A 418,734-nucleotide genomic window follows, 5' to 3' on the forward strand; every position below is an offset into this window, starting at 1 on the left:
CGATCTTGACCTTGAGCAAGGGCCGCGTGGCGTTGGCGCGCGCCTGCGCGGCCATGGCCTCCGGTGTGTCGAGCGACAGGGTGTAGGCGGTTTCCAGTGGCTCGGCAGGAAGGGCCCCGATCGCCGCCGCCACGGACGTGCCGGTCAGCTTGGCTTCCAGATCCCATAGGGCGCAGTCGATGGCGTTCCGCGCCGCGCCCGCGGGCATGGCCGCAAGCAGGGCGGTCCGGTCGATGCCAGCGACGATCGGATCGTGCATCGCCTCGATGGCCGCGCGCACTCCCTCCATGGTTTCGCCGTAGCGCTTGTAGGGCACGCATTCGCCACGGCCGGAACGTCCCCCGTCAGCGATCGTTACGGTGATGACTTCGGCCTCGGTTTTGGATCCGCGCGAGATGGTGAAGGTGCCGGCGATCGGAAATCGCTCCATTTCGACCGAAATGACACGCGCCATAATTTTCTTCTCCGGCTATGCGACACCAGTCTGCAGGCAAATCGACACGCCAGTCCGGTCACGCTAAACAGGACGCCATGTTGACCATTCGCAAACGCGACGCAAGCGGCGAGGCCAAGGACGCCGAGCATCGGCCACGCGTTGCCGTGGGCGAGGAAGGAGGCGTGCTGGGCTGCGCCTTTTCCGGTGTGTGGACGACGCGCACCGTGGCTCTGGTCGATGCCGACATGCGCAAGATCGAGGGGAAAAGCGGCGCAAAGCAGCTGATGCTCGACCTTTCCCACATCGAAAAGATGGACACAGCCGGCGCCTGGCTTATCGACCGACTGGCCAGCGCCTTCGAGAAGAAAGGCGTCGAAGTCCATTTGCAGGGGCAGAGCGAGATCGCCTCGATCCTGCTCGGCGCGGTCGGCGATGCGGTTCGCCGGGAGCCCGAATCGGGCCCGTCCGGGCCGCCCAACATCATCCTGCGCGCGCTGGAGCTGGTTGGCCGGCGAGTCTATGAGATGCGCGACGATTTCCTCGCTTCGATGAACATCCTCGGCGCCACGATCCGCGGCGCGCAGATGAAGCTTGGCCGCGGCCACGCGGTCAACCTGGCCGCGATCTTCAACCAAATCGATCGCATGGGCGTCGGCGCGATACCGGTGGTGGTGCTGATGTCGGCCATTGTCGGCGCCATCGTCGCCCAGCAGGGCGCCTACCAGCTCAGCTATTTCGGCGCCAACATCTTCGTCGTCGACCTGGTCGGGGTGCTGATCCTGCGCGAGCTCGGCGTGCTGATGACGGCGATCATGCTCGCGGGACGTTCAGGCAGCGCCATCACCGCCGAGATCGGCTCCATGAAGATGCGCGAGGAAGTCGACGCGCTGAAGGTGATCGGCCTCAATCCGATCGGCGTGCTGGTCTTTCCGCGGCTCGTCGCGTTGGTGATCGGGCTGCCGTGCCTCACCATCATCGCCAATTTCGCCGCGCTTGCCGGCGGCATCGTCGCCGCCTGGCTCTATTCCGATATTCCACCCGCCGCGTTCATCGACAGGCTGCGCGTCGCCATCGATCTCAGCACCATCTTTGCCGGCCTGATCAAGGCGCCGTTCATGGCCCTGATCATCGGTATCATTGCCTCGGTCGAGGGCATGAAGGTCGGTGGCAGCGCCGAATCGCTCGGCCTGCACGTGACCGCATCGGTGGTGAAGTCGATCTTCGTCGTCATCATCCTCGATGGGCTTTTCGCCATGTTCTACGCAGCGATCGGGTTCTGAGATGGCGAACGGCAACGGCGCAGCGACAGCGCAGGATACCAACGACGACGAAATCGTGCTTTCGGTGCGCAACGTCACCGTGGCCATCGACGGCAAGCTGATCCTCGACAAGCTCTCGCTCGACATCAAGCGCGGGGAGATTCTTGGCTTTGTCGGCGCTTCGGGCGCCGGCAAATCGGTGCTGTTGCGCACCATATTGGGGCTGATGCCGAAGCAATCGGGGACGATCAGCCTGTTCGGCGTCGATGTCGACAAGGCGAGCGACGCCGACCGCCTGCGCATCGACATGCGGCTCGGCGTCCTTTTCCAGCATGGCGCGCTGTTTTCGGCGCTGACGGTGCTGGAAAACGTGCAGGTGCCGATGCGTGAATATCTCGACCTGCCCAGGGCGCTTATGGATGAGCTCGCCTTGCTCAAGATCGAGCTGGTCGGGTTGCCGGCCGACGCCGCACAGAAGTTTCCGTCCGAGTTGTCCGGCGGCATGATCAAGCGCGCGGCGCTCGCCCGCGCGTTGGCGCTCGACCCTGACATCGTCTTTCTCGACGAGCCGACCTCCGGCCTCGATCCGATCAGCGCGGCCGAATTCGACGAGTTGGTCGTCAAGCTTCGCGACACCATGGATCTGACGGTCTACATGGTCACGCACGATCTCGACACGCTGTTCACCGCTTGCGACCACGTGGCGGTGCTCGGCAAGAAGCGGGTGCTGGTCGAAGGCACTATCGACGATATGCTGAAGAGCGAGGAGCCGTGGGTGAAGTCCTATTTCCGCGGAAAACGCGCCCGGCAACTTGATCTTGCGGCGCGCGCATAGCCATAAGTGAGGCGATGGAAACAAGAGCCAACTACATTATTGTCGGCATCTTCACGCTGGGTGCGATCCTGGCGGCCTTTGCCTTCGTCTATTGGACCGCGGCGATCGGCGACAGAGGCGAAACGACAATGCTGCGCGTGCGCATTCCAGGTTCGGCCTCGGGCCTCGGCCGCGGCAGCTTCGTGCTGTTCAACGGCGTCAAGGTCGGTGACGTCAAACGTGTGTATATCGACGTCGACAATCCGACGGTAGCCATTGCCGACACCGAGATCGACCGCATGACGCCGATCACCAAGTCGACACAGGCCGATATTGGCCTTGCCGGCTTGACCGGCCAGGCCAATATCGAACTCCGGGGCGCCGACCCCAAGGAAGCGAAGCTGCTCGACGAGGCGGAAAAAGAGGGCAGGATCCCCGAGATAACCGCCAATCCGTCGGCGGTCACCAACCTTCTGCAGACGGCGCAGAACATCTTCACCCGCGCCGACAAGGTGCTGAGCGAGCTCGAAGGCTTCACCAAGGACGTTCGCGGCCCGCTGACGCAGACGGTCAAGAATGTCGAGACCTTCTCGGACGCGCTGGCCAAGAACTCCGACGGGATCGACAAGTTCCTGTCGGCGGTGAGCTCGCTTTCGGATCAACTGAAGAATGTCTCGGGCCGACTCGACAGCACGCTGAAGGCCGCCGAAGGCCTGCTCAATTCCGTCGACAAGGACCAGATCAAGAGCATCGTGGCCAATGTCGATACGGTGACGGCGAATCTGAAGGAGACCTCGAAGCAGTTCGATACAGTCATCGGCAACGTCAACACGGCGGTCGGCTCGATCAACGATTTCGCCAAGCAGACGCAAGGGACATTGGCCAAGGTCAACGGCGTGCTCGACGGCATCGATCCGGCCGACGTCAAGGCCGCCTTGGCCAACATCCAGAAGGCCAGCGCCAGCGCCGACAAGGCGGCCTCGGACATCGCCAAGGTGACCGACAAGATCGCCAACCGCTCCGACGATATCGACCAGACCATCAAGGACGCCCGCCAGCTCGCGCAGCGGCTCAACGATGCCTCGGTGCGCGTCGACGGCATCCTGGCCAAGGTCGACAAGATCCTCGGCTCCGGCGAGGCCGACGGCGTGATGGCCGATGCCAGGGCGACGCTGAAATCCTTCAAGCAGGTGGCCGACACGCTGAATGCGCGGCTCGGCACCATCACCGACAATCTGGCGCGTTTCTCCGGCCAGGGCCTGCAGAACGTCGAGGCGCTCGTGCAGGACAGCCGGCGCTCGATCAACCGCATCGAGGAAGCGGTGACCGACCTCAGCCGCAATCCGCAGCGCATTCTGTCCGGTGGCGACGGCGAGGTCCGGCAGTTCGATGGAAGGACACGGCGTTGACTTCGGCTGCCGCGACCGCCAAGAAAATGAACCGCGAATGCGGGTTGATCGTAAGATCCGGGGACAACGGGGATCACGCGTGAAGTCGGTCAGGGTGGTAGCGGGTCGTCTGAGATTGTCCGCGGCAGCGTTGCTGGTGCTTTCGGTTGCCGGTTGCGCGGCCCTGGGCGGCAAGCCGGCGCCGCTCGACACGTTCGAATTGTCGGCGCCGTCGGTCGACATGCATGCCCACAGCCGCCGCCAGATCCTGATAGCCCAGCCGTCGGCGCTCAAGGCGCTAGACAGCCAGAACATCGTCATCAGGCCTTCCGACCGGTCGATCCAGTTCCTGAAGGGCGCGCAATGGGCGGACCGGCTGCCACTGATCGTGCAGGCGAGACTGGCCGAAACCTTCCAGCGCTCCGGCAGCTTTGCCGGCGTCGGCAAGCCGGGCGAGGGGCTGGCGATCGACTACCAGATCATCGTCGAGGTACGCTCCTTCGAGGTGCGCGTCGATGGCGGCGAGCATGCCGATGTCGACCTGTTCGTACGCATCCTCAATGACCGCGATGGCGAGGTGCGCGCCTCAAAGAACTTCACTGCGAGCGCGCCGGTCTCCGGCAGCGGCAACGCTGCCTATGTCGGCGCGCTGGACAACGCCTTCGGCCAGGCGGCGACCGACATCGTCCGCTGGACGGATTCGGCGATCTGAGCGCCGGACAGGCAATCAAACTCCAACATAAAAAAGGCGGGCCTCGGCCCGCCTCAGACTGCTGACGAACCCCGTCGATTTTCGGCGGGGTTTTGTTTTATGTAATTGAAGAGTTTTGAGAAGTTCGTGTCAGGAGATTTTGACAGGAGGCGCCGAGCCTCATGCGGGGCTTGGTTTGAGGGTTGGCCAGAGGCTGATTGCGATTTTTTTCATGTTCTGGGCGGCGGCTGCCATCAGGCACTGGCAGGCGACGCGGGTTCGCCCTCGGAAGCGGGCGTAGCGGTGGCCGAAGAGCTGCTTGGCATCGGCGAACGACCGCTCGACCGTCTCCTTGCGGCGCCGGTAGATGGCCTTGCCCCATGCGGTCGAGCGATTGGCGTCGACCCGCTCGCGGGCGTCCTGCCAGACATGGCGGGTGATGGTGCGCTCGGCCTTGGCGTTTGAAGTGCAGGCGGCCAACAGCGGACAGTCGCGGCAGATCGCCGGATCGCTCCTGTAATGCCGGTAGCCGCTGCGGTCGGTGGTGGCGTAGGTGAGCAATTGGCCTTGCGGGCAACGGTAGCCCTTCAGGTCCGGCTCATAGACGAAGTCGCTCTTCCTCATCTTGCCGGGTTTCGGCGGGGTCGGGTTGCGATAGCCGACAACGCCCCTGATCTTCCTGTCCTCCAGCCCCTTGGCGATGCCCGGCGTGGCGTAGCCGGCATCCAGCCCCGCAGCCGCCACATTGAAGCCGAAGCGTTCCACCTGGCGGTCGAGCCGGCCGAGATAGACAATCGAGTCATGCACGTTGGCCGGCGTGGCGAACGTGTCGGTGATGATGCCGCAACGGCCATCCACCGTGCGGTGATCGAGATAGAAGAAGCCCTTCGGCTTGCCCTCGCGCACCATGTAGCCGGCCTCCGGATCGGCACGCGAGACTTTGGTCTCTTTCACCGGCGGCTTGCGCTGCTTCTGCTTCAGCGGCTTCTGGCCATGCAGCGCCCGTTCGGCATCGATGGCCCGGTCGAGATCGCCCCAGTAGTCGGCCCGCGACTTGGCGACCATGGCAAGGTCGTATTTGCCCTTGTTGGCGTTGGCCTTCAAATGCGTGCTGTCGCTATAGAGCACCGTGCCGTCCACCAGCCCGGCCAGGATCGCCTGCTCGACGATCCTGTCGAAGATGCCTTGCGCGATCGTCTCGTCCTGGTAGCGACGCCGACGGTTCTGAGACAGCGTCGAGGCGTCGAACACCTTGTCCGTCAGCTTCAGCCGCAGGAACCAGCGGTAAGCGACATTGACCTCGATCTCGCGAACCAACTGCCGCTCCGAGCGCACGCCGAACAGGTAGCCGAGGAACAGCGCCTTGAACATCAAGGTCGGATCGAGCGGCGGTCGGCCATTGTCGGCGCAGTAGAGCGGCGCTGTTAGATCGTGGATGAAGGAAAAGTCGATCGCGCGATCAATCTTGCGCAACAGGTGGTCAGCCGGAACCAGCTGATCCAACGTCACCATCTCGAGCGCAGTCTGTTCAGGGGCGGGTCGCTTCAACATGACCCAGTGAATCAAAAACCCCCGGCAAATGCCAGAGGTTTGTCAGCAGTCTGAGGCGGGCCTCGGCCCGCCTTTTTGTTTCAGTCCGCCGATCGGCTTCAGTGCAGGCGGCCGCTGGCATGGGCCAGCATGGTGTAGACCTTGCCGGTGTCGGACGTCAGATAGGTCTGCGCCATGATGTTGTCGCGGTCGTTGCGCGAGACATCCTTGAGCAGCTTCTCGAAATCCTCGCAGTAGCGATCGACCGCGGCGCGGAATTCCGCCTCTGCCTGGTACTTGCGACGGATCTCGTCAAAAGTCTGCTGGCCCTTCAGCGTGTAGAGGCGGCGCGTGAAGACGTCGCGCTCGCCGCGCCGGTAGCGGTTCCAGAGCTCGATCGAAGCGTCATGGTCGATGGCGCGGGCGATGTCGACGGAGAGCGAATTGAGCGACTCCATGACATGCAGCGGCGAGCGCTGGGCAGGGGTCGCGCGCGGCGCTTCCGCCGGCGCTGCCGGCCGCAGCTCCTCCTCGCGCGAAGCGTTGGTCAGGAGGTCGCGCACCCAGCCGCCCTGCGGCGGCTTGCTGTTCGGGTCGCGGCGCGGCGCCTCGGCAGGACGTTCGAGGTCGAGCGTGCCGCGCAGCGTGGTCTCGGCGAGCGGCGCCTGAGGGGCGCGAGCCGTGGGCTGCGGCTGGGGCTGAGGGGCCGGCGGACGGCGCAGCGGCGGCTCGGCGGCGCGGGCCGGCGCCTGCGGAGCAGGCCGCAGACCGCGCGGTTCGCCCTGTTCGCTGCTGCCGCTGCGGCCGGATTTCGCAACGATATCCGACAGTTCCTTGAGCGCATTGATCTGCTCGGCGACGGCGCGACGGATGGCCGAGGTCGATTCCTTGGCCTCTTCCGGCATCTCGATGACGCCCTTCTTCAGCTCGGCGCGGGTCAGGTCGAGCTCGCTCTTGATCGAGCCCGCGGTGCGGCGCATCTCCTCGGTCGCGTCGGCAAAGCGACGCGTCGCCGAATCGACGACCTCGGCGATGGCGGTGCGGATCTTTTCCGCCGATTCCATCGTGCGGCCCTCCGCGGTCTGCATCGTCTGGCCGACAAGGCTTTCGAAGGAACGCATCACCTTCTCGAGGTCTTCCGACTTCTTGACCAGGCCGACGGCGAGGTCTTCCAGCGAGGACTGACGCTCCAGCGTGTGCTCGAGATTGCTCTGCGCGGAGCTGAGCAGGTTAGAGGCGCTGGAGAGCAGGCGGCTGTGCTCGTCGAACTTGGTCGCGATCGAGGCCACCTCACGCAGCGTTGCCGAGGACAGATCGGTGAGCCGCGTCGTGTTGGAATCGACGAGACGCGCGGAGCTGGCGAAGGTCTGGGCGGCCTTCTCCGTGGTCGTGGCGAAGCTCTGCGTGCTGCCGGAGAGCCGCTCCTCGACCTGGCCGAGGTTGACGGCAGCCTGCTCGATCAGCTGGCCGAGCTGCGCGCTGGAGGTCGTCATGCGGCCGATGAGATCGGCCACGCTGTCGGCAAGCGAGGAACGCGCGCCTTCGACGGCCGACAGGGTCTCGGCCGTGCGGTTGGCCAGCGCGTTGACGAGGTTCGTGTTCTCGCTGCGCAGCTTCTCGGCCGCCCGTTCGGTGACCTCTTCCATGCTGCGCTGCAGTTCGGAGCCGCCCTGGGCGAAGCGCTCGACCAGCGGCTTGGCCGTCTCGTCGAGGATTTTCGCCATCTCGGCCGAACGCGCCGCCAGCATTGTGTTGAGCTCGCGGGTGTTGGCGCCGATCGTGCGCGCGGCCTCGTTGGTGCTCTGGCCGATATGCTGGCCGACCGCCGTGAAGGTCTCGGCGATGACATTGGCGCGCGAGATGAGCTGGGCCTCGGCGCTGGAGACCTGCTCGTTGAGCTTCTGGCCCATGGTCTCGGCGGTGTAGGCGAGCCGGTTTTCCACGCTCGCGACCTGGTCCTCGACACGGGCGGCCGCGGCAGAGGCGCTTGCGGCCAGCCGCTCGTCGGCGCCGGCCAGCGCCTGCTCGATCTCGCGGGCATGCACGGCAAGCTCCTGGCCGGTCTGGCGGGCGCGGTCTGCGACACGCTGCTCGGTGGCGGCGAAGGCGCTGACGATCGTGTCGGCATGCTCGCCGATGGTCGAGCTACTCGAGGCAATGCGCGACACCAGGCGGTTGTCGGCGTCGTCGAAGATGCGGCCGATCTCGCCGGCACGAGCGGAAAGCGCTTCCGAACCCTCGGCGATGCGCGACATGAGCTGCTGGTCGGCGCTGTCGAAGATGCGGCCGAGATCGGAGGCGCGGGCGGCCAGCGCTTCGGCCGATTCGCTGATGCGCATCGAGAGCCGTTCGTCGGCGCCCTCGAAGTTGCGCAGGATGTCGCCGGCGCGGGCGGCCAGCGACTGCGCCGTCTCGACGGCGCGGGCAACCAGCTTCTGGTCGGCCGTGTCGAAGGTGTTGGCGATCTCGCCGGCGCGCGTCGCCAGCTTGTCCGCGGTTTCCTCGGCGCGGGCCATCATCGCGTTCGACGCATCGTCGGCGCGCGCCATCAGCATGTTGGACGTATCCTGGGCACGCTCGTGCAGGCGGCGGTCCGCCGCCTCGAAGGCCTGGGCGATGTCCTCGGCCCTGGAAAGCAGCGCGGAGGAGGTCTGCTCGGCGCGTTCGGCGATCTTGCGGTCCGCGTCGCTGAAGGCAGCACCTGCCTGCTCATGCAGGGCACTGGTGACTTCCATGACCTTGTCGCGCAGCGCGCCCGCCACGAACACGGCAGTCTTTTCCAGCACGCCGCGGACATTGTCGACTCCGGTCGACAGCGCGCGCTCCATGGTGCCGGCGCGTTCTTCGATCACACCGGTCTGCCGGCTGAAGGCCTGCTCGATCTTCTCGACGTCGGCCGCAATCGCTGCCGAGATGTCGCTGCTCCTGGCGGCGATCTGGTCGATATGCCCGGAAACCGAACGATCGACGTCCTTGCGCGCGTCGGCGAGCTTGACGAGATCGTCCTCCAGGGCCCTGGCAAGCATGTCGCGGCCCTCGGACAGCTTGCCGACATGGCCGACGATGACGTCGTCGATCTCCGAGCGGCTCTCGGTCAGCTTCTGGAGATCGGCTTCGAGGGCGCGCCTGAGGATATCGCGGCCTTCGGCGAGCTTCTCGACCTGGCCGGCGACAAGCCCATCGATGCCGGAGCGGCTCTCGGCGAGCTTGGCGAGGTCGGCTTCAAGCGCGCGCGTGAGGATGTCGCGGCCTTCCGAAAGCTTCTCGACCTGGCCAGCGACGAGGCCGTCGATCGAGGCGCGGCTTTCGGCCAGCTTGGCAAGGTCGGCCTCCAGCGCACGCTTGAGGATGTCACGGCCCTCGGCGAGCTTCTCGACCTGGCCGGACACCAGGCCGTCGATGCCGGCGCGGCTCTCGGCGAGCTTGGCAAGATCGTCCTCAAGCGCCTTGGACAACGACGTGCGGTTCTGCGACAGCTGGTCGGCATGGGTCTGCATGAGGCCGCTGGCATTGGCCATATCGGCTTCGAGCGCACGCGAAAGCTCGGCGCGATGGTCGGTGATCTTCTGCGAATGATCGACGATCGCGCCCTGGATGGTGTTGAGGTCGGCTTCCAGCGCGCGCTTGAGGATATCGCGGCCCTCGGCGAGCTTCTCGACCTGTCCGGCGACCAGCCCATCGATGCTGGAGCGGCTTTCGGCCAGCTTGGCGAGATCGTCCTCCAGCGACTTCGACAGCACCGAACGGTCCTGGACGAGCCTGTTCTGGTGGTCGGCAATGGCGCCGCTCACATTCTGGAGGTCGTCCTGCAGAGCCCTCGACAAGGTCGAGCGATCCTGCGCGAGCCTGTCCTGGTGATCGGCGATGGCGCCGCTGACGGCTTGCAGGTCGGCTTCGAGCGCTTTCGACAGCTGCGAGCGATCTTCCAGCACCTTGTCCGAATGTCCCGCAATGGCACCCTTGATGGTGTTGAGGTCGGCCTCCAGGGCGCGCTTTAGGATATCGCGGCCTTCGGCGAGCTTCTCGACCTGGCCGGCGACAAGACCGTCGATCGAGGCGCGGCTTTCGGCCAGCTTGGCGAGGTCGGCTTCCAGCGTCTGCGAAAGCAGGCCGCGGTCGTCGGCGAGCTTGCCGGCGTGGCTGTCGATGAGGCCACGGATGCCGCTCAGATCGTTTTCAAGCGCGCGGCTGAGTTCGCCGCGGTCCTCGGCGAGCTTGCTCGAGTGCGTCTCGATCAGGTTCCTGATGCCGATGATGTCGGTTTCGAGCGCTTTGGCGAGCACGGCGCGACCTTCGGCGATCTTCTCGACCTGACCGGCGACAATGCCGTCGATCGAGGCGCGGCTGTCCTGCAGCTTGCCGAGATCGGCCTCCAGGGCGCGCGCCAGGATGTTGCGGCCCTCGGCCAGCTTCCCGACATGGCCGGCGACCATTTCGTCAATCATTGTACGGGCTTGGACGAGCCTGCCGGAGTCTTCGTTCAAGGCCTGGGACAGGCGATTGCGGCCTTCCTCGAGCTGCTCCAGATGGCCGCCCAGCGACGCATCGATAGCTGCGCGCGACTCGTTGACCTTGCGCAGATCTTCTTCGAGCGCGCGCGAGATCAGGCCGCGGCCTTCCGCCAGCTTCTGCACCTGGTTGGTGACGGCGGAATCGATCGCCGCGCGGCTTTCGGCGAATTTCGCCAGGTCCGCCTGCATGGCGGTGGCCATGCGTTCGCGGCTCTCCGAGAGCGCGCGGCTGTGGTTCTCGACCGCTTCCTCGATGCCGACACGGGCATTGGCCAGCCGCTGGATGTCGGAATCGAAGGAGCGCGACACCACATGCCGGGCCGCTTCCATGCGCCCGGCGAAGTCGGTGGCGCGGGCTTCGAGCATGGAGGAGGTCGACGAGATGATGTCGGCCATATCGGCGCCGATCTGGGTCTTGCCCTGATCGATCATCGCCGACAGCGTGTCCTTGCTCTCCGCGAAGGCGTGGGCGATTTCCTTCGCGCGCTCCACCATCGTCTCGTTGATCTGGCGGGCGCGCGCCTCGAGGGCGGCGTTGAGCTTCTGCGTGCCGGTGTCGAGCGCCTCGGCGCGGGTCTGGAATTCGCTGATCAGCGCCTGGCCCCGTTCGGCAAGCGTCCGTTCGATACCGCTGAGGCTGGTCTCGAATTCCGAGCTCAAGGTGCGCGCCGCGCCGCCGAGCAGCGAGACCATGCCATTGGTGCGGTCATCGAGCAGGTCGGTCAGCGAGCGGGTGAGGCCGTCCGTGGTGTCGGTCAGCTTGGCGATACGGGTGTCGAGGAGGCTCGCGAAAGCCTCGCCGGAGGTCGAAAGCCGGTCGGTGATGTTGTCCAGGCGCGATTCCACGGAATCGAAGATCGACGTCGAGCTTTCATTGATGCGATCGATCAGCGTGTCGCCGGAATTGTTGATCGTCATCGACAGCTTGGTCGATGCGTTAAGGATGGAGTCGCGGATGATATCGCTGGCCGAGCCGATCTCGTCGCGCAGCGTCTCGTGAGCGCTGGCAATGGAGGCGCGCACGCGCTCGGCATGGGTGACGACCGCCTCGCGTTCGCTGCCGAGACCATCGACCAGCGAACGGATGCGGGCCTCGTTCTCGGAATAGGAGCGCTCGATCTGGCTGACTTCGCCGTGGACAAGCGTTTCGAGCTCGACCGCGCGGGCCAGGGTACGCTCGATGCCTTCGCCCATGGCCGCCACCTCGCGGCGAACGGCCTGGCCGATCATCATGACACGGTCCTGGGCGAGGTTTTCGGGCTCCGCCAGGCGGAAGGCGACCTCGGTCATGGATTGCGCGGCGATGCGCATTTCCTGCGCGCGCCGGATCATGGCGGCGAACGCCCAGAACAGGATGACCGGAACGATCGCGGCAACCGCCAGGCCAATCAGCTCGGGACGGGCGAAGAACTGGTCGAAGGTGCGGATCTTCCAGATGCCGGGGCCGAACAACAGGTTGGCCAGGCCGCCGGCGCCGGCGATCCAGGCCAGCGAGATAAAGGCGATCACCCAGTAGACGGTGCTCGACGCACGGCGGTTGAGGCTGTGCAGCAGCGTCTTGTAGTCTTTCTGGCGGTCGTCATTGGCGGGCGTGAAGCCGGCGGGAGGCGTAAGGCCGGACGGCTGCCCATTACGCGGCTCGACCGGGCGCAACTCGGCCGGCTTGGCCGCGGGCGCCCTGGGAGACTGGGGGTTGGCGGGCTGGGGATTGTTTGCCGGCTCCGTCCTCTGGCTGCGGCCTTCGCGCGCCAGTTCATCGGCCGCCGCCGAAATCTGCGCTTCGAGATCCTCCATCGACGCCGCCATATCGAGGCCGCCGTCGTCGCCGTTAAGGTCAAGGTCAAGCGCCTTTTCCAGTTCCGCGGCTACGTCATTCTCGAGAGACTTGGTCGTCGTTGGTTTCTTAGCCATGCCTTCGCTACCCTGTACTAGCTGCCGCGGGACTTATGATTTTGGCCTGATTCTGGCCCGATTCTGGCTTGTCTATCCCGAGCAGGAGGCTGAAAAATGGACCTTCGTATCGTAATGACACACAGGGGTAAAGAAAACATGCATTCCGGGCGATACGTAAAACTTTAAATATAAGGTTAACGGAGACGTGATCCGGCTGCCTCCGTGACAACATTTTTCCCCTGCAATCGTTAACCCGTTGGCGACCGGAAGCGCCTATTTTCGTGGGCCCGTCTGCCCGCTTGATGGAGTTGCAGTGCGTATGCGTGGCGAAAGTGGTATTGCGTTTTCGATGCCGGGGGGAGATGCCTCCGGAACGGCCGGAGCCCGACCGGTCGACCTCGGCCATCTGGCGCGCCAGACGATGGGCGATCGTGACCTCGAACGGGAAGTGCTGGCGCTGTTCGTGCACCAGTCGCTGTCCGTCCGCGACCAGATCGCGGATGCCGACGCCAGGCAAAGGGTGCTTCTGGCGCATGGCCTGAAAGGCTCGGCGCGCGGCATCGGCGCCTTTGCGGTGGCCGATTGCGCGGCGATCATCGAAAGGCAGCCGGAAGACGTCCGGGCGCTCAAGCGGCTAGGCACGCTGATCGAGGAAGTGCGCGACTTCATCGCCGGCATCAGCCGCTAGAGCCGGATGACTTCTGAATCCGTCCCTAGATCAAAGAGATAGAGCATGGTGTCGCCCGAAAACCGCTTCACACTTTTCGGCATCATGCTCTAGCGCTATCTTTCTGAAAAACGTCATTTCGTGGCGCTTTCGCGCCGCAGTTGACTTATCCGGTAGAGTGATTATCTCGGCTGCGACTCCTCAGGTGACTTAATGACCAAGCTGACTTACATAGCCCATGACGGGACCCGATTTGACGTGGAAGCCGAAAACGGCTCGACGGTCATGGAAAACGCGATCCGCAACGCGGTTCCGGGCATCGAAGCCGAATGCGGCGGCGCCTGTGCCTGCGCGACCTGCCATGTCTATGTCGACGAAGCATGGACGGCAGAGGTCGGCGAGCCGGAGGCGATGGAGGAGGACATGCTGGACTTCGCCTATGAGGTCCAGCCAAACTCGCGCCTCTCCTGCCAGATCAAGGTGCGCGACGCGCTGGACGGGCTGATCGTTCGGGTCCCCGAACGCCAGGGTTAAGCCGATTTTCCAATTTTCTTTCGCGCTGGCTGCTTGGCAGCAGCCGATAGCTCATGCAGTCTCGCGGCATTCCCAATTGGGGCGCAGCGCATGAGCGAGACCATCAAGACGGACGTTCTCATTGTCGGGGCAGGGCCGGTCGGCCTGTTTGCCGTGTTCGAGCTCGGCCTGCTCGACATGAAATGCCACCTCATCGACATTCTCGACCGTCCCGGCGGGCAATGCGCAGAGCTCTATCCGGAAAAGCCGATCTACGACATTCCCGGCTGGCCGACGATCTCCGCGCAAGGCCTGGTCGACAAGCTCATGGAGCAGATCCATCCGTTCAAGCCGGACTTCACCTTCAACCGCATGGTGTCGAGCCTGGAAAAGCTCGAGGACGGAACCTTTCGCGTCGCGACCGACGAAGGCGAGATGTTCGAAGCCAAGGTGGTGGTGGTCGCCGCCGGCGGCGGCTCGTTCCAGCCCAAGCGTCCGCCCATTCCAGGCATCGAGGCCTATGAAGGCAGGAGCGTCTTCTATTCCGTCCGGCGCATGGAGGAATTCCGCGGCCATGACCTCGTCATCGTCGGCGGCGGCGATTCGGCGCTCGACTGGACGCTCAACCTGCAGCCGATCGCCAAAAGCGTGACGCTGGTGCATCGCCGTCCGGAATTCCGGGCCGCGCCCGACAGCGTCAACAAGATGTATGCCATGCAGGAGATGAAGCAGCTCGAATTCCTGGTCGGCCAGGTCAGCGGCCTAGCCGGCGCCGACGGCCAGCTCGCATCGGCAACCATCAAGGGCGGCCCGGACGGCGACGTCGAGGTGCCGTGCACCCGCATGCTGCCATTCTTCGGCCTCACCATGAAGCTCGGGCCGATCGCCGAATGGGGCCTTAACCTGCACGAGAACCTGATCCCGGTGGACACCGAGAAGTTTCAGACGTCGATCCCGGGCATCTTCGCCGTCGGCGACATCAACTGGTACCCCGGCAAGCTCAAGCTGATCCTGTCAGGCTTCCATGAGGTGGCGCTGATGGCGCAGGCCGCCAAGCGCATCGTCAGCCCGGGCGAGCGGATCGTTTTCCAGTATACAACCTCGTCGACCAGTTTGCAGAAGAAGCTCGGCGTTCACGACTAAGCGCATATTGATATTCTGGTGACGCCGGCCTGCGAATGGCAGCACCTGAATCTCAACACCTATTCCGCAAGCACGGGCGCGGCGTGCTCGTCGCGGCCGCGCAGTTCCTTTTCCGGCATCAGGAAGAGCACGACAAGCGCCAGAACGAGCATGAAGCCGGCGGCGACGAAAATCATCACGAACGGCAACGCCGATGCCAGCTGGATATGCGTCTGCGAGCCTTCGGCGGAGAGCGGCAGGCCGTAGCCGAGCGCAACGGCGCCAAGCAAGGCGACACCGAGCGCGCCGCCCAGCGTGCGCAGGAAGGTCAGCACGCCTGTCGCGACCCCCAGATGCGCGCGATCGACGGCATTCTGGACCGAGACGGTGGCGACCGGGAATGTCGTGCCGCTGCCCAGCCCGATCAGAGTGGTCAGGATTTCCACCTCGAGCAGCGAGGCGTGTTCCGCAATGGCACTGAGCACGCCAATGCAGACGATGGCCAGGCTGACGCCGATCATGGCGATGCGCTTGTAGTGGACGAAGCGCGGGATGGTGCGGCCGCTGAAGGTCGCGCCGGCGACCGTGCCCAGCAAGAGGCCGAGCATCGCGGTGCCGGATTCGCTGACCGAAAGCCCGACGACCGATTGCAGATAGACCGGCAGGTATACCGATGCGCCGATGTTGGCGGCCTGCAGCAGGAACATCGATATTGTGCCGGCGAGCACGATCGGGTTGCTCAGGACTTCGAGCGAGATCAAAGGCTCGGCCGCCTTGAGCACCCTCAACGCGAAGAAGGCCCAGAATACGACCGAGCAGGCGACCAGCCCAAGGATTTCGCGGGAGAACCAGGGATAGGCGCTGCCGCCCCAATTGAGCGCCAGGAGCAGCAGCGACGTGGCGATAACCAGCAGCACCGCGCCCAGGCCGTCGATGCGGTGGTTCTTGGCCGCGATCGGCAGCTTCCTTAGCGGGTTGTTGATGATGGCCATGGCCAGGAAGCCGATCGGCAGATTGATCCAGAAGATCAGCGACCAGTGCAAATGTTCGGCGAATACGCCGCCGAGCAGCGGGCCGGCGACGCTGGCGACCGCCCAGGTTCCGGAGATCCAGGCCGCATAACGCGCTCGCTCGCGCGGCGGCACGAGATCGCCGATGACCGTCTGGGCGAGCGCGAAGAGACCGCCGCCGCCGGCGCCCTGGATGGCGCGGCCGATGACCAGCACCAGCATGTTGGGAGCAAGCGCGCTGACCAGCGACCCGAGCAGGAAGACGAGGATGGCGGCGTAGATGACGGGGCGGCGTCCGTAGACGTCGGAAATCTTGCCGTAGAGCGGCGCCATCGCGGTCGCGGTCAAGAGATAGCCGGTGACGATCCACGGCAGATACTCGGCATGGCCGAGCGCGCGCGCGATCGTCGGCAGGGCAGGGGCTACGATGGTCTGATCAAGGGCCGCCAGCAACATCGACAACAGCACGCCGCCGATGATGGCATTTTTCTCGCTCTCGCTCATCATCGGCGCGGCTTTCGGCGCCATCGCCTGGTTCTCGACGGTCTGGTCCATGCGTCATTCTTTCAAAGGCTGATGCTCAGTGCGCCAAAACGGCTGCGGCCGACCCGTCGTGCCTGGCGTCTGTCATTTCTCTTCACTGTTCGAGGCCCTGGGGGCTGCTTCGAACCCGCTATATGTCGTTCGATATAGGCCGATTTCGACCGCCGCTCGAAAGTTTTTCCAGTCTGGCACCATGCTTGGACGAAATTGGCCCGGGATGGGGCCGGCTCTCAAGTCAAGGCGGTGGCAGTTGGCCGGCTTCGACGCGTTCCATGCGGTAGCGCATCAGCCGAAGGATACGGCTTTCGAAATTGACGCTCTCGACGCGGTCGAAGCGCAACTGGTCCTGATCGTGCCTAGCGAGCTCGGCCGCCTGGACCGCAGCGGCGTTGAGCTTCGCCTGCTCGCAGGTCTTTTGCGGCGGAAGTGCCTTCAGCGCATCCTCGAGCAGGCGCGCATGGTTCTTGGCGATCTCGACATGGCGCTCCTCATGCCGCTTGATGTCGGCCGACAGCGTGTCCCAGAACAGCCTGACGTCGGGATCGGCTTTGCGCGGGCGCCGCCATTCGGGAAGGATCACCTTGACCTTCACGGTGACGGCGGCATCGGTGATGCGGCAAGAGTCCGCGCCCTGCGCGTAGCTGATGCGGGTGGTGAAGGCCATCTGCGTGGCGCCTGGATGCCGCGAGCCGGTGCTCTTCACCTTGGGGCCGTTTCTCGACAGCTGGTTCTGGATATCGTCGAGCGTGCGGCCGCCGACGCTGAAATAGCTGTAGGTCTTGACCAGATTGGCCGCGCCCGCCGGCATGGCGGTCAAAGCGAGCATCAGGGCGCAAAGAAGGGATCGGTTCATCATATTGCCTCTTCACGCACCTTGCTTTAGGGCCGTCGCCAGCGCAACGGAATTGATTTCGCGCGGATCACGCATGGTTGATGGATGATGACGACAAGGCGATGGCAGCTGGCGCATGGGCGCTATCTCGACCTCGGTCCGAAGGCGGTCGTCGTCGGCATCCTGAACGTCACGCCCGACAGTTTTTCGGACGGCGGCCTGTTCATCGTGCCTGAAAAGGCGCTGGAGCAGGCGCGCCGTATGGTGAAGGAGGGGGCCGCCGTCATAGATGTCGGCGGAGAGTCGACGCGGCCGGGTTTCGCCCCGATCACGGCCGAGGAAGAGCAGGCGCGCGTGCTGCCCATCATCTCGGCGCTCGCCGCTTCCGGCGAGGCGCTGATTTCGGTCGACACCTATCGCGAGGAAACCGCGCGGCTTGGCGTCGCCGCCGGCGCCCATATCGTCAACGACGTCTGGGGGCTGCAGCGCGAGCCGGGCATCGCGCGCGTCGCCGCCGAGACCGGGGCCGGGCTCGTCATCATGCATACCGGGCGCGAACGGCACAAATTGCCCGACGTGATCGAGGATCAGTTGCTTTTCCTGCGCAGATCGCTGGAGATCGCGCGCGCCGGCAATGTCGCCGACAGCCAGATCGTGCTCGATGCCGGCTTCGGCTTCGCTAAGGAAACGGCGGAGGAAAACCTCGACCTGATGGCGCGATTTTCCGAGCTCCGGGCGCTCGGCTACCCGTTGATGGCCGGAACCTCGCGCAAGCGCTTCATCGGCGCCGCGACCGGGCGCGAGCCCGCCGAACGGGCAGCGGGCACGGCTGCCACCAGCGTCATCCTGCGCTTGAAGGGAGCCGACCTGTTTCGCGTCCACGATGTCGCAATCAACGTGGATGCGCTGGCGGTGACCGATGCTATGCTTCAACGCGAAATCGACCTTCCTCCCGGACACTGATCATGTACGTCATCCGTATGAAGAACTGCGCCTTCTTCGCCCGCCACGGCGTGCTGGACGAGGAGGAGACGCTTGGCCAGCGTTTCTATGTCGATGCCGAGCTGACGGTCGAGCCCAGCCGTCCGCTGACGGAGGATTCCATCGAGGATACCGTCAATTACGGCGTCGCCTTCGCGGTCATCGAGAAGATCGTGACCGGACATCGCCGCTTCCTGATCGAGGCGCTGGCGCTGGAGGTCGCGAAGGCGCTGACGGCCAGGTTTTCGCAGATCAGGAAGGCCGAGATCACCGTGCGCAAACCAAACGCGCCGGTGCCCGGCGTGCTCGATTATGTCGAGGTGACCGTTGTCTGGCCAGAATAGCGCTGTCTACCTCAGTCTCGGCGGCAACCTCGGCGAGCCGGCGAAGTCTATGGGCGCGGCATTGCGCATACTGGATGGCGACGACGCGACGCACGTCACCGCCGTCTCCTCGCTTTACCGCACGCCGCCCTGGGGCAAGCTCGACCAGCCGGATTTCCTCAATGCCGCCGCCGCGATCGAGACGGCTCTCTCGCCGCGCGCGCTGCTCGACCTTTGCCTCGACGTCGAGAGGCGGTTGAAGCGCGTGCGCGAGGAGCGCTGGGGCCCCCGCCTGATCGATATCGACATATTGGTTTTCGGCGACCGGGTGATCCACGAGACCGGGCTCGAAGTACCGCATCCGCGCATGCTGGAGCGCGCCTTCGTGCTGGCGCCGCTGGCCGAGATCGCGCCAGGGCTTTCGGTCGGCGGCAGGAGCGTGTCGGAACGGCTCAAAGCCGTCGATATTTCCGGTATCGAGCGGCTGCCGTCCGGCCGCGAATGGTGGCTTGGGTAAAACCGGCTGGTTAGCCGGAAAAACCGCCGCCGTCCAAAAATGCCTTTTCCTCGGCGGTCGTCGCGCGGCCAAGCATCCGGTTGCGGTGCGGAAAACGGCCGAAGCGCCGGATGATCTGCAGATGCTCCTCGGCGTATTTGAGGTATTCGGGCGCTTTGGCGGTTGTGAGTTGCACTGACCGTTCCTGGTCGGCCAGCAATTCGGAATGCTCGAAGGGCAAATAGAGGAAGACGCGAACCAGTTCTTCCAGTTCCAGGTCCTGACCGGCGGCGATTGCCTTGTCGGCGAAGTATCTCGCCAGCGGATCGGTCGCGAACATGTGGCCGGTGCCGCGGAAGCAGTTGCGCGGGAACTGGTCGAGCAGGATCATCAGCGCCAGCGACCCCTCGGCATGCGCGTTCCAATGGTCGCATTCGCGCCGCGCGGCGGCGTAATGCAGCTCCAAAAAGCGATTGCGGAAATCCGTGTCGAAGGCGTCGTTCTTCTCAAACCAGGCGTCCTCGCCGCCATCGCGCCAGAATTTGGTGACCGAAAGCGCCCGCGGATCGAGTTCTGCCATGCGTCGCCCCTCAGTTCTTGGTCTCTGCCTGGTTCAGCACGACGGCCGTTTCCTGGTTCAACGCTCGGCCGGCGCGGCGCGGCTGGGTGAGCGGCGTCGGGATCGGCGTGCCGATATTGCCCTTGAGGAAACGTTGGCCGGCGCGCACGCCCTCGGCCAGTTGCGTCTCGAAGCGCGCTTCGTCGCGGCGCCGCACATCCTCGATGACCTCGGCGACTTCTTCCGGATCGACGCCCAGCGCCTCCAGCGCGGAACCGCCGAAGACCAGCGCCGATTCGAAGGTTTCGCGCAACTGATAGTCGACGCCGGCCCGCACGAGTTGCAGCGCCGTGCCTCGATCGAAGGCGCGCGCCAGAATCGCGACCAGAGGGAATTCGGCCTTGATCAACTGGGCTATGCGCACGGCGGCGTCCGGCTTGTCGACGCAGATCAGCACCGCGCGGGCGCGCCCGGCGCCGGCCGCATGCAGGATGTCCAGCCTTGTGCCGTCGCCGTAATAGACCTTGAAGCCGAAATCGGCCGCGGCCTGGATCATCTCCACCTCGTTGTCGATGATCGAGACGTCCATCCCGCGCAGCAGAAGCGGCTGGCTGGCGATCTGGCCGAAGCGGCCGAAGCCGATGATCAGCACGCTGCCGGTGAGGCCGTCGGCGATGTCGACGCCGTCGAGGGACTGCTCGTCGCGCGGGGTCAGGTAGCGCAGCGCTATGATCGCCAAGGGCGTCAGCACCATGGAGATGATGACGATGGCGGTCAGCGTGGCGTTGGCCTGGCCATCGATGATGCCGACCGCGGCGGCGGACGAATAGAGCACGAAGGCGAACTCACCGCCCTGCGCCATGAAGACGGCGCGTTCGAGCGCCTCGCGGTGGCTGCTCTTCAGAATGCGCGCGACGGCGTAGATGCCGACCGCCTTCATGACCATGTAGGCGACGACATAGACGGCGACGAGCCGCCAGTTCTGGGCGACGACGCCGAGGTCGAGCGACATGCCGACGGCGAGGAAGAACAGGCCGAGCAGGATGCCGCGGAACGGCTCGATATCGGCTTCGAGCTGGTGGCGGAAGGTCGATTCCGACAGAAGCACGCCGGCAAGGAAGGCGCCCATCGCCATCGACAGGCCGGAGAGTTGCATGGCCAGGGCCGATCCCAGCACTACCAGAAGCGCGGCGGCGGTCATGACTTCGCGGGCGCGGGCGTCGGCCAGGATGCGGAAGAGCGGGTTGAGCAAGTAACGGCCGGCCACGACCAGTCCAACGATCGCGGCGATGCCGATGCCGACCTCGGTCAGTCGCTCCGAAAGGCTGGTTTCGGCGCCGCCGGGCGCGAGGAACGCGACCAGCGCCAGGAGCGGCACGATCATCAGGTCTTCGAGCAGCAGGATCGAGACGATGCGCTGGCCTTTCGGCGTGGCGATCTCACCGCGCTCCTCGAGCAGTTGCATGACGATCGCCGTCGAGGTCAGCACGAACCCGGCGCCGGCGACGAAGGACTGTGCGATGGGAAAGCCTCCGGCCAATCCGACCAGGGTCAGAAGCACGGCGCAGACGCCGACCTGGAGCGCGCCCAGTCCAAAGATCTCGCGGCGCAGGCCCCAAAGGCGCGACGGCTGCATCTCCAGGCCGATGATGAACAGGAACATGACGACGCCGAGCTCGGCGACATGGAGGATCGCTTCCGATTCGGAAAAGATGCGCAGGCCGAAGGGGCCGATGACCACGCCGGCGGCGAGGTAGCCGAGGATCGAGCCCAGCCCCATGCGCTTGAAAATCGGCACGGCGACGACGCCCGCGGCGAGCAGCGCCACCACCTGCACCAGATCGCTGCTCGACGCTTCAGCTGCCATGCCTGTCATCCCGTTCTCTAAGGCGCGTCCCTCTGAAATGGATTCAGGCGACGCGCTTTAGGTTTTTGATTTGATGCATGTCGTTGTCCCAGAACCGCTGCACACTTCTGGGCGACATGCATCAGAAGCACTCCTTGCATGCCCCGGGAGCGAGAGGCAAGGGCGCGGAGACTGGCTGGAAGAGCAGGGGCATGCAGCAGGATACGAAGCAGCAGGTTCCGCGGCGAACGCCTGTTGCAACCGCGTTACACAAGTTGACGGCCCGGTCGTTGCGCAACGCCACAATCAGAGGTTATGGCACGTTCGGCTTCGGCCATCGGAGGCAGCGGCGATGGGCGGCTGCCTTTTTTGAGGAGATGATTGACATGAAGAAGTTTTTGCTCGTTGCCGTCGGTGTTGCGGCGTTGGCCGGTTCGGCTTGCTCCAAGGGGCCGGAATGTACGCAGGAAATAGCTGCCAAGAAGGCGCAGGACATGGCCGCCGCGCTCCAGGAAGCCATCACCAAGGATCCGAGCAAGGCGGCCGATCTGACCGCCAAGGTGCAGGCCGTGACGACCAAATATCAGGGCGCGACGACGCTCGACGAAGCCTGCAAGGCCTATGACGAACTGACCGCCACCATCAAGGGTTGAGCTCAACCATCGACAATGCGAAGGCGGTGGTCACGCGGCCGCCGCCCTTTTCTGGCAGATGTTGGCGCGCCGGATCAGTTCTTGGCGATGGCGCCGACTTCGACCGGATCGATCCGCTTCAGGCTCATGCCGATCACCGGCACCAGCTGATTGTTGACGCGCACGGCCACCGTTACGGTCATCGAATTGCCGTCGGGGACACGCGCCTGCATGACGCCGTTCAACTGCCTGCGGTTGATGGTGAAGACGACTTTCTGGGCGTCGACGACATTGCCGCCGACAATGTCCATGCCGCTTTCGGTCGAGCCGCCCATGAAGGTGCCCCTGTAACCATCGCGCCCCTTGCGTTCGACGCTGGCCGACATTTTTTGCGTGAACACGCCGACCCTGCAGCCGCCGTCAAGCGTCATGCCGAGCTTGCTGGCGGGCGTCGAGCCATTGAAATCGCAGGTGAATTTGGTGCCTTTGTACTTACCGGCGATGATCTCGCCAGGGCCGACCCATCTGCCTTCGACGGAGCGGAAAAACTGCTTGTCCGGCTCTGCGCCAAAGGCCTTTTCGACCAGTCCGAGCGGCGCGGCAATCGCAATGGTGGCAGGCAGGACGCAGGACAGGATTACGCTTCTCATCGACGACACCCGGCACGAAAGAGTCTATTCTTGGGACCGGACTGACCATGCAGAAGATTGGTTAATGCTTCGTCACCCGCAGCGGGTCACGCGTTTACCTTATCGGTCGTCTTGGCTGTTCTTTCGCGCCGCGAACGAGGTCAGCGCCGAGAGGAAATCGCCTAGGCCGGGGCGCTTGACGGCGATGAACGGCAAGGGGCGGGCGGTTTCCATCGCGGCGATGCCGATGCGCGCCGTCATCATGCCGTTGACCACGCCTTCGCCGAGTTTTGCCGAGAGTTTTGCGGCCAGGCCATGGCCGACGATCTGCTGCACGAAACTGTCGCCCACCGCGATCGAGCCGGTCACCGCCAGATGCGCGAGCACGCCGCGCGCCAGCCGGAAGAAGCCGAGCGTGCCTGGGCGGCCGCCGTAGAGTTCGGAGAGCCGCCGGATCAGCCGTCCAGCCTCGAACACGACATAGGCGATGTCGACCAGAGCGCGCGGGCTGACGGCCGTGATCAGGGATACGCGCTTCGCGGCCTCGAGGATCATGATTTTCGCGCGGGCATCGAGAGGCGACAGGATCTCGGTCTCGGCAAGCCGCACCAGATTGGCGCCGTCGATGATCTCGCCGCGCAATTCGGCGAGCGAGCGGCGCCCAGCGGCGGTCTCGGGCTTTGCCGCGACGAAGGCCGAGAGTTCGTCGACCAAGGCACGCGCCGCCTTGGGATCGTCGCGCGCCACGGCATCCAGGGCCCGCTTCTGCATCTTTTCGACTTCGGCCAGGCGGGCGATGGCGAGGAATTCGCGGACCAGGATGACGAGCAGCGAGAGCAGCGCAATCGCCGCCATGCCGGCCGCCAGCCAGCCAAGCCATTCGGCGCGCGCGAACAGGTCGCGGATCAGCTGGTCGGCCCAAAGACCGACCGCCAGCGAGACGAGCACGCTCAGAGCACCGAGGAACAGCCGGGCAAGCAGCGAGCGCTTTCTCGGCGCCGTCGCCGGTGGCGGAACCGCAGCCTCGATGTCCGGCTCGTCGAAGACATCGACCTCCGAGGGGATCACGACCGCCACATCAGCCCGCGCGGCACGTGGCCTGCGCGCCGGCTGCTCCTCGGCGACGCGGTTTCGCTGTGGTTGCGGCGGCGCCTCGGTCTCGGGCTCGATGCGGAAGGCCGCCGGTTTGCGGGGCGCGGTCATGCCAGATGATCTCCGATCAGGAACTGCAGCGCGCGGTCGAGCCGGATATGCGGCAAGGACAGCGTGACGCCTTCGGCGGTGCGTTCGAGTTTCGGCGGGCGGAAACGCACGAAGCGGATCGCCGGTTCGGTGCTGTCGGGCGGCGATCCGGAATTGTCGAACACCGCATCGACCTTTTCCGGCAAATCGCCCGGGAATATGGCGGTTTCGGTCTTTCCGTCGAATGTCTCGCCATTGATCTTCTCGCCCTTCAGCGGGGCGCCGATGATGACGGGCAGCGTCTCGCGGCCCTGCTTCACCGTGCCTTCGCGGGTCGAGCGAACCGCGGCCATGGCGACGACGTCGACGGCGGCGCCGCTGAAATTCGCGCGCGCCACGGCGCGATCGGTCAGCCGGCGCACGATCGCCTGCAGCCGGTCATGGCTTTCGTGGTGCAGATGGTCCGCCTTGGTCGCGGCGACCAGGATACGGTCGATACGGCGCGAGAAGAAGTCGGTGAGGAAATTACCCCGCCCGGGCCGGAAGCAGGACAGGATCTCGGTGACGGCGCGCTCCAGATCGGCCATGGCGGCCGGCCCGGCATTCAGCGCCTGCATGGCGTCGATCAGCACGATCTGCCGGTCGAGGCGGGCGATGTGCTCGCGAAAGAACGGTTTGACGACATGCGTCTTATAGGCCTCGTAGCGGCGTTCCATCATGGCCTGCAGCGATCCGGAGCGCGGCCGGCCTTGCGACAGCGTCATCAGCGGCGCGAAGGTCAACGCCGGCGAGCCTTCGAGATCGCCCGGCATCAGGAAACGGCCGGGCGGCAGCGTCGACAGCGCGCGTTCGTCGAGCTTGCAGGCCTTGAGATAGGCGGCGAAGCTTTCGGCCAATCGCCGCGCCGTCATCTCGTCGGCGTCGGCATCGGGATCGATGGCGGAGGCCAGTTCGCGCCATGCCTGCGACAGGTCCGAGCGGACGGGCAGGGCGGCCAGTTCGACCGCCTCGCGCGAAAAGTCGGCAAAGGATTTGCCAAGCAGCGGCAGGTCGAGCAGCCATTCGCCGGGATAGTCGACGATATCGATGGATAGTTTTCCGGCTGAAAACAACCGGTTCCAGCCCGAAGCCGACTCATATTCGATGGTGAGCCGCAGTTCCGAGATGGCGCGCGTGGAGTCCGGCCAGACGCGGTCGTTCACCAAAGCCGCGACATGATCCTCATACTGGAAACGCGGAACGGCATCGTCCGGCTGCTCCTCGAGGAAGGCACGGGCGATGCGGCCGGATTTCTGCGCTTCGAAGAGCGGCAGGCGTCCGCCATGGATGAGATTGTGGACGAGGGCCGAAATGAACACCGTCTTGCCGGAGCGGGAAAGGCCGGTGACGCCAAGACGCAATGACGGAGAGAAGAGCCCGGCGGCGCGGCCCGACAACGTGTCGAGCGCAATCCTTGCCTCGTCGGTGAAATTGGTCAGCGATGATGCCAAATCGGGCCTCTGGTTGCGCGTCAGCGCCCGATATAGGCCCTGGACCGCGCGTTTGAAATGGCCTCAGAGATCGGCGGGCGTGAGAAAGGCTTCGAGATAGCCGTTGCCCTGCGCCGCTTCGGCAAGGTTGCCGGGAAAGCGCACCACGGCAAGGCCGGAGGTCGGAAAACCGTGATTCATCATCCCGCGCGCCGCCTGCTCGCCATCTCCGGACACCGCCATGGCCAGATCTTCGGTCATGGGGTTGTGACCGATCACCAGCAGCGAGTTGGCCCCGCCATTCTTGCGGATGATATCGAGGTAGCCGGCCGCATCCTCGCTGTAGAGCGTGTCGAAGAACAGGACCCGGCCGGTGTCGGTGCGCCCCGCCAGGCCTTCCAGCGTCTGCCTCGCCCGCTTGGCGTTGGAGCAAAGGGTGACGTCCGGCACGTAGGTGCGGGCCCGCATGGCCTCTCCGATCGCTTCGGCATCGGCCATGCCCGATTCGTCGAGCGGGCGGTCGAAATCGCGCACGCCGGGCAGCGCCCAGCCGGCTTTGGCATGCCGCAACAGATAAAGTCTGCTCAACCGGACCCCCGTGACGCCGCCTTCTTGGCAAAGCGCGATTAGTCACCAGAACCAAGTCATGCACAATGGCCGGCGCCAGCAACTGCAACGAATCATGTGCGAATTCGTTTTGTGCCGTTGAAACAAAGTCATCGCGCGGGCCGCCGATGCGTGACTAACAATTGCGTGAAACTGTCGCCGATAGCGCTTGTGCAGGCTCTTGTCCCCGAATATATAGGCGCCAAATTTGGGGTTGTTGGGTGAGTCGAATGAACGATATCGTTACCGCCAATTACGTACCCTCCGAAGACGAGCCGTTCATGAACGAACGGCAAAAATCGTACTTCCGTCAAAAGCTTATCACCTGGAAGAACGACATTCTCCGCGAAGCTCGCGAAACCCTCGAAATCCTGCAGCAGGAAAACGCCAACCACCCCGACCTAGCCGATCGCGCCTCCTCCGAAACCGACCGCGCCATCGAATTGCGCGCCCGCGATCGCCAACGCAAGCTCATCTCGAAAATCGACTCCGCGCTCCAGCGCATCGACGAAGGCACCTACGGCTATTGCGAGGAGACCGGGGAACCGATCGCGCTGAAGCGGCTCGACGCACGTCCGATCGCGACACTGTCGATCGAGGCGCAGGAGCGCCACGAGCGTCGCGAGAAGGTCTATCGCGACGACTGACGCGATCTAGCTGGGCAAGAACATCGAAAATGGCCGGGATTTCCGGCCATTTTGTTTTTCAGCGCCCCATTTGTCTTTGCCGACAGGGGCGTGAAGAGGCTCGCTTGCGCCGGTGGCCGGTCAGCGCTTGTGGCTGCCCAACTCGCCAAGGAGCTTGGTCATTTCGTCATCGAGCGAAGGTTTGGCCGCGGGCTTGGCGATTGCCGGCTGGGAATGCTGGTCGTCGAGAGAGGTCTCGAGTTCGTGCATCAGCGTGTCGTCGATGGAGTCGTTTGAGGGCGGTGGCGCATATCTGGTGCTGCCGTTCGTCGTCCCGTAGCCCGGCAGCGGCATGACCTTGGCCGTCGGCTGGCTCGGCGCCGCCGGCTTGATGGGCGCGGGCGCCGGCGCGCGCGGATGTGTGGCGGCAACTGGCTGGGCGGCAGGCGGAGTGGGCGGCCTGGCGGGGGCGGGCGCCGGTTGCGGCGCGCGCGGGCGTTGCGCAGCTCCTGTCTGCTGCTGACCGCCGTCGCCCGTCAATGCCGGGCGGCGCGGCGCCGCCAGCCTGATGTCGCGCTCGACCACGACATCCGTCGGCCCGCCGATCAGGATCAGGTGCTCGATGTCGTCGCGGCGCACCAGGACAAGCCGGCGATGGCTGTCGACAGCGGTGGCATCCATCACGGCAAGCCGCGTCTTGCGGTTCCTGCCGCCGGCGACGAAGGTGCCGAAGGTCAGGTTGCGGACCACCTTGATGGCGAGCAGGACGACAACCAGCAGGATGAGGGCCGCTACCGTCCACAGGATTGCAGCGACGTAACCCGGGCCCGCTACATTATCCAGCCACTGCATCAGTGCACCCCAATCGCCATCTTTGAAGTGAGGGGACACTAGACCGTTGGGACCAGCGACCGCAAGTTCACATCACCTATCGTGAACAGTTTGAAACATGAATCGTTGATTTTATCGGACATTTGCCGCCGGGGCCTTTTCCGTTACAGGAGAATGTGATTCAACCGGCCGTCCGCGCCCATCGGACACCGGAATCACGAGCAGGGGGAACATGGCCAAGGAAGCGCGCGGCGATTTCTATCCGGTACCGATCGTCGACCAGAACACGCGTCCGGGCGCCGTCACCAGGCTTATCGTCTTCATCGTCGTCTTGACCGGCGCCGCGATCGTCTTCGGACTGTTCCGCGAGCGTCTCGGCGATCCTTTCCTGCTCGGCATGCTCGGCGTGCTCGCCATGATCGGCGTCGGCTTCCTGTTCGCGACCGCGATCGGCTTCGTGCAGATCGCGCCGCGCTCGACCGGCGACGAATTGTCGAAAGCCTTCGTCGACTCGATGTCGCAGGGCCTTGTGGTCACCGACACCAAGGGCCGCGTCGTCTACGCCAACCGCGCCTATGCCGATATGACGGGTGCCGCCTCGGCCGCCGATCTCAAGACCGTCGAAGGGCTGCTTTCGGATGTTCCCGAGGCCTCGATGACGATCTACCGGCTGGCGTCGGGCCTGCGCGACGGCCAGGCCGGCGACGGCGAGTTCCGGCTGGCGCAGTCGATCAAGCCGGGTGCCGAGCCCGGCGCGCGCTGGTACCGCGCCCGCGCCCGCGCCTTCAGCATGCCCGGGCAAAGGCTGCCGATGCTGGCCTGGCAGCTCGCCGACATCTCGCAGGAACGGGCGGAGCAGGAGCGTTTCTTCCTCGACCTGCAGAAAGCCATCGACCATCTCGACCATGCGCCGGCCGGGTTCTTCTCGGCCGACCAGGAGGGCCGCGTCACCTATATCAACGCCACGCTCGCCGAGTGGCTGGGCATCGACCTTGCCTCCTTCACGCCGGGCGCCATCACGCTGCCGGAAATCATCGCCGGCGACGGCATGGCGCTGGTCCGCTCGGTCAAAGCCGACCCCGGTACCACCCGCAACGCCGTCATCGACCTCGACCTCACCACCATGAGCGGCCAGGCGCTGCCGGTACGCTTCATGCACCGCGTTTCGGCGAGCCGCGAAGGCGTGAACGGCCCGACCCGCACGATCGTGCTCAACCGCACCCAGGGTGAGGACGCTTCCGCGGAACTCAGAGCCTCCGAGGTTCGCTTCACCCGTTTCTTCAACTCGACGCCGATGGCCATTGCCGGTGTCGATGCGAACGGACGCATCCTGCGCACCAACGCGCCCTTCCTGCAGCTGTTTTCGTCCGTGGTCGACCGCGACGCGGTCGACCGGCGGGTGCGGTTCGAGACCATCGTTCACGAGCGCGACCGGCCGGCTTTCGCCACAGCCTTCGAGAAGGCCCGGCAGCGGCAGGCCAATATCGAGCCGATCGACTCCGTGCTGCCCGGCAACGAGGAGCGCCACATCCGCTTCTACGTCAACGCCGTCGCCGACAGCGCGGGCAGCGAAGGCGCCGAGGAATCGGCGATCGTCTACGCGGTCGAGACCACCGAGCAGAAGGCGCTCGAGGGGCAGATGGCGCAGAGCCAGAAGATGCAGGCGGTCGGTCAGCTCGCCGGCGGCATCGCGCACGACTTCAACAACGTGCTGACCGCCATCATCATGGCGTCCGATCTTCTCTTGACCAACCACCGGCCGTCGGACCCGTCCTTCCCCGACATCATGAACATCAAGCAGAACGCCAACCGGGCGGCCTCGCTCGTGCGGCAATTGCTGGCCTTCTCGCGCAAGCAGACGCTGCGGCCGGAAGTGCTCAACCTGACCGATGTTCTGGCCGATCTCAGGATGCTGCTCGCCCGGCTGGTCGGCAACGACATCAAGCTGAAGATCGACCACGGCCGCGACCTGTGGCCGGTCAAGGTCGATATCGGCCAGTTCGAGCAGGTGGTGGTCAATCTCGCCGTCAACGCGCGCGACGCCATGCCGAGCGGCGGCGATCTCACCGTGCGCACCCGCAACGTCACCGCCGACGAGTGCAAGTCCTTCGCCTATCGCGAACTGGCGCCGGCCGACTATGTGCTCGTCGACGTCGAGGACACCGGCAGCGGCATCGCGCCCGACGTGCTGAAGAAGATCTTCGAGCCGTTCTTCACGACCAAGGAAGTGGGCAAAGGCACGGGCCTTGGCCTGTCGATGGTCTACGGCATCATCAAGCAGACCGGCGGCTTTATCTTCTGCGATTCCGAGGTCGGCAAGGGCACGGTGTTCCGTATCTTCCTGCCGCGCCACATCGCCGAGGTGAAGAAGCAGGCAGAGCCCGGCGAGGCGCCGGCGGCGGCAGCGGCCCCGACCAAGCCGGCCGATACGGCCAAGGATCTTTCCGGCTCGGCCACCGTGCTTCTGGTCGAGGACGAGGACGCCGTGCGCATGGGCGGCGTCAGGGCGCTGATCTCGCGCGGCTACACCGTGCATGAGGCGTCTTCCGGTGTCGAGGCGCTGGAAGTGTTCGAGGCGCTCGGCGGCAAGGTCGACATCGTCGTCTCCGACGTGGTGATGCCGGAGATGGACGGGCCGACATTGCTCGGCGAACTGCGCAAACGCCAACCGGACATCAAGTTCGTGTTTGTTTCGGGCTATGCCGAGGACGCGTTTGCGAAGAACCTGCCGGCCGACGCGCATTTCGGCTTCCTGCCGAAACCGTTCTCGCTCAAGCAACTGGCGACGATCGTCAAGGACGTGCTGGAGTCCTAAAGAAGCTAGCGCTTGCACATTGCGGCAGCCCTGCCCATGATGGTTGTCGGATGGGTCTATCATGGGGATGGTAGCGCGTGACGCCGCATATCGAGGCGGGCCGGGGGGACTATGCCGAAACGGTGCTGTTGCCGGGCGATCCCGAGCGCGCCCAATGGATGGCGGAAACTTTTCTGGACGCGCCGCGCTGCGTGAACCGTAGAAGAGGCGCGCTAGGCTTCACCGGCCGGTTCCGCGGCAAGCCGGTCAGCATCCAGGCAACCGGCATCGGGGTGTCGTCTTTCCTGATCTATGCCTTCGAGCTGCTGGATTGTTACGGTGCCAAGACACTGATACGCACCGGCACCTGCGGCGGTTTGTCGGAAGATGTGCCCCTGCGCGGCGTCGTCATCTCCAGCGAGGTGCGGGCCGAGGGAGCAATCAGTGGGCAAGTCTTCGGGCTTTATCAGCCGGCCGGGCCGGATCCGGCGCTGCATGCGCTGGCGCTTCGACGCGCGGCCGATCTCGGCATCGCCTGCAGCTCGGGACTGACCGTTTGCAGCGACGTGTTCCACCATCCCGATGGCCGCGCCCGGTTCGACGAGCCGATCGCGCTGGGGGCGTTGGCCGTCGACATGGAGACCAGCGCCCTCTACAGGATTGCGGCGCAGTTCGGCGCGCGAGCGCTGTCGCTGCTCACCGTTGTCGATCATATCGCCACCGGCGAGCTGACCGATTATTCGGAGCGCCAGGCTCTCTTCACCGACATGACCCGGCTGGCGCTCGAAGTCGCGGCCGGGAGCTAGGCGGCTTCCTGCTTCAACGCAGCCTGCTCCTCGGCGTTGGGGCGATGGCCCCGCAGATAGAGCGCGCAGGTGGTGCGCAGCATGGAAGCGAAGTTCGGAATCTGGCCGTTGATCTCGATCGCCTCGTCATAGAGCTTCGAGATGAATTTCGGCGTCGTCAGTCCCTGGCTGTCGGCGATCTCGTCAAGAAGACCCCAGAATGTCGCCTCGAGCTGGATGCTGGTCGAATGGCCGTCGATGCGGATCGACCTGTTGATCTGCCGGTAGCCTTCCGGATCCTGTCCGGCAAAGACTCTGCACATCGGTACCTCCCGTTCTTGTTTGTCTTGGGCGCCGATTGAGTTGCTGGCGCCTTTTTGAACACTGCCTGCGTTTGTCATTTTCGATCCGATGGCCGGCAACGGCAATCGGACTTTCGTCCTTGAAGCGCGCCGCTTGAAACCGTTTCGGCGCGCCCCGCTTCAAGCCTTTGTTTGATGCATGCCGGTCCCCAAAACCGCGGCAGCCTTTGGACAGCATGCAGCTAAAACTGGAGCGACACTAGCCGTTTTCCAGTTCCGTGCGTGGTAATCGGCTGCCACCACCTTTTTTCGCCGGCGCGCATAATCGTTTGCGTAAGCACCAGAAGCTGCGGAGACCGATTTGGCGAAGGCGATCCATTCCATGATCCGGGTTCTCGACGAGGCGCGGTCCGTCGATTTCTACAACAAGGCCTTCGGCCTCGAGATCGCGCAGCGGCTCGATTTCGAGACCTTCACGCTCATCTATCTCAGCAATGGCAGTTCGCTGTTCGAGGTGGAGCTGACGGTGAACAAGGGGCGCACCGAACCCTATGCGCTCGGCGACGGCTACGGCCATCTCGCTGTCTCGGTCGCCGATCTCGACAGCGAGCACGACCGGATCGGCGCGCTCGGCCTCAATCCGAAGAAGATCGTCGAGTTCAACCGCGACGGAGCGCTGATCGCCCGCTTCTTCTTCATCGAGGATCCCGACGGTTACAAGATCGAGGTCCTGCAGCGGGGAGGGCGCTTCCAATAGGGGATATTCGCCGCGGAGGGGCGCGGCGCCAGCAACGGCACTCCCTCAGGGGGTGCGAACAGCAAGCAGGGAGGAAATCATGGTTACAGTCTACGAGAAGAAGCCGGGCTACGAGAAGAAAGCCGGGCTTTCGCGGCGCGAGCTTCTCAAGCGCGGCGGCGCTGGTGCGCTGCTCATCATCGCCGGCAGCGCCGTCATCAGCCCCGAACACGCCTGGGGTCTCGAAACCTCGGCGCTGAAGCCCGAGACGATGGCGACGCTGATCCAGGTGGCGCGCGACATCTATCCGCACGACCAGGTGCCGGACAAATACTACGCCATTGCCGTCAAGGGCCACGACGAGACTGCAGCCAAGGACCCGGCCCACAAGGAGCTGATCGAGAAGGGCATCGCCGAGCTCGACAAGAAGGCCGGCAAAGGCGGCTATCGCGGGCTTGGCTGGGAAGAGGAGCGGGTTGCGCTGCTGACCGGCATCGAGAAGACGCCCTTCTTCCAGGCGGTGCGCGGCGGCCTCGTCGTCAGCCTCTACAACCAGAAGGAGGTGTGGCCGATCTTCGGTTACGAGGGCGAGTCCTACTCCAAGGGCGGCTACATCGCGCGCGGCTTCAACGACATCGAGTGGCTCTGAGCCGCTCTGTCCCGAACCGCATTTCGACAGATTTCATGGGAGGAAACCATGGCAGCATCATTTGATCTCAAGAACGACGGCGTGGTCGTCATCATCGGCTCCGGCGCCGGCGGCGGCACGCTCGGCAACGAACTCGCGCAGAAAGGCATCGACGTCGTCATCCTCGAGGCGGGCGCCCGCCACGAATATGAGGACTTCATCAATGACGAGTGGGATTCCTTTGCCCAGCTTGCCTGGAAGGACAAGCGCACCACCTCGGGCGACTGGCGGGTGGCCAAGGATTTCCCGAACCTGCCGGCCTGGATCGTCAAGTCGGTCGGCGGCTCGACGACGCACTGGGCGGGCGCCTCGCTGCGCTTCCAGGAACATGAGTTCAAGACGGCCTCGACCTACGGCAAGGTCAAGGGCGCGAACCTGCTGGACTGGCCGGTGACGCTGGCCGAGATGGAGCCCTATTACGCCAAGGCCGAAGCCAAGATGGGCGTGACAGGCACCAACAACTGGCCGCGGCTGCCCGGCAACAACAACTTCAAGGTCCTCAAGGCCGGCGCCGACAAACTCGGCTACAAGGAGTGCCACACCGGCAACATGGCCATCAATTCGGTGGAGCGCGACGACCGCAACTCCTGCCAGCAGACCGGCTTCTGCTTCCAGGGCTGCAAATGGGGCGCCAAATGGTCGACGCTCTACACCGAGATCCCGAAGGGCGAGACGACCGGGCATCTGGAAGTCCGGCCGAACTCGATGGCGATCAAGATCAACCATGACGCTTCCGGCAAGGTGACCGGCGTCGTCTATGCCGACAAGGACGGCAAGCTGCAGGAGCAGAAGGCCCGCATCGTCGCGGTCGCCGGCAATTCGATCGAGAGCCCGCGCCTGCTGCTCAATTCGGAATCATCCAAATTCCCGCATGGGCTTGCCAACTCATCCGGGCAGGTGGGCAAGAACTACATGCGCCACACCACCGGCTCGGTCTATGCGATCTTCGACAAGCCGGTGCACATGTATCGCGGTACAACCATGGCCGGCATCATCCGCGACGAGGCGCGCCACGATCCCTCGCGCGGCTTCGTCGGCGGCTATGAGATGGAAACCTTGTCGCTTGGGCTGCCATTCATGGCGGCCTTCCTCAACCCCGGTGGCTGGGGCCGATCCTTCACCACCGCGCTCGACCATTACGACCACATGGCGGGCCTGTGGATCGTCGGCGAGGACATGCCGCGCGAGGAGAACCGCATCACGCTGCACAAGGACGAGAAGGACGAGCACGGCATGCCGATCGCCGACGTCCATTTCGACGACCATCCGAACGACGAAGCAATGCGTGATCATGCCTACAAGCAAGGCCAGGCGCTCTACGCCGCGGTCGGCGCAACGCGGACCTTCCCGACACCGCCTTATCCGTCGACCCACAATCTCGGCACCAACCGGATGAGCGAGAAGCCGGAGGATGGCGTCGTCAACAAGCACGGCCAATCGCACGACATCAAGAACCTGTTCGTTTCCGACGGCAGCCAGTTCACCAGCGGTGCCGCGGAGAACCCGACGCTGACCATCGTGACGCTGGCGATCCGCCAGGCCGACTACATCGCAGCCCAGATGTCGGCAAAGACTATCTGACCTCCCGACTGCCTGCTGGCGCGGGACCCGTGAGGGTTCCGCGCCTTTTTTATGCGGACTATCTTCTGGTGCAGGTCGAGGCCGTGAAGGCACCGTCCTGCTGCTTCATGATGATGTCGAAGGAGGGACCGCTTGGATCGTCCAGCGTCGCCTGGGTCATGGAGATCGAATTGCCGCCGCTGGTGTAGCCGCCGAGCGGACCAAGCCAGGTGATCTCGCCATTGGGATTCATCTGGTAGTTATAGGTTCCCGAAGCGCCAAAGGTCACTGGGCCACTATAGACATTGCCCTTGATGGTGATGTCGCCGAGATTGAGGAACAGGCCGAGCAGGTAGACCTCGCAGTGATAGGCGCCGTCCGGCAACTTGCCATCGGTGAAATCGGCGCGAGCGCCGCCGGCGGCGGAGACAAGAAGCAGGAAACTCAGGATCGTTCGGGCCATGACGTCGCTCGTTTGCTCGGCGACCTTGCCCCATTTTGCCATAGGCCCGCAACGGGGCTGATCAGCCCGGCTCTGCCTTCATGATGAAAGTTTAGGCATTTTTACCATTTGGGCAAAATCTAGGCAGCATTGCGTAAACTTTTCTCAACCCGCTGCATTGCAGCGGATGCGAAAAGTTTCCCGGCTACCGGATAACCGCCTGTAATCTCTCCGTTATCTGAAATTCCGTCGAGCGCATTCCCGTCTGGCACGTCGCTTGCACAGTGTATGTTGCGATGCAAACAATCACGCTTGGGAGTGTGTCATATGAGGGGTAACTTCGCGAAAATTACAAAAATCCTGTCGGCGGGCGTCGTCGCTGCCGGCCTGCTGGCCTCGGCTTCCGCCAAGGCGGCTGAAGACACGATCAAGGTCGGCATCCTCCATTCGCTGTCGGGGACCATGGCGATCTCCGAGACGACGCTGAAGGACGTCATGCTGATGCTCATCGACGAGCAAAACGCCAAGGGCGGCCTGCTCGGCAAGAAACTGGAAGCGGTGGTCGTCGATCCGGCGTCCAACTGGCCGCTCTTCGCCGAAAAGGCGCGCGAGCTGATTTCCAAGGACAAGGTCGCGGCCGTGTTCGGCTGCTGGACCTCGGTGTCGCGCAAATCGGTGCTGCCGGTGTTCTCGGAGCTCGACAACATCCTGTTCTACCCGGTCCAGTATGAGGGCGAGGAGAGCGAGCGCAACGTCTTCTACACCGGTGCGGCGCCGAACCAGCAGGCCATCCCGGCTGTCGATTACCTGATGAGCGCCGATGGCGGTTCGGTGAAGCGCTGGGTGCTCGAAGGCACCGACTACGTCTATCCGCGCACCACCAACAAGATCCTCGAAGCCTATCTGAAAGCGAAGGGCGTGCCGGCCGAGGACATCATGGTCAACTACACGCCGTTCGGCTTCTCCGACTGGCAGACCGAGGTTTCGGCGATCAAGAAATTCGGTTCGGCCGGCAAGAAGACGGCCGTGGTCTCGACCGTCAACGGCGATGCCAACGTGCCGTTCTACAAGGAGCTCGGCAACCAGGGCATCAAGGCCGAGGACATTCCGGTCATGGCCTTCTCCGTCGGCGAGGAAGAACTGGCAGGTCTCGACACCGCGCCGCTCGTCGGCCATCTCGCCGCCTGGAACTATTTCGAAAGCGTCGACACGCCCGAGAACAAGAAGTTCATCGACGACTGGCACAAGTTCATCAAGAACGACAAGCGCACCACCAACGACCCGATGGAAGCCCACTACATCGGCTTCAACATGTGGGTGAAGGCGGTCGAGAAGGCCGGCACCACCGATCCGGACAAGGTCATCGACGCCATGGTCGGCGTGTCGGTGCCGAACCTGACCGGCGGCTATTCGACGATGATGCCCAACCACCACATCACCAAGCCGGTGCTGATCGGCGAAATCCAGGCCGACGGCCAGTTCGAGACCGTCTCGCAAACGCCTGGCCTGGTGATGGGCGACGAGTGGTCCGACTACCTGCCGGACTCCAAGGACCTGATCTCCGATTGGCGCGCCCCGCTCAGCTGCGGCAACTTCAACGTCAAGACCGGCAAGTGCGGCGGCAAGGGTACCAACTGATCCTCCCAGGTCTTTCGGGTCGAGGAGTGGCCCCACGATCCGAGACCGCTGCCCGGGCAGGTTCCTCAACCCGCCCGGGCAAGATCACCGAAACCAGGAAAGCTGCTTGAAGACGACAATGCTGCTGCTGCGCGCAATTGGTCTGATGTTGCTGTTGACGATGGCTGGACTGACGCCGTCGAAGGCGGCCGAGGCCGACCTTCGCGCGTCGATCGCCAAATTCGCGACGGCAACCGGCTTCTCGGCTACCGAGGCCATTGTGCGCGAGCTTGCCGCGAGCGGCGATCCGGCCGTCGAACGACCTCTTTCGGCGCTGGCCGACGGCAATCTCTACATTCGCAAGGGCGACTCACAGGTCTTTGTCGGCAAGGAAGCGGGAGACAGCATCGAATTGCTCGATCCGCTAAGCGGCGAAAAGACGGCCGACGCCGCCAAGGCCGATTTGACCAAGATCAAGGTCAACAACGGATTGCGCCGCACGATCCGCGATGCCCTGGGCACGCTGACGCTGCGCGCCAGGGACGCGAGCGTGCGCCTTGCCGCGGCGATAACGATGTTCAAGACGCCAGACGCGGCGAACATCGAACCGCTCGATGCCGCGATCGCCGCGGAGACCGATCCCGCCGTCAAGTCGATGTTCGATGAGGCGCACGCCGCGTCCATCCTGGTCTCGGATAAGCCGGAGGCGGACAAGCTCGCGGCGATCTCGGTGATCGCGACCCGCGGCGACCGCGACGCGCTCTCGCTGCTCACCTCCGTCGAGGCCAATGCGCAAGGTGCGGTCAAGGACGCGGCAACGGCCGCCATCGGCAAGATCAATTCGACGCTGGCGCTGTGGGATGCCGGGCAGAACATCTGGTACGGCATTTCGCTCGGATCGGTGCTGCTCTTGGCCGCGATCGGACTTGCCATCACCTTCGGCGTCATGGGCGTCATCAACATGGCGCATGGCGAGATGGTGATGCTCGGCGCCTACACCACCTTCGTCGTCCAGCAGGTGATCCGCACCTCGTTCCCCGGCCTGTTCGACTGGTCGCTGGTGATCGCGCTGCCGCTCGCCTTTCTCGTCGCCGCGCTGGTCGGCCTCGCCATCGAGCGCGGCATCATCCGCTTCCTCTACGGCCGGCCGCTGGAAACGCTTTTGGCCACCTGGGGCGTCTCGCTGATCCTGCAGCAGGCGGTGCGCACCATCTTCGGCCCGACCAACCAGGAGGTCGGCAATCCGTCCTGGATGTCGGGTTCGTTCGATGTCGGCCAATTGGCGATCACCTGGAACCGGCTGTGGATCCTGGTGTTCGCGCTCGCCGTGTTCGGCGTGCTGCTCTATGTCATGAAGCGCACGTCCTGGGGGCTGCAGATGCGAGCCGTCACCGCCAACCGGCGCATGGCCGCCTCGATGGGCATCAAGACGCCATGGGTCGACGCGCTGACCTTCGCGCTGGGGTCAGGCATCGCGGGCATTGCCGGCGTGGCGCTCAGCCAGATCGACAATGTCTCGCCCAATCTCGGCCGCGGCTACATCATCGACAGTTTCATGGTCGTGGTCTTCGGCGGCGTCGGCAATCTGTGGGGCACGCTGGTCGGCGCCTTCTCGCTCGGCATCGTCAACAAGTTCCTCGAGCCCTATGCCGGCGCGGTGCTCGGCAAGATCGTCGTCCTGGTGCTGATCATCCTGTTCATCCAAAAACGCCCGCGCGGCCTGTTCGCGCTGAAGGGCAGGGCGGTGGAAGCATGATCGTGAAGCGCTTCTTTTCGGCCGACCGCCGCATCGCCGTCACGATCCTCGCGCTGCTCGCCGCAGCCATCGTCGTGCCGCTGCTCAACCTGGCAGTCTCGCCACAAAACGCCTTCTACATCCCGCCCTACATCGTGGCGCTGGTCGGCAAGTATCTCTGCTACGCGCTGCTGGCGCTCGCGCTCGACCTGGTGTGGGGCTATTGCGGCATTCTTTCGCTCGGCCACGGCGCCTTCTTCGCACTCGGCGGCTATGCGATGGGCATGTATCTGATGCGCCAGATCGGTTCGCGCGGCGTCTATGGCAACCCCATCCTGCCGGATTTCATGGTGTTCCTGAACTACAAGCAACTGCCGTGGTTTTGGCACGGCTTCGACCATTTCTGGTTTGCGGCGCTCATGGTGCTGGCGGTGCCCGGCCTGCTCGCCTTCGTCTTCGGCTGGTTCGCCTTCCGCAGCCGCGTCACCGGCGTCTACCTGTCGATCATCACCCAGGCGATGACCTATGCGCTGCTGCTCGCGTTCTTCCGCAACGACATGGGATTCGGCGGCAACAACGGACTGACCGATTTCAAGGACATACTCGGCTTCAGCGTGCAGGCCGACGCGACGCGCTCGGCGCTGTTTGCGGCGAGCGCCGTCACGCTTGCGCTCGCCGTCTTCGTGACGGCGACGATCGTTCGCTCCAAATACGGCAAGCTGCTGATGGCCGTGCGTGACGCCGAGAGCCGCACCCGCTTCCTCGGCTGGCGGGCCGAGAATGTCAAGCTCTTCGCCTTCACCGTCTCGGCCATCATGGCCGGCATCGCCGGCGCGCTCTACGTGCCGCAGGTCGGCATCATCAATCCCGGCGAGTTCGAGCCGTCCAACTCGATCGAGGTGGTGATCTGGACCGCCGTCGGCGGGCGTGGCACCATCGTCGGCCCGATCATCGGCGCGCTGTTGGTCAACGCCGGCAAATCCTGGTTCACCGGCGTGATGCCGGAATTCTGGCTGTTCGCCCTGGGCGGGCTGTTCGTCGCCGTCACGCTGCTTTTGCCCAAGGGCATCGTCGGCATGTGGGACGGCTGGCGCGGCAGGGCGAAGGCGCTGCGTGCGGCTTCGCTTGCGGCGGAAGCCGGCGCCGATCCGCAGGTGCCCGAACCGAAGGTCGTGCGCTCGGCGGCGACGACACCAGGCGCCTGGTCGGCCACCGGCCCCGAGCCGCAGCCGGCGGAGTGAGCGATCCATGAGCAAGTCCAACACCATCCTTTATCTCGACGGCGTGTCGGTCTCCTTCGACGGTTTTCGCGCCATCAACAATCTATCGCTGGTGCTCGACAAGGGCGAAATGCGAGCGATCATCGGGCCCAATGGCGCCGGCAAGACGACGATGATGGACATCGTCACCGGCAAGACACGGCCCGACGAAGGCGAAGTGTTCTTCGACGGCCAGGTCGATCTCACCCGGCATGACGAGGCCGAGATCGCCATGATGGGCATCGGCCGCAAATTCCAGAAGCCGACCGTCTTCGAAAGCCACAGCGTCGAGGACAATCTCATGCTGGCGCTGAAGGGGCCGCGCTCGATCTTCCCGGCGCTGTTCCATCGCCGCTCGGCCGCCGAGACACGGCGCGTCGACGACATACTCGGCATCATCCGTCTCGGCGACAAGCGCGACGAGTTCGCCGCCAATCTGAGCCACGGCCAGAAGCAATGGCTGGAGATCGGCATGCTCTTGGCGCAGGACCCGAAGCTTCTCCTCGTCGATGAACCGGTCGCCGGCATGACCGATGCCGAGACCGAGGAGACCGCTCGCCTGCTCAAGGATATCGCCCGCGACCATTCGGTGGTGGTCGTCGAGCACGACATGCATTTCGTGCGAGAGCTCGGCGTCAAGGTCACCTGCCTGCACGAGGGCTCGGTGCTGTCGGAAGGCACGCTCGATTTCGTCTCGGCGGACGAGCGCGTCGTCGAAGTCTATCTGGGGCGGTGAAGGATGATCTGGCGGGTTCCGTTCCATCGTTTCGATTTCGCTTTTTTGAAGCGCTGGAGAAGGGGCTGAACCATGCTCGAAGTCTCCAATGCCACGCTGCATTACGGCGCCGCCCAGGCGCTGCGTGGCGTTTCGCTGAAGGCCGGTGCCGGCAAGATCACCTGCGTGCTCGGCCGCAACGGCGTCGGCAAGACAAGTTTGATGAGATCGATCGTCGGCCATCACCGGCTGACGAGCGGAAGCGTTGCCTTCGAGGGGAAGGCGCTCGACCGGAGCGCGGCGTATGATCGCGCCCGGTCGGGCATCGCATTCGTGCCGCAGGGCAGGGAGGTCTTTCCGCTGCTGACGGTGCGCGAGAACCTGGAATCCGGTTTCGCGCCGCTCAGGCGTGCAGACCGTAGTGTTCCGGCACATGTCTTCGAGCTGTTCCCGGTCTTGAAGCAGATGCTGTCGCGCCGCGGCGGCGACCTTTCCGGCGGGCAGCAGCAGCAACTCGCCATAGGCCGGGCGCTGGTGATGCGGCCCAAGCTCCTGGTGCTCGATGAGCCCACCGAAGGCATCCAGCCTTCGATCATAAAGGATATCGGCCGCGCCATCCGCTATCTGCGCGACCAGGCGGGGATCGCGGTGCTTCTGGTCGAGCAATATCTCGACTTCTGCCGGGAGCTTGCCGACGAGGTCAACATCATGGATCGCGGCCAGATCGTGCATACCGGTCCGGCCGAGGACCTCGACAGGGCGGATGTGCGGAAGTTCCTGACAGTGTAGCGCCGGTCGTCATCCTTTAGCGAAGCAAGGAGCGCAGCGACGCCGCGCACCGATGCCGGATGATGCGGCGGTGCAGAATAATAGCCGTTCAACCTCGCTCCTGCCGCCCTACGTTTTGCGCCGTTAGTGACGCTTCGAAGTAACGGAATGGATCCTCAGGTCTTCGCTCCGCTTCGCGTCACTGCGCCCAAGGATGACGAAGTGTTCGACGGCTCTGGTGCGTCGAATACCGCATGCTAATCTTTTCTTGGCCTTGGTGAGTCGGCCGCTTTCCGTATCAGTCGCGAATGAGGGGGAAGGCGCGCGGACACCACCCGCAAGTTCCACGCAAGCAAGCCTGCTTAGCTTTCCCCGCAGTGATTGTCGGTCAACGCGTCCAAAAAGAATCTTGCCAGGGGACGGCGATGGAACGTTTTGTCGAGGACTACCAAAAGCGGCGTCTCACCGAGCGCGTCGATATCATGACCGCGATCAACATCCTGATGTCGCAAGGCTATGACGAGGATCATGTCCTGGATGAGATCACCAAGGTTTTCTATGTCGATCTCGACGCCTTCAACGAAGTGATCTCACACCATTGACGGCTTGCGTTCAATCTCGACTGCAGATGAAACGAGTGCCAACCTCAACTCTCAGGTCGCGCCAACGGAAATAACCACCTGCCGTCGATGATTTCTGCCCGCGGTCGAAAGAGGCGCACCGTGTAGTTCCAACCGGGTGTGATCGGCAGACAATTCAGGACCTGGCCGTCGCACCCGCCGAACTGGATGCTGACGGCACCGTCAGCCCCTTTTTTCGCGGTGAGGCTGTTCACCGAATAGGCGTTATCCTTGTTGGGCTGGAGATAGCCTTCCTTGTTGTAGACGGTGAGTGACCAGAAGCCGTCGACAGGCACTTCCCCAACCGTCAATTTGTGGATCGTGGCGCCGTCGTTCCGCGCAGGCGTCGTCGGAAGATAGAGAGAGTCCTTCTCGGGAGCCCCGCCCCAAAGCATGGCGCTTCCGATCAGATGCTTGACGGGGTCGACCTGATCTTCACTGGCGCCAAACATGCGGCGCGTGTCGGAAACTGTCGTTCCCAACTGCAAGAGCGCCGCCTGCACTTTCTTGAGGCTTGCCTCGTCCCAGTTGGGGACGTCGAACGTGCCTGTCCCTTCCTGAGAGAATTGCACCCTATCCTGCAGCGCGTGAACCTGTTCGATATCTGCCTTATTCGTGTAGTTGACAAGGAAACGCACGACGGCAATCGCATAGCGAGTGCCGATCGTATCCCGGGTTAGCGTGTAACTGCCGGCATCGTAGAAAGTGGCCCGGGTGTATTGATCTTCATTGACGACCTGTAGCCCCATGAAGCGCCTGCCCGCGTCCGGCAGCGTAATGGTCGCCGGCCCGGCGTCGAGATCGACAATCACAAACGAGTACAGCGTGTCGCGGTTGGGGCGAACAATGCCTTGCTGCACGGGAGGGGCGAGCTCGCGGCCATGCCGCAACTTCCCGAAGCCGCCGCTCTTGACCACCCCGGCGAAATAAACATCGGTCTGCGCGCGGTTATAGTTTTCGAATGTGACGGCTTGGGCTGTCGAAGGACTCGCCTGTGCCGACGTGACGGAACTCGCTAGCAACAATGACATGCCTATCAAAATCCTGATGCCGGCCTTCTTCATAGTGCCCTCCGGGTCGGAGATCTTACGATCCCGGGTTTGCTACGCCGGCCAGATGTGGAAGTGAACAGTCAGCCTTGACAGCCATCCTATCAAATATGGTAGGCATGCCGCATGGATTTGAACGCTACGCGGATGTTTGTTGCGGTCGTCCAGGCGGGCAGCCTGTCGGCGGCAGCGACTCGTCTCGGAATACCCCTTCCAACACTGAGCCGCCGTGTCCGGGAACTGGAGCGGCAGCTCAACGTGCAGTTGTTGGCCCGCTCGGCACGCGGCACCAGACTGACTGACGCTGGCATGAGGCTGTACGAGCACGCCGCTCGCGGTGTCGAGGCATTGCTGGAGGCAGAGCAGGCTGTGGTGAGCGACCAGGCCCAGTTGAGAGGACGTTTGCGGCTGTCTTTTCCGCCGACGGTCCAGCCATGGTGGGATTTGCTCGCCGCCTTCCAGCATCGCTATCCGGACATACAGATCTATGTCTACTCAACCGAACGTCGGCTGGACCTGATCGAGGACGGTATCGATATTTCCCTAAGGGTCGGCGCGATCGTTCACGAGGGCATGGTGGCGCGACAGATGATGTCAGTCCGCAATATTCTCGTCGCCAGCCCAAAGTTGGTCGAGCGTTTCGGTATGCCGGTCGATCCCGATGCGCTTCATCGCTTGCCGTGCGCGGTGTGGGCCTCGCGCGTCGATACTCCTGTCCGCTGGCAATTGGGCGACCATGTCATTGAACCGAACGCGATTCTGTCCACCAATGACTATCACCACCTGTTTAGTCGTGCGCTCGGCGGCGATGTTGTGACAGAGTTGCCGCCGTTCCTGGCGGCCACGCCCATTCGCGAGAAGCGCCTGGTGAGGCTGCTACAGCAGTATCCCTTGCCCGAATGGTCAATCAATCTGCTGTATCCGCCACAGCGCCACCGATCGACTATCGTCAGGGCATATCTCGACTTCTGCCAGAGTTACCTCCCGAAGATCGTGCAAGCCTGCGAGATCGATGCCGACGAATAGGTAACGGTTGCGAGCGACAGCTAGCCCGCGCGGCGCAGTGCTGCTGCGAGCACGCGGTTGCGGCCGTCTCGCTTGGCGGCATAGAGCGCCTTGTCGGCGGCCCTGAGCACTTTGTCGAAGCTCATGCCGTCCGTGCTGCCGAAGGCGAAGCCGGCGCTGACCGTGCAGCGCAATGGCCCGGTCTCTGTCTCCACCGTGCGCGCGGCGAAGGCGGCCCTGACACGTTCGGCCGTCGCCTCGGCTGTCTCGGGCAAGGTGCGCCTCAACACCATGGCGAATTCCTCGCCGCCCATGCGGGCAACCGAGTCGCTCGGGCGCAGATCGGCGGAGAGCACTTCGGCAAAGACCTTCAGCACCTCGTCTCCCGCAGCGTGACCGAACTGGTCATTGACCGCCTTGAAGCCGTCGAGGTCAAACACCACCACGGCCGTGAAAGCGCCGACGGGTGTCTTGCCGTGAAGGTCGAACAACGCGCGGCGGTTGAGCAACCCGGTCAAGGCATCGGTCTGCGCCTCGCGCTGATGATGGCGGGCTAGCCGCCCCTGGTTGAGCGCCAGCGACAATGCGCCGATGCCGGTCATGGAGGCGATGACGATGACAAGGCTCAGATCCTCCGCCCAATTGCTCGGCGCATGCCCGAGGACGAGTTTGCCGTCCCATGCCAGCACGGCCGCGCACAGCACGAAGGATGCGGCTGTCAGTGAATAGAGCAGCGCCACGCCGATGAGGTGGACGGGGGCCTCCGCGCGACTCCGCCAATATTGATACGCGGTGCCGAACAGCAGCAGCGCGGCCAGGGCGTTTTCCAGTATGAAGCCCAGCCCGTCATAGCCGATCGCCATGGGCGGCAAGGCGAGAGCATAGGAAATGCCGACGCCAAGCGCGATAAACGGCAAGGGCGAGCGTCTTGTCCTGAATTGATGGGCAGCGCCAAGCATCACGGAAAAGCAGAGCAGCAGCAGCGCCAGCGTCAGCACGCCAAGGGCCGTTCCGGGTCTCTCAATATAAGCCTCGTAGGCAAAGACCTCGGCCACGACGACCAGCACGCTGATCGCCCAAGTCAGCAGGAATTTGTCGGAACGGGCGGTCAGCCATGTTCCGAACAGTGTGAGGCTGAGGCAGGCTGCGGAGAAGCCGACGGCCAGCAGCAATGAATTGTAGTCGAGAAGCATGCACTCGCCCTTGCCGCCGCCGGGTCTCTGCAACCTGTCGTGCGTGCATTAGTGCGGCAAGGAAGTATCGATTACGTTACGATAGCGGTGAAGATGCCATTAATTCAGAAAACCGCCACCAACAATAGCAGGATGATGCCGATCCCCATCATCAGCAGACCCGGCCAGTTCTGTGAGAGGCCGAGGAAACCGAGGCCGCGCCGGCGTGGCTCAAGCGTCGGGCCAGGCGTTGTGAGGTTTGGCATCGGGCGATCGGATGCTGCAGGTGCCGGATCGCTAAGTTCCCCGCGCCTCAGGACCGCACCCGCCATGTACACAATGCCGGCGACAATGAGCAATGCCCCGATGAGGATGACAGCCATATCACCTCGCTTTCTTCGGGCTCTCCCGATGCCGGAGCCCGGGCCATTGTTCCGCGACGCTCAACCGCTATGGAAACCTGCTCCCGGCGAGAAAGGCAAAACGGTCAAGACGCCCCGTAAGTTCCGACGAAGCTGCCGGAGGCAAGGCGCAGCCGACGCCAGGCAGGCAGGATCCGATGCTCAAACAAAAGGATATGGCCGCAGTGAAGGCTCGCCTCAATCGGTTACCCGCTTCATCAGCGCCATGGCGCCGAACGGCGCGCGCACCTTGCCCTCGGTGATGAAGTAGGCGAACACGTCGCGCGGCTTGACCGGAGCATCGGTCTTGGGATCGGCGCGCGGCAAGTCGGCGGGTTGCTTGCCTTGTGCCCATGTCTTCACCCGTCCCGCCCATTCGTCCAGGCCTTTCGGCGTGTAGCAGTCGGGGTTGTCGTCGCTGCCGGTCTGCAGCCGCGCATAGACGAAGTCGCTGGTGACGTCGGCGATCGCCGGATATTTGGCGTGGTCGGCATAGACGATCGCGGCCTTGTATTTTCGGGCGAGCGCCGGGAACTCGGGCACGATGAAGCTGTCGTTGCGCACTTCGAGCGCATGGCGAAGCACCACGCCGTCCTGCTTTTCCGGCAGAAGCTTGAGAAAGGCCTCGAAGTCATCGGCGTCGAATTTCTTGGTCGGCGCGAACTGCCACAGGATTGGGCCGAGCTTGTCGCCGAGCGCGGCGACGCCAGAGCCGAGGAAGCGCATCATCGACTCTCCCGCCTCGCCAAGCACGCGGCGGTTGGTGACGAAGCGGTTGCCCTTGAGCGAGAAGACGAAGCCGTCCGGCGCGTCGTTGGCCCACTTGACGAAAGTCGGTTCCTTGAAGCTGGAATAGTAGGTGCCATTGACCTCGATGCTCGGCACTTGGCGGCTGGCATAGTGCAGCTGTTTGGCCTTGGCGAGCTTCTCCGGATAGAAGGAGGTATCCCAGGGCTCAAAAGTCCAGCCGCCCATGCCGGAGCGGATCTTTCCTTGGCTCATCGTCTTCCTCCTCCGTTGAAATGCGATCAGGCCGCTCGGTCGACCGGCTTAGCCATATCGACCAGGATCCATCCTGATCGGTACGGGTTGGGCCGGCGACCCGTTTCGCGATAGCCGTAGGCCGCATAGAGCGCGATGTTCCGCTCCATGCGCGAATTGGTATAGAGCCGCACCTCCGGCACGCCCCATGACCGCGCTTGCTCGTCGGCGAAGGCCAATAGTGCAATGCCGAGCTTCCGGCCCTGGAAAGCCGGCGCGACGGCGACGCTGAAGATCATGGCGTGGTCGGGATGACGCTCGATGACGATCAATCCGGCGAGCTGTGAGCCTTCTTCCAGCAGCCAGACCTCGCCGCGCTCGATGCGCGGCGCATAATCCTCGGTGACCGGGACCGGCGGTCCGCCGAAGATGGACGTGTAAGGCGCATAGGCTTCGGCGGTTAGCGCGACGACGGCGGCGAGATCGTCGGGGCGGGCCAGTCTCATGATTGGTCCACTCCGGCAGCGGCCGCGACAACCTTTTTCATGCTTGCCGCAATCGTCGCAACGGCGTCGCGGCTGGCGTTGCCAAGGCCATGGCGCTCCGCCAGCCACTGCGCGTCGTTGTAGGACAGCCAGACCTTGCCCTGCTCGTCCTCCCAGGCCAGCGCCTTGATCGGCAGGTCGATGCCGGCTGTTTGCTTGTCCTGCATCAACGGCGTGCCGCCTTTCGGATGGCCGAAGATAAGCAATTCGGTCGGGCGCAGCGGCGCACCGATCTCACGCGCGCCGGCGGCATGGTCGATCCGTGCGAAGACGCGCAATCCGGCGCGCGTGGTGGCGTCAACGAGCCTATCGATCGTCTCTGTGACGCCGAAGCGGCTTTCGACGGAGATCAGGCCGTTCCCTGCCATCACTCTGCCGCTTCGCGTTTGCCTCCGGGGCGCCGCTCCAGAAGCTCCTTCAGGAACTGGCCGGTGTAGCTGCGCTTTTCGCGCACGATCGCTTCCGGGGTGCCCGACGCCACCAGCTCGCCGCCGCCGTCGCCGCCCTCGGGGCCGAGGTCGAGCACCCAGTCGGCGGTCTTGATCACCTCGAGATTGTGCTCGATCACCACCACCGTGTTGCCCTGGTCGACCAGCTCGTGCAGCACTTCAAGCAGCTTGGCGACGTCGTGGAAGTGCAGTCCGGTGGTCGGCTCGTCGAGGATGTAGAGCGTCTTGCCGGTCGCCTTGCGCGACAATTCCTTGGCGAGCTTGATGCGTTGCGCCTCGCCGCCCGACAGCGTCGTCGCCTGCTGGCCGATATGGATGTAGCCGAGGCCGACCTGCTTCAGCGTCTCCAGCTTGTCGCGCACGCCCGGCACCGCCGAGAAGAAGTCGACGCCTTCCTCGACCGTCATGTCGAGCACGTCGGCGATCGACTTGCCCTTGAATAGGACGTCCAGCGTCTCGCGGTTGTAGCGCTTGCCGTGGCAGACGTCGCAAGTGACGTAGACGTCGGGCAGGAAGTGCATCTCGATCTTGATGACGCCGTCGCCCTGGCAGGCCTCGCAGCGGCCGCCCTTGACGTTGAAGGAGAAGCGGCCCGGCTGGTAGCCGCGCGCCTTGGCTTCCGGAAGGCCTGCGAACCAGTCGCGGATTGGCGTGAAGGCGCCGGTATAGGTGGCGGGATTGCTGCGCGGCGTACGGCCAATCGGCGACTGGTCGATGTCGATGACCTTGTCGAGGAATTCCAGCCCCTCGATGCGGTCATGCTCGGCCGGATGCTCGCGCGAGCCCATGATGCGGCGCGAGGCCGCCTTGAACAGGGTCTCGATCAGGAAGGTCGACTTGCCGCCGCCCGACACGCCGGTGACCGCGGTGAAGGTGCCGAGCGGGATTTCCGCCGTCACATTCTTCAGATTGTTGCCGCGCGCGCCGACAACCTTGATGCGCCGGTTTTTCTTCGCTTCGCGCCGCACGCCAGGCGTCGCCACTTCGAGCGCACCCGACAGATATTTGCCGGTGATCGAATTGGGATTGGCCATCACCTGCTGCGGCGTTCCCTGAGCGATGATCTCGCCGCCATGCATGCCGGCGGCGGGGCCCATGTCCACGACGTAGTCGGCATGCAGGATGGCGTCCTCGTCATGCTCGACCACGATCACCGTATTGCCGATATCGCGCAGATGCTTCAGCGTTTCGAGCAAGCGTGAATTGTCGCGCTGGTGCAGGCCGATCGACGGCTCGTCCAGCACATAGAGCACGCCTGTCAGGCCGGAGCCGATCTGCGAGGCCAGCCGGATGCGCTGGCTCTCGCCGCCCGACAGCGTGCCGGAATTGCGCGACAGCGTCAGATAGTCGAGGCCGACATCATTGAGGAAACGCAGCCGCTCGCGGATTTCCTTGAGCACGCGGACCGCGATCTCGTTCTGCTTGTCGTTGAGCTGCGCCGGCAGATCGGTGAACCATTGATCGGCCTTGCGGATCGACTGCTCCGTGACCTCGCCGATATGTTTGCCGCCGATCTTCACCGCCAGCGCTTCAGGCTTCAGCCGGTAGCCGTTGCAGGCCGGGCAGGGGGTGGCCGACATGAAGCGCTCGATCTCCTCGCGCATCCAGGCCGATTCCGTTTCCTTCCAGCGCCGGTCGAGATTGGGGATGACGCCCTCGAAAGTCTTGGTCGTCTTATAGGAGCGCAACCCGTCGTCATACTGGAAGGTGATCTCGCGCTCGCCCGTGCCGCGCAGCACGGCTTCCTGCGCCTCCGTGCTCAGGTCCTTGAACTTGTCGCCGAGCTTGAAGCCATAAGCCTTGCCCAGCGCTTCCAGCGTCTGCGCGTAATAGGGCGAGGTCGACTTCGCCCACGGGCTGATGGCGCCGTCGCGCAGCGAAATGTTCTCGTCCGGCACCACGAGGTTGGGATCGATGGCGCGCTGGCTGCCGAGGCCATCGCAGGTCGGGCAGGCGCCGAACGGGTTGTTGAAGGAGAACAGCCTCGGCTCGATCTCCGGAATGGTGAAGCCGGATACCGGACAGGCAAACTTCTCCGAGAATAGAATGCGCTCATGCGTCTCGTTCTTCGACTTGTTGACCGAGTCCTCGCCGGTCAGGCTGGCGTTGAGCGGCCGGTCGGCGAACTCGGCCACGGCAAGGCCCTCGGCAAGCTTCAGCGCGGTCTCCATCGAATCCGCAAGCCGGGTTGCCAGATCGCCGCGCACGACGATGCGGTCAACGACGACGTCGATGTCGTGCTTGTACTTCTTGTCCAGCGCCGGCACGTCGGCGATCTCGTAGAAGACGCCGTCGACCTTGACGCGCTGGAAGCCCTTCTTCTGCAGCTCAAGCAGTTCCTTGCGGTACTCGCCCTTGCGACCGCGCACGATCGGCGCCAGCAGGAACAGGCGCGTGCCTTCGTCGAGCGCGAGCACGCGGTCGACCATCTGGCTGACCGTCTGGCTCTCGATCGGCAGGCCGGTGGCCGGCGAATAGGGAATGCCGACACGCGCGAACAGCAGGCGCATGTAGTCGTAGATTTCGGTGACCGTTCCGACCGTCGAGCGCGGGTTCTTCGAGGTGGTCTTCTGCTCGATCGAGATGGCGGGCGACAGGCCGTCGATCTGGTCGACGTCCGGCTTCTGCATCATCTCCAGGAACTGGCGGGCATAGGCCGACAGGCTCTCGACATAGCGGCGCTGGCCCTCGGCATAGATGGTGTCGAAGGCGAGCGACGACTTACCGGAGCCCGACAGTCCGGTCATCACGATCAGGCTGTCGCGCGGCAGGTCGAGATCGATGTTCTTGAGATTGTGTTCGCGCGCCCCGCGAATGGAAAGGTATTTATGGTCGGCCATCGCCGGTCGCCGCCTCAAGTCTGGAATGTGGTGGATTGGCGGGTTTTCCCCGGCCATCCCTTATGTAGGTGGTTTCGCCGCCAAGTCGAGTGACGCCACACATCTCGACAACAAGCGTTTAACCGCCTTTCGCGCGAGCGGGCAAGCTGAAAGAACAAAGGCCGAACACGCTCCTGACAAAACTGTGGAAACAGAGAGCGCCTGCGCCGCGTCCGAACCGGTTCACGAAGGCGCTCGACTTACCTGGACGTAACCTCCGCGATCACATTTTTCGGTAACCGGCTATTCAACGGTTGACGTGTCGGACTGGGGGGAGCAGTCTCGAAAGCGTCAACGAAGCTGGCCGTCTTTCGATGGCCTCGCCGCCCAACTGGCGGCCTGCGAGACGCCGCAGGCGATAGCGATTAGCGCTTCGAACGACATTGTCGCAACGGACCCAGGAGCGGAGCATGACGCCACCGGACAGTCCCTTGAGGCTCCACACGGAGATGGAGCCGCGGCGGGCATAAGTGCCAGGGCAGACTTGAAACGCCAGCCCGACAAACCGTGACTTGCCGATTCCCTACAATTAGAGACGATAGTCGGATCGTCGGTTGAACGCCGCGTTGCATCCGAAACAGAACGCCGGCAGTCCACTCCCGGCTAAAGTTGGATTTCAGATCCATGAAGCCCCATCCATCTGCGCAGCAGGGATGGGGCTTACATTTTTGCGCTCTTGCGTTCTTTGGCCTGCGCCACAGGCGCCGACTGTGCTGAGGGCACCACCCAATCCGACAAATTTCCGGGGCAGGACGCTCAGTGGTTCGGCAGCTTCATGCCGCCCGTGGTCATGTCGATCGTTATGCCGCCGCCGATCCTGACATCGGTGTTGCCGATCCTGAAGGAGCCGTCGTTGCCGGCCGGCAGGGCGTCGTCCGGTTCCGGTTGCGGCGCCGGCTTGGCGATACGGTAGTCGCCGCTGACGCCGGGCAGCTTCTGCGACGAGCTGTCGTCGGCAAGCGCGGTGCCGGCCGTCAGCGCGCCGGCAAGCGCGGCGGCGGCAACGCACAAATGTCTGGTTTGCAGCAGCTTGGGCATGCCCGAACTATAGAGGCGCGGCTGGAGCGGAGCCAGACGCAGGGCGATCAATTTGCCGCGCGTCCGGCCCGCGATATCAGGCAGCTTTCTTGCGCGTGTCGTAGACGTGGTCGACGAGACCCCAGTCCTTCGCTTCCGCGGCGCTCATGAAATAGTCGCGGTCGAGGGTGCGCTCGACCTCCTCATAGGTCCGGCCGCAATGCTTGGCGTAGAGCTCGGTCATATGCTGCTTGGTGCGCACGATGTCCTCGGCATGGCGCTGGATGTCGGAAGCCTGGCCCTGGAAGCCGCCAAGCGGCTGGTGCAGCACGATGCGGGTGTTGGGCAGCGCGATGCGCCGTCCCGGGTTGCCGGCCATCAAAAGGAAGGAGCCCATCGAGGCGGCAAAACCCATGCACACCGTCGACACCGGGCAGGAGATGTATTGCATGGTGTCGTAGATGGCGAAGCCGCTGGTCACCATGCCGCCGGGCGAGTTGATGTAGATGGAGATCTCCTTGTCGGGATGATCGGATTCCAGCGACAGGAGCTGCGCGCAGACCAGCGCCGAGACGCTGTCGTTGATTTCCCCGTTGATGAAGACGATGCGCTCGCGCAGCAGCCGCGAAAATATGTCGAAGGCGCGTTCGCCGCGGCTCGACTGCTCGATCACCATCGGCACCAGATTGGCAATGCTCATCGCTTTTCTCCTCGATCTGATCAGGCCGCGCGCAGCATCATGCGGGGCGCATTGGCGGCGATTGGATTTTTGCGCGCATCGAGCGAAAGACCGCAGCCGGCGCCCGAGATGGCGACGAGAGGCTGCGCTGCCTGCGCGAAGCCGTCATGGACGATGCTGAGATGCGTGCCGCCGGAAGCGGTGCGCGCCAGCGTGAAGGTGACGATGCTGTCGAAGGCCGGGAGTTCGCCATCGTCCGCGCCAGGCCGCTCGCGCCAGGAATAGCGCAGCAGCCTGCCGGGCTCGGCCTCGAGCACCTCGCATTCGATCGGCGCATCCGGGCCGGCAAAGGCGAAGCGGCTGCCGGCTTCCGCCTTCATGTCGTTCGGCATCATCCAGGCGGCGAGCAGCTCCGGCTCGGTCAGTGCCCGCCAGACTTTTTCCGGCGGCTCGGGGAGGTCGCATTCGAAGCTGAGCGGCGCCTCGGCCGCTGTCGGGTTCCCTGCTTTGGTCATTGGTCCATTCCCTTCAGAACGGTCTTCAACTTCTCGATGCGTTCCGGCCAGAAGGCGCGGTAGCGTTCGATCCAGCCGAGCAGCGGGTCGAGCCCTTGCGGATCGGCGCGGTAATAGGCGTTGCGGCCGGCGCGCCGCTCGACCACCAGGCCGGCGCCGCGCAACACGGCAAGGTGCTGGGAGACCGCCGGCTGCGACACGCTCATGCCGGCGCGCAGTTCGCTCACGCTCATCTCGCCGGCGGTCAGCCGCTCGTAGACGGCGCGTCGCGTCGGGTCGGCCAGGGCGCGGAAAATCTCTGCTTCGATCATGATAAAAGCATAAGCCGATACTTATTGATTTGGCAAGTGTTGTTTTAAGATGTCCAGCGTCTCACCGGCGCCGCGGCTCCGTCGAAGCTTGCCTCGAACACCGGCGATGCGAGCACGGCTTGGATGTGAAGCGTGCCGGAACCGACGTTTCGAAAGCCATGTTTGCAGTGCGCGGGAATGATCAGCGACTGCCCGGCCGTGAGCCCGGCGCGTCGGTCGTCGATCCACATTTCGGCTTCGCCGGCAATCACCGTCAGCACTTCCTCGACCGTGTGCGCGTGCGTCGGCGCGCCGGTACCTGATCCGACCCACTGCTCGAATATACAAAGGCCGGTCGCGCCATTGACGGCGGCAACATGCATGCGGGTTTCGACTCCGGCTCGCCACGTTTCGCGCGGCTGATCCTCATGCGAAACAATGTTCATTCCGATGTCCCCCTTGTTTCCTGCGCAGGAATACTACCTGTTGCTGACATTCCTTGACAGAGGCTGCGGCCAGGACTAGAACGAAAAGAGAACAAAAACCTTGTGGGAAAAGCCAGCCTTTGCGGGCGGCGGCGACCCGCAGGCTGTAAGGTGAGCGACCTAAAATTTGTTTCGGATGAGCGCGGAGAAGTAAGATGGCGGGTAGCGTCAACAAGGTCATTCTGGTCGGCAATCTCGGAGCGGATCCTGAAATCCGCCGCCTGAATTCCGGTGATCCGGTCGTCAACATTCGCATCGCCACGTCGGAAAGCTGGCGCGACAAGAACTCGGGCGAGCGTAAGGAAAAGACCGAGTGGCATAACGTCGTCATTTTCAACGACCAGCTCGCCAAGGTGGCCGAGCAGTATCTGAAGAAGGGCATGAAGGTCTATGTCGAGGGCCAGCTGCAAACCCGCAAATGGCAAGACCAGACCGGTGCCGACAAATACACGACCGAGGTCGTGCTGCAGAAATTCCGGGGCGAGTTGCAGATGCTCGACGCGCGCGGCGAGGGCGGCGGCGGCCAGGTCGGCAACTATTCCGGCGGCGGCAGCAGCCGTGGCTCGGATTTCGGCCAGTCCGGTCCGAATGAAGGCCGTGGCGGCGGCGGTTCCAGGGGCGGCGGTGGCGGCGGCTCGTCGCGCGAGCTGGACGACGAGATCCCGTTCTAAGCGTCTCGAAACGGTCGTCTGAGGGGAAGGCGCGATGTCGCTCGGACCGCTTCTGTCGGCGCCTCCTCCCATTCCATGGCATGCATTCGCGGCCTTCGCCGCGCTCGCCGTGGGCGGCGCCCAGCTGGCGCTGCCCAAGGGCAATACGCGGCACCGGGTGATGGGTTATGCCTGGGTGACGCTGATGCTGGTCATCGCCATATCCAGTTTCTGGATCCAGCAAATCCGGCTCATCGGCCCGTTCAGTCCGATCCATCTGTTGTCGATCCTGGTGCTGGTCACCGTGCCGCTGGCGGCTTGGTATGCGCACACGCATAAGGTGGCCGCGCATCGCGGCGCCATGATCAAGCTCTATCTGTTCGCGCTGGTCGGCGCCGGCATCTTCACGCTGCTGCCCGGCCGGATCATGCATGCCGTCGTGTTCGGACAGTAGGGCGGCAGGAACCTCGTAAGGAAGATCAACGTGAAAGCACGCATCAAATGGGTCGAGGAACGGACCTTCGTCGGCGAATCCGGCAGCGGCCACAAGGTCGTGCTGGGCACGGCGAATGGGCCGGAAGGCCGGACACCCGGACCGAGCCCGATGGAACTGGTGCTGATCGGTACCGGCGGCTGCTCGGCCTATGATGTCGTCCACATCCTCGAGAAGGGCCGGGAGGCGGTCGAGGATTGCGTGGTCGAGCTCGACGCCGACCGGGCCGAGGCCGATCCAAAAGTGTTCACGCGCATCCACATGCATTTCATCGTCAAGGGCCGCGCCCTGTCGCACGACAAGGTGAAACGCGCGATCGACCTGTCGATCGAGAAATACTGCTCGGCCAGCGCCATGATGGCGAAGACGGCGACCATCACGCATGATTTTGAAGTGGTCGAAACGGCGGCAGTAGGGCAGTAGGGCAGTAGGGCAGTAGGCAGTAGGCAGTAGGCAGTAGGCAGTAGGCAGTAGGGTACTGCTCAAGCGGCCATCAGCGCCCTGACGCCGTCGGCCACGAACTGCACCGCCAAGGCCGCCAGGATGACACCCAGAAGCCTGGTCAGGATCGAGCGGCCGGTCTGGCCGAGGATGCGGTCGATGCGTTCCGACAGCACGAACACCAGATAGGTGATGACGAGACAGAGGAAGATGATGCTGACCAGCGCTGCCTGGGCGGCAAAGCCCTCGAAATGTCCCGACAAGAGCACGGTTGCCGAAATGGCGCCGGGGCCGGCGATCAGCGGGATCGCCAGCGGGAAGGCGGCGATGTTGTGGATCATGTCCTTGGTGATGGCGACGTCGCCGATCTTTTCCTTGCGGTCCTGGCGGCGCTCGAAAACCATCTCGAAGGCGATGAAGAACAAGAGAAAACCGCCGGCGACGCGGAAGGCCGGCAGCGTGATGCCGAACACCGACAGGATCGAGGCGCCGGCGATCGCAAACAGCGCCATGACCAGGAAGCCGATCACCGAAGCGCGCACCGAGACCTGCTGACGCTCCTCGCGGTTCATGCCGCGCGTCACGGCGAGGAAGAGCGGCGCCAGCCCCGGCGGGTCGATGGTCACCAGGATGGTGACGAAGGCGTTGAACAGGCTGTCGAAACTCGGCATCGCTGGTCCCCTCCCGCCGGGCGAAGCCCAGACTCTGCAATTGGTAGAGCAAAGCCCGGGCGCTGGAAACAGCGCTGAAGGGGAAAACAGCCGGCTATTCGGGCCTGCCGCAAAAGGCTTCCAGGCGGTAGCCGTCCGGCTCGATGACGAAGGCGGCGTAGTAGTTGTCCCCATAGGCCGCCCGGAGCCCGGGCGCGCCGTTGTCCTTGCCGCCTTCATGCAATGCCGCGGCGTGAAAGGCGTCGACGCTGGCGCGCGTCGGCGCTGAGAAACAGAAATGCAGGCCAGACTCCGCTTCGGCCGGAACCGGCCGCCCGGCGTCGTTCACCCAAAGCTGGACCGCTTGGGCGCCGTAACCGAGGGAACCGGGCGACTGGCTGAGACAGGAATAACCGAGCGGCTCGAGCGCGGCATCGTAGAAGCGTTTCGAAGCGCCGGCGTTGCGGACACCGATCGAGACATGATCAAGCATTGTTTCCTCCATGATTGCAATTGGTTGATCGCTCAGGCTGGAGTCGTGCGGCGGGCCAGGAATTCCACCTCCATGCGCCAGGTCGCGCCGCGGTCATGCGAGCGTTCGCCGAGCCAGCGAAACGAGTTCCCGGTGATACGCGAAAAGCTCCAGCGCACCGACGCGCCGGTGCCGTCGGCGCCGACCTGGACGATGGTGTCGTCCTCGGCGCGGCCGAGCTGCCGGCTGTAATACTGGTTGCGCGGATCGCTCCAGAAGATGTGCCAGGCGTCGGCACCGGGATCGTAGACGCGCAACGTCGTGCCGTAGAAGGTCCATGGCCCGAGCGACGGGGAGGGGCCGGCGTCGCGCGCGGGCAGGATCCAGACGTCCTGCACGGCCCTGCCTTCGAGAACCCAGCCGAAATGCACCTCGCCGCGCCCGGTGAGCCTGGTGCCATCTTCGAGGATGCGTGTAGCGTCGAAGGTCCAGGCGCCGATGAAGCGGCCATAGAGCTTCAGCTTTTCGGCGAGATCCGGGGTGGGGCCGTCGCTGTGCAGGGCCTCGGCAAAGGGATCGGTCATTGTTGCTGCCTTGTTTGTCAGGAGAGGGCGAGCAATAGCGGCACGGCTGGGTTCTTCGCTTGGGAAAAATTGCTATTCTTCAGCCATGACCACCGCGCAGAAAACTCTGGCTTGCGGACATGGCTGGCAGGTGTCCGACGTGATCTGCACGGCAGTCGCCGGCGACACGCCGTTCGAGGAAGAGCATCGGAGCTTCTGCGTCGCCGCGGTGACCAGGGGCACGTTCCGCTATCGCACGAGCCAGGGCACGGCAATGCTGGCGCCGGGCGCCATCCTGCTCGGCAATCCCGGCGCCTGCTACGAATGCGGGCATGAGCACGGCGCCGGCGACCGCTGCCTCTCCTTCCATTTCTCGCCGGCCTATCTGGAGCGCGTCGTGGCCGAACTGCCGGGCGCGAAGCGACTGGGCTTCGCCGATCCGCGCCTGCCGCCCTTGCCGGCGCTGGCGCCGCTACTGGCCGAGGCGGAGGCGGCGCGAGAAACCGGTGACGACGGAGCGTTCGAGGAACTCGGCCTGCGCATGGCCGGCGCGGTTGCCGCGGCTGCGACAGGCTCCTCCGGACCTACCCGGATACCCAGCCGTCGCGACCAGAAACGCGTTGCCGAGGCGGTGCGGCTGATCGAGCTCAATGCCGAACGGCCGCTGTCGCTGACCGAGCTTGCCGACGGCACGGCGACCAGCCCGTTTCATTTCTTGCGCATTTTCCGGTACGTTGCCGGCATGACGCCCTACCAGTTCCTGCTGAGGACAAGGTTGCACCGCGCCGCGGTGCAACTGCGCACGTCAAATGCCGCGATCTCGACGATCGCTTTCGGCGCCGGTTTCAACGATCTGTCGACCTTCAACCGCCGGTTCCGGCGCGAGATGGGGGAAGCTCCCGGCGCCTATCGCGCCCGCCGCGCGGGCCGATGAGGTCTGTCGCTGTCAGCCGGATTTATTGTCAGTCCGATGTCGGGCCGCGCCAGCCCGGCAGGTAATCCGCGTCCTTACCTTTGGCCAGAACGAGCGCTTGCTTCATCGCCTTGTCGAAGTTCTTGGCAACCGCGTTGCGGTCGATGCGCCGACGCAGGAAATCCGCCCCGATGAATTCGCTGAAAGGCGTCGTGTCCTTGGCAAAGCCGCCGAGGCGTGCCGTCACCATCTGCTCGGGAATGGCGATCGCGGCCAGCGTGATGCCGGCCGCCAGATCGCCGTTGAGGTCCCTGACACTCCAGCCGCTCAGCGCCCCGCAAAGGCAACCAGGAGGCCAGGTTCATTGCGCTTGCGGTTTTTGCGATCCATCGCCGACCTTGCCGCACGACGGCGAAAACGACTGTGGCCATATCGTCGCAATCAGCGGTATCCATTTGAAATTACCATCAAAATTGTCTCTGGAAAAGTCCGGCCGACATTGGAGTTTCGGCGAGGCTTCCTATATAAGCATGCAGTGATTCCCGACTGGATTGTGACCTGATTTGACCGACCAGAAGACACCGCGCGGGCCGGACGGCGGCCCCACCGGCATCGAGCCGATTTCGATCATCGAGGAGATGCAGCGCTCCTATCTCGATTACGCCATGAGCGTGATCGTCAGCCGCGCGCTGCCCGACGTGCGCGACGGCCTCAAGCCCGTGCATCGCCGCATCCTCTACGCCTCGCATGAGAGCGGCTACCACTGGAACCGCAAATATGTGAAGTCGGCCCGCCCGGTCGCCGACGTGATGGGCAAATACCATCCGCATGGCGACGCTTCCATCTATGACGCCCTGGTGCGCATGGCGCAGGACTGGTCGCTGCGCGTGCCGCTGATCGACGGTCAGGGCAATTTCGGCTCGATCGACGGCGATCCGCCGGCGGCGATGCGCTACACCGAGTCCAGGCTGACCAAGGTCGCGCATGAGCTCTTGGAGGACATCGACAAGGAAACTGTCGATTTCCAGGATACTTACGATGCGTCCGGCAGCGAGCCCAAGGTGCTGCCGGCCCGTTTCCCGAACCTTCTGGTCAACGGTTCCGGCGGTATCGCCGTCGGCATGGCCACCAACATTCCACCGCACAATCTCGTCGAGGTCTGCAACGGCGCCATCGCTCTCATCGACAATCCGGCGATCGACCTGACGGCGCTGATGGAGATCGTGCCCGGTCCGGATTTCCCGACCGGCGGCATCGTGCTTGGCCGTTCGGGCATCTACAACGCCTATTCGACGGGCCGCGGCTCGATCGTCATGCGCGGTCGCGTCGAGATCGAGCAGCGCGGCAATGACCGCGAATCTATCGTGGTCACCGAGATTCCTTATCAGGTGAACAAGGCCTCGATGATCGAGAAGATGGCCGAGTTGGTGCGCGACAAGCGCATCGAGGGCATTTCCGACATCCGCGACGAGAGTGACCGCCAGGGCTACCGCGTCGTCATAGAGTTGAAGCGCGACGCCGTGGCCGACGTTGTCCTCAACCAGCTCTACCGTTTCACGCCGCTGCAGACCTCGTTCGGCGCCAATGTGGTGGCGCTCAACGGCGGCAAGCCGGAAGTGCTGACGCTGATCGATATGCTGAAGGCCTTTGTCGGCTTCCGCGAGGAAGTCGTCAGCCGCCGCACCAAATATCTGCTGCGGAAAGCGCGCGAGCGGGCGCATGTGTTGGTCGGTCTGGCGATTGCCGTGGCCAATATCGACGAGGTGATCAAGCTGATCCGCACCGCGCCGGATCCGCAGACGGCGCGCGAGCAGTTGATGGAGCGGCGCTGGCCGTCACACGACGTCGCTCCGCTGATCCAGCTGATCGACGATCCGCGCCACCGCATCAACGAGGATGGAACCTATAATCTGTCCGAGGAACAGGCGCGCGCCATCCTTGACCTGCGCCTGCAGCGCCTGACCGCGCTCGGCCGCGACGAGATCGCCGACGAATTGAACCAGATCGGCGCTGAAATCGTTGATTTCCTTGATATTTTGTCGTCGCGCGCGCGCATACAGCAGATCGTCAAGGATGAGTTGGTCGCGGTCCGTGACGAGTTCGGCACACCGCGCCGGACCGAGCTGACCGACGGCGGTTCGGATATGGAAGACGAAGACCTGATCCAGCGCGAGGACATGGTCGTCACCGTCAGCCATTCCGGCTACATCAAGCGTGTGCCGCTCTCGCTCTACCGGGCGCAGCGCCGCGGCGGCAAGGGCCGCTCCGGCATGTCGACCAAGGAAGAGGATTTCGTCACCCGCCTGTTCGTCGCCAACACGCACACGCCGGTGCTGTTCTTCTCCTCGCGCGGCATCGTCTACAAGGAAAAGGTCTGGCGGCTGCCGATCGGCAACCCGCAATCGCGCGGCAAGGCGCTGATCAACATGCTGCCGCTCGAGCAGGGCGAGCGCATCACGACGATCATGCCGCTGCCGGAGGACGAAACCAGCTGGGGCGAGCTCGACGTGATGTTCGCGACCACACGCGGCACCGTGCGCCGCAACAAGCTGTCCGACTTCGTCCAGGTCAACCGCAACGGCAAGATCGCCATGAAGCTGGAGGAAGAGGGCGACGAGATCCTCGGCGTCGAGACCTGCACCGACAATGACGATGTGCTTCTGACGGCGAATTCCGGCCAGTGCATTCGTTTCCCCGTCTCCGATGTGCGTGTCTTCCAGAGCCGCAATTCCGTCGGCGTGCGCGGCATAACCATGGCCGAGACCGACCGCATCATCTCGATGTCCATCATCGAGAATGTCGATGCGTCGCCCGCCGAGCGCGCCGCCTATCTGAAGCGCGCCGCGGCCGAGCGCCGGCTTGCCGCCGGCGGCGCGGCCGAGGAGGAAGAAATTGCGCTCACCAATGAGGAAATCGGCGAGGAAGCCGAGCTTTCCGAGGAGCGCTACGAGTTCCTTAAGGCGCATGAAAAACTTGTGCTGACGGTGACCGAGTATGGCTACGGCAAGCGCTCGTCTTCCTACGATTTCCGGCTGACGGGCCGCGGCGGCAAAGGCATCCGAGCCACCGATGTGTCGAAGGTAGCTGAGATCGGCCGGCTGGTTGCGACCTTCCCGGTCGGCACTGACGATCAGATCATGCTGGTTTCGGATGGCGGCACGGTCATCCGCGTGCCGGTCTACGGCATACGCTTTGCCAGCCGGGCCACCAAGGGCGTGACGATCTTCAACACGGCCGAAGGCGAGAAGGTCGTGTCGGTGGAGCGGATTTCGGAGCCGCAGGCCGACGATGAGGTCGAGGAGGTGTCTTCGAGCGAGACTGGCGCGGACGACGATATGGGCGGGAGCGAATAGGCTTTCACCCGGCTTAACAGGCCCTTTGGGCCGGCTCGGTCATGGTAGAGATCAGTGGCGACGATAAACGTTGCGATGGGCGAAACCATCGAGCCGCTTGGTGTTGGCCTTGACGCGCACCCGCGCTGCTTCCTGATGCAACCCAAATGCGGTCGCGATCAGCATCACGATGGTCATTGCAGTGGCAAGCATGTAGATCAGCATTTGCGTGTTCTCCTGGACTTACAACGATGACATGGGGATTTGGTTTCACCCCTTGAAGCGGCAACTTAGTGAACGCTGGGTGAAATGTTCGTGATCGTCGCATTCATCTGTCGTTCATCGGCGCGAAAAGGTTCACGGCCGGGCAACCGATGGGATTTGCCTTTGTTCGAGAGGCTCGCTAGAAGCCTGCCATGACCGAACGCACCGCCCTTTATGCCGGCTCCTTCGACCCGCTGACCAACGGCCATCTCGACGTGCTCAAGGCCTCGCTGGCGGTGGCCGACACCGTCTATGCGGCGATCGGCACCCATCCGGGCAAGAAGCCGTTGTTTTCCTTCGAGGAACGCGTGGAGCTGATCGAGGCGGCAACCAAGGCCGAGTTCGGCCGCGACGGCGGTCGCATCAAGGTCGTTTCCTTTGACGGCCTTGTCATCGACGCGGCCCGCAAGCACGGCGCCTCGATCATGATCCGGGGGCTGCGCGACGGCACCGACCTCGATTACGAAATGCAGATGGCGGGCATGAACGAGACGATGGCGCCGGAGTTGCAGACGGTTTTTCTGCCCGCCAGCCCGTCCGTGCGCACCATTACCGCCACACTTGTGCGCCAGATTGCGTCGATGGGCGGCGACATCCGTCCTTTCGTGCCAGCGGCCGTCGCCGGCGCGCTCACCGCCAAGTTCACCAAATAGGCTTCCCGGAGATTCCTATGCAGCTGAAGAAGCTCGCTTCGTTCCTCGTCGTGCTTGCCGGCCTTTTCACGGCATCCATGCCGGCCGTCGCCGCCGACAAGGAAAACACCATGATCATCACGCTGAAGGACGGCGACGTGACCATCGCGTTGCGTCCCGACCTGGCGCCCAAGCACGTCGCGCAGATCAAGAAGCTGGTGCGCGACGGCGCCTATGACAACGTCGCCTTCCATCGCGTCATCGACGGCTTCATGGCGCAGACCGGCGATGTCAAATTCGGCAATATGAAGAAGGGCTTCAACCCCGAAGCCGTCGGCACCGGCGGTTCCGATCTTCCCGACCTGCCGGCCGAGTTCTCGCAGAGCGAGCAGTTCACGCGCGGCGTGATCGGCATGGCCCGCTCGCAGGATCCGAATTCGGCGAACTCGCAATTCTTCATCATGTTCGCGCCGGCGCCGAACCTCGACGGCCAGTACACCATCGTCGGCAAGGTCGTCGGCGGCATGGACCTCGTCGACAAGATAAAGAAGGGCGACGAGGCCGACAACGGAACGGTCACCGACCCCGACCGCATGATCAAGGTCCGCATCGCCGCCGACGGCAAATAACCTCCTCATTTTCAAAAGGATTTTGTGACATGGCTGAGATCAAGGACCGCGACAACGCGCTCATCATGGAAACGACCAAGGGACAGGTCGTCATCGAAATGTATCCCGAGCTGGCGCCCGGCCATGTTGCCCGCATCAAGGAGCTGGCGCGCGAAGGCGCCTATGACGGCGTGGTGTTTCACCGCGTCATCGACGGCTTCATGGCGCAGACCGGCGACGTCAAGTTCGGCAATTCGAGCAAGCCCACCTATGCGCCGTCGCGCGCGGGCATGGGCGGCTCCGACAAGCCGGATCTCAAGGCCGAATTCTCCAACGCCAATCACGGACGCGGCGCCTGCTCGATGGCCAGAGCCCAGAACCCGAATTCGGCGAATTCGCAGTTCTTCATCTGCTTCGACGATGCCGCCTTCCTCAACCGCCAGTACACGGTGTGGGGCCAGGTCATCGAAGGCATGGAGAATGTTGACAAGATCAAGCGCGGCGAGCCTGTGCAGGATCCCGACAAGATCGTCTCGCTGAAAGTCGCGGCAGACGTCAAGTAAGGGCGGAACGATGATGGGCGCTGTCTGGTCCCTGCTTGGCATCCTGTCCGGCGCCTTCATCGCCATCCAGGCGCCGATCAATTCGCAATTGGCGCGCGGCCTCGGCCTTCCGGTGGCCGCCGCGGCGTTCTCCTTCCTGTCCGGCGCCATCGTGCTTGGCATCATCTCCATCTCGGTGGTGAGGCTGCAGGGCATCGAGCTCGACTGGAAGGCGCCGGCGCCATGGCTGTTCGTCGCCGGCGGTATGCTCGGCGGCTTCTATGTGACGTTGTCGACGATCCTCACGCCACGTATCGGCGCCGCGGCGCTGATGGCCTTCCTGGTCGCCGGCCAGCTGATCGCCGGCATGCTGATAGACCGCGCCGGCTTCCTTGGCGTGGCGGTGCGCGAAATCTCGCTTGGGCGTGTCGCCGGCGCTGTGCTCTTGCTTGCCGGGGCGCTGCTCATCCGGCTCTACTGATGCGCGTCGACCTGTTCGACTTCGACCTGCCGGAAGAGCGCATCGCGCTTCGCCCGGCTGAGCCGCGCGACAGCGCCAGGCTCCTGGTCATCAAACCGGGCGAGACGCCGCAAGACCGCCTTGTCGGCGAATTGCCGTCGCTGCTTCGCGAAGGCGACGTGCTGGTGTTCAACGACACCAAGGTCATCCCGGCACAGCTGAAGGGCATGCGCAGGCGCGGCGAGGCGGTGGCGCAGGTCGAGGCGACGCTGCACATGCGGGTGGCGCCGGACCGCTGGCAAGCCTTCATGCGGCCGGGCAAGCGCATCGCCGCCGGCGACCGCATCCATTTCGGCCATGACGGCAATTCCTGCTTCCTCGGCCAGCTCGACGCCACGGTGCTCGAAAAGGGCGAGGCGGGCGAGGCGCTGCTCGGTTTCGACCTTTCCGGGCCGTTCCTCGACGAGGCGCTGCACGCCGTCGGCCATATTCCGCTGCCGCCTTATATCGCCTCGAAGCGCGACGACGACGAGCGCGACCGCGCTGACTACCAGACCATCTATGCCCGGGAAGAGGGCGCGGTCGCTGCCCCCACCGCCGGCCTGCATTTCACGCCGGAGCTGTTTGCGGCGCTGGACGCCAAGGGCATCGAGCGCCGCTTCGTCACGCTTCATGTCGGCGCCGGCACTTTTTTACCGGTGAAGGCCGACGACACGGCCGACCACAAGATGCATGCCGAGACCGGCTCGGTGAGCCCGGAAACGGCGGCGGCGCTCAACGCGGCCAAGACGCGGGGAGGGCGGATCGTCTGCGTCGGCACGACGTCGCTGCGCTTGCTTGAGAGCGCAGCGCGCGATGACGGCAGGATCGAGCCCTGGTCCGGTCCGACCGACATCTTCATCACGCCCGGCTATCGCTTCCGCACGGCCGACATGCTGATGACCAATTTCCATCTGCCGCGCTCGACGCTGTTCATGCTGGTCTCGGCCTTCAGCGGGCTGGAGACGATGCGCTCGGCCTATGCGCATGCCATCGAGAACCGTTACAGGTTCTATTCCTATGGCGACGCCAGCCTGCTTTACCGGGGGGACAACGGTGGCTGAGATAAGGTTCGTTGATAAAACTTTGTTTGGCGAATGGGATGCTTTCCCGCGATCGCCTGGTGAATATTACATTGGGAAAGAATTGCTTCTGACCTGGGACGAAATGCGCTCTCGCGCGGAATGGTGTATGGAAGATCTTCCATACACTGACAATCTTCTTTTGGAGGACGAAGATCATCGCCTGCTCAGAGATTGTATGTCGTCATACATTTTTGAGCTGTATGCAGCCGCGGTCATTTCGGCAGACGCATTTTTAGAGCGCATCATCACGGATGTCGTCGAAACACATGGTAAGAGACCCGCGAAGGTAGGTTTCGGTGGAACTCTAGCCACATTCGGCAAGCTTGGATTAGTGGACAAAGCTATATTCGAGCGCCTGCAGCATCTGCATTCGGTACGTAATAATCTTGCGCACGAGAAGGGTCCAGATCATGAAATGAGGATTTTTCGGAGAGCGTTGGCACGAAGAACTCGTGCTGAGCATCTTTTGGATACCGATGCGAAAGAAGCGATCTGCTTGGCCTACGGACTCGCTGGAAAACTGATCCGAAACTTCCCAAGGCTGGCATTGCCAGGCGTTGGCACACCAAGAATATATCGTTCACATTACAAGCAATGACAGACACTTTTGCCTTCCATCTCATCGCCACCGACGGCAAGGCGCGGCGCGGCCTGGTCTCGATGCCGCGCGGCGAGATCCGCACGCCGGCCTTCATGCCGGTCGGCACCGGCGGCACCGTCAAGACCATGTATATGGACCAGGTGCGCGGGGTCGGCGCCGACATCATCCTCGGCAATACCTACCATCTGATGCTGCGGCCGGGCGCCGAGCGCGTGGCCCGGCTTGGCGGGCTGCACGAGTTCGCGCGCTGGCCGCATCCGATCCTGACCGACAGCGGCGGCTTCCAGGTCATGTCGCTGTCGAAGCTCAGGAAACTGACCGAACAGGGCGTCACCTTCCGCTCGCATATCGACGGCGCGCCCTACGAGATGTCGCCGGAGCGATCGATCGAGATCCAGGGACTGCTGGATTCCGACATCCAGATGCAGCTCGACGAATGCACGGCGCTGCCGGCCAAGCCCGAGGAGATCGAGCGCGCCATGGAATTGTCGCTGCGCTGGGCAGAGCGCTGCAAGGCGGCGTTCGGCGACCAGCCGGGCAAGGCGATGTTCGGCATCGTCCAGGGCGGCGACAGCGCGGCCTTGCGTGTGCGCTCCGCTCAAGCCCTGAAGGAGATGGACCTCAAAGGCTACGCCGTCGGCGGGCTGGCGGTCGGCGAGCCGCAGTCAGTGATGCTGGAGATGCTCGACATCACCTGCCCGGAACTGCCGGCCGACAAGCCACGCTACCTGATGGGCGTCGGCACGCCGGACGATATCCTGAAATCGGTGGCGCGCGGCATCGACATGTTCGACTGCGTGATGCCGACCCGCGCCGGCCGCCATGGCCTTGCCTACACGCGGCGCGGCAAGGTCAATCTCAGGAACGCCCGCCATGCCGACGATCCGCGGCCGCTCGACGAAGAAAGCGACTGCCCGGCCGCGCGCGACTATTCGCGCGCCTACCTGCATCACCTGGTGCGCTCGCAGGAAGCGCTCGGCGCCATGCTGCTGACCTGGAACAACCTGTCCTATTATCAGAGGCTGATGCAGGACATCCGGGCGGCCATCGAGGCGCAGGCTTTTGAGACGCGGGCGGCGGAGATCACCGAGGGCTGGGCGAGGGGCGATATCCCGGTCCTTTGATCAGAGAAGCCGTCGGAAAACTTTTCATAAATCAGATGAAGAGTAAGTATCCCTTGCCATATCGAGGCAAAGGGCGGCACGACTTTGGTAAAAATAGACGCGTCGATCGTTGACGATAATGTAGCAATCGCTAATGTTGACCGGTCTGGATCGGCGGCGACCCGGCGATGGAGCTACAGTCTATTACTTGTAATTTCAGGGGTCGTGCTTGCCGGCCTGACCTTGCGTCTGCTCGGCGCGCGCGGCGATCTCTGGCATGACGAGATCTGGAGCATCACGCTGCTGAGGCCTCTGACGTCGGTCGACCAGATATTCTGGCGCATAAACCACGACAACAATCATTTCCTCAACTCGATATATCAGTATGTCGTCGGCCCCGATGTCGCGCCACTCGTCCAGCGCGGCCTGTCGATAACGTTGGGTGTATGCACAGTCATCGTGGCCACGGCGATATCGCGGGGACGCTGGGCCATGGTCGCGTCGGGGCTGCTGTTCGCAGTGAGCTACCCGATGGTTCACTACGGCTCGGAGGCGCGTGGCTATGCCGGCCTGGTGCTGTTCACACTCGTTGCCGTGGCTCTTCTGGAGCGTTGGTTCGACAAGCGTGGTCTCTACGGCGCCGCCTTTGCCGTCGCAATTCTGCTTGGCTTCCTTTCCCATCTGACGATGACCGAAACGGTAGCGGTGCTCGCGGCCTGGACGATGTGGCTAAGCTGGCGACGCAGCCGCAGCCTGATTGTCGTCAACCGAGAGGTTATCCAGGCCTTCCTGCCTGCTTTCCTTGCCGTGCTTCCGCTCGCCACGGCAATACTCGTGGGCGCGCGATTGTTCAGCTTCAACGTCGGCGGGTTTTCGTCTTTCTCGCTTGAGAGGTTCGCCGCCGGCTATGGTGGAATGATCCGCTATCTTTTCGGTCTGCCGGACTGGATCGGCGACTGGACATGCGTCGCGATCGTTTGCGTCCTGGTTCTGGCATATGCAGGCGTCTCGCGCGATCGCCGGGTCAGTCTCTATGCCATCGGCATCGTCGGGCTGCCCGCCTTGATGGCGGTGGCGCATCTGCCGAATGTCGAATTCCCACGCTATTTCCTCGTCAGCGGAACCTTGTTGCTGCTTTGGGCCGGAGAGGTGATCGGACGCGGCCTCGAAGCTGGCGGTACGAGGAGGCTTTGCGCCGCTGGGATGCTCATGCTCGTTGCGGGCGGCAACGCGGCGCTGCTTGCCCGTTTCTACGAGCATGGGCGTGGTTCCTATTCCGACATGGTGGACGAGATGACAAAGGGCGGCGTCGCCACATATGCCACCAACGCTGATTTCCGCACCGGCATGATGGTCGATTATTTCGCCGCGCGCATGGGCCGCCAGGCATCGCTCGTCACGCAGGACAAGATTTGTGCCGGGCGCGCGGAGTGGCTCATTCTCGAAGGCGATCTCCAAAAACAGCCTGAGCGCGTGGACTTCGATTGCGCGCTTGCCTACGAACGAGCCGCAGCCTCGACCTTCTGGGGCCTCTCCGGTCTGGGCTGGACACTGTATAGCCGCCGGGATTGAGCGGTCACGCCAGGCGGGCTCAGGTGCTGACCGAAGTCGAGGCGCGCAGGCTGCAGCCGGTGATCTTGAAACTGCCGTCCGCCTGCTGCTGCAGCGTGTAGACCGCCTCATAGTCCTTGCCGTCGGGTCCGACGATCAGCACCTGCTGGACGATCGAGCCCGGCCCGGTCTGCTCGACCTTGCCGAAGGAATAGGACTGGGGCTTGCGCACCGGCGCGTAGCCCTTCGTCACCATGTTCATGAAGGTATCCACGGTCGGAAAGATCTGCTTCACGTTCGGCGCGGCGAAGCTGTAGGCGGTGGCGCCGTCATCGGCGATGAAGGCTTTCAACTGGCTGTCGATGACTGCCTGCGCGGTCTTGATCTCGGCATCGCCGGCAAAGGCAAGCGAGGCTATCCACATCGGAACAAGAGCTAGTGCGAACAATACGCGGCGCATGGCCTGCCTCCCGGAACTCGCTTGGCGAATGCAATCTAACATACGCGCTTCGATGCCCGGCGGTTTCATCCCTTCGCAAGATTTCGCCGTTTCGACGCCGGAGCGCCCTGCTTAGGCGGTCGTCAAGAACGGCGCGCGCCGGCTGATGCTTGAAAGCCGGGCGGCAGTCTGCCACAAGGGCCGCTTGATCTTGAAGCAGGCAGGCAGGACCGGGCAATGAAGGCATTTTTCGTGCAGATCAAGTGCGACCTGGGCAAGTCCTATGAGGTCGCCAGCGCGCTTGCCGATGCCGAGATTGCCTCCGAGATCTACTCGACCGCCGGCAATTACGACCTGCTCGCCAAATTCTATATCGACGACGAGGAAGACGTTGGTCACTTCGTCAACGAGCGGGTGCAGATTCTGCCTGGAATCAAGGACACCTTCACGATCGTGACCTTCCGGGCGTTTTGACGGACCTGGCGATGCCCCGCCGGGAAGCAGCAACTGACCCGGCCTGGCCGCTCATGCCTTAAATTTAGGCAATTCGCATAGAGCGGCCACCATCGCGTCCTAAATCACCGATTGCGCTTGATTTTCTCCGGCGAGGCCAGTGAAATGGTCCAGAGGGGAGTACGCGATTGGCAGCGTTCGACGAAATGCTTCCGGAAGTCTCCGGATTGAGAAGACCTTATGAGGCTTACGATCGCTGGCTGAAGGAGCAGGACCCGGCCAGGCTTACCCAGAAAATGCAGGACGCCGAGCGCGTCTTCCGCAAGACCGGCATCACCTTTGCCGTCTATGGCGAGCAGGAGGCGTCCGAGAGGCTGATCCCCTTCGACATCGTCCCGCGCATCCTCTCCGGCCAGGAATGGCGCCGGGTGACGCAAGGCATCGAACAGCGCGTGCAGGCGCTGAACGCCTTTCTCGACGACATCTACCACCGCCAGGAGATTCTGCGCGCCGGGCGCGTGCCGAGGGAGCTTGTTGCGAAGAACGAGGCCTTCCTGCCCGAGATGATCGGGGTGAGGCCGCCGGCCGGCGTCTACACCCACATCATCGGCGTCGATATCGTCCGCATCTCGGAGAACGAGTTCTATGTGCTGGAGGACAACGCCCGCACGCCGTCCGGCGTCTCCTACATGCTGGAGAACCGCGAGACGATGATGCAGCTCTTTCCAGAGCTGTTCCAGAAGATCAAGGTTCGGCCGGTCGAGAACTACCCGCAGCTTATGCGGCAGTCGCTCGCCGCGGTGCGGCCGCAAAGCAGCAAGGGCGCGCCGACCATCGCGGTGCTGACGCCGGGTTCCTACAACTCGGCCTATTTCGAGCACGCCTTCCTCGCCGACCAGATGGGCGTGCAACTCGTCGAAGGGCAGGATCTGCGCGTCGTCGACGGCCATGTGGCGATGCGCACGACCGAGGGCTACAAGCAGATCGACGTGCTCTACCGGCGCGTCGACGACAACTTCCTCGATCCGCTGACCTTCCGGCCGGATTCCGCGCTCGGCGTGCCCGGCATCATGGATGTCTACCGCGCCGGCAACATCACCATCGCCAACGCGCCGGGAACCGGCATCGCCGACGACAAGGCGATCTATTCCTACATGCCGGAGATCGTCGAGTTCTACACCGGCCGCAAGGCGATTCTCGGCAACATCCCGACCTGGCGCTGTTCGGAGCCGGACAGCCTCAAATATGTGCTCGAGCACATCGGCGAGCTCGTCATCAAGGAAGTGCATGGCTCCGGCGGCTACGGCATGCTGGTCGGCCCGGCGGCGACCAAGAAGGAATGCCAGGAGTTTGCCAAGAAGCTGCAGGCGAAGCCCTCGAACTACATCGCCCAGCCGACCCTGGCGCTGTCGACCTGCCCGATCCTGACCGAGAAGGGCCTGTCGCCGCGCCATGTCGACCTCAGGCCTTATGTGCTGGTTTCGGATCGTATCCAGATCGTGCCGGGCGGCTTGACGCGTGTCGCGCTGAAGCAAGGCTCGTTGGTGGTGAACTCTTCGCAAGGCGGCGGCACGAAAGACACTTGGGTGCTGGATGATTGAGATGAGTGAGTAGGGAATAGTCAGTAGTCAGTAGGGGAAAGAGCAATGCCACATTCGGTCGAAGTTCGAAAATTCACTACTCACTACTCCCTATTCCCTATTCGCTAACCCGAAGGGCCTGACATGCTTCTCGGCCGCACCGCAAACGGTCTCTACTGGATGAACCGCTATATCGAGCGGGCCGAAAACATGGCGCGCCTGGTCGACGCGGGATTGCGCATGGCGCTGACGCGCACGCAGAGCGCTTCGGAGGAATGGAACTCGGTGCTGCTCAGCGCCGGCTCGGACATCGCCTTCAGCCGGAAATACCAGGACTACACCGCCGCCAACGTCTCCGACTTCCTGCTGCGCGACACTTCGAACCCGTCGAGCACGATGTCGTCGATCGAGACGGCGCGCAACAATGCCCGCATGGTGCGCACGGCGCTGACGCGCGAGACCTGGGAAAGCATCAACGAAGCCTGGATGTCGCTGAAGCGCATGCTGGCGAGGCCGATCGACGAACGCGACCTGCCGACGGTGCTCGATGCCATCAAGCGCGAGACGGCGCTGATCCGCGGTTCGTTCTACGGTACGATGCTGCGCAACGAGATTTTCGACTTCTCGCAGCTCGGCACCTATGTCGAGCGCGCCGACAACACGGCTCGCATCCTCGACGTGAAATATTACGTGCTCTTGCCTTCGCTGTCCTGGGTCGGCTCGACGCTGGACAACTACCAATGGGAGTCGATCCTGCGCTCGGTGTCGGCGCACCGCTCCTATCGCTGGGTTTACGAAGCCGACTACAAGCCGACGAACATCGCCGACTATCTGATCCTCAACGTGCGCATGCCGCGCTCGTTGACCTTCTGCTACCGCTTTCTTGGGGAGCATCTGAAATTCCTCGCCGACGATTATGGCGAGCGCCATGCCTGCCATGCCACGGCCGAGAAGATCCAGGCATTGCTCAAGAGAGGGTCGATCAAGGACATATTCGACCACGGCTTGCACGAGTTCCTGGCCGAGTTCATTCGCGACAACACCAGGCTGGGCGACGAGATCGCCCAGGACTACCGGTTCTATTGAGCACAGCCGAGGGCGAGCGCTATGCGGCTCAAGATCACCCATCGCACCGAGTACCGCTACGATCAGCCGGTGCAGTATCTGCTGCAGCGGCTGCGCCTGCTGCCTTCCAGCGGGCGTACGCAGACCGTCGACTCCTGGGCGATCAAGGTCGAGGGCGCGCGCGAGGAGGTGCGCTTCACCGACCATTTCGGCAACGACACGCGGCTGATGAGCGCCGAGAGCGGCCAGAACTCGATCACCGTCGAGGCCGCCGGAGACGTGACCACGCATGATACGGCGGGTGTGACGGGCCCGCATCAGGGCTTTGCGCCGCTCTGGCTGTTCGCACAGCAGACGCAGCTCACCACTGCCGGCGAGCGCATCCGCGAATTGGCCGGCGCGGTCGGACAGGGCACCGAGATCGATCGACTGCACCGGCTGATGGGCGCTATCGGCGAACGCGTCGCCTACAGGCCGGGCACCACCAGCGTCGTGACGCCGGCGGAGGAGGCGCTCGCGTTGAAATCCGGCGTCTGCCAGGACCATAGCCATATCTTCATCGCCGCGGCGGGCGCGCTTGGTTTTCCCGCCCGCTATATCAGCGGCTACCTGATGATGGATGCTGCCGTCGAGCAGGCGGCAAGCCATGCCTGGGCCGAGGCTTATGTCGTCGGGCTCGGATGGGTTGCCTTCGACCCGGCGAACGGTATCTCTCCCGACGAACGCTATGTGCGGGTGGCGACGGGGCGCGACTATCGCGATGCCTCGCCGGTGTCGGGGATATTGCTGGGGCAGGCGCAAGAGAAGCTTGCCGTGACCGTCACGGTAGAGCAGTAATCTGAGCCGCAATCGCCAGACCGGTTCAGCGTTTGATAGAATCACCGAACCGCTCTATCTCTTTGTTTTCACGCAATTCCAGACGGAAAACCGCTACACGTTTTTCCTGGAACTGCTTTCGCAGAAGAGCGACCATGACCTATTGCGTCGGCCTCAAGATCGATCGCGGGCTCGTGTTCATGTCGGACACGCGCACCAATGCCGGCATGGATTCGATATCGACCTTCAAGAAGATGCATGTGTGGGAACAGCCCGGCGAGCGCGTCATCGTGCTGATGTCGGCGGGCAACCTTGCCACGACGCAGGCCGTCGTCAGCCTGCTCGACGAGCGCAACAAGGCGGTCGGCGACCGCCATGGGAAGCTGCTCGAGACCCCGTCCATGTACCAGACGGTGCGGCTGGTCGGCGATACGGTCAAGGAAGCGATCGCGCATGCGTCGCCCGACGGCGAGAAGGCGGACGCCTATTTCAATGCTTCCTTCATCCTCGGCGGCCAGATCAAGGGCAGCCCGCCCAGGCTGTTCATGATCTATCCGGAAGGCAATTTCATCGAATCGACCGACGACACGCCCTTCTTCCAGATCGGCGAGACGAAATACGGCAAGCCGATCATCATCCGTGCCTATGACCGGACAATGAGCCTGGCGGAGACGGTGAAGCTGCTGCTGGTATCCTTCGACTCGACGCTGAAATCCAACCTTTCGGTCGGGCTGCCGCTCGATCTTCTGTTCATGGAACAGGATGCGTTCAAGGTGGGGCTGAACCGGCGGATCGGCCATGACGATCCTTACTACCGCACCATTTCGGATGGCTGGTCCAGCGCGCTGAAATTGGCTTTTTCAAACCTGCCGGATTTTCCGGGGTAGGGCCTTTTCGATCCAGCCCGTTGCCTTAATATATTTAACATGTTAAGCAAAAGAGGGCAGTTCGGTTAACCGACATGGGCGGTTGCTGGGAGGAAATTATGGACAATGAGGAATTCCGCGACTGGTCGAGGCGGGCAGCCGATTGGGGCGCCGATTACCGCGCCGGCCTGCGCGAGCGTCCAGTGCGGCCGGCAATAGCGCCGGGTGAGATTTTCAGGAGCATCGAGGCCTCGCCACCCGAAATGCCCGAGCCGATGGACAAGATCTTCGCCGACTTCGAAGAAAAGATCGTGCCGGGCATGACGCATTGGCAGCACCCGCGTTTCTTCGCCTATTTCCCGGCCAATGCGGCGCCGGTGTCGGTCGTGGCGGAATATCTGGTCTCGGCGATGGCCGCGCAATGCATGCTCTGGCAGACCTCGCCGGCGGCGACCGAGCTCGAGACGCGCGTCGTCGACTGGACGCGCCAGGCGCTCGGCCTGCCCGAGGGCTTTTCCGGCGTGATCCAGGATTCGGCCTCGTCGGCGACGCTTGCCGCGGTGCTCACCATGCGCGAGCGGGCGCTTAACTGGCAGGGAAACAAAAAAGGGTTGGCCGGGCAGGCAAAGCTGCGCGTCTACTCCTCCGACCAGGTCCATACCTCGATCGACCGCGCCATCTGGGTTTCCGGCATCGGCGAGGAAAACCTCATCCGCATCCCGGTCGGCGGACGTTTTCGCGCCATGGATACGGAGGCGCTCGAGGCTGCGATCGTTGCCGATCGCGACGCCGGGCTACTGCCGGCCGGCATCATCGCCTGCGTCGGCGGCACCAGCACCGGAGGCACAGACGACATCGCGGCGGTAGCCGCCGTCGCGAAGCGGCACGGGCTCTACCTGCACGTCGACGCCGCCTGGGCCGGATCGGCGATGATCTGCCCGGAATACCGGCAATTCTGGACCGGCGTCGAAGGCGCCGATTCCATCGTCTTCAATCCGCATAAGTGGCTGGGCGCGCAATTCGACTGCTCGATCCAGTTCGTGCGTCAGCCTGAAGACCTGGTGCGCACGCTGGCGATCCAGCCGGACTATCTGAAAACCCGAGGCCATGACGGCATCATCAACTATTCGGAATGGTCGGTGCCGCTCGGGCGCCGCTTCCGGGCGCTGAAGCTCTGGTTCCTGCTGCGTGCCTATGGCCTCGAAGGCCTGCGCAACATGATAAGAAACCATGTCGCCTGGAGCGAAGGGCTTGCCGCGCGGCTGGCCAGGGAGGCGGATTTCGTGCTCAGCAGCGAGCCGATGCTGTCGCTTTTCTCGTTCCGGCATCGCGCGGCACCCGGCATCGATGCTGACGAGCACAATCTGCGTCTGGTCGACGCCATCAACACCGATGGCCGCATCTATCTCACGCAGACGCGGGTCGACGGGCGCGTGGCGATCCGCTTTCAGGCGGGGCAGTTCGAGGCGACGGCAGCCGATGTCGACGCGGCGTTCGACGTCATAACCGAGATTGCGCGGCGTCTATCCTGAAGCAGCAGGCGTGTTCCGCACTGGTTTGCCTTTTGCAATCAGGTGATTTTCGTTAGCCGGCTTATGCCTTTTCTTCGCTTTCGTTTTCCGATATAGACGGAAAAAACGAAAATGGAGGACGCGCGATGTTTCTTTCGCCACGCCATGCCGAGATCATTCAGATGGCGAAAGACCATGGTCGGGTGCTGGTCGACGACCTGGCGACGCATTTCAATGTGACGCCGCAGACCATCCGCAAGGACCTCAACGATCTGTGCGATCAGCGGCTGCTGACCCGCATCCATGGCGGTGCGCTGTTCCCGTCCGGCATCGAGAACATGGAGTACGAGGCAAGGCGCAAGATTGCCGCCGACGAGAAGGAGGCGATCGGCAGCGCGGCGGCGCGGCTGATCCCTGACAATGCCTCGCTGTTCATCAATATCGGCACCACCACCGAGGCCGTCAGCAAGGCGCTGCTCGACCATAACGGGCTTATGGTCATCACCAATAATATCAACGTTGCCAATAGGATGCGCATCTACCCGACGATCGAGGTGGTGATCGCCGGCGGCGTCGTGCGCGGTTCCGACGGCGGCATTGTCGGCGAGGCGGCCGTCGATTTCATCCGTCAGTTCAAGGTCGATTACGCCGTCATCGGCGCCTCGGCGATCGATCATGACGGCGCGCTGCTCGACTTCGATTTCCGCGAGGTGAAGGTGGCGCAGGCCATCATCGCGAATGCCCGCCACGTTATCCTGGTCTCCGACCGGACGAAGTTCGAGCGCACGGCGCCGGTTCGGATCGGCCATCTTTCGCAGGTGAATACCTTCATCACCGATCGTTGCGAGATCCCGTCGATCCGCAAGATTTGCGAGGAAACCGAGGTCCGGCTGCTTGAGACAGCGCTCGAATAGGCGCGCATCGCGGCTTGCTCACGCAGCTGTGATATTTCGTTTGACATTCGGTTTGAGTTCGAAATAATTCCGCCACGGTTTCGTAAAACACAAAAATGGTGCAATGCGAAATCGTTGGAGGATTCTTTGGACGCATCTCCGATCCATGACATTTTCGTCATCGGCGGCGGCATCAATGGCTGCGGCATAGCCCGCGACGCCGTTGGTCGTGGGTTTTCGGTATACCTCGCCGAGATGAACGATCTCGCCAGCGGAACCTCGTCGGGCTCGACCAAGCTCATCCATGGCGGCCTTCGCTACCTCGAATTCTACGAGTTCCGGCTGGTTCGTGAGGCGCTGATGGAGCGCGAGGTTCTGTGGAAGAACGCGCCGCATATCATCTGGCCGATGCGCTTCGTTCTGCCTTATGCCAAAGGCCTCAGGCCCGCCTGGCTGATCCGGCTGGGATTGTTCCTTTACGATCATATCGGCGGGCGCAAGCTGCTGCCGGCGACGAAGACGCTGGATATGGCCCGCGATCCGGCGGGCAAGCCGCTCAAGCCATTGTTCCGCAAGGCTTTCGAATATTCGGACGGTTGGGTCAACGACGCGCGCCTGGTGGCGCTGAACGCTCGTGACGCGGCAGACCGGGGCGCCGTTATCCGCACCCGCACCAAGGTTGTCGGCGCGCGGCGCGACGGTGCGCTTTGGACCGTAAAAGTGCAGAATGTGCTTACGGGTGAAATCGAGGAGGTTCGCGCGCGGCTTCTCGTCAACGCCGCCGGCCCATGGGTCGACCACGTGCTCTCGACCGCCGTCGGCCAGAACGACGTCCACAATGTCCGCCTCGTGCAAGGGAGCCACATCGTCATCCATAGGAAGTTCGACGATCCGCGCGCCTATTTCTTCCAGAACAAGGATGGCCGCATCATCTTCGCCATTCCTTACGAGGAAGAATTCACGCTGATCGGCACCACCGACCGCGATTATCCGGGCGATCCGCACGACGTGAAGATCTCCGACACCGAGATCGACTATCTGTGCGCCGCGGCAAGCGAATATTTCGCGCAGCCGGTGAAGCGCTCCGACATCGTCTGGACCTATTCGGCGGTGCGCCCGCTCTATGACGACGGCGCCTCCAAGGCGCAGGAGGCGACGCGCGACTATGTGCTGAAGGCCGATGGCGGGGAGGGTGCTGCCCCCTTGCTCAACGCCTTCGGCGGCAAGATCACGACTTTCCGCCGACTGGCGGAATCGATGTTGGAGAAGATCGAAGGTTTTCTCGGCAAGCGCGGCAGGCCGTGGACGCATGACGCGCCGCTGCCCGGCGGCGATTTCGCCGCGACCGGCTTCGATGCCCAGGTCGCCAGGCTGAAGAACGCCTATCCGTTCCTCGACCAGCGGCTGGCGCGCCGCTTCACCCGGCTTTACGGCACGCGGGCGGAGAAATTGCTCGGGCTCGCCAAGTCGAATGCCGATCTCGGCCGCAATTTCGGCGCCGACCTTTTCGAGGCGGAAGTTCGCTATCTGGCCGAAAACGAATGGGCGGTCACCGCCGAGGACGTGCTGTGGCGCCGCACCAAGCGCGGCCTGCATTTCAGCCGCGAGCAGACGGCCGCATTGGAAGAATTCATGCGCGGACTGAGCAGCCGCCATGTCGCTGCGGCGGAATGAGGATCGACCGCTGATGCGCAAGGCCTGGGAGGAGGCGTGATGCTGGAACTGAGGAACGTGACGAAGACCGTCGGCGCGCAGGAGCATATCCGCGACGTGTCGCTGACGCTTCAGCACGGCTCGCTGAACGTGCTCCTCGGGCCGACGCTTTCCGGCAAGACCAGCCTGATGCGACTGATGGCAGGCCTCGACGCGCCGACTTCCGGCTCGGTCTGGTTCGATGGCAAGGACGTCACCGGACAGAAGGTGCAGAAGCGCAATGTCGCCATGGTCTACCAGCAGTTCATCAATTACCCGGCGATGACCGTCTACGAGAACATCGCCTCGCCGCTGCGGGTGGCCGGCCTCGATCAGGCGAAGATCGACAAGGAGGTGCGCAACGCGGCGGCGCTTTTGAAGCTCACGCCCTATCTCGACCGCACGCCGCTCAACCTGTCCGGCGGCCAGCAGCAGCGCACCGCGCTTGCCCGCGCCATCGTCAAGAATGCCAGCCTGGTGCTGCTCGACGAGCCTTTGGCCAATCTCGACTACAAGCTTCGCGAGGAATTGCGCGCCGAGCTGCCGAAAATTTTTGCCGCCGCCGGCACCATCTTCGTCTATGCGACGACAGAGCCGCACGAGGCGCTTTTGCTCGGCGGCAACACGGCCACGCTTTCGGAAGGCCGCGTCACGCAATTCGGCCCGACGGTCGAAGTGTTCCGCAAGCCCGTCGATCTGGTGACGGCGCGGACCTTCGCCGATCCGCCGCTCAACACCATCGTGCTCTCCAAGAAGGGGTCGGATTTCCTGCTCGAAGGCGGCGTCAAGTTGCCGGTGCCGACGGAACTCACCGGCGTTCCTGACGCCAGCTACACGATCGGCTTCCAGCCGCATCATTTGTCGCTGGAGCGGCCGAACGCTTCCGCTGTGCCGGTGCGGGCGAAGGTCACCATCACGGAGATCACCGGCTCGGAAAGCTTCGTCCATCTCGATTTCGCCGATGCGCGCTGGGTCATGCTTGCGCATGGCATTCTCGATTTCGAGACGGACGACGAGGTCGAGGTGTTCATCGATCCGCGCCACATCATGGTGTTCGACCAGAACGGCCGCGCCGTGACGGCGTCGAAGCTGGCGGCGTGAGGAGCAAACGATGGCGCGCATCGAGGTCAACCATATTCGTCATTCCTACCTGCCCAACCCGCAGAAGGATTCCGATTTCGCGCTGAAGGAAGTGCACCACACCTTCGAGGATGGCGGCGCCTACGCGCTGCTCGGGCCGTCGGGCTGCGGCAAGACCACTCTGCTCAACATCATTTCCGGCCTGCTGCATCCTTCGCACGGCAAGCTTTTGTTCAACGGCCGTGACGTCACCAATCTGTCGACGCAGGAACGCAACATCGCGCAGGTGTTCCAGTTCCCGGTCATCTACGACACCATGACCGTCTACGACAATCTGGCTTTCCCGCTGCGCAACCGCCGCGTGCCGGAGACGGACGTCGACCGCAAGGTGCGCGAGACGCTCGACATGATCGATCTCGCTTCGCTGGCAAAGAAGAAGGCGCGCGGGCTCACCGCCGACCAGAAGCAGAAGATCTCGCTTGGGCGCGGCTTGGTGCGCTCGGACGTCAACGCCATCCTGTTCGACGAGCCGCTGACGGTGATCGACCCGCATATGAAGTGGGTGCTGCGCTCGCAGTTGAAGCAGCTGCATCGGCGCTTCGGCTACACAATGGTCTATGTCACGCACGATCAGACCGAAGCGCTGACTTTCGCCGACCGCGTCGTGGTGATGTATGACGGCGAGATCGTGCAGATCGGCTCGCCGGCCGAGCTCTTCGAGCGCCCGCGACACACTTTCGTCGGCTATTTCATCGGCTCGCCGGGCATGAACGTGCTGCCGGTTGCGCTGGAAGGCAGAACGGCGATGCTCGGCGCGCAGCGCATCGAATTGCCCGGCGTGCCCAAGGCCGAAGCCGGCGCCGTCGAGCTCGGCATCCGTCCCGAATATGTGCGGCTCGGCCGCGAGGGCATGGCGGTGCAGGTTTCCAAGGTCGAGGACGTCGGCCGCCACAAGGTCGTGCGCGCCAACCTGGAAGGCAGGGAGATTGCCGCGGTGATCGGCGAGGACGACGAAGTCCCGGCCGAGCCGAAAGTCCGCTTCGATCCGGCCGGCATCAACATCTATGCCGATTCCTGGCGCGTCGAGATGGGGGCGTAGATGGACAAGACCTGGAACAACAAGGCCTGGTTCCTTGTGCTGCCGGTGCTGGTGCTGGTGGCGTTCTCGGCGGTCATCCCGCTGATGACCGTCGTCAACTATTCGGTGCAGGACACGTTCGGCAACAACGTCTTCTTCTGGGCCGGCACCGAGTGGTTCGAGGAACTGCTGCACTCCGACCGCTTCTGGGAAGCGATGGTGCGCAACCTGATCTTCTCCTTCATCATCCTGGCGATCGAGGTGCCGCTCGGCATCTTCATCGCGCTCAACATGCCGAAGAAGGGCTGGGGGGTGCCGGTCTGCCTGGTGCTGATGGCGCTGCCGCTGCTCGTACCGTGGAACGTCGTCGGCACGATCTGGCAGGTCTTCGGCCGCAACGACATCGGCCTACTCGGCTATTACGTCAATGCGCTTGGCATCGACTACAACTACGTCCAGGATCCGATCGACGCCTGGGTCACCGTCATCATCATGGATGTCTGGCACTGGACCAGCCTGGTCGTGCTGCTTTGCTATGCCGGCCTGGTCTCGATTCCCGATGCCTTCTACCAGGCGGCCAAGATCGACGGCGCATCGCGCTGGGCGGTGTTCCGCTACATCCAGCTGCCCAAGATGCAGCGTGTGCTGCTGATCGCCGTGCTGTTGCGCTTCATGGATAGCTTCATGATCTATACCGAGCCCTTCGTCGTCACCGGCGGCGGCCCCGGCAATTCGACCACCTTCCTGTCGATCGACCTCGTCAAGACTGCCCTCGGCCAGTTCGACCTTGGTCCGGCGGCGGCAATGTCGCTGGTCTACTTCCTGATCATCCTGTTGTTGTCGTGGGTGTTCTACACCGTGATGACCAATTACGACGCGGAGCGCTGAGATGGCGGGCGCCAACGAGACGACGCGCGTGAGCGAGACGGCGGTCACCGAGGTGGGCAGCGCGCTGTCGCAGGACGAGGTGGCGAGGCTGATGCGCCGCCGCGGCGAGGAATCGCGCTGGTGGTGGATCGTGCCGACGGTCTACATCATCGTTATCCTGCTGCCGATCTACTGGCTCATCAATATGAGCTTCAAGACCAACGCGGAGATCGTGTCGTCGCTGACGCTGTTCCCGCATAATCCGACACTGGCGAACTATCGCACCATCTTCACTGACCCGTCCTGGTATTCGGGCTACATCAACTCGATCACCTATGTGGTGATGAACATGGTGATATCGGTGGCGGTGGCGCTGCCGGCGGCCTACGCCTTCTCGCGCTACCGCTTCCTTGGCGACAAGCATTTGTTCTTCTGGCTTTTGACCAACCGCATGGCGCCGCCGGCGGTGTTCGCGCTGCCGTTCTTCCAGCTCTATTCGGCGTTCGGCCTGATCGACACCCATATCGCCGTGGCGCTGGCGCACTGCCTGTTCAACGTGCCGCTGGCGGTGTGGATACTCGAGGGCTTCATGTCCGGCGTGCCGAAGGAGATCGACGAAACCGCCTATATCGACGGCTACTCCTTCCCGCGCTTCTTCGTGAAGATCTTCATGCCGCTGATCGCGAGCGGCATCGGCGTCGCCTGCTTCTTCTGCTTCATGTTCTCGTGGGTGGAGCTCCTGATCGCGCGCACGCTGACCACCACCGACGCCAAGCCGATCGCCGCCACCATGACCCGCACGGTCTCGGCCGCCGGCATGGATTGGGGCCTGCTCGCCGCCGCCGGCGTGCTGACGCTGATCCCCGGCGCTTTGGTCATCTGGTTCGTGCGAAACTATATCGCCAAGGGCTTTGCCCTGGGGAGGGTCTAAGCCATGAACCTCGACTTCTCCTGGATGGCGTGGACGTGGCCGACGGCCGCTTTCTTCATCGTCATCGCGCTGATGCTCTGCGGCATGGGCGTTTGGGAATATGTCTCGCCCGGCGGCAATCCGCGCGTCGGCGTGCTGCGCTTCGAGACGACGCGCGGCGATCGTTTGTTCCTGTCGCTGCTTGGCAGCGCCTTCATCCATCTCGCTTGGCTGGGTCTGGTAGGACCCAACCTGTGGTGGGCTCTCGCTCTCTCCGTGGTCTACGCCGTTGGCGTGTTCCGATACGTATAGAGGGGGAATAGCCGGAGCGGCCGCGTGCTGGCGGCCGCCCCGGAATGCACTTGAAACCTAAGACTGGAGGAGACACATGCGACGGCAATTTCTAACATCGACGACCGCCCTAGCCCTATTGCTCGGCGTGGGCAACGCCTATGCCGGTATGGACGAGGCAAAAGCCTTTCTCGACAAGGAGATAGGCGACCTTTCGACGCTTTCGCGCGCCGACCAGGAAAAGGAAATGCAGTGGTTCATCGACGCAGCCAAGCCGTTCGCCGGCATGGACATCAAGGTCGTCTCGGAAACCATCGCCACCCACCAATACGAGTCACAGGTGCTGGCGCCGGCCTTCTCCGCCATCACCGGCATCAAGGTCACGCATGACGTCATCCAGGAAGGCGACGTCGTCGAAAAGATCCAGACCCAGATGCAGACGGGACAGAACCTCTATGACGGCTGGGTCAACGATTCCGACCTGATCGGCACGCACTGGCGCTACCAGCAGGTGCGCAACCTGACCGACTGGATGGCGAATGAAGGCAAGGACGTCACCAATCCGAACCTCGACCTGAAGGACTTCATCGGCACCTCGTTCACGACGGCGCCCGACAAGAAGCTCTATCAACTCCCCGACCAGCAGTTCGCGAACCTCTACTGGTTCCGCTACGACTGGTTCAACGACGAGAAGAACAAGGCCGACTTCAAGGCCAAATACGGCTACGACCTAGGCGTTCCCGTCAACTGGTCGGCTTATGAGGACATCGCCGAATTCTTCACCGGCCGCGAGATCGACGGCAAGAAGGTCTACGGCCATATGGACTACGGCAAGAAGGACCCGTCGCTCGGCTGGCGGTTCACCGACGCCTGGCTGTCCATGGCCGGCAATGGCGACAAGGGCATTCCGAACGGCCTGCCCGTCGACGAATGGGGCATCAAGGTCGACGAGAATTCGCGCCCTGTCGGCTCCTGCACGGCGCGTGGCGGCGACACCAACGGCCCAGCGGCGGTCTACTCGATCCAGAAATATCTCGACTGGCTGAAGGCCTACGCTCCGGCGGAAGCCCAGGGCATGACCTTCTCCGAATCTGGCCCGGTGCCGGCGCAGGGCGCGGTCGCGCAGCAGATCTTCTGGTACACCGCCTTCACCGCTTCGATGGTCGACGGCGGCGCCAAGGCGGTGCTGAACGACGACGGCACGCCGAAGTGGCGCATGGCGCCGTCGCCGCATGGCGTCTACTGGAAGGACGGCATGAAGCTCGGCTATCAGGACGTGGGTTCCTGGACGCTGATGAAATCGACGCCGGACGATCGCGCCAAGGCCGCCTGGCTCTATGCGCAGTTCGTCACCTCGAAGACCGTCGACGTGAAGAAGAGCCATGTCGGCCTGACCTTCATCCGCGAGAGCACGATCCACGACAAGAGCTTCACCGAGCGCGCTCCGAAGCTCGGCGGCCTGATCGAGTTCTATCGTTCGCCGGCCCGCGTCCAGTGGTCGCCGACGGGTACCAACGTGCCTGACTATCCGAAGCTGGCGCAGCTCTGGTGGCAGGCGATCGGCGATGCCTCGTCCGGCGCCAAGTCGGCTCAGGAAGCGATGGACTCGCTCTGCGCCGAGCAGGAAAAGGTCATGAGCCGCATCGAGAAGTCGGGCGTCCAGGGCGATATCGGCCCGAAAATGGCCGAAGAGCATGACCTCGCCTACTGGAACGCCGACGCGGTCAAGAAAGGCAATCTCGCTCCTCAGTTGAAGATCGAGAACGAGAAGGAAAAGCCGATCACCATCAACTACGACGAACTGGTGAAGAGCTGGCAGCAGCAGTAACTGCATGACGCGGGCGTGCTTGCCCTTGTAGGAAGTGCGGGGGAGGCGGCTTTGCCGTCTCCCCTGTTGCATGAGAAGTGGGAGGATGCGGAATGAGCGGTTTTGTGCTGGCCATCGATCAGGGGACGACGTCGACCCGGGCGATCCTGTTCGACGACAAGATGAAGGTTGCCGGCACCGGCCAGCAGGAATTCACGCAGCATTATCCGGCTTCCGGCTGGGTCGAACATGACCCGGAAGACATCTGGGCGAGTGTTCTCGCCACGGTGAAATCGGCGTTGAAGGCCGCCGGCCGCACGGCATCGGATGTCGCCGCGATCGGCATCACCAACCAGCGTGAGACCGTCGTCATCTGGGACAAGGCGACTGGCAAGCCGATCCATAACGCGATCGTCTGGCAGGACAGGCGCACCGCGCCGCTCTGTCAGAAGCTGAAGAAGCAGGGATTGGAGAAGACATTCACGAAGAAGACCGGCCTGCTGCTCGATCCCTATTTCTCCGGCACCAAGATCGCCTGGATGCTGGACAAGGTGAAGGGCGCTAGGAAGCGCGCCGAGAAGGGCGAACTGCTCGCCGGCACCATCGACAGTTTCCTGATCTGGCGGCTGACCGGCGGCCAGGTGCACGCCACCGATGCCACCAACGCCTCGCGCACTTTGGTCTACAACATCGAGAAGAATGTCTGGGATGACGAGCTGCTTTCGATCCTGAAGATTCCGGCCGCGATCCTGCCGCGGGTGAAGGATTGCGCCGACGATTTCGGCGTCACCGAGAAGAGCCTCTTTGGCGCCGAGATGCGAATTCTCGGCGTGGCCGGCGACCAGCATGCGGCGACGATCGGCCAGGCCTGCTTCGAACCCGGCATGATGAAATCCACCTACGGCACCGGCTGCTTCGCGCTGCTCAACACGGGCGCCGACCTGGTGCGCTCGAGGAACCGGCTTTTGACCACTATCGCCTATCGGCTCAACGGCAAGACAACCTACGCGCTGGAAGGCTCGATCTTCATCGCGGGCGCCGCCGTGCAGTGGCTGCGCGACGGCATCAAGGTGATCGGCAAGGCCGAGCAAAGCGGCGCCTTGGCGGCGGCCGCGGATCCGGCGCAACAAGTCTATCTGGTGCCGGCCTTCGTCGGCCTCGGCGCGCCGCATTGGGACGCGGACGCGCGCGGCGCTATCTTCGGCCTGACGCGCAACTCCGGCCCGGCCGAGTTCGCGCGCGCCGCACTTGAATCGGTCGCCTTCCAGACCCGCGACCTGCTCGACGCCATGCGCAAGGACTGGAAAGGCGCCTCGGCCAAGACGGTGCTTCGCGTCGACGGGGGCATGGTGGCGTCCGACTGGACCATGCAGCGGCTCGCCGACATTCTCGACGCGCCGGTCGACCGTCCGACGATCCTGGAGACGACGGCGCTTGGCGCCGCCTGGCTCGCCGGTTCGAAGGCCGGTGTATGGCCGAAGGCAAGGGAATTTGCTAAGAGCTGGGCGCTTGAACGGCGCTTCATGCCGCAGATGGATGCGGCCGCGCGCGAGGCGAAGTTGGCCGGATGGCGCGATGCGGTGCGCAGGACGTTGAGTGGGCAATAAGGAGCTGTCAGTCAGCGTGCAGGGTGAGGGGAATGGACCCAGACTGGTATGCTGCCTGGCGTGAGGAGGCTTTCGAACAACTTCGGGCGAAAAATAGGCGCTTGCAGGATGACTTCCGCCTTGGCAGTTGGTCTCGCTATAATTACGACCTGAAGGCTGGAAAGCTCCTTTTCTCAGAACAAGGCGTCGTCACGGTCGTCTCGGAGATCCAAATTGCTGGGTCAACGAGCGTTGAAGCTGGCAATTGGCTCTGGGCTTGGGCCAATTCGAATTGGCCCTCGGAATTCATAACTGACGCCCGGTCAGCCCGATCTTTCGGTAAGGAGCACGGCATCGGCGATTTAACTCGAGACTATGTGACGGACGAAGATCTTGATGCACTCGGCTGGAAACTGACCTCAGCAGTGACTCGGATTTGCAACGCTTGCGGAGCCTATCGCTCTCCTCCAGATGACGGCGTAGGTCTTTATCTGATTCTCAAAAGCATTAGCTGGGCAAGCTGACCTGTGGGCGCGCTCAACTGTTGAAATCCGGCTGAACAACAACGAGAGAGCCCGTGCCTCTCGAGGCACGGGCTCAGTCAACGACCCGGGTACTGACTGGAGGCCGTCAGTAGGGCGAAACGCACTGCTGACGCGGGCCGCTGTAGGGTTGGAAGGTGTTGTCCGAAGCGCGATACGAACGATAACGGTCGTAGCACCACTGCACATGCGAGTTGCCGCGATAGACGCGGTTGTTCTCACTGTTGACGATGGCGCCGGTGATCAGCGCGCCGGTGGCGAAAGCGGCAAGCGGGAACCAGTAGTCGCCATGACGGCGATAGCCGCGGCGATATTCACGATAGCCGCGATGGCCGTTCCAGTACATGCCGTCATTGCGCGAGAAACGCTGGCCGCCGCGCCAATGGCCGCCATGCCTCCATCGGAAATCGCGTTCTGCGACCGTCTGGACGTCGGACGAAGCCGGCGAAGCCTGCGGGACGAACACCTGGGCGGCGTTGGCAGGTACTGCCGCCGCGGCGGCGAACGAAACCGACAAGGTGGCGGCAAGCAAGCCCGATACGATCTTTTTCATGGGTCTTCTCCTGGAAAGGGTGGTTGACGTCCCTGTGCCGGAGGAACGGAAAATGACCTCAATGGTTCCCCTTTGAATCTCAAACCATTGTTATTTCAGGAGCTTCTGAGATAGCGAGGGAGATCGAAGCGGGCATCGGACTCGGCACCACGGATGCTTGATCGCCAGTCGCCAAAATTTGCCAGACCCGTTGATAACTCCAGCTGGCGGCCGTCTTTTTCCGGTTGACCGGCCGCGGCACTCTCCCTATGTTCCGCGCAATTTCGAGGGCGGCGTTTCGAGCCCGCGGGAGCGCGTAGCTCAGCCGGTAGAGCAACTGACTTTTAATCAGTAGGTCATGGGTTCGAATCCCATCGCGCTCACCAAATTTTCAACAACCGAGTAGATGCCGGAGCAAACCTACCGACGCTTCCGTATCCGGGGCGATCGACGCAGGGCATGTCGTCTGCGCCCCGGCAATCGGAACAAAAACTTATGCGCGGCTGTTTCCCTGTTGAAGGGACTGCAATTCGGGATGCAGAGAGTGGACGTATTAAATCTGGAACTGGATAGAGCCAGGCTGCGTGTCAAGCGCGCAGAGACATCGCTCAATCATGCAAAAGAAATGCTGGATGAAGAATGTGGCGTCGGGATCAATCTCGCGCTGTGCGACCGCATAAGGTCGGAGAAGAAGCGAGTGGCGGAGGCCAGAAAGCGGCTGATGAAGATCGCTTCGACCGCCTCAGCCTGATGGGGTTGACTTCCCCAAGACAAGGGCGATCCTGCCGCGTTGCCTTGTCCCTGGATAAGGTCGTGGTTAAACTCGGCGCCTCCGAGGGAGGTTCCAGGATGACACTCGACCTTTCGGTAGACGCTGAGGCCCCCAAGGCGACGACGCCGCCTGGCAAATATCTTTTCGGTCCGGTCGCCGACTTCCTCATGCTGGGCGGCAGCGCGTTTCTGATCCTGCCGGTGCTGTTCTTCGTGCCTCGCGCGTATGAAGGTCCGCTGGCCGCGACGATGGTCGTCGTGGCCTATCTGGTGAATTACCCGCACTTCGCCCACTCCTACCAGATTTTCTACCGCAATTTCGGCCGCAAGGCGCGCGGCGAGGGCTACGACAGAAGCCTGCAGCTTCGCTACATTTTTGCCGGCGTCATCGTGCCAGTGGTCATGGCCCTGTTCTTTGCCTATGGCGCGGCGACGTCGAACACGCGGCTGCTCGGCTTCGCGGCCAACGCGATGTTCTTCTTCGTCGGCTGGCACTACGTCAAGCAAGGCTACGGCATGCTGATGGTCGACGCCGTCCTGAAACGCAAATTCTTCGATGACCGGGACAAGAAGGTGCTGCTTGTCAACAGCTACGCGGTGTGGATCCTGGCCTGGCTGCAGACGAATACGGCTGTGACGCAGGGACAGTATTACGGCCTTCAATATTACACCTTCGCGGCGCCGTCCTGGATCACCGACATTGCCGTGCTGGCGGCCGTCGGATCGACGGCGGCCACGCTTTTGATGCTGGTCAACCGCTGGCGAAGGAATGGCGGCGGACTGCCTTACAACGGCATCGTGGCCTATGTCGCCTCGCTCTACCTCTGGATCCTGATCGCCAGGGTTAACCCGCTCTGGCTGCTCGTGGTGCCGGCGCTTCACTCGCTCCAATATCTGGCCGTGGTGTGGCGCTATCAGACCAATGTCGAGCGTGACGTCTCGGACGCCACGCGGGATCCGGAGCCGAAGATACTATCCTTGCTTGGGCCCCGCTACAGGTTGCGGGTGCTGGGGTTCATCATCGGCGGTGGTGCTCTCGGCTATCTTGGCTTCTGGCTGATCCCCTTCGTAATGACCGCCCTGATCCCGTACGACAGCCAGGTCCTCGGTTCCTCGCTGTTCTTCTTCATCGTGCTGATCTTCATCAATGTGCACCACTACTTCCTCGACAATGTGATGTGGCGCCGCGGCAATCCGGAAGTGTCCAAATACCTGTTCCGGTAGCGTGATCGCGCGGGTATCCCGATAGGCGAAGCCGAATGCTTGGAAGCCATATTGGATGCGGGCCTGCAGCGGTCTATCGGCGCTTTCCTGGTGGAGACCCATGACAGAATAGCGACCGACATTGCGGGCCGGCTCGATCGCATCAGGCAGCGCATCGCCGAAGACGACATCCGCGACATCAATCTGGAGTGGATTTGACATTCGCCTGCGTCGCGGCAATCCGGAAGTGTCGAAGTAACTGTTCCGGTAGAAGCGCGGTCAGGTTAGATCTCAGCGGTTCCCTGTGGCGCCAAGCGCTGGTCGCGGTGCATGACTATCGATCCGGCTGTGACATCAGGAGGCGAACGATCGGCTGGACATTGTCCTTGTACGTGATGCAGCGATCATAGATCCCCTTTGACACCCGATCTTGTCCGATCCGCTCCCATTCGGGCGTCTGGGCCGTCCAGTCGGGCTGCTGTGCTATGAGGCGCTCACGATGGAGACAGTCGGGGTCGCGAGCAAGAATCAGGCGCGCTTCATCGGCCAATGGAATGTAGTCCTCGATCGCGGCTTTCTTTCTTGCCTGAGCTGTTCGGTCCAGCTTGATTTCCAGCTGAACCGTGCCGGGCACGTTGGGTACGGCGGCCGAGCAAAGCTGCGGATGCCCCTTGCGTGTCTTTTGCAGCAGCATGTTCACGGCGCTGCCGAACACGAAGGCCAAGTCGTGCACCGGGTTATAGCCGTCAATGGCGTCTGATACGACCTGGACTTCCTCAGCGCTGTCAATGTCCGCGCTGATCCTGGCAAATATATCGAGAAAGAATGTTTGGTCGCCGGCCAAAAGAGCGCTGTACCAAGCTGTATCGGGTATTTCGCCGAAGACCGAGCCCGGCGTCCCCCCGGACGCCTCGACGACCTGGCGGGAATATTCGGTCCTGGCGCTCTGGCGGCCGCCGGACCCGTCGGTCAGAAGATAAACCCTTGGCTTGGCGATTTCGAGCCAGTGATGAATCCTGAGCTCGTGTCCCGGATGCGCGAGGATCAGCACATTTTGGAGGCTGCTATCCATGGAGTTGCTCCAATTTTTTGGTTGCCACGTGCAATCGATATCGGCGTTCTGCACCAGTGACACGCCACCGGGGAACTTGTTGGGCCGAATTGTTCTCACTAAGACATTGGCCGCATCTGCTGTCATCGACGATGGCGATCAGCCGGCAAGGAGCCTATCTTGCGTGTTCTCATCACCAACCTGTCAGTGGCACAAAATAGCGGAACGGAATCTGTCGTTGAATTGCTTGCCGACGGGTTACGCGCCGCCGGCCACCAAACGATGCTGCTCACTACAAATCTCGGCGATATGGCTGACAGAATGCGGCGGCGGGGCCATCACGTCGTCGATCGGGTTGCCGAGATCGTCGACAAGCCCGACATCATCCACGGTCAGCATCTGACGCCTTGCCTGACGGCCCTGGCAAGATTTCCCGACGTGCCCGCGATCTTTTCCTGCCACAGCTCGTTCTTCGAAATCGAGGCGCCGATGCCTCATCCCCAGATTTGCCATTGGATCGCAGTAGACGAGGCCTGCAGGGCGAAGTGCCTGTCTAGAGGAATTCCAGAAGACAAACTTGACCTCATCTACAACGCTGTTGATCTTGAGCGGTTCAGGCCTCGCCCGCCGCTTCCGGCTTTTCCCAAGCGCGGTCTGCTGTTGACAAAAAACTTTGATCATCAGCAAGCGGTGCGGGTGGCCTGCACCAGAACAGGTGTCCAGCTCGACGAACTAGGCCCCGCCACAAACCGGTATTCCAATCAGATCGAAAAGGACCTTCTCGCCTATGACGTCGTGTTCGCCACCGCGCGCATGGCCATGGAGGCCGCGGCGGTGGGCTGCTCGGTCGTGGTTTGCGATGCACGAGGTTTTGCCGGGATGCTCGATACCGGCAACATGGAAAGGTGGCGGCGGGCCAACCTTGGGGTGAGTCTACTTGACAGGCCAACCTCGGCAGAAAATTTGATGGCTGCGATCTCCAGCTACAATGCAGATGATGCTGCGACCGTCTCGGCCTACTTCCGCGACATGGCGGGCTCGTCCCACTTCATTGACGAGCATCTGCGCGTCTATGATCAAGTTTTGCATGCGGGACTTCGCGCGACGTCCGAAGAGGTGGCTCTGGGAACTGCGTCCTGGATCGAAGAAATTGCCGTGTCCATCCCGCATCGCAAATGGTTGCGAATTGTCAAGGAGATGCATGGCTGGCCGGACGCAATCGACCAACTGACGATGATGGAGCTGTTGCGTGCAAACACGAAGACGTTGGAAGGCAATTCCGCCTTGTTAACGGCACTGAGCCAATCGACTGCAGACCTGATCCAGGGCGGACCGGGCCATCATGCAATCCTGCGCCAAATAGACGATCGAGTTTCCCGGCTCTCGCGCTTCGTTGACGAAGTGAGCGGTCTCTACAACGGCATGGTGCCACTGTTCATTCGCAAGATGCTCCTCAGGATTCGTATGCGGGACTGATCACCAAGCGTTCTGTGACAATTATCGCAGCCAGTTCAGTTCCCTCCCGGAACCAGCGAAACATTCCCGCCAGCATGGCGTTCCAACCTTCCGGCGAGGTCGAGCTCCAGAAGCACCATGGCGATCTGCGCGGCGCTCAGTCCGGTATGGCGGATGATGTCGTCCACTGCGGTCGGCGTGGGCCCAAGCGCTTCCAGCACATCGGCGCGGTCGTTTTCGCCGGGCGGCGGCATGGCGGATATGTCGGGCGCTTCGGCAATCGGCGCGGTTCTTGGAGCCCGGGTGCCGGCAAGCGGCGCCAGCGCGCCGAGCACATCGGCGGCCTCGGTGACGAGCGTGACGCCGTCCTTGAGCAGAGCGTTGCAGCCGGCGGCGCGCGGATCGAGCGGCGAGCCCGGCACGGCGAAGACCAGCCGGCCCATTTCATTGGCGAGGCGGGCGCTGATCAGCGAGCCGGAGCGCTGTGCGGCCTCGACCACCACGAGTCCAAGCGCCATGCCTGCGACCAGGCGGTTGCGGCGCGGGAAATCCTGGGCGCGCGGCTGCCAGGCGAAGGGCATTTCCGAAACGATGGCGCCGCCACGATCGGCGATCTCATCGCACAGGCCGGCATTCTCGGACGGGTAGGGGACATCTAGCCCGCCGGCCAGCACGCCGATGGTGCCGGTCGAAACGCTGCCCTTGTGCGCGGCCGTGTCGATGCCGCGTGCTAGACCGGAAACGATGGCGTAGCCTTCGCGGCCGAGATCGGCTGCCAGCATGCGCGCCATGTTGATGCCGGCCAGCGAGGCATTTCGGGCGCCGACGATCGCCACCGCCGGCAGGCGGAAGACCGCGCCTTCGCCTTTCACCGCCAGCAGCGGCGGCGGATTGTCGAGGGTCTTCAGCAAGGGCGGATAATCGGCCTCGCCAATGCCGACGAAGCGGGCGCCGGCGCGCCGGGCGGCGTCCAGTTCGGCTTCGGCCTCGGCGACGGAAGGGATGCGAACGATACGATTGGCGCCGCCGGAGATCATCAGCTCGGGCAGCATTTCAAGCGCGGCTTCGGCCGAGCCGAAGCGGTTGATCAACTCGCGAAACGAGGCCGGGCCGACATTGGGCGTGCGGATCAGGCGAAGCCAGGCAAGCCGCTGCCGGTCGCTGAGGCGCGGGCCGGCGGTCGACGCGCTCATCCCTTCGCCCCGATCTTGCCTTCGGTGCCGGCCAGCAGCCTCGAGATGTTGGCATGATGCTTGATGATGACGATCAGGCTCATCACGGCGAACAGGCCGGCGATCTGCGGCGTGCTTATGAAATAGAGCGCGATCGGCACAATGACCGCCGCCGCCAGCGCCGCCAGCGAGGAATAGCGAAACAGGAAGGCCATTGCGAGCCAGACGACGGCGAAGACCAGCATGCCTTGCCAGGCAAGGCCGAGCAGCACGCCCAGATAGGTGGCGACGCCCTTGCCGCCCTTGAAGCCGAGCCAGACCGGGAAGAGATGTCCGAGGAAAGCGCCGAAGCCGGCCAACAGGCCGAAGTCCGGCGAAAAATGCCCGGCGACCAGCACCGCGGCCGTGCCTTTCAGCGCATCGAGCAGCAGCGTGGCGGCAGCGAGCCCTTTATTGCCCGTCCTCAGCACATTGGTCGCGCCGATATTGCCGGAGCCGATCTTGCGAACGTCGCCGAGCCCGGCCGCGCGGGTGATCAGGAGCCCGAACGGGATCGAGCCGAGCAGATAGCCGAAGACGAGCGCGACCGCGTAACCCATTGTTTCCCCCTTATTTCCTGTGCTCCGGCTGCTCGCTCCAGGATTGAGATACTGTGCGTTATGCAACCATGGTTTGCAAGAGCTAGCTCTGCTCAGGCATCAGTTGGTCATAATGGTAGAGTCGGGAGGGTTCGCCAAGCAACTCTGTGCAGGGGCAGGCTAGGCAGGGCTCAAAGCGGTGGGTGGTCTATGCGGAAAACACCGTGCGTCCCGCAACCATCGTCTGCAAGACCTTGCCCTGCAGGCGCGCGCCTTCGAAACAGGTGTTCTTCGAGCGCGATCGCAGACCGCTTTCGCTGACGATCCACGGCTCGTCGACGTCGACAAGTACGAGATCGGCCGGCGCGCCCGGCTTCAGCGTGCCGCCCGGCAGGCCGAACAGTCTTGCCGGCGCCGTGGACAGCGTCTCGATCAGCCTCAGCAACGGCACGTCGGCATTGTGGTAGAGCCGAAGTGCTACGCCAAGCAGCGTCTCCAGCCCGATGGCGCCGGCGGCGGCATCGGCAAAGGGCAGGCGCTTGGTGTCGACGTCCTGAGGGTCGTGCGAGGAGACGATGATGTCGATCGTGCCGTCCTTGATCGCCTCGATCATCGCCAGCCGGTCGTCCTCGGCGCGCAAGGGCGGGGTCAGCCGGAAGAAGGTGCGGTATTCGCCGACGTCGTTCTCGTTGAGCGACAGGTTGTGGATGGCGACGCCGGCCGTGACATTGGCGCCGTCGGTCTTGGCTCTGTTCACCGCGCCGGCCGCCATCGCCGACGAGATCTTGGCGGCGTGGTAGGCGCCACCGGTCAGCCGGGCCAGTGCCAGGTCGCGTTCAAGAGGAATGAGCTCGGCTTCGCGCGGGACGCCAGAGAGGCCAAGCCAGCTTGCGTAGAGTCCCTCGTTCATCACACCGGACGAGGCGAGGTCGGCATCCTGGGTTTCATGCGCGATCACACCGCCGAAATCGCGGGCGTAGGTGAGTGCGCGGCGCATCACCAGCGCATTGGCGATCGTGTGGCGGCCGTCGGTGTAGGCAACGGCGCCGGCTGCGCGCAGCAGGCCGAATTCGGTCATTTCGCGGCCTTCGAGGCCCTTGGTGATCGCGGCCGCCGGAAAGATGTTGACGCTTGCGGTGTCGCGTGCCGTGCGCAGCACGAATTCGACCAGCGCCACATTGTCGATCACCGGATCGGTGTCCGGCATCATGACGACGGAGGTGACGCCGCCCGCCGCCGCCGCCACGCTTGCCGAGGCGATGGTTTCGCGATGTTCGCCGCCTGGTTCGCCGATGAAGACGCGCGCGTCGACAAGGCCCGGAATGATCGTCTTGCCGGCGCAGTCGACGACGGCGGCGCCTTCCGGCACGCCCTGGTTCAATGCCGCCTTTCCGGCCGCGACGATTCTGCGGCCGTCGACGATGACGCTGCCAATCTCGTCGACGCCGCGCGACGGGTCGACAATATGCGCCTTGCTGAAGACGGTCACGCTCATGCGCCGCGCCCCTCATGGTTGCGGCGCGGGTCGAGCAGAGCTTCCATGACCGCCATGCGTACGGCGACCCCCATCTCCACCTGTTCCTGGATAACGCTTTGCGGCCCGTCGGCGATTTCGGAGGCGATTTCCACGCCACGGTTCATCGGACCGGGATGCATGACCAGCGCATCGTCCTTGGCGGCTTTCAGCTTTTCGGCATCCAGGCCGAAATAGTGGAAATATTCGCGGATCGACGGCACGAACGCGCCTTCCATGCGCTCGCGCTGCAGGCGCAGCATCATGACGACGTCGGCATCCTTCAGGCCCTCGGCCATCGAGCGCGCGACGATCACGCCCATCCTGTCGATGCCGGACGGCAGCAATGTCGAGGGCGCGACGACGCGCACCTGCGCGCCAAGCGCGTTCAAAAGCATGATGTTGGAGCGGGCGACGCGTGAATGCAGGATGTCGCCGCAGATCGCCACGATCAGCTTCGACAGCGGCCCTTTGGCGCGGCGGATGGTCAGCGCATCGAGCAGCGCCTGCGTCGGGTGCTCGTGCGCGCCGTCGCCGGCGTTGACCACCGAGCAGCCGACCTTCTGCGCCAGGAGCGCCGCCGCGCCGGCCGACTGGTGGCGGATGATGAGGATGTCCGGGCGCATGGCGTTGAGCGTCATCGCCGTATCGATCAGCGTTTCGCCCTTCTTCACCGAAGAGCTTGCCACCGACATGTTCATGACGTCGGCGCCAAGCCTTTTCCCGGCCAGTTCGAAGGACGATTGCGTGCGGGTCGACGCCTCATAAAACAGGTTGATCTGGGTTCGGCCGCGCAGCGTCGAAGTCTTCTTTTCCGATTGCCGCGAGATCGCCACGGCCTGGTCCGCCCGATCGAGCAGCAGCTCGATATCAGCGGGGGAAAGATCGCGGATGCCCAGAAGATGGCGGTGGGGAAAGAGCGGCAGGGACGAAGCGTCGGTCATCTCAAGGCGCTGCTATAGGGTGCGGTCCGGCCTGCCGCAAGCGCCAGCTTTGGATTGCGAGCGTTCTCCCCGGTATTTTCGTCGCGCGCCTTGCATGGCATGGGCTATAAGGCCCAGTGGCTTCGGATTCGCGACCGCGGCCTTGAAAATGATAGGACCTCCCTACCAGACGAAGGATTGGGCTTGACCGACGAGGTGATCAACCAGCCGCCGCCGTTGACGGGCGGTAACGCATGGCGGGGCGATCCGTTGCTCATCCAGCTTGCCGAGCGTTTTTCCGACCCCGTGCGCAAGGATCTCGACGGGCTTGGCCGGTTCGTGATGACGCAGGAGGCGCAGGAGCTCGCCCGCCTCGCCAACACCGACACGCCGAAATTGCGGACGCATGACCGCCAGGGCCGCCGCCTCGACCTGGTCGAATACCATCCGGCCTATCACGCCTTGATGCGCCGCTCGGTCGCCGGCGGGCTGCATTCTTCCGTGTGGGAAAACGGCGATGCCGAGATCGGCCGTCGCCATCAGGTGAGGGCGGCGCGCTTTTATCTGACCGCCGAGCTCGAGACCGGGCATCTTTGTCCCATCACCATGACCAGCGCCTCGCTGGCGGCCTTGATGGCAAGTCCGAAGCTTTTCCGCGAATGGGCGCCGCGCGTGACGACGCGCAAATATGACCAGACACAGAAGCCTCCGGTGCAAAAGACCGGACTGACGCTCGGCATGGGCATGACCGAGAAGCAGGGCGGCACCGACGTGCGCGCCAACACCACCAGGGCGGAGCGCACGGGAAGCGGGTTCTACCGGTTGACCGGCCACAAATGGTTCATGTCGGCGCCGATGTCGGATGCCTTCCTGGTGCTCGGTCAGGCGCCGGAGGGACTGTCCTGCTTCCTCGTCCCGCGCATCCTGGGCGACGGCTCCGGCAACGGCTTCCGCTTCCAGCGTCTGAAGGACAAGCTCGGCAACCGCTCGAACGCCTCGTCTGAGGTGGAGTTCGTCAACGCGATCGGCGAGATGGTCGGCGACCCAGGCGCCGGCGTGAAGACGATCATGGACATGGTGACGCTGACCAGGCTCGACTGCGCTGTCGCTTCGTCGGCGCTGATGCGGGCGGGCCTCGCCGAGGCCGTCCATCACACGCGTCATCGCCAGGTGTTCGGCTCCAACCTGATCGACCAGCCGCTGATGCAGCGGGTTCTGGCCGACATGGCGCTCGATGTCGCCGCGGCCACGGCGCTGTCGTTCCGGCTGGCGCGCTCTTTCGACGAGGCGGCAAGCGATCGCGGCGAGGCGGCCTTTGCCCGCGCCATGACGCCTGTCGTCAAATACTGGGTCTGCAAGATCGCGCCGCAGCTGCTTTACGAGGCGATGGAATGCCTTGGCGGCAACGGCTATGTCGAGGAAGCGCCGCTTGCCCGCTATTACCGGGAGGCGCCGGTCAACGCGATCTGGGAGGGCTCGGGCAATGTCATGGCGCTCGACGTGCTGCGCGTGCTTGGCCGCGCGCCCGGCCTGTTCGAGGAGGTGCTAACCGGCATCGACCGCGATCTCGGCACCGGCGGGCGCGGCACCATCGGCGTGCTGAAAGCCGCCATGCAGGTCGCCGCGACCGACCAAGGCTCGGCGCGGCTGCTCACCGAACAGCTGGCGCTTTCGGCCGCCGCGGCGGAGCTTCGCAGGCTGGGGGCAGGGCGGATCGCCGACGCCTTCGTCGAAACCCGACTCGGCGGCCAGTGGCGCACCACCTACGGCATGCTCGATTCGCGCCACGACGCGCGCATGATCATCGACACGCTCTATCCGCCGGTGACCTGATCCGGCTTTTCGGCATCATGCCCCAAAGGCGGATTGCCGATCTGTGGATAGCTGTTAACCTTAACAAATGGTTTCCGTTGCGGCGAACCGTTGCAAAGCCCAATCTCCGCTTGCTGGAGTAGGGAACGGTTAACCATGACCCCCGAGCTCCGCCAGCGGGAAGCGTATGCGGCACGTGTTGAGCTCAGTTCTGGCCTTGCATTGGGCGGTGGTTTTCGCCCTGCTTGCCTATATCTGCATAGACGGCAGCCGCGGCATAGCGGCGGCGCTTGGCGTGCTCGGCCTCTCAGTCCAGGGGAACCGCTTTCCGCAGTTTGAAAATGCCGTCGTGGTCGCGCCGCTTTCGGTCGCGCTGTTGACCGTCGCGGTGCTGTTCTGCTGGACCTTCGTCGAAACGCTGCTCAACGCGGCGGCAAGGCCGGACGCGGGCGAGAGCGTGGCGCGGATCGCCTTCATCTCGGCATCTTTCCTGCTTTCGCTGATCCTCATCGGCGGCGTGGCGCAAGGCGTCGACGGCCTGTTCATGATCGTCGCCATCCAGATGACGGCGCTGCTTGCTTCCTACGTCGCCGTGCTGGCCGAACGCCGCTCCACCTTCGCCGCAATGAATTTGCCGGAGGGCGATGTTCGTGCCGCCTCGCGCATGGCGATGGGCGCCGCGCACAGCTCGCTCCTTTCCCGCATATCCGGCCGTCCGGAACGCAAGCCAGGAGGCAGCCGCTGATGCGCACGCTGTTCGCACTCTGGGCCGCTCCGATGGCCATCTTCTGGGGATGGTTCTTCCTGTCGCTCAACGACATGAATTTCGGCTATGTGATGCTGAGCCGCCAGTTGCATGATTTCGTCTTCGAGCTCTATGGCCAGATGCTGGGCATCGATCCGGCCATTATCCCCGGCATGGTGGCGCGGACCTGCATTTTCGACTTTTTCCTGCTGATGGGGCTTTGGGCCTTCCGCCGCCGGCGCAACATCGCCGAATGGATCAGGCAGCGCCAGCAGCGCGATATCAGCTCCGATCGGCTCGGCCGAGCGACTGAAGCCGGTCCAACGCTCCCTGCAGAATAAAGGCGGCGGCCGCCGAATCGATCTTGCCGGCGCGCTTCTTGCGCGAGAAATCCATCTCGATCAGTGTGCGTTCAGCAGCGACCGTCGACAGCCGCTCGTCCCACAGCACGAAGGGCAGGTCCGACAGCGGCGCCATGTTGCGGACGAAGGCGCGCGATTTCTGGGCCCGCGGTCCTTCCGAGCCGTCCATGTTGACCGGCAGGCCGAGCACGACGGCGCCGACGTTGTCCTTCTCGAACTGAGCGAGCAACTGGGCGGCATCGAGCGAAAACTTCTTGCGCAGGATGACCGGGCGCGGATGGGCGAAGGACAGCCCGCGATCGGAAACCGCCACGCCGATCGTCTTGTCGCCGAGATCGAGCCCGGCGAGCGTCCTGCCGCCGGCAAGCCGTTCCGGCAGTTCCTCGATTGAAATAATGCCCAACGGCTTTTTCCTGACATCCGGGCGTCACACATTCTTTTGACGGTGAGAAGCGCCGCGCTACTTTCAATTTGCCGGGAGCGTTCTATCTTCCGGCAACGGAAAAATCGAGGAAGCATTCATGAAACTGACCTGGTACGGACATTCGGCATTCCGCGTCGAGACCAAGGACGCCACCATTCTCATCGACCCCTATCTGGTCGGCAACCCGTCCTGGACGGGCGGCTGGGAAGGGCCGGCTGAGGGCGTGACCCATGTGCTCCTGACCCACGGCCACAACGACCATGTCAGCGGCGCGGTCGAGGTGTTGAAGAAAAGCGGCGCCATGCTGGTCGCCAATTTCGAGATCTGCATGTATCTCGTCGGCCAGGGCGTCGGCGGCGACAAGATCAATCCGGGCAATCTCGGCGGCACGGTCGATTGCGGGCCGTTCACCACCACTTTCGTGCAGGCGTTGCATTCGTCCTCCTTCGGCGGCGAAGGCGGCACGAACACCTATCTCGGCAATCCGGGCGGGCTTGTCCTGCATTTTCCCGAGGACAAGACGCTCTACCACATGGGCGACACCGACATCTTCTCCGACATGGGGCTGATCAACGAGCTGCACGAGCCGAAGATCGGCATCGTGCCGATCGGCGACCGCTTCACCATGGGCGGCGCGGTGGCGGCGCTTGCCTGCCGCCGATTCTTCGGCTTCGACACAGTCGTTCCCTGCCATTTCGGCACTTTCTCGATGATCGACCAGACCGCCGACAAGTTCGTCACCGGCATGGAAGGGTCGGGCGTCAAGGTAGCGTTGCCGGAAATAGGCAAGGCGATCACGATCTAGGTTTCTCCGTCAGGAATCTGGAATAAAATCATGGTCTTGAGACAGACTCTTTGCGTTTCGATGCTGGTCGCGGCAACGCCGGCGCCGGCGGCCGACGATTCATCGAGGGCTGCAATCCGAGGATCTCTGCGACAAGGCCAAGAACGAGACGCTGCAGACCGTGATCGACGCCGGCAACATCGTGCTGACGGCTGAGGGATTGCAAGGGGTCGAGTACTATTGCGAGTTCCTCCAGGTCAGCAAGGCACGCAGCGCGCCGAGCTGGGCCGTGACCGCGATCTGCCGGGAACCCGACCATGTGTTTCCGGACGTGCTTTCGGTCACCCCGGTAAACGCAAAACAGATCGACCTTGTCTCGGTCCGGCCGGTCGACGATGAGGGTGCGCGGTCCGGCAACGGCGGCAGCTACTATCATTGCGAAGGCGTGGCGCTGCCTCAGTAGCCGAGCGGGTGGCCGCGTGCCGACCGCTCCGGCATCATCCATGTTGCGCGCTGAGCGCGGCGCCGCTATAGCCCGCACTGGCTTTCCCGAGGCGAAAAGAACATGTCCGTTGATCTCCAGACCGTGAAGCGCGTCGCGCACCTTGCCCGTATCGCGGTGAGCGAGCAGGACGCCGAGCGCATGACCGGCGAATTGAACGCCATCCTCGGCTTCGTCGAGCAATTGAACGAGGTCGATGTCTCGGGCGTCGAGCCGATGACCTCGGTCACGCCGATGGAGATGAAGAAGCGCCAGGATGCCGTGACCGACGGCAACAAGGCCGCCGACATCGTCGCCAACGCGCCGGCGACGGAAGAGAACTTCTTCCTCGTTCCGAAGGTGGTGGAGTAGGCTGTGGCTGTCGAGATCGCCATCGAGACGCCTTTGCAGGACGACGTGCGTGCGCTGATCGCCGAACTCAACGCCGCGCTGCTCGAGCTGACGCCGCCCGAGCACTGCTATCATCTCACCGTCGAGCAGATGGCGGGCATGGATACGACGGTATTCATCGCCCGCGACCACGGCCTTGCCGTCGGCTGCGGCGCGCTCAAGCGCCATGACGATGCCACCGGCGAGGTCAAGCGCATGTATACGCGGCCTTCGCACCGTGGCCGCAAGATCGGCGCCGAGATCGTCGGACGTGTCGAGGCGCTTGCCCGGAAGGAAGGACTGAAGCGCCTGGTTCTCGAAACCGGCGATCGGCACCCCGCTGCGTGGACCGTTTATGAGCGCGCCGGATTCTCGCGTTGCGGACCGGTGCTGGATTATCCCGACTCCGAATGGTCGGTGTTTTACGAAAAGAGCCTTGCCTGATGAGCGATCTCACACATCTCACCATTTCCGAGGCCCGCTCCAAGCTGCGCGGCAAGGAGATCACCGCGGCCGAGATCACCGAGGCCTATCTCGCGGCGATCGATCGCGCCAATCCCGTGCTCAACGCCTATGTGGCTGTCACCGCCGACAAGGCGCGCGACATGGCCAAGGCTTCCGATGCCAGGCTCGCCACGGGCGAGGGCGGCGCGCTGGAAGGCATTCCGCTCGGCATCAAGGACCTGTTCGCTACCCAAGGCATCCACACCCAGGCCTGCAGCCATGTGCTGGACGGCTTCAAGCCGCGCTACGAATCGACCGTGACCAGCAACCTGTGGGCCGATGGCGCGGTGATGCTCGGCAAGCTCAACATGGACGAGTTCGCCATGGGCTCGTCGAACGAGACCTCCTATTACGGCCCGGTGATCAATCCGTGGCGGCGTTCGCGCCTCGACACGGTCGTCATGCCGACGACGCATCAGGGCGACGGTGGCTTTGTTTCCGCCGGCGGCACGAAGACGGCGCGGACCTTGGACAATGCCCAGTTGGTGCCGGGCGGCTCGTCTGGCGGCTCGGCATCGTCCGTGGCCGCCTTCCTCTGCGCGGGCGCCACCGCCACCGACACCGGCGGCTCGATCCGCCAGCCAGCCGCCTTCACGGGCACGGTCGGCATCAAGCCGACTTACGGGCGCTGCTCGCGCTGGGGCGTCGTCGCCTTCGCTTCCTCGCTAGACCAGGCGGGGCCGATCGCGCGCGACGTGCGCGACGCCGCCATCCTGTTGAAGTCGATGGCTTCCGTCGATCCGAAGGATACGACCTCGGTCGACCGCCCGGTGCCGGACTATGAAGCGGCGGTCGGCAAGCCGGTCAGGGGCATGAAGGTCGGCATTCCGAAGGAGTACCGCGTCGACGGCATGCCGGACGACATCGAGGCGCTCTGGCAAAAGGGCATCGCCTGGCTGAAGGACGCCGGCGCCGAGATCGTCGATATCTCCCTGCCGCACACCAAATATGCCTTGCCGGCCTACTATATCGTGGCACCCGCCGAGGCGTCGTCGAACCTCGCCCGCTATGACGGCGTGCGCTACGGCCTGCGCGTGCCCGGCAAGGACATCATCGACATGTATGAGAAGACGCGTGCCGCCGGCTTCGGTCGCGAGGTCAAGCGTCGCATCATGATCGGCACCTATGTGCTGTCGGCCGGCTATTACGACGCCTACTATCTGCAGGCGCAGAAGGTGCGCACGCTGATCAAGCGCGACTTCGAGAACGTCTTTGCCGCCGGCGTCGACGTCATCCTGACGCCTGCGACACCGTCGGCCGCCTTCGGCGTCGCCGACGAGGACATGGCTTCCGATCCGGTCAAGATGTACCTCAACGACATCTTCACCGTGACCGTCAACATGGCGGGTCTTCCCGGCATTTCGGTGCCGGCCGGCTTCGACGGCAAGGGCCTGCCGCTCGGCCTGCAGCTGATCGGTCGCCCGTTCGACGAGGAAACGCTGTTCCAGACAGCGCATGTGATCGAAAAGGCCGCGGGCAGATTCCAGCCGGAGAAATGGTGGTAGGATGTCGGTCCCGTCTCGCATATCCATTGTCGAGACGGCAGGCGAATTGATCATCGGCAACCCGCCGCGGCGTTCGGCCATAAGGACAGGCTTTGTCCTGCTCTCTGTCGGGATTGTCGCCGTCACCGCGTATTGGGGGTTCTTCGACAGGTCGCCGGCGACGATCGCGATGGGCCTCGTTGGTCTTGTTTCATTCCTGGCTGTCGTCGGGTTGTTCGCGTATTTCCTCGGCAAGGAATTGCTGTGGCTGGCTTGCGCCGGGGAAGAGCTGCGCGTCACCAAAACCACCGTGCTCCGCGAAACCAGGGGCAGCCCGCTTCCCGATCGCGCCTCCCTGACCTTCAGTGGGCCGCTCTCGGTCGAAATCCTGAACCATCCCTATCCGACCGACGAGGCCGGCCTGAAGGAAGTTGTCCGTTTGACCGGCGCAACAGGTTCAATCTCCTTTGGCCGGGAACTGAGTCGGCCCGAAGCTGAAGCGGTGGCGGAAGCCGTTAGGCGATTTACCGCCACCCACCATTCCTATGCGCGGTAGGTGCCAAGCGTGTTCTACTATCTCTCCAAGATTCTCTGGTTCTTCATCCAGCCGATCAATCTGGCCATCTTCCTGCTGCTCGCCGGCCTGCTTGCGGCGCTGTTCGGGCGCCGGCGGCTGGCTGCAACCGGCAGCGTGCTGGCTTTTCTGATCCTGATGCTTTCGGCCTGGACATCGGTTGGCGCGATGATGTTGACCCCGCTCGAAGAACGCTTCCCCAAGCCGCCACTACCGGAAAAGGTCGATGGCATCGTCGTGCTTGGCGGCGGCTTCGAGGGCGCCATCAACCTGGCGCGCGGCGGCTATGAGTTGAACAGCAGCGGCGACCGTATGGTCGAGACCGCGATCCTGGCGAGGCACTTTCCCCAAGCGAAGATCGTGGTGTCCGGCGGCAACGGTTCGCTTTTCCTCGACGGCGAGGGCGACGCCGACACGGCACCGCGGCTGCTCGGGGCGCTCGGCGTTTCGGCCGATCGCATGATCCTCGAGGACAAATCCCGCAACACTTACGAGAATGCCGTCTTCTCGCGGAATCTCGTCGAGCCGAAACCGGGCGAGACCTGGCTGCTGGTCACCTCGGCTTTCCACATGCCGCGCGCCAAGGCGCTGTTCGACAAGGCGGGTTTTGCGACCATTCCCTGGCCGGTCGATTATCGCACCTCGGGCAGGGAAGGCGTCGGCTTCTACCGCGACAATCCGGTCGACTCGGTGCAGGCGACCACCATTGCGGTGCGCGAGTGGATCGGGCTTTTCGCCTACAGGCTGTCCGGCAGGATCGATCAGTTCTTCCCCGGGCCGGGCGGCTGACCGAGCACCGCCTGCCGCGCCGCGGAGAAGAATTGACGGCGCACCAGCACGGCAAACAGCACCAGCGTCGACACTACGAACACCACCAGATCGACGAACCAGCCGAGATAGCCGATCGGGAAGAAGACGGCGCGCAGGCCCGAGTTGAAGTGATGTCGCTGACGGAGCAAACAAGGTCGGCAGCCGCCGCGCCGCAGCATGCAAAACAGCGGAAACATCCCGGGAATTCCTATATGTAGGTTTCAAGCGACCCTCAGGAGACAACGCCCCCGTGTTCCTTTCGGTTTTCGACCTGTTCAAGATCGGCATCGGCCCGTCGAGCTCGCACACGATGGGCCCGATGACGGCCGCACGGCGATTCCTCGACGAGATCCTGGCCGGCGACTGGCCGCGTCCGGCAGGCGTCAAGGTCGACCGCATCGGCGCGAGCCTGCATGGCTCGCTCGCCTATACCGGCATCGGCCACGGCTCGGATCGGGCCGTTGTTCTCGGCCTGGCAGGCCAGACGCCGCAGACGGTCGATCCTGACGAGGCCGACGGCATCGTCGCCCGCATCGGCGCGGAGAAGCGCATTTCGCCGCCCGGGCATCCGGCATACCGCTTCGATCCCGCCAAGGACCTCGTGCTCGACCGCAAGACGCCGCTGACCGGTCATGCCAACGGCATGGCCTTCTATGCCTATGACGCATCCGACCGGCTGCTGCTCAAGCGCATCTATTATTCGATCGGCGGCGGTTTCGTCGTTTCGGAGGAAGAGCTGCAGCGCATGAAGGCAAAGGGCTCGGTGACGACCGAGGGCAAGAACGTGCCGTACCCCTTCAAGAACGCCGTCGAAATGCTGGCGATGGCGGCCAAGAGCGGGCTTTCGATCGCCGAGATGAAGCGCGCCAACGAGGAAAAGCATATGTCGCGCGAGGAGCTCGATGAAGGCCTCGACGCGATCTGGGGCGCAATGAAGGGCTGTATCGATCGCGGCTTGTCGCAGGACGGCATCATGCCGGGCGGGCTGAAGGTGCGCCGCCGAGCGCGGCAGCTGCACGACAAGCTGCAGGAACAGTGGCAGCAGAACCGGCCCAATCCCTTGCTCGCCAATGACTGGCTGTCGATCTATGCGATGGCGGTCAACGAGGAGAACGCCGCCGGCGGGCGCGTGGTGACCGCGCCGACCAATGGCGCCGCCGGCACGTTGCCGGCAGTGCTGCGCTACTGGCTGCATTTCCATCCCGAAGCCGACCAGCCGAGCATCCGCGACTTCCTGCTGACGGCGGCCGCCGTCGGCGGCATCATCAAGTCCAACGCCTCGATCTCGGGCGCCGAGGTCGGCTGCCAGGGCGAGGTGGGTTCGGCTTCGGCGATGGCCGCCGCCGGCCTGTGCGCCGTCATGGGCGGCACGCCGGAGCAGGTGGAGAACGCCGCCGAGATCGCGCTCGAGCATCATCTCGGCATGACGTGCGATCCCGTCGGCGGCCTGGTGCAGGTGCCCTGCATCGAACGCAACGCGCTGGGCGCGGTGAAGGCGGTGACGGCCGCTTCCTTGGCCATCAAGGGCGACGGCACGCATTTTGTGCCGCTCGATGCCGCGATCGAAACCATGCGCCAGACCGGCCTCGACATGAACGAGAAGTACAAGGAAACCAGCCTCGGCGGCTTGGCGGTCAATGTCGTCGAGTGCTGAGGTCCTACCAAGACTCCAGGCTGGTCCTGTGGAGAAGTCGCTCAAGGCGTTGACGCGTCAACCCTTGCGGCTAAATCTTGGGACATGTCACTTAATCTCCTAAAACTGTGCGTCGGCTGCGACAGCGTCGAGGATCTCGAAGAGTGGATTGCGTTCCGCCTTGACGAGCGGCGCCGTGCCGGCGAGCCGGCCGAGCACTGGCACACCACCCGCATGGTGCCGACGCGCGGCGACGAGATCACCGATGGCGGCTCGCTCTATTGGGTGATCAAGGGCAATGTGCAGTGCCGGCAACTGATCACCGAGATCCGGCCTTTCACCGACGGCGAGGGCATCGGCCGCTGCCATCTTATGCTCGATCCGAATGTGGTGCGCACCGACTGGCAGCCGCGCCGCGCCTTCCAGGGCTGGCGCTATCTGAAGCCCGCCGATGCGCCGGCCGATCTTGGCAAGGGCAGGGCGGCGTTCGCCGGAATGCCGCCCAAGCTGAGGCTCGAACTCGCCGAACTCGGTCTGCTCTAGCGCGATTTTGCGTACCGCCTCCGGCGCTGGCCCTTCGGCTCGTCCGATGTGGGACTTGCAAGCGCCGGACCTTGGTCCCATCCTGTTTCTTATGCTCGGTCATCCGTATGGCGGTGCTAATCGATGGGCGTGATCCTTGCTTTGGCAGCGGTGCTCGTGGTGCTTTTCGGCACCGCGATGCTCTTTGTGCGCGCGGATGCGGCAAGGATGGCCGACGGTCTGAGATCGCTTGGGCCGGCCTTCCTGGGGCTGGTTGGCGCGCCCATGCTGATCTTCGGCCGCAGCCTTATCGGCGGACTGCTTTTGCTCGCGGCGCTGGCCTGGGTCGGATGGATACGCACAAGGCGGCCTCCGGCGCGGGCGGCCGCCTCCAAGCATTCGACAGTGCGCACCGCCGCGCTCGAAATGGACCTCGACCATGACAGCGGCAGGCTCGAGGGGCTTGTCCTGGCCGGGCGTTATGAAGGCAAGATGCTGGGGGCTATGGGACTGACGGACCTGCGCCAACTTCATGGCGAGCTCAGTCCCGATCCGGAGAGCCGCCAGCTCCTAGAGACGTATCTTGACGGCCGTTTTCCCGTCTGGCGCAAGGACGCGCAGCCTCACGGTGGCGAAGGGCTGGGTGTTGCGCCAGGTGCGGGCGCCATGACTAAGGAGGAGGCCTACAAGGTCCTTGGTCTTGAAGCGGGGGCTGCCGCGGCGGATATCCGCAAGGCGCACCGCCGCCTGATGCAGCGCCTGAACGCCGATGTCGGCGGCACGTCCGTCCTGGCGGCGCGGATCAATGAAGCCAAGGACGTCTTGCTCTCCAATCACGATTAGTCTCCTTCGACGCCGGTACCTTCCGGGAGATTCAACAGCCGCCTATTGCTCGACGGCGTAGCACGAGATTTTCTTGCGCTTCAGGGCATCGCAGGCCTTCCAGGCGGCGCCCTTCGAGCCGAAGCCGCCGAAGCGGGCGCGGTAGTAGGTTGTGCCGTCCTTGTCGAATGCGACGGTGAAGCCCGATGCGTCGGCCAGAATCCTCGGCGCCTGCTTGGAGGTCTGATCGAGCAGCGCCTGGGCTCCCGTTTTCGTCGGCGATGAGGCAACCTGAACCACCCACCCGGACGGCACCGACGACGTCTTGACCGGATCAATCGTGGGCGCGGCCGGCGCGGGTTCGGCATAGGCGGTGACGACCTGGGGCGAGGTCTCCTGGGATTTAGGGGCAGGCGCCATGGCGGCGACGGCAACCGTCTTCACCTTCTTGACCTTGATGACGGGCTTTGTCTCCTCGGCGACCTGCTGGGCGTCGTCGTCCTGGACGTCTTCGTCGGCTGAGGCAACGACAGTGTCATCCGTTGCCGGCTTGGCGTCCGGAGTGGGCGCATCATGCTTGGGCAAAAAGACCTTGGCCAAGGTCTTGATCGGATTGTCGCCGCCCTTGGCGATGAGGTCGCCACCGCCGCGCGTCGAAGCGCGCGGCAGATAGGTGTTGATCAGCGCGGCCATCTGGTTGTCGCGGCTGCGGCCGGAAGCGCCGCCCATCACCACCGCGACGAGGCGGCGATCGCCGTCGGCCACGGAGGAGACGAGGTTGTAACCCGAGGCGCGGGTGTAGCCGGTCTTGATGCCGTCGACGCCCTTGATGCGGCCAAGCAGGCGGTTGTGGCCGTTGATGCGCTGGCGGCCATACAGGAACGAGCGCTGCGAGAAATAGCCGTAATATTGCGGGTAGTGCTCACGCAGCGCGATGCCAAGCATGGCCATGTCGTGCGCCGTGGTGAACTGGCCGGGATCGGGCAAGCCGTTGGCATTGCGGAAAACGGTGCCATTCATGCCGAGCTGGCGCGCCTTGGCCGTCATCATGCGGGCGAAATTGTCTTCGCTGCCGCCGAGCATTTCGCCGAGCGCGGTTGCCGAGTCATTCGCCGATTTCGTTACGATCGACAGAATAGCGGTCTCGACCGGAACCGAGCCGCCGGGCCGAACGCCGAGCTTGGTCGGTGCCTCCGCGGAGGCATGCGCGGAAAACGGAACCGGCGTGTTCTTGCTGATCCTGCCTTTCGCCAACGCCTCGAAGGTCAAATAGAGCGTCATCATCTTGGTGAGCGAAGCCGGATAGCGCCGGCCATTGGCATCGGCCGAATAAAGCACCTTGCCGGTCTTGGCGTCGACGACGATGGCCGCGGACCTTGCCGCAAGAGCCGAAGCGACATCGGCGGCGACAATCGTCACCGCGAGCGCGGCAACCATGATTGCCTTGAAGGAGAGAGAAGATTTGGAGACGAAGCCCGACAACGCCTGACGCACCGTTACTTACCCTGAATTTTCGTTGCCCCGGAGGCGGCAAAGGGAGGCCTGCCTCGCTTCCGGCCAAGCTATCGCGCCCAGCGTTACCAATCCGTTTATGGTAACCGCAGCGTTCACCATTTTTCGGCAAATCGAGCTTCTCTTTAATCGAATTTTACCGGCCGAAGGCGCTGGGCCCCTGCTTACCCAAGGGATTCTTGACTTTTGTGCATCGCACAATATATTGAGGTGCATTGCACAAGGGCGCCCGGGGCCAAAAAGGGCGTTTCAACCAAAGGGAAGCATGAAATGACCCAGACCTATGAGGACTTCACGAAATACGGCAAGGAATTTGCCGACACCGGGCTGAAGAGCTTTGCCTCGCTCAGCAAGGGCGCGCAGGCGATCGCCACCGAAGCCGGCGAATACACCAAGAAGAGCTTCGAAGCCGGCAGCGCCGCCTTCGAGAAGCTGTTCGCGGCCAAGTCGATTGAGAAGGCCGTCGAGATCCAGACCGATTACGCCAAGCAGAGCTATGAGAGCTTCGTGGCCGAGGCCAGCAAGATCGGCAATCTCTATGCCGAACTCGCCAAGGAAGCTTACAAGCCCTTCGAATCGGTGGTCGCCAAGGCGAAGTAATTTCGCCCGATCACACCCGACAAGGCCAGCCGGCCAGTCGGAAAGGCCCGGTCGCGGAAACGCGGCCGGGTTTTTTCATGCGCGATCGCAACTCGATGCACATTAACCGCATTCACGATTGAGAAATTCGCAGAGGTTTGCCCACCTAGCCATATTGTCAGCTAAACAGAAGGGCTTAAAATCGTTCATCGAGAACCTACATGTTGAACTCGCATGAGGATTCGAAAAGGCTGGACTACGTGACGATCGGTTTGACTGCCACGGCAGGCGTGGTGCGAATGCAAAGTGACGGAGACCGCAACGATCCCGGTCGCGGCACTGCTGTCATCACGCGCACCAAAACCAAGACCAAGAAGCCCAGTCTCTACCGGGTCCTCATTCTGAACGACGACTACACGCCGATGGAGTTCGTCGTTCACGTCCTGGAGCGGTTTTTCCAAAAGGACCGCGAGGCCGCCACACGCATCATGCTTCATGTTCACAATCATGGAGTGGGCGAGTGCGGTGTCTACACATTCGAGGTGGCCGAGACCAAAGTGTCCCAGGTCATGGATTTCGCCCGACAGAATCAGCATCCGCTGCAATGCGTGATGGAGAAGAAGTGAGGTAACATGCCGGCTTTCTCCCAAGGCCTGGAAAAGGCGCTACATCAGGCGCTGACATTCGCCAACGAGCGGCATCATGAATATGCGACGCTCGAACATTTGCTGCTCGCCCTGATCGACGACACCGAGGCGGCCGCCGTCATGCGTGCCTGCAACGTCGATCTCGACGAGCTCAAGCATACGGTTCTCACCTATATCGACACCGAGCTCGACAACCTCGTCACCGGTTACGACGAGGATTCGAAGCCGACGGCAGGTTTCCAGCGCGTCATCCAGCGCGCCGTGATCCATGTGCAGTCGTCCGGCCGCGAGGAAGTGTCCGGCGCCAACGTGCTCGTCGCCATCTTCGCCGAGCGCGAGAGCCACGCCGCCTATTTCCTGCAGGAACAGCAGATGACCCGCTACGACGCGGTCAACTACATCTCGCATGGCATCGCCAAGCGCCCGGGCGCTTCGGAGTCGCGCACGCCGCGCGGCGCCGAGGACGAGCAGGGCGGCCAGAATGGCGCCGAGCCGCAGGAAGAGGGCGGCAAGAAGAAGCAGCAGGACGCGCTGACGGCCTACTGCGTCAATCTCAACAACAAGGCGCGGGCCGGCAAGATCGACCCGCTGATCGGCCGTGACAGCGAGATCAACCGCACCATCCAGGTGCTGTGCCGCCGTTCCAAGAACAACCCGCTCTATGTCGGCGACCCCGGCGTCGGCAAGACGGCGATCGCCGAAGGTCTCGCCAAGCGCATCGTCGAAGGCGACGTGCCTGAAGTGCTCCAGGACGCCACCATTTTCGCGCTCGACATGGGCACGCTCTTGGCCGGCACCCGCTATCGCGGCGACTTCGAGGAGCGGCTGAAGCAGGTCGTCAAGGAGCTCGAGGATTATCCGGGCGCTGTGCTGTTCATCGACGAGATCCACACGGTGATCGGGGCGGGCGCCACTTCGGGCGGCGCCATGGATGCATCGAACCTTCTGAAGCCGGCGCTGTCGTCCGGCGCCATCCGCTGCATCGGCTCGACCACCTACAAGGAGTTCCGCCAGTTCTTCGAGAAGGACCGCGCGCTGGTGCGGCGCTTCCAGAAGATCGACGTCAACGAGCCGACCATCGAGGACGCCATCGAGATCATGAAGGGCCTGAAGCCCTATTTCGAGGAGTTCCACAAGGTCCGCTACACGAGCGAAGCCATCAAGGCCTCGGTAGAGCTGTCGGCGCGCTACATCAACGACCGCAAGCTGCCGGACAAGGCGATCGACGTGATCGACGAGACCGGCGCCTCGCAGATGCTGGTGCCGGAAGCCAAGCGCAAGAAGACGATCGGCATCAGGGAGATCGAGGCGACGATCGCCACCATGGCGCGCATCCCGCCGAAGACCGTCTCGGCCGATGACGAGAAGGTGCTGCAGGGCCTCGATATCGAGCTGAAGCGCGTCGTCTACGGCCAGGACACCGCGATCACCGCGCTGACCTCGGCGATCAAGCTGGCGCGCGCCGGCCTGCGCGAACCGGAGAAGCCAATCGGCTCCTATCTGTTCTCAGGGCCAACCGGCGTCGGCAAGACGGAAGTGGCCAAGCAGCTTGCCGCCTCGCTTGGCGTCGAGCTGATCCGCTTCGACATGTCGGAATATATGGAACGCCACACCGTCTCGCGGCTGATCGGCGCGCCTCCCGGCTATGTCGGCTTCGACCAGGGCGGCTTGTTGACCGACGGCGTCGACCAGCATCCGCACTGCGTGCTTTTGCTTGACGAGGTCGAGAAGGCGCATCCGGACCTGTTCAACATCCTGCTGCAGGTGATGGACCACGGCAAGCTGACCGACCACAACGGCAAGCAGATCGACTTCCGCAATGTGATCCTGATCATGACCACCAATGCGGGCGCGTCGGATGCGCAGCGCGCGGCGATCGGCTTCGGCTCGACCAAGCGCGAAGGCGACGACGTCGAGGCGATCAACCGGCTGTTCACGCCGGAGTTCCGCAACCGTCTGGACGCTATCATCCCGTTCGGCTCGTTGCCGGTGCCGGTCATCCATCAGGTGGTGCAGAAGTTCGTCATGCAGCTCGAGGCGCAGCTGTCCGAGCGTGGCGTTACCTTCGACCTGTCGCCGGACGCGATCGCCTGGCTGGCCGACAAGGGTTACGACGAGCGTATGGGCGCGCGTCCGCTCGGCCGCGTCATCCAGGAGCATATCAAGAAGCCCCTGGCCGACGAGGTGCTGTTCGGCAAGCTCAAGAAGGGCGGCACGGTGCGCGTCACCGTCGAGAAGAAGGAAACCGGCGAGTCCGGCCTGAAGCTCGAATCGCTCGCCGACGAGTCGCCCGTGCAGCCGAAGAAGGAAGAGCCGGAAGACGCGCCGAAGCCGAAAAAGGCGGTCGCCAAGAAGCCTGCGCCCAAGAAGGCGGTGGCGCAGAAGCCGGAGCCGAAGGGCAAGGACGGCAACAAGCGCAGCCTTGTGCCGCAACTGCCGCGCAAGGGCTGACAAGCCCTCGCTTGAAATACAGAAGGCCCCGGAAACGGGGCCTTTTTCGTTGAAAGGAGCACCGCTTGGAAGCCGGACAGATCATCATCCTCAACGGCGCGCCGCGCTCGGGAAAATCGAGCATCGCCGCGGCGATCCAGGAGACATTCGAGGGTGTGTGGATCAATCTCGGCGTCGACGCCTGCGCCCAAGCCACGCCGCCGGGGCTGCGCCCGGGTATCGGCCTGCGTCCCGGTGGCGAACGCCCCGACATCGAGGCTTTCGTGCCGCTGCTTTACGCTGCGCTTTACGATTCGATCGCCGCTCACAGCCGGCTGGGACTCAATGTCGTCGTCGATATCGGTCATCACGACGCCTATTCCAGATCGCTGAACATCCTTCCCCATTGTGCGCGACGCCTGGCCGGCCTGCCGGTGCTGCTCGTCGGCGTCCGCTGCCCGATCGACGAGGTGTTGCGAAGGCGCGCAGCAGGTGGGGAAGGTACTCCATATGTCATTGGAAGGGACGACGATCCTATGCCGTTGCCCGTCCGCCGCTGGCAGGAAGAGGTGCACAAGCCCGGCCTCTACGACCTGGAAGTCGATACGTCGCTGCTCAGCCCACGGGCATGCGCAGGGTCGATCCGCGAGAGGCTCATCGCGGGACCGGCGCCAATGGCTTTCCACACATTGGCGAATTTGCCGACCGCCTGAGCGCCGGTCCGTTCAGCTTCTCAGCGCTGCCCGGATCTTGCCGGCGTTCTCGGCCAACACCTCCGGCTTCTCCATCTGGCCCGAATGCGGCTTCAACGGTATGCCCTCGAAGCGCGGGACGACATGGACATGGAGATGATAGACGGTCTGCCCGGAAGCCGGCTCGTTGAACTGCATCAGGGTGACGCCGTCGGCGTTGAAGGCCTTTTTCACCGCGACCGCAACTTTCTGCGCCACGCCGAACAATGGGCCGAGCGTTGCCGGATCGGCGTCGAGCATGTTGCGCGACGGCGCCTTGGGCACCACCAGCGTGTGGCCCATGCCTTGCGGCATCACATCCATGAAGGCGACGACCGCGTCGTCCTCGTAGACGCGGTGCGAGGGAATCTCGCCGCGCAGGATTTTCGCGAAGATGTTGCCGGGATCATAGGCTTCGGCCATGGGGTGACACTCCCAATTGCATTCGCCGTCCGGTGTAGCGAAGCTGCCGATGGGCGGCAAGGCGCTCAGGCGAGATCGACCATGCCCGCTTCGACAAGAGCCCGGTGGAAGCGTTTCTTGCGCACGGACTCGCTTGCGAAATAGCGAGCGGCGCAGTCCGCCAGAAGGGCCGTCCTGGTCGCGAATACCGGATCGAGCGGCAGACGCGCGGCGGACATGGTCAATGTCGACAGGAATGCAGCGTCGAGCATGGCGGGAGCGGCCAGGTCGGCGGGCAAAGCGCTGTTGATCGCCTCGATCGCGTAGAAGGTTTTGTGCAAAGCTCTGTCGGAAGGCGGTAGGCCGGTGAGGGCGGCCGTGAATGACGGCTGGTGATCGCCATAGCGTACCACGATGGCGGGCCGGCCATTCAGCGCGGTTTCGAGCTGCCTGCGAAACGCGGCATAGGCCTCGACGCTTTCTGCCAGCCGCACGGCATATTCGCCGTAATTCTCATTGCCGGTCAGCGCGACGGCTTCACGGCGGATATCGGCCTGAAGCTCGGGCGGGAAGATGCGGCGACGGTGATCGCCGTGGTTCATCAGCGTCATTATCGAGAGGAAACAGGGCCTCTCGCTTCCCAAGCGGTCCGCAATCCGGTTCAGAGCATGGCTGTAAAGCTGTTCGTCATGGCGCTCGCGACGCCAGCGCTCCAGATCGAAGGGCGGCGGCAAGGTCGCGGCATAGGCGACCTCCTCGAACCCGATCGATTTATAGAAGCGATCGCAATTGACGAAGTTGGGACGATCGCAGCTCACATGCGACACATGGTACCCCATGCCTGAAAGCACCGAGGGCAATGAGTGGCGCACCCGCCCAGCCAGCAGATGAAAGACGAAGCGGCTGTCGTTGCCGAAGGAAAGCGAGGACAGGCCGGTCAGCACCGAGAATTCGGTCTGCAGCGTGCTGCCGCCGAAAACATCGACATGCAAAGCCCCAGATAGACCGTTTGCGGGCGAGAAGAATTGCTCGAAAGCACGGTTGATCGGCACGCCATGGTGCCGCGGATCAAATGTCGATTCCTGCAGGACCATGAAGATGTGCGGCCGAGCCTCGCCGTTCTCCCGCTTAGCCGGCACAGGCGGCAGAAACGGCAGCGAATCGTGAGCGATGTCAACGAAGCCCGGCCGTTGCGAAGGTCCCGCGCCGAGCCACGACGCCACGAAGGCGGAGAGATGCGCACGATCCCTGGTGAGCAGGTCGAAGCGGAAACGAGGCGCTCCGCCGCTCAACCGATAGACTGCCACGTAGATCAGCACGGCTACGGCGAAAATCGCGAGGCGCAGCGAGAGCGACGTCGCCTGTTCCACCAGAGTTATGTCGACAAGCATGGCGACCGCAACGATCACCGCTCCGGCGAAGAGGGCCGGGATCGCCATTCGGGCATTGTCGACAAAGACGCTGCGCCAACTGCTCGCGGCCAGATGATAGAGATCTCCGGCCAGAAGATTGAAGCCGAGATAGCGGTATTTCAGCTTCGAGGCGATGCCGATGATGGCCGTCAGCATGAGCGTCATCCAGAGCGCGACGATCGCGCCTGGAAAAAACAGGTGCAGGAAAGCAAAGAGAAGGAAGAAGGTGGAAAAGCCGAGAGGCCAGGTTCCCGGCTTGCCTTCGAGCCGGACGGTCAACAGCAGCGCGGCCGCAAGCCCCGCCACACCGAGCCATTGCCCGACGCCCCAAGATGCCCAAAACAGCATGCCAACCCCAAGGTGCTCGCGCACCAATGCCCCTGGCGATGACTTAGCGGATTCCACCAATCCGGTAAACAGCAGGCGTTGAGCCGGCTTCGTTGCTTGGCCAATATTATAGGCAGCTCTCGACGGCAGGCTCTGCTATTGCTTGAGAGCCGACATTTGTCGTCTGCTGCGGCAATCTAGGACGGAGCAATCATGAAGTGGGTCGTCGCCGGTTGGCTGCTGTTCATCGTATCGGCAATGTTTTTCATCGCTGCGGCATGGCGCGCCGGCGATTTGCTGGCGCTTGCCGGCGCGGTGCTGTTCCTGGTCGCCTGCTTTTCGTTCCTGGTTCCGATCGCCGCGCGAAAGCCGCACTGACCGCGAGACCTTATTCTCCAAGGTCCTTGCGGAAGGGCGTGTGCTCTTCGAGATATTCCCCCATGCGCTCGACCTCGCGCCGCTCCCGCCTAAGATAGTCAGCGACGGCATTGCGCAGACCGGGATGCGAAATGTAGTGCGCCGAATGCATGGTCACGGGCCGGTAGCCGCGCGCCAGCTTGTGTTCGCCCTGCGCGCCGGCCTCCACCACCTTGAGCTTGCGCTCGATGGCGAAGTCGATTGCCTGATGATAGCAGACCTCGAAGTGCAGGAAGGGGTGGTCCTCGATGCAGCCCCAGTTGCGCCCATAAAGCGCGTCGGAACCGATGAAGTTGATGGCGCCGGCAACGTAGCGGCCGTTGCGCTTGGCCATCACCAGAAGAATGTCATCGGCCATGCGCTCGCCGATCAGCGAGAAAAACTGCCGGTTGAGATAGGGCCGGCCCCATTTCCTGCCGCCGGTATCCGTGTAGAAGGCGAAGAAATCGTCCCAGGCGCTTTCGGTGATGTCCTTGCCGGTCAACCAGTCGATCGAGATGCCGTCGGCAAGCGCCTCGCGACGCTCCTTCTTCATCGCCTTGCGCTTGCGCGAAGCAAGCGTGGCGAGGAAGTCATCATAGTTCGAAAAGCCTTCGTTGAAGAAATGGAACTGCTGGTCGGTGCGATGCAGGAAGCCTGCCGCTTCCAGCGTCGCGACATCAGGCTCGTTGGCGAAGGTGACATGCGCGGAAGAGACGCCGAGCTTGTCGGTCACGAGTTTCAGGCCTCCCGCCAGTCCGGCTCTCACGGCACTTACATTCTCGCCTTTGCCGACCAGAAGGCGAGGGCCGGTGACCGGCGTGAACGGCACCGAGCATTGCAGTTTGGGATAGTAGCGGCCTCCGGCGCGCTCGAAGGCGTCCGACCAGCCATGGTCGAAGACATATTCGCCCTGGCTGTGCGATTTGAGATAACAGGGGACGGCGCCGAGAAGCCTGCCTTGCGCCGATTCCAACCGCAGGTGATGGCCCTGCCAGCCGGTGCGCCGGACGGCGCATCCAGAATCTTCCAATGCGCTTAGAAAAGCGAATGAAACCAGCGGGTTGTAGCCGTTTTCTTTGTCGCCGCGCGTGGTTCCGGCAAAGCCGTCCCACTCCACGCAGGTGAAGGCGCCGATACCCGCCGCGACGCGGATCGCGTAATCCTCGTTCGCTGCCCGTCCATCGTCGTCGTCGCCCTGATCCATGGGGCTTATTTAAGCGTCCTCAGGGCTGCTACAAGTCACGTTTCGGGCATTCCCGAGAGCATGATGCCGAAAAGTGTCAAGCGGTTTTCGGACGACATCATGCTCTCTCTTTAGATTGATTAGAGGCGGATCAGATTTCAGGTCGTTTGACCTGAAATCATCCGGCTCTAGGCGACCTTGACCAGATCGGGTTCGAAACCCTCGAAGGTCATTTGATCGGCATATTTGAAGGTCAGGTCGACCGCCGGCTGGTCGTGCACGGTCCAGGTGATGACCGGCATTTTCAGCTTTTCGCGCACGAAGCTGACGAAGGGGTTGGGCAGGTCGCCAGCGGCGTAAGAGGTGAAGGCGAGGCCGTGCGCGAGCATGGCGAAATGCGCCTCGATCAACTGGTTGTCCCTGCCATAGGCGGTCAGCCCGCCGGGGATACCCGGCGCGTCCTTGGCGAAGTCGCGGATCAGCCAGTGATCGAACGACATGATCGCCACCTTGCCCTTGTAGCGCTTGAGCAGCTGACCGACGCTCGCCACCAGCCCGGCATCATGGCCAGGAACGCCTTTCAGCTCGACCACCAGCGACACGCGGCCGTCGATCAGGTCGAGCGCTTCCTTGAGCGTCGGCACGTGGTCCTTGGTGCCGCCGATCTTGAGCGTCGCCAGTTCGGCCGCGGTGCGCTGCCAGACGAAGCCGTCCTGGCCGGTCAGGCGTTTCAGATCGCCGTCATGGATGATGACCGGGATGCCGTCCGATGAGATATGCACGTCGCATTCGATGGCATAGCCGCGCTCGGCCGCCGTGGCGAAGGCCGACAGCGTGTTTTCCCAGCGCGTCTTGTTCATGTCGTGGAAGCCGCGATGCGCGACAGGCTGCGCGATCAGCCAGGAAAGATCGGTCATCTTGAACCTCACTCGACTTCGAAGATCGCTTCGATCTCGACCGCGGCGTTGAGCGGCAGCGAAGCGGTGCCGACGGCGGAACGGGCGTGCTTGCCGCGCTCGCCGAGTACCGCGACCAGGAAGTCGGAGGCGCCGTTGGCGACAAGATGCTGTTCGACGAAATCCGGCGCGGAGGCGACGAAGACGGTGATCTTGACCAGGCGGCTAATTTTTTCGAGGTCGCCGAGTGCTGCCTTGGCCTGCGCCAGGATGTTGATGGCGCAGAATTTCGCGCCTTCCTTGCCGGCCGCCGTGTCGATGTCGCGGCCGAGCAACCCGCTTGCCTGCAACTTGCCGTCCTTCAGCGGCAGCTGGCCGGCAGTGAACAGCGTGTTGCCGGTGCGGCAATAGGGCACGTAGTTGGCGGCGGGCGCGGCGGCGGCTGGAAGGGTGACGCCAAGATCGCTTAGCCGCTTTTCGATTGTTTCGCTCATTGGTTTTCCCTATTGCTGGAAGACGCCGCGTTGGCGGGGCCGAAATTGCTATTTTTGCCTCGCTTCCGCCACGACTTTTTTTAAGCTGGACCATCTTTCCCTGCGGCCTGCCCCCCGGCCGCGACGATCGGAGTAACGCATGCGCGCAACGCGCCTTTTACTCGCCGCCGCCTGTTTTTCGGCGGCGCTTCCGATGGCGCCGGCCTTTGCGGTGCCCGCGCTGCAGGCGCATCGCGCCGTCTACGATCTCACGCTCAGCAAGGCCTCCGACCGATCAGGCATTACCGGCATCACCGGCCGCATGGTCTACGAGTTCAACGGCTCGGCCTGCGAAGGTTATACGGTCAAGTTCCGCTTCGTCACGCAGATCGTCACCAACGACAACACCAGGCTGACCGACCAGCAGACGACGACTTTCGAGGACGCCGAAGGCAAGACCTTTTCCTTCGTGACGAAATCCTTTGTCGACCAGAACCTCGACAAGGAAGTCAAGGGCACGGCGACCAGGGAAGCGAAGGGCCTGAAGGTCGATATCGACAAGCCGGAGAAGAGCAGCCTCGATCTCGCGGCGACGCAGTTTCCGACCCAGCATCTGGTCGAGCTGATCGGCAAGGCCGAGAAGGGCGAGAATTTCTACCAGACCAATCTGTTCGACGGCTCAGAGGATGCCAACAAGGTGATGACCACCACCGTCATCGTCGGCAAGAAGACGGACGCTGAAAAGACGGATCCGGAAGCGCCGGCGCTGGCCAAGCTCGCCTCCGACAAGTACTGGCCGGTCGACATTGCCTATTTTGACGATACCGACAAAAGCGGCGAGGAGGTGCCGGAGTACCGGATCAGCTTCAAGCTGCACGAGAACGGCATCACTCGCGACCTCGTCATGGACTATGGCGACTTCTCGATGACTGGCAAGCTGGTGAACCTGTCGTTGTTCGACCAGACCAAGCCTTGCCCGGCGTCGAAATAGCAGCGCTTCGACGGTAGCCGTCCAGCTTGCAGGCCTGGCTTGTGAACGCCATGTGTGAGGCTCACCAAATGCGGCGAGCCTGATGGCGGTCTATGTCGATGCGGCGATCTGGAAATGGGCCGGCCACCGCTGGTGCCATCTCCTTGCCGACGACACGGACGAGCTGCACCGCTTCGCCACCGAACTCGGCCTCAAGCTTTCCTCCTATCAAGGGCCGCCTAAGACGTCGGCGCCGCACTACGACATCACCGGCTTCGAGCGCGATCGCGCGGTTCGGCTTGGCGCCATCGAATGCAGCCGCGAGGAAATCGTCGCGATCTTTCGCCGCGTCAGGGTGCCGAACGGCAAGGTAAAACGCTGAGATTTGGGCGGATCGCCGCAGGTAAGGGCGTTTTCCCGGCTTGCGTTTATGAGACTTCCCCTCTATATGCGCGCTCATTCCACACACGGACTTTGGTGTCTGCCCGGGAGAAATCCGGCTGAAACCTCCGGTGGCATCAGGACATACGTCCGAAATGCCTGTGTCCGTGGAGGCCAACCGGAAAGGAACTAAAGAATGGCTCTGCCAGATTTCAGCATGCGCCAGCTTTTGGAAGCTGGTGTTCACTTCGGCCACCAGACCCACCGCTGGAACCCGAAGATGGCGCCTTACATCTATGGCGCCCGCAACAACATTCACATCATCGACCTGTCGCAGACGGTGCCGCTGCTGCACCAGGCTCTGAAGCAGGTGTCCGACACTGTCGCCAAGGGCGGCCGCGTGCTGTTCGTCGGCACCAAGCGCCAGGCGTCCGACATCGTTGCCGACGCCGCGCAGCGTTCGGCCCAGTACTATGTCAACTCGCGTTGGCTGGGCGGCATGCTCACCAACTGGAAGACGATCTCGAATTCGATCCAGCGCCTGCGCAAGCTCGACGAGACGCTCGCCGGCGAGGCCCAGGGCCTCACCAAGAAGGAGCGCCTGAACCTCGATCGCGAGCGCGAGAAGCTCAACAAGGCTCTCGGCGGCATCAAGGACATGGGCTCGACGCCGGACCTGATGTTCGTCATCGACACCAACAAGGAAGCGATCGCGATCCTCGAGGCCAAGCGCCTGGGCATCCCGGTCGTGGCCATCATCGATTCGAACTGCGACCCGGACAAGATCGACTTCCCGATCCCCGGCAATGATGACGCGGCCCGCGCCATCCAGTTCTATTGCGACCTGATCGCCAAGGCCGCCATCGACGGCATCGCCCGCCAGCAGGGCGCGCTCGGCGTCGACATCGGCGCTTCGGCCGAGGCTCCGGTCGAGCCCGCGCTCGACACTCCGGCTGCCGAAGCTCCGGAAGCTTGATAAGGAAGGCCGGGTCCCGGCCTTCATCTTTCCAATAAATTGGCGCGCTAAAGCGCTTTTGCCGAGCGCATCATCGAGTCCCGATGGTGCGTCGGCGCATTTGAAACAAAGAGGCGACAATGACGATTTCGGCTGCACAGGTCAAAGAACTCCGCGACTTGACCGGCGCGGGCATGATGGACTGCAAGGCGGCGTTGAACGAAACCAACGGCGACATGGAAGCGGCCGTCGACTGGCTGCGCAAGAAGGGTATCTCGAAGGCCGACAAGAAGGCCGGGCGCACCGCCGCCGAGGGCCTGATCGGCGTCGATGCCGGCGTGCGTGAGGCCGCGGTTGTCGAAGTCAATTCCGAGACCGATTTCGTCGCCCGCAACGAGCAGTTCCAGGAACTGGTCCGCAATGTCGCGAAGGTCGCGCTCGCCTATGGTGCGACCGAGGCGGTTGCCGCGGCCAAGTATCCGGGCTCCGACAAGACTGTCACCGAGACCGTCAAGGACGCGGTCGGCACCATCGGCGAGAACATCAATTTCCGCCGCTCGGCGAAGCTCACCGTGCCGCATGGCGCGGTGGCGACCTATGTGCACAACGCGGTTGCCGATGGGCTGGGCAAGCTCGGCGTGCTGGTCGCGATCGAGACCACCGGCAACGAGCATGCGGCCAACGCCTTTGCCCGCCAGGTGGCGATGCATGTCGCCGCCAGCAACCCGGTCGCGCTGAGCGCCGAGGAAGTCGACCCGGCGCTGGTCGAGCGCGAGAAGGCGATCTTCTCCGATCAGGCGCGCCAGTCGGGCAAGCCGGAAGCGATCATCGAGAAGATGGTCGAGGGCCGCTTGCGCAAGTTCTATGAAGAGGTCGTGCTTTTGAAGCAGGCCTTCGTGCTCAATCCCGACATCACCGTCGAGAAGGCGTTGAAGGATGCCGAGAAGGAGATCGGCGCTCCGGCGAAGATCACCGCCTATCTGCGTTACGCGTTGGGCGAAGGCATCGAGAAGGAAACGACCGACTTCGCGGCGGAAGTCGCGGCGGCGGTCAAGAAATAGCTCCGATCCGAGGGGAACGCTCGGCGTTTCCCTTAAGGTGAAGAGCTCACGAGCTCAGGCAACTCGGCCGGGTGTCCGCATGGATGCTCGGCCGATTTCTTGTGCGGTGTCGATAAAGGCCCTGAGCTTCGGCGCCATCGATGCGCGACGCGGAAAGTAAAGGAAAAGACCGGGCTCCTCGATCGCCGTCCGCGGCAGGATCTGGACGAGACGGCCGGCCGCCAAGTCGGCGCGCACCAGCGGCTCGAAGACGTAGGCGAGCCCGAGGCCGGCCAGCGCCAGATCGATGGCGCCAAGCGAATCCGTGACGATGGCCGTGCCGCGCGTTTCGACGACGACATCCTTGCCGCTGTCGTTCAAATCCCAGCGGTAAAGCGCGCCCGATCGGACCAGCCGGTAGCCGACGCAGTTGTGATTGGCGAGATCGGCCACGTCGCGTGGACGGCCGTGCTTGCCGACATAGGCGGGAGAGGCGACGATCACGGCCTTGAACGGCGGCGTCATCCTGACGGTGACCATGTCCTGCGCGATCATCTCGCCCAACCGGATGCCGGCGTCGAAACCTTCGCCGACGATATCGATAAGTCCCTGGTCGGCAACGATCTCGACCGTCACGTCGGGATAGCGTTCGGCCATGGCCGCGACCACCGGCGTCACCGCCAGGGGGATCGCTATGTTGGAGGCGTTGATCCTGAGCAGGCCGGCCGGCCTTCCCTTCACGCCGCGGATCCGGTCCATCCGCTCGGCGATGTCCTGCAGGGCGGGGGCCGCCGTCTCCACCAGCGCCTTGCCTGCCTCGGTCAGCGAAACGCTGCGTGTCGTGCGCGCAAACAGCGGTTGGCCGATGCGCTCTTCCACCAGCCGCACCGCGTGGCTCACCGCCGAAGCGCTCATGCCGAGCTCGGCCGCGGCAAGCGCAAAGCCGCCGCGTCGCGCGACAGCGACGATGACCGGAAGATGGCTAAGCAGGTCGCGATCCATTCATGAACGATATCGCATGGTCCATGCGAACAATGCAATCTTATCGTTGCTGGCGCGCCGGTCCACATTGTCGCCAGATGTCGGCGGCGGGCTGATGCACAAGGGAGAAAAAAAGATGAATGCGTTGAGGCACATCACTTTCGCGGCAGGCATGGCGCTGGCCCCGATCGACGCCGGCGGGGCAGAACCGTCCGACTGGCGGGCGCTCGCCGATGAGCGCGCCGTCATCCGCATTGCCGATGCCATCGACCGTGCCGTCGACGCGCAGGACTGGACGCTTGCCCGCAGCTACTTTGCGGATCGGGTGACCGCAGACTTCAGCACTCTGTCTGGACAGCCTGCGGCCAACATCGCCTCGGACGACCTGATCGGCGTCTGGCGGGCAACCTCAAAGGCAGCAAGACCAGCCTGCATCTGCGCACCAACCATCAGGTGTCCTTCGACGCCGGTGCGGCGACGGTCCGCTCCAACGGCTATGCCTGGAACCGGATGGAAGGCAATGGCGACCCGCTCTGGGAAGTCTGGGGCACCTACGAGCACCACCTGACGCGTTCCGGCACCGGCTGGAAGGTTGACGGCTTCACGTTCCGGATGACGCATGAGCGCGGCAATCCCTGGGTCAAGGCGACTCCCGGCCAATAAGCGACACGATCGGAGAACATCATGAGCATGACCTATTACACGCTTGGCAACAGCGGGTTGCGCGTCAGCCGGCTGGCTCTCGGCACCATGACCTTCGGCACCGAATGGGGCTGGGGTGCTGACAGGGACACTGCCCGCGCGATGTTCGACGCCTATGTCGAAGCGGGCGGCAACTTCTTCGACACGGCTGACCTCTACACCGGCGGCACCGCCGAGACCTGGCTCGGCGAGTTCGTCGCCGAGCGCGGCCTGCGCGACAGGGCAGTGATTGCCACCAAATTCACCTTCAACTCGGAACCGGGCAATCCGAATGCCGGCGGCAATGGCCGCAAGAACATCATGCGGGCCGTCGAAGCCTCGCTGAAACGGCTCGGCACCGACTATATCGACCTTTACCTTCTGCATGTCTGGGACAGGATCACCCCGGCCGAGGAGGTGCTGCGCACGCTTGACGACCTCGTTCGCGCCGGTAAGGTGCGCCATATCGGCCTCTCCGACGTGCCGGCCTGGTATGCCGGCCGCGCCCAGGCGATCGCCGAACTGCGCGGCTACGAACCGGTCTCGGCACTGCAGCTCGAATATTCGCTGGCAGAACGCACGATCGAACATGAATATGGGCCCTTTGCCACCCGTCGCGGCGCCGGCATCATGGTGTGGAGCCCTCTGGCCAGCGGCCTGCTGAGCGGAAAATACAAACCGACACAGGACGGCAATGCCGGCCGGCTCGACGGTTTCCGCAACACCACGCATCCCGGCTTCCAGAAATTCAGCGACCGCAACTGGGCGATCGTGGCGGAGCTCGAGAAAGTGGCCGCCGAGCTCGGCCGCAGCATGGCTCAAGTCGCGCTCAACTGGGCGGCGACGCAGCCGGGCATCGCTTCCGTCATCCTCGGAGCGACGAAGCTTGCGCAGCTCGAGGATAATCTCGGCGCGCTCGACTTTTCGATTCCTGCAGAACTTCGCGCGCGGCTGGAAAAGGTCAGCGCTACGCCCTCGCCGTTCCCGCATTCCTATTTCGGCTCGGAAATCCAGGTCCGAGTGACCGGGGGGGCCGTGACTGGCGACAAGCCGGCCGGTTATTCGCCCGCGGTCATGATCGAAGGCGAGGCGGTCAGCATCTCAAGCAACTGAAGAGGCGGCAACTGATCAAAAGGCAGCAACTGACCGAAAAAGCCTGGGATTTTGCACGAGGGCGCGGCGTGACATCGCCGCGCCCTTCGTGTATCGGGTCAACCCGTCATGACAGCATCGCCGGATGAAGCGGGGGCGGTTTTGCCTCCAAAATTGCCGCGCCGAGATATTCGAGGATCCAGATGACGGTGAAGCCCCTCTATCGACGTGTCGTGCTGAAAGCTTCCGGCGAAGCGTTGATGGGCGAGCAGCATTTCGGCATCGACGTCTCCGTGGTCGACCGCATCGCCGCCGACATCGCCGAGGCGCGCGCGCTGGGCGTCGAAGTGGGCGTCGTCATCGGCGGCGGCAACATCTTCCGCGGCGTCGCCGTGGCCTCGAAGGGCGGCGACCGCGTCACCGGCGATCACATGGGCATGCTCGCCACCGTCATCAATTCGCTGGCGCTGCGCACCTCGCTCAACAAGATCGGCGTCGACGCCGTCGTGCTTTCGGCGATTGCCATGCCGGAACTTTGCGAGAGCTTTTCGCAGCGCCAGGCAACCGCCTATATGAACCAGGGCAAGGTCGTCATCTTCGCCGGCGGCACCGGCAATCCGTTCTTCACCACCGATTCGGCGGCGGCTCTTCGCGCCGCCGAGATCGGCGCCGATGCGCTGTTCAAGGGCACGCAGGTCGACGGGGTCTATTCGGCCGATCCCAAGAAGGACCCGAACGCGGTCCGTTTCGACCGCATCAGCCACGCGGAGGTCATCAAACGCGGGCTTGCGATCATGGATACCGCCGCGATTGCACTTGCGCGTGAAAACAACATTCCGATAATCGTCTATTCGATCCACGAAAAAGGTGGTTTCGGCGATATTCTGAGGGGCGGCGGCCATTGCACGGTCGTCGCGGACAAATAACCGAGGCCGGGATCCGTCAGACGGAACCGCGGACGAGACGACGGCACAAGCAGTGAACCCGGCGAACGGGTCGAGGAGATGATCATGAGTGGCGAGTTCGAAGACCTGAAGCGACGCATGGACGGGGCGATCGTCGCCTTCAAGCACGATCTGGCTTCGCTGCGCACCGGCCGAGCCTCCAGCAACCTGCTCGATGCCGTCCAGGTCCAGGCCTACGGCACGACGATGCCGATCAACCAGGTGGCCAATGTGACGGTGCCGGAGCCGCGCATGATTTCGGTCTCGGTCTGGGACAAATCGATGGTCAGCGCCGTCGACCGCGCCATCCGCGAAGCCAATCTCGGCTTCAACCCGATCGTCGACGGCACCAATCTCAGGATTCCGCTGCCGGAGCTCAACGAGCAGCGCCGCAAGGAACTGGTCAAGATTTCGCACGGCTACGCCGAGAACGCCCGCGTCGCGGCGCGCCATGTGCGGCGCGATGGCATGGATTTCCTCAAGAAGGCGGAAAAGGACGGCACCATCAGCGAGGACGATCAGCGCAAGCGCTCCGACCAGGTGCAGAAGCTGACCGACGAGACGATCAGCACCATCGATCACCTGCTTTCCGATAAGGAAGCTGAAATCATGCAGGTTTAGGGTCGGGTTTTCCGGCCCGAAAGCGAGACCATGGCAACGCCCGCGCATGTCGCCATCATCATGGACGGAAACGGACGCTGGGCCAAGGCGCGCGGCCTGCCGCGCCTTGCCGGGCACCGTGCCGGTGTCGAGGCCCTGCGCAAGACGGTCCGCGCCGCGCCCGGGCTCGGCATATCCTACCTGACCGTCTACGCCTTTTCCTCGGAGAACTGGTCGCGGCCGAAATCCGAGGTCAGCGACCTCATGGGGCTTTTGAAGCTGTTCATCCGCCGCGATCTCGCGGAACTGCATCAGAACGGCGTGCGGGTGAGGGTGATCGGCGACAAAGAGGGGCTGCAGCCCGATATCAGGGGGCTGTTGCAGGAGGCCGAATCGCTGACCGCCGGCAACGAATCGCTGACGCTGGTGATCGCCTTCAACTATGGCGGCCGCGACGAGATCGTGCGCACGGCGCGCAGGCTGGCGGATGCCGTCGCGCGTGGCGACATGGCGAGCGACGCGATCACGGCGGAAAGTTTTGCCGCGTCGCTCGACACAAAGGGCATTCCCGATCCCGAGTTGGTGATCCGAACCAGCGGCGAGCTCAGGCTGTCGAACTTCCTTCTCTGGCAGGCTGCCTATAGCGAGCTCATCTTCCTGCCTTGCTATTGGCCGGACTTCAGCCGCGAGCACCTGGCCGACGCCTTGCGCGACTTTGCCGGCCGAGAACGACGCTTCGGCGGGCTTGCCGCCCGCGACGTCGCGCTTTAGGCGCCGCCACGCATGAGCAATCTCAAGCAGCGCGTCATCTCGGCAATCGTGATGGCGGCGCTGACGCTTGCCCTCACCTGGCTCGGCGGATTGCCGTTTCGGCTGTTCTGCGCGGGAATAGCGGCGCTGATCTTCTATGAATGGACGCGCATGGCGCGCCCCGCGAGCGGGGCGGCTCTTGGCTTCCTGCCGGAAGCGCTGATTCTGGTTTTCATCGGCGCGCTGATCGCCGGCGTGCCGGCTTTGTGGCTGCTCTTGCTTGTCGCGATCCTTGTGGCGGTCGCGGCCATTGCCGCCCGCGTGGGAGGGCCTGCGCCGTGGGAAGCCCCTGGACTGGCCTATGCGGCTCTTTCCGGCTTTTCGCTCGCCTATGTCCGTGACGACAATCATTCCGGACTGATTGCGATTCTCTTCCTGTTCGCCGTGGTCTGGGCGACCGACATTGCGGCCTATTTCGTCGGCCGCGCGGTCGGCGGCCCGAAGCTCGCGCCGTCGATCTCGCCCGGCAAGACGCAGAGCGGCGCGCTGGGCGGCGCGGCCGGCGGCGTTGTCGCCGGCTTGCTGCTGGCAGTTGCGGCCGGGGCCGGCAATCTCGTCCAGCTTGGCCTCGTCGCCCTGGCGCTTTCGATCGTTTCGCAGATCGGCGATCTGTTCGAATCATGGGTCAAGCGCCGGCACGGCGCCAAGGATTCCAGCAATCTCATTCCCGGCCATGGCGGCGTCATGGACAGGGTGGACGGGCTTGTCGCGGCCGCGTTCGCGCTGTACGTCTTGGGCTGGATCGCGGCGGGCGCCGAGCATCCGGCACTGGGGCTGTTTCCAAACTGAACGACGCAGCAGTAAGGCGAAAAATGGCGCGCGCCACGGATTCGCCCGGATTGATGCCACAGTCGCGGTGGAGTGTCGCGTGCGGGCGAATTTGAGGGCATGACTTGAACGACATCTTTCACGCGGTCTTCAGCACACAAGGCTTCGTCCTTGGCACGCTGGTGCCGTTCCTGTTCGTGCTGACCGTGGTCGTGTTCGTCCATGAGATGGGCCACTATCTGATCGGCCGCTGGTGCGGCATCGGCGTGAAGGCTTTTTCCATCGGCTTCGGCCCTGAGATCTTCGGTTTCTACGACCGCCGCGGCACGCGCTGGAAGCTCTGCGCCATTCCGCTTGGCGGCTATGTCAAATTTGTCGGCGACATGAACGCGACATCGAGCCAGCCGAGCACGGAAGAACTCGAATCGCTGACGGAAGCCGAGCGCGAGGTCGCCTTCCACACGCAACCCATCTGGAAGCGCGCCGCTACCGTCGTTGCGGGGCCGCTGTTCAATTTCCTGCTGACGATCGTCGTGTTCGCGGTGCTGTTTTCGCTTTATGGCCGTCCGGTCCTGGAGCCGACAGTCGCCGAAGTCACCAAGGGCAGCCCAGCGGAAAAGGCTGGAATCCAGCCAGGCGACCGATTCGTCAAAGTCGACGGCAGCAAGGTGGAGACCTTCGCCGACGTGCAGCGGCTGGTTTCGGGCCGGGCGGGCGACGCCATCGCCTTCACCATGCTGCGCGACGGCAAGGAAATCGACGTTACGGCCACGCCGGAGCCGATGGAGCAGCAGGATGCGCTGGGCAACAAGATCAAGGTCGCGGTGATCGGCGTCGTCAACAACGCCGAGCTTGGCCAGCCGCGCCTGATCTCCTATACGCCGGCCGGCGCCGTTGTGGCGGCGGTGGAGGAAACCGGGCATGTGATCGAGCGCACCGGCCAGTTCCTGCAACGGTTTGCGCTTGGACGCGAGGACAAATGCCAACTGGGCGGTCCGATCAAGATCGCGAAGATGTCGGGTCAGGCAGCCAAGCTCGGTTTCGAGTGGCTGGTGCAGCTTGTTGCATTTCTGTCAGTCGGGATAGGATTTCTCAATCTCCTGCCGATTCCCCCTCTCGACGGCGGCCACCTCTTGTTCTACGGCGTGGAGGCCATCATACGGCGGCCCGTTTCGGAACGAATGATGGAGATGGCCTACCGGGCCGGGTTGTTCCTGGTGCTCGGCTTCATGGGCTTCGTGTTTTGGAACGATCTGTTTGGGTGCTGAAATCATGAAGAAATTTGGCTTCAGACCCGGTCATATTGAGATGCCGTTTACCATGCGTGGGGATATGCGTGACGCGAAAGCCACGCGGTACGGTTAAGTAAATACAAATTAACCGGGAGCCTTGCGTGTAGGGAAAATCCGGTTAATACGGTAAGGGAAAATACCGCACGTCCGGTTTTCTCGCCGTGGGGACTACGAGAAAAAGGTACAAAAGCCCGATGAAGGCAGCATCCAAGTTTCTGAGCGCCGCTTCCGCGGCGGCTTTGTCCGCCGCTCTGGTCGTACCAGGCGCGCTCGCAGTGCAGTTGGTCGCCACGTCGGTGGCGGAGGCCGCCGTCGTTTCGCGTGTCGAGGTCAGCGGCAACCAGCGGGTCGATGCGGAAACCATCCGCAATTACATCACGATCAAGCCGGGCAAGCCCTTCTCCAGCTCCGATATCGACGACGCCGTCAAGGCGCTGTTCGGCACCGGCCTGTTCTCGGACGTTCAGATCAACCAGGTCGGTTCGAGCCTGGTCGTCAAGGTCTCCGAGTACAAGGTCGTCAACCAGGTTCTGTTCCAGGGCAACAAGAAGATCAAGGACAACGCGCTTCAGATGGGTATCCAGCTGAAGCCGCGCGCGACCTTCTCGCAGCAAACACTGGACGCCGACGTCGAGGCCATCAAGATGGCCTACAAGCGCATTGGCCGCGACGATGCCGCCGTGACCACGCAGATCATGGATCTCGGCGACAACCGCGTGAACGTGGTCTTCAACATCAACGAAGGCGGTCGTACCCAGATCGCGGCGATCAATTTCGTCGGCAACCACGCTTATTCCAGCCGTCGCCTGTCGGACGTCATCAACACCAAGCGCTCGTCGTGGCTGTCCTTCGTGCTGCGCGACGACGTCTATGACGAGGACAAGCTGCGCGCCGACCAGGAACTGCTGCGCCGCTTCTACTACAATCACGGCTATGCCGACTTCCAGGTCGTCTCGGCCGTCGGTGAACTTGACGACGCCACCAACAAATATACGGTCACCATCACCGTGCAGGAAGGCGATCGCTATACGTTCGGCGACGTCAGCGTTGAAAGCACCATTCCCGAGGTCGACTCGAAGTCGCTGGAATCCGCGGTCGAGACCCACAAGGGCGACGTCTACAACGCCAAGGACGTCGAGGATTCGATCGTCGCCTTGACCGAGAAGGTCGCGGGCTCGGGCTATGCCTTCGCCCAGGTGACGCCGCGCGGCGACCGTAATTTCGAGAACCACACCATTTCGGTCGTCTACACCATCGACCAGGGCACCAAGGCCTATGTCGAGCGCATCGAAATCCGCGGCAACGACCGCACGCGCGACTATGTCATCCGTCGCGAATTCGACGTCAGCGAGGGCGATGCCTTCAACCAGGTCCTCATCCAGCGCGCGAAGAAACGGCTCGAGAGACTTGATTATTTCCAGTCCGTCGACATCTCGACGGTTCCTGGGTCGGCGCCTGACCAGGTCGTACTGGTGGTTAATGTGGTCGAGAAGTCGACCGGCGAATTCTCGGTCGGCGCGGGCTATTCGACCGGCGGCGACACGCCCGGCCCATCCGTCGAAGGCTCGATCACCGAACGCAACTTCCTCGGCCGTGGCCAATATATCAAGCTGTCGGCAGGCGGCGGCAAGAATTCGCGTGACTTCGCGGTTTCCTTTACTGAGCCCTACTTCCTCGGCCGGCGCATCGCGGCAGGCTTCGACATCTACAAGTCGACGCGCAACTATGATCACTACGATACGGACACCACCGGCGCGACCGTTCGGTTCGGCCTGCCGATCACCGACAGCATTTCGACGCAGCTGGCGTACAATATCTCGCAAGAGAAGTACTCGCTTGCAGACGACTGCACGACCGATGGGGTCTATGACCAAAACAAGTGCACCATCTCCCAGGCGATTCGGGATGGTGTTGCGGAAAGCCCTTGGCTCAAGTCGTCGGTCAGCCTCGGTCTGGTCTACAACACAATCGACGATATGAAGAACCCGCATGAGGGGCTTTATATTACCGGTACAACCGAGTTTGCCGGTTTGGGCGGCGACGCCAAATGGGTCAAGTTTACGGGTCGCGCAAGCGTCTACCAGACTCTGTCCGAACAGCTTGATATCGTCGGCTTGGTTTCGGGCGGCGCAGGCTACCTTGCGGGCTACGGCAATGGCGACCTCCGGATTTTCGATAACTTCCAGAGCAATGATCGCATGATCCGCGGCTTTGAGTATGGCGGCATCGGTCCGGTTGCTGGCGATGGCAGCGGTGATCACCTTGGCGGCACGACGTATTTCAATGCCTCCGCAGAAGCCCAGTTCCCGTTGCCGGTCATTCCGGAAAGCTTCGGACTGCGTGGCGCCGTCTTTGCGGATGCGGCGACGCTTTATGGCAACAAGCTTGAGGGCGTTAATCCGGATTCAGTCGACATGAAGCTCCGCGCTTCGGTCGGTGTCGGCCTGATGTGGGCCTCTCCATTCGGCCCGATCCGCATCGACTATGCGATCCCGGTCAAGAAAGAGTCGACCGACGATGTGCAGGAATTCAACTTCGGTATCGCGACCCGCTTCTAATTTCGTGGTTGCGATGGTTCCGGGCCGGCTGACGGCCCGGAGTGGACCGATCCGACTCAGCTGGATATAGCTTCTGGAATGACCGATCCGGTGTTCTTCGCGCCTTCACGCCGGTATACGGCTGGCGAGGTCGCGAATCTGACCGGCGCCAGCCTACTCGATTCCGATCAGGCCGAAATTGCCATCGAGGCGCTGGCTCCCGCCAACGAGGGTGGCAATGGCGCGCTCGTCTATGTCGACGGCAAGCGCAATTTCGCCCTGATGCAGTCGCTCAGGGCCGCCGCGGTGCTGTGCCCTGCCGATTTTGCCAGCAAGGCGCCGCCGGGCATCGCGGTGCTCATGCATCCGCGTCCGCAGCAGGCTTTCGCGATGGTCGGGCGCCTGTTGTTTCCGCAGGCCGCGACTCCGGGGCCAATGACCGGAGAAACCGGCATCTCGGCGCATGCGTTTATCGATCCATCCGCGCATGTCGAGGACGGGGCGATCGTGGAGGCGGGTGCCGTGATCGGTCCCGGCGTATCCATCGGCAGCGGCACGGTCGTCGCGCCCCACGCCGTTGTCGGCCGTTCCTGCCAGATCGGCCGCGACGGCTTCATCGGCCCCGGTGCCAGCATTCAATATGCGCTTGTCGGCAACCGCGTCATCATCCATGGCGGCGCCAGGATCGGCCAGGACGGTTTCGGCTTCGTCGGCGGCGCCAAAGGACCTGAACGCGTGCCGCAGATCGGCCGCGTCATCATCCAGGACGATGTCGAGATCGGCTCCAATTCGACCGTCGACCGCGGCGCCATGTCCGACACCATCATCGGCCAAGGCACCAAGATCGACAATCTGGTGCAGATCGCCCACAATGTTCGCATCGGCCGCAATTGCATTATAGCCGGGCTTTCGGGTATTTCCGGTTCCGTCGTCGTCGGCGACAACGTCACCATGGGCGGCGGTGTCGGCCTTGCCGACCATCTGACCATCGGACCAGGGGCCAAGCTTGCTGCGAGAAGTGGATTCATGAACAACGTGCCGGCAGGCGAGGTCTGGGGAGGTTACCCGGCGCAGCCCATGGCGGAAGCCATGCGCGAGATAGCGATGCTGCGCAGGATGGCCAGGACGCGCAAGCAAGGCGACGGAAATGGCTGATATGGTGGCAACGACACTCGACGCGGTCGACATCATGGGGCTTATGAAGCTCCTGCCGCATCGCTATCCATTCCTGCTGATCGATCGCATCGTCGACATAGACGGCGACGAGTCCGCTGTCGGCATCAAGAACGTGACCATCAACGAGCCGCATTTCCAGGGCCATTTTCCCCAGCAGCCGGTCATGCCCGGTGTGCTCATCATCGAGGCCATGGCCCAGACCGCAGGCGCGATCTGCATTCGCAGCCTCAACACCGAGAAGCCGTCGCTGGTTTATTTCATGACCATCGACAACGCGAAATTCCGTAAGCCAGTCGTTCCGGGCGATCAGCTCAGGATCCACGTCAAAAAGATCAAGAAACGCGGTAACCTGCTGAAATTCGCCTGCGAGGCGATGGTTGACGGCGCGAAAGCCGCCGAAGCCGAGGTTTCGGCCATGATGGTTACCGGCTGACGGTTCGAAATGCTCATGAAAGTCGAGACATCCATTCATCCTTCCTCGGTCGTCGAAGAAGGAGCCCGGCTCGGCGAAGGCGTCCGCATCGGACCCTTCTGCCATATCAGCGCCGATGCAATCATTGGCGATCGTGCGGAGCTGGTCAGCCATGTATCGGTGATGGGCGCCACGACCATCGGAGCCGGGACGAAGGTCTATCCGATGGCGACGCTCGGCGCGCCGCCGCAGAACACCAAGCACAAGGGCGATCGCACCACCCTAGTCATCGGAGCGAACTGCACCATTCGTGAAGGCGTCACAATGCATGTCGGCACCGACACCAGCCGTGGCGAGACAACTGTCGGCGACAACGGCAACTTCCTCGCCTACGCCCACATCGCCCATGATTGCGTTGTCGGCAAGAACGCTACCTTCGCCAATGGCGCGACGCTCGGCGGACATTGCGAGATTGGCGACAACGTCTATATCGGCGGCCTAAGCGCGGTTCACCAATTCGTGCGCGTCGGCGACAACGCCTTTCTCGGCGGCTGCTCGGCTTTTGTCGGCGATGTCATTCCCTACGCCATTGCCGTCGGCAACCGCGCCAGCCTGCGCGGCTTGAACATCATTGGTCTCAAACGCTCCGGTCTGCCGCGTTCCGAGATCTACCTGCTGCGCAAAGCTTATAGGACGATTTTCGATCGTTCCCGCACCGTCGGTGAGAATGTGGAACTCGCCAAGGCCGAGTTCGCCGGGTCGCCAACGGCCATGAAGATCATCGATTTCATCACCAGTCGCGACAAGCGACACTTTGCCGTCCCATCGCTCAAAGGTGGCGGCAACGATGACAGCGGCGATGACGAGGTCTGAGCGCACCGCATCAGCGTTCCAACTCGCGCCGGGCTCGAAGGTCGGCATTGTTGCCGGCGGCGGCAGCCTGCCCGTCGAAGTCGCCGATGGCCTGGTCAAGCACGGTTTTGTGCCCTTCATCATCATCGCTGCCGGTGAGGTCGACCGCGAGGCGGACTTCGCGGCCTACGATCAGGAAAAACTCGCGCTGGAAGACATCGGACTGCTGTTTCCGTTGCTGAAGCGCCGGGGCATCACGCACCTTGTCCTGGCCGGCGAGATCAAGCGCAGGCCACGGCTGAGCAGGATAAAGCCGACATTTGGTCTGCTGACGATAATTCCCTCCGTGGTCAGAGCGTTGCGACGCGGCGACGACGGCCTGCTGAAGGTGTTGACCCGAGGCCTGGAAAAGCGAGGCGTCAAGGTCGTCGGCGCGCACGAAGTCGTTCCGGAACTGACGGCTGGCGAAGGCCCATTGACGGTGACCGGGCCAAACCAGTCCGACTGGCGTGACATCGAAGCCGCCCGTAAGGCGGCCAAGGCCATCGGCGCACTCGATATCGGACAGGCTGCGATTGCGATTGGAGGTCGAGCCGTCGCGCTGGAAGGCATTGAAGGCACCGCCGGCCTGCTCGACAGAACGCGGGAATTGCGCGGCCACGGCAGGCTGGCCGGCAAGGCGCGCGGCGTGCTGGTCAAATGCGCCAAGCCGGGCCAGGAATTGCGCGCCGACTTGCCCACTATCGGCCCGCAGACCATCGAGGCCGCTCATGCGGCAGGCCTTGCCGGCATAGCCGTCGAAGCCGGCCGTTCGCTTATCCTTGAAGGTCCGACCACGCTTGCTCGCGCCAATGCGCTTGGCCTGTTCATTGTCGGCCTGCCCGCGACGAAAATGGCCAATGGGGAGCCGGCTAATGGTCGCTGACAAGCCGCTCAAGATCGCGATCGTCGCCGGCGAGGAATCCGGCGATCTGCTTGGCGCCGACATCGTGCGGGCGCTCGAACGCACGACCGGCCGCAAGGTTCAACTCGTGGGCATTGGCGGCAGGCACTTGCAGCAGCTGGGACTGAACCCGCTCTTCGACGGCGGCGAGATCGCGCTGATGGGTTTTAGCGCGGTGCTGCGCGACCTGCCGCGGCTGATGCGCCGTATCAGCCAGACGGCGGCGATGATCGCGGCCGAGCGGCCCGATTGCCTGGTCACCATCGACAGTCCGGACTTTTCGCTGCGCGTCGCGAAGAAGGTCCGCGCAACGGCGCCGGCCATTCCGATTGTCCACTATGTCTGCCCGAGCGTATGGGCCTGGCGGCCGGGCAGGGCGGTGGCGATGAAGCCCTATGTCGATCACATCCTGTGCATCCTGCCGTTCGAGGTGAAGGCGCTCGCCCGCCTTGGCGGGCCGCCCGGCACCTATGTCGGACACCGGCTGACGCAGGATCCGGGCGTGCTTGGCGCCGCCAAGGCGCAGGCGATGCCGCGCGACCTGTCCGGCGATCGCGTCAAGACGCTGCTGGTGCTGCCCGGTTCGCGCCGCGGCGAGGTGAGGCGGCTGATCGAGCCGTTCGGCAAGACGATGTCGGTCCTGCGCCAGCGCGGCCATCGTCTGCGTCTGCTGCTGCCGACGGTGCCGCATGTCGCCGATCTGGTGAAGACGTCGGTCGCGAGTTGGGACGACAAGCCGGAAATCATCACCGAGCCGGAGCGCAAATGGCAGGCTTTCGGCAAGGCCGATGCGGCGTTGATCGCGTCTGGAACGGTTTCGCTGGAACTGGCGCTCGCAGGCGTTCCGATGGTTTCCTGCTACAAGCTCGACCCGATCGCGCGCCAGATTCTGCAGCATATGGTGACGACGTGGTCGGCACTGCTGCCCAATTTGATATCCGACCGCGCGCTGGTGCCGGAATTCTACGATCAGTATGTCCGGCCGGAAAACCTAGCCCGGCAGCTGGAAGCCCTGTTTGCCGACACCGGCATGCGCGCCTGGCAAAAGGCGGGCTTTGCCGAGATCGTCCGCCGCATGACGACCGAGCGGCCCTCGGGCGAGATCGCCGCCGAGGTGGTGATGGGGTGCATCAGGAAGGCAGTAGGCAGTAGGCAGTAGGCAGTAGGCAGTAGGCAGTAGGCAGTAGGCAGTAGGCAGTAGGCAGTAGGGGCTCTCTTTCTACTGCCTACTCACTATTCCCTATCTCTTAGCAATCGGCACGTAATCGCGTTCCGTGGCGCCGGTGTAGAGCTGGCGCGGGCGGCCGATCTTCTGGTGCGGATCCTCGATCATTTCCTTCCACTGCGCGATCCAGCCGACGGTGCGGGCAACGGCGAACAGCACGGTGAACATGGTGGTTGGGAAGCCCAACGCCTTTAGCGTGATGCCGGAGTAGAAGTCGACATTCGGGTAGAGCTTCTTTTCGATGAAGTAGGCGTCGGTCAGCGCGATCTTTTCCAACTCCATGGCGATGTCGAGCAACGGATCGTCCTTGATGCCGAGTTCGCCCAGCACCTCATGCGCCGTCTTCTGCATGATCTTGGCGCGCGGATCGTAGTTCTTGTAGACGCGATGGCCAAAACCCATCAGCCGGAACGGATCGTTCTTGTCCTTGGCGCGGGCGATGAATTCCGGGATGTGGTCGACATGGCCGATCTCGCCCAGCATGTTGAGCGCTGCTTCGTTGGCCCCGCCATGCGCCGGACCCCACAGGCAGGCAATGCCGGCGGCGATGCAGGCGAACGGGTTGGCGCCCGAGGAGCCGGCGAGGCGGACGGTCGAGGTCGAGGCGTTCTGCTCGTGGTCGGCGTGCAGGATGAAGATGCGCTCCATGGCGCGCGCCAGCACCGGATTGATCTTGTATTCCTCGCACGGCACGGCAAAGCACATGTGCAGGAAGTTGGCGGCGAAGTTCAGCTCGTTCTTCGGGTAAATGAACGGCTGGCCGATGTGGTATTTGTAGGCCATTGCCGCGATCGTCGGCATCTTGGCGATCAGGCGCATCGAGGCGACCATGCGCTGGTAGGGATCCGAGATGTCGGTGGAGTCGTGATAGAAGGCCGATAGCGCGCCGACCACGCCGCACATGACGGCCATCGGATGCGCATCGCGGCGGAAGCCGGTGAAAAAGCGCGACATCTGCTCGTGCACCATCGTGTGGCGCGTCACGCGATAGTCGAAATCCTCCTTCTGCGCCTTGGTCGGGAGTTCACCGTAGAGCAGGAGGTAGCAGACCTCGAGGAAGTCGCCATGTTCGGCAAGCTGGTCGATCGGATAGCCGCGATGCAGCAGGATGCCGGCATCGCCGTCGATGAAGGTGATTGCCGACTCGCAGCTTGCCGTGGAGGTGAAGCCGGGGTCGTAGGTGAAGACGCCGGTCGTGCTGTAGAGCGCGCCGATATCGATCACGTCAGGCCCGGTCGACCCGCTTCGCACCTTGAATTCATGGGTCTTGCCGGCGAGTTCGAGCCTGGCGGTCGACTCATGCGCCTTGCCGCTCGGTTCCAGTTTTGTCGCAGCTTCGCTCATTGCAAACTCCTTTATGTTCCTCATGCCGGCAAGGCAATTCCTGCAAACGACACGTCGAAATCACCGGAATGCGCGAACTTGCCATCGCATTTTAGGAGGTGCGTGCCAGATTGGGCCAAGCCTAATGTTGCACTGCGAAACACACCTTTCAATGCCAATCTTCTTGGGCCAGTTCGCTGCTAATCGATTTGATCTCCAATCCTCGCCAGGCTTTCCTGGCGACCCAACACGGCAAGCACGTCGAACACGCCGGGCGAGGTGCTGCGGCCGGTCAGCGCGGCCCGAAGCGGCTGTGCCACGGCGCCGAGCTTGTGCCCACCGGCCTGCGCAAAGTCGCGGATCGAAGCCTCGGCCGAGGCGGCGCTCCAGTCGCCCTCGACGGCAGACAATGCGCCATGCGCGCCGCGCAGAATCGCGCGCGCATCCGCGTTGAGCAAGCCGGCCGCCTTCTCATCCAGCGGCAACGGCCGCTCGGCGAACAGAAACGCCGCTCCGTCGACCAGCTCGACCAGGGTCTTGGCCCGCTCCTTGAGACCGGGCATGGCGGCAAGCAGTTGCGCCTTGCGCCTGTCGTCGAGCTTTGCCGCGAACGTCGGGCCGCCTTCGAGATAGGGCAAGGTGGCGACGAAGATGTCGAACAGCGCCTGGTCATCCATCTTGCGCATATGGACGCCGTTCAGCGCCTCGAGCTTGGCGAAGTCGAAGCGCGCCGCGCCCTTGTTGACGTCGCCGATGTCGAACCACGCGACCATATCCTTGACCGACATCACCTCGTCGTCGCCATGGCTCCAGCCGAGCCTGGCCAGATAGTTGAGCAGAGCCTCGGGCAGATAACCCATGGCGCGATAGGCCTCGACGCCGAGCGCGCCGTGCCGCTTCGACAGCTTGGCGCCGTCGGCGCCGTGGATCAGCGGGATGTGCGACATCGACGGCACATCCCAGCCCATGGCGTCGTAGATCACCGTCTGGCGCGCGGCATTGGTCAGGTGATCGTCGCCGCGGATGATGTGGGTGACGCCCATGTCGTGATCGTCGACGACGACGGCATGCATGTAGGTCGGGACGCCGTCGGAACGCAGGATGATGAAGTCGTCGAGATCCTTGTTCGGGAAGCGCACCTCGCCCTGCACGCGGTCGTTGACGATCGTCACGCCTTCGGTCGGCGCCTTGATGCGGATCGCACCCTTGACGCCTGCCGGCGCCTCGGAGGGGCCGCGGTCGCGCCATTGGCCGTTGTAGCGCGGCGGCAGACCCTTGGCGCGGGCCGCCTCGCGCATCGCCTCCAGCTCGGCCGGCGTCTCATAGGCGTAATAGGCCTTGCCCATGCGCACGAGCTCCTCGGCCACCTCGCGATGACGCGGCGCGCGCTCGAACTGCGAGACGGCCTCGCCGTCCCAGGAAAGGCCAAGCCAGGTCAGCCCGTCGAGAATGGCGGCGGTGGCAGCTTCGGTGGAGCGCTCGCGATCGGTATCCTCGATGCGCAACAGCATCGTGCCGCCGGTGTGCCTGGCATAGAGCCAGTTGAACAGCGCCGTACGCGCCCCGCCAATATGCAGGTAGCCTGTGGGCGAGGGGGCAAAACGGGTGACGACCTTGTCGGACATGGAACTCTCGAGGAAGCACTGAAAAAATGCATGTTTCGCGCGAACTTCCACGCGACCGGCGTTCATGTAGCATAGGCGGTCTGGGGCGCAAGGGGCAGACCCGATGGCTGGACGTGGCCGGGGCGCGGAGGAGGGCGGGGGAACGACAGCTGGCGTCAGCGAACGCCTGATGTTTGCCCATGCCGCGCCCGAAGAGGGAGCGCCGGTTTCGCTTCCGGAGCCGCGGGCACCTACCGAGTTTATGCCCCCCGGTGACGGTGCAATACAGCCGGTCTCGCCAACGGCGAGCGTCGGCCGAATCCGCAAACAGCTTGGCCGCGCCTCGCTTCCCGCATTGCGCCGAAGCATCGGCACCGCTGCCGCCACCGAGCTCGACCGCGGTATCGGCTTCCTGCTGGTGCCGGTGTTTTTGGCCGTCGGCGTCATCTATTACTTCTCGCTGAGCGCTGAGCCGGATCTCTACAGGCCGCTTGCGGCAGTGGCCCTGATGGCGGTCTGCGCGGCGGTCTCACATTCCCGGCACAGAACGCACCTTGTCTTCATGGCGGCGTTTTTCTGCGCCTTGGGCTTTCTCGCGGCCAAGGTCGAGACCTGGCGGATGGCAACCCCGATGCTGGGTTCGGAAATCCAGACACGGCTGACGGGTCGCCTCGTCACCGCCGAGGCGATGGCCAATGGCCGTGTCCGGCTCACCATCGACTTGATTTCCACGGAACGTCCGAAGCTGCGCTATGCGCCGGACCGCGTCAGGTTGTCGGCCCGCAGGATCCCGCCCGGCATGACAGCCGGGTCGATGCTGACCGGCTATGCCAAGCTGTTGCCGCCGACCGGCCCGGTTCGGCCGGACAGCTACGACTTTTCCTTCGACAGCTATTTTGCCGGCATTGGCGGCAGCGGCTTTTTCCTGGGTGATCCAAAGCTGATTGCGCCGGTGGAGGCGCCCTTTGGCGCCCGCATCGCATCGGCGGTGGAAAACGCGCGCGAAGGGATTGCAGACCACATCAGGAGCAGCATCGGCGGGTCCGAAGGCGAGATCGCAGCGGCGCTGATCGTCGGCGTTCGTGCCGGCATTCCGGAAGCCATCAACGAGTCGATGCGGCGAACCGGCATCTACCACATCATTTCGATCTCCGGCCTGCATATGGCGCTGGTCGCCGGCACGATCATGGTCCTTTTGCGCGGCGCCTTCGCGCTGTTTCCGGATTTCTCGTCGCGCCGACCGGTGAAGAAATATGCCGCTGCAATCGCGCTGCTCTCGATCGCCGCCTACCTCGTGATCTCCGGCGTCGTGGTGGCCGCCGAGCGAAGCTTCATCATGCTGGCCGTGATGCTCGCCGCCGTGCTCTTCGACCGCGCGGCGCTCACCATGCGCAACCTGGCGATCTCGGCCATCGCCGTCATCCTTGTCTCGCCGCACGAAGTGGTCGGCCCAAGTTTCCAGATGTCCTTCGCCGCCACCGCCGCGCTGGTCGGCGCCTATGCCGGTTTTGCCGACTATCGCGCCGGCAAAACGACCGCGCCGCCGGCAAAGCGTTCGTTTCTTGCGTTCCTGTCGCAAAAACTGGCGATCGGTGTGGGTGGTGCCGCCGTGACGTCGCTCATCGCGGGCAGCGCGACATTGTTGTTTGCGATCTGGCACTTCCAGCGGGTGTCGCCGCTCAGCCTGCTGGCCAATCTGGCGGTCATGCCGATCGTCTCACTGATCGTCATGCCGTTCGCCGTGTTGAGCGCCCTGGCCATGCCCTTCGGCTTCGACGGCCCATTCCTTTATGTCATGGGCAAAGGCCTGACGGCGATTATCGTCATTTCGGCGTGGATCTCCGAGCGCTCACCGGTCGACGCCGTCGGGCTGATCTCGATCCAGTCGGTGCTGCTGGCGACGGTCGCGCTGGTCATCGCGACGATGGCCACCACTTGGCTTAGGCTTGCCGCCGTACCCTTCGCGCTTGCCGCGCTGCTGGCCATTCCGCATGTCCGCGCCCCGGATGTGCTTGTCTCGGAGGATGCGCATCTGGTGGCGATGCCGATCGGCGGCGGCGAGCTTGCCATCAACCGCGCGCGCTCCAACGACTTCACCACCGACAACTGGAAACGGGCGCTGAAAGCCGAGGAAATCGTACCGCCGGAGACGTTCGCTAAAGACGCCCTCGACATCGCCGATCCCGTCGACCTACCGCCCGGCTCGCCCTTCTATTGCACCGGCGACCTCTGCATCGGCCGGCATCCTTCCGGCGCCATCGTCGCGCTCACCGAGAATCGCGCCAGCGCCCGGCCTGCTTGCGGTTTCGCCGACCTCATCGTCATCGACGACGCCACGGCCTTCAACCCATGCCGCGATCCGCGCGTGCTTGTCGTCACCAAGCGGCAACTGGCACGCGACGGCAGCGCCGCCATCTTCTTCGATCCGCAATCGGCAACCGCGCGGCCAATCGTTCGCTACGCGGTCGAAGAACCGTACCGACCCTGGCACGAGCAGCGGAAATACGCGCGTGAGGCGAGGGGGCTGCCGCCCTATCAACGACCGGAAAAGCCGGCGGTCGCGCCGCAGCCTACAGAATAGGTGGCACGCAGTTCCGGCGAAGACCGCCGCGCGGTTCTGCTCAGTAACGGCGGATGAGTCCGACGAGCTTACCCTGAACCTTGACCCGGTCCGGTCCGAAGATACGGGTCTCATACGCCGGGTTGGCGGCTTCGAGCGCGATCGAGGCACCCTTGCGGCGGAAACGCTTCAGGGTCGCCTCCTCATCGTCGACCAGCGCCACCACGATCTCACCCGGGCTTGCCGTGTTGGCATTGCGGATGATGACGGTATCGCCGTCGAAGATGCCGGCCTCGATCATCGAGTCGCCCTTGACCTCCAACGCGTAATGCTCGCCGCCCATGATCATGTCCGGCGGCACCGAGATCGAATGCGTCTGGTGCTGGATAGCGTCTATCGGCACGCCGGCGGCGATGCGGCCCATCACCGGAATGGACACGGCCGAAACAGCGTCGTCGTCATTGCTGGGTGTCGGCGTGCGAGAGGGCGCCGCCGGCTTGACCTGGCGGCCAAGATTGCCCTGGCCGCCCTGGATGACGCTCGGCGAAAACTTTCTCGCGGCATTCAGGCCAGGCGCGATCGAGTCGGGCAGCCGCAGCACTTCAAGCGCGCGCGCCCGGTTCGGCAGCCGGCGAATGAAGCCGCGTTCTTCCAGCGCCGTGATCAGCCGATGGATGCCCGATTTGGAGGCCAGATCGAGCGCTTCCTTCATCTCGTCGAAAGACGGCGGAATCCCGCTCTCCTTGAGGCGTTCATGGATGAACATCAGCAGTTCATGTTGTTTGCGCGTCAGCATGGCGGCCCCCTTGGGTTCTGAAACCGGAATCAGAAAAACAAACCCAGAACAAACACTATCTGTTCCAGTTGTGTTCCGCAACCGTTTAAAGTTTAGTGAATTTGTTGAGGCTTCGGAAACAATGTTGCATCCAAGGGATACCTGGCCGAGTCAGGTCAGCGGTGTCATTGATTCCGCTCGATTATGCGGCCCTCCTTAAGCTGAAGCGCGGTCCAACACCATCACAAAGGCGCGGGCGGGATTGCTTCGGCTCTTGCGCGAACGTGCTTCACCGTGAACGAAACGGACCCAAAATGCCAACTTCGGCAATGATTCCGATCCATGGTCTTCGCCGTCTATGGACCAGCTAACATAGCGCAGAAGGTTCTTGCCGTGGCACGGACGGTGGTGAGACAACCGTCCTTGGCCAGCCGTGAGAGGCGCCATGCCGAAATGGAGGCGGCAGCATGATGGGGGGAATTCCTGATCTCGCCGAGACCGAGGCGATGGATGCAGCGGATCCGCTGCGCGCCCTGCGCGATCGCTTTGTCCTGCCGGAGGGGGTGATCTACCTCGACGGGAATTCGTTGGGAGCGGCCTCGCACGCCGCATTCGATGAGTTGCGCAAGGCAGCTGCCGAGGAGTGGGCGCATGACCTCATTCGTGCCTGGAACAAGGATGGATGGTTCGACATGCCGGTCGAGCTGGGCGACCGGCTCGGACGCCTGATCGGCGCGGCGCCGGGCCAGACCGTGGTCTGCGACACCACGTCGATCAACATCTACAAAGTGCTGCACGCGGCGATGGCGATGCGGCCGGACCGAACCGTGATCGTTGCCGAGGGCGACAGTTTTCCGACCGATATCTATATGGCCGAAGGGGTGGCCTCGACCGGAAAGAACACTGTCCTGCGCCTGGCTGGCGTGGACGCGCCGACCATCGAGGAACTGATCGACGAACGCGTGGCGGTGGTGTTGGTCAACCACGTCAATTACAAATCCGGCGAGTTGCGCGACATGGCGGCGCTTACGCGCATGGCGCATGACGCCGGTGCGCTGATCGTATGGGATCTCTGCCACAGCGCGGGCGCCATGCCGGTAGAACTTGACAGGGCAAGCGCCGATTTCGCCGTCGGCTGCACCTATAAATATCTCAATGGCGGGCCAGGTTCTCCTGCCTTCATCTATGCGGCCGAGCGGCATCTTGCCGATGTGCGGCAGCCGCTCAGCGGGTGGTGGAGCCATGCACGGCCGTTCGCCTTCGAGCAAGCCTATGCGCCAGGCACCGGCATCCGCCGATTTCTGTGCGGCACGCAGCCGGTCCTGTCGATGCGGACGCTGAAAGGCGCGCTCGACATCTGGAACGGCGTTGACCTGGCGACGGTGCGGAGGAAGAGCATTGCGCTGGCCGATCTGTTCATCGAACTCGTCGAGGCACGGTGCGGCGGTTACGATCTTACGCTGGAAAGCACCCGCGACGGCCCCAAACGCGGCAGCCAGATTTCCTTCATTCACCAGCATGGCTACCAGATCATGCGGGCCCTGATCGAACGCGGCGTGATCGGTGATTTTCGGGCGCCGTCGACCATGCGCTTCGGTTTTACCCCGCTCTATGTCGGCTACAGGGATGTCTGGAATGCCGTCGAAGTGCTCGAGGACATCTTGCGGACCGGCGTCTGGCGAGAAGCCCGCTTCGCGGTCAAGACAACCGTTACCTGACCGCGGCGATGCCAATCAAAACCACTCGACATTGAGCTGATCGTGGAGGGGCCGTTGCTCGGACACCGTATTGCCGACTGGGACAACGCCTATGCCAACGGCGCGAACATCGCCGGCGGCGACCGCTGGCCCGCGGCTTGGGATCAACCGGCGCGGGCCTTTCGGGAAAAGCTGCTGGCGCAAGGCAGGGCGCGGTTCGATATCGTGTACGGCGAAGCGCCGCGCAACCGGTTCGATCTGTTTCTCCCACCTGCTGCGCCAAAGGGGCTCGTCGTGTTCATCCATGGCGGTTACTGGATGGAATCAGACAAGACCTCCTGGTCGCATCTGGCTGGAGGTGCGGTCGGCCACGGTTTTGCCGTCGCCATGCCCTCTTACACGCTTTGCCCGCAGACCAGGATCAGCGGCATCGTCAACGAGGTTGCGGCAGCGATCGAGAAGGCGGCGGCGATGGTCGATGGTCCGCTGGTGCTGACCGGGCACTCGGCCGGCGGGCATCTCGCCAGCCGGATGGTGACCGCGGCCTCGCCGCTGTCGTCCGATGTGACGCGGCGCATACGCCAGGTCGTTTCGATTTCAGGCCTGCACGACCTTCGGCCGCTGATGTTCACCGCACTGAACGAGACCCTGAACATCGACGAGAAGGAAGCGTTGAGCGAAAGCCCGGCTTTGCTGCGGCCTCGGCGGGGAGCCCGCATCACCTGTTGGGTCGGCGGCGGCGAGCGTTCGGAATTCCTGCGCCAGAGTACATTGCTTGCCAACATCTGGACCGGGCTCGGCGCTGTAACCCATTCAGTGGTCGAGCCGGACCGGCATCATTTCAATGTCGTCGATGGTCTCGCCGACCCGGATCATCCCCTCACTCGCGCACTGATCGCCGAATAGAGCAATTCGGCGGTGTGGACGGTTTCGGTCGAGAATTGCGTTAAAACGGCGGGATAGACCGGCTCAGCGCAGCATCAGCACGCTGCACTCGGCGCCGACCTGCGCGGCGGGCGCGAAGGGCTGGCGCACGATCAGGCCGTTGGCGTCGGCAAGCATGCGCAGCATCGAGGAGTCCTGGATGCCGAAAGGCGTCGCGACCAGGGTGCCGGCGTCCTCGCGCACGATGGCGCGCACGTAGTCCTGCCTGAAATCGTTGGCCTGCATCGCGGCGCCCAGCTTGGCCGTTCGCACGTCCTGCCGGTGATCGCGGCCGCCGAGCCTGGCAAGCAGCGGCTTCAAGAAGAGTTGCGAGCAGACGATGCTTGCCACCGGATTGCCGGGCAGGCCGATGCAACGGACATTGCCAAGCCGGCCAAACATCAGCGGTTTGCCGGGGCGCATGGCGATCTTCCAGAAGTCGAGCTTCATGCCTTCGCCGGTCAGCACGTCATGGATCAGGTCGTGGTCGCCGACCGAGGCGCCGCCGAGCGTGACGATAACATCGGCGTTCGCCTCGACCGCTTTCCTGACCAGCGCGGCGATCGCCTCCTGGCGGTCGGCGGCGATGCCGAGATCGAGCGCGCGCGCGCCGACCGACTGGGCGGCGGCAACGACGCCATAGGCGTTGGACGAAATGATCTGGTCGGGACCGAGCGCGCTGCCTGGCGGCAGCAATTCGTCGCCGGTGGCGATGATCGCAACCAGCGGCCGCCGCACGACGTTCAAGGCGGGGTGGTTGGCCGACGCCGCCAGCGAAAGGGCCGCCGCGTCGAGCGCGCGGCCTTTTTCGAGCAGCAGGTCGCCTTGGCCGAAGTCGAGCCCGCGGCGACGGACATTGCGTCCTTCGGCGGTCGGCTCCGTCACTTCGATCTGGCGGTTGCCAAGGTCGCGGACGTTTTCCTGGATGACGATGGTGTCGGCGCCTTCAGGCAGCGGCGCACCGGTAAAGATGCGCACGGCCTGGCCTTTGCCGACGGTCCCGGAGAAACCGCGCCCGGCGGGCGCCATGCCTATGACCTCGAGTTCAGCCGGCGCTGAAGCGACATCGGCGGATCTTGCAGCATAGCCGTCCATGGCCGAGGCGTTGAACGGCGGCTGCGTGCGTAGCGCCACGACCGGCTCCGCCAGGACCCGTCCAGCCGCTTCGGCGAGCGGAATGCTTTCGCCGGGCAATGGCGCGGCGCCGTCGAGCAGGCGTTCGAGCGCTTCGGCGACCGGAACCAAGGCCATCAGGCATCCACCTTGTAGTCGCCGGACTTGCCGCCTGTCTTCTCGACCAGCCGGATGCCGGAAACCATCATGCCGCGGTCCACCGCCTTGGCCATGTCGTAAATGGTGAGGCAGGCGACCGACGCCGCGGTCAGCGCCTCCATCTCGACGCCGGTCTTGCCGGTGACGCGGGCAAGCGCGGTGACCCTGAGGCCAGGCAGCGTGCGGTCCGGCTCGATCTCGACGGCAACTTTTGTCAGAAGCAGCGGATGGCAGAGCGGGATCAGCTCATGCGTTTTCTTTGCGGCCATGATACCGGCGATACGGGCTGTGCCCAGCACATCGCCCTTCTTGGCGTCGCCGGCGAGAATCATCTCCAGCGTTTCCGGCCGCATCGAGACAAAACCTTCGGCGATCGCCGTGCGGATCGTCTCGGCCTTGTCGCCGACATCGACCATATTGGCTTCGCCCTTGGCGCCAAGATGGGTGAGGGCCATCTCAGATGGCCTCGGCCGCTGCCTTGCCTGTCAGCAGAAGCTCGGTCGCCGCGGCCACGTTCGCTTGCCGCATCAGGCTCTCGCCGACCAGGAAGGTGCTGATGCCGGTCTTCTGCATCCTGAGGCAGTCGCCGTGGGTGAAGATGCCGCTCTCGCTGACCAGCAGGTAGCCGCCCGGCACCATTCGCGCCAGCCGCTCGGAAGTCTCAAGGCTGGTCTCGAAGGTCCGCAGATTGCGGTTGTTGATACCGATCAGTCGCGACGACAATTTTAGCGCGCGCTCCGTTTCGGCCTCGTCATGCACCTCGATCAGCGCGTCCATCCCGAGTTCGAAGGCGATAGCTTCCAATTCGCTCGCCAGAGCATCGTCCACGCTTGCCATGATGATCAAGATGGCGTCTGCGCCCCAGGCTCGTGCTTCGTAGACCTGGTAAGGGTCGAATAGGAAATCCTTACGCAATGCGGGCAGGGACACCGCCTTGCGCGCCTTGGTGAGAAATTCCGGCGCGCCTTGGAAGGATGGCGCGTCGGTCAGCACCGAAAGGCAGGTCGCGCCACCTTTCTGATAGGCCTTGGCCAAGGCTGGCGGGTCGAAATCGGCGCGGATCAGCCCCTTGGAGGGGCTGGCCTTCTTGATTTCGGCAATCAACGCGAAGCCGCCGCCCCGGCGCTTGGCCTCGAGCGCAGCAAGGAAGCCGCGCGGCGGCTCGGCGTCCCTGGCTTTCGCCTTGATCTCGGCGAGCGGCATGGCGAGCTTGGCTGCCGCGATCTCGTCGCGCTTGTAGGCTTCGATCTTGCGCAGGATGTCCGACAAGGCCTTATCCGTTCGAAATCTCGACGAGCTTGTCCAGCACGCCAAGCGCGCGACCGCTGTCGATCGCTTGCGCCGCCGCCGCGATGCCGTCGGCAAGCGTCGTCGCCTTGCCGGCCACGACCAGCCCGGCGCCGGCATTCATCAGCACCGTATCGCGATAGGCGCCAGCGGCGCCGCCCAGCATATCGCGCAGTTCCTTGGCGTTGTAGGCGGCGTCGCCGCCGCGCAGCTCTTCCTTGGTGTGCCGCTTCAGTCCGAAGGCTTCCGGCGTCAGGATGAAGCTGCGGATCTCGCCGCCGACAAGCTCCGCCACCTGGGTTTCACCCGTCGTGGTGATCTCGTCATAGCCGTCGCCATGGACAACCCAGGCATGGTCGGCGCCCAGCGCCTTCAACGTCTCGGCCACCGGCATGATCCACTCCGGCAGGAAGACGCCGACCATCTGGCGACTGACGCCGGCGGGATTCGACAAAGGCCCGAGCAGGTTGAAGATGGTGCGCGTGCCGAGCTCGACGCGGGTCGGCCCGACATGCTTCATCGCCGGATGATGCGCCGGCGCGAACATGAAGCCGACGCCGGTCTCATGGATGCAGCGGCCGATCATCTCCGGCGGGATGTCTATTCTGACGCCCAGCGCCGTCAGCACGTCGGCGGAGCCGGTCAGCGAGGACAGCCCGCGATTGCCATGCTTGGCGACCGGCACCCCGGCGGCTGCAATGACGAAGGCCGAAGCGGTCGAGATGTTGACCGAATGCGAATTGTCGCCGCCAGTGCCGACGATGTCGATGGCGCCTTGCGGCGCCTCGACGCGCAGCATCTTTGCGCGCATCGTGGCGACCGCGCCGGAAATCTCGCCTACCGTCTCGCCGCGCACGCGCAGCGCCATCAGGAAGCCGCCGATCTGGCCCGGCGTCGCGTCGCCCGACATGATGATGTCGAACGCCTCGCGCGCTTCCTCGAAGGAAAGCGCGGTGCCCGTGGCGACCTTGGCTATGTGTGTCTTCAGAGCGCTCATCGTGTCTGTGCTTGCGAAACGGCGTTCGGATCGATGCGAACGTCATATTGCGACTGCAACTGCGCCACCAACTGGTCGAGCAGATCGTCGGACATGCCGGCGCCGAAGGATTTCTGCGCGTCGTCCGGCACCGCGCTGCCATCGGCGCCTGCCGGCTCGAAGACCTCGGCGACCTTGAACAGGATCTGGCCGTCGCCGGTGGGCGAGGCGATCAAACCGGTACCGCCTTCGCCGACGCCGAACATGGCCGCGGCGCCTTCCTTGCCGAAATCGGCATCGTCGGCTTCGCGCTTCAGACCGCGCTTGGTCTGCTTGTCGAGCTTGAGCTCGCCGGCGATGATATCGAGCGTGGTGCCTGCCTTGAGGCGTTTTTCCAGCTCCTGGGCCCTAGCGTCGAGCCGCTTGTCGGTCTCGGCCTCCGTCCAGTCGGCGACGACCTTCTTGCGGACTTCATCCAGCGTGCGGTCGCGCGCCGGCGTGATCGACTGCACTTCGTAGAAGACGAAACCGTTGTCGGCAGTCGTCAGGCCCTCGTTCTCGGTATTGGGCTCCGCCGCGAACACCGATTTGATCAGCTCGGCCGATTGCGGCAGGTCGTTGACGATCGTGCCGTCCGGCCGCTGGCCGGTACGGTCGATGGCGTCGATGGTGACGACCTTGAGCTTCAGCTTGTCGGCGGCCTGGGCAAGCGAGGCGCCCGAGGCGCGGGTGTCCTCGTAGCTGTCATGCACGTCGAGCAGGATGCGGTTCGCTTCGCCGAGCGCCAGGTCCTTGCGGATCTGGTCGGACACTTCCGAAAGCGGCTTCACCACCTGTGGCTTGATCTCGGTCACGCGCAAGAGCACGGGACCGAAGGCGCCCTGGATGACCTGGCTGACCTCGTTGGCATTGAGCGAGAAAGCCGCATCGGCCACCGCCTTGTCGGCGATCTTGTCCTTGGCCAGCGTGCCGAGCAGCGTGTCGGCCTGCGTCTTGCCTTCGGCGGTGACGAGCTTGTCGAAGGTAGCGCCAGCCTTCAGCGAATCCAAAGCGGCCTTGGCCGCATCCGGCGTCTTGAACACCAGCTGCTCGATGGTGCGCATCTCGGGCGTCGTGTAGCGCGCGATATTCTTGTTGTAGTCCTCGCTGACCTGCTGGTCGGTCACCGCGGACGGATCGGCTATGTCCTGCGGCTCCAACCTGACATAGGAGAATTTGCGATATTCCGGCGCGGCATAGTTCTTCTTGTTGGCGTCGAAATAGGCGTTGAGGGCGCTGTCCGACGGCGCCTCGATCGGCTGCACCAGCGTCTTCGGCAGCACGAGATAGTCGATCGTGCGATCCTCGCCGCGATAGAGAGAGACCGCCTTCAGGAAGGTCTGCGGAACCTTGAGGCCGTCGGAGATCGCCTCGACGATCTGCTGGCGCACGGCCACCTGCGAGCGGTTCCTGAGGTAGTCCTCAGGCCGCATGCCAAGCTCGCGCAGCAGATACTCGAAGGTCCGACGATCGAACTGGCCGCCGGGGCCTTTGAAAGCCGGATCCTCGCGCGTCAGTTCGGCCAGCCGATCCTTGGAGAGGCCGAGCCCGAGCTTGCGCGCCTGTTCGTCGAGCACGGCGCCCGAAACGAGCTGCGCCAGCACCTGGTTGTCGACACCGAGCAGCTTGGCCTGGTCGTGGGTGATGCGCTGGCCATATTGCTGCGACAGTAGGCTGAGCTGGCGGTCGTAAGCGAGGCGGTACTCGTTGATCGAGACCTCCGTACCACCGGCCGTGATGACCGCGTGATGACCGCCCAGCACACCGCCCACCATGCGGGTGGTGATGCCCCAGGCGGCGAAACTGATCACCAGCAAGGACAGCAACGCCTTCGCGACCCAGGTGCCCGCCGCGCTTCTCAATATACCAAGCATGCATACTTCCGATTTTTGCGCATTTTCGCATGCGCCGAGTCTGAAACAAGCGCAATAGCGCCCTTCCGGTCCACTGTCGATTGCTTTGTGACCTGATTTTGGTAGTGAGGGCGCTGCTTAATGTCGCTCGGAGAACGCGCCCCATGACCCCTGGAATCCGCCCGCTTGTCGCCGGCAATTGGAAAATGAACGGCACCAGCGCCTCGCTCAACGAGCTGCGGTCGATCGGCAACGGGTTCATGAGCGGGCTCGACGCGGAGACCGAAGCGCTGGTGTGCGTGCCGGCGACCTTGCTCCAGCGCGCCGCCGAGATCCTGTCGCGGACGCCGGTGCGGGCCGGTGGAGAGGATTGCCATCCCAAGGAGAGCGGCGCCTTTACGGGCGAGATTTCGGCCGAGATGCTCAAGGATGCCGGCGCGAGCCACGTCATCGTCGGCCATTCCGAGCGCCGCGAACTGTTCGGCGACGACGATGCAATGGTCCATGCCAAGGCATCGGCGGCCTGGCGGGCAGGACTGGTGGCCATCATCTGCATCGGCGAGACGCGCGCCGAGCGGGAGGCGGGCGCCACGCTCGATGTCCTGTCGCGCCAGCTTGACGGTTCCGTACCGGCGAGCGCCACCGCCGCCAACACCATCATCGCCTACGAGCCGGTCTGGGCCATCGGCACCGGCCTGACGCCGACCGCCGCCGACGTCGCCGACGCGCACGCGCATATCCGGGGCAAGCTGACGGCGCTGCTCGGCGATGCCGCGGCCAGGATGCGCATTCTTTATGGCGGCTCGGTCAAGCCTTCCAACGCGGTGGAACTGCTCGGCGTCGACAATGTCGACGGCGCGCTGGTCGGCGGCGCCAGCTTGAAGGCGGCCGACTTCCTGGCCATAGCGGAAGCTTATATGAACATGGCTTAGCCTGCGTTGATATTCAGGTGATGCCGGCCTGCGAACGATGGTTTCCTGCGCTTCCGGTGCTCACGTACTTTAGTACGCTCCGCTCCGTTTCTCGGAAACCACCGTTCTCGGCTCGGCCTGACCTGAATCTCAACACACCCTAGCCGTCTCCCAGGCTCGCGTGGGCTAAATCGTTGTAATGGCCGCATTGGTTCCCATATTCCCGGCCACGGGCTTGGAAATGCCGCCAAAGCATTGTAAGGAGCCGCCTCCAAATCATCGGTCGTATGCGCGGTCGCGCGCAAGGCCTCGCCAGGATAAATTATGGAAACCGTACTGATCGTCGTCCACCTCATGGTCGTGCTTGCCCTTGTCGGCGTGGTGCTGCTGCAGCGCTCCGAAGGCGGCGGCCTGGGCATCGGCGGCGGTTCCGGTTTCATGACCGCGCGGGGCGCTGCCAACGCGCTGACCCGCGCCACCGCCATCCTGGCGGCGGCCTTCTTCGTGACGTCGCTGGCGCTGTCGATCATTGCCCGCTACGGCGAAAAGCCGATCGACATCCTCGACCGTCCGGCAACGTCGACCTCGGGCAACGGCGTGCTCAACCAGCTGCCGGGATCGAATGGACCGGTGGGCAGCTCGCAACCCGCGGCCCCGGCCGGCGGTGCGACGACCACCACGCCGCTTGCCAATGGCACCACCGCGCCGGCCCCGGCCGCAACGCCTGCTCCGGCGCCCGCGAATCCGACCACCGCGCCGGCGGCCAACGGCGTCACCTTGCCGGTCACCCCTCAGGTTCCGAACCAGTAGCCGGACAGGCTCGGCCGCGATCTGTTGTTCTTTGAACACAGTCGCGGCAAATGCGCGCCCGATCACGAAGATTCAATCGGGCGTAGCGCCTGCCTCAGCTTGAGGCGATGACGGCTAATCGATTATAGATTGCGCGCGGCACTTTTCGGCGTCCTTGGGGGGCGCCGGGCGACGCCGTGGGCAACTTGCATTTGAACGATCGGATCTTCGCCATGCAGCTTCGCAGCTTCATCATTTTGGGAGTCTGTGCCGTCCTCGGCATGGGTTCCGCGGCCATCGCCGGACCGGCAAACATGGTCTCTTCACCGTCGGTAGAGAAGACCGACGCAATTCCTGTCGCCGCCAAGAGCGACGCATCGCAGTTGAAGCTTCTCAAGAAGAAGAAAAATCCGACCTCTGACGATCTCGCGCAGATCGGCAAGCTCGAGGCCAAGATCGCCGCCGACAAGCAGGCGGCAAAGGATAAGGCGCTCGAGGCTCGCAAGATGGCAATGCGCGAGGCCGCCAAGGCCAAGGCTGACGCGGCGCGCCAGGAATGGCTTGCCAAGAAGGGTACGGCCGCGCCGGCTGAAGTCGCCGACGCCAAGCCGGCCAAGAAGACCACCAAGATCATTTCGCTGCTGGAGCCGGTCGCGCCGATCATCCCGGCCAAGGCCGAGGAGCCTATCCCGGCTGAGGCCATGAACATCGCCGCCACCGGCAACAACGGTGAACTGCGCAGTGAGCAGCCCGGCCAGAAACAGGCGAGCAGCGGCGGTCTGTTCGACGGCCTCTTCGGCGGCGGCGTACAATCGACTTCGATCAGCTACCTGCCCGAGACCCGCGCGCTCGATTCGGCGCTGGCCAAGAAGGACGCCAAGCGACCCTTCAAGGTGAAGCCGGAATTCGTGCCGCAGGACGTTGCGTTCTCGGGTTATGAGCCGGGCACCATCGTCATCGATACCACTGCTCGTCGCCTTTACCTCGTCGAGAGCTTTTCGACGGCGCGGCGCTATGCCATCGCGGTCGGTCGCGAAGGACTGCAGTTCAAGGGCACCGTGGCTGTCGGCGACAAGCAGGAATGGCCGCGCTGGATCCCAACGCTCGACATGCAGAAGCGCGAGCCTAAGCATTACGGCCAGTACAAGGACGGCATGAACGGCGGCGGCCAGAACCCGCTCGGCGCGCGCGCCATCTACCTCTATGACGGCAAGAAGGACACGCATCTGCGCATCCATGGCACGATTGCTCCCCAGTCGATCGGAACCAGCGCCTCGAACGGCTGCTTCCGCATGATCAACGAGCACGTCATGGACCTCTACAGCCGCGTCAGGATCGGCACCAAGGTCGTTATCATCTAACGATTTCCAACAAACTGCCCAAAGGGCCGGCGACGCCGGCCCTTTTGTTTTGAATCTTTGCCTTGAAGCATGTCGTTCCCTCAAACCGTTCCATGCGTTTGGGCGATATGCTTCGGGAAAGGCTCTTTGCGAGCACCCGCGCCATTAGGGAAAAAGCCTTCGCGGCGGTTTTTTCTCTGGCGGAATCAATCAGGCCGCGTTAAGCGATGACTCCCATGGCGCGATATGTATTCATCACAGGCGGCGTGGTTTCCTCACTCGGAAAAGGCATCGCCGCAGCAGCTCTTGGGGCTCTTCTGCAGGCGCGAGGCTATCGCGCGCGGATCAAAAAGCTCGATCCCTACCTCAATGTCGACCCCGGGACGATGTCGCCGTACCAGCATGGCGAAGTGTTCGTGACCGATGACGGCGCCGAGACCGACCTCGATCTCGGCCATTACGAGCGCTTCACCGGGCGCTCGGCAAACCAGCAAGACAACATCACCACCGGCCGCATCTACAAGAACATCATCGAGCGCGAGCGGCGCGGCGACTATCTTGGCGCGACTGTCCAGGTGATCCCGCACGTCACCGACGAGATCAAGCATTTCGTGCTGGACGGCAATGACGACTACGACTTCGTGCTGTGCGAGATCGGCGGCACGGTCGGCGATATCGAGGCGATGCCGTTCCTGGAAGCGATTCGCCAGCTCGGCAACGACCTGCCGCGCAACAATGCGGTCTATGTGCATCTGACGCTGATGCCCTACATCCCGACCGCCGGCGAATTGAAGACCAAGCCGACGCAGCATTCGGTCAAGGAACTGCGCGGCATCGGTATCGCGCCGGACATCCTTCTGGTGCGCGCCGACCGGCCGATCCCGAAGGAAGAGCGTCGGAAACTTTCGCTGTTCTGCAACGTGCGCGAAAGCGCCGTCATCCAGGCGCTGGACGTGCCGCATATCTACGACGTGCCTCTGGCCTATCACCAGGAAGGCCTCGATTCGGAAGTGCTGGCGGCCTTCGGCATCGACCCGGCGCCGAAGCCGCGCATGGAGCCGTGGCAAAAGCTTTCCAACCACATCCACAATCCGGAAGGCGAGGTGACGATCGCCATCGTCGGCAAATATACCGGCCTCAAGGACGCCTACAAATCGCTGATCGAGGCGCTGTCGCATGGCGGCCTCGCCAATCGCGTCAAGGTCAAGCTCGACTGGATCGAAAGCGAGATCTTCGAGAAGGAAGATCCTGCGCCATGGCTGGAGAAGGTGCACGGCATCCTTGTTCCCGGCGGCTTCGGCGAGCGCGGTTCGGAAGGCAAGATCCTGGCGGCAAAGTTCGCGCGCGAACGCAAGGTGCCTTACTTCGGCATCTGCTTCGGCATGCAGATGGCTTGCATCGAGGCGGCCCGCTCGCTGGCGGGTGTCGACCATGCATCGTCGACCGAGTTCGGCCCGACCGACGAGCCCGTCGTCGGCCTCATGACCGAGTGGCTGAAGGGCAATATGCTTGAGAAGCGCAGGGTCACAGGCGATCTCGGCGGCACGATGCGGCTTGGCGCTTATCAGGCCGAACTCGCCAAGGGCTCGAAAATAGCGGATATCTACGGCGACACGCAGATTTCCGAGCGCCACCGGCACCGCTACGAAGTCAACATCGACTACAAGCAGCGGCTCGAGGATTGCGGCCTGGTGTTTGCCGGCATGTCGCCCGACGGCGTGCTGCCGGAGACGGTCGAATATCCCGACCATCCCTGGTTCATCGGCGTGCAGTATCACCCCGAGCTGAAGAGCCGCCCGCTCGACCCGCATCCGCTGTTCGCGAGCTTCATCTCGGCCGCGGTGGATCAGTCGCGGCTGGTCTGAGCGATCGGCTGGCGAACCGTGCCATGCAGACTTACGTCGCGCTGCTTTACAGCATCATCCTCGGCGAGGGACGGCGGGTCGTCATGTCGGACCTCAAGGCGATGGCCGAAAGGATCGGCCTGAAGAACGTCCGAACGCTGGTGGCGACGGGCAATCTGGTCTTCGAGGCGCGGACGGCCAGAATTTCCGATCTCGAGCATCGGCTGGAAAAGGCCTTCGAAGAGACTTTCGGCCGCCATGTCGATATTATCGTGCGCGGCGCGGAGGATTGGTTGAAGCTCGCGGCCGGCAATCCATTCCCGGACGATTCCGCGGACGCCGCCGACCAGGTGGCGGTGCGCGTCATGCGCAGGCCGGCGCCCGTCGAGGCCGCCGCAGCGCTCCAGGCCTACGCTGCCGAGGACGAGAAGGTGCTTTTGGTCGACGGCGATATCTGGGTGGTCTTTTCCCGCGAAAGACCGAGCTCGCGCCTGCTCGCGGCAGCAAGCCACAAGCGCATGGGCATCGGCACGTCGCGCAACTGGAACACGGTGCGGCGCTTGGCGGAGATGGTAGGCAGTAGGCAGTAGGCAGTAGGCAGTAGGCAGTAGGCAGTAGGCAGTAGGCAGTAGGCAGTAGGAGAGTGTTCTCTATTGCCTAAGCCCTACTGCCTACTGCCTCATTTTCAAGCCTTCGCCACCTTCGCACCTGCTCCGAGCGCCATGGTGCGCAGCACGTAGTAGACGGCGCCCGCGATCGCCACGCCGAAGAACCAGCCATAGACGCCCCACCAGGACGGCAGCCAGTTGGTGAAGTTGGGCAGGATCGAGGAGAAGATGGCGCCGATGCCGGCGGCGATGAAGGCGTTGACATGCCAGCCGCTCTGGAAACGGAACTCGCCGTCCTCGCGATAGAGCGCCTCGACGTCGACCTCGCTTTTGCGGATCAGGTAGTAGTCGACCATCATCACGCCGAAGATCGGTCCCATCGTCGCGCCGATGATGTTGACGAAGGAAGCGGCGCTGCCTTCCCATGGCGCGAAGGGATAGAGCACCAGGGCGATCAGCGCCGCGATGTAGCCGCCCTTCTTGAAGTCGATCTGGCGCGGGAAGACGTTGGAGAAGTCGAATGCCGGCGAGACGAAATTCGCCACGACGTTGATGCCCAGCGTCGCCACCGCGAAGGTCAACGCGGCGAGAGCGGCCAGGAACCAGCTGTCGAACTTGGCCGAGATCTGGTCGGGATGGAGCAGCACCTCATGGTAGACGTCATAAGCGGCGATCGTCGTGACGCCGGCCACCAGCGAGAACAGGATGAGATTGACCGGCAGGCCCCAGATGTTGCCCTTGCGCAGCGCCGCCTTGTCCGGCGCATAGCGGGCGAAATCGCAGAAGTTGAGGTAGAGCGCCGAGAAATAGGTCACCCAGATCGCCGCCACCGCGAACAGCGCGGTCCAGGAACCGGGCTCGCCCGGAACGCCGGCGTCCTTGGTCTTGTCCAGCAGCACATCCATCGGGATGTCGCTGGTGAAGGCGAAAGTGCCCGACTTGACGCAAAGATAGATAGCCAGGATCAGCATCATGATCCACACGGCCGGGCCGGCCCAGTCCTGGAAGCGGCGGACGGTTTCCATGCCCTTCTGGATGATCAGCAACTGCAGCGCCCAGATGATGACGAAGCAGATCACCTCCAGGGTCGAATGTCCCAGAAAGTGCGAGCTCTTGTTGAACTCGTCGAACCATTGCAGGCGCGTCAGCAGCGCCACGATGGCGCCTGAAGCCGCGGCCGTCTGGGCGCCGTACCAGAAGCAGGCGACGATCGCGCGCACCAGAGCCGGGACGTTGGCGCCCCAGATGCCGAAGGAGGCGCGGGCAAGCACGGGGTAGGGCACGCCGGTCTTCACGCCGGCATAGCCGACCATGTTCATCAGCGCGTAGATGATCAGCGAGCCGATGCCGATGGCGATGATGAAGTTGACGAAGCCGCCGCAGAACAGAAACAGGCTGGCCGCCAGGTAGTAGCCCCAGAGGCTGTGGACGTCCGAGGTCCAGACGTTGAAGATCGAAAACGGTCCCCAGTTCCTGACCGTTGCCGGAGCCAGATCCTCGTTGTAGAGGTCAGGCGATGCGCCTTGAATGGTCATTGCAAGTGTTCCCCTTGTTGCAAACGCGCCCTCACGCGTTTGACTGTAGAGGTTAAGCCTGACGCCGGGGAACCGGCAAGCAACCCATTTGCCGGCTTTCGCCTTAAAGATATTCAATGAGAATCGCCGTTATCCGACGGCTTCGGACTTGAACCGAGCTGAGTCGCCAAGCGGTTTTCGCGCAGGCTTGCCGGTTCCGAATTTTTTCCGACAGCAACCAAATTTGTTTGGAACCGATCCATAAGACGTGCGTTTAATAAGGTTCGGCTGCTCTGCGGCCGACCGGGAGGAAAACTATGGATCGCTTGCATTTCTTTACCCCAGTGCGAATTGCGCGTGGGCAGGGATACCCTGTGGAGGAAGTCGATAGCGTCTCCGAGGCGATGGTGTTCCTGCGGAAGTGGCCAACGGGCAGACGCGGCCCGGTTTATCAATGCGCCCTGAATTGCTGCGCGGCGGCTGTGTCGGGCAAGATGTCGGCCGAGGAAGCGCGCAAAGCCTTTGTCGGCTTTGCCCGCATCACCCGGCTGCTAGACGACGACATGGCGCTGCCGCTGGGTGGTGCGTCGATGGACAATGTCTACGCCCTGAGGCGGTAGGCTAAGCCGGTATTTGAGAACGCCGCGCCTACTCGGCGCGGCGGGCAGTTTGTCGTTTTGCATCGGTCCCGACATGGCCGAGATGTCTTCCCCTTTGTCATTCCGCGCAGTTCTGGGGCACCCGGTAGGAAATCGTCGCGAAATCGCTTATGTGAGCGCGATGCCTTGTTGATCGAGGATCAGAGAATCCGCCGGACGTGATGGAAAAGAGCATCGATTACAAAAAGGTGCGGCTTGCCATAGCCCCAATGATGGACTGGACGGATCGGCATTGCCGGTTCTTCCACCGCCAGTTGACGCGCCGGGCTCTGCTCTACACCGAGATGGTTGTGGCCGATGCCGTCATCCATGGCGCTCGCGAGCGGCTGCTCGGCTTCGATGACGCTGAGCATCCGGTTGCCCTGCAGCTTGGCGGATCGGACCCGCAAAAACTCGCCGAAGCGGCGCGGATTGGTGAGACGTTCGGCTATGACGAGGTCAACCTCAATGTCGGCTGCCCGTCCGACCGCGTTCAGTCGGGGACGTTCGGCGCCTGCCTGATGAAGACGCCGGTTCTGGTCGCCGAATGCGTCGCCGCGATGAAGGCTTCGGTGAAAATCCCCGTCACGGTCAAATGCCGCATCGGCGTCGACGAGCAAGACCCGGAGCCTGCTCTCGATATGCTTGCCGACAGCGTTCTCGCCGCGGGCGCCGACGCGCTCTGGGTGCATGCCCGCAAGGCCTGGCTGGAGGGGCTGAGCCCCAAGGAGAACCGGGAAATTCCACCGCTCGACTATCCGCGCGCCTACCGGCTGAAGGCCAGAAAGCCGGACGAATTCATCGGCATCAATGGCGGCATTCAATCGCTTGCCGAGGCGTCGGCTCATCTCGGGCATGTCGACGGCGCGATGCTCGGCCGCGCGGCCTATCACACGCCCGGCATCCTTGCCGGCGTCGATGCCGCCTTCTACGGCGAGGCGGCGACCACCTTCGACTACGCGGCGCTGATCGACGCCATGGCCGGCTACGCGGCGCGCCATATCGAGCGGGGCGGGCGGCTCGGCCACATTACGCGCCACATGGTCGGACTGTTCCACGGCTTGCCTGGGGCGCGCCGCTTCCGGCAAATCCTGTCGACGGATGCGAACAGGCCTGGCGCCGGGGCGGAGGTGTTGAAGACCGCGTTCGCCGCGATTGATCTCACGGCCGCGGAAGCAGAGGCAGCCTGACCTTTGATCAGTCCCGCAGGATCATGCGGTCGCCGCGCACGTCGAAGCCCGACAATGAACCGATGAAGTTCATGCCGAGCAGGCTTTGGTCCAACATGCCGGGCGCAGCGACCATCACCGACATGTCCTTGCGCACGATGCCGCCGATCGCCACCTCGTCGGTCTTGACCGTCGCCGCGCGCGCCATGCCGTTGGCGGTGGAGACGTCCACGCTGTAGCTGAGCGCCGCCGGGTTGAACCCCGCGGCTTGCGCATCTTCGGACGTCAGCACCGTGCTCGTCGCACCCGTGTCGACCACGGCGCGCACCGGGGTGCCGTTGACCAGGATGCGGGCCTCGAAATGGCCGTTGTCGGCCTTGTCGAGCGTGACGGTCGGGCGGCCGTTCTCCACGCCGAGCGCCAGCGGGCTGCCCGGGACGAGGCCGGCGGTCACGCGGCTCGCGACGTCCTGCAATTCGTAGCGATACTGGTAGCCTGCGATCAGCACGAGCACGAACGCGGCCCAGACGCCGAGATTGCGCGCCATGTCGCCCATCGGCCGACCGGAGCGGAGCAGGCTCGCGCCGATCACCATGACCAGCACGCCGACCCAGATCAGCCGGCCGAAATCGTTGTTGGCCATGCCGAAGGTGTGGCCGGCTGAATTGTTGAGCATCAGCAGCACCAGCCCGACGCCGATCACCGCCATGACGATCCAGAACAGCCGGTTCATCGGTTTCTTCTCACAAGACGCCGCGCTCGCGCGCCATGCGGCTGCGCCGGGTTTCACGACGCGGCCGCCGCTCGACCGTTTCGAGCCGCGCCGGCAATTCGGACATCACCGCCCGGCGCGTTTCGGGGGTCATCGTCAGCCAGCCGGAAATCTCGTCGCGCGTGCGGCCGCAACCGAAGCAGAAGCCGGTTTTCATATCGATCGAACAGACCAGGATGCAGGGGGATTCGATGGCGGACATGCTGTTCTCTTGCCTTTATTCCACATGGTGCAACCGCCGGAGCAATGCAAGCCCTCCGCAATGCGCCACAGGGCAACGCGTTCGCGGCATCGTCAGGCGGTTGTGCCGGCTGGAGAAGGCGGCTATGCCGCTTGCGATTTCCGCAACGGACCGCGACCGACATAAATGACCGCAACGCCTTTCGACGATTTCCGAAGCCTCATGGCGGCGTTGCCGCCTGCTGATGACGCGGCGGCCGCCCGTGTCCGCGCGCTGTTCGCCAAAGCGGACAAACCGAAGGAATCGCTCGGGCGCATCGAGGACATCGCGGCCTGGATTGCCGCCTGGAGCGGACGCGCGCCACCGGCGATCAACCGGCCGCTAATGGCGATCTTCGCCGGCAATCACGGCGCCGTCAGGCATGGCATTTCGCCGCGTCCGGTGGCGGCGACCGCCAATGAGGTCGAACTCTGCGCCGCCGGCGGCGCCGCGATCAACCAGGTCTGCGTCGCCAACGATCTCGGCCTGAAAGTCTTCGACCTCGCCTTAGACATTCCCACGGGCGACGTCACCGAGGAAGCCGCGCTCGACGAACGCGGCTGCGCCGCGACCATGGCCTTCGGCATGGAGGCGGTGGCGGGCGGCGCCGATCTTCTGTGCCTGGGTGATCTCGGAGTCGGCAATTCGACGATCGCCGCCGCTCTTTGCGCCGCGCTGTTCGGCGGCAACGGGGCCGATTGGGTCGGGCCGGGGTCGGGCGCCGACGCTGCGATGACCGCGCGCAAGGCCGAGGTCGTCGATCGGGCGCTGGCACTCCACGGTTCCGGCCTGGACGATCCGCTCGAGGCCTTGCGCAGGGTCGGCGGGCGCGAGTTCGCGGCGATCTGCGGCGCCATTCTGGCGGCGCGCATGGAGAAGATTCCTGTCCTGCTCGACGGGTTCGCGGCGACCGCGGCGGCCGCTGCCCTTTACGCGGCCAATCCTGGCGCGCTCGATCACTGCCTGCTTGCCAGCCTGTCGCCGGAGCCCGGCCACGCCAAGGCGGCCGAACGGCTCGGACTGCGGCCACTGCTCGATTTCGGCATCAGCCATGGCGAAGGGGTAGGGGCCGCTCTCGCCGCCGGAATCGTCAAGGCCGCGGCGTTGACCAGTTCCGGCATGGCGATGGCTATCCGGCTTTAGAGCCGACAGGGATTGCCTCAGCGGCGCCCCCGCGCCGCAACGGTCTTGGTCGGCAAAGCCGGCAGTTCTTCCATCACCCGGCTCAACGGGAAAATGGCGATCGCCTCGGTGCCCTCACGCAGCTTGGAATGCAGCTCGAACTCGCCGCCATGCATGGCGAGCAGGCCCTGCACGATCGGCAGGCCGAGGCCGGTTCCCTGTTCGGCGCTCTTGATGGCGATGGAGCCCTGGCCGAAAGCGGAAAGCACCACCGGGATTTCCTCCTCCGGTATGCCCGGTCCGTTGTCCTTGACCGATATGTACTGACCGCCGCCGGCGGTCCAGCCGACGCGTACGCGCACTTCGCCGCCGGACGGGGTGAACTTGATCGAATTGGACAGGAGGTTGAGCGTGATCTGCCTGACTGCGCGCTCATCGGCGAAGAGCCGCGGCAAGGTCTCCTCGAATTCCTGGATGACGCGGATGTCCTTGTTGCGGGCACGCAGCTCCATCATGTGGCAGCAATCCTCGACTATGGTCACCAGCACGACCGGCTCCTCGTTGAGCTGGTAGCGGCCGGCCTCGATGCGCGACAAATCGAGGATCTCGTTGATCAGGTCGAGCAGGTGCTGTCCGGACTCGTGCACGTCATGGGCATAGTCGCGGTAGGTCGGATTGTTCATCGGCCCCAGCACTTCATTGGCCATCACTTCGGAGAAGCCAAGGATGGCGTTGAGCGGCGTCCTGAGTTCGTGGCTCATGGAGGCGAGAAAACGCGATTTCGCCAGATTGGCGTCCTCGGCGCGCCGCCTTGCCTCGTCCGACATCGATTTGGCCGTCTCCACCTCGGCGATCAGCGCGTCCTTCTCCGAGCGGAAGGAGAGCAGCATCAACGACGCCCGGTTGAGATGACGCGCGACGTAGCCGAAGAAGGGAAGCGCGGCGATAAGCAACGCCGCCATCGTGGCTTCGATCGGCGTCCACAGGCGCAGGATGGTGTAGACGTAAACGGCAACGGGAATTGTAAAGGTGGCCAACAGCGCACCGCCAAGCGAGGAGGCCATCACGGCGGTCGTCGCCATGGCGACCAGCAGCACCATGGCCTTGGCCACATGGAACTGGTCGATCTGGCAGGTGTCGCAGCCGATCCAGGCGAACCACGCCCAGCCAAGGCCGCACAGGAAGTGGCCGATCAAGAAGTCGCGGCGCGTCTGCGCCGGGTCGAGTTCGGCTGCCTCGGTTCGCTCCACGCGACGCGCCATGAAAGCGACGATCGCGTAGCAAAGCAGCATCGACAAGGCCCAGATGGTGACTTGGCTGTCCATTCCCGCCAGCCGACCAACGGCCGCCACGGCGAGCACGAGCAGCGGGATCGCGACCGCGCCGACCACCATGGCGCGCGCATGCAGTTTCAGCAGTTCACGGTCGAAATCGAGGCTGCCCGCCTGCTGCGAGAGGCGGTCGCGCGTCTTGCGCACCGCGCGCGCCACATCGCTGTTGCGGTGCGGTTTACGGCGGTCCACAATAAATTTATCCGCTGTGTTCGAGCGTTGCAAAGGCATACAGACTTCAATTTCTGCGCGCAGCGACTGTCAGTTCGTTAAGCTACGTTCGAATGATTAAGAGACTGTTTGCCATATGAGCCGTTTCGGGCCGCGAGGACCGCGCCGCCGCTACGCGGCAAGCTCGCCGCGAAGCCTCTGGCGCGAGCTGCTGGACTATGGGCTGGCCTTCCTCTTGCTCGGATTGCTTATCCTGGTGGCGGCCCGCCTCGACCGCTTCGAAACACGCAGGGAGCAAGGCACGGCGATCGTCAATGACGGTGATTCGATCACGCTCGGGACCGAGCGCATTCGCATGCGCGGCATCGACGCTCCGGAGTATCAGCAGACCTGCCAGAAGGCCGGCGCCGACTATCCCTGCGGCAAGCTGGCGCGGCAGGCGCTGGTACGCCTGATCGCCGGCAGGCCTGTTTCCTGCAGCGGCTGGCAGCGCGACCGCTACGGCCGCCTGCTCGGCGACTGCAGGGCAGGTGACGCCGACCTGAACCGGGCCCAGGTGCAGGCCGGATGGGCGGTTGCCTTCGGCGACTTCGAGACCGAGGAAGCGGTGGCGAGAGCGGCCAAGGCCGGCATCTGGGCAGGCGCCTTCGAGGAGCCGCAGCAATGGCGTGACAGCCATCACAATGCGCCGGTCGAGAGAAAGCACGGCGTGCTCGCCTCGTTCGGCGACGTGCTGCGCGAATTTGTTCGCTTCTGGTGATGGGCGGAGCCGCCTATGATCCGATGGAGAAGCTGGAGGATGGAATGAAGTTGTTCGATGGCGGCCGAGCGCCCAACCCCCGGCGCGTGCGCGTCTTCCTTGCCGAGAAGGGGCTGACGGTGCCGCTGGTGCCCGTCGACATGGGCGCTCTGGAGCATCGCGGCGAGCAGGTGGCTCAGCGCAATCCGCTGCGGCGCCTGCCTGTGCTTGAGCTCGACGACGGCACCATCATCACCGAATCGATCGCCATTTGCCGCTATTTCGAGGAATTGCACCCCAAGCCCGCGCTGTTCGGCACGGGCGCGCTCGGCAAGGCCATGGTCGAGATGTGGCAAAGGCGCATGGAACTGAACCTGATGGCCAGTGTCGCCGCCGCGTTCCGGCACATCCATCCTGCGATGAAGGAGTGGGAAGTGCCGCAAATCCCGGAATGGGGCGAGGCCAACAAACCGAAAGCGATCGAATTCCTGCACCTCCTCGACCACGAACTGGCGGAGCGCGAATTCGCCGCCGGCGACAGCTACTCGGTCGCCGACATCACCGGGATGATCGCCATCGATTTCATGAAGCCGGCACGCATCAGGGTGCCGGAGGAGTGCACGAACGTGCTGCGCTGGTATGCAGCGCTTACAAGCCGGCCGAGCGCAGCGGCCTGAGCGACAACAATTGGACAATCTGCCTGATATGAGAGAAGCGCTGGAGCGCCTCACCGCCAAGGTGCGGACCTGCCGCATCTGCGTCGAGGAGCCGCTTGGGCGGCCTTTACCGCATGAGCCGCGGCCGGTGCTGCAGCCGTCCTCCACCGCGCGGGTCCTGCTTGCCGGCCAGGCGCCGGGCACAAAAGTGCATTTGTCGGGCGTGCCGTTCACCGACGCCTCCGGAGACCGGCTGAGAAGCTGGCTCGGTGTGAGCGGCGATGAGTTCTACGACACCGAAAAATTCGCCATCGTTCCGATGGGCTTTTGCTTTCCCGGACAGGACGCCAAGGGTGGCGACCTGCCGCCGCGCCGCGAATGCGCGCCAGCCTGGCGCGCTCAATTGATGGCGCTGATGCCGCAGATCGACCTGGTTCTGACCATCGGCGGCTATGCGCAGGCCTGGCATATGGGCACGACACGCCTGCCGTCGCTGACCGAGACAGTCAGGAACTGGCGCGCCATATGGGATGGACCGGCCGTCCCGAAAGTGCTGCCGCTGCCGCATCCATCCTGGCGAAACACCGGCTGGCTGAAGAAGAATCCCTGGTTTGAAATGGATTTGCTGCCCTTCCTGAGGTCGGAAATCCGCTATCGCATCGATTAGGCATCTTGCAAGAAATCACTCGCTTTTGCCGCCATCGGCAGAATTTCTTTCTTGTGAAAGGCTTGGATAAAAGGGATTATAGCCAAACTATTCCCCTGGAGCTTCCCATGGATCGTCTCGACAGAAAAATTCTCCGCCTCCTGCAGGAGGACGCGACGCTCGCGGTCGCCGATGTCGCCAAGAAAGTCGGCCTGTCGACCACGCCGTGCTGGCGGCGCATCCAGAAGCTCGAGGAGGAGGGCGTCATCCAGCGGCGCGTTGCCATTCTCGACCATGTGAAGGTCAATGTGCGCGTCACCGTCTTCGTGTCGATCCGCACCAATTCGCACAGCCATGAATGGCTGCGGCGCTTCTCCGAGGTCATCCAGGAATTCCCGGAAGTGGTCGAGTTCTACCGCATGAGCGGCGATGTCGATTACCTGCTGCGCGTGGTGGTTCCGGATATCGCCGCCTATGACGCTTTCTACAAGCGGTTGATTGCCAAGATCGAGATCCGCGACGTCTCCTCGTCCTTCGCCATGGAGCAGATCAAATACACGACCGAGATCCCGCTCGACTACATGGTGCTGGACAAGGAATCGGGCGCGAACGCGGCGTGATCACAGGGTGCTCGCCGATTCCCGCACTTGAGTGGGGCGGCGAGCTTAGTTCTTCTTTTTGTTGAGGAAATTCCACGGCGAGTTGACCGGCAGCGTGACCGTGTCCGGCACGCTGTCGACGCTTGCCACCTCGGCCCTGCGCACCGTGTAGCCCGACTGGACGATCGAGACGCCGTCGAGGATGAAGAGCTGGCTCTTCTCCATGCCGGGCTTCAGCACGCCGATGACGGCGACCGGCTCGTAGGTCTCTTTCATCTTGTAGGGGTGCGCCGGCGTCACCAGCACGATCTGGTTCGGTGGCGGCGTCGGCATGTGGCTGCAGGCGCCGGTCCACGGCACCAGCAGGAACTGGTAGACGAGGTCGCCATCGCGATCGACTGGCAATGCATAGCCGGCTAATTGTATCGTCTTGTCCTGCAGATTGAGCGACAAGGTCTCACCGTGGTCTGGCAGTTTTGCCGCGATCATCGGCAGGTTCGCATCCTCGGCAACGGCTTGCGTGGCTGGGCGCAGGTCCTTCCACAGGATATGCGCGACATCGGCCGCGGCATCGGCTCCCGAGGCAGCGAAAAGCAACCCGGCGACCAGCGTCGCGCACGATCTGAAACGCTTGTTCATGGCCGCTCCATCCTCCGCCTGTCCATTGGCGGAATCGAGTAAAAGCGTCGTGACCGGTCCGGGCTCAACGGTTCAGCCGCATCAGATGCCGACGCGTGCCGGCGGTGCCGATTTCATGGAAGCCTCGCGCGACGAACATGTCGCGAAAACCCATGAAGCGATAGCTCGGCGCCGCCTCGTCGACGGGATAGGCCTCGATGATGCGTGCGCCTTTGCGGAAGGCATGGTCGATCGCCGCATCGAGCAGGGCGGAAGCCAGCCCGCCGCCGCGCAAAGCCCTCGGCACATAGAAGCAGACGATCGACCATATGCCGGTTTCGGTGTCGTCCTGCTGCTTCGAAAGCTTCCGGTAGGTTTCGCGCGGCGCGACCGAGCACCAGCCGACTGGTCTGCCGCCCAACTCGGCGACGATGCCGACCGGGGTGCCGGCATCGATGAGCGCCATCATCATGCGCTTCTTCTCATCGTTCTCACTGTGCTCGCGGCTGGAATGGCGCCAGGCCATGCACCAGCAATATTTCGGCGCGCCCGGCTGCTCGAACAGATTCTCGAAGCCGGCGCGCGTCTCCGGCGTCACCTCGACGAAGCGAATACCGGCAAGGTCAGGCTTTTGCGGCTGCGAGCCTTTCGAGCTGTCTGGCATCGGTCAGTTCCTTCACCGCATCCTTGCCGATCCAGCGTGCCGTCTTGTCGGACGATGCCGCCAGTTTTTCTGCGAGCGCAAGGGCAGGGGCGTGCAGGCTCATCGACCGCTTGCCGATCTGCCGCAACGCCCAATTGACCGCCTTGCGGACGAAATTGCGCGGGTCGCCGGCATGTCTCTCGATCAGCGGCAGATAGGCAAGGAAGGTCGCGTCCGGCTCTTTCTTGAGATGCACCGCGCTCCAGGCCAGCATGGCGAAGGCGGTGCGGCGGACGAATTCGCGTTCGTCTTCGGCAAACTCGTCGATCAGTTCGCGCCAGAACGGCGTTTCGGCGAACAGGTCCGCGACGGTGTCGACGATCTCCCAGCTGTCGAAATCCGCCGCCCAGCGCCGGCATTGATCGATGCCGACCTTGTTCGGCTCGCCGGTGAAGGCCGCCATCAGCCGCGCTTCGCGGACACCGCTGTCCCACAGCAGAAGCGATCGCTCGTGGTTCTTCTTCAGTTTGCGCGCCAGCGGCCGCAATTCGGAATTGCCGACGCCGAGCGCGCTCGTGGTGTTGATGCCGAAGCGCGCCATGCCTGCCCGGTTCGCCTCGGTGCCGATCGCGCGCAAATGAGCGACGATGTCGTCGGCGCTCCAGCTCGGACCGGGCAGGGCCATTGCGTCGCCTATTTTTCGAGGCGCGCCAGCAGCGACGACGTGTCCCAGCGCTTGCCGCCCATGTCCTGCACATCCTTGTAGAACTGGTCGACAAGCGCCGTCACCGGCAGCTTGGCGCCGTTGCGGTTGGCCTCCGCCAGGCAGATGCCGAGATCCTTGCGCATCCAGTCGACGGCGAAGCCGAAATCATATTTGCCGGCATTCATCGTCTTGTGGCGGTTCTCCATCTGCCAGGAGCCGGCCGCTCCCTTGGAGATCACCTCGATCACCTTCTCGATGTCGAGCCCCGCCTTCTTGCCGAAATGGATGCCTTCGGCCAGCCCCTGAACGAGGCCGGCAATGGCGATCTGGTTGATCATTTTCGTCAGCTGGCCGGCACCCGCCGATCCCATCAGGCCGACCATGCGGGCGTAGGCGTCGATGACGGGCCGCGCCTTGTCGAAGGCGGCCTCATCGCCGCCGACCATGACGGTCAGCACGCCGTTCTCGGCGCCGGCCTGGCCGCCGGACACCGGCGCGTCGAGGAAGGAGAAACCCGCCTTGCGCGCGGCTTCGTCAAGCTCACGCGCGACCTCGGCCGAGGCGGTGGTGTTGTCGATGAAGATGGCGCCTTTCTTCATCGCGGCGAAGGCGCCGTTCGCACCTGTGGTGACCGAACGCAGATCATCGTCATTGCCGACGCATGAGAAGACGAAGTCCTTGCCTTCGGCCGCTTCGGCCGGCGTCAGCGCCAGTTTGCCGCCATGCTGGGCCACCCACTGCTCGGCTTTTGCCTTGGTGCGGTTGTAGACGGTGACGTCATGGCCGCCCTTGTTCCTGAGGTGCCCGGCCATCGGATAGCCCATGACGCCAAGACCGAGAAATGCCACCGATGCCATAGGTCGAACCTTCCGAAGAAACAGAGAAATCTTGCTGCGGAAGCTCTATGCCCTGCAGCGGATTCGTCAAGGCGCGGAGAGCCGCATCGACTGGCCCAGGCCCACGCGATTTCGGCCTAGCGGTGCAGGTGGACAGTGATGCGCCGCTCGATCCATTCGACGCCGTGGCGCAGGATCTCGACCATCACCAGATAGACGATCGCCACCCAGATATAGGCCTGGATGTCGAAGGATTTTGCGTAGGCGAGCTTGGCGTTGCCCATCAGGTCGTAGACCGTGATGATGGCGACGATCGCCGAAGCCTTGATCATCAGGATGAGTTCGTTGCCGTAGGGCCTGAGCGCGACGATGATCGCCTGCGGCAGGACGACTTTGCGCAGCGTCTGCAATTTGTGCAGGCCGAGCGAGGCCGCACCTTCCCATTGGCCGCGCGGCACGCTTTCGATGGCGCCACGCAGGATTTCGGCCTGATAGGCGGCGGTGTTGAGCGAGAAGGCAAAGACGCCGCAATAGAAAGCTTCGCGGAAGAACCACCACAGCCCGACCGTCTCAAGCTCCGGCCGGAACGAGCCGACGCCGTAATAGACCAGGTAGGTCTGCACGAGCAGCGGCGTGCCGCGGAAGAAGTAGACATAGCAATAGGCAAGCCCGGACAGGATGCTGTTCTTCGACATGCGGCCGTAGGCGACGGGAAGCGACAGGATTGCACCAAGGACCATCGAGATGGCGACCAGCGACAGCGTGGTGCCCAAGCCCTGCAGATAGGCTGGCGCGTATCTGGCGAAGAACGCGGCATTCCATGCGTAGACCAGATAGGCAACGATGCCGACGCCGAACAGAATCCAGATGCCGACCAGCGCGGAGCCAAGGATGCGGGCTCGCGGCCAGCCGCGCGCTTGCGGCGGCGGCTTGTCGATGGCGATAGCCTGGCTGACGCTCATCGCGCCTCCCTCCGTCCGAGGTGGCGCAGGATGTAGCTCGTGGCGATCGACGACAGGACGGCCAGCGCCAGGAAGATCAGCGCCGCAACGCTGTAGAACAGGAAGGAATGCTTGGTGACGCGCGCCGCGACGCCGGATTGGCGCAAGGTTTCGGCCAGATTGACCACCGAGACCAGCGAGGTGTCCTTGAGCAGGCTCAGCCAGCAATTCTCCAGGCCCGGAAAAGCGATGCGTATCAGCTGCGGCAGGACGATGAGCCGCATCGTCTGCCATTTCGACAGGCCAATGGCGTAACCGCCCTCATACTGGCCTTTCGGAATGGCACGAAACGCGGAGAGAAAGACCTCGCTGGCGTAGGAGGAGAAGATCAGCGACAGCACGATCATGCCGGCGATGAAGCTGTTGACGTCGATCGTCGCGTCGGGATTGAACAGCCGCACGACATGTTGCAGGAGAAGCGGCATGCCAAAGAAGAACAGGAACAGCGTCACCAGTTCGGGCAGACCGCGAAAGACGGTGGTGTAGATATTGCCGGCCAGGCGCAGCGACGGCTCTTCATGCTGCTTGGCGAAGGCGACGAAAAAGCCGATCACCAGGCCAATCGGCAGTGTGGCAAGCGCCAGCGCAATGGTGACCAGAACGCCAGACGCAATGTCGTCACTCCAGCCATCCGGTCCCCAGCTGAGAAGTGTCCAAATGCTTTGGGCCGGCATTGACGGGTCGTGTCTCCGTGGCGATCCCGGAAGGATTTAAGGGCGGCAAGGGATGCCTCACCGCCCTTGGCTTGTCGATCAGGATTCGGCGCCGTAAACGTCGAACTTGAAGTACTTGTCGTTGATTTCCTTGTACTTTCCGTTCTTGCGGATGGCGTCGATCGCGGCATTCAGCTTGTTGACCAGATCGGTCTCGCCCTTGCGCACGGCGATGCCGGCGCCCGGTCCGAAGATATCGACCGGCTGCGGCGAAGGCTGACCGAGGATCTTGCAGCAGGCGCCGTCCGGCGAATCCAGCCACTGCTGCAACACGACGATGTCGTCCTCGATGGCGTCGAGACGGCCATTGGCGAGGTCGGCCTGTTCCTCGGGGCTGCTCGGATAGCCCTTGATGGTGCTGTCAGTGTAGGTCTTCGAAGCATAGTTGTAATGCGTGGTCGTGGTGGCGACGCCGATGTTCTTGCCGGCGAGGTCTTCCTTGGTCACGCCCTTGAGCGGCGAATCCTTCGGCACGGCGATGGCCGACGGGGTGTTGTAGTATTTGTGGGTGAAGTCGACCTTCTCGGCGCGCTCGGGCGTGATCGACATCGAGGCGACGATGGCGTCGAACTTGCCGGCCTGGAGCGCCGGGATGATGCCGTCCCAATCCTGCGCGACGAAGGTGCACTTCACCTTCATCTCGTCGCAGAGCGCCTTGGCGATATCGATGTCGAAGCCGACCAACTGGCCGTCCGAGGTCAGGTTGTTGAAGGGCGGATACGCGCCTTCGGTGCCGATCCTCAGGGTCTTTTCCTGAGCCTGGGCGACGCCAAGTGTCAGCAGCGCGGCCGAAGCGGCAAGCGCGATACGCAGTGCAATACGCATGATAATCCTCTCATATTGTCATGGCCGCTGTCCCGTGCGGCTCTTGTGGGCGGAGCTTCTTTACCGCCCGCTGAGGCGGATACTCCCACTCTTTCCAAGAAAAAAGCAACTGCAAATCAACGCCAAACGACAATCAGGATGTGCCGCTGCGTTACTTGGTTTGAGCCACGAGACCTGTGCTGCGCTCGACAAAGTCGGCTATCGATTTCGTGTCATCGAGATCGAAAACCGGCAACGTTTCGCCTTCGACTGTAAAGTCGGCGGCAATGGCGACAATGTTGGGATCGTTGGCCGAAAGCGGCGTCCGGTCCTTGGCCTCGAGCCGCCTTGCCTCGATCTTCTTATGCGCTTGGCGCTTATAGCCTTCGACCAGCACGATATCCGAGGGCGCCAGGCGCGCCAGGATGTCGTCCAGCGTCGGTTCGTTCTCTCCGCGCAATTCGTGCATCAGCGCCCAGCGCCGGCCGGAGACGATCGCGACCTCGGTGGCGCCCGCCTGCCGATGGCGGAAGCTGTCGGCGCCCGGCTTGTCGATGTCGAAGTCATGGTGGGCGTGCTTCACCGTCGAAACCGTCCAGCCGCGCGCCACCAGTTCGGTGACCAGCTTTTCCGTCAGGGTCGTCTTGCCGGAGTTCTTCCAGCCGGTGATGCCGAATACGCGTCTCATGGCCCGAGGCTTTGCAACAGACGCTCCGCCGCCGCAAGGTCGTCCGGCGTATTGACGTTGAAGAACGGATCGATCTTCAGGTTGCCGGCCTCGATCATGGGGAATTCGACCTCGACATAACCTTGGCGCTGCATGAAGGCCGAAACCCGCCGGTTGTCCTCGTCAACCATGAAATGACGCAAGGCGTCGCGCAGGCTGAGCGGCCAAAGCGCGAAGGTCGGGTGCCATCTGCCGCCCGAACTGGCGACGGCGATCGCGCCAGGCCGGTCGTGAACTGCCGCGACCAGGCGCTCGACGAGGTCGTCGGGGAAGAACGGCGTGTCGCCGGCGGCGCTCATCAGCCACCGGCAGCTCGTTTGCGTCGTCGCCCATTCGAGGCCGGTGAGAATGCCAGCCAGCGGCCCGGCATGGCCCGGCACCGTATCTTCCAGCACCGGCAGGTCCAGGGCGGCAAACCGCGTCGGATCGCCGTTCGCGTTGAGCCCAAGGATCGCGACCTGCGACTTCAATCGGCGGGCGACATGATCGATCAGTCTGTCATCACCAAGCGAAAGCAACGGCTTGTCGCCACCGCCCATCCGGCGCGCCTGGCCTCCCGCCAGAATGATCCCGGCAACATTTCGGTCCATCGGCCTATATGCCGTCCGGCGCCATGTCGGGTCCAGCGCTTTCAGCGGCGGGTTGCTGCTTGCCGACGACGCGCTCGCGGTAGAGCGCATAGAGGCCGGAGCCGATGATGATGACTGCGCCGACGATCATGGGCAGGTCTGGGACGTCGCCGAAGATGACGAGGCCGAGCAGGATCGACCAGAGCAGGGCGGTATAGCGGTAGGGTGCGATGAAGGAGATGTCGCCCGAGCGCATCGCCATGATGATGAACTGATAGCCGATGAGCACCAGCACCGCCGCCAATGCCAACAGAGCTGTCGCCTTGCCGCTCATCGGCGTCCAGCCGCCCATCGGTGACAAAAGCAGCGCACCAAGGACCGTCATGGCAAGCGCGGTCGCCGTCGACACCAGCATGGTCGGGATCGCCTCGGGGATGCGCTTGGTGGAGAGGTCGCGCACGGCGCAGCAGGCGACGCTGGCCAATGCCACCAGCGAATAGACACTGAACCCTTCGAAACCCGGCCGCACAATGATGAGCACGCCGACGAAACCGGCGGCAATGGCGGTCCAGCGTCGCCAGCCGACGCTTTCGCCGAAGACCAATGCCGCGCCCATGGTGACCGCCAGCGGCAGAGCCTGCATGACGGCCGAGACATTGCCGATCGGCAGATGCGCAAGCGCGATGAGGAACGACACGGTGGCGCCCGCTTCGCCGGCGACGCGCATGGCCACCATCGGCTGCAGCATGGCGGCCGGATTGGCAAGCGCGCCGCGCCGCCAGGCCAGCAGACCGACGAAGAAGGATGCGAAGGCGCCGCGCACCAGCATGACCTGCGCCATGTTCATCGATTCGGAAGAGAATTTGGTGATCGCGTCGTTCAAGGTGAAGCCGACCATGGCCACGATCATGAACAGCGCGCCGCGCAGATTTGGCGAGAGAGGCAAAGGCGTTTCCGGATCCTATTTTAATTCAGCCGTCTAGCAGGCAGCCGGAAAACAGCAACGGCAAAGAAATGGGCCACGAATTTCTGCGTGGCCCATGAGATCGATCTGCCGAGCTCTGGAAGGCTTACTTCGGCGTCAGGACTTCGGTGCCGTTCCCGTTCTGGCCGGCAATGGTCCACAGCCCGTGCAGGGAGCCGTCCTTCTCGATCTTGTAAACGACGAGACCGATCTCCTTGCCCATCGCATAGCCGGCGGAAAATGCATTGTCGTTGCGCATGCAGATGCCGTCCGAGGTCGAGCCGCCGGTTTCCCAGTGGATCGTGCAGGTCGTGTCGCTGGTCAGCGTGATGGTTGCCTCGCCGCCGTATTTCGAGCCGTCGAAATTGGTGCCGGCAACGTTGTAGGTGCCGCCGATCGACTGAGCCGCGGCCGATACGGAAGCAACCCCGAGCATTGCAAGTGAAAGCATGAATGTGCGCATGTGCACTCCCCCTAGCGCGAAAAACGCGCCGCGAAGGCTAGGCCGGAAAAGCTTGGCGGTAAATCGGCGGGAAGGTAACGCGGGCGCTTTATTTTCAGGGGAGCCGGCTGGCCTCAAGGACCGCGCAGGCTGTTGGCGATGGCGCCGACCAGCGGGTCGTATTTAGCCTTGAGCGCGGCGGGATACTCGATCCAGACGGTACGTATGACGTCGTCCTTCCCGAAGAGGCGCCGCTCGTAGAAGATCTTGCCATCCCTGGTGCCGGAAAGCACCGCCCAATCCTTGCCGGTCTTGCTGTAGGTGACCTTGTAACCCGGTTCGGTGCTGGCTTTCTCCTGGGCGACGAAACCTTGCGGCGTGTCGTTGTCGACATTGTAGATGCCGGAACAGGTCAGGCTGGCGCGGTCGGCGCTAAGCCATTGCTGCCCGTCGCCATTTTCCGGCTCGGGCATCGGCTTGTCGAAGATTTCGTCGGGGAATGTGCATGACTGGCCGAATCGCGCATTCACGTAGGTGAACGGCTTGGCCGTCGCCTCGGTCGTCGTGATTATCGATAGGGATACGACAGCCGCCAGTGACGACAAGCCGAAGCGCTGCGGACGTTGCATGATCCCCCCTTCGGTCGATGACCAGAAGAGATCATGCATCAATCAGTGGAAAAAATCAGCCGCCGGTGACGCTCATATGCCGCGACACCGAAGGGCGGCTGGTGCGGCGGTCGATGATGAAATCATGGCCCTTGGGCTTGCGGCCGATGGCCTCGTCGATGGCCTCGCCAAGCAGTTCGTTGCCTTCGGAGGCGCGCAGCGGCGCCCTGAGATCGGCGGCGTCCTCCTGGCCGAGGCACATATAGAGCGTGCCGGTGCAGGTCAGCCGCACGCGGTTGCAGCTCTCGCAGAAATTGTGCGTCATCGGCGTGATGAAGCCGAGCCGGCCGCCGGTCTCGGCGACATGGACATAGCGGGCGGGGCCGCCGGTCTTGAAAGGAATATCGGAAAGCGTGAACTGGCGTTCCAGCGAGGCGCGCAGCATCGACAACGGCAAATACTGATCAGTGCGGTCGGCCTCGATCTCGCCCATCGGCATCGTCTCGATGAGGGTGAGGTCCATGCCGCGGCCATGCGCCCAGCGCATCAGTTCGGGGATCTCGGCGTCGTTGAAGTCGCGCAACGCAACAGCATTGAGCTTGATCTTCAGCCCGGCCTTCTGCGCGGCGTCGATGCCTTCCATCACCTTGCCGAGATTGCCCCAGCGCGTGATCTGGTGGAATTTCCCGGCATCGAGCGTATCGAGCGAGACGTTGATGCGCTTGACACCGCAATCGGCGAGCTCTGCGGCGAAGCGCGAAAGCTGCGAGCCATTGGTGGTCAGCGTCAGCTCTTCCAGGGCGCCGCTCGCGAGATGCCGCGACAGCTGGCGCACCAGATGCATGATGTTCTTGCGCACCAGCGGCTCGCCGCCGGTCAGCCGCAGCTTCTTCACGCCCTTTTCGATGAAAACGGTGCAGAGCCGGTCAAGCTCTTCCAACGACAGCAGATCCTTCTTCGGCAGGAAGGTCATGTCCTCGGCCATGCAATAGGTGCAGCGGAAATCGCAGCGGTCGGTGACCGACACGCGCAGATAGCTGATCGTGCGACCGAAGGGGTCGATCATGTCCATTTGCAAGCGTTTCCCATGGCCTGAGCGGCGTCGTTATATATAGCTATGTGATACGATCCAATGCCGCATTCAAGATAGAATGTCTCGATCTTTGGTAACATTCCCCGACCGACATCGCGTGTCGGCTGCTTTCTAATGATCCTTTTCGGATCGCGCGAAGCGGCGTAGGGAAGGGCGCAACCCAGACAGGACAGCCATGACCGCGCCAAAGGAACTCAGGGTCTCGAAGGACCGCAAGCTCTTGACCGTGACCTTCCCCGGCCACCAACCGTTCGAATTGCCGGCGGAGTTCCTGCGCGTGGCCTCGCCATCGGCGGAGGTGCAGGGCCATTCGCCGGAGCAGCGGGTGACGGTGCCCGGCAAGCGCAATGTCGCGATCCTCAAGATCGACCCGGTCGGCAATTATGCTGTGCGCATCACCTTCGACGATTTCCACGACACCGGCATCTTCACCTGGAGCTATCTGCATACGCTCGGCCACGAAAAGGACGAGCGCTGGAACGCTTATCTTGCCGAGCTGGCCGAGAAGGGACTGAGCCGAGATCGCTAGCCTGGCGCATGGCATCCAATTTCGGCAGCCGGCTGTCGTCAAGGCGTCATGGACATGGAGTAGCGCCAGCAAAAGGTCGGGAGGCGAAAAAGATGTCGCTCATCACATCCGTCGAACAGCTCGAGGCCCTTTACGGGTTGCCCGGCGAGGCTTCGGTCGTCAAGGAGCTCGACCATGTGATTCCCGAATATGCCGCCTTCATCGAGGCGTCGCCCTTCGTGGCGCTGGCGACCAGCGGACCGGAGGGGCTCGACTGCTCGCCTCGTGGCGATCTCGGGGGCTTCGTACGCATCGTCGACGACAAGACGCTGATGATGCCGGACAGGCGCGGCAACAACCGCGCCGATTCGCTGAAGAACATCATTCGCGATCCGCGCGTCGGACTGCTCTTTCTGGTGCCGGGCTCGGGCACCACGCTGCGCGTCAACGGCCGCGCTCATATCACAACCGATGCCGGGCTTTGCGCGTCCTTCATGGTCGACGGCAAGCCGGCTCGCTCGGTCACCGTCATCGATGTCGACACGGTCTATTTCCAATGCGCCCGCGCCATCGTGCGCTCCGAACTGTGGAACCCGGCTAGGCATGTCGACCCGAAGTCGCTGCCGACGCCCGGCCAGATCCTCGAGGTCACCAGTCGCAAGAACATCGATGCCGAGGCCTATGACAGGGAATGGCCGGAGCGGGCGAAGAAAACCATGTGGTAATTGGGCGGCTCAGGCTTCCTTCAGCACGTCGGCGATCTTGCGCATCTGCTCGCCGATCATGTCGCACTGCTCCGGCGTCGATTGGCTCATCGCCTTCTCGATCAGCGCCATGTGAACCTTCAGAGCCTTCATCAGCAGGGCTTCGCCCGCCTCGGTCAGGTTCAGCCGCAGCACCCGCTTGTCCTTTTCGTCGCCCTCGCGGCGAAGCAGGCCGCGCGCCTCGAGTTGCGGCAACAGCATGGTGATGTTGGAGCGGCCGACCAGGAGCTTGCGGGCGAGATCGTGCTGCGACATGCCTGGGTGGCGATAGAGGTTCATCAGCACGTCGAGCTGCGCCGGCTTGAGGTCGAGCGGGGCGAGCTTCACCGCCAGCGTGCGCTCCAGCACATGGCAGGCGCGCGCCACCGCAACCCAGTTGCGAAAGCGAGGATTGTCCCAGGGCAGATCTTGTTTAATGTTCATGTTTGAACTATTATGTTCATGCTTGAACGAATGGATGGATCGCCAATATGGCATCATTTGGATTGAAGGTCATCCGCGGCGTCTTTGGCGCGGCCGAGCATGTCATGCCACGTCTCGGCGGCCGCGCCGCATTCGAATTGTTTTGCCGCACACCCAATGCCAGATCCTTGAGCGACGGTGAGCGTCGCGCTGTCGAACGCGCCTCGGACTTCATGGCCGAGGCGCGCCACCACCGGCTGAAGACCATGACGGATTGCGTGGCGGTGCATGAATTCCGCCCGGAGCCGGTCAGGGAGTCGCGCGGAACGGTGCTCGTCATCCATGGCTGGCGTTCGCGCACCGAATATATGCGCGCCCTGATCGAAGGGTTTCGCGGGGCCGGCTACAAGGTCGTCTCGCTCGACCTGCCCGGGCATGGCCATTCGCTCGGCCGCCATCTCAACATGGTGACCGCCGTGGACGCGGCGCGGGTCGCCGGCGAATGGTTCGGCCCCTTTGCCGCCGTCGTCGGTCATTCCTTCGGCGGCGCCATTGCCGCCAATGCCGTCGCGGCATCGGTCAAGGGCATGCCGCCGCTTAAGGCGCAGAAACTGGTGCTGATTGCCGCGCCGAGCTCGCTGCCGGCAATCTTCGACGATTTCAGCGACATGATGAATGTCGGGCCACGCTCCCGCGTCGCCATGGCGGATCGGGTAAAACATCTGTCGGGCCGGCCGCTCAGCGAATTCACTGGCGACCGCCAACTTGCGGAGGCGCCGGTGCCGACGCTGATCGTCCACGCGCCGGACGACCGCGAAGTCCATGCCGACCATGCGAAGCGTTATGCGGGCGCCGGCGAGCATGTCCACTTGCATTGGGCCAATGGGCTTGGCCATCGCCGCATCCTCGCCGACAGGGATGTCGTTGCGCGCGCGGTCGGTTTCGTGACCGGGCAACGCGAAACGACCCTGCACTAGATCGTGATGGCGTTTCGTTGAATCGCCGTCACGATCTAACTCTTTGTTGGAGCATGATCTTTCTCCGAAAACCGGTTCCCACTTTTCGGGGTCATGCTCTAGGAGATTTGCGAGCCTGCGTTCGGTCCCGGGCCGCCGCCGCCAAGGCGTGGTTCCGTTCCCGCCAGCAGCCGCTGAATGTTGGCGCGGTGGCGCAGGATCACGTAGAGGCTGCCCGCGATCACCAGCAACCGATAGGGCAATGGTTGCTCCAAGCCGCAGACAAGCGCGACCGCCGTCAGCGCCGCCAGCATCGAGCTCAGGGAAACGAACCGGAAAAGAGCGAGTGTGGCCGCAAATGCCGTGGCGGCACCCAATCCTACGGGCCATGACATCACCAGCAACACGCCAAGTCCCGTCGCGGCGGATTTTCCGCCGGTGAAATTCAGCCAGATCGACCGGCCGTGCCCCAGCAGCACGGCAAGTCCGGCCAGGCAAACGAGCCAGGGCGCCAAGGTCTGCAGTTCAAGCGCCATCGGTGGCGTGGCGGACGATATCGCGTAGCACCAGGGATAAAACCAGCGAACAAAGACGATCGCCGCCACGCCTTTCAGCACGTCGACAAGCAGAACCGCCAATGCCGGCCATTTGCCCAAGGTTCTGAGCACGTTGGTCGCGCCGGTGGATCTGGAGCCGTGCTCGCGTATGTCGATGCCCTTGAGAAGTTTGCCGGCCAGATAACCGGTGGGCGTGGAGCCGAGCAGATAGGCGACCGTCAATCCAACCGCACTTGCTATCCAAAAAACCATCGGGTCGATTGATCCCAGACGTTGCGGGAAACTGTGATCAGTCGGCCTTCTTTTTCCGCCCCGGCTCGACCGGCAGGCCAGCTGCCTTCCAGGCGGTGTAGCCGCCGAGGATGTGCTTGACCGGCGTCAGTCCCATGTCCTGCGCCGTCTTGGTGGCCAAAGCCGAGCGCCAGCCGCCGGCGCAGAAGAAGACGAAGGTCTTTCCGCTGGCGAAGAACAGCTTGTGATAGGGGCTTTCGGGATCGATCCAGAATTCCAGCATGCCGCGCGTCACGTGCTTGGCACCGGGGATATTGCCATCGCGCTCGACCTCGCGCGGATCGCGCAGATCGACGAAGATGGTGTCTTCGTCCTCCAGCAATCCGGCCGCTTCCTCGGGCGACACAACCTCGATCTCGGCATTCGCCTCGTCGAGCAGCTGGCGATAACCTTTCTTCACGGCAAATCCTCCGACTGCTCAAATTGCCCGGATTTCCGGCATAACGGCCGGAGCTTATCACGTCCGGGCCAGTTTCCGCCGATGTCTGGCGCAACGCCGCAAGCATGGCGCGAACCGAGGCAGGTCACACCGTCTCACAATGATGTGAAACTGTTCTGCAACACGACTGCGAAAATTTATGAAAGCTTAACGAAATCGGTATGAATCGGTATAGTCACGTCATACATCCGCCATGCGGAGGGCGGGACCGTCCAGCGGCGCGGAACGGGAACCGGTTGCAACCGGTGCGGGTGAAGCATGAAAGTCCTCAGGAACAAGAAAACCCTCCTGCCGATCGCAATCGCAGCAACGCTCGCCTTCGGACAACAGCCGGCAAGCGCGCAAGGGCTGTTCGACATGCTGTTCGGCGGCGGTATCCGGCATAATCCGCAAGGTGAATTTCCGCCGCCGCCGAAGCCACGCAAGATACGGCCGGCAGAGCCCGACGGAGGCGGTGGTGTCAGGATCAGCAGCCCGACCTACAACACCTACAGGGCCGACAAGCTCGTTCGCGTCGATTTCAAGTCGCTGCTGCCGGCACCGCAGCCGGCGACCGCGCAGGATGCCGCCTTTGTGCCGTCCGTGACGGGCAACAGCTTCCGCGACGCCGTCGCAGGCTTGAGTGATTACGAGCTGTTTGCCGAGCCGGATATCGCCAAGGCACTGATCGCCTATTATTCGGCCAACCCGGATTTCATCTGGGTGAGCGACAACGTCCCCAACAGCCGAGCTCAGGATGCGGTGCGCGTCCTGGGCGAGGCGGCAAGCTACGGCCTGACGCCGGCCGACTATTCCGTCGACGTTCCGGCTGCCGCGACTGCCGCTACGCCCGAAGAGCGGACCAAGGAACTGGTCCGCTTCGAGATGGCGCTGTCGGCGCGCGTGCTGCGCTATGCGCAAGATGCCCAGAGTGGCCGCGTCTACCCCAACCGGATGACCGGTTACTACGATTTCCCGGCTAAGCCGTTCGATCTCGAAGGCGCGCTGAAGACGCTGGCGCATACCCAGGAGGTCCGCACCTATCTCGAATCGCGCCACCCGCAGAATGCCGAGTACCAGGCGCTGCGCGTCGAATTGGAAGCGCTCGAGGCGAGCGAGGAAAACGAGATCGTCGTCGATCCGAAGCTGTTGCTCAAGCCCGGCGAGAGCAGCCCCGAACTGCCGAAGTTGCTGACGCTTATTTCCCGCAATCTCGATGATGAGATGGGTGGCAACTATGGCGAGGTGCTCGCCAGGCTGGGCAAGAGCGAGCTCTACGATCCCGAACTGGTGCCGGTGATCAAGGCCGTGCAGCAGCGCGCCGGCATGAAGGGCGACGGCGTCATCGGCCCGCGCACCGTGGCCTCACTGGCCGGCGCCTCGAAGGCCGACAAGATCGAGAAGGTCAAGGTGGCGCTCGAGGAACTGCGCTGGATGCCGTCGGATCTCGGCAGCCCGCGTGTCTTCATCAACCAGCCGGCCTTTACCGCCAGCTATATCGACAATGGCGAGGAGAAGCTGAAGACCCGCGCGGTCATCGGCCGGGTCACCAATCAGACCGCCTTCTTCTACAACCAGATCAAGCAGGTCGACTTCCACCCCTATTGGGGTGTGCCGCAGTCGATCATCGTCAACGAGATGCTGCCGAGGCTGCGCAGCGACCCGGGCTATCTCGACCGCGCCGGCTATGAGGTGACGGATTCGCGCGGCAAGCGCATTCCGTCCTCGGCGGTCAATTGGGGTGCCTATGGCGCCAACATCCCCTTCAGCGTGCGGCAGCAGCCGAGCGAAGCGAATGCCTTGGGCGAATTGAAGATCCTGTTCCCCAACAAGCATGCCATCTACATGCACGACACGCCGCAGAAGTCGTTCTTCGCACGCGACATGCGCGCGCTCAGCCATGGCTGCGTGCGGTTGCAGGATCCGCGCGGCATGGCCGCCGCCGTGCTCGGCACCTCCGTCGACGATATCGCCGAGAAGCTGAAGCATGGGCATTCGACCGAGAATGTCACGCGTGTCATCCCGGTCTATGTCGCCTATTTCACCGCATGGCCAGACATGTCCGGCAAGGTCGAGTATTTCGACGACGTCTATGACCGCGATTCCAAGCTGATGCAGGCGCTCGACGCGACCGAAGCGGTGCGCACGCCGTCAAGCTGAGCGCTGTCTACTTTCAAGCAATTCCGGACGGAAGGCCACGGCGAAGCCACCGAACCCGACCGCTTCACACGTTTCTTGGAAGTGCCTTGATGAGCGGCCGGCGGAAGCCGGCGTCGCGCCCGGCGATAAGCCAGTAGACCAGCCCGGCCACGAGGCCGGCGGCGGCGATGATGCCCATGTCGGCCCAGCGTTCCGGATCATCGGCGGCGTCCGGCCAGATCAACATGAAACCGGCAGCCGCGGCGGCAGCGCCGAACAGCATGTGCAGCCAAAAGTTTCGCAACGAAAGGAACTCGGCGATCAGGGCGAAAACCAGCGTCTGCATTCCGGTCAGGATGATCGCCAGGAAGTAGACGAACATGCCGAGAGGCGGCACCACCAACACCGCGACGGGCGTGAACTCCATGAGCTCGAAGTAGCCCGGCGCGTTGGGCAGCGAGCTCAGTATCGCGTAGATCACCACCACTGCGATCAACCCGACAAGCACCGCGACCAGATAGCCGACAAGCACCATCAGGATGCGCTTCAGGACGTAGCCGATCATTGCCATGCACCCCCGTGCCCGCAATCATGGCGGGCAGTCAGCCACCAAAGTTGTGACGATGCAAGGGCGGTTTGTCGCGCTGGCTCCGCACGGCGCCAAGGTCTTCAGGCGCCACCACACAGATGCTGGGAATCGGGCAGGGCCCATGCGCCTTTGGCGGCGAAGTCGACGGCGCAGTAGACCATGCCGCGCAGGTCGTTTTTCGGGCAGTCGCGCGGGATAGCGATCAGGCACATGACGACCGGATCGCCAACCTTGGAACTTGCCAGTCCCGGTTCGCGGTCATAGGAGACCGCCGTGCCGCCGTTGGTAAATCTCGCCGCCCTGCCGGCTTCCGGGCTGGCGGTTTCCAGCGGGTCGTCACCCAGCCTCGTCGTCAGCGCCATGATATGGGTGAAGCCGCATTTTCCGATCGATACGGGCAAGAGCTGATCGGTTGGCTTCGGCGTCCTTGCCCCAAGGTCGAGCGCCTTCTTGCCGACGAGCGCGATGTTGTAGTCCTGCACCCATTGCGGCGCATTGCCGTAAGTCTGGAGCGCATTATTCTGCGCGCTGACGATGCAGGCTGCGTCCGTCTTGCAGGCATTCCGATCGGCGACCAGTTTCCTGGCGATCCCGCGTTTGTCGCCGCCGAAGGCGGGCTCGAAACCGGCGTAGGCCCTGGTGACCAAAGCATCGATGGCCGACATTTGCGGGTCGGCGCAGATCGCTTTCTCGGCTGGCAACTGCGCCTTTCGGCAGTCGAAAGAGGGGCCATCCGCCAGCGCCTGGCCCGATGTCCCAAGCATCGATGCGGCTACCAGCAGGGCGTGAGCGCAGATGTGAAGCCGCATGTCTGTCCCCCGGTCCGGCCTGTTTCGACGATCAAGTCTATGCCGAACGCAAGCACCGCGAAATGGCGGAGGCAGGCAACCGAACGAGGCCTATTTGGGTTCGCCGGTCACAGGATCGTAGGTGATTTGGACCTTGGCCTTGTCGGTGGTGTAGTAGGTGACGGTGTAGCCGTCGCTATCCCAATCGACCTCCTTCACATAGCGGAAGTCGGTGCGGTGCTCGACCTTGGCGACAATCTCGGACAATTTCTTTGCATTTTGCGGCGGCAGCGGCTGGTCGTCTGCTGCGAAGGCTTGTCCACTGATAAGCAGGAAAGCGATACAGGTTGCTAAAACAACAGTGCGCATGAGAGCCCTCAAATCTCGTCGGCGTAAGTGCCGTCAGAAACTCGCACGCAGGCGGGTTGGTTCCGCAGCGCCGTAATAGCGGGTTTTTGCAGCGCATGCCTCGATGCGACCGATCCTTGCCGGCGGAAACAGAGTCAGTATTGTTCGGCGGAGAAAATATAATAATTTCAAATGGTAAAGTCGCGGTTCGGATGTGTCTCCTGACGTAACGAACGACTAACCATGCGCCGGACGGTGAATTCGTCATATTAGCCGTTCGTGGTAGAGCTTTCGGCAAGACCCTGATAGAATTCCGGTCATAACAGGGTGGCAACAGTGCGCCGGGCCTGCCGAGGATTTCCGTCGGCAGACGGCGACGCGTTTTTTTTGAGCGCAGGTCACCTGTTCTGGACTGAAACGGGGACTGGGGGCTCGATCATGGCTGAACGGAATTATACCCGTCAGCTTGCGACAATCATTTCGATCGACGCCGTGGGATTCTCGAGGCTTATGGGCATCGACGACGAGTCGGCTGTCGCCGCCTTCGAGGAAAGGCGCGACATCATCGCTGGCAGTTGCGGCGCATTTGGCGGGCGCACGTTCGGCGATGCCGGCGACAGCATCATGGCCGAATTCGGCAACCCGATCGAAGCGTTGCGCGCGGCCTTCGATTTCCAGGCCCGGATCGTGGCGCTGAATACGGCAGTCGCCGAGGACATGCGCATGCCGTTTCGCGCCGGGATCAACACCGGCGACGTCATCGTCCGGGAGGGCCGTCTTTACGGCGACGACGTCAATATCGCAGCCCGCCTTCAGGAATTCGCGCCGCATGACGGCGTCGCCATCTCGGCGACGACGTGGCATCACGTGAAGGACAAGACGGCGGCGGTCTTCACCGATCTCGGCGAGTTCAGCCTGAAGAACATTGCCCTGCCGGTGCAGGTCCTGATCGCCGGTCGCGGCGGCAACGGCCCTGTCGCGACGGCGTCCTTCGCTTCCATTCCCACCACGCCCAGTCATTCCAGGCCGATCGCCAAGGGGCCCCCGGCAATCGCCGTGCTGCCGTTCCAGGGCAACGGAAGCGAACCCGATGTCGGCTATATGGCCGACGGTATCGCCGAGGACATCATCTACGGTCTTTCCAACACGCGCTGGCTCTCTGTCATCGCCAAGGGCTCGAGCTTCCAGTTTCGCGACGACAGCCTCGGCACGAGGCTCATCGGCAACGCGCTGGGCGCTCGCTACATCGTCAGCGGTACGCTGGCGCGCTCCGACAGGCAGATTCGTCTCAACGCGTCGCTCACCGACACCTCGAACGGGCGCCTGGTCTGGTCGCAACGCTTCGACCGCGACCTCGTCGATATCTTCAGCCTGCGCGACCAGATCGGCAGCGAGATCGTTTCCATCCTCGACAAGGAGGTCGACCGCGCCGAGCAGGCTCGCACGTTCCAGGTGCCGTGGGAAAGCCTCGAAACCTGGCAACTGGTCAGGCGCGGCCGTTGGCACATGAACAGGCGGACACGTCGCGATACCGAAATCGCGCTCGACTTCTTCGACAAGGCCTACCTGGAAGATCCGAACTCGAGCGCCGTGCTCAATGAGCTCGCATGGTGGTATTTCTGGCGGGCCTGGCTGCGTTTCGGCGACAGCGACGATCTGGAGAAAGTCGAGACGCTTGCGCGCAAGGCGCTTCTGATGGACAGCCTCGATGCGCGTCCGCATGCCTATCTCGGCGCGGCCGACATCATGCGCGGCCTTCCGGCGTTGGCGGCCGAGCATCTTGCCGAAGCGATCCACATCAATCCGAGCTTCGCCTTCGCCCGCTCGGCCATGGGCAGCGCGTACCTTCTGCTTGGCGATGCGACCGGCGCGATACCGTTCTTCCTCGACACCGAGCGGTTGAGCCCGTTCGACCTCTATCGCTTCCACAATCTGGGGGAACTGGCCGCGGCCTATTGCTTCGTCGAGGACTGGGAGGCCGCGATCGCCAACGCCGAGCGCTCGCTCAACCTGTCGCCAAGTTACTTCTACGCGAGGTTCCTGAAGATAGGCGCCCTGATGAGAAGCGGGCGGCGCGACGAAGCGGCGCATGAGCTTGCGATTTTCATGACCAGGCATCCCGATTTTTCCGAGCAGAGGATACGCTGGATACCGTTCGTGGATCCGGCCAAGAACAATTTCCTGATCGGCAATTTCGATCGGGCGAAGTCCGCTGCATGATCGCCGGGGCCGACAACAAATGACTGTGATCGAATTCACATACGCCGGACCGATGCAAACCTAGGCCAGACAATGCCGGCATCGCATTGACGTGGATGGCCGGGGGGCTTGAACGCGATGATCACCTTGAAGTACTTCGCCGCCGTCCGCGCCGCTCAGAAGAGCCAGCGTCCGCTCGCCGAAATGCCACCGTTCGACATCAATCGGCTGCGTTCCAAGAGCGGCTTTGCTTCCCGCATCGTCGGTTTTCTTCTTGGCGATCCGCGCTGGCTGCTGGCGCTGCTGCGCCGTTTCTGGCCGAATCTCGGCTTCGGCAATTTCCTGCTCGTTACCAAGGGCGCGGATGTTCGCGACATATTGGAGCGGGGCGACGAGTTCGAAACGCCCTACGGCCCGGAAATGGCCGAGCTCGCCCGCGGCTCGAATTTCATTCTCGGCATGCAGGACGGCGCCGCGTACCGGCAGATGAAATCGGCGGTGCTGAGCGCTTTCCCGCCGGCGGAGGTCGAAGCCGCCGTCAGGCCGATCGCCGAGCGCCATTCGCGCGACATCATGACCCGCGCCAGTCCCGGCTTCGATGCCATCGCCGGATTGATGAAGATCTTGCCGGTGCGTATCTGTCGCGATTATTTCGGCCTTGAGATCGACGACGAAACCGAGTTTGCCGACTGGTCGATCTCGCTCAGCGCGCTGTTCTTTTCGGACCCGACGGCAAATCCCGCCACGCGTCAGCTTGCCGTGGTCGGCGGCGATCGGCTGATCAAAATCATAGACCGTTCGATTGCCGCGATCAGGGAAAGAGCGGGCAAGGACGACCGGCCGCTTGCCCGCCTCGTCGCGCTGATGGACCAAGGGCGCCTGTCGTTGCCCGACATTCATTCCATCATGCTCGGCATGGTCGCAGGCTTTGTGCCGACCAATGTGCTTGCCGGCAGCAATTGCATGGATGTGATCCTGTCGCGATCCGATGCGCGGCGGGCCGTGGATGAGGCCATCGCGGCCAGCGATACCGGCAAGCTCGACCGGGCGATCATGGAAGCCATGCGGTTCAAACCGATCTGGATCGGGCCATGGCGCTATACCAGGCGTGACGCGGTCATCGGCAAGGGCACGCGCCGCGAGCGCCTGGTCAGGGCCGGAACGGTGGTCATGCCGGCGACGCTTTCAGCGATGTTCGATCCGGAGATCGTGCAGCGGCCGAACGAGTTCGATACGTCGCGCCCGCATCGCGATTACATGGTTTTCGGCTACGGCATCCATTTGTGCATCGGCGCCGAAATCGCCCGCATCCAGATCGGCGAATGCATCCGCGCCCTGTTCAGCAAACCGAAGCTCGCCCGCGCGCGCGGCAGGGCCGGCAAGATGGCCAATGTCGGCGCCTATCCGGCAAGCCTCAAGGTCGACTTCGAGCGCTCGCCGCTTTGCCGCACCGCCGACCAGTCGATGGTGACGGTTGTTTGCCCGATCACCCGCTCCATGCCGCTCGATGCGGTGCGCGACAAGGTCGCCGATCTTGGCAATCCCGCGATCGGCGAGCTGCGCGACGCGCTCGACAAGGTCGGCACCATACATTTCACCAGCCTGGCCGTCGCTCCCACCGGCAAGGATGAAAAAACGGGGATGGAGGCCGGCGCGCTGGTGTTCGAAATCTCCGGCGACGGCAGCACCGACGATGTCATAACCGCCATCGCGCAATCGATCGGGCACTGGCTGCGGCCGATCTTCAGGGATGTCTGTGGCCTGCTGGACGGCGGCTCGCTGGAGGACTTCCTGAGGAAGAACCATATAGAGATATCGCCGTCCTTCGGCAGCGCCGCGGGGCTGGTTTTCTCCGGCACGCCGGGCCATTCCGTGCGCCGCATCCTTGCCGAGGCGCGGCTCGCCGACAGCGTGCGCGAGATCGCCGAAAAGCCTCGCGCGGGCGCCGGCAATGCGATGGATGTGCTCGCCGAGGCGCGCCGGCATGTCCGCTGCCTCGGGCAATTCGGCTGGGCGTTCGAGCCCGCCGAAAGCCTGCTGGAAAGACCGCCGGGTCACTGGGCGCGCGCGCTGACGACGACGCTGCTGACGCCGGCGATGTTCGTCACTGTCGCGATCGTCGTTCTGGCCTTTTGGCGCATGACCTATGTGCTGGTGTTCGGGAACCCGCATGGCATCACCTTTGCCAACATCGCCATCGCCGGCGCCGCGCTTCTGCTTACGGTGCTCGGTCTGCTGGCTATTCTGGCTCTGTTCGTGGTCCTTTGCTTCCTGGCGTTGCGGCGGCTGGAGGACAAGGACCGGCCGGCGAACACGCCCGTCGACATCGGCGCGCTGGAAAAGATCCTCGCCAATGAGGACCACTGCGCGCAGAACAACCTGACGGCCATCTCGACGATGAAGCCGGGCATCTTGCGGCGGCTGGCGCTGCGGCTCTCCTTCTATCTAATCTCGATATCGGCGCAGAAAGTGTTCAGGCCGGGCTTCCTCGCCACCATCAACACCATTCATTTCGCCCGCTGGGTGCTGCTGCCCGGCACCGACAGGCTGATGTTCTTCTCCAATTACGGTGGCAGCTGGGAAAGTTATCTGGAGGATTTCATTGCCAAGGCCTCAGCCGGTCTGACCGGCGTTTGGAGCAACACCGAAGGCTATCCGCGCACGCGTTGGCTGTTCCTGGACGGCGCACGCGACGGCGATCGTTTCAAGCGCTGGGCGAGGCGCCAGCAGGTGCCGACGCTGTTCTGGTACAGCGCCTATCCGCACCTCAACACACCGCGCATCCGCATCAACTCCAGGATCAGGCGCGGCATCGCATCGGCCACCGGCAACGAGGCGCGCGACTGGCTGAGCCTGTTCGGTTCGCTGCCGCGCCCGCAAGCACGGCCGGCGGACGCGACCAGCCTGCCTGAACCGGCATCCGCGCCGCTCGAAGAGCTGGAATCCGGGGAAATCCAATCCATCTTCTTCGGACCCTTCGGGGCGCTCGGCCACGCGCATATGCTTGCGATCCAGGTGCCGGAAGGGTTGCCGGCACCGAAGCGCAAGGCGTGGCTCGATTCCGTCATCGACAGAACCAGTTTCGGCGACGGCGTGCCGGCCGGCCGCGCCATGACCGTGGCATTCGGCCCCAACGGGCTGCGCCGGCTCGGACTGGAAGGTGGCGTCGACGACGAGCCGCTGGACACGTTTCCTGTCGCCTTCCGGCAAGGCATGGGAACGCCCGAGCGCAGCCGCATTCTCAACGACACCGGTCCCGACGCCCCCGACAAATGGCAGTGGGGGTCGTCCGCCAAGCCCGTCGACGTCGTCATCGTCTGCTATGCCGGGACGCCGGCCGCGTTGAAGGCGGAAATCGCGGCCATGAAGCGACAGACGACAGGCGCAGGGATGTCCGTGGCCGCCGAACTGCCGCTGATGGTGCGACGCGATGGCAAGCGGGCGGTCGAACATTTCGGCTTCGTCGATGGCGTCTCGCAACCGATCGTCCGGGGCACGCAGCGCGCTGCCAAAGGAGCGGCGCCCATGCATCTGCTGGCGCCCGGCGAGTTCCTGTTCGGCTATCGCGACGAGCATGGCTTCTATCCGGCTTCGCCGTCGGTGGAGGCGGCGCTGGATCGCACCGGCATTCTGTCGCAGGTGCGGCGCAACCGTCAGATACCGGGGCAACCGCCTCCGCCGCGCGATTTCGGCCGCAACGGCACCTTCCTCGTCGTGCGCCAATTCGAGCAGCATGTCGAATTGTTTGACGATTATTGCAGGAAAGCCGCGACGCAGGCTGCCGATGAGACCGGCGACCCCGCCATCGATCAGCGCTGGGTGGCGGCAAAGATGCTCGGCCGCTGGCAGGACGGCAGCTCGCTGGTGCGCAATCCGAATGGTCGCCCGGGCCGCGGCATCGACAATGATTTCGCGCTCGGCGCCGAGGACCCGCAAGGACATGCCTGTCCGCTCGGCTCGCACATACGCCGGTCCAACCCGCGCGATTCGCTCGGCGAGGACCGCGAGACGCAGATCAGGATCGGCAAGCGCCACCGCATCCTGCGCGTCGGCCGCACCTACGAGAGGAAGGACAGGGGCGGAAAGACCGAGAAGGGTCTGCTCTTCATGTGCCTCAACGCGGATATCGAACGTCAATACGAGTTCATCCAGCAGACCTGGGTCTCGTCGAACTCGTTCCAGGGCCTTGTCGGCGAGACGGATCCGACGATCGGCGCACGGGGCGGCGGCGGCCGGTTCTCGATCCCTTCCTGGGAAAAGGTCACCGTCTTGAAGGATGTGCCACAGTTCGTCACCACCAAGGGCGGCGGCTATTTCTTCATGCCAAGCCGCTCGGCAATGCGCTATCTGATCTCGCGGCTCTGACCGGGTGCGGCGAAACGACGGGGCTGTGGCGAAGTCGCCGAGCAGGCCACAGCGAAGTGGCCGAGCCAGCTACGGCGAAACCGCCGAGCCTGATTGCTCAGTCGTCGTCCTGCGAATCGGCGATGTGGTTCAGCGCGGCGGCGTTGGTGATGCGCAAGCCACCGCGCTTGATGGCGATCATCTGCCGGCTGCGCCAGTCGTTCAGCGTCTTGTTGACGGATTCGCGCGTCGCGCCGAGGAATTCGCCGAGCTCCGACTGCGAAATCGGAATCCAGCCGGCGCTGTCCGCCATGACGCCGCTCAGGAACACCAGCCGCTTTGCCAGCCTGGCCTCGATGCCGAAAAAGGCCTGGTCGCCCAGCTCGCCGCTGACCCAGCGCAGCCGCGTGCACAGCAATTCGATCATCGCGCGGGCCAGGGGCGGATTTTTCTCAATGCGGTCAAAGAGTTGTGTCCGGCTCAGCGAAACCAGCTCGCAGGGGGTGAGGCAGATGGCGGTTGCCGTGCGCGGGCGCCCGTCCAGCGCCCCGATCTCTCCTACGAGGCTGCGCGACAGCTCGATATTGGCCACCAGCTTTTGCCCGCCGGGCGAATAGATCGAAATCTCGACGGTGCCGCTCATCACGCCATAGATGCGGTCGGACGCATCCTCCTGGACGAACAAATGCTGGCCGGCCGCATAGCGCTCCAGCTTGCAGCCGCCGAACAGCAGGTCGAACTGGCGCGGGTCGATGCGCGCCAGGCGCGGCAGGTTCCTGTCGTCCGCGCCATTTGTAGCCATGATACGATTCCGCCTCTCGTTAGACGGAAATTGTAGGATAAGTGCGTGCTCGATCAAAGCGTCGTCTCCTTCTGTGGTGGCTTGCTGAATTCTCGGGGTGACGGACGGAAGACCAAATTCACGCCTGACACGCCGAAATCGGATAAGCCGGCAAACGTAAGGAGACCGGGCGCACTGGCGGTTGCGGGCCGATCCTTGGAACGCCGTCCGCGCGCTTGGGTGGGAGGTGCCCATGCGCGCAGACAGCAAACCTGAAAATGGCTAGGTGATCGAAATTTCTCCTCGATAACCGCATCCAATCGCAGTCCGGCAGCAGCTTCGGACGCCGCAGTCAGCTAGGGCCGTCGATGCCGCCGTTGCGACATCCGAGCGCAAGCCCTGTCCGAAGTATGTGAAGATGCTCACAGATATGCGCGCCGGGCGGACCGATGGTTATTTTGGAATGCATGGTTCACGCTTGGATCAATCTTTGCCTTGCAGCCGGCATGATTGCCTAGTCGGCAAAGAGATCAGTCGAAGCGTGGTTGGAACCTTGGCTTGACTGTAGCGGGCGGTCGGCGCCATGGTTCATCTTGGGAGAGGGACGCCGTGGCAGCCGCGAAGGGACTCCTTGTAAAGGTTCGTGGCGACGGCGCGGCGCTCTCGGTGCGAGGCGGGCCGCCGCGGATTGGCGGGATCGAAGCCGAGCCGATCCTTACTCTCCCGCCTGGCGCTGTAAGCGCCGGTACGGCCGCGGCCGCGGACCGCGGCGCCACCTGGCTGCGCTTGGCCACGGATGCAGCCGAAGCAGACAATCCCTGGGACCAGGCTCACGATCTTGTCGCCCGGACTCCGGCGCTGGCCGCCGCGGGGAGCGAGGTGCTCGCGGTCGAGCCCGATATCATGCAGCAATGGGATTACAGGAACAGCGCTGGCGATCGCGGCATGGCGGCGAGCGCGGCTCCGACATGTACTTTCGACGACCAGGATCCGAGCGGTGGACAAGCGACGGTGTCAGGCCGGGTCGCATGGAATGCCGCGCCGGACTTCAGCCAGTTCAAGGCCGCGCGCGAAAGCGTCGGCGCCAAGCAGGCCAACATCACCATCGCGCATCTCGATACCGGTTTCGATCCCGGTCACGAAACCCTTCCAGTAGGACTTCTTACAGCGCAGCAGCGCAATTTCGTCGACGACGGGATCGGCCCGAACAACGCGACCGACCACGCTCCGGCCGGCACGCTGACCAGCAATCGCGGCCATGGAACCGGCACCCTCAGCCTGCTGGCCGGCAACAAGCTCGACGGCACGTCGCCGCACTGGCCGGGCTTCACCGACTTCGTCGGCGGCGCGCCACTGGCGAAGATCCTGCCGGTGCGCATCGCAGACTGGGTGGTGCGGCTGACCACCGGCACCATGGTGCAAGGCATCGACTACGCGCGCCAGCAGGGCGCGCAGGTATTGTCGATGAGCATGGGCGGCCTCGCCTCGCAGGCTCTGGTCGACGCCGTCAACCTTGCCTACGACCACGGCGTGGTCATGGTCACGGCGGCCGGCAACAATTTCACCATCACGCCGACCAGCATCGTTTATCCCGCGCGCTACAACCGGGTGCTTGCGGCCTGCGGCGTGATGAGCGACGGGCGTGCCTATGCCGGGCTCGCCTTCGGCATCATGCAAGGCAATTACGGGCCGCCTTCGAAGATGAGCACGGCGCTGGGAGCCTACACACCGAACGTGCCTTGGGCCGAAATCGACTGTCGCAAGGTGGTCGACATGGACGGCAACGGCACCTCGGCCGCTACCCCCCAGGTCGCTGCCGCGGCCGCTCTGTGGCTGGCCGAGCATTGGGACGTGGTGAAGAATTATCCCCAGCCATGGATGCGGATCGAGGCGGTCCGCAAGGCGTTGTTCGCGAAGGCCTTGAAATCGACGGCCAAGATGAATGCGGTGGAGACGAAGGAGAAGATCGGGCAGGGCGTCTTGCGGGCCTTCGATGCGCTGGGCTTCCCGCCGCCGGCGGCGAACAGCCTGACGAAGCTCGCTCGAGCCACCTACACATGGAGCTGGCTGGACCTTTTGACCGGCGGGAATTCGTTGGCGGCGCTCCCGCCTGCGACGCTTCGGCAGCGAATGATGTTTGCGCTGGAACTGACGCAGATGGCGCAAGCTGCGGCGACAATCGAACAGGCGATCGCCGACCCGGATGGCGATCCGGGCAATATTTCGGCCGCGGCACGAAACCGCTACCTCGAAGCGGCGCTCGACCAGGGCAACCCGTCGAAGCCGCTGAAGGCGTTTCTGGAAGGTTTGCTCGGACGGCCGGGCGCCAGCGTAGCGGTTCCGGCGCCGGTCATGGACCCCGCGTCGGCCATCAAGCGCAAGCCCCGGCCGCTGCCGCCGCCGCAACGGCGCCTGCGCATTTACGCGCTCGATCCGTCGGTGGCGAAACGGCTGGATTCGGTTTCGGTTTATCAGGCGATGCTTTCGGTGCCGTGGGACGACGAACCGGCGACGGACAGGCCTTTGCTGCCGGGGCCGATCGGCGAATATCTCGAGGTGGTCGATGTCGACCCCGCGTCCGACCGCGTCTACGATCCGGTAGACCTCAACGACAAGGTGCTTCTGGCGCAGGACGGCCTGCCGCCTTCGGAGGGCAATCCCAAATTCCACCAGCAGATGGTCTACGCCGTCGCCATGACCACGATCGGCCATTTCGAGCGCGCGCTTGGCCGGCGGGCGTTGTGGGCGCCGCACTACGCCGAGGCTCCCGGCCGCAGCGGCGACATGACTGTGAAGGCGCATTACGTGCCGCGCCTGCGCATCTATCCGCATGCGTTGCGCGCCGAGAATGCCTATTACAGCCCGGAAAAGAAGGCGCTGCTGTTCGGCTATTTCCCGGCGACCAGCAACGAGGGCGACGTTACCACGCCCGGAACGACGGTGTTTTCGTGTCTGTCCAGCGACATCGTCGCGCATGAGATGTCGCATGCGCTGCTCGACGGGCTGCACCGCCGCTTCCAGGAAGCGTCCAACCCGGACGTGCCGGCCTTCCACGAGGCCTTCGCCGACATCGTCGCGCTGTTCCAGCATTTCACGCTGAAGGAACTGGTCAGCTTCGAGATCGGCAAGGCGAGGGGCGAATTGTCGGCCGCCTCGCTGCTTTCCGGTATCGCCAAGCAGTTCGGCGAGGGCAGCGGCCGGGCCGGGCCGTTGCGCGAATATGGCGGCGCCGGCATGGCCGATCTCGACTACGACAAGACCTTCGAGGCGCATGACCGGGGCTCGATCCTGGTCTTCGCCGTCTACCAAGCGTTCCTGGCGATCACCGATCGGCGGACCGACGATCTAATCCAGCTTGCCACCGGCGGCTCCGGCATCCTGCCGGCGGGAACCTTGCATCCGAGCCTGGTCGAACGCCTGACCGACGAGGTCGCCAAGACCGCAAGGCAAATGCTGACCATGTGCATCCGCGCGCTCGACTATTGCCCTTCCGTCGACATCACCTTCGGCGAATATCTGCGCGCGCTGATCACCGCCGACCGCGACGCCTATCCGGACGATCCGCTGCACTACCGTCTGGCTTTCCTGGAATCGTTCCGCAAATGGAAGCTCTTGCCGCGCGACGTGCGCACCATCTCGGAGGAGACGCTCGCCTGGAGCGCGCCGGAGGATCCGTCGCCGGCCTGGCTCAAGGGGTTGCTCAGCAGGATCGACCTCGGCTGGAACCAGAAATTGAAGCGGGCTGAGATCTTCGCGCTCAACGACAAGAACCGCTACACGCTGTGGAAGGCGATGCACGAGACCTTCGCCTCCAACCCGGACCTCTACAAGCAGTTCGGCCTGCTGCCAGATCTGCCGCGCTACAATGAGGACGGGACGGTCATGCACGCGCCGAAGAAAGGCGAGACGACCTTCGACATCTACAGCGTGCGCCCGACGCGCCGCGTCGAGCCGGACGGCTCGTTCCGCGTCGAGGTCGTGGCGGTCATCCAGCAGCGGATTCCAGTCGCGCTGGACGGTGCGGCGATGCCGCAAGGCATGGCCAAGGGCGACGGCTTCTTCTGGTTCCGGGGCGGCGCCACCATCATCATAGACCCGCGCGAGGGTTTCGAGGAGATCCGCTACTCGATCATCAAGAACACCGGCAGCGCGGACCGGCAGAAGCGTCAGGCCGGGACTATGGCCGCCAATTACCTGTCGCCGCTCAGAGCGCTCTATTTCGGCGGCGAAGTGTCGGAGCCCTTTGCCCTGCTGCATGCCAGCGATGGAGACGACGACCATGTCTAGAAAGCCGGCGACGAGGACAAGGCCGGCAAAAGCGGCTGCTGCGCCGGCATCGGGCGCCACCGTCCGGCATTACTGCCAGGGCATCGGCGACTGCCATCTGCTTACCTTCAAGAAGCCGGATGGAAAGCCATTCCGCATGCTCATCGATTGCGGCATCCATGTCTCGATCGCGGGCGGTCCGGCGCTGGTCGGCGACATCGTCGCCGACATCAGGAAGGAGACCGGCGGCAAGATCGACATCCTCGTCGTCACGCACGAACACTGGGACCATGTCTCCGGGTTCCTGACGGCGAAGGATCTTTTCAAGGATTTCGTAGTCGCCGATGTCTGGATGGCGTGGACCGAAAATCCCGCCGACGCCGAGGCGGCGGAACTCGACAAGTTCGAGGGCCAGGCAATCGCCGCGCTGCAGGGCGTGGGCCAGAAGCTCGATGGGATGCAAGGGCTCAGTTCCTACATGGCCGGCGTTCGCGACGGCCTGCAGTCCGTGCTTGGCTTCCAGTTCGGCGCCGCCGGCGAGCGGGTGCGTTCGGCCCGCGACGCGGCGGCCAGGCTTTCGCAAAAACCGTCGCCGACCTATTTCGAGCCCGGCGGACCGCCGGTGACGATCGACGCATTGCCCAACCTTCGCGTCTATGTGTTGGGCCCGCCGCGCGACAAGGCGGCGCTGCGGCTGGAGGAGAAGGCGAGCGAGATGTTCCCGCTGGCCAGCGGCGGTCCGTTCGCGCGGGCGCTGACGAGCGGCCTCAAGATGAACGATGCGGCCGACGCCGGCTATGTCGACGAGCTCAGTCCGTTCGAACGCAATGTCGGCACGCCGCTTTCCGCGGCGCTGAACGGCGACAAGGGCAGCGACCCGGCCGTCGATGTCGCCACCTTCGTCCGCAAGCATTATTCCGGGCCGGTTTCGGCCGCTGCATCCATGGAAGACCGCGACCAGTCCTGGCGGCGCATCGACGCCGACTGGATGGGGATCGCCGCCGACCTTGCCCTGCAGCTCGACCGCGGCGTCAACAACACCAGCCTGGTGCTGGCCTTCGAGTTCATCGACAGCGGCCGGGTTCTCCTGTTCCCCGGCGACGCCCAGATCGGCAACTGGCTGAGCTGGAAGGATCTGAAATGGCCAGTGGGGCAGGGCACCGTCACATCAGCCGATCTTCTGGCACGCGCCGTCTATCTCAAGGTCGCGCATCACGGAAGCCAGAACGCCACGCCCCAGAAACAGGGTTTTGACCTTCTGACGAGCAGCGACCTGTCGGCTTTCATCCCCACCAACAAGAACGATGCCTTGAAAGTGCATTGGGGCGAGATGCCCTATGACGGTATCCTGACCGCGCTGGATGCAAAGACCAAGGGCCGCGTCATCCGCGCCGACGATCCATGGCTGGCCGACAAGAACGGAAAGCCGGCTTTTGCCGCGCCGTCCGGCTCGATCCAGGCGGTGCGCAGTCTGCCGCGCGATGCGGCACGCGGACCAGGCGGACTGTGGGTCGAGGTGGAACTGGTCTAGGACCACCGGAGCGCCGCCGCGCGGCAGGCGCCGATCAGTCCGGCTTCAAGGCCGATTGCGAAAAATCAAAAACCGCTCTATGGAGCGAACGGCTGAGTGAGGGCGGCCACTCGACACATTGCACAAGGTCGCCCCATGCCCGATGCATTCTCACGCGTCATCGCCTTCCTTGCCGTGGTCACGGCCCTTTTGTTTGCCGGGCTGCATTTCCACCAAGGCCACATCATCGCCACGCTCTATTTCATGACCGGCGCCATTCTGGTGACGGCTGTGACGCGCATGAATGTGCGCAGAGGGTTGATTTAGAGCCTTAACCGGTTCGGCTCGGCAGTCGTTCGAAGATCGTCGGCACATCGCCTTGACTTCGAGAGCTTGCCTACCTTATATCGCGGCTCGCTTCGGCCTTCGGGCAAAGAGCGGGCGATTAGCTCAGCGGGAGAGCACACCCTTCACACGGGTGGGGTCGCAGGTTCAATCCCTGCATCGCCCACCATCCAACAGCTTGATAATGTTGGATGAATGGCCCGGCGAATTCTTCGACAATTGCACTGGGGAAGCCGGCTCAGCGCGCCGCCGCGATCAGCCGCTCGGCCAGGTCCGGCGTCAGCGTGTCGAAATGCGAGATCACCAGCGTGGGTTCGAATTCGCGCACATGGCGGTCGGTGTAGCCGAAATCGACCGCGACCACCGGAATGCCGGCTGCCTTGGCGGTGTCGATGTCGGTTTGCGAATCGCCGATCATCAAGGCGTTCTCCGCATCGCCGCCGGCCAGCCGGATCGTCTCGGTGAGATGGCGCGGGTCAGGCTTGCGGAAGGCGAAAGTGTCCTGGCCGCAGATCGCGGCAAAGTATTTTGACAGGCCCAGCGCGCCGATCAGCGCCGCGGAATTGGCCTCGTATTTGTTGGTGCAGACCGCCATCAGGTAGCCGGCGGCCTGAAAACGATCGAGCGCGGCAACGACGCCGGGATAGGGGCGGGATTTGCCGGGAATGTTCAGCGTGTAATGGTCGAGGAACAGGTTCAGCAGCCGGTCGTGCTCTTCCGCCACCAGCGCCTTGTTCTGCGCGGCATGCGCGCGTTCGATCATGACGCGCCCGCCATGGCCGACGAAGCGCCGGAAACCGGCTTCGTCGACAGCGGCGAGGTCGCTTGCCGCCAGGCTGTGATTGAGGCTGTCGAGCAGGTCCGGCGCCGTATCGACCAGCGTTCCATCCAGGTCGAAGACGATGATCGGGCTCGGCATGGCGCGTTCCTGTAGCGATTGAATTGCCGCAGCCGATACAGGTTGGGCCCGGTTCAAGCAAGAAGCCTCGATCGGTCCACAGAGCCTTTGAGAGCGGCCCTTTGACGGGACAGGCAAAAATGCTAGGAGGCGCGCGAAACCGGCGAAATCGGGGCTCCCCATGGATGCAAGGCAGTTGAAGGTCGAAGCCGCGCGGGCCGCGCTCGCCCATGTCGGCGACGGCATGCGCCTCGGCATCGGCACCGGCACCACGGCGGAAGAATTCGTGCGGCTGCTGGCCGAGAAGGTTGCGACCGGCCTCAAGGTCATTGGCGTGCCGACTTCCGAGCGCACCGCGGCGCTCTGCCGCGAACTCGGCGTGCCGCTGTCTACACTGGAAGAAACGCCGGAACTCGACCTCACCATCGACGGCGCCGACGAGGTCGATCCGGACCTGACCCTGATCAAGGGTGGCGGCGGCGCACTACTGCGCGAGAAAATCGTCGCGGCGGCGTCCGATCGCATGATCGTCATCGCCGACAAATCCAAGATGGTCGGGACGCTCGGCCGGTTCCCGCTGCCGATCGAGGTCAACAAATTCGGCCTGCGCGCCACCGAGATCGCGGTTCGAGCCGCCGCGGCAGAGCTCGGCCTTTCCGGCCCGGTTACATTGAGGATGACGGGGGGCCAGCCATTTGTTACAGACGGCGGCCACTTTATCCTCGATGCATCTTTTGGCCGCATTCCGGATACAAGAGCGCTGTCGAATGCTCTCTTCGCCATTCCAGGCGTTGTCGAGCACGGTCTATTCATCGGGCTGGCGTCAACGGCCATCATCGCCGGCGGCGACGGTATCGAAACCGTCCATGCAGCCTGAAACCAGGGAGTTCTATCGACCATGATGTTGCCTAAACGAGTTCGCCGCTTTTCGATGCTTCTGGCGGCCTCGGCCGCCCTTGCGCTGTCTTCGCCGGTGTTCGCGCAGGATGTCAGCGAATCGCATCTGAAGGCGGCGCGCGCGGCCGTCGCGGCGATCCATGCCACGGACACGTTCGACAACATCCTGCCGCAGGCGGCCGGCGCGCTCGAGGCGCAGCTCATCCAGAAGAACCCCGACATGCAGGAGCTGATCGGCAAGACCGTGGCCGAGAAAGCGCTCAGCCTCGCCTCGCGGCGCGCCGATCTCGAAAAAGAAGCAGCACTTGCCTATGCCAAGGTGTTTTCCGAGCAGGAGCTCAACGACATTGCCACCTTCTACAGCTCGGAAGCCGGCAAGAAGCTGCTGGACAGCGGTCCCGCGGTGACGCGCGACCTCGTGAAGGCCGCCGACATCTGGCAGAACGGCGTCGCCCGCGACCTCGCCCAGCAGGTCGGCGAAACGATCGCCGCCGCCGCCAAGGCCGCGGCGCCGGCAGCACCGGCTCCGGACGCCACCGCGCCCGCCGATGGTTCCGCTCCCGCCGACAATTCGACCCCGGCGGACGACTCGCAGAACTGATCCCAGTCAATCCGCCGACGGCGGCTGGACCACAAAGCCCGGGTTTGCCCGGGCTTTTCTTTTGCCGCTTTGCAGCCTACCTGTGACCCGTCTTTCTCATCCGCAGGAGCCCACGCGATGGCCGGTTATGACTATGATTTGTTCGTCATCGGCGGCGGCTCCGGCGGGGTGAGGGCGGCCCGGGTGGCGGCGGCCCTCGGCAAGCGCGTCGCCGTCGCGGAGGAGTACCGTTTCGGCGGCACCTGCGTCATCCGCGGCTGCGTGCCGAAGAAGCTCTATGTTTATGCCTCGCAATTTCCCGAGCATTTCGCCGACGCTACCGGCTATGGGTGGACGGTGCCCGAGGCAAGCTTCGATTGGCAGACGCTGGTCGCCAACAAGGACAAGGAGATCGCGCGGCTCGAGGCGATCTACAAGAAGAATGTCGAGGGCTCCGGCGGCGAGACCTTTCATTCGCGCGCAGTGCTCGTCGACCAGCACAGCATCTATCTGGTTGCCGAGGACCGCACGGTCAGCGCCGACCAGATCCTGATCGCCACTGGCGGCCGGCCGGCGCCGCATCCGGCGCTGTCAGGCCACGAATACTGCATCTTCTCCAACGAGGCCTTCGATCTCAAGGAGCTGCCGAAGGCGATCATGATCGAGGGCGGCGGCTACATCGCTGTCGAATTCGCCAACATCTTCCACGGCCTGGGCGTCGACACCACGCTGGTCTATCGCGGCCAGGAGATCCTGAGCCGCTTCGACATGGATTTGCGCCGCTCGCTGCATGAGACAATGGAGAAAAAGGGCATCAGGATCCTCTGCCCCACCGTTTCGGAATGGGTGCGCAAGACCTCGGAGGGCCGGCTCGACGTGCTGCTGTCTTCCGGCCAAACCCTGACGGTCGACCAGGTCATGCTGGCGATCGGGCGTATTCCCAATACCGAGAATATGGGCCTGGAGGGCGTCGGTATCGAACTCAGCAAGACGGGTGCGATCGTGGTCGACCAATATTCGCGCACCAATGTCGACAACATCTGGGCGATCGGCGACGTCACTCATCGCGTGCAACTGACGCCGGTCGCCATCCACGAGGCGATGTGCTTCGTCGAGACGGCCTTCAAGGACAACCCGACCGCGCCGGATCACGACACCATTCCGACCGCGGTGTTCTCGCAGCCGGAGATCGGCACCGTCGGCCTGTCGGAGGACGATGCGATCAAGCGCTATCCCGATGTCGAGATTTATCGCGCATCGTTCCGTCCGATGCGGCACACGCTGTCCGGCCGCGACGAGAAGATGCTGATGAAGCTGGTGGTCGACGGCGCGTCAAGGAAGGTGATCGGCGCCCATATTCTAGGCCCCGATGCCGGCGAGATGGCGCAGCTTCTCGGCATTCCGCTGAAGGCAGGCCTGACCAAGGACGATTTCGACCGCACCATGGCCGTGCATCCGACGGCGGCCGAGGAATTGGTGACGATGTACAAGCCGACCTATCGCGTGAAGAACGGCGAACGCGTCTGACATTTCAGGATTTCAGGGAGCCTGCGATGTCCGCCACCGCCGCGCCGCTGGACCGCAATTTCGCCCGGCGCGTCGATCAGGTCGTGGATGGCGCGATCGAGGAGCGCCGTATCGTCGGCACGGTCGTTCTCGTCGCCCGGCGCGGCGAGATCCTTTATGGCCGCGCAGCCGGGGTCGCCGACCGCGAGGCGAACGAGCCGATGCGACAGGACGCGATCTTCCGCCTGGCCTCGGTGACCAAGCCGGCCGTCGCCACCGCGGCGCTTGCCTTGGTCGAGGCTGGCGTGATCGATCTTGCCGATCCGGTGACGAAATTCATACCCGAGTTCCGACCGAAGCTTGCCGACGGCAGCGAACCCGCCTTGACCATCCGGCATTTGCTCACCCATACAGCCGGCCTCGATTACGGCTTTCGCCAGCCCGCCGGCGGTCCTTATCAACGGGCCGGCATCTCGGATGGCCTCGACCAGCCGGGCCTTTCCATGACCGAGAACCTCCGCCGCATCGCCTCGGTGCCGCTGTCCTTCGCGCCGGGCGCGGGCTGGGGCTATTCGGTGGCGATGGACGTCCTGGGGGAGGCGATGGCGAGAGCCGCGGGCGAGACCTTGCCGGACCTTGCCGAGCGCCTGGTCGCCAGGCCTCTCGGTATGAGCGACACGGCTTTTGCCGTCCGTGACCGGGCCCGGCTGGTGACGCCTTACGCGGACGGCCCCGGCGGGGCAGTCGCCATGGGCGAGCATCATCTCGTGCCTTTCGGCGATGGCGCCATCTCGTTCACGCCCGGGCGCACTTTCGATCCCGCTTCCTTCGCATCCGGCGGCACCGGCATGAACGGAACGGCCGGCGATGTCCTGAAGCTGCTCGAAGCGCTGCGGCGCGGAGACGGGACGGTCATCCGCCCCGAGACGGCAACGGCGATGACCAGGGATGCGATCACAGGTCTGAAGACGACCATGCCGGGCTGGGGCTGGGGTCTGGGATTTGGCGTGTTGCGCGACCCGGTGGCGGCGACGACGCCGCAGGCTCCGGGCACCTGGCGATGGGGCGGCGTCTACGGCCATTCCTGGTTCGTCGATCCGACGCTCGAGCTGACGGTGGTGGCGCTTACCAACACGGCGATCGCCGGCATGATGGGCGCCTTCCCGGACGCGCTGCGCGACGCGATCTACGGCCGCCAGGCCGGATGACGGAGACAACCCGCCGCCGTCAAATACCGGCGGCGGGTAAAGTTTTCAGGCCTACAGCAACGTGCCGCGCAGGATCACCAGCGCCACCGAGAAGTAGATGACCAGCCCGGTGACATCGACCAGCGTGGCGACGAACGGCGCCGAGGCGCTTGCCGGGTCGAAGCCGATGCGCTTCAGCGCGAAGGGCAGCATCGATCCCGACAGCGAGCCGAAGGTGACGATGCCGACCAGAGCCGCGCCCACCGTCGCCGCAATCAGCATCCAGTGCGGACCGTAGTCGTAGAAGCCGAAATACTGCCAGAGCGCGATGCGGCAGATGCCAACAATGCCGAGGATCGAGCCGAGCACCATCCCGGTCGGCAGCTCGCGCAGCGCCACCCACCACCAGTCGCGCAGCCCGATCTCGCGCAGCGCCAGCGCGCGGATGACGAGCGACGTCGCCTGCGAGCCAGAATTGCCGCCGGAGCTCATGATAAGCGGGATGAACAGCGTCAACACGATCGCCTTTTCCAGCTCGCTCTCGTAGCTCTGCATGGCGTTGGCCGTAAGCATCTCGCTGAGGAACAGCGCGCAGAGCCAGCCGGCCCGCTTCTGGATCATGGCGAGGAAGCTCATCTTCATATAGGGCTCGTCGAGCGCCTCCATGCCGCCGAAACGATGCACGTCCTCGGTCGTCTCCTCGATCATCGTGTCGATGATGTCGTCGACGGTGACGATGCCGAGGATCCTGCCATGGTCGACCACCGGCAAGGCGAGCAGGTCGTATTTCGAGATCGTCTGCGCCAGGTTCTCGCGATCGGTGAGCGGCGTCACCGTCACCGGCACGCGATCGGGCGCTACCGACAGGATCGGATCCTCCGGGTTGCCGGTGATCAGCCGGCGCAGTCCGGTAGAACGCAGCAGGAGCTGCGTCTCCGGATCGACGATGTAGATGGCGTAGATGGTTTCGCGGGTGCGCTCGACCTTGCGGATGTAGTCGAGCGTGCGCCCAACGGTCCAGTCCGAAGGCACGCTGACGAATTCCGTCGTCATGATCGAGGCAGCACTGCCTTCCGGATAGCCAAGGATGGATAGCAGCGTCGCGCGCAGCGGCGTGGCCAAGGCGCCGAGCAACTCCGAGCGGGCCGGCTCATCCAACTCGCGCAGAATGTCGGCCGCGCGGTCGACCGACATGGCGGTCAAAAGCTTGCTTGCCTTGGGGCGGGGCAGGGCTTCGGCGAGCTCGGGCGCTGCTTCGAGCTCCGGCTGGTCGAAAATCTCGACCAGCCGCTCGAACGGCACGGCGCAAAGCAGCTCGATGGCCGTCTCGCGGGGTTCGTGGTTGAGGGCTTCGACGACGTCGGCGACGTGATCGTTGGCAAGAACACGGGCGACGGCGGTTGCTTCGTCGTCCAATACGGGGGCGAATTCGTTCATGGCTCACTCCTTGCCGTCCGGCAGGACGTGAGCCATCAGGTCACGTCAGGGCGGACGGCGGTTGCGTTCGACTGTGACTGTCGCCAGGCATGGCGCGTTGACCTTTCTGCTCGCCGGGTTCGAGTTTGAATTTGGCGAGCGGGCGCAACATAGGAGCGCTTTTTGCCGAGTCAATTGTCAAAAGCTCGGAAATCGGGTGAGGGGAGGTCGGATCGCGAGACTGTGATCGGCAGCCGCAGCAGCCAAGCCATGGAAGCAGGTAAAAGCTTGGCCTGACTGCTATTTCTGCTTCAGCCGGCGGAACCGCAGCCATTTGTCCTCGGCCGGCCGCGGCGGCTGGGTGAGGATGGTGGTGAGCTCGCGCGGCAGGCTGGGAGCGAGCGGCTTCTTGGTGGCGACGCCGTCAGCGATCGCGACCACGCTGTGGTAGAAATCCTCGCCCGTAAGCGAGCGCGGTGGCACTGCCTCATGCATGACGCTGATGACGGTGACGTTCGCGCAATTGTCCTTGATCGCCTGGTGGAAGGCGATCTTGCCTTCGGGATCGAGCGCGCCGGTCGCCTCGTCGAGGAACAGAAGTCCGGGCTGCCGCAGGATGATGCGGGCGACCACCAGCTTCTGCTTCTGGCCGCCCGAAAGCACCTGGTCCCAGACCTTGCCCTCACGGCTCTCGTCGGCCAGGTGCCCGATGAAGTCGCCGAGACCGGCTTTATGCAGGGCTGCGGCGACCTGCGTGTCGCTATGGTCGTTCTCGGAACCCGGCAGGCAGACGAGCTGCTTTAGCGAGACCTGCTGCAGCTTGACCTCCTGGGCGGCGTAGAAGCTCGTCACGCCTTCCGGGAAAACGATGGTGCCGCGGCCATATGGCCACAAGCCATTGATCGCCTTGATGAGCGAAGTCTTGCCGCAGCCGGACTCACCCTTGAGGAAGGTCCATTCGCCGCGACGGAAACGCAGATTGGCGGCGCTGAGGAAGGGCGTCGCATCTTCGCCCTGATGCGCCAGCTCGAGCTTCTGAATGGTGAGGCCGAACACGGGGTTCTGGGTGGCGTAGCTGAAGTCGGAGCGGCCGGTCTGCTGATAGAATTCCTGCGGGTGCTGGACGTTCTCGATGGCGTTGGCGAGTTCGGTGACGCGCTGGCTGTTGGCCCGCAGCGTGGCAATCGCCGGCATCACATGGATGAACCACGAACACTGGCTGATCAATTGGGCGACCATTTCGGAGCCGGTGATGTAGCCCTTGTAGTCGAGGCGGTTGTGGATGAACGACACGAGGCCGGGCGAGTAGGCAACGATGCGGGCACCGACGAAATTGTAGATCAGCTCGAACGACGTGTAGCTGGTGTTGACGATGTTGAGCCGCCCCCATGTCTTGTCGATATCGACATAGAGCCGGTCATGCATCGACTTCTGCACGCCCTCGCCATGCGAGGCGGCGACGTGGAAGCTGCGGCGCAGGAATGTCGTCAGTTCGCTGCGGTAGCTGCCCTCGGCCTGCTGCATGCGCACATTGAGCCGCTCGAGCAGGCGCCCGAGCTTGACCGCGATCCAGGTGTTCAGCGGCACATAGATGGCGACGGCAAGGAATGCCAGCACCGCGGTGCCGTAGCTGCCCAGGAATTCCAGGCCCTTGACCTCGACCGAGGACCCGATCAGGTTTTCACCGATGAAATAGAGCGAAGTCGCGACACCCAGCACGCCCATGGCAAGCCCGATGGCGCCGCCGGTCATGTCCTTGATCGATTCCTGGATACGCTGGTCGATGTTGTCCGGAGCGACGATGCCGCCGGCCGCCGAACCGTGCTGGGCGTGGAAATGGGTATGGTTGCCGTCGAGCAGGGCCTGGTTGAACTGGTTGTTCAGCCAACCCCGCCATTTGCGATGCAAGGTCGTTGAAACGAGATTGCGCACGCCGGTGAAGCCGGCATCCTTCAGCACGACCAGCAGCACCAATATGCCGGCATTGGTCAGGATGGTCTGCAACGGATGGGTGTTGGCGGCGTCGTGGAGAAAGGCGATCGAATTGCCCAATTCGCCCAACGCCACGGCAAACCAGACGCCAGCCTTGCTGGACAATGCCGTCAGCAGCGCAATGACGACGGTGAGGGTCCAAGCTTCCTTCCACCGGTTGGAGAACCAGTAGGCTCGCATCAGCCCCCAGAATGTACGCATCGACGATACCGGCGTGAGGGACGAGGTCTTTGCCTCGCTGGATGTTTGCTCCGGTACTGTACGTTGCGGTCTACCGACCCAAGTCACGATCCCGCCCAAACCTTTCTAGTTTTGTTACACATGGTAACACCAATTGATCATTTTCCATTAATTTTCTGCCGGCGAATGTGAACAGGGTTACCCGCCGTGGCCCGAGGGCAACAGAAAGGCCACGCCGAGGGGGCGCCTATCGAGCTGATTTCGTCTTTTATTCCAGCGCGTTAAAGACGATTGCGCCAGTCGGCGGCACCCTTCCCTTGGGGAAGTGGAAAACACGGGTTTGTGAATGGAAAAGAGGTATCCGTGGGCCGGGATGGCTACTGGGCGGTGACCGGAATACCCGAAAACTTGCCGTCAATGAGATCTTCGGGCTTGCCCGATTCGTCTTTTCCCGACGCGCTGAAACGACCGGAAACGGTCTTTGCGGCGGGATCGTATTTGTCGACGACGATCTCGCCGCTGGCGAAGCGGACATGGCCGACCATGGCGCCGGAATCGAGAATGTTGAAGCTGGCGCTGTTCGCGGACGACCCGGTCTTGAGCGGATAGGTGCCGGCAAAGTCGTTCGGATCCTTCAAAACCAGCATCGAATTGAAGGTCATGGTCGGCGAGCCCTGTTCTGTTCCCGACAGGTTCAAAACCGGCTTGCCGCCCATCTGCATCGTCTGGGCCAGGGTAAAGGACGCCGTCCAGGGTTTGCCTTCGAAGGTCGCCGACATAACGGCTTCCTCGGCCGATACGCGCTGCAACGACAATGGGAGCCCCAGGGCAAAAGGCAAAGAGAGCAGCAACAATGCGCCACGCCTGACTGCCATTTATGTCGCCCTCAAATCAGCCAACCCCCCTCTCAATCCTAGCCCAGCGCCGTGTCCGAGGCGATTCACCAGATCGTGTTCGGCCAGGACGGGCATGATTTTGACAACACGCCGTCCGGCAACATCGGTTGCATTTATACGCCGAAGGGCGGCACCAGCACCTGCCAGCCGCAGAATGGCGGGCCGGAGCTTTCCTGCTCACGCGTCGAGCCCAGCTGCGTCACCGTAATCCTGGGGCCGAAAGGGCCGGCGACGCTGATCAAGAATCCCGGCGAGCAGGGCTGTTGCAGCGACGTGACCAAGCTTGGCTACGGCAACAGCAGGAGCAGGGGGCCGTTTTCCTGTCAGTCGTCGACGAAGGGCTTAAGCTGCACGGGCAGCAATGGCCATGGCTTCTTCCTGAGCAAGGTCAAAGCGACCGCGAAGTAGGAGCACGATTCCAGGAAAAGCGCGCGGCGTCAGGTTGGGCGGCTTCGCGGCAGCCTTCCGCCCCGATTGCGCGGAAGGAGCATTCAGTTCGCGGTTTCGAGCTCGCCGCGCGCCTTGGCCTGGGCCACCTGGCGGATCGCGTCGGCAAGCGTGTCGGCATCCTGCGCGCCCATCACCGCATATTTGCCTTCGAGCAGGAAGCACGGCACGCCGGTGATGCCCATGCGCGAAGCTGTGGCGATCTCGTTGCGGACGGCCTCGACGTCGGCATCGGTCGGCAGCAGCGTTTCGACCACCGAGGCATCCATGCCGGCCTCGCCGGCGGCCTTTATCAGCACCGCGTGGTCGCCGATGTTCACGCCTTCCTCGAAATTCAGCTGGAAGAGGCGGCGCACCAGCCGGTTCTGCACATCTTCACCGGCGGCGCCCGCCCAGCGGATGACGCGATGAGCGTCGAGCGTATTGGCCGCGACCTTGATGGCGCCAAATGCAAAATGGATGCCCTCTGCCTCGCCGAGCGGCTCGATGCGCGCGTGGATCTGTTGGATGCGTTCCTCGCTGCCAAACTTGCCGAGCATGTATTGACGGCGATCCATGCCCGCCGGCGGGATGGTCGGATCGAGCTGGAACGGTCGCCAGCTGACATGCACGTCGACATCGCTTGCAGCAGCAATGGCCTTGTCCAGCCGCTTTTGGCCGATGAAGCACCAGGGGCAGACAACATCGGACACGACATCGACGGTGATGGAGTTCTCGGCGCTCATGCTCGTTTCCTTTTTGGTCCCGATTATGGCTGGACTTTGCCTCAGTTGGGCTTTCGCCACCAGGTCGGCAGCTGATAGCCGAATATGGGGGTCTTTTGCGGATGTTCCAGATAACTCCAGTAAGCGAGCCATTGCTGCGTGTTGTATTGCATCGGCACCAGGTAATTGCCCGAGATCAGCAGCCGGTCGAGCACGCGCACCGCCGCGACATAGTCTTCCTTGGTGCGGCCGTTCAGCATGGCGTCGATCGCGGCGTCGATCGCCGGATCGGCGACGCCGGCGAGATTGAACGATCCTTCTGTCTTCGCGGCGATCGATCCCCAACGGCCGAGCTGCTCGCTGCCGGGCGACAGCGAATTGCTGAAGCCGCTCGCCCCGATCAGAACCTCGAAGTCGAAACGCTGCTTGCGCGACTGGATCTGGTCGCCGTCGAGGGTGCGGATGCCGACGTCGATACCGATCTTCTCCAGCGTGCGCTGGTAGACGGCCGCCAGCCGCTCTTCGTCCTGCGATGAGGTCAGGATCTCGAAGCCGAACGGGTTTCCTTGCGCGTCGAGCATCTTGCCGTCCTGCACGTGGAAGCCGGCGCTCTTCAACAATTCGAAGGCCGCTTTGAGCACCTTGCGATCCTGGCCCGAACCATCCGTCACCGGCGGGCGCCAGGTGCCGTCCATCACATTGGGCGGCACGCGGCCGGGATAGGGTGCAAGCAGCGCCTTTTCACGCTCGTCGGCCGGGTGGCCGAGCGCCGAAAGCTCGGAATTCTGCCAGTAGCTCATGGTGCGGTTGAACTTGCCGCCGAACAGGTTCTTGTTCGTCCATTCGAAGTCGTAGAGCATGCCGAGCGCGCGGCGGACAACGGGATTCTCGAACTTCGGTAGCCGGGTGTTGAACAGGAAGCCGGTCACCACCGGGGGAATGCCGGTGTTGAAATATTCTTCCTTCACATCGCCCTTTCGGAAGGCCGGAAAGTCGATGTCGCGCTCACGCTTGACCGGATCGGTCTCGTCATCGAGGGCGCAGATGCCTTTCTTGAACGCTTCCGTCTTGGCGTTGGCGTTGAGAAAATACTCGATGGTGATCCGGTCGAAATTGTCGAAGCCGCGTTTCGACGGAATGTCCTTGCCCCAATAGTCCGGGTTGCGCTTGAAGACGATGCGCTGCCCCGGCAGCACCTTGTCGACGGTGTAGGGCCCGCTGCCGATCAATGGCTTCAGCGTGGTTCTGTCGAACGTGTCCTTGTCGAAGGCGTGCTTAGGGACGATCGGCGTCAGCGCGACGATCATCGGGAATTCGCGGTTGGCCTTGTCGTTGAACGTGAATTTCACGCTGTGGTCGCCGGTCTTTTCCAGCTTGGCGATCATGCTCATGCGGTCGCTGTAGGGCGGGCGGCCCTTGTCGGTAAAGACGTCATAGGTGAACAGCACGTCCTCCGGAGTCACCGGCTGTCCGTCCGACCATTTTGCGTTGGGGTTGAGATGGAACTCGATCGACTTGCGCTCCGGATCCATGTCGGCGCTGTCGGCAAGCAGTCCGTAAAGACTGAAGGGCTCGTCATAGTTGCGCTGCATCAGCGGCTCGAAGACGAGATTGCCGTAAACGGTATCGATCATGCCGCGCGCCGTCGTGCGCAGGCTTTTCAGGATGAAGGGGTTGAGGTTGTCGAAGGAGCCGACGACGCAATAGGTGACGCTTCCGCCTTTCGGCGCGTCCGGATTGATGTAGTCGAAATGCTGGTAGTCGGGCGGCAGCGCCGGCTCGCCTTGCATGGCAATGCCGTGCTTCGGCTCCGACTGTGCCGGAAGGAGCGAAAGAGCCAGAAACGAGGTCGCGGCGATCAGCCGAACGAGAACGCGGTCCATGACCGTCTCCTTGCCGGGCGGCTTTGTGATTCGCCATGCACCGTAGAGCATTTCGCCACCCGATTGAATCGGTGCCCGATTGGGAATCGGGTTCGGCCGCTCCGGCACCGATCGATGCTCGCCCCCGGGAGAGGAAACCGCGAAGAAATCGCGGAAACCGGGCTGGATTCGACGCCGCTGGCAGTGTAACACGCGCTCCGAAGTCATCCTGTTGCCTCATTTGGGCAACAGGTAGCTGGACCATACGGCACGAAGAAGCCGGTCCCCGGGATCATTTGAGAGGAAAGTGCACCATATGACGATCAACGCGTACCGCCTTTCGGTGCTGGCCGCAGGCGTGGTCGGCGTTCTGGGCGCCGGGCTTTTCACCGCCTCGGCCCAACAGCAGCCGCAGATCCCGCAGGGCTGGTTCAAGGCCTGCACCAAGCAGGAAGACGTCGACATCTGCAATGTGCAGAACATCGTCACCGCCGGCAACGGCCAGCTCGTCACCGGCGTCAGCCTGATCGAGCTCAAGGGCAAGGTGAACCGCAAGGTCTTCCAGGTTACGGTTCCGACCGGCCGCCTCGTCCCTCCGGGCATTGCGCTACAGATCGATGCCGGCAAGGCGCAGAAGCTCGACTATGTGATCTGCTTCCCGGATCGCTGCGTCGCGGAAGTGCCGCTGAGCGACCAGCTCGTCGCTTCCTTCAAGAAGGGGCAGGGGATCACGCTCACGTCGATCAACTTCCAGAACCAGCCGAACCCGATCAAGATCGCGCTCACCGGCTTCAGCGGCGCCTATGACGGCCCGCCGCTGCAGCAGTCGGACATCGAGGACCGGCAGAAGAAGCTGCAGGACTTCGTCGCCAAGAACAATCAGGACTTCGCCAAGAAGCTCAAGGACGAGCAGGACAAGGCCAAGACCGCGAACTGATCGCGGAAGCGTGTTTCTCGGAAAACAAAAAAGCGGGGCAAATGCCCCGCTTCAGACTGCTGACTAACCCCGTCGATTTTCGGCGGGGTTTTGTTTTATGTAATTGAAGAGTTTTGAGAAGTTGGTGTCAGGAGATTTTGACAGGAGGCGCCGAGCCTCATGCGGGGCTTGGTTTGAGGGTTGGCCAGAGGCTGATTGCGATTTTTTTCATGTTCTGGGCGGCGGCTGCCATCAGGCACTGGCAGGCGACGCGGGTTCGCCCTCGGAAGCGGGCGTAGCGGTGGCCGAAGAGCTGCTTGGCATCGGCGAACGACCGCTCGACCGTCTCCTTGCGGCGCCGGTAGATGGCCTTGCCCCATGCGGTCGAGCGATTGGCGTCGACCCGCTCGCGGGCGTCCTGCCAGACATGGCGGGTGATGGTGCGCTCGGCCTTGGCGTTTGAAGTGCAGGAGGCCAACAGCGGACAGTCGCGGCAGATCGCCGGATCGCTCCTGTAATGCCGGTAGCCGCTGCGGTCGGTGGTGGCGTAGGTGAGCAATTGGCCTTGCGGGCAACGGTAGCCCTTCAGGTCCGGCTCATAGACGAAGTCGCTCTTCCTCATCTTGCCGGGTTTCGGCGGGGTCGGGTTGCGATAGCCGACAACGCCCCTGATCTTCCTGTCCTCCAGCCCCTTGGCGATGCCCGGCGTGGCGTAGCCGGCATCCAGCCCCGCAGCCGCCACATTGAAGCCGAAGCGTTCCACCTGGCGGTCGAGCCGGCCAAGATAGACGATCGAGTCATGCACGTTGGCCGGCGTGGCGAACGTGTCGGTGATGATGCCGCAACGGCCATCCACCGTGCGGTGATCGAGATAGAAGAAGCCCTTCGGCTTGCCCTCGCGCACCATGTAGCCGGCCTCCGGATCGGCACGCGAGACTTTGGTCTCTTTCACCGGCGGCTTGCGCTGCTTCTGCTTCAGCGGCTTCTGGCCATGCAGCGCCCGTTCGGTCTCGATCGCCCGGTCGAGATCGCCCCAGTAGTCGGCCCGCGACTTGGCGACCATGGCAAGGTCGTATTTGCCCTTGTTGGCGTTGGTCTTCAAATGCGTGCTGTCGCTATAGAGCACCGTGCCGTCCACCAGCCCGGCCAGGATCGCCTGCTCGACGATCCTGTCGAAGATGCCTTGCGCGATCGTCTCGTCCTGGTAGCGACGCCGACGGTTCTGAGACAGCGTCGAGGCGTCGAACACCTTGTCCGTCAGCTTCAGCCGCAGGAACCAGCGGTAGGCGACGTTGACCTCGATCTCGCGCACCAGCTGCCGCTCCGAGCGCACCCCGAACAGGTAGCCGATGAACAGCGCCTTGAACATCAAGGTCGGATCCAGCGGCGGACGGCCGTTGTCGGCGCAATATAACGGCGCCGTCAGATCGTGGATGAAGGAGAAGTCAATCGCGCGATCAATCTTGCGCAACAGGTGGTCAGTCGGAACCAGCTGATCCAACGTCACCATCTCGAGCGCGGTCTGTTCAGGGGCGGGTCGCTTCAACATGACCCAGTGAATCAAAAACCCCCGGCAAATGCCAGAGGTTTGTCAGCAGTCTGAACCCGGCGGTTGCCCGCCGGGTTTTCCTGTCTCCCCAGAAAGATCTGGTCCTAGAAGTCGCGCTGGAAGCGGACGATAGCGCCGACGGCATTCTTCTTCTCGGCGCCGGCCCAAACGTTGCCGCGGTCGAAAGCCTCCGAACCGACGTGCTGGTAGTCGACTTCGGGCGTGATCGTGAATCCGGGAACGACGGTGTAGGCCACGTTGGCCGCAATGCCGTAATCCTTCCACTGATCACCAGACACCTGGAGGTTGAACGAGGCCTTGTCGCTGAACTTGTAGGTGCCGCCGGCCCAGAAGCCCCAGTTGCCGCCCCACGGCTTGTAGAAGCCGCGGCCGTTCGCAAAGGCGGTGTTGGGATTGGCGTTGAAGTCGTTAAGCTTGCCCTCGCTGGCGTAGCCGAACATGCCGAAAATCGACAGCTCGTTGGTCACGTTCACATCCAGGCGAACCTTGCCGGATACATATTCGTAGTTGCTGTCATAGGCGACGACGCCGACGACATCACCCCAGCCCTGGGTATACTTCAGGCCACCGACGATGTGCGGAACATAGCTGTCGATCGTGCCGACACCATAACCATAAGTAGCGCCTGGTGCCGCCTGGTCGGCGCCGCCGGAACCTTCTTCGAGAGAGGCCATCGCCGAGAAACCGTTACCGGCGTCGAAGTAGTACTGCACGACACCGGTCTTGAACCCGCCGTAGGGCACGATGGTGTCGTTCACGACGTTGCCGGCGTAACCGACGAACGTATCGAAGGCCGATTCGTCCAGGCCGACCCGCAGGCCGCCGAGCTGAATCCAGGCAAAGTGCATATCGAAGCTGTTTCCAGCGCTATTGTCCGGACCGTTGTCGAGCGGATGATTTTGGAAATTCATGCGCGTTTCGGTATAGGTCTTCAACGTGCCGAGTTCCGTTTCCTGGCCGGTCCAGGTCTTCAGCGTGAAGCGGGCGTCCTTGTACCAGGTGCCCTGGTTCTTGCCGTTGACGACGTCGTCGGCGCGTGCGCCGGTGAACGTGCCGACATCACCAAAGCCGGCGTCATAGCGGACATAGCCGCCGATGCGCAGGCAGGTCTCGGTGCCCGGGATGTAGAAGTAGCCGGCGCCGTAGACGTCGCAGATCTTGACGTATTCGGCCGGTTCCGGCTCGGCGACGGTCACCGCGTCGGCGGCGCGAGCACCGGAAACTGCGATCAGGGCCGCAGCTGAGCCGAGAAGAAGGCTCTTGATGTTCATTTTCTGACCTCCAGTCAGAATCGGACGGAAAAACCGAGAAAGTCCGACCTGCGTCGGCGGCAACTAATTGTTACTACGATGTTTTCTGGGAAAATTGAGCTCAGTCTGTGCTCGCGCCCATCTCACCAAAGGCGTTTGTTGGCGAACGCGTGGCCGGATCCGGATTTGAGATAGCGCTCGAAAGAAGTCGCTTTGGCTTGGTCCGAGAAAGCGACGTAAGTGACGATTCGCCGGGACCGGAACTTGGAAGTATGGCTGGATTTTCCGGAGTTATGGTCGGCAAGCCGTTGCTTCAGGTCCGGCGAGATGCCGATATAACGCTCGCCCTCTGCGGCTTCGCTCTCAACCAGGTAGACGTACCACACGCCGGCCCTCCTTCGCCAAGGCTTCGGAGGGCATCCTCTCCGCCATCCTGCTTCGCGCAAGCGGTAGGGCTTGTCCTGCGAAGCTCGGAGAGCGAAGCAGGATGGCGGAGAGGATGGGATTCGAACCCACGAGAAGCTTTTGACCTCTACTCCCTTAGCAGGGGAGCGCCTTCGACCACTCGGCCACCTCTCCGTCGCGCCGCTGGATAAAGAAAAGCGCCGGCACAATCAACAAGCCGGCGCCATAATCAGCGAAAAATCGGCAGACCCGCGCACTCGCGCCGCTTCAGGTGGCGATTCTGGGGCAATCGCCTGGCGGTCGACTCAGCTGCCCGCCGCATTTCAGTCGGTCCTTTGCCGGATTCGGGGCGGATTCGGCCGGTACGCGGACCTCGATGGTTAACGAGAGCTTTCGGAGTGAGGCCAAATCGTGTCATTTGTGCAACAACCCTGGGGGATAGCGTCCGGACAGCGCTTGCGCCGATACGATCGTGGTTGAACGGCGCCGGCTCATGGGTAATGTCAACTTCGAAGGAGCGGCGCGGTGCGCATCTTTTTCGGTAGTGGGGATGGGGCAGGGAACGCTGTCCTTCAGCAAAAAATACCCAGACCCGTTTTTTAACTTTTGACTGGAGGTCAGAAAATGAACATCAAGAGCCTTCTTCTCGGCTCAGCTGCGGCCCTGATCGCAGTTTCCGGTGCTCGCGCCGCCGACGCGGTGACCGTCGCCGAGCCGGAACCGGCCGAATACGTCAAGATCTGCGACGTCTACGGCGCCGGCTACTTCTACATCCCGGGCACCGAGACCTGCCTGCGCATCGGCGGCTATATCCGCTATGACGCCGGCTTTGGTGATATCGGCTCGTTCGATGGCGCTCGTGCGACCGACGTTCAGAGCGGCAAGGATCAGGGCACCTGGAAGAAGAACGCCCGCTTCACGCTGAAGACCTGGACCGGTCAGGAAACCGAGCTCGGCACGTTGAAGACCTACACCGAAACCCGCTTCAACTTCGGCAACACTCGCAACAGCGGTCGCGCCAGCTACAATCCGTACACCGAATCGTACAACTCCGGCGCATTCAATTCGGGTGTCTCGCTGAACTTTGCCTGGATCCAGCTCGGTGGTCTCCGTGTTGGTAAGGACGAATCGGCCTTCGATACGTTCATCGGCTATGCCGGCAACGTGATCCAGGATACGCTGGTTCCTTACGGCGGTTTCGACACCAACGTCGTGCAGTACTACTTCGACGCGGGCAACGGCTTCTCGGCGGTGGTCTCGCTCGAAGAAGGCTACGGCAATGTCGGCACGATCGACAGCTACGTTCCGCATGTCGTCGGCGGCGTGAAGTGGACGCAGGGCTGGGGCTCGATCGCTGGCGTCGTTGCTTATGACAGCAACTACGAAGAAGTGGCCGGCAAGGTTCGTTTGGACGTCAACGTGTCCGACGCTCTGTCGCTCTGGGTCATGGGCGGTTATGGCACTGACGACAACCTGAACGATAACGCCGGCAATGTTGTCGACGCTTTCGGTCGCGGCATGTACAAGATCTGGGGCGGCAACTGGGCTGTGTGGGGCGGTGGCACCTACAAGTTCAACGAGAAGACCTCGTTCAACGCCCAGGTTTCGTATGACGATTGGCAGGACCTCGGCGTCGCTGCGAACATCGCTTACACGGTTGTTCCGGGCTTCACGGTCACGGCCGAAGTGGACTACCAGCGCGTTGGTGACGATGCTATCGCCAATGGCTCGGTTTGGGCCCACGCCGAGAAGAAGAGCAACTGGGGCGGCATCATCCGCTTCCAGCGCGACTTCTAAGGGCTGGAACCCTACAGGTGAAATCCGGCCCGGGCGCTTCCTCGCCCGGGCCGTTTTTGTTTCCGCGGTTGCGGCAATTCAAACGAAAGGATGGGGGTGAAACGGTAAGCTGATCGGGTCTGTCTGGCGATCTTGTGGGTTCCGCGCTGGCGGATGAGATCGTCGATAAGATTCGAAAACTCTTGAAAGGACACTCTCAAGCGGTTAGGGCTGGTCCCTTAACCACAGGGGGTGTGGCTAAAATGTCGAACGAAGCGGTTCAAGAGGGTGAGCCCTCTGGTCATTTTGCGGTATTTTCTTCTCAGAATTCGAACTTTCGATACACCTACAACAAGATCCGAGAAGTAAAGTCGTATAGGATCGGAGAGCTTTTCGCAGCTTATCGAGATATACTCTGGGATGATGGGCGGCATAAATACAATGTCAGCTCGTTCATCGGTGAAATAGACGAGATCCTTCTGGGAGAGCGTTTCAGCACCTTCGACCAGAACACCCTGGACAATCTTATCGGTACATTGCGCCAGCGCGGCAACAGCAACGCAACCATCAATCGCAAGATGGCTGCCCTCAGCAAATTGCTGCGTAAGGCGCATAAGATGGGAGATATCCACAGCCTGCCCGAGTTCCGCCGCCAGAAGGAGCGGGCGGGACGGATTCGTTTCCTCGAAAGGGACGAAGAAGCAAGGCTGTTCGCGGCGATCAGGAGCCGCAGCGAGGATGCCTACAGGCTTTCCGTCTTCCTGGTCGATACCGGCTGCCGCCTCGGCGAGGCGCTCGGCCTGATCTGGAACGACATCCAGGAACACCGGGTCTCCTTCTGGATCACCAAATCCGGCCGCAGCCGCACCATTCCGATGACCGAACGCGTCAAGGAAGTCATCAAGCTGCCGCCGAACACGGAAGGACGCCGGCCGAAAGGCCCGTTCACCAAGCTCACCCAGGCGCAGTACCGGGCCATCTGGAACGAGGCGAAGACGGAAGTCGGTCTCGGCGCCGACGAGCAGGTGGTGCCGCACATCCTGCGTCACACTTGCGCTTCACGTCTGGTCCAAGGCGGTATCGACATAAGGCGCGTCCAGATGTGGCTGGGCCACCAGACCTTGTCGATGACCATGCGTTACGCGCATCTGGCCACCAACGATCTCGATGGCTGTGTCGTCGTTCTCGAGAAACCGCGCGGCGACGAATCGTCGTCCCGCTCGGCCGAAGCCTCCGTCTTCGCTTCGCCCCTCACGACGCCGACCTCTGCCTCGCCGTCTCGGAAAGCGAAACGGCCGGAACCGGCCAAGGCGCCCCGCAAGCGCTCGAAAGGCGAATAGACCGAGCGGATCGCTCCCGCCGGCTGGCGCAAATCTATATTTCGATGGTAAGCCCGGGACTGACATAGTCTCGGGCTTTATTTCATTTCTACTCGATATTCGACCCGATCGAGGAATGCGGCAATCTCCCCAGGCAAGTCGCCGGTTTCGAGGAAGGGCGCGTGGCCCTGGCCTTCGACAGTGATCTGTTCCATGCCGGGGTGCCGCTCCTGCATCTCTTGAAGCGTCGCCGTGGAAAGCAGTTTCGAGTTTGCGCCGCGAATGGCGAGCAGTGGAATGGCGGCGAGCGCGTCGAACTGCGGCCACAGATCCGGCAGCGGCTTGCTGAAATCGATGCCGGCCAGCGTGTCGACCAGGGCCGGATCGAAATCCGGCACCCAGCCGGCATCCGTTTCGCGGCAGATCGCGCCCACCATGCGTGCCCAGTCGGCATCGGCCAGGTTGGGGAAGTCGGCGCCGTGCACGCGCCGCTGGGCCGCGACCGCCTCGGCGAAGGTCTTCGGTTTCGGCGCACGGTCGAGATAGGAGCGGATATGGGCGAGGCCTTCCGCCTCGATCACCGGGCCGATGTCGTTCAGGACGACCGCTTTCAGCACCGCCGGCTTCAGTGTGCCGAGCACATGGGTGATCAGGCCGCCGCGCGAAGTGCCGACGAAGGCGGCCTGTTCGATGCCGAGCGCAGACAGCCCGGCAAGCACGTCGCCGGCTTCGACCCCGACATTATAATGGCCGATATCGGGATCGTGATCGGATTGCCCGCGGCCGCGGTAGTCGAAGGCAATGACTTTCCGGGGGATCTCCGTTTTCTTGGAAAGATGGATCGCGAGCTCATGAAAGTCGCGCGCATTGCGGGTGAGGCCGGGCAGGCAGACTGCCGGGCAGCCCTTGGCATTCGGTTCGCCATAGATCCGCGCATGGAGTTTCAGTCCGTCGGGCGCGGGATAAAAGAAGTCGGAGAAACCTTCGTCGCTCGCCATCGCAATGCCGCTCCTCGCTGGGTGATCGACAGCTACAGGCGAGGGTAGGGATCGTCAAATAGGGAGTTCGTCCCTTCTCCCCTTGCGGGCCCCTTGCGGGAGAAGGTGGATCGGCGCGTCAGCGCCGAGACGGAGGAGGGTGTTCCAGCGGAGTGAGACGTCGGCGTTTCCTGGAACGCAACAGGCCCACAAGGGGAGAAGGGAAGACTTCAGCTGCGCCCGTTCAGGAGGTCGCCCACGATGTCGTATTTCCCTGAAATACGCATCTTATAAACCTCATAATTCTCCATCACGCGCTGCACGTAACTTCTTGTTTCCGTGTAGGGAATCCGCTCGATCCAGTCGACGACCGCATCGATGTCCTTGCCGCGCGGATCGCCGTATTTCGCCGCCCATTGGGCGGCGCGGTTCGGGCCGGCATTGTAGCCGGCGAAGGTCAGCACGTAGGAGCCGCCGAAGCGGTCGAGCTGTTCGCCGAGGAAGGCCGAGCCGAGCGTCGCGTTGTAGCCGGCATCAGTCGTCAGCCGCGCCTGCGAAAAGGTCATGCCGGCCTTCTTCGCCAATTGCTTGGCGGTGCCCGGCATCAGCTGCAGCAGGCCGCGCGCGCCGGCGCTGGAAACGGCGCCGATATTGAACTCGCTTTCCTGGCGGGCGATGGCATAGGCGAGCGCCTTGCCAGACCCCGAAATGTTGGCCGAATCGGGAATGACGCCCAGCGGATGCGACAGCGCGCCGACATCGATGCCGCGCTGCGCGGCGATCTTGCCGACCTTCAGCGCCATGAAATGGTTGCCCTGCTTTTCGGCCAGCACCGCAAGCAGCGCCAGTTCGCCCGGACTGGTCAGCTGCCCGGCAAGGTCGCGGTAGAGCGTTTCGGCGTAGCGGTCGTAGCCCGCCTCCTGCAGCCGCTTGATCGCACCGACTGCTTCTCGGTTGTCAAAGCTCTGGCGGTCGGCGGCGCTCGGCTTCGGATAAGCGATGTTGAGGGACCTCAAGCCCACGCGCTCGCCGGCGAGCTGGCCGTAGAAGGTCGTGCCGTAGCTGGCCGCGCGCGTGAAATAGTCCTTGGCGTTGCCCGGGCCGCCGACTTCCGCCGCGCGGCCGAGCCAGTAATAGGCGCGCGACAGCGACACCGGCCCCTGGGCGAATTCGGTGATGCGCGTGAAATGCCCGGCGGCGGTCGCCGGGTCGTTGAGGCCGCGCAATGCATACCAGCCGGCATGGAATTCGGCTTCGGCGGCGTTCAGCGGGCTCTCGGCGGCGTGCATGGAGACGATCTTGTAGGCGGTCTTCATGTCGCCCTGGTCGACCAGTTCACGCGACAGCACGCGGCGTTCGACCCACCAGGCATCGGGGTCGACCAGCGAATCGCGATCGGTCGGCGCCTTCATCACGACAGCAGCGGCATCGGCGAATTTCTGCTGCTTGCGCAGATATTCCGCCTCGGCGAAGAAATAGCCGGCGGAGCGCTGCGCCGCGGGCACCGCCTTCAACAGCTTGGCGGCGTTCTTGTCGCCCTTGTCGGCAGCCGCCCAGGCATCCGCCAGGGGCTGTGCGCCGGCGAGGCCGGCGACCCTCAGCGCCGAGGACGGCCGGTCGGCATAGAACATGCGCTCCATGCGGTAGCGATGGTCGGCCGCCGGGATCAGCGCGCCGAACTCCTTGATGACGGTCGCCTCGTCCTTTGCTTCCAGCTTCTCGGTGCGCCAGAACGGCACCAGCACCGCGCGCGCCGCGGCCTGGTTGCCCAGCGCCATCTGCGAGCGGGCAAGAATGATCACACCCTCGGGCGTCAGCGGCTGGCTGCGGCCGAAGGCCTGCACCACCACTTGCGGCGGCGGGTTCTCGCGATAGAGCGCGCGCTCGCTGTTCTTGCGCAACGCGATCGTGCCGGGCCATCCCGGCAGCATCTTGGCCGCGTCGGCGATCTCGCCGCTCGGCACCTGATCGCCGCCGTAAAGCGCGATCGCCCAGGCAAGGATGTGCCGGTCGAGCGAGGTGGCGGGCAGCGTGTCGCGCGCATTGCGCGCGCCGGCGATGTTGTTGGCGGCGAGCGCATCGAGCCCGCTCTTCAGTTGCGCTATGTCGGTGGCGGTCGACATCTGGCCCGGCGCCTGCGGCGCGTCGGGCGCCGGAATCGAGGCCGTCGCGCGCACATCGACGCTGCCGCCGATCGCCACGGTGGGCATCAGCGCGACGATCGCGCCCAAAAGCGCGAAAAGATGGGGCCGCCTCGTCGGCATTTTACGATCCTAGCACATCGTCAGCAGGCGCGGGCATTTGAAAACCCGATGCGAAGCCTAAACTTAGGTCGTGAAGGGCTCGTAAACAAAAGGTTATCGAGGCCGTTCGAATTGCGCTTGCTGGTGTCCCGATTCTGAAATTCGCATGACCTTGATATCGGGCGCGACGCGAATTTCAGAAACGCAGGGACAGCAGCCAACTGTCGAATCCAGTGTCGTTTTGGTTTTCGATGTTCGCCCCGAGCCTGATATCAACGTCTGGCGAACATCGAAAACCATGACACTGGCACTACGCCGATGCTTGCCGCTGAACCATGTCGAGACTATGGTGCGCGGCTTCGCTTTCGGGTAGAAGGCGCGCAACGAACCGATCTAATGAACACCGATGCATGTCGCCCAAAAGTGGGAACCGGTTTTGGGACGACGACATGCATAAACCGACAAAGTTCCAAGGAGTTTGGACGACATGCTGAGAGGCTCGCTGACTGCGCTCGTGACACCGTTCGAAAAGAGCGGGCGCTTCGACGAGAAAGCCTTTCGCTCATTTGTCGAATGGCAGATCGCCGAAGGCACCAAGGGTCTGGTTCCCGTCGGCACCACCGGCGAGTCGCCGACGCTGTCGCATGAGGAGCACCGTCAGGTCGTCAAGGTCTGCATCGAGGTGGCCAAGGGCAGGGTGCCCGTCGTGGCCGGCGCGGGCTCCAACAACACCGAGGAAGCGGTCGGGCTGGTTCAATACGCCGAAAAGGCCGGCGCCGATGCAGCGCTGGTGGTCACGCCCTATTACAACAAGCCCACGCAGCGCGGACTCTATGAGCATTTCGCCGCCGTAGCCAGGGCGACCAGGCTGCCGATCATCATCTACAACATCCCACCGCGTTCGGTGATCGACATGACGCCGGAGACGATGGGCAGGCTGCGCCACGACTTCAAGAACATCGCCGGCGTCAAGGACGCGACCGGCAAGGTCGAGCGCGTCTCCTATCAGCGCATGCACTGCGGCGAGGATTTCATCCAGCTCTCCGGCGAGGATGCATCCGCCCTCGGCTTCAACGCCCATGGCGGTGTCGGCTGCATTTCGGTCACCTCGAATGTCGCGCCACGGCTCTGTGCCGAATTCCAGGAAGCGACACTCTCCGGCGACAGCGCCAAGGCGCTCGACCTGCAGGATCGGCTACTGCCGCTCCACGAGGCGATCTTCATGGAGCCCGGCGTTTCGGGGTCGAAATACGCGCTCTCGAAGCTGGGCAGGATCGAGAACGTGGTGCGCTCGCCGCTGGTGACGGTCGAGGCTTCGACCGCGCAAAAGATCGACGCGGCGCTCAAGCACGCCGGCTTGATTAATTAGGAATGAGGCGCCACCTCTCCGCATTATGAATCAAGTCAAGAAAGCCGACCCCAACAACAGGACGGTCGCCGAAAACCGCAAGGCGCGCTTTTCCTATGAGGTGCTCGACACGATCGAGACCGGCTTGGTGCTGACCGGCACCGAGGTCAAGTCGCTGCGCCAGGGCCAGGCCAACATCCAGGAGAGCTATGCCTCGGCCGAAGGCGGCGAGATCTGGCTGATCAACTCCTATCTGCCGGAATATCTGCAGGCCAACCGCTTCAACCACGAGCCGCGCCGCCGCCGCAAACTGCTGGTCTCGAAGCGCGAGATGGCCAAGCTCTCGCAAAGCGTCGAGCGCGAAGGCATGACGCTGGTGCCGCTGAAAATCTATTTCAACGACCGCGGCCGTGCCAAGCTGCTGCTGGCGATCGCCCGGGGCAAGAAATTGCACGACAAGCGCGAGACCGAAAAGCAGCGCGACTGGTCGCGCGAAAAGGGCCGGCTGCTGAAAGAACGCGGCTAAAGCAATTCCAGGAAAAGTGCGTAGCGGTTTTCCGTTCGGAATTGCGTCAAAACAAAAGAGCTTTCGCCGCCGGCGGAAACAGGCCGCCTGAAAAAAGCCACCGGCCGGCTCTCTGGTCCGGCGCAATTCTCACCTTCCGAGGGGACGGGTCTTGGGGAAGCGGATTGTCTTCTGGGGCCTTGCCGGCGTGGTTGTCGCCTGTGCCGTCGCGGCAGGCGCCTTCTTCTGGTTCCGTGGCTTTTCGCCGGATCGCGCGGTGTTCCCGATTCGGGGCATCGACGTCTCCCACCATCAGGGCAAGATCGACTGGCAACGCGTCGCGGCAGACGATGTCGCCTTCGCGATCATCAAGGCAACCGAAGGCGGCACCCATGTCGATACCCAATTCGCAACCAACCTGCGCGAAGCCCGCGCGGCCGGCCTGGCGGTCGGCGCCTATCATTTCTTCACCTTCTGCCGCCCCGGCGCCGATCAGGCGAAGAACTTCATTGCGGTGGTGCCGCGGGGCGAGCCGCTTCTGCCGCCGGTGGTCGACATCGAGTTCGGCGGCAATTGCCCGCAGCGTCCGTCTCCGGAACAGTTGAACGCCGAACTCGCCGCTTTCCTCGGCCCGGTCGAGACGGCGTTCGGCAAGCAGGCGATTTTCTATCTGACCGACGAGGCGGCCGACGCCTATTCCGACACCATCCTCAACCGCCAGCACTGGCTGCGGTCACTGGCGATCAGGCCGCGCGGGAACGACTGGATCTACTGGCAGTATCACAATATGGGCCGCGTCGACGGCATCGAAGGCGATGTCGATCTCAACGTTTTGAAGGGTAGCCGCGGGACGCTGGCGGAGTTGTTTGCGCCGACGCCGTGAGTGCCCGGCAGCAGCCTCGAATCTGTTTCTGCGGCGTTTTGCGTATATCGCTGAAAAGTCTCACGATCCGCCTGACGCCGGTACATTCAGGCTTGCGCTGGCACTGGGTCTCCCGGTCGCCGAGAAGGCCATTCCCGCGGCCATGATCGCGATGGCCGCGAACTGGATGGTCATCGGCGTTTCGCCGAGCACTGCCATGCCGACAATCACCGTCGCGATCGGTATGCCGGGCAGGAACAGGGACGCCGCCTGCGGCCCCATTTGCCGGACGATGTAGGTGTAGAGGAACATGGCCGCCGCGCCGGCCAGAATCCCTTGGATCACGATCTGGCTGACGATCTCCGTAGCCGACGCGGCGTGGATATGGCTTGGCGCCAAGAGATAGAGAACCGGCAACGGCAGGCACGACAGGATTACCACCGTGGCCGTTGCCGTGACCGGATCGGCACGCCATAGCCTCACGAGAACGGCATAAGTCGAAAACATGAGGCCCGATCCGATGAACAGCACGTCGCCGATCAGGGCGCCGCCGGTGCCGCCACGCGCCGCGGCGATGAACAGCAACAGCCCGGCGATGATCGCGCCGACGCCGATTGTCCGTCGTTGCGAACCGCCGTCGTCGAAGAAGACGCGCGACAGCAGGGACGAAAAGAAGACGATAGAGGCGGGGCAGAGCGCGGCCGCGTGGGCGGCAGGCGCATAGGTCAGGCCCCAATTGATGATCAGCGGATAAGGCAAACCTGCCAGTGCCGCCAACGCCAGAGCCCGTCGCCAGCCCAGCGCCCTCATGGGGGCGAAGCCGCTGCGCCAGACGATCGGCAGAAAGACCACCCCCGCGCCGCCAAAGCGCAAAACGGCCAAATCTGTCGCCGTCAGGTGTTCTCGGAGGCTGAAGCGAGCGGCGACGAATTGGATGGCATAGATACCGATCATGGTGAGGCCGGCGATAATCGCCAGTCTCGTGTTCCCTGCGTCATCTGCGTCTGCCACGACTTGCCATCCATAAGGTCGTCGGAGGTGGAAGACTGTCTCCACCGCTGCGGCGAAAGCGTAGACTATTGTTCAGCTCTCTGCGTTGAAATACACTTATTTTGGAAAACGGTAGTGGAATTCACATTGGAAAGGCAGTTCTGAAGTGAATCCTGAAGCAAGCGACCTCGACGCGATCGACCGCAATCTTCTTCGGCTGCTGCAGGAGGATGGGCGTCGCACCACGCTTGATCTGGCGGCGCGTGTCGGCCTGTCGCCGACCGGCACGAGCCAGCGGGTGAAGCGGCTGTTTCGGGAAGGCTACATCATCGCGGTCAGGGCCGTGCTCGATCCCGCCAAGATCGGCCGTGGCACACTCGTCTTCATCGAGGTACGCCTCGATCACACGGCGCCTCATATCTTCGAACGCTTCGCCGAAGCGGTGATCAAGGCGCCTGAGGTGCTGGAATGCCATATGGTCGTGGGCGGCTTCGACTATCTGGTAAAGGCGCGTATCTCGGAAATGGCCGCCTATCAGGATTTTCTGACCCGGGTCATCCTACCGTTGCCCGGAGTGAAGGAGACGCACACCTACGCCTCGATCGGCGAGGTCAAGCCGGATGCGCTGCTGCCGGTATGAACGGCGCGGGATTACTCCAGGGCGCTTGAATCTAGGTCTTCAGGAACGCCGCAATCTCCTTGAACACATTGACGAACATCTCCTGTGTCAGCACGCCCGTATTGGTGTTGTAGCGCGAGCAGTGATAGCTGGAAAACAGCGCGATGCCGCCGGCCTGCTGCCGGCCACCATGGCGGAACGGAACGGCCGCCACGCGCTCGCCCAATGCCCGCACCGTCGACTGATGCGCGATCGAGCCCAGCGTCAGTATGGCGCTGAGATTGGGAAAGCGCGCGATGGTCGGCTTCAGAAAGGTCCGGCAGGTGGCGATCTCGGCGCCAACCGGCTTGTTCTCCGGCGGCACGCAGCGCACCGCATTGGTGATGGCCGTGCCGATAAGCTGGAGCCCATCATCCGGCCGCGCCTTGAATTCGCCGCGCGCCAGGCCATGCGCGATCATCGTGCCGTAGAGCAGGTCGCCGGCATAGTCGCCGGTGAAGGGGCGTCCCGTGCGGTTGGCGCCGCGCAGGCCGGGCGCCAGCCCGACGATCAGCAGGCGGACTGAATCTTCGCCTTCCGGCGGTAGGAATGTCGGCACCGGCGCGTTGAACCAGCCGGGCTCGCGCTCGCGCCAAGCCGCGATGAAATCATGCAGCCGCGGGCAAAGCGGGCAGTCACGGCCGGGTTCGGGGGAGGGCGCGGCGCTCAACGCCACCGCCCGTCAATAATCGTCCTCGTCGACTTCGGCAGGTTCCGGCCGGCGCGCGGGCCGCTCGGACGGGTCGCGGCCGACTTCGCTCTTCAGCGACATCAGGTCGATGAAATGATCGGCCTGGCGGCGCAGGTCGTCGGAGATCATCGGCGGTTGCGAGGCCATGGTCGAGATGATCGACACCTTGCGGCCGCGCCGCTGCAGCGCTTCGACCAGTGTGCGGAAGTCGCCGTCGCCGGAGAAGATCACATAGTGATCGACGACATCGGCGAGCTCCAGCGCATCGACGGTCAGCTCGATGTCCATGTTGCCCTTGATCTTGCGGCGGCCGGTCGAGTCGGTGAATTCCTTGGCGGGCTTCGTCACCACCTTGAAGCCGTTATAGTCTAGCCAGTCGATCAGCGGCCGGATCGATGAATATTCCTGATCCTCGACCAACGCGGTGTAATAGTAGGCGCGCAGCAGGTAGCCGCGCTTCTGGAAGCTCGACAGCAGCTTGCGGTAGTCGATGTCGAAGCCCAGCGCCCGGGATGTGGCATAGAGATTGGCGCCGTCGATGAAAAGAGCGATCTTTTCACGGGGATCGAACATTGAAAAACATTCCTTTCGAAAATTTCTGTCGTCTAAAAGCGTTTGACGAATAGGTCCGACAAATGGGCCTCGGTGCCGTCACAACCGAGATAACGCGCAATTTGTGGATATCCAAGGGCGGGCCCCTGCATTGCAAGCAATTGTGATCGCCACTATATGGGCAGCTTCATGGCGTAGCGCGTTGATGAGCCAGGCAACGACCCGCAAAGCTGACGTCGACGCCATGAAGCTTGTATTTCGGCCGCGCCCGCGTTATGGAGCGCGCCAGCTTTCCATCAAATCCATCGCATGAAAGGGGCAGTCCATGGCCCGCGTAACCGTTGAAGATTGCATCGACAAGGTCGACAACCGTTTTGAACTCGTGCTGCTCGCCGGCCACCGCGCCCGCCAGATCAGCCAGGGCGCGCAGATCACCGTTCCGCGCGACAATGACAAGAACCCTGTCATCGCGCTGCGCGAGATCGCCGACGAGACGCTGTCGCCCGACGACCTCAAGGAAGACCTGATCCACTCGCTGCAGAAGCATGTCGAGGTCGACGAGCCGGAAGCCGAGGGCGAGGCGATCACCGACGAGACCGGCGCGACCGTCGCTGCTGCCGACACCGACGACGCCGAGGAGAACGTTACATTCGACCGCATGAGCGAGGAAGATCTGCTCGCCGGCATCGAAGGTCTGGTGCCGCCCGAAAAGAGCGACGACTACTAAGAGCTTTTGTCCGGGTTGGATCAACCATCCAGGACTTCCGTATCTTAGGTTTCGTGGCTATCTATGAGGTGCGTCGCACGCCAGTGCGGCGCATCAATCATTTCAGCACCGCGAGATCCCGCCCATGATGCGTCAGTATGAGCTTGTCGAGCGCGTCCAGCGCTACAAGCCTGACGTCAACGAGGCGCTGCTCAACAAGGCTTATGTCTATGCCATGCAGAAGCATGGCCACCAGAAGCGCGCCTCGGGCGATCCCTATTTCTCGCATCCGCTCGAAGTCGCCGCCATCCTCACCGACATGCATATGGACGAGGCGACGATCGCCGTAGCCTTGCTGCACGACACGATCGAGGACACGACGGCGACAAGAGCCGAGATCGACGAGCTGTTCGGTCCGGAAATGGGCAAGCTGGTCGAAGGCCTCACCAAGCTGAAGAAGCTCGACCTGGTCTCGAAGAAGGCCGAGCAGGCGGAGAATTTGCGCAAGCTCCTGCTCGCGATCTCCGAGGATATTCGCGTTCTTCTGGTCAAGCTCGCCGACCGCCTGCACAACATGCGCACGCTCGACCATATGCCCGAGTCCAAGCGCCTGCGCATCGCCGAGGAGACGATGGACATCTATGCGCCCTTGGCCGGGCGCATGGGCATGCAGGGCATGCGCGAGGAACTGGAAGAAATCGCCTTCCGTTACATCAATCCGGAGGCCTACCGCGCCGTCACCGCAAGGCTCGCCGAGATTTTCGAGCGCAACAAGGGCGTCCTGCAGGAGATCGAGACGGCGCTATCGGGCCTGTTCGAGAAGCACGCCATCAAGGCAAGCGTGAAGAGCCGGCAGAAGAAGCCATGGTCGGTGTTCCGCAAGATGGAGGCCAAGGCACTTTCCTTCGAGCAGCTCTCCGACATTTTCGGTTTCCGCGTCGTGGTCGATTCCGTCGATGACTGCTACCGCGCGCTTGGCGCCATCCACACCACCTGGTCGATGGTGCCCGGCCGCTTCAAGGATTACATCTCGACGCCGAAGCAGAACGACTACCGTTCCATCCACACCACCATCGTCGGCCCGTCGCGCCAGCGCGTCGAATTGCAGATCCGCACCAAGGAGATGAACAAGATCGCCGAATATGGCGTCGCCGCGCATTCGATCTACAAGGACAGCGGCGGCAAGACGAACGGCGCCGGCCACGCGATCTCCAGGGAGACCAACGCCTATGCCTGGCTGCGGCGCACCATCGAGCAATTGGCCGAAGGCGACAATCCGGAAGACTTCCTCGAAAACACCAAGCTGGAACTGTTCCAAGACCAGGTGTTCTGCTTCACGCCCAAGGGCATGCTGATCGCGCTGCCGCGCGGCGCCACCCCGATCGACTTCGCCTACGCCGTCCACACCGATGTCGGCGATACCTGCGTCGGCGCCAAGGTCAATGGCCGTATCATGCCGTTGATGACGGAGCTCAAGAACGGCGACGAGGTCGAGATCATCCGCTCCAAGGCGCAGGTGCCGCCCGCCGCCTGGGAATCGGTCGTGGTCACCGGCAAGGCGCGGGCCGCCATCCGCCGCGCCACCAAGAATGCGATACGCAAGCAATATTCCGGCCTCGGCGCCCGCATCCTCGAGCGCGCCTTCGAGCGCGCCGGCAAGACTTTCACCAAGGAGAGCCTGAAGCCGGTTCTGCACCGGCTGGCGCGCAAGGACATCGAGGACGTGCTGGCCTCGGTCGGCCGCGGCGAGCTGAGCTCCACCGATGTCATGAAAGCGGTCTTCCCCGACTATAAGGACGAGCGCGTCACCGTCGCGCCGCCCAAGCAGCGCGAGGAAGGCTGGTCGAAGATCCGCAACGCCGCCGGCATGCTGTTCCAGATGCCCGGCACCCGCGCCGCGAAGAAGGACAAGGACCAGCCGCGCGATGGCGCGGTGCCGATCCGTGGCGTGCGTGGCGACCTGCCGGTGCGCTTCGCCCCGGAAGGGGCGGTGCCCGGCGACCGCATCGTCGGCATCATCCAGCCCGGAACCGGCATTACCATCTATCCGATCCAGTCGCCGGCGCTGCAGGCCTTCGACGACCAGCCCGAGCGCTGGATCGACGTGCGCTGGGACATCGACGAACGCACTAAGGAACGTTTCCCGGCGCGCATCTCGGTCACCGCCATCAATGCGCCGGGTTCGCTGGCCGACATCGCCCAGGTGGTGGCGTCCAACGACGCCAACATCCACACGCTGTCGATGATACGCACGGCGCCCGATTTCACCGAGATGCTGATCGATCTCGAGGTCTGGGACCTCAAGCATCTCAACCGGCTGCTGTCGCAGCTGAAGGACAATTCGAGCGTCAGCGATGCGCGGCGTGTTAACGGCTAAATGACTGGACCCTGACCGCGAAAAGTGGAACGGGTCAGGGATTGAATAGGGGATAAAAATGAACACCGACGAAGTGCTGGGCATTTTCCGCGAGGCCGGCGCCGTTCTCGAAGGTCATTTCATCCTGACGTCCGGCCTGCGCAGTCCGGTCTTCCTGCAGAAGGCGCGGGTCTTCATGCATGCCGACAAGACCGAGCGCCTGTGCAAGGCGCTGGCCGAGAAAATCCGGAAAGCGGTGCCGGGCAGGATCGACTATGTCGTCGGCCCGGCGATCGGCGGCCTGATCCCGGCCTATGAGACCTCCCGTCATCTCGGCGCGCCGGCGATCTGGGTCGAGCGGGAAGGGGGCGAATTCAGGCTCCGCCGCTTCGAGATTGCCGAAGGCTCGCGCGTCGTCATCGTCGAGGACATCGTCACAACAGGCCTGTCGATCCGCGAGACCATCGATTGCCTGCGCGAGATCGGCGCGGAAGTGGTGGCGGCCGCCTGTATCATCGACCGCTCGGCCGGTAAGACCGATGTCGGCGTGCCGCTGATCGCGCTTGCCGAATATGAGGTGCCGGCCTATCCCGCCGACCGCCTGCCGCCGGAACTCGCCGCCATTCCCGCCGTTAAGCCGGGAAGCCGCAACATCTGACTCCCCAATGTATGAAACCAACCACTTGAGCGCATCGCTTGAATCGCTTTCGCAGCGACGCGCGCCGAGGCGGCAATGATAGCGGGCATCGACCATTTCGTGCTGACGGTCCGCTCGGTGAAAGCGAGCTGCGAGTTCTACGAGCGTGTGCTCGGCATGCGGCGCCTGGATGAACCGAACCGGCCGACCGCGCTTCTGTTCGGCGCGCAGAAGATCAACCTGCATGAGGTCGGCCGCACGTTCGAGCCGAAGGCCAAGACGCCGACGCCCGGTTCCGGCGATTTCTGCCTCGTGGCGGCGGTGCCGCTTGCAGAAGTCCAGGCCAGCCTCGAAGCCAATGGCGTGGCGATCGAAGTCGGCCCGGTCTTACGCACCGGCGCGCGCGGCCCGATGATGTCGGTCTATTTCCGCGATCCCGACGATAATCTGGTCGAGGTCAGCGAGTACCGGCTCGACTGAGATCGAGCCGCATGGCGCAGCGCTGGCCCAAAGCCATGCCGTGATCGGCCTCGTCGCTGAGCAGATCGGCCAGCCGTCTGTCGATCTCGGCGCCTTCCAGGATGCGAAATCCGCACCGCTGATAGAAGGGCGCATTCCAGCGGACGCCGCGAAACGTGGTCAGGGTCATCGCGGCCAGGCCGCGCTGCCTGGCGTCCCCAAGCGCCCGTTCAAGCAAAGCCCGGCCGATGCCCTGGCCCTGCCGGTCGAGGCGCACGTCCAACTCCCAGATATGCAGCGCATCGCCCTCGATCCCGGCGCTCAGGAAGCCGACCGGCCGATCCTTCTCGTCTGCGGCCACCCAGCATGCGCCACCGGCGATCAGCGCGCGGTGCCGCTCCGGGCTGACATTGTCTGCGTCGGCAAGCCACGCCAGTTCCGGAATGGCGCGGAACGCTTCCCCGGCCGATTGTTCGATAGACGGCAATGCCTCGGCGTCCTCGGCCCGCGCCGGTCGAATGGTGATCATCGGCTCCGCATCCTGGTTCTTCTCCTCAGTTTCGCCAGAATGAAGCCGTTGTTACAGCCTGCGGCAGACAATCGCGGCGGCGTTTCGTTGTTACGCGGCCTGGCCGTCGCTATATCAAAGACTTGTTGCCTTTCTGCGCCATCGAAGCGCAAGATATGTTTGGCGCGACCCGGTGGTGGCAGGGGCAGCGCATGTTGGACCGGGAACTGGAACAGAGTGCTTTTTCGACGCCGAGAGCCTGATGGCCTCCTTGAGCGGGTGCGTACTTATCTTTGGCCGCGCCGCTCGTTCTCGCGTTCCGTGCAATATTTCTCCAAACGCATCCTGCGGCTGAAGGCGACGCCGCATTCCGTCGCTGCCGGCGTTGCCGCGGGCGTTTTCGCTTCCTTCTTCCCGCTTGGCTTCCACTTCATCGTCGCTGCCGTTTTGTGCTGGATCATCGCCGGCAATCTGGTCGCGGCGGCGCTCGGCGCCGTGTTCTTCGGCAATCCGTTGACCTTCCCGCTTTTGTGGGGCGCGTCCTGGGAAACCGGCAAACTGCTCCTGCATGAGCACCTGCCGAAGCACGGCCCGCCCGAGCATCTGGGCGAAATGATGCACAAGCTCTCCTTCGCGAAGCTCTGGCACCCCGTTCTGGAGCCGATGCTCATTGGCGCGGTGCCGCTTGGCCTCGTCTTCGGACTCGTGTTCTACGCCATCACGCGCTGGGGCATGACCGTGTTTCGCGAGCAGCGCAGGAAGCGCATGGTCGAGCGCGCCGAGAAGAAAGCGCGGCAGGGCGGACGGGAAGTGCCGGCGGAATGATCATCGGCATCGGCAGCGACCTGATCGACATCAGACGCATCGAAAAATCGCTGGAGCGGCACGGCCGGCGCTTCGTCCAGCGCATCTATACCGAGGTCGAACAGGCCAAGTCGGAAAAGCGCGCCGCCCGCGCTGCCTCCTACGCCAAGCGCTTCGCCGCCAAGGAGGCCTGCGCCAAGGCGTTGGGCACCGGCATGGCCGAGGGCGTGTTCTGGCGCGACATGGGCGTGGTCAATCTGCCGAGCGGCGCGCCGACCATGGCGCTGACCGGCGGCGCCGCGGCCAGGCTGGAGAAAATCCTGCCGAAAGGCCACTGTGCGCTGATCCATCTCACCATCACCGATGATTTCCCGCTTGCTCAAGCCTTTGTGATCATCGAGGCAGTGCCCGCCGAACAAGCGCCACATTGATTCCATTTGACCACGAGCGGCATGACGTTGCTCAGCGCCCGCCGAGACTCTATACCAACATCGCACAATCGAGGACGACATGAGCGTGGCTGAAAAATCGCAGAAGAAATCCGGCGGGCTTGGTGAAACCTTCTCCGTCATCATCCAGGCTCTGCTGCTCGCGCTCGTCATCCGGACGCTGCTCTTCCAGCCTTTCTCCATTCCGTCGGGCTCGATGCGGCCGACGCTCCTCGAAGGCGACTATCTCTTCGTCACCAAATGGGCCTATGGCTATTCGCGTTACTCGTTGCCCTTCGGCCCCGATCTCTTCTCGGGCCGCATCTGGGGCTCCGAGCCCAAGCGCGGCGACGTGGTGGTGTTCAAGTTCCCGCCGGATCCGTCGGTCGACTACATCAAGCGCGTCGTCGGCCTGCCCGGCGACAAGATCCAGGTGAAGGATGGCCAGCTTTTCATCAATGATGTCGGCGTGCCGCGCGTAAAGACCGGCCAGATCGACAATCCCGATGTCACCGAGGAAAACCGGCCAATCGACGTCTACCGTGAAACGCTGCCGAACGGCGTCAGCTACGACACGCTCGACATCAATTCCGATTCGATCGGCGACAACACGCGCGAATTCGTCGTGCCGGCCGGGCACTATTTCATGATGGGCGACAATCGCGACAATTCTTCCGACAGCCGCTTTGCCGTCGGCTATGTGCCGGCCGAGAACCTTGTCGGCCGCGCCAACGTCATCTTCTTCTCGATCGCCGGCAAGGCGAGCCCGCTCGAGATCTGGAAGTGGCCGTCGCTGATGCGCGCCGGGCGCCTGTTCCATTTCGTCCACTAGAGCGATGGCGGCCAGCAAGCGTTTGACCGCCGATGCCCTCGCCGAAGCGCTTGTCGAGCGCACCGGCCATGTCTTCGCCGACCCTCAGCGCCTGCAGCGGGCGCTGACCCATGCCAGCGCCCGTTCGACCCATGCCGGCGTCGACTACGAGCGTTTCGAATTCCTGGGTGACCGCGTTCTCGGCCTTGTCGTGGCCGACATGCTGCTCGCGGCCTTTCCCGATGCCGCCGAGGGCGAGCTTTCGCTGCGTCTCAACGCGCTGGTCAATGCCGAGGCGCTCTCGGAAATCTCCGAACAGATCGGCCTGCCGGAACTCGTGCGCGCCGGTTCCGATGTGCGCAATCTCGAGGGACGCAAGCGCACCAATCTGCGCGCCGATGCGCTGGAATCGCTGATAGCCGTGCTCTACCTCGACGGCGGGCTGGACGCGGCGCGTGCGTTCATCCACCGCTACTGGCGGCCGCGCTCGCAAGCGACAGGGGCTGCGCGGCGCGACGCCAAGACCGAATTGCAGGAGTGGGCGCACCAGGCGGCCGCCGGCGCCGTGCCGGCCTACCGCATCGACGGCCGCGAGGGACCGGACCACGATCCGCTGTTCACGGTCAGCGTCGAGGTCGGCTCTTTTGCTCCCGCGACCGGCAGCGGCCGGTCCAAGCGCGAGGCCGAGCAGGCGGCGGCGGCTACTCTTTTGCTGCGCGAGGGCGTATGGAGCGCGGCATGACCCCCAACACCCGCTCCGGCTTCGTCGCGCTGATCGGCGCGCCCAATGCCGGCAAGTCGACGCTGGTCAACCAGCTTGTCGGCGCCAAGGTGTCGATCGTCACCCACAAGGTGCAGACCACCCGCGCCATCGTGCGCGGCATCGCCACGCATGACAACGCGCAGATAGTCTTTGTCGACACGCCCGGCATCTTCAAGCCGAAGCGGCGGCTGGACACCGCGATGGTGACCACCGCCTGGGGCGGCGCCAAGGATGCCGATGTCGTAGTGCTGTTGATCGACGCCGAGCGAGGCATCAAGGGCGATGCCGATGCCATCCTCGACCGGCTGAAGGACGTCCGGCAGCCGATGCTTCTGGTCCTCAACAAGATCGACCGCGTCAAGCCGGAAACGCTTCTTGCGCTGGCCGCGACAGCGAACGAACGCGTTCCGTTCAAGCGCACCTTCATGGTCTCCGCGCTCACCGGCTCCGGCTGCAAGGACCTGCTCGACTATCTCGCCGAGACGCTTCCAGCCGGCCCCTGGTATTATCCAGAGGACCAGATATCCGACCTGCCGATGCGCCAGCTCGCGGCCGAAATCACGCGCGAGAAGCTTTATCTGCGGCTCCATCAGGAGCTTCCCTATTCCTCGCATATCGAAACCGAGAAATGGGAAGAGAAGAAGGACGGCTCGGTGCGCATCGAGCAGGTCATCTATGTCGAGCGCGACAGCCAGAAGAAGATCGTGCTCGGCCACAAGGGCGAGACGATCCGCGCCATCGGGCAGGCCGCGCGGATGGAGATTGCCGGCATCCTCGAGCAGAAGGTGCATCTCTTCCTGTTCGTGAAGGTGCGCGAGAACTGGGGCGACGACCCCGAGCGCTACCGCGAGATGGGGCTGGAGTTTCCGGGTTAAGCCGGTTTGCGTCGCTCCAACTTGATTTCGCCGCCCAACAGGTGAAAAGCTCTGGCCATGGAATGGCGCGACGAGGGAATCGTTCTCGGCACTCGCAAGCATGGCGAAACCAGCGCCATCCTCGAGGTGATGACGCGCGCGCATGGCCGCCATCTCGGCCTGGTGCGGGGAGGGCGCTCGCGCAAGCAGCAGCCGGTGCTGCAGCCCGGCAACCGCGTCGACCTTCTGTGGCGGGCTCGGCTCGACGAGCATCTGGGTATCTTCCAGGCCGAGGCGATCGAGATGAACGCCGCGCGGCTGATGGACAGTGCGGTCGCCGTCTACGGCCTGTTGACCATGGCCGCGCATCTCAGGCTCCTGCCCGAGCGCGATGCCCATGGCGGCCTTTACGAGGCGCTTGCCGTGATGATCTCCCATCTGGGCGATGCCGACGCGGCGGGCGAGCTGGTGGCGCGCTTCGAGTTGCTCATCCTCGATGAATTGGGCTTCGGCCTCGACCTCAGCCAGTGCGCGGCGACCGGCTCCAGGCAGGATCTCGCCTATGTCTCGCCGAGATCCGGACGCGCCGTGTCGCGCGAAGCCGGTGCGGCCTGGCATGACAAGATGCTGGCGCTGCCCGCCTTCCTGCAGCGCGGTTCCGGCCTGCGCGCCGATGCTGCAGCACTGGAAGATGCCTTCCGGCTGACCGGCTTCTTCTTCACCCGCCATGTCTACGAGCCGCGGGGCCTCGAGCCGCCCGACTCCCGCGCCGGCTTCCTGGCCGCGCTGCGCCGGCATCATACGGCGGTGAAGGCGATTGCGGGCGAAGCAGGATAGCAAGGCACTTAGTCCGCGCCGCGTTTCTCCAGGAAATCGTCGAGCATGGCGCGCTGGCCCTTCAGGATCTTGAGCCCGGCTTCGGGCAATGGAAACCAGCCGGCTCGATCCACTTCCGGGAATTCCTTTATGCGTCCCGATTTTGGCGGCCATTCCAGGGTGAACATGTTGCTCCTGATGGCATCAGTATCGATGTCGGCCTCGACGCTCCACGCGATGACGATCTTGCCGCCCGGCTGCTTGTAGCCGCCGAGCGGCCGGAAATCGCCGTCGACGGCGACGCCGAGCTCCTCTTCGGCCTCGCGTTTGGCGGCCTCCAGCTCATCCTCATTGCCGCCGATCAGTCCTTTCGGGATGGACCACGCGCCTTCATCCTTTCTTGCCCAGAACGGCCCGCCCGGGTGGACGAGCAGGAATTCGAACACACCGGCAATGCGCCTGTGGATCAGCAGGCCCGCGCTTATCTGCGGCATTGGTCACCTCGCAGCATCTTCTTCGTCCGCGCGAGAATAGCATGGGTATTTCGCGGCTGAGGTCACCCAATCTCGCCGGCAATGCCGGCAACTCGGCCCTTGGATAACCAGGCAAGTTGCTGGCAATCGGCGACGAAACATGCTCGATCTTGTCAGTCGGCCGATCTTATTAGTCGGCAAGACGCTGATTTGAGCCAGCCGTCCCATTGCCGCATTTGTTGGCCACGTCTGGTCTGGTTTTGAGGGAAACCGCCATGTTTTTCAGTCTGATCGCCATTGCCGCCGTCATAGCTCTTTTCGTCATCGTTTCACGCCAGCAGAACCGCATCGCGCTGGTCGAGCGCGAGCTCGGCGTCCTGCGCGGCCTGGTGCAGTCGGGCGCTTCGCTGTCCGCGCCCAAGGCGGCGGACGCCACGCAGGAGTGTCTTCCCGAGGAGGCCAAGGCAGCCGGGCCGGCTGCCGCGCGGTCGGCGGACGGCGCGGCCGAAGAGATCGCCGCGAAGCCCGAGGCGGCCGAAGAGGCGGCAGCGGCAGGTCCTTGGACGAAGGCCCAGGCGGCCGCGGCGCAATCCGCCGGGCCGTCCGAACCGGCGCAACCTGTCTCCTCCACCGAGACGCCCGGAGCAGAACCGCCCGCGGCCGCGAAGGCGGCGCGCCAGAGCGATGTCCGCCAGAGCGATGTCGAGACGGCGCTGGGCACGCGCTGGGCGGTCTGGGTTGGCGGCATCGCACTGGCGCTTGGCGGCCTGTTCCTGATCCGCTACACCATCGAAGCCGGCATTTTCGGCCCCGGCGTGCGCCTGACGATGGCCGGCGTCCTGGGCCTGGTGCTGATTGGCGGCGCCGAATTCATCCGTCGCACCGGCTTCAAGGTGCCGGTGCAAGGCGCCGCCGGCGCCTACATCCCCGCGATCCTGACCGGGGCGGGCGCCTTCATCCTGTTCGGCACGGTCTACGCCGCGCACGGCATCTACGGCTTCATCGGCCCGGCGACGGCCTTCGTGCTGCTTGGCGCCATCGGCGTCGCGACCATTGGCGCATCGCTCCTGCATGGCATGGCGCTGGCCGGCATCGGCCTCGTCGGCGCCATGGTCACGCCGGCGCTGGTCGCCTCGCAGGCGCCCAATCCCTGGGCGCTGTTCGTCTATCTGGCGATCGTGCTCGCCGCCACGGCGGCAATCGCCCGCATCCGCGACTGGAGGGCATTGGTTGCCGCCGCTTTCGCCGGCACCGGCATCTGGACCATTCTTTACATGGTCGACGCGCCAGACGTGAATCTTGCCGCCGTCCTGTTCATCAGCCTGGCGACGCTCGCCGTGCTGGCTTTCGTCTGGCTCGGCCTTTTCTTGGTTACTGGCCGCGACCATGCGGCGCGCGGCTTCGACTGGCCGTCGATCGCGCCCGGCTTCTTCATCGCCTTGAGCGCGCTTGGGCTGTCCGTCGATCCGGCCTTTGCCAGCGCCGGCGATGCCTTGCACGGCGCGGTCCTTTTGGCCGCGCTGGTCGCGGTGGCGCTCTACCGGCCGCGCGCGCTGCCGCTGGTCTTCGCCGCCGGCATCGCGACAGTGCTGATCTATCTCGGCATCATCCCGCCCGCCACGATCGGCGCCAATGCGCTCGATGTCGGGCTGGACGCTCAGCCCCTGGCGTCGTCCGACACGCTTACTTTCCGCATCGGCATCGCGCTTGGCCTGATCTTCCTCGCGGCCGGTTTCTGGGCGGCGCGCCGCTTTGCCGCCACCGCTTCGCTGCGCGCGGCCTGCTGGGCCGCCTGGGGCGTCATTGCTCCGCTGACGGTGCTCACCGCGCTGTGGCTTACCTTCGGCGATATCGACCGCGACCTCGGCTACGCGTTGCCGGCGTTGTTGCTGGTGCTCGCATTTGCCACCGGCGGTGAATGGATCGCGCGCGCCGAGGAGCCGCCGTTGACCGGCGGCCCGGCTGTGTCCTTCGCGCTTGGCGGCGCCGGCTTCGCCGGCCTGTTGATGCTGCACATGGCCTTCGGCTCGGGCTGGACGACCGTGCTTCTTGGAGCCGCCGCGATCGTCCCGGCGCTGGCGACGCGCTGGCGGTCCTACCCCGTGCTGGGCTGGGTCGCGGTGGGCGCGGCGGTCGCCGTGCTCGCCCGTATCGCCTTCGATCCGACCATCGTCGGCGCGGCGTTTCTGTCCAGGACGCCGGTCTTCAACTGGCTGCTGCCTGGCTACGGCGTGCCGGCGCTCGCCTTCGGCTTCGCCGCCTGGCAACTCGCCCGCACCACCAATGGCCGGCCGCGCCTTGCGATGGAGGCAGCCTCGGCGCTGTTCGCGCTGCTCACCATCGCCATGCTGGTGCGCCACGCCATGCATGGTGGCGTCATCGACACCGGCACCGTGACTCTTGCCGAACAGGCGATCTACACGCTGATCGCGCTCGGCGCCGGCGCCATGCTGGTCGCCATCGACATGCGCTCGCCAAGCTCGGTGCTGCGCTATGGCTCGATGGCCGCCGGCGTGATCTCGGCGGGCCTGATCGCCGTGCAGCATTTCGTGGTGCTGAACCCGCTGCTGACGGACGAGTCGACCGGCACGGTTCCTGTCTTCAACCTTTTGTTCCTCGCCTATCTGCTGCCGGCGATCGCGGCGGGCGCGCTGGCGCTCTACGTCCGCGACAAGCGTCCGAGATGGTATGCGGCGATGCTGGCGCTGATCGCCTCGCTGCTTGCCTTCGCCTATGCCACGCTTTCGGTGCGCCGCCTGTTCAAAGGCGAGTTCATCGCCTTGTGGAGCGGGCTTGGCCAGCTCGAGACCTACACCTACTCGGCGCTCTGGCTGGTCATAGGCGTTGCGTTGCTCACCGCCGGCGTCTGGCTGAAGTCGCAAGTGCTGCGCATCGCTTCCGCGGTGCTGATCGCGGTCGCGGTGCTGAAAGTCTTCCTGTTCGATATGTCGGAGCTGGAAGGCGTGCTGCGCGCGCTCTCCTTCATCGGCCTCGGCGCGGTGCTGATCGGCATCGGCCTGTTCTACCAGCGGCTGCTGACGCGGGCGGCGAGGGAGAGCAGGGAGGTTTCTTGAATGGATATTCGATACCGTATATATAGAATATCCATAAGAGGATATTCAAATGCCGCTCTACATACGTGACGATAAAGTTGATGCGCTGGCCGCAAAATTGCAGCGCGAGACGAATGCGCAGAGCAAGACGGAAGCGGTGCGGACAGCCCTTCTGCACGAGCTGGAACGCCATCGCGCCAAGGTGCCGCTGCGCGACCGGATCGTCAGGCTGCAAGAGGAGGCGAAGAAGATCGGTCTGCCCAATCCCGATTTCGACATGAAGAAGTTCACCGATGAGATGTGGGAAGATTGATGTTTGTCGACGCTTCGGCGATCGTCGCCATCCTCAACCAGGAACCCGGCTGGGAGGAATTGTCCAAACAGCTCTCCGGACCTGTCGAGTTCTACGTCTCCGCGATGGTTCGTTTTGAAGCGACCCAGGCTCTGGCACGAGCCGGCGCGGGTTCCCGCAAACCGACGGCCGAAGCTCTCCTCAAGGCTCGCGATCTGGTGGATCAGCTGATCGCGGAAATCGGCGCAGAAAGTCTGCCGATCGGCGACGAGATCGGTTCGCGTGCCATCGACGCCAGCGCTCGTTACGGCAAGGCCGTCGGTCACCAGGCTGATCTGAACCTCGGCGACTGCTTTGCCTATGCTTGCGCCAAGGCGCTCGGTGTTCCCCTGCTCTATAAGGGTAACGATTTCCTGCTGACTGATTTGAAATAATTGGCTTTCTCGTTGATTGGCGGGAATAAATCCCCGGCCCCGGCGTTATTCTCTTGCTTGGGTAATCGCAGCGGTTCGGCCGCTTCGCGCTGACTGCTTGCACCGCGCCTGGAAGGCGCGTTCTATCGGGATGGAAAGCGACCTCGAAACAGCGGTCATGGACGACAAGAAGGCAGCGATCCTGAGCGAAATACCGCGGTTGCGGCGCTATGCGCGCTCGCTGCTGCGCGACCGCGATTCCGCCGACGATCTCGTCCAGGATTGCCTGGAGCGGGCGCTTGTGCGGCTCGACAACTGGCAGACTGGAGAGAGCCCCCGGAGGTGGCTGTTTACGATCATGCATCACTTGTTCATCGACCAGATGCGCAAGGTCAACCGGCGCGGCGAGGCGGCGATATTGCCTCTCGAAGCCGGTGAGGCCCAGTCCGCGCCCGCCGATCAGGTCGAGACCATCGCTTCGCGCGAGATCATGGATGCCTTGCAGGCGATCAGCCCCGATCGCCGCGCGGCCTTGGTGATGGTAGCCATCGAGGGCTTTTCCTATGCCGAGGCAGCCAACATCCTTGGCGTGCCGGCCGGCACGCTGATGTCGCGCATCGCGCGCGGCCGCGAGGAATTGCGAGGCCTGCTCGAGGACTCATCGCGCCGCCGCTCGCTGAGGATCGTCGAGAAATGACCCGCCGCGATTTTTCCGAACGCGATATCCACATGGCCCTCGACGGCGAGCTGCCGGGCGACGAACGCATGGCCTATGACGCCTGGCTCGAGGCCAATCCCGAGATGAAGGCGAAGTCCGCGCGCTACATCGCCGATCGCGCCGCCATGCGCGCTGCTTTCGCTGGCGTGATGGACGAGCCGGTGCCGGCGAGGCTGCGGCAGGCATTGCTCGGCCAGGTCCCTGCAAAGGCATCGGCCTGGCGCTCGCGCTGGTGGCTCTCGGCCGCGGCTGCCGTGGTGCTCGCCGTCGGCGGCTTTGGCGGCTATATCGCCGGCATCGACGGCATCGCCCGTGGCGGCGACGGCGACGACCAGCTCGCCGAGCAGGCGATCGCGGCCCATGTCGTCTACGCGGCCGAGAAGCGTCATGCCGTCGAGGTTCCGGCGAGCGACAAGGATCATCTCCAGACCTGGCTGTCGAACCGCGTCGGGCTGAAGCTGGTTGCGCCCGACCTGACGGCCGAGGGCTTCGAATTGATCGGCGGCCGGCTGCTGCCGGCCGGTGAGCAAGGCAAGGCGGCAATGCTGCTCTACGAGGACGCCAAGGGCGAGCGCATCTCGCTCTTCGTCACCGCCGAATCGGCTCAAACATCGAAGGGCACCTATACGGCCGAGGCAGGCGGTCCGGAGGCGGTCTACTGGCTGGACAAGGGCTATGCCTGCGCCGTCGTCGGCTCGTTGCCGCCGGAGCGATTGTCGGATGTCGCAAAGAGCGCCTATGGCCAGCTCCTGGCCGGCATATCGAGCTGAACCGGCTGCGTTTTTCGGCGGCCGGCAGCCCATCGAACGGCAATTCCGTTCAAGCGCCTGGCCCTTTCCTGCCGTGGCGGAAACTGTCACAATTCGGCCCTAATCAAGGAGCGATAGCGCTTGATGAATGCGGGCGCTTCGGCCAGTGTTCGCGACGCATCCACCGGGGCCGTTTTCTTAAACCCAATCGAGGTTCTCCCAAGCCCGCATGCCTGCCGAGATCCGCAAGGCCCGCGCGTCAGACGTCGATGACCTCGCCGCCATCGAGAAGGCCGTTTTTCCGGGCGACAGGCTCTCGCGCCGCTCTTTCCGCCAGTTCATCGAACGTGAAACCGCCGAGATGCTGGTGGCCGAGAACGAGGGCCGAGTCGCCGGCTATGCCGTGGTGCTGTTTCGCAAGGGCAGCGGAGTCGCGCGGCTCTATTCCATCGCCGTCGGCCCCTTCTTCGGCCGGCTCGGCATCGGTCGCCTTCTGTTGGCGGCCGCCGAGGAAGCGGCCTTCGAGCACGATCGGCTGCTGCTTCGTCTCGAAGTGCGCGAGGACAACGACCGCGCCATCCGTATCTACGAGCAGGCCGGCTATCGAAGACTGGGCCGCGAGCCCGACTATTACGAGGATGGCGCGACGGCGCTGCGCTATGAAAAGGCGCTGCGCGGCGACACCCCGACCGCGACCAGGGTGCCGTTCTACCAACAGACCTGCGAGTTCAGCTGCGGCCCGTGCTGCCTGATGATGGCGATGGCCAATTTCGACCGTGGCTTCGTGCCCGACCCGGTCATGGAAATCCGCCTGTGGCGCGAGGCGACCACGGTCTTCATGATGTCCGGCCCTGGCGGCTGCGAGCCTTTCGGCCTGGCGGTCGCCGGCTACGAGAGTGGGCTCGCGGCCGAGATATTCGTCTCCTTCTACGGCGCGTTGTTCCTGCAGTCGGTGAGGAGCGAGGACAAGCGCCGGGTGATGGAGCTCGCCCAGGTCGATTTCCGCCGGCGCGCCGAACTCTACGGCATTCCCGTCAATTACCGTCCGTTCGGCATCGGCGACATCCGCGACGCCCTGGCCGATGGCAAGCTGGTGGTCGTGCTGGTCAGCGGCTTCCTGATGTTCGGCAAGAAGGTGCCGCATTGGGTGCTGGCCATCGGCGACGACGGCGATCATATCTTGATCCACGACCCATGGGTGGAGGATGAAAGGCAGGAAACGATCCTCGACGCCGCGAACATTCCGGTGCCCTACGACATTTTCATGAACATGGCGCAGTTCGGCCGCGACGGTTTGCGGGCCGCCATCACTCTGGGAAAACGCTGAGACAATGACCTGGGTTATCCTCACAGGCAGGCAGAACGACATCGATCAGGTGGCCACACCCCACAAGATCATCACCAACCGCGACTATCTCGCGCATCCGGCGCTGTTCCGCGGCCAACGGCCGAAGGTGATCAACCTGTCGAACAACTACGGCTACCAGAGCCGCGGCTACTACGCCTCGCTGCTGGCCGGCTCGCGCGGCCACCGGGTGATCCCGACCGTCGAGACCATGATCGACCTGTCGGAGCGCAAGCTTTACGAGCACGCGTTGCCGGAACTAGAGCTTGCCTTGAACAAATGCAGGAAGGATCTCGGCGGGAGTTTCCCGGCCAAGGTCGCGATCTTCTTCGGCATCGGTCCGTCGAAAGTGTGGGACCGTTTCGCCAAGCTTTTGTTCGACTGGTTCCGCGCGCCGGCGCTCGAGGTCCACATCAAGGACAGCGCCGAATGGGCCTCGATCCGCAAGATAGGCTTCCTGCCGCTCGCCCGCATGACCGAGGATGAGGAAGAATTCTTCCTGCAATGCCTGGACACCTACACCAACCGCGAGTGGCGCGACACCAAGGGCCGCACGCCGGCGCGCTATACTTTCGCCACGCTGGTCGATCCGCATGAGGAACTGCCGCCGTCGGAAATCTCCTCGCTGCGCTATTGGGCGAGGATTGCCGAGAAGATGGGCGTCGAAGTCGAGCCGATCACCAGGAAGGACTTGGCCAAGCTCGCCAACTACGACGCGCTGTTCATCCGCGAGACCACCTCGATCTCCAACCACACCTACCGCTTCGCGCGCCGCGCCCAGCAGGAAGGCATGCCGGTGATCGACGATCCGCTGTCGATGATCCGCTGCACCAACAAGGTCTATCTCAACGAACTGATGACCTACAACAAGGTGCCGGTGCCGCCGACGGTGATGATCGCCGGCACGTCCGACTTCGACGTGGCGGCGCAGACGCTCGGCTTCCCTCTGGTGCTGAAGATCCCGGATTCGTCTTTCTCGCGCGGCGTCAAGAAATGCGAGAACATGGCCGAGTTGACCAAGCTCGCGACCGAATGGCTGGACGATTCCGATCTCTTGATCGCGCAGAAATTCATTCCGACCGAATATGACTGGCGCGTCGGCGTGCTCGGCGGCCAGCCGCTCTTTGCCGTGCACTATCTGATGGCAAAGAAGCACTGGCAGATCGTGAACCACAAGGCCAGCGGCAAGCCCGACCAGGGCGGGATCAAGACGTTCACGCTGAAGCAGACGCCGCCTCATGTCGTCGAGACGGCGGTCAAGGCCGCAAAATGCATCGGCGACGGGCTCTACGGCGTCGACCTCAAGGAGACCAAGGACGGCGTCTTCGTCATAGAGGTCAACGACAATCCCAATCTCGACCATGGCTGGGAGGATTCGGGCGAGAAGGACGAGCTGTGGGTGCGGCTGACGCAATGGTTCCTGGAGCGCCTGGAGAGGCCGGATAAGTAGCGGCCGGACAAATAGCGGCCGGAGAACCAACCGCCTGATTTGAGGGAACAAAATGCTGTTTTTCGTGATCGAGGATTTCCACGGCTCGGACCGCAAGGGGATCTACCGCCGCTTCCGCGACAAAGGCCGGCTGAAGCCCGACGAGCTCGTCGTGCATCACAGCTGGATCGCGGGCGACATGAGCCGCTGCTTCATGCTGGTGGAAGCCGACGATGCGACGGTGCTGCAGCGCTGGGTCATCGAATGGGCGGATTTGGTCGAATTCGAGATCGTTCCGGTGGCCAACAGCAAGGACATGGTAGCGGCATTGGCCGGGCATCTGTGAACGCATGTTCGCGGGCCGTCAGATTGACGGCGTGACCAGCGCCGGGGAGCCGACCGCGCGCACGCATTCCCCGACCAGCCATTCCCGGAACGCCGCCACGGCATCGCGCCTCGCGCTGCGTTCGGGGATCGTCAGGCAATAGGGCTGGCGCAGTTCCAGGGATTGTGCGGCGGCCCGCACCAGCTTGCCATCCTCCAGCGCCTGGGCGCAATAGACGCCTTGCGCCAGCGCCACGCCCAGTCCTGAAATGGCGAGATCGAGCGCTGCCCGCGACGAGTTCGCGGAGAGACCGCGCTGTGCCGCGCCGCCGGGCTCGCTTCCCGCCGCGTCGAACCAGTTGCGCCAGGATGGAAAGGATGCCCCCGTCGGTCCCCAGTCGGTGTGAATGAGCGGCAGGCCGGCAAGGCCGTCGGATCCGGTCGCGCCGGCCAGCGTCGGCGCGCAGACAGGATAGACGGCATCCCTGACGATCTCCTCGGTCGGATGCTCGCGATAGTGCGGACCGTAGGAGAGACGGATGTCGATCAGTTCATGATCGAACGGCACCGGATCGTCGTCGCCTCTCAGCGATATGTCGGCGGCGCCATGCGATGCGACAAAGCCGGCGATGCGCTCGGAAAGCCAGCCCATCGCCATGGAGGGCGGCACCGAAACGACGAGCCTCGGCCGGAACGCATCGCCGCCGACGTCGCGTGCGACGCTGCCGATTTCGCGGAAAGCCATGCTGAGCCGCGGCAGCATCTCCACCCCGGCCTCGGTCAGCACCGCCCGCCGGTTGACCCGATGGAACAGCTTTCGTCCCATCTGCTCCTCGACGGTGCGGATAAGCTGGCTGACGGCCGCCGCCGAAATCGACAGTTCCTCCGCCGCGGCCGCGAAGCTGCCCGTGCGCGCCGCCGCTTCGAAGGCCTGAAGTCCGCGCAAGGAGGGAAGAGCGACCATGGGCAATCCGAAAGATAAGTCTACCTTATCTATTTCGCAGAAATCCTCGTTTTTCGAAAGGTTTATTTCTGGGTATCGTGGCCTCATGAACGCAATCGACCACGACGCAGCCATCGACCACCGCTCCGTGATAGCCTCGCTGACGAATGAGGAGCGCAGCCGGCTGACCGGAAAATCGGATGGGCCGGGTCTTGTCCAGTTCGCGCTCCATCTCGGCGCGATCATCCTCCTCGGCGCGCTGATCGCGGCCAAGGTGCCGTTCTGGCCGGTCCTGATGCTGCCGCAGGGCGCCCTGATCGTGTTCCTGTTCACGCTGCTGCATGAAACGGTCCACAGGACGGCGTTCGAAACACAGTGGCTGAACGATATGGTCGCGCGCTTCTGCAGCCTGGCGATCGCGCTGCCGGCCGACTGGTTCCGCTATTTCCACTTCGCCCATCACCGCTTCACCCAGGACCCCGAGAACGATCCGGAACTGGCCTTTCCGAAGCCCGAGACGATGCGGCAATACATCGTTCACGTCTCCGGTCTTCCGGTATGGTGGGGCCATTTCAAGACGCTCTACACCAATGCAATGGGGCGCTGCCGCGACAGCTACGTGCCGCCAAAGGGCTTGCCGAAGGTGAAGGCCGAGGCGCGGGCGATGATCGCCTTCTATGTCGTCCTGCTGGCGCTTGCGGTCTGGTTCAAGGCATCGGTGCTGCTTTATGTCTGGATCGTGCCGGCGCTGCTCGGCCAGCCGTTCCTCAGGCTCTATCTGCTGGCCGAGCATGGCCGCTGTCCCTTCGTCGCCAACATGCTGGAAAACACCCGTACGACGCTGACCAACTGGTTCGTGCGCAAGCTCGCCTGGAACATGCCTTACCATGCCGAGCACCACGCCTATCCCGGCGTGCCGTTCCACCAGTTGCCGCAATTCCACCGGCTGATCGAGCGGCACCTCAAGGTGGTCGAGCCCGGCTATGTGAGCTTCCATGAGAAATATATCGAGACGCTGCGCTAGCGCGTATTGATATTCAGGTGATGCCGGCCTGCAAATGCCGGCTTCCTGCGCTTCCGGTGCTCACGTACTTCAAGTACGCTCCGCTCCGGTTCTCGGAATCCGCCATTTTCGGCGCGGCCTAACCCGAATCTCAACACGTGCTTGGGAAATCAGCCCGATTGGCGCAGCAGCGCCTGCGCACGCAGCAGCCGGCTCACCTCGGCGGCCTTCGCCGGCACGCCGATCAGATAGCCTTGCGCCTCGCCGCAGCCGGCCTTGCGAAGCATGTCCAGCTGCGCCTCGGTCTCCACACCTTCGGCGGTGACGGTGATGCCGAGCTCGGCGCCGAGCCCGATCACCGTGCGCACGATAGCCGCCGTGTCGCGCTTGTCGAGATCGCTGGTGAAGGAGCGGTCGATCTTGATCTTGTCGACGGGGAAACGCCGGAGGTAGCCGAGCGAGGAATAGCCGGTGCCGAAATCGTCGAGCGCGATGCGCACGCCGAGACCGCGCAACTGGCTTAGCGTCTTCAGCACGGCGTCGCTCTCGTCCATCATCACCGTTTCGGTGATTTCGAGCTCCAGTCGGTTGGCCGGCAGACCGGAGAAGGCAAGTGCCGCGATCACGCTGCGGGCGAAGCCGCCGCTCTTGATCTGCGCGGCCGAGACGTTGACGGCCATGCGCATGTCCGGCGGCCAGTTCGCCGCCACGTTGCACGCCTTGCGCAGCGCCCAGTCGCCGAGTTGCACGATCAATCCAGTTTCCTCGGCGACGGGGATGAAGTTCTCCGGCGACACCAGGCCGCGCGACGGCGAGCGCCAGCGCATCAGGGCTTCCGCGCCGACAATCCTGCCGGAGCCGATGTCGAGGATCGGCTGGAAATCGAGTTCGAATTCGCGCCTGGAGAGCGCCGCCTCGAGATCGGCCTCGAGCGCCCGGCGCTCGCGCATCAGCGCATCCATGCCCGGCTCGAAGAAGCGATAGACATTGCGTCCTTCGCTCTTGCCCCGGTAGAGCGCCATGTCGGCGTTGGTGAGCAGTGTGTCGGCGTCGTGCCCGTCGCCGGGATAGAGCGCGATGCCGAGGCTCACGCCCACATGCATTTCGCGCCCCTTGTCGCGATAAGGCTTGCCGACGATCTCGACGATGCGCTTGGCGAGCTTTTCGGCGTCGGCGACGCTCCTGATGCCGAACTGGATGATGGCGAACTCGTCGCCGCCGAAGCGCGCCACCACGTCCTTGCTGCTGCGCACCGAATGCTGCAGCCGCTTGGCGACGCATTGCAGCAGCCAGTCCCCGGCCGGGTGGCCGAACGTGTCGTTGACGGCCTTGAAGCGATCGAGGTCGAGCGAGAAGATCGCCAGCGGCTTGGCCTCGCCAAGCGCCTGGTCCAGCCGATCGCGAAACATCGAGCGGTTGGGCAGGTTGGTCAGCGTGTCGTGATGCGCAAGATGCGTCATGCGCTCTTCGGTGCGTCGGCGCTCGGTGACGTCCTCGAAAGTCGCCACCCAGCCGCCGCCGGCCAGCGGCCGCCGCAAGACGAAGAGCGTTCGGCCGTCGACCAGTTCGCGATAGCTGGAGCGCGACTGGCCGGCATCCAGGCTGGCCCTCGTCTTCCCGACCTCGACGTCGATTTCCAGCGGCGCGAAGATGCCGAGGCGAATGAGTTTGTCCAGCATCTGGCGATGCGTCATGCCCAGCGCGAAATCCGACGCCTTGGCGTTGCACAGGTCCAGAAAGCGCTGGTTGCGCACGATGAGCCGGCCCTTGGCGCTGTACATCAGCAGGCCTTGCGACATGTTGGCCAACGCGGCGTCGAAGCGGCGGTGCTGCTCCTTCAACTCCGCCTCGGCGCGCCGTTCCTCGGTCACATCCTCGTAGATCGACACCCAGCCGCCGACGGCGATCGGCCGGTGCGAAATGACGACGATGCGCCCGTCCGACAGGACTTCCTCATAGGTCGAGGCCTTGGCGCCGTCGATGTAAGGCTTGCGGATGGCATAAAGCTCGCTCGCGCTCTGCGAGGCGATGCCGATGTCGACGCTGTGCTGCAGGATGTCGAAGAAAGGAATGCCGGGCTTCACCACCTTGGCGTCCAGGCTGAAGATCTCGAGGTAGTTGTGGTTGCAGATGATCATCCGCTCATCGGCATCGAACATGCACAGGCCATGCGACATGTTCTCGACAGCCGCCGCGAAGCGCTCGTTCTGGGCCCGCAATTCTTCCGCGATCCGCCGTGCCGGACCAATGGCGGCCGTTCTTCGCTTGCCGGCGGTGGAAGCAGTCTTGACATGTGCGCCGGGCATGAGCACGCCTTCGGACCGTGACCGAACGCAATACTTTCGCGGTCGCGGGTTAATTTAGCGTTCTTTTATGGGGTTGTATTCACGGCAAGCGAAGACTGGCGCTTGGCTTCCAGCGTCTTGAAACGCTTGAGAAAAGCCGTTTGCGCCCAGGTCACGGATTTTGGCGTGAAGTCGAAGCGGTCGGCGGAGAAGCCGCGCGGCCGCCCGAAATACTCGGTCGCCTCAGCGGTCGAAAAACCGGCCAGCAGCGTCGCTTCGTAATAGGCGGCGATCTGGTCGGCGCGTTTGATGTCGTTGCGCAAGGAGGCGGCGAGCTCCGCCGGCAGCGAGAAACGCAGATGGATGGCGCGCTGCAGGCGCAGCTCGCAATCCTTGTAGGAACCGCCCATCACCGATTTGAACGGTGAGATCATGTCGCCGATGACGTATTCGGGCGCGTCATGAAGCAGCGCCGCAAGCCGTGCTTCGGCCGTCGCCTCCGGCGCCAACTCGCCATACAGCGCCTCGACCAGCAGCGAATGCTGCGCCACCGAGAAGGCATGGTCGCCGCTGGTCTGCCCGTTCCAGCGGGCGACCCGGGCAAGGCCGTGCGCGATGTCGGCGATCTCGATGTCGAGCGGCGAGGGATCGAGCAGGTCGAGCCGCCGGCCGGACAGCATGCGTTGCCAGGCGCGCGGCGGCGCGCCGGCCCGGTCGGCCGCCATCAGGCCTCCTCCGCGCTGACCGCACCTTCAGGGAAGGTGAACTTCGCCCAGGCGGGAATGGCGAGCGCTACCGGAACCTCATCCGCCATGATCGCCTCGCCGGCGTCGACCGCCGCCTTGACACGGTCGATGCGGGCAACGGCAACACCGGTCCGGCCGTCGACAGACCCGAGCGTGCCCACCGGCCGCCCGGCGACCGTGAGTTCGGTCCCGGCAGCGGGCAGGGGACCATCGGCCGACGCGATCAGCACACGGCGCCGCGCGGTGCCGCGATGCTGCATGCGCGAGACCACTTCCTGGCCGATATAGCAGCCCTTCTTGAAGCCCACGCCTCCAGTTTCGTCGAGCAGCACGTCATGCGGAAAGGCATCGCCGAGCTGGTAGTCGGAACCGCTCTCCGCGATGCCGTTGCCGATGCGCAGCACCAGCCAGGCATTTGAGTCGCCGCCGTCCTTTGCCTCGCCTCCGTAAGCGCGCCTCACCGACACATCGCGGAAGCGCGTGTCGGCAAGCGCCATTGAATCGGAAGGTGAGGCGGTTGAATCATCGCCCCATTCGACCGTGACAAGCGCCTGATCCTGTTTGGCAATATCGGCCTTCGCCCTTAGCCGGTAAAGCATCAGCCGGCGCACGAAATCGTCCGCGATATCGGTGCGGCATTCGAGGCGAAAACCATTCTCGCCGGCGCGCGAGATCAGAAAATCGAACAGGATCTTGCCCTGCGGCGAAAGCAACGCGCCGGGCTTGGCTTCCCCGGGCCGAAGCGCGTCGAGGTCGGTGGTGAGGATGTTCTGCAGGAAATGCTCGGCATCGGGGCCTGACACGGAAATGAGCGCGCGGTCTTTGAGTTGGGCAAAGGGCATGGGCGTAAAATCGGCCTAATCTTGCAAAACGTTCGGCCATTACGTAAGCCGGCCACACTCCCCCCGCAAGAGATTGGACCTGCCATGGCAACCACCTTCGACCTCATCCTGTCAGGCGGCACGGTGGTCAATCATGACGGCGAGGGCCGGCGCGACATCGGCGTGAAGGCCGGACGCATCGCGCGGATCGGCGATCTCGGCCAGGCTTCGGCCGGCGAAACCATCGACTGCACGGGCCTGCACATCCTGCCGGGCGTCGTCGACAGCCAGGTGCATTTCCGCGAACCGGGGCTGGAGCACAAGGAGGATCTGGAGACCGGCTCCCGCGCCGCGGTGCTGGGCGGCGTCACCGCCGTCTTCGAAATGCCCAACACCAATCCGCTGACCACCAGCGAGGCCGCACTTGCCGACAAGGTGCGCCGCGCCACCGGGCGCATGCATTGCGACTTCGCCTTCTGGGTCGGCGGCACGCGCGACAATGCCGGTGATGTCGGCGAACTGGAACGGCTGCCGGGAGCGGCCGGCATAAAAGTGTTCATGGGTTCGTCCACCGGCGACCTGCTGGTCGAGGACGATGAAGGCGTCGCCTCGATCCTGCGCAACACTCGCCGCCGCTCCGCCTTCCATTCCGAGGACGAATTCCGCCTGCGCGAGCGGCTCGGCGAACGCATCGAGGGCGATCCGTCGTCGCATCCGGTCTGGCGCGACGAGATCGCGGCGCTGCGCTGCACCGAGCGGCTGGTGCGCATCGCCAGGCAGACGCGCGCGCGCATCCATGTGCTGCACATCTCGACAGCCGAGGAGATCGTCTTCCTCGAACAGCACAAGGATGTCGCGACCTGCGAGGCGACGCCCCACCATCTGACGCTGAGCGCCGATGACTATGCGCGGCTGGGTACGCTGATCCAGATGAACCCGCCGGTGCGCGCCGCTCGCCACCGCGACGGCGTCTGGCATGGCATTTCGCAAGGCATCGTCGATGTGCTGGGCTCCGACCACGCGCCGCACACGCTAGCAGAAAAGGCAAAGCCCTATCCGGCCTCGCCGTCGGGCATGACCGGCGTGCAGACCCTGGTGCCGATCATGCTCGATCATGTGAACGCAGGCCGGCTCACTTTGCAGCGCTTCGTCGACCTTTCCAGCCATGGTCCGCAGCGCATATTCGGCATGGCCAGGAAAGGCCGCATCGCCGCCGGCTACGATGCCGATTTTACGGTCGTCGACCTGAAGCGCAGCGAGACCATCACCAACGCCCAGGCCGGCTCCAAGGCCGGCTGGACGCCCTATGACGGCAGGGAGGTCACCGGCTGGCCGGTCGGCACGGTCGTGCGCGGCAGGCGCGTCATGTGGGAAGGCGAGATCGTCACGCCCGGCCAGGGCAGGGCGGTGGAGTTTTCCGAGGCGCTGCCGGCCTAGGCCCTTGCCAAGAATTGGATTTATTAAGCGCTCTGCATTATCTTGGATGCACCATGACCGCGAATATTGCGCCGATCATTCCTGCGGAGTTTTCTGAACTCCAGGCGCTCGCCTGGAACCGCGATGTCACGTGTCCTATCCCCGCTAAAGAGGCCTTTGCGCCTTACGAACGCAACTGGCGCTTTGTCGACCAAAAGCGCCTTACGGCGCGTGAGAAGCTGCTTATCATGAAATTGGCCGACGAATTTGGCCACGGTATCCTTCTGACCACGGCCTGAGCCGTAGCGACAATCCCAGCCGCTGTCGTTGCGCTGTCCCGCCAACATTGCCGTACCTGTTGCGTCTCAATCCCCGGCGACGAAGAACAGCCACTGTCCGGTCGGCGTGATGCCGACGCGGTAGAAGATGTAGGCGCCGAACTGCTTCATGTCGTCATAATCGCTGGCCGTGACCAGCTTGAACAACTCGACACGCTGCCTGGGATCGAGCTTGTCGAGCGGCAGCGCGAAGAAATACGGCCAGACATAGAGTTCCTGCGGCGTGCCGGTGTCGACATGGACATAGCCGGCCGAAAGCACCTCTTCCAGGATGGCGAGGATTTCCTGGCCGTCGCCGTCGCCCGAGAGGCTCTTCAGGAAGGTGATCGGGTCGCCGTCGATGTCGCCAAGCGACAATTGCGTCATGGAATCGCCCTTGCCGATCAGCGATCTCAGCTTCTCGATGTCACCGGTCCGGCAGGCTTCGATGATCAGCCCATGCATGCGCTTGACCGGTTCGGGAAGCGTGTTGAGGTCGTAGACGACCGCAGGCGGCGGAGCGTCCGGATCGGTGCGCGGGCTGGTGATGCCGCCATTGGCGGGCGGCGTCTCCGGCTCCGACTTGTCCGTATCGTCGGCAGGTTGGTCCGAGGGCTTGGTAGCGGGCGCCTCCGGCATCGGCACGGTGGCGCCGGGCGCGGCGCTGTCGCCAGTTGCGGGCGGGGTGCCCGGCGAAGGCAGGTCCTCGCGCTGGATTTCGCTCAGCGCGTAGGAAGGCGTGCTCGTGAGGCACAGGGGCAGCGTCAGGCAGGAAGCGGCGATCAGGATGCTGAGGGCCAGCCCGCGCGGCCGGCCAGACATCGAAAATCTCACCGCTTGCCTCTCCATGGTTCCCGGGTTCGGCCCCGGCCGGCGCTCCGAGCGTCCAGGCGCATGGCATGATGCCCAAATGGCGTGTCGCCGTCAAAAACTCGTGGTCAAAAAGTCGCTGTCAAAACAGGTGGCTAATGCTTCAGCCGTTCGGGCTCGAACGCGCCGGCGATCACCTTTTCCCGCATGCGGTCGAGGAGCGCGAGCGCAGAGGTCTCACCATTGGCGCGCAACATCTCGCCGAAAGCGGTCTCCAGCGCTGCCTCGGCGATGATTTCCGGCTCGATGCCGGCCGATAGGCCTTCGGCCCACGCTTCGCTGTGGCTCTCCACGGCGGTCAGCCGCTTTTCTTCCCTGACCAATGCGTCGATGTCGCTGACGCCATGTTCCATTGCGATGTCCACCTTCTGCAAGCATCGATCCGACGAGGGATCTGGCTTGGTCTGTCAGTTCGTCCGCAGCCTCATTTAAGTCTTTGTAAATACGACATTTTTACGGTCGAAATCTACATTGCGATCGGGACTGCGCTCAATCGATGCCGAGCTTAGCCGATTAGGCCGGCTTGGGGCATCAAAACCTTCAGTTTGAGTTAATTCCACAATCGCGCGCTAACGTTTCATTAACGCTGTTGCGCAAGTGCAACACATGATTGCACCAGAGCGGGACAGGACACAATAAGGCGCGTCACATTGGCGCCGATAGCCCGCAAAAAATCTGCGCAAAACGCGCAGCGGCCGAGCCGGCCTCAATTCCCGTAGCGGGAAGCGATGTCGCGCGACAACGTCTCGCCTTCCTTCATGTAGCGGGCGATGGCCTCGGTCGCCGACGGCGTGCATTGGGTGTAGGTGCCGCTGAAGGAGCGGTAGCCGCGGTTGAACGATGCGATGAAGCGGGCGCGCCGGTCGGGATCGGGATTTTCCGATTCGAGCAGCTTTTCCATCTCGGCCCGCCACTGGTCGCCCTTCTCGCCGCATAGGTTGCGCAGGAAATGCAGCGATCCGAGCACTTCCGCCAGCCGCATCAGGCCGGGCTCGAACGGCGCTTCGGCGGCGGGGGCCGGGGATGCCGCGACGGTCATGCTGACAGCGAGGCACGCGGCGAGAAGAGCAGAAGCGCGGGTCATCAAAGCCTTGGCGTGAGGGAGCTAGAGCTTTGTGGCGAAACATTTTGTCGCCCGCAAGGCGATTTTTATGGGTGTCTAATCGCCCGCAGCGGCCCCTAGCAATTCCTCGGCGACTGAGAACACGTCGCCCGCCAGCGGCATCGCGGCCATTTGCGCCAGCGTGTAGAACGCCGCCGTCTCGGCATCGTCGCCGGCCACGGGCTCGCCGCCGGCATAGGCCGCGCCGAACACCGTCAGCAGATAGTCGACCGCGTGGTTTTCACTGCTGCCGTCGATATGGATGTCGCGCAGCGGCCGGTAACCTGTCGCTTCGAGCGCGGTCTCTTCCTGCAACTCGCGCGCCGCGGCTTGGGCCAGCGTCTCGCCCGGCTCGACCTTGCCGCCGGGATAGGCGTAGAGCCCCTGCGATGGCGCCCGCGCGCGCTTGACCAGAAGCACCGTCTCGCCGCGCACGACGGCGACGGAAACGGCCGGTAAGAGCTTGCGCTGTTCCATGCGTGTCGATCTCTCCGCAGCCTTTTGTGGACCGATTGGGTGAAACAAGCTTTAGCCGTTGCGGCGTGGCGGTTCCATCGCCACTTTCATTGCACGTCAATCGAAGAGCCAGATCCATGTGCGGACGCTTTGCCCTGACCGCCACGCCGGACCAGACCGCCGCCTTCCTCGGCCTGGCCGAGCTGGAGGAATTTCCGGCGCGCTACAACATCGCGCCGACGCAGCCGGTGCTGATGGCGCTTGCCGGGCCGCAGCGGGAGCCGGGCTCGAATCTGCCGGACCGCCAGGCGATGCTGGTGCGGTGGGGCCTGATTCCGGCCTGGGTCGAGGACACCAAGGCGTTTCCGCTGCTCATCAACGCCCGCTCCGAGGGTGTGCTGCAAAAGGCTTCTTTCAAGACCGCGATGCGTCACCGCCGCGCTCTTGTGCCGGCATCGGGTTTCTACGAGTGGCAGCAGTCGGGCAGCGGCAAGGGCCAACCTTACTGGATCCGCCCGCGACGCGGCGGCATGGTCGCCTTCGCCGGCCTGATCGAAACTTTTTCCGAGCCCGGCGGCTCGGAGATGGATACCGGAGCGATCGTCACGATCGAGGCCAATGCCGGCATCGCCCATATCCACGACCGCATGCCGGTGGTGATCGAGGAACGCGACTTCGCCCGCTGGCTGGATTGCCGCACGCAGGAGCCGCGCGACGTGCTTGATCTGCTGAAGCCCGCCGAACCCGATTTCTTCGAGGCGATTCCGGTTTCCGGCCTGGTCAACAAGGTCGCCAACACCGGGCCGGAGATTCAGGAGCGCGGCATCGTTTCGCCGCAGGCCGAAAAACCCGGGCGCCAGAAGCCTGGCCCGGACGAAAACCAGATGAGCTTGTTCTAGCGAAGGTTATCAGCCTTGCGAGGCTGCTTCCGGAGGCCTTCATCTCCAGGGCGCTCTCTGGCGCCCTCATCGCCGGCGTCCCCATTGTCGGGGACCGTGCCGGTCGTGCCCTTTCAGGCAACGCGCGGCGAAACGATCTTCTGCGCGGGCTTCTTCTTCTTTGCGGTGTGGAGGAGGGCCGCGACGATTGCCGCCGGGCCGATCGCGCGGTAGTGGCTGGCCAGTGCGGGCTGCGTTTGTCGGTTCTGTTCCTGCTTGGTGCGAGCCATGATTCTCTTCCCTGGTAACGGTTTCGTGTCCAGCGTTTGGCGGCCGATTCCGACCAAATCGTGACATCTGACGGTCTAGCCGGCGAATGTTTCATCACTGTGCCGACATGTTTAATAAAATGTTTCGTCCTGTCTTTACCTGTGATTCAGCCACATCTTTCCTGAGCGGAGCGACTTGACGGCAACACCTGCCAGCGCGATAAAGCCGCCCATGAAAACGTCTTTCGCCATTTGTGGCATTTGCATTATTGGCTAGCCTCGCGCTGGTCCGGACGTTTTCGCCTCATCTTTCCCCAGATCGGAAAAACGCCCCGGCCAGCAGGCTGGAGCCTGATTTGTGCCTTCGGCGCGAAGTTGGTTCCGGCAAACACAAACTAAGGACCGGGACCGCATGTCTGACGCATCGAAGGGCCTCAACCTCTACAACACGCTAACGCGGACGAAGGAGCGATTCATCCCGATCGATCCGTTGAACGTGCGCATGTATGTCTGCGGCCCGACCGTCTACGACTTTGCCCATATCGGCAATGCGCGTCCGGCGATCGTCTTCGACGTGCTTTTCCGTCTGTTGCGCCAAGTCTATGGCGAAACGCATGTCACGTATGTGCGCAACATCACGGATGTCGATGACAAGATAAATGCCAGGGCGCTGCGCGACTTCGGCGAGGCGATCGCGGCCGGCAAGCTCTCGCTCAACGATGCGATCCGCAAGGTCACCGAAAAGACCGCCGATCAGTATCACAAGGATGTCGCCGCACTTGGCTGCCTGCAGCCGACCTACGAGCCGCGAGCGACCGAATTCGTCGCGCCCCGGGCCGACGGCAAGGCCGACATGCTGTCGCTGATCCGGCAGCTGATCGAGCGCGGCCACGCCTATGTCGCCGGCGGCGAGGTGCTGTTCGACACCGCTTCGATGCCCGACTATGGCGAATTGTCGAAGCGCAATCTCGACGAGCAGCAGGCCGGCGCGCGCATCGCCGTCGACGCGCACAAGAAGAACCCCGGCGATTTCGTGCTGTGGAAGCTGTCTTCGCCTGAGGAGCCCGGCTGGGAGAGCCCGTGGGGCAGGGGCCGGCCCGGCTGGCACATCGAATGCTCGGCGATGTCCGCCGCCTATCTCGGCGAGGTCTTCGACATTCATGGCGGCGGGCTGGACCTGATCTTCCCGCACCACGAGAACGAGATCGCCCAGTCGCGCTGCGCCCACGGAACCAAGGTCATGGCCAATGTCTGGATGCATAACGGCTTCCTGCAGGTCGAAGGCCAGAAGATGTCGAAGAGCCTCGGCAATTTTTTCTCCATCCACGAATTGCTGGAGACCAGCACCTTCGGCGGCCGCACCTGGCCGGGCGAGGTGCTCAGGCTGGCGATGCTGATGACGCATTATCGCGAGCCGATCGATTTCTCCGTGCGCAAGCTTGAGGAGGCGGAAAACACGCTGCGCAAGTGGAAGCGCGCCGCAGACCTTGCACCAGTGGCCGCGAAGGACCTGCCGGCCGAGGTGGTGGAAGCGCTGTGCGACGACCTCGCCACCTACACAGCCTTCCAGCGGCTCACGCAGCTTGCCGGCGAGGCGGGCGATACAGGCGGCGAGAAAGCCGCCGGGTCCTTGAAGGCGGCGCTGGCTTTCCTGGGCTTCGACGTCGGCGCGGCCAAAGTGGACGAGGAAGCGATCGCCAAGGCGATAGCCGATCGGCTCGCGCTGATCGCCGCCAAGAACTGGGCCGAGGCCGACCGCCTGCGTGATGAGTTGCTGGCGCAAGGCGTGCAGTTGAAGGACGGCAAGGACCCCGCCACCGGCGAGCGCGTGACGACGTGGGAGATCAAGCGGTGAGACAACTTCGGCGATTGGCGAAACCATCGGCGACGGCCAATCTCCCCCCTTGCGGGGGAGATGTCCGGCAGGACAGAGGGGGGTATGAAGGAACGCCAGCGTTCAAACTTCCCCATTCTCATGCCAGCCATTTCCTGAGAGTGCAGCGCTCCCTAGTTGCTACGCTGGCGGGACAGCACCCCCCTCTGTCCTGCCGGACATCTCCCCCGCAAGGGGGGAGATCAGATGTCGCGTGCGGTTTCGCTAATCTCCAGCGTAGGGCGGCCTGAGCATGGGTCACGACCGCGTTCCCTCTCATCAGCGCAAAAACGCCAAATCGATGCGGCGCGCGATGACCGATGCCGAGCTGAAGCTCTGGAACGAATTGCGTGCGCACAGGCTCATGGGCATGAGCTTTCGGCGGCAGGTGCCGATTGGACCTTACATTGTTGACTTCGCTTGTTCTGCGCATCGCCTCATAGTTGAGGTCGATGGCAGCCAGCATGGCGATGGGGAACACTCCCGCCGCGACGAGGAGAGAACTGCCTATCTAGCCGCCACTGGCTGGACCATCCTGCGCTTCTGGAACGACGACGTGATCCGCGATATCGACAATGTCTGCCAGCACATCGTCATCGTGGCCGGCCTGGCCGTCGCGCCCGCGCCACCAACGGAGGAGCTCGTCCCGTGATCGACCATCTTGGCATCAACGTATCCGATTTCGACGCATCCAAGACCTTCTACGACAAGGCGATGGCGCCGCTCGGCGCTTCGCTGCTCTACATGGTGCCTCAGGAATATACCGGCGGCGCCAAGGTTGGCGGCTATGGCCGCGACCGGCCGGTGTTCTGGTTGAGCGACAGCACGGACAAGCCGAGATCCACCCAGCATGTCGCCTTCACCGCGCGCAGCCGCGCCGAGGTCGACGCTTTCCACGCGGCAGCACTTGCCGCGGGCGGCAAGGACAATGGCGGGCCGGGTCTGCGCCCGCATTACCACCCCAACTATTACGGCGCCTTCGTCTTCGACCCCGACGGCAACAATGTCGAGGCGGTCTGCCATGATCCGGAGTGAGTCCCAAAAGCAGCCCATGAGCGGGAGTGTGTCATGAGCCTCGACAACCGGCCTGTCTACACCGGCGGCTGCCAGTGCGGCGCCGTGCGTTTCCGCGTCGAAGGCGCGCTAGGCGAAGCCTCTGTGTGCCATTGCCGCATGTGCCAGAAGGCGAGCGGGAATTTCTATCTGCCGCTGGTCTCGGTGCGCGGCGCCATGCTCGACTGGACGCGCGGCGAGCCCAAACGCTTCCGCTCGTCCAATGCCGCCTGGCGCGGCTTCTGCGCCGAATGCGGCACGCCGCTGACCTTCGAGGCCCCCGACGGCGTGGCGCTTGCGATCGCCGCCTTCGATGACCCGACCGGCATCGCGCCCACCATCCAGTGGGGGACGGAGGCAAAACTTCCCTATGTCGACGGCATCCCCAAGCTGCCGTCCGAGGACACGATGGCCGATATCGCCTCGGCGCCTTACCTCGCCGAGCTCGTCTCCTACCAGCATCCCGATCACGACACCGACCAATGGCCACCGGAGGAAAGATGATGACCGAAAACGTTCGAACCGGCGGCTGCCAGTGCGGCGCCGTGCGCTTCCGCATCAAGGGCAAGCTCGGGCGCCCCTCCATCTGCCATTGCCGCATGTGCCAGAAACAGTTCGGCAATTTCTTCGGCGCGCTGGTGACGGTGCCGAAGGACGGCGTCGAATGGACCCATGAGGAGCCGAGCTATTTCCAGTCCTCGGTCAACATCGATCGCGGTTTCTGCGCCCGCTGCGGCACGCCGCTGACCTATCGCCAGCCCGGCGCGCTGGAGATCGCGATCGGCGCCTTCGACGACCGCTCCGACCTCGCGCCGCAGATCCAGGTCAACTACGCGGTTCGGCTGCCCTGGGTGGAGAAGATCTTCGAGGCGCCGATCCTCGACGATCCCGACTTCTATCGACGGCAGGAGCAGATCATTTCCTTCCAGCATCCCGACCACGAGACGGCCAACTGGCCGCAGCAGGGCTTGAAACTATGACGATCCACGGCAGTTCGTTGCGTATGCTCTATCCGGAGATCGAGCCGTTCGAGTCAGGCATGCTCGATGTCGGCGACGGCCACACCATCTATTGGGAACGCTGCGGCACCAAGGGCGCCAAGCCCGCCGTGTTCCTGCATGGCGGCCCGGGCGGCACCATCTCGCCGAAACACCGGCGTCTGTTCGACCCGAAGCTCTACGACGTTATCCTGTTCGACCAGCGCGGTTGCGGCAAGTCGACGCCCAACGCTTCGCTCGAGGCCAACACCACCTGGCATCTCGTCGCCGATATCGAGCGCCTGCGCGAAATGGCGGGCTTCGACAAATGGCTTGTCTTCGGCGGCTCCTGGGGCTCGACGCTGGCGCTCGCCTACGCCGAGACGCATCCGGACCGCGTCAGCGAATTGGTCGTGCGCGGCATCTATACGCTGACCCGCGCCGAGCTCGAATGGTATTATCAGTTCGGCGTATCGGAGATGTTTCCCGACAAATGGGAGCGTTTTCTGGCGCCGATCCCCGAGGCCGAGCGCGGCGACATGATGGCCGCCTATCGCAAGCGGCTGGTCGGGTCCGACCGCAACGCTCAAGTTCAGGCAGCGCTTGCCTGGAGCCTCTGGGAAGGCGAGACGATCACGCTGCTGCCAGAGCCGGAAACCAGCACGCCGTTCGGCCAGGACGACTACGCGGTGGCCTTTGCCCGCATCGAGAACCATTACTTCGTCCATGCCGGCTGGCTGGAGGAAGGGCAGTTGCTGCGCGATGCCTGGAAGCTGAAGGACATTCCGGGCACCATCGTCCACGGCCGCTACGACATGCCGTGTCCGGCAAAATATGCATGGGCGCTGCACAAGGCCTGGCCGAAGGCGGACTTCCACCTGGTCGAAGGCGCCGGCCATGCCTATTCGGAGCCCGGGATTTTGGACCGCCTGATCCGGGCGACGGATGGGTTCGCCGGCAAGAAATGACATTACCGGCCGCAAGGCCAGAGGAGGGTGCTGAAGCACCCACGCAGCCATGACAAAGCAACGCCTTTATCTCTTCGACACGACACTTCGCGACGGCCAGCAGACGCCGGGCATCGACTTTTCCGTCGAGGACAAGATCGCCATCGCCAAAATGCTGGACGACTTCGGCATCGACTATGTCGAGGGCGGTTATCCGGGCGCCAATCCGACCGACACAGCTTTCTTTCAGAAGAAGCGGACTGAGCGCGCGAAATTCGTCGCCTTCGGCATGACCAAGCGGGCAGGGATCTCGGCTTCCAACGACCCGGGGTTGGCGGCGCTGGTGCAGTCGAGGTCCGACGCCATCTGCTTCGTCGCCAAGAGCTGGGACTATCACGTGCGCGTCGCGCTCGGCTGCACCAACGAGGAGAACCTGGAGTCGACCAAGACCTCGGTGGAAACCGCTGTCGCGGCCGGCAAGGAGACGATGGTCGACTGCGAGCATTTCTTCGACGGCTTCAAGGCCAATCCGGACTATGCGCTGGCCTGCGCCAGGAGGGCCTATGAAGCCGGCGCGCGCTGGGTGGTGCTGTGCGACACCAATGGCGGCACGCAGCCTTCGGAAGTGCGCGAAATCGTCGGCAAGGTCATCGCGCACGGCATCCCCGGCGATCATCTCGGCATCCATGCCCATGACGACACCGGACAGGCGGTGGCGAATTCCCTTGCCGCGGTCGAGGCCGGCGTGCGTCAGATCCAGGGCACGCTGAACGGCATCGGCGAGCGCTGCGGCAACGCCAACCTCATCTCCATCATCCCGACACTGGCGCTGAAGCCCGCCTTCGCCGATCGTTTTGAGACCGGCATTTCGGCCGAGGCGCTGACCGGAATATCGAGGCTTTCCCGTGCGTTCGACGAACTGCTCAACCGCGCGCCGGAAGCGCAGGCGCCCTATGTCGGCTCATCGGCATTTGCCACCAAGGCCGGCATCCATGCCTCGGCTTTGGCCAAGGAGCCGGCGACCTATGAGCATGTCCCGCCGGAAGCCGTGGGCAACCGCCGCCGCGTCATGGTCTCCGACCAGGGCGGCAAGGCCAATTTCCTCGCCGAGCTGAAGCGGCGCGGCATCGACGTGCCGAAGGACGATCACCGGCTCGACGCGCTGATCGCCGTGGTCAAGGAGCGCGAGGCCGAAGGCTATGCCTATGAAGGCGCCGACGCCTCGTTCGAATTGTTGGCCCGCAAGATGCTGCACGGCCTACCGGAGTTCTTCAACGTCACCTCGTTCCGCTGCATGGTCGAGCGCCGCTTCGACGCCAACGGCAATCTGAAGACCGTCTCCGAGGCGATCGTGAAGGTCGAGGTCGACGGCGAGGAGAAGATGTCGGTCGCCGAAGGCCACGGCCCGGTCAACGCGCTCGACATCGCGCTGCGCAAGGACCTCGGCAAATATCAGAGCGAGATCGCCGATCTCGAGCTCGCGGACTTCAAGGTGCGTATCCTCAACGGCGGCACCGAGGCGATCACCCGCGTTCTGATCGAATCGCACGATTCCACCGGTGCCCGCTGGTGGACCGTCGGCGTGTCGGAAAACATCATCGACGCCTCCTTCCAGGCGTTGATGGATTCGATCGTCTACAAGCTGATGAAGAACCGCGACATGGCGGGGCTGGTGGCGGCGGAGTAGGGCTCCTTTCCTCGCCCCCGCAAAGCGGGGGAGAGGTGGCCCGGCGCAGCCGGGACGGAGCGGGGGAGCGACTTGCGCGAAGCCAGAGTCCAAGAAGGAAAGGGCGCAGCAAGGTCGCTAATTCCCCATTTTCTACACTTTGCGAAAACCCCTCTCCGTCCCGGCTTCGCCGGGCCACCCCTCCCCACTGCGTGGGGCGAGGAACTTGCGCAAGCCTTGAACCATCACGAAAAGTCCGTTGATCCATCATAATTTTGTGATGGTCTTGGGCGATCCGCTGGGCCATAGCGTCAGGCCATGGTCACCGCTACAGCCGATCTCGATCAGGATGCCAAGGCCCGCCGCGGTTTCCTCCTGGCGCTCGGCGCCTATTTCCTCTGGGGACTGCTGCCCTTCTACATGAAGGCGGTGGCGCATCTGCCGCTTGCCGAGGTGATCGCCAACCGCGTCGTCTGGTCGGTGCCGATCGCGGCGGCGGTGCTCATCTGGGCCGGCCGCACCGCCGACTTCAAGGCGGCGATCCGCTCGCCGAAGAGCCTTGCCATGGCGGCGCTGACGGCGGTGCTGATCTCGATCAACTGGGGCATCTATGTCTGGGCGATCGCGGTCGACCGCACCGTCGAGACCGCGCTCGGCTATTACATCAACCCGCTGGTGGTCGTCGTTGTCGGTGCGGTGCTGCTCGGCGAGCGGCTCGACCGGTTGCAGATCGCCGCGGTGGCGCTGGCCGCGGTCGCGGTGATCGTGCTCACAATCGAGGCCGGCAAATTGCCCTGGGTGTCGCTGGCGCTCGCCTTCTCCTTCGCCGCCTACGGCTTCTTCCGCAAGACGCTGCCGATCGGCCCGAGCCAGGGGTTCCTGCTCGAAGTGCTTTTGCTGTCGGTGCCGGCGCTCTGCTACATCGTCTACCTGATCGCCACCGGCCAGGATCATCTGATTTCCGGCACAGGCGCCGACACCGCATTGCTGATCGGCTGCGGCCCGGTCACCGCGGTGCCGCTGCTGCTCTTTGCCTTCGGCGCCAGGCTGCTGCGCCTGTCCACCATCGGCATCATGCAATATATCGCGCCGACCATGGTGTTCCTGATCGCCGTGCTGATCTTCGACGAGCCGTTCGGCGGCACCCAGGCTGTCGCCTTTGCGCTGATCTGGGCAGCTCTAGCCATGTATAGCTGGTCGATGTTCAGGCGGCGCGAGGTCCGCCCGCCGGCTTCCGCGACGAGATAAGCAAAAGTGCGAGACGGTTCTCCGTCTGGAATTGCATAAACAAGAAGCAGAGGGCGCCCGATGTACGTTCTGCATATCGGCAACAAGAACTATTCGTCCTGGTCGCTGCGCCCGTGGCTGCTGATGCGTGTCCTCGGTATTTCCTTCGAGGAGCGGCTGACGCCGTTCCCGACCGGATCGAGTTTCGGCCTCTACCGGCAGTTCTCGCCAAATGGACGCGTGCCCTGTCTTGTCGATGATGGCTGGGCCGTCTGGGATTCGTTCTCGATCGTCGAATACCTTGCCGAACGCCACCCGGGCGTCTGGCCGGAGGACGCCAAAGCGCGCGCCTGGGCGCGCTCGGCCGCCGCCGAGATGCATTCGAGCTTCACCGCGCTGCGCAATGACTGCCCGATGAGCTGCGGCGTGCGGGTAAAGCTTTCGCCCATGTCCGGCGCGCTGAAGCACGACATCTTCCGCATGGGAGACTTGTGGAACGATGGCCTAGCGCGTTTCGGCGGACGTTTCCTGGCCGGCGACCGTTTTGGTGCCGTCGATGCCTTCTTCGCCCCCATCGCATTCAGGGCGCAGTCCTATGGCCTGGCATTCGAAGGCGCAGCCGCTGCCTATCCGTCGCGGCTGCTCGACCTGCCGGCCATGCGCGAATGGTACGCGGCCGGACTTGCCGAGACGTGGCGCGAACCCGACCACGAAGCCGAAGTCGCCGCCGCCGGCGCCATCGTCGAGGATCTGCGGGCAACCGCGTAGTCCCGATTGCTTCAGACCCGCCCCAGCCGCCGCACGATCATATAGACGATGCCGGCGATGACGACCGAGATCGCCGTGACCACCCAGAATCCCAGCGGCGTGTCGACCAGCGGCAGTCCGCCGACATTCATGCCGAACAGGCCGGAGATGATGGTCATCGGCAACAGCACCGCCGTCATGACGGAGAGGACATAGAGCAGCTGGTTCGACTGCTCTGTCAACTTGGCCATCAGCTCGTCCTGCAACAGGCGGGTGCGCGCCTGCAACTGCTCGCCGTCGTGATGCAGCGTGTGCGCCCGGTGCGATAGCCGCGTCGCCATGTCGTTGATCGGGTCCGGCAGCTCGTTGCGATGCGAATGGTCGAGGTGGCGGAAGAGGTTGGTGAGCGTCGCCATCTGCCGGTGGATCAGAACCAGCTGCCGGCGCGCATCGACCAGCGCCTGGCGCTCGCTGTGCCATGCATCGACGACGATCCGGTCCTCGATGCCGTCCAGCGTATCGCCCATCTTGTCGAGTTCGGCCGCCATGCCGTCGAGCGACTGGCCCATCACCGCCTCGATCAGCTCGGCCGGCGTGCGGAATTTTCGCGTGCCGCCCTCCACCAGCTTGCGGATCTTGTCGACCGATTCCAGCGGCTGCTTGCGGGCGCCGACCAGCATCTTGTCGTTGAAGGCGAAACGGAAATGCGTGAGCCCGCGCGCCTCGGCGAAGTCATGCCTGAGGTCGGGCAGGTCGCCATAGAGGAAGTCGTCCTCGAAATCGATCTGGCAGCCATGACTGGGCGACAGGAAGGCATCGCGCACCGGCTGCGGCAGGGCCTGCTCGGCGCCGATCTCCTGGCGGGCGCGCATGTCGGTGATCTGGTAGCTGCGCCAGCTCCAATGCGCCTCGGCGGGGTCCTTGGTGCGGGAGCCGTCGGCCTTGAAATGATAGATGAAGAACAGCCCGTGCTCGTCCGGCAGATAGGGCGAAAGGTCGGTGCCTTCGGCGGGGAGGGCGATGTTCATGGCGGCTTCGCCGGCTCTTGGTGCGGTCAGGGGTCGCGGGGGGCGGCCAAGGCAAACGTACCATGGCGATTGCCGCGCAGTGTGACAGTTTGGTGACCGTCTTTACGGCTGCAGTAACTCTCGACAGAGCCGTCCTATCCGTTGGCCGAACTGGCTGCGCAGCCGTAGCGTTGCGATCAAACGGCAGCTCGCTTCGCCTGCCTATCCAGTCGCTAGCCATTTGCGCGACATCGCGAAGGTCCTGAAGGATTTTGGGTCCATCGGACGCCCGAATGCGTAGCCTTGCAGGATGTCGCAGCCAAGCTCTTTCAGGATGCGCGCGTGTTCCATCGTCTCGACGCCTTCCGCCACGACTCCGATGCCGAGCGATTTGCCGATCTCGATGATTGACGACACCAGCCGCCGCTGCGCCGCCGAGCCCGTTATCGGCGTGACGAGCTGCCGGTCGATTTTGAGACGGCGCGGTTGCAGTTTGAGCAGGCTGACGACGGATGCATGGCCTGTGCCGAAATCGTCGATCTCGATGTCGATCCCGAACTCCTTGATGTGCTCGATGTTCCAGGCGACAAGCTCGTCATTTTCGTCCAGGAAAATGGATTCCACGAGCTCGAACGAGACGGTTCCCTCCTTGATCGCCAGCATGCGCAGGCCGTTGATCAGGTCTTTGTCCTCCAGCCTTCGTGCTGAGACGTTGACGGAAAAGCGCGGGATGTTGAGGCCGTCGCGCGACCAGCGCTGGAAATTCTCCAGCGTTTGTTCGAGGATCGTGCGGTCGATCAGCGAGACCACATTCAATTCCTCGGCCACTTTGAGGAAGATGTCGGGGGCGAGGATGCCGCGCCGTGGATGGCGCCAGCGCGACAGCGCCTCGACGCCGACGATCTCGAGCGTCTTGGCATCGAACTGTGGTTGATAGTAGGCGATAAACTCGTTGCGCTCCAGCCCGCTGAGGATCTCGTCAGCGGTCTGCTTGGTCCTGACGATCTCGCTCTGCAGCTCTTCGTTGAAGAACTCATAGCGGTTGCGACCGCGGCTCTTGGCTCGATAGAGCGCGAGATCGGCGTTGACCAGCAACTGCTTCGCATCGACGCCGCTAAGCGCCGCAATCCCGATGCTGACCCCAAACCGGCATTGGTGGCCTTTATAGTCGACGGGCTGGCGCATTTCTTCGATGATACGATCCGCTAGCGCGGCGAGCTCATTGTCATCGCGCCCCTGGCAAACCACAACGAACTCGTCCCCGCCGATGCGCGCCACGAAGTCGCCTGCCCGGGCGTTGGCTTTGATGACCTTCGAGGCATGCATGAGCATGGCGTCGCCCGCCGCATGGCCGAGCGTGTCGTTGATGTGCTTGAAGCGGTCGAGGTCGAGATGCAGCAGCGCAGTGCGATCCTCGGGCGAGTTGGCCAGCATCTCATCGAGGTAACGGCGATTGGGCAGGCCGGTAAGTGAATCGTGCAGCGCGACATGCTCGATGCGCGCCTTGGCGGTCTTGAGCTCGGCATTCTTCGATTCCGACAATTGCCGTTCACGCACCAGATTCTCGTTGAGCAGAACGTCGCTGGTCACGTCCCATTCGGCCCCGACCATCTTCGGCGTGCCGTCGCTGTCCTGGAAGTAGCTTGCGCGCGCGCGCACATGGCGGACGGTGCCGTCTGGGCGAAGCAGTCGATACTGCGACGAGTAGGGACCTTTTGCACCCACGGCAAGGTCGAACTCGCGCCGTGCCCGCGCGACATCCTCGGGGTGGATCGCCAGTGCCCAGTCGTCATAGCCGCGCGGCTTCCCGTCGGCGGGCTTGTTGTAGATCTCATTGACGCGATCGTCCCACAGCAGCTCGTCGGTGAAGAGATCTTGCTCCCACACGCCGATGCCTGAAGCCTCCAGCGCCAGTTCCAGCCTCCCGGACAGGCGCCTCAATTCGGCATAGTTTTTCTGCCTTTCGCCGAACAGCCGTCCGGCCACCAGGATGGGCAGCACCACCAGCACAGCGGCGAGCGCCATGAGCGCCTGCAAGCCCCGCTCGTTCTTCGGCACGGTCGGCCAACCGCCCTTGGGGATTGCCGATATGTGCCAGGAACCGAACGGCAGCTGCACGTCTGCCGTCACCGGATTGTTCTTGACGATGTCGGCGCTACCGAAGAAGCGCTGGCCGCCACCGCCAAGCGCATCCTTTCCGATAAGCGCCACATCTATGTCGAGATCAGGGTCGGTGAGGCCGCTTGCGGCGTAGAGCCGATCGATATCGATAGCCGCCGAGACAAGGCCCCAGAAGCGATCGCCGCCCCCCGCTGTCGGCACGAAGACAGGGATCCGGCCGATGAAGGCGCGCCCGCCCTGCCTGAGGTCGACGGGACCGGCAAGGACCGATATGCGCTGGTCGCGGGCCCTGAGCGCCGCCAAGCGTTGCGCCTCGTTCTTGCGGTAGTCGAGCCCGATCGCCTTCTCGTTGCCCTCCATCGGATACATCAGCGAAATGACGAGATCCGGCGCGCCGCCAACGTTGCGCAACTGCGATTTCTGCTTGAAGAGATTGGCAGCGAGGGAGGCAAATCTCTGCTGCCCCATATAGGGCTCGGTGACGATGGCCGAGACGAGGCCTTGAACCAACTGGAGATTGCCGTTGATGTTTCCTTCCAGCTTGGCGCGGATGATATTGACCTTGTAGAGGACGTCCGCGCGCGTGAGTTGATCGGAAACCGTTTTGTTCTGCTGGTCGACGAAGATCGCGCAGATCAAGAGCACGACGAAAGCAATCGCCGCCGGCACGTTGGCGGAAGAGAAAACGGCCTGCCTGATACGGCCGATGTTGAAATTTGTCGCTGTCAATTCAACCCGAATAGCTTTCCTGGACGACGCTCCATCGATCGGAGGACGACGCCCCATCGATCGGAGTTAAAGGAAAGTGCTTAAATTAGAACTTCCATGCCCGCTTCAAGTTGCGCCGTTCGCGGCCTGGAGGCTTGCCTTGAGCCAACAAATTCGAGCCATGATTAACGCCGGCTAACTGGGCCGTTCATCTCGCAAAAATCGCGATTTTCCGTTGCTCCCAAAAAATCTTCCGCGTCCCGGGAATAAAGCCCGGGCCTTCCGGGTCTTGGCTGTAGCGAGGCCGTCCTCCCAAGGCACGCATCAACCAATTCGGAAGGACTACGCGTATGAACAGAACCGTCTTCATCGCTCTCGCCATCCTCGTTGCCACCGGCAGCGCCTTTGCCGGCAGCGACCGCTTCCCCTGGACGAATGGCGGCCAGCAGGCCGCGGCCGTCGACACCACCACCACCGCCTCCATCGCGAAGCCCGATATGAAGCCGGCGGCCAGGATTGCTGCGGAAGAGCCCGGCCAGGGCACCTGGGGTCGCTGAGCTAGGAGTCAGGACCGAAAGGTCCTCGCCCAGGAGTCAGGACCAAAAGGTCCTGATCCCCGGCGGGACCGAAAGGTCCTCGCCCAGGAGGCGGGATCGAAGGTCCTGATGCCGGTGTGAGGAAGGCACACCTCGCCCAGGGTCAACGACCAGACGTCCCGATCTCCCCGCGCCGGCCGGTCTTCAGTCGGACCGGCCGGTTCCGGTTCCGCAGCCGGCGGAGGGTCGCACCGGGCCCTCCGCCATTCTCTCATACCGCCTGAAACCTGAAGCAAACGCCCAAGCCACAAGAGGAGATTTCCGATGTTCAACATGACACGCCGCATGGTGCTCGGTTCCGCCGCCGCCGCTGCCGCCTTCGGCATTGCCGGCAAGCTGGAATTCGCGCCCGCGGCTTACGCCGAAACCCCGGTCGAGCCGCTGGTCGGCTTCTACAAATACAAGGTGGGCTCGCTCGAGGTCACCGCCGTCTATGACGGCGTCTGGCGCAAGCCGCACGACCCGGCCTTCATCAAGGATGTGTCGGTCGACGACACCAAGGCGGCCCTCGCCAAGGCCGGACTGATCACCGAATTCATGCCGATCCCGCTCACCGTCGTGGTGCTCCAGATGAACGGCCGCACCATCATGATGGACGCCGGCTCCGGCGTCGGCCAGTGGCAGGCCAACGCCACGCATCTGCCGGCCAACATGAAGGCCGCCGGCATCGACTACAAGGCGATCGACACCATCATGATCTCGCATTTTCATCCCGACCATGTCTGGGGCCTGATGGAAAAAGGCACCAACAATCCGGTGTTCCCGAATGCCGAGCTGATCGTCAACGCCACCGAATACAATTGGTGGACGGATCCAAGCCGCCTCGCCAAGCTGCCCGAGGGCCGCAAGCCGGCGGGCAAGCGCATCGCCGAGAACTTCCCGAAATGGAAGAACTGGAAGCTGGTCGACGATGGCGCGGAAGTGGTGCCCGGCATCCGCCTCATGGTGGCGCCCGGCCACACGCCCGGCCATTCCGTCTACCATGTCGATGCCGGCTCCGAGCAGTTCCTCGTCTCGGCCGACACCATGTACGTGCCGGCGCTGCTTGCCCCGCATCCCGAATGGCAGGGCGCTTATGACCAGGATGGGCCGATGGCGATCACCACGCGCCACCGGATCATCGACCAGGTGATCGCCGACAATGTCCGCATCTGCGGTTCGCACTTCCCGTTCCCCGGCACAGGCAGCTTCGTCAGGGACGGCAACGCCTACGCCTTCACCCCAACCCAGATCTGATCTGAATCGGATCCTGAACAGAAAGCGACAACTCCAATGAAACACGCACTTTTCGCGGTGCTCGGCGCCATTGCGGTGCTGACCGCGGCCCCCATCGCCATCGCCGTTCCGGCCTATGCGGTGGACGACATCGAAGGCGCCGACGCGCCGGACCTGGCGGCCGTCAAGGCCAAGATCGAGGCCAAGGACTATAAGGGCGCGCTGGCCGACCTGCGCGACCTCGCGCAGGACACCCAGCAGGCCGACGTCTACAACCTGCTCGGCTTCACGCTGCGCAAGACCGGCGACTACCAGACCTCGCTCACTTACTACACCAAGGCGCTGGAACTTCAGCCCGACCACAAGGCCGCGCATGAATATCTGGGCGAGCTCTATGTCGAGACCGGCGACATGGCCAAGGCGAACGAGCAGCTCGCCTCGCTGCAAAAACTCTGCCCGGCCGGCTGCGAGGAGCTTTCGGACCTCAAGCAGGCCATCGACACCAAGGTGACAAAGTAGGCGGCCCATAAGGCCTCGCCATCCTTTTGGGCGCCACGGCGGTAGCGCCCGAAAACCGGAGCCGGCGTTCCTCTCCCTCGCGCCGGCTCCGACCTTTCAACGCGCGCGTCGATATGGACGCGCGGCGCCCCCCCCGTCTTCCAAAGATTGGAGCCGACCATGACACCGATCGAACTTGCCGAAAAACTTCACGCCAGGGACGCGGTCCTGCTGGTCGGCCGGCTGCTCCTGTCCTTGATCTTCGTGCATGAGGGACTGGAACTGGCGACCCATTTCGAAGGCGCTCAGAAGGCGATGGCCGCGCTCGGCGTCGGCACGCCGCTGCTTTTGGCCACCATCGCGCTGCAGCTCGGCGCCGGCCTCTCCGTGGCGCTCGGCATCCTGGCGCGGCTCGGCGCGATCGGCCTCGGCCTGTTCTGCCTGATGACGGCCGGCCTCTTCCACACCAATTTCGCCAGCCAGAACGAACTGCTGCATTTCGAGAAGGATCTCGCCATCGCCGGCGGCATGTTCATCCTGGCGCTCTCCGGTTCCGGCAGGCTGTCGGTGGACAGGGTGCTGGCCAGGCTCGCGAAGGACACCAAGATTGATCCGTCCGTCGAGCAGCATCCGTCGGTGGGGGAGACGAGCCTGCCGGTTTGAGGCGGCACGGAAACCTCTTTGGATTGCTGGCGCCGGATGCTATTTGCTCGGGTCCCAAACTGAAGACGTCGCCTTGAATACGACAAGCCTACTGCGCCATATCAACGCCAGGCGTTGCCTGAGACTGCTGCAAAACGGCCGGCAGCTCTCGCGCGCCGACATGGCCCGCCAGCTCGGCCTGACAAGGGCCACGATCGGCAACGCCATGCGCGTCCTGCTCGATGCCGGCCTTGTCGTCGAGAGCGCCGAAATGTCCCCCGAAACGCGCAAGGGTCGTCCGGGCGTGGGCGTGTCGCTCAACCCTTCGGGGGCGTATTTTGTCGGCGCCGATGTCGGCACGCGTTCCTTGACCGGGGTGCTGCTCGACCTGCAGATGAATGTCGTCAGCCGCATCGTCGAGCCGACCGGTCCGCGCTACCGCGACGCCGGGCATATATCGGCAAGGCTGCTCTCCCTGATCGAGAGGCTGCTCAACGAAAATCCCGCTCTGCAGGACAAGGTGGAGGGCATCGGCATTTCGGTGCCGGGCCTCGTCGGCCGCGACGGCAGCGTGGTGCATGCGCCGTTCCTGGAATGGCGCAACTATCCCCTGCAGGCGGAACTGACGGCCAAGTCGCCGGCCGACTGGTCGGTCATGGTCTGCAACGACGCCTTCGCCTTCGCCAATGCCGAGCTTGCCGCCTCCGCCACGGCCAAGGCCGGCAGCATGCTGGTCGTTCTCCTGGCCGAGGGCATCGGCGGCGCCATCATCGATGACGGCCGTGTCGTGATGGGCGGGCACGGTTACTCCGGCGAAATCGGCCACACCATCGTTTCGGCCGGCGGCCGCGTCGATACGTTCGAGATGCTGGCCGGCGCCAAGCATTTCACGCGGCTTTTCGAAGAGGGCCAGCCGGTGGCCGACGGCGTCCAGATGCTGCTTGCCAATGTCGGCAGCAAGGACGTGGACGCCGCGCTCGACGCCTGGGTCAGTGGCCTTTCCGCCGGCCTCGTCAACGCCATCCATCTGCTCGACCCGGGGCGCATCGTGCTCGGCGGCCCGCTGGCCGGCCTCTATCCCAAGCTCGGCCGGCGCATCCAGGCCGATATCAAGAGGCGGCTTCTGGCGGGCTTCGCGATGCCCGAGATCAGGGTGGCGCAGTTCGGCGCCGATGGCGCCGCGATCGGCGCGGCGGCGACCATCCGCGACACGCTTTTCGCTCTCCCGGACCTCGAGGCCAGCACGCGGTAGTTTCCCAGTCGGCTATGTCTGCGTTGGCAGGTGGTATGCCTTGGAGATTGGCCGAACCGGTCCGGCCTCGTCATCCACGGGCGGAGCAAGGAGCGTAGCGACGCGCGCAGACCCGAGGATCCATTCCGTGACTCATGAGCGCTGCTGCGGTCCAGAATTCTGCTCCGCTACGTTCTTCGATCAAAGTAACCGAATGGATCCCAGGGTCCCCACGACGCCGCTTCGCGGCTGCTCCGCCCAGGGATGACGACGTTGGGGAGGCTTCCGCCAATCTCCGGCGTTTGCGCTGATTCCACGGAAATCGACGGTGAAAATCCAGTCCCTGTGCTGAGGAACTGGCTGTCATTTCCAAGGTTTTTTCTTGCACGCACTGGCGAACAGCGGGGCGCTGCGACAGTCCATTTTGGGGAGCCAACTCAAAGCACTAGCGCCGACCGCGACCATGCGAAGTCGATCCATCGTCGCATCCTGCAAACCAGCCATCGCAGAAATCCCAATCAAGCGCCTTGACGCGGGGCGGTTTGTGATATTTGTTTTTGTATAAGACAAAAACAAATATCAGGGAGCGAGCCTGTGCCCGTCAAGAAAGACGCCTGTTGTCTGCGCATCGGTATCCTCGGTTGCGGCCCGATCTCGCAATTCGCGCATCTGGAATCGGCGCAGAAGGGCAGGAACGTCGTCCTCCAGGCCGTCTGCGACGCCGATGTCGATCTGGCGCGGCGGTTCGGCTCCTTCTACGACGCGACAAGCATCTACAACGACTATGACCGCATGCTCGCCGATCCCGAGGTCGAGGCGATCGTCATCGGCATTTCAGATGCCTTCCATGTTCCGGCGGCGATCAAGGCTCTCTCGGCCGGCAAGCACGTTCTTTGCGAAAAGCCGATCGCCATGTCGGTCGAGGAGGCGGAGGAGCTGAGAGGTCATGTCGAGCGCACCGGCCTGGTGCTGCAGATCGGCCATATGCTGCGTTTCGATCCTGGCATCCAGGCAGCGCACGAATTCGCCACCAAGGAGATGGGCTCGCTGCTGGCGTTGAAGGCCTGGTACTGCGATTCCACCCATCGCTACACCATGACCGATGCGGTGCAGCCGGTGCCAAGGACCGGCGCCAAGGCGCTGAAGCCGGCCGGCGACCAGAAGGCCGACCGCCAGCGCTATTTCATGCTGGCGCATGGCAGCCATCTGGTCGATCTCGCGCGCTATCTGGCGGGGCCGATCAAGTCGGTGCAGGCACGCCTGCTCGAACGCTTCGGCGCCCATTGCTGGTTCGTGGACACGGAATTCGAAAATGGCGCGCTCGGCCATCTCGATCTGACGCTGCCGGTCCGGATGGATTGGCACGAAGGCTTCCAGCTCTATGGCGAGAACGGCAGCGCCATCGGCAAGATCTTCAATCCCTGGTACTACAAGTCGAGCGAGGTCGACATCTTCCGCGAGAGCAGCGCTTCCTCCGAGCGCGTACTGGGCGCCGACGGGCATTTCTATCGCCGCCAGCTCGAAGGCTTCGCCGACGTCGTGCTCACCGGCGTGCCGATGAACGGTGCCTCGATCGAGGACGGCGTCGCTTCCATCCGCGCCATGGTGGCGATCGGCCAGTCAGTCCGCAGCGGCAAGCACGTCGATCTGGCGGACGCCTCGGGGCCGGTCTGATGTATCCCGCAATCTTTGCCCGGACCTATCCGCTCGGCCCCGTCGACCAGCTGCTCTGGGCGATCGGGCAAGACGGCTATGAGGGCATGCAGTTCAACCTGTCATGCCTGGGATTGGCCAGCCTTCCGGACACCGTTCCGGCCGCCGAGCTCACGGCCTTCGCCGAAGCCGCCCGCGCGCAGGACCTGGCGATTGCCGGCCTCTCCGGCACCTACAACATGGCTCACCCCGATGCGGCTGTGCGCCGTGCCGCCCGCGCCCGCTTCGCCAATGTCGTCGCCGCCGCGCCGCTGCTTGGCGCGCCGATCGTGACGCTGTGCACCGGCTCGCGCAACGCCGACGACATGTGGGCAGCCCACCCCGACAACGCCTCGCCGGCCGCCTGGGCCGATCTGCGCGCCGAGCTCGATGTGGCGCTCGAGCTTGCCGAGAAGCACGACGTCAGGCTCGGTATCGAGCCCGAGCCCGGCAATGTCGTCGCCGACGCCGTTCTCGCGCGGCGGATCCTCGACGAGGTCAGGAGCCCGCGCCTCGGCATCATCCTCGACGCCGCCAATCTCGTCGGCGACAGACTGAACGATCAGGCCCGCGTCATGGAAGAGGCGGTGGACCTGCTCGGCGAGCACATCATCCTGGCGCATGCCAAGGACATCGACCGGGCCGGTATGGTTGTCGCCGCCGGCGCCGGCGCCGTCGACCTCCACTGGTTCCTGCGGCTGCTGCGCTCCTGCGGCTACGGCCAGGCGGTCGTCGCGCATGGCTTCGAGCATAAGGATGCGGCCGCGTCGGGCGCGGCTCTGCGCACGCTTCTTGAGGACGTGTCATGACCGCCGGCACCTTCACCACCGCTGACGGCTGTGCGCTTGCCTTCGATGTCGCGGGCAAAGGATACCCGGTGCTTTGGCAGCACGGGCTCGGCGCGCCTCTCGACCAGCCGGTCGAGGTGTTTCCCGAAGACACCGGTCTGCAACGCGTCACGCTGATGTGCCGGGGCCACGGCGCCTCCGCGCTTGGCGATCCGTCGCGCCTGTCGATCGCGCAGTTCGCCGAGGATGCCCTGGCGCTGCTCGACCATCTCGGCATCGAGCAGGCTGCGGTCGGCGGCATCTCGCTGGGCGCGGCGATTGCGCTGCGGCTGGCAGGCTTTCCTGCTCCGCGCGTGGCGAAGCTGGTGCTGGCGCGGCCGGCCTGGGTGGACGCGCCTTCCATCGAGCGCCAGCACGGCTATCACGTCGCGGCGCAATATCTCGAAAAATACGGCGCCGAAGAAGGCGCGGAGCGTTTTCGCGTATCGCCGGAGTTCCTTGAGGTCCTTGCGGCCTCGGCGGACAACGCGGCCTCGCTCATCGGTTTCTTCAAGCGGCCGCGGCCCGATACCACGATCGCGCTTCTGACGCGCATTCCGCTCGATTGGCCGGGCGTGAGCCGCGCCCGGATAGAGGCCATCCGGCAGCCGGTGCTGATCATCGGCAACGACCAGGATTACGTCCACCCGCTTTCCTATGCGCGCGAGCTGGCCGGTCTCATCCCGGGCGCCCAGCTGGCCGAGATCACGTCGAAGACGGTCGATCGCGCGGCCTATGTCGCCGAGTTCCGGAACGCCTTGGCAGACTTCCTTTCGGACAGGGGAGGCGACCGATGACACGCGCCTCGATCCGCTCGATCCTGGTCGTCGATGTCGGCGGCACCTCGGTCAAATGCGGCATGGTCGTCGACCGTGTCCCGCAGGCCGGCGAGCGGCTCTTCCCGTCCGCCTTGATGCGCAACGCCGATCCCGTCGGCAGCTTCGCCAGGCTCGTCAGGGAGTTCTGCGCCGAGGCGGGCCTCACCCCCGACCTGATGGTCTCGACCGTTCCCGGCTTCATCGATACCGACGGCGACCGCGTTCTGTTCGCCGGCAATGTCCCCGAGCTCAACGGCCATCATCTGGCGAGCGAGCTTGGCGCGCTGCTTGGCTTCCCCGTCATGATCGAACGCGACTCCGTGCTGGTGCTGGCGGGCGAGGTGATCGCGGGTGCTGCGAAAGGCGCCGACAGCGTGCTTGGCCTGTTCTTCGGCACCGGTGTCGGCGGCGCTTTCCTGCAGGGCGGCGAGGCTTTTCGCGGCGGCGGCTGGGCGCTGGAGATCGGCCATATGCCTTTCGGCAATGAGGGCAGGACCCTGGAAGGACTGCGCACGGACTGCCTGGAGACCTACGTCTCCGGCCGCGCTCTGGAAGTGATCGCCGCCAGGCACGGCGTTCCCGTCATCGAGGTTTTTGTCCAGTCCCGGCGCATCCCCGGGCTTGGTGCGGACATCGACCGGTTCGTGCGCGATCAGGCGCTCGCCATCGGCACGGCGGTGGCGCTGTTTTCCCCGGCCACGGTCGTGCTCGGAGGAGGGGTCTGCGCGATCGAGGAATTTCCGCGCCGGCAATTGGAGGAACTGGTGGCGCTCCGGGCGCCCTTCGCCGAGACGGGCCGCCCGATGGACCTACGCTGGGCCGGGCTCGGCTGGCGGGCCGTCCTCTATGGCGGCCTCAAGGCCGCCGACGACTATGCCGCGGCTCGATCGATGCCTGCATCCGAAGCGGAGCAAGAACGGGAGTCCCTGCCATGAGCCTGTTGGAGCTGAAGAGCATCTCGCGCCAGTTCGGCGCTATCCACGCCGTCGAGGACGTGTCGTTCAAGATCGAGCCCGGCGAGATCGTCGGCCTGATGGGCGACAACGGCGCCGGCAAGTCGACGCTGGTCAAGATGATCGCCGGCAACTTTCCGGCCTCGTCCGGCAAGATGGTGTTCGACGGCAAGGAGGTGCAATTCAACCAGCCGTCCGACGCCCGCCGCGCCGGCATCGAGATCGTCTACCAGGACCTGGCGCTTTGCGACAATCTGAGCGCCGCCGCCAACGTCTTCCTCGGCCGCGAGATCATGCGCTCGGTCGGCCCGTTCAAATTCCTCGAGCATCGCAAGATGCGCGAGCGCGCCGCCGAGCTGTTCCGCGAGCTGCAGTCGGAGACGCGGCCGCGCGACGTGGTCAAGCGCATGTCGGGCGGCCAGCGCCAGGCGGTCGCGATCGCCCGCACCCGCCTGGCCGACGCCAAGCTGGTGCTGATGGACGAGCCGACCGCCGCGATCTCGGTGCGCCAGGTCGCCGAGGTGCTGGCGCTGATCAAGCGCCTCAAGGAGCGCGGCGTCGCCGTCATCCTGATCTCGCACCGCATGCCCGACGTGTTCGGCGTGTGCGAGCGCATCATGGTGCTGCGGCGCGGCCATCTGGTCGCCAACAAGCTCGCTTCGACCAGCTCGCCCGAGGAAATCACCGCCTTAATCGTCGGCGCCAAGGCCGCGGCCTAAGGGCAACAGGGGAGGATGGAATGAACAAGTCTCCGGACGCCAGCAACCTGGATTCGGTCTTCAACCTGTCGGAACGCAGCAAGCTCGGCGAGATGCTGCGCAGCCAGGAATTCTGGATCGTCATCGCGGTGCTGATCATCGGCGCCGTGGTGGGCATGATCGCGCCGCGCTTCCTCACCGGCGCCAACATGGCCAACATACTGCAGAATTTCTGCTTCACCGCGCTTATGGCGATCGGCATGACGCCGGTGATCATGACCGGCGGCATCGACATCTCCGTCGGCTCCACGCTGGGCCTGACCGGCGTCCTGCTCGGCCTGTTCTGCGCCAGCGGCTACCCTTTCGCCGTAGTCGTGTTGTTCGTGCTTCTCGTCGGCGCCTTCGTGGGCATCGTCAATGGGGCGCTGGTTTCGTACCTGAAGCTGCCGCCCTTCATCGTCACGCTCGGCATGATGAGCCTCGTGCGTTCGCAGACGCTGGTCGTCACCAACAACCAGGTCGTCTACGATTTCGGCCGCGCCGGCGACACGCTGCTGGCGCTTGGCAGCGGCTCCTTCCTCGGCGTGCCGAACGTGCTGTGGGCGGTGATCGTTTCGGCCGTCGTCATGCAGTGGCTGCTGTCGATGACCAAATGGGGTCGCTACGTGCGCGCCATCGGCGGCAATGAAAATGCCGCGCGTCTTTCCGGCATCCCGGTCGATCGCGTCAAGGTTTCGACCTACGCGCTGCTCGGCGCCATGACCGGCATGACGGCGATCTTCCTCGTCGGCTGGATGGGGGCCGCCACCAACGCGCTCGGCCAGGGCCAGGAGCTGCAGGTCATCGCCGCGACCGTCATCGGCGGCGCCAATCTGCTCGGCGGCTTCGGCACGTCCTTCGGCGCCGTCATCGGCTCGGTGCTGATCGAGGTGATCCGCAACGCCCTGCTGCTCGCCGGCGTGAACCCGTTCTGGCAGGGCACCTTCGTCGGCCTCTTCATCCTGTTCGCGGTACTGCTTGAACGGTTCCGCTCCAGCCGCGCCTAGGACCGGTCCGGTCAGCCAGATGGCCTGTCCGGAAGGTTCGCGCACTTTCGTGCACATAACATCAGAGAGGAGAAAACCATGAGAAGCATCGACAGACTGACCGCCCAAATGGGCGCGACGGTGATCGCGGCGGCATTCGCCGCGGGCATCAACGCGGCGCCGGCTTTGGCCGAGACCTATGCGGTGATCGTCAAGACGGTGAACGACGTCTTCAGCGCCCCGGTCAAGGAGGGCTGCGAGAAGGCCGCCAAGGACCTCGGCGTCGAGTGCTACTATATCGGTCCGTCGGAGGTGAACGAGGCTCAGCAGCTTCAGGTCATCAACGACGTGCTGACCAAGGGCGTCGACGGCATCGCGGTGTCCGCCACCAATCCGAAATCCGTGGCCAGGCTGCTGGAAAAAGCAAAGGCGGCCGGCATCCCGATCGTGACCTTCGATGGTGATCTGCTGCAGGAAGACGCCGGCCTGCGCTCGACCTTCATCGGCACCGACAACTACAATTTCGGCGTCGAGCTGGCCAAGAAGGTCGTCGAATACAAGCCGAAGGGCGGCACGGTCTGCATCCAGACCGGCACGGCCGGCTCGCTCAATCTCGACCTGCGCGTCCAGGGCATTCGCGACACGCTGGCCAACGTTTCCAAGGACAAGCCGGTGAAGCGCCTTGCCGGCGAGAACGGCTGGACCGAGGTCGACGGCTGCCCGATCTACAACAATGACAACATCAGCCTCGCCGCCCAGCAGATGAACGACGTGCTGGTCGCCAATCCCAAGCTCGACGCTTTCGTCGCCGTCGGCGGCTGGGCGCAATATGCGCCGTCGGCCTACCGGCAGGCGGTCGGGCGGGTGAAGGACCGCGTCGATTCCAAGGACCTCGTCATCTCCTTCGGCGACGCCTTCGCACCCCAACTGCCGCTGCTCAAGGATGGGCTTGCCCACTACCTTGTCGGCCAGAGCCCGTACAATATGGGCTACAAGTCGATCGAGGCCCTGCATGACCTGAAGCAGGGCAAGACGTGCCGCCCTATATCGACACCGGCTTCGTAAAGTGCACGCCCGACATGGCCGATACCTGCGGCAAGAACTGATCTTTAGACGGGCCGGCGGGAATCCCGCCGGCCCTTTCCAAGATGGCGCGGTGAAGAAGCTCAGGCTTGCCGTCCTCGGCACCGGAATGATCGTGCGGCGGCCCACCTTCCCGCATTGCTCGGCGATGCCAGGGTCGACGTGGCGGCGATCTATGGCCGCAACAAAGAGACACCCGGCGAGCTCGCCGCCGAATTCGGGATTCCGGCGATTGCCGAGACCATCGAGGACGCGGTGAACATCGACGCCTCGATGCCGTGGCCGTCGCCTTGCCGAATTTCCTGCATCGCCATGCGGCGGAAGCGGCCATCAAAGCACGCTCGTGATCCCGCCATCCACCAGCAGCGTCTGTCCAGTGACAAAACTCGCGGCGTCCGACGCCAGGAACACCGCGGCGCCCGCCAGTTCCTCGACATCGCCCCAGCGCCGCATCGGCGTGCGGCCGGTGAGCCAGGTGGAGAATTTCTCGTCGGCGACCAGTGCGGCATTCAGCTCGGTCTTGAAATAGCCCGGCGCGATGGCGTTGACGCGCACGCCGTGCTCGCCCCATTCGCCGGCCATCGACTTGGTCAGCATGGTGATCGCCCCCTTGCTGGCCGCGTAAGGCGCGATCGAGGGCCGAGCGAGCGCGCTCTGCACCGACGACACGTTGATGATGACGCCCTTGCGGCGTTGGATCATACCTTTCACCGCGGCGCGGCTCACCTTGAAGACGCCGTCGAGATTGGTCGCCATCAGCGCGTCCCAGTCGGCATCGGAAAAAGTCTCGAGCGGCGCGCGGCGCTGGATGCCGGCATTGTTGACCAGGATGTCGATCGGCCCGGTGCCGGCTTCGCTCGCCGCAATCGCCGCATCGACCGACTGCGTGTCGGTGACGTCGATCAATGACTCCGCGACCGTGTAGCCGTTGCCGCGTAGCCTGTCGCCGGCAGCTTTGAGCTCGTCGGCCTTGCGGCCGCCTATGGTGACGCGCGCGCCGGCGGCGGCCAGCGCCTCCGCGAAGGCGAGGCCCAGCCCACGGCTGGCGCCGGTGATGAAGGCATGCCTGCCTTCGAGGCCGAAGAGACGGCCGAGATAATCAGTCGAACGCAATTTGCACCTTCATCGATGTGTCGACGGGCATTGTCACCCTGCCCAACAGCTCAAGCAAGCGCAAGGCGTCGGCCAGCATGGTCACGCCTTTGCGGCCTGCCTCAAGCGGCGAGCCACACGTCGGTGAAGTCCAATTCGTATGTCGGATGTGCGTGGCGGTTCATCACCTGCTTGGCCGAGTGGCAATAAAGCTTCATCCAATAGGGCTGGATGATCACGCCGGACCGTTGCAGGATCGTCTCGACGTCCTTCATCACCACCTTGCGCTTCTCGACATCGGCGGTCTTCAGCGCCTCGTCGAGCTTGGCGTCGAATTCCTTCGAGGCGAAGCCGCTCTCGTTCCACGCCTCGCCCGTGCGGTAGGCGAGGGCCAGCACCTGCACGCCCAGCGGGCGCATCGCCCAGTTGGTGGTCGAATAGGCGAATTTCGCCCAGCCGTTCCAGTAGGTCGAGGCCGGCAGCACAGTGCGCTTCACCTTGAAGCCGGCTTCGCGCAACTGCGAAGCGATCGCGTCGGCGGTGTTCTTGCGGTAGTCGTCGTCGATCGAGAACAACTCGTGCTCGTAGCCCATCTGGCCGGCCTCGGTCATCAGGCGCTTGGCCTCGTCGAGATCGCGCTTGATCGGCGGCAGCTCCGCATATTCGGGATGGATGCGGCAGACATGGTGGTTCTCGCCCACTTCGCCGGCGCCGGCGAGGCCGAGCTTCAGCACCACCGAATTGTCGACCGCAAGCTGCAGCGCGCGCCGCACGCGTTCATCGCTATAGGGCGCGGTCGCCGCATTGGCGCGGGCGACCACGGTCGAGGCCGACAGGATCTCGCTCTTGGTCAGCCCCATGCCGTCGAACACCGCGATGAAGTCGCCATTGCTGTCGAGATTGGTATGCACCTCGCCGGCCTCGAAGGCGCTGACCAGCGCGTTGGGATCGACGCCGTAATCGATCATCTCGATGCCGTCGAGCAGCGCTTCGCCGCCCCACCATTTGCCGGTGGCGCGGCGCTTGAACACCGCGCGCTGGCCGACATCGAGCGAGACCAATTCGAAGGCGCCGGTGCCGATCGGATGCTTGGCGAGATCGCCGCCGCTGGCGTCGAAATCGCGATGAACGAGCAGCGCCGGATAATCGGCGAGATTGGGGATCACTGTCACGTCCGGCGCCGAGAGGTTGAGCACGACCGTGTGGTCGTCGACCTTCTCGATGGCGCCGGCGCGCAGCCTGCCGCTGTCGCCCTCGGTGAGGCCGGCAAAGCGCCGCGCCATCGAATTGCCGGCGGCCGCGGTATCGCACCAGCGATTGAAGTTGAAGATCACGTCGTCGGCGCCGAAGGCATCGCCATTGTTCCAGGTCGCGTCCTTGCGCAGATAGAGCGTGTAGCGGGTGGCGTCGTCATTCACCTCCCAGCGCTCGGCAAGCATCGGCTTGAAGGTGAAGGTTTCCGTGTAGCGCACCAGTGGCTCGAGGAACTGCCGGCCGATATTGCCGAGATCGGAGGAATCGAACGTGCGCGGATCCTTCAGCCCCGGCACCAGCATCGCAACTTTCAGCACGCCGCCGCGCTTCGGCTCGTCGGCTCGTGCTTCGGTCGGAGCGGCAAGGCATGCCATCGCATAGGCCGCCGAGGTGGAGGCGCCGAGCGCGCTGGCCACCGCCAGGAACTCGCGACGATCGACCCTGCCTTGTCTCACCGCGGCCTCCCATCCGCCGAGGATGGACGGCAATTTGCGCGTTTCGGTACTCATTGTTTGGTCCCCTGTTGGTTGGTGCGCTCAGGCGGCGGCCACCCGCCTTGGCTTCCGCAAAGTCTTGACGCCGGCCATCTCGACGAAGTTGGTCGCCGACTCCCACAGATAGTCGCCATAGAGGAATGGCGCGAAATCGCTGGCGCCCGTGATCGGCAGCGGCGCGATCTCGGCGTCGACGCGTGGCTCGTAGAAGAAGGGGATGGAGTAGCGCGCCGTCTTCGGCGCGATCACCCGGTGGCGCGTCGCCTGCACCACACCGCCCGTCCAGCGCTCCAGCAACTGCCCGAAATTCACTGCCAGCGTGCCGTCTGCGGGCGGCACGTCGATCCACTCGCCGGCATGGTTCCTGGCCTGCAGGCCTTCGACGCCGTCCTGCGCCAGCAGCGTCACGAAGCCGGAATCGGCATGCTCGCGGCCGATGACCAGCCGCCGCTCGCCCTTGTGCATGACTGAATATTCAGGCTTCGACAGGTCGACCGCGCCGTCCTCGGTGCGCAGCGGATAGCGGATCAGCCTGAGCGTCGAGATGCCGCCCTGGAAATGGCCGTCGAAAATGTCGTCCTCGAGCCCGAGGCTGCGCGCGATCGAGGCCATCAGCGCCGCGCCGACCTTTTCCATCGAGCGGTAGTAATGCGCTGCCGCCGCCTTCCATCCTGGAACATCGTTCTCGGCCGGCAGCGGCGTGCGTTCGAGCAGCGGATCGTCGGCCGCGAATTCGGCGTCGGCATGCGCGATGTCCGGCCCCATGTCGATGCCTTCCTTGCAGGACACCGCGGTCGGCTGCAGCGGGAACCAGCCGCGATAATAGTTCGATTTCGACGGATCGAAATTCCAGCGCAGCAGCTTCTGCTTTTCCGCGTCCGGCAAGTCGAAGATCTTCAGCAACTCGCCGCGCCGCTCGCGCGTCAAAAGCTCCGCGCCGAGAAAGCCGCGTGCGGTCATGAAGCCGATGCCGGAGGCGGCGGCGAATATCTGGCGGTCTGCCTCGTCGCGGGCAGGCGACGGCGGGCCGAACAGCGGCGCGATGTCGATGGCGGGGATGCCCCCGGTGGTGTCGTCGCTCATCTCATGATCCTTGCGATGCTTGGGACCGGGCGTGCCGCAGTCGAATCCGCCGACAGGCGCGAGCACGCCATGAGGCGCGGCCCTTGCTCATTGTCTGGAAGGATTTCTGGATTGCCTGGCATCGCGATCCGTTTCGTTCCGACGCCTTGCCGGTCGGAGAAAAGCGGCTCGAACCCGGTGCCATGGTGGGAAGAAACGTCCAACAGGCAGGCAGCTTTGTCAAGCGTGGGCTGGCGGTTGACAGACCGTCCGGCCTGAACGACAGTCGCGCCACCCCATGGCACAGGGCTTTCAAGGGAACGAGCCGCAATTCGACAGGTCGCAGCGCGACCGGCGGAGAAGCGAGATGCTCGACGAAAGCCGTATCGATCCAACCAACTGTGATTTTCGCGGACGCCCATTGGCACGTGTTCGCTTCGCTGCGAACCAACGTTAGGCGAGGGCGTTCATGTCCATCTCAGGCAAGAACGACATCGACTGGCAGGCCTTTGCCCGGGCGCTGGGCGGCATCGAGACGTTCGACACGCCCTCGATCGTGAAGAAGCGCTCGCGCGATTTCTTCTGGTACAGCCCGATCCTCAGCCGTGAATTGTCGTCCTGTTTCGGCGATCTCGTCGCCGCGCCGATTACGCTGGACGAACTGGCGCGCTGCCTGGCTGTGGCCGCCGAATGGCGGGTGCCTATCGTCATCCGGGGCGGAGGCACCGGCAATTACGGCCAGGCGGTGCCGGTGGATGGCGGGCTGATCGTCGACATGACTGGCATCTCGCGCGTGCTGGAAATCGGTGCCGACACGGTGCGCGCCGAGGCCGGCGCCCGCATCGGCGATATCAACGCCGCACTCGGGCGCCACGGCCGCGAGCTGCCGATCGTGCCCTCGACCGAAGCCATTGCCACCATTGGCGGTTTCATCGCCGGCGGCTCCGGCGGCATCGGCTCGATCCGTCACGGCATGCTGCGCGATGGCAGGAACATCCAGGCGATCACGGTGCTGTCGATGGAGAGGCAACCGGAACGCCACGTCTTCACCGGCCCCGCAATCCTCGCCATCCATCATGCCTGGGGGCTGAACGGCGTCATCACCGAGGTGACGCTCGGCACCATCGCGTCGCCGCGCTGGCGCAACATCATCGCCTCGTTCGACACCTATCGGCAGGCCTTCGAGGCCGGCATCGCGCTCGGCAACGCGCGCTCGCTGAACCTCAAGCTGCTGACAACGATAGACGGCCGCATCGCGGCTTCGATAACCAAGCTCGGGGAACTCGCAAGGCGCCGGCGCGATCTCGCCATCGTCATCGTCGCCGAGCCGGATGCGGCGGCGGTTCGCGATGCGCTGCGCGACCATGGCGGCACGGTCGAGATCGACCTCGACGCGGACGGCATCGCTGCCTCCGGCCTGCCGGCGCTCTCCGAATTTTCCTACAACCACACCACGCTGCAGGTGCTGAAGCAGGACCGCACTGTCACCAACCTGCAGGTGACTTGTCCTGCGCCGCTCGATAGCGGCCTGATAGAGCCGTTGCAGGAAATCTTCGGCGACGAGGTGCTGATGCATCACGAATTCGCGCTGCTCGACGACCGGCTGGTCGCCTTCGACTTGCCGATCCTGCGCTACACCGACGACGCGCGCCTGACGGAAATCACAGCCATCTATGAAGCGCATGGACTGGGCACTTCAAACCCGCATGTTCCCTATGTCGAAGGCGGCAGCATGAAGCCGGATTTCAAACATCTGGCGTGGAAGAAGCGGCTCGACCCGGACGGCCTGCTCAACTCGGCGAAATCGCGTTTCTGGAACGAGGTGAAGCATTTGTCGGCCGAAGAGATCGAGGCCTTGCCTCGCCAGCGGATGAACGATCGCAGATAGACTGGTTTTGGCGCCTGCGCGACTTGTGCCGCGCAGGCAGGTTACGCTGCTAGTGCAAGTAACCGAGCAGCCAAAGAATAAGGATGACGGGCAAAGGTATCCCGATAAGCCAAAGCAATCCGCCTCGCAGCATGACGATCTCCAAAATGTTGCTATGTGAGGCAACGCTAATGCGCGATCTTGGTTCCTCGCCCGCGTTTCGTACGCTCGCGGCTGGCAGATATTCACACCTTCGCGAGAATCGTCTCGGCGATCCGGAGTTGGTCGTGAAGCCGCTACGCCGCAGCAGCGCGCCGCCGTCAGCCGTTTGTGCTGACCTCCTAAGACCTTGTGGCCATTTGTCTAAAGGCGATGAGAAGCCCCCAATTTCGTCCTTGAAAATTGCCGCTTTTTCTCGCGGAGACGAAGCTGATTTATGGCTCTAACCCATTCAATTTCTTACAGGAATTTAATGTCTGCCGGAATTGCACGATAAAATCCGCGCGCCTATGCTTCGAATAGGATCGCGCTATTGTACCTGCCTTGGGCATGTCTGACGGCGCGATCGGCGACGGTTCGACGAGCGGCTCTGCGCGGCGGACCTTCCTGGATGCGGCTCGAAGGACAGGTGAGAGAAGTGGACGACGAAGTCGTCAGCAGGCGCAAGCGCCGCAATGTGCCCGCGCCCCCGAGCGAGCCGCTGGCCGAGGTCCGGCCGCCGGTCGCGCGCCGCTCGCGGCGCGGCTGGATCGTCGCGCTGCTCTTGGTCGTTGCGGCGGCCGGGGTCGCGTTCTGGCTGCATCCTGTTCAGGTTCAGCAGCAAGGCGGCCACCGTGGCGGCCGTTTCCGCGGCGGCGATCTTGCCCAGCCGGTTGCCGTTGCGCCCGTGGCGCAGGCCGATATTCCGATCGTGCTCGAGGCGCTGGGCACCGTCACCCCGCTCTCGACCGTGACGGTTCGCGCGCAGGTCAGCGGCCAGATCACCCAGATCGGCTTCACCGAGGGCCAGAATGTGAAGAGGGGTGATTTCCTCGCCCAGATCGACGACCGCACGCTGAACGCCTCGCTGCATCAATGGCAGGGCCAGCTGGAGCATGACCAGGCGCTGCTTGCCGATGCCAAGCTCGACCTCGACCGCGACCTGAAGCTCACCTCCAACGCCATCACCCAGCAGGCGGTCGACCTGCAGCACGCGACGGTGCAGTCCGACGAGGGGACGGTGATGTCCGACCAGGCGCAGATCGAGGCCGTCCAGGTCAACATCGCCAACAGCCATATCACCGCGCCCGCCGACGGCCGCATCGGCCTGCGCCTCATCGACCAGGGCAACTACGTCACGCCGGGCGACGCCACCGGCATCGCGGTGATCGCTCAGATGCAGCCGATCTCGGTGCTGTTCTCGCTGCCCGAGGACAGCCTGGCGCAAGTGCTGGAGCAGACGCATGGCAATGCCGGGCTCAAAGCCACCTTGTTCGACCGCAACGACACCAAAGAGATCGCCGAAGGCACGCTGCAGACGATCGACAACCAGATCGATCCGACCACCGGCACGGTGAAGCTGCGCGCCGTCTTCCCCAACACCGATGGCGTGCTCTATCCCAACCAGTTCGTCAACGTGCATCTGCTGGTGCGCACGCTGACCGGCGTCAGCGTGCTGCCCAACGCGGCCATCCAGCACGGCGCGCCAGGCACCTTCGTCTACCAGCTCAACGACGACAGCACGGTTTCGGTGAAGACCGTTACGCTCGGCCCGGGCAACGCCACCGTCACGCAGCTGCTCTCCGGTTTGGCGCCGGGCTCCAAGGTCGTGGTTGACGGCGTCGACCGGCTGAAGGACGGGGCCAAGGTCACCGTGCCCGACGATGTCGCGCCAGCCTCGGGAACAGCGCCGGCCGCCGGCGCCGCGCCCGCGCAGCCGCAAGCAGCTGGGGCGAGCAGCCCGGCTGCCGGCACGCCGCCGGCCAGCTCCGGCAACACGCCCGCCAATTCCGGCAACGCCCCCGCGGCCACCAATGGCCAGGGCGGCCGGGCAGGCGAGGGCGCGGACGCATCGGGCGATGCTTCCGGCCGTAAGCATCACCGCCACCATCGCCGCGACGGCGGCGCCAATGCCGGCAGCGGCGGCAATGGCGGCGACAGCGGCCAGGGCCAATGAGCACGCCGAGCGGCCTCGTCTCCGGCTGGTTGAACCCGTCGCGGCCGTTCATCCTGCGGCCGGTGGCCACCACGCTTATCATGGCGACCATCCTGATCGTCGGCATGATCGCATACATGTTCCTGCCGCTCTCGGCTTTGCCCGAGGTCGACTATCCGACGATCCAGGTTCAGACCTTCTATCCCGGCGCCAGCCCCGAGGTGATGACGACCTCGGTCACGGCACCGCTGGAGCGCCAGTTCGGCCAGATGCCTGGGCTGGAGCAGATGTCGTCGGGCTCTTCCGCCGGCGCCTCGGTCATCACGCTGCGCTTCAGCCTCGACCTCAGCCTCGACATCGCCGAGCAGGAGGTGCAGGCGGCGATCAACGCGTCGGGCAATCTTCTGCCCGCCGACCTGCCGGCGCCGCCGATCTACGCCAAGGTCAACCCGGCCGACGCGCCGATCCTGACGCTGGCGATCACCTCGAAGACGCTGCCGCTGACGCAAGTCGAGAACTATGCCGAGACCCGGCTGGCGCAGAAGATATCGCAGCTTCCCGGCGTCGGTCTGGTCAGCATCTCCGGCGGCGAGCGGCCGGCCGTGCGCGTGCAGGTGAAGCTCAAGGCGCTGGCCGCCATGGGCCTCAATATCGACGATCTGCGCACCACCATCGGCACGCTCAACGTCAACACGCCGAAGGGCAGCTTCGACGGGCCGGCGCGCTCCTACACCATCAACGCCAACGACCAGGTCGCCGATCCCAAGACCTATGCCGACATGGTGATCGCCTATCGCAACGGCGCGCCGGTGCGGCTGGGCGAGGTGGCCGACATCATCGAAGGCCCCGAGAATTCCAGGCTGGGCGCCTGGGAAAACCGCACGCCGGCAATCATCCTCAACATCCAGCGCCAGCCGGGCGCCAATGTCATCCGCGTCGTCGACGGCGTGAAGGCGCTGCTGCCGCAATTGCGCGCCGGCCTGCCGGCGGCGCTCAGCGTCGAGCCGCTGACCGACCGCACCACCACCATCCGCGCCTCGGTCGACGACGTCCAGTTCGAGCTGGCGATGGCGGCGCTGCTGGTCGTCCTCGTCACCTTCCTGTTCCTGCGCAACATCCCGGCGACGATCATCCCCAGCCTGTCGGTGCCGCTCTCCTTGGTCGGCACTTTCGCGGTGATGTATCTGTGGGGCTTCAGCCTCGACAATCTGTCCCTGATGGCGCTCACCATCGCGTCCGGGTTCGTCATCGACGACGCCATCGTCATGATCGAGAACATCTCGCGCTTCATCGAGCATGGCGACGATCCGGTGACCGCCGCGCTCGAAGGCTCGGCTCAGATCGGCTTCACCATCATCTCGCTCACCGTTTCGCTGATCGCGGTGCTGATCCCGCTTCTGTTCATGGGCGACGTCGTCGGCCGCCTGTTCCACGAATTCGCCATCACTCTAGCCATCGCCATCGTCATTTCGGCCATCGTCTCGCTGACCTTGGTGCCGATGCTCTGCGCCAGGCTCCTGAAGCCGCCGGCCGAGCGCAGGCCGGGCGCGCTGTCGCGCTGGAGCGAGGGCGCCTTCCACGCGGTCGCCAATGGCTATGGCGCTGCGCTGCGCTGGGTGCTCGACCGCCAGGCGCTGACATTGCTGGTGGCGGTCGCAACGCTGGCGCTCACCGTCTATCTCTACATCGCCATCCCGAAGGGCTTCTTCCCCGTGCAGGACACCGGCGCCATCTCGGCCATCACCGAAGCGGCGGGCTCGGCTTCCTATGCCGACATGGCGGCGCACCAGCAGGCGCTGGCCGATGCCATCCTGAAGGATCCCGATGTCGCCAGCCTGTCGTCCTTCATCGGCGTCGACGGCCAGAACATGACCGCCAACAGCGGCCACATGCTGATCAATCTGAAACCGCGCGACGAGCGCACTGACGACGCCAGCGCCATCATCCGCCGGCTGACGCAGGAGACGGCCCAAGTCACCGGGATCGCGCTGCACATGCAGCCGGTGCAGGACCTGACGGTCGATTCCACGATCAGCGCTTCGCAATACCAGTATGTGCTGCAGGATTCAGATCCGGTCGAGCTGGCGGCATGGACGACCAAGCTGACCGACAGGCTCACGGCGCTTCCCGAACTCGCCGATGTCGCCAGCGACAGCCAGCAGAGCGGGCTTGCCGTCGACGTCACCATCGACCGCGCCACGGCGGCGCGCTTCGGCATCACGCCGGCAACGGTCGACAATGCGCTTTACGACGCCTTCGGCCAGCGCATCATCTCCACCATCTTCACCCAGTCGAACGAATACCGCGTCATCCTCGAAGCCGATCCGTCGGTCGGTCAGACGCCGGCCTCGCTGGGCTCGATCTATTTGCCGTCCTCGGGCGCCGGCCAGGTGCCGCTGTCGGCGATCGCCAGCATCAATGTCCGGCGGGCGCCGCTGCTGGTGAACCACCTGGCGCAATTCCCGGCCGCGACCATTTCGTTCAACCTTGCCCCCGGCGTCTCGCTCGGTGATGCCACCGCGGCGATCACCGTCGCCGAGAAGGACATGCGGCCGCCCGCCGGCCTGACGACCGGCTTCCAGGGCGCCGCCCTTGCGCTGCAGAGCTCGCTGTCCAACGAGTTGCTTCTGGTGCTGGCGGCGGTCGCCACTGTCTATGTCGTGCTCGGCGTGCTCTACGAAAGCTTCATCCATCCGCTGACCATTCTGTCCACGCTGCCCTCGGCAACCGTCGGCGCGCTGGTCGCGCTGATGCTCGCCGGCCATGACCTCGATGTCATCGGCATCATCGGCATCGTGCTGCTCGTCGGCATCGTCAAGAAGAACGCCATCATGATGATCGACTTCGCGCTGCAGGCAGAGCGGCTGCAGGGGCTCGATCCGCGCGAGGCGATCTACGAGGCGTGCCTGCTCAGGCTCCGCCCGATCCTGATGACGACGTTCGCCGCGCTCTTCGGCGCGCTGCCGCTTCTGGTTGGCGGCCTGGCCGGCTCGGAATTGCACCAGCCGCTCGGCATCACCATCGTCGGCGGCCTGATCGTCAGCCAGGTGCTGACGCTGTTCACCACGCCGGTCATCTATCTTGCCTTCGACCGGCTGACGCGGCGCGGCGCCGGCGTCGTCGAAGCCTCCGCCGGCGGGTCCGCGCCGTGAACCTCTCGGCCCCGTTCATCGCGCGGCCGGTCGCCACGACGCTGCTCGCGATCGGCCTCGCCGCCGCCGGCCTGATCGCCTATTTCAATTTGCCCGTGGCGCCTTTGCCCAAGGTCGATTTCCCCACCATCTCGGTGCAGGCCTCGATGGCGGGCGCGAGCCCCGACACGATGGCGACCGATGTCGCGGCGCCGCTGGAGCGCCATCTCGGCCAGATCGCCGGCGTCTCCGAGATGACCTCGCGCTCCGGCACCGGCTCGACCAATGTCGTGCTGCAATTCGACCTCGACCGCGACATCAACGGCGCGGCGCGCGACGTCCAGGCCGCCATCAACGCCGCGCGCGCCGACCTGCCGTCGGACCTGCGCAGCAACCCGACCTATCGCAAATACAATCCCGCCGACTCGCCCGTGATGATCCTGGCGCTGACCTCGCGCACGTTGACGCCCGGCCAGCTCTACGATGCCGCCGCGACCGTGCTGCAGCAGCGCCTGTCGCAGGTCGAGGGCATCGGCAATGTCGATCTCGGCGGCTCGTCGCTGCCGGCGGTGCGGGTCGAGCTCAATCCCGGCGCGCTGTTCCACTACGGCATCGGCCTGGAGGATGTGCGCGCAGCCCTTGCCTCGGCCAATGCGCGCAGCCCGAAAGGTTTCGAGGAAGACGGCGCGCTGCGCTACCAGCTCTACACCAACGACCAGGCGAGCCATGCCGCCGATTTTCGCGATTTGGTGATTGCCTGGCGCAACGATGCGGCGGTCAGGCTGCGCGACATCGCCGATGTCGAGGATTCCGTTGAGGACGTGCGCAATCTCGGCCTCGCCAATGGCGAGCCGGCGGTGCTTCTGGTGCTCTACCGCGAGCCCAACGCCAACATCATCGAGACCGTCGACCGCGTCCGGGCCCTGATCCCGACGCTGCAGGCCTCCGTGCCGGCCGACGCGCGGCTCGGCATCGCCACCGATGGCTCGACCACCATTCGCGGCTCGCTTCACGACACCGAGCTGACGCTGGTGCTGGCGGTGCTGCTCGTCATCCTCGTGGTGTTCTGCTTCCTGCGCGACTGGCGGGCGGCGCTGATCCCGAGCGTCGCGCTGGTCGTCTCGATCCTCGGCACTTTCGGCGCCATGTACCTGCTCGGCTTCACGCTCGACAATCTGTCGCTGATGGCGCTCACAATCGCCACCGGCTTTGTCGTCGACGATGCCATCGTGGTGCTGGAAAACATCACGCGCCACATCGAGGACGGCATGCCGTGCGGCAGGGCGGCGCTGGTCGGCGCCAGGGAAGTCGGCTTCACGGTGCTGTCGATGAGCGCCTCGCTGGTCGCCGTCTTCCTGCCGATCCTCCTGATGGGCGGCATACTCGGCCGCCTGTTCCAGGAATTCGCCCTGACGCTGTCGCTCTCGATCGCGATTTCGCTCGTCCTGTCGCTGACGGTGACGCCGATGATGTGCGCGCATTTCCTGCGTCCGGGCGCGAGCCCGTCGACCGGACGCTCGATCCTTGCCCGCTTCGGCGAAGGCGTCTTCGAACGCGTCCGCGCCATCTATGGCCGCTCGCTGGCCTGGTCGCTCGACAATTCGGAAATCATGCTGGTGGTGCTTCTCGCGGCCATCGTCTTCAACGTCTATCTCTATACGGTGGTGCCGAAGGGCTTCTTCCCGCAGCAGGACACCGGCGAGCTGATGGGCGGCCTGCGCGCCGACCAGGCTATCTCCTTCCAGCTGATGCGCCAGAAATTCGAGCGGCTGGAATCGATCCTCAAGAGCGACCCGGCGGTCGAGAACGTGGTCGGCTATATCGGCGGCCGGCAGACCAATTCCGGCTTCGTCCAGGTCGCGCTGAAGCCGAAGGGCGAGCGGGCGCCGCTGCAAATGGTGCTGACCCGGCTGCGCGCGCAGCTCGGGCAGTTGCCCGGCGCGCAGCTCTTCCTCAATCCGCGCCAGGAGATCAGGGTCGGCGGCCGCCAGAGCCTTGCGACCTACCAGTACACGCTGCAGGCCGATACCACCGCTGATCTCGACGAATGGACGCCGAAGCTGGTCAATCTCCTCAAGCAGTCGCCGGAGCTCACCGACGTCAACTCCGACCGCGACGAGGCCGGGCTCGAAACCAACATCACGGTCGATCGCGAGAGCGCTGCGCGTCTCGGCCTGACCCCGGCCAGCATCGACGCCACGCTCTACGACGCCTTCGGCCAGCGCCAGGTGTCGACCATCTTCAATGCCCGCAACCAGTATCATGTCGTCATGGAGGTGGCGCCGCGCTATCTGCAGGATCCGAGCGCGCTGAACGGCATCTATGTCAGCACCTCGGGCGCCGCGGCCAGCGGCACGCAGCAGACCAACGCGCTGGCCGGCAGCCTGACGGGCTCGCTGCGGAACCAGGCCACCAACGCCATCGCCGTCACCGGCCATGGCAGCGCCTCGAGCGGCGCGGCGGTCAGCACCTCCGCCGAAAAAATGGTGCCGTTGGCCGCCTTCAGCACCTATGGACCGGCGACCATGCCTTTATCGGTCAACCACCAGGGCCATTTCGTCGCCACGACCATTTCGTTCAATCTCGCCGACGGCGCGACGCTCGGCGACGCCTCGGCCGCGATCGACCGCGCCATGGCCGAGCTGAAGATGCCGGTCACGATCCATGGCTCGTTGGCCGGCACAGCGCTCGCCTTCCGCGCCAACCTGCTCAACGAATTGCTTTTGATCGCAGCCGCGCTTGCCACGATCTATGTCGTGCTCGGCGTGCTCTATGAAAGCTATGTCCACCCGATCACCATCCTGTCGACGCTGCCCTCGGCGGGCATCGGCGCGCTGCTCGCGCTCATCGTCACCGGCATGGAGTTCGACGTGATCTCGCTGATCGGCATCATCCTGTTGATCGGCATCGTCAAGAAGAACGCCATCATGATGATCGACATGGCCTTGCAGGCCGAGCGCCAGGAAGGGCTCTCGTCCCGCGAGGCCATCCACAAGGCCAGCGTCCAGCGCTTCCGGCCGATCATGATGACGACCTTCGCGGCGCTGCTCGGCGCGCTGCCGCTGGCGATCGAGACCGGCACGGGCGCGGAACTGCGCCAGCCGCTCGGCGCGGCGATCGTCGGCGGCCTCATCGTCTCGCAGTTGCTGACACTCTACACGACGCCGGTCGTCTATCTCTATCTCGACCGTCTCAGCGCGAGGAAGCCATCGCTGCGACTCGCGCCGGCGGAGTGATCCCGATCACTCGCCGGTGATCCGCCGGTGCACGCGACCGAGGCTCTCCGCGAAGGCCTCGAACGTGCCCCGCTCGGTCAGTTCGCGCAGCACCTGCTCGTTGATGCCGCCGCGCGTCGCATAGTCCTGCGCAAGATGCCTGAAGTCTTCGTCCGGCGCCGTGTCGGGCGCGTTGGCCAGCGCCTTGTAGATGCTGGTGATGTAGTCGCGGGCCTTGTCGCTCGGCACACCCTGGCCGCGCACCCAGGTGTGGATCGTGTCGAGATATTTGAAATAGCTGGCATAGGTCGCGGTGACGACGCTCAGCGCATCGAACTCGCTTTGGTCCTCGACTTTGATCACGCCGCCCAGCCGGCCGAAGAACGCCGCCACGACCGGGTCCGGCGGACAGACGATCGTCGCGCCTTGCAGGCGGGCGATCATCGGCATCGGCAGCGCCTTGCCAGCATGCGCAGCCGGCGCCACCAGCGCGGCGATCTCATCGCGCGATATCGTGGCGATCAGGCTGACGACATGATGGTCCAGCCGGAACCGCAGTTCCTTCAGCACCTCGCGCGCGATCTGCGGCCGCACCGCCAGCATGACGGTGTCGCACTGGTCGAGTACGGCCTGGTTGTCGGCGGCGATGCGCACATCCGGGAAGCGCCGGGCAAGCTCCGCCGCGATCGCTTCGTTGCGCGGCGAAACCACCACCGGCGTCGTCTCGCCCGGCAGCGATTTCAGCCCGATGACGATGGCCGAGCTCAACGCGCCCGTGCCGACAAAGCCAAGTCTCATGGAAGTTTTCGTCCTGTTTCGGATTGCCGCCGACAATAGCGACGGTTCCGTTGCCGGCAAGGGGAGGCGACGTTCCGGCCATGCCCGCGGCCGGACCGCGCCTTGAAGATGGGCCTGGGCTGTTACCCGCGATTAAGGCCGAACTGATACATTCCGCCGCGTTCGATCGGGGAATGTGGCCGTGAGCCAGCGCGCGTTTATCACTCTGCTCATCCTGATGGCGGTGCTCGTGGCACTGTCGGCGACATCGTTCCCGGGCGCCCTGATCGGCTTCCTGTTTGGCATCGCCATTGCCTTCTTCGTCGCCGGGCCGGTCATGCTGATCGGCAAGGTGCTCGATAACAACGGCATTGCGATATCCGGTCAGACAGCCCTGTGGGTGCTCGCCGGCTTTTATGCGCTGCTCGTTCTCGCCGCGGCATTCCAGATCTGGCGCCGGCTTCAGCGTCAGGAACCCGATCAGGCGCGATCCGCGGGGCTGCGCCTTGGGCTGCTCGTCGCACTCCCCGCGATGGCGTGGCTGTCGGTGAACGCGATGAAGGACGCCTGGCCTTGAGGCTGCCGCAACTGCGGCAACCTCATTGACGGGCTCGGCTCACCGCTTCGGTCCAAACCCCGGATAGGGGTTGAGCGGCACAACGGCCGCGATGTCCATCATGCCGGCGTCGATCAGCGGCAGTGTGGCAAGGTGGCCGCGCACTTCGGCGTCGTCGGTCGCCTCGAACATGATGCCGGTGCCGGGAATGTCGCCGCGGTTCCAGATCTGGCGCACGGCGCCTTGCGCGTAGAGCGTCTTGCGTTGCTCGGATTCGGGCGGCAGCAGCGGCGCGAAATCGGCGTCGCTGAACTTTTCGGTGTTGCGGGTGAGCAGGGCAAAGAACTGCATGGCGGTCTCCTTTGTGGCAAGTTGATGCCGGCAGGTATCGCGCTGGCTGGCCAGACTGTCCAAGACTGATTAGGCTATAGTTGAGACTGAAAAGGTCTTGACCGTTGAAGGCGAAAAATGCTCGACCTGCGCCAGATCAGATACTTCGTCGCCGTCGCCGAGGCTGGCAATGTCGGCCGCGCCGCCGCGCAATTGCACATTTCGCAATCGCCCTTGAGCCGGCAGATCATCCAGCTCGAGGAGCAGCTAGGCGTCGCTTTGTTCGAGCGGGCGAAGCAGCGCGTCCATCTCAACGCCGAGGGCAGGGCCTTCCTTGCCGAGGCGCGCGCCTTGCTTGCCAATGCGGCGCGGCTGGAAGAGCTCGGCCGCAACCTCGCCAGCGGCGCGACCGGCAGCCTCGCCATCGGCTATGTCGAGGGCGCGGTGCATTCCGGGCTGGTCGCCGCGATGCTGCGGGATTTTCGCAGAGAGCGGCCGGATTTCCATCTGCAATTGCGCAGCCGGCGGACAGCGGCGCAGTTCGAGGATCTGCGCCAGCGCGCGCTCGACCTCGGCTTCGTCTATTCGCCAGCGCCGGGAGGCGCCCCCGATCTTGAAAGCATGCTGGTGCGGCGCGAGCCGCTGGTGCTGGCAATGCCGGAGGGTGATCCGCTCGCCGATGTCGCCGACATCCAACCTAGCCAGCTCGACGGCCGCGTCTGGATCACTGTCGTGCGCCAGCCTGGCGACACCAACCGCGCGCAGTTCCTGGCGGCCTGCGCCGAATCCGGCTTCATGCCCGATATCGCCTATGAGACGGCCGATCCCTTGACCTCGCTCGGCCTGGTCAGCGCCGGCCTCGGCCTCGCCACGGTCCAGCAAAGCCTGCGAAGCGCGACACCCCAGGGCGTCGTCTTCCGCGACCTGCCGTGGTTCAAACGCAGCGTTTCGATCCACCTCGCCTGGCGGCGGAATGACCGGCGGGCGGTGATTGGGGATTTGAGGAGAGCAGTAGGCAGTAGGCAATAGGCAATAGGCAATAGGCCTGCTTTCCTATTGTCTATTCCCTACTGCCTACATCTTGTCTATCAACGACCGCACGCCTTCCGTCGGCGCGTCGACCGAGGATCCGGCCACCATGATGGCGGCGACGATCGCCTCCGGGTCGTCGACGACCAGCGGTTTTACCCGCTGCGCGGTGTGGATGAAGCCTTCGGCCGCCATGTGCTCGATCAGCGCCAGCATCGGGTCCCAGAAACCCTTGACGTTGGCAAAGACGATCGGCTTGCGGTGATGGCCGAGTTGCGCCCAGGTCATGATCTCGACGATCTCCTCCACCGTGCCTATGCCACCGGGCAGTGCCACAAAGGCGTCGGATTTCTCGAACATGCTGTGCTTGCGCTCGTGCATGTTGTCGGTGATCAAGAGTTCGTCGAGCTTGTCGAGCGCGGTCTCGGTCGCTTCCTTGTTGATCAGGAAGCGCGGGATGATGCCGGTGACCTTGCCGCCGGCCTTGAGCGCGCCATCGGCGACAGCGCCCATGATGCCTTTGGTGCCGCCGCCATAGATCAGGCGCAACCCGGATTTGGCAAGCGAGCGGCCGAGCGTGTGGCCGGCCTTGATATAGGCCTCGTCGCGGCCCGGAGACGAGCCGCAATAGACGCAGACGGATCGAATCGTGTTCATGGCGATGATTGGTGATGTGGACGGTTGGCGCGGTCAAGCCCGCGGGCGGGCTTTTTCTTGTCGGACTCGGGAAAACAGGCTAGACCGGGCGTTAGGTGGCTAAGGGGGCAATACGGAATTATGGCTATCAATCCTTCTAAGGCGTTTTTGTTCGCGGCGGGCGGCGTTGTCGCCGTCGCGGCGGTCGCCTACGGCTCGGGCGCGCTCGACCCTTATATCAACAACCAGAAGCCGGCGCAGGTCGCGACGCTGCCGCAGACCGCTGCGAAACCGGCTGAATCCTCGAGCACGAGCACAGAGGCGCGTGTGCCCCAGGCTCCTTCAAACACAATGGCTCCGGCGAACACGATGGCGCCCGCCAATAAGATGGCGCCGGCCAACAACGCCATGGCGTCGGCCGCCCAGGCGCCCGCCGCCGCCGGTCCGACGCTGCCGACCTTCGATGTCGTGCGTGTCGAGGGCAATGGCTCGATCGTCGTCGCCGGCAGCGCAGCGCCCAACGCCAAGGTCGAGATCTTGAACGGGGGCACGGTGCTCGGCTCGACCGAGTCCGGGCCCGACGGCGCCTTCGCCATCGTGCTCGACGATCCGCTGAAGCCCGGCGACTATACGATCACCCTGCGCCAGACGGTTGGCGGCATTGCCGTTGCCTCGGCCCAGACCGCCGTTGTCTCAGTGCCGCAGAGCCCGACCGGCCAGGTGCTGGCCATGGTCGAGGAGCCGGGCAAGGCCTCGCAGTTGATCACCGTTCCTGAGGCCGAGACCAAGCCGGCGGCGCCGGCCGCTAGCGATCAGGCGGCGGCGCCCACGGAGCAGGCTCCGGCACCGACCGCGTCCAGCACGGCGCCGACCGCGCCCGCCGCCACCGACCAGGCTCCGGCGACCGCGCCGGCTGTGGCCGCCGCGGCGGAGCCCAAGATCGCCGTCGAAGCGGTCGAGATCGACGGCAGCAAGATCTTCGTCGCCGGCACGGCCGATCCCGGCCGCAAGGTGCGCGCCTATGCCGACGCCATCCTGCTCGGCGACGCCAAGACTTCGGCCGACGGGCATTTCCTGATCGAAGCGACGCGCGACATTCCGGTCGGCAGCTACACCATCCATGTCGATGGCCTGGACAATGATGGCGTCAAGGTCGTCGCCCGCGCTGCCGTCCCCTTCGAGCGCGAGCCCGGCGAGTCGGTCGCCGCCGTCGCCCCGAGCGAGACAAAGCCGGCGCAGGCCAAGCCGGCCGAGACCAAGACCGCCGAAACCACGACCGAGACAGCAACGGCCGAAGCGGCCAAGCCCGCCCCGGCGGCCGGGGCTGCTGCCAAGGTTGCCGAGGCGACGCCCTCGACCGACGTGCCCGAAACGGTCGCGCCAAAGCTCGAACATGCCGACGGCTCCGTCATCATCCGCCGCAACGACACGCTCTGGCGCATCTCGCGCCGCGTCTACGGCCATGGCACTCGCTTCTCGACGATCTATCTGGCCAACAAGGACCAGATCCGCGATCCCGATCGCATCTGGCCGGGCCAGGTGTTCAAGGTGCCTTCGACTTCGAAGGAAGGCGAGGCCGCCGACATGAAGGCCATGGGCGAGCAGATGACCACCCAGGCGAAGACGGAGTAGGTGATTAGCTGATCTCCCCCCTTGCGGGGGAGATGCCCGGCAGGGCAGAGGGGGGTGCTGTCCCGCCAGCACCTCAAATCTACCCATCCGTCCAGCTTGCCCCATTCCCCTTCATCGTCTATCGCCGATGGACGATGGCCGAATCCTCCGAAATCCGCTGCAGCGACAGCCACGCCATGGCGCTCCGCCTGGCAGCGCTCTCGCATCCGGCGCGCATCGAGATCCTGAAGCGCCTTTCGGCCAGCCACTGCTGCTCGTGCCGTGAGGTGGTCGACCATCTCGACCTCGCGCAGTCGACCGTCTCGCAGCATCTTAAGATCCTGGTCGAGGCCGGGCTGGTCAGTTTCGAGGCCGACCGCCAGCGCTCGCGCTATGCCGTCGACCACGCCGCGCTTGAGGGCGTCTCGGCCTCGCTCACCCGACTCGTCAACTTCTGCTGCCCCAGCGGTTTACCCAAAAGGCAAGACTAGTGGCCGAAAAGACCGTATCCGCCGAAGCCGGCACCCTCACCACGCTGCGTAATCTGTGGCCCTATATGTGGCCGGCCGAGCGCGCCGATCTCCGAGCCCGCGTCACCTGGGCGACGCTGCTTCTGGTCGTCGCCAAGCTGACGCTGGTCGCCGGCCCCTATTTCTTCAAATGGGCGACCGACGCGCTGGCCCACGCCTCGAAGACGCCGCCGCCGCTGCCGTCCTTTTTGCTGGCGCCGGTGGCGCTGGTCATTGCGTACAACGTCCTGCGCTTGATCCAGCTCGGCTTCAACCAGCTGCGCGACGCGCTCTTTGCCCGGGTCGGCCAGTATGCGGTGCGCCAGCTCGCCTTCCGCACCTTCGTCCACATGCACCAGCTGTCGCTGCGCTTCCATCTCGAGCGCCGCACCGGCGGCCTGTCGCGCGTCATCGAGCGCGGCACCAAGGGCATCGAGACGATCGTGCGCTTCATCATGCTGAACACGGCGCCGACGATCCTCGAATTCGCGCTGACCGCCGGCATCTTCGCCTTCACCTACGGCTGGAAATATGTGGCCGTGGTGGCGCTCACCGTCAGCCTCTATGTCTGGTTCACCGTCAAGGCCAGCGACTGGCGCATCTCGATCCGCCGCGACATGAACGACAGCGACACCGACGCCAACACCAAGGCGATCGACTCGCTTCTTAACTTCGAGACGGTCAAATATTTCACCAATGAACGCATGGAGGCCGAGCGTTTCGACCGCTCGATGGCGCGCTACGAGATCGCCGCGACGAAAACCTGGACCTCGCTCGGCTGGCTGAACTTCGGCCAGGGCGTCATCTTCGGTCTGGGCACCGTCATCGTCATGTGCATGTCGGCGCTGGAGGTGCAGGCCGGCAGGCAGACGGTCGGCGATTTCGTCTTCATCAACGCCATGCTGATCCAGCTTTCGGTGCCGCTCAACTTCATCGGCTTCATCTACCGCGAGATCCGGCAGGGGTTGACCGACATCGAGCACATGTTCGACCTGCTCGACGTACCGCAGGAGATCGTCGACAAGCCGGATGCGAAGCCTTTGAAGGTCGGGCCCGGCAAGGTCGAGTTCCGCGACGTGCATTTCTCCTATGATCCCAACCGCAAGATCCTGAAGGGCGTCTCCTTCGACGTGCCGGCCGGCAAGACGGTGGCGATCGTCGGCCCGTCCGGGGCCGGCAAGTCGACCATTTCCAGGCTCCTATTCCGCTTCTACGATGTGCAGGGCGGCCAGGTGCTGATCGACGGCCAGGACATCCGCGACGTCACGCAGGAGAGCCTGCGCGCCGTGCTCGGCATGGTGCCGCAGGACACGGTGCTCTTCAACGACACAATCGCCTACAACATCCGCTACGGTCGCGTCGGCGCCAGCGAGGAGGAAGTGCGCAAGGCGGCCGAGCTCGCCCAGATCGGGCCGTTCATCGACAAGCTGCCCGAAGGCTACCGCGCGATGGTCGGCGAGCGTGGGCTTAAACTGTCGGGCGGCGAGAAGCAGCGCGTCGCGATCGCCCGCACCATCCTCAAGGCGCCGCTGATCCTGATGCTGGACGAGGCGACCTCGGCGCTGGACAGTCACACCGAGCAGGAAATCCAGGCAGCGTTGGACCAGGTCAGCAAGGGCCGCACCACCATCGTCATTGCCCACCGGCTGTCGACGGTGGTCTCGGCCGACGAGATCATCGTGCTCAAGGACGGCCAGATCGCCGAGCGCGGCACCCATGCGGCGCTGCTGGCTAAGCACGGCCTCTACGCCTCGATGTGGGACCGCCAGCGCGAAGCGACCGAAGCCGAGGAGCGCCTGCGCATCGCCCGCGAGAGCGACGAGCTTGGGGTGATTGTGCGCAGGAGGACTTCGGAGGTTGGCTGAGGCCTCTTCCTTCTCCCCCTTGTGGGAGAAGGTGGCCGCGAAGCGGCCGGATGAGGGGTGCTCCAGCGGAGTGAGACGCTGGCGTTCCTTGGAACACCCTCATCCGTCTCCGCGCTGCGCGCCGATCCACCTTCTCCCGCAAGCGGAGAAGGAAGGGCCAAATTCCCCTTGACCTCAACTTATCTTGAGCTTGCAAACCGTCTCCGAGCCTCCTGCCAAGCAACCCTTCCAAACGGAGATGGATCGAAATGAGCACCAGAAATCACCGCACCGGCAGCGTGTTCCGGGTCGACAAATTCGTCGTGCCGGCGGAGGCACGCGAGGAAATCCTCGGCAAGGTCTTCATGACGCACGAACTGCTGCGCCAGCAGGATGGCTTCGTTCAGGATTTCCTGCTCGAACAGTTCTCCGGCCCCGGCGAGTTCAACATTGTCACCATGGTCGAGTGGGAAAGCCAGGATGCCGTCGACAAGGTGGTGCCGATCGTCAAGGCCGCGCATGAGCGCATCGCCTTCAGCGCGCAGGAAACCATCGCGCGCCTCGGCGTAAAGGCCGACATCGCCAACTACCAGCGCGTACCGGAGCTGTAAGGCCATCCGGCTCCGGACACGGAGACAGCGGCGCTTAGCACTTGGCCGGTGCGGGCGTCGCTGACCATATGCTCGAAGCCGCGCCATTCGGCGGCGAGGATGAACAGCGTCCTGCCGTCGGTCCCGCCCAGCATGCAGGCAAAGCAGCCGCGATCGGTCGCGATCCCGTCGAGCTTCACGCCGCCCTCGCGCACACGCACGCAGTGCCGGTTGGGCACATCAGCGTACCAGACACAGCCTTCCGCATCGATGCAAATGCCGTCGGGATAATCGTTCCCGAGGCGCGCCCAGACGCGGCGGTTGAAAAGGCCGCCATCGGTGGCGATGTCGAAGGCGGTCAATCGGTTAGCGTGGGATTCGGCGACGATCAGTGTCTTGTTGTCCGGCGTCACCGCCATGCCGTTGGCGAAGGCGATGTCCTCGGCGACCTGCCGCACGCTGCCGTCCGTTGCGACCAGCACGATCGTGCCCGGCCCGAAATGCTCACCCGGCGCCGGCGCCGGACCGCCTCCATTGACGTAGATGTTGCGGCGCCCGTCGACGACGATTTCGTTCCAGGGGTTCTTCGACAGATGTCGGAGATCGGCATGGGTGACGAGCGTCCCGTCTGCTTCCTGCCTGAGCAGCAGGCCTTCCCGGCCCGAGACGATAAGCAGCCGGCCATCCGGCAACCAGTCGATCGAATAGGGCAGGACAGCCGGGACGGTAAGCATCACCTCGCTTCGGCCGTTTTCGTCCACCGCGACGATCTCGCCGGTGCCCCAGTTGCAGAGCCAGAGCCGGCCACCATGCCAGCGCGGCGACTCGCCGAAGGCGAGGCCTTCGGTGATGATATTGGCACTCATTGCAGACGGTTTCGGCGAAGGCATTGGCGGGCTCCTTGGGTGTCCTCTCGCCAAGGACGCGTGACGGAGCCGAGTTCCGACAACAGGAGCAAAAGTCAGGCTTGCGCGCCGGCGCTGCCGTCCAGGCTTGTCCTCCCCCCATTGTTGCGTTGCGGGGAGGGGGGCTTTCCGCTATTGAGGCGCAACCTGAAACAGGGATCGCCCCAAGCCCTATGACGCTTCTCGACTCGGTCAAGAATACGTTCGTTCCGATCCATCGCGAAGGCTATCCCTTCATCGCCGCTTTCGCCGCGGCGACGCTGTTTCTCGGCTATTTCTCCTCGATCCTGTTCTGGATCGGACTGATCCTCACCGCCTGGTGCGTCTATTTCTACCGCGATCCCGAGCGCGTCACGCCGGTCGACGACCGGCTGGTGGTGAGCCCGGCCGATGGCGTGATCTCGGCGGTCGGGCCCGCCGTGCCGCCGAGCGAGCTTGGCCTCGGCTCCGGCGAAATGACCCGCATTTCGGTGTTCATGAACGTGTTTTCCTGCCACATCAACCGCGCTCCGGTGCGCGGCCGGATCACGCGCATCGAGCACAAGCCCGGAAAATTCCTCAATGCCGAGCTCGACAAGGCAAGCGCCGAGAACGAGCGCAACGGCCTGGTCATCGACAGCCCGAACGGCACGATCGCCGCCGTCCAGATCGCCGGCCTTGTGGCGCGGCGCATCGTCTGCTGGGCCGAGACCGGCGGTACGATCGCGATCGGCGAGCGTTTCGGCCTGATCCGCTTCGGCTCGCGCGTCGACGTCTTCCTGCCGTCGGGCGCCGTGCCGCGCGTCGCGGTCGGCCAGACGGCGGTCGGCGGCGAGACCGTGCTTGCCGAATTCGGCGGCACCGCGGTCACGCCCTTGGTCAGGGTTTCCTGAGCGTTGGGCGCGCCGTTCAAGAAATTCGAGGCCCATGCCAGCGGCGGTCCGCGCATCCGCGAGATCCCGATGCGCATGGTGCTGCCCAACCTGGTCACCGTGCTTGCCATCTGCGCCGGCCTTTCCGGCATCCGCTTCGCCTTCGAGAACCGCTTCGAGATCGCGGTGGTCATGGTGCTGCTTGCCGCCTTCCTCGACGGCATCGACGGGCGGCTGGCGCGCATGCTGAAGGCCACCTCGAAATTCGGCGCGCAGATGGATTCGCTGGCCGACATCGTCAATTTCGGGGTGGCGCCGGCGCTGGTGCTCTACGCCTTCCTGCTCGATCGCGCCGGCTCGCCCGGGTGGATCGCGGCACTTCTCTTCACCATCGCCTGCGGCATGCGGCTTGCCCGTTTCAACGTGCTGGCCGACGATACCGATCAGCCTGCATGGCAGACCGAATATTTTGTCGGCGTGCCGGCTCCGGCGGGTGCTGTGCTGGTCATGCTGCCGCTCTATCTCTATTTCCTGCGGCTCGGGCTGGAGCCCACCCGGCCGGCGGCCTTCGTCGCCTCGGGCTTTACCGTATTGGTGGCGTTCCTGCTGGTCAGCCGCCTGCCGGTCTATTCGGGCAAGAGCGTCAAGATACCCGGCGATCGGGTGCTGCCGGTGATCCTCGGCGTCGTGCTCTACATCCTCTTGTTGATGGCCTATCCCTGGTACACGCTGACGGCTTCCGTCGCCGGCTATCTGCTTTTCCTGCCACTCTCGGTGCGCGCCTATTCGAAGCGGGCCATGCGCGAAGGCGAGAAGGTGCCGCCGTCGGATATCGGGTAGCTGGTAATCTTCCCCCTTGAGGGGGAGATCAGGCAGCCGCGCTCAGCCCCAGCCGGTCGATCGCCAGCTTGCGCGCCGATATGTAATCCGTCTTGCCCGAACCCAGCACCGGGATCTCGTCCACCTTGATGATGTCGTTCGGCACCATCAGCTCGGCCGCGCCGGCCTTCTTGCCGAACTGACGCAACTCCTCGGCGCTGGCGTCGTCGGCCGTGGTCACCAGCACAATGCGTTCGCCGCGCCTTTTGTCGGGCACGGCCACCGCCGCGTGGCGCTCTTCCGGCCATAGCGACTGCACCAGCATCTCGACGGCGCCCAGCGACACCATCTCGCCGGCGATCTTGGCGAAGCGTTTGGCTCGGCCACGAATGGCGATGAAACCCTCGCGGTCGATCGAGACGATGTCGCCGGTGTCGTGCCAGCCTTCCAGCGGCTGCAATTCGCCCGGCCTGTCGGCGGTCATGTAGCCCATCATCATGTTCGGCCCGTCGAGCCACAGCCGGCCGCCTTCGGCGATGCCGTCGACCGGCTCCAGCTTCATGCGGATCGCCGGCAGCGGCCGCCCGACCGTGCCGTCGCGGCCGTGGATGGCGGTGTTCACCGCCACCACGGGTGCGGCCTCCGTCAGCCCGAAACCTTCGACGATCGAGGCCTGGAAACGGTCGCGATAGGTGCGCCGCGTCTCCGGCTTCACCGCTTCGGCGCCGGCCACGACGAAGCGCAGGCTGGAGAAGTCGCCGTCCTTGGCGGTTCGGGCATAGTTGGCGAGGAAAGTGTCGGTGCCGAACATCACGGTCGGCTTCACCTTGCGGGCGATCTCGGGGATGATCTTGTAGTGCAGCGGCGAGGGGTAGAGGAACAGCTTTACGCCCAGGACCAGCGGCAGGATGGTGCCGCCGGTCAACCCGAAGGAATGGAACGCCGGCAGCACGTTGAGCAGGATGTCGGCCGGCGAGACGGAGACGCGTGCCTCGGCCTGCATGACATTGGCAAGCAGGTTGCGGTTCGACAGCACCACCGCCTTCGGCGTGCCTTCCGAGCCGGAGGTGAACAGGATCACAGCTGGTTTGCCCGCCTGCTGCCGCTGCAGCGGGAAGCGCCACAAAAGCGCGGCCGCGACCTTGTCCAGGGCCGTCACGCCGGCGCGCACATCCTCCAGCCACAGCATCTTGGCGCCGCCCGCTTCGACCGCGGCGACGATGTCGTCGATGGCGGCCTTTTCGATGAAGGCGCGGGATGAGACCACGGTGCGGATCACCGCGGTGCGGACCGCCGCGGTCACGCTCGCCGGGCCGGCGGTGTAGTTGATCATCGCCGCGATGCGGCCCGCTGAGATCAGGCCGACGAAGGTGAGCACCACGCCGTTGGCGTTGGGTAGGAGCACGCCGACCGCTTCGCCGGGCGCTGTCACCACCTCGAAATGGCGGCCGAGGACGCGCGCGCCGATGAACAGCTTGCGATAGCTGAGCGAGCCGGAAATCACGTCCTCGATGATCGGATGCGAGGGGCCGACGCGATCGGCGGCATCGCGCATGGCAAGGAACAGCCCACGGTCGAGATTGGTGCCGTAGAGCCGCGCTTCGGCGAAACGGTCGAACAGCGCGTTGGTGTTGGAAGCCATGTCCGGGTTGCGTGCCACCAGCTCGGCGATGGTCATCGGCTCCAGCACGCTCACCCAAAGCCGCGGGAACCAGTGGCGCGGCGCTTTCTCCTTCGGCGTCAGCGACACCGGCAGGTCGCGCGTGCCGGCGACGAAGATCGGCACGATGCGTGCGTCGGCCTGCATGGCTATGCGGGTGATGGCGCGAAACAGCCGGAAGGATTTGACGTCCGGCTCGACATCGTCGGGCAGGTAGACGGCGAGCCGCCCCTTGCCCTTCAGCACGCGCACCAGCCGCCGGCTGACGAAGAGATGCTCGGCGTTGAAGGCGATGGTGCGGGCAAGCTCGCGCCAAGGCTCCAGCCAGGGCGAGCCTGCCGAGGCTTCGTCCAGGATATGCAGCGTGTCGTCGGGAAGCAGCGACAGCATTAGCGCCGGCTCGATGCGCGACTGGTGCCAGACCACATAGATGACCGGCGTCTTCGCGCTGCGGGCAATGCGGATGCGATTGTCGGCGATGCGGAAGGCGAGCTTGAACGGCACATAGAGCAGCGCCTGGGTGAAGCGCAGGTCGAGCCGGAACCGCTCGATCACGGCGATCAGCAGCCAGGCAAAGACAAGGCCCGCCAGCAGCGCCAGGGTCAGGATCATGCCGCTCTCTCCCAGTCTCCTCCAGGACGCGGCTCTTGGCGGCCGCTTCGGCGGCAGAGGGTAGCGGAAGTCGGGGCAAGGTCAATGCGGACTGAAGCAGTGCCTCCATCTCCACTTGAAAGGCTCTGACACATGTCGTAAATAAAATGACACGTGACGGAGAGGTAGAGATGGCCAGTTTCCCGACGGGGTTTGCCGAAGCACCACACATGGAGCCGGAGTTCGAACGGCTGATCGACCTGTTCGGCGGGCCGAAGGTTCTTGGATCCTCGGTATCCAGCCCGCTCGAGGCGCATGAAATGATCCTGCATGGAATTCCAAGCCAGGCTCTGGAAAGCCTCGTCAGGCAACTGACCGTCATCGAAGCAGATGCCTTCGAGGCGGCATTCGGCATGAGCGAGCGGACATATCAGCGGCACAAATCGGATCACTCCCGGACGCTCAATCGGGAGCAAGGTTCAAGGACCTGGAATTTCGCCAGAGTTCTCACCAAGGCCACGTTTGTTTTCGGAAACCAGGAAGCGGCCGAGAAATGGATGATTGAGCCCGCCATGGGGTTGGACAACAGGCGACCGATCGATCTCTTGGCCACAGTGGCGGGTACCATACTTGTGCAGGAATTTCTCGAACGGCTCGACTACGGTGTCTACGCGTGACGCCTTTGCCAGGTTCTCTCGGAACGGGCGATGTCCTCGGCTGGAGACTTGATCACAAACGCTTCCAGGCAAGCTGGGACAGCGGCGAGGGAGCCTTCAAACTCGGGGGAAGGTGGAACAGCAAAGGCGTCAGGGCCGTATATGCGTCCGTTGACCCTTCGACCGCCATTCTCGAGATGGCGGTCCACAAGGGATTTCGCACGCTCGATACAGTCCGCCACGTGCTGACGGCATTCGAGATCGCCGATCCTTCGAAAATTCATGTGGTGGAAATCGGCGATATTCCAAACGCAAACTGGCTTCGGCCAGGCATTCCAAGCGCAGGGCAGCAACAGTTTGGCGACGGTCTCTTAGCGGAGCACCCCTTATTTCTGATTCCGAGCGCCGTGTCCCAGCATAGCTGGAACCTGGTGTTCGATCCCGGCCGCGCGAGCGGCCTCTACAAGCCGCGCCTGCAGGAGGATTTCGCGCTGGATACCAGGCTTCATCCTCCCGCGAGATAGCGTACCGTGCAGACAGGCGGCGGAGCGAAACACCCTATACTGCCTTCAGCCTCCCGCTGATGAACCGGAACTCCTGGCTCTTGCCGCCATAGCCATAGGCCGCCGCCGGCACCTCATGCACGAAGGCATAGCTTTCCTCATGCACACCGCCAAGCAGCCGGCCGAAAGCCTCGAAGATCGCCTTCAGATAGGCTTCGAGCTCGAGCTTGGTGTTGGTGCCGTCGACGACCTTGATGTCCAGCCAGAACGTGTTGGCGCCGTGCTCGGCCAGCGACTTGCCGCCGGCGAACCAGTGCTGCGGGTCGATGTAGTTGACCGCGACCGCGGTGATCGTCGGATCCTTGCGCAGCTCCCTGGCGGTGATGTCGGTGGCCTCCTTGGCGATTGCCGCGGACAGCTTGGGGTCGGGCTTGCCGGTGACGTTGATGTTGATGATCGGCATGTCTTTTTTCCTTCGGTTTCGCGCGTCGCGCCTTCGATGGGAGAGATATGGGCGTATCCATTCGTTAATAAAATCGAATTGTTTTTGATAATTACTTCGATATTGTCGAAGTATGGAAACGCTCGATCCCGATCTTCTGAAAACCTTCCTCGCTTTCGTCGACGGCGGCTCGCTGGCCAGGGCCGCGTCCACTGTCGGGCGCACGCCGTCGGCGGTGACCGCACAGATGCAAAGGCTCGAAGAGATCGTCGGCGAGCCGCTGCTCACCCCGCAGGGCAGGGGACGCGGGCTGACCCCGGCCGGCGAGGACCTCGTCGGCCATGCGCGGCGCATCCTTGCCGTACACACCGAGGCCTGGCTGGCGCTGAAGGGCGCGCGCGCCGGCGGCCGCATCGCCATCGGCACGACGCAGGATTTCGCCGATCAGGGCCTGCCGGACCTGCTCAGGGCCTTCGCCGTCAGCCATCCGCGCGTCAGGATCGAGCTGCGCGTCGGCCGCTCGCTGGAACTCGGATCGGCGCTGCAGGCGGGCCAGTTGGACCTCGCGATCACCATGCGCCATGCCCCGTCGCCGGATGAAACGGCCGTGATCAGCGAACCGATGCTGTGGCTCTGCTCGGAAAAAGGCCTAGCAGCGCGGCCCGAAGCCGTGCCGCTGGCGCTGCTCGATCCCTATTGCGGCTTTCGCGAAGCCGCGCTCAATGCGCTCGACGCGGCCGGCCGCCGTTATCGCATCGCCGCCGGCAGCGCCAGCCTTGCCGGCCTGCGCAGCGCGGTCAATGCCGGCATCGCGCTGACGCCGCGCACCCGGCGTTTCGCCCATTCCGGCATCGTCGAGGCATCCGCCGATCTCGACCTCCCGCCGCTGCCGATGGCCGATTTCGCCATCCGGCTCGGCCGCGAGGCTGCTCGCCCGGCGCGGGATTTGGCGCAGCTTCTCGGCGACGGCCTGGCCTTGTCCTGAATGGAAACCGTGCCGCCATGTCCCGGGAGTTCCCGAAGCAATTCCCAAAGAAAAAGCCGACCTTTTTGCGGGTCGGCTTCTAGTCGGACGGGTCGAGGGGTTTGGGGGGACTTGGGGGGTGACCCGTCGAACCAACAATGCCTGACTCGGATGATGGTTCCATGACTGCGAAAATAATTTACGAGCGCGCCGATTTCGCCTTCAACCAGTCGCGGCCGGCATGCGCGAAAACCGCGCAAAGCACGATAGCGCCGCCGATGATGCTGGCCATCGGCGGAATTTCGCCGAGGAACAGCAGGGCAAAAAAGATGGCGAACGGCACCTCGGCCGAGCCCAGCAGCCCGGCTTCCGCCGACGGGATGAGCCGCGACCCTTCCGTCCACAGGATCGAAGCCAGCGCGAAAGAGCAGCCGAAAGTGGCGAGCAGCGCCATGTCGCGGGTGGACACAGCCAGCGGATCGGTGACGAACCAGCCGAGCACGAAAAGCAGGAAGGCCGAGACAGCGCCCGCCCAGACGACCGGCGAGTCGCGAAAAGCGCGCACCATGATCATGTAGAGCGCGCCGCCGGCGGTCATCAGCAGCGCCAGCCCATCGCCGAACAAGTGCCCGCTGCTGAGGCCGGCGCCCACCATGATGGCGACGCCGCACAGCGATACGGCCGCCGCCAGCATCGTCTGCAGTCGGAATTTCTCCCGCACCAACAGGAAGGCGAGCAGCGCCGCGATGAAGGGCGAGGTCGCGTAGATGACGGCGACATTGGCGACATAGGTGAATTTGAAGGCCGAGATGAAGGCGATGCTGGCCGCTGCCCCTTCGACCGCCAGCAGCCAGCCGCGCCAGCCGAGTTTCAGGCTTTCGCGCCTGCCCGAGCGGCGCCGGCGCCACAGCACGTAGAAGCTGATCAGGATCGAGCCGAAAAAACCGCGCCAGCAGGTGATGGTGAGCGGATCGGCATGGATCGACTTGGTCAGCACGCCGGTCAGCGCGAAGGCGATTGCCGAGGCCGACACCAGGATGATGCCGAGCGTGCGCTCGGCGGCGGCCACGTCGGCGGCAGGCGCAAGCTTTTTCGGCATGTCGAGCGTGTCGGTCATGGCGCCGGCTTACCCCATTGCTCCTGACAGCCTTCTGTCATCAGGCCTGCTCCCGTTTGCGGAAACGCTCGTTGCCGACGATGAGCAGGCCAGCGCCGATGATCAGCGCCGCGCCCATGAACACTTCCGTGCGCGGCAGGTCGCCCCAGATGGCGTAGCCCAGCGCGAAGGCCCAGACCAGCGATGTGTACTCGAACGGCGCCACGATCGACACCGGCGCGCGCTTCATGCCCTCGAACAGCATGTATTGCGCAACGCCGCCGAGCGCGCCGACGCTGATGAGCAAAAGGAACTGCGTTCCGTCCGGCATATGCCACCAGATCAGCGCCGGCACGGCCGAAAACAGCAGGAAATAGAAATTGTTGAGCACGAGCTGGATCATGGTGCGCTCCTGCATGGCGGTCTTGCGCAGCAGCACGACGGCGATCCCCCAAAGGACGGCCGCCGCCAGCACCAGGAGCACCGGCAGCGAGAGGCCGAGCCGGGTTGGATCGCAGGCGATGAAGACGCCGACGAAACCGGTGAACACCGCCAGCCAGCGCAGCAGTGGCACCGTCTCGCCCAGGATCAGCACCGACAGCACGGTGACGATGATGGGTGCTGCGTAATAGATGGTGGTGAGCTCGGCGAGCTGCAGCGAGCGCGCGGCGTTGTAATAGCAAAGCCAGGCGGCCAGCGTGAAGGCGCTTCGCACCAGCATCGGCTTCACGATCGGCGAGTCGATCGTTTCGGCGAACAGCCGCCTGCCGCCGATCGCGCCGCAGGCGACGAGCACCGTGATCGAGCGGACGAACATGATCTGCCAGACCGTCATGCCGACGACCAGGAGCTTGATCGAGGCATCCTGCGCCGAAAACAGGAAATAGGCGGCGGCCGTGAACAGGATGCCGGCCAGCACCCTTTCGCGGCTTTCGAGGACGACGATATCGGCCATGCGGTTTTCAGCGTGGTTGCGTGGAAAGCGGTTCCGCCCCAGTCGGGACCGCTGCTCCAGCTATACGGGCGAAAGCTTGCACGGCGCTGCTCCACCGCAGCACTTGCGTTGGCGCAGGTCGTTTCGCCGAAGGTCGGTCGGGGACTACTGCGTCGCTTGATAGAGCTCCGATGCCGCGTCCTTCAGCGCGCGTCGCCCATCCGGCCGCAGATACATCATGTGGCCGCCCTCGACGACGTCGAGGCGGATCGGCTTGGCGTCGGCGAGCGAGGGAACCTGGTTCACCAGGTAGCGCGAGGCGAGATAGGGTGTGACGAGGTCGGTGTAGCCGTTGACGATGACGACGCCGAGGGCAGGGTTGAGCGAGCGCGCCCGCTGCAGGTCGTTCATCACGCCGGCATAACCCTGGCCCGATGTGCCGTAATCCCAACTGCGGCTGATCTCGCCGTTGAGCAGCCGGTAGCTGACATCGGTGCGGTAGTTGAGCTCGTCGCGGGCATAGGCGATGAAGGCGGATGTCAGCGCTGGAATGCTGCGGTCGAGCACCGGGTCGGGACCCACGTCACGCGCGCTTTGCGGCGCGATGTCGGCGGTGCCGATGGTGGCGTCGTAAGGGCTGAGCACCTTGCCCGTGGCGCGCTGGAATTCCTTGGCGAAAAGCCCGATGGGGATGCGGGCGAAATTGCGTTGGACGAGCTCGAGCGGCAGGCCGGTGATCTCCGAAACGCGACCGCTGGCGAGCTTGCCGCCTTGCTCCAGCCCGCTGTTCAGCGCCGTCAGGTAATCGCCGAGCGCGTAGTGCTCGACCTCGGCCAGCCTGTCGCGCAACGCATCACCGCTGACGCCGTCGCCCTTCAGGCGTGTCGCCGCCAGCGAAGGCAATTCCAGCGCCCAATGCAACTGGTCGAACTGGTCTGGGCGCACCAGCATGAATTCCAGCGCTGGCGAGATCAGCACGACGCCGCTGGGGCTCAACCCGACATCCTCCTGCAGTGTGCGGGCGAGCAGCGCGGCGCGAAAACCGCCATAGCTCTCGCCGGCGAGGAACAGCGGCGATCCGCTGCGGCCGTTCTGCGCCAGATAGAGGCGGATGAAGGCGCCGACCGAGCTGGCGTCGGCGTCGACGCTCCAGAATTCCTTCGGCTCATGCCCCGGCGCCTCGCGGCTGTAGCCGGTGCCGACCGGATCGACGAAGACGAGATCGCTCATGTCGAGCCAGCTGTCGGGATTGTCGATGAGCTTTTGCGGCGGCCGCAGGAACTCGCCGTCGGCGGCGGTCTCGACGATGCGCGGCCCGATCGCGCCGAGATGCAGGTAGGCCGATGCCGCGCCCGGTCCGCCGTTGAAGACGAAGGTGATCGGCCGGTCCTTCGCCGGCGCAGGCGACTGCTGCGTGTAGGCGACATAGAAAATCTCGGCGGTGACGTCGCCCTTGCCGGACAAGAGCGACAGCGTGCCGGCCTTGGCCTGGTAATCCAGCTTGCGCCCGGCGAGCGTGATCGAATGCTCGGTCACCTGAGGCGGCGGCAGGAGAGAAAGCACGCCGCCCTCGGGCGCCGGGCGCTCGGGTGCTTCGGCGGCGACGCCCGGCTGTGAGAAGGCGGCGAACGCCAGCAGGATGAAGGGGACGAGTCTCAGCTTGGACCTCATGATGCCTCCGCAAAGGGGTTTCGCAATAGGTATGGCCTGGGTCTGTGAAGTCAAAGCAACTACTCGCTCTCGCAATCCGTCACTGTGCCTGAGGCAGCCATACCGGGCCGCCTTGCCGCCATTCGCCAGGTTGAACTTGCGGCGGCATGCGCTAGGCTAGGCGCGAATGCTCGCGAATTTTTCCCTGGACCGATTTGCAAGCTGGAGCGGCGGCGTCGCCGCCGCGGCCGGCGCTGCAACGCCCGAGGAATTGTCGGCTCGCTTCACTGCGGCGGCGGGCGTGCTGCTCGGCTCCGATCGCGTCTATGTCGGCTTCTATCGCCGTGACATCACCTCCCTGACGATCGACGACGCCGGCCCCGATCGCTGGAACCGCGACTACGGCGCCCGCGTCTACCGGCTGGACCCCTTCTTCCAGCGGTTCGCCAGCAGCCGGCAGGATTTCCTGTTGCCGTTGTCGGCTCTCCGCAGCGGCGATTTTCAGCGCTCGCCCTATTACCGCGAATTCTATGGCCCCTCCGACAGCTTCGACGAGATAACCGGCGTGTTCAATCTCGACAGGCTGACCGCTGGTTATGTCACCTTTCTGCGGCGCAACGGCGCGCCGCCCTTTGGCGAGCAGGACCTGGCGCTCGCCTGCGCCGCGGGCGGCGCAACGAAGCTGGTTCTGGAAAGATTGTTTCACTTGTGCCGCCTCAGGGACAAGGGCGGGGCAGTCGAGGCCGCGCGGTCCCTGCTCAGCGCGCGCGAGAGCGAGATCGCGCGGCACCTGATCGACGGCGGCAACGCCAAGACCATCGCGCGGAGCCTTTCCATTTCGCCGGGCACGGCCCGCAACCACATCAAGCAGGTCTACCGCAAGCTCGGTGTGCACTCCCAGGTGGAGTTGCTGGCAGCCGTTCGCGAAGCCGCGCCCAACTGATGTTGCGCGCCGGCCCTACTGCCCCGTCACCACACGCGTCCACATACGATTTTGAGACCGCAGCAGCTTCGCGTCGCTGTTGTCGACCACGAACAGCTTGGCCTTCACGTCGTCGGGAGGAAAGACGCCGGGGTCGCTGGCTATCGCCTTGTCCATCAGCGGCAGGGAATCCGGTATCGCGTTGGCATAGGAGACATAGCTGGAGTTGGCAGCGGCGATATCGGGCCGCAGGTTGAAGTTGATCCAGGCCATGGCGTTGTCGGGGTGCGGCGCATCCTTCGGCACCGCCATCGTATCGAAGTTGATGAGCGTGCCTTCCTTCGGAATGGAATAGGCGATCTCCAGCTTCTTGGTGGATTCGGCGGCACGCGTCCTTGCCTGAAGTATGTCGCCCGACCAGCCAAGCACGACGCAGATGTCGCCGTTCGCCAGGTCGTTTATGTATTTCGAGGAGTGGAAATAGCGGATGTAGGGCCGCACCTTGGCCATCAGTTCCTCGACCTTGGCAAGGTCGTCGGGACTGGTCGACCGGGGGTCGATATGAAGATAATTCAGCGCCATCGGAATGACTTCAGCCGGCGCGTCGATCATCGCCACGCCGCAATCGGAGAGCTTCTTGACGACGTCGACGTCGAAGACCATGGCGAAGGAATTTGTCGGCGCGTCCGGCAGCCGCTGCTTCACCGCGGCGACGTTGTAGCCGATGCCGTCGGTGACGGCCATATAGGGCACGGCATGCTTGTTTTGCGGGTCCGCGCCGGCGATCAGCGAAAGTGCCTGCGGATCGATCTTCGCGTGGTTTGCGAGCTTGGACGTGTCGAGCTCCAGGAAGGCCCCCGCCTTCACCTGGTTCTTCAGGAACGGATAGGCCGAAGGATAGACCACGTCATATCCGGAGCCGCCGGCGAGCAGCTTTGTCTCGAGCACCTCGTTGCCGTCATAGACATCGTAGCGAACCTTGATGCCCGTCTCCTTCTCGAACTTCTCGGCGGTGTCCGGCGCGATGTAGTCCGACCAGTTGTAGACGTTGACGACTTTTTCCTCGTCCGCCGAAGCCATGCTGGCGATGCCGCAGGCGAGGCCGGTAAGCAGCGTTGACAGGATCAGGGCGCGCATGAATCTCCTCCTTTTCGCCTGGGCTGGCACCGATGGATCGCTCAGCCCTCAGTTCCGTTTCGCGGCCGGTTAGCCGGCGTTCGCTTTCGCTCAACGTCGTTGTGGGGCATAGACCGGCAAGGTGATGCAGGCGACATTGCCGCCACCCAGCAAAATCTCGCGGGAGTTCTCGATGCCGACTATTCTGTGGTCGGGGAACAGCTCGGCCAGCTTTGCCTTTGCCTTCACATCGAGGCCGGAGCCGAACTCTGGCACGACCACGACGCTGTTGCCCGGATAGTAGTTGATGTAGCTCGCCGCGATCCGGTTGCCGGCCGGTCGCGCCCAGGCCGAATCGAGCCGGTCCAGGCTCTCGCTTTCTTCCGGCGTCATCTCGATCGGCATGGGATGAGGCAGACGATGCACCTCGAGGGCATGGCCACGCGCGTCGCGGGCCGAGCGCAGCACTTCCTCGGCTTCCCGCACGATCTCATATTGCGGATCGTCGCGATTGTCGGTCCAGCTCAACGCGACCACGCCGGGGCGCACGAAGCAGCAGACATCGTCGACATGGCCGTCCGTCTCGTCGAACGCAAAGCCGCGGGGCAGCCAGATGATGGTGTTGACGCCGAGATAGTCGCCCAGTTGCCGTTCCACCTCGGCCTTGCCGAGATGGGCGTTGCGATTTCGATTGAGCAGGCATTGCTCCGTGGTGATGAGCGTGCCCTGTCCGTCGCATTGCAGGCCTCCGCCCTCGGCGATCAGCGGCGCGCGATAACGATCCATCCTCTCGATTTCGAGCAGCTTTTGCGCCGCCAGGTCGTCCAGGTCCCATGGCGCGTAGAGCCCGCCATCGAAACCGCCATAGGCGTTGAAGGTCCAATCGACGCCGCGCACGGAGCCTTGATCGTTGACGACGAAATTCGGGCCGCTGTCGCGCAGCCAGGAATCGTTGGTGGACATCTCCACCACGCGCACATGCTCCGGCAACCGGGTCCTGGCGTTCTGCCACTGCCGGCTGGATGCCGCCACCGTCACCGGCTCGCTTTGCGCGATCGCCGCTGCGACATTGGCAAACAGCTTCTGCGCCGGCTTGGCGCCGAGGCGCCAGGTGTCCGGCCGCTCCGGCCAGATCAGCCAACACCCCGATTTGGGCTCGAACTCGCCGGGCGCGCGAAATCCGTCCTGTTTCGGCTTCGTCGAAAGGGTACGTGGCATGTGGGGGCACCGGAAAATGGCGGACGACACTCGCCCGGATCAGACTTTTTCGGGGCGTCGTCCGTCAATGTCCCATTTGGGATAGCCGGATGCCGGCTGGAACAAATCAAGCAGAGGGAATGTTTTCGCGGATTGCCACGGACCAAGGAAGCAGGGCCGCCCGCCGTTCCCTGCAATGGCGAAGACCTGGGCCGGAACGGCGGCGGGATAAATGCATTGCCTTGCCGATCGATCGGGGCAAATCTCGATCGGACGGCGAATGCCGATGCAGCAACAAGTCGACGAAAAGGACAGGCAATGGACGCGACCGCACTCAAGGCCATGCAGGCTCCGCTGAAGGAAGCCTATCGCGACGACGCCGCCAGGGCGCTGATCACGCTCAAGGCGCGCGGAACGCTCGACGATCAGTCGATTGCCTGCAAGGTGGAGACGGGCAGGGCGCTCGCTGTCGCCGGGCTTCATCCGGCCACCGGCGGCTCGGGCCTTGAGCTATGCTCGGGCGACATGCTTCTGGAGGCGCTGGTCGCGTGCGCCGGCGTGACGCTGAAAGCTGTGGCGACAGCGCTGGAGTTCAAGCTCGGCAACGCCACAGTCGAGGCCGAGGGCGACCTCGATTTCCGCGGCACGCTCGGCGTCGCCCGCGACGCGCCGGTCGGTTTTCGCGAGATAAGGCTGAAATTCAACCTCGACACCGACGAGCCGCAGGAGCGCATCGATTCGCTCATGAAGCTCACCGAGCGGTATTGCGTGGTGTTCCAGACGATCAACAACAAGCCGGTGTTGAGTGTGAGCGCAGGGCGTTGACACAGCTGATCTCGCCCAAGGGAGGAGATCAGCAGCGCCGACGCCTCGCGCTACTGAGCCGACGGGGTCTCCGCATCCCCTTCATCGGTGAAAGGCGAGGCGCTCGGCACGCATTGCACGGCCCAGCCCTGAGGCGTCGGCTGCTTCTGATATTCGGTGACGGCGTTGGTGCACTGTTCGCGGGTGTCGAAGGTGCTGGGCAGCACCACCATGCCGCCTTGCGGGCCGGCAATCACCAGATACCAGACCAACGCTACGCTGGGAGTAGCAGCCATGGGAATTCCTCGCTTTGCTGAAATGTCGGAGTCGGACCGATCCTAGCAACTCCCTTGGGGCGGCGAAAGCGGGGCGGCGGCACACGCTTTCGCCGCCCCGGTCACAGACCCGTGAATAGAGGGTCGCGACCCGGCTCACCCGACCGCGAAGCAGTAGAACCGCCCGTCGCCACCGGTGCCCTTGAGCGCCTCCTGGCTGCAGCCGCCGCGCGAGGCATGCGAGGAATTCCACGACTTCGCCGCCGCCGAATCGTCGAGCCCGGTTCGATCGTGATGGCCTATCATGGCGGTGCCCTGGCGCCGCTCATCGTCCAGTCGCCGCAGGTCTGGTCTGCGATCCTGGCGCCGTCTGGCTTGGAGCCGGTCAGCATGTCGTGGCGGTTCGGCGTGTCGCCGCGGCCGTTGATCGTCTCGCCCTATTCAGTCAGCGCCGTCTGCTTGGTGATGCCGGCGGTGGCGGCAACGAGAAGAAGTCTGCGCATGTCGATCCTCCGGCTTCGATGTCCTACATTCGAAGAACGTAGCCGCAGCGCTATTTCATCCGCCTAAAACTCAAGTCTATTCCGGCTGACGGTAGGCGACGAAGCGGTTGTGCTTGGCCTGGAAGATCAGCCCGGTTTCCTTCAGTTCGGGGCTGGCCAGCGGCACGATGCGCCTGGCGATCTCGGACGGATGCGGCAGTGTCTCCGGATCCTCGCCGGGCATGGCCTGGGCACGCATCGCGGTCCGGGTCGCGCCCGGATCGGCGGCGTTCACCCGCAGTGCCAGGGTCTCGGTCTCATGCGCCCAGGAACGCATCATCGTCTCGACCGCCGCCTTGGAAGCCGCATAGGGCGCCCAGAACGCGCGCGCCGAATGCGCCGTGTTGGAGGAGAGAATAATGGCGCGGCCGGCATCGGAGAGCCTGAGCAGCGGGTCGACCGAACGGATCAGCCGCCAGGTCGAGGTGACGTTGATGGTCATCACCTTCTCGAAGGTCTTGGCTTCGACATGGCCGATCGGCGAGATCACGCCAAGCACACCGGCATTGGCAACCAAGATATCCAGCTTGCCCCAGCGCTCGTGGATGGCGCCGCCCAGACGGTCGATGCCGGCCATGTCGGCAAGATCGAGCGGCACCAGCGTCGCCTGGCCGCGGCCATCGGCCTTGATCTGGTCGTCCAGCTCTTCCAGCCCGCCGACCGTGCGCGCCACCGCGATCACATGCGCGCCGGCTGCCGCCAACTCCCTGGCGATGAAATAGCCGATACCGCGCGAGGCGCCGGTTATGACCGCGACGCGGCCGGAAAGGTCGAGGGTCATGCAGGCAGTTCCGTAAGGTGATGCGGCCTACGCCCCGCTATTCGCCAGCAGCGACAGCGTGCGCACATTGTCGTGGCCTTCGAAGTCGAGCAGGCGGGTGGGGTATTGTCCGGTGAAGCAGGCGTCGCAGAATTGCGGTTGCTCGTTGTCGCGGCCGGCCTCGCCGACGGCGCGGTAGAGCCCGTCGATCGACAGGAAGCCGAGCGAATCGACGCGGATGAACTCGGCCATCTCCTCGACCGACATGCGCGATGCCAAGAGCTTCGACTTCTCCGGCGTGTCGACGCCATAAAAGCAGGACGCGCTGGTCGGCGGCGAGGCTATGCGCATATGCACTTCCCTGGCGCCGGCATCGCGCACCATCTGCACGATCTTCTGGCTGGTGGTGCCGCGCACGATGGAATCGTCGACGAGCACAACCCGCTTGCCCTCGATCATGCGGCGGTTGGCGTTGTGCTTCAGCTTCACGCCCATGTGGCGGATGGAATCGCCCGGCTGGATGAAAGTGCGCCCGACATAATGGTTGCGGATGATGCCGAGCTCGAAGGGAATGCCCGCGGCCTGGGAAAAGCCGATCGCGGCCGGCGTGCCGGAATCCGGCACCGGCACGACGATGTCGGCCTCGACCGGGTTTTCCTGCGCCAGTTCCGCCCCGATGCGCTTGCGCACTTCGTAGACATTACGGCCTTCGACCGAGGAGTCCGGCCGCGCGAAATAGACATATTCGAAGATGCAGAAGCGGGTCTTCTGCGGCTCGAACGGGAACAGGCTCTCGATGCCCTTGGCGGTGATGACCACCATTTCGCCCGGCTTGATGTCGCGCACGAAGCGGGCGCCGATGATGTCGAGCGCGCAGGTTTCGGAGGCGAGGATCCAGGCGCCGTCGAGGTCGCCCAGCACCAGCGGCCGGATGCCGAGCGGATCGCGGCACCCGATCATCTTCTTGGCGGTCATCGCCACCAGCGAGAAGGCGCCTTCGACCTGCCGCACCGCGTCGATGAAGCGCGAGTTGAGGTCGCGCTCCTTGCTGGTGGCGACCAGATGCAGCAGCGTCTCGGTGTCGGAGGTCGAGGAGAAGATAGCGCCTTGCTTCTGCAGCGCGCGCTGCACGGTCATGGCGTTGGTCAGATTGCCGTTATGGGCGACGGCAAAGCCGCCATCGGCAAGCTCGGCGAAGAAGGGCTGGATGTTGCGCAGGCCGGCGCCGCCCGTGGTGGCGTAGCGCGTGTGGCCGATGGCGCGGTTGCCTTGCAGGCTGTCGATGACGCGCTGTTTGGTGAAGGTATCGCCGATCAGGCCGACATGGCGTTCGACATGGAACTGCGTGCCGTCATAGGAGACGATGCCGGCGGCTTCCTGGCCGCGGTGCTGCAGGGCGTGCAGCCCGAGTGTGACGATGGCTGCCGCGTCCTGCCGGCCGAAGATGCCGAACACGCCGCATTCGTCGTGGAAATGGTCGTCGGCCTCGGCGGAAAGGACTTTGCCTCTATCTGCCGTTGAGTCTGCCATCTGGTGCTCAAGCTCCGCTAAAGCCGCCATATAAGGCGATCGCTTGCCGAACGCAACGCACGCTTTCTCGCATTCACAACCGGCACAGGCCGGCTTGCAATCAGTTTGCCGGCGCTGGAGCCGGGGCAGGGGCTGGCGCGGGGCTGGCCGGCTCGTTGTCGGCCGGGGCATCCCCTTCGCTGTCGTCGGGCGCCGGCGCGTTGTCGTCACCGGCCGCCGGCGGCTCTGCCGCTGGCTGGTCGCCAGTGGCCGGCGCGCCGGCCTGCGGCGTGCCCTTATGCGTGTATTTGTTGACCAGTTCCTCGGTGTTTTCCGGCAGCACGCTTTCGAGCTTGGCGCCGATCGTCTCGAGCAGCGGCCGCGACTTGGCGTTGGCGATCCAGGCAGGCGCCTTGGCGCCGGCCAGCCAGTTGAAGAACAGCAGCGCCACCGCGACCACCAGGATGCCGCGCGCCGCGCCGTAGAGGAAGCCGAGGGTGCGGTCGAGCGCGCCGATGCGCGAATCGATGATCCAGTCGGCGAGCTTCATGGTGATGACGGAGACGACGATCAGCGCGATGAGGAAGACGACGCCCGCCGAAGCCGCCATCGCGATCTTGTCGTTGTCGACATAGGGCTGAACATAGGGCAGGACAGGCTTGTAGAAGAAGAACGCCGCGGCCGCCGCCGCCGCCCAGGAAACCACGGAGAGCACTTCGCGGGAGAAGCCGCGCACCATGGCGAGCATTGCTGAGACCAGGGTGAAGCCGACGAGGATTCCGTCAAGCAGCGTAATCGGCATGGTTCTCGCCCCACTTCCTGTCTTTGGCCCGACGAGCCGCATCACTCCGCGTCGTCGGCACGGCCGCGCCGTGAGCCGGCTATGCGCGCCACAAGGTCGGCAAGCTCGGTGGGCTGAAACGCGCCGGCCCCGATCCCCCCGGCAAGTTCCTCGCTGCCGAGCGGCAGCACCGCGCTTCCAAAACCCAGCTTTTCGGCTTCCTTGAGGCGCTGCTGCGCATGCGCAACCGGCCTCACCGCGCCCGATAGGCTGATTTCGCCGAAATAGACGCAATCGGCGGGAAGGGCAAGACCGGTGAGCGATGAAACCAGTGCGGCGGCGACCGCGAGATCGGCCGCCGGTTCCGAGATCCGGTAGCCGCCGGCGACGTTGAGATAGACGTCGTGCTGGCCGAAGCGGACGCCGCAATGCGCCTCGAGCACGGCGAGCACCATCGACAGCCGCGCGCCGTCCCAGCCGACAACGGCGCGGCGCGGCGTGCCGAGCGAGGAGGGCGCGACCAGCGCCTGGATCTCGACCAGCACCGGCCTGGTGCCCTCCATGCCGGCGAAAACCGCGGCGCCCGGCGATTTCGAGTGGCGTTCGCCTAGAAACAGCTCGGATGGATTGGAGACCTCGCGCAGGCCCTTGTCCGACATTTCGAACACGCCGATCTCGTCGGTCGGCCCAAAGCGGTTCTTCACCGTGCGCAGGATGCGGAAGTGATGATTGCCCTCGCCCTCGAAATAGAGCACGCCGTCGACCATGTGCTCGACGACGCGAGGGCCCGCGATCTGGCCTTCCTTGGTGACATGGCCGACGAGCACGATCGCCGCGCCTGTGGATTTCGCGTAGCGGATCATCGCCTGGGCGGCGGCGCGCACCTGGGTGACGGTGCCCGGCGCCGAATCGGCAAGGTCCGTCCACAGCGTCTGGATCGAATCGAGGATGACGAGGTCCGGCCGCTTGCCGTCGGCGATGGTCGCGAGGATGTCCTCGACATTGGTTTCGGCGGCAAGCTCGACCGGCGTCGAGGCGACGCCGAGGCGTTGCGCTCTCAGCCTGATCTGCGCCACCGCTTCCTCGCCCGAGACATAGACGATGCGATGGCCCTTCGAGGCAAGTGCCGCGGCCGCCTGCGTCAAGAGCGTCGACTTGCCGATGCCGGGATCGCCGCCGACCAGAAGCGCCGAGCCGCGCACGAAGCCGCCGCCGGTCGCGCGGTCGAGCTCGCCGATGCCCGAGACGATGCGCGGCGCGTCCTCGATGTCGCCCGAAAGGCTGGTCAGCACCACGGCGCGGCCCTTGCGAGCATTGCGCGCGTTGGTCGGCCCCGAGCCGATGCCGCCGGACGTGCCTTCCTCGACGAGCGTGTTCCACTCGCCGCAGGCATCGCATTTACCCGCCCAGCGCTGATGCACCGATCCGCAATTCTGGCAGATGAACTGGACGCGGGACTTGGCCATTAGGGGCGCCAACCGCCGAAGGTCGGCGTTCCTTCACACCCCCCTCTGGCCTGCCGGCCATCTCCCCCGCAAGGGGGGAGATCAGCAGTTTGGCCGACGGCGCCCATCTTGCAGCGTCGGCGATTGGCGAAAGCCGACGCGACGGTCAATCTCCCCCCTTGCGGGGGAGATGTCCGGCAGGACAGAGGGGGGTGTGACAGAGCGCGACGGTGGGTCAAAAACCTACTCAAACCTCTCCGGCAGATGGTGCTCCTCGGCCAAATCCGAGAACCGCGTGAACTCGCCGTGGAAGGCGAGGCTGACGGTGCCGGTCGGTCCGTGGCGCTGCTTGGCAACGATGCATTCGGCCTTGCCGCGCGCCTCGTTCATCTCGTTTTCCCACTTGACGTATTCCTCGGTGCCGATCTTCGGTTCGCGGTTCTTGAGGTAATATTCCTCGCGATAGACGAACAGCACCACGTCGGCGTCCTGCTCGATGGAGCCGGATTCGCGCAGGTCCGACAGCTGCGGGCGCTTGTCGTCGCGGCTTTCCACCTGGCGCGACAGCTGCGACAGCGCGATGATCGGCACGCCGAGCTCCTTGGCCAAAGCCTTCAGGCCCGTGGTGATCTCGGTGATTTCCTGCACGCGGTTCTGCGAGGCGCGGGCGGAGGAGCCCTGCATCAGCTGGATGTAATCGATGACGATGAGGTCGAGGCCGCGCTGGCGCTTCAGGCGCCGCGCGCGGGCGGAAAGCTGCGCGATCGAAATACCGCCGGTCTGGTCGATGAACAGCGGGATCTTCTGCATCGTCTGCGAGCAGGCGACGAGCTTCTCGAAATCCATCTCGGTGATCTCGCCGCGGCGGATTTTTGACGACGAGATCTCGGTCTGCTCGGAGATGATGCGGGTGGCGAGCTGCTCCGACGACATTTCGAGCGAGAAGAAGCCGACGACGCCGCCATTGGCGGCCTTGAAGCTGCCATCGGCCTGCTGCGCCGGAACGTAAGCCTCGGCGATGTTGAAGGCGATGTTGGTGGCCAGGGAGGTCTTGCCCATGCCCGGACGTCCGGCGAGCACGATCAGGTCGGAGGGCTGCAGGCCGCCCATGCGGCGATCGAGGTCGCGCAGGCCGGTGGCGATGCCCGACAGATGGCCGTCGCGCATATAGGCGGCGTTGGCCATGTCGACGGCGGTCTTGACCGCGTCGTTGAAGCTTTCGAAGCCGCCGTCATAGCGGCCGGTCTCGGCGAGCTCGAACAGCCGCCGCTCGGCGTCCTCGATCTGGTCGGAGGGCGACATGTCGACCGGCGCGTCATAGGCGATGTTGACCATGTCCTCGCCGACGGTGATCAGCGCGCGGCGCGTCGCGAGGTCGTAGATGGCGCGGCCATAGTCGGTGGCGTTGACGACGGTGACGGCCTCGACAGCAAGCCGCACGACATATTGCGCCACCGTCATGTCGCCGACCTTCTCGTCGGCCGGCAGGAAGGTCTTCAACGTGATCGGCGTCGCGATCTTGCCCATGCGGATGAGCTCGGCCGCAACCTCGAAGATGCGGCGGTGCAACGGCTCGTGGAAATGCGCCGGCTTCAGGAAATCCGAGACGCGGTAGAACGCGTCGTTGTTGACGAGGATGGCGCCGAGCAGCGCCTGCTCGGCCTCGATGTTGTTCGGTGCCTCGCGATAAAGCGGCGTTTCCGCCGCGCCGAATTTCAGTGCCGCCTCTGCCATGATGTCCCCGATTTCGATCCCGCTTTCCTCGATACCAGAACGGGAAGATTCGGTGCTGACCTTTCTGCAACACTCCTCGGTCCAACCAGCTTGATGCCCAATGTTCACAGGATCAGCAAACCATCCACAGGACAGTATTCCGGTGGCCCGATTCCATTTGACTCGGCAAGCCGTGATTCCTATCGGCGGTTGCCGAACAAAGCAAGAACAATTTCATCGAGCAAGATCGCATGGGGCGCGCGCCTGCCAGGTGTTCAGTGGTTCGACGGCGCGGTGCCGTCGGCCTACGCAGCTCAGTCCAGCGTGTCGCCCCAGTCAGCCCGCCGCGCGGCCTTGAAGGCATCGCCGTCGCGCTTGCTGAACAGGCGCTCGCCGGCGCTGCCGTCAGGCCGGCACAGTTTCAGCGCCACCTTGCCGGAGCCACCTTTAGGCGGCGCGATCACCCGTGCGGCACGCGTCGGCGCCGGCTGCCGGGAAGCGGCGAGGTAAATGAACTTCTCGTCTTCCCACGGCACTTCGGCTTCCTTGACGAGACGATGCAGGCGCGAACGCGCGACGCGGCGTGCGAAATGGCACCAGTCGGGCGGCGTGAGCGGGCAGGGCACCGCATGCGGGCAGGGCGCCAGCAGGTGCGCTCCCGCCTCGATCAGCTGTTGCCGTGCCGCAAGAATGCGCTGCCAGCCGGCGGGCGTGCCGGGCTCGACGAGGATGAGCGTGTCGGCCGTGAGCCGCCAGAGGCGGTCGATGAGCTTCGGCAGCGACAGAGGCACGATCTCGTCCAGCACATAGGCGGCGCTGACGAGGTCGGCGGGCATGATGCCATCAAGATCGATGGTGGCGTCGCCGGCGATCCATTCGGTGCGGGCGGTAATTGCGCCTTCCGCGAGCGACTGGCCGACCTTGCGCACGGCAGCGCTTGCCTCGACCAGCACCGCCCGTTCCAGTTCAGGCCAGGCGTCAGTCGTGGCCCAAAGCATGGTGCCAGGTCCGGCGCCAATGTCGAGCAGGCTCGCCGGCCGAAAGTCGGGGCGGGCCTCGCTCAACGCCTCGAGGCTGGCGCGCACGGCGGCATAGGTGGCGGGCAGCCGAGTCGCCAGATAGGCCTTGACCGCCATCTCCTCGCCCATATGCAGGCGGCCGTCGCGCAACTCGGCGCGGTAGCGATCCGACAGCGTCTTGGCGGCCTGCTTGAGCGCCGGCAGCGGCACCTTCTCGAGCAAGCCGTCGACGCCTTGGCGGAGCGGGGCGGGCAGTTCCATCTCAGGCTCCCCGCGGCGCGAGCAGGATGACCGAGGCTCCGGCGATGCAGAGCGCAGCGCCGGCCAGATCCCAGCGGTCGGGGCGCACGCCCTCGACCAGCCACAGCCAGCCGAGCGAGGCGGCGATGTAGATGCCGCCATAGGCGGCATAGGCGCGGCCCGCCGCATCCGTGTCGGCCAGCGACAGCAGCAAGGCGAACAGCGCCAGCGAGGCGAGACCGGGGAGAAGCCAGAGCGCCGACTTTTCCAGCCGCCACCACGCCCAGAAGGAAAAGCAGCCGGCGATTTCGGTAAGCGCGGCTGCGATGTAGATGAGATAGGTCATGAAAAAGGTCTCGCGAACGAGACCTTTTTCGTGGCGTCAGGCCGCAATGGCAAGCGGCAATGCGTGTCTATTCCACCTTCTTGCGGCGGGTCGGCTTGGAGGGGGCCGGCGCCGCCGGCTCCTTGTGCCCGATATCGCGCAGCTCCAGGGCTTTCTCGCATTTGGCCATGTAGTCGCGTGTCACCGGCAGTGTGTCGTTCACCTTGGCGAGCTGGAACTGGAAGATCACCAAGTCCTGCCAGCGGAAGGCGGCCTCCGAGGCGGCGAGATAGAACTCCCACATGCGGCAGAAGCGCTCGTCATAGATCGCCTTGGCCTTGTCGCGGTTGGCGGCGAAGCGCTCGCCCCAGTGCTTGAGCGTGTCGGCATAGTGCAGCCGCAGGATTTCGATGTCGGTGACGACGAGGCCCGACTTCTCGATCGCCGGCATCACCTCCGACATCGCCGGGATGTAGCCGCCTGGGAAGATGTATTTGCGGACGAAGGCGCTGGTCGCCCACGGCACGCCGGAACGGCCGATCGTGTGCAGCAGCATCACCCCGTCCGGCTTGAGCAGAGTTGAGGCCTTGTCGAAGAAGGTGCGGTAGTGGTTGACGCCGACATGCTCGAACATGCCGACCGAGACGATGCGGTCGAAGCGTTCGTTCAGCGCACGGTAGTCTTTGAGCTCGAAATGCACCCGGTCCTGGAGACCCAGCGCGTGGGCGCGGTCGGTGGCGACACCATGCTGTTCGGTGGACAGCGTGACGCCCTGCACGTCGACGTCGAAAGCTTTGGCGAGATAGAGGCCGAGGCCGCCCCAGCCGGAGCCGATGTCGAGCACGGTCTGGCCTGCCTTGAGCCGGAGCTTGGCGGCGATATGGCGTTTCTTGGCGGCCTGCGCTTCGTCCAGCGTCATGTCCGGCTGCTCGAAATAGGCGCAGGAATATTGCATGTCCTCGTCGAGGAAGAGCTTGTAGAGTTCGCCGGAGAGATCGTAATGGCGCTGCACGTTGCGGCGCGAGCGTGTTGCCGTATTGATCTGCTGCAGCCGCCGGAAGGCGTGGCGCAGCCCCTCGATCGCCTTCGACCACGACACGTCGATGCCGCTCGAGCCCATGTTCTGGAAAGCGATGCGCATCAGCCCGAGAACGCCGCCCTCGGGAACATCAAGCTCGCCGTCCATATAGGCTTCGGGCACCGCCAGCATCGGATCGAAGGTGATGGCGCGCTCGGCATGCATGGTCTTGATATGGATATGCACCGGCTCGCCGCTACCGTCGCCGAATTTGTGCGTCGTGCCCTTTGGGCCGGTCACCTTGAGGTCGCCAACCCGAACCAGGCGTTCGAGAACGTGTTTCAACAGGATATTCATGACCAAATGTCCCCTCAGTCGGATCACCCGGTAATCGGACTGGAATGCCAGATCGAATGCCTCAGCGCGTCGCCCGCGTCCAATCGACGCGCCACGCTGTAATGTGCACAAGATATAGGGTGTCGAAAAGTTCCTTTTGGCACAAAAAAGCCCGGGTCGGAGACCCGGGCGTTGGTCCAGAAATCCTGGACGCCTGCGAACCGAAGCGACGCTTCGGAGGATGTGCCGGTCAGAGCCCGAAAATCAGGCGTTCTCTTCGCCGCCTTCGAATTCGGCGTTCGGGTCGAAGAAATTCTCCGGCCGGGCGTTGTCGTTGATGTCGTCGCCATAGATGGCTTCGGCTGTGGTCAGCATCTCGCCCTTGGACTGGCGCTCCGCCTCGTCGGCCGAACGGGCGACGTTGAGGGTCACCGTGACCTCGACTTCCGGATGCAGCGCGATCGCCACATTGGAGAGGCCGATGGTCTTGATCGGCTGGTTGAGCTCGATCTGGTTGCGGTTGACGGTGAAGCCTTCGGCGATCAGCAGATCGGCGATGTCGCGCGTCGACACCGAGCCGTAGAGCTGGCCGGTCTCGCCGGCCGAGCGCACGACGATGAAGCTCTTGCCGTCGAGCTTCTCGGCGACCTGCGTGGCTTCCGACTTACGCTCCAGGTTGCGGGCTTCGAGCTGGGCGCGCTGGCCCTCGAACTTCTTCTTGTTGGCTTCGTTGGCGCGCAGCGCCTTGCCCTGCGGCAGCAGGAAATTGCGGGCGAACCCGTCCTTGACCTTGACGGTCTCGCCCATCTGGCCGAGGCGGGAAATGCGCTCGAGGAGAATGACTTCCATGGTTTCGTTCCTTCGGTTGGCGCCGGCCGAAAGACTGGCGCAATGATCTGGAACAGGTCAGGAAGCTTGGTGCGGCATAGCCGCTCTTGTCGCTGTCCTGCCTGTCTGGGCAGTTAGAGGCAATTGGCCCCAACTCGGGATTTGATGCTCAATCCGACACGCCCGTCGCGCCGGTGAAAAGAGCGGGCGGCAAACCGCCCGCTCGAAATATCAGCGAACCACGTAGGGCAGCAGGCCTAGGAAGCGGGCGCGCTTGATCGCCTTGGCGAGCTCGCGCTGCTTCTTCTGGCTGACGGCGGTGATGCGCGAGGGCACGATCTTGCCGCGCTCGGAAATGTAGCGCTGCAGGAGACGCACGTCCTTGTAGTCGATCTTCGGAGCGTTGGCGCCGGAGAACGGGCAGGTCTTGCGGCGGCGATGGAACGGACGCCGGGTCGGGATCTGGTTGATGTCGACCATTATTCTGCAGCTCCTTCAAAGCCTTCGCGCGGACGGCGCGGACCACGATCGCCACCGCCATCGCGGTCGCCGAACGAACGCGGACCACGGTCGCCGCGGTCGCGGTCGCCGAAGGAACGCGGGCCGCGATCGCCACGGTCGCGGTCGCCGAAGCCGCCGCGCTCGGAACGCTCTTCGCGCTTCTGCATCATCGCCGAGACGCCTTCCTCATGCGCTTCCACCTTGATGGTGAGGAAGCGAAGGACGTCTTCCGACAGGCCCATCTGGCGCTCCATTTCGTTGAGCGCGGCCGGCGGGCAGGTGATGTCCATCAGCGTGTAGTAAGCCTTCCGGTTCTTCTTGACCCGGTAGGTGAGGGACTTCAGCCCCCAGTTCTCGATCCGGCCGACCGATCCGCCATTCGCCGTGATGACGCCCTTGTACTGTTCGACAAGCGCATCAACCTGCTGCTGCGACAGGTCCTGCCGGGCAAGAAACACATGTTCGTAAAGAGCCATTATGTTTTAGTGCCTTTCTTCGTTTCTCTCACACCGGCCCTCGCGGCTAAGCCTCTGCAACTTGTCTGACCCGGTCGCGAAAGAGCGGGGAAGAAAGGAGCATCACGAGACGGTCGAGAGCGGAGACACGGGAGGCCGGAAGCCCTTCTGGCTTCGTGTCGCGACCTTCGAAAAGGCCACGGCCCTCCGTTCAGCCCCCAGCAAGGACCGGCAGATTGCGGGGGTCTATACAGCAATTTCCAGCGAAGGCAAGGCCACGTAGTGCCTCAGCCTTAAGCGGGGGCCGTTGCCGAAGCCGGGAACGCGCGGTCCTGCAAAAGCGAGTTGCCGAGTGACGGCAGCCGATCGGACCTATGCGCCTATCGATTCGACCTCAGTATAAATATTAGCCATCCATAATATGCTATAGGCAAAATGTGAGGGTCTGAAATCCATGGGGCGGCTGCAACGGCGTATCGCCTTTATATGTCTTATCTTGGTGGGCGACGCCAACGCCCATAGCTGGTATTCGGGCAAGACTGATCCTGTTCTTAATCTCAAATGCTGCGACGATCATGATTGCCGTCCTATCGCGTCAAGCGATGTCAGATCTGCCAGACAGGGCTATTACGTCAAGCAACCCGAGCCTTACTCTCGGAACGATCCGCCTACAGGCGAGTGGTTCATTCCATGGAACCGCGTGCAGGCTGCGCCTGATGACCAGTATCATATCTGCGAAAATCTCTACCCGACATTTCGCGTAGGCAGATATCGAATGAGATGGACGTGCTTCTTTGCACCGCGAGCGACGGGTTGAATTTCAGACTGAGACACTGGCCAAAGTCGGGAGTCCCTGCATGGCTGGAGAAGGCGCCGCAGTTTCGGAAGACGCCGGCCGTTGCCCGATTTTATCGATTTTCCAGTAATCGAACTTTAACCACCCCCATAAGGTTGTAACGGGTTGTAACCACCCGTTTATCATGAAAGGCGCATGAGAGGCACGCGGGCCGCAAGGCGGCGGAAAATCGAGCAATTCCAGGGGTAGGGAATGCTTCTCAGGCAGTTTTGGCGCTCAAGGCGCGGCAATTTCTCGTTGATGCTGGCGGTGGGCGTGCCGGCCATGCTGGGCGCGGTGGCGTTTGCCACCGATGTCTCCACCCTGATGCGGGCAAAAAGCAATCTGCAGAACGCGCTGGACGCCGCGAACCTCGCCTCTTCGCATCTCGGCGACGCCGAGACGACGCGCAATGATGCCTTCAACAGCTATTTTCAGGCCAATGTCGCCAGCCACGGTGAACTCTCCAACGCCAAGGCCACGCTCACCGTCGACAGGGGCGTCAACTTCGTCAAGACCAGGGCCACGGCTTCGGCCGACGTCAATCTCAACTTCGCGTTCCTGTTTGGCGCCGAAAAGCATATCAGCGTCGACGCTTCGGCGGTCGAATCGAACAATCAGCTCGAAGTGGTGCTGGTGCTCGACAACACTGGCTCGATGGCCGGCGCGCGTATCGCCGCGCTCCGGACGGCGACCAAGTCGCTGCTCGATTATCTCGAGGCGGTCAAGTCGCCGACCCGGTCCGTGCGGGCCTCGCTGGTGCCCTTCGTCACCGCCGTCGACGTCAACGGCCCCGAATTCGATCCGTCCTGGATCGATATGGACGGCAGGTCGTCCACCAACGGCGTCAACTTTCCGATCATCGGCGGCAAGCGACCGAACCACATGGCGCTGTTCAAGCAGCTCGGACAGACGGGCGGCTGGAACAATACGGGCTGGAAGGGCTGCGTCGAGGCGCGGCCCGGCGCCTTGAACATTTCCGATACGCCGCCGGACCCGTCGAAGCCCGATACGTTGTTCGTGCCCTATTTCGCGCCGGACGACCCGGACGTCGCCAGGAAGCCCTCGGCGTCGTATGGCAATTCGTCGACCGGCTACAACAATTCCTATCTCAACGACACTATCGATAAGACCAAGCTGAACCAGAACATACTGGGCATAGATCTGAGCGGGCTGCTGACGGGCGTGCTCAACGCGCTGCTCAGCGCGGATTTGACGACGATCGCCAAATACGTCGCCTCGACCGGCAAGGAAATCACCGAGGCCGGCAATCCGATCACCATCGGCCCGAACCGCGCCTGCCCGACGCCGATCATTCCGCTGACCGACGACTTCGACAAGCTTCGCCAGGCAGCGAGCCAGATGAGCGAATGGAACGGCTCCGGCACCAACGTGTCGGAGGGCTTGAGCTGGGGCCAGCGGGTGCTGTCGCCGCAGCCACCCTACACCGCCGCCGCCCCCTATAAGACGGCGGGCGTCACAAAGGTGGTGATGCTTCTGACCGATGGCGAGAACGTCGTCTACGGCGCATCGAACACGCCGCAGAAATCGGACTACACTTCCTATGGCTACCTCGCCAGCGGCCGTTTCGGTTCGAGCAACCAGACGGCGGCGGCGCGCAATGTGGACGGCTGGACCAAGGATGTCTGCACACAGCTGAAGAACCAGGGCGTGCAGATCTACACCATGGTGCTGCAGGCCGACACGGCGGCCAATCGTTCGCTCTACAGCGCCTGCGCTTCCGACCCGAGCGACTATTACGCCGTCGAGGACCCGGCCAAGCTGCCCAACGTCTTCCAGACCATCGCCAACAAGTTCTCCAGGCTGCAGCTCACCAACTGACGAGGGTGGGCGGCGCGGCACGGGAACGGTCGTATACCGATCGCTTCTGTGCGCCCGTCCGGCGAACAGAGCCAGACCTCCGCCGGACAGGTCGATGCTTTTGCCGGCGCCATCGGCACCGGAACGCCCTCCCGGCCGACAAGGCAAGTCGCGTCAGAGCCTGCGGAGCGCTTCAGCGGGGAGAAGGCGCGTGGCGCGCCAGGCAGGGTAGAGCGCGCCGAGCGGCCCGGCGATGAAGACGAAGATCAGCGCCTGCGCGATCGACCAGCCTGAAAAATAAGGGACGATCAGGCCCGCCGCGAACTTTGTCTTCGCCGCCAATTCCATGGCAAGGGCGCCGAGAATAATGCCGATGACGCCGCCGGCTGCGCTCATGAAAACGCCTTCGATGAGAATGAGCCGAAGAATCCGCCCCGGTGACCAGCCCAGTGCTGCGAGAACCCCAATCTCGAACGTCCGTTCGTTCACGGCCATCAGAAGTGTGTTGGCAACGGCGACAGAGGCCATCATCATGACAACCAGCGAAATTGTCCGGGCAATCGCCTGAAGCAGATCGAAGACGCGAATGCTGTTGGCAAACTGCTCGGTGTCGCCCACCTCGAACCCCGGTGCGGCTGCGATAAGCCGGGTGCGGGCAACAGCGATGTCGTTGTTGTCGAGCGGGCGCTTCAATCTCACCTCGAACAGAGTGAACACATCCTCCCGCGACAGGAGTTGCTGCAGCCCTTCGAGCGGAACGATGGCGCTGTTCTGGTTCAGCATGGACGAGAATGACGCGATGCCGACGATCTGATAGGGCTGGAACTGCAGCTCGACGGTTTCGCCGATCCGCTTGCCCAATGCGCTGGCAATGGATTGGCCAAGGACCACCGGCCACTGGTCCCCCGGCGCCGGGATTCGCCCCGCCACGAGGGGCACGCCTTTCCATAGGAAGCTGCCGCTCGGCCAGCCGGCCATCACGATATTCGCGTCCTCGTCGGCGGTGGTGATGTTGAGGAGAACGCCCGACACGGCCTCGACGTCAGGCACAGCGGAAAGCGCCGGGCCTAGCGACTTGGGCACGGTGCTGCTCACCAGGTTGAACGAGCTGCGCTGGCTTACCACCAGGTCCGCGCCGTTCTCATCGATTCCCGACGCAAACGATCGCTGGACGCCGGCGGTCAGGCCGGTAAGTGCGACAAACCCGGCGACCGCCAAAGCGATGCCGAGCACCGTGAGCAGGGTGCGAAGCGGACGCGCAATAAGACCGCGCAGGGGAAGTGTCAGCTCTGTCATGGCTTAGCGGATCCGCGAAGCCGGCGCAGGCGCCGACATCGCCGCCATTCGGCTGTCCGAACGGATGCGTCCATCCGAGATCTCGACGCGCCGGCCGCACAATGCGGCCACGTCCTCGTCATGGGTCACCACGATCACTGCGGTCCCGAATTCGCGATGCGCATCGCCGATGATGCCCATGACCGATTGGCCCGTCTGCACGTCGAGGCTTCCTGTCGGCTCGTCCGCAAGGAGAAGCTTCGGACGGTTGCCAAGCGCCCGCGCAATGGCAAGCCGCTGGCGTTCGCCGCCGGAAAGCTCGGCCGGCCGCAGCGTAGCGCGATCGGCGAGACCGAAATGCGCCAGCAGTTCCAGCGCGCGAACGCTGCGCTGCCGCGCTCCGCCGAGGTTTCCCAACAGCGCCACCTCGATGTTCTCGCGCGCCGACAAGGACTGGAGCAGGGAGAAATTCTGGAAAACGATACCGATCCTGCTGGCCCGGACGGCTGCCCAGGCAGCCCTTCCATTGACGGCCCGTCCTTCGAATCGGACTTCGCCGCGGGTCGGCCGGTCGAGCCCGCAGATAAGGTTCAGGATTGTGGACTTGCCGCTGCCACTGCGGCCGACAATGGCGACGGTCTCGTTGGTCCCGATGGCCAGCGACACATCCTCAACGGCGACAATGCGGCCGCCGTCGAAATCGCGGCCGACATTGCTCAATTCGACGAGGGCGGACATAAGCACCGGCGAGGAGTCATACTCGGCCTTTCCTGAGATCGGCGACAAGCGCGGGGATCGAGCCGCCATTGCCGGCGAGCAGCTGGCCAATGCGATCCCGCTGCTGCACGGTCACCGAGCCGCCGTCGACAAAGACATCGCCGATGCACAATTGTCCGCGGCAGTGGCGCACACGCCAGTCCACGGAGGTCGGGCCGTGGAGCGGCCGGCGGAATTCGCTACGCACGAGGATGTCGCCGTTGGCCAGGGCCTTTGTGCCGAGCACGGTGAAACTCTTGTCCTGCGTCCGCTCGAGCTTGTCGGCCAGCCTGTGGGCGATGGCATAAAGCAGCGCATCGACCACGGCGGCGCGGTCGTCCGCACTGGCGCTGCGCCAATGCGCCCCGAGCACGGCTTGGGCGATCCCCTTTCCGTCGAAGGCAGCGGAGATCGAACGCAGCTGCGCCTTGGCGGGTCCACCGTGCCCAAGCACAATCGCCGCCTGGCGCACGGTCTCGACCAGCTTGGCCGCATCGCTCTGCTCATCGGCAGATGCCGAAAGCGGTGGGGCGCAGATGGCGAGCAACAAAGGGACAACCAGCAGCCGCGCCAAAGCTGCCCAGCTTGTCTGCGACCATAGGCCTGCTGTCATCATCCCATGTCACCCAATGCGCGGTTGACTGTCAATATTGAGCGTCTCGCGAGCCAGCGCAGGCGCATCCCCGAAGCTGGAAGCGAGCGGTTCGAGGCGGGCTACGCGCGCTTTCTGCCCTTCCGTCAGGTCGGGATGGCGGTTGCGCAGCTGTTTGCCAAACGTCGCGGCGACTTGCAGCATGCGCTCCTCGCAGCCGCGGGAAAATGGCAGGTCCAGTTCGCGGTAGATCCGTTTCATCTCGCCCATCGGGTCGGCAATGAGATCCTGTAGCCGCACCTCTGCGAAGTCGGCGGCTGGAATCCGGGCTCTATCTGCCAGATAGTGCATCTCCGTCGCGAGATAATCGCGCGTGATGATCTCCTCCTGCTCGTCCTCGGGTAGCGGCGACTGCAGGGCGAATGCCCGTTGCAATTCTCGCACCAGAAAGATGTTGGACCGGAATACCGCTTCCGGCGAACGGGAGATGTGGACAAACTTGGCGCCCGGGAACAGTTCCAGCAGGTAGCGGACGCGGGCCGTGTGGCTCGGCGACTTGAGCAGAAGTCGCCGCCCGCCTGCGACGAGAGTGAGCTTCTGGACGAATGCGAATTGATGTGAGCGCCAGCGGCTCAGCTCGTCCGCCGAAAGCGCGTCGAGATCGTGATATCGATTGAAGAAGGCTTGCCGGCGGGGAAGCACGGCGCGTCCAGCCACGATCGACATCCCACCCAGATTGTTCAATGCGAAGTCGTCCTCCGCCGGCAGCCTGGCGCCCACCGGCACGACCGCGTCGAGGCGCGTCAACGGCAGCAAGGGCACGAAAAGGGTGCGCAGGAGAGCCCAGCCAAGGACGAATGTCTGAGGCGCCAGGACCTGCGGCCAGCTCGGCGATCTCAAACTTGGGTCTGCTGCCAGCAGGTTCTGCAAAAACGTCGTCCCGGATCGGAAGTAACCAAGGACGAACACGGGCGCGTTGTCCCGCTCCATCCGGGGAGGCCGCAGCCGCAGCCATGCTGCAAGGATCAGGCGCTCCGGCAGGGAGGCGATCGTGTTGATGCCGGAAAGCAGGAGCAGGAGCACCAGGCGTGGCCAGTAAGCGGGAGGGAACTGGCCTTCCGCGCGCCACAAGACCCGCAATACGGCGTCAAGCGGCGCCACGCACATGAAGTGCGGATACGGCAAGTAGGGCACCAGCCAGCGGGCTGCGAAAGCACGGACGCGGTGCCGGACAGTGTTCGACTTCATCAGGCAGTCCGGAACATCATGGTCTCTGTCGTCAATCCGGGCCCGAACGCCATGCCGCAGCCGAGCAGGCCCGACGGCTCCTTCAGCATTTCGGCCATCACGAACATCACGGTTGCTGACGACATGTTGCCGTATCGCCGGAGCACTTCGCGCGATGCTGCTAGCGCGGTCGGCTCCAGTTTGAGTGCCCGCTCGACTGAGTCGAGCACCGAGCGGCCGCCAGGATGCACCGCCCACAAATCGATCTCCTTGGCGGGCCTGCCGCCGAGGATGGCCGGATGCTCGTTGCGCAGCGTCTCCCGGACGGCGCCGGGAACCTGGCCGGACAGCACCATGTCGAACCCGTCGTCGCGGATGTGCCAGCTCATCAGCTCCTTGCGCTCCGCCGCCACGATGGCGTGGAAGCTTTCGAGCAGGATGCCATGCGGTTCGGCCGTCACCAGCGAGGCCGCGCAACCGTCGCCCCATAGGCAGAACGAGATCAGCTTCTCGAGCTTCGTGGCTTCCTTGAAATGCAGCGTGCACAATTCGATGTTGACGACCAGCACGCGTGCGCTCGGATCCGAGCGCACGATGTGGCGTGAAAGCTTCAAGGCATTGATGGCGGCATGGCATCCCATGAAGCCGACGATGGTACGCTCGACCGACGTCGACAGGCCGCATCGCTGCACCAGCTCCAGGTCGATGCCAGGCGCTGAAAAGCCGGTGCAACTTGTCACGATCAAATGCGTGATCAGCGAGCGGTCGTCGTTGGCCAGAAGTTTGTCGACGGCCTTTTGCGCGAGCTCCGGCGCGGCGGCTTCGTACATCCGCATACGGATTGCGGTGCTGGCGAACGAGCCTTTGACCGAGGTGCCGTCGCGGTCTATTGCCCCGCCGTGCGGATCGTCGGCAGGCGCAAAGCAGGAATAGCGATGTTCGATCCCGGCCAGAGCGACCATCCGCTCGAAGAGCGCAAGGCCTTGTGGATCGTTTTCAAGCAGCGAGGCTCCATAGCCGAGGAAGAATTGATGCACGTCGTGTTCGGGGACACACGTGGCAATGCCATTCAGATACGCTTGTGGGGACAAGATAGCTCCGAGAATGAGCCCAATCGGGTCTCACAAGAGGTCTGCGTATTGGGGAAGCGTTCATAAGGTAAACGCCTGCATAGGGCATTTTATTGCGCGGCGCCGATATTTCTCATTAGCAAACTGTGATATCAGCCTCCGATCTTGCATGAAGGGACCGACCTTCGCTTCGCCATCCGGGTTGAGTTCACATGCGAGTTCCGCGATGAACAGTGCGCGCGGCCATGAAGGTACGACCGAATTCTATTGCCGGATTGCCCCGCCGAGGCCCTAGATTTCCGATCCAGCGCATGACCGACATAAACATCCGGCATCTAGAGCCAGAACTCCTTGACGGCCTTCCCGCCGATGATCCCCGTGCGATTGCATCCCGTCGCGACCTCGTTCGCATCAATGCATTGATGTTCCAGGCCAGGATCATGGCATCGCTGATGCGAGCGAATGTGCAAAAGCCACCGCTGCGCATCCTCGAAATAGGCGCCGGCGACGGAAAGTTCATGCTGACGGTGGCGCGGCTGATGGCGCGCTATTGGCCCGACGTCGAGATCGTCATGGTCGACAGGATCGGCCTGATAGGCGAGGACTTGCGCAACTCTTTCGCTGAATTGGGTTGGCGGGCGCAACCCGTAACTGCAGATCTGTTCGATTGGACACAGGACAGGCCCTTCGACCTTGTTTGCGCCAACCTTATCCTCCATCACTTCGATGACATGCGCCTGCTGGAGCTATTTTCTCGGATCATGACGATGGCCCCGATACTCGTCGCGACGGAGCCATTGAGAGCCAAGGTGCCACTTGTGGCTACACGGTTCCTGCGATTGATCGGCGCTTGCGCAGTAACGCTGAACGATGCGGCGCAAAGTGTCCGCGCCGGTTTTCGCGGCACGGAACTTTCACAATTGTGGCAACTGTCAGGTGGAACGCCTGTGATGGAGGGCCGCAGAGGCCTGTTCACGCAAGGTTTTGTCGGTGGCAGCATGCCCGACACGAAATGATGCATGACGCAATTGTCATCGGCGCCGGCCCTGCCGGCAGCTCCACCGCCATTGCGCTCGCCCAACGGGGTTGGTCGGTGGCAATGGTGGAGAAGGTGCTGTTTCCTCGCCGAAAGGTCTGCGGCGAGTTTATGTCAGGCACCAGCCTTGCCTTGCTCGATCAGTTGGGCGTTGGCGAGAGCTGGCGCGCGGAAGCCGGGCCCGAAATACGTCGGGTCGGGTTCTTTTCGGGCGATGTCTCTGCGCAGGCCCGAATGCCGACCGCCAGGACGGGTCTTGGCCGCGCGCTCGGCCGCGATCGTTTGGACACCATCCTGCTACAGGCCGCCGAACGTGCGGGCGTCGAAATTCTCCAGCCTTGCAAGGCGGTCGCTGTTCGTCGGCGCGATGACTTGCAATTTGTGACTGTGGAGTCGGGCCGGCAACAGAAGGTCCTCAGCGCACCTGTCATCATTGCCGCGCACGGATCCTGGGAAAGCGGGAAACTACCGAGCCAGCTTGAAAGAACGAGCCAACCTTCCGACCTTTTCGGGTTCAAGGCGCATTTTACCGGCGCCGCGCTGGCGCCCGACCTGATGCCGCTGCTCGTATTCCCAGGCGGATATGGTGGGATGGTGACGGCGGACCATGGCCGGGTTTCAATCTCCTGCTGCATCCGCCGCGATGTTCTATCCGGGCTTCGCCAGCGCTTTGGAAATATTGCGGCGGCGGATGCGGTATCGCGCCATGTCCTGGCCTCATGCCGAGGCGTAGCAACTGTGCTGGCCGGTGCCGAATTGGATGGCCCCTGGCTGGCTGCGGGACCGATTCATCCCGGTATCCGGGCTGGCTACGATCAGGGCATCTTCCGCGTCGGCAACATCGCAGGTGAGTCGCATCCCGTCATCGCCGAGGGGATTTCGATGGCGCTGCAATCGGGCTGGCTGCTTGCGCGAGAACTGATCGCATCGGGCAAAGGTCACGAGGGCCGCGACGCCGCCGGTCATCGCTACGAACGCGAATGGCGTCGGCAATTCTCGACGCGTCTGCGTGCCGCGGCCTTGATTGCCCGGATAGCGCTTGGGCCAGGTGGCGCGACGGCCATGCGCGCCGTGATCAAGAGTTTTCCGGCGGCTTTGACGATTGGCGCGCGACTGAGTGGAAAGACCCAGCCCGTTCCAGGCTTTTGACGTCCAGATTGCGGCGGCGAAACCTTCCGAGGCTCCGGAATTGGAGCATCGCTTCCCGCCAATGGCCGGGATGGCTGTGATCAGCTTTGACCGCCTTCGCCTCAGCTCGTATGCGCGACGAGCTTGTCAACCGTTTCGGGGAAGAAGTCGGGCGCCGAGCGGCGCTTACCGAACATCATGTCGTATTGGATGAGCCGGAAATCGTTGATCTTCGGGTCGATCTGCTTCTGCCTCGCCCAGTCCGGCGTGGCTTCGCCCGAGGGCGACAGGAGCAGGTTGCGGTCGACCACCCGGTAGTGTTCGCGCAGCGCGCCGAGGAAACCGGTGTAATAGGGGTGGGTGATGCCCGCGGTGGTCAGGATATGGTAGGGCAGGAAGGCCGGGCTTACCGAGCCCAGGTTCTGCACCGGACCGGAGCGGTTCGACCAGATGACCAGCGGCGTATCGTGATGCTCGATCGCGGCGCCGGCGTTAGGTTCCCTGCGCGGCGCGACATTGTCCTTGAGATAGCCCGTCTCGACATAGACCGGTCCCAGCGGCGGCAGATGGTCGCCGAAGAAGGCGATGATCGTCGGCCGCTGGCGCGCCTTCGCCCAGTCGATCAGGCGCTTAAGGCCATGGTCGGCGTCGGCCGAGCCTTCGGCATAGGAGAGCAGCGATTCCCGCGCCCAGGAGCTGATCGGCGCATCGACCGAATGCGTCGGGTTGCTGTAGCGGTAAGGCTCGTAAGGCCCATGGTTCTGCAGGCTGACCGCAAAAAAGAACACCGGGTCGTCGCTGGCATCGGCCTCGCGGATGATCTCGTCGGTCATTGCCGCGTCGGAGGCAAGCGGGCCGCGCTTTTCCATCGGCGGCAGCGTCTCTTCAGACTTGAAGTCCTTGAAGCCGAAATCGGCATAAACCGCGCCGCGGTTCCAGAACCAGTTGGTGCCAGGATGGATGGCACGCGCATAGTAACCTTCGCTCTTCAGGAAGGTCGCCAGCGACGGGGTCGGGGTGCGCACATATTGCTGATAGGGGATCGAGCCGGCCGGCAGGAAGGCATTGGAAAAGCCGGTCAGCGCCTCGAACTCGATATTGGCGGTCATGCCGCCGAATTCGGGAGAGAACATCGAGCCGGAGCGCAAGGCCCTAACCGTCGGGATCGGGTCGGGCTTGATGATGACGCCGGGCAACTGCGTCGGATCCCAGAAGGATTCGCTCATCACCACCACGATATCCGGCTTCTCGTTTGGTACCGAAGCGGCGACGTCGGGGCGCTGGATCGCGGCCATCGCCTTTTCGGAGTAGCCGGGCGGCGCCGAGACATGCGCCATCGGCACATTCATCGCGAAAGCCAGCGCAAAGCCGTTGGAGGCGTAGTTTTCCTTCTGGTCCCACATGATCGGGATGATCTGCAGCCGGTCGCGCGTCCACGAGAAGGTGGCATAGTCCATGATCGAGACGAAGAAGGCGAGCAGCGGCACGGCAAGCGCCAGCCGCGCCAGGCGGCCTTTGCGGCTGAGGATCGGCACCCGCCTGCGCCAGGTCCGCCAGCCGTAGACAAGCAGCGTCAGCCCGCCGACGATGCCGACCGCCAGCATGACGGCCGTCCACGGCCGCTCGCGCACCAGAAGCGGCATCAGCGCCACGATCTGGCGGGCGAACAGGAAATCCGTCGGATAAAGCGGATCGCCGAGATAGTGCGATTTCTGGTGGCCGACAAAGGCCAGCGCCAGCGTCAGCGGCGCCACGATCATCAGGCTCTGGTGACTGCGCCCGAGTATGGCGTCCAGCCCGACCAGCACCAGGGCGAAGACGATGATGGTGGTCCAGCCCGGCTTGAACGGCTGCAGGAAGAAATCGACCGTGCCGAAGAAATCGCCGCGCACGATCAACTCGATCGCGAATACGAGCAGGGCGGAGACGAGAAGCGTCGTCAGGCCGTAGCGTACAGTCGGCCAGGCCCGTCCCGGCAGGTAGCCGGTGGACGGATCGTCTTCCAAAAACTGAGGCACGGGCTTGGCCGCGCCTTTTCTGATCCTTGCCACTCTACTTCCCCCGGCCAACGCGACACGCCTTCCACGCCCGTCACGCTTCTGTCATCGAAATGTCACGCAAAGCTAGCGCCTGTGGCGGAAATAAGAAGAGCCAGCAAACTAAACGTGAGCGGTTTTCATCAGGTGTGATCGCCAAAAAGCCTTTCGGAACAGGGAGTCAGCTGGGTTTTCCGGCTGAAATGCTGGCTGAAGAGGCGCCGGCGGGCTTGACTTGGCTGTGCGCCTTGCGCCAGAGGCAGGGAAAAACCAGCCTCTGGAGAGACCCAAAATGGCCGTCGCATTCACCTTTCCGGGACAGGGCAGCCAGGCCGTCGGCATGGGCAGGGACCTCGCCGATCAATTCCTCGAAGCGCGCCGCGTCTTCGAGGAAGTGGACGCCGCGCTCGGCGAAAACCTGTCGAAACTCATCTGGGAAGGACCGGAAGAGACGCTGACGCTGACCGCCAACGCCCAGCCGGCGCTGATGGCGGTGTCGCTGGCGGCGATGCGGGCGCTCGAAGCGCGGGGCTTCTCGCTGAAGGACAAGGTGGCCTATGTCGCCGGTCATTCGCTGGGCGAATATTCCGCGCTTGCGGCGGCCGGCTTCGTTTCGGTCGGCGACGCGGCGCGGCTGCTTCGGACCCGCGGCAACGCCATGCAGGCGGCGGTGCCGGCCGGCGAGGGCGCCATGGCCGCCATCATCGGTCTCGAGCAGGCCGATGTCGAAGCGGCATGCGCGGAAGCGGCCAAAGGCTCCGTCTGTCAGGTCGCCAACGACAATGGCGGCGGCCAGCTGGTGATTTCGGGCGCCAGGGCGGCGGTCGAGCTGGCGGCGAAGCTGTGCACCGAAAAGGGCGCCAAGCGGGCGCTGATGCTGCAGGTTTCCGCGCCCTTCCACTCGGCGCTGATGGCGCCGGCGGCAGATATCATGCGCGAGGCGCTGGCGGGTGTGGCGAAGCAGGCGCCGGTGATTCCGGTCGTCTCCAACGTGACGGTGACGCCGACCAGCGACCCTGATGAGATCGCTCGCCGCCTGGTCGCGCAAGTGACCGGCCGCGTGCGCTGGCGCGAGACGGTGGAATGGTTCGGCGCCAACGGCGTCGCGACGCTTTACGAGGTCGGCGCCGGCAAGGTGCTGTCGGGCCTGGCGCGCCGCATCAACCGCGACATCGCCACCGGCGCCATCGGCACGGCGGCGGAAGTCGAGGCGGCACTGGCGGCGCTTGGCTAAGGATCGCTCGAACGTTACCGGAGGTGTCGAATGTCTCCTTCGAAGATTGGTCGAAGCAAAACCGAGCACATGGAGGAGGACTATCGCATTGCAGCTGAGGTTGTGGAACGCATTCGGCGCGGTGACGAGGATGTCCTGACGACCGAAGATTTCTGGCATGGCCTGGATGATTTGACGTATACGGAACCGGGATCGCCCGCGGCGCATTCGGAAAAATGAGGTTGAGAAAATGTTCGAACTGACCGGCCGCAAGGCGCTCGTCACCGGCGCATCGGGAGGCATCGGCGAAGCGATCGCCAGGGTGCTGCACAGCCAGGGCGCTATCGTCGGCCTGCACGGCACCCGTGTGGAGAAGCTGGAAGCCCTGGCGGGCGAATTGGGCGACCGCGTAAAACTGTTTCCAGCGGACCTGACCAACCGCGACGCGGTCAAGGCGCTCGGACAGAAGGCTGAAGCCGACCTCGAGGGCGTCGATATCCTGGTCAACAATGCCGGCATCACCAAGGACGGCCTGTTCGTGCGCATGTCGGACGCCGACTGGGATTCTGTGATCGAGGTCAACCTCACCGCCGTGTTCCGGCTCACCCGCGAACTCACCCATCCCATGATGCGCCGCCGCCATGGCCGCATCATCAACATCACTTCGGTGGTCGGCGTCACCGGCAATCCCGGACAGACCAATTACTGCGCATCCAAGGCCGGCATGATCGGCTTTTCCAAGTCGCTTGCGCAGGAAATCGCCACCCGCAACATCACCGTCAACTGCGTCGCCCCGGGCTTCATCGAATCGGCCATGACCGACAAGCTCAACGACAAGCAGAAAGAGACGATCATGGCCGCGATCCCGACAAGGCGCATGGGCACCAGCGTTGAAGTGGCGTCGGCCGTCGCTTATCTCGCCTCCAACGAGGCGGCCTACGTGACCGGCCAGACCATTCACGTCAACGGCGGCATGGCGATGATCTGAGGCATGGGCGGGCGCCTGTGAAAACAGCCATTTCGGCTTGGACGCCCGCCATTTTTCGTGTAATGCGGCCCGCAACCCGGCGGTTCGGGCAAAAACCGGTCCTGTGGCGTGCGTTGCCCGCAAGACCATCTTTCAGCTTGATTAGCGGCATTCCGCCCGCTAACGAAGATAGACAACTTAAGACGAGGATTGCCCCAAATGAGTGACACCGCAGAGCGCGTCAAGAAGATCGTCATCGAGCATCTCGGCGTCGACGCCGACAAGGTGACGGAGCAGGCGAGCTTCATCGACGACCTGGGCGCGGACAGCCTCGACACGGTCGAACTCGTCATGGCGTTCGAAGAAGAGTTCGGCGTCGAGATTCCGGACGATGCGGCCGAGACCATCCTGACCGTCGGCGATGCCGTGAAGTATATCGACAAGGCCTCGGCCTGAGTTCTTTCGCAGGCATTATCGGGGAGGACCTGCGATGAGGCGTGTCGTCGTCACGGGCCTTGGCCTGCTTTCGCCGTTTGGCATGGGCGTCGAGCACAGCTGGCGGGAATTGCTCTCCGGCCGCAGCGCTTGCCGCCGCGTCACCGAATTCGAGGTGGACGATCTTGCCTGCAAGATCGCCCACGTCATCCCGCGCGGCGACGGCTTGAACGGCACCTTCAATCCGGAGGCCGTGCTCGAGCCGAAGGAACTGCGCAAGATCGGCGAGTTCATCCTCTATGGCATCGCCGCCGCCGACGAGGCGCTGGCCGATTCCGGCTGGAAGCCCCAGACGCATGAGGACCAGTGCGCCACCGGCGTGCTGATCGGCTCCGGCATCGGCGGTATCGACGGCATCGCCGAAAACGCGATGATCCTGAAGGAACGCGGCCCGCGCCGCATCAGCCCCTTCTTCATCCCCGGGCAGATCATCAATCTGGTCTCGGGCCAGGTCTCCATCCGCCACGGCCTGAAAGGCCCGAACCATGCGGTGGTCACCGCCTGCTCGACCGGCGCGCACGCCATTGGCGACGCCGCCCGGCTGATCATGTGGGGCGATGCCGATGTGATGCTGGCCGGCGGTGCCGAGGCGCCGATCACCCGGCTGTCGATTGCCGGCTTCGCCGCCTGCCGGGCGCTCTCCACCGAGCGCAATGACAGCCCCGAAACAGCTTCGCGTCCCTATGATCGCGACCGCGACGGCTTCGTCATGGGCGAGGGCGCCGGCGTTGTCGTCCTGGAAGAGCTGGAGCATGCCAAGGCGCGCGGCGCCAAGATCTATGCGGAAGTCACCGGCTATGGCCTGACGGGCGACGCCCATCACATCACCGCGCCGGCAGAAGACGGCGATGGCGCCTTCCGCTGCATGACGGCGGCGCTTAACCGGGCGAAGCTCTCGCCGGCCGACATCGACTACATCAACGCCCACGGCACCTCGACCATGGCCGACACGATCGAGCTCGGCGCGGTCGAGCGCCTGGTCGGCAACGCCGCCTCGAAGATATCGATGTCGTCGACCAAGTCGTCGATCGGCCATCTGCTGGGCGCCGCGGGTGCCGCGGAAGCGATCTTCTCGATCCTGGCCATCCGCGACAACATCGCGCCGGCGACCATCAATCTCGACAATCCGGAACGCGAGACGGCGATCGATCTTGTGCCGAACAAGCCACGCCAGCGCCAGATCGACGTCGCGCTGTCGAATTCCTTCGGCTTCGGCGGCACCAACGCCTCGCTCGTGTTCCAGCGTTACAATGGCTGAAGGGCCAGCCGGAGCAATCCCAGGAAAAGTGCGCAGCGGTTTTCTACCCGGGATTGCTCAGAGACAGACAACCAGCCGGCAGTTCCGCCACCTGCCGTCATTTTTGCCAAATTCTCCCCTAGCTTTTTGCCGGGGGATTCGTTGCAAGATCAGACGGCAGGGCGCGCCATGAGCACAAATCCGGGCAGCACAAATCCGGGCGGCGACGGGGAATTCGGACGGCAAGGCACAAAGGGGCCGATCAGGCCGAAGACCGCGGCCGAGGCGTTGCGCCCGGAAGCCGGCACGCCGCCGCCGTCGAAGCGCTCGCGCGCCTCGCGCAGCCAGGTCGTCGTCTTCCTCAATTTCTTCCTCTCCATGGTCATCCTGGTCGTGCTCGCCTCGGGTGTCGCGCTCTATTTCGGCATGCAGGCTTTCGTCGAGCCCGGCCCATCCGCCAATGGCGACACCTTCCTGATCAAGCCGAGCACCGGCGTGCAGGAGATCGCCGACCAGTTGGAACGCCGCAACCTGATCAGCGATGCCCGCGTCTTCCGGCTGGGCGTGCGCGCCACGGGCAATGAATCGGCGCTGAAGGCTGGCGAGTACGCCATCAAGCCGCGCGCCTCGATGCGCGACATCATGGAGCTCTTCAAGAGCGGCAAGTCGGTCATGTACTCGCTCACCATTCCCGAAGGGCTGACGGTCGAGCAGGCGCTGCAGCGGGTCGCCGATCAGGAGGCGCTGACCGGCGATATGCCGCCGGCCTTGCCGCCGGAGGGCAGCATCGCCACCGACACGCTGCGCTTTACCCGCGGCGCCACAAGGCAGCAGATGGTCGATAAGCTGATCGCCGACCAGAAGAAACTGGTCGACGACGTCTGGTCGCACCGCGCGCCCGACCTGCCGATCGCCAACATCGACGACTTCGTCACGCTGGCCTCGATCGTCGAAAAGGAGACGGGCAGGAGCGACGAGCGCTCGCGCGTCGCCGCGGTGTTCCTCAACCGCCTGGCCAAGGGCATGCGGCTGCAGTCCGACCCGACCATCATCTACGGCCTCTTCGGCGGCAAGGGAAAGCCGGCGGACCGGCCGATCTACCAGTCGGACCTCGACAAGCAGACGCCCTACAACACCTACATGATCAAGGGCCTGCCGCCGACGCCGATCGCCAATCCGGGTCGCGCGGCGCTCGAAGCGGTCGCCAATCCGTCGAAGACCGACGACCTCTATTTCGTCGCCGACGGCAATGGCGGCCATGTCTTCGCGGCGACGCTGGAAGAGCATAACCAGAACGTTGCCCGCTACCGGGCGCTGCAGAAGAAGCAGGCGGACGCCGCCGCCAAGGCTTCCGGCCAGACGACGGCGCCGGCTGCTCCCGATGGCAACGGCGACAGCGGCGATGCCGGTGCCAATGGCGGCAGCGGCGAGAACGGCGACGCCGGCGGCGGCGACGCGCAATAGGCGCAATGCATGTCGCCCAAAAGTGCGCAGCGGTTTTGGGAAAACGACATGCATCAAACGGAAGTACGCGTCCTTTGACGCGAGGCCGTATTCATGTTTTGAGGGGGCGCCGGCCTTTCGTCCGGCGATGTTTGGGGCGCGCAGCGCTGGGCCACGCATGCCTTGGCTGCGACAGGGGGACGACAGGGCAATGAGCCTGCAAAGCATGACCGGTTTTGCGCGGTCCGCCGCCGAAAGTGATGGCACCTCGATCGCCTGGGAGGTGAAATCGGTGAACGGCAAGAGCGCCGAGGTGAGGCTGAGGTTGCCGCAGGGTTTCGACCGGCTGGAGACGGCGGTCCGGCAGACGATTCAGAAGGGCTTTGCGCGCGGCAACTTCCAGGCGACGTTGACCGTCGGCCGCGCCGCCGCCAGGCTAGTCCAGCCGGTGGTCAACGAGGCGTTCCTCAAGGATCTGGCGGGGCTGGCCAAGCGTTTGCAGGAGCAGTTCGGCACCGAGCCCGCCACCGCGGATGGCCTGCTTTCCCTGCGCGGGGTGCTCGACATCCCCGAGGCCGTGGAGACCGAGGAGGAGCGGGCTACCCTCGATGCCACGATCCTGTCGGCGCTCGAGGCGGCGCTCGCCGGCCTTGAACAGGCGCGCCTCGGTGAGGGCGCGGCACTTGGCGCGCTTCTTTCCGGCCATGTCGACACCATCGAGACGCTGACGCTGAAGGCGGAGGCCGACCCCTCGCGCGAACCCGCCGCGATCCGCGCGCGCATCGCCGAGCAGATGCGTCTGTTGATGGATGCCTCGGCCAATCTCGATGCCGTCCGGCTGCACCAGGAAGCGGCCTTCCTCGCCACCAAGGCCGATATCCGCGAGGAGATCGACCGGCTGAAGACACATGTCGCTTCGGCGCGGGCGCTGCTCAAAAGCGGTGGCGCCGTTGGCCGCAAGCTCGATTTTCTCGCGCAGGAATTCAACCGCGAATCGAATACGTTGTGCTCGAAGTCCAACGCCGCCGCGGTCACCGCGATCGGGCTGGAGCTCAAAGCGGTGGTCGACCAGTTTCGCGAGCAGGTCCAGAATCTGGAGTGACGGGGATGGTTGCCAAGGAACCGACGGCCGCCAGGGATCTGGGGTCCCGCATCCGCCGCCGCGGATTGATGCTGGTGCTGTCGTCGCCGTCGGGCGCCGGCAAGTCGACGATCGCGCGCAATCTTTTGGAAAGCGATGGAAGTCTCGAGCTTTCGGTCTCCGTCACGACAAGGCCGCGCCGCGGCTCGGAAATCGAGGGTGTCCACTATCACTTCCGCACCATGCGCGAGTTCGAGCGGCTGCGTGACTCCGACGCGTTGCTCGAATGGGCCGAGGTGCACGGCAATTGCTATGCGACGCCGCGTGAGCCCGCGGAAATCGCGCTGGCCGAAGGCCGCGACATGCTCTTCGACATCGACTGGCAGGGCGCGCAGCAGCTCAAGGAGAAGATGCGCGCCGATATCGTTTCGATCTTCATCCTGCCGCCGTCGATGAAGGAATTGAAGGCGCGCCTGAAGCGCCGCGCCGAAGACCAGGAATCCGTCATCGAGACCAGGCTGAAGAACGCCCGCCTCGAGATCGAGCATTGGAAGGAATACGACTTCGTCATCGTCAACGACGATCTCGACCGCGCCTTCGCCGAGGTCCGCGCCATCGTCACGGCGGAGCGGCTTCGGCGCGACAGGCGCCCTGGCCTGTTCGATTTCATTTCGGGGTTGCTGGACGAGAAGACGACGTAGGCTGGCCGGACAGCCGGATAAATAGCGTCAGCTGTCTGCAAGATCGTCCGGCCAGCGCTGTGCTCCATGAAGGATTCGAATCCTGCTCTCAGCTATCTGATAGGCCGCGACATATGGCGTGCCGACGATGACAAGCTCTCGTGTTCCTGAAAGCCTGCCGGTACGGCCGCTCTCGGGAAAGTCACGGAGACGGCCTATCGCGGCGACAATCCGCTCATCGATCGCGACCGCGGCGGCAGGGTTGTCAGCCTCGATATGCGTGAATATCCCATCGCGATCCGAAAGTGCGAATGCCGACCATACGATCTTCAAGATCTAGGCTCGTTGACCTTGCGACGTGCTGCAGCGCGTCTTTCGGCAAAATACGCCTCGACTTGCTCGTCAGGAATGTCGGCTCGGGTGTCGTCCAGAGCCTCGCGCACCTTGGCGCGAAACCACACATCGTAAGCCTCACTGTTTGCGAGCAGATCGATGGGCAACGCGCCCTCGTTGGCGGTTCGGGTAAGAAGTATCCGCACCGCATCCGAAACCGTGAGTCCCATGCTTTCGAGCACCGCGGAAGCCCGATCCCGGATATCGGCGTCGATACGCGTCTGGACAAGTGCGTTCGTTGGCATGGCCATCTCCTTTGCCATGAATGTAATGCGTTTGAATGACGGTTGCCAGCGCAACTTTCCCCTTAGGAGCGCCATACTTTTGCAGGTTCGCGCCGCCCCTCATCTGCCTGCCGGCATCTTCTCCCCGTAAACGGGGCGAAGAGCACTACACCGCGTTCGTCAACCTGACGAACTCCTCGACACTCAGCGTTTCCGCCCGACGCGTCGGGTCGATGCCGGCGCGGGTCAGCAGCGCCTCGCCACCCAGGCTCTTCACGCTTTGCCTGAGCATCTTGCGGCGCTGGCCGAAGGCGGCCTCGGTGACGCGGCCCAACTTTCTGGCGTCCACGGGCAGGGGAGATGGGCGAGGCACCAGATGCACTACCGATGAGGTGACCTTCGGCGGCGGCGTGAACGCCTGCGGCGGCACGTCGAAGGCGATCCTCGCCTCGGTGCGCCAGCCGGCAAGCACGCCGAGCCGGCCATAGGCGTCACTGCCAGGAGCCGCGGTGATGCGCTCCGCCACCTCGCGCTGGAACATCAGCGTCATCGATTGGTAGAAGGGCGGCCAGTCGGCCACCGTCAGCCAGCGGATCAGAAGCTCCGTGCCGATATTGTAGGGAAGGTTGGCGACGATCTTCACAGGCGCGCCGTCCGCCGCGCCGGCGAGTGCGGCAAAATCCGTCTTCAGCGCATCGCCGGGAATGACCTCGAGCCGGCCGGGATAATGGCTGGAAACCTCGGCCAGCGCTTCGAGGCAGCGCTCGTCGCGCTCGATGGCGATCACGCGCCGCGCGCCGTTGAAGAGCAGTGCCCGCGTCAGTCCGCCTGGGCCCGGACCGACCTCGATCACTGTCGTCTCGCCGAGATCCCCGGCGGCGCGCGCGATCCTGCCTGTCAGGTTGAGGTCGAGAAGAAAATTCTGCCCGAGCGCCTTCTTGGCCTGCAGGCCGTGCCGCTCGATCACCTCGCGCAGCGGCGGCAACCCGTCGATGGTGGTGCGTCCGCTCAATGCATCCTCACGCGGCGGCGGCCTGCCGTCCGCTGTCGGCCAGCCGGCGCGCCAGCCTCAACGCGGCGATCAGGCTGTCGGCGCGCGCGATGCCCTTGCCGGCGATGTCGAAAGCGGTGCCGTGGTCGGGCGAAGTGCGGATGAAGGGCAGGCCGAGCGTCACGTTGACGGCCTCGTCGAAGGCTAAGGTCTTGGCCGGGATCAGCGCCTGGTCGTGATACATGCAGAGCGCCGCGTCATAGCCGGCGCGCGCGCGCGGATGAAACATCGTGTCGGCCGGCAGCGGTCCGATCGCGTCGATGCCTTCCGCCTGCAACATCTCGACTGCGGGAGCGACGATCGCTGCATCCTCCAGCCCCATGGCGCCGCCCTCGCCGGCATGCGGGTTGAGCCCGGCGATCGCAAGCTTTGGCCGCGCGATGCCGAAGCGGCTCTTGAGATTGGCGGCGGTGATGCGCGCGGTTGCGATGATCAGCTCCGTCGTGAGCATTTTCGGCACGTCGGCCAAGGCGATGTGGATGGTCACCGGAACGGTGCGCAGGTCCGGTCCGGCCAGCATCATCACCGGCGTCACGTCCCTGCCGGTGTGGCGCGAGGCCAGATGCGCCAGATACTCTGTGTGGCCCGGAAAGCCAAATCCGGCATCATAGAGCGGCTTCTTGGCGATCGGGCAGGTGACTATCGCCGCGGCGCGGCGGGCGAGGCAGTCCGCGACGGCGCGGTCGATGGCTTCGATCGTGCCTGCGGCATTGGCCGGATCCGGCTCTCCCGGGCTGTCGACATGGCGCGCATAAAGCGGCACGACGGGCAGCGCGCGGGAAAAATGATGCGCTGCCTGTCCTGGCAGCGTCTCGGCAATCGCAACATTTGCGCCGACCAGGCGGGCGCGGGCTTCGATCAAAGCGGGGTCTGCAAGCAGGTAGAAGGGCGGCACGCCGGCGCTGTCGCCGGCCTGCCAGGCGGCGATAGCGATTTCGGGCCCGATGCCCGAGGGATCGCCGACACTGAGCGCCAGCGGCGCATCGGTCTTCTGCGCGCTCATGCGGTGGGCCGGCTGCGGTATTGCACGCTTGTCGCTCTAGCGTTCGACGATCTTGGCCTTCTGGCGCAGCTCGGCGACATATTTCTTGCTGAGTTCGTCGGCGTCCTTGTCGTTGCTGCCTTCTGCCTGGAACACCATCTGCGCGGCCTTGTCGTCGGAAACATCGCGCGAGGAGCAGACGCCGATGAATTCGATGCCGCGCTCGGTCTCGCGGGTCGGCGTCGCGGCGCCGACCTTGGTCGCCTTGATCTGCTCGGCCCAATCGGACGGCAATTGTGGCGCCAGAAAGCGGCCGAGATCACGCACGGTGACGTCGAGCAGGCCCTTGGCGAAGTCGCGCGTGGTGTTGCAGCCGCTGAAGCGGGCGCGCATGGCGTCTGCCTCGCGCTTGCGTTTGGCGAGCGTGGCGGCGCGCTCCGACGCGGGCACCACGAAGATCACCTGCTGCAGCATGTATTCCGTCGCGGTCGGCTTGGCGCCGCCCTTGTCCAGCATGCGCCGCACGGCATCCTGCTCGGTCACCGAGCCGCCTTCGCCGGAGCGGTAGCGCGCGCTGAGCGCCTGGTTCCAGGCCATCTGGGCACGGATGAATTCCTTGAAGTGTTCCTTGGTGACGCCCGATTGCGCCATGATCGCGTCGAGTTTCGCCAGCGGCATCTTGTTGCCCGAAGCGAAGCGCTGATAGGCGGCGTCGACCTGCTGGTCGCTGATGCGGATGCCGAGCCGCTTGGCCTCGGCCAGCCGCAGCGTCTGGTCGATCATCTCCTGCGCGGCATCGCCCTTCTTGTGCTGCAGCTTGAAGAAGGCTGCGCGGTGCGCGATGTCGCCGGTGGTGATCGCTATGTTGTTGACGACATACTTGATCTCAGCGGCGAAAGCAGGCTGCACGACAGCCGTGACCGAAACCGAGGCCGCTGCCACCAGAAGCGCGAATCCCGCTGAAAACAGGTATTTCCTCATCTTACCTTCCCAATCTTCCCCACCATGACGGCGCCGCGCGTCCTCCGAACGCCTGCGCGATGCGGTCGACCCCATTGCCCGTCTTATGCGGCGAAACGATGTCGCCGGCTCATGACGCCTAGAATCGAGCCTATACTCAGGGGATCAGGCGCCAAATCAAGACCAAACCACCATCAGCGCCGAGCGACGCACGGCTCCGTACGCCCACCCTTGGTCACTGGATGGTATCGACCGCGCTTGTTGACGAACCGAAATCGCCGAGCGTGCGGAACGACAGGTTGAAACCGATGTTCTGCGACACTTCCTTGGTGACGGTGTCACGCGTCTGCGAATACGTCATGATGTAAGTGAAGCAGGAATCGTTGTAGGCGAAGCCGACACCGTCCTTGACCAGCACATTTGTCTGGATGTCGTAAGTGCCGGTGCCGAACAGCCGCCAGTTCTGCGCCACATGGGTCGAGGCGCCGAGCGTGAGCTCATGGCGGTCGGTGGTGAAGCCATAGAGCGGCTGCGCCTCGATGAAGGCATATTTGGCGCTGAGCGATATCGGCAGGCTGGAATAGGCGGCCTTCACTTCGGCGCGCCTGACCTCGAAGGTCTGCTCGTCGAAACGCCCGCTCAGCGAGCCGGAGAAACCGCTCGGGCTGTTGAAGCCTACAAGGCCGACATAATCCGAGGTCGGCTTGTCCAGACCGGACTCGGCCCCGACATTGACGAGATCGGGCGCGGCAAAAGAGTTTTCGCCCGCGAGCTGATAGGACTGGCCGAAGATGGCGTTCGTGCCCCAGCCATTGTCATAGGCGCCCGAATACCGGAAGCCGACATTGGCGCGCGTGCCGCCTTCTATGCGGTCGTAGCCCGAGAATTTGTCGCGCTCGAACAGCGTGGTGGCGTCGAAGACGAAGCTCTGCGCGTCTTCGTTGGGGATCGCCAGTCCGCCGACATATTGCTCGTTCGGACGCACGAAGACCTGCGCGGTCGGTTCCAGGATGTGGCTGGAACTGGGCATCGAGAACAACAGCGGCCAGCGCGCCTCGAGCCCGAGCGTGGCCATGTAGCGGGCAAGCGACGAGCGCATGTCCACGTCCTGGCCGAGATTCGTCGCCATCTGGTTGACGGCATCGAGCGAAGCCGAATTGGCGTTGACATAGCCGGCGTCGCCGCGCAACGCGAGCAAAGGCGTCAGTTGCAGGCCGTTATCGGTGGTGAAGGTGCGCTTCCACTCAGCTTCCGCCGTCAGCCGGCTCGACTCGCCTTCGATGCCGCGCACGTTGTTGATCGAATTCGGATCGCTGCCATCGGCGAGCACGGCGTCCAGCCGGTTGCGGCTGATCACGCGTGCGTTGACGTTGAACGACAGCTGGCCACCGGCCACCGAAGTGTCGGGGATATAGGCGTAGTCGAGCGACGGCAGCACCCAGGGTTGCTTGGCAGCGCGCGCTGTCGGGTCGCTGGAGAGCGTGTCTTCCTGCACCTCGAAGCGCATGGCACGGACGTCGAAATAATTGCGGTCGCTCAAGCCCGTCAGATAGATCGACGACTGGTGGACGAGGTCGCTGTAGCCGTCGATGTTGTAGGTGCGCGAGAATTCCTTGTCGGTCTGGAGCAGCACGTCCCAGCCGAAATTCCAGCGCTCGTTGATGGCGAACTGGCCCTTGGTGCCCATCATGCCGCGGAACTTGTTCGGATCGTTGGCAGGCCCGGAATTCACATTATGGCCGGCCGAATCTACAAATGCGCCGGGATCCTGCTGGTTGATGCCGGCGATCTTCAGCGTGTACTGGCCGTTGTTGAAGCGCTGGCGCCACTCGGCCTCGCCGAGGAAACCCTGCTTTGTATAGCCGCTGCCGGTGACGGTCAGGTCATAGGTCGGAGACAGCGCGAAGTAATAGGGGACTTTGACGCCGACGCCGAGATGGTTGTTGTAGACGATGCCGGGGATCAGGAAGCCGCTCTTGCGCTTCACCGTCGGGTCGGCGATCTCGAAGGCCGGCAGGTAGGCGAGCGGGAAGCCGAAGAATTCGAAATTCGAGTTCTCGAAGCGGACCGTCTTCTTCTCGCCGTTCCAGATGATCTTGCGCGCCTTGACGCGCCAGGTCGGCGCTTTGTCCGGCTTGTCCTCGCAAGGTTCGCAGGCGGTGTAGACGCCGTTGTGGAAGGTGGTGAGCACGCCGCCCATGCGCTCGGCGCTCTCGGCTGCGAAATAAGCCTTGTCGATCGTCTCGACACGCAGCGCGTTGAGAAAACCGTCGGCGAAATCGTCGGTGATGTCGATATGGTCGGAATTGACCTTGGTGCCGTCGCTGTTGATCAGCTCGACGGCGCCGCTGGCGACGAGGCGCTTGGTGTCGCGATTGTAGACCACACGCTGGGCGACCAGCTTGTTGCCGCCATAGTCGATCTGCACGCCGCCGACGGCCGTCACCGTATGCTTGTCGTTGTCATAGACAAGCGTATCGGCGGCCAGCAGCATCTGCGTGCCGGAAGGGACGGACTTGGCAGCGATCGTCTGCGCCAGCGCGGGCGCCGTCGGCACCGCACAGGCGAACAGACACGCCAAGGCGGTCGCCCCATAGAGGCGTGCCAGACCGGCCTGCCTATGGCTGCGCAAAACCGCCTCCCTCACTAGCCGTCTTCCTTGTATAGCAGAAACGTCACCCCAAAGAACATAGCCACGACAACCGGAACCCATGCAGCCACCACAGTAGGCACGAATCCGGCGACACCGAATGCCTTGACCAGTACCGAAACGACATAAAGCAGAAAGCCGGCCACGACGCCACCCAGAATCATCGTTGCCGACTGCCCCATTCGCGCAAATCTCATTGAAACCGTTGCAGCAATCAGCGTCATGGCCACGAGAAGGAACGGCAATGCCACAAGCGAATTAAATTGCATGGCGAAGGCGTTTGCCTTGAGTCCGAAGGAACGGGCGACCTCGATCTTGCGCGGCAGCTCGTAGAAGGGGATGGTTTCCGGACGCGCCAGCCGCTCCTGCACGAATTCCGGCTTCAGATTCGTCGGCACCTTGTCGGACGCCAGCGTCTGGATATTGCCGCCCTTGAAGACCTTGACGTCCTGCAATTCCCAATAGCCGTCGCGCAGGAAGGCCTTGGCGGCATCCTTGCGCTCGGTGATGTTGCCCTCATGGTCGAGGACGAAAAACACCGCATCCGCCATCTCCAGCCCCTGGTTGAGGATGGCGCGGGCGCCGATGATGGTGTCGCCCGATTCGGTCTTTTGCCGAAGCCACGGCGTGACATTGGTGGTGACGGCATTCGATTTGCCGGCCCGCAGGTCGTTCTCCATCTGCTCGGACCAGGAAAAGCCATGCGCGGCGATCGGGTTGATGATGGCGACCGACAGCACGCCGAACATCAGCGCGCCGACGCAGCAGGGGAACAGGAACTGCCAGGCCGAGACACCGGCCGAGCGCGCAATCACCAGCTCGTAACGGCGGTTGAGCGACACCAGCGTCGCCATTGCCGAGAACAGCCCGACAAACGGCACCGTCTGCAGCATGATCATCGGCATCCTGAGCGCCGAAATGGCGAAGGCAATGCCGTAGGTGAAGCCGGGCAACCCGGTCGTGCGGCCGGAAAGCTCGGTAAAATCGATCAGGAACACCAGCGCCAGCAGGCCCAGGAAGAACCAGAAGGTGATCGAGACGTAGCGGAAGAAGAAATAGCGGCCCAGCGTCCAGCCCATGGTCAGGCTCCCTGGCCGGAAGTGCGCCGGGCGAGCCAGAGCTTGAATGCCGTCCAATTGTCGCCGGCGCGCTTGGCAAAACCTGTCAGCCAGTCGGCCCAACTGACCGGCAGTTCCATGCTGCGCGAGGAAACGATGAACCAGATCGAAACCGCTGAGGCGATGATGGGTATGCCGTAGAGCAGGTAGACGTAATACCAGACCTTGTCGGCCTTGCCGGCGGCGAAGAAGCCAAGCCATCGCACGAAAAGCGCGATTGCGATCGCCGTGATCAGCGGATTGATGCGCGACTCGCGATGCGAGCGCGCATCGCCCGCAACTGCAAGCGCGATCAACGCGAACACAAGCGAATAGGACCATTCGGCGAAGCGCTGGTTGAGCTCCGCCCGGTAGCTGCCGGGTTCGCGCTGGAACATCTTGTCGTTGGGATCCGGGTTGAGCAGATACGCCGTCGTCCGGTCCTTGGGCAAAAGCGTGATGTCGTTCGCCGCCGACATGAAGGCCGACATGTCGAAGGCGTAAGAGGTGAAGCGGATGACGGAGAGGTCGCCGGTCACCGACTTGCGGTTGATGACGCCGTCATTCATCATCAGGACCTTCTCGTCGCCCTTTTCGACGATGCTGCCGGTCTTGGCGTAATAGGTGAGGCTGGCCCCTTCCTCGCGCGAATCGGCGACGAAGATGCCGCCGAGCCGGTTGCCGGGAAGTCGTTCGCCGACCTGCAGGTAAAGGCCCTCGTCGATCTTGCGGAACGTGCCTTCCTGGATGATCAGCGACACGAGGTCGGCGCGCGAGGCCGCCACCAGCTGGCGGTTTTTCTGCCTGGCATAGGGGTCGGCGGCGTTGTCGACGACGAAGGAAAACGCGCAGGCAAAAGCCGCGAGCAGCAGGATCGGCCGCGCGATCGTCCAGCGCGAGGCGCCGGCGGCGCTGAGCACCGCCAGCTCCGAATCGGTGTTCATCGCGCTCAGCGTCTGCGCTACCGCCACCACAAGGGCGAACGGCACGACGATCGGAATGATGGAGGGGATGATGAGCGCCGCGACCTCGAAGAAGGTCAGCGCCGACTGGCCGTTGTCGGTGACGAGATCGATTTTGGCCAGCACCTGCGTCGTCCACACGATCGCCAGCGTCCACACCAGCGATGCGAGGAACATCGTCAGCGCGCGGCGCATGATGTAGCGTTCAACGACCTTCATGAAGGCTTTTCTCGATTTTGCCGAACGGCATCATGCCCGCCGACAAGGTAGTGATCCGGCAACGCCCGCACAACTGGGTCATAGGCGGCTCGCTCCGGTTCGTCGTCCCACGCCGCGTGCTCCGGCGCGGCGGAGTCTCCGCGTCAATGGATAAGAAATGCGAAACATCGATGGTTAACAGCACGTTACGGCAGCAAGCTAAGGTCGTGCCGGGGCGAATCCTTTGTCTATGGTGGCGCTGATATAGACAGCGATTTCGGCCAAAGTCTTGCCAAATGGCTGAAAACGACCAAATGTCGCGCACGCTTGCCAAACGCGTTGCTCGCCAAGAAATACCCTTTGCCGGCACCTTCCGGCCATCCCCGAAAGCAGGACCTGATGACGTCGAGACCTTCCATTTCTTTCGCCAAGTTTGCCGCGCCGAAAAAGGGCAGCGTCTTCGTGTTCGCGGCCGACAGCGGCGGGCTCGGTGAGGCGGCGAAGGCCTGCGATCCGGCCGGCGCGCTGGCACGCGCCTTTCCGGTCGCGGATTTTTCCGGCAAGTTCGCAAGCTCGGCCGAGGTGCTGGCGCCGGAAGGAACTTCGGTCGACCGGCTGGTGGCGATCGGCGCCGGCAAGGTCTCGAGCCTCGACGACAATGCCTGGCTGAAGCTCGGCGGGGCCATTGCCGCTTCGCTGCGCAAGGCGGCCGAGGTGGCCGTCATCCTCGATCTGCCCGAACTGCAGCCCGACGGCCGCCAGGCGGCCAACCTAGCCGCCGGCATGCTGCTGCGCAGTTATTCCTTCGACAAATACAAGACCAGGAAAGACAAGGAAGACGGCCAATCTGACGCGAAGGGCGCCAAGAAGGCCGAGGCGGCGAAGCCCGCGAGGATAACCATCCAGTGCGCCGACCCCGCGGCCGCGAAGAAGGCGTTTGCGGGCGAGGAAGCCGTGACCGACGGCGTGCTGCTTGCGCGCGATCTCGTCAACGAGCCGGCCAATGCGCTCGGGCCTGTCGAATTCGCCGAACGCGTCAAGGCGCTGGAGCAGCTCGGCGTCGAGGTCGAGATCCTGGCTGAAAAAGAGATGAAAAAGCTCGGCATGGGTTCTCTGCTCGGCGTTGCGCAAGGCTCGCCGCGCGGCGCGCGCTTGGCGGTGATGCGCTGGAACGGCGGCAAGGCCAAGGATGCGCCGCTTGCCTTCATCGGCAAGGGCGTCACCTTCGACACCGGCGGCAATTCGATGAAGCCGGCCTCCGGCATGGAGGACATGAAGGGCGACATGGGCGGCGCGGCCGCCGTCACCGGCCTGCTGCACGCGCTCGCCGCGCGCAAGGCCAAGGCCAATGTGGTCGGCATCATCGGCCTGGTCGAGAACGCCGTCGACGGCCATGCCCAGCGCCCCGGCGACATCGTCACATCGATGTCTGGCCAGACCATCGAAGTGCTCAACACCGATGCGGAAGGCCGCCTCGTCCTGGCCGACGCGCTCTGGTACGCCAACGATCGTTTCAAGCCGAAATTCATGATCAATCTGGCGACGCTCACCGGCGCGGTCATGGTGGCGCTCGGCCAGCACTATGCCGGCCTTTTCTCCAACAATGACGAGCTTGCCGGCCGGCTTTTCGGCGCCGGCCAGGCCAGCCAGGAGCGGCTGTGGCGCATGCCGCTCGGGCCCGAATACGACAAGCTGATCGATTCCAAGAACGCCGACATGAAGAATATCGGCGGCCGCTATGGCGGCGCCATCATCGCCGCGCAGTTCCTGCAGCGCTTCGTCAAGGACACGCCCTGGGCGCATCTCGACATCGCCGGCACCGCGATGGGCGCGCCGTCGAGCGAGATCAACCAGTCCTGGGGCTCGGGCTTCGGCGTGAGGCTGCTCGACAGGCTGGTGCGCGATCACTACGAAGGGTAGGGGATGGCCGACATCCTGTTCTACCATTTGACCGAATCGACGCTCGAGGAGGCGCTGCCCGGCCTGCTCGAGCGCAGTGTCGAGCGCGGCTGGCGCGCGGTGGTGCAGACCGGCACCGAGGAGCGTCGCGACGCGCTCGACCAGCATCTGTGGATTTTCCGCGACGATTCCTTTCTGGCGCATGCCACCGACCGCGAGGCCTATCCGGCCGAACAGCCGGTCCTGCTTACCACGGGCCAGGGCAACCAGAACGCCGCGCAGATCCGCTTCCTGGTCGACGGCGCAAGCCCGCCCGAACTATCGGGCTACGAGCGCGCCGTCTTCCTTTTCGATGGCCATGACGCCGCGCAGCTCGAAGGCGCGCGGACGCATTGGAAGACGCTGAAGGAAGCCGGCCACGCCGTGACCTACTGGCAGCAGACGCCCGACCGTCGCTGGGAGCGCAAGGCGTGAGAGCCGTCAGCGATCGCCGATCGTTACCTTGTTGATTTTCGTACCGTGCGGAAGGTCTTTTACTTGCCGGTGAATCTGGCCGGCTATGTGCACTTTGACCACGAAGAAAGTCTTGTTGATTTGCTTAACGGACATTTCGCCACCGAGCACGGGCGGCTTTTCGAAGTCGTAACATTCGTCGACCCCCAAGACCAATCCCTTCTTTCGTGCCGTCGTCACTAATCCAGCCAGCAACAGTTCGTCGCGACGATCAGGATCATTGAACTGGGTTGTAAGTTCCGGCCACGTTTCCGAGACTTGGGTCAATCGGCCTCCGACCATGTCCAGCAATTTGACGGAACCATCGCGAGCGCGGAAGAAAATGTCGCCGAACGCAGAGACTGCGCCGGGCTCCAAGCCATCAAGCCCAATCCACTTCCAGCCGTCCAGCGCTTCCCAGATATCCTTCTTTGATGGCTCGATAAACAGATGCTGGAGACCGCTCGGCCACGGGCTTCTGACAGCGTCTGCATTTGGCTTAGAAACAGAATTCCCAAAGACAAAAGAAATAAAGCGAGAAAAAGAATTAGCCATACCTCACCCCCTGGAAGCATCGCATACTTACAGCAGAATGATCGACGATCAAACATGGTCGCGCAGACGCCGATGATGGTCGTCGCCTCGAACCGCTTTTTGCGTTAGATAGGGCCAAGCTCACGCGGCGGGGGGAGAATGCGGATCAGGATCGTCGGAACCGGCAGGGCGGTACCGGCTGAGCGCCTCACCACACGCGCCCTGGAGGCGAAGCTGAGCCTTGGCGAGGGCGCGCTTGAAATCGTCACCGGTGTCGTCGAGCGCTATGTCTGCAATGCCGAATCGCAGATCGATCTCGCCTGTGCCGCCGCGCGCCTTGCGCTTGAGGATGCCGGCGTAGAGGCCGGCGCCGTGGACCTGATCGTCGGCGGCTGCGGCGTGCCCTACCAGCCGCTGCCGGCGACCGCGCCGCTGGTCATGCAGTGCCTCGGGGTGGCGGACGGCTCGGCCGCCGCCTTCGACGTCAACAGCACATGCCTTGGCTTCCTCACCGCCTTCGAGACCGCGGGCCGCATGATCGAGGCAGGGCAGTGCGAGACGGCTCTGGTCTTCTCGTCCGAAGTCGCCTCGCGCGCTTTGCCGTGGCAGGACGCGCCGGAGATCGCCGCGCTCTTCGGCGACGGCGCGGCGGCGGCCGTGCTGCGCAAGGCCAAGCCAAGCGAGGGAAAGGTGGCGGCGAGCCTGATGCGCACTTATCCATCGGGCTGGGAAGCCTGCGGCATTGGTTCGGGCGGCACGCGCTTCGATTTCCGCAAGGATCGGGAAGCGTTTGCCGCGCACAGCCTGTTCCACATGGACGGCAAGGAACTGTTCCGGCTTACCTCGCGCCACTTCAACGGCTTCGTCGATGCTCTGCTCGGGCGCGCCGGCTGGCGGCATGACGATGTCGATCTCGTCGTGCCGCATCAGGCGAGCCCCTTCGCGCTTGCCCATATGGCGCGCCAGACCGGTTTTGCGCCGCAAAAGCTCGTCGACATCTCCGCCCGCTTCGGCAACCAGATCGCGGCCTCCATGCCCTTCGCGCTCGACATCGCGCGCGGCGACGGGCGCGTCGCGCCAGGCATGAAGCTGCTCTTCCTCGGCACGTCGGCCGGTGTCTCCTTCGGCGGCATGGCGCTGGAGACCTGAGGGATGGCCGTGCTCGTCACCGGCGCCAGCGGCTTCCTCGGTGCTCATGTGCTCGAGCGGCTTGCCGCGTCCGGCACGCTGGCGCTCGGACTCGGCCGCGATGAAGCGCGCTGCGCCGCGCTGGAGGCCGCCGGCCATCGTATCGTCCGCCACGATCTCGCGCAGCCGCTCGATGGCGCACTCGATCCGAGGCTTGGCAGGGTCGAGCGGATCATTCATTGCGCGGCGCTTTCTTCGCCCTTCGGACGCCTCGCGGATTTCGAGGCGGCGAACGTCACGGCGACACGGAACCTGCTCGACTTCGCCGAGCGGCAAGGCGTCAGCCGCTTCGTCCACATCTCCAGCCCGTCCGTCTGCTTTGCCTTCCGCGACCAGCTTGGCCTCGCCGAGGATATGGCCTTGCCGGAGCCCGTCAATCATTATGCCCGCACCAAGCGCGAGGCTGAAAAGATCGTGCTCGGCCAGCCCGCCATCCATCCGGTGGTGCTGCGGCCGCGCGGCATTTACGGCGCCGGCGATCGGGCGCTGCTGCCGCGGCTGATCAAGGCCGCGAGGAGCCGGCCTTTGCCGCTGTTTCGCGATGGCCGGGCGGCCATCGACCTCACCCATGTCGACGACGTCGTCGACGCGGTGCTGGCGGCGCTTGCCGCGCCCAGGGAAGCGGAGGGCCAGGTCTTCAACATCTCCGGCGGCGAAATGCTGCCGGTCCGCCGCATCGCCGACGAGGCCTGCAGCCGCGCCGGTCTCAAGGCGCGCTGGCGGCCGACGCCGCTCATGCCGGCGATGCTGGCGGCCGGCCTGATGGAAGCGGTGGCGCTTCGGTTACCCAGGCGGCCCGAACCGCCGGTCACCCGCTACGGGCTCGGTCTCTTCGCCTATGCGCAAAGTCTCGATCTTTCCAAGGCGAAGCGGACGCTCGGCTGGGCGCCGAAAATTGCGTTCGAGCAAGGGCTTGATCGCACTTTTTCCGGCGGGGCCGGGCCATGAAGCTAGTCTTCGCCAACAGCGCCTGGGTAAGCGCCGCCGAACGGCTGATCCTGCGCGGCGGCAACTGGCAAAGTGTCAGGCTGCGAGTCCGCTACGGGCTGATTTTTCACCCGGTTGCCGGGCCGGTGCTCATCGACACCGGTTACACGCCGGAAGCACTGACAGGCGAGGGGCGCGGCCGCATGCTGCGCCTCTATGGCACGCTGCTGAGGCCCGAGTTGAACGCCGCCGAACAGGTCCTGCCGATGCTCAAGCTCTTCGGCCTGTCGCCCGATGACATCCGCACAATCATCGTCACGCATTTCCACGCCGACCACATCTCGGGCCTGTCGCTGTTCCGCAACGCCCGCTTCATCGCCAGCGATGCCGCCTGGGCGCGGGTCAAGGCGCGCAGCCCGAGGCAGAATCTGCGCCATGGCGTCTTTGCCGAACTCTTCCCGCTGGATTTCGAGGCGAGGCTGGAGGGCCTGTCCGCGAAGCGGAGGGTCGAGGCGCGCGAGGATGTACCCGGCGGCGCCGATCTCTTTGGCGACGGCAGCGTGATCGCGGTCGATCTGCCTGGACATGCCGATGGCCAGTTCGGCCTGCTGTTCAATGGCCTCGACCGGCCGCTGCTCTACGCCGTCGATGTGCAATGGCTGCTCACAGCCTTGACCGAAAACCGCGCGCCGGGTTTCCCTGCCACGCTGATCGCCGAGGATGCCGCGGCGATCGAGCCGACCAGTGCCATGCTGCGCCGCTTCCTCGCCGTCGGCGGCGAGGTGATGCTCTGCCATGATCCCGCTCCGACATCTTATGATCTCGCGCCGGAGGCCGCATGAGCGGGCTGGCGGAAGCGGCAGGCTGCTTCGCCCTGACACGCTGGGTGTCGCGCAAGACCCGGCCCGGCTTCGAACGCTGGCAGGCGGCCGCCTTGCGGCGCTTCCTTGACCGCGACCTGCCGCGCGCGTCCTTTTACGGCAAGGCGCCGGCGCACCTCACCGACTTGCCGATCACCGACAAGGCGCTGCTGATGGCGCGCTTCGACGAATTCAACATCCACGGTCTCATCGCCACGCAAGCCTGGGCGGCCTTGGCGCGCGATGGCCGCGCCGGATCGCTCACGGTCGGCGCCAGCACCGGAACATCGGGCAATCGCGGCTTGTTCGTGATTTCCGAGGCCGAAAAATACCGCTGGCTGGGCACGATTCTGGCCAAGGCGGCGCCCGATCTTCTGTGGCGCGGCATGCGCGTCGCCGTCGTCCTGCCGCAGAACACCGGGCTTTACGACAGCGCCCGCAAATCGCGCCTGATCAAGCTCGCCTTCTTCGATCTGACCGCAGGGCCGGAGAGCTGGCGCGGCGCACTCCAAATGTTCGATCCGACAGTCATCATCGCGCCGCCAAAAATCCTGCGCCATTTCGCGGCCGAAAACTTCCGGCTCCGGCCGAAGCGCGTTTTTTCCGCCGCCGAGGCGCTCGACCCGGTCGACCGTCCGGTAATCGAAAATTTCTTCCGGCTGCCGCTCGACCAGATCTACATGGCGACCGAAGGCCTGTTCGCGGTGACCTGCCGGCAGGGCGGACTGCATCTTGCGGAAGACTCCGTCTTCTTCGAATTCGAGCCGGCGGGCGAGGGGCTGGTGACGCCGCTGGTGACGGCCTTTCACCGCCAAACCCAAATCATGGCGCGCTACCGGATGAATGACCTTTTGCGCCTGTCCGGACAGGCCTGCGGCTGCGGCTCGCCGCTGCGCTGCGTCGACGAGATCGTCGGCCGCATGGACGATGTTTTCCGTCTCATGTCGCAGGATGACCCGATCCTGGTCACGCCGGATGTGCTGCGCAACGCCGTGCTCAAGGCCGACCGCCGCATCGATGATTTCCGCCTCGTCCAGACCGGGCCGGACGGCATCGAGCTCAGGCTTCCGCCGACGCTCCCGGACGAAGCGGCGGCTGCAGCTCTTCAAGCAGTGCAAGCGTTGCTGGACGCACGAAAAGCGGCGGCCACCGTGACGCTCATCCGCGCGCCGCTGCCGCTGGAAACAGGCCGCAAGCTGCGCCGCGTGGAATGCCGCCTGGAGCCGGCGCGGTGAGCGGCGCGGCGACGGCGGAAAGGCCTGCGCAGCAGGCCGACCGGGTCGAGAACAAGCCGGCAAAGGTCGAGGCTTTTGTGAGGCTTTTCAACGAGGTGCCAGTGCGCGATCTCATCGCCAACCTGAAGACGAAAGTCGAGACGTTCGAAGTCGCCGGGCGTATTTTTCCGCTGACGCTGAACGATGCCGATGAAGCGCCCAACTGCTATATCTGCTGCCCGACCTGCGCCTATATCGACTATGCGATGGACGAGACGCGCAACTTCGCCGCCCACCCGCTGCTGCAACGCGCGCTCAACGCCCTGATTGGGGCGTGCGCGCCGCTTGTCAGGGCAAGCGGCCTCGACCATCAGGCGCAGGTCAACAACTGGCTTTATTCGACCAATCCGGTGCCGCTGCTCGACCGACAGGCGGCCGCGTCGCTGCGCGCGGACCTGATCGGGCGTTTCCCCGATCGCGCCATCGTCATCCGTTCGTTGAACGATGTCGCCGACCCAGCGACCGTGGCCGCCTTGAAAGCCGAGGGGTTCCGCATGCTGGCGGCGCGCCAGATCTACATCTTCGCCGACCGCAGCGCATCGCCCGCAATGACGCGCGACATGAAGCGCGATCGCGCCCGCCTGCGCGCGACGCCGTTCGAGCGGGTCGGCAATGGCGATTTCACCGAGGCCGATTATGCCCGCGCCGAGCAGCTCTACAATCTGCTCTATCTCGACAAATACACGCCGCTCAATCCGCACTACACGGCTCGCTACATCGCTGAAATGCACCGGCGCGGCATCATCGGCCTGGCGGGGCTGCGCAGGCCGGGCGGCGAACTGGTCGCCGTCACCGGCCTGTTCGAAAACGGCGGTACGCTGACCCAGCCCATTGTCGGCTACGACACCGGCTTGCCGGTGGCCGACGGGCTTTATCGCATGATGATGGCGATGGGGCAGGACCACGCCACGGCGCGGGGCCTGTTCTTCAACATGAGCGCGGGTGCCGCCGATTTCAAACGCCGGCGCGGCGCGGTCGCCGCGATCGAATACAACGCCGTCTATGCCGGGCATCTTGCGCTTCGCCGGCGCCTGGCGATCCGCGTCATGGAGACCGTGCTGGCGCTGGTCGGCATTCCCCTGCTCAGGAGGTTCGAATTGTGAGCGAGCGGCGTGGGGAGGATCATTGGCAGGCGGCGGCGCTGTCCGCCGATATCGGCAAGCGGCCGAAGCGCATTCTGTTCGACGGCGCGCCGGTGGTGCTGTTCCGCTCGGCGCAGGGCATCGCCGCGTTGTTCGACCGCTGTCCGCACCGGCTGGTCGAGCTGTCGACCGGCAAGATCGTCGGCGGTGAGATCGAATGCCCCTATCACGGCTGGCGTTATGACGGCGAAGGCCGCTGCACCGCGATCCCCGGCCTTGTCGGCGCCATGCCGCACTACCGGGTCCGCCGCTACGCGGCGATCGAGCGCGACGGCGTCGTCTTCATCTCGTCCGGCACGCCGCGGGGCGAGCCTTACCTGCACTGCATGCAGGGCAGGGACATCATCGCGCGGCGGGTGCGCTCATCGACGCAGTCGACGGTGATCGACGCCGCCGAGAACATCCTCGACGCCACGCACACTCATTTCACCCATAAGGGCCTGCTGCGCGGCCTCACCTCGAAGCGCCATCTGGTGCGGGTCGAGGTGACCGGTGGCGAGGGCTGGGTCGAGGCCAGCTACACTGGCGAGGACCGCCAGCAGGGCCTCATCAGCCGGTTCCTCGAAGGCGAGCGCACGAAAACGATCGGCCGCTTCCGCCATCCCGGCATCGCCGAGCTCGAATATTGGGGCAAGAACGGGCTGGTCCTGGCCACCACCTTTCACCTCCGCCAGGCCGACGAACGCACCGTCGAGGGTGTCGGCTGGCTGATCGGCCGCCGCCAGGGCCTGCTCGGCGAGATGAAGGCGCTGGCCTTCAAGCCGCTCTTCACCATCGCGCTGCACCAGGACCGCCGGGTGCTGAAATCGGCCAGCGACAACGCTCGGCTGCCGCCGCAGGCCCTGCCGGTGATCGGCCCGCTTGATTTCCTGCGCCGCGACATCGCCGCGATCATGGAGGGTAAGATGCCGGCGGCGGCAGGTGAGGCAAGGGTGCATTATATCGAGCTGTGAATTATAGTTCACATACCTTGATTTGAATGCTTTCGTGAATTATAGTTCACGCATGATCGAGGTCCGGCAGACCGCCGATTTCACCAACTGGCTGGACGCGCTTCGCGACACCGCGGCTCGACAGCGCGTCGTCGCCCGCATCCGTCGGGTCGAGATCGGTAACATCGGTGATGTCAAATACTTCGATGGCATCGGCGAGCTTCGGATCGACCATGGCCCAGGCTACCGGCTCTACTTTGTGAAGATTGGAAACGCCGTGATCATACTGCTCTGTGGCGGCGACAAGTCCAGCCAAAGGCGCGACATCGCCAAGGCGAAACAGATGGCAAAGGAGATATGACGATGCCTCTCGAAACCACCCGCTTCGACATTCTCGACCACCTGAAAACTCCGGAGGATCGCTTGGCCTACATCGAAGCTGCCTTCGAGGATGGCGATCCCGCGCTCATTACGCACGCGCTCGGCGACGTAGCGCGCTCCATAGGCATGACGGCCGTGGCGAAAGAGGCTGGCGTTACGCGCGAGGCGCTTTACAAGGCACTGAGCAAAAAGGGCGATCCGCGCCTCAGCACGCTGTTGGGCGTCACCAAGGCGCTGGGTTTGCAACTTGAGGTCAAGCCTATCGGCCCGGGCTCGCTCGGGGCCTGAAGCGCCTCAACCAGGCCCATTCCATTCGATATCACGCGTCGACGCCGCCTGCAGGCCGATGCGTTGGCGCAATGCCACTCGCGCAACCTCCAGCAGCGCCGGCCATTGTGCCTTCACCGGCGCGGAATCGCCTGGCCAATCGAGCAGTTCCTCGCCCACGCGCATCGCTTTGCGAAAGCGGCCGAGGCCGCCTGAACGCAACGCCGCAGGCAGGCCATAGATCCACATCGCGACTCGCACGGTTTGCGGCGCGGACACATCGGGAATGACTTCCTGACCGTCGCCGAGCACGGCATCCACAAAGCGCGCCGGATCGCGGAAGAAATGCAGGCCGCTCACGGCGCGCGGGTTGCATTCGAGCGGCAGCACGCGGCCATCCGCCTCGCGCATCAGGTCGAAGGAGATCTGCCCGGTCCATGCGGTGCCGGCGACGATGCGCTCGACCAGATCGCGCGCGGCATCGTCCTCGACCCGCTCGAAGAAGATGCCGGCGCCTTTGCCGGCGCGGTAGAGCGAGCGGTAGAGCCCAAGCGCCTTGAGCCTGCCTTCTTGCGCCACCGCATAGGCGCTGATCTCCTTGCCCTCGACAAAACGCTGCGCCACCCAGGGCATGGCGGGCGAGGGCACGATCGCATCGAGGAAATCCGGTGTCGGACGCAGCAGAACGTGGCAGGCGAAGCGCGACCAGACCGGCTTGAACACCAGGTCGCGTGAGCGGCCACGTACCGCCTCCAGATCGTCGCGGGAATTGAGAAGCGTGGTCTCCGGCACCGCCAGGCCAAGCTGTTCAGCCAACCGGATGAAGCTGTGTTTGTTGTGAACCTGCGCCAGCGACCCGATATCGGGGGCGAACAATCGCACCGGCACAATCCTGTCGCGCCAGGCGAGCGCGAGGTGAAAGACCTCCTCGCAGGTCGGGATTACCATCTCGACGCCTTCCGCTCGGACCAGCGCCTCCACCGCATCCGCATAAGCCTGCGGCTCGAAGCGCGGCGGCGGCAGCCGGCAATAGCGCGCGCAGGCCTTGCTCGCCGCCGCGATGGGCCTCGCCGGCGTGTCGGCCAGGATCACCCTTTTCCCGGCGCCATGGAGAAGGCGCGCCAGATGCAGCGCCACTGGCGCGCGTGCCCCTGTAATCAGGATGGATCTGTCAGCCCTCGGCATCGGTCATTCGCGGTCGTTCCCGTCGCGAGGACCGATGCGCGAAATCAAGGCGATTGGCAATGCAGCTGGTGCCGGCCAGTCTGCCCGATCACTTCCGGCGCGCCTTCGGTTTTTCCACAGCCGCCGGCTTGCTCGGCCAGTGCCAGCCGTCGCCCTCGCCATGCGCGGGCTGCGGCCGCGCCACATAGGCGAGCGCGCCATTGGCCTCGAGATAGACGCGCGAAAGCATCTCGGCGAGCACGCCCGACGTCACCGCCTGCAGCCCGGCGATCACCAGGAAGAAGCCGGTGATCAGCATCGGCCTGGTGCCGATATCCTGTCCCAGGAAAACCTTGATCGCAAAGAGATAGGCAAGAATCAGCGAGCCGAGCACGCCGAGCACGATGCCGATGCCGCCGAAGAAATGTCCGGGCCGCGTGCGGTAGCGCAGGAAGAAGAACATGAAGACGAGATCGAGCACCACGCGGAAGGTGCGCGAGATGCCATATTTCGACTGGCCGTGGATGCGTGCGTGATGCGTCACCACTTCCTGGGCGATGCGGCGCGGCGTCGTCACCGTCGCCAGCCACGCCGGTATGAAGCGGTGCATCTCGCCGTAGAGCCGCACGCTGCGGATGACGCTGCCACGAAACACTTTCAGGCTGCAGCCATAGTCCTTGAGCTGCACGCCGGTGACGCGCGCGATCAGCCTGTTGGCGATGCGCGAGGGCAAGCGGCGCATCCAGAAACCTTCCTTGCGGTCTTTGCGCCAGCCGGCGACGAGGTCGAGATCCTCGGTCAGCAGGCGGTAGACCATGCGTGGAATGTCGAACGGGTCGTTCTGCAGGTCGCCGTCGAGTGTCGCGATGACGTCGCCGCGCGCGGCGTCGAGGCCGGCCTGCATGGCCGCGGTCTGCTTGTAGTTGCGCACCAGTTCCACGCCATGCACATGCGGCCCGTATTGAGCCGCCAGCCGGCGGATCTCGGCGGGTGTGGCGTCGGTGCTGCCGTCGTCGACCAGCACCACTTCCCAGGGCTGGCTGTAATTCTCCATCGCCTGATGGATGCGGACGAGCAATGGCTCGACATTGTCAGCCTCGTTATACATCGGGATGACGATGGAGAGCTTGTGCTCGGGCATGACGGCGCCCTCGGGCAGTCCCGATGCGGGAATGGGAAGCACGTTCATGGCGGTCATTTCCTTGCCGGTCCTGCCGTCGGGGTTTCCGGCAGCGTCGATTTCGAGGGGAACAGCCAGGCGATCGCACCGGTTGCGACCGCCGAGCAGAGGATGAAGAGATGCAGCGCCAGCGCCGCCTGCAGGCCGTCCTTCATGGCAATGCCGGAATAGAGCAACGCGGCTGCGGCGCCCGCCTCATAGGTGCCGAAGCCGGCGACGCCCTGCACCGGCAGGATGGCCGCGGCTTCCGCGCCGACGGCGCCCGGAAAGGCGGTCTGGAAGGAGATGTTGAGCAGCATTGCGAGCAGCCATCCCTGCACGCCGAGCTTCAGCGCCCAGTTGGCGATCGTCCACCACCAGCCATAGCGTGAGCGTCCCGTCGCTTCGGTGAAGATATCGCGCAATTTGCCGAGCTTCGAGACGATCCTGCCGCCAGTGGTCCAGTTATGCGGCGCGCGCGCCCAGCGCGGCAGATACCATGCGGCGGCGATCAGCGCCGCGATGCCGGCGGCCCTGAGCGCCGGATGCAGGCCCGGCCAGACCAGGCAGGCCAGCACGCCGACGACGAAAGCGTCCTGCAGCCGAAACCAAAGCAGCGAAGCGCTGGCGCGCACGATCGAGACGCCGAACACCTGGCGCAAGAGGATCGGGAAGGCCGTCTCGCCGCCGCGGAACGGCACGACGTTGATCATCGCATTGTGGATCAGGATGATGCGAAGCACGGCGCCGAAGCGGCCGTTCACATCGTCGCGAAACTCGTCGCAGACACGCAGCGCCCTGAGCACATAGGTGACGAACAGCGCCGCCGCCACCGCCACGAAAGCGCCGGGCGTGATGGAGGCGAAAGCATCGCCCACCATCTTCCAGCGCTGATCGCTGGCAAGCCATGCCAGCAGCGCCAGAGTGACGATTATCGATATCGCTCGCTTCAATCAGGTCTCCAAATGGGCCGCCCGGCCGGGGCGGAAGCGCTATCCGAGGGCCTGCAAAGCGGCAACTCACGAATGTCGGCCCGGCCGGCGGCGGTCCGACATCGGATCCGTGCCGGCTTTTTCAAGGCGCTGTTCCTATAGAGCAGCGGCGGCGGCGAATCCACAAGCTTGGTTGGAGCGTCGATCGAGGCGGCGAAAGGCGGGCGGGGTTCGCGCCCGCCCGCTTTGCCGGGTAAGCTATGCCGGGATAAGTCTTACTGCCCGGCCATCTCTTTCTTGAACTGGTCGAAATCGACCTGCATGCCGTTGAAGATGGTGCTCCAGTGGCGTGTCAGCGCGGCCATCGCGACGGCTTCCTGGATCTCCTCGTCGGTGGCGCCGGCGTGCTTGGCGTTCTCGGTGTCCGACCAGATACAGTAGCTGCACGGGATCTGCGCGGCGACCGCCAGCGAGATCAGCGACTTCTCCTTCGGTGTCAGCGCCGTTTTGTCGCTGAGCTCGATGGCCTTGACCTCGGCCCAGGCGCCGGGCAGACCGGCCTTCGGGAACTGTTTCACGAAGCTCGGCACGCCGCCCATCGTCGACTGGATGTCCTTGAGGGTGGCGTCATAATCATCGGCCCGGGCGGGCGCGGAAGCCAGGGCAGTGGCAAACACGCTCGCGGCGGCGATGAGCGAGGCGGAACGAAGGCAGGAATGCACGGTTGAGACGATGCGAATGACTGACATGATCTTCTCCTCTGGTTTTTGTTAGCCTTACGTTGTAAGGTGTGTGGAAGATGAACCTTACAGTGTAAGTTGTCAAGCGCCGCCATGGATGCACAGAGCAAAAAAAAGCGACCCCGCGGAAAGCTCTCCCGCGAGATGATCGAGGACGCCGCCTTCGAGGTGATCGAGCGGGAAGGGCTTTCCGGCTTTTCGATGCGCAAGCTCGCCGCCAGGCTCGGCTGCGAGGCGATGAGCATCTACCACCACTTCCCCTCGCAGGCGCATCTCTACGAGGCGCTGGTCGACCGGCAGATGAGCAGGCTTGTCATCCCCGATTACAGCCTGCCGTGGCGCGAGCGGGCGCGTGTCGGCATGCAGGAATTCCGCCGCGTCGCCACCGAGCACCCGGCCTTCGCGCCCTTCATCGTCGTCTATCGCATGAACTCGCCGCCCTGCCTCGCCAAGCTCAACGCCATCATCGGCCTGTTCGAGGATGGCGGTTTCGGCCCCGAGCTCAGCGCCCGCCTGTTCCGCGCCGCCGGCTATTATCTGATGGGCGCGATCCTCGACGAGACGGCCGGCTACGCCAAGGGGCCTTCGGCGGTCACCACCGTCAGCGACGAGGAACTGGCGCGCGACTATCCGAGCGTCATTAAGGCCGGCGCCTATTTCGGCGCCAGCGGCTTCGACAAGACTTTCGAGCTTGGCCTGGAAATGTTTCTGGACGAGATGGAGCGGGTCCGCGAAGCTGCCCGAAACGAACGCGCCAAAAAATAGCGGCGATCTCGCCCAGAAAACCAAGGCTCTGAATGCGCTTCCTCTTTGTCCTTCTCCTCATCGCCGGTGCCGCCATCGGCATCTTCTATCCCTGGGCGATGAGCAATTTTTCCGGCCATGCGATCGGTACTTACCGCGTCTATGAGGGTGGCCGCTTCCGGCCGGTCACCGTGCAACTCGCCGCAAGCGACGCCCCGGTGCGGGTGCTGGTCGATTTGACCGCGCGGGCCGAACGGGTCGCGGGCCAGCAGCGCACGGTGCTGACGCTGACCGCGGCGAACGGCGGCCGCACGGCGCTGGCGTCGGCGCTCTCCTTCAACCACACCGACAATCCCCGCCAGGCGAGCCCGCAACTGCCCGACAAGATCTTTCGCGACGAGGGCGGCGTCATCGATAGGGTCACGCCCGGTCCTTATGTGTTCACCGTCGGCCCCGGCAATGCCGACGGCATCGACATGCGCGCGGTCGATCTCATCCTGCGCGCCGGCACTGGCTCGATCGACGAACGCGCGCAGCCGGCCGGCTATACGCTGATGGGCGTCGGCCTTGCCGGACTGGCGCTGTCGCTGGTCTTCGGGCGCCGCGGCGGAGGCGATCCCCAGAATCCCAATTCGCAGCCGCCACCGCCACGCTGGGGCCGCAACGGCTCGCCACGAGCATGATGCCGAAAAGTGTGAAGCGGTTTTCGGTCGACATCATGCTCTCTAGAGGTAGGCGCGCATGAATTATCGCCACACCTACCACGCCGGCAATTTCGCCGATGTCGTCAAGCATGCCGTGCTCGCGCGCCTCGTCGAATACCTCAAGCAGAAGGACAAGGCTTTCCGCGTCATCGACACCCATGCCGGCATTGGCCGCTACAACCTTGCCTCGGTGGAGGCCGGCAAGACAGGCGAATGGCAGGGCGGCATCGGCCGGCTGGCCGAGGCGACGCTCGAGCCGCGGGCGGCGGCACTGCTTCAGCCCTATCTGGAGGCGGTGCGCGCGCAAAATCCCGACGGCGGCCTCAAGCATTATCCTGGCTCGCCGTTGATCGTGCGCCATCTCCTGCGCAATCAGGATCGGCTGACGGCGGTCGAACTGCACTCAGATGATGCCGCGCGGCTGAAATCCGTCCTCGCCGGCGATTTCCAGGCGAGGGTGATCGAGCTCGACGGCTGGCTGGCGCTGGGCGCGCAACTGCCGCCGAAGGAGAAGCGCGGCCTCGTCCTCATCGATCCGCCCTTCGAGGAGGAGGGCGAGTTCTCCAGGCTCGTCGATGGCCTGCTGAAGGCGCATCGGCGCTGGCCGGGCGGCATCTATGCGCTCTGGTACCCGATCAAGGATCGCAGGGCGGTGACCGCTTTCCGCGCGGCGCTGAGGGAGACCGGCATTCCAAAACTGCTCGACATTGCCTTCGATATCCGGCCTGCCTCGAACGAACCCAGCCTCGACGGCAGCGGGATGGTGGTGGTCAATCCGCCCTACACGCTGGAAGGCGAATTGAAGGTGCTGTTGCCCGCCCTTCACAAGGCGCTCGCAGTCCGGCAGCCGTCGCGATGGACGCTTGATTGGCTGGCGGGCGAGTAGGGCGACCGCGCGCCTAAGCCAGCGCCGTAGGCGTCACACCGGTCAGCCGCCGGCTTTCGCGGATCAGATGCGCCTGGTCGGCATAGCCGGCCTCGATGGCGAGCAGCGCGGTCGAAGCTTCGCCCTGCTGCCGTTGCAGGCGCCGGAACCGGTGGAAGCGCAAGATGCGGTCGAGCGTCTTCGGGCCATAGCCGAAGGCGTCCTCGAAGCGGCGTCGCAGCGTCCGTTCGCTCATATGCAAATGGCGCTGCAGGAAGGGAACCAGCGGCGTTTCCGGCGACAGGCCCTCGTCGAGGACACCAAAGGCCCGGCCCATCCGCGGGTCCAGCGCATCGCGGCCCTCGGTGTGCATGCCCACCGTCTCTTCCAACTGCCGCAGCATGGCCGGCAGATCGGTCGCAGCCTTGATGCGATCCGACAGTTCGCGGGCACGCGTGCCCCATAACTCCTGGAGGTCCAGCCGCCCGCCGACGATTTCGCTGGCCGGCACGCCGAGCCAGCCGGCGGCCGCGCCCGGCCGGAAGCGGAAGCCGACGATCACCGCGCCGGCGGCAGGAGTCTCGATCTGTGGCTCCCTGTCCGGCCCGGCAACGCGGAAGCGGCCGTCGATCCATTGCAGGTCGATCGTCGCGTCAGGCGTGATGACGATGGGCGGGGCGGCGCGCTCGTCCATGCGGTGGACCCAGATCGCACAGAAGGCATCGGCCAGGCCTTTGCCAGCGGGCCGTTCCTGGAAGAAGCCGGTTGTCTGCGCCAGGACCGGTTCCATCTCTTCTCCGATCTGCTCCGGCGGATGCCGGATCGGTGCGACGGTCAATTTTGGCCGAAATCTTCAAGGCCGGCCACTTCATCCATGGCAGAACAGACGCAGCCTGATGGCGCCCATCGGCGCATTTGCCAACCACATCCGATTTCGGATGTTGGTTTCGAATATAGAAAGGAGTGAGAGAAATGAAAGCTCGCATCACCGTATTGACGCTCGGCGTCGACGATCTGGAAGCGTCGCTCAAATTCTATCGCGACGGCCTCGGCCTGCCGACCGAAGGCATCATCGGCCGGGAATTCGAGCATGGCGCCGTTGCCTTCTTCGAGCTCGCCGGCGGCCTGAAATTCGCCATCTACGAACGCGCCAACATCGCCTGGGATGCCACGGTGCCGCAGAGCGGCCGCAGCCCGACCGAATTGACCATCGGCCACAATGTCGGCAGCGAGGCCGAGGTCGACGCGGTAATGGCCGAGGCCGTCAAGGCCGGGGCGCGCGTGGTCAAGCCGGCGCAAGAAACCTTCTGGGGCGGCTATGCCGGTTATTTCCAGGATCCCGACGATCACCTGTGGGAGGTCGTCTACAACCCGGCCTTCGTTCCCGAGGACTGAGCGGAGCGAAGCAGATCATCGAGAGGAGGCCGCCATGCCTGGTCAGACCGTTCAAGCGCTTGGCGCTCTCCTCATCGGTGGCATGTTCGTCTTCGCCGGCATCGAACATTTCCTGAAATTCGGGGCGATGCGCGGCTATCTGGCCGCGCAGAAATTTCCGGCTCCGGCCTTGATGCTGGCCGCCGGTTCGGCGGTCGAGATCGTTGCGGGTTTCCTGCTTGCCGTTGGCATGGCCCGGCCCTTCGCCGCCGGCGCGCTGGTCATCTTCACGCTGGCGACGAACGCGATGCTGCTGCGTTTCTGGGCCAGCGAGGAACCGGAGCGCCAGGTGCTGCGCAATGCGTTCCTGATCAACATCGCGGTCATCGGCGGGCTGCTGCTTGCCGGCACTCTTGGTTAGCTGGTGAAGTCTGGAACGAAGTTTTGCGGAAACCATTGTTTTCGCGACCGCTTGACCGCCGCCAAGCGAATCCGCACAGTGCGCGGAACCGACCTTGAGAGGCTGTCATGACTCGCTTCGCCCATTCCGCCCTTGCCGCGCTGGTTGCGCTGTCCACTCCCTTTGCCGCTCCGCTGGGCTTCACCCAGGCGGCGCAGGCCGCAGACCTTTCCGTCTATAGCGGCGACGATGGCAGCGTCTGCGGCGAAAGCTGGGTGCTGAGCAAGATCACCGACCGCTTCTCCTACCAAGTGCATCACGTGCCGCATCTGCCGGATGTCGCGATCACAGATTTCCGCAACATCCGCCAGCATCGCTACGAGCCGGCGAGCGACGAATGGCCGATCGGCCGCCACTATTGCCGCGCCACCGTCAACCTGTCGGACGGCCGCGACCGCTCGATCTTCTACCTGATCGAGGAAGGCCAGGGCTTTGCCTCGATCGGCGACAATGTCGAATTCTGCGTCTCGGGCTTCGACCGCTGGCTGGTTTATAACGGCCGCTGCCGCGTGCTTAGGTAAATTTTCCGGCTGATAGGCAGGCCGGAGGGGCGCTGTCCCGCCGGCCTATCCTTTCTTTCTCTCAACCGTCTCCATCACCAGCCCGCGCCAGCAGCAGCGCGCGCTCCCGCTCATTTGCTGTCAGCTCGGCGGCGCGGCGGAATTCGGCGCGGGCCTCCTCCATCCGTCCGAGCCTCGCCAGAAGGTCGCCGCGCACCGTGGGCAAGAGGTGCGACTCTTTCAGCCGCAGTTCGTCCCGCAGCGCATCGGCGATGGCCAGCCCTTGCGCCGGTCCGAACGCCATGCCGGCGGCGACCGCCCGATTGACCTCGACGATGGGCGAGGGCGCCGCCAGCGCGAGCGCCTGGTAATAGGCGGCAATGGCGATCCAGTCGGTGTCGGCCGCGCTCACCGCGCGGGCATGGCAGGCGGCGATCATCGCCTGCAGCTGATAGGGACCGGGCGTCGGCGTGAGCCCCATCGCGCGTTTCAATCGGTCGAGGCCGCGCCGGATCAGCGACCAGTCCCAGCGGCTGCGGTTCTGGTCCAGCAGCAGGATCGGATTGCCGGCTCCGTCGGTGCGGGCGCCGAAGCGCGCGGCGCCGAGTTCCATCAGCGACAGCAGTCCGATCGCCTCCGGTTGCTCCGGCATCAGCGTCGCCAGCAGGCGACCGAGACGCAGTGCCTCGTTGCCGAGATCGGCGCGCAGCCAGTCCGGTCCGGAGGACGTGACATAGCCTTCGTTGAAGATCAGGTAGATCACCTCCAGCACAGCAGTCAGGCGCTCGCGCCGCTCTTGCCCGCGCGGCGTCTCGAAGGCGATGCCGGCGTCGCGCAAGGTCCGCTTGGCGCGCACGATCCGCTGGGCGACGGTGGCCTCGGGCACCAGGAAGGCGCGCGCGATCTCCGGCGTCGACAGTCCGCCCAGCATCCGCAGCGCAAGCGCCGCGCGCTGCTCTGCCGGCAGCACCGGATGGCAAGAGGTGAAGATCAGTCGCAACAGATCGTCGTCGATATCCTCGTCGAGCGCCGCCTCGATGTCGGGCATGGCGCACTCCAGCTCGGCGAGATCGACGGCCAGCTGCCGATGCTTGCCGTCGATCAGCACGGTGCGGCGCAGCCGGTCGAGCGCGCGGTTCATGGCGACCCTGGTCAGCCAGGCGGCCGGGTTGTGCGGAATGCCGTCGCCGGGCCAGCGCTCCAGCGCCTCGACAAAGGCATCCTGCACCACCTCCTCGGCCAGCCCGACATCGCGCAGGGTGCGGGTGAGCCTGGCGGCGAGTCTCGGCTGCTCGATCCGCCAGACCGCTTCGACCGTTGCAGTCGTGGTCAATCCTTGAGCTCGTCGAACCCGTCGACGACCTTCTGGACGTCCTCGGGAAAATCGTTCATCTCGAAAACGCGCCGGACCTCGATCACGTCGTTTTCTCCGGCGGGGCAGCGGCGTGCCCATTCGATGGCTTCCTCGGGCGAGCGCACGTCGATCATCCAATAGCCGCCGAGCACTTCCTTGACCTCGGCGAACGGGCCGTCGGTGACGGCTGGCTTGCCGCCATTGAAGGAAACCCGCGCGCCCGAGGACGGCGGATGCAGCCCGTCGAGCGCAAGCAGCACGCCGGCCCGCTTCAGCTCTTCATTGTATTTCATCATCGTCGCCACGGCCTCGGCTTCGGGCCTGACGTCGGGAGCCGCGGTCGCGTAGCCGCCGGGGATCATCAGCATCATGAAACGCATCTTTGTGTTCCTTCGGTTTGCAGAATGCGATGATACGACGAACGGCGATCGTCGGAATCGACAGTCGATACGAATTTAATTGCGATGCCGGTAACCGAGGAGGCGCGGGCACGCGGCCGGCGCCAGCCTGTCTGCCGTCGCTGCCTCAGGCTGCCCTGCCGCCCGATACATAAGCCTCGATCAGCTCGACCAGTTGCCTCTGCAATTCCGGCGCGTCGAGCATGTTGCACCGTGCCGCGTTGTGGATCACGCCCTCGATCGCCGAGGAGAGCACGCGCGCCATCGTCTCGGTATCCTTGCGGCGCTTGCGGTACTGCGCGACGGCCGCCGCGTAATGTTCGAGATAGCGCGTCTGGAACGAGGCATGCGCGGCACGCGAGCCGCGGTCGCCGGGCGCCTCGTCGAGCAGCACCTGGTGCAACGTCGGATGGATCGAGTGCGCGCCGATCATGCCGCGCACCAGCTCGCGCGCGAATTGCCTTAGCGGCTTCTCGTCGGCCGCCGCTTCGCGAATCACCGACAGCACATGATCGAAGTGACGGCGCCGGATCGCTTCGACCAGAGCGAGCTTGTCGGGGAAATATTGATAGAGCGAGCCGATGCTGACGCCTGCGGCCTCTGCCACCTTGTTGGTGGAAAAGCCCGCCCAGCCGAGCTCGCTAAGAACGTGAGCACCGGCTTCGATGATCGCCTCGACGGTGGCGATCGAACGCGCCTGGCGCGGCTGCTTGCGCATGCGCGCGGCCGGCTTTGCAATGCGAGTAGACATCCTGGCCCGTCTCCCGAGAATATAAACAGGATACTCACATTCATTTCACCAACGCAAATGGGCCGGAACATGAGCGCCAAGACCTTGCTGAAGAGCCTGCTTGTCTATCAGGCCTGGGCGAATGATGAGCTCGCGGGAAAGCTTGCGGGGATGGATCCGTCCCGCGATCCCGAGGAGCGGCGCGCCGCGATCCACCTGATGAACCATATCCATGTCGTGTCGCGGATTTTTGCCGCGCATCTGAGGGGCGTCGCCCATGGCTATGCGAGCGACAATACCCCGGACACGCCCGAACCGCGCGCGTTGCGCGTCGCCTTGGCCGAGATCGACGGCTGGTATCTCGACTATCTTGAAACCGTTGCGGAGCAAGAGCTTGCCGACCCGGTCGCCTTCACCTTCACCGACGGCGACAGGGGCTGCATGACGAGGCAGGAGATGCTGACCCATATCGTCTTGCACGGCAGCTACCATCGCGGCGAGATCGGCCGCATGCTGGCCACGATCGCGCACTCGCCGCCCTGGGACACCTACGCCGTCCATCTGCACCGGGTCGAGCCAGCGCGCCGCCTGCAGCACGGACGCCAACCGGCGGGCGCTTGATTGTGTGGCGCCTGAATATGAGCCTTAAGCTCACTTTAAAGCGCTCAAGCTTCGGTCGTCGCGCATGGCCGGTTCATCTGTAGATGTTTCTGCTGGACAAGATGAAGTCGACGTCCGACGGCCTCTTGTCTATTATGAGCACTCTGCTCACATTGTGATGCAAGGTTATGCCGCTGGTCGGTGGAGGATCGGGCGATAGAAGCCGCGCGAAAATCTGTGGGCCGGGCCGTCACTTCGAAAGTGACAGATTCGCTCACAATTTTTCAATGAGATGCATCTTCGAGCGTTTCGTGTAACCAAAATTCAATAACTGAAAATCATTGTGTTGCTTCGCTGGCTAGACAGTCGCGAGTCAGATATGCATAGACACGCCGGGTCACTCACGACCATCGGCAAAACGCAAGGGGCATCGCATGGCAAAGACGACAACCAAGGCGCCGGCGGCGAAAGCGCCGGCAAAGAAGCCGGCAGCTAAGGCTGCCGCGAAACCTGCAGCAGTGAAGAAGGCAGCGGCCAAGCCCGCCGCCAAGGCTCCGGCCAAGGCAGCGGCGAAGGCTGTGGCTAAGCCTGCCGCCAAGAAGCCGGCGGCGAAGGTAGCGGCCAAGCCCGCCGCCAAGGCCGCGGCAAAGCCGGCGGCCAAGCCTGCCGCCAAGAAGCCGGCAGCCAAGGCCGCGGCCAAGCCCGCCGCCAAGGCTCCGATGAAGGCCGCCGCCGCCAAGGCACCGGCCGCTGTCAAGAAGGCAGCTCCGGCGAAGAAGCCGGCCGCCAAGAAGTAATCGCGTAGCTTCGCTCGCGAACCGCAACAGGTGAGGGCGGGTGCCACCTTGGCACCCCTCTCGCCAATTCGGTGTAAGAGCGGGCGGAGTCGGAGCGGACGCTCCTCCTAAAAGCTCTCGGAAATTTTGCCGCCAGGCAAAACGTCCGGGAGCTTTTTCTTTGAGTGCCAGCGCCGGCAAGATGCATTGGCCAATCCGGATTGCCCGGCTGGCCGTTGCCCTCCGGATCCCGATCGGTCAACAGTGCCGTAAACAACTGGGAACCCGATCATGCCGAAACTGCTCTACGCTTCCACGTCGCCCTACAGTTCGAAGGTCCGCATGGCGGCCGCCTATGCCGGCATCGCGATCGACCTCGTGCCGGTCAAGACGGAGGACAAGCCCGCCGATCTGATCGCGGCCAATCCGCTCGGCAAGATCCCGGCGCTGGTGCTTGAGGACGGCCGCTCCATCCATGACAGCCGCGCCATCACCCAGCATCTCAACCGGCTGTCGAAGAACACACTCTTCCCGCGCAATCCGGACAAGCGGCTCGAGGCGGAAGTTCTCGAGGCGCTGGCCGACGGCATCTGCGACTGCGCCCTGTCGATGGTCTACGAGCGCCGCACGCGACCGGAGGCGATGGTCTACCAGCCCTGGCTCGACCGCCAGTGGACCAAGATCGCCACCGCGCTCGACTTCATCAACGCCAACCCGCCGAAGCTGCCGAAGAAGATCACCGCCGGCCACATGGCGCTGCGTGCCGCCCTCGGCTATCTCGCGTTGCGCTTTTCCGGCCAATGGGAGAAAGGCCACAGCCGGCTCGTGCGCTGGGCCGCGAGGTTTGACGAGAAGTTCCCGGAGCTGAAGGCAAGCGTGCCGGGGTGAGAACTGCCAATCTCCCCCGCAAGAGAGGAGATCAGCAGCTTCGCCGCTGCACTTCTTCATAACGCCGCCCCCACTTGAACCCCATGCCCTTCCATGCTTGCCTGGCATCACCCAAGTCGGAGTGGTGAGCATGGCAAAGCCCTCAACCAGCGCCGCGTCGGACCCGATGGTCGCACGCCTGCGCGCCGCCCTCGGTCGACGCGCCTTCACCGAGCAGAAGATGTTCGGCGGCACCTGTTTCATGATCAACGGCAACATGCTGATCGGCACCTCGAAGCGCGGGCTTCTGGTACGTATCGGCAAGGGCGCGCATGCGGCCGCCGCGGCACTTCCTCATGCAGGCACGATGGAGATGGGTGGACGCTCGATGGAAGGCTATATCCGTGTCGCGTCCGAAGGGACGGCAACCGACGCCGATCTTGCCGGTTGGCTCGGCCGCGCATTGGCTTTCGTCGAGACGCTGCCGGCGAAGGCGAAACTGCCGAAGCGGTCGAAATGAGGACGACTGGGGAGCTCGCAGCCCTTCTGTCTTCCGCGGACACAAAAAAACCGGGCGCAAGGCCCGGCTTTTCCGTGTCGTGGCTTTTACGACTTAGAACTTCATACCGACGCCGAACGTGACGCGGTTGTCCGAAGACTTGACCTTGCCCGTGTCGCCGAAGTTCTTGCTGCCGTAGTCGGTGTAGCGATACTCGACGCGGCCGAACACGTTGTCCGTGATCTTGATGTCGGTACCGGCGCCGGCGGTCCAGCCGAGCATAGCCTTGCTGTCGTTCACGCCGGTGACGCTGTCGTCGATCTTCTGGTTCTTCGCAGCGAGACCACCCGTGCCGTAGAGCAGGATTTCCGGGGTCACGGCATAGCCGAGGCGCGCGCGCAGCGAACCTTCGATGCCGGTCTTGGCCGAAAGGCCGTTGTCCGAGCCCTTGGTGCCGTTGTAGCCGAGGTCGGCTTCAGCACCGTAGACGAAGTTATCCTGCTGCCAGTTGTAGCCGCCGAAAACGCCGCCGATGAAGCCCTTGGTCTTGGCGTCGACGCCCGGGGCCTTCACATGGCCGCCGAAGCCGTAGCCGAGATTGATACCGGCATAGGGGCCGGCCCAGGAAGCAACCGGAAGCTCGGCAACCGGGGCGGGAGCCGGCGGCTCCTCGGAAACGACGTCGGCCGCGAAGGCGGTACCACCAAGGGCGAACAGCCCGAGCGCAGCAGCGAGCGGCGCGAATTTGAGATTGGTCTTCATTGTTATACTCTCCTTAAGCCACAAGACACTTAGGCTTGTTTGTTCATGAAACGCCCCGGCCCATCCGGGGGGATAAACGAGCTTGGCGTTCAACGGTTCCAAATGTCGTGCTGAAATGCGGCTGAAGCGAACCTGAACTTGGGTCATATCCCGGCGCGAATGAGGCCGAAAGTTGACGTTGCATCTTCGCAACAGCGAATGTCAGCAGGCTAAATATGTTGCGCGGCACAGCGCTTGGTTCAAGGGGTCCAGCGACATATATTGCCGGGAACGGTGCCCCGAATCCGGCGGGGCGGAAGCGCGTCCGGGCCGCTTCGCCACATTCTTGCCCCAGGTGGAAATGGCATTTAACGCTTGGCCCGTCATATTGTGCCGGCTTCCCGGAATCGTGAAGCCGATTGAGGATTGACAAGATGAGACAAGCCACGGCTGTCGCGCTGGTGACGGGTGGAGCAAGACGGATCGGCAAGGCGATCGTCGAGGACCTTGCCGCCAATGGCTTTGCTGTCGCCATCCACGCCAACCGGTCAAGCGACGAGGCCGAGGCGCTGGCGGAGAAGATCGCGGGCGAAGGCGGCCTCGCCGCCATGGTAGCGGCCGACCTCACAGACATGGAAGCCGTGGGCGGCCTTGTCGGTCGCGCGCAAGCGGCGCTCGGACCTGTCACGCTGCTGGTCAACAACGCTTCCCTGTTCGTCGACGACCGGGTCGAGGATTTCGACTGGCAGGCTTGGGATCGCCACTTCGCCATCCATGTGAAGGCGCCGGCGCTTCTGGCGCGGACCTTTGCCCGCGCCCTGCCTGAAGGCGAGGAGGGGCTGATCGTCAACATCATCGACCAGCGCGTCTGGCGGCCGACGCCACGCTATTTCTCCTATGCGCTGTCGAAATCGGCGCTGTGGACGCAGACCGAGATGCTGGCGCAGGCGCTCGGACCGCGCATCCGCGTCAACGCCATAGGCCCGGGCCCGACACTGAAGAACAAGCGACAGGACGACGATGATTTCGGCAAGCAGGTCGATGGCCTCATCCTGAAGCGCGGCCCGCAATTGTCCGAATTCGGCGCCACGATCCGCTATCTCTGGCAGGCGCGCTCGGTGACCGGCCAGATGATCGCGCTCGACGGCGGCCAGCATCTTGCGTGGCAGACGCCCGATGTGACAGGCATGGTGGAATGAGTCCCGCAGCCCAAAGACATAAAAGAAACGGCGCCGCCGACGATCTGCCGCCCGATGTCGATCTCGACATCGAGGACGAGGCGGCGGAGGAGATCGTCGAGCCGGAGTCGATCCCGACCGGGCCTGACGTCGCCTTCACGGCCATAGACTGGACGCCTCATGCCGGCGACGCCGACGGCATGGTCGGCGCCGAGGTGATCCAAACCTTCGTCAAGCGGCTGCCCAACCAGCCCGGCGTCTACCGCATGATGAACGCCGCCGGCGACGTGCTCTATGTCGGCAAGGCGCGCAGCCTGAAGAAGCGCGTCACCAACTATGCTCAGGGGCGGTTCCACACCGCCCGCATCGGCCGCATGGTGCGCGAGACGGCGACGATGGAGTTCGTCGTCACCCGCACCGAGATCGAGGCGCTGCTGCTGGAGGCCAACCTCATCAAGCGGCTGAGGCCCCGCTTCAACGTGCTGATGCGGGACGACAAGTCGTTCCCTTACATCCTCTTGACCGGCGACCATGTCTCGCCCGGCATCTACAAGCATCGCGGCGCGCGCTCGCGCAAGGGCGACTATTTCGGCCCTTTCGCCTCGGCCGGCGCGGTCGGGCGCACCATCAATTCGCTGCAGCGCGCCTTCCTGCTTCGAAGCTGCACCAACTCCTTCTACGAGAACCGCACGCGGCCCTGCCTGCTCTACCAGATCAAGCGCTGCGCCGGTCCCTGCACCGGCGAGATCTCGCATGAGGGCTATGCCGAGCTGGTCGAAGAAGCGAAGGATTTCCTTTCCGGCCGCAGCCAGAAGGTGAAGACCGAAATCTCGGCCGCCATGCAGCAGGCCTCGGAAGAGCTCGATTTCGAGCGCGCCGCCATCTACCGCGACCGTCTTGCGGCGCTCTCGCATGTGCAGGCGCATCAGGGCATCAACCCGCAGACGGTGGAAGAGGCCGATGTCTTCGCCATTCACCAGGAGGGCGGCCAGACCTGCATCCAGGTGTTCTTCTTCCGCACCGGCCAGAACTGGGGCAACCGCGCCTATTTCCCCAAGGCCGATCCCGCGCTGGAGCCGGCGGAGGTGCTGGGCTCGTTCCTGGCACAGTTCTATGACGACAAGCTGCCGGCGCGCGCGCTGCTTCTGTCGCAGACCGCACAGGAACAGGAACTGCTCGCCGAGGCGCTCTCGACCCATGCCGGCCGCAAGATATCCATCTCGGTGCCGCAGCGCGGCGAGAAGAAGGACCTGACCGACCATGCGCTGCAGAACGCGCGCGAGGCGCTTGGCCGCAGGTTGGCCGAGACCTCGACCCAGGCGCGGCTGCTCAAGGGTTTTGCCGAGACCTTCGGCCTGGAAAAACCGCCGGTGCGCGTCGAGGTCTATGACAACTCGCACATCATGGGCACCAATGCGGTCGGCGCCATGGTCGTCGCCGGGCCGGAGGGGTTCGTGAAGAACCAGTACCGGAAATTCAACATCCGCTCGACCGAGATCACGCCAGGCGACGATTTCGGCATGATGCGCGAAGTGATGCAGCGGCGCTTTTCGCGGCTGCTCAAGGAACATGGCGATGAGCAGCCCAGCGCCGCCGCGGAAGACGATGCTGGTGACGAGGACCTGGTCGCCGGCAATGGCGGCTTCCCGGCCTGGCCGGACGTCATCCTGATCGACGGCGGCCAAGGCCAGATGACGGCGGTGCGCCAGATTCTCGCCGATCTCGGCGTCGAGGACCGGGTGGTGGCCATCGGCATCGCCAAGGGCCCGGACCGCGACGCGGGCCGCGAGCGCTTCTTCGTCAAGGGCAGGGACTCCTTCATGCTGCCGGTGCGCGATCCGGTGCTCTATTTCGTCCAGCGCCTGCGCGACGAGGTGCACCGTTTCGCCATCGGCTCGCACCGGGCGCGGCGCAAGAAGGAGATGGTCAAAAGCCCGCTCGACGAGATCGCCGGCATCGGCCCGGGCCGCAAGCGCGCCCTGCTGCTCGCCTTCGGCACCGCCAAGGCGGTCAGCCGCGCCGCGGTCGAGGACCTGGTCAAGGTCGACGGCATTTCCGAGCATGTGGCGAAGCTGGTCTACAATCACTTCCACGAGAGCTGAGAGGGCTAGGGTCGGGCAGGGAAATTGAAGAGACTTGCGCTGGCTAACTGTAGTCAGAAGATGGGCGGAGAACCCCGCGCCTTCGTCATCCTAGGGTCTGCGCGTCCGCTTCGCCCCGGCTCCGCCCGTGGATGACGAACGCACAGAGACCTCCGCTAATCTCGAAGGTCCGCGACAGCTCGCCCTGGCGATCAGACGTCTGCATCGTCCTTGTTCTCGACGCATCCGTGGCATTTTTCCCTGTCCAATCGAATCTCGCCTGTTGACCCCCTACATTCGCTTCTGATTTGAGTACGTCTGGCGGAGGAGATTTCCCGAGACAACATGGCACAACGCGCGTTCAACCTGCCGAACATCCTCACCTATGCCCGCATCGTCGCGGTGCCGCTGGTCGTGCTGTGCTTTTTTCTCGAGGGGCACCTGAAGTCGTCCGACTTCGCCCGCTGGTCGGCGCTGGTCATTTTCCTGCTGGCCTCCATCACCGATTACTTCGATGGCTATTTCGCGCGCGCCTGGCAGCAGACCTCCAACATCGGCAAGATGCTGGATCCGATCGCCGACAAATTGCTGGTCGCCACCTGCCTGCTCCTGCTTGCCGCCGACACCGACCGCCATGGCGGCATCGCCGGCTGGTCGCTCTGGGCGGCCATCATCATCCTGTGCCGCGAGATCCTGGTTTCGGGCCTGCGCGAATATCTGGCCGCCTTGAAGGTGTCGGTGCCGGTGACCCAGCTCGCCAAGTGGAAAACCACGATCCAGATGGTTGCCATCGCCTTCCTGCTGGTCGGCCCGGCCGGCGACAAGATCTTTCCGCTGACCACCCAGATCGGTCTGGTGCTCTTGTGGGTCGCGGCGCTCGTCACGCTCTACACCGGCTACGACTATTTCCGCGCCGGCCTCAAGCACATCATGGACGAGTGAAGACAATGCCCACGAAGCTCATCTATTTCGCCTGGGTGCGCGAGCGGATCGGCAAGCCGGAAGAGGACGTCGAATTGCCTTCCGGCATCGAGACGGTCGCCGATCTGCTGCGCTGGCTGAAGTCGCGCGGCGAGGAGTATGAGAACGCGCTGCAATACCCCGACGTCATCCGCGTCGCCATCAACCAGGAACATGTCGGCCACCGCGAGAAGATAGCGGGCGCGCGCGAAATCGCGCTGTTTCCGCCGATGACCGGGGGCTGAGATGGCCGGCGCGGTCGTGCCCGCCATCCGCATCCAGCGCGAGGATTTCGACGTCGCCGCCGAGATAGCCGGCCTGACCGAGGGCCGGACCGATATCGGCGCCGTGGTCACCTTCTCCGGCCTTTGCCGCGACGAGCAGGGTGCGCTGTCGGCGCTCGAGCTCGAGCACTATCCCGGCATGGCCGAGGCCGAGATCGGCCGCATCGCCGCGCAAGCCCTCGAGCGCTGGCCGCTGCAGGGGCTCACCGTCATCCATCGCCATGGCAAGATAGCGCCGGGCGAAAACATCGTGCTGGTGGTCGCGGCCTCGTCGCACCGCCAGGCGGCCTTCGAGGCGGCGAATTTCCTGATGGATTACCTGAAGTCGCGCGCGCCCTTCTGGAAGAAGGAGCATCTCGCCGACGGAACTCAAGGCGGCTGGGTCGAGGCCAAGGAAGCCGACGATCACGCCGCGGACCGCTGGAAGAAACAAGGCGAATAATGCATGTCGCCCAGAAGTGTGCAGCGGTTCTGGGGCAACGACATGCGTCAGAAAAAACTCCCGTTCGGCCATCGAACGACCGCAATCCTTCCCAAGCTTGCCAATCGGTTTGATTTGCTTGGCGGAGCAATCTCATGCTGGACAGGATCGCGGAGTTCTTCATCTTCGGGCTGGTGCCGCTGGTCGTCGGCGTGCTTGCCGTGCCGGAAGTGACCAATGCCGGCGAAAAGACGATCGCAGGCGAGGTGACCTATCGCGAACGCGTCGCCCTGCCGCCCGATGCCGTGCTCGTGGTCGAGCTCGCCGACGTCTCGCTGGCAGACGCACCGGCGACCGTGATCGCCAAGCGCAGGATAGCGCCCACCGGCCAGGTGCCGATCAAATTCGACATCGGCTTTGACCCCAAGGCTATCCAGAAGGGCCGGACCTATACTCTGCAGGCCCGCATCACGGTCGGCGAGCGGCTGATGTTCGTTACCGATACACGTCACCAGCTCAATCCGCTGGCGAGCAGGCCGCAGACGGTTTTGCTGAAAATGGCGCACTGACGTCGTGCGCCGCGCCTGACCGCGCGACTTTCAGCCTCGAAACCGTGTTCGCCGGAATAAACCGGTAACGCCAGGCGTTGACTTATGCAGATGGCGGGCAGGCAAAGGGACGATGTCCCTTCACTTAACCGCCAGACCGAATGCGCGGATCGATCTGGCACTCAAAGGAGACCAGATATGAAAAAGCACACGCTCTTTCTCGCAGTCACAAGCATATCGCTGATCGCCTTGGCCGGTTTTGCCAGGGCGGACGATCACCTGTTCAACGCCACGCAGCACGGCCTCAGCCCCGACAGCCAGCCTTTCCAGACCAACAAGGCCGGCCACAGCGGCGACCTTGCGCCTGGACAGGGCAGTCCGTTCGCCGGCGAGGAGACGAAGACGCCGTCTACCGATACCGAGGCGGCGAACGCCCATGCGAATGTGAAAGACCGTCAAGCCAAATGACGTCTGCCCGCCGGGGGGGGCCGGCGGGTCTTAAGAGCAATTCCAGGAAAGTGGGACGCGGTTTTCCGTCCGGAAATTGCGTGAAACAAAGAGATATTCGCCGTTTCCAGGAAATGGTGAAACGCTCTAGCATGCCGGACCGCGTCAACAGCGCGAATAAAAATCCCGTTCGGCCATCGGACGACCGCTATCCTTCCCAAGCCTGCCGGTTTGATTTGCTTGGCGCGAGTTGAGGTCTGTCCCGGTTCCATTCAGCCCAGTTCGATTTGCGGCATGCGCTCAAGCCTGCGGCGTCGCCGCTGGTGTCAGGCCGAAGCGGCGCATAAGGTCCATGATCCTCGCCCGGTCCGGCGGGCCGCCGGCGCCAAAAATGGCAAAGGCCTCGCGGAAATAGTCCGGGCTGATCGCCGCGGGTGTGACCACGCACAACACTTTGGCGGTTTCCGCGGTGTTGTTGTCGAAGCGATGGACCGCGCCGCGCGGAATGCAGAGAGCCTGTCCCACCCCGACCTCGTGTCTCTGGCCGTCGACCGTGAGCGTCAGCACGCCCTCGATGCCGTACATCGTTTCTTCGTAGTGGTCGTGGCTGTGCGCCGGGGCGAGCAGCCGCTGCGAGCCGGGCACGGTCAGTTCGAAGGCCGCGATGCTGCCGTTGGACTGGTCGCCGGTGAGCAGGAAGCGAATGGCGAGGCCGCCGTCATCGCCGATCGTTTCTTCCGCTGGATTGACGCGCACATTGCTGGCTTTCCCTAGCATTCCATCCTCCCATGTGGTAAATCGAATTTACCGAAATGAGTAAACTCAATTTACCAGCATGTCAATGCCCCAATCCACGGACGATCCTCCGAAAAAACCGCCATTGATCGGCGCGCTGTTGCGCGTGCCGGCCTTGGCCATCCACCGCAAGCTGATCAGGGATTTGCGGGCATCCGGCTTCGACGATTTGAGCCCGCCGCATATGGCCGTGATCCAGTATCCAGGACCGGACGGGATGCGTCCGAGCGCGCTTGCCGAGCGGGCCGCGATGAGCAAGCAGGCCATGAACCAGTTGCTGAAGACGCTGGAAGGGATGGGCTACATCACCCGCAGCGCGGCGCCTGACGATGCCGGTGGGACCGTCGTGAACTTCACCGACAGGGGCAGGGCCGCTTACCAGAAGATGGCGGACATCCTGCTCGACATCGAGCGGGAATGGGCCGAGGAGCTTGGGCCGAAACGCTTCCAGGAATTGAAGACGCTGCTCGGCGATCTCTGGGACACGCCGCTGATCCGCTGAGGGCACCAATTGACCGCGCCGCCTCGACCTCCTAGGCTCCCTCGAAAATGGGGATGGGGTTCCCCCGAAACCGCCCTTATGGGCTGATGACTCCTGCCAGGCGTGCTCTCGCGCGGCAGGATTTGTTTTCCCGCTCGCATCATGCCTGATTTCGTGAAGTGATTCCGGTGCGGAATCGCGTTTGGAAAGGCATTGAAGCGATGACCCTTGCGGCTTGCGCCCTGGTCCTGATCGGCGGTTTCCTCGGCGGCATTTCCCGCTTTTTCCTCTCCGGCGTGGTCGGCCGTGCCATCGGCGAGACCTTTCCCTGGGGCACGTTGCTGGTAAACGTTTCCGGCGCCTTGGCCGTCGGCGCCTTCGCAGGCGCGGCGCGGGCTGTCGGCGGCGTATTCGCCGGCGATCTCGTCCGTGACCTGATCGTCGTCGGCCTGTTCGGCGGCTACACCACGGTGTCGTCCTTCTGCCTGCAGACGCTCAACCTCGCGCTCGACGGCGAGGGACGGCTCGCCGCCTTCAACGTCGTCGCTTCGTCGGTTCTGTGCGTGCTGTTCGTCGCGCTCGGCTTCTGGGCCGTCGCCTGGGTAGTGGGCTGAGCGATGATGGACAGACAGATGGCGATGCGGCTCTATCTGGCGGTCGGCTGTGGCGCGGCGATCGGCTCGCTGGCCCGCTTCCTGTCGAGCTATGTCATCGTCTCGCTGCTCGGCATGAACGCGCTTTGGTCGACTGCTTTCGTCAATGTCGTCGGCTCGTGGGTCATCATGGCCTTCGCCACGCTGACCGGGCCGGACGGGCGCCTGATGGTCGGCCCGGCCAGCCGCAATTTCGTCATGGCCGGCCTCTGCGGCGGCCTCACCACGTTTTCGGCGATGAGCCTCGATACATTTATCCTGCTGTTCGACGGCGACTGGCCGCTGGCCGCGACCTATCTCATCAGTGTGGTCGGCCTGTCGCTCGCCGCGGCGTGGCTGGGCTATCTCATGGCGTCCAGGCTCAACCGCTTGCCGGCCGACAGGTGATCGGGCCAACAGGCGATAAGGGAGGAAAAACATGGAACTTCCCGCGCAATGCGCGCTGCTCAGGATATTCTTCGGCGAGGACGACAGGGCGGCGGACGGCAAGCCGCTGCATGAGGCGATCGTCATCAAGGCGCGCGAGACCGGCATGGCGGGCGCGACGGTGCTGAGGGGCCCGCTCGGCTTCGGCCGCTCGAGCGTGCTGCATACCGCCAAGATCCTGCGCCTGTCGCAGGATCTGCCGATCGTCGTCGAGATCGTCGACGCGCCGCAGAAGATCGATGCGCTGATCCCTGAGATCAAGGCGCTGACCAGGACGGAGAGCTGCCTGATCACCAGGGAGAAGGTCGAGGTCATCCGCTACGGCGATGGCGACTGAACCCAAAAACAAAGGGCCGGCGAAGCGCCGACCCTTTTCCAGATTTCGACCTACAGGCTCAGCCGACGATCTCGGTGTCCGAGAACCAGTACTTGATCTCCTGCGCGGCGGTCTCCGGCGCGTCCGAGCCGTGCACGGAGTTCTCGCCGATCGACAGCGCATGCACCTTGCGGATGGTGCCCTCGGCGGCGTTGGCCGGGTTGGTGGCGCCCATCACTTCGCGGTTCTTGGCGATGGCGTTCTCGCCCTCCAGCACCTGCACGATCGTGGGCGCCGACGACATGAATTCCACCAGTTCGCCGAAGAACGGGCGATCCTTGTGCACGGCGTAGAAACCTTCGGCCTCGCGGCGGCTCATCCACACGCGGCGCGATGCGACGACGCGCAGGCCGGCATCTTCCAGCATCTTGGTGATGGCGCCGGTGAGATTGCGCCTGGTCGCGTCCGGCTTGATCATGGAGAAGGTGCGTTCGATCGCCATAGGGTCGTCCTTGTTGTGGGAATGGAAATTGGAGTGGCGGGCTCTATACAAGTCGCCCGGCGGCTTGCCAAGGGGAGGCGGCTTCTGGTCAAGGCGAGCCGTTTGCGGGATAATAAGGCTGCTGCATGCGCCTCGGGCGCGAGGTCCGGAGCGTCGCGGCGGCGGAGCCCGAGGCGATGAACCGGCCTTATCTCAGACGCGGCGACATGGCAGGCATAGTTCTCATGGCGGTCATGTGCGCCGTGATCATCTTCGTCCTGCTGGCCCTGCCGCCGCGAGATCACAATTTCGGCTTCGGCCCGGAATGGCAATGCACGCGCATGGGCGAGGGCGACCCGATTTGCGTGAGGCTGGTCGACAACGGCGAGACGATCAAGGCGCCCCAGAAATAGGCGCTAAAGCTCGATCTCAACGGTCACTGTAGGCTCATCGCCCGCCTTGAGGCCTTCCTGCTGGCGCACCGAGCCCTTGACTGGCAACAGCAGGCTGCCGGACGGCTTGTCGGGAAAGAGCGACGTTTGCCACCTGGTCTTGCCGATCGTCGCCGTGATGCCGAGCGAGCCCCAAGGGCGCGCCAGCCCCGCCGTCGCCGCCTTGATCCGCGCCGCGACGTCCGTCGGCAGCGTCATGAAATGCCAACCTCCCTTGCCGGGATAGACCCAGATCTCGGCCCGCGTCTCATAGCGCAACATGACAGTCCCGCGCTCGCGGCGCTCACGCCGCAGCCGCGACCTGCCGGCCGATCCCGCCATGCAGGTCGAGGCAGCGCTCGAACCAGCGCGCGATGCTGTCGCCATCGTCGAGCAACTGGAAAGGCGAGGCAATGCGGCCCCATTGCAGCGCCCCGAACACGATGTAATCGACAAACAGAGGCGCCTCGCCGCCGATGAAGGGCTGGTAGGTCAGCGTCGAGCGCAGCGGCTCCAGCGCGGCGCGGAAGGCCGAGAGCCCGGCCTCGCGATTGGCCACGACGTCTTCCAGGCGCTTGCCGTAGCGCTGTTCGCGGTTCTCGCGGAAATAGGCCGCGTTCGGTTCGTCCTGCATCGCATGCAGATCGGTCAGAGCCACCGTCGCGATATAAGGGTGGATGGTGAGTTGCGACCAGCGCTCGATGAAGCGCGCCATCGCCTTGCCGCCTTCGCCGCAAAACAGCGTCGGCCGTTCGGGGTAGGCTTCGTCGAGATAGAGCGCGATGGCGAAGGAATCGGCCACCACGCGCTCGCCGTCGCGGATCACCGGCACCGTCTTCGATACGCCGCCCTCGACCTTCGGCACCTCCAGGAAGCGCGTCGGCACCTTGGTGGCGGCGAGCCCCTTATGCGCCAAGGCCATCTTGGTCTTCCAGCAATGCGGGCTGAAGGGGCGGGCGGTGTCATGGCCGACAAGGTCGTAAAGCAGAATGGTCATTGGCGGGTCCGTTGCTGCGGGTTACGAAGGGGCTGGATTCGGGTTAAGCCGGGTGGGAAGAATGAAGCAGCATTTCATGATGTTTGCGGCCTACAATCAATGGGCCAATGGCCGCCTCTACGATGCCGCCGCCGATCTTGGCGAAAACGAACTCGGTCGCGACGTCGGCGCCGTCTTCGGCTCGATGCTCGGCACGCTGAACCATCTGCTCGCCGTCGACCGCGTCTGGATGAAGCGTTTCACCGGCGAGGGCGACGCGCCCTCGAACACCGCCGCCATACTCTACCACGCCTTGCCGGCCCTGAGGCTGGCGCGCGAGGCCGAGGACAGGAGGGTCGTCGACTGGGTGACCGGAATGGGCGACAAGGCGATCACCGGCCGTTTCTCCTACATGACCGTGGACATGCGCACCGTCTCGCAGCGCCTTTCGCCTGCGCTCAGCCATTTCTTCAACCACCAGACCCACCATCGCGGCCAGGCGCATATGGTGCTCACGGTGCTCGGCCGGCCCTCGGTGCCGCTCGACCTGGCGCTGTTCCAGCGCTCCGAGGAAGGTCGCGCCTACGCCTGAGAGCGCGTTGGCCGGAGAGGTGCTCGGCGCGAGTTATCCGGCAACAGCCGGTCAAGTAGCATATCGGGCTGCATTGTCCATGAATGGCTGAGTTTGCGGCCGGGTTGTTCTTGAGAAGTTTTCCAAATTTAAGAAAAGTCAAGGCAACGGCCAACCGGGAGTGTCGAACCGGCCGTGAGGCTCCGCGGCATTCTCCTGCCGCGTCGCCGGCTGCGGCGGCGCGCTGACGAGAACCTCCGGCCAGCCGGAGAGCACGTCACTAAAGGCGATGCCGACGGCGTGTTAACCACACTTGCGTTGAAGCTAATATGTTAGGACTTCTTTTGCGCTCGCGCTGCACAATAAGCCAGTTGCAGTGGGAGCAATGACATGCGCATCGATTTGTCCCCCACGAGTTGGGGCAGGGTCGTGGTGGTCACCGCCGCCGGCACCGCCTTTTTCATTGCCGCCGCCTTCTTCGTCGATTCCTTCAATTTCCCCTCGCTGTCGCCGCAGGCGCTGCTGTGGGCGCAACTCACGGACCTGTTCCTGCCGCTTGTCCTCGGCGGCTCCTTCCTGTTCTTCCTGATGTGGAAGATGCGCCAGCTGGCGATCACGCAGAAGGAACTCAGCGTCATTGCCGCGACCGACAGCCTGACGGCGGTCTTCAACCGCGGCGCCTTCTCGATGCTGGTCGAGGCCTATCTCGAGCGGGCGCGCGGCCAGACGGTCGCCGATGCCGGCGCGCTGCTGATCGTCGATGCCGATCACTTCAAGTCGATCAATGACCGCCTCGGTCACGATTGCGGCGACCAGGCGCTGAGGTTGATCGCGGCGACGATCAAGGGGCAACTGCACGGCGCCGACATTGTCGGGCGTATCGGCGGCGAGGAATTCGCGGTCTTCCTGCCCGGCGCCGACGCCGCGCGCTCCTTCCTGGTCGCCGAATCCATCAGGCGCCGCATCCGCGAGGCCGAGTTTGCACCCGGCGGGCGGCCCTGGCCGCTTTCGGTGAGCATCGGCGGTACCGCCTTCCGCGGCCCGACCACCTACCACGACATGTTCGAGGTCGCCGACCGCCATCTCTACAAGGCCAAGTCCAATGGCCGCGACCAGGTGAGCTTCGAGAGCCCGCGTGGCGGGCTGGCGGGCGACGCCGCCGGCACGGTCCACTAATCAATTCCAGGAAAGTGTGATCCGTTTAGGCCCGGCAACCGCGCCGTAGCCGCTCGTTGCCGTGCCTGCGGCCCTGGAAGCCGAGGTCAACGGTGGCTGCGGTTGAGCAGTGGCCTGTGCTGGCGGATCAACTGGCGCTCGACATCGAGATAGGGCCTGATCAGGCCGGCCGCGGTCGTGGTCGGCTCCGGCTGGTGCACCACCGCCGTCAGCGTGCCGTGTTCGGTGAGCAGGTTCAGCCACTTCAGCGCCTCCCATTTCGGCGTCGCGCCGCCGCAGCCGGCAAGGCTGCGGTTTATATAGCCGGGATAGGAAAGCAGGCGCTTGCCGGCCGACGCGCCGCAGGTGCCGATCCTGACTGGCTTGCCTCCGGCGGTGATCCAGGCATAGACGGCTTCGCCGAGTTCGCACACCGTGGGGTCGGTTATCGTCACCCGGATGGAGGATCTGTCCCGGCTGAGCCGCATTTCGGCAGCCGGCTTGAAACGCTCGCGATCGAGAAACATCCGCCCTCCTTGCCGCGCGTCCGCACTGACATGGTGAACGCGAGCGGTCCGTGCGGTGTTTCACGCAGCGCTCGAAAAGTTTCATAGGGTGTCGCGGCGCCGCGCATGCCTAGAGCCGGATGATTTCAGGTCTGTTCGACCTGAAATCTGAATCCTGCTCTGAATCAAAGAGATAGAGCATGATGTCGCCCGAAAACCGCTTCACGCTTTTCGGCATCATGCTCTGCCATCAACGGTCCGTTCATCCTTTGGCGGCTAGTGTCGGAGGCTGGCCTCAGCCGATCCGCGAGCGACCGTGTTCGACCTTATCGATTTCAAGGCGGTGCTGGTCATCGCCCTCATCTTCATTCCGCTCGAGCAGCTTCTGCCGCTGCATGCCGAGCAATCGGCGACGCGCCGGCACTGGCTGAACGACGTCGTCTATCTGCTCTTCAACGGCATCGTCATCAAGCTCGGCATGTTGCTGGTGGTCGGCGCGGCGATGCTTGTGGTGCAGCGTTTCGTTCCCGAAGCGCTCACCGCCGCCGTCCAGTCGCAGCCTTTATGGCTGCAGGCAATCGAGGCTCTGCTCATCGCCGATATCGGCTTCTACCTTGCCCATCGCGCCTTTCACGCGCTGCCGTTCCTGTGGCGCTTTCACGCCATCCACCACTCGATCGAGGAGATGGATTGGCTGGCCGCCCACCGCGTGCACCCGGTGGACCAGATCCTGACCAAGTCGGCTTCGTTCCTGCCGCTGTTCGCGCTGGGTTTTTCCGGCGAGGCGGTTCTTATCTACGTCCTGATCTATCACTGGCAGTCGGTGTTCATCCATTCCAACACGCGCATCAAATTCGGGCCGTTGAAATGGCTGATTGCCTCGCCGCAGTTCCATCACTGGCACCATGCCAACGAACGCCAGGCCTATGACAGGAATTTCGCCGGACAGTTGCCCTTTCTCGACCTGATCGGCGGCACCTTGTTCATGCCGCAACGAATGCCGGAAAAATACGGCGTCGACGAGCCGGTGCCGCAATTCTATCACCAGCAGCTTGTCTATCCCTTCGTCGCCGCGGCCGAACCGGCCGCGCCGATCGTTGAGGCCGCGCCGGTCGCCGCCAAGCCGGAATGACGGCACGGAAAAGCCCGCCACTGAGGGCGGGTTTTTCGCGGGAAAGGTAGTCCTTTGCCGTAAAACTCAGCCGGCGAAACCGCCATATCCGCGCGCCACCGGCTTGACCGAGACGACCGGCTGCTCCGAGGGCCAGAGCACCCCCGCCGTCACCGCGAAGGTGATCAGCGCATCGCGCGCCGCCTCGGCCGGGATTTCTCCACTGCGCGCTGCCTCGCAGGCCTTCACCGCGGCGCCGTAGCTGAGGCGGCGGCGCGACGGCGGAAACTCGGTCAGGAAGTCATGCATGTCGAACAGCGAGGCGATCATGCGCTTGTGGCCGGCGCCGACGCTGAGGGCGACCGGGGTGAAGAACATCCTGTCGTACATTCGGACCTCGTCTATTGGCTGTGGAAGCGGGGGCTGCCGCCTCCGGTCTGGAGGGAGGACGTCACACAACGCGGCTTGCGGCGAGTGGTTCCGCGCGCGCCGATTTTTCCGTACTGGACGTGATCCGTCGGGCAGGCGGCCTATTTCCACATCCCGCGCATGCGGGAGCCGAGATCGACCTTGACGCCCGGCTTCTGGCGCGGGTCGTCCTTGAGCGCGGCGCTTGCCCAGGACGACTGCTCGAAGGCCGAAAGCATCGAGGCCGGGATGAAGCGGGTGCGCGAGGCATAGACGTGGCGGTCGCCGCGAGCCGGCTGGTTGTGCGGATAAAAGCGCTGCGGCACGACGAGATGCAGGCTGTCCTTGGCTCTGGTCATCGCCACGTAGAGCAGGCGCCGCTCCTCCTCGATGTCCTCCTTGGTGCCAACGCCGAGATCGGCCGGGATGCAGCCGTCGACGGTGTTGAGCACAAAGACGTTCTTCCACTCCTGGCCCTTGGCCGAATGAATGGTCGACAGGATGAGGTAATCCTCGTCACGATGCGGCGGCCCGGCCTGGTCGCTGGTGGCGTCGGGCGGGTCGAGGGTGAGCTCGGTCAGGAATCGCTCGCGCGACGGATAGGTCGATGCGATCTGTTCGAGCTGGATGAGGTCGGCGCGGCGCGTGATCGCATCCTCATGGATGCGTTCCATATGCGGCTCGTACCAGAGCCTGATCCGCTCGAGGTCGGCCGGCCATTTGGCGCCGGCGCGCAAGCCGCCATAGATGTCGAGGAAGACCGGCCAATCTTGCGCGGCGCGCTGCGGCGGCCGGAAGCGGGCAAGGCCCAGCGTCTCGTCCAGCGATGTCGCCATGGCGTCCACGATCTGCGAGGCGGCGGATGGGCCGATGCCCGGCATGAGCTGCAGCACCCGAAAACCGGCGACGCGGTCGCGCGGGTTTTCGGCGAAGCGCAGCATCGCCAACATGTCCTTGACATGCGCGGCATCGAGGAATTTCAGGCCGCCGAACTTGACGAAAGGGATGTTGCGGCGCGTGAGCTCGACCTCCAGCGGCCCGCTATGGCTCGAGGTGCGGAACAGCACCGCCTGCGCCTTCAGCGCCGTGCCGGCCTCGCGTTCGGCGAGGATCGCCTGGCAGACATAATTGGCCTGCTCGGCCTCGTCGCGCACGCTGACCAGCTGCGGCTTGTGCGATGACCGCCGCTCGGTCCAGAGATTCTTGGTGAAACGCTCGCTGGCCTCGCCGATCACCTTGTTGGCCGCGGCCAGGATCGTCTCGGTCGAGCGGTAATTGCGCTCCAGCATGATGACCGCTGCTTCTTGCGCGAACTGTCTTGGAAAGTCGAGGATGTTGCGCACTTCCGCGGCGCGGAAGGAATAGATCGACTGCGCGTCGTCGCCAACGACGGTCAAGCCCGCGCCGTCCGGTTTCAGCGCCAGAAGGATCGAGGCCTGCAGCCGGTTGGTGTCCTGGTATTCGTCGACAAGTACATGGTCGAAGCGGCTGGAAAGATGCGCGGCGATCTCCGGCTCCGCCGCCATCTGCGCCCAGTAGAGCAGCAGGTCGTCGTAATCGAGCACGTTCTGCGCCTGCTTGGCCTCGACATAGGCCGCGAACAGCGCCTTGAGCTGGTCCGCCCATGCCGCGCACCACGGGAAGGCCGAGCCCAGCACTTCACCCAGCGGCGCCTGCGCATTCACCGCCCGCGAATAGATCTGCAGGCAGGTGCCCTTGGTCGGGAAGCGGCTTTCGGTTTTAGACAATCCCAGCTCGTGCCGCGCAAGGTTCATCAGGTCGGCGGAATCCTCGCGGTCGTGGATGGTGAAGGCCGGATCGAGGCCGATCTGCTCGGCATAATCGCGCAGCAGTCGCGCGCCGATGCCGTGGAAAGTGCCGGCCCAGGCGAGCGCGTCGGCGATGATGGCCGCGTCGCGCCCCAGCACCTCGCCGGCGATGCGCTCAACGCGCTTGGCCATCTCGGCAGCGGCGCGACGGGAGAAGGTCATCAGCAGAATGCGGCGCGGATCGGCGTCCTTGACGATGAGATGGGCGACGCGATGCGCCAGCGTGTTGGTCTTGCCGGAACCGGCACCTGCGATCACCAGCAGCGGCGCGGCCACCTTGCCGTCGCCATGCATCACCGCCAGCTGCTGCTCGTCGTTCAGCCGGCCAAGATAGGCGGGCGCCTCGAAGGACGAATCACGAGCGGCGATGTTCATCGCCCATCAAGCATCGTTTCCGCTTTGTTCGCAACGGGTATGGCGCTGGAGATTGGCGAAAGCCGACGCGACAGACGATCTTCCCCAGAAGGGGAGATTCTACCGCTTCGGCTCGACTCCCATCGCCGCCGACTGTCGCCGCAGCGCGCGTCTCTCGTCGCCCGGCATGTCCAGCGGTGCGACATCGCCGGGAACCTCATCGATGATCCTGATAGCGACGCGGTAGGCGGTGTAGGCAAACAGCCCTGTTAACAGCAAGCGGATCATGGCCATCTCCTTATGCGGTTCGATCGGGTCTCAACCGGGCGCGCGCAGGTTGGTTCCCCTCCAGCCAACCAAACCGCGCCACGCAACCAAACCGCCACCGCTTCGTTGCCCTTGAGATCAAGGAGCAAACGAGAGGAGCTTGTCATGAAGAAGCTTCCTGTGCTGCTGGCTCTTGCGGCAGGGCTCGTGCTCGTCGCCTGTGACAACAGCGTGCAACCCACCAAGGCGCCGGGCGCTGAAGTCAACCAGAACCCTCAGGTCGACAAGAACCCGGTGCCGAAATCGACCACCGGCGGCGACCAGCAGGGTACAGCGCCGAAGCAATAGGGCAGGGCGGGCTGAATTGTCGTCAGCCTGAAACGAAGAAGGCCGGCGCTGCTTGGGAGGAAGCTGATAGCGCCGGCCAAGCGGGAAAATCAGGCCCGCCGCGGGACCAAAGATAGCTGAGTCTCGACCCTGCGTCATGGTGCGATCGCGGTAGCCGGCTATACAGCCTCGAGCAAATCACCGGAAAATCCCGAAATTCTGCAAGGCTCCACCATTGTGGGGTCTCTGGTGCTGCCTTGGGTGACGCGCGATCGGAGCCAACTATGAAGACTGTTGCAACAACTGCCCTTGCTCTCGCCGCGCTCACCGTCGCTGGGCCGGTCATCTGGACGGTCGCGTATAACCATCAGCAACATCTCGGCGACCGGGAACTCATCTCGATCGCTGCCGAGGATGTGGTAAGAGTTGAGCTTGGGGCGATCGCCTACGCCTCCGCCGAGGAACTGCTGTCAAGCAACCCCGGCTGCTGCATCGTCAGTCACTCCAATCACGAGTGGCTGCGGTTTCCGGCGCGCCTTTACGAAGACGGCGTCTCAATCGTGCAGATGAGCTATCTCATCGAAAGGACGCCGAAACCGGAATATTACTTCCGCGAAGTCGCGATCGATGCGGATGGCCGAATATTGGAGACCAGGGGCATTGAGACAGACATGCAAGAGCATTGGTAGCCGGCAATCGCTGCCCGCATCGGCGCATTCTCAATATCGAGGCATGGATGACTAGGAAGCTTGCATTGGGCGCGTTGGCAACAACAGCAATTCTACTGGCCGTATTGGCAGCGGCGTCGTGGTATTCCGGTGAGTTGAATGGGTACTGCGGTGAAACGGGCCAGATCGCATCCGACGCTGCGTTGATTGAGAGCGCGCTCATTCTGGAAGCCCGGGAGTCGGATTTTCCCCGCGCAATTTCCGGCGCCGCTGCCGCAGGCGAATACGCAAAAGATAACCCCGATTGCTGCGCCGTCGAGCGATGGGATCATCCGTTCATGACAAGTCCCTTTTTGACTGTCCTGTCGGGGACGCGTGGATTTGCTGTTACCCTAATCTATCCGCGGAAGCATCCGGATGCTGACGGCGCCTACCAGCAAACAACCAATATAATAGATGGCTGTGGTACGTCGATCGACAGGTACTCGATGTCAAGTGTGCGAAAGCCGATGGCGACGCAGTATTAAAAGGGTTCGAGCATCTCAATTCGAGATGCCGGTGGAAACCATTATCAGCACCAGCGACCACACTTTCGCGGAATATCTTGCGCGGCCGGTGCTGGATTCGTTCCAGCGCGCATTCGTGGGGCCTCACGCCACCGCCGAGCGCGCTTGTTGTCCGCCGCCGATCTCGATGTCCAGCTGGCGCTGCGTCAGCGCCGCTTCGGACATGAGCCACTGCTTGAACAGCTCCACCTTGCGGGCGCCGAGCGCCTTGATCGGGCTGACGAAATACCAGCCCGCCGTATTGGGATGGTGGACCGCGAAAGGAGCCACCAGCCGTTCGGCGCGGATATCGCTTGCCATGTAGGCGCGGTTGGCGACGGCAAAGCCCATTCCGGCGTTGGCCGCCTCGTAGGACATCATGCAGCTATCGAAATAGACGCTCCTGGTTTCGCCAAGCACGAAGCTCGCGCCGGCAAAGCCCAGCCACGACTGCCAGTTCTGCGTGCAGGTGTCGGAATGCAGCAGCGTGAAATAGCGCAGGTCTTCCGGCGTAACCTTCGACAGCGGCTTGTCGCCCAGCACATCGTGGAAGAGCTTGCGGCTGCAGACCGGCGTCAGGTCTTCCTTGAACAGCAGTTCCGAGGTGAGGCCGGGGAAGTTGCCGTCGCCATATCGGATCTCGAGATCGTATTCCGAGGTTGAGAATTCATGCGTGGCGTAAGAGGTCGACACCCGCATTTCGATGTCGGGATATTGCCGCTGGAAGGCCGAAAGCCGCGGGAACAGCCAGCGCGCGGCGAAAGTCGGCAGCACGCAGATCCGCAGCACATGCGCCTGCGACTGGCCCGTAGCCTCCATGCTGGCCGCCACGATCCGCTCCAGCGCCTCGCGGACGCGCGCCACGTAGGTCTCACCCTCCGGCGTCAGCGACACGGCATTGCCGCCGCGCTCGAAGATCTTGAAGCGAAGCTGATCCTCCAGGCTCTTCACGCGCTGGCTGACGGCGGAAGCGGTGATGAACTGCTCTTCGCCGGCACGCGTGAAATTCTTGTGCCTCGCGGCGCTCTCCACGATTTTCAGCGAGTTGAGGTTGACCTGACTGAGCAGCCGCACGGGGTTTCGTCCTTAAGCTGGGCTTACGCTACCACCAGCATTCCTAAATTTACAGGGGTAGGCATTTAAATGACTGTTAACCAAGTGTTGCCCCCACCTTGGAGAAAGTAGAATGAACGCCCATACAATTCCCGAACTGCGTTGCGCAATGAGTCGCGAGGCCATCATTGGTCATGAGACGTCCTGGAAAGTGTCTGGTTTCGGCGTCGCCCAGTATCGTCACGGTTACGACCCCGCTCTGCTTGCCGCCATCGAGGAAGCCGCCCTGAAGTTGAAAGCCAGCCATGCCGTGCACAAGCACCTCGACCTCACCTTCATCACCGGCGCAGACCGCTTTATTCCAGAGATCAAGGAGCTTTTGCACGACAAGCTGCGCCTGGAAAGACTGTCCGACATGATGGGCACCAAGCTCGAGCCGTATCCACTGTCGATCGTCGGCTCGACCGTCACCTTCATGAATCCGAAAGACGGTGCGGTCGAATGGCATTGCGACGGCGTTCCGGTGACCGAGCTCATTCCGCTGTCGATCAGCGACCCGCTCATCGGCGGCCATCTTGAGATCTATTGCGACGATTCCGAGACCGGCCGCTCGATCCTGGAATCCGGCCGCGATCTGCCGCGCAACAAGATCATGCGCATCGACCACAAGATGAACTATGCCACGCTCGGCCAGTTCCTTGGCGTGCTCCACCGCACCGCGCCGATCCAGCTCGGCGAGCGCGTCACGCTGGTGCTCAACCAGCGCTCGGCGATCAAACCCTATGTCGACGATAACCGCATGTTCTACCTTGCCGCCGACAACGACCATGACCGTGCCTGGGTGAACGAACTGGCGGAGGATGTCTGGGCCAACCAGCTGCCCGCCTACCGCCGCCATGCCGAGGAGCATCCCGTGCCGCAGCCGACGGCGGAAGCGGTTTCCGGCGCGGCGAGGGAGTCGTGGTAATGAGCCACGACCCGGTCGACCGTCAGCCGCTGTCAAGGTCTCTGAGCCTCGGCCCGGTCGCGCCGGAAAGTCAAAACCGTTCCAGCGTCGCCCCCGGGGCGGCGCTGGCCTTCGCCCTCGGCGCCGTGGCGCTGTGGGCCACCAACGCCCTGGTCGGCAAGACGCTGCTTGCCCTCTATCCGGTGTCGCAAGTGCAGTTTTTGCAGTTTTGCGGCGCGGCCATGGTCTTCGCGCTCATCCGGCTGACGAGCACTCCTCCTTCCCCCCTTGTCGAGGAAGGTGGATCCGCGCTTGCCGCTTACCTTGTCGGCTTCGTGGGCCTGGTCGGCACGATGGTGCTGCAATATATCGGCTTCGCCTCGATGCCGGTTATCGAGGCAAACCTCGTCGCCTACACTTGGCCGCTGATGACCGCCGCGGCGGTTATCCTGCTTGGCCGTCCGCGCCGTCCGCTGCTGCTCGGGCTGGCGGCGGCGCTCGGCTTCGTCGGCGTGGCGCTGGTCATTTCGGGCGGCCGCGCGCAGACCTGGTTCCAAGGCGGCAGCCTCGTCGGCTACCTTGCCGCTTTCGGCTCGGCGCTCTGCATGGCCTTTTACTCGCTTGCCGTCGGCCGTCTTGCCGTGTCGCCGGAGCGCCTGCTGTTGCCCTCGGCGCTGATCGGCGTCGCGCTCACCTTTGCCTGGTGCCTGCATGACGGCGTCGTGCGCCCGACCGGCGCGCACCTTCTGCTCGGCCTTTATCTCGGTGCCGGCCCGATGGGGCTCGGCTATTATTTCTGGTCGCGCGCGGCGAAGCTCGATCATGGCGGCAGGATAGCGGTCGTCGCCTATCTGACGCCGATTGCTTCCACATTTCTGCTGACGCTCTCAGGCGAAAGCCTGTCGATGACGGCGGTTGCCGGCGCCGTCCTCGTCATCGGCAGCTGCCTTGCGGTCGGCGTCGAAGGTACGGAGACCCGGAACGATGTCCAAGACGGCCGTTGACGATGACGAACGCCGCGCCAGGCAGGAGGCGTACTGGCTGGTCAGGGAGTTTGGCGCGGAGGCGCCGCTCTATGCGGCCATGAAGGCCGAAAAGGCCATCGAGCAGAAGGATTTCGGCCGCTGCGCGCGCTGGAAGCGCGTGCTGGAGATCCTCGCGGACAAGCCGCCCGCGGAACTCAGGCGCGGTGTCGCCGCCAAATGACCGATTTGGCGTGGGGCCGCCGAATCGCGCATGTTCGATTATCCGACGGTAGATTATCGCGGCCGTGCCGGAACTTGCCCTGAACTTTGATTTTCAGCAACTTTCACGGCGAATCGAAGTGCTATAGCGCCTTTTGCGCATCCAGGCGGACCGCCTGAGCTATAAAACGCTGGCTATAGCTATTAGAATTCCTAACTTGCGCGTTTCCAGTCCGCGTAGAAACATCGCCCGGTATTGAGTTTCGTAGATTTACTGACTATGGACGGTCCGTTGGGGGACAGGTCCAATTCGATACACCGACGAAAGTCTTAAAAAAGAGCTGGCGATTTGAGGGCCAGCAGAAGGTGAAAAAATTGTCCAACATCGACGACAAGACTGCAATCGAGCTGACCGCCGACATTGTCTCGGCCTATGTCGGCAACAATCCGCTCCCCGCCTCTGGCCTGCCTGATCTGATCGCCAGCGTCAGCGCCTCGGTTCGCAAGCTCGCCAGCGGCAGCGTTGTCAAGGAGGCGGTGGCTCTGACGCCCGCCGTCAACCCGAAGCGCTCGGTTTTCCCCGACTACATCGTGTGCCTGGAGGATGGAAAGAAGTTCAAGTCGTTGAAGCGCCACCTCGCGACCGACCATGGTCTGACGCCGGACGAATACCGCGCGAAATGGGGTCTGCCAGCCGACTATCCGATGGTGGCGCCCAGCTATTCGGCGACCCGCTCGGCGTTGGCCAAATCCTCCGGCCTCGGCCGCAAGCCAGCCGGCGGCGACGCGGGCAAGGGCAAGCGCAAGGCCAAGGCCTGAGGCATGTTGCCCGCAACAGATGATGTCGCGCCATTACCATGGCGCGACCATCTGGCCGCCCTCGGCGCGTTGCGCCGTGGCGTAGCCGCCCAGTCCTCGGTGGACGCGGCCAACGGCGTCAGGGCGCGGCGCATCCTGTTTTCGCTGGGCGATCCCTCCGGCGACATGCTTGCCGCGCTCGACGCGCTTGACCGTTTCGAGCGCGCCATCGTCGAATGCGACGACCCGTCGGCCATCGAAGCGCGAAGACTGAATTGCTTGGTTATCCTGGACCGCCTTGCGGCAAACAGTTCGCCGCGCGCCTAGACTAGCGGTGGGCCTGAGGCGGCTTGACCGGCCGGGCTCGCTTGGAATCCTGCTCGCCGGCAAGGCTCTCCGCCTCGACCGCTGTCATTTCAAGGAGATAGACAAGCATCTGGTAGCGCGTGCGCGAGAGCATTTTGGCCAGCTTGCGCGTGATCTCCGCGACATATCGCAACGTTCGTAAATCGCTGGGCGCTCTATCCATCGTGAGCTCCTGATATGGCCAAGTTATTTGGGCCAAGTTACGTGAACCAAGTTATTGTTGGCGCCCACTCACGACTCACGGCGCGCCTACAGGTTTGCAGGTTTGCGGCAAAACTGAAAATCATTTTTGATAAGCATCATGCTTAGCCCGGAAGATTTTGCCGTCTTTTTTTGGTGGTATCACCACTTGTGGTGCTAATATTGAACCAAAGCCGAACTTGCGGTCGTCTTGCCGCGCTGGGCTGATTTTCCGCCAGGGAATGTTGATCGTAACAGGCCGGCTATGGCCGCTCAGCCTTTATAAGCAGAGCAGAAGCCCGGCGGGTTGTTTTTGCCGATCATGGCGCAGCCGCGCTTGATCTCGTCGATCATCATGCTGCAGGCATTCTGCCCGTTGCAGGGCGGATTGGTCGCCGGCGACACCTGGATGCACTGCGAGACATACTGGTCCGACTTCGCCTTGCCGGCGGATTGCACGCATGGCCGCGTGTCGTTCTGGCTTGTCTTGGCAGGGGCGGGTTTCGCGGGCGCGGCGCCAGCCGTCGCGGGCGCGGCCGTCGCGGGCGCGGCACTGCCGCCGCTTTGCGGCACGCAGGAGAGATCGCCTTCGGGGCATTGCAATTGGTGCTGCAGCTGCGCCAGCCGCGCCTTGGTCAACTCCGCCCTGCAGGTCTCGACGAGGGTCGAGTACACCGAGCCATCGGCATAAGGCTGGGTGCGGAAGGCGCACTCCTTGTCGCGGAACGGGATCCAGGCGCGCTGCGCGTCGCGCAAGCGCTTCAGGTTGGCGGGAGCGAGACGTCCCGCCAGCGCCTTGTAGACTGCGTTGAGGCCCGCGTCGGCCGAAGCGGCATTCGCTGCCGTGCAGGTAGCAAGGTCGGCCTGCGTCTTCGCTGCCGCGCAGTCGGTGGCTGCCGCATGGGCCGATGGCGTGGTGAGAAACAGGCTGGCAGCGCCCGCGAAAATCCCGATCACCAGTGAAGCCGAAATGAGCGTGGTCTTGCCTGACATCTGATCTGCCCTCTGCTTGAATCGAACCCCGCCGCTCGCGCCAGCATAGGTTGAGACAACAGCCGCGATCAACGCCAATCCCACGACGCGGCAAGCAAAGTGTGACCGGCGCGGATTGGCTACGACGGAGCAGCGCCCAGTCTCGGGACGGTGCCTCGCCGCTCTCCGCGATCGCTGCGGAGGCTGGAGGGGCAGGGTGCTGTCCTGCCCGCCACTATCTCCGTGTTTTGATGCAATTCCGGACGGCGGCTACGGCGAAGGCGCCGAGCCCAACCGCACACACTTTTCCTGGAATTGCTCTGGTCGTTCATAGGCGACGCCTAAAACGCCTTCCCGGAATCGATCTGGATCAACAGGTGTTCCGGCGCCCGCGTCTCTGGTCTGTTCGCAATCTTTCCCGCCTGCGGAGAGGTTGGTTGGGCCTGCGGCCCACTCGCGGGCTCAGTCGGGACAGCAGTTTGAGCGGTCTGGTCCTCGAACAGAACCACCTGCGTCGCCAGCGCGGTTGTCGTGGCGACCTGGAAGAAGATGAAGGCTAGGGCGAGATAGCGGATCACGGGCCTCCAAACGCTTCGGCCGGCAACTGGTTCCAGTCCGTCGTGTTTTCTGCTGAACGGCCAATGTATGTCGCCAGAAGTGTGCAGCGGTTCTGGGACAACGACATGCAGCAAAACAAAGGCTTAAAGCGCGTCGCCTGATCCGCTTCAGCGCGACGCGCTTTTAAGTCAGCGCGGCGGGCCTCATCCGAGCCCCTGGCTCTTGCGAAGCGCCGATCTCCCGTGCAAAAGCCGGCCATGCTTATCATCAACGACCTTACGCTGCGCATGGCGGGGCGACTGCTTCTCGATCATGCCTCATTGACCCTGCCGGCCGGCACCAAGGCCGGTCTCGTCGGCCGCAACGGCACCGGCAAGACCACGCTGTTCAAAGCGATCACCGGCGATTTCCCTTCGGAGACCGGCTCGATCAGCCTGCCGAAGAACACCCGCATCGGCCAGGTGGCGCAGGAAGCGCCCGGTACCGAGGAGCCGCTGACCGACATCGTCCTGAAAGCCGATGTCGAGCGCCAGGCCCTGCTCGAGGAGGAAAAGACCGCGACGGATCCGCACCGCATCGCCGAGATCCACACGCGGCTGGCCGATATCGACGCGCATTCGGCCGAATCCCGCGCCGCCACCATCCTTGCCGGCCTCGGCTTCGACGATGCCGCGCAGAAACGCCCCGCTTCGTCTTTCTCCGGCGGCTGGCGCATGCGCGTGGCTTTGGCCGCCGTGCTTTTCTCCGAGCCCGACCTGCTGCTGCTCGACGAGCCGACCAACTATCTCGACCTCGAAGGCACGCTGTGGCTGGAGAACTACGTCGCGAAATATCCGCACACGGTTTTGCTGATCTCGCACGACCGCGATCTGCTCAACCGCGCCGTCAACTCGATCGTCCATCTCGACCAGAAGAAGCTGACCTTCTGGCGCGGCGGCTACGACCAGTTCGAACGCCAGCTCACCGAGCAGCGCGAGCTGCAGGAAAAGAGCCGCGTCAAGCAGGAAACCCAGCGCAAGCATATGGAATCCTTCGTCGAGCGTTTTCGCGCCAAGGCTTCCAAGGCCCGGCAGGCGCAGTCGCGCCTGAAGGCGCTGGAAAAGCTGAAGCCGATCGCCGCTGTCGTGAACGACACGGTACGGCCGTTCTCCTTCCCGGAGCCGGTGAAGACGGTGGCTTCGCCGATCGTCGCGCTCAATAGCGTCAATGTCGGCTACACCGAGGGCAGTCCGATCCTGAAGAAGATGACGCTGCGCATCGATGCCGACGATCGCATCGCGCTGCTCGGCGCCAACGGCAACGGCAAGTCGACCTTCGCCAAATTGCTCGCCGGCCGGCTGAAGGCCGAGACCGGCACGGTGACGGTTGCGCCCGGGCTGAAAGTGGCGATCTTCGCCCAGCACCAGCTCGACGATTTGCGCCCCGAGGAAAACGCCTACGAGCATGTACGCCGGCTGATGCCGGACGCGCCGGAAGCCAAGGTGCGCGCCCGCGTCGCCCAGTTCGGCCTTGCAACCGAGAAGATGAACACCGCTGCGAAAGACCTGTCCGGCGGCGAAAAGGCGCGGCTGCTGATGGGTCTGTCGGCTTTCGAGGGCCCGAACCTCTTCATCCTCGACGAGCCGACCAACCATCTCGACATCGACAGCCGTGAATCGCTGATCCATGCGCTCAATGATTTTCCGGGCGCGGTGATCCTGATCTCGCACGACCGGCACCTGCTCGAAGCCACCGCCGACCGGCTCTGGCTGGTCAAGGACGGCGCGGTCAATCCCTATGACGGCGATCTCGAGGATTACAAGACCTTGGTCACCGGCGTGTCGTCCAACCGCCGCGAGCAGAAGGAAGCCGACAAGGCGTCCAAGGCCGATCGCCGCCGCGAAGCCGCCCAGCGCCGGGCCGCATTGGAACCGCTGGCGAAGGAAATCCGCGCCACCGAGGCGCTGATGGACCGCATGCGCAAGCGCATCGACCTGATCGAGGACGAGCTCGCCAATCCGGCGGTCTACGAGAAGGATCCCTCGACCGCCACGCGGCTGGCCAAGGAGCGCTCGCAACTGGCGCAGACGCTGGCGCAGAACGAGGACAAGTGGCTGACGATGTCGGCGGAATATGAGGAAGGGATCGCGGAATAGCGCGGTTTCTCCTTCTCCCGCAAGGGGAGAAGGAGGAGCTCTGTCTGGCCCTACACCTCGTCCCTAAAACCCGCTACACACCCCGCATGAACCAGCACGCCAAGCTCCGGATCGGCCATTCGGCCTGTCCGCATGATTGCCCCTCCACCTGCGCCCTCGAAGTCGAGTTGCTCGAAGACAACCGCATCGGCCGCGTCCACGGCGCCAAGGCGAACAGCTACACGGCGGGTGTCGTCTGCGCCAAGGTCGCGCGCTATGCCGACCGCGTCCACCATCCCGACCGGCTGCTGAAACCGCTGGTGCGCGCCGGCGCCAAGGGCGAGGGCGCCTGGAAGGAAGCCAGCTGGGAAGCAGCCCTCGACCTCGTGGCGGAAAAATTCATCGCAGCCGAAGAAAAATACGGCTCAGAGACGGTCTGGCCTTATTTCTACGCCGGCACGATGGGGCTGGTGCAGCGTGACGGCATCCAGCGGCTGCGCCACGCCAAGAAATACTCGGGCTTCTTCGGCTCGATCTGCACCAATCTCGCCTGGACTGGCTGGATGATGGGAGCGGGCGCGCTGCGCGGTCCCGATCCGCGCGAGATGGCGAAATCCGACTGCGTGGTGATCTGGGGCACCAATGCCGTGGTCACCCAAGTCAACGTGATGACCCATGCGACCAGGGCGCGCAAGGAGCGTGGGGCCAAGATCGTCGTCATCGATATCTATGACAATGCCACGATGAAGCAGGCCGATCTCGGCCTTGTCCTGAAGCCCGGCACCGATGGCGCGCTCGCCTGCGCGGTCATGCACGTGCTGTTTCGCGATGGGCTGGCCGACCGTGCCTATCTCGAAAAATACACCGACGATCCGCGCGGGCTGGAAGAGCATTTGAAGACGCGCACGCCCGAATGGGCGGCCGCCATCACCGGGCTCAGCGCCGATGAGATACAAGCTTTCGCGCATTTGGTCGGCACGACGAAGAAAACCTACTTCCGCCTCGGCTACGGCTTTGCCCGCCAGCGCAACGGCTCGGTCAACATGCACGCCGCCTCCTGCATCGCCGCCGTCACCGGCGCGTGGCAGTATGAGGGCGGCGGCGCTTTCCACTCCAACTCCGGCATCTTCAAGCTGAACCAGGATGTGCTGGAAGGTACAGCGATGCGCGACCCGAAGGTGCGCTATCTCGACCATTCGCGCATCGGCCCGGTGCTGACCGGTGCGGCGGATGCGCTCTATGGCGGTCCCCCGGTGACGGCGATGCTGATCCAGAACACCAATCCGGCCAATGTCGCGCCGCAGCAGCGGCTGGTGAAACAGGGTTTTATGCGCGAGGACCTGTTCACTTGCGTGCACGAGCAGTTCATGACCGACACGGCCAAGCTCGCCGACGTCGTGCTGCCGGCCACGATGTTCCTGGAGCATGACGACATCTACAAGGGCGGCGGCAACCAGCACATCACGCTCGGCCCCAAGCTGATCGAGCCGCCGGAAGGGCCGCGCACCAACCACTACGTCAATGAGGAGCTTGGCAGGCGGCTGGGCGTCGGCGACCGGCCGGGTTTCGGCCTGACCGAGCGCGAACATATCGACATCATCCTCGGCAAGCGCGGGCTGGGCAGCTTCGACAGCCTGAAGCAACAAAAGTGGGTCGACCTGCAGCCCGGCTTCGACGACGCGCATTTCATCAACGGCTTCGGCCATGCCGACAGGAAGTTCCACTTCCGGCCGAATTGGACCGGGCAGTCGGCGCCCAACCGGCCGCCGAAAAGCATGGGCCTGTTCGGCCCGGTCGGGCGGCTGCCGGAATTCCCCGACCATGTCGAACTGATCGAGGTGGCGGATGAGGAGCATCCGTTCCGGCTGGCGACTTCGCCGGCGCGCAACTTCCTCAATTCCAGCTTTGCCGAGACGCCGGTCTCGAAGGCCAAGGAAGGTAGGCCCGAGCTGCTCATCCACCGCGAAGATGCAGCAGTGCTCGGCATCGAGGATGGCGGCCGCGTCGAGGTCGGCAACCGGCGCGGCGACCTGGTGCTGCATGCCAGGTTCTTCGACGGCGTGAAGCGCGGCGTGGTGATCGCCGAAGGCATCTGGCCGAACAGCGCGCATGAACGCGGCGAGGGCATCAACGTGCTGACCGGCGCCGATGCTCCGGCGCCCTATGGCGGCGCCGCCGTCCATGACAACAAGGTCTGGCTCAGGGCGCTTTGATCGCTTCGGATTAGAAGCGCAAGCGCCCAGAACGCGGATCTGCAGGCCGCACCGCCAGGCACCAATCCGCAAGGCGTTGCAGATCACCAGTTGGGATTCCGGCCTTCGAGATCGTCTTCCGGGATGATCGGCGGTCGGCGGTCAAGACTGGTGAAAGGGTCCAGATAGGCTGCCTTGCGTGCATTGACCATCAAACTGAACATGGTGTTGAAAGTCGCGAGCATTGCCAGCCTCGGGATGCTTGGCCGCGGCAATTTGAAACGCCGGACGGCAGTTGGGCCGGTGGTGAGGATGTCGGTCATGATGTCCTCCTGTGGCGGCGACAATGGCAGCGCTTCCCACCCAGGTCCTTGGCTTAAACCTGAAGAGTCCTGAACGGCTCTGAAATTGCTTGAAGAGAAGAATCCCAAACGGCCCTGAAGTTCGCCTTCAGGGTCATCTTGGATTATCCTGCCCGCGAGGGTGGTTCTTGGCCAATGGACTTGGAGTTTGGGAACTATCGTTTGAGACGAGCCGAACGGCAATTGCTGGGCCCGAAAGGGCCGGTGGAGCTTTCGGCACGTTCCTTCGACATCCTCGCCATGTTGCTCGACAGGCCCGATGAGGTGATCGGCAAGACCGAACTTTTCGATGCGGCCTGGCCCGGCGTGGTGGTGGAGGAGAATACGCTGCAGGTCCACATTTCGGCGCTGCGAAAACTGCTGTCTGCCGAGCTGATCGCAACCGTGCATGGTCGCGGTTATAAATATGCAGGCCCCAGGCCCTTCGCGGTTACGGCAGATGATACGGCGGCGTCCAGACCATCCATCGCCATACTTCCCTTCGACAACATGAGCGGTGACCCGGAGCAAGACTATTTCAGCGACGGGATTACCGAAGACATCATCGTCGAGCTCGGCAAATATAAGGAGTTTCTAGTCATTGCGCGGAACTCCTCCTTCCAGTTTCGCGGCAAGGCGCATGACCCGGCCGAGGTGGCGAGCAAGCTTGGTGTCCAATATGTCGTCGAAGGCAGCGTGCGGAAGATCGGCAACAGGGTGCGGATCGCCGTACAGCTAACCGATGCGTCGTCGATGGCTCATATCTGGGGCGAACACTACGATCGGGAACTCGACGACATCTTCGCCATCCAGGACGAAATCACCCGGATGATTGCAGCGCGTCTGGCCCGGCAGGCCAGAACCGCGATTGCGTCGCGCGCCAGGGCCCGGCCGACCAACAACATGTCGGCCTACGAGTTTTACCTACGGGCGCTGCAACTGGCAGCCGTTTATGACACGGTGCTCGAAGCGGAACCGTTTCTGCACCAGGCGGTAAAGCTCGATCCGCAGTTTGCTGCTGCCCACGCCATGCTGAGTTTTGTGGAGTCCATCAAGTATTATTGGGACTACAACAATCCCGGCCATTTGCATTCCGGACTGGAGATCGCAAGAACAGCATTGGGCCTTGATCCCGACGAAGCCTATGGACATCTCGCCACCGGCTTCGCTCACTTGTACCTCCGTCAATTCAGGCAATCTGAAATCAGCCTTGACCGGGCCGTTGCGCTCAATCCGAACGATCCGTTCATTCTTAGCATCCGTGCTATTTTCCTCAATCACACTGACAGGCCGGAGCAAGGGCTTGATGAAATAACCGAAGCCCAGCGCCGCGATCCATATGCCGTGGGATGGTATGACGACTTCCGTGGCGTCCTGCTGACGACGGCCGGGCGATATCGCGAGGCGGCTGCCTGCTACGCGAAAATGGCGACTGTAACACCGTGGTCGCTCATTCGTCTTATCATATGCCATTCCGAACTCGGCGAAATCAGGCAAGCGCAAGACGTGCTGGCGAAGGTCAAGGCACATTATCGCGGACTAAGCCTTGACCAGATCATCGATACGGAAGTGGATTTTTATCAGGACGCCACCGTATGCAGCCGCTATCGCGCGATCCTCGATCGTGTTGACAAGGCGGAATAGGCCCGTTGCGGCTTGTTGCCTTGCTACTTCGCCGCCTAAGCGTCCAGCGTCTTGATCTCGTCCGCGGCCGCCTTGCGGGCCGCCGCATCGACACCGGACGCGCCTTTCTCCTTGGCGAAGGCAATGAGGGCAGTGCGCGTGTCCTCGTCGCATCCGTCCGAACCCACGCCGTCGACGCCGGCTTTCTTGGCGGCGGCGAGCACGGAGTCGCAGGCGTCCGGAGCGAAGGCGAACTGACCCATGATGGCGCCGAGCGTGAGCGGATCCTGCAGGCGCGGATCATCGCGGATCGCCTGGATGGTGGCGCTGCCCACCACCTTGGATTTGCGATCCTGCGCGATCTGCGTCAGGTCGAAGATGAACTCGAATTCCGCCTTGTCGACGCCGGCAGGCTTCGACACAAGAATGTCCAGCGCATAGCGGGTGACTTTCTCGGGCGTGACCACCGCGCGCACCACCTTTGCCTGATGGTAGTTGCGCACCAGCGCCCAGCGCGACGGGAGGTCACCGTAACGGGCGAGCAAATCGAGCTGCTTGATGGCGGCGATCTTCTGCTTGTCGGTCTTGGCGGCCTGCGCCTGCGCGAAGACCTTCTTGCCGATGCGGTCGATGATTTCGTTCGCAAGCAGGCCTGAAGCCGGCGCGGTCTGTTGCGTCGCAGCGGTCTGGGCGGGGATTTCGGCGAGCGGGCCTTTGGCGTCGACCCAGGCGGCCAGCGCCTTGCGCGCGTCCGGGCCGAAATGGCCCTTCGGCTCGCCGGCGTAAAAGCCTTCGCTCTTCAGCGTCGTCTCGATCGCGGCGCGGATATCGTCGGGCAGCGCCTTGCCGAAACCGACGAGGTTGTCTTCCGCGAGCCCTGCCGGCGCCTCGCGAAAAGCATCCATCACCGCGGCCGCGATCGCCGCCGTTCCGGCGCTGGAGGCCGGTCCGGAAAAGAGGCCGCTCAGTTCGATGCTTGCCGCGTCGTTGCCGAGCACGCCGGCGCCCATCCTGCCGATGCCGTCATTGTAAAGCGCGATGCGGTCGGTGATGCCTTCGCGCAGCGTCATCAGATGGTCGAAGCTGTCGAAGGTGAAGGCGTTGGCGAGCTTGCTCTTTGCCTTCAGCGAGCCGCGCCGCGCCGCCTCGCGCCAGGCATGCAGTCGCTCGCGCGGGTTCTTGTCGATGCCGAGGCCGTCGTCATAGGCGTCGCCCAGCAGCACCATCGCATCGACGCTGCCGAGGTTGGCGGCGTTGATCAGCATCGCCGTCGCCTTCTGGTCGTCCTGCGGATAGACCGCGCCTTTGCGCATGAGCTTCGCCTGCAGCAGATAGGCCTGCTGCTCCTTCTTGGCCTCGCCTTCGTCGATCAAGGCTTTCAATTGATCGTCGCTCAAGCCGTCGTCGCGGCGCGACGGCTGGTAGCTGGTCGAATCCAGATTGGCATATTGGGTCGAGGCGTAGAGCCAGAGCGCGTCGCGGTCGCCTGCGTCCGCCAGCGGCTTCAGCATGGCGCGCGCCAAATCCTCGTTCTTGAACTGCTGATTGTCAGAGAGCTGCAGCCGCGCCAGCGCCAGCGCGGCACCTGGCTCGCCGGCGTCGGCGCCGTCGCTCAGGCGCCCGACCAACTGGTCCGGATTGTCGATCTGCATGCCGTCATAGTCGAGGAGCACGCCCGCAAGCCTGATGCCGGCGTCGAGATCCCACGAGGCGTTGAGCAGTTGGATCGCCTCGCGTGGCTGGCGGCCGACGAACTTGCCGTCCATGAGCAGGCCGGCGAGCATCGGCCCGGCCTCGGCGACATTCTTGGTGGCGGCACGCAGCATGGCGATGGCGCGCTTGCCGTCGGCGGGGCCGCCTTCGCCCTTGGCCAGCATGTCGGCCAGCATCGGTATGGCATATTGATCGCTGCCGACCCGCGCCTCCAGCAACTGCCTGGCCTTCGCCGCATCCTGCGAGGTCCCGCGGCCCAACCGCAGCGCCTTGATGTAAGCCAGCGCCGATCGTCCGGAGCCGTTGGTCCCGGACTGGAAATCCGTCTCGACGGCATGAAAGGCCTTTTGCTGCTCGTCGCTCGTGAAGCCGTCTTCCGTCAGCGTCGTCCGCGCAATCAGCAGCGGCATGGCGGCGCGGAATTGGCTGTCCCATTCGCCGGGCGACTGGCCCTGGGCCGGCGCGTCGATGACGCGTTGCGCGGTCTCGACCACCTTATGCGCGTCGCGGCGCAGCAGCGGCCCTTCGATATACTGACGGAGCAGCGTCTCAAGCGCCGTGAGATGACCGGCAGCGCCGGCCTTCTGCAAGGCATCGAGCGCCATCGCCCGTTTGACCGGCGGTGGACCGGCATCGGCGCCGTCGTGCCGATGCACCGAATAGACCTCGTAGAGCAGATAATTCGCCTCCGGGCTGCCGCCGTCGGCGAGCAGCTTGATCTGCGGGAGGAGAAAGGTAAGTCCCGCCTGGTTGAGCGCGACCTGGACCCGCAGCCATTCAAGCGTCAGCCGCTTTTCCTGCGGCGCGCCGAGCATTGCCGCCTGGCATTTGTCGGCCAGGATTTTGAGCTTGCTGAGGTCAAAGTCTTGCGGGAAGAGCTCGCCATACTGGACAGGCGGCGCCTTGGCTCCACGATCGAGCGGCACCGAGGCGCCCCGGTCGCAGGCACTGATCGCCTCGGCGAGCGCCGCCCTCTTCGCCGTATCGTCGGGTTTTTCCGAAGATGTCTGGGCCGCGAAGGCCCCGCCGGCAAACGGCGTCAAAGCGAGGCAAGAAAGAACCAGGGTATGCACTGGCCGCAGCATGGGCGTCCCCCCTCGGACACGGTCCGGGTGCAGCCGGACGCACAGGCGCTAAAGTAGCACATCGCACGAGTGATGATGAGTGTGGCGCTTCACATTCACGCAGCGTTGCCTAAGACTGCACCACGCTTTGCGATCTGGCCCAAATGGCTCCGGTCGCACCCGCCAGATCCGGCGTCTATAGAGGCCCTTGTCTCGGCAACGAGGGAGGATGTCGTGGCCAAGGTCTCGCTTCTGGGCATTCCGCATGACGAGAATTCGTCCTATTTGCGCGGGCCGGCGGAGGCGCCGCCGCTGATCCGGCGCGAACTCGCAAGCGACGCCTACACTTCATGGTCGGAAACAGGTTTCGATCTGACGGACCGCTTCGTCGATCACGGCGACATCGATTTTACCCAACCCGGCGACCCGTGGCAGCGGATCGAAAGCGAAGTTGGCCGCGCGCTCGACGCCGGCCATCCGCTGATCTCGCTCGGCGGCGATCATGCGATCTCCTGGCCGGTGCTGCGTGCGGTGCGCCGCCGCCACCAGAGCCTCACGATCGTCCATATCGACGCGCATCCGGACATCTATCATGCCTATGACGACAATCCGCGCTCGCACACCTCGCCCTTTGCCCGCGTCATGGAGGAGAAGCTGGCCGACCGGCTGATCCAGATCGGCCTGCGCACCGTCAACGATCACCATCGCGACCAGTTCAAGCGCTTCGGCGTCGAGGTGGTTGAGATGCGGCATTTCAGGGAAGGGCTGCAGCTCGACCTCAAGACGCCCGTCTATATCTCGATGGACATCGACGCTCTCGATCCGGCCTTCGCTCCTGGCATCTCGCACCGCGAGCCGGGCGGCTTCACCACCCGCCAGGTCATCGGCCTGATCCAGGCAATAGACCAACCGATCGTCGCCGCTGACGTGGTCGAATACAATCCGCGCCAGGACCTCTCCAACGTGACGGCGCTGGTCGCCGCCAAGCTGGTCAAGGAAATCGCCGGCATGATGCTGAAGACCAACGGCGCCGCCTGAAGCAACGCTTGAATCAATTTGCCAGGGCGGCGTGCTAGAGGATTGTTCCGACTCAGCTTTCGACAAGGATCGCCATGCCGCAGCCGCTCAGGATAGCCGTCGCCGGCGCGCTCGGCCGCATGGGCCGGCAGATGGCGCAAACCGTCGCGGCCGATCCGCGGCTGCAGCTCGTCGCGCGCTTCCATCGGCCGGGCAGTACGGACCAGGGGCTGCTTGAGCGCGACGAAGCGCTGGCGCTTGCCGATGTGGTCGTCGATTTCACCACGCCCGCGGCTTCCGCCGAGTTGGCCAAGGCCTGCGCCGCGCGCGGCGGTCCGGCGCTGGTGATCGGCTCGACAGGTTTCGACGGCGCTGAACTGGAGGCGATTGCCGACGCCGCGAAGAAGATCGCCGTCGTGCGCTCCGGAAGCTATTCGCTGGGGCTCAACATGCTGACCGGGCTGGTCGAGCAGGCAGCGAGGGTGCTTGACCCCGACGATTGCGACATCGAGATCCTCGAAGCGCATCACCGCATGAAGGTCGACGCACCGTCGGGCACGGCGCTGATGCTCGGCGAAGCGGCGGCGCGCGGGCGCGGCGTCGAGCTGGACGATGTGGCGAAGCGCACCCGCGACGGCCACGTCGGTCCGCGCCCAACCGGCGAGATCGGCTTTGCCGTTGTGCGCGGCGGCAGCATCGTCGGCGAGCATGGCGTGAGCTTCCTCACCGAAGGCGAGACGCTCACGCTCTCGCATGCCGCCGGCGACCGCTCGATGTTCGCGCAGGGCGCCATCGCCGCGGCACTCTGGGTCGCCGGGCGGCCGCCGGGCGAATATGATATGCGCGACGTTCTCGGCTTCACTGCCTCGTGACCGGGAACCAAGCCGGATTCCATTCCACGGCCGCCAAAACGGCTGAAAGCCAGCTGAAAGCTTGGCCATGTCATGACGGTTTTGTGGCGTTCGCCACATGAGCGGCCTGGGAGCGGCCGGCAGGAGGAAATGCGGCGCGGCGCGCCGCCCAGTGGAGGAAATTACGTGACCGGTTTCATCTCTAAACGCGCGCTGCGCTCAGTGGCGCTGACGCTTGCCATGGTTGGCGCTGGCGCATCGGCGGCATCGGCTGCCGACAAGATCACCATCATCGTCGGCGGCATGGAAAAGCAGATCTATCTGCCGGCCGTGCTCACCCAGCAGCTCGGCTATTTCAAGGATGAAGGGCTCGATGTCGAGCTGATCAACTCGCGCGCCGGCGTCGAGGCCGAAAATGAATTGCTGGCTGGCGCCGTACAGGGTGTCGTCGGCTTCTACGATCATACCGTCGACCTGCAGTCGAAGGGCAAATACATCCAGTCGATCGTGCAGTTCAGCCAGGCGCCAGGCGAGGTCGAGCTGGTCTCGGCCAAGCATCCGGAGATCAAGTCGCCGGCCGACTTCAAGGGCGCGACGCTCGGCGTCACCGGGCTCGGCTCCTCGACCGATTTCCTGACGCAGTATCTCGCCGTTCGCAGCGGCCTGAAGCCGGGCGACTATACGCTGCTTCCGGTCGGCGCCGGCAACACTTTCATCGCCGCCGTCAAGCAGGACCAGATCCAGGCCGGCATGACCACCGAGCCGACCATCGCCAAGCTGCTCCAGACCGGCGAGGCCAAGGTGTTGGTCGACATGCGCACGCCCGAAAAGACCAAGGCAGCGCTTGGCGGCGACTATCCGGCGGCCTCTTTCTACGTCCAGTCGAGCTGGCTCGAGGGCCACAAGGACGAGGCGCAGAAGCTCGCCAATGCCTTCGTCAAGACGATGAAGTTCATCGCCGGCCACTCGGCCGAAGAGATCGCCGACAAGATGCCGAAGGACTATTACGCCGGCAGCAAGGGGCTCTATGTGCAGGGTCTGGCCGGCGGCAAGGCGATGTTCACGCCGGATGGCCGCATGCCGGCCGATGGACCGGAGACCGTGCTGAAGGTTCTGTCGACTTTCTCCAAGAGCCTGCAGGGCAAGCAGATCGACCTGTCGAAGACCTACACAACCGAATTCGTCGACGCCGCCAAGTAAGCGTCGGCAGGCGAGGGCGGGCCGATCGGTCCGCCCTTGGAGCAATTCCAGGAAAAGTGTGAAACGGTTTTCCGCCCGGAATTGCGTCAAGCAAAGAGATGGAGCGGTTTGGCGTGAAACGACGAACCGCTCCAGGGAACAACGACTTGCGCCGGCTGCCTGAATCAATTCTGCAGCGGCGCCTTCCGGATGCCAAGCTGCGGCAAGCCCTCTGGCTTTAGCCAAAGGCATCTTCGCACCACCACGATAGGAGTGTGCCATGCAGTTGCAGACCATGGCGGCGGAGAAACTGTCTCCGGCCGCGCCGCCGGCCGATGCCGCGATCGCCATCGACGACGTGACGCTGCGCTTCGTCACGCCCGACGGCCACATGATGACGGCGATCCGCGATTTCACCATGACGGTGGCGCGCGGCGAGTTCGCCTGTGTCGTCGGGCCGACCGGCTGCGGCAAGTCGACGACGCTCAACCTGGTCACCGGGCTGTTGCGTCCGACCACCGGCAATGTCCGCGTCATGGGCAATCCGGTGACCGACATCAGCCGCGACATCGGCTTCGTCTTCCAGGCCGACGCGTTGTTTCCGTGGCGCAGCGTCATCGACAATGTCGCCGCCGGCCCGCTTTTCCGCGGCACGCCGAAGAAGGAAGCCTACGAGAAGGCGCGCGACTGGATCGGCCGCGTCGGCCTTTCGCGTTTCGAGAAACACTATCCGCACCAACTCTCGGGCGGCATGCGCAAGCGCGTGGCGCTTGCCCAGACCTTCATCAACCAGCCCAAGATCCTGTTGATGGACGAGCCCTTCAGCGCGCTCGACATGCAGACCCGCACCGCAATGCAGGACGAATTGCTGGGCCTCTGGTCGGGGCTGAAATCCTCCGTCGTCTTTGTTACCCACGATCTCGAGGAGGCGGTGGCGCTGGCCGACAAGGTCTATGTGCTCACCGCCGGTCCGGGCACGGTGAAGAGCGTCTACCGCATCGACCTGCCGCGCCCGCGCGTCATGGCAGACATCCGCTACGATCCGAAATTCATCGAGATCGCCAAGGTTATCTGGAACGATCTGCGCGAGGAAGTGCAGCTCGGCCAAAGCCGCGGCCTCCAGACCGGCCATTGACAGGAGACACAGCATGACCGCCATTTCTCCCACCGATCAGGCCGCCGCCCGCGCCACTTCGATCGTCGCCGCCGAAGCGCAGGCAAGGGCACGGCTGCGCAAGCGCCATGCCTTGGTCATCGGCCTGCGCCTCGCGATCCTCGTCGTCTTCCTTGGGCTTTGGGAACTCTGCGCCGATTACAACATCATCGATCCGTTCTTCTTCTCCAGCCCGTCGGGCATCTGGGAACAGATCTGGTCCTGGATCACCGAAGGCACTTCGCAGGGACCGCTCTGGCTGCAGATCTATGTGACGCTGGAAGAGACCTTCCTCGGCTTCGCCATCGGCGCCGTCGGCGGCATCGTGGCCGGCATCATCCTTGGCCGCAACAAGCTGCTGGCCGATGTGTTCTCGATCTACATCAAGATCGCGAACTCCGTGCCGCGCGTGGTGCTGGGCTCGGTGTTCATCATCGCGCTTGGGTTGGGCATGGCCTCCAAGGTGGCGCTGGCCGTGGTGATGGTGTTCTTCGTCGTCTTCGCCAACGCCTTCCAGGGCGTGCGCGAGGCCGACAGGGCGATGATCGCCAACGCCCAGATCCTCGGCGCCTCGCCGATGCAGATCACTCGCTCGGTCATCATCCCTTCGGCGATGAGCTGGATCCTCGCCAGCCTGCATGTCTCCTTCGGCTTCGCGCTGGTCGGCGCCGTGGTCGGCGAGTTCCTCGGCGCCAAGCAGGGCATGGGTCTCTTGATCTCCACCGCGCAGGGCGCCTTCAACGCCAACGGCGTCTTCGCCGCCATGATCATCCTGGCGGTGATGGCGCTGGTGGTGGAGTTCATCATCACCCGCTTCGAGAACTATGTGGTGAAGTGGCGCCCGGCGCCGTTCAACGAGCAGGGGGCTTGATTGATCACCGCACACCATCATGTTTAGTGTGCGGTTTCCCCTAAGGTGTATGACAAAGTCATGCGCCTGTGCTATATTGAGGGCATCGAGGAGACGAGTCATGCGAAACTCCCAGCCCCTGACGATCACGCTGCCGCTTGAGATGGCACAGATGGTGAAAAATAAGGTTGCCTCGGGCGAATACGCCACCGAAAGCGAGGTCATCCGCGATGGCCTGCGTACGCTTGCGGCGCGTGACGCGGCGGTTGAACGCTGGCTGCGCGAGGAAGTCGTGCCGACGATGCAGGATGCGCGCGCCAATCCTGAGAAGCTTTTGACGGCCGAGCAGATGCGCCGCAATCTCTCGGAGCATATCAACGCGATCGTCGCCAAACCACGCTCCGGTGCATGAAATACCGGGTCAGATTCCACGCTGCAGCCGAGCGAGACATAGCCGAACTGCTGAGCGAACTCGCGCCGAAGGCTGGCGTGGAAATCGCGTTGCGCTTTGTCGGGCGCATTGTCGATTATTGCCTCGACTTTGAGACTTTTCCCGAGCGCGGCACACGTCATGACGAAATCGCTCCGGGTTTGCCACGGTAGGATGGCGCCGACGCGCGACGATCGCGTTTGAAGTCGCCGGTGACAAAGTGATCATCTTGCGGATTCTCTACGCCGGCCGGACGCTTGCCGGACGAAGAGTAAAAGGGTCGCCACTCGACCTGATCACGCAAGCGGCAGCCGCACCTCGACCTTGAGCCCGCCCGCCGCGGCGTCGCCCAGCGTGACGCTGCCTCCGGCATTCTCGACCACCTCGCGCACGATGGCGAGACCAAGACCGCTGCCTTCCTCGGCCGAGCCGGCGAGGCGGTAGAAGCGCTCGAAGACATGCTCCCGCTCTTCCGCCGGGATTCCCGGTCCGGCATCGCTCACCGTAAGCTCGGCCTCGCCATCCGTCGTCGCCAGCCTCACCGTGACGCTACCGCCAGATCTGGAATAGCGCAGCGCGTTGTCGACCAGGTTGACGATCATCTCGCGCAGCATCGTGCCGTCGCCGACCACCGTCACCGGTCCGTTTTCCTCGAGGCCGAGGTCGATGTCGCGGTTGATCGCCGCCGGCGCTTGCGCTTCCAGCACATGGCGGGCGGCTTCGGTGAGGTCGATGCGGTCGGCGCGCGGCCGTCGGCTGCCAGGTTCCGCCCTCGACAGCGTAAGCAGCTGTTCGGCCAACCGCGCCAATTTGCCCGAGCTCGCCTGCAAGGCGACCAGCGCCTCCTGGCGCCGGTCGGCCGCGGTTTCGCGCAAGGCATAGCTTGCCTGCGTCGACAAGAGCGCCAGCGGCGTGCGCAGTTGGTGCGCGGCATTGGCGATGAAGCGCCGCTGCGCCGCCATCTGCGCCCGCACGCGCTCCATATAGGCGTTGAGCGCTTCGATCAGCGGCCGGATCTCGCTCTGCGCGCCCGGGACCTCGACCGGGTCGAGATCGCTGCGGCTTCGCGAGCGCACCGCGTCGCGCAGCCGGATCAGCGGCGCCAGCCCGCGGCGCAGGCCAAGCAGCACGAACACGCCGGCAATAGCCACCAAGGCAAGCTGCTGGGCGAAGGCGCTGAGCCACAGGCGCTTCACCATCGCGTCATGTCCGGCGAGCGTGACGCCGACAGTGACCTTGATCGGCGAATCCGTACCGGCGCCGATCACGGCATGGCTGAGCGTCGCCAGGCGCAGCGGGTGATCGCGATAGGCAGCCTCGATGCTGCCGCGCTCCGGCGCCACGGGCAGATCGGGATAGCCGGTCAGCAGCCGCCCGCCGGCGGTCTCGACCCGGTAATAGACGCTGTCCCGGTCGCCGGTGTCGAACATCTCGATCGCCGCCGGCGGCACGGTGGCGTCGAGCGCGCCGTCGGCCATTGCCACCTGCTCGGCAATGGCGCGCGCCGAGCCGACCAGCATGCGGTCGGTGACGAGATCCGCGGTCGCCAGCGCGTTGCGCTGGCTGGTCCACAGATTGATGGCGGCGAGCCCGGCAAGCGGCAGCACCACCCAGGCCAGCAATTGCAGGCGAAGGCTGCCGATCCGAAACCTGTCGATCCTCATGGCGCCGGATCGTCGTGGCGCAACAGGTAGCCGAGGCCGCGCAAGGTGGCGATCTGGACGCGCGATCCCTCCAGCTTCTTGCGCAGCCGGTGCACGTAGATCTCGATGGCGCTGGGGTCGGCGTCGGTTTCGAAATCGTAGATCGCGGTCGAGAGCGCCGCCTTGCTCACCGTGCGGCCGGCCTTGACGACCAGCTGTTCCAGCACGGCGTGCTCGCGCGGTGTCAGCGACAGCGTCGCGCCGGCAAGCGAGAACAGGCGTGTATTGGTGTCGAAGACCAGATCGCCGCAGGCAATGACTGGCGCGGTGCGGTCGTTGGCGCGGCGCAACTGCACGCGGATGCGCGCTTCCAACTCCTCGATCTGGAAGGGTTTCGCCAGATAGTCGTCGGCGCCTTCGTTGAGGCCCTTGACCCGGCCGTCGAGGCTGGCATTGGCGGTGAGCACGATCACCGGCACCGGGTTGCCGCGCGCCCGCAACCTTTTCAGCACCTCCATGCCGCCCATGCGGGGCAGGGCAAGATCTAGGATGATCAAGGCATGGTCGCCAGCGGCCAAAGCATGCTCGACATCCTCGCCGTCATGCACGACATCGACGACATAGCTCGCCTGGCGCAGCGTCTTGCTCAGCCAATCGGCCAGTTCGCGGTTGTCCTCGACAAGCAGCAGCCGCATCGTTTGTCGCTGTTTCCTCCCAATGGCGTCGACCGACGCCAAAGCGCGGCAGGCGGCGTCCAAATTGGTTCCCGAGGCAACCGATAGTATCGATCCGCGCGCAAGGCAAACGTGGTTTCCCGGCGGTCGCCATCCCGGTCGCGGCACCTGCCGAGCCGCTTGTTCGGTCGGGCAAGCGATGAAATCGAACCGTTCGGTTCAATTAATGTTGACGGTTCGTGTAGCTATGGTGAACACCGGCAGCCCTTACCAGGATGCCGTATCGCGCTGCCTTTTCTGTAACCGATTGATATTAAACGATAAGAATGTGGCCGCTGCGTCCTTCGCCCAATTTCAAGATCGAACCGAACGGTTCGGTTCACAACTTTTCGTGATTGGAAATGGCAGCAGGGCCGACCCATTTCGGGGTGGTCCGAGCGACGCGAATTTCCATTACGGCACGCCACTAGACGGACATGACTTTTTGAAATCTGGAGTATCTAAAATGAACAAGATTGCTTTTGCCGCCGCTGCTTTCCTCATTGCCACGGGCAGCGCTTTCGCCGGCAGCGACCATTACGGTTCCGACAACGTCAACCAGCCGGCCGTGACCGCTCCCGCGGGCAATGTCGACAACACCGTTACCGGCTCGATCCGCAAGCTCAACAAGTTCGAACAGCGCGACCTCCACATCACGCCTGATCAGAACCAGCCGCAGTCGGGCCAGGGGATCTGGGGCCGCTAAGCCGTCCCGCTTTCCCGACCACCCATCAAATCAAAATCTGGAGTAACTCAAATGACCAAGATCGCTCTTACCGCCGCCGCCATTCTCGTTGCCACCGGTGCGGCTTTCGCCGGCTCGGACAACTACGGTTCGGCCAATGCCAACCAGCCTGCCGCTTCGGTCGACACCTCGATCACCGCTTCCACCAACAAGTCGGACGCGAACGTTCAGAAGCCGGTCGTCACGGGCGCTGACCACAACCTGTTCGGCAACCACTAATCGGTTCGCCAGGCGAACTTTCGACCAACAACATTGACTCTGGAGTAACTCAAATGATCAAGATCGCTCTTACCGCCGCCGCCCTTCTCGTTGCCACAGGCGCCGCTTTCGCCGGCTCGGACAACTACGGTTCGGCCAATGCCAACCAGCCTGCCGCTTCGGTCGACACCTCGATCACCGC

Annotated in this window: 425 protein-coding genes, 3 tRNA genes, 4 pseudogenes and 1 riboswitch (1 of these 433 cut by a window edge); of the genes and pseudogenes, 257 read left to right on the forward strand and 175 right to left on the reverse strand. The window is 63.9% G+C overall.

Annotated features, from left to right (window positions below):
- Positions 1–454 carry the 5' portion of an N-acetyl-D-Glu racemase DgcA gene (dgcA, locus tag FJ418_RS05500; protein WP_140864165.1) on the reverse strand. Its footprint begins 530 nt before the window's first position, so 454 of the gene's 984 nt are visible here — the first part of the coding sequence; its start codon is at positions 452–454; its stop codon lies beyond the left edge, outside the window.
- Between the two features lie 77 nt (positions 455–531).
- Between dgcA and FJ418_RS05505 the strand changes: the two genes are divergently transcribed.
- Genes FJ418_RS05505 through FJ418_RS05520 form a run of 4 tightly spaced genes read left to right on the forward strand, consistent with a single transcriptional unit; the run spans position 532 to position 4,609 of the window.
- Entirely contained in the window at positions 532–1,716 is a 1,185-nt protein-coding gene (locus FJ418_RS05505) for an ABC transporter permease (RefSeq protein WP_140648090.1), read from the forward strand.
- Position 1,717: 1 nt separating this feature from the next.
- On the forward strand, positions 1,718–2,530 hold the full coding sequence (locus FJ418_RS05510) for an ABC transporter ATP-binding protein (RefSeq protein WP_140652943.1): 813 nt from the start codon (positions 1,718–1,720) through the stop codon (positions 2,528–2,530).
- 14 nt (positions 2,531–2,544) lie between these two features.
- The gene (locus tag FJ418_RS05515) at positions 2,545–3,918 is read left to right on the forward strand and encodes an MlaD family protein (protein WP_140648092.1); all 1,374 of its coding nucleotides are present in this window, start codon (positions 2,545–2,547) and stop codon (positions 3,916–3,918) included.
- Between the two features lie 37 nt (positions 3,919–3,955).
- Complete coding sequence (locus tag FJ418_RS05520; protein ID WP_181166850.1) at positions 3,956–4,609, forward strand: ABC-type transport auxiliary lipoprotein family protein; 654 nt, start codon at positions 3,956–3,958, stop codon at positions 4,607–4,609.
- Between the two features lie 159 nt (positions 4,610–4,768).
- On the opposite strand, the gene FJ418_RS05525 is transcribed toward FJ418_RS05520, so the two are convergent.
- A complete protein-coding gene (locus FJ418_RS05525) occupies positions 4,769–6,139 on the reverse strand; it encodes an IS1182 family transposase (RefSeq protein ID WP_140864169.1) in 1,371 nt (456 codons plus the stop codon).
- A 98-nt stretch (positions 6,140–6,237) separates the two neighbouring features.
- Positions 6,238–12,540, reverse strand: coding sequence for a kinesin (locus FJ418_RS05530; protein ID WP_140864171.1), 6,303 nt, complete (start codon positions 12,538–12,540; stop codon positions 6,238–6,240).
- A 301-nt stretch (positions 12,541–12,841) separates the two neighbouring features.
- Between FJ418_RS05530 and FJ418_RS05535 the strand changes: the two genes are divergently transcribed.
- From FJ418_RS05535 to FJ418_RS05545, 3 genes are all read left to right on the forward strand, one after another.
- Positions 12,842–13,210 carry an Hpt domain-containing protein gene (locus FJ418_RS05535; RefSeq protein WP_140708649.1) on the forward strand — a complete coding sequence of 123 codons (369 nt, stop codon included), beginning with the start codon at positions 12,842–12,844 and terminating at the stop codon, positions 13,208–13,210.
- 192 nt (positions 13,211–13,402) lie between these two features.
- A complete protein-coding gene (locus tag FJ418_RS05540) occupies positions 13,403–13,723 on the forward strand; it encodes a 2Fe-2S iron-sulfur cluster-binding protein (RefSeq protein WP_140642970.1) in 321 nt (106 codons plus the stop codon).
- 90 nt (positions 13,724–13,813) lie between these two features.
- Positions 13,814–14,845: an NAD(P)/FAD-dependent oxidoreductase gene (locus FJ418_RS05545; RefSeq protein ID WP_140708651.1), complete on the forward strand. Its 1,032-nt coding sequence runs from the start codon at positions 13,814–13,816 to the stop codon at positions 14,843–14,845.
- 59 nt (positions 14,846–14,904) lie between these two features.
- Here FJ418_RS05545 and FJ418_RS05550 read toward each other — a convergent pair whose 3' ends face one another.
- Positions 14,905–16,389: an MDR family MFS transporter gene (locus tag FJ418_RS05550; RefSeq protein ID WP_140864173.1), complete on the reverse strand. Its 1,485-nt coding sequence runs from the start codon at positions 16,387–16,389 to the stop codon at positions 14,905–14,907.
- Positions 16,390–16,612: 223 nt separating this feature from the next.
- On the reverse strand, positions 16,613–17,233 hold the full coding sequence (locus FJ418_RS05555) for a DUF922 domain-containing protein (protein ID WP_140864175.1): 621 nt from the start codon (positions 17,231–17,233) through the stop codon (positions 16,613–16,615).
- Between the two features lie 84 nt (positions 17,234–17,317).
- Here FJ418_RS05555 and folP point away from each other — a divergent pair, with 84 nt between their 5' ends.
- Genes folP through folK form a run of 3 tightly spaced genes read left to right on the forward strand, consistent with a single transcriptional unit; the run spans position 17,318 to position 19,030 of the window.
- Positions 17,318–18,172 (forward strand): dihydropteroate synthase, encoded by an 855-nt coding sequence (gene folP / locus FJ418_RS05560; RefSeq protein WP_140864177.1) that lies wholly within the window; start codon positions 17,318–17,320, stop codon positions 18,170–18,172.
- A 2-nt stretch (positions 18,173–18,174) separates the two neighbouring features.
- Positions 18,175–18,534: a dihydroneopterin aldolase gene (gene folB / locus FJ418_RS05565; RefSeq protein WP_140642958.1), complete on the forward strand. Its 360-nt coding sequence runs from the start codon at positions 18,175–18,177 to the stop codon at positions 18,532–18,534.
- Entirely contained in the window at positions 18,518–19,030 is a 513-nt protein-coding gene (gene folK / locus FJ418_RS05570; protein WP_140864179.1) for a 2-amino-4-hydroxy-6-hydroxymethyldihydropteridine diphosphokinase, read from the forward strand. The genes folB and folK overlap by 17 nt, the downstream gene beginning before the upstream one ends.
- A gap of 10 nt (positions 19,031–19,040) precedes the next feature.
- On the opposite strand, the gene FJ418_RS05575 is transcribed toward folK, so the two are convergent.
- Together FJ418_RS05575 and FJ418_RS05580 are read right to left on the reverse strand one after the other, a co-directional pair.
- Positions 19,041–19,589: a DUF924 family protein gene (locus FJ418_RS05575; protein ID WP_140864181.1), complete on the reverse strand. Its 549-nt coding sequence runs from the start codon at positions 19,587–19,589 to the stop codon at positions 19,041–19,043.
- A gap of 10 nt (positions 19,590–19,599) precedes the next feature.
- The gene (locus FJ418_RS05580; protein ID WP_140864183.1) at positions 19,600–21,435 is read right to left on the reverse strand and encodes a monovalent cation:proton antiporter-2 (CPA2) family protein; all 1,836 of its coding nucleotides are present in this window, start codon (positions 21,433–21,435) and stop codon (positions 19,600–19,602) included.
- 191 nt (positions 21,436–21,626) lie between these two features.
- On the opposite strand from FJ418_RS05580, the gene FJ418_RS32315 reads away from it, so the two are divergent.
- Entirely contained in the window at positions 21,627–22,067 is a 441-nt protein-coding gene (locus FJ418_RS32315) for a hypothetical protein (RefSeq protein WP_246682947.1), read from the forward strand.
- A 74-nt stretch (positions 22,068–22,141) separates the two neighbouring features.
- Here FJ418_RS32315 and FJ418_RS05590 read toward each other — a convergent pair whose 3' ends face one another.
- From FJ418_RS05590 to FJ418_RS05605, 4 genes are all read right to left on the reverse strand, one after another.
- Positions 22,142–22,696, reverse strand: coding sequence for a hypothetical protein (locus FJ418_RS05590; RefSeq protein WP_181166851.1), 555 nt, complete (start codon positions 22,694–22,696; stop codon positions 22,142–22,144).
- A gap of 99 nt (positions 22,697–22,795) precedes the next feature.
- Complete coding sequence (locus FJ418_RS05595; protein ID WP_140642943.1) at positions 22,796–23,878, reverse strand: TIGR01620 family protein; 1,083 nt, start codon at positions 23,876–23,878, stop codon at positions 22,796–22,798.
- Entirely contained in the window at positions 23,875–25,347 is a 1,473-nt protein-coding gene (locus FJ418_RS05600; protein WP_140864187.1) for a YcjX family protein, read from the reverse strand. Before FJ418_RS05600 ends, FJ418_RS05595 begins: the two co-directional genes overlap by 4 nt.
- A 63-nt stretch (positions 25,348–25,410) precedes the next feature.
- Positions 25,411–25,914 (reverse strand): histidine phosphatase family protein, encoded by a 504-nt coding sequence (locus FJ418_RS05605; RefSeq protein ID WP_140652968.1) that lies wholly within the window; start codon positions 25,912–25,914, stop codon positions 25,411–25,413.
- 248 nt (positions 25,915–26,162) lie between these two features.
- Between FJ418_RS05605 and dksA the strand changes: the two genes are divergently transcribed.
- Positions 26,163–26,579: an RNA polymerase-binding protein DksA gene (gene dksA, locus FJ418_RS05610; protein WP_095765270.1), complete on the forward strand. Its 417-nt coding sequence runs from the start codon at positions 26,163–26,165 to the stop codon at positions 26,577–26,579.
- Between the two features lie 120 nt (positions 26,580–26,699).
- On the opposite strand, the gene FJ418_RS05615 is transcribed toward dksA, so the two are convergent.
- Complete coding sequence (locus FJ418_RS05615; RefSeq protein WP_140856895.1) at positions 26,700–27,410, reverse strand: flagellar biosynthetic protein FliO; 711 nt, start codon at positions 27,408–27,410, stop codon at positions 26,700–26,702.
- Positions 27,411–27,621: 211 nt separating this feature from the next.
- Here FJ418_RS05615 and FJ418_RS05620 point away from each other — a divergent pair, with 211 nt between their 5' ends.
- The gene (locus FJ418_RS05620; RefSeq protein WP_140782863.1) at positions 27,622–30,204 is read left to right on the forward strand and encodes an ATP-binding protein; all 2,583 of its coding nucleotides are present in this window, start codon (positions 27,622–27,624) and stop codon (positions 30,202–30,204) included.
- 77 nt (positions 30,205–30,281) lie between these two features.
- A complete protein-coding gene (locus FJ418_RS05625; RefSeq protein ID WP_140864189.1) occupies positions 30,282–30,989 on the forward strand; it encodes a purine-nucleoside phosphorylase in 708 nt (235 codons plus the stop codon).
- Here FJ418_RS05625 and FJ418_RS05630 read toward each other — a convergent pair.
- The gene (locus FJ418_RS05630) at positions 30,986–31,291 is read right to left on the reverse strand and encodes a ribbon-helix-helix domain-containing protein (protein ID WP_140652977.1); all 306 of its coding nucleotides are present in this window, start codon (positions 31,289–31,291) and stop codon (positions 30,986–30,988) included. The two genes, FJ418_RS05625 and FJ418_RS05630, sit on opposite strands and share 4 nt — an antisense overlap.
- Before the next feature lie 340 nt (positions 31,292–31,631).
- Between FJ418_RS05630 and FJ418_RS05635 the strand changes: the two genes are divergently transcribed.
- The 3 genes from FJ418_RS05635 (at position 31,632) to FJ418_RS05645 (ending at position 34,275) form a co-directional block, all read left to right on the forward strand.
- Positions 31,632–32,027, forward strand: a complete 396-nt coding sequence (locus FJ418_RS05635; protein ID WP_140642927.1) for a VOC family protein — start codon at positions 31,632–31,634, stop codon at positions 32,025–32,027.
- Positions 32,028–32,106: 79 nt separating this feature from the next.
- Positions 32,107–32,655, forward strand: a complete 549-nt coding sequence (locus FJ418_RS05640; protein ID WP_140652979.1) for a gluconate 2-dehydrogenase subunit 3 family protein — start codon at positions 32,107–32,109, stop codon at positions 32,653–32,655.
- A 48-nt stretch (positions 32,656–32,703) separates the two neighbouring features.
- Positions 32,704–34,275 (forward strand): GMC family oxidoreductase, encoded by a 1,572-nt coding sequence (locus FJ418_RS05645; RefSeq protein WP_140652981.1) that lies wholly within the window; start codon positions 32,704–32,706, stop codon positions 34,273–34,275.
- Positions 34,276–34,333: 58 nt separating this feature from the next.
- Here FJ418_RS05645 and FJ418_RS05650 read toward each other — a convergent pair whose 3' ends face one another.
- Positions 34,334–34,717 carry a hypothetical protein gene (locus FJ418_RS05650; RefSeq protein ID WP_140642919.1) on the reverse strand — a complete coding sequence of 128 codons (384 nt, stop codon included), beginning with the start codon at positions 34,715–34,717 and terminating at the stop codon, positions 34,334–34,336.
- A gap of 306 nt (positions 34,718–35,023) precedes the next feature.
- Here FJ418_RS05650 and urtA point away from each other — a divergent pair, with 306 nt between their 5' ends.
- From urtA to FJ418_RS05680, 6 genes are all read left to right on the forward strand, one after another.
- Positions 35,024–36,334, forward strand: coding sequence for an urea ABC transporter substrate-binding protein (gene urtA / locus FJ418_RS05655; RefSeq protein WP_140782861.1), 1,311 nt, complete (start codon positions 35,024–35,026; stop codon positions 36,332–36,334).
- A gap of 118 nt (positions 36,335–36,452) precedes the next feature.
- A complete protein-coding gene (gene urtB, locus FJ418_RS05660; protein ID WP_140864600.1) occupies positions 36,453–38,069 on the forward strand; it encodes an urea ABC transporter permease subunit UrtB in 1,617 nt (538 codons plus the stop codon).
- Positions 38,066–39,289, forward strand: coding sequence for an urea ABC transporter permease subunit UrtC (gene urtC / locus FJ418_RS05665; protein WP_140864191.1), 1,224 nt, complete (start codon positions 38,066–38,068; stop codon positions 39,287–39,289). The genes urtB and urtC overlap by 4 nt, the downstream gene beginning before the upstream one ends.
- A 7-nt stretch (positions 39,290–39,296) precedes the next feature.
- Positions 39,297–40,043, forward strand: a complete 747-nt coding sequence (gene urtD, locus FJ418_RS05670; RefSeq protein ID WP_140856888.1) for an urea ABC transporter ATP-binding protein UrtD — start codon at positions 39,297–39,299, stop codon at positions 40,041–40,043.
- A 72-nt stretch (positions 40,044–40,115) separates the two neighbouring features.
- Entirely contained in the window at positions 40,116–40,811 is a 696-nt protein-coding gene (gene urtE, locus FJ418_RS05675) for an urea ABC transporter ATP-binding subunit UrtE (protein WP_140642909.1), read from the forward strand.
- Positions 40,812–41,215: 404 nt separating this feature from the next.
- Positions 41,216–41,392, forward strand: a complete 177-nt coding sequence (locus tag FJ418_RS05680) for a hypothetical protein (RefSeq protein WP_140864193.1) — start codon at positions 41,216–41,218, stop codon at positions 41,390–41,392.
- A 44-nt stretch (positions 41,393–41,436) separates the two neighbouring features.
- Here the strand turns inward: FJ418_RS05680 and FJ418_RS05685 are convergent, their stop codons facing one another.
- A complete protein-coding gene (locus FJ418_RS05685) occupies positions 41,437–42,474 on the reverse strand; it encodes a DUF1254 domain-containing protein (protein ID WP_140864195.1) in 1,038 nt (345 codons plus the stop codon).
- A gap of 111 nt (positions 42,475–42,585) precedes the next feature.
- On the opposite strand from FJ418_RS05685, the gene FJ418_RS05690 reads away from it, so the two are divergent.
- Complete coding sequence (locus FJ418_RS05690) at positions 42,586–43,485, forward strand: LysR family transcriptional regulator (protein WP_140864197.1); 900 nt, start codon at positions 42,586–42,588, stop codon at positions 43,483–43,485.
- Positions 43,486–43,505: 20 nt separating this feature from the next.
- Here the strand turns inward: FJ418_RS05690 and FJ418_RS05695 are convergent, their stop codons facing one another.
- From FJ418_RS05695 to FJ418_RS05745, 11 genes are all read right to left on the reverse strand, one after another.
- A complete protein-coding gene (locus tag FJ418_RS05695; protein ID WP_140864199.1) occupies positions 43,506–44,657 on the reverse strand; it encodes a GGDEF domain-containing protein in 1,152 nt (383 codons plus the stop codon).
- A gap of 104 nt (positions 44,658–44,761) precedes the next feature.
- Complete coding sequence (locus FJ418_RS05700) at positions 44,762–45,019, reverse strand: hypothetical protein (protein ID WP_140864200.1); 258 nt, start codon at positions 45,017–45,019, stop codon at positions 44,762–44,764.
- A 216-nt stretch (positions 45,020–45,235) separates the two neighbouring features.
- A complete protein-coding gene (locus FJ418_RS05705; RefSeq protein WP_140864202.1) occupies positions 45,236–46,039 on the reverse strand; it encodes a DUF72 domain-containing protein in 804 nt (267 codons plus the stop codon).
- A gap of 26 nt (positions 46,040–46,065) precedes the next feature.
- Complete coding sequence (locus FJ418_RS05710; protein WP_140864204.1) at positions 46,066–46,524, reverse strand: GNAT family N-acetyltransferase; 459 nt, start codon at positions 46,522–46,524, stop codon at positions 46,066–46,068.
- Complete coding sequence (locus FJ418_RS05715; protein WP_140652997.1) at positions 46,521–46,931, reverse strand: DUF302 domain-containing protein; 411 nt, start codon at positions 46,929–46,931, stop codon at positions 46,521–46,523. Before FJ418_RS05715 ends, FJ418_RS05710 begins: the two co-directional genes overlap by 4 nt.
- Positions 46,931–49,852, reverse strand: coding sequence for an excinuclease ABC subunit UvrA (gene uvrA, locus FJ418_RS05720; RefSeq protein WP_140864205.1), 2,922 nt, complete (start codon positions 49,850–49,852; stop codon positions 46,931–46,933). The genes FJ418_RS05715 and uvrA overlap by 1 nt, the downstream gene beginning before the upstream one ends.
- A 795-nt stretch (positions 49,853–50,647) precedes the next feature.
- Positions 50,648–50,929 (reverse strand): hypothetical protein, encoded by a 282-nt coding sequence (locus tag FJ418_RS05725; RefSeq protein WP_140864602.1) that lies wholly within the window; start codon positions 50,927–50,929, stop codon positions 50,648–50,650.
- Positions 50,930–51,005: 76 nt separating this feature from the next.
- Complete coding sequence (locus tag FJ418_RS05730) at positions 51,006–51,608, reverse strand: ATP-dependent Clp protease proteolytic subunit (protein ID WP_140642887.1); 603 nt, start codon at positions 51,606–51,608, stop codon at positions 51,006–51,008.
- A gap of 20 nt (positions 51,609–51,628) precedes the next feature.
- Positions 51,629–52,102 carry an SRPBCC domain-containing protein gene (locus FJ418_RS05735; RefSeq protein WP_140864207.1) on the reverse strand — a complete coding sequence of 158 codons (474 nt, stop codon included), beginning with the start codon at positions 52,100–52,102 and terminating at the stop codon, positions 51,629–51,631.
- Entirely contained in the window at positions 52,099–52,413 is a 315-nt protein-coding gene (locus FJ418_RS05740) for a metalloregulator ArsR/SmtB family transcription factor (protein WP_140642883.1), read from the reverse strand. Before FJ418_RS05740 ends, FJ418_RS05735 begins: the two co-directional genes overlap by 4 nt.
- A gap of 44 nt (positions 52,414–52,457) precedes the next feature.
- Positions 52,458–52,838: a cupin domain-containing protein gene (locus tag FJ418_RS05745; protein WP_246682949.1), complete on the reverse strand. Its 381-nt coding sequence runs from the start codon at positions 52,836–52,838 to the stop codon at positions 52,458–52,460.
- A gap of 194 nt (positions 52,839–53,032) precedes the next feature.
- Here FJ418_RS05745 and FJ418_RS05750 point away from each other — a divergent pair, with 194 nt between their 5' ends.
- The 3 genes from FJ418_RS05750 to FJ418_RS05760 are packed head-to-tail and all read left to right on the forward strand — an operon-like array spanning position 53,033 to position 54,443.
- Positions 53,033–53,548: a single-stranded DNA-binding protein gene (locus tag FJ418_RS05750; RefSeq protein WP_140864209.1), complete on the forward strand. Its 516-nt coding sequence runs from the start codon at positions 53,033–53,035 to the stop codon at positions 53,546–53,548.
- Positions 53,549–53,582: 34 nt separating this feature from the next.
- On the forward strand, positions 53,583–53,981 hold the full coding sequence (locus FJ418_RS05755) for a DUF2306 domain-containing protein (protein ID WP_140708701.1): 399 nt from the start codon (positions 53,583–53,585) through the stop codon (positions 53,979–53,981).
- A 30-nt stretch (positions 53,982–54,011) separates the two neighbouring features.
- Positions 54,012–54,443: an OsmC family protein gene (locus FJ418_RS05760; RefSeq protein WP_140864211.1), complete on the forward strand. Its 432-nt coding sequence runs from the start codon at positions 54,012–54,014 to the stop codon at positions 54,441–54,443.
- A 59-nt stretch (positions 54,444–54,502) separates the two neighbouring features.
- On the opposite strand, the gene FJ418_RS05765 is transcribed toward FJ418_RS05760, so the two are convergent.
- From FJ418_RS05765 to FJ418_RS05775, 3 genes are all read right to left on the reverse strand, one after another.
- Positions 54,503–55,132 (reverse strand): MarC family protein, encoded by a 630-nt coding sequence (locus tag FJ418_RS05765; RefSeq protein ID WP_140642873.1) that lies wholly within the window; start codon positions 55,130–55,132, stop codon positions 54,503–54,505.
- Between the two features lie 94 nt (positions 55,133–55,226).
- Complete coding sequence (locus tag FJ418_RS05770) at positions 55,227–55,604, reverse strand: VOC family protein (protein ID WP_140864212.1); 378 nt, start codon at positions 55,602–55,604, stop codon at positions 55,227–55,229.
- Positions 55,605–55,636: 32 nt separating this feature from the next.
- On the reverse strand, positions 55,637–56,167 hold the full coding sequence (locus tag FJ418_RS05775) for a hypothetical protein (protein ID WP_140864214.1): 531 nt from the start codon (positions 56,165–56,167) through the stop codon (positions 55,637–55,639).
- Positions 56,168–56,252: 85 nt separating this feature from the next.
- Here FJ418_RS05775 and FJ418_RS05780 point away from each other — a divergent pair, with 85 nt between their 5' ends.
- Positions 56,253–57,080, forward strand: a complete 828-nt coding sequence (locus tag FJ418_RS05780; protein ID WP_140864216.1) for an AraC family transcriptional regulator — start codon at positions 56,253–56,255, stop codon at positions 57,078–57,080.
- A gap of 28 nt (positions 57,081–57,108) precedes the next feature.
- Here the strand turns inward: FJ418_RS05780 and FJ418_RS05785 are convergent.
- Positions 57,109–57,297 (reverse strand): annotated as a pseudogene (locus tag FJ418_RS05785) (chromosome partitioning protein ParB); the annotation flags it as partial.
- A 325-nt stretch (positions 57,298–57,622) separates the two neighbouring features.
- On the opposite strand from FJ418_RS05785, the gene gyrA reads away from it, so the two are divergent.
- On the forward strand, positions 57,623–60,412 hold the full coding sequence (gyrA, locus tag FJ418_RS05790) for a DNA gyrase subunit A (protein ID WP_140864218.1): 2,790 nt from the start codon (positions 57,623–57,625) through the stop codon (positions 60,410–60,412).
- Between the two features lie 51 nt (positions 60,413–60,463).
- Here the strand turns inward: gyrA and FJ418_RS05795 are convergent, their stop codons facing one another.
- Entirely contained in the window at positions 60,464–60,616 is a 153-nt protein-coding gene (locus FJ418_RS05795; RefSeq protein WP_095765297.1) for a hypothetical protein, read from the reverse strand.
- Between the two features lie 191 nt (positions 60,617–60,807).
- Between FJ418_RS05795 and coaD the strand changes: the two genes are divergently transcribed.
- The 8 genes from coaD to FJ418_RS05835 all read left to right on the forward strand — a co-directional run bounded on the left by coaD (position 60,808) and on the right by FJ418_RS05835 (position 67,297).
- Entirely contained in the window at positions 60,808–61,308 is a 501-nt protein-coding gene (gene coaD / locus FJ418_RS05800; RefSeq protein ID WP_140642862.1) for a pantetheine-phosphate adenylyltransferase, read from the forward strand.
- A gap of 77 nt (positions 61,309–61,385) precedes the next feature.
- Positions 61,386–61,916: a peptidylprolyl isomerase gene (locus tag FJ418_RS05805; RefSeq protein WP_246672319.1), complete on the forward strand. Its 531-nt coding sequence runs from the start codon at positions 61,386–61,388 to the stop codon at positions 61,914–61,916.
- Between the two features lie 29 nt (positions 61,917–61,945).
- The gene (locus FJ418_RS05810) at positions 61,946–62,458 is read left to right on the forward strand and encodes a peptidylprolyl isomerase (RefSeq protein ID WP_140864221.1); all 513 of its coding nucleotides are present in this window, start codon (positions 61,946–61,948) and stop codon (positions 62,456–62,458) included.
- Positions 62,459–62,468: 10 nt separating this feature from the next.
- Complete coding sequence (locus FJ418_RS05815; RefSeq protein ID WP_140642855.1) at positions 62,469–62,918, forward strand: DMT family transporter; 450 nt, start codon at positions 62,469–62,471, stop codon at positions 62,916–62,918.
- Complete coding sequence (gene queA / locus FJ418_RS05820; protein WP_140864223.1) at positions 62,918–64,000, forward strand: tRNA preQ1(34) S-adenosylmethionine ribosyltransferase-isomerase QueA; 1,083 nt, start codon at positions 62,918–62,920, stop codon at positions 63,998–64,000. The genes FJ418_RS05815 and queA overlap by 1 nt, the downstream gene beginning before the upstream one ends.
- Entirely contained in the window at positions 63,993–64,619 is a 627-nt protein-coding gene (locus tag FJ418_RS05825) for a hypothetical protein (protein ID WP_140864225.1), read from the forward strand. Before queA ends, FJ418_RS05825 begins: the two co-directional genes overlap by 8 nt.
- On the forward strand, positions 64,616–65,746 hold the full coding sequence (tgt, locus tag FJ418_RS05830) for a tRNA guanosine(34) transglycosylase Tgt (protein ID WP_140864226.1): 1,131 nt from the start codon (positions 64,616–64,618) through the stop codon (positions 65,744–65,746). Before FJ418_RS05825 ends, tgt begins: the two co-directional genes overlap by 4 nt.
- A gap of 84 nt (positions 65,747–65,830) precedes the next feature.
- On the forward strand, positions 65,831–67,297 hold the full coding sequence (locus FJ418_RS05835; protein WP_140864228.1) for a hypothetical protein: 1,467 nt from the start codon (positions 65,831–65,833) through the stop codon (positions 67,295–67,297).
- Positions 67,298–67,316: 19 nt separating this feature from the next.
- On the opposite strand, the gene FJ418_RS05840 is transcribed toward FJ418_RS05835, so the two are convergent.
- The gene (locus tag FJ418_RS05840) at positions 67,317–67,736 is read right to left on the reverse strand and encodes a DUF4864 domain-containing protein (RefSeq protein ID WP_140856851.1); all 420 of its coding nucleotides are present in this window, start codon (positions 67,734–67,736) and stop codon (positions 67,317–67,319) included.
- Positions 67,737–67,952: 216 nt separating this feature from the next.
- Between FJ418_RS05840 and FJ418_RS05845 the strand changes: the two genes are divergently transcribed.
- The 16 genes from FJ418_RS05845 (at position 67,953) to FJ418_RS05920 (ending at position 84,734) form a co-directional block, all read left to right on the forward strand.
- Positions 67,953–68,189 carry an Lrp/AsnC family transcriptional regulator gene (locus FJ418_RS05845; protein WP_040995065.1) on the forward strand — a complete coding sequence of 79 codons (237 nt, stop codon included), beginning with the start codon at positions 67,953–67,955 and terminating at the stop codon, positions 68,187–68,189.
- Positions 68,190–68,356: 167 nt separating this feature from the next.
- Positions 68,357–69,769 carry a circularly permuted type 2 ATP-grasp protein gene (locus FJ418_RS05850; RefSeq protein WP_181166852.1) on the forward strand — a complete coding sequence of 471 codons (1,413 nt, stop codon included), beginning with the start codon at positions 68,357–68,359 and terminating at the stop codon, positions 69,767–69,769.
- Positions 69,770–69,892: 123 nt separating this feature from the next.
- The gene (locus FJ418_RS05855; RefSeq protein WP_140642842.1) at positions 69,893–70,834 is read left to right on the forward strand and encodes an alpha-E domain-containing protein; all 942 of its coding nucleotides are present in this window, start codon (positions 69,893–69,895) and stop codon (positions 70,832–70,834) included.
- 21 nt (positions 70,835–70,855) lie between these two features.
- Complete coding sequence (locus tag FJ418_RS05860) at positions 70,856–71,650, forward strand: transglutaminase family protein (RefSeq protein WP_140864230.1); 795 nt, start codon at positions 70,856–70,858, stop codon at positions 71,648–71,650.
- Positions 71,651–71,784: 134 nt separating this feature from the next.
- Positions 71,785–72,516 (forward strand): peptidase, encoded by a 732-nt coding sequence (locus tag FJ418_RS05865; RefSeq protein WP_140642836.1) that lies wholly within the window; start codon positions 71,785–71,787, stop codon positions 72,514–72,516.
- 98 nt (positions 72,517–72,614) lie between these two features.
- Positions 72,615–74,027, forward strand: a complete 1,413-nt coding sequence (locus FJ418_RS05870; RefSeq protein WP_140864232.1) for a pyridoxal-dependent decarboxylase — start codon at positions 72,615–72,617, stop codon at positions 74,025–74,027.
- 125 nt (positions 74,028–74,152) lie between these two features.
- Positions 74,153–74,920: a DeoR/GlpR family DNA-binding transcription regulator gene (locus tag FJ418_RS05875; RefSeq protein ID WP_140642832.1), complete on the forward strand. Its 768-nt coding sequence runs from the start codon at positions 74,153–74,155 to the stop codon at positions 74,918–74,920.
- A gap of 126 nt (positions 74,921–75,046) precedes the next feature.
- Entirely contained in the window at positions 75,047–76,573 is a 1,527-nt protein-coding gene (gene glpD / locus FJ418_RS05880; protein WP_140864234.1) for a glycerol-3-phosphate dehydrogenase, read from the forward strand.
- Between the two features lie 39 nt (positions 76,574–76,612).
- A complete protein-coding gene (locus FJ418_RS05885; protein ID WP_140864236.1) occupies positions 76,613–77,692 on the forward strand; it encodes an ABC transporter ATP-binding protein in 1,080 nt (359 codons plus the stop codon).
- 10 nt (positions 77,693–77,702) lie between these two features.
- Positions 77,703–78,770 carry an ABC transporter ATP-binding protein gene (locus FJ418_RS05890; RefSeq protein WP_140782836.1) on the forward strand — a complete coding sequence of 356 codons (1,068 nt, stop codon included), beginning with the start codon at positions 77,703–77,705 and terminating at the stop codon, positions 78,768–78,770.
- On the forward strand, positions 78,771–79,637 hold the full coding sequence (locus FJ418_RS05895; protein WP_140653038.1) for a sugar ABC transporter permease: 867 nt from the start codon (positions 78,771–78,773) through the stop codon (positions 79,635–79,637).
- Position 79,638: 1 nt separating this feature from the next.
- Entirely contained in the window at positions 79,639–80,547 is a 909-nt protein-coding gene (locus FJ418_RS05900; protein ID WP_140642818.1) for a carbohydrate ABC transporter permease, read from the forward strand.
- Positions 80,548–80,550: 3 nt separating this feature from the next.
- Entirely contained in the window at positions 80,551–80,838 is a 288-nt protein-coding gene (locus FJ418_RS05905; protein ID WP_140653040.1) for a DUF2160 domain-containing protein, read from the forward strand.
- Positions 80,839–80,914: 76 nt separating this feature from the next.
- Positions 80,915–82,645, forward strand: a complete 1,731-nt coding sequence (locus FJ418_RS05910; RefSeq protein WP_140864238.1) for an ABC transporter substrate-binding protein — start codon at positions 80,915–80,917, stop codon at positions 82,643–82,645.
- Between the two features lie 92 nt (positions 82,646–82,737).
- A complete protein-coding gene (glpK, locus tag FJ418_RS05915; protein WP_140864240.1) occupies positions 82,738–84,231 on the forward strand; it encodes a glycerol kinase GlpK in 1,494 nt (497 codons plus the stop codon).
- A gap of 32 nt (positions 84,232–84,263) precedes the next feature.
- The gene (locus FJ418_RS05920) at positions 84,264–84,734 is read left to right on the forward strand and encodes a DUF6882 domain-containing protein (protein WP_140864242.1); all 471 of its coding nucleotides are present in this window, start codon (positions 84,264–84,266) and stop codon (positions 84,732–84,734) included.
- A gap of 106 nt (positions 84,735–84,840) precedes the next feature.
- On the opposite strand, the gene FJ418_RS05925 is transcribed toward FJ418_RS05920, so the two are convergent.
- The gene (locus FJ418_RS05925) at positions 84,841–85,305 is read right to left on the reverse strand and encodes a BA14K family protein (protein ID WP_140864244.1); all 465 of its coding nucleotides are present in this window, start codon (positions 85,303–85,305) and stop codon (positions 84,841–84,843) included.
- 289 nt (positions 85,306–85,594) lie between these two features.
- On the opposite strand from FJ418_RS05925, the gene FJ418_RS05930 reads away from it, so the two are divergent.
- The 4 genes from FJ418_RS05930 to FJ418_RS31815 all read left to right on the forward strand — a co-directional run bounded on the left by FJ418_RS05930 (position 85,595) and on the right by FJ418_RS31815 (position 87,477).
- Positions 85,595–85,670: transfer RNA gene (locus FJ418_RS05930), tRNA-Lys, on the forward strand.
- Between the two features lie 158 nt (positions 85,671–85,828).
- Positions 85,829–86,035 carry a hypothetical protein gene (locus tag FJ418_RS05935; protein ID WP_246674071.1) on the forward strand — a complete coding sequence of 69 codons (207 nt, stop codon included), beginning with the start codon at positions 85,829–85,831 and terminating at the stop codon, positions 86,033–86,035.
- Positions 86,036–86,133: 98 nt separating this feature from the next.
- Positions 86,134–87,279 (forward strand): hypothetical protein, encoded by a 1,146-nt coding sequence (locus FJ418_RS05940; protein WP_140864246.1) that lies wholly within the window; start codon positions 86,134–86,136, stop codon positions 87,277–87,279.
- A 39-nt stretch (positions 87,280–87,318) separates the two neighbouring features.
- Positions 87,319–87,477: a hypothetical protein gene (locus FJ418_RS31815; RefSeq protein ID WP_181166853.1), complete on the forward strand. Its 159-nt coding sequence runs from the start codon at positions 87,319–87,321 to the stop codon at positions 87,475–87,477.
- A gap of 115 nt (positions 87,478–87,592) precedes the next feature.
- On the opposite strand, the gene FJ418_RS05945 is transcribed toward FJ418_RS31815, so the two are convergent.
- Positions 87,593–88,330 carry a hypothetical protein gene (locus FJ418_RS05945; protein ID WP_246682950.1) on the reverse strand — a complete coding sequence of 246 codons (738 nt, stop codon included), beginning with the start codon at positions 88,328–88,330 and terminating at the stop codon, positions 87,593–87,595.
- Positions 88,331–88,489: 159 nt separating this feature from the next.
- On the opposite strand from FJ418_RS05945, the gene FJ418_RS05955 reads away from it, so the two are divergent.
- The gene (locus FJ418_RS05955) at positions 88,490–89,785 is read left to right on the forward strand and encodes a glycosyltransferase (protein WP_140864250.1); all 1,296 of its coding nucleotides are present in this window, start codon (positions 88,490–88,492) and stop codon (positions 89,783–89,785) included.
- Between the two features lie 35 nt (positions 89,786–89,820).
- On the opposite strand, the gene dprA is transcribed toward FJ418_RS05955, so the two are convergent.
- From dprA to FJ418_RS05975, 4 genes are all read right to left on the reverse strand, one after another.
- Positions 89,821–90,957 (reverse strand): DNA-processing protein DprA, encoded by a 1,137-nt coding sequence (dprA, locus tag FJ418_RS05960; protein ID WP_140864251.1) that lies wholly within the window; start codon positions 90,955–90,957, stop codon positions 89,821–89,823.
- On the reverse strand, positions 90,954–91,535 hold the full coding sequence (gene plsY / locus FJ418_RS05965; protein ID WP_140864253.1) for a glycerol-3-phosphate 1-O-acyltransferase PlsY: 582 nt from the start codon (positions 91,533–91,535) through the stop codon (positions 90,954–90,956). The genes dprA and plsY (FJ418_RS05965) overlap by 4 nt, the downstream gene beginning before the upstream one ends.
- Before the next feature lie 187 nt (positions 91,536–91,722).
- The gene (locus FJ418_RS05970) at positions 91,723–93,009 is read right to left on the reverse strand and encodes a dihydroorotase (protein ID WP_140642782.1); all 1,287 of its coding nucleotides are present in this window, start codon (positions 93,007–93,009) and stop codon (positions 91,723–91,725) included.
- Positions 93,006–93,971, reverse strand: a complete 966-nt coding sequence (locus tag FJ418_RS05975) for an aspartate carbamoyltransferase catalytic subunit (protein ID WP_140642779.1) — start codon at positions 93,969–93,971, stop codon at positions 93,006–93,008. Before FJ418_RS05975 ends, FJ418_RS05970 begins: the two co-directional genes overlap by 4 nt.
- A gap of 183 nt (positions 93,972–94,154) precedes the next feature.
- Here FJ418_RS05975 and FJ418_RS05980 point away from each other — a divergent pair, with 183 nt between their 5' ends.
- From FJ418_RS05980 to FJ418_RS05990, 3 genes are all read left to right on the forward strand, one after another.
- Positions 94,155–95,783 (forward strand): DNA alkylation response protein, encoded by a 1,629-nt coding sequence (locus tag FJ418_RS05980; protein WP_140864254.1) that lies wholly within the window; start codon positions 94,155–94,157, stop codon positions 95,781–95,783.
- A 166-nt stretch (positions 95,784–95,949) separates the two neighbouring features.
- Complete coding sequence (locus FJ418_RS05985; RefSeq protein WP_140708760.1) at positions 95,950–96,507, forward strand: hypothetical protein; 558 nt, start codon at positions 95,950–95,952, stop codon at positions 96,505–96,507.
- Positions 96,507–96,848 carry a DUF6105 family protein gene (locus tag FJ418_RS05990; protein ID WP_140642773.1) on the forward strand — a complete coding sequence of 114 codons (342 nt, stop codon included), beginning with the start codon at positions 96,507–96,509 and terminating at the stop codon, positions 96,846–96,848. The genes FJ418_RS05985 and FJ418_RS05990 overlap by 1 nt, the downstream gene beginning before the upstream one ends.
- On the opposite strand, the gene ruvX is transcribed toward FJ418_RS05990, so the two are convergent.
- On the reverse strand, positions 96,790–97,272 hold the full coding sequence (gene ruvX / locus FJ418_RS05995) for a Holliday junction resolvase RuvX (protein ID WP_140642770.1): 483 nt from the start codon (positions 97,270–97,272) through the stop codon (positions 96,790–96,792). The genes FJ418_RS05990 and ruvX overlap by 59 nt on opposite strands.
- Before the next feature lie 118 nt (positions 97,273–97,390).
- On the opposite strand from ruvX, the gene FJ418_RS06000 reads away from it, so the two are divergent.
- From FJ418_RS06000 to FJ418_RS06030, 7 genes and pseudogenes are all read left to right on the forward strand, one after another.
- Positions 97,391–98,098, forward strand: a complete 708-nt coding sequence (locus tag FJ418_RS06000) for a metal-dependent hydrolase (protein ID WP_140864256.1) — start codon at positions 97,391–97,393, stop codon at positions 98,096–98,098.
- A gap of 30 nt (positions 98,099–98,128) precedes the next feature.
- A pseudogene (locus tag FJ418_RS06005) lies at positions 98,129–98,540 on the forward strand (hypothetical protein).
- 102 nt (positions 98,541–98,642) lie between these two features.
- Entirely contained in the window at positions 98,643–98,930 is a 288-nt protein-coding gene (gatC, locus tag FJ418_RS06010; RefSeq protein WP_140642765.1) for an Asp-tRNA(Asn)/Glu-tRNA(Gln) amidotransferase subunit GatC, read from the forward strand.
- Positions 98,931–98,933: 3 nt separating this feature from the next.
- The gene (locus FJ418_RS06015; RefSeq protein WP_140864258.1) at positions 98,934–99,392 is read left to right on the forward strand and encodes a GNAT family N-acetyltransferase; all 459 of its coding nucleotides are present in this window, start codon (positions 98,934–98,936) and stop codon (positions 99,390–99,392) included.
- The gene (locus tag FJ418_RS06020) at positions 99,392–100,957 is read left to right on the forward strand and encodes an amidase family protein (protein WP_140864259.1); all 1,566 of its coding nucleotides are present in this window, start codon (positions 99,392–99,394) and stop codon (positions 100,955–100,957) included. The genes FJ418_RS06015 and FJ418_RS06020 overlap by 1 nt, the downstream gene beginning before the upstream one ends.
- Positions 100,958–101,003: 46 nt before the next feature.
- Positions 101,004–101,492: a hypothetical protein gene (locus FJ418_RS06025; RefSeq protein WP_246682951.1), complete on the forward strand. Its 489-nt coding sequence runs from the start codon at positions 101,004–101,006 to the stop codon at positions 101,490–101,492.
- Between the two features lie 9 nt (positions 101,493–101,501).
- Positions 101,502–102,299: a YdcF family protein gene (locus FJ418_RS06030; RefSeq protein ID WP_140708772.1), complete on the forward strand. Its 798-nt coding sequence runs from the start codon at positions 101,502–101,504 to the stop codon at positions 102,297–102,299.
- On the opposite strand, the pseudogene FJ418_RS06035 reads toward FJ418_RS06030, so the two are convergent.
- A pseudogene (locus FJ418_RS06035) lies at positions 102,272–102,451 on the reverse strand (DUF599 family protein); the annotation flags it as partial. The gene FJ418_RS06030 and the pseudogene FJ418_RS06035 sit on opposite strands and share 28 nt — an antisense overlap.
- Before the next feature lie 119 nt (positions 102,452–102,570).
- On the opposite strand from FJ418_RS06035, the gene FJ418_RS06040 reads away from it, so the two are divergent.
- From FJ418_RS06040 to FJ418_RS06050, 3 genes are all read left to right on the forward strand, one after another.
- The gene (locus FJ418_RS06040) at positions 102,571–103,974 is read left to right on the forward strand and encodes an L-serine ammonia-lyase (RefSeq protein ID WP_140864263.1); all 1,404 of its coding nucleotides are present in this window, start codon (positions 102,571–102,573) and stop codon (positions 103,972–103,974) included.
- An 84-nt stretch (positions 103,975–104,058) separates the two neighbouring features.
- Positions 104,059–104,496, forward strand: coding sequence for a DUF1489 family protein (locus tag FJ418_RS06045; RefSeq protein WP_140864264.1), 438 nt, complete (start codon positions 104,059–104,061; stop codon positions 104,494–104,496).
- A 123-nt stretch (positions 104,497–104,619) separates the two neighbouring features.
- Entirely contained in the window at positions 104,620–105,318 is a 699-nt protein-coding gene (locus FJ418_RS06050; protein ID WP_140708778.1) for a molecular chaperone DnaJ, read from the forward strand.
- A gap of 42 nt (positions 105,319–105,360) precedes the next feature.
- Here FJ418_RS06050 and FJ418_RS06055 read toward each other — a convergent pair whose 3' ends face one another.
- The gene (locus FJ418_RS06055) at positions 105,361–106,791 is read right to left on the reverse strand and encodes a D-alanyl-D-alanine carboxypeptidase (RefSeq protein WP_140864266.1); all 1,431 of its coding nucleotides are present in this window, start codon (positions 106,789–106,791) and stop codon (positions 105,361–105,363) included.
- A 288-nt stretch (positions 106,792–107,079) separates the two neighbouring features.
- Between FJ418_RS06055 and FJ418_RS06060 the strand changes: the two genes are divergently transcribed.
- The 4 genes from FJ418_RS06060 (at position 107,080) to FJ418_RS06075 (ending at position 111,178) form a co-directional block, all read left to right on the forward strand.
- Positions 107,080–107,409, forward strand: coding sequence for a phasin family protein (locus tag FJ418_RS06060; RefSeq protein WP_140642744.1), 330 nt, complete (start codon positions 107,080–107,082; stop codon positions 107,407–107,409).
- A gap of 278 nt (positions 107,410–107,687) precedes the next feature.
- Complete coding sequence (clpS, locus tag FJ418_RS06065) at positions 107,688–108,014, forward strand: ATP-dependent Clp protease adapter ClpS (protein WP_040972327.1); 327 nt, start codon at positions 107,688–107,690, stop codon at positions 108,012–108,014.
- A gap of 6 nt (positions 108,015–108,020) precedes the next feature.
- Entirely contained in the window at positions 108,021–110,486 is a 2,466-nt protein-coding gene (gene clpA, locus FJ418_RS06070; RefSeq protein WP_140653080.1) for an ATP-dependent Clp protease ATP-binding subunit ClpA, read from the forward strand.
- A gap of 65 nt (positions 110,487–110,551) precedes the next feature.
- Positions 110,552–111,178 carry a chloramphenicol phosphotransferase gene (locus tag FJ418_RS06075; protein ID WP_140864268.1) on the forward strand — a complete coding sequence of 209 codons (627 nt, stop codon included), beginning with the start codon at positions 110,552–110,554 and terminating at the stop codon, positions 111,176–111,178.
- 12 nt (positions 111,179–111,190) lie between these two features.
- Here the strand turns inward: FJ418_RS06075 and FJ418_RS06080 are convergent, their stop codons facing one another.
- Both FJ418_RS06080 and FJ418_RS06085 read right to left on the reverse strand, forming a co-directional pair.
- Entirely contained in the window at positions 111,191–111,619 is a 429-nt protein-coding gene (locus tag FJ418_RS06080) for an HIT family protein (RefSeq protein WP_140864270.1), read from the reverse strand.
- Between the two features lie 65 nt (positions 111,620–111,684).
- Positions 111,685–113,358: a sulfatase-like hydrolase/transferase gene (locus FJ418_RS06085; protein ID WP_140864271.1), complete on the reverse strand. Its 1,674-nt coding sequence runs from the start codon at positions 113,356–113,358 to the stop codon at positions 111,685–111,687.
- A gap of 192 nt (positions 113,359–113,550) precedes the next feature.
- Between FJ418_RS06085 and FJ418_RS06090 the strand changes: the two genes are divergently transcribed.
- A complete protein-coding gene (locus FJ418_RS06090; RefSeq protein ID WP_140830075.1) occupies positions 113,551–113,715 on the forward strand; it encodes a cytochrome oxidase subunit III in 165 nt (54 codons plus the stop codon).
- 10 nt (positions 113,716–113,725) lie between these two features.
- Here FJ418_RS06090 and FJ418_RS06095 read toward each other — a convergent pair whose 3' ends face one another.
- From FJ418_RS06095 to FJ418_RS06105, 3 genes are all read right to left on the reverse strand, one after another.
- Positions 113,726–114,940: a GNAT family N-acetyltransferase gene (locus FJ418_RS06095; RefSeq protein WP_140864273.1), complete on the reverse strand. Its 1,215-nt coding sequence runs from the start codon at positions 114,938–114,940 to the stop codon at positions 113,726–113,728.
- Positions 114,941–115,107: 167 nt separating this feature from the next.
- A complete protein-coding gene (locus tag FJ418_RS06100) occupies positions 115,108–115,836 on the reverse strand; it encodes a glycerophosphodiester phosphodiesterase (protein WP_140864275.1) in 729 nt (242 codons plus the stop codon).
- Between the two features lie 8 nt (positions 115,837–115,844).
- Positions 115,845–116,309, reverse strand: coding sequence for a RidA family protein (locus FJ418_RS06105; protein ID WP_140653090.1), 465 nt, complete (start codon positions 116,307–116,309; stop codon positions 115,845–115,847).
- Between the two features lie 139 nt (positions 116,310–116,448).
- Here FJ418_RS06105 and FJ418_RS06110 point away from each other — a divergent pair, with 139 nt between their 5' ends.
- The 4 genes from FJ418_RS06110 to tsf all read left to right on the forward strand — a co-directional run bounded on the left by FJ418_RS06110 (position 116,449) and on the right by tsf (position 119,655).
- The gene (locus tag FJ418_RS06110; protein WP_140864276.1) at positions 116,449–117,279 is read left to right on the forward strand and encodes a cell envelope integrity EipB family protein; all 831 of its coding nucleotides are present in this window, start codon (positions 116,449–116,451) and stop codon (positions 117,277–117,279) included.
- Positions 117,280–117,361: 82 nt separating this feature from the next.
- The gene (locus tag FJ418_RS06115; protein ID WP_040987257.1) at positions 117,362–117,640 is read left to right on the forward strand and encodes a DUF4031 domain-containing protein; all 279 of its coding nucleotides are present in this window, start codon (positions 117,362–117,364) and stop codon (positions 117,638–117,640) included.
- 195 nt (positions 117,641–117,835) lie between these two features.
- Positions 117,836–118,615, forward strand: a complete 780-nt coding sequence (rpsB, locus tag FJ418_RS06120) for a 30S ribosomal protein S2 (RefSeq protein ID WP_140653092.1) — start codon at positions 117,836–117,838, stop codon at positions 118,613–118,615.
- A 119-nt stretch (positions 118,616–118,734) separates the two neighbouring features.
- A complete protein-coding gene (tsf, locus tag FJ418_RS06125; RefSeq protein WP_140856797.1) occupies positions 118,735–119,655 on the forward strand; it encodes a translation elongation factor Ts in 921 nt (306 codons plus the stop codon).
- A 54-nt stretch (positions 119,656–119,709) separates the two neighbouring features.
- On the opposite strand, the gene FJ418_RS06130 is transcribed toward tsf, so the two are convergent.
- On the reverse strand, positions 119,710–120,636 hold the full coding sequence (locus FJ418_RS06130) for a LysR family transcriptional regulator (protein ID WP_140708798.1): 927 nt from the start codon (positions 120,634–120,636) through the stop codon (positions 119,710–119,712).
- On the reverse strand, positions 120,637–120,882 hold the full coding sequence (locus tag FJ418_RS32320) for a hypothetical protein (protein ID WP_246682952.1): 246 nt from the start codon (positions 120,880–120,882) through the stop codon (positions 120,637–120,639).
- A 186-nt stretch (positions 120,883–121,068) separates the two neighbouring features.
- Here FJ418_RS32320 and FJ418_RS32325 point away from each other — a divergent pair, with 186 nt between their 5' ends.
- From FJ418_RS32325 to lpxB, 13 genes are all read left to right on the forward strand, one after another.
- Positions 121,069–121,278 carry a nuclear transport factor 2 family protein gene (locus FJ418_RS32325; RefSeq protein ID WP_246682954.1) on the forward strand — a complete coding sequence of 70 codons (210 nt, stop codon included), beginning with the start codon at positions 121,069–121,071 and terminating at the stop codon, positions 121,276–121,278.
- Between the two features lie 21 nt (positions 121,279–121,299).
- Positions 121,300–122,409, forward strand: coding sequence for an aldo/keto reductase (locus tag FJ418_RS06140; protein ID WP_140864278.1), 1,110 nt, complete (start codon positions 121,300–121,302; stop codon positions 122,407–122,409).
- Between the two features lie 182 nt (positions 122,410–122,591).
- Positions 122,592–123,314 (forward strand): UMP kinase, encoded by a 723-nt coding sequence (gene pyrH, locus FJ418_RS06145; protein ID WP_095765617.1) that lies wholly within the window; start codon positions 122,592–122,594, stop codon positions 123,312–123,314.
- Between the two features lie 84 nt (positions 123,315–123,398).
- A complete protein-coding gene (gene frr / locus FJ418_RS06150) occupies positions 123,399–123,953 on the forward strand; it encodes a ribosome recycling factor (protein WP_140864280.1) in 555 nt (184 codons plus the stop codon).
- A 30-nt stretch (positions 123,954–123,983) separates the two neighbouring features.
- A complete protein-coding gene (locus tag FJ418_RS06155; protein ID WP_140642691.1) occupies positions 123,984–124,703 on the forward strand; it encodes an isoprenyl transferase in 720 nt (239 codons plus the stop codon).
- Positions 124,704–124,715: 12 nt separating this feature from the next.
- Complete coding sequence (locus FJ418_RS06160) at positions 124,716–125,531, forward strand: phosphatidate cytidylyltransferase (RefSeq protein ID WP_140864281.1); 816 nt, start codon at positions 124,716–124,718, stop codon at positions 125,529–125,531.
- A 104-nt stretch (positions 125,532–125,635) separates the two neighbouring features.
- The gene (gene rseP, locus FJ418_RS06165) at positions 125,636–126,778 is read left to right on the forward strand and encodes an RIP metalloprotease RseP (RefSeq protein ID WP_140856787.1); all 1,143 of its coding nucleotides are present in this window, start codon (positions 125,636–125,638) and stop codon (positions 126,776–126,778) included.
- 218 nt (positions 126,779–126,996) lie between these two features.
- Entirely contained in the window at positions 126,997–129,360 is a 2,364-nt protein-coding gene (bamA, locus tag FJ418_RS06170) for an outer membrane protein assembly factor BamA (RefSeq protein WP_140864283.1), read from the forward strand.
- Positions 129,361–129,438: 78 nt separating this feature from the next.
- On the forward strand, positions 129,439–130,494 hold the full coding sequence (lpxD, locus tag FJ418_RS06175; RefSeq protein WP_140864285.1) for a UDP-3-O-(3-hydroxymyristoyl)glucosamine N-acyltransferase: 1,056 nt from the start codon (positions 129,439–129,441) through the stop codon (positions 130,492–130,494).
- Positions 130,487–130,948 (forward strand): 3-hydroxyacyl-ACP dehydratase FabZ, encoded by a 462-nt coding sequence (gene fabZ / locus FJ418_RS06180; RefSeq protein ID WP_140642679.1) that lies wholly within the window; start codon positions 130,487–130,489, stop codon positions 130,946–130,948. The genes lpxD and fabZ overlap by 8 nt, the downstream gene beginning before the upstream one ends.
- A gap of 15 nt (positions 130,949–130,963) precedes the next feature.
- Entirely contained in the window at positions 130,964–131,800 is an 837-nt protein-coding gene (gene lpxA, locus FJ418_RS06185) for an acyl-ACP--UDP-N-acetylglucosamine O-acyltransferase (protein WP_140864287.1), read from the forward strand.
- Positions 131,787–132,704 (forward strand): UDP-2,3-diacylglucosamine diphosphatase LpxI, encoded by a 918-nt coding sequence (gene lpxI, locus FJ418_RS06190; protein WP_140864289.1) that lies wholly within the window; start codon positions 131,787–131,789, stop codon positions 132,702–132,704. Before lpxA ends, lpxI begins: the two co-directional genes overlap by 14 nt.
- Entirely contained in the window at positions 132,694–133,881 is a 1,188-nt protein-coding gene (gene lpxB, locus FJ418_RS06195; RefSeq protein ID WP_140864291.1) for a lipid-A-disaccharide synthase, read from the forward strand. Before lpxI ends, lpxB begins: the two co-directional genes overlap by 11 nt.
- An 81-nt stretch (positions 133,882–133,962) precedes the next feature.
- On the opposite strand, the gene gltA is transcribed toward lpxB, so the two are convergent.
- Both gltA and gltX read right to left on the reverse strand, forming a co-directional pair.
- Positions 133,963–135,291 carry a citrate synthase gene (gltA, locus tag FJ418_RS06200; protein WP_140653109.1) on the reverse strand — a complete coding sequence of 443 codons (1,329 nt, stop codon included), beginning with the start codon at positions 135,289–135,291 and terminating at the stop codon, positions 133,963–133,965.
- A 179-nt stretch (positions 135,292–135,470) separates the two neighbouring features.
- Entirely contained in the window at positions 135,471–136,895 is a 1,425-nt protein-coding gene (gltX, locus tag FJ418_RS06205) for a glutamate--tRNA ligase (protein WP_140653111.1), read from the reverse strand.
- 103 nt (positions 136,896–136,998) lie between these two features.
- Here gltX and FJ418_RS06210 point away from each other — a divergent pair, with 103 nt between their 5' ends.
- The gene (locus FJ418_RS06210) at positions 136,999–139,455 is read left to right on the forward strand and encodes a ComEC/Rec2 family competence protein (protein ID WP_140864293.1); all 2,457 of its coding nucleotides are present in this window, start codon (positions 136,999–137,001) and stop codon (positions 139,453–139,455) included.
- A gap of 40 nt (positions 139,456–139,495) precedes the next feature.
- Here the strand turns inward: FJ418_RS06210 and lexA are convergent, their stop codons facing one another.
- Positions 139,496–140,230 (reverse strand): transcriptional repressor LexA, encoded by a 735-nt coding sequence (gene lexA / locus FJ418_RS06215; protein WP_140642666.1) that lies wholly within the window; start codon positions 140,228–140,230, stop codon positions 139,496–139,498.
- 449 nt (positions 140,231–140,679) lie between these two features.
- Between lexA and kynU the strand changes: the two genes are divergently transcribed.
- A complete protein-coding gene (kynU, locus tag FJ418_RS06220; RefSeq protein WP_140864612.1) occupies positions 140,680–141,927 on the forward strand; it encodes a kynureninase in 1,248 nt (415 codons plus the stop codon).
- A gap of 54 nt (positions 141,928–141,981) precedes the next feature.
- The gene (locus tag FJ418_RS06225; RefSeq protein ID WP_140864295.1) at positions 141,982–142,812 is read left to right on the forward strand and encodes an alpha/beta hydrolase; all 831 of its coding nucleotides are present in this window, start codon (positions 141,982–141,984) and stop codon (positions 142,810–142,812) included.
- A 63-nt stretch (positions 142,813–142,875) separates the two neighbouring features.
- On the opposite strand, the gene glp is transcribed toward FJ418_RS06225, so the two are convergent.
- Genes glp through FJ418_RS06250 form a run of 5 tightly spaced genes read right to left on the reverse strand, consistent with a single transcriptional unit; the run spans position 142,876 to position 148,278 of the window.
- A complete protein-coding gene (gene glp / locus FJ418_RS06230; protein ID WP_140856770.1) occupies positions 142,876–144,081 on the reverse strand; it encodes a gephyrin-like molybdotransferase Glp in 1,206 nt (401 codons plus the stop codon).
- A complete protein-coding gene (moaC, locus tag FJ418_RS06235; RefSeq protein ID WP_140864297.1) occupies positions 144,081–144,557 on the reverse strand; it encodes a cyclic pyranopterin monophosphate synthase MoaC in 477 nt (158 codons plus the stop codon). Before moaC ends, glp begins: the two co-directional genes overlap by 1 nt.
- 1 nt (position 144,558) lies before the next feature.
- The gene (gene trpC / locus FJ418_RS06240; protein WP_140653119.1) at positions 144,559–145,371 is read right to left on the reverse strand and encodes an indole-3-glycerol phosphate synthase TrpC; all 813 of its coding nucleotides are present in this window, start codon (positions 145,369–145,371) and stop codon (positions 144,559–144,561) included.
- 4 nt (positions 145,372–145,375) lie between these two features.
- The gene (gene trpD / locus FJ418_RS06245; RefSeq protein ID WP_140864299.1) at positions 145,376–146,386 is read right to left on the reverse strand and encodes an anthranilate phosphoribosyltransferase; all 1,011 of its coding nucleotides are present in this window, start codon (positions 146,384–146,386) and stop codon (positions 145,376–145,378) included.
- Positions 146,383–148,278: a peptidyl-prolyl cis-trans isomerase gene (locus tag FJ418_RS06250; RefSeq protein ID WP_140864301.1), complete on the reverse strand. Its 1,896-nt coding sequence runs from the start codon at positions 148,276–148,278 to the stop codon at positions 146,383–146,385. Before FJ418_RS06250 ends, trpD begins: the two co-directional genes overlap by 4 nt.
- Before the next feature lie 143 nt (positions 148,279–148,421).
- Between FJ418_RS06250 and tpiA the strand changes: the two genes are divergently transcribed.
- From tpiA to FJ418_RS06275, 5 genes are all read left to right on the forward strand, one after another.
- Positions 148,422–149,189, forward strand: a complete 768-nt coding sequence (gene tpiA / locus FJ418_RS06255) for a triose-phosphate isomerase (protein WP_140864303.1) — start codon at positions 148,422–148,424, stop codon at positions 149,187–149,189.
- A gap of 303 nt (positions 149,190–149,492) precedes the next feature.
- Complete coding sequence (gene secG, locus FJ418_RS06260; protein ID WP_140782793.1) at positions 149,493–149,978, forward strand: preprotein translocase subunit SecG; 486 nt, start codon at positions 149,493–149,495, stop codon at positions 149,976–149,978.
- 212 nt (positions 149,979–150,190) lie between these two features.
- Positions 150,191–151,318, forward strand: coding sequence for a L,D-transpeptidase (locus tag FJ418_RS06265; RefSeq protein WP_140782792.1), 1,128 nt, complete (start codon positions 150,191–150,193; stop codon positions 151,316–151,318).
- A 206-nt stretch (positions 151,319–151,524) separates the two neighbouring features.
- Positions 151,525–153,162 (forward strand): CTP synthase, encoded by a 1,638-nt coding sequence (locus FJ418_RS06270; RefSeq protein WP_140642644.1) that lies wholly within the window; start codon positions 151,525–151,527, stop codon positions 153,160–153,162.
- A gap of 23 nt (positions 153,163–153,185) precedes the next feature.
- Positions 153,186–153,731: a DUF1697 domain-containing protein gene (locus FJ418_RS06275; RefSeq protein WP_140709760.1), complete on the forward strand. Its 546-nt coding sequence runs from the start codon at positions 153,186–153,188 to the stop codon at positions 153,729–153,731.
- A gap of 95 nt (positions 153,732–153,826) precedes the next feature.
- Here the strand turns inward: FJ418_RS06275 and FJ418_RS06280 are convergent, their stop codons facing one another.
- Complete coding sequence (locus FJ418_RS06280) at positions 153,827–155,284, reverse strand: NCS1 family nucleobase:cation symporter-1 (RefSeq protein WP_140864305.1); 1,458 nt, start codon at positions 155,282–155,284, stop codon at positions 153,827–153,829.
- A 296-nt stretch (positions 155,285–155,580) separates the two neighbouring features.
- Here FJ418_RS06280 and FJ418_RS06285 point away from each other — a divergent pair, with 296 nt between their 5' ends.
- Both FJ418_RS06285 and dusA read left to right on the forward strand, forming a co-directional pair.
- Entirely contained in the window at positions 155,581–155,883 is a 303-nt protein-coding gene (locus tag FJ418_RS06285; protein ID WP_073986813.1) for a DUF982 domain-containing protein, read from the forward strand.
- Positions 155,884–156,083: 200 nt separating this feature from the next.
- A complete protein-coding gene (gene dusA / locus FJ418_RS06290) occupies positions 156,084–157,091 on the forward strand; it encodes a tRNA dihydrouridine(20/20a) synthase DusA (RefSeq protein WP_140864307.1) in 1,008 nt (335 codons plus the stop codon).
- 7 nt (positions 157,092–157,098) lie between these two features.
- Here the strand turns inward: dusA and FJ418_RS06295 are convergent, their stop codons facing one another.
- Positions 157,099–157,803 carry a TIGR02281 family clan AA aspartic protease gene (locus FJ418_RS06295; protein ID WP_140642630.1) on the reverse strand — a complete coding sequence of 235 codons (705 nt, stop codon included), beginning with the start codon at positions 157,801–157,803 and terminating at the stop codon, positions 157,099–157,101.
- Positions 157,804–157,813: 10 nt separating this feature from the next.
- Entirely contained in the window at positions 157,814–158,044 is a 231-nt protein-coding gene (locus FJ418_RS06300) for a DUF1289 domain-containing protein (protein WP_140642628.1), read from the reverse strand.
- A gap of 165 nt (positions 158,045–158,209) precedes the next feature.
- Here FJ418_RS06300 and FJ418_RS06305 point away from each other — a divergent pair, with 165 nt between their 5' ends.
- Entirely contained in the window at positions 158,210–159,205 is a 996-nt protein-coding gene (locus tag FJ418_RS06305; protein ID WP_140864309.1) for a nicotinate-nucleotide--dimethylbenzimidazole phosphoribosyltransferase, read from the forward strand.
- Positions 159,206–159,222: 17 nt separating this feature from the next.
- On the opposite strand, the gene FJ418_RS06310 is transcribed toward FJ418_RS06305, so the two are convergent.
- The gene (locus tag FJ418_RS06310; protein ID WP_140864311.1) at positions 159,223–160,746 is read right to left on the reverse strand and encodes a HAMP domain-containing sensor histidine kinase; all 1,524 of its coding nucleotides are present in this window, start codon (positions 160,744–160,746) and stop codon (positions 159,223–159,225) included.
- Between the two features lie 76 nt (positions 160,747–160,822).
- On the opposite strand from FJ418_RS06310, the gene FJ418_RS06315 reads away from it, so the two are divergent.
- From FJ418_RS06315 to FJ418_RS06330, 4 genes are all read left to right on the forward strand, one after another.
- Positions 160,823–161,446, forward strand: a complete 624-nt coding sequence (locus FJ418_RS06315) for a thermonuclease family protein (protein WP_140864313.1) — start codon at positions 160,823–160,825, stop codon at positions 161,444–161,446.
- A gap of 44 nt (positions 161,447–161,490) precedes the next feature.
- On the forward strand, positions 161,491–162,102 hold the full coding sequence (locus FJ418_RS06320) for a glutathione S-transferase (protein ID WP_140642620.1): 612 nt from the start codon (positions 161,491–161,493) through the stop codon (positions 162,100–162,102).
- Positions 162,103–162,130: 28 nt separating this feature from the next.
- Positions 162,131–162,748 carry a uracil-DNA glycosylase family protein gene (locus FJ418_RS06325; RefSeq protein WP_140864315.1) on the forward strand — a complete coding sequence of 206 codons (618 nt, stop codon included), beginning with the start codon at positions 162,131–162,133 and terminating at the stop codon, positions 162,746–162,748.
- A 107-nt stretch (positions 162,749–162,855) separates the two neighbouring features.
- Positions 162,856–163,347, forward strand: coding sequence for an Lrp/AsnC family transcriptional regulator (locus FJ418_RS06330; RefSeq protein WP_140642616.1), 492 nt, complete (start codon positions 162,856–162,858; stop codon positions 163,345–163,347).
- 45 nt (positions 163,348–163,392) lie between these two features.
- Here FJ418_RS06330 and FJ418_RS06335 read toward each other — a convergent pair whose 3' ends face one another.
- The 13 genes from FJ418_RS06335 to moaA all read right to left on the reverse strand — a co-directional run bounded on the left by FJ418_RS06335 (position 163,393) and on the right by moaA (position 173,029).
- Positions 163,393–163,965: a DUF3299 domain-containing protein gene (locus tag FJ418_RS06335; RefSeq protein WP_140864317.1), complete on the reverse strand. Its 573-nt coding sequence runs from the start codon at positions 163,963–163,965 to the stop codon at positions 163,393–163,395.
- Positions 163,966–164,029: 64 nt separating this feature from the next.
- Positions 164,030–164,608 (reverse strand): GNAT family N-acetyltransferase, encoded by a 579-nt coding sequence (locus FJ418_RS06340; protein WP_140864319.1) that lies wholly within the window; start codon positions 164,606–164,608, stop codon positions 164,030–164,032.
- Positions 164,568–165,272, reverse strand: coding sequence for a DNA alkylation repair protein (locus FJ418_RS06345; protein WP_140864321.1), 705 nt, complete (start codon positions 165,270–165,272; stop codon positions 164,568–164,570). Before FJ418_RS06345 ends, FJ418_RS06340 begins: the two co-directional genes overlap by 41 nt.
- 8 nt (positions 165,273–165,280) lie before the next feature.
- The gene (locus FJ418_RS06350) at positions 165,281–166,150 is read right to left on the reverse strand and encodes an NAD(P)-dependent oxidoreductase (protein WP_140709906.1); all 870 of its coding nucleotides are present in this window, start codon (positions 166,148–166,150) and stop codon (positions 165,281–165,283) included.
- A gap of 116 nt (positions 166,151–166,266) precedes the next feature.
- Positions 166,267–167,091, reverse strand: a complete 825-nt coding sequence (locus FJ418_RS06355) for an ABC transporter permease (RefSeq protein WP_140864323.1) — start codon at positions 167,089–167,091, stop codon at positions 166,267–166,269.
- Entirely contained in the window at positions 167,088–167,804 is a 717-nt protein-coding gene (locus tag FJ418_RS06360) for an ABC transporter permease (RefSeq protein ID WP_140642603.1), read from the reverse strand. The genes FJ418_RS06355 and FJ418_RS06360 overlap by 4 nt, the downstream gene beginning before the upstream one ends.
- 78 nt (positions 167,805–167,882) lie before the next feature.
- The gene (locus FJ418_RS06365; protein ID WP_140657866.1) at positions 167,883–168,668 is read right to left on the reverse strand and encodes an ABC transporter substrate-binding protein; all 786 of its coding nucleotides are present in this window, start codon (positions 168,666–168,668) and stop codon (positions 167,883–167,885) included.
- 151 nt (positions 168,669–168,819) lie between these two features.
- Complete coding sequence (gene mobB, locus FJ418_RS06370; protein ID WP_140864325.1) at positions 168,820–169,335, reverse strand: molybdopterin-guanine dinucleotide biosynthesis protein B; 516 nt, start codon at positions 169,333–169,335, stop codon at positions 168,820–168,822.
- Positions 169,332–169,964 (reverse strand): molybdenum cofactor guanylyltransferase MobA, encoded by a 633-nt coding sequence (gene mobA / locus FJ418_RS06375; protein ID WP_140864327.1) that lies wholly within the window; start codon positions 169,962–169,964, stop codon positions 169,332–169,334. Before mobA ends, mobB begins: the two co-directional genes overlap by 4 nt.
- Positions 169,965–169,968: 4 nt before the next feature.
- A complete protein-coding gene (locus FJ418_RS06380) occupies positions 169,969–170,889 on the reverse strand; it encodes a DMT family transporter (RefSeq protein ID WP_140642594.1) in 921 nt (306 codons plus the stop codon).
- A gap of 124 nt (positions 170,890–171,013) precedes the next feature.
- A complete protein-coding gene (locus tag FJ418_RS06385) occupies positions 171,014–171,370 on the reverse strand; it encodes a hypothetical protein (RefSeq protein WP_140642592.1) in 357 nt (118 codons plus the stop codon).
- A 113-nt stretch (positions 171,371–171,483) separates the two neighbouring features.
- Positions 171,484–171,978: a hypothetical protein gene (locus FJ418_RS06390; protein ID WP_181166855.1), complete on the reverse strand. Its 495-nt coding sequence runs from the start codon at positions 171,976–171,978 to the stop codon at positions 171,484–171,486.
- Positions 171,979–172,033: 55 nt separating this feature from the next.
- The gene (moaA, locus tag FJ418_RS06395) at positions 172,034–173,029 is read right to left on the reverse strand and encodes a GTP 3',8-cyclase MoaA (RefSeq protein WP_140642590.1); all 996 of its coding nucleotides are present in this window, start codon (positions 173,027–173,029) and stop codon (positions 172,034–172,036) included.
- Positions 173,030–173,225: 196 nt separating this feature from the next.
- On the opposite strand from moaA, the gene FJ418_RS06400 reads away from it, so the two are divergent.
- Together FJ418_RS06400 and FJ418_RS06405 are read left to right on the forward strand one after the other, a co-directional pair.
- Positions 173,226–173,579: a DUF971 domain-containing protein gene (locus FJ418_RS06400; RefSeq protein WP_140642588.1), complete on the forward strand. Its 354-nt coding sequence runs from the start codon at positions 173,226–173,228 to the stop codon at positions 173,577–173,579.
- A 92-nt stretch (positions 173,580–173,671) separates the two neighbouring features.
- Positions 173,672–174,283, forward strand: a complete 612-nt coding sequence (locus tag FJ418_RS06405) for a pyridoxamine 5'-phosphate oxidase family protein (protein WP_140856733.1) — start codon at positions 173,672–173,674, stop codon at positions 174,281–174,283.
- 9 nt (positions 174,284–174,292) lie between these two features.
- Here the strand turns inward: FJ418_RS06405 and FJ418_RS06410 are convergent, their stop codons facing one another.
- Positions 174,293–174,745, reverse strand: a complete 453-nt coding sequence (locus FJ418_RS06410) for a MarR family transcriptional regulator (RefSeq protein ID WP_140864329.1) — start codon at positions 174,743–174,745, stop codon at positions 174,293–174,295.
- Positions 174,746–174,792: 47 nt separating this feature from the next.
- Here FJ418_RS06410 and FJ418_RS06415 point away from each other — a divergent pair, with 47 nt between their 5' ends.
- On the forward strand, positions 174,793–175,701 hold the full coding sequence (locus tag FJ418_RS06415) for an alpha/beta hydrolase (RefSeq protein WP_140864331.1): 909 nt from the start codon (positions 174,793–174,795) through the stop codon (positions 175,699–175,701).
- A gap of 98 nt (positions 175,702–175,799) precedes the next feature.
- Here the strand turns inward: FJ418_RS06415 and plsY (FJ418_RS06420) are convergent, their stop codons facing one another.
- Positions 175,800–176,489, reverse strand: a complete 690-nt coding sequence (plsY, locus tag FJ418_RS06420; protein ID WP_140864333.1) for a glycerol-3-phosphate 1-O-acyltransferase PlsY — start codon at positions 176,487–176,489, stop codon at positions 175,800–175,802.
- Between the two features lie 37 nt (positions 176,490–176,526).
- Positions 176,527–176,928, reverse strand: a complete 402-nt coding sequence (locus FJ418_RS06425; RefSeq protein WP_140864335.1) for a rhodanese-like domain-containing protein — start codon at positions 176,926–176,928, stop codon at positions 176,527–176,529.
- Positions 176,929–177,225: 297 nt separating this feature from the next.
- Here FJ418_RS06425 and FJ418_RS06430 point away from each other — a divergent pair, with 297 nt between their 5' ends.
- The gene (locus tag FJ418_RS06430) at positions 177,226–179,106 is read left to right on the forward strand and encodes a murein L,D-transpeptidase (RefSeq protein WP_140657847.1); all 1,881 of its coding nucleotides are present in this window, start codon (positions 177,226–177,228) and stop codon (positions 179,104–179,106) included.
- A gap of 64 nt (positions 179,107–179,170) precedes the next feature.
- On the opposite strand, the gene FJ418_RS06435 is transcribed toward FJ418_RS06430, so the two are convergent.
- The 3 genes from FJ418_RS06435 to FJ418_RS06445 form a co-directional block, all read right to left on the reverse strand.
- Entirely contained in the window at positions 179,171–179,656 is a 486-nt protein-coding gene (locus FJ418_RS06435; RefSeq protein WP_140642574.1) for a hypothetical protein, read from the reverse strand.
- Positions 179,657–179,754: 98 nt separating this feature from the next.
- On the reverse strand, positions 179,755–180,483 hold the full coding sequence (locus FJ418_RS06440; RefSeq protein WP_246682955.1) for a lysozyme inhibitor LprI family protein: 729 nt from the start codon (positions 180,481–180,483) through the stop codon (positions 179,755–179,757).
- A 90-nt stretch (positions 180,484–180,573) separates the two neighbouring features.
- Positions 180,574–180,831 (reverse strand): PepSY domain-containing protein, encoded by a 258-nt coding sequence (locus FJ418_RS06445; protein ID WP_140864337.1) that lies wholly within the window; start codon positions 180,829–180,831, stop codon positions 180,574–180,576.
- Positions 180,832–181,248: 417 nt separating this feature from the next.
- Here FJ418_RS06445 and FJ418_RS06450 point away from each other — a divergent pair, with 417 nt between their 5' ends.
- Together FJ418_RS06450 and FJ418_RS06455 are read left to right on the forward strand one after the other, a co-directional pair.
- Positions 181,249–183,030, forward strand: coding sequence for an adenylate/guanylate cyclase domain-containing protein (locus tag FJ418_RS06450; RefSeq protein WP_140864339.1), 1,782 nt, complete (start codon positions 181,249–181,251; stop codon positions 183,028–183,030).
- A 117-nt stretch (positions 183,031–183,147) separates the two neighbouring features.
- On the forward strand, positions 183,148–187,374 hold the full coding sequence (locus FJ418_RS06455) for a cytochrome P450 (RefSeq protein WP_140864617.1): 4,227 nt from the start codon (positions 183,148–183,150) through the stop codon (positions 187,372–187,374).
- Positions 187,375–187,471: 97 nt separating this feature from the next.
- Here FJ418_RS06455 and FJ418_RS06460 read toward each other — a convergent pair whose 3' ends face one another.
- On the reverse strand, positions 187,472–188,155 hold the full coding sequence (locus FJ418_RS06460; protein WP_140642978.1) for a Crp/Fnr family transcriptional regulator: 684 nt from the start codon (positions 188,153–188,155) through the stop codon (positions 187,472–187,474).
- A gap of 588 nt (positions 188,156–188,743) precedes the next feature.
- On the opposite strand from FJ418_RS06460, the gene FJ418_RS06465 reads away from it, so the two are divergent.
- The 4 genes from FJ418_RS06465 to FJ418_RS06475 all read left to right on the forward strand — a co-directional run bounded on the left by FJ418_RS06465 (position 188,744) and on the right by FJ418_RS06475 (position 194,424).
- Positions 188,744–192,421, forward strand: coding sequence for a S8 family serine peptidase (locus FJ418_RS06465; protein ID WP_140864341.1), 3,678 nt, complete (start codon positions 188,744–188,746; stop codon positions 192,419–192,421).
- Entirely contained in the window at positions 192,414–193,931 is a 1,518-nt protein-coding gene (locus tag FJ418_RS06470) for an MBL fold metallo-hydrolase (protein WP_181166856.1), read from the forward strand. The genes FJ418_RS06465 and FJ418_RS06470 overlap by 8 nt, the downstream gene beginning before the upstream one ends.
- Positions 193,932–194,066: 135 nt before the next feature.
- Positions 194,067–194,237 (forward strand): hypothetical protein, encoded by a 171-nt coding sequence (locus FJ418_RS31820; RefSeq protein WP_181164840.1) that lies wholly within the window; start codon positions 194,067–194,069, stop codon positions 194,235–194,237.
- A gap of 112 nt (positions 194,238–194,349) precedes the next feature.
- Positions 194,350–194,424 (forward strand) — tRNA-Val (locus tag FJ418_RS06475).
- A 69-nt stretch (positions 194,425–194,493) separates the two neighbouring features.
- On the opposite strand, the gene FJ418_RS06480 is transcribed toward FJ418_RS06475, so the two are convergent.
- A complete protein-coding gene (locus FJ418_RS06480) occupies positions 194,494–195,174 on the reverse strand; it encodes a phosphoglycolate phosphatase (RefSeq protein ID WP_140642561.1) in 681 nt (226 codons plus the stop codon).
- A 160-nt stretch (positions 195,175–195,334) separates the two neighbouring features.
- Here FJ418_RS06480 and rpiA point away from each other — a divergent pair, with 160 nt between their 5' ends.
- The 4 genes from rpiA to FJ418_RS06500 all read left to right on the forward strand — a co-directional run bounded on the left by rpiA (position 195,335) and on the right by FJ418_RS06500 (position 199,344).
- Entirely contained in the window at positions 195,335–196,030 is a 696-nt protein-coding gene (gene rpiA / locus FJ418_RS06485) for a ribose-5-phosphate isomerase RpiA (RefSeq protein ID WP_140642559.1), read from the forward strand.
- A 21-nt stretch (positions 196,031–196,051) separates the two neighbouring features.
- Positions 196,052–196,651, forward strand: coding sequence for a DUF2059 domain-containing protein (locus FJ418_RS06490; RefSeq protein WP_140642557.1), 600 nt, complete (start codon positions 196,052–196,054; stop codon positions 196,649–196,651).
- 117 nt (positions 196,652–196,768) lie between these two features.
- Positions 196,769–198,157, forward strand: coding sequence for a glutathione-disulfide reductase (gene gor / locus FJ418_RS06495; RefSeq protein WP_140864345.1), 1,389 nt, complete (start codon positions 196,769–196,771; stop codon positions 198,155–198,157).
- A 26-nt stretch (positions 198,158–198,183) separates the two neighbouring features.
- Positions 198,184–199,344: a serine hydrolase domain-containing protein gene (locus tag FJ418_RS06500; RefSeq protein ID WP_140864347.1), complete on the forward strand. Its 1,161-nt coding sequence runs from the start codon at positions 198,184–198,186 to the stop codon at positions 199,342–199,344.
- Between the two features lie 51 nt (positions 199,345–199,395).
- On the opposite strand, the gene mgtE is transcribed toward FJ418_RS06500, so the two are convergent.
- The 3 genes from mgtE to FJ418_RS06515 all read right to left on the reverse strand — a co-directional run bounded on the left by mgtE (position 199,396) and on the right by FJ418_RS06515 (position 203,690).
- Complete coding sequence (gene mgtE, locus FJ418_RS06505; RefSeq protein WP_140864348.1) at positions 199,396–200,760, reverse strand: magnesium transporter; 1,365 nt, start codon at positions 200,758–200,760, stop codon at positions 199,396–199,398.
- Positions 200,761–201,039: 279 nt separating this feature from the next.
- Positions 201,040–202,932, reverse strand: a complete 1,893-nt coding sequence (locus tag FJ418_RS06510) for an ABC transporter ATP-binding protein/permease (RefSeq protein WP_181166857.1) — start codon at positions 202,930–202,932, stop codon at positions 201,040–201,042.
- A gap of 356 nt (positions 202,933–203,288) precedes the next feature.
- On the reverse strand, positions 203,289–203,690 hold the full coding sequence (locus FJ418_RS06515; protein ID WP_140860837.1) for a DUF6252 family protein: 402 nt from the start codon (positions 203,688–203,690) through the stop codon (positions 203,289–203,291).
- A 147-nt stretch (positions 203,691–203,837) separates the two neighbouring features.
- Between FJ418_RS06515 and FJ418_RS06520 the strand changes: the two genes are divergently transcribed.
- Entirely contained in the window at positions 203,838–204,215 is a 378-nt protein-coding gene (locus tag FJ418_RS06520; protein WP_246682957.1) for a hypothetical protein, read from the forward strand.
- 83 nt (positions 204,216–204,298) lie between these two features.
- Here FJ418_RS06520 and FJ418_RS06525 read toward each other — a convergent pair whose 3' ends face one another.
- Both FJ418_RS06525 and FJ418_RS06530 read right to left on the reverse strand, forming a co-directional pair.
- The gene (locus tag FJ418_RS06525; RefSeq protein ID WP_140864350.1) at positions 204,299–204,979 is read right to left on the reverse strand and encodes a DsbA family protein; all 681 of its coding nucleotides are present in this window, start codon (positions 204,977–204,979) and stop codon (positions 204,299–204,301) included.
- Positions 204,980–205,020: 41 nt separating this feature from the next.
- Positions 205,021–206,841, reverse strand: coding sequence for an extracellular solute-binding protein (locus tag FJ418_RS06530; RefSeq protein WP_140864352.1), 1,821 nt, complete (start codon positions 206,839–206,841; stop codon positions 205,021–205,023).
- Positions 206,842–207,136: 295 nt separating this feature from the next.
- Here FJ418_RS06530 and FJ418_RS06535 point away from each other — a divergent pair, with 295 nt between their 5' ends.
- The gene (locus tag FJ418_RS06535) at positions 207,137–207,757 is read left to right on the forward strand and encodes an invasion associated locus B family protein (RefSeq protein ID WP_095765425.1); all 621 of its coding nucleotides are present in this window, start codon (positions 207,137–207,139) and stop codon (positions 207,755–207,757) included.
- A gap of 157 nt (positions 207,758–207,914) precedes the next feature.
- On the opposite strand, the gene FJ418_RS06540 is transcribed toward FJ418_RS06535, so the two are convergent.
- The 4 genes from FJ418_RS06540 to FJ418_RS06555 all read right to left on the reverse strand — a co-directional run bounded on the left by FJ418_RS06540 (position 207,915) and on the right by FJ418_RS06555 (position 211,135).
- Positions 207,915–209,285, reverse strand: a complete 1,371-nt coding sequence (locus tag FJ418_RS06540) for an IS1182 family transposase (protein ID WP_140864354.1) — start codon at positions 209,283–209,285, stop codon at positions 207,915–207,917.
- Positions 209,286–209,389: 104 nt separating this feature from the next.
- Positions 209,390–210,577, reverse strand: a complete 1,188-nt coding sequence (locus FJ418_RS06545) for a porin (RefSeq protein ID WP_140864356.1) — start codon at positions 210,575–210,577, stop codon at positions 209,390–209,392.
- 122 nt (positions 210,578–210,699) lie between these two features.
- Positions 210,700–210,942 carry a GIY-YIG nuclease family protein gene (locus FJ418_RS06550; protein ID WP_140864358.1) on the reverse strand — a complete coding sequence of 81 codons (243 nt, stop codon included), beginning with the start codon at positions 210,940–210,942 and terminating at the stop codon, positions 210,700–210,702.
- Positions 210,943–211,044: 102 nt separating this feature from the next.
- Positions 211,045–211,135: transfer RNA gene (locus tag FJ418_RS06555), tRNA-Ser, on the reverse strand.
- A gap of 450 nt (positions 211,136–211,585) precedes the next feature.
- On the opposite strand from FJ418_RS06555, the gene FJ418_RS06560 reads away from it, so the two are divergent.
- Positions 211,586–212,758: a porin gene (locus tag FJ418_RS06560; RefSeq protein WP_140864360.1), complete on the forward strand. Its 1,173-nt coding sequence runs from the start codon at positions 211,586–211,588 to the stop codon at positions 212,756–212,758.
- 242 nt (positions 212,759–213,000) lie between these two features.
- On the forward strand, positions 213,001–214,077 hold the full coding sequence (locus FJ418_RS06565) for a site-specific integrase (protein ID WP_140864362.1): 1,077 nt from the start codon (positions 213,001–213,003) through the stop codon (positions 214,075–214,077).
- Positions 214,078–214,154: 77 nt separating this feature from the next.
- Here the strand turns inward: FJ418_RS06565 and FJ418_RS06570 are convergent, their stop codons facing one another.
- Positions 214,155–215,054, reverse strand: a complete 900-nt coding sequence (locus FJ418_RS06570) for an alpha/beta hydrolase (RefSeq protein WP_140864364.1) — start codon at positions 215,052–215,054, stop codon at positions 214,155–214,157.
- 209 nt (positions 215,055–215,263) lie between these two features.
- Entirely contained in the window at positions 215,264–217,297 is a 2,034-nt protein-coding gene (locus tag FJ418_RS06575; RefSeq protein WP_140864366.1) for a lytic transglycosylase domain-containing protein, read from the reverse strand.
- Positions 217,298–217,763: 466 nt separating this feature from the next.
- Between FJ418_RS06575 and dapA the strand changes: the two genes are divergently transcribed.
- The 3 genes from dapA to FJ418_RS06590 all read left to right on the forward strand — a co-directional run bounded on the left by dapA (position 217,764) and on the right by FJ418_RS06590 (position 220,012).
- Positions 217,764–218,645 carry a 4-hydroxy-tetrahydrodipicolinate synthase gene (dapA, locus tag FJ418_RS06580; protein WP_140644357.1) on the forward strand — a complete coding sequence of 294 codons (882 nt, stop codon included), beginning with the start codon at positions 217,764–217,766 and terminating at the stop codon, positions 218,643–218,645.
- A 25-nt stretch (positions 218,646–218,670) separates the two neighbouring features.
- Positions 218,671–219,150 carry an SsrA-binding protein SmpB gene (gene smpB, locus FJ418_RS06585; protein WP_041002108.1) on the forward strand — a complete coding sequence of 160 codons (480 nt, stop codon included), beginning with the start codon at positions 218,671–218,673 and terminating at the stop codon, positions 219,148–219,150.
- A 151-nt stretch (positions 219,151–219,301) separates the two neighbouring features.
- Positions 219,302–220,012, forward strand: coding sequence for a GH25 family lysozyme (locus FJ418_RS06590; protein ID WP_140864368.1), 711 nt, complete (start codon positions 219,302–219,304; stop codon positions 220,010–220,012).
- A 60-nt stretch (positions 220,013–220,072) separates the two neighbouring features.
- On the opposite strand, the gene FJ418_RS06595 is transcribed toward FJ418_RS06590, so the two are convergent.
- Positions 220,073–221,002 carry a DMT family transporter gene (locus FJ418_RS06595; protein WP_140864370.1) on the reverse strand — a complete coding sequence of 310 codons (930 nt, stop codon included), beginning with the start codon at positions 221,000–221,002 and terminating at the stop codon, positions 220,073–220,075.
- A gap of 145 nt (positions 221,003–221,147) precedes the next feature.
- On the opposite strand from FJ418_RS06595, the gene FJ418_RS06600 reads away from it, so the two are divergent.
- Positions 221,148–221,621, forward strand: coding sequence for an Lrp/AsnC ligand binding domain-containing protein (locus FJ418_RS06600; protein ID WP_140702990.1), 474 nt, complete (start codon positions 221,148–221,150; stop codon positions 221,619–221,621).
- Between the two features lie 31 nt (positions 221,622–221,652).
- Here FJ418_RS06600 and FJ418_RS06605 read toward each other — a convergent pair whose 3' ends face one another.
- Complete coding sequence (locus FJ418_RS06605) at positions 221,653–222,309, reverse strand: uracil-DNA glycosylase (protein ID WP_140864371.1); 657 nt, start codon at positions 222,307–222,309, stop codon at positions 221,653–221,655.
- A gap of 12 nt (positions 222,310–222,321) precedes the next feature.
- Complete coding sequence (locus tag FJ418_RS06610) at positions 222,322–222,903, reverse strand: NYN domain-containing protein (RefSeq protein WP_140644365.1); 582 nt, start codon at positions 222,901–222,903, stop codon at positions 222,322–222,324.
- A gap of 304 nt (positions 222,904–223,207) precedes the next feature.
- On the opposite strand from FJ418_RS06610, the gene rpoZ reads away from it, so the two are divergent.
- The 4 genes from rpoZ (at position 223,208) to FJ418_RS06630 (ending at position 227,061) form a co-directional block, all read left to right on the forward strand.
- Complete coding sequence (rpoZ, locus tag FJ418_RS06615) at positions 223,208–223,609, forward strand: DNA-directed RNA polymerase subunit omega (RefSeq protein WP_140644367.1); 402 nt, start codon at positions 223,208–223,210, stop codon at positions 223,607–223,609.
- A 124-nt stretch (positions 223,610–223,733) separates the two neighbouring features.
- A complete protein-coding gene (locus FJ418_RS06620; protein WP_140854539.1) occupies positions 223,734–225,965 on the forward strand; it encodes a bifunctional (p)ppGpp synthetase/guanosine-3',5'-bis(diphosphate) 3'-pyrophosphohydrolase in 2,232 nt (743 codons plus the stop codon).
- A gap of 58 nt (positions 225,966–226,023) precedes the next feature.
- Complete coding sequence (gene pyrE, locus FJ418_RS06625; protein WP_140644371.1) at positions 226,024–226,602, forward strand: orotate phosphoribosyltransferase; 579 nt, start codon at positions 226,024–226,026, stop codon at positions 226,600–226,602.
- A gap of 75 nt (positions 226,603–226,677) precedes the next feature.
- Positions 226,678–227,061, forward strand: a complete 384-nt coding sequence (locus FJ418_RS06630) for a VOC family protein (RefSeq protein WP_140644373.1) — start codon at positions 226,678–226,680, stop codon at positions 227,059–227,061.
- Here FJ418_RS06630 and FJ418_RS06635 read toward each other — a convergent pair.
- Positions 227,039–227,569, reverse strand: a complete 531-nt coding sequence (locus FJ418_RS06635; protein WP_140864373.1) for a GNAT family N-acetyltransferase — start codon at positions 227,567–227,569, stop codon at positions 227,039–227,041. The genes FJ418_RS06630 and FJ418_RS06635 overlap by 23 nt on opposite strands.
- Before the next feature lie 216 nt (positions 227,570–227,785).
- On the opposite strand from FJ418_RS06635, the gene FJ418_RS06640 reads away from it, so the two are divergent.
- The 6 genes from FJ418_RS06640 (at position 227,786) to recO (ending at position 232,045) form a co-directional block, all read left to right on the forward strand.
- Positions 227,786–228,373 carry a DUF2062 domain-containing protein gene (locus tag FJ418_RS06640; protein ID WP_140644378.1) on the forward strand — a complete coding sequence of 196 codons (588 nt, stop codon included), beginning with the start codon at positions 227,786–227,788 and terminating at the stop codon, positions 228,371–228,373.
- Entirely contained in the window at positions 228,370–228,783 is a 414-nt protein-coding gene (gene acpS / locus FJ418_RS06645; RefSeq protein ID WP_140644380.1) for a holo-ACP synthase, read from the forward strand. The genes FJ418_RS06640 and acpS overlap by 4 nt, the downstream gene beginning before the upstream one ends.
- Before the next feature lie 79 nt (positions 228,784–228,862).
- Positions 228,863–229,612, forward strand: coding sequence for a signal peptidase I (gene lepB, locus FJ418_RS06650; protein ID WP_140783767.1), 750 nt, complete (start codon positions 228,863–228,865; stop codon positions 229,610–229,612).
- A 4-nt stretch (positions 229,613–229,616) separates the two neighbouring features.
- On the forward strand, positions 229,617–230,333 hold the full coding sequence (rnc, locus tag FJ418_RS06655; RefSeq protein ID WP_140644384.1) for a ribonuclease III: 717 nt from the start codon (positions 229,617–229,619) through the stop codon (positions 230,331–230,333).
- Positions 230,318–231,229, forward strand: a complete 912-nt coding sequence (gene era, locus FJ418_RS06660) for a GTPase Era (protein WP_140864375.1) — start codon at positions 230,318–230,320, stop codon at positions 231,227–231,229. The genes rnc and era overlap by 16 nt, the downstream gene beginning before the upstream one ends.
- Positions 231,230–231,286: 57 nt before the next feature.
- Complete coding sequence (gene recO / locus FJ418_RS06665; RefSeq protein WP_140651653.1) at positions 231,287–232,045, forward strand: DNA repair protein RecO; 759 nt, start codon at positions 231,287–231,289, stop codon at positions 232,043–232,045.
- 8 nt (positions 232,046–232,053) lie between these two features.
- Here the strand turns inward: recO and FJ418_RS06670 are convergent, their stop codons facing one another.
- Positions 232,054–232,518 (reverse strand): NUDIX domain-containing protein, encoded by a 465-nt coding sequence (locus FJ418_RS06670; protein WP_140651655.1) that lies wholly within the window; start codon positions 232,516–232,518, stop codon positions 232,054–232,056.
- 254 nt (positions 232,519–232,772) lie between these two features.
- Between FJ418_RS06670 and FJ418_RS06675 the strand changes: the two genes are divergently transcribed.
- From FJ418_RS06675 to FJ418_RS06710, 8 genes are all read left to right on the forward strand, one after another.
- A complete protein-coding gene (locus FJ418_RS06675; protein WP_140864377.1) occupies positions 232,773–235,571 on the forward strand; it encodes a DUF2339 domain-containing protein in 2,799 nt (932 codons plus the stop codon).
- 49 nt (positions 235,572–235,620) lie between these two features.
- A complete protein-coding gene (locus FJ418_RS06680) occupies positions 235,621–235,863 on the forward strand; it encodes a type II toxin-antitoxin system VapB family antitoxin (protein ID WP_140854552.1) in 243 nt (80 codons plus the stop codon).
- Positions 235,863–236,276 (forward strand): type II toxin-antitoxin system VapC family toxin, encoded by a 414-nt coding sequence (locus tag FJ418_RS06685; RefSeq protein WP_140854554.1) that lies wholly within the window; start codon positions 235,863–235,865, stop codon positions 236,274–236,276. Before FJ418_RS06680 ends, FJ418_RS06685 begins: the two co-directional genes overlap by 1 nt.
- 157 nt (positions 236,277–236,433) lie before the next feature.
- On the forward strand, positions 236,434–236,952 hold the full coding sequence (locus FJ418_RS06690; protein ID WP_140644396.1) for an RNA polymerase sigma factor: 519 nt from the start codon (positions 236,434–236,436) through the stop codon (positions 236,950–236,952).
- Positions 236,949–237,743 carry an anti-sigma factor gene (locus FJ418_RS06695; RefSeq protein WP_140864379.1) on the forward strand — a complete coding sequence of 265 codons (795 nt, stop codon included), beginning with the start codon at positions 236,949–236,951 and terminating at the stop codon, positions 237,741–237,743. The genes FJ418_RS06690 and FJ418_RS06695 overlap by 4 nt, the downstream gene beginning before the upstream one ends.
- A 208-nt stretch (positions 237,744–237,951) precedes the next feature.
- On the forward strand, positions 237,952–239,049 hold the full coding sequence (locus FJ418_RS06700; protein ID WP_140864381.1) for a peptidase C39 family protein: 1,098 nt from the start codon (positions 237,952–237,954) through the stop codon (positions 239,047–239,049).
- A 4-nt stretch (positions 239,050–239,053) separates the two neighbouring features.
- Positions 239,054–240,517: a RimK family protein gene (locus FJ418_RS06705; protein ID WP_140864383.1), complete on the forward strand. Its 1,464-nt coding sequence runs from the start codon at positions 239,054–239,056 to the stop codon at positions 240,515–240,517.
- A 52-nt stretch (positions 240,518–240,569) separates the two neighbouring features.
- Positions 240,570–240,842 carry a DUF3303 family protein gene (locus FJ418_RS06710; RefSeq protein ID WP_140644404.1) on the forward strand — a complete coding sequence of 91 codons (273 nt, stop codon included), beginning with the start codon at positions 240,570–240,572 and terminating at the stop codon, positions 240,840–240,842.
- An 18-nt stretch (positions 240,843–240,860) separates the two neighbouring features.
- Here the strand turns inward: FJ418_RS06710 and FJ418_RS06715 are convergent, their stop codons facing one another.
- Entirely contained in the window at positions 240,861–241,784 is a 924-nt protein-coding gene (locus tag FJ418_RS06715) for a LysR substrate-binding domain-containing protein (RefSeq protein ID WP_140864385.1), read from the reverse strand.
- Positions 241,785–241,896: 112 nt separating this feature from the next.
- Between FJ418_RS06715 and FJ418_RS06720 the strand changes: the two genes are divergently transcribed.
- Positions 241,897–242,787 carry a fatty acid desaturase family protein gene (locus FJ418_RS06720; RefSeq protein ID WP_140651938.1) on the forward strand — a complete coding sequence of 297 codons (891 nt, stop codon included), beginning with the start codon at positions 241,897–241,899 and terminating at the stop codon, positions 242,785–242,787.
- A 149-nt stretch (positions 242,788–242,936) separates the two neighbouring features.
- Here FJ418_RS06720 and FJ418_RS06725 read toward each other — a convergent pair whose 3' ends face one another.
- From FJ418_RS06725 to FJ418_RS06735, 3 genes are all read right to left on the reverse strand, one after another.
- On the reverse strand, positions 242,937–245,072 hold the full coding sequence (locus tag FJ418_RS06725; RefSeq protein ID WP_140651670.1) for an EAL domain-containing protein: 2,136 nt from the start codon (positions 245,070–245,072) through the stop codon (positions 242,937–242,939).
- Between the two features lie 65 nt (positions 245,073–245,137).
- Positions 245,138–245,776: an HD family hydrolase gene (locus FJ418_RS06730; protein WP_140651672.1), complete on the reverse strand. Its 639-nt coding sequence runs from the start codon at positions 245,774–245,776 to the stop codon at positions 245,138–245,140.
- On the reverse strand, positions 245,776–246,639 hold the full coding sequence (locus FJ418_RS06735; RefSeq protein WP_140864387.1) for a folate-binding protein YgfZ: 864 nt from the start codon (positions 246,637–246,639) through the stop codon (positions 245,776–245,778). Before FJ418_RS06735 ends, FJ418_RS06730 begins: the two co-directional genes overlap by 1 nt.
- Before the next feature lie 84 nt (positions 246,640–246,723).
- Here FJ418_RS06735 and FJ418_RS06740 point away from each other — a divergent pair, with 84 nt between their 5' ends.
- Positions 246,724–248,055: a dihydroorotase gene (locus FJ418_RS06740; protein ID WP_140864389.1), complete on the forward strand. Its 1,332-nt coding sequence runs from the start codon at positions 246,724–246,726 to the stop codon at positions 248,053–248,055.
- A gap of 53 nt (positions 248,056–248,108) precedes the next feature.
- On the forward strand, positions 248,109–248,333 hold the full coding sequence (locus tag FJ418_RS06745) for a hypothetical protein (protein ID WP_140864391.1): 225 nt from the start codon (positions 248,109–248,111) through the stop codon (positions 248,331–248,333).
- A gap of 66 nt (positions 248,334–248,399) precedes the next feature.
- On the opposite strand, the gene FJ418_RS06750 is transcribed toward FJ418_RS06745, so the two are convergent.
- From FJ418_RS06750 to FJ418_RS06765, 4 genes are all read right to left on the reverse strand, one after another.
- Positions 248,400–249,185: a hypothetical protein gene (locus FJ418_RS06750; protein ID WP_140854570.1), complete on the reverse strand. Its 786-nt coding sequence runs from the start codon at positions 249,183–249,185 to the stop codon at positions 248,400–248,402.
- 131 nt (positions 249,186–249,316) lie between these two features.
- Positions 249,317–249,574, reverse strand: a complete 258-nt coding sequence (locus FJ418_RS06755; protein WP_040984202.1) for a hypothetical protein — start codon at positions 249,572–249,574, stop codon at positions 249,317–249,319.
- Positions 249,575–249,927: 353 nt separating this feature from the next.
- Positions 249,928–250,305: a TIGR02301 family protein gene (locus tag FJ418_RS06760; protein ID WP_140864393.1), complete on the reverse strand. Its 378-nt coding sequence runs from the start codon at positions 250,303–250,305 to the stop codon at positions 249,928–249,930.
- Positions 250,306–250,380: 75 nt separating this feature from the next.
- Entirely contained in the window at positions 250,381–250,800 is a 420-nt protein-coding gene (locus FJ418_RS06765; protein ID WP_140864395.1) for an NUDIX domain-containing protein, read from the reverse strand.
- 116 nt (positions 250,801–250,916) lie between these two features.
- On the opposite strand from FJ418_RS06765, the gene FJ418_RS06770 reads away from it, so the two are divergent.
- On the forward strand, positions 250,917–251,678 hold the full coding sequence (locus tag FJ418_RS06770) for an SOS response-associated peptidase (RefSeq protein ID WP_140864397.1): 762 nt from the start codon (positions 250,917–250,919) through the stop codon (positions 251,676–251,678).
- Positions 251,679–251,791: 113 nt separating this feature from the next.
- Here FJ418_RS06770 and FJ418_RS06775 read toward each other — a convergent pair whose 3' ends face one another.
- Complete coding sequence (locus FJ418_RS06775; protein ID WP_140644414.1) at positions 251,792–251,947, reverse strand: hypothetical protein; 156 nt, start codon at positions 251,945–251,947, stop codon at positions 251,792–251,794.
- A gap of 391 nt (positions 251,948–252,338) precedes the next feature.
- Here FJ418_RS06775 and cysS point away from each other — a divergent pair, with 391 nt between their 5' ends.
- From cysS to FJ418_RS06825, 9 genes are all read left to right on the forward strand, one after another.
- A complete protein-coding gene (gene cysS / locus FJ418_RS06780; protein ID WP_140864399.1) occupies positions 252,339–253,781 on the forward strand; it encodes a cysteine--tRNA ligase in 1,443 nt (480 codons plus the stop codon).
- A gap of 271 nt (positions 253,782–254,052) precedes the next feature.
- Complete coding sequence (locus tag FJ418_RS06790; protein WP_140864402.1) at positions 254,053–254,451, forward strand: endonuclease domain-containing protein; 399 nt, start codon at positions 254,053–254,055, stop codon at positions 254,449–254,451.
- Entirely contained in the window at positions 254,448–254,834 is a 387-nt protein-coding gene (locus FJ418_RS06795; protein ID WP_140864404.1) for a VOC family protein, read from the forward strand. Before FJ418_RS06790 ends, FJ418_RS06795 begins: the two co-directional genes overlap by 4 nt.
- 33 nt (positions 254,835–254,867) lie before the next feature.
- Positions 254,868–255,356 (forward strand): GFA family protein, encoded by a 489-nt coding sequence (locus FJ418_RS06800; protein ID WP_140651690.1) that lies wholly within the window; start codon positions 254,868–254,870, stop codon positions 255,354–255,356.
- Positions 255,356–255,832, forward strand: a complete 477-nt coding sequence (locus FJ418_RS06805; RefSeq protein ID WP_140651939.1) for a GFA family protein — start codon at positions 255,356–255,358, stop codon at positions 255,830–255,832. Before FJ418_RS06800 ends, FJ418_RS06805 begins: the two co-directional genes overlap by 1 nt.
- Positions 255,829–256,797, forward strand: a complete 969-nt coding sequence (gene pip / locus FJ418_RS06810) for a prolyl aminopeptidase (RefSeq protein ID WP_140864406.1) — start codon at positions 255,829–255,831, stop codon at positions 256,795–256,797. The genes FJ418_RS06805 and pip overlap by 4 nt, the downstream gene beginning before the upstream one ends.
- Before the next feature lie 49 nt (positions 256,798–256,846).
- Positions 256,847–258,463, forward strand: a complete 1,617-nt coding sequence (cimA, locus tag FJ418_RS06815) for a citramalate synthase (protein ID WP_140864408.1) — start codon at positions 256,847–256,849, stop codon at positions 258,461–258,463.
- Between the two features lie 297 nt (positions 258,464–258,760).
- Positions 258,761–259,690, forward strand: a complete 930-nt coding sequence (gene rarD / locus FJ418_RS06820; RefSeq protein ID WP_140864410.1) for an EamA family transporter RarD — start codon at positions 258,761–258,763, stop codon at positions 259,688–259,690.
- Between the two features lie 60 nt (positions 259,691–259,750).
- On the forward strand, positions 259,751–260,437 hold the full coding sequence (locus tag FJ418_RS06825; RefSeq protein WP_140864412.1) for a glutathione S-transferase: 687 nt from the start codon (positions 259,751–259,753) through the stop codon (positions 260,435–260,437).
- Between the two features lie 11 nt (positions 260,438–260,448).
- On the opposite strand, the gene FJ418_RS06830 is transcribed toward FJ418_RS06825, so the two are convergent.
- Positions 260,449–261,444: a transporter gene (locus tag FJ418_RS06830; RefSeq protein WP_140864414.1), complete on the reverse strand. Its 996-nt coding sequence runs from the start codon at positions 261,442–261,444 to the stop codon at positions 260,449–260,451.
- Between the two features lie 201 nt (positions 261,445–261,645).
- Positions 261,646–264,243, reverse strand: a complete 2,598-nt coding sequence (locus tag FJ418_RS06835; protein WP_246682970.1) for an EAL domain-containing protein — start codon at positions 264,241–264,243, stop codon at positions 261,646–261,648.
- 359 nt (positions 264,244–264,602) lie between these two features.
- Between FJ418_RS06835 and FJ418_RS06840 the strand changes: the two genes are divergently transcribed.
- The 12 genes from FJ418_RS06840 (at position 264,603) to FJ418_RS06895 (ending at position 275,512) form a co-directional block, all read left to right on the forward strand.
- Positions 264,603–264,809, forward strand: coding sequence for a DUF680 domain-containing protein (locus FJ418_RS06840; RefSeq protein WP_140864418.1), 207 nt, complete (start codon positions 264,603–264,605; stop codon positions 264,807–264,809).
- A gap of 303 nt (positions 264,810–265,112) precedes the next feature.
- Positions 265,113–266,084, forward strand: a complete 972-nt coding sequence (locus FJ418_RS06845) for an MBL fold metallo-hydrolase (RefSeq protein WP_140864420.1) — start codon at positions 265,113–265,115, stop codon at positions 266,082–266,084.
- 36 nt (positions 266,085–266,120) lie between these two features.
- Positions 266,121–266,582: a tetratricopeptide repeat protein gene (locus FJ418_RS06850; protein ID WP_140864421.1), complete on the forward strand. Its 462-nt coding sequence runs from the start codon at positions 266,121–266,123 to the stop codon at positions 266,580–266,582.
- Positions 266,583–266,741: 159 nt separating this feature from the next.
- A complete protein-coding gene (locus tag FJ418_RS06855) occupies positions 266,742–267,224 on the forward strand; it encodes a DoxX family protein (protein ID WP_140864423.1) in 483 nt (160 codons plus the stop codon).
- 73 nt (positions 267,225–267,297) lie between these two features.
- Positions 267,298–268,455 (forward strand): ROK family transcriptional regulator, encoded by a 1,158-nt coding sequence (locus tag FJ418_RS06860; RefSeq protein ID WP_140864425.1) that lies wholly within the window; start codon positions 267,298–267,300, stop codon positions 268,453–268,455.
- A 573-nt stretch (positions 268,456–269,028) separates the two neighbouring features.
- Positions 269,029–270,108 carry a Gfo/Idh/MocA family oxidoreductase gene (locus tag FJ418_RS06865; RefSeq protein ID WP_140864427.1) on the forward strand — a complete coding sequence of 360 codons (1,080 nt, stop codon included), beginning with the start codon at positions 269,029–269,031 and terminating at the stop codon, positions 270,106–270,108.
- Positions 270,108–270,935: a sugar phosphate isomerase/epimerase gene (locus FJ418_RS06870; RefSeq protein WP_140864429.1), complete on the forward strand. Its 828-nt coding sequence runs from the start codon at positions 270,108–270,110 to the stop codon at positions 270,933–270,935. The genes FJ418_RS06865 and FJ418_RS06870 overlap by 1 nt, the downstream gene beginning before the upstream one ends.
- On the forward strand, positions 270,932–271,750 hold the full coding sequence (locus FJ418_RS06875; protein ID WP_140864431.1) for an alpha/beta hydrolase: 819 nt from the start codon (positions 270,932–270,934) through the stop codon (positions 271,748–271,750). Before FJ418_RS06870 ends, FJ418_RS06875 begins: the two co-directional genes overlap by 4 nt.
- The gene (locus FJ418_RS06880; RefSeq protein WP_140864433.1) at positions 271,747–272,706 is read left to right on the forward strand and encodes an ROK family protein; all 960 of its coding nucleotides are present in this window, start codon (positions 271,747–271,749) and stop codon (positions 272,704–272,706) included. The genes FJ418_RS06875 and FJ418_RS06880 overlap by 4 nt, the downstream gene beginning before the upstream one ends.
- Positions 272,703–273,443: an ATP-binding cassette domain-containing protein gene (locus tag FJ418_RS06885; protein ID WP_140864435.1), complete on the forward strand. Its 741-nt coding sequence runs from the start codon at positions 272,703–272,705 to the stop codon at positions 273,441–273,443. Before FJ418_RS06880 ends, FJ418_RS06885 begins: the two co-directional genes overlap by 4 nt.
- A gap of 20 nt (positions 273,444–273,463) precedes the next feature.
- Positions 273,464–274,468 (forward strand): ABC transporter permease, encoded by a 1,005-nt coding sequence (locus FJ418_RS06890; protein WP_140864437.1) that lies wholly within the window; start codon positions 273,464–273,466, stop codon positions 274,466–274,468.
- 78 nt (positions 274,469–274,546) lie between these two features.
- Positions 274,547–275,512, forward strand: coding sequence for a sugar-binding protein (locus FJ418_RS06895; protein ID WP_246682959.1), 966 nt, complete (start codon positions 274,547–274,549; stop codon positions 275,510–275,512).
- 348 nt (positions 275,513–275,860) lie between these two features.
- On the opposite strand, the gene FJ418_RS06900 is transcribed toward FJ418_RS06895, so the two are convergent.
- From FJ418_RS06900 to FJ418_RS06910, 3 genes are all read right to left on the reverse strand, one after another.
- Entirely contained in the window at positions 275,861–276,643 is a 783-nt protein-coding gene (locus tag FJ418_RS06900; protein ID WP_140651720.1) for a glucose 1-dehydrogenase, read from the reverse strand.
- 101 nt (positions 276,644–276,744) lie between these two features.
- Positions 276,745–278,385 carry an ABC transporter substrate-binding protein gene (locus tag FJ418_RS06905; RefSeq protein WP_140864439.1) on the reverse strand — a complete coding sequence of 547 codons (1,641 nt, stop codon included), beginning with the start codon at positions 278,383–278,385 and terminating at the stop codon, positions 276,745–276,747.
- A 27-nt stretch (positions 278,386–278,412) separates the two neighbouring features.
- On the reverse strand, positions 278,413–279,453 hold the full coding sequence (locus FJ418_RS06910; RefSeq protein WP_140864441.1) for a 2OG-Fe(II) oxygenase family protein: 1,041 nt from the start codon (positions 279,451–279,453) through the stop codon (positions 278,413–278,415).
- Positions 279,454–279,901: 448 nt separating this feature from the next.
- On the opposite strand from FJ418_RS06910, the gene FJ418_RS06915 reads away from it, so the two are divergent.
- From FJ418_RS06915 to FJ418_RS06930, 4 genes are all read left to right on the forward strand, one after another.
- The gene (locus FJ418_RS06915) at positions 279,902–281,320 is read left to right on the forward strand and encodes an FAD-binding oxidoreductase (RefSeq protein ID WP_140864443.1); all 1,419 of its coding nucleotides are present in this window, start codon (positions 279,902–279,904) and stop codon (positions 281,318–281,320) included.
- Between the two features lie 616 nt (positions 281,321–281,936).
- A complete protein-coding gene (locus FJ418_RS06920; RefSeq protein ID WP_246682960.1) occupies positions 281,937–283,454 on the forward strand; it encodes an efflux RND transporter periplasmic adaptor subunit in 1,518 nt (505 codons plus the stop codon).
- A gap of 29 nt (positions 283,455–283,483) precedes the next feature.
- Complete coding sequence (locus tag FJ418_RS06925; protein ID WP_140864619.1) at positions 283,484–286,585, forward strand: multidrug efflux RND transporter permease subunit; 3,102 nt, start codon at positions 283,484–283,486, stop codon at positions 286,583–286,585.
- Positions 286,582–289,800 (forward strand): efflux RND transporter permease subunit, encoded by a 3,219-nt coding sequence (locus FJ418_RS06930; protein ID WP_140864447.1) that lies wholly within the window; start codon positions 286,582–286,584, stop codon positions 289,798–289,800. Before FJ418_RS06925 ends, FJ418_RS06930 begins: the two co-directional genes overlap by 4 nt.
- A 6-nt stretch (positions 289,801–289,806) precedes the next feature.
- Here the strand turns inward: FJ418_RS06930 and FJ418_RS06935 are convergent, their stop codons facing one another.
- Complete coding sequence (locus tag FJ418_RS06935) at positions 289,807–290,577, reverse strand: pyrroline-5-carboxylate reductase (RefSeq protein ID WP_140864449.1); 771 nt, start codon at positions 290,575–290,577, stop codon at positions 289,807–289,809.
- 181 nt (positions 290,578–290,758) lie between these two features.
- Here FJ418_RS06935 and FJ418_RS06940 point away from each other — a divergent pair, with 181 nt between their 5' ends.
- A complete protein-coding gene (locus FJ418_RS06940) occupies positions 290,759–291,133 on the forward strand; it encodes a hypothetical protein (RefSeq protein ID WP_140864451.1) in 375 nt (124 codons plus the stop codon).
- Between the two features lie 39 nt (positions 291,134–291,172).
- Here the strand turns inward: FJ418_RS06940 and FJ418_RS06945 are convergent, their stop codons facing one another.
- Positions 291,173–291,463 (reverse strand): muconolactone Delta-isomerase family protein, encoded by a 291-nt coding sequence (locus tag FJ418_RS06945; protein WP_140864453.1) that lies wholly within the window; start codon positions 291,461–291,463, stop codon positions 291,173–291,175.
- Between the two features lie 117 nt (positions 291,464–291,580).
- Between FJ418_RS06945 and FJ418_RS06950 the strand changes: the two genes are divergently transcribed.
- A complete protein-coding gene (locus tag FJ418_RS06950; protein ID WP_140864455.1) occupies positions 291,581–292,471 on the forward strand; it encodes a LysR family transcriptional regulator in 891 nt (296 codons plus the stop codon).
- Between the two features lie 45 nt (positions 292,472–292,516).
- Here FJ418_RS06950 and FJ418_RS06955 read toward each other — a convergent pair whose 3' ends face one another.
- Positions 292,517–293,128, reverse strand: a complete 612-nt coding sequence (locus tag FJ418_RS06955) for a TIGR00730 family Rossman fold protein (protein WP_140644448.1) — start codon at positions 293,126–293,128, stop codon at positions 292,517–292,519.
- Between the two features lie 120 nt (positions 293,129–293,248).
- On the opposite strand from FJ418_RS06955, the gene FJ418_RS06960 reads away from it, so the two are divergent.
- The 4 genes from FJ418_RS06960 to FJ418_RS06975 all read left to right on the forward strand — a co-directional run bounded on the left by FJ418_RS06960 (position 293,249) and on the right by FJ418_RS06975 (position 297,682).
- Positions 293,249–294,739, forward strand: coding sequence for a LysM peptidoglycan-binding domain-containing protein (locus tag FJ418_RS06960; protein WP_140864457.1), 1,491 nt, complete (start codon positions 293,249–293,251; stop codon positions 294,737–294,739).
- 134 nt (positions 294,740–294,873) lie between these two features.
- Positions 294,874–295,209 carry a metalloregulator ArsR/SmtB family transcription factor gene (locus FJ418_RS06965; RefSeq protein WP_140864459.1) on the forward strand — a complete coding sequence of 112 codons (336 nt, stop codon included), beginning with the start codon at positions 294,874–294,876 and terminating at the stop codon, positions 295,207–295,209.
- Complete coding sequence (locus tag FJ418_RS06970; RefSeq protein WP_140864461.1) at positions 295,209–297,092, forward strand: ABC transporter ATP-binding protein/permease; 1,884 nt, start codon at positions 295,209–295,211, stop codon at positions 297,090–297,092. The genes FJ418_RS06965 and FJ418_RS06970 overlap by 1 nt, the downstream gene beginning before the upstream one ends.
- Positions 297,093–297,340: 248 nt before the next feature.
- On the forward strand, positions 297,341–297,682 hold the full coding sequence (locus FJ418_RS06975; RefSeq protein ID WP_140703115.1) for an antibiotic biosynthesis monooxygenase: 342 nt from the start codon (positions 297,341–297,343) through the stop codon (positions 297,680–297,682).
- Here the strand turns inward: FJ418_RS06975 and FJ418_RS06980 are convergent.
- A complete protein-coding gene (locus FJ418_RS06980) occupies positions 297,658–298,527 on the reverse strand; it encodes an SMP-30/gluconolactonase/LRE family protein (RefSeq protein WP_140864463.1) in 870 nt (289 codons plus the stop codon). The genes FJ418_RS06975 and FJ418_RS06980 overlap by 25 nt on opposite strands.
- 197 nt (positions 298,528–298,724) lie before the next feature.
- On the opposite strand from FJ418_RS06980, the gene FJ418_RS06985 reads away from it, so the two are divergent.
- Together FJ418_RS06985 and FJ418_RS06990 are read left to right on the forward strand one after the other, a co-directional pair.
- Positions 298,725–299,438 carry a phosphatidylserine decarboxylase gene (locus FJ418_RS06985; RefSeq protein WP_281407560.1) on the forward strand — a complete coding sequence of 238 codons (714 nt, stop codon included), beginning with the start codon at positions 298,725–298,727 and terminating at the stop codon, positions 299,436–299,438.
- Between the two features lie 75 nt (positions 299,439–299,513).
- Complete coding sequence (locus tag FJ418_RS06990; protein ID WP_246672372.1) at positions 299,514–300,257, forward strand: phosphatidylcholine/phosphatidylserine synthase; 744 nt, start codon at positions 299,514–299,516, stop codon at positions 300,255–300,257.
- A 28-nt stretch (positions 300,258–300,285) separates the two neighbouring features.
- On the opposite strand, the gene FJ418_RS06995 is transcribed toward FJ418_RS06990, so the two are convergent.
- Positions 300,286–302,508 (reverse strand): AMP-binding protein, encoded by a 2,223-nt coding sequence (locus FJ418_RS06995; RefSeq protein WP_140864465.1) that lies wholly within the window; start codon positions 302,506–302,508, stop codon positions 300,286–300,288.
- A gap of 170 nt (positions 302,509–302,678) precedes the next feature.
- Between FJ418_RS06995 and FJ418_RS07000 the strand changes: the two genes are divergently transcribed.
- On the forward strand, positions 302,679–303,164 hold the full coding sequence (locus FJ418_RS07000; protein WP_140864467.1) for an antitoxin Xre/MbcA/ParS toxin-binding domain-containing protein: 486 nt from the start codon (positions 302,679–302,681) through the stop codon (positions 303,162–303,164).
- Positions 303,161–303,667: an RES domain-containing protein gene (locus tag FJ418_RS07005; RefSeq protein WP_140864468.1), complete on the forward strand. Its 507-nt coding sequence runs from the start codon at positions 303,161–303,163 to the stop codon at positions 303,665–303,667. Before FJ418_RS07000 ends, FJ418_RS07005 begins: the two co-directional genes overlap by 4 nt.
- A 34-nt stretch (positions 303,668–303,701) precedes the next feature.
- Here the strand turns inward: FJ418_RS07005 and FJ418_RS07010 are convergent, their stop codons facing one another.
- Positions 303,702–304,109 (reverse strand): 4-oxalocrotonate tautomerase family protein, encoded by a 408-nt coding sequence (locus tag FJ418_RS07010; RefSeq protein WP_140864470.1) that lies wholly within the window; start codon positions 304,107–304,109, stop codon positions 303,702–303,704.
- A gap of 112 nt (positions 304,110–304,221) precedes the next feature.
- Here FJ418_RS07010 and FJ418_RS07015 point away from each other — a divergent pair, with 112 nt between their 5' ends.
- Positions 304,222–305,073: a LysR substrate-binding domain-containing protein gene (locus tag FJ418_RS07015; RefSeq protein WP_140864471.1), complete on the forward strand. Its 852-nt coding sequence runs from the start codon at positions 304,222–304,224 to the stop codon at positions 305,071–305,073.
- A gap of 178 nt (positions 305,074–305,251) precedes the next feature.
- Here FJ418_RS07015 and FJ418_RS07020 read toward each other — a convergent pair whose 3' ends face one another.
- From FJ418_RS07020 to FJ418_RS07030, 3 genes are all read right to left on the reverse strand, one after another.
- Complete coding sequence (locus FJ418_RS07020) at positions 305,252–306,169, reverse strand: DMT family transporter (RefSeq protein WP_246682961.1); 918 nt, start codon at positions 306,167–306,169, stop codon at positions 305,252–305,254.
- Between the two features lie 40 nt (positions 306,170–306,209).
- Entirely contained in the window at positions 306,210–307,103 is an 894-nt protein-coding gene (locus FJ418_RS07025; protein ID WP_140644459.1) for a DMT family transporter, read from the reverse strand.
- A 144-nt stretch (positions 307,104–307,247) separates the two neighbouring features.
- On the reverse strand, positions 307,248–308,753 hold the full coding sequence (locus tag FJ418_RS07030; RefSeq protein WP_140864473.1) for a peptidase S10: 1,506 nt from the start codon (positions 308,751–308,753) through the stop codon (positions 307,248–307,250).
- Between the two features lie 166 nt (positions 308,754–308,919).
- Between FJ418_RS07030 and FJ418_RS07035 the strand changes: the two genes are divergently transcribed.
- The gene (locus FJ418_RS07035; RefSeq protein WP_140864475.1) at positions 308,920–309,675 is read left to right on the forward strand and encodes a LuxR family transcriptional regulator; all 756 of its coding nucleotides are present in this window, start codon (positions 308,920–308,922) and stop codon (positions 309,673–309,675) included.
- Positions 309,676–309,690: 15 nt separating this feature from the next.
- On the opposite strand, the gene FJ418_RS07040 is transcribed toward FJ418_RS07035, so the two are convergent.
- Together FJ418_RS07040 and aguA are read right to left on the reverse strand one after the other, a co-directional pair.
- Positions 309,691–310,791 (reverse strand): polyamine ABC transporter substrate-binding protein, encoded by a 1,101-nt coding sequence (locus FJ418_RS07040; RefSeq protein ID WP_140864477.1) that lies wholly within the window; start codon positions 310,789–310,791, stop codon positions 309,691–309,693.
- 90 nt (positions 310,792–310,881) lie between these two features.
- Positions 310,882–311,988 (reverse strand): agmatine deiminase, encoded by a 1,107-nt coding sequence (gene aguA / locus FJ418_RS07045; RefSeq protein WP_140864479.1) that lies wholly within the window; start codon positions 311,986–311,988, stop codon positions 310,882–310,884.
- Between the two features lie 297 nt (positions 311,989–312,285).
- Between aguA and FJ418_RS07050 the strand changes: the two genes are divergently transcribed.
- Entirely contained in the window at positions 312,286–312,792 is a 507-nt protein-coding gene (locus FJ418_RS07050; protein WP_140644464.1) for an OsmC family protein, read from the forward strand.
- A 50-nt stretch (positions 312,793–312,842) separates the two neighbouring features.
- Here FJ418_RS07050 and FJ418_RS07055 read toward each other — a convergent pair whose 3' ends face one another.
- From FJ418_RS07055 to rpsF, 13 genes and pseudogenes are all read right to left on the reverse strand, one after another.
- Positions 312,843–313,067, reverse strand: coding sequence for a hypothetical protein (locus tag FJ418_RS07055; protein WP_027165524.1), 225 nt, complete (start codon positions 313,065–313,067; stop codon positions 312,843–312,845).
- Between the two features lie 135 nt (positions 313,068–313,202).
- Positions 313,203–313,513: pseudogene (locus tag FJ418_RS07060) on the reverse strand (hypothetical protein); the annotation flags it as partial.
- Between the two features lie 112 nt (positions 313,514–313,625).
- Positions 313,626–314,369 carry an SDR family NAD(P)-dependent oxidoreductase gene (locus FJ418_RS07065; RefSeq protein WP_140864481.1) on the reverse strand — a complete coding sequence of 248 codons (744 nt, stop codon included), beginning with the start codon at positions 314,367–314,369 and terminating at the stop codon, positions 313,626–313,628.
- A 27-nt stretch (positions 314,370–314,396) separates the two neighbouring features.
- A complete protein-coding gene (gene purF / locus FJ418_RS07070; RefSeq protein ID WP_140644466.1) occupies positions 314,397–315,878 on the reverse strand; it encodes an amidophosphoribosyltransferase in 1,482 nt (493 codons plus the stop codon).
- 100 nt (positions 315,879–315,978) lie between these two features.
- Positions 315,979–316,659 (reverse strand): CvpA family protein, encoded by a 681-nt coding sequence (locus FJ418_RS07075; protein ID WP_140644467.1) that lies wholly within the window; start codon positions 316,657–316,659, stop codon positions 315,979–315,981.
- A gap of 41 nt (positions 316,660–316,700) precedes the next feature.
- Positions 316,701–318,104 carry a DNA repair protein RadA gene (radA, locus tag FJ418_RS07080; protein ID WP_140703144.1) on the reverse strand — a complete coding sequence of 468 codons (1,404 nt, stop codon included), beginning with the start codon at positions 318,102–318,104 and terminating at the stop codon, positions 316,701–316,703.
- Between the two features lie 222 nt (positions 318,105–318,326).
- Positions 318,327–319,817, reverse strand: a complete 1,491-nt coding sequence (locus tag FJ418_RS07090; protein WP_140644469.1) for a replicative DNA helicase — start codon at positions 319,815–319,817, stop codon at positions 318,327–318,329.
- A gap of 293 nt (positions 319,818–320,110) precedes the next feature.
- Positions 320,111–321,076 carry a small ribosomal subunit Rsm22 family protein gene (locus FJ418_RS07095; protein ID WP_140864482.1) on the reverse strand — a complete coding sequence of 322 codons (966 nt, stop codon included), beginning with the start codon at positions 321,074–321,076 and terminating at the stop codon, positions 320,111–320,113.
- 1 nt (position 321,077) lies between these two features.
- Positions 321,078–321,401 carry a YnfA family protein gene (locus FJ418_RS07100; RefSeq protein WP_140864484.1) on the reverse strand — a complete coding sequence of 108 codons (324 nt, stop codon included), beginning with the start codon at positions 321,399–321,401 and terminating at the stop codon, positions 321,078–321,080.
- A gap of 67 nt (positions 321,402–321,468) precedes the next feature.
- The gene (locus FJ418_RS07105; RefSeq protein WP_140651780.1) at positions 321,469–322,755 is read right to left on the reverse strand and encodes a cyclopropane-fatty-acyl-phospholipid synthase family protein; all 1,287 of its coding nucleotides are present in this window, start codon (positions 322,753–322,755) and stop codon (positions 321,469–321,471) included.
- A 243-nt stretch (positions 322,756–322,998) separates the two neighbouring features.
- Positions 322,999–323,583, reverse strand: a complete 585-nt coding sequence (gene rplI, locus FJ418_RS07110) for a 50S ribosomal protein L9 (protein WP_140651782.1) — start codon at positions 323,581–323,583, stop codon at positions 322,999–323,001.
- 210 nt (positions 323,584–323,793) lie between these two features.
- Positions 323,794–324,042: a 30S ribosomal protein S18 gene (rpsR, locus tag FJ418_RS07115; protein ID WP_006203718.1), complete on the reverse strand. Its 249-nt coding sequence runs from the start codon at positions 324,040–324,042 to the stop codon at positions 323,794–323,796.
- Positions 324,042–324,539: a 30S ribosomal protein S6 gene (gene rpsF, locus FJ418_RS07120; RefSeq protein ID WP_140644474.1), complete on the reverse strand. Its 498-nt coding sequence runs from the start codon at positions 324,537–324,539 to the stop codon at positions 324,042–324,044. Before rpsF ends, rpsR begins: the two co-directional genes overlap by 1 nt.
- A gap of 1,027 nt (positions 324,540–325,566) precedes the next feature.
- Here rpsF and FJ418_RS07125 point away from each other — a divergent pair.
- A complete protein-coding gene (locus FJ418_RS07125) occupies positions 325,567–327,195 on the forward strand; it encodes a pilus assembly protein (protein WP_140864486.1) in 1,629 nt (542 codons plus the stop codon).
- Between the two features lie 153 nt (positions 327,196–327,348).
- Here FJ418_RS07125 and FJ418_RS07130 read toward each other — a convergent pair whose 3' ends face one another.
- Genes FJ418_RS07130 through FJ418_RS07150 form a run of 5 tightly spaced genes read right to left on the reverse strand, consistent with a single transcriptional unit; the run spans position 327,349 to position 332,061 of the window.
- The gene (locus tag FJ418_RS07130; RefSeq protein ID WP_140864488.1) at positions 327,349–328,470 is read right to left on the reverse strand and encodes an ABC transporter permease; all 1,122 of its coding nucleotides are present in this window, start codon (positions 328,468–328,470) and stop codon (positions 327,349–327,351) included.
- A gap of 3 nt (positions 328,471–328,473) precedes the next feature.
- Positions 328,474–329,187 carry an ABC transporter ATP-binding protein gene (locus tag FJ418_RS07135; protein ID WP_140703156.1) on the reverse strand — a complete coding sequence of 238 codons (714 nt, stop codon included), beginning with the start codon at positions 329,185–329,187 and terminating at the stop codon, positions 328,474–328,476.
- A gap of 16 nt (positions 329,188–329,203) precedes the next feature.
- Entirely contained in the window at positions 329,204–329,821 is a 618-nt protein-coding gene (locus FJ418_RS07140; RefSeq protein ID WP_140651789.1) for an ABC transporter substrate-binding protein, read from the reverse strand.
- A 6-nt stretch (positions 329,822–329,827) separates the two neighbouring features.
- Positions 329,828–331,045: a sulfotransferase gene (locus FJ418_RS07145; RefSeq protein WP_140864490.1), complete on the reverse strand. Its 1,218-nt coding sequence runs from the start codon at positions 331,043–331,045 to the stop codon at positions 329,828–329,830.
- Positions 331,045–332,061, reverse strand: coding sequence for a type III polyketide synthase (locus tag FJ418_RS07150; protein WP_246682962.1), 1,017 nt, complete (start codon positions 332,059–332,061; stop codon positions 331,045–331,047). Before FJ418_RS07150 ends, FJ418_RS07145 begins: the two co-directional genes overlap by 1 nt.
- A 344-nt stretch (positions 332,062–332,405) precedes the next feature.
- Between FJ418_RS07150 and FJ418_RS07155 the strand changes: the two genes are divergently transcribed.
- Positions 332,406–333,110, forward strand: a complete 705-nt coding sequence (locus FJ418_RS07155; RefSeq protein ID WP_140864493.1) for a class I SAM-dependent methyltransferase — start codon at positions 332,406–332,408, stop codon at positions 333,108–333,110.
- Complete coding sequence (locus FJ418_RS07160) at positions 333,107–334,279, forward strand: NAD(P)/FAD-dependent oxidoreductase (protein ID WP_140864495.1); 1,173 nt, start codon at positions 333,107–333,109, stop codon at positions 334,277–334,279. Before FJ418_RS07155 ends, FJ418_RS07160 begins: the two co-directional genes overlap by 4 nt.
- 101 nt (positions 334,280–334,380) lie before the next feature.
- On the opposite strand, the gene FJ418_RS07165 is transcribed toward FJ418_RS07160, so the two are convergent.
- Positions 334,381–336,309 (reverse strand): LTA synthase family protein, encoded by a 1,929-nt coding sequence (locus FJ418_RS07165; RefSeq protein ID WP_140864497.1) that lies wholly within the window; start codon positions 336,307–336,309, stop codon positions 334,381–334,383.
- Between the two features lie 277 nt (positions 336,310–336,586).
- Between FJ418_RS07165 and fabD the strand changes: the two genes are divergently transcribed.
- The 8 genes from fabD to gmk all read left to right on the forward strand — a co-directional run bounded on the left by fabD (position 336,587) and on the right by gmk (position 343,431).
- A complete protein-coding gene (gene fabD, locus FJ418_RS07170) occupies positions 336,587–337,528 on the forward strand; it encodes an ACP S-malonyltransferase (protein WP_140864499.1) in 942 nt (313 codons plus the stop codon).
- Positions 337,529–337,558: 30 nt separating this feature from the next.
- Complete coding sequence (locus tag FJ418_RS07175; RefSeq protein WP_140644484.1) at positions 337,559–337,747, forward strand: hypothetical protein; 189 nt, start codon at positions 337,559–337,561, stop codon at positions 337,745–337,747.
- 10 nt (positions 337,748–337,757) lie between these two features.
- On the forward strand, positions 337,758–338,495 hold the full coding sequence (gene fabG / locus FJ418_RS07180; protein WP_140783695.1) for a 3-oxoacyl-[acyl-carrier-protein] reductase: 738 nt from the start codon (positions 337,758–337,760) through the stop codon (positions 338,493–338,495).
- Between the two features lie 198 nt (positions 338,496–338,693).
- Positions 338,694–338,930 carry an acyl carrier protein gene (locus FJ418_RS07185; protein WP_006203723.1) on the forward strand — a complete coding sequence of 79 codons (237 nt, stop codon included), beginning with the start codon at positions 338,694–338,696 and terminating at the stop codon, positions 338,928–338,930.
- A 34-nt stretch (positions 338,931–338,964) separates the two neighbouring features.
- Positions 338,965–340,227: a beta-ketoacyl-ACP synthase II gene (fabF, locus tag FJ418_RS07190; RefSeq protein WP_140644486.1), complete on the forward strand. Its 1,263-nt coding sequence runs from the start codon at positions 338,965–338,967 to the stop codon at positions 340,225–340,227.
- A gap of 168 nt (positions 340,228–340,395) precedes the next feature.
- On the forward strand, positions 340,396–341,670 hold the full coding sequence (gene mltG / locus FJ418_RS07195; protein WP_140783693.1) for an endolytic transglycosylase MltG: 1,275 nt from the start codon (positions 340,396–340,398) through the stop codon (positions 341,668–341,670).
- A 190-nt stretch (positions 341,671–341,860) separates the two neighbouring features.
- Entirely contained in the window at positions 341,861–342,751 is an 891-nt protein-coding gene (locus FJ418_RS07200; RefSeq protein WP_140864501.1) for a YicC/YloC family endoribonuclease, read from the forward strand.
- 5 nt (positions 342,752–342,756) lie between these two features.
- Entirely contained in the window at positions 342,757–343,431 is a 675-nt protein-coding gene (gmk, locus tag FJ418_RS07205; RefSeq protein ID WP_140651807.1) for a guanylate kinase, read from the forward strand.
- A gap of 27 nt (positions 343,432–343,458) precedes the next feature.
- Here the strand turns inward: gmk and FJ418_RS07210 are convergent, their stop codons facing one another.
- The 8 genes from FJ418_RS07210 to lptF all read right to left on the reverse strand — a co-directional run bounded on the left by FJ418_RS07210 (position 343,459) and on the right by lptF (position 351,948).
- Positions 343,459–343,743 carry a type II toxin-antitoxin system RelE/ParE family toxin gene (locus FJ418_RS07210; RefSeq protein WP_140864503.1) on the reverse strand — a complete coding sequence of 95 codons (285 nt, stop codon included), beginning with the start codon at positions 343,741–343,743 and terminating at the stop codon, positions 343,459–343,461.
- On the reverse strand, positions 343,740–344,048 hold the full coding sequence (locus tag FJ418_RS07215; RefSeq protein ID WP_140864504.1) for a type II toxin-antitoxin system RelB/DinJ family antitoxin: 309 nt from the start codon (positions 344,046–344,048) through the stop codon (positions 343,740–343,742). The genes FJ418_RS07210 and FJ418_RS07215 overlap by 4 nt, the downstream gene beginning before the upstream one ends.
- Positions 344,049–344,193: 145 nt before the next feature.
- A complete protein-coding gene (rsmA, locus tag FJ418_RS07220) occupies positions 344,194–345,039 on the reverse strand; it encodes a 16S rRNA (adenine(1518)-N(6)/adenine(1519)-N(6))-dimethyltransferase RsmA (protein ID WP_140864506.1) in 846 nt (281 codons plus the stop codon).
- A 7-nt stretch (positions 345,040–345,046) separates the two neighbouring features.
- The gene (gene pdxA / locus FJ418_RS07225; RefSeq protein ID WP_140864508.1) at positions 345,047–346,081 is read right to left on the reverse strand and encodes a 4-hydroxythreonine-4-phosphate dehydrogenase PdxA; all 1,035 of its coding nucleotides are present in this window, start codon (positions 346,079–346,081) and stop codon (positions 345,047–345,049) included.
- A 36-nt stretch (positions 346,082–346,117) separates the two neighbouring features.
- On the reverse strand, positions 346,118–347,041 hold the full coding sequence (locus tag FJ418_RS07230; protein WP_140864510.1) for a peptidylprolyl isomerase: 924 nt from the start codon (positions 347,039–347,041) through the stop codon (positions 346,118–346,120).
- Between the two features lie 214 nt (positions 347,042–347,255).
- On the reverse strand, positions 347,256–349,667 hold the full coding sequence (locus FJ418_RS07235; RefSeq protein ID WP_181166858.1) for an LPS-assembly protein LptD: 2,412 nt from the start codon (positions 349,665–349,667) through the stop codon (positions 347,256–347,258).
- Complete coding sequence (lptG, locus tag FJ418_RS07240; RefSeq protein WP_140644493.1) at positions 349,667–350,749, reverse strand: LPS export ABC transporter permease LptG; 1,083 nt, start codon at positions 350,747–350,749, stop codon at positions 349,667–349,669. Before lptG ends, FJ418_RS07235 begins: the two co-directional genes overlap by 1 nt.
- A 2-nt stretch (positions 350,750–350,751) precedes the next feature.
- The gene (gene lptF / locus FJ418_RS07245) at positions 350,752–351,948 is read right to left on the reverse strand and encodes an LPS export ABC transporter permease LptF (RefSeq protein WP_140864512.1); all 1,197 of its coding nucleotides are present in this window, start codon (positions 351,946–351,948) and stop codon (positions 350,752–350,754) included.
- Between the two features lie 378 nt (positions 351,949–352,326).
- Here lptF and FJ418_RS07250 point away from each other — a divergent pair, with 378 nt between their 5' ends.
- Together FJ418_RS07250 and FJ418_RS07255 are read left to right on the forward strand one after the other, a co-directional pair.
- Complete coding sequence (locus FJ418_RS07250) at positions 352,327–353,847, forward strand: leucyl aminopeptidase (RefSeq protein WP_140864514.1); 1,521 nt, start codon at positions 352,327–352,329, stop codon at positions 353,845–353,847.
- 3 nt (positions 353,848–353,850) lie between these two features.
- On the forward strand, positions 353,851–354,300 hold the full coding sequence (locus tag FJ418_RS07255) for a DNA polymerase III subunit chi (RefSeq protein WP_140864516.1): 450 nt from the start codon (positions 353,851–353,853) through the stop codon (positions 354,298–354,300).
- Positions 354,301–354,306: 6 nt separating this feature from the next.
- On the opposite strand, the gene FJ418_RS07260 is transcribed toward FJ418_RS07255, so the two are convergent.
- On the reverse strand, positions 354,307–354,873 hold the full coding sequence (locus tag FJ418_RS07260) for a T6SS immunity protein Tdi1 domain-containing protein (protein ID WP_140651823.1): 567 nt from the start codon (positions 354,871–354,873) through the stop codon (positions 354,307–354,309).
- A 138-nt stretch (positions 354,874–355,011) separates the two neighbouring features.
- On the opposite strand from FJ418_RS07260, the gene FJ418_RS07265 reads away from it, so the two are divergent.
- From FJ418_RS07265 to FJ418_RS07300, 8 genes are read left to right on the forward strand one after another with little or no spacing between them, the layout of a single operon-like run.
- Positions 355,012–356,001: a 3-oxoacyl-[acyl-carrier-protein] synthase III C-terminal domain-containing protein gene (locus tag FJ418_RS07265; RefSeq protein WP_140864518.1), complete on the forward strand. Its 990-nt coding sequence runs from the start codon at positions 355,012–355,014 to the stop codon at positions 355,999–356,001.
- 3 nt (positions 356,002–356,004) lie between these two features.
- Positions 356,005–356,988, forward strand: coding sequence for an NAD(P)-dependent oxidoreductase (locus FJ418_RS07270; RefSeq protein ID WP_140864520.1), 984 nt, complete (start codon positions 356,005–356,007; stop codon positions 356,986–356,988).
- Positions 356,985–357,809 carry an MBL fold metallo-hydrolase gene (locus FJ418_RS07275; protein ID WP_140864522.1) on the forward strand — a complete coding sequence of 275 codons (825 nt, stop codon included), beginning with the start codon at positions 356,985–356,987 and terminating at the stop codon, positions 357,807–357,809. The genes FJ418_RS07270 and FJ418_RS07275 overlap by 4 nt, the downstream gene beginning before the upstream one ends.
- Positions 357,806–359,062 (forward strand): F390 synthetase-related protein, encoded by a 1,257-nt coding sequence (locus tag FJ418_RS07280; RefSeq protein WP_140864524.1) that lies wholly within the window; start codon positions 357,806–357,808, stop codon positions 359,060–359,062. The genes FJ418_RS07275 and FJ418_RS07280 overlap by 4 nt, the downstream gene beginning before the upstream one ends.
- Entirely contained in the window at positions 359,059–360,204 is a 1,146-nt protein-coding gene (locus tag FJ418_RS07285) for a GNAT family N-acetyltransferase (protein ID WP_246682964.1), read from the forward strand. The genes FJ418_RS07280 and FJ418_RS07285 overlap by 4 nt, the downstream gene beginning before the upstream one ends.
- Positions 360,201–361,196, forward strand: a complete 996-nt coding sequence (locus FJ418_RS07290; RefSeq protein ID WP_140864528.1) for a Rieske 2Fe-2S domain-containing protein — start codon at positions 360,201–360,203, stop codon at positions 361,194–361,196. The genes FJ418_RS07285 and FJ418_RS07290 overlap by 4 nt, the downstream gene beginning before the upstream one ends.
- Positions 361,197–361,248: 52 nt before the next feature.
- The gene (locus FJ418_RS07295) at positions 361,249–361,536 is read left to right on the forward strand and encodes a type II toxin-antitoxin system RelE/ParE family toxin (RefSeq protein ID WP_095767029.1); all 288 of its coding nucleotides are present in this window, start codon (positions 361,249–361,251) and stop codon (positions 361,534–361,536) included.
- A 2-nt stretch (positions 361,537–361,538) separates the two neighbouring features.
- Positions 361,539–361,844, forward strand: coding sequence for an addiction module antidote protein (locus FJ418_RS07300; RefSeq protein ID WP_140854704.1), 306 nt, complete (start codon positions 361,539–361,541; stop codon positions 361,842–361,844).
- 6 nt (positions 361,845–361,850) lie between these two features.
- Here the strand turns inward: FJ418_RS07300 and FJ418_RS07305 are convergent, their stop codons facing one another.
- The 4 genes from FJ418_RS07305 to FJ418_RS07320 all read right to left on the reverse strand — a co-directional run bounded on the left by FJ418_RS07305 (position 361,851) and on the right by FJ418_RS07320 (position 365,827).
- Positions 361,851–363,008, reverse strand: coding sequence for a hypothetical protein (locus FJ418_RS07305; RefSeq protein WP_140864530.1), 1,158 nt, complete (start codon positions 363,006–363,008; stop codon positions 361,851–361,853).
- An 88-nt stretch (positions 363,009–363,096) separates the two neighbouring features.
- A complete protein-coding gene (locus tag FJ418_RS07310) occupies positions 363,097–364,176 on the reverse strand; it encodes a glycosyltransferase family 2 protein (protein WP_140644506.1) in 1,080 nt (359 codons plus the stop codon).
- A gap of 5 nt (positions 364,177–364,181) precedes the next feature.
- Entirely contained in the window at positions 364,182–365,099 is a 918-nt protein-coding gene (locus tag FJ418_RS07315) for a lysylphosphatidylglycerol synthase domain-containing protein (protein ID WP_140864532.1), read from the reverse strand.
- A 254-nt stretch (positions 365,100–365,353) separates the two neighbouring features.
- Complete coding sequence (locus FJ418_RS07320) at positions 365,354–365,827, reverse strand: carboxymuconolactone decarboxylase family protein (protein ID WP_140864534.1); 474 nt, start codon at positions 365,825–365,827, stop codon at positions 365,354–365,356.
- A gap of 135 nt (positions 365,828–365,962) precedes the next feature.
- On the opposite strand from FJ418_RS07320, the gene FJ418_RS07325 reads away from it, so the two are divergent.
- Genes FJ418_RS07325 through FJ418_RS07335 form a run of 3 tightly spaced genes read left to right on the forward strand, consistent with a single transcriptional unit; the run spans position 365,963 to position 368,152 of the window.
- A complete protein-coding gene (locus FJ418_RS07325) occupies positions 365,963–366,583 on the forward strand; it encodes a TetR/AcrR family transcriptional regulator (protein ID WP_246682966.1) in 621 nt (206 codons plus the stop codon).
- A 32-nt stretch (positions 366,584–366,615) separates the two neighbouring features.
- Entirely contained in the window at positions 366,616–367,245 is a 630-nt protein-coding gene (locus FJ418_RS07330) for a hypothetical protein (protein WP_140864538.1), read from the forward strand.
- A gap of 58 nt (positions 367,246–367,303) precedes the next feature.
- Positions 367,304–368,152, forward strand: a complete 849-nt coding sequence (locus tag FJ418_RS07335; RefSeq protein ID WP_140864540.1) for a 23S rRNA (adenine(2030)-N(6))-methyltransferase RlmJ — start codon at positions 367,304–367,306, stop codon at positions 368,150–368,152.
- 13 nt (positions 368,153–368,165) lie between these two features.
- Here FJ418_RS07335 and FJ418_RS07340 read toward each other — a convergent pair whose 3' ends face one another.
- Complete coding sequence (locus FJ418_RS07340; protein WP_140864542.1) at positions 368,166–368,921, reverse strand: helix-turn-helix domain-containing protein; 756 nt, start codon at positions 368,919–368,921, stop codon at positions 368,166–368,168.
- Between the two features lie 182 nt (positions 368,922–369,103).
- On the opposite strand from FJ418_RS07340, the gene FJ418_RS07345 reads away from it, so the two are divergent.
- The 3 genes from FJ418_RS07345 (at position 369,104) to FJ418_RS07355 (ending at position 370,486) form a co-directional block, all read left to right on the forward strand.
- On the forward strand, positions 369,104–369,526 hold the full coding sequence (locus FJ418_RS07345; RefSeq protein ID WP_140785110.1) for a VOC family protein: 423 nt from the start codon (positions 369,104–369,106) through the stop codon (positions 369,524–369,526).
- Positions 369,527–369,560: 34 nt separating this feature from the next.
- Complete coding sequence (locus FJ418_RS07350) at positions 369,561–369,926, forward strand: DoxX family protein (protein ID WP_140864544.1); 366 nt, start codon at positions 369,561–369,563, stop codon at positions 369,924–369,926.
- 107 nt (positions 369,927–370,033) lie between these two features.
- Positions 370,034–370,486 (forward strand): hypothetical protein, encoded by a 453-nt coding sequence (locus FJ418_RS07355; RefSeq protein WP_140644515.1) that lies wholly within the window; start codon positions 370,034–370,036, stop codon positions 370,484–370,486.
- A 61-nt stretch (positions 370,487–370,547) separates the two neighbouring features.
- Here the strand turns inward: FJ418_RS07355 and FJ418_RS07360 are convergent, their stop codons facing one another.
- The 3 genes from FJ418_RS07360 to FJ418_RS07370 form a co-directional block, all read right to left on the reverse strand.
- Entirely contained in the window at positions 370,548–371,798 is a 1,251-nt protein-coding gene (locus tag FJ418_RS07360; protein WP_140864546.1) for an RNA polymerase sigma factor, read from the reverse strand.
- A complete protein-coding gene (locus FJ418_RS07365; protein WP_140644517.1) occupies positions 371,795–372,199 on the reverse strand; it encodes a YciI family protein in 405 nt (134 codons plus the stop codon). Before FJ418_RS07365 ends, FJ418_RS07360 begins: the two co-directional genes overlap by 4 nt.
- Positions 372,200–372,344: 145 nt before the next feature.
- Entirely contained in the window at positions 372,345–372,935 is a 591-nt protein-coding gene (locus FJ418_RS07370; RefSeq protein WP_140864624.1) for a TetR/AcrR family transcriptional regulator, read from the reverse strand.
- A gap of 102 nt (positions 372,936–373,037) precedes the next feature.
- Here FJ418_RS07370 and FJ418_RS07375 point away from each other — a divergent pair, with 102 nt between their 5' ends.
- From FJ418_RS07375 to FJ418_RS07395, 4 genes are all read left to right on the forward strand, one after another.
- Entirely contained in the window at positions 373,038–373,568 is a 531-nt protein-coding gene (locus FJ418_RS07375) for a DinB family protein (protein ID WP_140864548.1), read from the forward strand.
- 413 nt (positions 373,569–373,981) lie between these two features.
- Positions 373,982–374,344: a hypothetical protein gene (locus FJ418_RS31825; protein ID WP_181166860.1), complete on the forward strand. Its 363-nt coding sequence runs from the start codon at positions 373,982–373,984 to the stop codon at positions 374,342–374,344.
- A 270-nt stretch (positions 374,345–374,614) separates the two neighbouring features.
- Positions 374,615–375,211 carry a glutathione S-transferase gene (locus tag FJ418_RS07390; RefSeq protein ID WP_140864549.1) on the forward strand — a complete coding sequence of 199 codons (597 nt, stop codon included), beginning with the start codon at positions 374,615–374,617 and terminating at the stop codon, positions 375,209–375,211.
- Positions 375,212–375,341: 130 nt separating this feature from the next.
- On the forward strand, positions 375,342–375,710 hold the full coding sequence (locus FJ418_RS07395; RefSeq protein ID WP_140864551.1) for a TfoX/Sxy family protein: 369 nt from the start codon (positions 375,342–375,344) through the stop codon (positions 375,708–375,710).
- 93 nt (positions 375,711–375,803) lie between these two features.
- On the opposite strand, the gene FJ418_RS07400 is transcribed toward FJ418_RS07395, so the two are convergent.
- A complete protein-coding gene (locus FJ418_RS07400) occupies positions 375,804–376,451 on the reverse strand; it encodes an outer membrane protein (RefSeq protein WP_140644522.1) in 648 nt (215 codons plus the stop codon).
- Between the two features lie 413 nt (positions 376,452–376,864).
- On the opposite strand from FJ418_RS07400, the gene FJ418_RS07405 reads away from it, so the two are divergent.
- From FJ418_RS07405 to FJ418_RS07435, 7 genes are all read left to right on the forward strand, one after another.
- A complete protein-coding gene (locus FJ418_RS07405) occupies positions 376,865–377,629 on the forward strand; it encodes an SDR family oxidoreductase (RefSeq protein ID WP_140864553.1) in 765 nt (254 codons plus the stop codon).
- Positions 377,626–379,710, forward strand: coding sequence for an excinuclease ABC subunit UvrC (gene uvrC, locus FJ418_RS07410; RefSeq protein WP_140864555.1), 2,085 nt, complete (start codon positions 377,626–377,628; stop codon positions 379,708–379,710). Before FJ418_RS07405 ends, uvrC begins: the two co-directional genes overlap by 4 nt.
- Before the next feature lie 324 nt (positions 379,711–380,034).
- Entirely contained in the window at positions 380,035–380,631 is a 597-nt protein-coding gene (gene pgsA / locus FJ418_RS07415) for a CDP-diacylglycerol--glycerol-3-phosphate 3-phosphatidyltransferase (RefSeq protein WP_040984724.1), read from the forward strand.
- Between the two features lie 5 nt (positions 380,632–380,636).
- On the forward strand, positions 380,637–380,894 hold the full coding sequence (gene moaD / locus FJ418_RS07420) for a molybdopterin converting factor subunit 1 (protein ID WP_140651850.1): 258 nt from the start codon (positions 380,637–380,639) through the stop codon (positions 380,892–380,894).
- A gap of 1 nt (position 380,895) precedes the next feature.
- A complete protein-coding gene (locus FJ418_RS07425; RefSeq protein ID WP_140703236.1) occupies positions 380,896–381,375 on the forward strand; it encodes a molybdenum cofactor biosynthesis protein MoaE in 480 nt (159 codons plus the stop codon).
- Between the two features lie 134 nt (positions 381,376–381,509).
- Positions 381,510–381,923, forward strand: a complete 414-nt coding sequence (locus tag FJ418_RS07430; RefSeq protein WP_140864556.1) for a YbaY family lipoprotein — start codon at positions 381,510–381,512, stop codon at positions 381,921–381,923.
- A gap of 177 nt (positions 381,924–382,100) precedes the next feature.
- Positions 382,101–382,370: a hypothetical protein gene (locus tag FJ418_RS07435; RefSeq protein ID WP_140644528.1), complete on the forward strand. Its 270-nt coding sequence runs from the start codon at positions 382,101–382,103 to the stop codon at positions 382,368–382,370.
- Between the two features lie 279 nt (positions 382,371–382,649).
- Here FJ418_RS07435 and FJ418_RS07440 read toward each other — a convergent pair whose 3' ends face one another.
- Positions 382,650–383,126, reverse strand: a complete 477-nt coding sequence (locus FJ418_RS07440; RefSeq protein ID WP_140785120.1) for a cupin domain-containing protein — start codon at positions 383,124–383,126, stop codon at positions 382,650–382,652.
- Positions 383,127–383,190: 64 nt separating this feature from the next.
- On the opposite strand from FJ418_RS07440, the gene FJ418_RS07445 reads away from it, so the two are divergent.
- The 4 genes from FJ418_RS07445 (at position 383,191) to FJ418_RS07460 (ending at position 385,041) form a co-directional block, all read left to right on the forward strand.
- Positions 383,191–383,646, forward strand: coding sequence for a MarR family winged helix-turn-helix transcriptional regulator (locus tag FJ418_RS07445; protein ID WP_140644530.1), 456 nt, complete (start codon positions 383,191–383,193; stop codon positions 383,644–383,646).
- Between the two features lie 40 nt (positions 383,647–383,686).
- A riboswitch (Fluoride riboswitch) is annotated at positions 383,687–383,749 on the forward strand.
- A 97-nt stretch (positions 383,750–383,846) separates the two neighbouring features.
- Positions 383,847–384,239, forward strand: a complete 393-nt coding sequence (gene crcB / locus FJ418_RS07450; protein ID WP_140864558.1) for a fluoride efflux transporter CrcB — start codon at positions 383,847–383,849, stop codon at positions 384,237–384,239.
- 3 nt (positions 384,240–384,242) lie between these two features.
- Positions 384,243–384,665: a fluoride efflux transporter CrcB gene (crcB, locus tag FJ418_RS07455; RefSeq protein ID WP_140864559.1), complete on the forward strand. Its 423-nt coding sequence runs from the start codon at positions 384,243–384,245 to the stop codon at positions 384,663–384,665.
- A 31-nt stretch (positions 384,666–384,696) separates the two neighbouring features.
- The gene (locus FJ418_RS07460) at positions 384,697–385,041 is read left to right on the forward strand and encodes a DUF190 domain-containing protein (protein ID WP_140864561.1); all 345 of its coding nucleotides are present in this window, start codon (positions 384,697–384,699) and stop codon (positions 385,039–385,041) included.
- A gap of 58 nt (positions 385,042–385,099) precedes the next feature.
- Here FJ418_RS07460 and ndk read toward each other — a convergent pair whose 3' ends face one another.
- Positions 385,100–385,522 (reverse strand): nucleoside-diphosphate kinase, encoded by a 423-nt coding sequence (ndk, locus tag FJ418_RS07465; RefSeq protein ID WP_041010781.1) that lies wholly within the window; start codon positions 385,520–385,522, stop codon positions 385,100–385,102.
- 125 nt (positions 385,523–385,647) lie between these two features.
- Between ndk and FJ418_RS07470 the strand changes: the two genes are divergently transcribed.
- The gene (locus FJ418_RS07470) at positions 385,648–385,914 is read left to right on the forward strand and encodes a hypothetical protein (RefSeq protein WP_140864563.1); all 267 of its coding nucleotides are present in this window, start codon (positions 385,648–385,650) and stop codon (positions 385,912–385,914) included.
- Positions 385,915–385,917: 3 nt separating this feature from the next.
- Here the strand turns inward: FJ418_RS07470 and FJ418_RS07475 are convergent, their stop codons facing one another.
- Both FJ418_RS07475 and FJ418_RS07480 read right to left on the reverse strand, forming a co-directional pair.
- Positions 385,918–386,214 (reverse strand): DUF1905 domain-containing protein, encoded by a 297-nt coding sequence (locus tag FJ418_RS07475; protein WP_140854734.1) that lies wholly within the window; start codon positions 386,212–386,214, stop codon positions 385,918–385,920.
- Between the two features lie 22 nt (positions 386,215–386,236).
- The gene (locus FJ418_RS07480; RefSeq protein WP_140864564.1) at positions 386,237–386,929 is read right to left on the reverse strand and encodes a glutathione S-transferase family protein; all 693 of its coding nucleotides are present in this window, start codon (positions 386,927–386,929) and stop codon (positions 386,237–386,239) included.
- 61 nt (positions 386,930–386,990) lie between these two features.
- On the opposite strand from FJ418_RS07480, the gene FJ418_RS07485 reads away from it, so the two are divergent.
- Together FJ418_RS07485 and FJ418_RS07490 are read left to right on the forward strand one after the other, a co-directional pair.
- Positions 386,991–387,500: a DinB family protein gene (locus tag FJ418_RS07485; protein WP_140864566.1), complete on the forward strand. Its 510-nt coding sequence runs from the start codon at positions 386,991–386,993 to the stop codon at positions 387,498–387,500.
- Positions 387,501–387,869: 369 nt separating this feature from the next.
- On the forward strand, positions 387,870–388,655 hold the full coding sequence (locus FJ418_RS07490; RefSeq protein ID WP_140651861.1) for a GGDEF domain-containing protein: 786 nt from the start codon (positions 387,870–387,872) through the stop codon (positions 388,653–388,655).
- 86 nt (positions 388,656–388,741) lie between these two features.
- On the opposite strand, the gene FJ418_RS07495 is transcribed toward FJ418_RS07490, so the two are convergent.
- A complete protein-coding gene (locus tag FJ418_RS07495; RefSeq protein WP_140864568.1) occupies positions 388,742–389,161 on the reverse strand; it encodes a hypothetical protein in 420 nt (139 codons plus the stop codon).
- Positions 389,162–389,456: 295 nt separating this feature from the next.
- Here FJ418_RS07495 and FJ418_RS07500 point away from each other — a divergent pair, with 295 nt between their 5' ends.
- On the forward strand, positions 389,457–390,272 hold the full coding sequence (locus FJ418_RS07500) for a sterol desaturase family protein (protein WP_140864570.1): 816 nt from the start codon (positions 389,457–389,459) through the stop codon (positions 390,270–390,272).
- 66 nt (positions 390,273–390,338) lie between these two features.
- Here the strand turns inward: FJ418_RS07500 and FJ418_RS07505 are convergent, their stop codons facing one another.
- The 3 genes from FJ418_RS07505 to FJ418_RS31830 form a co-directional block, all read right to left on the reverse strand.
- Positions 390,339–390,641: a DUF982 domain-containing protein gene (locus tag FJ418_RS07505; protein ID WP_140651863.1), complete on the reverse strand. Its 303-nt coding sequence runs from the start codon at positions 390,639–390,641 to the stop codon at positions 390,339–390,341.
- Between the two features lie 140 nt (positions 390,642–390,781).
- Positions 390,782–392,863 carry an ATP-dependent helicase gene (locus tag FJ418_RS07510; protein WP_140864572.1) on the reverse strand — a complete coding sequence of 694 codons (2,082 nt, stop codon included), beginning with the start codon at positions 392,861–392,863 and terminating at the stop codon, positions 390,782–390,784.
- Positions 392,864–392,962: 99 nt separating this feature from the next.
- A complete protein-coding gene (locus FJ418_RS31830) occupies positions 392,963–393,130 on the reverse strand; it encodes a hypothetical protein (protein ID WP_181166861.1) in 168 nt (55 codons plus the stop codon).
- A 144-nt stretch (positions 393,131–393,274) separates the two neighbouring features.
- Between FJ418_RS31830 and FJ418_RS07515 the strand changes: the two genes are divergently transcribed.
- The 3 genes from FJ418_RS07515 (at position 393,275) to FJ418_RS07525 (ending at position 394,631) form a co-directional block, all read left to right on the forward strand.
- On the forward strand, positions 393,275–393,457 hold the full coding sequence (locus tag FJ418_RS07515; RefSeq protein ID WP_140648177.1) for a hypothetical protein: 183 nt from the start codon (positions 393,275–393,277) through the stop codon (positions 393,455–393,457).
- Positions 393,458–393,720: 263 nt separating this feature from the next.
- Positions 393,721–394,125 carry a hypothetical protein gene (locus tag FJ418_RS07520; RefSeq protein WP_140651865.1) on the forward strand — a complete coding sequence of 135 codons (405 nt, stop codon included), beginning with the start codon at positions 393,721–393,723 and terminating at the stop codon, positions 394,123–394,125.
- 65 nt (positions 394,126–394,190) lie between these two features.
- Complete coding sequence (locus tag FJ418_RS07525; RefSeq protein WP_140648175.1) at positions 394,191–394,631, forward strand: hypothetical protein; 441 nt, start codon at positions 394,191–394,193, stop codon at positions 394,629–394,631.
- Between the two features lie 123 nt (positions 394,632–394,754).
- Here FJ418_RS07525 and FJ418_RS07530 read toward each other — a convergent pair whose 3' ends face one another.
- On the reverse strand, positions 394,755–395,723 hold the full coding sequence (locus FJ418_RS07530; protein WP_140864573.1) for a LysR substrate-binding domain-containing protein: 969 nt from the start codon (positions 395,721–395,723) through the stop codon (positions 394,755–394,757).
- Between the two features lie 112 nt (positions 395,724–395,835).
- On the opposite strand from FJ418_RS07530, the gene FJ418_RS31835 reads away from it, so the two are divergent.
- From FJ418_RS31835 to FJ418_RS07560, 5 genes are all read left to right on the forward strand, one after another.
- Entirely contained in the window at positions 395,836–396,669 is an 834-nt protein-coding gene (locus FJ418_RS31835; protein WP_181166862.1) for a hypothetical protein, read from the forward strand.
- A complete protein-coding gene (locus FJ418_RS07545; protein WP_140864575.1) occupies positions 396,669–397,652 on the forward strand; it encodes a DMT family transporter in 984 nt (327 codons plus the stop codon). Before FJ418_RS31835 ends, FJ418_RS07545 begins: the two co-directional genes overlap by 1 nt.
- Complete coding sequence (locus FJ418_RS07550; protein ID WP_140648172.1) at positions 397,633–397,854, forward strand: hypothetical protein; 222 nt, start codon at positions 397,633–397,635, stop codon at positions 397,852–397,854. Before FJ418_RS07545 ends, FJ418_RS07550 begins: the two co-directional genes overlap by 20 nt.
- 353 nt (positions 397,855–398,207) lie before the next feature.
- Positions 398,208–398,651 carry a MucR family transcriptional regulator gene (locus tag FJ418_RS07555; RefSeq protein ID WP_140648171.1) on the forward strand — a complete coding sequence of 148 codons (444 nt, stop codon included), beginning with the start codon at positions 398,208–398,210 and terminating at the stop codon, positions 398,649–398,651.
- Positions 398,652–398,654: 3 nt separating this feature from the next.
- A complete protein-coding gene (locus FJ418_RS07560; RefSeq protein WP_140648170.1) occupies positions 398,655–398,957 on the forward strand; it encodes a hypothetical protein in 303 nt (100 codons plus the stop codon).
- A gap of 1 nt (position 398,958) precedes the next feature.
- On the opposite strand, the gene FJ418_RS07565 is transcribed toward FJ418_RS07560, so the two are convergent.
- From FJ418_RS07565 to FJ418_RS07575, 3 genes are all read right to left on the reverse strand, one after another.
- Positions 398,959–399,159: a hypothetical protein gene (locus FJ418_RS07565; protein WP_140648077.1), complete on the reverse strand. Its 201-nt coding sequence runs from the start codon at positions 399,157–399,159 to the stop codon at positions 398,959–398,961.
- 290 nt (positions 399,160–399,449) lie between these two features.
- Positions 399,450–400,169: a lysozyme inhibitor LprI family protein gene (locus tag FJ418_RS07570; protein ID WP_140864577.1), complete on the reverse strand. Its 720-nt coding sequence runs from the start codon at positions 400,167–400,169 to the stop codon at positions 399,450–399,452.
- Between the two features lie 320 nt (positions 400,170–400,489).
- A complete protein-coding gene (locus tag FJ418_RS07575) occupies positions 400,490–400,726 on the reverse strand; it encodes a hypothetical protein (RefSeq protein WP_140651868.1) in 237 nt (78 codons plus the stop codon).
- Between the two features lie 237 nt (positions 400,727–400,963).
- Between FJ418_RS07575 and FJ418_RS07580 the strand changes: the two genes are divergently transcribed.
- Both FJ418_RS07580 and FJ418_RS07585 read left to right on the forward strand, forming a co-directional pair.
- A complete protein-coding gene (locus tag FJ418_RS07580) occupies positions 400,964–402,841 on the forward strand; it encodes an ABC-F family ATP-binding cassette domain-containing protein (protein WP_140864579.1) in 1,878 nt (625 codons plus the stop codon).
- Positions 402,842–402,927: 86 nt separating this feature from the next.
- Positions 402,928–405,033 carry a molybdopterin oxidoreductase family protein gene (locus FJ418_RS07585; RefSeq protein ID WP_140854760.1) on the forward strand — a complete coding sequence of 702 codons (2,106 nt, stop codon included), beginning with the start codon at positions 402,928–402,930 and terminating at the stop codon, positions 405,031–405,033.
- 83 nt (positions 405,034–405,116) lie between these two features.
- Here FJ418_RS07585 and FJ418_RS07590 read toward each other — a convergent pair whose 3' ends face one another.
- Positions 405,117–405,335, reverse strand: a complete 219-nt coding sequence (locus tag FJ418_RS07590) for a hypothetical protein (protein ID WP_140864581.1) — start codon at positions 405,333–405,335, stop codon at positions 405,117–405,119.
- Positions 405,336–405,509: 174 nt separating this feature from the next.
- Here FJ418_RS07590 and FJ418_RS07595 point away from each other — a divergent pair, with 174 nt between their 5' ends.
- Entirely contained in the window at positions 405,510–406,997 is a 1,488-nt protein-coding gene (locus FJ418_RS07595) for a winged helix-turn-helix domain-containing protein (RefSeq protein ID WP_140651872.1), read from the forward strand.
- Positions 406,998–407,032: 35 nt separating this feature from the next.
- Here the strand turns inward: FJ418_RS07595 and FJ418_RS07600 are convergent, their stop codons facing one another.
- Entirely contained in the window at positions 407,033–409,774 is a 2,742-nt protein-coding gene (locus FJ418_RS07600; RefSeq protein WP_140864582.1) for a sel1 repeat family protein, read from the reverse strand.
- A gap of 213 nt (positions 409,775–409,987) precedes the next feature.
- Here FJ418_RS07600 and speB point away from each other — a divergent pair, with 213 nt between their 5' ends.
- The 7 genes from speB (at position 409,988) to FJ418_RS32330 (ending at position 415,406) form a co-directional block, all read left to right on the forward strand.
- On the forward strand, positions 409,988–410,791 hold the full coding sequence (speB, locus tag FJ418_RS07605) for an agmatinase (RefSeq protein ID WP_140648069.1): 804 nt from the start codon (positions 409,988–409,990) through the stop codon (positions 410,789–410,791).
- A 74-nt stretch (positions 410,792–410,865) separates the two neighbouring features.
- Positions 410,866–411,642: a 4-hydroxy-tetrahydrodipicolinate reductase gene (gene dapB / locus FJ418_RS07610; RefSeq protein WP_140864584.1), complete on the forward strand. Its 777-nt coding sequence runs from the start codon at positions 410,866–410,868 to the stop codon at positions 411,640–411,642.
- Between the two features lie 219 nt (positions 411,643–411,861).
- Positions 411,862–412,821 carry an ABC transporter substrate-binding protein gene (locus tag FJ418_RS07615; protein ID WP_246682971.1) on the forward strand — a complete coding sequence of 320 codons (960 nt, stop codon included), beginning with the start codon at positions 411,862–411,864 and terminating at the stop codon, positions 412,819–412,821.
- 259 nt (positions 412,822–413,080) lie between these two features.
- Positions 413,081–413,935: an ABC transporter ATP-binding protein gene (locus FJ418_RS07620; protein ID WP_140651876.1), complete on the forward strand. Its 855-nt coding sequence runs from the start codon at positions 413,081–413,083 to the stop codon at positions 413,933–413,935.
- A gap of 13 nt (positions 413,936–413,948) precedes the next feature.
- Positions 413,949–414,824 (forward strand): ABC transporter permease, encoded by an 876-nt coding sequence (locus FJ418_RS07625; RefSeq protein ID WP_140864587.1) that lies wholly within the window; start codon positions 413,949–413,951, stop codon positions 414,822–414,824.
- Positions 414,825–414,924: 100 nt separating this feature from the next.
- Entirely contained in the window at positions 414,925–415,215 is a 291-nt protein-coding gene (locus tag FJ418_RS07630; protein ID WP_140648064.1) for a type II toxin-antitoxin system ParD family antitoxin, read from the forward strand.
- Positions 415,212–415,406: a type II toxin-antitoxin system RelE/ParE family toxin gene (locus FJ418_RS32330; protein ID WP_246682968.1), complete on the forward strand. Its 195-nt coding sequence runs from the start codon at positions 415,212–415,214 to the stop codon at positions 415,404–415,406. The genes FJ418_RS07630 and FJ418_RS32330 overlap by 4 nt, the downstream gene beginning before the upstream one ends.
- Positions 415,407–415,529: 123 nt before the next feature.
- Here the strand turns inward: FJ418_RS32330 and FJ418_RS07640 are convergent, their stop codons facing one another.
- Together FJ418_RS07640 and FJ418_RS07645 are read right to left on the reverse strand one after the other, a co-directional pair.
- Positions 415,530–416,897, reverse strand: a complete 1,368-nt coding sequence (locus tag FJ418_RS07640) for a sensor histidine kinase (RefSeq protein ID WP_140648062.1) — start codon at positions 416,895–416,897, stop codon at positions 415,530–415,532.
- A complete protein-coding gene (locus FJ418_RS07645; protein ID WP_140648061.1) occupies positions 416,894–417,571 on the reverse strand; it encodes a response regulator in 678 nt (225 codons plus the stop codon). Before FJ418_RS07645 ends, FJ418_RS07640 begins: the two co-directional genes overlap by 4 nt.
- 484 nt (positions 417,572–418,055) lie before the next feature.
- On the opposite strand from FJ418_RS07645, the gene FJ418_RS07650 reads away from it, so the two are divergent.
- The 3 genes from FJ418_RS07650 to FJ418_RS07660 all read left to right on the forward strand — a co-directional run.
- Positions 418,056–418,295, forward strand: coding sequence for a DUF680 domain-containing protein (locus FJ418_RS07650; RefSeq protein ID WP_140864589.1), 240 nt, complete (start codon positions 418,056–418,058; stop codon positions 418,293–418,295).
- 51 nt (positions 418,296–418,346) lie between these two features.
- On the forward strand, positions 418,347–418,553 hold the full coding sequence (locus FJ418_RS07655) for a DUF680 domain-containing protein (RefSeq protein WP_140864591.1): 207 nt from the start codon (positions 418,347–418,349) through the stop codon (positions 418,551–418,553).
- 53 nt (positions 418,554–418,606) lie between these two features.
- Positions 418,607–418,734, forward strand: a 128-nt coding sequence (locus tag FJ418_RS07660) for a DUF680 domain-containing protein (RefSeq protein ID WP_140864593.1), incomplete at its 3' end; no start/stop codon positions are given.

It is taken from the genome of Mesorhizobium sp. B2-8-3, from assembly GCF_006440815.1.
In the GTDB taxonomy this organism is placed as follows: domain Bacteria; phylum Pseudomonadota; class Alphaproteobacteria; order Rhizobiales; family Rhizobiaceae; genus Mesorhizobium.

Excerpts from the sequence above, each read along its gene's own strand:
- FJ418_RS05505 (WP_140648090.1), top strand. The coding sequence starts at position 532 with ATGTTGACCATTCGCAAACGCGACGCAAGCGGCGAGGCCAAGGACGCC.
- FJ418_RS05510 (WP_140652943.1), top strand. The coding sequence starts at position 1,718 with ATGGCGAACGGCAACGGCGCAGCGACAGCGCAGGATACCAACGACGAC.
- FJ418_RS05515 (WP_140648092.1), top strand. The coding sequence starts at position 2,545 with ATGGAAACAAGAGCCAACTACATTATTGTCGGCATCTTCACGCTGGGT.
- FJ418_RS05520 (WP_181166850.1), top strand. The coding sequence starts at position 3,956 with ATGCGGGTTGATCGTAAGATCCGGGGACAACGGGGATCACGCGTGAAG.
- FJ418_RS05525 (WP_140864169.1), bottom strand. The coding sequence starts at position 6,139 with ATGTTGAAGCGACCCGCCCCTGAACAGACTGCGCTCGAGATGGTGACG.
- FJ418_RS05530 (WP_140864171.1), bottom strand. The coding sequence starts at position 12,540 with ATGGCTAAGAAACCAACGACGACCAAGTCTCTCGAGAATGACGTAGCC.
- FJ418_RS05535 (WP_140708649.1), top strand. The coding sequence starts at position 12,842 with ATGCGTGGCGAAAGTGGTATTGCGTTTTCGATGCCGGGGGGAGATGCC.
- FJ418_RS05540 (WP_140642970.1), top strand. The coding sequence starts at position 13,403 with ATGACCAAGCTGACTTACATAGCCCATGACGGGACCCGATTTGACGTG.
- FJ418_RS05545 (WP_140708651.1), top strand. The coding sequence starts at position 13,814 with ATGAGCGAGACCATCAAGACGGACGTTCTCATTGTCGGGGCAGGGCCG.
- FJ418_RS05550 (WP_140864173.1), bottom strand. The coding sequence starts at position 16,389 with ATGGACCAGACCGTCGAGAACCAGGCGATGGCGCCGAAAGCCGCGCCG.
- FJ418_RS05555 (WP_140864175.1), bottom strand. The coding sequence starts at position 17,233 with ATGATGAACCGATCCCTTCTTTGCGCCCTGATGCTCGCTTTGACCGCC.
- folP (WP_140864177.1), top strand. The coding sequence starts at position 17,318 with ATGACGACAAGGCGATGGCAGCTGGCGCATGGGCGCTATCTCGACCTC.
- folB (WP_140642958.1), top strand. The coding sequence starts at position 18,175 with ATGTACGTCATCCGTATGAAGAACTGCGCCTTCTTCGCCCGCCACGGC.
- FJ418_RS05575 (WP_140864181.1), bottom strand. The coding sequence starts at position 19,589 with ATGGCAGAACTCGATCCGCGGGCGCTTTCGGTCACCAAATTCTGGCGC.
- FJ418_RS05580 (WP_140864183.1), bottom strand. The coding sequence starts at position 21,435 with ATGGCAGCTGAAGCGTCGAGCAGCGATCTGGTGCAGGTGGTGGCGCTG.
- FJ418_RS32315 (WP_246682947.1), top strand. The coding sequence starts at position 21,627 with ATGCAGCAGGATACGAAGCAGCAGGTTCCGCGGCGAACGCCTGTTGCA.
- FJ418_RS05590 (WP_181166851.1), bottom strand. The coding sequence starts at position 22,696 with ATGAGAAGCGTAATCCTGTCCTGCGTCCTGCCTGCCACCATTGCGATT.
- FJ418_RS05595 (WP_140642943.1), bottom strand. The coding sequence starts at position 23,878 with ATGACCGCGCCCCGCAAACCGGCGGCCTTCCGCATCGAGCCCGAGACC.
- dksA (WP_095765270.1), top strand. The coding sequence starts at position 26,163 with ATGAACGATATCGTTACCGCCAATTACGTACCCTCCGAAGACGAGCCG.
- FJ418_RS05615 (WP_140856895.1), bottom strand. The coding sequence starts at position 27,410 with ATGCAGTGGCTGGATAATGTAGCGGGCCCGGGTTACGTCGCTGCAATC.
- FJ418_RS05620 (WP_140782863.1), top strand. The coding sequence starts at position 27,622 with ATGGCCAAGGAAGCGCGCGGCGATTTCTATCCGGTACCGATCGTCGAC.
- FJ418_RS05630 (WP_140652977.1), bottom strand. The coding sequence starts at position 31,291 with ATGTGCAGAGTCTTTGCCGGACAGGATCCGGAAGGCTACCGGCAGATC.
- FJ418_RS05640 (WP_140652979.1), top strand. The coding sequence starts at position 32,107 with ATGGTTACAGTCTACGAGAAGAAGCCGGGCTACGAGAAGAAAGCCGGG.
- FJ418_RS05645 (WP_140652981.1), top strand. The coding sequence starts at position 32,704 with ATGGCAGCATCATTTGATCTCAAGAACGACGGCGTGGTCGTCATCATC.
- FJ418_RS05650 (WP_140642919.1), bottom strand. The coding sequence starts at position 34,717 with ATGGCCCGAACGATCCTGAGTTTCCTGCTTCTTGTCTCCGCCGCCGGC.
- urtA (WP_140782861.1), top strand. The coding sequence starts at position 35,024 with ATGAGGGGTAACTTCGCGAAAATTACAAAAATCCTGTCGGCGGGCGTC.
- urtB (WP_140864600.1), top strand. The coding sequence starts at position 36,453 with ATGCTGCTGCTGCGCGCAATTGGTCTGATGTTGCTGTTGACGATGGCT.
- urtC (WP_140864191.1), top strand. The coding sequence starts at position 38,066 with ATGATCGTGAAGCGCTTCTTTTCGGCCGACCGCCGCATCGCCGTCACG.
- urtD (WP_140856888.1), top strand. The coding sequence starts at position 39,297 with ATGAGCAAGTCCAACACCATCCTTTATCTCGACGGCGTGTCGGTCTCC.
- urtE (WP_140642909.1), top strand. The coding sequence starts at position 40,116 with ATGCTCGAAGTCTCCAATGCCACGCTGCATTACGGCGCCGCCCAGGCG.
- FJ418_RS05680 (WP_140864193.1), top strand. The coding sequence starts at position 41,216 with ATGGAACGTTTTGTCGAGGACTACCAAAAGCGGCGTCTCACCGAGCGC.
- FJ418_RS05685 (WP_140864195.1), bottom strand. The coding sequence starts at position 42,474 with ATGAAGAAGGCCGGCATCAGGATTTTGATAGGCATGTCATTGTTGCTA.
- FJ418_RS05690 (WP_140864197.1), top strand. The coding sequence starts at position 42,586 with ATGGATTTGAACGCTACGCGGATGTTTGTTGCGGTCGTCCAGGCGGGC.
- FJ418_RS05695 (WP_140864199.1), bottom strand. The coding sequence starts at position 44,657 with ATGCTTCTCGACTACAATTCATTGCTGCTGGCCGTCGGCTTCTCCGCA.
- FJ418_RS05700 (WP_140864200.1), bottom strand. The coding sequence starts at position 45,019 with ATGGCTGTCATCCTCATCGGGGCATTGCTCATTGTCGCCGGCATTGTG.
- FJ418_RS05705 (WP_140864202.1), bottom strand. The coding sequence starts at position 46,039 with ATGAGCCAAGGAAAGATCCGCTCCGGCATGGGCGGCTGGACTTTTGAG.
- FJ418_RS05710 (WP_140864204.1), bottom strand. The coding sequence starts at position 46,524 with ATGAGACTGGCCCGCCCCGACGATCTCGCCGCCGTCGTCGCGCTAACC.
- FJ418_RS05715 (WP_140652997.1), bottom strand. The coding sequence starts at position 46,931 with ATGGCAGGGAACGGCCTGATCTCCGTCGAAAGCCGCTTCGGCGTCACA.
- uvrA (WP_140864205.1), bottom strand. The coding sequence starts at position 49,852 with ATGGCCGACCATAAATACCTTTCCATTCGCGGGGCGCGCGAACACAAT.
- FJ418_RS05725 (WP_140864602.1), bottom strand. The coding sequence starts at position 50,929 with ATGCCCAAGCTGCTGCAAACCAGACATTTGTGCGTTGCCGCCGCCGCG.
- FJ418_RS05730 (WP_140642887.1), bottom strand. The coding sequence starts at position 51,608 with ATGAGCATTGCCAATCTGGTGCCGATGGTGATCGAGCAGTCGAGCCGC.
- FJ418_RS05735 (WP_140864207.1), bottom strand. The coding sequence starts at position 52,102 with ATGACCAAAGCAGGGAACCCGACAGCGGCCGAGGCGCCGCTCAGCTTC.
- FJ418_RS05740 (WP_140642883.1), bottom strand. The coding sequence starts at position 52,413 with ATGATCGAAGCAGAGATTTTCCGCGCCCTGGCCGACCCGACGCGACGC.
- FJ418_RS05745 (WP_246682949.1), bottom strand. The coding sequence starts at position 52,838 with ATGAACATTGTTTCGCATGAGGATCAGCCGCGCGAAACGTGGCGAGCC.
- FJ418_RS05750 (WP_140864209.1), top strand. The coding sequence starts at position 53,033 with ATGGCGGGTAGCGTCAACAAGGTCATTCTGGTCGGCAATCTCGGAGCG.
- FJ418_RS05755 (WP_140708701.1), top strand. The coding sequence starts at position 53,583 with ATGTCGCTCGGACCGCTTCTGTCGGCGCCTCCTCCCATTCCATGGCAT.
- FJ418_RS05765 (WP_140642873.1), bottom strand. The coding sequence starts at position 55,132 with ATGCCGAGTTTCGACAGCCTGTTCAACGCCTTCGTCACCATCCTGGTG.
- FJ418_RS05770 (WP_140864212.1), bottom strand. The coding sequence starts at position 55,604 with ATGCTTGATCATGTCTCGATCGGTGTCCGCAACGCCGGCGCTTCGAAA.
- FJ418_RS05775 (WP_140864214.1), bottom strand. The coding sequence starts at position 56,167 with ATGACCGATCCCTTTGCCGAGGCCCTGCACAGCGACGGCCCCACCCCG.
- FJ418_RS05780 (WP_140864216.1), top strand. The coding sequence starts at position 56,253 with ATGACCACCGCGCAGAAAACTCTGGCTTGCGGACATGGCTGGCAGGTG.
- FJ418_RS05795 (WP_095765297.1), bottom strand. The coding sequence starts at position 60,616 with ATGCTGATCTACATGCTTGCCACTGCAATGACCATCGTGATGCTGATC.
- coaD (WP_140642862.1), top strand. The coding sequence starts at position 60,808 with ATGACCGAACGCACCGCCCTTTATGCCGGCTCCTTCGACCCGCTGACC.
- FJ418_RS05805 (WP_246672319.1), top strand. The coding sequence starts at position 61,386 with ATGCCGGCCGTCGCCGCCGACAAGGAAAACACCATGATCATCACGCTG.
- FJ418_RS05810 (WP_140864221.1), top strand. The coding sequence starts at position 61,946 with ATGGCTGAGATCAAGGACCGCGACAACGCGCTCATCATGGAAACGACC.
- FJ418_RS05815 (WP_140642855.1), top strand. The coding sequence starts at position 62,469 with ATGATGGGCGCTGTCTGGTCCCTGCTTGGCATCCTGTCCGGCGCCTTC.
- queA (WP_140864223.1), top strand. The coding sequence starts at position 62,918 with ATGCGCGTCGACCTGTTCGACTTCGACCTGCCGGAAGAGCGCATCGCG.
- tgt (WP_140864226.1), top strand. The coding sequence starts at position 64,616 with ATGACAGACACTTTTGCCTTCCATCTCATCGCCACCGACGGCAAGGCG.
- FJ418_RS05840 (WP_140856851.1), bottom strand. The coding sequence starts at position 67,736 with ATGCGCCGCGTATTGTTCGCACTAGCTCTTGTTCCGATGTGGATAGCC.
- FJ418_RS05845 (WP_040995065.1), top strand. The coding sequence starts at position 67,953 with ATGAAGGCATTTTTCGTGCAGATCAAGTGCGACCTGGGCAAGTCCTAT.
- FJ418_RS05855 (WP_140642842.1), top strand. The coding sequence starts at position 69,893 with ATGCTTCTCGGCCGCACCGCAAACGGTCTCTACTGGATGAACCGCTAT.
- FJ418_RS05860 (WP_140864230.1), top strand. The coding sequence starts at position 70,856 with ATGCGGCTCAAGATCACCCATCGCACCGAGTACCGCTACGATCAGCCG.
- FJ418_RS05865 (WP_140642836.1), top strand. The coding sequence starts at position 71,785 with ATGACCTATTGCGTCGGCCTCAAGATCGATCGCGGGCTCGTGTTCATG.
- FJ418_RS05870 (WP_140864232.1), top strand. The coding sequence starts at position 72,615 with ATGGACAATGAGGAATTCCGCGACTGGTCGAGGCGGGCAGCCGATTGG.
- FJ418_RS05875 (WP_140642832.1), top strand. The coding sequence starts at position 74,153 with ATGTTTCTTTCGCCACGCCATGCCGAGATCATTCAGATGGCGAAAGAC.
- FJ418_RS05885 (WP_140864236.1), top strand. The coding sequence starts at position 76,613 with ATGCTGGAACTGAGGAACGTGACGAAGACCGTCGGCGCGCAGGAGCAT.
- FJ418_RS05890 (WP_140782836.1), top strand. The coding sequence starts at position 77,703 with ATGGCGCGCATCGAGGTCAACCATATTCGTCATTCCTACCTGCCCAAC.
- FJ418_RS05895 (WP_140653038.1), top strand. The coding sequence starts at position 78,771 with ATGGACAAGACCTGGAACAACAAGGCCTGGTTCCTTGTGCTGCCGGTG.
- FJ418_RS05900 (WP_140642818.1), top strand. The coding sequence starts at position 79,639 with ATGGCGGGCGCCAACGAGACGACGCGCGTGAGCGAGACGGCGGTCACC.
- FJ418_RS05905 (WP_140653040.1), top strand. The coding sequence starts at position 80,551 with ATGAACCTCGACTTCTCCTGGATGGCGTGGACGTGGCCGACGGCCGCT.
- FJ418_RS05910 (WP_140864238.1), top strand. The coding sequence starts at position 80,915 with ATGCGACGGCAATTTCTAACATCGACGACCGCCCTAGCCCTATTGCTC.
- glpK (WP_140864240.1), top strand. The coding sequence starts at position 82,738 with ATGAGCGGTTTTGTGCTGGCCATCGATCAGGGGACGACGTCGACCCGG.
- FJ418_RS05920 (WP_140864242.1), top strand. The coding sequence starts at position 84,264 with ATGGACCCAGACTGGTATGCTGCCTGGCGTGAGGAGGCTTTCGAACAA.
- FJ418_RS05925 (WP_140864244.1), bottom strand. The coding sequence starts at position 85,305 with ATGAAAAAGATCGTATCGGGCTTGCTTGCCGCCACCTTGTCGGTTTCG.
- FJ418_RS05940 (WP_140864246.1), top strand. The coding sequence starts at position 86,134 with ATGACACTCGACCTTTCGGTAGACGCTGAGGCCCCCAAGGCGACGACG.
- FJ418_RS05945 (WP_246682950.1), bottom strand. The coding sequence starts at position 88,330 with ATGGATAGCAGCCTCCAAAATGTGCTGATCCTCGCGCATCCGGGACAC.
- dprA (WP_140864251.1), bottom strand. The coding sequence starts at position 90,957 with ATGAGCGCGTCGACCGCCGGCCCGCGCCTCAGCGACCGGCAGCGGCTT.
- plsY (WP_140864253.1), bottom strand. The coding sequence starts at position 91,535 with ATGGGTTACGCGGTCGCGCTCGTCTTCGGCTATCTGCTCGGCTCGATC.
- FJ418_RS05970 (WP_140642782.1), bottom strand. The coding sequence starts at position 93,009 with ATGAGCGTGACCGTCTTCAGCAAGGCGCATATTGTCGACCCGTCGCGC.
- FJ418_RS05975 (WP_140642779.1), bottom strand. The coding sequence starts at position 93,971 with ATGACCGACGCTTCGTCCCTGCCGCTCTTTCCCCACCGCCATCTTCTG.
- FJ418_RS05985 (WP_140708760.1), top strand. The coding sequence starts at position 95,950 with ATGCGGCACGTGTTGAGCTCAGTTCTGGCCTTGCATTGGGCGGTGGTT.
- FJ418_RS05990 (WP_140642773.1), top strand. The coding sequence starts at position 96,507 with ATGCGCACGCTGTTCGCACTCTGGGCCGCTCCGATGGCCATCTTCTGG.
- FJ418_RS06000 (WP_140864256.1), top strand. The coding sequence starts at position 97,391 with ATGAAACTGACCTGGTACGGACATTCGGCATTCCGCGTCGAGACCAAG.
- gatC (WP_140642765.1), top strand. The coding sequence starts at position 98,643 with ATGTCCGTTGATCTCCAGACCGTGAAGCGCGTCGCGCACCTTGCCCGT.
- FJ418_RS06020 (WP_140864259.1), top strand. The coding sequence starts at position 99,392 with ATGAGCGATCTCACACATCTCACCATTTCCGAGGCCCGCTCCAAGCTG.
- FJ418_RS06045 (WP_140864264.1), top strand. The coding sequence starts at position 104,059 with ATGTCACTTAATCTCCTAAAACTGTGCGTCGGCTGCGACAGCGTCGAG.
- FJ418_RS06050 (WP_140708778.1), top strand. The coding sequence starts at position 104,620 with ATGGGCGTGATCCTTGCTTTGGCAGCGGTGCTCGTGGTGCTTTTCGGC.
- FJ418_RS06060 (WP_140642744.1), top strand. The coding sequence starts at position 107,080 with ATGACCCAGACCTATGAGGACTTCACGAAATACGGCAAGGAATTTGCC.
- clpS (WP_040972327.1), top strand. The coding sequence starts at position 107,688 with ATGCAAAGTGACGGAGACCGCAACGATCCCGGTCGCGGCACTGCTGTC.
- clpA (WP_140653080.1), top strand. The coding sequence starts at position 108,021 with ATGCCGGCTTTCTCCCAAGGCCTGGAAAAGGCGCTACATCAGGCGCTG.
- FJ418_RS06080 (WP_140864270.1), bottom strand. The coding sequence starts at position 111,619 with ATGGCCGAAGCCTATGATCCCGGCAACATCTTCGCGAAAATCCTGCGC.
- FJ418_RS06085 (WP_140864271.1), bottom strand. The coding sequence starts at position 113,358 with ATGCTGTTTTGGGCATCTTGGGGCGTCGGGCAATGGCTCGGTGTGGCG.
- FJ418_RS06090 (WP_140830075.1), top strand. The coding sequence starts at position 113,551 with ATGAAGTGGGTCGTCGCCGGTTGGCTGCTGTTCATCGTATCGGCAATG.
- FJ418_RS06095 (WP_140864273.1), bottom strand. The coding sequence starts at position 114,940 with ATGGATCAGGGCGACGACGACGATGGACGGGCAGCGAACGAGGATTAC.
- FJ418_RS06100 (WP_140864275.1), bottom strand. The coding sequence starts at position 115,836 with ATGACCGATCTTTCCTGGCTGATCGCGCAGCCTGTCGCGCATCGCGGC.
- FJ418_RS06105 (WP_140653090.1), bottom strand. The coding sequence starts at position 116,309 with ATGAGCGAAACAATCGAAAAGCGGCTAAGCGATCTTGGCGTCACCCTT.
- FJ418_RS06110 (WP_140864276.1), top strand. The coding sequence starts at position 116,449 with ATGCGCGCAACGCGCCTTTTACTCGCCGCCGCCTGTTTTTCGGCGGCG.
- FJ418_RS06115 (WP_040987257.1), top strand. The coding sequence starts at position 117,362 with ATGGCGGTCTATGTCGATGCGGCGATCTGGAAATGGGCCGGCCACCGC.
- rpsB (WP_140653092.1), top strand. The coding sequence starts at position 117,836 with ATGGCTCTGCCAGATTTCAGCATGCGCCAGCTTTTGGAAGCTGGTGTT.
- tsf (WP_140856797.1), top strand. The coding sequence starts at position 118,735 with ATGACGATTTCGGCTGCACAGGTCAAAGAACTCCGCGACTTGACCGGC.
- FJ418_RS06130 (WP_140708798.1), bottom strand. The coding sequence starts at position 120,636 with ATGGATCGCGACCTGCTTAGCCATCTTCCGGTCATCGTCGCTGTCGCG.
- FJ418_RS32320 (WP_246682952.1), bottom strand. The coding sequence starts at position 120,882 with ATGGCATCGGCAATGCGGATGACGGCGCGCTCATCGGCGAGCGCCCGC.
- FJ418_RS06140 (WP_140864278.1), top strand. The coding sequence starts at position 121,300 with ATGAGCATGACCTATTACACGCTTGGCAACAGCGGGTTGCGCGTCAGC.
- pyrH (WP_095765617.1), top strand. The coding sequence starts at position 122,592 with ATGACGGTGAAGCCCCTCTATCGACGTGTCGTGCTGAAAGCTTCCGGC.
- frr (WP_140864280.1), top strand. The coding sequence starts at position 123,399 with ATGAGTGGCGAGTTCGAAGACCTGAAGCGACGCATGGACGGGGCGATC.
- FJ418_RS06155 (WP_140642691.1), top strand. The coding sequence starts at position 123,984 with ATGGCAACGCCCGCGCATGTCGCCATCATCATGGACGGAAACGGACGC.
- FJ418_RS06160 (WP_140864281.1), top strand. The coding sequence starts at position 124,716 with ATGAGCAATCTCAAGCAGCGCGTCATCTCGGCAATCGTGATGGCGGCG.
- bamA (WP_140864283.1), top strand. The coding sequence starts at position 126,997 with ATGAAGGCAGCATCCAAGTTTCTGAGCGCCGCTTCCGCGGCGGCTTTG.
- lpxD (WP_140864285.1), top strand. The coding sequence starts at position 129,439 with ATGACCGATCCGGTGTTCTTCGCGCCTTCACGCCGGTATACGGCTGGC.
- fabZ (WP_140642679.1), top strand. The coding sequence starts at position 130,487 with ATGGCTGATATGGTGGCAACGACACTCGACGCGGTCGACATCATGGGG.
- lpxA (WP_140864287.1), top strand. The coding sequence starts at position 130,964 with ATGAAAGTCGAGACATCCATTCATCCTTCCTCGGTCGTCGAAGAAGGA.
- lpxI (WP_140864289.1), top strand. The coding sequence starts at position 131,787 with ATGACGAGGTCTGAGCGCACCGCATCAGCGTTCCAACTCGCGCCGGGC.
- lpxB (WP_140864291.1), top strand. The coding sequence starts at position 132,694 with ATGGTCGCTGACAAGCCGCTCAAGATCGCGATCGTCGCCGGCGAGGAA.
- gltA (WP_140653109.1), bottom strand. The coding sequence starts at position 135,291 with ATGAGCGAAGCTGCGACAAAACTGGAACCGAGCGGCAAGGCGCATGAG.
- gltX (WP_140653111.1), bottom strand. The coding sequence starts at position 136,895 with ATGTCCGACAAGGTCGTCACCCGTTTTGCCCCCTCGCCCACAGGCTAC.
- FJ418_RS06210 (WP_140864293.1), top strand. The coding sequence starts at position 136,999 with ATGGCTGGACGTGGCCGGGGCGCGGAGGAGGGCGGGGGAACGACAGCT.
- lexA (WP_140642666.1), bottom strand. The coding sequence starts at position 140,230 with ATGCTGACGCGCAAACAACATGAACTGCTGATGTTCATCCATGAACGC.
- kynU (WP_140864612.1), top strand. The coding sequence starts at position 140,680 with ATGGGGGGAATTCCTGATCTCGCCGAGACCGAGGCGATGGATGCAGCG.
- glp (WP_140856770.1), bottom strand. The coding sequence starts at position 144,081 with ATGGCCTTGGTTCCGGTCGCCGAAGCGCTCGAACGCCTGCTCGACGGC.
- moaC (WP_140864297.1), bottom strand. The coding sequence starts at position 144,557 with ATGGCCCTCACCCATCTTGGCGCCAAGGGCGAAGCCAATATGGTCGAT.
- trpD (WP_140864299.1), bottom strand. The coding sequence starts at position 146,386 with ATGAGCGCTCTGAAGACACACATAGCCAAGGTCGCCACGGGCACCGCG.
- FJ418_RS06250 (WP_140864301.1), bottom strand. The coding sequence starts at position 148,278 with ATGCTTGGTATATTGAGAAGCGCGGCGGGCACCTGGGTCGCGAAGGCG.
- tpiA (WP_140864303.1), top strand. The coding sequence starts at position 148,422 with ATGACCCCTGGAATCCGCCCGCTTGTCGCCGGCAATTGGAAAATGAAC.
- secG (WP_140782793.1), top strand. The coding sequence starts at position 149,493 with ATGGAAACCGTACTGATCGTCGTCCACCTCATGGTCGTGCTTGCCCTT.
- FJ418_RS06265 (WP_140782792.1), top strand. The coding sequence starts at position 150,191 with ATGCAGCTTCGCAGCTTCATCATTTTGGGAGTCTGTGCCGTCCTCGGC.
- FJ418_RS06270 (WP_140642644.1), top strand. The coding sequence starts at position 151,525 with ATGACTCCCATGGCGCGATATGTATTCATCACAGGCGGCGTGGTTTCC.
- FJ418_RS06275 (WP_140709760.1), top strand. The coding sequence starts at position 153,186 with ATGCAGACTTACGTCGCGCTGCTTTACAGCATCATCCTCGGCGAGGGA.
- FJ418_RS06280 (WP_140864305.1), bottom strand. The coding sequence starts at position 155,284 with ATGACCATTCAAGGCGCATCGCCTGACCTCTACAACGAGGATCTGGCT.
- FJ418_RS06285 (WP_073986813.1), top strand. The coding sequence starts at position 155,581 with ATGGATCGCTTGCATTTCTTTACCCCAGTGCGAATTGCGCGTGGGCAG.
- dusA (WP_140864307.1), top strand. The coding sequence starts at position 156,084 with ATGGAAAAGAGCATCGATTACAAAAAGGTGCGGCTTGCCATAGCCCCA.
- FJ418_RS06295 (WP_140642630.1), bottom strand. The coding sequence starts at position 157,803 with ATGAACCGGCTGTTCTGGATCGTCATGGCGGTGATCGGCGTCGGGCTG.
- FJ418_RS06300 (WP_140642628.1), bottom strand. The coding sequence starts at position 158,044 with ATGTCCGCCATCGAATCCCCCTGCATCCTGGTCTGTTCGATCGATATG.
- FJ418_RS06305 (WP_140864309.1), top strand. The coding sequence starts at position 158,210 with ATGACCGCAACGCCTTTCGACGATTTCCGAAGCCTCATGGCGGCGTTG.
- FJ418_RS06310 (WP_140864311.1), bottom strand. The coding sequence starts at position 160,746 with ATGCCTTTGCAACGCTCGAACACAGCGGATAAATTTATTGTGGACCGC.
- FJ418_RS06315 (WP_140864313.1), top strand. The coding sequence starts at position 160,823 with ATGAGCCGTTTCGGGCCGCGAGGACCGCGCCGCCGCTACGCGGCAAGC.
- FJ418_RS06320 (WP_140642620.1), top strand. The coding sequence starts at position 161,491 with ATGAAGTTGTTCGATGGCGGCCGAGCGCCCAACCCCCGGCGCGTGCGC.
- FJ418_RS06325 (WP_140864315.1), top strand. The coding sequence starts at position 162,131 with ATGAGAGAAGCGCTGGAGCGCCTCACCGCCAAGGTGCGGACCTGCCGC.
- FJ418_RS06330 (WP_140642616.1), top strand. The coding sequence starts at position 162,856 with ATGGATCGTCTCGACAGAAAAATTCTCCGCCTCCTGCAGGAGGACGCG.
- FJ418_RS06335 (WP_140864317.1), bottom strand. The coding sequence starts at position 163,965 with ATGAACAAGCGTTTCAGATCGTGCGCGACGCTGGTCGCCGGGTTGCTT.
- FJ418_RS06340 (WP_140864319.1), bottom strand. The coding sequence starts at position 164,608 with ATGCCAGACAGCTCGAAAGGCTCGCAGCCGCAAAAGCCTGACCTTGCC.
- FJ418_RS06345 (WP_140864321.1), bottom strand. The coding sequence starts at position 165,272 with ATGGCCCTGCCCGGTCCGAGCTGGAGCGCCGACGACATCGTCGCTCAT.
- FJ418_RS06350 (WP_140709906.1), bottom strand. The coding sequence starts at position 166,150 with ATGGCATCGGTGGCATTTCTCGGTCTTGGCGTCATGGGCTATCCGATG.
- FJ418_RS06355 (WP_140864323.1), bottom strand. The coding sequence starts at position 167,091 with ATGAGCGTCAGCCAGGCTATCGCCATCGACAAGCCGCCGCCGCAAGCG.
- FJ418_RS06360 (WP_140642603.1), bottom strand. The coding sequence starts at position 167,804 with ATGCCGGCCCAAAGCATTTGGACACTTCTCAGCTGGGGACCGGATGGC.
- FJ418_RS06365 (WP_140657866.1), bottom strand. The coding sequence starts at position 168,668 with ATGCGTATTGCACTGCGTATCGCGCTTGCCGCTTCGGCCGCGCTGCTG.
- mobB (WP_140864325.1), bottom strand. The coding sequence starts at position 169,335 with ATGAGACGCGTATTCGGCATCACCGGCTGGAAGAACTCCGGCAAGACG.
- mobA (WP_140864327.1), bottom strand. The coding sequence starts at position 169,964 with ATGGACCGAAATGTTGCCGGGATCATTCTGGCGGGAGGCCAGGCGCGC.
- FJ418_RS06385 (WP_140642592.1), bottom strand. The coding sequence starts at position 171,370 with ATGCGCACATTCATGCTTTCACTTGCAATGCTCGGGGTTGCTTCCGTA.
- FJ418_RS06390 (WP_181166855.1), bottom strand. The coding sequence starts at position 171,978 with ATGCAACGTCCGCAGCGCTTCGGCTTGTCGTCACTGGCGGCTGTCGTA.
- moaA (WP_140642590.1), bottom strand. The coding sequence starts at position 173,029 with ATGGACATGATCGACCCCTTCGGTCGCACGATCAGCTATCTGCGCGTG.
- FJ418_RS06400 (WP_140642588.1), top strand. The coding sequence starts at position 173,226 with ATGACCGCGCCAAAGGAACTCAGGGTCTCGAAGGACCGCAAGCTCTTG.
- FJ418_RS06405 (WP_140856733.1), top strand. The coding sequence starts at position 173,672 with ATGTCGCTCATCACATCCGTCGAACAGCTCGAGGCCCTTTACGGGTTG.
- FJ418_RS06410 (WP_140864329.1), bottom strand. The coding sequence starts at position 174,745 with ATGAACATTAAACAAGATCTGCCCTGGGACAATCCTCGCTTTCGCAAC.
- FJ418_RS06415 (WP_140864331.1), top strand. The coding sequence starts at position 174,793 with ATGGCATCATTTGGATTGAAGGTCATCCGCGGCGTCTTTGGCGCGGCC.
- plsY (WP_140864333.1), bottom strand. The coding sequence starts at position 176,489 with ATGGTTTTTTGGATAGCAAGTGCGGTTGGATTGACGGTCGCCTATCTG.
- FJ418_RS06430 (WP_140657847.1), top strand. The coding sequence starts at position 177,226 with ATGAAAGTCCTCAGGAACAAGAAAACCCTCCTGCCGATCGCAATCGCA.
- FJ418_RS06435 (WP_140642574.1), bottom strand. The coding sequence starts at position 179,656 with ATGGCAATGATCGGCTACGTCCTGAAGCGCATCCTGATGGTGCTTGTC.
- FJ418_RS06440 (WP_246682955.1), bottom strand. The coding sequence starts at position 180,483 with ATGCGGCTTCACATCTGCGCTCACGCCCTGCTGGTAGCCGCATCGATG.
- FJ418_RS06445 (WP_140864337.1), bottom strand. The coding sequence starts at position 180,831 with ATGCGCACTGTTGTTTTAGCAACCTGTATCGCTTTCCTGCTTATCAGT.
- FJ418_RS06450 (WP_140864339.1), top strand. The coding sequence starts at position 181,249 with ATGGCTGAACGGAATTATACCCGTCAGCTTGCGACAATCATTTCGATC.
- FJ418_RS06455 (WP_140864617.1), top strand. The coding sequence starts at position 183,148 with ATGATCACCTTGAAGTACTTCGCCGCCGTCCGCGCCGCTCAGAAGAGC.
- FJ418_RS06460 (WP_140642978.1), bottom strand. The coding sequence starts at position 188,155 with ATGGCTACAAATGGCGCGGACGACAGGAACCTGCCGCGCCTGGCGCGC.
- FJ418_RS06470 (WP_181166856.1), top strand. The coding sequence starts at position 192,414 with ATGTCTAGAAAGCCGGCGACGAGGACAAGGCCGGCAAAAGCGGCTGCT.
- FJ418_RS31820 (WP_181164840.1), top strand. The coding sequence starts at position 194,067 with ATGCCCGATGCATTCTCACGCGTCATCGCCTTCCTTGCCGTGGTCACG.
- FJ418_RS06480 (WP_140642561.1), bottom strand. The coding sequence starts at position 195,174 with ATGCCGAGCCCGATCATCGTCTTCGACCTGGATGGAACGCTGGTCGAT.
- rpiA (WP_140642559.1), top strand. The coding sequence starts at position 195,335 with ATGGATGCAAGGCAGTTGAAGGTCGAAGCCGCGCGGGCCGCGCTCGCC.
- FJ418_RS06490 (WP_140642557.1), top strand. The coding sequence starts at position 196,052 with ATGATGTTGCCTAAACGAGTTCGCCGCTTTTCGATGCTTCTGGCGGCC.
- gor (WP_140864345.1), top strand. The coding sequence starts at position 196,769 with ATGGCCGGTTATGACTATGATTTGTTCGTCATCGGCGGCGGCTCCGGC.
- FJ418_RS06500 (WP_140864347.1), top strand. The coding sequence starts at position 198,184 with ATGTCCGCCACCGCCGCGCCGCTGGACCGCAATTTCGCCCGGCGCGTC.
- mgtE (WP_140864348.1), bottom strand. The coding sequence starts at position 200,760 with ATGAACGAATTCGCCCCCGTATTGGACGACGAAGCAACCGCCGTCGCC.
- FJ418_RS06510 (WP_181166857.1), bottom strand. The coding sequence starts at position 202,932 with ATGCGTACATTCTGGGGGCTGATGCGAGCCTACTGGTTCTCCAACCGG.
- FJ418_RS06515 (WP_140860837.1), bottom strand. The coding sequence starts at position 203,690 with ATGTCGGCGACCTTCGAAGGCAAACCCTGGACGGCGTCCTTTACCCTG.
- FJ418_RS06525 (WP_140864350.1), bottom strand. The coding sequence starts at position 204,979 with ATGAGCGCCGAGAACTCCATCACCGTCGATGTCGTGTCCGATGTTGTC.
- FJ418_RS06530 (WP_140864352.1), bottom strand. The coding sequence starts at position 206,841 with ATGGACCGCGTTCTCGTTCGGCTGATCGCCGCGACCTCGTTTCTGGCT.
- FJ418_RS06535 (WP_095765425.1), top strand. The coding sequence starts at position 207,137 with ATGACGATCAACGCGTACCGCCTTTCGGTGCTGGCCGCAGGCGTGGTC.
- FJ418_RS06540 (WP_140864354.1), bottom strand. The coding sequence starts at position 209,285 with ATGTTGAAGCGACCCGCCCCTGAACAGACCGCGCTCGAGATGGTGACG.
- FJ418_RS06545 (WP_140864356.1), bottom strand. The coding sequence starts at position 210,577 with ATGAACATCAAGAGCCTTCTTCTCGGCTCAGCTGCGGCCCTGATCGCA.
- FJ418_RS06560 (WP_140864360.1), top strand. The coding sequence starts at position 211,586 with ATGAACATCAAGAGCCTTCTTCTCGGCTCAGCTGCGGCCCTGATCGCA.
- FJ418_RS06565 (WP_140864362.1), top strand. The coding sequence starts at position 213,001 with ATGTCGAACGAAGCGGTTCAAGAGGGTGAGCCCTCTGGTCATTTTGCG.
- FJ418_RS06570 (WP_140864364.1), bottom strand. The coding sequence starts at position 215,054 with ATGGCGAGCGACGAAGGTTTCTCCGACTTCTTTTATCCCGCGCCCGAC.
- FJ418_RS06575 (WP_140864366.1), bottom strand. The coding sequence starts at position 217,297 with ATGCCGACGAGGCGGCCCCATCTTTTCGCGCTTTTGGGCGCGATCGTC.
- dapA (WP_140644357.1), top strand. The coding sequence starts at position 217,764 with ATGCTGAGAGGCTCGCTGACTGCGCTCGTGACACCGTTCGAAAAGAGC.
- smpB (WP_041002108.1), top strand. The coding sequence starts at position 218,671 with ATGAATCAAGTCAAGAAAGCCGACCCCAACAACAGGACGGTCGCCGAA.
- FJ418_RS06610 (WP_140644365.1), bottom strand. The coding sequence starts at position 222,903 with ATGTTCGATCCCCGTGAAAAGATCGCTCTTTTCATCGACGGCGCCAAT.
- rpoZ (WP_140644367.1), top strand. The coding sequence starts at position 223,208 with ATGGCCCGCGTAACCGTTGAAGATTGCATCGACAAGGTCGACAACCGT.
- FJ418_RS06620 (WP_140854539.1), top strand. The coding sequence starts at position 223,734 with ATGATGCGTCAGTATGAGCTTGTCGAGCGCGTCCAGCGCTACAAGCCT.
- pyrE (WP_140644371.1), top strand. The coding sequence starts at position 226,024 with ATGAACACCGACGAAGTGCTGGGCATTTTCCGCGAGGCCGGCGCCGTT.
- FJ418_RS06630 (WP_140644373.1), top strand. The coding sequence starts at position 226,678 with ATGATAGCGGGCATCGACCATTTCGTGCTGACGGTCCGCTCGGTGAAA.
- FJ418_RS06635 (WP_140864373.1), bottom strand. The coding sequence starts at position 227,569 with ATGATCACCATTCGACCGGCGCGGGCCGAGGACGCCGAGGCATTGCCG.
- acpS (WP_140644380.1), top strand. The coding sequence starts at position 228,370 with ATGATCATCGGCATCGGCAGCGACCTGATCGACATCAGACGCATCGAA.
- lepB (WP_140783767.1), top strand. The coding sequence starts at position 228,863 with ATGAGCGTGGCTGAAAAATCGCAGAAGAAATCCGGCGGGCTTGGTGAA.
- rnc (WP_140644384.1), top strand. The coding sequence starts at position 229,617 with ATGGCGGCCAGCAAGCGTTTGACCGCCGATGCCCTCGCCGAAGCGCTT.
- era (WP_140864375.1), top strand. The coding sequence starts at position 230,318 with ATGGAGCGCGGCATGACCCCCAACACCCGCTCCGGCTTCGTCGCGCTG.
- recO (WP_140651653.1), top strand. The coding sequence starts at position 231,287 with ATGGAATGGCGCGACGAGGGAATCGTTCTCGGCACTCGCAAGCATGGC.
- FJ418_RS06670 (WP_140651655.1), bottom strand. The coding sequence starts at position 232,518 with ATGCCGCAGATAAGCGCGGGCCTGCTGATCCACAGGCGCATTGCCGGT.
- FJ418_RS06675 (WP_140864377.1), top strand. The coding sequence starts at position 232,773 with ATGTTTTTCAGTCTGATCGCCATTGCCGCCGTCATAGCTCTTTTCGTC.
- FJ418_RS06680 (WP_140854552.1), top strand. The coding sequence starts at position 235,621 with ATGCCGCTCTACATACGTGACGATAAAGTTGATGCGCTGGCCGCAAAA.
- FJ418_RS06685 (WP_140854554.1), top strand. The coding sequence starts at position 235,863 with ATGTTTGTCGACGCTTCGGCGATCGTCGCCATCCTCAACCAGGAACCC.
- FJ418_RS06690 (WP_140644396.1), top strand. The coding sequence starts at position 236,434 with ATGGACGACAAGAAGGCAGCGATCCTGAGCGAAATACCGCGGTTGCGG.
- FJ418_RS06695 (WP_140864379.1), top strand. The coding sequence starts at position 236,949 with ATGACCCGCCGCGATTTTTCCGAACGCGATATCCACATGGCCCTCGAC.
- FJ418_RS06700 (WP_140864381.1), top strand. The coding sequence starts at position 237,952 with ATGCCTGCCGAGATCCGCAAGGCCCGCGCGTCAGACGTCGATGACCTC.
- FJ418_RS06705 (WP_140864383.1), top strand. The coding sequence starts at position 239,054 with ATGACCTGGGTTATCCTCACAGGCAGGCAGAACGACATCGATCAGGTG.
- FJ418_RS06710 (WP_140644404.1), top strand. The coding sequence starts at position 240,570 with ATGCTGTTTTTCGTGATCGAGGATTTCCACGGCTCGGACCGCAAGGGG.
- FJ418_RS06715 (WP_140864385.1), bottom strand. The coding sequence starts at position 241,784 with ATGGTCGCTCTTCCCTCCTTGCGCGGACTTCAGGCCTTCGAAGCGGCG.
- FJ418_RS06725 (WP_140651670.1), bottom strand. The coding sequence starts at position 245,072 with ATGCCCGGCGCACATGTCAAGACTGCTTCCACCGCCGGCAAGCGAAGA.
- FJ418_RS06730 (WP_140651672.1), bottom strand. The coding sequence starts at position 245,776 with ATGGCGGCCGACCGGGCCGGCGCGCCGCCGCGCGCCTGGCAACGCATG.
- FJ418_RS06735 (WP_140864387.1), bottom strand. The coding sequence starts at position 246,639 with ATGCCCTTTGCCCAACTCAAAGACCGCGCGCTCATTTCCGTGTCAGGC.
- FJ418_RS06740 (WP_140864389.1), top strand. The coding sequence starts at position 246,724 with ATGGCAACCACCTTCGACCTCATCCTGTCAGGCGGCACGGTGGTCAAT.
- FJ418_RS06745 (WP_140864391.1), top strand. The coding sequence starts at position 248,109 with ATGACCGCGAATATTGCGCCGATCATTCCTGCGGAGTTTTCTGAACTC.
- FJ418_RS06755 (WP_040984202.1), bottom strand. The coding sequence starts at position 249,574 with ATGGAACATGGCGTCAGCGACATCGACGCATTGGTCAGGGAAGAAAAG.
- FJ418_RS06760 (WP_140864393.1), bottom strand. The coding sequence starts at position 250,305 with ATGACCCGCGCTTCTGCTCTTCTCGCCGCGTGCCTCGCTGTCAGCATG.
- FJ418_RS06765 (WP_140864395.1), bottom strand. The coding sequence starts at position 250,800 with ATGGAACAGCGCAAGCTCTTACCGGCCGTTTCCGTCGCCGTCGTGCGC.
- FJ418_RS06770 (WP_140864397.1), top strand. The coding sequence starts at position 250,917 with ATGTGCGGACGCTTTGCCCTGACCGCCACGCCGGACCAGACCGCCGCC.
- FJ418_RS06775 (WP_140644414.1), bottom strand. The coding sequence starts at position 251,947 with ATGGCTCGCACCAAGCAGGAACAGAACCGACAAACGCAGCCCGCACTG.
- cysS (WP_140864399.1), top strand. The coding sequence starts at position 252,339 with ATGTCTGACGCATCGAAGGGCCTCAACCTCTACAACACGCTAACGCGG.
- FJ418_RS06790 (WP_140864402.1), top strand. The coding sequence starts at position 254,053 with ATGGGTCACGACCGCGTTCCCTCTCATCAGCGCAAAAACGCCAAATCG.
- FJ418_RS06800 (WP_140651690.1), top strand. The coding sequence starts at position 254,868 with ATGAGCCTCGACAACCGGCCTGTCTACACCGGCGGCTGCCAGTGCGGC.
- FJ418_RS06805 (WP_140651939.1), top strand. The coding sequence starts at position 255,356 with ATGACCGAAAACGTTCGAACCGGCGGCTGCCAGTGCGGCGCCGTGCGC.
- pip (WP_140864406.1), top strand. The coding sequence starts at position 255,829 with ATGACGATCCACGGCAGTTCGTTGCGTATGCTCTATCCGGAGATCGAG.
- cimA (WP_140864408.1), top strand. The coding sequence starts at position 256,847 with ATGACAAAGCAACGCCTTTATCTCTTCGACACGACACTTCGCGACGGC.
- rarD (WP_140864410.1), top strand. The coding sequence starts at position 258,761 with ATGGTCACCGCTACAGCCGATCTCGATCAGGATGCCAAGGCCCGCCGC.
- FJ418_RS06825 (WP_140864412.1), top strand. The coding sequence starts at position 259,751 with ATGTACGTTCTGCATATCGGCAACAAGAACTATTCGTCCTGGTCGCTG.
- FJ418_RS06830 (WP_140864414.1), bottom strand. The coding sequence starts at position 261,444 with ATGAACATCGCCCTCCCCGCCGAAGGCACCGACCTTTCGCCCTATCTG.
- FJ418_RS06840 (WP_140864418.1), top strand. The coding sequence starts at position 264,603 with ATGAACAGAACCGTCTTCATCGCTCTCGCCATCCTCGTTGCCACCGGC.
- FJ418_RS06845 (WP_140864420.1), top strand. The coding sequence starts at position 265,113 with ATGTTCAACATGACACGCCGCATGGTGCTCGGTTCCGCCGCCGCCGCT.
- FJ418_RS06850 (WP_140864421.1), top strand. The coding sequence starts at position 266,121 with ATGAAACACGCACTTTTCGCGGTGCTCGGCGCCATTGCGGTGCTGACC.
- FJ418_RS06855 (WP_140864423.1), top strand. The coding sequence starts at position 266,742 with ATGACACCGATCGAACTTGCCGAAAAACTTCACGCCAGGGACGCGGTC.
- FJ418_RS06870 (WP_140864429.1), top strand. The coding sequence starts at position 270,108 with ATGTATCCCGCAATCTTTGCCCGGACCTATCCGCTCGGCCCCGTCGAC.
- FJ418_RS06875 (WP_140864431.1), top strand. The coding sequence starts at position 270,932 with ATGACCGCCGGCACCTTCACCACCGCTGACGGCTGTGCGCTTGCCTTC.
- FJ418_RS06880 (WP_140864433.1), top strand. The coding sequence starts at position 271,747 with ATGACACGCGCCTCGATCCGCTCGATCCTGGTCGTCGATGTCGGCGGC.
- FJ418_RS06885 (WP_140864435.1), top strand. The coding sequence starts at position 272,703 with ATGAGCCTGTTGGAGCTGAAGAGCATCTCGCGCCAGTTCGGCGCTATC.
- FJ418_RS06890 (WP_140864437.1), top strand. The coding sequence starts at position 273,464 with ATGAACAAGTCTCCGGACGCCAGCAACCTGGATTCGGTCTTCAACCTG.
- FJ418_RS06895 (WP_246682959.1), top strand. The coding sequence starts at position 274,547 with ATGAGAAGCATCGACAGACTGACCGCCCAAATGGGCGCGACGGTGATC.
- FJ418_RS06905 (WP_140864439.1), bottom strand. The coding sequence starts at position 278,385 with ATGAGTACCGAAACGCGCAAATTGCCGTCCATCCTCGGCGGATGGGAG.
- FJ418_RS06910 (WP_140864441.1), bottom strand. The coding sequence starts at position 279,453 with ATGAGCGACGACACCACCGGGGGCATCCCCGCCATCGACATCGCGCCG.
- FJ418_RS06915 (WP_140864443.1), top strand. The coding sequence starts at position 279,902 with ATGTCCATCTCAGGCAAGAACGACATCGACTGGCAGGCCTTTGCCCGG.
- FJ418_RS06935 (WP_140864449.1), bottom strand. The coding sequence starts at position 290,577 with ATGAGACTTGGCTTTGTCGGCACGGGCGCGTTGAGCTCGGCCATCGTC.
- FJ418_RS06945 (WP_140864453.1), bottom strand. The coding sequence starts at position 291,463 with ATGCAGTTCTTTGCCCTGCTCACCCGCAACACCGAAAAGTTCAGCGAC.
- FJ418_RS06950 (WP_140864455.1), top strand. The coding sequence starts at position 291,581 with ATGCTCGACCTGCGCCAGATCAGATACTTCGTCGCCGTCGCCGAGGCT.
- FJ418_RS06955 (WP_140644448.1), bottom strand. The coding sequence starts at position 293,128 with ATGAACACGATTCGATCCGTCTGCGTCTATTGCGGCTCGTCTCCGGGC.
- FJ418_RS06960 (WP_140864457.1), top strand. The coding sequence starts at position 293,249 with ATGGCTATCAATCCTTCTAAGGCGTTTTTGTTCGCGGCGGGCGGCGTT.
- FJ418_RS06965 (WP_140864459.1), top strand. The coding sequence starts at position 294,874 with ATGGCCGAATCCTCCGAAATCCGCTGCAGCGACAGCCACGCCATGGCG.
- FJ418_RS06975 (WP_140703115.1), top strand. The coding sequence starts at position 297,341 with ATGAGCACCAGAAATCACCGCACCGGCAGCGTGTTCCGGGTCGACAAA.
- FJ418_RS06980 (WP_140864463.1), bottom strand. The coding sequence starts at position 298,527 with ATGAGTGCCAATATCATCACCGAAGGCCTCGCCTTCGGCGAGTCGCCG.
- FJ418_RS06990 (WP_246672372.1), top strand. The coding sequence starts at position 299,514 with ATGGTGCTGCCCAACCTGGTCACCGTGCTTGCCATCTGCGCCGGCCTT.
- FJ418_RS06995 (WP_140864465.1), bottom strand. The coding sequence starts at position 302,508 with ATGATCCTGACCCTGGCGCTGCTGGCGGGCCTTGTCTTTGCCTGGCTG.
- FJ418_RS07000 (WP_140864467.1), top strand. The coding sequence starts at position 302,679 with ATGGCCAGTTTCCCGACGGGGTTTGCCGAAGCACCACACATGGAGCCG.
- FJ418_RS07010 (WP_140864470.1), bottom strand. The coding sequence starts at position 304,109 with ATGCCGATCATCAACATCAACGTCACCGGCAAGCCCGACCCCAAGCTG.
- FJ418_RS07015 (WP_140864471.1), top strand. The coding sequence starts at position 304,222 with ATGGAAACGCTCGATCCCGATCTTCTGAAAACCTTCCTCGCTTTCGTC.
- FJ418_RS07020 (WP_246682961.1), bottom strand. The coding sequence starts at position 306,169 with ATGACCGACACGCTCGACATGCCGAAAAAGCTTGCGCCTGCCGCCGAC.
- FJ418_RS07025 (WP_140644459.1), bottom strand. The coding sequence starts at position 307,103 with ATGGCCGATATCGTCGTCCTCGAAAGCCGCGAAAGGGTGCTGGCCGGC.
- FJ418_RS07030 (WP_140864473.1), bottom strand. The coding sequence starts at position 308,753 with ATGAGGTCCAAGCTGAGACTCGTCCCCTTCATCCTGCTGGCGTTCGCC.
- FJ418_RS07035 (WP_140864475.1), top strand. The coding sequence starts at position 308,920 with ATGCTCGCGAATTTTTCCCTGGACCGATTTGCAAGCTGGAGCGGCGGC.
- FJ418_RS07040 (WP_140864477.1), bottom strand. The coding sequence starts at position 310,791 with ATGCGCGCCCTGATCCTGTCAACGCTGCTTACCGGCCTCGCCTGCGGC.
- aguA (WP_140864479.1), bottom strand. The coding sequence starts at position 311,988 with ATGCCACGTACCCTTTCGACGAAGCCGAAACAGGACGGATTTCGCGCG.
- FJ418_RS07050 (WP_140644464.1), top strand. The coding sequence starts at position 312,286 with ATGGACGCGACCGCACTCAAGGCCATGCAGGCTCCGCTGAAGGAAGCC.
- FJ418_RS07055 (WP_027165524.1), bottom strand. The coding sequence starts at position 313,067 with ATGGCTGCTACTCCCAGCGTAGCGTTGGTCTGGTATCTGGTGATTGCC.
- FJ418_RS07065 (WP_140864481.1), bottom strand. The coding sequence starts at position 314,369 with ATGACCCTCGACCTTTCCGGCCGCGTCGCGGTCATAACCGGCGCCTCG.
- purF (WP_140644466.1), bottom strand. The coding sequence starts at position 315,878 with ATGGCAGACTCAACGGCAGATAGAGGCAAAGTCCTTTCCGCCGAGGCC.
- FJ418_RS07075 (WP_140644467.1), bottom strand. The coding sequence starts at position 316,659 with ATGCCGATTACGCTGCTTGACGGAATCCTCGTCGGCTTCACCCTGGTC.
- radA (WP_140703144.1), bottom strand. The coding sequence starts at position 318,104 with ATGGCCAAGTCCCGCGTCCAGTTCATCTGCCAGAATTGCGGATCGGTG.
- FJ418_RS07090 (WP_140644469.1), bottom strand. The coding sequence starts at position 319,817 with ATGGCAGAGGCGGCACTGAAATTCGGCGCGGCGGAAACGCCGCTTTAT.
- FJ418_RS07095 (WP_140864482.1), bottom strand. The coding sequence starts at position 321,076 with ATGGAACTGCCCGCCCCGCTCCGCCAAGGCGTCGACGGCTTGCTCGAG.
- FJ418_RS07100 (WP_140864484.1), bottom strand. The coding sequence starts at position 321,401 with ATGACCTATCTCATCTACATCGCAGCCGCGCTTACCGAAATCGCCGGC.
- FJ418_RS07105 (WP_140651780.1), bottom strand. The coding sequence starts at position 322,755 with ATGAATATCCTGTTGAAACACGTTCTCGAACGCCTGGTTCGGGTTGGC.
- rplI (WP_140651782.1), bottom strand. The coding sequence starts at position 323,583 with ATGGAAGTCATTCTCCTCGAGCGCATTTCCCGCCTCGGCCAGATGGGC.
- rpsR (WP_006203718.1), bottom strand. The coding sequence starts at position 324,042 with ATGGTCGACATCAACCAGATCCCGACCCGGCGTCCGTTCCATCGCCGC.
- rpsF (WP_140644474.1), bottom strand. The coding sequence starts at position 324,539 with ATGGCTCTTTACGAACATGTGTTTCTTGCCCGGCAGGACCTGTCGCAG.
- FJ418_RS07125 (WP_140864486.1), top strand. The coding sequence starts at position 325,567 with ATGCTTCTCAGGCAGTTTTGGCGCTCAAGGCGCGGCAATTTCTCGTTG.
- FJ418_RS07130 (WP_140864488.1), bottom strand. The coding sequence starts at position 328,470 with ATGACAGAGCTGACACTTCCCCTGCGCGGTCTTATTGCGCGTCCGCTT.
- FJ418_RS07135 (WP_140703156.1), bottom strand. The coding sequence starts at position 329,187 with ATGTCCGCCCTCGTCGAATTGAGCAATGTCGGCCGCGATTTCGACGGC.
- FJ418_RS07140 (WP_140651789.1), bottom strand. The coding sequence starts at position 329,821 with ATGATGACAGCAGGCCTATGGTCGCAGACAAGCTGGGCAGCTTTGGCG.
- FJ418_RS07145 (WP_140864490.1), bottom strand. The coding sequence starts at position 331,045 with ATGAAGTCGAACACTGTCCGGCACCGCGTCCGTGCTTTCGCAGCCCGC.
- FJ418_RS07155 (WP_140864493.1), top strand. The coding sequence starts at position 332,406 with ATGACCGACATAAACATCCGGCATCTAGAGCCAGAACTCCTTGACGGC.
- FJ418_RS07160 (WP_140864495.1), top strand. The coding sequence starts at position 333,107 with ATGATGCATGACGCAATTGTCATCGGCGCCGGCCCTGCCGGCAGCTCC.
- fabD (WP_140864499.1), top strand. The coding sequence starts at position 336,587 with ATGGCCGTCGCATTCACCTTTCCGGGACAGGGCAGCCAGGCCGTCGGC.
- FJ418_RS07175 (WP_140644484.1), top strand. The coding sequence starts at position 337,559 with ATGTCTCCTTCGAAGATTGGTCGAAGCAAAACCGAGCACATGGAGGAG.
- fabG (WP_140783695.1), top strand. The coding sequence starts at position 337,758 with ATGTTCGAACTGACCGGCCGCAAGGCGCTCGTCACCGGCGCATCGGGA.
- FJ418_RS07185 (WP_006203723.1), top strand. The coding sequence starts at position 338,694 with ATGAGTGACACCGCAGAGCGCGTCAAGAAGATCGTCATCGAGCATCTC.
- fabF (WP_140644486.1), top strand. The coding sequence starts at position 338,965 with ATGAGGCGTGTCGTCGTCACGGGCCTTGGCCTGCTTTCGCCGTTTGGC.
- mltG (WP_140783693.1), top strand. The coding sequence starts at position 340,396 with ATGAGCACAAATCCGGGCAGCACAAATCCGGGCGGCGACGGGGAATTC.
- FJ418_RS07200 (WP_140864501.1), top strand. The coding sequence starts at position 341,861 with ATGAGCCTGCAAAGCATGACCGGTTTTGCGCGGTCCGCCGCCGAAAGT.
- gmk (WP_140651807.1), top strand. The coding sequence starts at position 342,757 with ATGGTTGCCAAGGAACCGACGGCCGCCAGGGATCTGGGGTCCCGCATC.
- FJ418_RS07215 (WP_140864504.1), bottom strand. The coding sequence starts at position 344,048 with ATGCCAACGAACGCACTTGTCCAGACGCGTATCGACGCCGATATCCGG.
- pdxA (WP_140864508.1), bottom strand. The coding sequence starts at position 346,081 with ATGAGCGCGCAGAAGACCGATGCGCCGCTGGCGCTCAGTGTCGGCGAT.
- FJ418_RS07230 (WP_140864510.1), bottom strand. The coding sequence starts at position 347,041 with ATGAGGAAATACCTGTTTTCAGCGGGATTCGCGCTTCTGGTGGCAGCG.
- lptG (WP_140644493.1), bottom strand. The coding sequence starts at position 350,749 with ATGGGCTGGACGCTGGGCCGCTATTTCTTCTTCCGCTACGTCTCGATC.
- lptF (WP_140864512.1), bottom strand. The coding sequence starts at position 351,948 with ATGAAGGTCGTTGAACGCTACATCATGCGCCGCGCGCTGACGATGTTC.
- FJ418_RS07250 (WP_140864514.1), top strand. The coding sequence starts at position 352,327 with ATGACGTCGAGACCTTCCATTTCTTTCGCCAAGTTTGCCGCGCCGAAA.
- FJ418_RS07255 (WP_140864516.1), top strand. The coding sequence starts at position 353,851 with ATGGCCGACATCCTGTTCTACCATTTGACCGAATCGACGCTCGAGGAG.
- FJ418_RS07260 (WP_140651823.1), bottom strand. The coding sequence starts at position 354,873 with ATGGCTAATTCTTTTTCTCGCTTTATTTCTTTTGTCTTTGGGAATTCT.
- FJ418_RS07265 (WP_140864518.1), top strand. The coding sequence starts at position 355,012 with ATGCGGATCAGGATCGTCGGAACCGGCAGGGCGGTACCGGCTGAGCGC.
- FJ418_RS07270 (WP_140864520.1), top strand. The coding sequence starts at position 356,005 with ATGGCCGTGCTCGTCACCGGCGCCAGCGGCTTCCTCGGTGCTCATGTG.
- FJ418_RS07275 (WP_140864522.1), top strand. The coding sequence starts at position 356,985 with ATGAAGCTAGTCTTCGCCAACAGCGCCTGGGTAAGCGCCGCCGAACGG.
- FJ418_RS07280 (WP_140864524.1), top strand. The coding sequence starts at position 357,806 with ATGAGCGGGCTGGCGGAAGCGGCAGGCTGCTTCGCCCTGACACGCTGG.
- FJ418_RS07295 (WP_095767029.1), top strand. The coding sequence starts at position 361,249 with ATGATCGAGGTCCGGCAGACCGCCGATTTCACCAACTGGCTGGACGCG.
- FJ418_RS07300 (WP_140854704.1), top strand. The coding sequence starts at position 361,539 with ATGCCTCTCGAAACCACCCGCTTCGACATTCTCGACCACCTGAAAACT.
- FJ418_RS07305 (WP_140864530.1), bottom strand. The coding sequence starts at position 363,008 with ATGCCGAGGGCTGACAGATCCATCCTGATTACAGGGGCACGCGCGCCA.
- FJ418_RS07310 (WP_140644506.1), bottom strand. The coding sequence starts at position 364,176 with ATGAACGTGCTTCCCATTCCCGCATCGGGACTGCCCGAGGGCGCCGTC.
- FJ418_RS07320 (WP_140864534.1), bottom strand. The coding sequence starts at position 365,827 with ATGTCAGTCATTCGCATCGTCTCAACCGTGCATTCCTGCCTTCGTTCC.
- FJ418_RS07325 (WP_246682966.1), top strand. The coding sequence starts at position 365,963 with ATGATCGAGGACGCCGCCTTCGAGGTGATCGAGCGGGAAGGGCTTTCC.
- FJ418_RS07330 (WP_140864538.1), top strand. The coding sequence starts at position 366,616 with ATGCGCTTCCTCTTTGTCCTTCTCCTCATCGCCGGTGCCGCCATCGGC.
- FJ418_RS07335 (WP_140864540.1), top strand. The coding sequence starts at position 367,304 with ATGAATTATCGCCACACCTACCACGCCGGCAATTTCGCCGATGTCGTC.
- FJ418_RS07340 (WP_140864542.1), bottom strand. The coding sequence starts at position 368,921 with ATGGAACCGGTCCTGGCGCAGACAACCGGCTTCTTCCAGGAACGGCCC.
- FJ418_RS07345 (WP_140785110.1), top strand. The coding sequence starts at position 369,104 with ATGAAAGCTCGCATCACCGTATTGACGCTCGGCGTCGACGATCTGGAA.
- FJ418_RS07350 (WP_140864544.1), top strand. The coding sequence starts at position 369,561 with ATGCCTGGTCAGACCGTTCAAGCGCTTGGCGCTCTCCTCATCGGTGGC.
- FJ418_RS07355 (WP_140644515.1), top strand. The coding sequence starts at position 370,034 with ATGACTCGCTTCGCCCATTCCGCCCTTGCCGCGCTGGTTGCGCTGTCC.
- FJ418_RS07365 (WP_140644517.1), bottom strand. The coding sequence starts at position 372,199 with ATGCGTTTCATGATGCTGATGATCCCCGGCGGCTACGCGACCGCGGCT.
- FJ418_RS07370 (WP_140864624.1), bottom strand. The coding sequence starts at position 372,935 with ATGCGCAAGCAGCCGCGCCAGGCGCGTTCGATCGCCACCGTCGAGGCG.
- FJ418_RS07375 (WP_140864548.1), top strand. The coding sequence starts at position 373,038 with ATGAGCGCCAAGACCTTGCTGAAGAGCCTGCTTGTCTATCAGGCCTGG.
- FJ418_RS31825 (WP_181166860.1), top strand. The coding sequence starts at position 373,982 with ATGGCAAAGACGACAACCAAGGCGCCGGCGGCGAAAGCGCCGGCAAAG.
- FJ418_RS07390 (WP_140864549.1), top strand. The coding sequence starts at position 374,615 with ATGCCGAAACTGCTCTACGCTTCCACGTCGCCCTACAGTTCGAAGGTC.
- FJ418_RS07395 (WP_140864551.1), top strand. The coding sequence starts at position 375,342 with ATGGCAAAGCCCTCAACCAGCGCCGCGTCGGACCCGATGGTCGCACGC.
- FJ418_RS07400 (WP_140644522.1), bottom strand. The coding sequence starts at position 376,451 with ATGAAGACCAATCTCAAATTCGCGCCGCTCGCTGCTGCGCTCGGGCTG.
- FJ418_RS07405 (WP_140864553.1), top strand. The coding sequence starts at position 376,865 with ATGAGACAAGCCACGGCTGTCGCGCTGGTGACGGGTGGAGCAAGACGG.
- uvrC (WP_140864555.1), top strand. The coding sequence starts at position 377,626 with ATGAGTCCCGCAGCCCAAAGACATAAAAGAAACGGCGCCGCCGACGAT.
- pgsA (WP_040984724.1), top strand. The coding sequence starts at position 380,035 with ATGGCACAACGCGCGTTCAACCTGCCGAACATCCTCACCTATGCCCGC.
- moaD (WP_140651850.1), top strand. The coding sequence starts at position 380,637 with ATGCCCACGAAGCTCATCTATTTCGCCTGGGTGCGCGAGCGGATCGGC.
- FJ418_RS07425 (WP_140703236.1), top strand. The coding sequence starts at position 380,896 with ATGGCCGGCGCGGTCGTGCCCGCCATCCGCATCCAGCGCGAGGATTTC.
- FJ418_RS07430 (WP_140864556.1), top strand. The coding sequence starts at position 381,510 with ATGCTGGACAGGATCGCGGAGTTCTTCATCTTCGGGCTGGTGCCGCTG.
- FJ418_RS07435 (WP_140644528.1), top strand. The coding sequence starts at position 382,101 with ATGAAAAAGCACACGCTCTTTCTCGCAGTCACAAGCATATCGCTGATC.
- FJ418_RS07440 (WP_140785120.1), bottom strand. The coding sequence starts at position 383,126 with ATGCTAGGGAAAGCCAGCAATGTGCGCGTCAATCCAGCGGAAGAAACG.
- FJ418_RS07445 (WP_140644530.1), top strand. The coding sequence starts at position 383,191 with ATGCCCCAATCCACGGACGATCCTCCGAAAAAACCGCCATTGATCGGC.
- crcB (WP_140864558.1), top strand. The coding sequence starts at position 383,847 with ATGACCCTTGCGGCTTGCGCCCTGGTCCTGATCGGCGGTTTCCTCGGC.
- crcB (WP_140864559.1), top strand. The coding sequence starts at position 384,243 with ATGATGGACAGACAGATGGCGATGCGGCTCTATCTGGCGGTCGGCTGT.
- FJ418_RS07460 (WP_140864561.1), top strand. The coding sequence starts at position 384,697 with ATGGAACTTCCCGCGCAATGCGCGCTGCTCAGGATATTCTTCGGCGAG.
- ndk (WP_041010781.1), bottom strand. The coding sequence starts at position 385,522 with ATGGCGATCGAACGCACCTTCTCCATGATCAAGCCGGACGCGACCAGG.
- FJ418_RS07470 (WP_140864563.1), top strand. The coding sequence starts at position 385,648 with ATGCGCCTCGGGCGCGAGGTCCGGAGCGTCGCGGCGGCGGAGCCCGAG.
- FJ418_RS07475 (WP_140854734.1), bottom strand. The coding sequence starts at position 386,214 with ATGTTGCGCTATGAGACGCGGGCCGAGATCTGGGTCTATCCCGGCAAG.
- FJ418_RS07480 (WP_140864564.1), bottom strand. The coding sequence starts at position 386,929 with ATGACCATTCTGCTTTACGACCTTGTCGGCCATGACACCGCCCGCCCC.
- FJ418_RS07485 (WP_140864566.1), top strand. The coding sequence starts at position 386,991 with ATGAAGCAGCATTTCATGATGTTTGCGGCCTACAATCAATGGGCCAAT.
- FJ418_RS07490 (WP_140651861.1), top strand. The coding sequence starts at position 387,870 with ATGCGCATCGATTTGTCCCCCACGAGTTGGGGCAGGGTCGTGGTGGTC.
- FJ418_RS07495 (WP_140864568.1), bottom strand. The coding sequence starts at position 389,161 with ATGTTTCTCGATCGCGAGCGTTTCAAGCCGGCTGCCGAAATGCGGCTC.
- FJ418_RS07505 (WP_140651863.1), bottom strand. The coding sequence starts at position 390,641 with ATGTACGACAGGATGTTCTTCACCCCGGTCGCCCTCAGCGTCGGCGCC.
- FJ418_RS07510 (WP_140864572.1), bottom strand. The coding sequence starts at position 392,863 with ATGAACATCGCCGCTCGTGATTCGTCCTTCGAGGCGCCCGCCTATCTT.
- FJ418_RS31830 (WP_181166861.1), bottom strand. The coding sequence starts at position 393,130 with ATGATCCGCTTGCTGTTAACAGGGCTGTTTGCCTACACCGCCTACCGC.
- FJ418_RS07515 (WP_140648177.1), top strand. The coding sequence starts at position 393,275 with ATGAAGAAGCTTCCTGTGCTGCTGGCTCTTGCGGCAGGGCTCGTGCTC.
- FJ418_RS07520 (WP_140651865.1), top strand. The coding sequence starts at position 393,721 with ATGAAGACTGTTGCAACAACTGCCCTTGCTCTCGCCGCGCTCACCGTC.
- FJ418_RS31835 (WP_181166862.1), top strand. The coding sequence starts at position 395,836 with ATGAACGCCCATACAATTCCCGAACTGCGTTGCGCAATGAGTCGCGAG.
- FJ418_RS07545 (WP_140864575.1), top strand. The coding sequence starts at position 396,669 with ATGAGCCACGACCCGGTCGACCGTCAGCCGCTGTCAAGGTCTCTGAGC.
- FJ418_RS07550 (WP_140648172.1), top strand. The coding sequence starts at position 397,633 with ATGTCCAAGACGGCCGTTGACGATGACGAACGCCGCGCCAGGCAGGAG.
- FJ418_RS07560 (WP_140648170.1), top strand. The coding sequence starts at position 398,655 with ATGTTGCCCGCAACAGATGATGTCGCGCCATTACCATGGCGCGACCAT.
- FJ418_RS07565 (WP_140648077.1), bottom strand. The coding sequence starts at position 399,159 with ATGGATAGAGCGCCCAGCGATTTACGAACGTTGCGATATGTCGCGGAG.
- FJ418_RS07570 (WP_140864577.1), bottom strand. The coding sequence starts at position 400,169 with ATGTCAGGCAAGACCACGCTCATTTCGGCTTCACTGGTGATCGGGATT.
- FJ418_RS07580 (WP_140864579.1), top strand. The coding sequence starts at position 400,964 with ATGCTTATCATCAACGACCTTACGCTGCGCATGGCGGGGCGACTGCTT.
- FJ418_RS07585 (WP_140854760.1), top strand. The coding sequence starts at position 402,928 with ATGAACCAGCACGCCAAGCTCCGGATCGGCCATTCGGCCTGTCCGCAT.
- FJ418_RS07590 (WP_140864581.1), bottom strand. The coding sequence starts at position 405,335 with ATGACCGACATCCTCACCACCGGCCCAACTGCCGTCCGGCGTTTCAAA.
- FJ418_RS07595 (WP_140651872.1), top strand. The coding sequence starts at position 405,510 with ATGGACTTGGAGTTTGGGAACTATCGTTTGAGACGAGCCGAACGGCAA.
- FJ418_RS07600 (WP_140864582.1), bottom strand. The coding sequence starts at position 409,774 with ATGCTGCGGCCAGTGCATACCCTGGTTCTTTCTTGCCTCGCTTTGACG.
- dapB (WP_140864584.1), top strand. The coding sequence starts at position 410,866 with ATGCCGCAGCCGCTCAGGATAGCCGTCGCCGGCGCGCTCGGCCGCATG.
- FJ418_RS07615 (WP_246682971.1), top strand. The coding sequence starts at position 411,862 with ATGGTTGGCGCTGGCGCATCGGCGGCATCGGCTGCCGACAAGATCACC.
- FJ418_RS07620 (WP_140651876.1), top strand. The coding sequence starts at position 413,081 with ATGCAGTTGCAGACCATGGCGGCGGAGAAACTGTCTCCGGCCGCGCCG.
- FJ418_RS07625 (WP_140864587.1), top strand. The coding sequence starts at position 413,949 with ATGACCGCCATTTCTCCCACCGATCAGGCCGCCGCCCGCGCCACTTCG.
- FJ418_RS07630 (WP_140648064.1), top strand. The coding sequence starts at position 414,925 with ATGCGAAACTCCCAGCCCCTGACGATCACGCTGCCGCTTGAGATGGCA.
- FJ418_RS32330 (WP_246682968.1), top strand. The coding sequence starts at position 415,212 with ATGAAATACCGGGTCAGATTCCACGCTGCAGCCGAGCGAGACATAGCC.
- FJ418_RS07640 (WP_140648062.1), bottom strand. The coding sequence starts at position 416,897 with ATGAGGATCGACAGGTTTCGGATCGGCAGCCTTCGCCTGCAATTGCTG.
- FJ418_RS07645 (WP_140648061.1), bottom strand. The coding sequence starts at position 417,571 with ATGCGGCTGCTGCTTGTCGAGGACAACCGCGAACTGGCCGATTGGCTG.
- FJ418_RS07650 (WP_140864589.1), top strand. The coding sequence starts at position 418,056 with ATGAACAAGATTGCTTTTGCCGCCGCTGCTTTCCTCATTGCCACGGGC.
- FJ418_RS07655 (WP_140864591.1), top strand. The coding sequence starts at position 418,347 with ATGACCAAGATCGCTCTTACCGCCGCCGCCATTCTCGTTGCCACCGGT.